General features: G+C 36.2%; 404 protein-coding genes, 5 tRNA genes, 1 rRNA gene, 1 other RNA gene, 8 pseudogenes and 2 riboswitches. Of the genes and pseudogenes, 310 read left to right on the plus strand and 109 right to left on the minus strand.

What is annotated here, in order from left to right:
• From AC1DS7_RS02215 to dnaA, 7 genes are all read right to left on the minus strand, one after another.
• Positions 1–154 (minus strand): 16S ribosomal RNA (locus tag AC1DS7_RS02215); the annotation flags it as partial.
• 243 nt (positions 155–397) lie between these two features.
• Positions 398–2,869, minus strand: coding sequence for a DNA gyrase subunit A (gene gyrA / locus AC1DS7_RS02220; RefSeq protein ID WP_002034984.1), 2,472 nt, complete (start codon positions 2,867–2,869; stop codon positions 398–400).
• Between the two features lie 88 nt (positions 2,870–2,957).
• The gene (gyrB, locus tag AC1DS7_RS02225) at positions 2,958–4,880 is read right to left on the minus strand and encodes a DNA topoisomerase (ATP-hydrolyzing) subunit B (RefSeq protein WP_002034986.1); all 1,923 of its coding nucleotides are present in this window, start codon (positions 4,878–4,880) and stop codon (positions 2,958–2,960) included.
• A 38-nt stretch (positions 4,881–4,918) separates the two neighbouring features.
• Entirely contained in the window at positions 4,919–6,046 is a 1,128-nt protein-coding gene (recF, locus tag AC1DS7_RS02230) for a DNA replication/repair protein RecF (RefSeq protein WP_002016486.1), read from the minus strand.
• A gap of 12 nt (positions 6,047–6,058) precedes the next feature.
• Positions 6,059–6,271, minus strand: a complete 213-nt coding sequence (gene yaaA / locus AC1DS7_RS02235) for a S4 domain-containing protein YaaA (RefSeq protein WP_002016484.1) — start codon at positions 6,269–6,271, stop codon at positions 6,059–6,061.
• Positions 6,272–6,399: 128 nt separating this feature from the next.
• Complete coding sequence (gene dnaN, locus AC1DS7_RS02240) at positions 6,400–7,545, minus strand: DNA polymerase III subunit beta (protein WP_476998755.1); 1,146 nt, start codon at positions 7,543–7,545, stop codon at positions 6,400–6,402.
• A 182-nt stretch (positions 7,546–7,727) separates the two neighbouring features.
• Entirely contained in the window at positions 7,728–9,068 is a 1,341-nt protein-coding gene (gene dnaA, locus AC1DS7_RS02245; RefSeq protein WP_002016481.1) for a chromosomal replication initiator protein DnaA, read from the minus strand.
• Between the two features lie 563 nt (positions 9,069–9,631).
• Between dnaA and rpmH the strand changes: the two genes are divergently transcribed.
• The 10 genes from rpmH to spo0J all read left to right on the plus strand — a co-directional run bounded on the left by rpmH (position 9,632) and on the right by spo0J (position 18,688).
• Positions 9,632–9,766 (plus strand): 50S ribosomal protein L34, encoded by a 135-nt coding sequence (gene rpmH / locus AC1DS7_RS02250; protein ID WP_002068706.1) that lies wholly within the window; start codon positions 9,632–9,634, stop codon positions 9,764–9,766.
• A 76-nt stretch (positions 9,767–9,842) separates the two neighbouring features.
• Entirely contained in the window at positions 9,843–10,190 is a 348-nt protein-coding gene (gene rnpA / locus AC1DS7_RS02255; protein WP_002089963.1) for a ribonuclease P protein component, read from the plus strand.
• A gap of 52 nt (positions 10,191–10,242) precedes the next feature.
• Positions 10,243–11,010, plus strand: coding sequence for a YidC family membrane integrase SpoIIIJ (spoIIIJ, locus tag AC1DS7_RS02260; RefSeq protein ID WP_002016477.1), 768 nt, complete (start codon positions 10,243–10,245; stop codon positions 11,008–11,010).
• Positions 11,007–11,624, plus strand: coding sequence for an RNA-binding cell elongation regulator Jag/EloR (gene jag, locus AC1DS7_RS02265; protein WP_002166368.1), 618 nt, complete (start codon positions 11,007–11,009; stop codon positions 11,622–11,624). Before spoIIIJ ends, jag begins: the two co-directional genes overlap by 4 nt.
• A 227-nt stretch (positions 11,625–11,851) precedes the next feature.
• The gene (mnmE, locus tag AC1DS7_RS02270; protein WP_002034990.1) at positions 11,852–13,228 is read left to right on the plus strand and encodes a tRNA uridine-5-carboxymethylaminomethyl(34) synthesis GTPase MnmE; all 1,377 of its coding nucleotides are present in this window, start codon (positions 11,852–11,854) and stop codon (positions 13,226–13,228) included.
• Positions 13,229–13,286: 58 nt separating this feature from the next.
• Positions 13,287–15,176 (plus strand): tRNA uridine-5-carboxymethylaminomethyl(34) synthesis enzyme MnmG, encoded by a 1,890-nt coding sequence (mnmG, locus tag AC1DS7_RS02275; protein WP_476998756.1) that lies wholly within the window; start codon positions 13,287–13,289, stop codon positions 15,174–15,176.
• A 22-nt stretch (positions 15,177–15,198) separates the two neighbouring features.
• Complete coding sequence (gene rsmG, locus AC1DS7_RS02280; protein WP_002016472.1) at positions 15,199–15,918, plus strand: 16S rRNA (guanine(527)-N(7))-methyltransferase RsmG; 720 nt, start codon at positions 15,199–15,201, stop codon at positions 15,916–15,918.
• 105 nt (positions 15,919–16,023) lie between these two features.
• Positions 16,024–16,896, plus strand: a complete 873-nt coding sequence (gene noc, locus AC1DS7_RS02285; protein ID WP_002016471.1) for a nucleoid occlusion protein — start codon at positions 16,024–16,026, stop codon at positions 16,894–16,896.
• A 186-nt stretch (positions 16,897–17,082) separates the two neighbouring features.
• Positions 17,083–17,844: a sporulation initiation inhibitor protein Soj gene (gene soj, locus AC1DS7_RS02290; protein WP_002016469.1), complete on the plus strand. Its 762-nt coding sequence runs from the start codon at positions 17,083–17,085 to the stop codon at positions 17,842–17,844.
• Positions 17,837–18,688, plus strand: coding sequence for a stage 0 sporulation protein Spo0J (spo0J, locus tag AC1DS7_RS02295; protein WP_170935246.1), 852 nt, complete (start codon positions 17,837–17,839; stop codon positions 18,686–18,688). The genes soj and spo0J overlap by 8 nt, the downstream gene beginning before the upstream one ends.
• A 20-nt stretch (positions 18,689–18,708) precedes the next feature.
• Here spo0J and yyaC read toward each other — a convergent pair whose 3' ends face one another.
• Positions 18,709–19,305, minus strand: a complete 597-nt coding sequence (yyaC, locus tag AC1DS7_RS02300) for a spore protease YyaC (protein ID WP_002089953.1) — start codon at positions 19,303–19,305, stop codon at positions 18,709–18,711.
• A 260-nt stretch (positions 19,306–19,565) separates the two neighbouring features.
• Here yyaC and AC1DS7_RS02305 point away from each other — a divergent pair, with 260 nt between their 5' ends.
• From AC1DS7_RS02305 to AC1DS7_RS02425, 25 genes are all read left to right on the plus strand, one after another.
• A complete protein-coding gene (locus AC1DS7_RS02305; RefSeq protein WP_002016466.1) occupies positions 19,566–20,423 on the plus strand; it encodes a mechanosensitive ion channel family protein in 858 nt (285 codons plus the stop codon).
• Positions 20,424–20,443: 20 nt separating this feature from the next.
• On the plus strand, positions 20,444–20,641 hold the full coding sequence (locus tag AC1DS7_RS02310) for a DUF951 domain-containing protein (RefSeq protein ID WP_000436054.1): 198 nt from the start codon (positions 20,444–20,446) through the stop codon (positions 20,639–20,641).
• A gap of 115 nt (positions 20,642–20,756) precedes the next feature.
• On the plus strand, positions 20,757–21,857 hold the full coding sequence (ychF, locus tag AC1DS7_RS02315; protein ID WP_002089951.1) for a redox-regulated ATPase YchF: 1,101 nt from the start codon (positions 20,757–20,759) through the stop codon (positions 21,855–21,857).
• Between the two features lie 191 nt (positions 21,858–22,048).
• Positions 22,049–22,339: a 30S ribosomal protein S6 gene (gene rpsF, locus AC1DS7_RS02320; protein ID WP_001233782.1), complete on the plus strand. Its 291-nt coding sequence runs from the start codon at positions 22,049–22,051 to the stop codon at positions 22,337–22,339.
• A 26-nt stretch (positions 22,340–22,365) separates the two neighbouring features.
• On the plus strand, positions 22,366–22,887 hold the full coding sequence (gene ssb / locus AC1DS7_RS02325; RefSeq protein WP_000981963.1) for a single-stranded DNA-binding protein: 522 nt from the start codon (positions 22,366–22,368) through the stop codon (positions 22,885–22,887).
• A gap of 44 nt (positions 22,888–22,931) precedes the next feature.
• Positions 22,932–23,165, plus strand: a complete 234-nt coding sequence (gene rpsR / locus AC1DS7_RS02330) for a 30S ribosomal protein S18 (protein ID WP_000918874.1) — start codon at positions 22,932–22,934, stop codon at positions 23,163–23,165.
• Positions 23,166–23,246: 81 nt separating this feature from the next.
• Complete coding sequence (locus AC1DS7_RS02335; RefSeq protein WP_016102347.1) at positions 23,247–24,182, plus strand: YybS family protein; 936 nt, start codon at positions 23,247–23,249, stop codon at positions 24,180–24,182.
• Between the two features lie 78 nt (positions 24,183–24,260).
• Positions 24,261–26,234 (plus strand): DHH family phosphoesterase, encoded by a 1,974-nt coding sequence (locus tag AC1DS7_RS02340; protein ID WP_002016460.1) that lies wholly within the window; start codon positions 24,261–24,263, stop codon positions 26,232–26,234.
• The gene (rplI, locus tag AC1DS7_RS02345; protein ID WP_002130186.1) at positions 26,231–26,677 is read left to right on the plus strand and encodes a 50S ribosomal protein L9; all 447 of its coding nucleotides are present in this window, start codon (positions 26,231–26,233) and stop codon (positions 26,675–26,677) included. The genes AC1DS7_RS02340 and rplI overlap by 4 nt, the downstream gene beginning before the upstream one ends.
• Before the next feature lie 27 nt (positions 26,678–26,704).
• Positions 26,705–28,066 carry a replicative DNA helicase gene (gene dnaB, locus AC1DS7_RS02350; protein WP_002016457.1) on the plus strand — a complete coding sequence of 454 codons (1,362 nt, stop codon included), beginning with the start codon at positions 26,705–26,707 and terminating at the stop codon, positions 28,064–28,066.
• Between the two features lie 215 nt (positions 28,067–28,281).
• A complete protein-coding gene (locus AC1DS7_RS02355) occupies positions 28,282–29,571 on the plus strand; it encodes an adenylosuccinate synthase (protein WP_002034994.1) in 1,290 nt (429 codons plus the stop codon).
• A gap of 154 nt (positions 29,572–29,725) precedes the next feature.
• Positions 29,726–29,801, plus strand: a tRNA-Lys gene (locus tag AC1DS7_RS02360).
• 13 nt (positions 29,802–29,814) lie between these two features.
• Positions 29,815–29,886, plus strand: a tRNA-Glu gene (locus AC1DS7_RS02365).
• 22 nt (positions 29,887–29,908) lie between these two features.
• A tRNA-Asp gene (locus AC1DS7_RS02370) sits at positions 29,909–29,984 on the plus strand.
• Positions 29,985–30,025: 41 nt separating this feature from the next.
• Positions 30,026–30,098, plus strand: a tRNA-Phe gene (locus tag AC1DS7_RS02375).
• Positions 30,099–30,380: 282 nt separating this feature from the next.
• Positions 30,381–31,088 (plus strand): cell wall metabolism DNA-binding response regulator WalR, encoded by a 708-nt coding sequence (gene walR, locus AC1DS7_RS02380; RefSeq protein WP_000971867.1) that lies wholly within the window; start codon positions 30,381–30,383, stop codon positions 31,086–31,088.
• 3 nt (positions 31,089–31,091) lie between these two features.
• Complete coding sequence (walK, locus tag AC1DS7_RS02385; protein ID WP_002143958.1) at positions 31,092–32,927, plus strand: cell wall metabolism sensor histidine kinase WalK; 1,836 nt, start codon at positions 31,092–31,094, stop codon at positions 32,925–32,927.
• A complete protein-coding gene (locus tag AC1DS7_RS02390) occupies positions 32,924–34,261 on the plus strand; it encodes a YycH family regulatory protein (protein ID WP_002143957.1) in 1,338 nt (445 codons plus the stop codon). The genes walK and AC1DS7_RS02390 overlap by 4 nt, the downstream gene beginning before the upstream one ends.
• Positions 34,242–35,078 carry a two-component system regulatory protein YycI gene (locus AC1DS7_RS02395; RefSeq protein WP_002143956.1) on the plus strand — a complete coding sequence of 279 codons (837 nt, stop codon included), beginning with the start codon at positions 34,242–34,244 and terminating at the stop codon, positions 35,076–35,078. The genes AC1DS7_RS02390 and AC1DS7_RS02395 overlap by 20 nt, the downstream gene beginning before the upstream one ends.
• Entirely contained in the window at positions 35,062–35,856 is a 795-nt protein-coding gene (locus AC1DS7_RS02400; RefSeq protein WP_002143955.1) for an MBL fold metallo-hydrolase, read from the plus strand. Before AC1DS7_RS02395 ends, AC1DS7_RS02400 begins: the two co-directional genes overlap by 17 nt.
• Before the next feature lie 63 nt (positions 35,857–35,919).
• Positions 35,920–37,107 carry a S1C family serine protease gene (locus AC1DS7_RS02405; protein ID WP_002035000.1) on the plus strand — a complete coding sequence of 396 codons (1,188 nt, stop codon included), beginning with the start codon at positions 35,920–35,922 and terminating at the stop codon, positions 37,105–37,107.
• A gap of 53 nt (positions 37,108–37,160) precedes the next feature.
• The gene (locus AC1DS7_RS02410; RefSeq protein ID WP_002035001.1) at positions 37,161–37,346 is read left to right on the plus strand and encodes a CxxH/CxxC protein; all 186 of its coding nucleotides are present in this window, start codon (positions 37,161–37,163) and stop codon (positions 37,344–37,346) included.
• A 59-nt stretch (positions 37,347–37,405) separates the two neighbouring features.
• Positions 37,406–37,885 (plus strand): 23S rRNA (pseudouridine(1915)-N(3))-methyltransferase RlmH, encoded by a 480-nt coding sequence (gene rlmH, locus AC1DS7_RS02415; RefSeq protein WP_002130178.1) that lies wholly within the window; start codon positions 37,406–37,408, stop codon positions 37,883–37,885.
• Between the two features lie 137 nt (positions 37,886–38,022).
• Positions 38,023–39,705, plus strand: coding sequence for an Alw26I/Eco31I/Esp3I family type II restriction adenine-specific DNA-methyltransferase (locus tag AC1DS7_RS02420; RefSeq protein WP_476998757.1), 1,683 nt, complete (start codon positions 38,023–38,025; stop codon positions 39,703–39,705).
• On the plus strand, positions 39,702–40,892 hold the full coding sequence (locus tag AC1DS7_RS02425; RefSeq protein WP_476998758.1) for a DNA cytosine methyltransferase: 1,191 nt from the start codon (positions 39,702–39,704) through the stop codon (positions 40,890–40,892). Before AC1DS7_RS02420 ends, AC1DS7_RS02425 begins: the two co-directional genes overlap by 4 nt.
• Here AC1DS7_RS02425 and AC1DS7_RS02430 read toward each other — a convergent pair.
• Positions 40,884–42,515: an Alw26I/Eco31I/Esp3I family type II restriction endonuclease gene (locus AC1DS7_RS02430; protein ID WP_476998759.1), complete on the minus strand. Its 1,632-nt coding sequence runs from the start codon at positions 42,513–42,515 to the stop codon at positions 40,884–40,886. The two genes, AC1DS7_RS02425 and AC1DS7_RS02430, sit on opposite strands and share 9 nt — an antisense overlap.
• A 448-nt stretch (positions 42,516–42,963) precedes the next feature.
• On the opposite strand from AC1DS7_RS02430, the gene AC1DS7_RS02435 reads away from it, so the two are divergent.
• The 8 genes from AC1DS7_RS02435 (at position 42,964) to AC1DS7_RS02470 (ending at position 50,561) form a co-directional block, all read left to right on the plus strand.
• On the plus strand, positions 42,964–43,299 hold the full coding sequence (locus AC1DS7_RS02435) for a hypothetical protein (RefSeq protein WP_476998760.1): 336 nt from the start codon (positions 42,964–42,966) through the stop codon (positions 43,297–43,299).
• 189 nt (positions 43,300–43,488) lie between these two features.
• Positions 43,489–43,863 carry a hypothetical protein gene (locus AC1DS7_RS02440; protein ID WP_476998761.1) on the plus strand — a complete coding sequence of 125 codons (375 nt, stop codon included), beginning with the start codon at positions 43,489–43,491 and terminating at the stop codon, positions 43,861–43,863.
• Positions 43,856–45,451, plus strand: a complete 1,596-nt coding sequence (locus AC1DS7_RS02445) for a DNA primase family protein (RefSeq protein ID WP_476998762.1) — start codon at positions 43,856–43,858, stop codon at positions 45,449–45,451. The genes AC1DS7_RS02440 and AC1DS7_RS02445 overlap by 8 nt, the downstream gene beginning before the upstream one ends.
• A gap of 239 nt (positions 45,452–45,690) precedes the next feature.
• Positions 45,691–47,331 (plus strand): recombinase family protein, encoded by a 1,641-nt coding sequence (locus tag AC1DS7_RS02450; protein ID WP_476998763.1) that lies wholly within the window; start codon positions 45,691–45,693, stop codon positions 47,329–47,331.
• Between the two features lie 247 nt (positions 47,332–47,578).
• Positions 47,579–47,941, plus strand: coding sequence for a nucleoside triphosphate pyrophosphohydrolase family protein (locus AC1DS7_RS02455; RefSeq protein ID WP_476998764.1), 363 nt, complete (start codon positions 47,579–47,581; stop codon positions 47,939–47,941).
• Between the two features lie 171 nt (positions 47,942–48,112).
• Positions 48,113–48,403 carry a hypothetical protein gene (locus tag AC1DS7_RS02460; protein WP_476998765.1) on the plus strand — a complete coding sequence of 97 codons (291 nt, stop codon included), beginning with the start codon at positions 48,113–48,115 and terminating at the stop codon, positions 48,401–48,403.
• Between the two features lie 344 nt (positions 48,404–48,747).
• Complete coding sequence (locus AC1DS7_RS02465; RefSeq protein WP_476998766.1) at positions 48,748–49,407, plus strand: hypothetical protein; 660 nt, start codon at positions 48,748–48,750, stop codon at positions 49,405–49,407.
• A 275-nt stretch (positions 49,408–49,682) separates the two neighbouring features.
• Positions 49,683–50,561, plus strand: a complete 879-nt coding sequence (locus AC1DS7_RS02470) for a radical SAM/SPASM domain-containing protein (protein ID WP_002016446.1) — start codon at positions 49,683–49,685, stop codon at positions 50,559–50,561.
• 36 nt (positions 50,562–50,597) lie between these two features.
• Here the strand turns inward: AC1DS7_RS02470 and pepF are convergent, their stop codons facing one another.
• Both pepF and guaC read right to left on the minus strand, forming a co-directional pair.
• Complete coding sequence (pepF, locus tag AC1DS7_RS02475; protein ID WP_002143954.1) at positions 50,598–52,415, minus strand: oligoendopeptidase F; 1,818 nt, start codon at positions 52,413–52,415, stop codon at positions 50,598–50,600.
• 138 nt (positions 52,416–52,553) lie between these two features.
• Complete coding sequence (gene guaC / locus AC1DS7_RS02480) at positions 52,554–53,537, minus strand: GMP reductase (RefSeq protein WP_033708487.1); 984 nt, start codon at positions 53,535–53,537, stop codon at positions 52,554–52,556.
• Positions 53,538–53,775: 238 nt separating this feature from the next.
• Between guaC and AC1DS7_RS02485 the strand changes: the two genes are divergently transcribed.
• Positions 53,776–54,807: an acyltransferase gene (locus AC1DS7_RS02485; RefSeq protein WP_002035005.1), complete on the plus strand. Its 1,032-nt coding sequence runs from the start codon at positions 53,776–53,778 to the stop codon at positions 54,805–54,807.
• Positions 54,808–55,036: 229 nt separating this feature from the next.
• Positions 55,037–56,482 carry a DEAD/DEAH box helicase gene (locus AC1DS7_RS02490; protein WP_002035006.1) on the plus strand — a complete coding sequence of 482 codons (1,446 nt, stop codon included), beginning with the start codon at positions 55,037–55,039 and terminating at the stop codon, positions 56,480–56,482.
• A 44-nt stretch (positions 56,483–56,526) separates the two neighbouring features.
• On the opposite strand, the gene AC1DS7_RS02495 is transcribed toward AC1DS7_RS02490, so the two are convergent.
• Positions 56,527–57,087 (minus strand): DUF1836 domain-containing protein, encoded by a 561-nt coding sequence (locus AC1DS7_RS02495; RefSeq protein WP_002035007.1) that lies wholly within the window; start codon positions 57,085–57,087, stop codon positions 56,527–56,529.
• A gap of 164 nt (positions 57,088–57,251) precedes the next feature.
• Here AC1DS7_RS02495 and trhA point away from each other — a divergent pair, with 164 nt between their 5' ends.
• Positions 57,252–57,899, plus strand: coding sequence for a PAQR family membrane homeostasis protein TrhA (trhA, locus tag AC1DS7_RS02500; RefSeq protein ID WP_002016441.1), 648 nt, complete (start codon positions 57,252–57,254; stop codon positions 57,897–57,899).
• Between the two features lie 183 nt (positions 57,900–58,082).
• Positions 58,083–59,099 (plus strand): UDP-glucose 4-epimerase GalE, encoded by a 1,017-nt coding sequence (gene galE / locus AC1DS7_RS02505; RefSeq protein WP_476998767.1) that lies wholly within the window; start codon positions 58,083–58,085, stop codon positions 59,097–59,099.
• Positions 59,100–59,148: 49 nt separating this feature from the next.
• Here the strand turns inward: galE (AC1DS7_RS02505) and pelG are convergent, their stop codons facing one another.
• Genes pelG through AC1DS7_RS02530 form a run of 5 tightly spaced genes read right to left on the minus strand, consistent with a single transcriptional unit; the run spans position 59,149 to position 65,978 of the window.
• On the minus strand, positions 59,149–60,606 hold the full coding sequence (gene pelG, locus AC1DS7_RS02510) for an exopolysaccharide Pel transporter PelG (RefSeq protein ID WP_002167287.1): 1,458 nt from the start codon (positions 60,604–60,606) through the stop codon (positions 59,149–59,151).
• The gene (gene pelF, locus AC1DS7_RS02515) at positions 60,594–62,015 is read right to left on the minus strand and encodes a GT4 family glycosyltransferase PelF (protein ID WP_137058885.1); all 1,422 of its coding nucleotides are present in this window, start codon (positions 62,013–62,015) and stop codon (positions 60,594–60,596) included. The genes pelG and pelF overlap by 13 nt, the downstream gene beginning before the upstream one ends.
• 3 nt (positions 62,016–62,018) lie before the next feature.
• Positions 62,019–63,851 (minus strand): DUF2194 domain-containing protein, encoded by a 1,833-nt coding sequence (locus AC1DS7_RS02520; RefSeq protein WP_061673854.1) that lies wholly within the window; start codon positions 63,849–63,851, stop codon positions 62,019–62,021.
• Positions 63,835–64,755, minus strand: a complete 921-nt coding sequence (locus tag AC1DS7_RS02525; RefSeq protein WP_476998768.1) for a tetratricopeptide repeat protein — start codon at positions 64,753–64,755, stop codon at positions 63,835–63,837. The genes AC1DS7_RS02520 and AC1DS7_RS02525 overlap by 17 nt, the downstream gene beginning before the upstream one ends.
• Positions 64,755–65,978, minus strand: a complete 1,224-nt coding sequence (locus tag AC1DS7_RS02530) for a GAF domain-containing protein (RefSeq protein ID WP_215598658.1) — start codon at positions 65,976–65,978, stop codon at positions 64,755–64,757. The genes AC1DS7_RS02525 and AC1DS7_RS02530 overlap by 1 nt, the downstream gene beginning before the upstream one ends.
• A 297-nt stretch (positions 65,979–66,275) precedes the next feature.
• Between AC1DS7_RS02530 and AC1DS7_RS02535 the strand changes: the two genes are divergently transcribed.
• Positions 66,276–67,094, plus strand: a complete 819-nt coding sequence (locus tag AC1DS7_RS02535; RefSeq protein ID WP_016121151.1) for a glycoside hydrolase family 191 protein — start codon at positions 66,276–66,278, stop codon at positions 67,092–67,094.
• Positions 67,095–67,211: 117 nt separating this feature from the next.
• Here the strand turns inward: AC1DS7_RS02535 and AC1DS7_RS02540 are convergent, their stop codons facing one another.
• Entirely contained in the window at positions 67,212–67,613 is a 402-nt protein-coding gene (locus tag AC1DS7_RS02540) for a hypothetical protein (RefSeq protein WP_061673852.1), read from the minus strand.
• 523 nt (positions 67,614–68,136) lie between these two features.
• Here AC1DS7_RS02540 and AC1DS7_RS02545 point away from each other — a divergent pair.
• A complete protein-coding gene (locus AC1DS7_RS02545; protein WP_061673851.1) occupies positions 68,137–68,727 on the plus strand; it encodes an AmiS/UreI family transporter in 591 nt (196 codons plus the stop codon).
• Positions 68,728–68,770: 43 nt separating this feature from the next.
• A complete protein-coding gene (locus AC1DS7_RS02550; RefSeq protein WP_215588654.1) occupies positions 68,771–69,715 on the plus strand; it encodes an NAD-dependent epimerase/dehydratase family protein in 945 nt (314 codons plus the stop codon).
• Between the two features lie 88 nt (positions 69,716–69,803).
• Here AC1DS7_RS02550 and sodA read toward each other — a convergent pair whose 3' ends face one another.
• Complete coding sequence (sodA, locus tag AC1DS7_RS02555; protein WP_061673849.1) at positions 69,804–70,430, minus strand: superoxide dismutase [Mn]; 627 nt, start codon at positions 70,428–70,430, stop codon at positions 69,804–69,806.
• Positions 70,431–70,648: 218 nt separating this feature from the next.
• On the opposite strand from sodA, the gene AC1DS7_RS02560 reads away from it, so the two are divergent.
• Entirely contained in the window at positions 70,649–71,719 is a 1,071-nt protein-coding gene (locus AC1DS7_RS02560; RefSeq protein WP_215588653.1) for a nitric oxide synthase oxygenase, read from the plus strand.
• A 363-nt stretch (positions 71,720–72,082) separates the two neighbouring features.
• Entirely contained in the window at positions 72,083–73,651 is a 1,569-nt protein-coding gene (locus AC1DS7_RS02565; RefSeq protein ID WP_002143945.1) for a BCCT family transporter, read from the plus strand.
• Positions 73,652–73,766: 115 nt separating this feature from the next.
• Here AC1DS7_RS02565 and AC1DS7_RS02570 read toward each other — a convergent pair whose 3' ends face one another.
• Complete coding sequence (locus AC1DS7_RS02570; protein ID WP_002089901.1) at positions 73,767–75,065, minus strand: MFS transporter; 1,299 nt, start codon at positions 75,063–75,065, stop codon at positions 73,767–73,769.
• A gap of 328 nt (positions 75,066–75,393) precedes the next feature.
• On the opposite strand from AC1DS7_RS02570, the gene lytS reads away from it, so the two are divergent.
• The 7 genes and pseudogenes from lytS (at position 75,394) to msrB (ending at position 81,609) form a co-directional block, all read left to right on the plus strand.
• Entirely contained in the window at positions 75,394–77,163 is a 1,770-nt protein-coding gene (gene lytS, locus AC1DS7_RS02575; protein WP_002089899.1) for a two-component system sensor histidine kinase LytS, read from the plus strand.
• Entirely contained in the window at positions 77,141–77,881 is a 741-nt protein-coding gene (locus AC1DS7_RS02580) for a LytR/AlgR family response regulator transcription factor (protein ID WP_002130151.1), read from the plus strand. The genes lytS and AC1DS7_RS02580 overlap by 23 nt, the downstream gene beginning before the upstream one ends.
• Positions 77,882–78,014: 133 nt before the next feature.
• A complete protein-coding gene (gene lrgA, locus AC1DS7_RS02585; protein ID WP_000104908.1) occupies positions 78,015–78,446 on the plus strand; it encodes an antiholin-like murein hydrolase modulator LrgA in 432 nt (143 codons plus the stop codon).
• Positions 78,447–78,480: 34 nt separating this feature from the next.
• Entirely contained in the window at positions 78,481–79,173 is a 693-nt protein-coding gene (lrgB, locus tag AC1DS7_RS02590) for an antiholin-like protein LrgB (RefSeq protein ID WP_000168872.1), read from the plus strand.
• 334 nt (positions 79,174–79,507) lie between these two features.
• Positions 79,508–80,542, plus strand: coding sequence for an AI-2E family transporter (locus AC1DS7_RS02595; protein ID WP_002016425.1), 1,035 nt, complete (start codon positions 79,508–79,510; stop codon positions 80,540–80,542).
• Positions 80,543–80,643: 101 nt separating this feature from the next.
• Positions 80,644–81,111, plus strand: a pseudogene (msrA, locus tag AC1DS7_RS02600) (peptide-methionine (S)-S-oxide reductase MsrA); the annotation flags it as partial.
• 45 nt (positions 81,112–81,156) lie between these two features.
• Positions 81,157–81,609, plus strand: a complete 453-nt coding sequence (gene msrB / locus AC1DS7_RS02605; RefSeq protein WP_369811989.1) for a peptide-methionine (R)-S-oxide reductase MsrB — start codon at positions 81,157–81,159, stop codon at positions 81,607–81,609.
• A 25-nt stretch (positions 81,610–81,634) separates the two neighbouring features.
• Here the strand turns inward: msrB and AC1DS7_RS02610 are convergent, their stop codons facing one another.
• Positions 81,635–84,751 carry an efflux RND transporter permease subunit gene (locus AC1DS7_RS02610; protein WP_016102339.1) on the minus strand — a complete coding sequence of 1,039 codons (3,117 nt, stop codon included), beginning with the start codon at positions 84,749–84,751 and terminating at the stop codon, positions 81,635–81,637.
• A 299-nt stretch (positions 84,752–85,050) separates the two neighbouring features.
• On the opposite strand from AC1DS7_RS02610, the gene AC1DS7_RS02615 reads away from it, so the two are divergent.
• Entirely contained in the window at positions 85,051–85,932 is an 882-nt protein-coding gene (locus tag AC1DS7_RS02615) for a TetR/AcrR family transcriptional regulator (RefSeq protein ID WP_016102338.1), read from the plus strand.
• A gap of 23 nt (positions 85,933–85,955) precedes the next feature.
• On the opposite strand, the gene AC1DS7_RS02620 is transcribed toward AC1DS7_RS02615, so the two are convergent.
• Positions 85,956–87,509, minus strand: coding sequence for an ABC-F family ATP-binding cassette domain-containing protein (locus AC1DS7_RS02620; RefSeq protein ID WP_215588651.1), 1,554 nt, complete (start codon positions 87,507–87,509; stop codon positions 85,956–85,958).
• Between the two features lie 169 nt (positions 87,510–87,678).
• On the opposite strand from AC1DS7_RS02620, the gene AC1DS7_RS02625 reads away from it, so the two are divergent.
• Together AC1DS7_RS02625 and AC1DS7_RS02630 are read left to right on the plus strand one after the other, a co-directional pair.
• A complete protein-coding gene (locus AC1DS7_RS02625) occupies positions 87,679–88,251 on the plus strand; it encodes a TetR/AcrR family transcriptional regulator (RefSeq protein ID WP_016102336.1) in 573 nt (190 codons plus the stop codon).
• A gap of 58 nt (positions 88,252–88,309) precedes the next feature.
• The gene (locus tag AC1DS7_RS02630; protein ID WP_088040510.1) at positions 88,310–89,248 is read left to right on the plus strand and encodes an SDR family NAD(P)-dependent oxidoreductase; all 939 of its coding nucleotides are present in this window, start codon (positions 88,310–88,312) and stop codon (positions 89,246–89,248) included.
• Between the two features lie 48 nt (positions 89,249–89,296).
• Here AC1DS7_RS02630 and AC1DS7_RS02635 read toward each other — a convergent pair whose 3' ends face one another.
• The 7 genes from AC1DS7_RS02635 to AC1DS7_RS02665 form a co-directional block, all read right to left on the minus strand.
• Positions 89,297–90,235 (minus strand): glycosyltransferase family 2 protein, encoded by a 939-nt coding sequence (locus AC1DS7_RS02635; RefSeq protein WP_476998769.1) that lies wholly within the window; start codon positions 90,233–90,235, stop codon positions 89,297–89,299.
• A 92-nt stretch (positions 90,236–90,327) separates the two neighbouring features.
• On the minus strand, positions 90,328–93,000 hold the full coding sequence (locus tag AC1DS7_RS02640) for a YfhO family protein (protein WP_016102333.1): 2,673 nt from the start codon (positions 92,998–93,000) through the stop codon (positions 90,328–90,330).
• A gap of 321 nt (positions 93,001–93,321) precedes the next feature.
• Positions 93,322–94,743, minus strand: a complete 1,422-nt coding sequence (locus AC1DS7_RS02645; protein WP_016102332.1) for an oligosaccharide flippase family protein — start codon at positions 94,741–94,743, stop codon at positions 93,322–93,324.
• Positions 94,744–94,836: 93 nt separating this feature from the next.
• Positions 94,837–95,817, minus strand: coding sequence for a glycosyltransferase family 2 protein (locus tag AC1DS7_RS02650; protein ID WP_016102331.1), 981 nt, complete (start codon positions 95,815–95,817; stop codon positions 94,837–94,839).
• A 231-nt stretch (positions 95,818–96,048) separates the two neighbouring features.
• Positions 96,049–96,393, minus strand: a complete 345-nt coding sequence (locus AC1DS7_RS02655) for a DUF2304 domain-containing protein (protein WP_002016417.1) — start codon at positions 96,391–96,393, stop codon at positions 96,049–96,051.
• A 6-nt stretch (positions 96,394–96,399) separates the two neighbouring features.
• Positions 96,400–97,128 (minus strand): glycosyltransferase family 2 protein, encoded by a 729-nt coding sequence (locus tag AC1DS7_RS02660; RefSeq protein ID WP_000021472.1) that lies wholly within the window; start codon positions 97,126–97,128, stop codon positions 96,400–96,402.
• Between the two features lie 218 nt (positions 97,129–97,346).
• Positions 97,347–97,859 (minus strand): acyl-CoA thioesterase, encoded by a 513-nt coding sequence (locus AC1DS7_RS02665; RefSeq protein ID WP_000412118.1) that lies wholly within the window; start codon positions 97,857–97,859, stop codon positions 97,347–97,349.
• Between the two features lie 366 nt (positions 97,860–98,225).
• Between AC1DS7_RS02665 and AC1DS7_RS02670 the strand changes: the two genes are divergently transcribed.
• The gene (locus tag AC1DS7_RS02670; RefSeq protein ID WP_002130138.1) at positions 98,226–99,539 is read left to right on the plus strand and encodes an ArnT family glycosyltransferase; all 1,314 of its coding nucleotides are present in this window, start codon (positions 98,226–98,228) and stop codon (positions 99,537–99,539) included.
• A 91-nt stretch (positions 99,540–99,630) separates the two neighbouring features.
• On the opposite strand, the gene AC1DS7_RS02675 is transcribed toward AC1DS7_RS02670, so the two are convergent.
• The 3 genes and pseudogenes from AC1DS7_RS02675 to AC1DS7_RS02685 all read right to left on the minus strand — a co-directional run bounded on the left by AC1DS7_RS02675 (position 99,631) and on the right by AC1DS7_RS02685 (position 101,686).
• Positions 99,631–100,332: a methyl-accepting chemotaxis protein gene (locus AC1DS7_RS02675; protein ID WP_002184479.1), complete on the minus strand. Its 702-nt coding sequence runs from the start codon at positions 100,330–100,332 to the stop codon at positions 99,631–99,633.
• Positions 100,333–100,431: 99 nt separating this feature from the next.
• Positions 100,432–100,929: pseudogene (locus AC1DS7_RS02680) on the minus strand (protoglobin family protein); the annotation flags it as partial.
• A 124-nt stretch (positions 100,930–101,053) separates the two neighbouring features.
• The gene (locus AC1DS7_RS02685) at positions 101,054–101,686 is read right to left on the minus strand and encodes a trimeric intracellular cation channel family protein (RefSeq protein WP_002034964.1); all 633 of its coding nucleotides are present in this window, start codon (positions 101,684–101,686) and stop codon (positions 101,054–101,056) included.
• 495 nt (positions 101,687–102,181) lie between these two features.
• Between AC1DS7_RS02685 and AC1DS7_RS02690 the strand changes: the two genes are divergently transcribed.
• From AC1DS7_RS02690 to AC1DS7_RS02725, 8 genes are all read left to right on the plus strand, one after another.
• On the plus strand, positions 102,182–103,633 hold the full coding sequence (locus AC1DS7_RS02690) for an O-antigen ligase family protein (RefSeq protein WP_016102330.1): 1,452 nt from the start codon (positions 102,182–102,184) through the stop codon (positions 103,631–103,633).
• A 95-nt stretch (positions 103,634–103,728) separates the two neighbouring features.
• Positions 103,729–104,838 (plus strand): glycosyltransferase family 4 protein, encoded by a 1,110-nt coding sequence (locus AC1DS7_RS02695; protein WP_002089874.1) that lies wholly within the window; start codon positions 103,729–103,731, stop codon positions 104,836–104,838.
• Between the two features lie 21 nt (positions 104,839–104,859).
• Complete coding sequence (locus AC1DS7_RS02700; protein WP_002016406.1) at positions 104,860–105,600, plus strand: WecB/TagA/CpsF family glycosyltransferase; 741 nt, start codon at positions 104,860–104,862, stop codon at positions 105,598–105,600.
• Between the two features lie 155 nt (positions 105,601–105,755).
• Complete coding sequence (locus tag AC1DS7_RS02705) at positions 105,756–106,955, plus strand: MFS transporter (protein ID WP_002016404.1); 1,200 nt, start codon at positions 105,756–105,758, stop codon at positions 106,953–106,955.
• A gap of 208 nt (positions 106,956–107,163) precedes the next feature.
• A complete protein-coding gene (locus tag AC1DS7_RS02710) occupies positions 107,164–107,880 on the plus strand; it encodes a LytR/AlgR family response regulator transcription factor (protein ID WP_016102329.1) in 717 nt (238 codons plus the stop codon).
• Positions 107,881–108,002: 122 nt separating this feature from the next.
• Complete coding sequence (cstA, locus tag AC1DS7_RS02715; protein ID WP_002089870.1) at positions 108,003–110,078, plus strand: carbon starvation protein CstA; 2,076 nt, start codon at positions 108,003–108,005, stop codon at positions 110,076–110,078.
• Positions 110,071–110,274: a YbdD/YjiX family protein gene (locus tag AC1DS7_RS02720; RefSeq protein WP_002130134.1), complete on the plus strand. Its 204-nt coding sequence runs from the start codon at positions 110,071–110,073 to the stop codon at positions 110,272–110,274. Before cstA ends, AC1DS7_RS02720 begins: the two co-directional genes overlap by 8 nt.
• Before the next feature lie 147 nt (positions 110,275–110,421).
• A complete protein-coding gene (locus tag AC1DS7_RS02725) occupies positions 110,422–111,477 on the plus strand; it encodes a diguanylate cyclase (RefSeq protein ID WP_012262068.1) in 1,056 nt (351 codons plus the stop codon).
• Positions 111,478–111,588: 111 nt separating this feature from the next.
• On the opposite strand, the gene pdxK is transcribed toward AC1DS7_RS02725, so the two are convergent.
• A complete protein-coding gene (gene pdxK / locus AC1DS7_RS02730) occupies positions 111,589–112,413 on the minus strand; it encodes a pyridoxine/pyridoxal/pyridoxamine kinase (protein ID WP_476998770.1) in 825 nt (274 codons plus the stop codon).
• 134 nt (positions 112,414–112,547) lie between these two features.
• Here pdxK and AC1DS7_RS02735 point away from each other — a divergent pair, with 134 nt between their 5' ends.
• The 3 genes from AC1DS7_RS02735 (at position 112,548) to AC1DS7_RS02745 (ending at position 115,605) form a co-directional block, all read left to right on the plus strand.
• Positions 112,548–114,119 (plus strand): GAF domain-containing sensor histidine kinase, encoded by a 1,572-nt coding sequence (locus tag AC1DS7_RS02735; RefSeq protein ID WP_002016395.1) that lies wholly within the window; start codon positions 112,548–112,550, stop codon positions 114,117–114,119.
• Positions 114,120–114,139: 20 nt separating this feature from the next.
• Positions 114,140–114,787, plus strand: coding sequence for a response regulator (locus AC1DS7_RS02740; protein WP_002016393.1), 648 nt, complete (start codon positions 114,140–114,142; stop codon positions 114,785–114,787).
• Between the two features lie 191 nt (positions 114,788–114,978).
• Entirely contained in the window at positions 114,979–115,605 is a 627-nt protein-coding gene (locus tag AC1DS7_RS02745) for an FMN-dependent NADH-azoreductase (RefSeq protein WP_002143924.1), read from the plus strand.
• Between the two features lie 64 nt (positions 115,606–115,669).
• Here AC1DS7_RS02745 and AC1DS7_RS02750 read toward each other — a convergent pair whose 3' ends face one another.
• Positions 115,670–116,341 carry a transcriptional regulator YeiL gene (locus tag AC1DS7_RS02750; protein ID WP_002034954.1) on the minus strand — a complete coding sequence of 224 codons (672 nt, stop codon included), beginning with the start codon at positions 116,339–116,341 and terminating at the stop codon, positions 115,670–115,672.
• Between the two features lie 107 nt (positions 116,342–116,448).
• Between AC1DS7_RS02750 and AC1DS7_RS02755 the strand changes: the two genes are divergently transcribed.
• The gene (locus AC1DS7_RS02755) at positions 116,449–117,144 is read left to right on the plus strand and encodes a YjjG family noncanonical pyrimidine nucleotidase (RefSeq protein ID WP_476998771.1); all 696 of its coding nucleotides are present in this window, start codon (positions 116,449–116,451) and stop codon (positions 117,142–117,144) included.
• A gap of 43 nt (positions 117,145–117,187) precedes the next feature.
• Here AC1DS7_RS02755 and AC1DS7_RS02760 read toward each other — a convergent pair whose 3' ends face one another.
• Positions 117,188–118,417 (minus strand): chloride channel protein, encoded by a 1,230-nt coding sequence (locus tag AC1DS7_RS02760; RefSeq protein ID WP_476998772.1) that lies wholly within the window; start codon positions 118,415–118,417, stop codon positions 117,188–117,190.
• A gap of 319 nt (positions 118,418–118,736) precedes the next feature.
• A riboswitch (SAM riboswitch) is annotated at positions 118,737–118,841 on the plus strand.
• Between the two features lie 91 nt (positions 118,842–118,932).
• Here AC1DS7_RS02760 and AC1DS7_RS02765 point away from each other — a divergent pair.
• The 3 genes from AC1DS7_RS02765 to AC1DS7_RS02775 all read left to right on the plus strand — a co-directional run bounded on the left by AC1DS7_RS02765 (position 118,933) and on the right by AC1DS7_RS02775 (position 122,557).
• Entirely contained in the window at positions 118,933–120,231 is a 1,299-nt protein-coding gene (locus AC1DS7_RS02765) for a bifunctional O-acetylhomoserine aminocarboxypropyltransferase/cysteine synthase (protein WP_476998773.1), read from the plus strand.
• Entirely contained in the window at positions 120,215–121,120 is a 906-nt protein-coding gene (gene metA, locus AC1DS7_RS02770; RefSeq protein WP_012262066.1) for a homoserine O-acetyltransferase MetA, read from the plus strand. Before AC1DS7_RS02765 ends, metA begins: the two co-directional genes overlap by 17 nt.
• Before the next feature lie 141 nt (positions 121,121–121,261).
• A complete protein-coding gene (locus AC1DS7_RS02775) occupies positions 121,262–122,557 on the plus strand; it encodes a homoserine dehydrogenase (RefSeq protein ID WP_002034941.1) in 1,296 nt (431 codons plus the stop codon).
• A 29-nt stretch (positions 122,558–122,586) separates the two neighbouring features.
• Here AC1DS7_RS02775 and AC1DS7_RS02780 read toward each other — a convergent pair whose 3' ends face one another.
• The gene (locus tag AC1DS7_RS02780; protein ID WP_002089845.1) at positions 122,587–123,213 is read right to left on the minus strand and encodes a YczE/YyaS/YitT family protein; all 627 of its coding nucleotides are present in this window, start codon (positions 123,211–123,213) and stop codon (positions 122,587–122,589) included.
• Between the two features lie 98 nt (positions 123,214–123,311).
• Here AC1DS7_RS02780 and AC1DS7_RS02785 point away from each other — a divergent pair, with 98 nt between their 5' ends.
• The 5 genes from AC1DS7_RS02785 to AC1DS7_RS02805 are packed head-to-tail and all read left to right on the plus strand — an operon-like array spanning position 123,312 to position 127,777.
• Positions 123,312–124,289: a LacI family DNA-binding transcriptional regulator gene (locus tag AC1DS7_RS02785; protein WP_002089844.1), complete on the plus strand. Its 978-nt coding sequence runs from the start codon at positions 123,312–123,314 to the stop codon at positions 124,287–124,289.
• A 10-nt stretch (positions 124,290–124,299) separates the two neighbouring features.
• Positions 124,300–125,181 (plus strand): SGNH/GDSL hydrolase family protein, encoded by an 882-nt coding sequence (locus AC1DS7_RS02790; protein ID WP_002034946.1) that lies wholly within the window; start codon positions 124,300–124,302, stop codon positions 125,179–125,181.
• Positions 125,178–126,095, plus strand: a complete 918-nt coding sequence (locus AC1DS7_RS02795) for an ABC transporter ATP-binding protein (RefSeq protein WP_002143919.1) — start codon at positions 125,178–125,180, stop codon at positions 126,093–126,095. Before AC1DS7_RS02790 ends, AC1DS7_RS02795 begins: the two co-directional genes overlap by 4 nt.
• On the plus strand, positions 126,088–127,080 hold the full coding sequence (locus tag AC1DS7_RS02800; RefSeq protein WP_002089839.1) for an ABC transporter permease: 993 nt from the start codon (positions 126,088–126,090) through the stop codon (positions 127,078–127,080). The genes AC1DS7_RS02795 and AC1DS7_RS02800 overlap by 8 nt, the downstream gene beginning before the upstream one ends.
• A gap of 19 nt (positions 127,081–127,099) precedes the next feature.
• Positions 127,100–127,777 (plus strand): uracil-DNA glycosylase, encoded by a 678-nt coding sequence (locus tag AC1DS7_RS02805; RefSeq protein ID WP_002143918.1) that lies wholly within the window; start codon positions 127,100–127,102, stop codon positions 127,775–127,777.
• 38 nt (positions 127,778–127,815) lie between these two features.
• Here AC1DS7_RS02805 and AC1DS7_RS02810 read toward each other — a convergent pair whose 3' ends face one another.
• The 3 genes from AC1DS7_RS02810 to AC1DS7_RS02820 all read right to left on the minus strand — a co-directional run bounded on the left by AC1DS7_RS02810 (position 127,816) and on the right by AC1DS7_RS02820 (position 130,780).
• Positions 127,816–128,109, minus strand: coding sequence for a DUF3817 domain-containing protein (locus AC1DS7_RS02810; RefSeq protein WP_000953390.1), 294 nt, complete (start codon positions 128,107–128,109; stop codon positions 127,816–127,818).
• Between the two features lie 209 nt (positions 128,110–128,318).
• Positions 128,319–129,140 (minus strand): Cof-type HAD-IIB family hydrolase, encoded by an 822-nt coding sequence (locus tag AC1DS7_RS02815; protein ID WP_002143917.1) that lies wholly within the window; start codon positions 129,138–129,140, stop codon positions 128,319–128,321.
• Positions 129,141–129,496: 356 nt separating this feature from the next.
• Positions 129,497–130,780: a purine/pyrimidine permease gene (locus tag AC1DS7_RS02820; protein WP_002143916.1), complete on the minus strand. Its 1,284-nt coding sequence runs from the start codon at positions 130,778–130,780 to the stop codon at positions 129,497–129,499.
• 95 nt (positions 130,781–130,875) lie between these two features.
• Here AC1DS7_RS02820 and AC1DS7_RS02825 point away from each other — a divergent pair, with 95 nt between their 5' ends.
• The 3 genes from AC1DS7_RS02825 to AC1DS7_RS02835 all read left to right on the plus strand — a co-directional run bounded on the left by AC1DS7_RS02825 (position 130,876) and on the right by AC1DS7_RS02835 (position 132,594).
• Positions 130,876–131,868: a potassium channel family protein gene (locus AC1DS7_RS02825; protein ID WP_002143915.1), complete on the plus strand. Its 993-nt coding sequence runs from the start codon at positions 130,876–130,878 to the stop codon at positions 131,866–131,868.
• A gap of 6 nt (positions 131,869–131,874) precedes the next feature.
• Entirely contained in the window at positions 131,875–132,162 is a 288-nt protein-coding gene (locus AC1DS7_RS02830) for a YwdI family protein (protein ID WP_001198367.1), read from the plus strand.
• 63 nt (positions 132,163–132,225) lie between these two features.
• Entirely contained in the window at positions 132,226–132,594 is a 369-nt protein-coding gene (locus AC1DS7_RS02835) for a DUF423 domain-containing protein (RefSeq protein ID WP_002016371.1), read from the plus strand.
• A gap of 32 nt (positions 132,595–132,626) precedes the next feature.
• Here the strand turns inward: AC1DS7_RS02835 and gerQ are convergent, their stop codons facing one another.
• The 4 genes from gerQ to hemQ form a co-directional block, all read right to left on the minus strand.
• Positions 132,627–133,064 (minus strand): spore coat protein GerQ, encoded by a 438-nt coding sequence (gene gerQ, locus AC1DS7_RS02840; RefSeq protein WP_002143914.1) that lies wholly within the window; start codon positions 133,062–133,064, stop codon positions 132,627–132,629.
• Between the two features lie 27 nt (positions 133,065–133,091).
• The gene (gene cwlJ / locus AC1DS7_RS02845; RefSeq protein WP_000538158.1) at positions 133,092–133,514 is read right to left on the minus strand and encodes a cell wall hydrolase CwlJ; all 423 of its coding nucleotides are present in this window, start codon (positions 133,512–133,514) and stop codon (positions 133,092–133,094) included.
• 175 nt (positions 133,515–133,689) lie between these two features.
• Entirely contained in the window at positions 133,690–134,967 is a 1,278-nt protein-coding gene (locus tag AC1DS7_RS02850; RefSeq protein WP_002143912.1) for a serine hydrolase, read from the minus strand.
• Between the two features lie 195 nt (positions 134,968–135,162).
• Positions 135,163–135,906: a hydrogen peroxide-dependent heme synthase gene (gene hemQ / locus AC1DS7_RS02855; RefSeq protein WP_001287592.1), complete on the minus strand. Its 744-nt coding sequence runs from the start codon at positions 135,904–135,906 to the stop codon at positions 135,163–135,165.
• Between the two features lie 277 nt (positions 135,907–136,183).
• On the opposite strand from hemQ, the gene pta reads away from it, so the two are divergent.
• The gene (pta, locus tag AC1DS7_RS02860) at positions 136,184–137,155 is read left to right on the plus strand and encodes a phosphate acetyltransferase (RefSeq protein WP_002016367.1); all 972 of its coding nucleotides are present in this window, start codon (positions 136,184–136,186) and stop codon (positions 137,153–137,155) included.
• Between the two features lie 69 nt (positions 137,156–137,224).
• Here pta and lipL read toward each other — a convergent pair whose 3' ends face one another.
• Positions 137,225–138,070, minus strand: a complete 846-nt coding sequence (gene lipL / locus AC1DS7_RS02865) for an octanoyl-[GcvH]:protein N-octanoyltransferase (protein ID WP_002143911.1) — start codon at positions 138,068–138,070, stop codon at positions 137,225–137,227.
• Positions 138,071–138,197: 127 nt separating this feature from the next.
• Entirely contained in the window at positions 138,198–138,893 is a 696-nt protein-coding gene (locus AC1DS7_RS02870; protein WP_002016365.1) for an RsfA family transcriptional regulator, read from the minus strand.
• A 289-nt stretch (positions 138,894–139,182) separates the two neighbouring features.
• Between AC1DS7_RS02870 and AC1DS7_RS02875 the strand changes: the two genes are divergently transcribed.
• The 6 genes from AC1DS7_RS02875 (at position 139,183) to AC1DS7_RS02900 (ending at position 145,131) form a co-directional block, all read left to right on the plus strand.
• A complete protein-coding gene (locus AC1DS7_RS02875; RefSeq protein ID WP_000526075.1) occupies positions 139,183–139,407 on the plus strand; it encodes a YuzB family protein in 225 nt (74 codons plus the stop codon).
• A 237-nt stretch (positions 139,408–139,644) separates the two neighbouring features.
• Complete coding sequence (locus tag AC1DS7_RS02880) at positions 139,645–140,700, plus strand: FecCD family ABC transporter permease (RefSeq protein WP_000388282.1); 1,056 nt, start codon at positions 139,645–139,647, stop codon at positions 140,698–140,700.
• Entirely contained in the window at positions 140,697–141,713 is a 1,017-nt protein-coding gene (locus AC1DS7_RS02885) for a FecCD family ABC transporter permease (protein WP_002143910.1), read from the plus strand. Before AC1DS7_RS02880 ends, AC1DS7_RS02885 begins: the two co-directional genes overlap by 4 nt.
• A gap of 15 nt (positions 141,714–141,728) precedes the next feature.
• Positions 141,729–142,541, plus strand: a complete 813-nt coding sequence (locus tag AC1DS7_RS02890; RefSeq protein ID WP_002034935.1) for an ABC transporter ATP-binding protein — start codon at positions 141,729–141,731, stop codon at positions 142,539–142,541.
• 201 nt (positions 142,542–142,742) lie between these two features.
• A complete protein-coding gene (locus AC1DS7_RS02895; protein ID WP_002138981.1) occupies positions 142,743–143,681 on the plus strand; it encodes an ABC transporter substrate-binding protein in 939 nt (312 codons plus the stop codon).
• Positions 143,682–143,826: 145 nt separating this feature from the next.
• Positions 143,827–145,131 (plus strand): HD domain-containing protein, encoded by a 1,305-nt coding sequence (locus tag AC1DS7_RS02900; RefSeq protein ID WP_002143908.1) that lies wholly within the window; start codon positions 143,827–143,829, stop codon positions 145,129–145,131.
• A gap of 39 nt (positions 145,132–145,170) precedes the next feature.
• On the opposite strand, the gene AC1DS7_RS02905 is transcribed toward AC1DS7_RS02900, so the two are convergent.
• A complete protein-coding gene (locus AC1DS7_RS02905) occupies positions 145,171–145,356 on the minus strand; it encodes a 2-hydroxymuconate tautomerase (protein ID WP_001147171.1) in 186 nt (61 codons plus the stop codon).
• A 112-nt stretch (positions 145,357–145,468) separates the two neighbouring features.
• Here AC1DS7_RS02905 and AC1DS7_RS02910 point away from each other — a divergent pair, with 112 nt between their 5' ends.
• Positions 145,469–146,143, plus strand: a complete 675-nt coding sequence (locus tag AC1DS7_RS02910; RefSeq protein ID WP_002016358.1) for a site-2 protease family protein — start codon at positions 145,469–145,471, stop codon at positions 146,141–146,143.
• A 25-nt stretch (positions 146,144–146,168) separates the two neighbouring features.
• The gene (locus AC1DS7_RS02915) at positions 146,169–146,678 is read left to right on the plus strand and encodes a YwhD family protein (protein WP_476998774.1); all 510 of its coding nucleotides are present in this window, start codon (positions 146,169–146,171) and stop codon (positions 146,676–146,678) included.
• Positions 146,679–146,710: 32 nt separating this feature from the next.
• Here the strand turns inward: AC1DS7_RS02915 and AC1DS7_RS02920 are convergent, their stop codons facing one another.
• The gene (locus AC1DS7_RS02920) at positions 146,711–148,762 is read right to left on the minus strand and encodes a transglycosylase domain-containing protein (protein WP_002143907.1); all 2,052 of its coding nucleotides are present in this window, start codon (positions 148,760–148,762) and stop codon (positions 146,711–146,713) included.
• Between the two features lie 100 nt (positions 148,763–148,862).
• A complete protein-coding gene (locus tag AC1DS7_RS02925) occupies positions 148,863–149,588 on the minus strand; it encodes a glycerophosphodiester phosphodiesterase (RefSeq protein ID WP_002034922.1) in 726 nt (241 codons plus the stop codon).
• A gap of 150 nt (positions 149,589–149,738) precedes the next feature.
• On the opposite strand from AC1DS7_RS02925, the gene AC1DS7_RS02930 reads away from it, so the two are divergent.
• From AC1DS7_RS02930 to speB, 4 genes are all read left to right on the plus strand, one after another.
• Positions 149,739–150,146: a MerR family transcriptional regulator gene (locus AC1DS7_RS02930; RefSeq protein ID WP_002016353.1), complete on the plus strand. Its 408-nt coding sequence runs from the start codon at positions 149,739–149,741 to the stop codon at positions 150,144–150,146.
• 5 nt (positions 150,147–150,151) lie between these two features.
• Positions 150,152–151,315 (plus strand): MFS transporter, encoded by a 1,164-nt coding sequence (locus AC1DS7_RS02935; RefSeq protein WP_002143906.1) that lies wholly within the window; start codon positions 150,152–150,154, stop codon positions 151,313–151,315.
• 186 nt (positions 151,316–151,501) lie between these two features.
• Positions 151,502–152,329, plus strand: a complete 828-nt coding sequence (gene speE / locus AC1DS7_RS02940) for a polyamine aminopropyltransferase (protein ID WP_000424693.1) — start codon at positions 151,502–151,504, stop codon at positions 152,327–152,329.
• Between the two features lie 218 nt (positions 152,330–152,547).
• Positions 152,548–153,420, plus strand: coding sequence for an agmatinase (gene speB / locus AC1DS7_RS02945; RefSeq protein ID WP_002016350.1), 873 nt, complete (start codon positions 152,548–152,550; stop codon positions 153,418–153,420).
• 540 nt (positions 153,421–153,960) lie between these two features.
• On the opposite strand, the gene AC1DS7_RS02950 is transcribed toward speB, so the two are convergent.
• Positions 153,961–154,998: a PTS sugar transporter subunit IIC gene (locus AC1DS7_RS02950; RefSeq protein ID WP_002068536.1), complete on the minus strand. Its 1,038-nt coding sequence runs from the start codon at positions 154,996–154,998 to the stop codon at positions 153,961–153,963.
• A gap of 234 nt (positions 154,999–155,232) precedes the next feature.
• On the opposite strand from AC1DS7_RS02950, the gene AC1DS7_RS02955 reads away from it, so the two are divergent.
• Positions 155,233–155,595: a YxeA family protein gene (locus AC1DS7_RS02955; protein WP_002130097.1), complete on the plus strand. Its 363-nt coding sequence runs from the start codon at positions 155,233–155,235 to the stop codon at positions 155,593–155,595.
• 25 nt (positions 155,596–155,620) lie between these two features.
• Here AC1DS7_RS02955 and AC1DS7_RS02960 read toward each other — a convergent pair whose 3' ends face one another.
• A complete protein-coding gene (locus AC1DS7_RS02960) occupies positions 155,621–156,661 on the minus strand; it encodes a S66 family peptidase (protein ID WP_476998775.1) in 1,041 nt (346 codons plus the stop codon).
• A gap of 148 nt (positions 156,662–156,809) precedes the next feature.
• Between AC1DS7_RS02960 and AC1DS7_RS02965 the strand changes: the two genes are divergently transcribed.
• The 4 genes and pseudogenes from AC1DS7_RS02965 to AC1DS7_RS02980 all read left to right on the plus strand — a co-directional run.
• Positions 156,810–157,247 carry a YwiB family protein gene (locus AC1DS7_RS02965; protein ID WP_002089794.1) on the plus strand — a complete coding sequence of 146 codons (438 nt, stop codon included), beginning with the start codon at positions 156,810–156,812 and terminating at the stop codon, positions 157,245–157,247.
• Positions 157,247–158,917: an arginine--tRNA ligase gene (gene argS / locus AC1DS7_RS02970; RefSeq protein ID WP_137059265.1), complete on the plus strand. Its 1,671-nt coding sequence runs from the start codon at positions 157,247–157,249 to the stop codon at positions 158,915–158,917. The genes AC1DS7_RS02965 and argS overlap by 1 nt, the downstream gene beginning before the upstream one ends.
• 349 nt (positions 158,918–159,266) lie before the next feature.
• A pseudogene (locus AC1DS7_RS02975) lies at positions 159,267–159,438 on the plus strand (RNA polymerase sigma factor); the annotation flags it as partial.
• Positions 159,432–159,590: pseudogene (locus tag AC1DS7_RS02980) on the plus strand (anti-sigma factor); the annotation flags it as partial. The pseudogenes AC1DS7_RS02975 and AC1DS7_RS02980, both read left to right, overlap by 7 nt.
• 26 nt (positions 159,591–159,616) lie before the next feature.
• Here the strand turns inward: AC1DS7_RS02980 and AC1DS7_RS02985 are convergent.
• The 4 genes from AC1DS7_RS02985 to map all read right to left on the minus strand — a co-directional run bounded on the left by AC1DS7_RS02985 (position 159,617) and on the right by map (position 173,282).
• Positions 159,617–159,991 carry a hypothetical protein gene (locus AC1DS7_RS02985; RefSeq protein WP_000794128.1) on the minus strand — a complete coding sequence of 125 codons (375 nt, stop codon included), beginning with the start codon at positions 159,989–159,991 and terminating at the stop codon, positions 159,617–159,619.
• A 145-nt stretch (positions 159,992–160,136) separates the two neighbouring features.
• Entirely contained in the window at positions 160,137–161,537 is a 1,401-nt protein-coding gene (locus tag AC1DS7_RS02990; RefSeq protein WP_002089791.1) for a M28 family metallopeptidase, read from the minus strand.
• 496 nt (positions 161,538–162,033) lie between these two features.
• Positions 162,034–171,702 (minus strand): SpaA isopeptide-forming pilin-related protein, encoded by a 9,669-nt coding sequence (locus AC1DS7_RS02995; protein WP_476998776.1) that lies wholly within the window; start codon positions 171,700–171,702, stop codon positions 162,034–162,036.
• Positions 171,703–172,487: 785 nt separating this feature from the next.
• A complete protein-coding gene (map, locus tag AC1DS7_RS03000) occupies positions 172,488–173,282 on the minus strand; it encodes a type I methionyl aminopeptidase (protein ID WP_080001788.1) in 795 nt (264 codons plus the stop codon).
• 157 nt (positions 173,283–173,439) lie between these two features.
• Here map and AC1DS7_RS03005 point away from each other — a divergent pair, with 157 nt between their 5' ends.
• From AC1DS7_RS03005 to AC1DS7_RS03020, 4 genes are read left to right on the plus strand one after another with little or no spacing between them, the layout of a single operon-like run.
• Positions 173,440–174,342: an ABC transporter ATP-binding protein gene (locus AC1DS7_RS03005; protein WP_061673819.1), complete on the plus strand. Its 903-nt coding sequence runs from the start codon at positions 173,440–173,442 to the stop codon at positions 174,340–174,342.
• A complete protein-coding gene (locus tag AC1DS7_RS03010; protein ID WP_215588645.1) occupies positions 174,339–175,073 on the plus strand; it encodes an ABC transporter permease in 735 nt (244 codons plus the stop codon). Before AC1DS7_RS03005 ends, AC1DS7_RS03010 begins: the two co-directional genes overlap by 4 nt.
• Positions 175,074–176,201 carry a sensor histidine kinase gene (locus AC1DS7_RS03015; RefSeq protein ID WP_215588644.1) on the plus strand — a complete coding sequence of 376 codons (1,128 nt, stop codon included), beginning with the start codon at positions 175,074–175,076 and terminating at the stop codon, positions 176,199–176,201.
• Positions 176,198–176,800 (plus strand): response regulator transcription factor, encoded by a 603-nt coding sequence (locus tag AC1DS7_RS03020; protein WP_016102312.1) that lies wholly within the window; start codon positions 176,198–176,200, stop codon positions 176,798–176,800. Before AC1DS7_RS03015 ends, AC1DS7_RS03020 begins: the two co-directional genes overlap by 4 nt.
• 38 nt (positions 176,801–176,838) lie before the next feature.
• Here the strand turns inward: AC1DS7_RS03020 and AC1DS7_RS03025 are convergent, their stop codons facing one another.
• Positions 176,839–178,599: a M4 family metallopeptidase gene (locus AC1DS7_RS03025; protein WP_016102311.1), complete on the minus strand. Its 1,761-nt coding sequence runs from the start codon at positions 178,597–178,599 to the stop codon at positions 176,839–176,841.
• A 170-nt stretch (positions 178,600–178,769) separates the two neighbouring features.
• Here AC1DS7_RS03025 and plcR point away from each other — a divergent pair, with 170 nt between their 5' ends.
• Both plcR and AC1DS7_RS03035 read left to right on the plus strand, forming a co-directional pair.
• Entirely contained in the window at positions 178,770–179,627 is an 858-nt protein-coding gene (gene plcR, locus AC1DS7_RS03030; RefSeq protein WP_002089781.1) for a transcriptional regulator PlcR, read from the plus strand.
• An 87-nt stretch (positions 179,628–179,714) separates the two neighbouring features.
• A complete protein-coding gene (locus AC1DS7_RS03035; protein WP_002034882.1) occupies positions 179,715–179,861 on the plus strand; it encodes a quorum-sensing peptide PapR in 147 nt (48 codons plus the stop codon).
• 17 nt (positions 179,862–179,878) lie between these two features.
• On the opposite strand, the gene AC1DS7_RS03040 is transcribed toward AC1DS7_RS03035, so the two are convergent.
• From AC1DS7_RS03040 to cls, 3 genes are all read right to left on the minus strand, one after another.
• On the minus strand, positions 179,879–182,557 hold the full coding sequence (locus tag AC1DS7_RS03040) for a DUF4084 domain-containing protein (protein WP_016102310.1): 2,679 nt from the start codon (positions 182,555–182,557) through the stop codon (positions 179,879–179,881).
• A gap of 128 nt (positions 182,558–182,685) precedes the next feature.
• Positions 182,686–183,639 carry a UV DNA damage repair endonuclease UvsE gene (gene uvsE, locus AC1DS7_RS03045; RefSeq protein ID WP_016102309.1) on the minus strand — a complete coding sequence of 318 codons (954 nt, stop codon included), beginning with the start codon at positions 183,637–183,639 and terminating at the stop codon, positions 182,686–182,688.
• Positions 183,640–183,672: 33 nt separating this feature from the next.
• Positions 183,673–184,866, minus strand: a complete 1,194-nt coding sequence (cls, locus tag AC1DS7_RS03050; protein ID WP_002089773.1) for a cardiolipin synthase — start codon at positions 184,864–184,866, stop codon at positions 183,673–183,675.
• Positions 184,867–185,244: 378 nt separating this feature from the next.
• Between cls and AC1DS7_RS03055 the strand changes: the two genes are divergently transcribed.
• From AC1DS7_RS03055 to pyrG, 8 genes are all read left to right on the plus strand, one after another.
• The gene (locus AC1DS7_RS03055) at positions 185,245–187,356 is read left to right on the plus strand and encodes a (Fe-S)-binding protein (RefSeq protein ID WP_002130078.1); all 2,112 of its coding nucleotides are present in this window, start codon (positions 185,245–185,247) and stop codon (positions 187,354–187,356) included.
• A gap of 9 nt (positions 187,357–187,365) precedes the next feature.
• On the plus strand, positions 187,366–188,649 hold the full coding sequence (locus AC1DS7_RS03060) for an acetyl-CoA C-acetyltransferase (protein WP_080118323.1): 1,284 nt from the start codon (positions 187,366–187,368) through the stop codon (positions 188,647–188,649).
• Positions 188,650–188,698: 49 nt separating this feature from the next.
• Positions 188,699–189,550: a 3-hydroxybutyryl-CoA dehydrogenase gene (locus tag AC1DS7_RS03065; RefSeq protein ID WP_002016322.1), complete on the plus strand. Its 852-nt coding sequence runs from the start codon at positions 188,699–188,701 to the stop codon at positions 189,548–189,550.
• Positions 189,551–189,622: 72 nt separating this feature from the next.
• On the plus strand, positions 189,623–190,753 hold the full coding sequence (locus tag AC1DS7_RS03070; protein WP_016102307.1) for an acyl-CoA dehydrogenase: 1,131 nt from the start codon (positions 189,623–189,625) through the stop codon (positions 190,751–190,753).
• 22 nt (positions 190,754–190,775) lie between these two features.
• On the plus strand, positions 190,776–191,915 hold the full coding sequence (gene acdA / locus AC1DS7_RS03075; protein WP_002016320.1) for an acyl-CoA dehydrogenase AcdA: 1,140 nt from the start codon (positions 190,776–190,778) through the stop codon (positions 191,913–191,915).
• A gap of 64 nt (positions 191,916–191,979) precedes the next feature.
• Positions 191,980–192,609 (plus strand): TetR/AcrR family transcriptional regulator, encoded by a 630-nt coding sequence (locus AC1DS7_RS03080; RefSeq protein ID WP_002034889.1) that lies wholly within the window; start codon positions 191,980–191,982, stop codon positions 192,607–192,609.
• Positions 192,610–192,774: 165 nt separating this feature from the next.
• Complete coding sequence (rpoE, locus tag AC1DS7_RS03085; protein WP_002143883.1) at positions 192,775–193,302, plus strand: DNA-directed RNA polymerase subunit delta; 528 nt, start codon at positions 192,775–192,777, stop codon at positions 193,300–193,302.
• Between the two features lie 257 nt (positions 193,303–193,559).
• Entirely contained in the window at positions 193,560–195,167 is a 1,608-nt protein-coding gene (pyrG, locus tag AC1DS7_RS03090) for a CTP synthase (protein ID WP_002016314.1), read from the plus strand.
• Positions 195,168–195,200: 33 nt separating this feature from the next.
• Here pyrG and AC1DS7_RS03095 read toward each other — a convergent pair whose 3' ends face one another.
• Complete coding sequence (locus AC1DS7_RS03095; RefSeq protein ID WP_002143880.1) at positions 195,201–195,725, minus strand: DUF2529 domain-containing protein; 525 nt, start codon at positions 195,723–195,725, stop codon at positions 195,201–195,203.
• Positions 195,726–195,927: 202 nt separating this feature from the next.
• Here AC1DS7_RS03095 and spo0F point away from each other — a divergent pair, with 202 nt between their 5' ends.
• The 15 genes from spo0F to AC1DS7_RS03170 all read left to right on the plus strand — a co-directional run bounded on the left by spo0F (position 195,928) and on the right by AC1DS7_RS03170 (position 209,731).
• Positions 195,928–196,296, plus strand: coding sequence for a sporulation initiation phosphotransferase Spo0F (gene spo0F, locus AC1DS7_RS03100; protein WP_000398592.1), 369 nt, complete (start codon positions 195,928–195,930; stop codon positions 196,294–196,296).
• 211 nt (positions 196,297–196,507) lie between these two features.
• The gene (locus AC1DS7_RS03105; protein ID WP_002016312.1) at positions 196,508–197,365 is read left to right on the plus strand and encodes a class II fructose-bisphosphate aldolase; all 858 of its coding nucleotides are present in this window, start codon (positions 196,508–196,510) and stop codon (positions 197,363–197,365) included.
• A 347-nt stretch (positions 197,366–197,712) separates the two neighbouring features.
• Positions 197,713–199,002, plus strand: a complete 1,290-nt coding sequence (gene murA, locus AC1DS7_RS03110; RefSeq protein WP_002034893.1) for a UDP-N-acetylglucosamine 1-carboxyvinyltransferase — start codon at positions 197,713–197,715, stop codon at positions 199,000–199,002.
• A gap of 183 nt (positions 199,003–199,185) precedes the next feature.
• Positions 199,186–200,151 carry a class II fructose-bisphosphatase gene (glpX, locus tag AC1DS7_RS03115; protein ID WP_002016310.1) on the plus strand — a complete coding sequence of 322 codons (966 nt, stop codon included), beginning with the start codon at positions 199,186–199,188 and terminating at the stop codon, positions 200,149–200,151.
• A gap of 473 nt (positions 200,152–200,624) precedes the next feature.
• A complete protein-coding gene (gene rho, locus AC1DS7_RS03120; protein ID WP_002016308.1) occupies positions 200,625–201,896 on the plus strand; it encodes a transcription termination factor Rho in 1,272 nt (423 codons plus the stop codon).
• A 691-nt stretch (positions 201,897–202,587) separates the two neighbouring features.
• Complete coding sequence (locus AC1DS7_RS03125) at positions 202,588–202,833, plus strand: type B 50S ribosomal protein L31 (RefSeq protein ID WP_000643447.1); 246 nt, start codon at positions 202,588–202,590, stop codon at positions 202,831–202,833.
• Between the two features lie 110 nt (positions 202,834–202,943).
• Positions 202,944–203,528 (plus strand): thymidine kinase, encoded by a 585-nt coding sequence (locus tag AC1DS7_RS03130; protein WP_002016305.1) that lies wholly within the window; start codon positions 202,944–202,946, stop codon positions 203,526–203,528.
• Positions 203,529–203,757: 229 nt separating this feature from the next.
• Complete coding sequence (gene prfA / locus AC1DS7_RS03135; RefSeq protein WP_002139009.1) at positions 203,758–204,825, plus strand: peptide chain release factor 1; 1,068 nt, start codon at positions 203,758–203,760, stop codon at positions 204,823–204,825.
• On the plus strand, positions 204,825–205,676 hold the full coding sequence (prmC, locus tag AC1DS7_RS03140; RefSeq protein ID WP_002143879.1) for a peptide chain release factor N(5)-glutamine methyltransferase: 852 nt from the start codon (positions 204,825–204,827) through the stop codon (positions 205,674–205,676). Before prfA ends, prmC begins: the two co-directional genes overlap by 1 nt.
• A gap of 400 nt (positions 205,677–206,076) precedes the next feature.
• Positions 206,077–206,937, plus strand: coding sequence for a stage II sporulation protein R (gene spoIIR, locus AC1DS7_RS03145; protein ID WP_002130069.1), 861 nt, complete (start codon positions 206,077–206,079; stop codon positions 206,935–206,937).
• 49 nt (positions 206,938–206,986) lie between these two features.
• On the plus strand, positions 206,987–207,445 hold the full coding sequence (locus AC1DS7_RS03150) for a GNAT family N-acetyltransferase (RefSeq protein ID WP_002034898.1): 459 nt from the start codon (positions 206,987–206,989) through the stop codon (positions 207,443–207,445).
• A gap of 108 nt (positions 207,446–207,553) precedes the next feature.
• Positions 207,554–208,594: an L-threonylcarbamoyladenylate synthase gene (locus tag AC1DS7_RS03155; RefSeq protein WP_002016299.1), complete on the plus strand. Its 1,041-nt coding sequence runs from the start codon at positions 207,554–207,556 to the stop codon at positions 208,592–208,594.
• Between the two features lie 77 nt (positions 208,595–208,671).
• Positions 208,672–209,220 (plus strand): manganese efflux pump MntP, encoded by a 549-nt coding sequence (locus AC1DS7_RS03160; protein WP_002016298.1) that lies wholly within the window; start codon positions 208,672–208,674, stop codon positions 209,218–209,220.
• 19 nt (positions 209,221–209,239) lie between these two features.
• Positions 209,240–209,371 (plus strand): hypothetical protein, encoded by a 132-nt coding sequence (locus tag AC1DS7_RS03165; RefSeq protein WP_002139014.1) that lies wholly within the window; start codon positions 209,240–209,242, stop codon positions 209,369–209,371.
• Positions 209,372–209,452: 81 nt separating this feature from the next.
• Positions 209,453–209,731 (plus strand): DUF3935 domain-containing protein, encoded by a 279-nt coding sequence (locus AC1DS7_RS03170; RefSeq protein WP_002034899.1) that lies wholly within the window; start codon positions 209,453–209,455, stop codon positions 209,729–209,731.
• Between the two features lie 439 nt (positions 209,732–210,170).
• Here AC1DS7_RS03170 and AC1DS7_RS03175 read toward each other — a convergent pair whose 3' ends face one another.
• A complete protein-coding gene (locus tag AC1DS7_RS03175) occupies positions 210,171–210,782 on the minus strand; it encodes a flavin reductase family protein (protein ID WP_002034901.1) in 612 nt (203 codons plus the stop codon).
• A gap of 167 nt (positions 210,783–210,949) precedes the next feature.
• Entirely contained in the window at positions 210,950–211,336 is a 387-nt protein-coding gene (locus AC1DS7_RS03180; protein WP_002068579.1) for a DoxX family protein, read from the minus strand.
• 387 nt (positions 211,337–211,723) lie between these two features.
• Between AC1DS7_RS03180 and AC1DS7_RS03185 the strand changes: the two genes are divergently transcribed.
• The 19 genes from AC1DS7_RS03185 to AC1DS7_RS03275 all read left to right on the plus strand — a co-directional run bounded on the left by AC1DS7_RS03185 (position 211,724) and on the right by AC1DS7_RS03275 (position 226,188).
• Positions 211,724–212,221 (plus strand): PTS sugar transporter subunit IIA, encoded by a 498-nt coding sequence (locus AC1DS7_RS03185; protein ID WP_002016294.1) that lies wholly within the window; start codon positions 211,724–211,726, stop codon positions 212,219–212,221.
• Between the two features lie 311 nt (positions 212,222–212,532).
• Positions 212,533–212,973, plus strand: coding sequence for a low molecular weight protein arginine phosphatase (locus tag AC1DS7_RS03190; RefSeq protein ID WP_002143871.1), 441 nt, complete (start codon positions 212,533–212,535; stop codon positions 212,971–212,973).
• 96 nt (positions 212,974–213,069) lie between these two features.
• Positions 213,070–213,513 (plus strand): ribose 5-phosphate isomerase B, encoded by a 444-nt coding sequence (gene rpiB, locus AC1DS7_RS03195; protein WP_000869917.1) that lies wholly within the window; start codon positions 213,070–213,072, stop codon positions 213,511–213,513.
• A gap of 66 nt (positions 213,514–213,579) precedes the next feature.
• Positions 213,580–214,152: a TIGR01440 family protein gene (locus AC1DS7_RS03200; RefSeq protein ID WP_002143870.1), complete on the plus strand. Its 573-nt coding sequence runs from the start codon at positions 213,580–213,582 to the stop codon at positions 214,150–214,152.
• Positions 214,153–214,404: 252 nt separating this feature from the next.
• Positions 214,405–215,646, plus strand: a complete 1,242-nt coding sequence (gene glyA, locus AC1DS7_RS03205; RefSeq protein ID WP_002143868.1) for a serine hydroxymethyltransferase — start codon at positions 214,405–214,407, stop codon at positions 215,644–215,646.
• A 272-nt stretch (positions 215,647–215,918) separates the two neighbouring features.
• Positions 215,919–216,548 (plus strand): uracil phosphoribosyltransferase, encoded by a 630-nt coding sequence (upp, locus tag AC1DS7_RS03210; protein ID WP_000517533.1) that lies wholly within the window; start codon positions 215,919–215,921, stop codon positions 216,546–216,548.
• Between the two features lie 375 nt (positions 216,549–216,923).
• Positions 216,924–217,037, plus strand: coding sequence for a DUF4024 domain-containing protein (locus AC1DS7_RS03215; RefSeq protein WP_000232963.1), 114 nt, complete (start codon positions 216,924–216,926; stop codon positions 217,035–217,037).
• Positions 217,038–217,063: 26 nt separating this feature from the next.
• A complete protein-coding gene (locus AC1DS7_RS03220) occupies positions 217,064–217,288 on the plus strand; it encodes an AtpZ/AtpI family protein (protein WP_002089742.1) in 225 nt (74 codons plus the stop codon).
• A complete protein-coding gene (locus tag AC1DS7_RS03225; RefSeq protein ID WP_002016288.1) occupies positions 217,288–217,680 on the plus strand; it encodes an ATP synthase subunit I in 393 nt (130 codons plus the stop codon). Before AC1DS7_RS03220 ends, AC1DS7_RS03225 begins: the two co-directional genes overlap by 1 nt.
• A 7-nt stretch (positions 217,681–217,687) precedes the next feature.
• On the plus strand, positions 217,688–218,407 hold the full coding sequence (atpB, locus tag AC1DS7_RS03230) for a F0F1 ATP synthase subunit A (protein ID WP_000399874.1): 720 nt from the start codon (positions 217,688–217,690) through the stop codon (positions 218,405–218,407).
• A 56-nt stretch (positions 218,408–218,463) separates the two neighbouring features.
• Complete coding sequence (atpE, locus tag AC1DS7_RS03235) at positions 218,464–218,682, plus strand: F0F1 ATP synthase subunit C (protein ID WP_000052064.1); 219 nt, start codon at positions 218,464–218,466, stop codon at positions 218,680–218,682.
• A 129-nt stretch (positions 218,683–218,811) separates the two neighbouring features.
• Positions 218,812–219,318, plus strand: coding sequence for a F0F1 ATP synthase subunit B (atpF, locus tag AC1DS7_RS03240; RefSeq protein ID WP_002016287.1), 507 nt, complete (start codon positions 218,812–218,814; stop codon positions 219,316–219,318).
• Positions 219,315–219,857, plus strand: a complete 543-nt coding sequence (gene atpH, locus AC1DS7_RS03245) for a F0F1 ATP synthase subunit delta (RefSeq protein ID WP_002130060.1) — start codon at positions 219,315–219,317, stop codon at positions 219,855–219,857. The genes atpF and atpH overlap by 4 nt, the downstream gene beginning before the upstream one ends.
• 11 nt (positions 219,858–219,868) lie before the next feature.
• The gene (gene atpA / locus AC1DS7_RS03250) at positions 219,869–221,377 is read left to right on the plus strand and encodes a F0F1 ATP synthase subunit alpha (protein ID WP_002016284.1); all 1,509 of its coding nucleotides are present in this window, start codon (positions 219,869–219,871) and stop codon (positions 221,375–221,377) included.
• 205 nt (positions 221,378–221,582) lie between these two features.
• On the plus strand, positions 221,583–222,443 hold the full coding sequence (atpG, locus tag AC1DS7_RS03255; RefSeq protein WP_012262046.1) for a F0F1 ATP synthase subunit gamma: 861 nt from the start codon (positions 221,583–221,585) through the stop codon (positions 222,441–222,443).
• 245 nt (positions 222,444–222,688) lie between these two features.
• Positions 222,689–224,098 (plus strand): F0F1 ATP synthase subunit beta, encoded by a 1,410-nt coding sequence (atpD, locus tag AC1DS7_RS03260; protein ID WP_002016281.1) that lies wholly within the window; start codon positions 222,689–222,691, stop codon positions 224,096–224,098.
• Between the two features lie 20 nt (positions 224,099–224,118).
• On the plus strand, positions 224,119–224,520 hold the full coding sequence (gene atpC / locus AC1DS7_RS03265) for a F0F1 ATP synthase subunit epsilon (protein WP_002016279.1): 402 nt from the start codon (positions 224,119–224,121) through the stop codon (positions 224,518–224,520).
• Positions 224,521–224,704: 184 nt separating this feature from the next.
• Positions 224,705–225,490: a DUF975 family protein gene (locus tag AC1DS7_RS03270; protein ID WP_002016277.1), complete on the plus strand. Its 786-nt coding sequence runs from the start codon at positions 224,705–224,707 to the stop codon at positions 225,488–225,490.
• A 44-nt stretch (positions 225,491–225,534) separates the two neighbouring features.
• Complete coding sequence (locus AC1DS7_RS03275) at positions 225,535–226,188, plus strand: DUF975 family protein (RefSeq protein WP_061688678.1); 654 nt, start codon at positions 225,535–225,537, stop codon at positions 226,186–226,188.
• Between the two features lie 17 nt (positions 226,189–226,205).
• On the opposite strand, the gene AC1DS7_RS03280 is transcribed toward AC1DS7_RS03275, so the two are convergent.
• Complete coding sequence (locus AC1DS7_RS03280; RefSeq protein ID WP_215560116.1) at positions 226,206–228,935, minus strand: EAL domain-containing protein; 2,730 nt, start codon at positions 228,933–228,935, stop codon at positions 226,206–226,208.
• A gap of 306 nt (positions 228,936–229,241) precedes the next feature.
• Here AC1DS7_RS03280 and nuoA point away from each other — a divergent pair, with 306 nt between their 5' ends.
• The 62 genes and pseudogenes from nuoA to AC1DS7_RS03590 all read left to right on the plus strand — a co-directional run bounded on the left by nuoA (position 229,242) and on the right by AC1DS7_RS03590 (position 291,460).
• The gene (gene nuoA, locus AC1DS7_RS03285) at positions 229,242–229,610 is read left to right on the plus strand and encodes an NADH-quinone oxidoreductase subunit NuoA (RefSeq protein WP_000179270.1); all 369 of its coding nucleotides are present in this window, start codon (positions 229,242–229,244) and stop codon (positions 229,608–229,610) included.
• A complete protein-coding gene (gene nuoB / locus AC1DS7_RS03290; RefSeq protein WP_088040472.1) occupies positions 229,601–230,119 on the plus strand; it encodes an NADH-quinone oxidoreductase subunit NuoB in 519 nt (172 codons plus the stop codon). Before nuoA ends, nuoB begins: the two co-directional genes overlap by 10 nt.
• Positions 230,116–231,591 carry an NADH-quinone oxidoreductase subunit C gene (locus AC1DS7_RS03295; protein ID WP_476998777.1) on the plus strand — a complete coding sequence of 492 codons (1,476 nt, stop codon included), beginning with the start codon at positions 230,116–230,118 and terminating at the stop codon, positions 231,589–231,591. Before nuoB ends, AC1DS7_RS03295 begins: the two co-directional genes overlap by 4 nt.
• 3 nt (positions 231,592–231,594) lie before the next feature.
• Positions 231,595–232,695 (plus strand): NADH-quinone oxidoreductase subunit NuoD, encoded by a 1,101-nt coding sequence (gene nuoD, locus AC1DS7_RS03300; protein ID WP_159147327.1) that lies wholly within the window; start codon positions 231,595–231,597, stop codon positions 232,693–232,695.
• The gene (gene nuoH, locus AC1DS7_RS03305) at positions 232,695–233,696 is read left to right on the plus strand and encodes an NADH-quinone oxidoreductase subunit NuoH (RefSeq protein WP_002068471.1); all 1,002 of its coding nucleotides are present in this window, start codon (positions 232,695–232,697) and stop codon (positions 233,694–233,696) included. Before nuoD ends, nuoH begins: the two co-directional genes overlap by 1 nt.
• Before the next feature lie 25 nt (positions 233,697–233,721).
• The gene (gene nuoI / locus AC1DS7_RS03310) at positions 233,722–234,141 is read left to right on the plus strand and encodes an NADH-quinone oxidoreductase subunit NuoI (RefSeq protein WP_002016193.1); all 420 of its coding nucleotides are present in this window, start codon (positions 233,722–233,724) and stop codon (positions 234,139–234,141) included.
• Complete coding sequence (locus AC1DS7_RS03315; RefSeq protein ID WP_001012819.1) at positions 234,138–234,662, plus strand: NADH-quinone oxidoreductase subunit J; 525 nt, start codon at positions 234,138–234,140, stop codon at positions 234,660–234,662. Before nuoI ends, AC1DS7_RS03315 begins: the two co-directional genes overlap by 4 nt.
• Complete coding sequence (gene nuoK, locus AC1DS7_RS03320; RefSeq protein WP_476998778.1) at positions 234,655–234,969, plus strand: NADH-quinone oxidoreductase subunit NuoK; 315 nt, start codon at positions 234,655–234,657, stop codon at positions 234,967–234,969. Before AC1DS7_RS03315 ends, nuoK begins: the two co-directional genes overlap by 8 nt.
• Positions 234,970–234,998: 29 nt before the next feature.
• Positions 234,999–236,861, plus strand: coding sequence for an NADH-quinone oxidoreductase subunit L (gene nuoL / locus AC1DS7_RS03325; protein WP_476998779.1), 1,863 nt, complete (start codon positions 234,999–235,001; stop codon positions 236,859–236,861).
• On the plus strand, positions 236,858–238,360 hold the full coding sequence (locus tag AC1DS7_RS03330) for an NADH-quinone oxidoreductase subunit M (RefSeq protein WP_431182910.1): 1,503 nt from the start codon (positions 236,858–236,860) through the stop codon (positions 238,358–238,360). Before nuoL ends, AC1DS7_RS03330 begins: the two co-directional genes overlap by 4 nt.
• A gap of 7 nt (positions 238,361–238,367) precedes the next feature.
• Positions 238,368–239,882, plus strand: coding sequence for an NADH-quinone oxidoreductase subunit NuoN (gene nuoN, locus AC1DS7_RS03335; protein WP_002143854.1), 1,515 nt, complete (start codon positions 238,368–238,370; stop codon positions 239,880–239,882).
• 208 nt (positions 239,883–240,090) lie between these two features.
• The gene (locus AC1DS7_RS03340) at positions 240,091–240,327 is read left to right on the plus strand and encodes a DUF1146 family protein (RefSeq protein ID WP_002016201.1); all 237 of its coding nucleotides are present in this window, start codon (positions 240,091–240,093) and stop codon (positions 240,325–240,327) included.
• Between the two features lie 51 nt (positions 240,328–240,378).
• Positions 240,379–241,083 (plus strand): YwmB family TATA-box binding protein, encoded by a 705-nt coding sequence (locus AC1DS7_RS03345; RefSeq protein WP_002139032.1) that lies wholly within the window; start codon positions 240,379–240,381, stop codon positions 241,081–241,083.
• Between the two features lie 39 nt (positions 241,084–241,122).
• Positions 241,123–242,427: a UDP-N-acetylglucosamine 1-carboxyvinyltransferase gene (gene murA / locus AC1DS7_RS03350; protein ID WP_002068497.1), complete on the plus strand. Its 1,305-nt coding sequence runs from the start codon at positions 241,123–241,125 to the stop codon at positions 242,425–242,427.
• Positions 242,428–242,835: 408 nt separating this feature from the next.
• On the plus strand, positions 242,836–243,855 hold the full coding sequence (spoIID, locus tag AC1DS7_RS03355; RefSeq protein ID WP_002130041.1) for a stage II sporulation protein D: 1,020 nt from the start codon (positions 242,836–242,838) through the stop codon (positions 243,853–243,855).
• Positions 243,856–243,957: 102 nt separating this feature from the next.
• Positions 243,958–244,965 carry a LytTR family transcriptional regulator DNA-binding domain-containing protein gene (locus AC1DS7_RS03360; protein WP_061673795.1) on the plus strand — a complete coding sequence of 336 codons (1,008 nt, stop codon included), beginning with the start codon at positions 243,958–243,960 and terminating at the stop codon, positions 244,963–244,965.
• Positions 244,966–245,144: 179 nt separating this feature from the next.
• Positions 245,145–245,987, plus strand: coding sequence for an ABC transporter ATP-binding protein (locus AC1DS7_RS03365; RefSeq protein ID WP_012262038.1), 843 nt, complete (start codon positions 245,145–245,147; stop codon positions 245,985–245,987).
• Positions 245,987–246,691 carry an ABC transporter permease gene (locus AC1DS7_RS03370; RefSeq protein ID WP_002167337.1) on the plus strand — a complete coding sequence of 235 codons (705 nt, stop codon included), beginning with the start codon at positions 245,987–245,989 and terminating at the stop codon, positions 246,689–246,691. Before AC1DS7_RS03365 ends, AC1DS7_RS03370 begins: the two co-directional genes overlap by 1 nt.
• 161 nt (positions 246,692–246,852) lie before the next feature.
• On the plus strand, positions 246,853–247,836 hold the full coding sequence (locus tag AC1DS7_RS03375) for a stage II sporulation protein SpoIIQ (protein WP_002167338.1): 984 nt from the start codon (positions 246,853–246,855) through the stop codon (positions 247,834–247,836).
• A gap of 294 nt (positions 247,837–248,130) precedes the next feature.
• Positions 248,131–248,265 (plus strand): hypothetical protein, encoded by a 135-nt coding sequence (locus AC1DS7_RS03380; RefSeq protein WP_002016211.1) that lies wholly within the window; start codon positions 248,131–248,133, stop codon positions 248,263–248,265.
• Between the two features lie 309 nt (positions 248,266–248,574).
• Complete coding sequence (gene spoIIID, locus AC1DS7_RS03385) at positions 248,575–248,847, plus strand: sporulation transcriptional regulator SpoIIID (protein WP_002089714.1); 273 nt, start codon at positions 248,575–248,577, stop codon at positions 248,845–248,847.
• 161 nt (positions 248,848–249,008) lie between these two features.
• A complete protein-coding gene (mreB, locus tag AC1DS7_RS03390; RefSeq protein WP_002130035.1) occupies positions 249,009–250,010 on the plus strand; it encodes a rod shape-determining protein in 1,002 nt (333 codons plus the stop codon).
• 647 nt (positions 250,011–250,657) lie between these two features.
• Complete coding sequence (fabZ, locus tag AC1DS7_RS03395; RefSeq protein ID WP_000931959.1) at positions 250,658–251,092, plus strand: 3-hydroxyacyl-ACP dehydratase FabZ; 435 nt, start codon at positions 250,658–250,660, stop codon at positions 251,090–251,092.
• Positions 251,093–251,457: 365 nt separating this feature from the next.
• Positions 251,458–252,135, plus strand: coding sequence for a CpsD/CapB family tyrosine-protein kinase (locus AC1DS7_RS03400; RefSeq protein WP_002143847.1), 678 nt, complete (start codon positions 251,458–251,460; stop codon positions 252,133–252,135).
• 275 nt (positions 252,136–252,410) lie between these two features.
• Entirely contained in the window at positions 252,411–253,154 is a 744-nt protein-coding gene (locus tag AC1DS7_RS03405) for a YveK family protein (RefSeq protein WP_002143846.1), read from the plus strand.
• On the plus strand, positions 253,144–253,848 hold the full coding sequence (locus tag AC1DS7_RS03410; RefSeq protein ID WP_002143845.1) for a CpsD/CapB family tyrosine-protein kinase: 705 nt from the start codon (positions 253,144–253,146) through the stop codon (positions 253,846–253,848). The genes AC1DS7_RS03405 and AC1DS7_RS03410 overlap by 11 nt, the downstream gene beginning before the upstream one ends.
• 109 nt (positions 253,849–253,957) lie before the next feature.
• A complete protein-coding gene (locus AC1DS7_RS03415) occupies positions 253,958–254,725 on the plus strand; it encodes a tyrosine-protein phosphatase (protein WP_002143844.1) in 768 nt (255 codons plus the stop codon).
• Between the two features lie 244 nt (positions 254,726–254,969).
• Entirely contained in the window at positions 254,970–255,851 is an 882-nt protein-coding gene (bpsC, locus tag AC1DS7_RS03420; RefSeq protein WP_002143843.1) for a UTP--glucose-1-phosphate uridylyltransferase BpsC, read from the plus strand.
• A 60-nt stretch (positions 255,852–255,911) separates the two neighbouring features.
• The gene (locus tag AC1DS7_RS03425) at positions 255,912–257,723 is read left to right on the plus strand and encodes a polysaccharide biosynthesis protein (RefSeq protein ID WP_002143842.1); all 1,812 of its coding nucleotides are present in this window, start codon (positions 255,912–255,914) and stop codon (positions 257,721–257,723) included.
• Positions 257,724–257,746: 23 nt separating this feature from the next.
• Entirely contained in the window at positions 257,747–258,862 is a 1,116-nt protein-coding gene (locus AC1DS7_RS03430) for a DegT/DnrJ/EryC1/StrS family aminotransferase (protein ID WP_002143840.1), read from the plus strand.
• A complete protein-coding gene (locus AC1DS7_RS03435; protein WP_002143839.1) occupies positions 258,862–259,506 on the plus strand; it encodes a sugar transferase in 645 nt (214 codons plus the stop codon). The genes AC1DS7_RS03430 and AC1DS7_RS03435 overlap by 1 nt, the downstream gene beginning before the upstream one ends.
• Entirely contained in the window at positions 259,503–260,120 is a 618-nt protein-coding gene (locus AC1DS7_RS03440) for an acetyltransferase (protein WP_002143838.1), read from the plus strand. Before AC1DS7_RS03435 ends, AC1DS7_RS03440 begins: the two co-directional genes overlap by 4 nt.
• Positions 260,121–260,123: 3 nt before the next feature.
• Complete coding sequence (locus AC1DS7_RS03445) at positions 260,124–261,335, plus strand: glycosyltransferase family 4 protein (protein ID WP_002143836.1); 1,212 nt, start codon at positions 260,124–260,126, stop codon at positions 261,333–261,335.
• Positions 261,336–261,355: 20 nt separating this feature from the next.
• Positions 261,356–262,396, plus strand: a complete 1,041-nt coding sequence (locus tag AC1DS7_RS03450; protein WP_002143835.1) for a polysaccharide biosynthesis protein — start codon at positions 261,356–261,358, stop codon at positions 262,394–262,396.
• 15 nt (positions 262,397–262,411) lie between these two features.
• Positions 262,412–263,521 (plus strand): capsular polysaccharide biosynthesis protein CapF, encoded by a 1,110-nt coding sequence (locus tag AC1DS7_RS03455; RefSeq protein ID WP_002143834.1) that lies wholly within the window; start codon positions 262,412–262,414, stop codon positions 263,519–263,521.
• A gap of 3 nt (positions 263,522–263,524) precedes the next feature.
• Entirely contained in the window at positions 263,525–264,649 is a 1,125-nt protein-coding gene (gene wecB / locus AC1DS7_RS03460; RefSeq protein ID WP_002143832.1) for a non-hydrolyzing UDP-N-acetylglucosamine 2-epimerase, read from the plus strand.
• A 402-nt stretch (positions 264,650–265,051) separates the two neighbouring features.
• Positions 265,052–266,131, plus strand: coding sequence for a glycosyltransferase (locus AC1DS7_RS03465; protein WP_002143831.1), 1,080 nt, complete (start codon positions 265,052–265,054; stop codon positions 266,129–266,131).
• Positions 266,132–266,207: 76 nt separating this feature from the next.
• A complete protein-coding gene (locus AC1DS7_RS03470; RefSeq protein ID WP_002143830.1) occupies positions 266,208–267,455 on the plus strand; it encodes a glycosyltransferase in 1,248 nt (415 codons plus the stop codon).
• A gap of 246 nt (positions 267,456–267,701) precedes the next feature.
• On the plus strand, positions 267,702–268,961 hold the full coding sequence (locus AC1DS7_RS03475; RefSeq protein WP_002143829.1) for a glycosyltransferase family 4 protein: 1,260 nt from the start codon (positions 267,702–267,704) through the stop codon (positions 268,959–268,961).
• Positions 268,962–268,976: 15 nt separating this feature from the next.
• Positions 268,977–270,320, plus strand: a complete 1,344-nt coding sequence (locus AC1DS7_RS03480) for a flippase (protein WP_002143828.1) — start codon at positions 268,977–268,979, stop codon at positions 270,318–270,320.
• 28 nt (positions 270,321–270,348) lie between these two features.
• Complete coding sequence (locus AC1DS7_RS03485; RefSeq protein WP_002143827.1) at positions 270,349–271,260, plus strand: glycosyltransferase; 912 nt, start codon at positions 270,349–270,351, stop codon at positions 271,258–271,260.
• 5 nt (positions 271,261–271,265) lie between these two features.
• A complete protein-coding gene (locus AC1DS7_RS03490) occupies positions 271,266–272,432 on the plus strand; it encodes a nucleotide sugar dehydrogenase (protein WP_002143826.1) in 1,167 nt (388 codons plus the stop codon).
• Positions 272,433–272,733: 301 nt separating this feature from the next.
• On the plus strand, positions 272,734–274,005 hold the full coding sequence (locus AC1DS7_RS03495) for a hypothetical protein (RefSeq protein ID WP_002143825.1): 1,272 nt from the start codon (positions 272,734–272,736) through the stop codon (positions 274,003–274,005).
• A gap of 614 nt (positions 274,006–274,619) precedes the next feature.
• Positions 274,620–275,528, plus strand: a complete 909-nt coding sequence (tagU, locus tag AC1DS7_RS03500) for a polyisoprenyl-teichoic acid--peptidoglycan teichoic acid transferase TagU (protein ID WP_002143824.1) — start codon at positions 274,620–274,622, stop codon at positions 275,526–275,528.
• A 99-nt stretch (positions 275,529–275,627) separates the two neighbouring features.
• Positions 275,628–276,458 carry an SGNH/GDSL hydrolase family protein gene (locus AC1DS7_RS03505; protein ID WP_002143823.1) on the plus strand — a complete coding sequence of 277 codons (831 nt, stop codon included), beginning with the start codon at positions 275,628–275,630 and terminating at the stop codon, positions 276,456–276,458.
• 92 nt (positions 276,459–276,550) lie between these two features.
• Positions 276,551–277,543 (plus strand): UDP-glucose 4-epimerase GalE, encoded by a 993-nt coding sequence (gene galE / locus AC1DS7_RS03510; RefSeq protein ID WP_476998780.1) that lies wholly within the window; start codon positions 276,551–276,553, stop codon positions 277,541–277,543.
• Positions 277,544–277,661: 118 nt separating this feature from the next.
• Entirely contained in the window at positions 277,662–278,333 is a 672-nt protein-coding gene (locus AC1DS7_RS03515) for a response regulator transcription factor (RefSeq protein WP_002143821.1), read from the plus strand.
• 11 nt (positions 278,334–278,344) lie between these two features.
• Positions 278,345–279,775 carry a HAMP domain-containing sensor histidine kinase gene (locus AC1DS7_RS03520; protein WP_476998781.1) on the plus strand — a complete coding sequence of 477 codons (1,431 nt, stop codon included), beginning with the start codon at positions 278,345–278,347 and terminating at the stop codon, positions 279,773–279,775.
• Positions 279,776–279,841: 66 nt separating this feature from the next.
• On the plus strand, positions 279,842–280,624 hold the full coding sequence (locus AC1DS7_RS03525; protein ID WP_002143819.1) for a DUF3919 family protein: 783 nt from the start codon (positions 279,842–279,844) through the stop codon (positions 280,622–280,624).
• The gene (locus AC1DS7_RS03530) at positions 280,621–281,655 is read left to right on the plus strand and encodes an ABC transporter substrate-binding protein (protein WP_002143816.1); all 1,035 of its coding nucleotides are present in this window, start codon (positions 280,621–280,623) and stop codon (positions 281,653–281,655) included. Before AC1DS7_RS03525 ends, AC1DS7_RS03530 begins: the two co-directional genes overlap by 4 nt.
• 19 nt (positions 281,656–281,674) lie before the next feature.
• A complete protein-coding gene (gene pgtP / locus AC1DS7_RS03535) occupies positions 281,675–283,009 on the plus strand; it encodes an MFS transporter (protein WP_002034819.1) in 1,335 nt (444 codons plus the stop codon).
• The gene (locus tag AC1DS7_RS03540; protein ID WP_476998782.1) at positions 282,981–283,142 is read left to right on the plus strand and encodes a hypothetical protein; all 162 of its coding nucleotides are present in this window, start codon (positions 282,981–282,983) and stop codon (positions 283,140–283,142) included. Before pgtP ends, AC1DS7_RS03540 begins: the two co-directional genes overlap by 29 nt.
• Before the next feature lie 199 nt (positions 283,143–283,341).
• On the plus strand, positions 283,342–284,022 hold the full coding sequence (locus AC1DS7_RS03545) for a hypothetical protein (RefSeq protein WP_372488486.1): 681 nt from the start codon (positions 283,342–283,344) through the stop codon (positions 284,020–284,022).
• 535 nt (positions 284,023–284,557) lie between these two features.
• The gene (locus tag AC1DS7_RS03550) at positions 284,558–284,908 is read left to right on the plus strand and encodes a hypothetical protein (RefSeq protein WP_157404371.1); all 351 of its coding nucleotides are present in this window, start codon (positions 284,558–284,560) and stop codon (positions 284,906–284,908) included.
• 51 nt (positions 284,909–284,959) lie between these two features.
• A complete protein-coding gene (locus tag AC1DS7_RS03555; protein WP_002143810.1) occupies positions 284,960–286,045 on the plus strand; it encodes an acyltransferase family protein in 1,086 nt (361 codons plus the stop codon).
• Between the two features lie 118 nt (positions 286,046–286,163).
• Positions 286,164–286,367: pseudogene (locus tag AC1DS7_RS03560) on the plus strand (phage holin family protein); the annotation flags it as partial.
• A 279-nt stretch (positions 286,368–286,646) separates the two neighbouring features.
• Positions 286,647–287,831 carry an efflux RND transporter periplasmic adaptor subunit gene (locus tag AC1DS7_RS03565; RefSeq protein ID WP_476998783.1) on the plus strand — a complete coding sequence of 395 codons (1,185 nt, stop codon included), beginning with the start codon at positions 286,647–286,649 and terminating at the stop codon, positions 287,829–287,831.
• Positions 287,828–288,508, plus strand: coding sequence for an ABC transporter ATP-binding protein (locus AC1DS7_RS03570; protein WP_002130002.1), 681 nt, complete (start codon positions 287,828–287,830; stop codon positions 288,506–288,508). The genes AC1DS7_RS03565 and AC1DS7_RS03570 overlap by 4 nt, the downstream gene beginning before the upstream one ends.
• Positions 288,505–289,707 (plus strand): ABC transporter permease, encoded by a 1,203-nt coding sequence (locus tag AC1DS7_RS03575; RefSeq protein ID WP_476998784.1) that lies wholly within the window; start codon positions 288,505–288,507, stop codon positions 289,705–289,707. Before AC1DS7_RS03570 ends, AC1DS7_RS03575 begins: the two co-directional genes overlap by 4 nt.
• Before the next feature lie 128 nt (positions 289,708–289,835).
• The gene (yknW, locus tag AC1DS7_RS03580; RefSeq protein WP_016093599.1) at positions 289,836–290,504 is read left to right on the plus strand and encodes a YknW family membrane protein; all 669 of its coding nucleotides are present in this window, start codon (positions 289,836–289,838) and stop codon (positions 290,502–290,504) included.
• Positions 290,505–290,586: 82 nt separating this feature from the next.
• Positions 290,587–290,757, plus strand: coding sequence for a hypothetical protein (locus tag AC1DS7_RS03585; protein WP_476998785.1), 171 nt, complete (start codon positions 290,587–290,589; stop codon positions 290,755–290,757).
• Between the two features lie 232 nt (positions 290,758–290,989).
• Positions 290,990–291,460, plus strand: coding sequence for a sigma-70 family RNA polymerase sigma factor (locus tag AC1DS7_RS03590; RefSeq protein WP_002034807.1), 471 nt, complete (start codon positions 290,990–290,992; stop codon positions 291,458–291,460).
• 54 nt (positions 291,461–291,514) lie between these two features.
• On the opposite strand, the gene AC1DS7_RS03595 is transcribed toward AC1DS7_RS03590, so the two are convergent.
• A complete protein-coding gene (locus AC1DS7_RS03595) occupies positions 291,515–292,021 on the minus strand; it encodes a competence protein ComK (RefSeq protein WP_476998786.1) in 507 nt (168 codons plus the stop codon).
• Between the two features lie 194 nt (positions 292,022–292,215).
• On the opposite strand from AC1DS7_RS03595, the gene AC1DS7_RS03600 reads away from it, so the two are divergent.
• Positions 292,216–292,614, plus strand: coding sequence for a DUF4359 domain-containing protein (locus tag AC1DS7_RS03600; RefSeq protein WP_476998787.1), 399 nt, complete (start codon positions 292,216–292,218; stop codon positions 292,612–292,614).
• A gap of 20 nt (positions 292,615–292,634) precedes the next feature.
• Here AC1DS7_RS03600 and AC1DS7_RS03605 read toward each other — a convergent pair whose 3' ends face one another.
• Both AC1DS7_RS03605 and AC1DS7_RS03610 read right to left on the minus strand, forming a co-directional pair.
• The gene (locus AC1DS7_RS03605) at positions 292,635–292,850 is read right to left on the minus strand and encodes a DUF2922 domain-containing protein (RefSeq protein ID WP_002034804.1); all 216 of its coding nucleotides are present in this window, start codon (positions 292,848–292,850) and stop codon (positions 292,635–292,637) included.
• Positions 292,851–292,871: 21 nt separating this feature from the next.
• Entirely contained in the window at positions 292,872–293,096 is a 225-nt protein-coding gene (locus AC1DS7_RS03610) for a DUF1659 domain-containing protein (RefSeq protein ID WP_002016256.1), read from the minus strand.
• 111 nt (positions 293,097–293,207) lie between these two features.
• Between AC1DS7_RS03610 and AC1DS7_RS03615 the strand changes: the two genes are divergently transcribed.
• Positions 293,208–293,693, plus strand: a complete 486-nt coding sequence (locus tag AC1DS7_RS03615; RefSeq protein ID WP_002143802.1) for a VanZ family protein — start codon at positions 293,208–293,210, stop codon at positions 293,691–293,693.
• 64 nt (positions 293,694–293,757) lie between these two features.
• Here the strand turns inward: AC1DS7_RS03615 and AC1DS7_RS03620 are convergent, their stop codons facing one another.
• Both AC1DS7_RS03620 and AC1DS7_RS03625 read right to left on the minus strand, forming a co-directional pair.
• Entirely contained in the window at positions 293,758–296,514 is a 2,757-nt protein-coding gene (locus AC1DS7_RS03620) for a DEAD/DEAH box helicase (protein ID WP_002129993.1), read from the minus strand.
• Positions 296,498–298,117 (minus strand): SWIM zinc finger family protein, encoded by a 1,620-nt coding sequence (locus tag AC1DS7_RS03625; protein WP_215588618.1) that lies wholly within the window; start codon positions 298,115–298,117, stop codon positions 296,498–296,500. Before AC1DS7_RS03625 ends, AC1DS7_RS03620 begins: the two co-directional genes overlap by 17 nt.
• 158 nt (positions 298,118–298,275) lie before the next feature.
• Between AC1DS7_RS03625 and AC1DS7_RS03630 the strand changes: the two genes are divergently transcribed.
• Genes AC1DS7_RS03630 through AC1DS7_RS03640 form a run of 3 tightly spaced genes read left to right on the plus strand, consistent with a single transcriptional unit; the run spans position 298,276 to position 301,716 of the window.
• Complete coding sequence (locus AC1DS7_RS03630) at positions 298,276–298,764, plus strand: zinc ribbon domain-containing protein (RefSeq protein ID WP_002034798.1); 489 nt, start codon at positions 298,276–298,278, stop codon at positions 298,762–298,764.
• Between the two features lie 5 nt (positions 298,765–298,769).
• Positions 298,770–300,323, plus strand: a complete 1,554-nt coding sequence (locus AC1DS7_RS03635; RefSeq protein WP_215588617.1) for a hypothetical protein — start codon at positions 298,770–298,772, stop codon at positions 300,321–300,323.
• Positions 300,324–300,336: 13 nt separating this feature from the next.
• Positions 300,337–301,716, plus strand: a complete 1,380-nt coding sequence (locus AC1DS7_RS03640; protein ID WP_078421823.1) for a zinc ribbon domain-containing protein — start codon at positions 300,337–300,339, stop codon at positions 301,714–301,716.
• 191 nt (positions 301,717–301,907) lie between these two features.
• Here the strand turns inward: AC1DS7_RS03640 and AC1DS7_RS03645 are convergent, their stop codons facing one another.
• Positions 301,908–302,210, minus strand: a complete 303-nt coding sequence (locus AC1DS7_RS03645) for a DUF3910 family protein (RefSeq protein WP_002034795.1) — start codon at positions 302,208–302,210, stop codon at positions 301,908–301,910.
• Positions 302,211–302,295: 85 nt separating this feature from the next.
• Positions 302,296–303,174 (minus strand): cell wall-binding protein EntA, encoded by an 879-nt coding sequence (locus tag AC1DS7_RS03650; protein ID WP_476998788.1) that lies wholly within the window; start codon positions 303,172–303,174, stop codon positions 302,296–302,298.
• Between the two features lie 677 nt (positions 303,175–303,851).
• Here AC1DS7_RS03650 and opuD point away from each other — a divergent pair.
• Both opuD and AC1DS7_RS03660 read left to right on the plus strand, forming a co-directional pair.
• Positions 303,852–305,366 (plus strand): glycine betaine transporter OpuD, encoded by a 1,515-nt coding sequence (opuD, locus tag AC1DS7_RS03655; protein ID WP_476998789.1) that lies wholly within the window; start codon positions 303,852–303,854, stop codon positions 305,364–305,366.
• A gap of 306 nt (positions 305,367–305,672) precedes the next feature.
• Positions 305,673–305,807: a hypothetical protein gene (locus tag AC1DS7_RS03660; protein ID WP_002143796.1), complete on the plus strand. Its 135-nt coding sequence runs from the start codon at positions 305,673–305,675 to the stop codon at positions 305,805–305,807.
• A gap of 153 nt (positions 305,808–305,960) precedes the next feature.
• On the opposite strand, the gene AC1DS7_RS03665 is transcribed toward AC1DS7_RS03660, so the two are convergent.
• The 6 genes from AC1DS7_RS03665 to AC1DS7_RS03690 all read right to left on the minus strand — a co-directional run bounded on the left by AC1DS7_RS03665 (position 305,961) and on the right by AC1DS7_RS03690 (position 315,200).
• Positions 305,961–307,262: a glycosyltransferase family 2 protein gene (locus tag AC1DS7_RS03665; protein WP_002129979.1), complete on the minus strand. Its 1,302-nt coding sequence runs from the start codon at positions 307,260–307,262 to the stop codon at positions 305,961–305,963.
• On the minus strand, positions 307,259–308,014 hold the full coding sequence (locus AC1DS7_RS03670; protein WP_002143791.1) for a diguanylate cyclase domain-containing protein: 756 nt from the start codon (positions 308,012–308,014) through the stop codon (positions 307,259–307,261). The genes AC1DS7_RS03665 and AC1DS7_RS03670 overlap by 4 nt, the downstream gene beginning before the upstream one ends.
• Before the next feature lie 262 nt (positions 308,015–308,276).
• Positions 308,277–309,488, minus strand: a complete 1,212-nt coding sequence (locus tag AC1DS7_RS03675) for a NupC/NupG family nucleoside CNT transporter (RefSeq protein WP_002016182.1) — start codon at positions 309,486–309,488, stop codon at positions 308,277–308,279.
• Positions 309,489–309,850: 362 nt separating this feature from the next.
• Positions 309,851–311,599 carry a C40 family peptidase gene (locus AC1DS7_RS03680; RefSeq protein WP_476998790.1) on the minus strand — a complete coding sequence of 583 codons (1,749 nt, stop codon included), beginning with the start codon at positions 311,597–311,599 and terminating at the stop codon, positions 309,851–309,853.
• Between the two features lie 211 nt (positions 311,600–311,810).
• A complete protein-coding gene (locus AC1DS7_RS03685; protein WP_002016184.1) occupies positions 311,811–312,695 on the minus strand; it encodes a D-amino-acid transaminase in 885 nt (294 codons plus the stop codon).
• 576 nt (positions 312,696–313,271) lie between these two features.
• Entirely contained in the window at positions 313,272–315,200 is a 1,929-nt protein-coding gene (locus AC1DS7_RS03690; RefSeq protein WP_002143787.1) for an LTA synthase family protein, read from the minus strand.
• A 550-nt stretch (positions 315,201–315,750) separates the two neighbouring features.
• Here AC1DS7_RS03690 and AC1DS7_RS03695 point away from each other — a divergent pair.
• Together AC1DS7_RS03695 and AC1DS7_RS03700 are read left to right on the plus strand one after the other, a co-directional pair.
• Positions 315,751–316,116: a YkvA family protein gene (locus AC1DS7_RS03695; protein ID WP_002016186.1), complete on the plus strand. Its 366-nt coding sequence runs from the start codon at positions 315,751–315,753 to the stop codon at positions 316,114–316,116.
• A gap of 50 nt (positions 316,117–316,166) precedes the next feature.
• Positions 316,167–316,658 (plus strand): metal-binding protein, encoded by a 492-nt coding sequence (locus AC1DS7_RS03700; RefSeq protein WP_002089644.1) that lies wholly within the window; start codon positions 316,167–316,169, stop codon positions 316,656–316,658.
• A gap of 146 nt (positions 316,659–316,804) precedes the next feature.
• Here AC1DS7_RS03700 and AC1DS7_RS03705 read toward each other — a convergent pair whose 3' ends face one another.
• Complete coding sequence (locus AC1DS7_RS03705) at positions 316,805–317,122, minus strand: magnetosome magnetite crystal formation protein family (protein WP_002191186.1); 318 nt, start codon at positions 317,120–317,122, stop codon at positions 316,805–316,807.
• Positions 317,123–317,409: 287 nt separating this feature from the next.
• Between AC1DS7_RS03705 and lldP the strand changes: the two genes are divergently transcribed.
• Entirely contained in the window at positions 317,410–319,071 is a 1,662-nt protein-coding gene (lldP, locus tag AC1DS7_RS03710) for an L-lactate permease (protein ID WP_061688709.1), read from the plus strand.
• Between the two features lie 71 nt (positions 319,072–319,142).
• A riboswitch (TPP riboswitch) is annotated at positions 319,143–319,258 on the plus strand.
• A 112-nt stretch (positions 319,259–319,370) separates the two neighbouring features.
• Positions 319,371–321,131 carry a phosphomethylpyrimidine synthase ThiC gene (gene thiC / locus AC1DS7_RS03715; protein WP_002068339.1) on the plus strand — a complete coding sequence of 587 codons (1,761 nt, stop codon included), beginning with the start codon at positions 319,371–319,373 and terminating at the stop codon, positions 321,129–321,131.
• 251 nt (positions 321,132–321,382) lie between these two features.
• Here thiC and AC1DS7_RS03720 read toward each other — a convergent pair whose 3' ends face one another.
• From AC1DS7_RS03720 to cydA, 3 genes are all read right to left on the minus strand, one after another.
• Positions 321,383–322,741, minus strand: coding sequence for an arsenic transporter (locus tag AC1DS7_RS03720; RefSeq protein WP_061688711.1), 1,359 nt, complete (start codon positions 322,739–322,741; stop codon positions 321,383–321,385).
• Between the two features lie 219 nt (positions 322,742–322,960).
• Positions 322,961–323,986, minus strand: coding sequence for a cytochrome d ubiquinol oxidase subunit II (locus tag AC1DS7_RS03725; RefSeq protein WP_002089640.1), 1,026 nt, complete (start codon positions 323,984–323,986; stop codon positions 322,961–322,963).
• Positions 323,979–325,334, minus strand: coding sequence for a cytochrome ubiquinol oxidase subunit I (gene cydA, locus AC1DS7_RS03730; protein WP_002034780.1), 1,356 nt, complete (start codon positions 325,332–325,334; stop codon positions 323,979–323,981). The genes AC1DS7_RS03725 and cydA overlap by 8 nt, the downstream gene beginning before the upstream one ends.
• A 252-nt stretch (positions 325,335–325,586) precedes the next feature.
• Here cydA and AC1DS7_RS03735 point away from each other — a divergent pair, with 252 nt between their 5' ends.
• Positions 325,587–325,736, plus strand: a complete 150-nt coding sequence (locus AC1DS7_RS03735; protein WP_002016173.1) for a hypothetical protein — start codon at positions 325,587–325,589, stop codon at positions 325,734–325,736.
• Positions 325,737–325,825: 89 nt separating this feature from the next.
• Positions 325,826–326,911 (plus strand): hypothetical protein, encoded by a 1,086-nt coding sequence (locus AC1DS7_RS03740; RefSeq protein WP_002143777.1) that lies wholly within the window; start codon positions 325,826–325,828, stop codon positions 326,909–326,911.
• Between the two features lie 67 nt (positions 326,912–326,978).
• On the opposite strand, the gene AC1DS7_RS03745 is transcribed toward AC1DS7_RS03740, so the two are convergent.
• Positions 326,979–327,863 (minus strand): LysR family transcriptional regulator, encoded by an 885-nt coding sequence (locus AC1DS7_RS03745; protein WP_002143775.1) that lies wholly within the window; start codon positions 327,861–327,863, stop codon positions 326,979–326,981.
• 135 nt (positions 327,864–327,998) lie between these two features.
• Between AC1DS7_RS03745 and AC1DS7_RS03750 the strand changes: the two genes are divergently transcribed.
• Complete coding sequence (locus tag AC1DS7_RS03750) at positions 327,999–329,999, plus strand: YhgE/Pip family protein (protein ID WP_476998791.1); 2,001 nt, start codon at positions 327,999–328,001, stop codon at positions 329,997–329,999.
• 53 nt (positions 330,000–330,052) lie between these two features.
• Here AC1DS7_RS03750 and AC1DS7_RS03755 read toward each other — a convergent pair whose 3' ends face one another.
• The 3 genes from AC1DS7_RS03755 to AC1DS7_RS03765 form a co-directional block, all read right to left on the minus strand.
• Positions 330,053–330,433 carry a VOC family protein gene (locus AC1DS7_RS03755; protein ID WP_000609851.1) on the minus strand — a complete coding sequence of 127 codons (381 nt, stop codon included), beginning with the start codon at positions 330,431–330,433 and terminating at the stop codon, positions 330,053–330,055.
• 42 nt (positions 330,434–330,475) lie between these two features.
• A complete protein-coding gene (locus AC1DS7_RS03760) occupies positions 330,476–331,633 on the minus strand; it encodes an acyltransferase (protein WP_061688714.1) in 1,158 nt (385 codons plus the stop codon).
• Between the two features lie 167 nt (positions 331,634–331,800).
• On the minus strand, positions 331,801–333,018 hold the full coding sequence (locus AC1DS7_RS03765; protein ID WP_088040436.1) for a dicarboxylate/amino acid:cation symporter: 1,218 nt from the start codon (positions 333,016–333,018) through the stop codon (positions 331,801–331,803).
• Between the two features lie 222 nt (positions 333,019–333,240).
• Here AC1DS7_RS03765 and AC1DS7_RS03770 point away from each other — a divergent pair, with 222 nt between their 5' ends.
• Genes AC1DS7_RS03770 through AC1DS7_RS03780 form a run of 3 tightly spaced genes read left to right on the plus strand, consistent with a single transcriptional unit; the run spans position 333,241 to position 335,186 of the window.
• Entirely contained in the window at positions 333,241–333,543 is a 303-nt protein-coding gene (locus AC1DS7_RS03770; RefSeq protein ID WP_002191180.1) for a PTS sugar transporter subunit IIB, read from the plus strand.
• Positions 333,544–333,557: 14 nt separating this feature from the next.
• The gene (celB, locus tag AC1DS7_RS03775; RefSeq protein WP_476998792.1) at positions 333,558–334,859 is read left to right on the plus strand and encodes a PTS cellobiose transporter subunit IIC; all 1,302 of its coding nucleotides are present in this window, start codon (positions 333,558–333,560) and stop codon (positions 334,857–334,859) included.
• Positions 334,860–334,868: 9 nt separating this feature from the next.
• Positions 334,869–335,186, plus strand: coding sequence for a PTS sugar transporter subunit IIA (locus AC1DS7_RS03780; RefSeq protein WP_002016162.1), 318 nt, complete (start codon positions 334,869–334,871; stop codon positions 335,184–335,186).
• 110 nt (positions 335,187–335,296) lie between these two features.
• Here AC1DS7_RS03780 and speD read toward each other — a convergent pair whose 3' ends face one another.
• Complete coding sequence (gene speD, locus AC1DS7_RS03785) at positions 335,297–335,668, minus strand: adenosylmethionine decarboxylase (RefSeq protein WP_002143768.1); 372 nt, start codon at positions 335,666–335,668, stop codon at positions 335,297–335,299.
• 27 nt (positions 335,669–335,695) lie between these two features.
• Positions 335,696–336,805, minus strand: a complete 1,110-nt coding sequence (locus AC1DS7_RS03790) for a polyamine aminopropyltransferase (protein WP_476998793.1) — start codon at positions 336,803–336,805, stop codon at positions 335,696–335,698.
• Between the two features lie 425 nt (positions 336,806–337,230).
• Between AC1DS7_RS03790 and AC1DS7_RS03795 the strand changes: the two genes are divergently transcribed.
• The 5 genes from AC1DS7_RS03795 to chbG all read left to right on the plus strand — a co-directional run bounded on the left by AC1DS7_RS03795 (position 337,231) and on the right by chbG (position 341,449).
• Complete coding sequence (locus tag AC1DS7_RS03795; protein ID WP_002089627.1) at positions 337,231–337,533, plus strand: PTS sugar transporter subunit IIB; 303 nt, start codon at positions 337,231–337,233, stop codon at positions 337,531–337,533.
• Between the two features lie 16 nt (positions 337,534–337,549).
• Positions 337,550–338,857 carry a PTS cellobiose transporter subunit IIC gene (gene celB / locus AC1DS7_RS03800; RefSeq protein WP_002143765.1) on the plus strand — a complete coding sequence of 436 codons (1,308 nt, stop codon included), beginning with the start codon at positions 337,550–337,552 and terminating at the stop codon, positions 338,855–338,857.
• A gap of 183 nt (positions 338,858–339,040) precedes the next feature.
• The gene (locus AC1DS7_RS03805; RefSeq protein WP_000989054.1) at positions 339,041–339,364 is read left to right on the plus strand and encodes a PTS lactose/cellobiose transporter subunit IIA; all 324 of its coding nucleotides are present in this window, start codon (positions 339,041–339,043) and stop codon (positions 339,362–339,364) included.
• Positions 339,365–339,367: 3 nt separating this feature from the next.
• Entirely contained in the window at positions 339,368–340,693 is a 1,326-nt protein-coding gene (gene celF, locus AC1DS7_RS03810; RefSeq protein ID WP_002143764.1) for a 6-phospho-beta-glucosidase, read from the plus strand.
• Between the two features lie 51 nt (positions 340,694–340,744).
• Positions 340,745–341,449, plus strand: a complete 705-nt coding sequence (gene chbG / locus AC1DS7_RS03815; protein ID WP_476998794.1) for a chitin disaccharide deacetylase — start codon at positions 340,745–340,747, stop codon at positions 341,447–341,449.
• Between the two features lie 41 nt (positions 341,450–341,490).
• Here the strand turns inward: chbG and AC1DS7_RS03820 are convergent, their stop codons facing one another.
• A complete protein-coding gene (locus tag AC1DS7_RS03820; protein ID WP_002143760.1) occupies positions 341,491–342,672 on the minus strand; it encodes a chromate transporter in 1,182 nt (393 codons plus the stop codon).
• 189 nt (positions 342,673–342,861) lie between these two features.
• On the opposite strand from AC1DS7_RS03820, the gene exsM reads away from it, so the two are divergent.
• Positions 342,862–343,275 (plus strand): exosporium regulatory protein ExsM, encoded by a 414-nt coding sequence (exsM, locus tag AC1DS7_RS03825; protein ID WP_002143759.1) that lies wholly within the window; start codon positions 342,862–342,864, stop codon positions 343,273–343,275.
• Between the two features lie 73 nt (positions 343,276–343,348).
• Here exsM and AC1DS7_RS03830 read toward each other — a convergent pair whose 3' ends face one another.
• From AC1DS7_RS03830 to AC1DS7_RS03840, 3 genes are all read right to left on the minus strand, one after another.
• Positions 343,349–346,027 (minus strand): sigma-54-dependent transcriptional regulator, encoded by a 2,679-nt coding sequence (locus tag AC1DS7_RS03830; protein WP_016102262.1) that lies wholly within the window; start codon positions 346,025–346,027, stop codon positions 343,349–343,351.
• 184 nt (positions 346,028–346,211) lie between these two features.
• On the minus strand, positions 346,212–346,949 hold the full coding sequence (locus AC1DS7_RS03835; RefSeq protein ID WP_012261992.1) for a polysaccharide deacetylase family protein: 738 nt from the start codon (positions 346,947–346,949) through the stop codon (positions 346,212–346,214).
• 208 nt (positions 346,950–347,157) lie between these two features.
• The gene (locus tag AC1DS7_RS03840) at positions 347,158–348,231 is read right to left on the minus strand and encodes a glycosyltransferase family 4 protein (protein ID WP_012261991.1); all 1,074 of its coding nucleotides are present in this window, start codon (positions 348,229–348,231) and stop codon (positions 347,158–347,160) included.
• 450 nt (positions 348,232–348,681) lie between these two features.
• On the opposite strand from AC1DS7_RS03840, the gene AC1DS7_RS03845 reads away from it, so the two are divergent.
• On the plus strand, positions 348,682–350,052 hold the full coding sequence (locus tag AC1DS7_RS03845; RefSeq protein ID WP_002143758.1) for a UDP-glucose dehydrogenase family protein: 1,371 nt from the start codon (positions 348,682–348,684) through the stop codon (positions 350,050–350,052).
• 75 nt (positions 350,053–350,127) lie between these two features.
• The gene (wecB, locus tag AC1DS7_RS03850; RefSeq protein WP_002034751.1) at positions 350,128–351,243 is read left to right on the plus strand and encodes a non-hydrolyzing UDP-N-acetylglucosamine 2-epimerase; all 1,116 of its coding nucleotides are present in this window, start codon (positions 350,128–350,130) and stop codon (positions 351,241–351,243) included.
• 53 nt (positions 351,244–351,296) lie between these two features.
• Here wecB (AC1DS7_RS03850) and AC1DS7_RS03855 read toward each other — a convergent pair whose 3' ends face one another.
• Together AC1DS7_RS03855 and AC1DS7_RS03860 are read right to left on the minus strand one after the other, a co-directional pair.
• Complete coding sequence (locus tag AC1DS7_RS03855; protein WP_002143757.1) at positions 351,297–352,424, minus strand: LCP family protein; 1,128 nt, start codon at positions 352,422–352,424, stop codon at positions 351,297–351,299.
• A 74-nt stretch (positions 352,425–352,498) separates the two neighbouring features.
• Positions 352,499–353,134, minus strand: a complete 636-nt coding sequence (locus tag AC1DS7_RS03860; protein ID WP_002143754.1) for a YigZ family protein — start codon at positions 353,132–353,134, stop codon at positions 352,499–352,501.
• A 238-nt stretch (positions 353,135–353,372) separates the two neighbouring features.
• Between AC1DS7_RS03860 and AC1DS7_RS03865 the strand changes: the two genes are divergently transcribed.
• The 7 genes from AC1DS7_RS03865 (at position 353,373) to hpf (ending at position 359,661) form a co-directional block, all read left to right on the plus strand.
• On the plus strand, positions 353,373–354,215 hold the full coding sequence (locus tag AC1DS7_RS03865; RefSeq protein ID WP_002016143.1) for a DegV family protein: 843 nt from the start codon (positions 353,373–353,375) through the stop codon (positions 354,213–354,215).
• Between the two features lie 173 nt (positions 354,216–354,388).
• Positions 354,389–354,703, plus strand: a complete 315-nt coding sequence (locus tag AC1DS7_RS03870; RefSeq protein WP_002089608.1) for a winged helix-turn-helix transcriptional regulator — start codon at positions 354,389–354,391, stop codon at positions 354,701–354,703.
• 264 nt (positions 354,704–354,967) lie between these two features.
• Entirely contained in the window at positions 354,968–356,290 is a 1,323-nt protein-coding gene (locus AC1DS7_RS03875; protein ID WP_016102261.1) for a C40 family peptidase, read from the plus strand.
• Between the two features lie 130 nt (positions 356,291–356,420).
• Positions 356,421–357,770 carry an ATP-dependent helicase ComFA gene (gene comFA, locus AC1DS7_RS03880; RefSeq protein ID WP_033715184.1) on the plus strand — a complete coding sequence of 450 codons (1,350 nt, stop codon included), beginning with the start codon at positions 356,421–356,423 and terminating at the stop codon, positions 357,768–357,770.
• Positions 357,770–358,474 carry a ComF family protein gene (locus AC1DS7_RS03885; RefSeq protein ID WP_002129929.1) on the plus strand — a complete coding sequence of 235 codons (705 nt, stop codon included), beginning with the start codon at positions 357,770–357,772 and terminating at the stop codon, positions 358,472–358,474. The genes comFA and AC1DS7_RS03885 overlap by 1 nt, the downstream gene beginning before the upstream one ends.
• Before the next feature lie 126 nt (positions 358,475–358,600).
• Positions 358,601–358,798, plus strand: a complete 198-nt coding sequence (gene cspC, locus AC1DS7_RS03890) for a cold shock protein CspC (RefSeq protein WP_001990088.1) — start codon at positions 358,601–358,603, stop codon at positions 358,796–358,798.
• Positions 358,799–359,118: 320 nt separating this feature from the next.
• A complete protein-coding gene (gene hpf, locus AC1DS7_RS03895; RefSeq protein ID WP_002034758.1) occupies positions 359,119–359,661 on the plus strand; it encodes a ribosome hibernation-promoting factor, HPF/YfiA family in 543 nt (180 codons plus the stop codon).
• Positions 359,662–359,764: 103 nt separating this feature from the next.
• Here the strand turns inward: hpf and AC1DS7_RS03900 are convergent, their stop codons facing one another.
• Entirely contained in the window at positions 359,765–360,133 is a 369-nt protein-coding gene (locus AC1DS7_RS03900; protein WP_227590941.1) for a VOC family protein, read from the minus strand.
• Here AC1DS7_RS03900 and AC1DS7_RS03905 point away from each other — a divergent pair.
• From AC1DS7_RS03905 to AC1DS7_RS03950, 10 genes and pseudogenes are all read left to right on the plus strand, one after another.
• Positions 360,093–360,197, plus strand: a pseudogene (locus AC1DS7_RS03905) (helix-turn-helix transcriptional regulator); the annotation flags it as partial. The gene AC1DS7_RS03900 and the pseudogene AC1DS7_RS03905 sit on opposite strands and share 41 nt — an antisense overlap.
• A 254-nt stretch (positions 360,198–360,451) precedes the next feature.
• Complete coding sequence (gene secA / locus AC1DS7_RS03910; protein ID WP_002034761.1) at positions 360,452–362,959, plus strand: preprotein translocase subunit SecA; 2,508 nt, start codon at positions 360,452–360,454, stop codon at positions 362,957–362,959.
• Positions 362,960–363,102: 143 nt separating this feature from the next.
• Positions 363,103–364,201 (plus strand): peptide chain release factor 2 gene (gene prfB / locus AC1DS7_RS03915; RefSeq protein ID WP_100248371.1). Its coding sequence is split into 2 segments (ribosomal slippage): positions 363,103–363,174 and positions 363,176–364,201, totalling 1,098 coding nucleotides; the frame shifts between segments, so codons are not numbered across the junction.
• A 456-nt stretch (positions 364,202–364,657) separates the two neighbouring features.
• Entirely contained in the window at positions 364,658–364,981 is a 324-nt protein-coding gene (gene cccB / locus AC1DS7_RS03920; RefSeq protein WP_002016129.1) for a cytochrome c551, read from the plus strand.
• Positions 364,982–365,304: 323 nt separating this feature from the next.
• Positions 365,305–365,991: a cell division ATP-binding protein FtsE gene (gene ftsE, locus AC1DS7_RS03925; RefSeq protein WP_002016128.1), complete on the plus strand. Its 687-nt coding sequence runs from the start codon at positions 365,305–365,307 to the stop codon at positions 365,989–365,991.
• Positions 365,981–366,874, plus strand: a complete 894-nt coding sequence (gene ftsX / locus AC1DS7_RS03930; RefSeq protein ID WP_002089596.1) for a permease-like cell division protein FtsX — start codon at positions 365,981–365,983, stop codon at positions 366,872–366,874. Before ftsE ends, ftsX begins: the two co-directional genes overlap by 11 nt.
• Positions 366,875–366,992: 118 nt before the next feature.
• Positions 366,993–368,429 carry a S41 family peptidase gene (locus tag AC1DS7_RS03935; RefSeq protein ID WP_012261984.1) on the plus strand — a complete coding sequence of 479 codons (1,437 nt, stop codon included), beginning with the start codon at positions 366,993–366,995 and terminating at the stop codon, positions 368,427–368,429.
• Positions 368,430–368,524: 95 nt separating this feature from the next.
• Positions 368,525–369,709, plus strand: a complete 1,185-nt coding sequence (locus AC1DS7_RS03940) for a PDZ domain-containing protein (protein ID WP_172798714.1) — start codon at positions 368,525–368,527, stop codon at positions 369,707–369,709.
• A gap of 128 nt (positions 369,710–369,837) precedes the next feature.
• Positions 369,838–371,553, plus strand: a complete 1,716-nt coding sequence (locus AC1DS7_RS03945) for an ABC transporter ATP-binding protein (protein WP_016102260.1) — start codon at positions 369,838–369,840, stop codon at positions 371,551–371,553.
• Between the two features lie 65 nt (positions 371,554–371,618).
• Positions 371,619–371,930: a YbjQ family protein gene (locus AC1DS7_RS03950; protein WP_002112849.1), complete on the plus strand. Its 312-nt coding sequence runs from the start codon at positions 371,619–371,621 to the stop codon at positions 371,928–371,930.
• A 133-nt stretch (positions 371,931–372,063) separates the two neighbouring features.
• Here AC1DS7_RS03950 and abc-f read toward each other — a convergent pair whose 3' ends face one another.
• From abc-f to AC1DS7_RS03970, 4 genes are all read right to left on the minus strand, one after another.
• Entirely contained in the window at positions 372,064–373,698 is a 1,635-nt protein-coding gene (gene abc-f, locus AC1DS7_RS03955; RefSeq protein WP_016102259.1) for a ribosomal protection-like ABC-F family protein, read from the minus strand.
• A 264-nt stretch (positions 373,699–373,962) separates the two neighbouring features.
• Positions 373,963–374,508, minus strand: a complete 546-nt coding sequence (locus tag AC1DS7_RS03960) for a flavodoxin family protein (RefSeq protein WP_016102258.1) — start codon at positions 374,506–374,508, stop codon at positions 373,963–373,965.
• A gap of 4 nt (positions 374,509–374,512) precedes the next feature.
• Positions 374,513–374,881 carry a MerR family transcriptional regulator gene (locus tag AC1DS7_RS03965; protein WP_002016114.1) on the minus strand — a complete coding sequence of 123 codons (369 nt, stop codon included), beginning with the start codon at positions 374,879–374,881 and terminating at the stop codon, positions 374,513–374,515.
• A gap of 51 nt (positions 374,882–374,932) precedes the next feature.
• A complete protein-coding gene (locus tag AC1DS7_RS03970) occupies positions 374,933–375,826 on the minus strand; it encodes a LysR family transcriptional regulator (protein ID WP_016102257.1) in 894 nt (297 codons plus the stop codon).
• 152 nt (positions 375,827–375,978) lie between these two features.
• On the opposite strand from AC1DS7_RS03970, the gene AC1DS7_RS03975 reads away from it, so the two are divergent.
• The 24 genes and pseudogenes from AC1DS7_RS03975 to AC1DS7_RS04090 all read left to right on the plus strand — a co-directional run bounded on the left by AC1DS7_RS03975 (position 375,979) and on the right by AC1DS7_RS04090 (position 396,824).
• Positions 375,979–377,001, plus strand: a complete 1,023-nt coding sequence (locus AC1DS7_RS03975; RefSeq protein ID WP_002068312.1) for a YeiH family protein — start codon at positions 375,979–375,981, stop codon at positions 376,999–377,001.
• Positions 377,002–377,124: 123 nt separating this feature from the next.
• Positions 377,125–377,322 carry a helix-turn-helix transcriptional regulator gene (locus AC1DS7_RS03980; RefSeq protein ID WP_002016109.1) on the plus strand — a complete coding sequence of 66 codons (198 nt, stop codon included), beginning with the start codon at positions 377,125–377,127 and terminating at the stop codon, positions 377,320–377,322.
• 11 nt (positions 377,323–377,333) lie between these two features.
• A pseudogene (locus AC1DS7_RS03985) lies at positions 377,334–377,721 on the plus strand (hypothetical protein).
• A 17-nt stretch (positions 377,722–377,738) separates the two neighbouring features.
• The gene (locus AC1DS7_RS03990; RefSeq protein WP_002143738.1) at positions 377,739–377,960 is read left to right on the plus strand and encodes a hypothetical protein; all 222 of its coding nucleotides are present in this window, start codon (positions 377,739–377,741) and stop codon (positions 377,958–377,960) included.
• The gene (locus tag AC1DS7_RS03995) at positions 377,957–378,349 is read left to right on the plus strand and encodes a hypothetical protein (protein ID WP_002143736.1); all 393 of its coding nucleotides are present in this window, start codon (positions 377,957–377,959) and stop codon (positions 378,347–378,349) included. Before AC1DS7_RS03990 ends, AC1DS7_RS03995 begins: the two co-directional genes overlap by 4 nt.
• A 16-nt stretch (positions 378,350–378,365) precedes the next feature.
• On the plus strand, positions 378,366–378,593 hold the full coding sequence (locus AC1DS7_RS04000) for a hypothetical protein (RefSeq protein WP_002143735.1): 228 nt from the start codon (positions 378,366–378,368) through the stop codon (positions 378,591–378,593).
• 100 nt (positions 378,594–378,693) lie between these two features.
• Positions 378,694–379,455, plus strand: coding sequence for a MerR family transcriptional regulator (locus AC1DS7_RS04005; RefSeq protein WP_033716422.1), 762 nt, complete (start codon positions 378,694–378,696; stop codon positions 379,453–379,455).
• Positions 379,452–380,072: a hypothetical protein gene (locus AC1DS7_RS04010; RefSeq protein ID WP_002143733.1), complete on the plus strand. Its 621-nt coding sequence runs from the start codon at positions 379,452–379,454 to the stop codon at positions 380,070–380,072. The genes AC1DS7_RS04005 and AC1DS7_RS04010 overlap by 4 nt, the downstream gene beginning before the upstream one ends.
• Positions 380,073–380,119: 47 nt before the next feature.
• Positions 380,120–380,551, plus strand: coding sequence for a DUF4362 domain-containing protein (locus tag AC1DS7_RS04015; RefSeq protein WP_080019792.1), 432 nt, complete (start codon positions 380,120–380,122; stop codon positions 380,549–380,551).
• 151 nt (positions 380,552–380,702) lie between these two features.
• Positions 380,703–382,679: an excinuclease ABC subunit B gene (gene uvrB / locus AC1DS7_RS04020; RefSeq protein ID WP_002143730.1), complete on the plus strand. Its 1,977-nt coding sequence runs from the start codon at positions 380,703–380,705 to the stop codon at positions 382,677–382,679.
• A gap of 5 nt (positions 382,680–382,684) precedes the next feature.
• Positions 382,685–385,555 (plus strand): excinuclease ABC subunit UvrA, encoded by a 2,871-nt coding sequence (uvrA, locus tag AC1DS7_RS04025; RefSeq protein WP_002016096.1) that lies wholly within the window; start codon positions 382,685–382,687, stop codon positions 385,553–385,555.
• Positions 385,556–385,741: 186 nt separating this feature from the next.
• Positions 385,742–386,122 carry a phage holin family protein gene (locus tag AC1DS7_RS04030; protein ID WP_002089574.1) on the plus strand — a complete coding sequence of 127 codons (381 nt, stop codon included), beginning with the start codon at positions 385,742–385,744 and terminating at the stop codon, positions 386,120–386,122.
• Between the two features lie 156 nt (positions 386,123–386,278).
• Complete coding sequence (hprK, locus tag AC1DS7_RS04035; protein WP_002016091.1) at positions 386,279–387,208, plus strand: HPr(Ser) kinase/phosphatase; 930 nt, start codon at positions 386,279–386,281, stop codon at positions 387,206–387,208.
• 24 nt (positions 387,209–387,232) lie between these two features.
• Positions 387,233–388,045 (plus strand): prolipoprotein diacylglyceryl transferase, encoded by an 813-nt coding sequence (lgt, locus tag AC1DS7_RS04040; protein ID WP_002034719.1) that lies wholly within the window; start codon positions 387,233–387,235, stop codon positions 388,043–388,045.
• 66 nt (positions 388,046–388,111) lie between these two features.
• Positions 388,112–388,759 (plus strand): pyrophosphatase PpaX, encoded by a 648-nt coding sequence (gene ppaX / locus AC1DS7_RS04045; RefSeq protein WP_002112826.1) that lies wholly within the window; start codon positions 388,112–388,114, stop codon positions 388,757–388,759.
• Positions 388,760–388,812: 53 nt separating this feature from the next.
• On the plus strand, positions 388,813–389,319 hold the full coding sequence (locus AC1DS7_RS04050) for an acyltransferase (protein ID WP_002139159.1): 507 nt from the start codon (positions 388,813–388,815) through the stop codon (positions 389,317–389,319).
• A 145-nt stretch (positions 389,320–389,464) separates the two neighbouring features.
• A complete protein-coding gene (locus AC1DS7_RS04055) occupies positions 389,465–390,976 on the plus strand; it encodes a tetratricopeptide repeat protein (protein ID WP_002143728.1) in 1,512 nt (503 codons plus the stop codon).
• 80 nt (positions 390,977–391,056) lie between these two features.
• Positions 391,057–392,013 carry a thioredoxin-disulfide reductase gene (trxB, locus tag AC1DS7_RS04060; RefSeq protein ID WP_002143727.1) on the plus strand — a complete coding sequence of 319 codons (957 nt, stop codon included), beginning with the start codon at positions 391,057–391,059 and terminating at the stop codon, positions 392,011–392,013.
• A gap of 160 nt (positions 392,014–392,173) precedes the next feature.
• Positions 392,174–392,980 carry a DUF368 domain-containing protein gene (locus tag AC1DS7_RS04065; protein ID WP_002034722.1) on the plus strand — a complete coding sequence of 269 codons (807 nt, stop codon included), beginning with the start codon at positions 392,174–392,176 and terminating at the stop codon, positions 392,978–392,980.
• Positions 392,981–393,195: 215 nt separating this feature from the next.
• Complete coding sequence (locus tag AC1DS7_RS04070) at positions 393,196–393,654, plus strand: NUDIX hydrolase (RefSeq protein WP_002124062.1); 459 nt, start codon at positions 393,196–393,198, stop codon at positions 393,652–393,654.
• A 20-nt stretch (positions 393,655–393,674) separates the two neighbouring features.
• The gene (gene rapZ, locus AC1DS7_RS04075) at positions 393,675–394,556 is read left to right on the plus strand and encodes an RNase adapter RapZ (RefSeq protein WP_002016084.1); all 882 of its coding nucleotides are present in this window, start codon (positions 393,675–393,677) and stop codon (positions 394,554–394,556) included.
• Positions 394,557–394,559: 3 nt separating this feature from the next.
• Positions 394,560–395,513 (plus strand): gluconeogenesis factor YvcK family protein, encoded by a 954-nt coding sequence (locus AC1DS7_RS04080; RefSeq protein WP_002016083.1) that lies wholly within the window; start codon positions 394,560–394,562, stop codon positions 395,511–395,513.
• A gap of 88 nt (positions 395,514–395,601) precedes the next feature.
• The gene (gene whiA / locus AC1DS7_RS04085; RefSeq protein ID WP_002016082.1) at positions 395,602–396,552 is read left to right on the plus strand and encodes a DNA-binding protein WhiA; all 951 of its coding nucleotides are present in this window, start codon (positions 395,602–395,604) and stop codon (positions 396,550–396,552) included.
• A gap of 23 nt (positions 396,553–396,575) precedes the next feature.
• Positions 396,576–396,824, plus strand: a complete 249-nt coding sequence (locus AC1DS7_RS04090) for an HPr family phosphocarrier protein (RefSeq protein WP_002016081.1) — start codon at positions 396,576–396,578, stop codon at positions 396,822–396,824.
• Between the two features lie 523 nt (positions 396,825–397,347).
• On the opposite strand, the gene clpP is transcribed toward AC1DS7_RS04090, so the two are convergent.
• The 8 genes from clpP to AC1DS7_RS04130 all read right to left on the minus strand — a co-directional run bounded on the left by clpP (position 397,348) and on the right by AC1DS7_RS04130 (position 401,946).
• The gene (clpP, locus tag AC1DS7_RS04095; protein ID WP_001049163.1) at positions 397,348–397,929 is read right to left on the minus strand and encodes an ATP-dependent Clp endopeptidase proteolytic subunit ClpP; all 582 of its coding nucleotides are present in this window, start codon (positions 397,927–397,929) and stop codon (positions 397,348–397,350) included.
• Between the two features lie 240 nt (positions 397,930–398,169).
• Positions 398,170–399,039, minus strand: coding sequence for a DUF421 domain-containing protein (locus AC1DS7_RS04100; RefSeq protein ID WP_002016080.1), 870 nt, complete (start codon positions 399,037–399,039; stop codon positions 398,170–398,172).
• A 20-nt stretch (positions 399,040–399,059) separates the two neighbouring features.
• A complete protein-coding gene (locus tag AC1DS7_RS04105; RefSeq protein WP_002034728.1) occupies positions 399,060–399,266 on the minus strand; it encodes a DUF1657 domain-containing protein in 207 nt (68 codons plus the stop codon).
• A gap of 9 nt (positions 399,267–399,275) precedes the next feature.
• Positions 399,276–399,626 (minus strand): stage V sporulation protein AE, encoded by a 351-nt coding sequence (gene spoVAE, locus AC1DS7_RS04110; RefSeq protein ID WP_000575919.1) that lies wholly within the window; start codon positions 399,624–399,626, stop codon positions 399,276–399,278.
• Positions 399,623–400,639 carry a stage V sporulation protein AD gene (spoVAD, locus tag AC1DS7_RS04115; protein ID WP_000938981.1) on the minus strand — a complete coding sequence of 339 codons (1,017 nt, stop codon included), beginning with the start codon at positions 400,637–400,639 and terminating at the stop codon, positions 399,623–399,625. The genes spoVAE and spoVAD overlap by 4 nt, the downstream gene beginning before the upstream one ends.
• Positions 400,640–401,116 (minus strand): stage V sporulation protein AC, encoded by a 477-nt coding sequence (spoVAC, locus tag AC1DS7_RS04120; protein ID WP_002034730.1) that lies wholly within the window; start codon positions 401,114–401,116, stop codon positions 400,640–400,642.
• A 28-nt stretch (positions 401,117–401,144) separates the two neighbouring features.
• Positions 401,145–401,633, minus strand: a complete 489-nt coding sequence (locus tag AC1DS7_RS04125) for a YhcN/YlaJ family sporulation lipoprotein (protein WP_002143725.1) — start codon at positions 401,631–401,633, stop codon at positions 401,145–401,147.
• 106 nt (positions 401,634–401,739) lie between these two features.
• Positions 401,740–401,946, minus strand: coding sequence for a DUF1657 domain-containing protein (locus AC1DS7_RS04130; protein WP_000216167.1), 207 nt, complete (start codon positions 401,944–401,946; stop codon positions 401,740–401,742).
• Between the two features lie 911 nt (positions 401,947–402,857).
• Between AC1DS7_RS04130 and AC1DS7_RS04135 the strand changes: the two genes are divergently transcribed.
• The 11 genes from AC1DS7_RS04135 (at position 402,858) to eno (ending at position 413,389) form a co-directional block, all read left to right on the plus strand.
• A complete protein-coding gene (locus AC1DS7_RS04135; RefSeq protein ID WP_002129884.1) occupies positions 402,858–403,058 on the plus strand; it encodes a hypothetical protein in 201 nt (66 codons plus the stop codon).
• Positions 403,059–403,414: 356 nt separating this feature from the next.
• Positions 403,415–403,490, plus strand: a tRNA-Arg gene (locus tag AC1DS7_RS04140).
• Between the two features lie 400 nt (positions 403,491–403,890).
• Complete coding sequence (locus AC1DS7_RS04145; protein ID WP_002143723.1) at positions 403,891–404,157, plus strand: hypothetical protein; 267 nt, start codon at positions 403,891–403,893, stop codon at positions 404,155–404,157.
• A gap of 510 nt (positions 404,158–404,667) precedes the next feature.
• Positions 404,668–405,975, plus strand: coding sequence for an RNA polymerase factor sigma-54 (rpoN, locus tag AC1DS7_RS04150; protein WP_002129881.1), 1,308 nt, complete (start codon positions 404,668–404,670; stop codon positions 405,973–405,975).
• Positions 405,976–405,984: 9 nt separating this feature from the next.
• A complete protein-coding gene (locus AC1DS7_RS04155; protein WP_002143722.1) occupies positions 405,985–406,230 on the plus strand; it encodes a glutaredoxin family protein in 246 nt (81 codons plus the stop codon).
• Positions 406,231–406,365: 135 nt separating this feature from the next.
• Positions 406,366–407,394, plus strand: coding sequence for a gapA transcriptional regulator CggR (gene cggR / locus AC1DS7_RS04160; RefSeq protein ID WP_002089545.1), 1,029 nt, complete (start codon positions 406,366–406,368; stop codon positions 407,392–407,394).
• A 26-nt stretch (positions 407,395–407,420) separates the two neighbouring features.
• On the plus strand, positions 407,421–408,425 hold the full coding sequence (gene gap, locus AC1DS7_RS04165) for a type I glyceraldehyde-3-phosphate dehydrogenase (protein WP_002016071.1): 1,005 nt from the start codon (positions 407,421–407,423) through the stop codon (positions 408,423–408,425).
• A 139-nt stretch (positions 408,426–408,564) separates the two neighbouring features.
• Positions 408,565–409,749 carry a phosphoglycerate kinase gene (locus AC1DS7_RS04170; protein ID WP_002016070.1) on the plus strand — a complete coding sequence of 395 codons (1,185 nt, stop codon included), beginning with the start codon at positions 408,565–408,567 and terminating at the stop codon, positions 409,747–409,749.
• A 32-nt stretch (positions 409,750–409,781) separates the two neighbouring features.
• A complete protein-coding gene (tpiA, locus tag AC1DS7_RS04175; protein WP_002159914.1) occupies positions 409,782–410,537 on the plus strand; it encodes a triose-phosphate isomerase in 756 nt (251 codons plus the stop codon).
• Positions 410,534–412,063 carry a 2,3-bisphosphoglycerate-independent phosphoglycerate mutase gene (gene gpmI / locus AC1DS7_RS04180; RefSeq protein WP_002129880.1) on the plus strand — a complete coding sequence of 510 codons (1,530 nt, stop codon included), beginning with the start codon at positions 410,534–410,536 and terminating at the stop codon, positions 412,061–412,063. Before tpiA ends, gpmI begins: the two co-directional genes overlap by 4 nt.
• A 30-nt stretch (positions 412,064–412,093) precedes the next feature.
• Complete coding sequence (gene eno / locus AC1DS7_RS04185; RefSeq protein ID WP_000103948.1) at positions 412,094–413,389, plus strand: phosphopyruvate hydratase; 1,296 nt, start codon at positions 412,094–412,096, stop codon at positions 413,387–413,389.
• A 50-nt stretch (positions 413,390–413,439) separates the two neighbouring features.
• Here the strand turns inward: eno and AC1DS7_RS04190 are convergent, their stop codons facing one another.
• On the minus strand, positions 413,440–414,390 hold the full coding sequence (locus AC1DS7_RS04190) for a nucleoside hydrolase (protein ID WP_012261972.1): 951 nt from the start codon (positions 414,388–414,390) through the stop codon (positions 413,440–413,442).
• Positions 414,391–414,676: 286 nt separating this feature from the next.
• Between AC1DS7_RS04190 and AC1DS7_RS04195 the strand changes: the two genes are divergently transcribed.
• The 13 genes from AC1DS7_RS04195 (at position 414,677) to alo (ending at position 428,246) form a co-directional block, all read left to right on the plus strand.
• The gene (locus AC1DS7_RS04195) at positions 414,677–415,054 is read left to right on the plus strand and encodes a CidA/LrgA family holin-like protein (protein ID WP_002016064.1); all 378 of its coding nucleotides are present in this window, start codon (positions 414,677–414,679) and stop codon (positions 415,052–415,054) included.
• A complete protein-coding gene (locus AC1DS7_RS04200) occupies positions 415,051–415,743 on the plus strand; it encodes an LrgB family protein (RefSeq protein WP_002129877.1) in 693 nt (230 codons plus the stop codon). The genes AC1DS7_RS04195 and AC1DS7_RS04200 overlap by 4 nt, the downstream gene beginning before the upstream one ends.
• 94 nt (positions 415,744–415,837) lie before the next feature.
• A complete protein-coding gene (gene secG / locus AC1DS7_RS04205; protein WP_002016062.1) occupies positions 415,838–416,071 on the plus strand; it encodes a preprotein translocase subunit SecG in 234 nt (77 codons plus the stop codon).
• A 161-nt stretch (positions 416,072–416,232) separates the two neighbouring features.
• Positions 416,233–416,973 (plus strand): alpha/beta hydrolase, encoded by a 741-nt coding sequence (locus tag AC1DS7_RS04210; protein WP_162836430.1) that lies wholly within the window; start codon positions 416,233–416,235, stop codon positions 416,971–416,973.
• A 222-nt stretch (positions 416,974–417,195) separates the two neighbouring features.
• The gene (gene rnr / locus AC1DS7_RS04215; protein WP_418904573.1) at positions 417,196–419,628 is read left to right on the plus strand and encodes a ribonuclease R; all 2,433 of its coding nucleotides are present in this window, start codon (positions 417,196–417,198) and stop codon (positions 419,626–419,628) included.
• Between the two features lie 214 nt (positions 419,629–419,842).
• Positions 419,843–420,310 carry an SsrA-binding protein gene (smpB, locus tag AC1DS7_RS04220; protein ID WP_002034685.1) on the plus strand — a complete coding sequence of 156 codons (468 nt, stop codon included), beginning with the start codon at positions 419,843–419,845 and terminating at the stop codon, positions 420,308–420,310.
• 125 nt (positions 420,311–420,435) lie between these two features.
• Positions 420,436–420,790, plus strand: a transfer-messenger RNA (tmRNA) gene (gene ssrA, locus AC1DS7_RS04225).
• A 382-nt stretch (positions 420,791–421,172) separates the two neighbouring features.
• A complete protein-coding gene (locus AC1DS7_RS04230; protein ID WP_002143716.1) occupies positions 421,173–421,850 on the plus strand; it encodes a response regulator transcription factor in 678 nt (225 codons plus the stop codon).
• 430 nt (positions 421,851–422,280) lie between these two features.
• Positions 422,281–423,294: a siderophore ABC transporter substrate-binding protein gene (locus AC1DS7_RS04235; protein WP_002143715.1), complete on the plus strand. Its 1,014-nt coding sequence runs from the start codon at positions 422,281–422,283 to the stop codon at positions 423,292–423,294.
• Between the two features lie 19 nt (positions 423,295–423,313).
• Complete coding sequence (locus tag AC1DS7_RS04240; protein ID WP_002143714.1) at positions 423,314–424,330, plus strand: ABC transporter permease; 1,017 nt, start codon at positions 423,314–423,316, stop codon at positions 424,328–424,330.
• Positions 424,327–425,391: an iron chelate uptake ABC transporter family permease subunit gene (locus AC1DS7_RS04245; RefSeq protein WP_002143713.1), complete on the plus strand. Its 1,065-nt coding sequence runs from the start codon at positions 424,327–424,329 to the stop codon at positions 425,389–425,391. The genes AC1DS7_RS04240 and AC1DS7_RS04245 overlap by 4 nt, the downstream gene beginning before the upstream one ends.
• On the plus strand, positions 425,388–426,140 hold the full coding sequence (locus AC1DS7_RS04250) for an iron ABC transporter ATP-binding protein (protein ID WP_000590055.1): 753 nt from the start codon (positions 425,388–425,390) through the stop codon (positions 426,138–426,140). The genes AC1DS7_RS04245 and AC1DS7_RS04250 overlap by 4 nt, the downstream gene beginning before the upstream one ends.
• A 567-nt stretch (positions 426,141–426,707) precedes the next feature.
• Positions 426,708–428,246, plus strand: coding sequence for an anthrolysin O/cereolysin O family cholesterol-dependent cytolysin Alo (alo, locus tag AC1DS7_RS04255; protein WP_016102249.1), 1,539 nt, complete (start codon positions 426,708–426,710; stop codon positions 428,244–428,246).
• 51 nt (positions 428,247–428,297) lie between these two features.
• Here the strand turns inward: alo and AC1DS7_RS04260 are convergent, their stop codons facing one another.
• The 3 genes from AC1DS7_RS04260 to AC1DS7_RS04270 all read right to left on the minus strand — a co-directional run bounded on the left by AC1DS7_RS04260 (position 428,298) and on the right by AC1DS7_RS04270 (position 430,768).
• A complete protein-coding gene (locus tag AC1DS7_RS04260) occupies positions 428,298–429,578 on the minus strand; it encodes a purine/pyrimidine permease (RefSeq protein ID WP_016102248.1) in 1,281 nt (426 codons plus the stop codon).
• A 127-nt stretch (positions 429,579–429,705) separates the two neighbouring features.
• Positions 429,706–430,155 carry a cyanase gene (gene cynS, locus AC1DS7_RS04265; protein WP_001081567.1) on the minus strand — a complete coding sequence of 150 codons (450 nt, stop codon included), beginning with the start codon at positions 430,153–430,155 and terminating at the stop codon, positions 429,706–429,708.
• A 31-nt stretch (positions 430,156–430,186) separates the two neighbouring features.
• Entirely contained in the window at positions 430,187–430,768 is a 582-nt protein-coding gene (locus AC1DS7_RS04270; protein WP_016102247.1) for a beta-class carbonic anhydrase, read from the minus strand.
• A 167-nt stretch (positions 430,769–430,935) separates the two neighbouring features.
• Here AC1DS7_RS04270 and AC1DS7_RS04275 point away from each other — a divergent pair, with 167 nt between their 5' ends.
• From AC1DS7_RS04275 to AC1DS7_RS04300, 6 genes and pseudogenes are all read left to right on the plus strand, one after another.
• Positions 430,936–431,367, plus strand: coding sequence for an Lrp/AsnC family transcriptional regulator (locus AC1DS7_RS04275; RefSeq protein WP_002016035.1), 432 nt, complete (start codon positions 430,936–430,938; stop codon positions 431,365–431,367).
• Positions 431,368–431,399: 32 nt separating this feature from the next.
• Positions 431,400–431,696: pseudogene (locus AC1DS7_RS04280) on the plus strand (winged helix-turn-helix transcriptional regulator).
• A 71-nt stretch (positions 431,697–431,767) separates the two neighbouring features.
• A complete protein-coding gene (gene psiE, locus AC1DS7_RS04285; protein WP_002089513.1) occupies positions 431,768–432,172 on the plus strand; it encodes a phosphate-starvation-inducible protein PsiE in 405 nt (134 codons plus the stop codon).
• 137 nt (positions 432,173–432,309) lie between these two features.
• Positions 432,310–432,825, plus strand: a complete 516-nt coding sequence (gene speG / locus AC1DS7_RS04290; RefSeq protein WP_002034701.1) for a spermidine N1-acetyltransferase — start codon at positions 432,310–432,312, stop codon at positions 432,823–432,825.
• Between the two features lie 184 nt (positions 432,826–433,009).
• Complete coding sequence (locus AC1DS7_RS04295; protein ID WP_002034702.1) at positions 433,010–433,219, plus strand: DUF3955 domain-containing protein; 210 nt, start codon at positions 433,010–433,012, stop codon at positions 433,217–433,219.
• Positions 433,220–433,282: 63 nt separating this feature from the next.
• Positions 433,283–433,507, plus strand: a complete 225-nt coding sequence (locus AC1DS7_RS04300) for a DUF3947 family protein (protein ID WP_012261967.1) — start codon at positions 433,283–433,285, stop codon at positions 433,505–433,507.
• Positions 433,508–433,665: 158 nt separating this feature from the next.
• Here the strand turns inward: AC1DS7_RS04300 and AC1DS7_RS04305 are convergent.
• The coding region (locus AC1DS7_RS04305) for an IS3 family transposase (protein WP_476998795.1) at positions 433,666–433,871 on the minus strand (206 nt) is incomplete at its 5' end.

A 433,871-nucleotide genomic window follows, 5' to 3' on the forward strand; every position in this document is an offset into this window, starting at 1 on the left:
GAGTTATCCCAGTCTTATGGGTAGGTTACCCACGTGTTACTCACCCGTCCGCCGCTAACTTCATAAGAGCAAGCTCTTAATCCATTCGCTCGACTTGCATGTATTAGGCACGCCGCCAGCGTTCATCCTGAGCCAGGATCAAACTCTCCAATAAAGTTAGTTTGTCTAGCATCTAAAAATAAAAATTGACGTTTCACGTTGTTTGTTTCGTTTAGTTTTCAAAGTTCAATGCCGCGTTTCAGCGACTTTCATAATATATCATAGTATATTATTTTCGTCAACAAGTTTTTTTCGATAACTTGTATCTCTCATTTGCTGACTTTTCCTATTATATACACTTTCCTATTGCTATGCAAGTATTATTATAAAAAAATAAGAGGGGGAGAAATCCCCACTCTTACTCTTCAGACGAATCCTCTTCATTAGATTCTTCTTCTTCATCTTTTTGCGCTTTTGCTACTGTCGCTACCTCTTGCTCATCTTCTAATCGAATTAGACGAACACCTTGTGTATTACGTCCCATTTGAGAAATTTGATCAACCGGCATACGAATAATAACGCCTGCTGCTGTAATTAACATAATGTCTTCTTCACCTGTTACAGACTTAACCGCTACTAACTTACCGTTTTTATCTGTAATATTACAAGTCTTCAGACCTTTACCACCACGACTTTGCAGACGGTATTCATCAATCGGTGTACGCTTTCCATAACCATTTTTCGTTACAATTAGAACATTTACATCCTCTTCGACAATTTCCATACCTACAACTTGATCTTCATCACCTAATGTAATTGCTTTTACACCAGCCGCATTACGTCCCATTGAACGCACATCTTGCTCATTGAAACGAATTAACATACCGTTACTTGTCCCAACGATAATATCCTTATCACCAGATGTTAAGCGTACAGAGATTAATTCATCCTCTTCACGAAGAGAAATTGCAATTAAACCATTTGTACGTATATTGGCAAATGATGAAAGTGGTGTTCTCTTAGAGATACCTTGTTTCGTTGTAAAGAATAAGAACTGGTCGTCACCAAATTCACGAATTGGAATAATAGCGTTGATCCACTCACCCTTATCTACCCCTAATAGATTAATAATCGGTATACCCTTTGCTGTACGACTATACTCTGGAATTTCATATCCTTTTGTACGGTATACTTTACCCTTGTTTGTGAAGAATAAAATATGATCATGAGTAGACGTTGTTAATAAATGTTCGACAAAGTCATCATCATTCGTACCCATTCCTTGTACACCACGTCCCCCACGGTTCTGTGTTTTGTACGTAGAAGCCGGTAACCTCTTAATATAACCATTATGAGTAAGTGTAATTGCGATATTTTGTTCTGGGATTAAATCTTCATCCTCTATAGCTTCCATACCGCCAATTGTAATTTCTGTTCTTCTCTTATCATTAAAACGCTCTTTTACTTCAGCTAATTCCTCGCGAATAATTTCAAGAACTTTTTCTTCGTCTGCTAAAATTGCTTTTAACTCTGCAATTATCTTCATTAAATCTTGATATTCTTGTTCGATTTTTTCGCGTTCTAATCCAGTTAAACGTTGCAAACGCATATCTAAAATCGCTTGCGCTTGTTTCTCACTTAAGCCGAAACGTTCCATCAAACCTTGTTTTGCAATATCAGCTGTTTTTGAACTACGGATTAAAGTAATAACTTCATCAAGATGATCTAAAGCAATTCGTAAGCCTTCTAAAATATGAGCACGCGCTTCTGCTTTCTCTAATTCATAAGCAGTACGTCTACGAATCACTACCTTTTGATGCTCTAAATAATAATATAGATTTTGTTTTAAATTTAAGACTTGTGGCTCTCCATTTACAAGAGACAACATATTAATACCGAAACTTGTTTGGAGTGCTGTATGTTTATATAGATTATTTAATAGTACATTGGCATTGGCATCACGACGTACTTCCATAACAATACGCATACCATTTCGATCTGATTCATCACGTAAATCTGTAATACCTTCAATTTTCTTATCACGAACTAATTCTGCGATCTTTTCAATTAATCGCGCCTTATTAACTTGATAAGGTAGTTCTGTTACGATAATAGTTTGTTTACCATTTGCTCTCTCTTCAATTTCAACTTTAGCACGAAGTATAATAGAACCGCGACCTGTTTCGTAAGCTCTTCGAATTCCACTTCGCCCTAAGATTAAACCTGAAGTTGGGAAGTCTGGTCCAGGAATATATTCCATTAATTCCGCGATAGTGATATCAGGGTTATGACTTAATGCCAACACACCATCAATTACTTCTCCAAGTTGATGCGGTGGAATGTTTGTTGCCATACCAACCGCAATACCCGTCGTACCATTGACTAATAAGTTAGGGAAACGCGCTGGTAATACAACTGGCTCTCTTTCAGAACCATCGTAGTTATCTTGATAATCAATTGTATTCTTTGTAATATCGCGTATTAATTCCATAGAAATCTTAGACATTCTTGCTTCTGTATAACGCATTGCTGCCGCTGAATCTCCATCAACAGAACCGAAATTACCATGTCCATCAACAAGCATGTAACGTTGACTAAAATCTTGTGCCATACGTACCATTGTTTCATAAACAGCTGAATCACCGTGCGGGTGATACTTACCAATTACTTCGCCGACAATACGCGCCGACTTCTTATATGCTTTATCAGCTGTAATTCCTAAATCATTCATCGCATATAAAACCCTACGATGAACTGGTTTTAATCCATCACGAACATCTGGTAATGCACGAGACACGATAACACTCATTGCGTAATCTAAAAATGAGGTACGCATTTCATGACTAATATTAATTTCTCGAATTCGTGCTTGTTGTTGATTGTCTGACATCAACGAGCACCTCCTCTTACATTTCCGTTACACATACATTGATTTATATGTAGAAGACAGGAATACTTAGATTCCTGTCATTACTCACTTAAATATCAAGGTTTTTCACGTATTTTGCATTTTCTTGGATAAAGTTACGACGCGGCTCTACTTTATCACCCATCAAAATTTCAAATGTTTCATCCGCTTCAATTGCATCTTGAAGGGAAACTTGAAGTAACGAACGTACTTCTGGGTCCATTGTCGTCTCCCACAGCTGAGTTGGATTCATTTCCCCTAGACCTTTATAACGCTGAATCCCAGGCTTAGGTTGAGCTGGTAATTCAGCTAGTATTTTTTCAAGTTCTTTATTGTTATAAGCATATTGAATTTTTTTACCTTGTTGGACTTTAAACAACGGTGGCTGTGCGATATATATATATCCACACTCAATGATTTGACGCATATAACGATAGAAGAACGTTAATAATAGGGTACGAATATGTGCACCATCAACATCGGCATCTGTCATAATAATAACTTTATGATAGCGAGCTTTTTCAATAGCAAAATCCCCACCAATATTTGTACCAATTGCTGTAATAATTGTACGAACTTCATCATTTGATAAAATCTTATCTAAACGTGCCTTTTCAACGTTAATAATTTTACCCTTCAGTGGTAAAATCGCTTGAAAATGACGATCGCGTCCTTGTTTTGCAGATCCGCCCGCAGAGTCACCCTCCACGATGTAAATTTCGCTAATTGCTGGATCTTTAGAAGAACAATCAGCTAGCTTCCCTGGTAAACTTGAAACTTCTAGAGCACTCTTTCGGCGCGTTAGTTCACGAGCCTTTTTAGCCGCTACACGTGCACGTGCTGCCATAGTCCCTTTATCTATAATTTTACGTGCAACATTGGGATTTTCTAGTAAGAACTTTTCAAACGCCTCTGAGAATACAGACTCTGTAATCGTTCTCGCTTCACTATTTCCAAGTTTCGTCTTTGTTTGTCCTTCAAATTGTGGATTTGGATGCTTAATTGACACGATTGCTGTTAAGCCTTCACGAACATCTTCACCAGTTAAATTACTATCCGCATCTTTTAAAATATTATTTTTACGACCATAATCGTTAATTACACGTGTTAGAGCAGTCTTAAAACCTACCTCATGTGTACCGCCTTCATACGTATGAATATTATTTGTAAATGAATAAATATGATTTGTATAGCCTTCGTTATATTGAAGAGCAACCTCAACCTGAATCCCATCTTTTGAACCGTCAACATATACAGGTTCTTCATGAATCGGTTGTTTTGAACGATTTAAATGTTCAACATATGATTTAATTCCACCTTCATAATGGAATTCTTTCTTTTGCTTATGTTCACGCTTATCTTCAATTGTTAATTTAATATTACGATTTAAAAACGCCAACTCACGCATACGAGTCGCTAATGTATCAAATTCGTATTCTGTCGTCTCTGTAAAAATTTCTGAATCTGGCTTAAAGCGTGTGATCGTTCCTGTACGATCAGTTTCACCTATTACTTTTAAATCTGCAGCCGGGACCCCACGTTCATATTTTTGATAGTGTATTTTTCCATCTCGATGTACAAATACCTCTAATTCTGTTGATAAAGCATTTACAACAGATGCACCTACACCATGCAAACCACCAGAAACTTTATAACCACCACCGCCAAATTTACCACCGGCATGGAGTACCGTCATAATAACTTCTACAGCGGGACGTCCCATTTTTTCTTGTATACCAACAGGGATACCACGACCATCATCTGTTACAACAATACTATTATCTTCTTCAATACTGACATTAATTTCATCACAATATCCTGCTAAAGCTTCATCAATACTGTTATCAACAATTTCCCACACGAGGTGATGAAGACCTTTTCCACTTGTAGAACCGATATACATACCAGGACGCTTTCGAACTGCCTCCAGTCCTTCTAACACCTGAATCTGACTTTCATCATATGCATTTTCCTGCATTTGCTTTTGTTCCATTGACACAAAGATCACCTACTTTTCCATTTAAACAGAAATTATTTTCTGTCTATTTCACAATCTACCGTGCCGTTCGTTACATGAATTGTTTTCGCTTCTTTCAATGTTTCGTGTTCAATTCCCTCGACACTCGTCGTTGTCACAAAGGTTTGTACTTTTCCTTGAATTGTATTTAGCAGATGCGATTGACGATAATCATCTAATTCTGATAACACATCATCTAGTAAAAGAATTGGATATTCCTTAACCTCTGAGTATATCAATTCAATTTCAGCCAATTTTAGGGATAGTGCGGTTGTTCGTTGTTGTCCTTGTGAACCAAAGACTTGAACATTTTTACTATTAACGAAGAATTGTAAATCATCACGATGAGGACCAAGTAAAGTTGTACCCCGAAAAATTTCACGTTGTTTCACAGATTGAAAACTTTCATAGTATACTTCTTTTATTTTCGACAAATCCATTGATTCTGATACATCTACACTTGGTTTATAAACGATTTCTAACTCCTCTAATCCCCTGCTAATTCCGCGATGAATTGGAGCAGCCCATTCTTGTAGTAAATGCAAAAACTCAAAACGTTTTCGCAAAATTTTTGCACCATGCTCAATAAGTTGAAGTGTAAATACATCCAACATCGTTTCCTCATTTTTACTATTCCCTTGCATCTTCTTAAGTAAATGATTTCGTTGCGTGAGTACCTTTTGATATTGACTTAATTCATACAAATAGACCGGAGCTATTTGTCCAAGTTCCATATCCAAAAAGCGTCTTCGTACTTGAGGGCTTCCTTTTACAAGATTTAAATCTTCTGGGGCAAACATAACAACATTCATTTCACCAATATACTGGCTCAATTTTTGTTGTTCTAACTGATTTAACTTTGCCTTTTTACCTTTTTTTGAAATGTTTAATTCTAAGGATACTGAACTATTTCGCCTTTGTAATCTACCTTTTATATTACCATAATCCTCATCCCAACGAATGAGTTCACGATCGTTCGAAGTTCTATGAGATTTCGCCATCGCCAATACATAAATAGCTTCCATCAGATTCGTTTTCCCTTGCGCATTTTCACCAATAATTACATTGACTTTATCCTCAAAGGAAAGCTCTAAATGCTCATAATTGCGATAGTTTTTTAATTGTATTTCTGTAATAAACAAAGGGATCCCCCTTTATGCCTGAACTTGGAAAGTTCCGCTTCCCGGAATTTCAACAATATCATTTGCATATAACTTTCGGCCTCTTCTATTTTCAAGTTCTTGATTCACGTATACTTCATATTCTTGTAAGAACCATTTCACAGCGCCACCTGTATCAATTACATCAGCTAACTTTAAAAATTGTCCTAGTGTAATGTATTCTGTTGAAATCTTAATAAGTTTCATAAAATCGCTCACTTTCTGAAAGTGTTCATTCTTTCATTGTACTAAATAAACTAGCATTAGGAAAGTAATACCCCACAAATCAAATAAGGGTCACTAGTACCTTTACACTAGCAACCCTTAATCCTTACTTAGTAAGTACGGACTGGTAAAATTAATTGGATAATGGAATCATCATTTACTGTGCGAATTAAAAACGGTCTCATCGCTCCAGTAAAACTAACTTTAATTTCTGTACTGTCTAAAGCCTTTAATGCGTCCATCATATATTTTGCACTAAAAGATATTTTTAATTCTTCTCCATCTACATTTTCACATTGAACCTCTTCTACTACTTTTCCGATTTCTGGTGCATTCGAAGAAATCTCTAACATCTGTTGTTCTAATGTCGATAATTTAACAACGTTGTTACGACCATCTCTTGCTAACAACGACGCACGATCAATCGCTTGTAAAAATTCTTTTGTATTTACAAATATATCAGTTTTACTTTCAGCTGGAATTAAACGCGTTGTATCTGGATAATTTCCTTCTAATAATCTTGAGAAGAATAATAAATGTTTTGTACGGAATAATACTTGATACTCCGTAATAACGATATCTACCATTTCTTCAGATTCATCTAGAATTTTACTTAATTCACTTAAGCTCTTACCAGGAATAACGACATTCGCTTGAAATTCATCGGCAATATTATACCCTTCGATTTTTGCTTTACGAAGTGCTAGTCTGTGACTATCTGTTGCAATACAAGTTAGCTCGCTGTTATATACCTTCCAGTTTACACCTGTCAAGATCGGTCTTGTTTCAGAACTTGAAACTGCAAATACTGTTTGACGAATCATGTGCTTTAGTAAATCTGTTGGAACCTTAAATACATGATGTTCTTCGATTTGTGGTAATAACGGATATTCAGCAGCATCTAAACCATTTAAGTTGAACTCTGATTTTCCAGATTTTATTTTTGTCATAAAATGATTTTCCACAGAAATTTCGACAGTTTCTTTAGGTAATTTTTTTACGATCTCACTAAAATATTTTGCTTGTAAAATAATACTTCCTGATTGTTCAATTTCCACAATTTCTTTTCCAGCATCTTCGACTGGGATAAATGATTCGATAGAGATGTCTGCATCACTACCTGTTAAAGTAACTCCTTCTTCAGTTGCTACAACTTTAATCCCTGTAAGAATTGGAATTGTTGTACGAGAAGAAACTGCCTTCATTACATCTTGTACACTTCTTACAAGATAGTCTTTTTGTATTGTAAAACGCATAACGAAAAACCTCCGGTAAGTATAAGATTTTATTTATTTAATAAAGATAAAAAAGTAGTAGTAATAGTAATAGGGCTTGTGGATATGTGGATAACCCTGTTTAAAGATGTAAAAACAGTCTATCTACATGTGGATAGACTGTGCGTAAAATAAGCTAAGTTATTCACACTATTCAGCTACTACTATTTTAAAATATCCTTAACTTCTTCAACGTGTTTTTGTAATTGAGTATCCGTTTTTAATAGCTTCGAAATTTTTTCGTGAGCATGGATTACTGTTGTATGATCGCGGCCACCAAATTCTTCACCTATTTTTGGCAAAGATGAGTCCGTAAGTTCACGTGATAAATACATCGCAATTTGGCGAGGAAATGCAACGGATTTGGTCCGTTTTTTTGCTTTGAAATCTTCTAATTTTACTTGATAGACGCCCCCAACAGCCTTTTGAATATCAGAAATAGAAATAATTCTAGGTATAGAGTTTGGAATAATATTTTTAAGCGCTTCAGCCGCTAAATCAGCATTCATATCTTTATTAATTAAAGATGAATAAGCTACAACTCGAATAAGTGCACCCTCTAGTTCACGAATATTTGAATCGATTTGATTTGCGATATAAAGCATAACTTCATTTGGTATATCAAGACCTTCTGCTTTTGCTTTTTTACGTAAAATTGCGATTCTAGTTTCTAAATCTGGTGGCGTAATGTCCGTAATTAACCCCCATTCAAAGCGAGAACGAAGGCGATCTTCTAAAGTTGGGATTTCTTTTGGTGGTCTATCGCTTGAAATCACAATTTGTTTACTTTCTTCATGTAACGCATTAAATGTATGGAAAAACTCTTCCTGTGTTTGTTCTTTTCCAGCAAGAAATTGAATATCATCTATCAATAAGACATCTACATTACGATATTTATTACGAAAATCGACAGCTTTATTATCACGAATTGAATTAATAAATTCATTTGTAAATTTTTCAGATGATAAATATACAACTTTTGCATTTGGGTTGTGTTCAATTACATAATGCCCAATTGCGTGCATTAAATGTGTTTTTCCAAGTCCAACGCCCCCGTAAATAAAGAGCGGATTATAGGCTTTAGCTGGTGCTTCAGCTACAGCTAAAGAAGCAGCATGTGCAAAACGATTACCAGAGCCAATAACAAATGTATCAAATGTATATTTTGGGTTTAACATACTCTGTGGTAAGTGATTAGACTCATCATGGGCGTGTTTTTGCTTAACAGAAGGGAGATCTATATCCTCTTCTGCCTGACTTTGGGGAATGATAAAACGAATAGCTAGTTTTGCCCCTGTTAAATCATAAAGTGTTTCGGAGATTAGTTCCGAATAATGAGATTCTAGCCAGTCACGAGCGAATTCATTTGGAGCTGTAATAGTTAATACATCTTTTTTTAAGTTATGAGCAGTTGTTGATTTTAACCATGTTTCATAACTTGGCTTGCTTACCTTTTTTTCTAATTCTTTTAAGGCACTATTCCATAAATCAGAGATATTTTCCAAAGGTGTCCCTCCTTTACAAAGATGGTAAAAGAATAAGGTTGCGCAACAATTGTACAACCTGTAAATATTTCTAATGCATATTTATACGAAACGTATTTTAAAATATAAAAACGTCGTTAGTATCCGAGATAGAGTTTTCGACAAAATAACACATGTGGACAACTATTTACTCACATGTGATTTAAACTATCCACATGTTATGCACAAATTGTGGATAAAATAAAGGTGTGGAAAACTTATTCAAAGTGAAAACACAACTATAATATCAAAAAAAAGCAGCTATAGCAATGAATTTAAGAAAGTTATCCACAAAATCAATACCTTGTGGAATAAACTTGTCCACAACACGATATACTGTGTAAAAGTAAAAAAAGAGTTTGTGGATATAAAAAAGAGAAAAAATATTTATCCACAAGGAAATATAGGGACTGTGAAAAAGTATGTGAATAGGTTGAAAATGAATATTTGATGAAAATTTCGAGAACCATTGACATTTTCCTATTTGATTTACTATAATTTATTAGACTGTCTTTAACAGATATTCCTCAGGGAGGTGTCATATAATGAAAAGAACTTACCAACCAAATAAACGTAAGCGCAGCAAAGTACATGGTTTCCGCAGCCGTATGAGCACAGCAAACGGACGTAGAGTGCTTGCAGCTCGTCGTCGTAAAGGAAGAAAAGTATTATCTGCGTAGACCACTGAACGTTCAGTGGTCTTTTTTTCTAATAATAATGAGTTTCCGCTGATGAAATACAGGAGTGTCAAATGATATGAAGAAAAAAAATCGTATAAAAAAGAATGATGAATTCCAGGCTGTTTTCCAAAAAGGACAATCAAATGCCAATCGCCAGTTTGTTGTATACAAATTAGATAAAGAAAAACAGCCGCATTTTCGCATTGGTCTTTCTGTTAGTAAGAAAATAGGAAATGCAGTAGTGCGTAATCGAATTAAGCGTATGATTCGCCAATCGATTATAGAATTAAAAGATGAGATAGATTCTGGAAAAGATTTTGTTATAATAGCAAGGAAGCCTTGTGCAGAGATGACATATGAAGAGTTAAAGAAAAGCTTAATTCATGTCTTTAAACGCTCTGGTATGAAAAGAATAAAAAAGTAGCGTAAGGAAATGAATTACACTATATACATACCGAAACAAGGAGGAGCAGGCTTTGAAAAAGAAAATAGGTTTATTAGCCATGGTTATTATGTTAATGGCAATCGCTACCGGTTGTAGTGAAACAAATCAGCCGATTACACCGAAAAGCACTGGGATTTGGAATGAATATTTCGTATACCCGCTTTCTCAGTTAATCACGTATTTTGCAGAATTATTTGGTAGTAATTACGGTTTAGCAATCGTTGTTACAACTCTTATCATTCGTTTTGCATTATTACCATTAATGATTAAACAAACGAAGAGTACGAAAGCAATGCAGGCGTTACAACCAGAAATGGTGAAATTAAAAGAGAAATATAGTTCTAAAGATCAAGCAACACAGCAAAAACTACAACAAGAAATGATGCAGTTATATCAAAAGAATGGTGTAAACCCATTAGCAGGATGTTTACCAATATTTGTTCAGATGCCTATTTTATTCGCGTTTTATCATGCGATTATGAGAACAACAGCAATTAGTGAACATACATTTTTATGGTTCGATTTAGGACAGGCGGATCCGTTCTATATCCTTCCAATTGTTGCAGCTATTACGACGTTTATTCAGCAAAAGCTTGCAATGGCAGGAACGGCTGGACAAAATCCGCAAATGGCAATGATGATTTGGCTTATGCCAATTATGATTTTAGTCTTTGCAATTAACTTCCCAGCAGCACTATCATTGTACTGGGTAGTTGGTAATATCTTTGGTATCGCTCAAATGTATATGATCAAAGGGCCTGACATTAAGGCTAGTAAGGCAGGAGGATCAAGCAAGTGAGTATGATTACTGCTAAAGGACAAACAGTCGAGCTGGCAGTACAAGATGCTTTAAGACAATTAAATGCTTCGAAAGATCGAGTAGATATAAATATTATCGATGAGGGTAAGAGGGGGTTCCTAGGTTTATTTGGGAATCGCCCCGCTGTTGTAGAAGTTGTATTGAAAAAAGATCCAATCCAAGAATGTGAAGAATATTTAAAAAATGTTATTCAAAATATGGGTGTGGAAGTTGAGATTAGAAAAATTGTAAAAGGACGCGAAGTTGAATTTACAATTTCTGGTGAAAATATTGGTGTTTTAATTGGTAAAAGAGGGAATACGTTGAATTCTTTACAGTATTTAACAAAGCTTGTTGCGAACCGTAATACAAAGCAATATATTGGTATTACACTGGATGCTGAAAACTATCGTAGTAAAAGAAAAAATACGTTAGAATCTCTTTCCTATCGATTAGCAAAACAAGTAGTGAGTACGAAAAAAAGAGTTGTTCTAGAACCAATGCCTTCTTTCGAACGAAAAATTATTCACCAAGCATTATCTAATCATCAAAATATCATTACAACTTCTGAAGGAAAAGAACCACATCGGTATGTTGTAATATCTTCCAAGTGACCGGTTACTCAATTGAGTGCCGGTTTTTTTGAGGAGAAAATAAATGTGGATAACTAAAAAACACTAAACTTATCCACTGTGAATAAGTTTAGTGTTTTTTACATAAGGACATAATAAAATGAGTTATTATTCTTTTGTAGATAGGTTCGTTATGGTATCCTAATAATTTAGTGACGGAAAAAATTCATGTTGAAATAGAGATAAATAAGCAAGTGAGGTGAAAGGACATGGAATTTGATACAATTGCCGCAATTTCCACAGCACTTGGGGAAGGTGCAATTGCCATTGTTCGAGTAAGTGGGGATGATGCGATTGAGAAAGTCGATCGTATTTTTAAAGGGAAGGATTTAACACAGGTTTCTTCTCATACAATTCATTATGGTCATATTGTCGATTTAGATACAAATCAAGTTATTGAAGAAGTTATGGTGTCCATTATGCGTGCACCAAGGACTTTTACGCGTGAAAATATAGTAGAAATTAACTGTCATGGTGGACTTGTTTCGGTAAATAAAGTATTACAGCTTATTTTAGCGCAAGGAGTACGACTGGCAGAGCCTGGTGAATTTACAAAACGTGCTTTTTTAAATGGACGTATTGATTTGTCACAAGCAGAAGCTGTTATGGACTTAATCCGTGCGAAAACAGATCGTGCTATGAATGTAGCGATTAACCAAATGGAAGGACGATTATCTAAATTAATCGGCCATCTGCGTCAAGAAATATTAGAAACATTAGCTCATATTGAAGTGAATATAGATTACCCAGAATATGATGATGTAGAAGAGATGACGCATAATATTCTAATTGAGAAAGCTACACATGTCCGTGCTGAAATTGCAAAGATATTAGAAACATCGAAGCAAGGAAAGATTTTACGTGAAGGCATTTCTACCGCGATTATCGGTAGACCTAACGTTGGGAAATCATCGCTATTAAATAGTCTTGTTCAGGAGAAAAAGGCAATTGTAACTGATATTGCAGGAACAACTCGTGATGTTATTGAAGAGTACGTTAATGTGCGTGGTGTACCACTTAAACTTATAGATACAGCCGGAATTCGTGAAACGGAAGATATTGTTGAACGAATTGGTGTAGAGCGTTCGAAGGAAATGATGAGCCAAGCAGACTTAGTGTTAATTGTAGTGAATTATAGCGAGGCTTTAACAAATGAAGATGAGGATCTATTCCGTGCCGTACAAGGAAAAGATTTCATTGTTATTGTAAATAAGACAGATTTACCGCAAGAAATTGATATGGAACGTGTTACAGATTTAGCGGTAGGCAATCGTGTTATTACAACATCTTTAATTGAGGAGCAAGGAATAGATGAGCTTGAAAAGGCAATAGCTGATTTATTCTTTGAAGGAACAATTGATTCTGCGGATATGACATACGTGTCTAATGCGAGACATATCGGATTATTAACACAAGCAGGAAGAACAATTAACGATGCAATTGAAGCGATAGAAAATGGTGTTCCGATTGATATGGTTCAAATTGATTTAACAAGAGCGTGGGAAATACTTGGTGAAATTACTGGTGATACTGTCCATGAAAGCTTAATTGACCAATTGTTCTCTCAATTTTGTTTAGGAAAATAAAGTAAAACTTTAATCAGAGATGATTTAGTAAGATAGAGGTTATTAGGAGGAATAAACAATGGGATACAATGCCGGTTTATATGATGTCATAGTAATCGGTGCAGGTCATGCAGGATGTGAAGCTGGTCTTGCGGCAGCACGAATGGGCTCAAAAACATTAATGTTAACAATTAACTTAGATATGGTAGCGTTCATGCCATGTAACCCTTCTGTTGGTGGACCAGCAAAAGGGATTGTTGTTCGTGAAATTGATGCATTAGGCGGAGAAATGGGACGCAATATTGATAAAACACATATTCAAATGCGTATGTTAAATACGGGTAAAGGACCAGCTGTACGCGCGCTTCGTGCACAAGCTGATAAATTCTCTTACCAGCATGAATTAAAGAAAACAATTGAAGAAACACCAAACTTAACGTTGTTTCAAGGTCTGGTAGAGCGTTTAATTATTGAAGATGGTTTATGTAAAGGGGTAATTACGCAAGCTGGTGCTGAATATACAGCGAAAACAGTTGTAATTACAACGGGAACATTTTTACGTGGTGAGATTATTATGGGAGATTTAAAATATTCAAGTGGTCCAAATAATCAGCAACCATCTATTACATTATCTGAACACTTAGAGGAACTTGGTTTTGATCTTGTTAGATTTAAAACAGGTACACCTCCGCGTGTAAACAGTAATACGATTGATTATAGTAAAACAGAAATTCAACCAGGTGATGATAAGCCACGTGCTTTCTCTTTTGAAACGACAAAATTTATTATGGATCAAATTCCATGTTGGTTAACGTATACAAGTACAGAAACACATCGTTTAATAGATGAAAACTTACATCGCTCAGCTATGTATTCTGGTATGATTAAAGGAACAGGGCCTAGATATTGCCCTTCAATTGAAGACAAGGTAGTAAGATTTAATGATAAACCACGTCATCAAATTTTCTTAGAGCCAGAAGGACGTAATACACAAGAAGTATATGTACAAGGCTTATCGACGAGCTTACCAGAAGATGTACAGCGTGCAATGCTTAGAACAATTCCTGGCCTGGAAAATGTTGAAATGATGCGTACGGGTTATGCAATTGAATATGATGCGATCGTACCAACTCAACTATGGCCAACACTTGAAACGAAAAAAATTAAAAATTTATATACAGCAGGACAAATTAACGGAACTTCTGGTTACGAAGAAGCAGCAGGACAAGGGCTTATGGCTGGGATTAATGCAGCGTGTCGTTCTTTAGGTAAAAAAGAAGTTATTTTAGGTCGTGCTGATGCTTATATTGGTGTCTTAATTGATGACCTTGTAACGAAAGGTACAAATGAACCATATCGTTTATTAACGTCTCGTGCAGAATATCGCCTATTATTACGCCATGATAATGCTGACCTTCGTTTAACTGAAGTTGGTCGTGAAATTGGCTTAATTAAAGAAGATCGCTATGAGCGATTTACAAATAAAAAGTTACAAATTGAACAGGAGAAGGAACGGTTAGAGAGTATTTTTATTAAACCGCGTCCTGAAGTTCAAGAATTAATTCGTAGTATTGGCGGAAGTGAATTGAAAGATGGAATACGTGCAAGTGACTTATTACGTCGTCCAGAGGTGACATATGAGCATATTCATCTTTTAGTACCAAGTGAAGTAGCATTAAGTGATGAAATTACGGAACAAGTTGAAATTCAGACCAAGTACGAAGGATATATCGAGAAATCTTTACAGCAAGTAGAACGTATGAAGAAAATGGAAAACAAAAAAATTCCTGTGGATATTGATTATGATGCGATTTCTAGCCTTGCCTCAGAAGCAAGACAGAAATTGAAAGATGTTCGTCCGCTTTCAATGGGGCAAGCTTCACGTATTTCTGGTGTAAATCCAGCTGATGTTTCAATTTTGCTTATTTACATTGAACAAGGAAAAATTGCACGAGTATCGAACCAATAACATAGTAAGGAGATATTGCTAGATGAACATAGAACAATTTCAATCTATGCTAGAAGAGAAGGGTATTTCCCTCTCTTCTAGACAGTTAGAGCAGTTCGGAATCTATTTTGAAACATTAGTAGAGTGGAATGAAAAAATGAACTTAACGGCTATTACGGAGAAAGAAGAAGTATACTTAAAACACTTTTTTGATTCTGTTACAGCGGCTTTTTATTATGATTTTTCGAAACCATTTTCTATTTGTGATGTTGGAGCAGGAGCTGGATTCCCAAGTATCCCTTTAAAAATCTGTTTCCCGCACTTAAAAGTAACAATTGTAGATTCATTACAAAAACGTATTAATTTCTTAAATCACTTAGCGCAAAAGTTAGAATTAAGTGATGTTGCATTTTGTCATGATCGTGCTGAAACATTTGGAAAAAAAGAAGGTGTACGTGAAGCATACGATATTGTAATGGCACGTGCAGTTGCACGTCTTTCTGTATTAAGTGAGCTATGTTTACCACTTGTAAAAGTAGGGGGAACATTCATTGCAATGAAAGGTGCAGCGGCGAACGAAGAAATCGAAAATGGCAAATATGCTTTAGAGGTACTTGGCGGAGAATTGAAAGAAATGTCTACGTTCCAATTACCGTTTGAAGAAAGCGAGCGTAATATTTTATTAATCGAGAAAAAGCGCAAGACACCAAAGAAATATCCACGCAAACCGGGAACGCCCAATAAATTACCTATTGAAAAATAAATCTTATTAGACGTAAGATTAAATTATATAAATGAAAACGTAAATGTTTCATAGGAAACATTTTATGTAGAACAGTCAATAGGCCTAAAAGGTGGTGGAATATGTATGAAAAATACGTTTTCTCGTTTATTTGGCTTTGGAGATAAAGAGAGCGAATTCGAATTACAAGACGAAAGCCATGAAGAAATAGCTAAAAAGGTATATGAAGAAATACAGGAAATTCCGATAGTAAACATTACCCCTAACCGTTATCAACCACGAACAGTTTTTGACGATGCACGTATTGAGGAGCTAGCATTAACGATTCGTACACATGGGCTTATCCAGCCGATTGTTGTGAGACAGTATGAGGATGATAAGTACGAGATTATTGCCGGGGAAAGGCGTTTCCGCGCAGCAACAAAGTTAGGGTGGGAAAAAGTTCCTGCAATAATAAAGAATTTAAATGATACTGAGACAGCTTCTGTAGCGTTAATTGAAAATTTGCAACGTGAGGAATTAACAGCAATTGAGGAAGCTGTGGCATATCAAAAGCTGATTGAGTTACATAATTTAACACAAGAAGCATTGGCACAACGACTTGGAAAAGGACAATCGACAGTCGCAAATAAATTGCGATTATTAAAATTGCCTGAAGAAATCAAAAGTGCATTATTAGAAAAAAGTATTACAGAACGGCATGCTCGCGCCCTTATTCCTTTGAAGAATGAGGAATTACAACTGAAGGTTTTACAAGAGATTGTGGAGAAGCAATTGAATGTAAAGCAAACAGAAGAACGAATTGCAAAGTTATTAGAAGAAGTAAAACCAAAGCGCAAAGCGAAGCAAAAAGCAGTAAGTCGAGATGCGAGAATTGCTATGAACACGATTAGACAATCATTACAAATGGTTGCTAATAGTGGTTTGAATGTTAATTCTGCGGAAGAAGAGTTTGATGAATACTATCAAATTACGATTAAAATTCCGAAGAAAAAATAATTACGTGCTAGAGACCTTATCCTATTGGAGAGGTCTCTTTTACTATATTTTCTTGTTAAAGCAAGAAGGAGTTTAGAAATAAATTTTGAAGTTTAATAAGGACATAAAAGAAAAACTTTTATTTCATGTTACAATAAACGTAATTGTTTCTAGAATAAGAAAGAAAGGTTGAAAGTAGGTGACATCATGGGAAAAATCATTGCTATTGCTAATCAAAAAGGCGGTGTTGGAAAAACAACAACATCCGTTAATTTAGGGGCTGGATTGGCACAAGTAGGAAAAAAAGTCCTTCTCGTAGATATTGATGCTCAAGGAAATGCAACGACTGGTGTAGGGATTGAAAAGTCTGAATTAGATCAATGTATTTATAATGTTCTTGTAGAAGATGCAGATGTTCAAGGTGCCATACGGAAAACCGCAACTGAAAACTTAGATGTTCTACCCGCTACAATTCAATTGGCTGGTGCTGAAATTGAATTGGTACCAACCATTTCCCGGGAAGTACGCTTGCAAAGAGCGTTACAGCCAATTCGTGATGAATATGAGTATATTATTATTGACTGTCCCCCATCCTTAGGGTTATTAACGATTAATGCATTAACAGCAGCAGATTCTGTTATTATTCCTGTACAGTGTGAATATTACGCGCTGGAAGGGTTAAGTCAGCTATTAAATACAGTTCGACTTGTGCAAAAGCATTTAAATAAAAATTTAGCAATTCAAGGTGTATTGTTAACGATGTTGGATGCTCGTACAAATTTAGGAATTCAAGTTATAGATGAAGTGAAAAAATACTTTAGAGATAAAGTATATCGTTCGATTATTCCTCGTAATGTTCGCTTAAGTGAGGCACCAAGTCATGGAAAACCAATTATGCAGTATGACGCTAAATCAAGAGGAGCAGAAGTATATTTAGATTTAGCAGAGGAAGTGATTGCAGGTGGCTAAGGGATTAGGAAGAGGAATCAACGTGTTTTTTCCAGATTTAGATGTGAAAGAAGAAGAAACAATTCAGGAGATTATAGTAACTGAATTAAGGCCGAATCCATATCAACCACGTAAATATTTCAATAAAGAAGCGATTCAGGAATTAGCGGCTTCTATTAAAGAGCACGGTATATTGCAACCTTTAATTGCTCGAAAGAGTATTAAAGGATATGAAATAGTTGCAGGTGAAAGAAGATATCGTGCTGCTAAAGAGGCCGGACTTGAGAAAGTGCCTGCTGTCGTAAGGCAATTAAATGAGCAGCAAATGATGGAATTTGCTTTGCTTGAAAACTTACAACGAGAAGATTTAAATCCTATGGAAGAGGCAATGGCATATCAGATGTTAATGAACGAGCTAAATGTAACACAAGAACAATTAGCAAAACGTCTTGGTAAAAGCAGGCCTTATATCGCAAATTATACTCGTTTGTTAAGCCTCCCTTCATTCGTTCAAGATATGATTGCAAACGGTCAACTTTCAATGGCTCATGGAAGAACTTTACTTACAATAAAAGATGAAGAACAGTTGAAATCTTTATTGAAGCGAATTGAAAAAGAAGGACTGAATGTTCGCCAATTGGAACAAATTGTCCAGGAAATTAATCAACGTGTTTCACGTGAAACACAACAAGTGAAAAAAGAAAGAAATATATTTTTTGTAGAGCGTGAAACGTTTTTAAGAGAAAAGTTTGGTACGGATGTAAAAATTAAAGAAACGAAAAAAGAAAAAGGTAAAATCGAAATCGAATTTTTTAATAAAGAAGATTTAAATCGAATTTTAGAATTATTATCAAAGGGAAATTAAAAAGCAAACCATCTTATTGTTTATAGATGGTTTGCTTTTTTTAATGCAGATAATTTTTGATCGGTTTCTTTTATACTTTGTGCAATTACATCGGCCATCTTCATAACTAAACTTAGTCTTGTATTTTGAAGTACGAAAAACTCCATGAAACCATTTAAATTTACGATGCCATGAATATGCAAATCACCAATTTCAGGTAATTTCTTATTCATCGCAGCTCCAGGTTTACTGGGACCCTTTCCGGTAGTTATAGAACCGATACTTTGAGATTTTCCTAAACATGCATCAACAGCAATAATAAATGAAGTAGGGTTTTCTTTCTGTATATTCTGAATTTTTTCCTCTAGATTTAGTGCATGTATTGGTTCGTCTAGTGTGCCGAATACTTGAAGGTTTTTGATTTCAATTTGTTCTAGTTTAGTACCAACTAATGGACCAAGTGCATCACCGGTGGAACGGTCTGTTCCGATACAAACGAGAATGAGTGGCATATTAGTCTTAATGGGAATATGGGAAAGTAAGAAATTACTGATTGTCTCAGAGGCTTCTAAGTCATGATGCATAACATTTTGAGTTTCTTTTTCAAAAAAAGGTAAGCGAAAACTTCTAATATTCATGAAGCACCCATCCTTTTAATAAATTTTCACAATATGTTATATGGTGTGTGAAATGGAAAATTATAAGTGCATACTTTCTACAAACTGTGAATGAAAATGGAAATAATAGTACTAGTATATATATATTCGTTTCATTTTATACCTGAATGGAAGTTAACAAATGGAATTAAAGTCATAAATTTTTTTCAGAAATCAGAGAGAGTTCTGATACAATAATAAGGATAACTAAAAAGAAATTTTAGCTAGAGAGGTAGAGGGACATGGATTTAGCGTTGAAATGGTTTGAGTCCATTGATTGGACGAATATAGGTGTGAAGTCACTAAAAATAATCGTTATTTTAATACTTGGTGCAATCGTTGTGCGAGTTGCAAGGGCAATTGTACGAAATGCGTTTCGTATGGGAAGCCGTTCGCCGATTCAAATTTCAGAACGTCGTACAGTTACGGTAGCGAAGTTGCTTGAAAATATTGTGGCATACGTTGTTATGTTCATTATGTTAATTGCGATTTTAGGTGTGTTTGATATTAATGCATCAGGTCTATTAGCCGGTGCTGGGGTAATTGGTTTAGCAGTCGGTTTTGGTGCACAAAGTTTAGTTAAAGATGTTATTACAGGATTATTTATTTTGTTAGAGGATCAATTTTCAGTAGGTGATTATGTAAGAATAGGGCAATTTGAAGGAACTGTTTTGGAAATTGGACTACGTACAACGAAGATGAAAAGCTGGACAGGTGAAATTCATATAATACCAAATGGTAGCATTGTACAAGTAACGAACTTTTCCGTTAGTAATAGTGTAGCATTTGTTGATGTATCTATTTCTTATGAAAGTGATATAGTACGAGCGGAGCAAGTTATTGAAGATTTATTAGTAGAATTACCAGGAAAATATGAGAAAATGGTAACAACACCTCAATTGCTAGGTGTTCAAACATTGGCAGCGTCTGAAGTTGTATTACGTGTTATTGCTGAAGTTGAGCCGATGCAGCATGCAGTTATTGCGAGGGCTCTTCGCAAAGAGATTAAAAATCGTCTTGATTTACATGGGATTGAAATTCCATACCCACGTATGGTTTTATATAGTCGCGAAGAATTAGTTAGTGAAAAAGCAATTTAATAGTGGGAGGGATTTAGAGAATGGAGCAAAAGCAATATAACTTGTACGATGTTGTGGAAATGAAGAAAGCCCATCCATGTGGTGAAAATCGCTGGAAGATTATTCGTATGGGAATGGATATCCGCGTTAAGTGCGAGGGGTGTGACCATTCGGTAATGATTCCTCGAAGAGAGTTTGATCGCAAGGTAAAAAAAATACTTGTGAAGCACGAAGAATAGTGAAAAAGCAACGGCTGCAGTAGACAGCCGTTGCTTTTTTTCATTTGGTGGAAACTTGTCATTTTTTTCGTTACTATCTATAATGATGAAAGATTGAGACATAGGAGTGAAAAATATGGGATTAACGGCTGGGATTGTTGGATTACCTAACGTAGGTAAGTCCACTTTATTTAATGCAATTACACAAGCAGGAGCAGAATCTGCGAACTATCCATTCTGTACAATCGATCCAAACGTAGGGATTGTAGAAGTACCAGATGAGCGTTTAAATAAATTAACGGAATTAGTAGAACCGAAAAAAACTGTTCCGACTGTATTTGAATTTACTGATATTGCAGGTATCGTAAAAGGTGCGAGTAAAGGTGAAGGGTTAGGAAATAAATTCTTATCTCACATTCGTCAAGTAGATGCAATTTGCCAAGTTGTTCGTTGTTTTGAAGATGAAAATATTACGCACGTTTCAGGAAAAGTAGATCCAATTGATGACATTGAAACAATTAACTTAGAACTAATCTTAGCGGATTTGGAATCTGTTGATAAGCGTATCGAACGAGTTGCGAAGTTAGCAAGACAAAAAGATAAAGAAGCTGTATATGAGCATGAAATTTTAGTTCGTTTAAAAGAAGCTTTTGAAGAGGGAAAACCAGCTCGTACTGTTGAATTTACAGAAGAGCAAATGAAGATTGTTAAAGGCCTTCATTTACTTACAACGAAAGAAATGCTATATGTAGCAAACGTAAGTGAAGATGATATTATGGATCCTTCTGACAATAAATATGTACAAATGGTAAAAGAATTTGCAGCAAATGAAAATTCTCAAGTAATCGTTGTATGTGCAAAAATCGAAGAAGAAATCGCTGAGCTAGACGAGGAAGAGAAAAAAGTATTCCTTGAAGAACTAGGCATTGAAGAATCTGGTTTAGATCAATTAATTCGTGCTGCATATGATTTATTAGGACTTGCTACTTACTTCACAGCTGGTGTGCAAGAAGTACGTGCATGGACGTTTAAACAAGGTATGAAGGCACCACAATGTGCTGGCGTAATTCATACAGACTTTGAGCGTGGATTTATTCGCGCAGAAACAGTTTCTTATGATGATTTAATGACAAACGGTTCTATGACAGCTGCAAAAGAAGCTGGAAAAGTACGTTTAGAAGGAAAAGAGTATATCGTAAAAGACGGAGATGTTATGCACTTCCGCTTCAACGTTTAATTTAATATTTCCTAGGAAAAATAAAGATATGAGCTTGGCAAATATATTATGTGTTTGCCAAGTTTTTTACGTATTGGTGAGTTGATTCATATAACTTACTATGATATAATCTAAACTCGTGAGTAATTACTATAAATTAATTGCTCCTTGCCCATTATGGGCCGTTTAGACCAAAAGGAGGTGAAAGTGTAATGAGAAAGTACGAAATTATGTACATCATTCGTCCTGGCGTTGAAGAAGAAGCTCAAAAAGCTTTAGTTGAACGTTTTGCAGGTGTTTTAACAAACAATGGTGCAGAAATCATTAACACGAAAGAGTGGGGTAAGCGTCGTTTAGCTTACGAAATCAACGACTTACGTGAAGGTTTCTACATGATCTTAAACGTGAACTCTAACTCAGAGGCGATTAACGAATTCGACCGTTTAGCTAAGATCAACGAAGATATCCTTCGTCATATCGTTGTTAAAGAAGAAGAAAAATAATTGATATATAAGGGAGAGTGGTTCGATTGATGAATCGTGTTATCCTCGTTGGTCGTTTAACTAAGGACCCTGACTTACGTTACACGCCCAATGGTGTTGCAGTAGCTACTTTTACGTTAGCTGTGAATCGCGCATTTGCGAATCAACAAGGTGAGCGTGAAGCTGACTTTATTAATTGTGTAATATGGCGTAAACAAGCAGAAAACGTGGCAAATTATTTGAAAAAAGGTAGCTTAGCAGGCGTAGACGGACGTCTTCAAACTCGTAATTACGATGGACAAGATGGTAAACGTGTATATGTAACAGAAGTTCTTGCGGAGAGCGTACAATTTTTAGAGCCGCGTAATGGCGGTGGGGAGCAACGTGGTTCATTCAATCAGCAACCATCAGGAGCTGGTTTCGGTAACCAAAGCTCTAACCCATTTGGTCAATCTAGTAATTCAGGTAACCAAGGTAATCAAGGTAACTCTGGATTTACGAAGAATGACGATCCATTTTCGAATGTTGGTCAACCGATTGACATTTCGGACGACGATTTACCATTTTAATGGTGTGAATCGGCTATTTTTAACAAAGAATGGAGGGAATAGACATGGCAGGACGCAAAGGTGGACGTGCGAAGCGTCGTAAGGTGTGTTTCTTCACATCTAACGGCATCACTCGCATTGACTATAAAGATGTTGATTTATTAAAACGTTTCGTTTCTGAGCGCGGTAAAATTTTACCTCGTCGTGTAACAGGAACAAGCGCGAAATACCAACGCAAACTTACAGTTGCAATTAAACGTGCTCGTCAAATGGCACTTTTACCATATGTTGGTGAATAATAGCGTATGAAATGCACAGTAGAGTCGGACTCTACTGTGCATTTTGCTATGCTTTTCTTTTTTTGAAAGAGAGGTTAGATGATGAAGAATACGAAATTTATTACTGAGGGTGCAGCACTGTTAGCGATATATGCAATGTTATTGCTTATATCTATGTATGTTCCAATTTTAGGTACAGTTGTAACGTTTGCGTTGCCATTGCCATTTATATTGCTAACGATAAGATATAGATTATCTAGCGCCTTTATAGTTTTTACTGCGGCGCTTTTTATTACTGTTATTGTCAGTCAGCCGATGAACCTAGTAAAGACAACTATGTTTGGATTGATAGGTATCGTTTTAGGATATATGTATAAAAAACGAAAAAAGCCGGTAGAAACTTTAATGGCGGGGACGCTTGCGTACTTAATTGGTATTATGCTCATTTATATTGCGAGTATAAAGTTTTTTAACATAGATTTAATGAAGCAAATGCAAAATATGTTTAATGAAAGTATGGCGCAAAGTGAAAAGATAGTTACTGCTGCAGGTATGCCTATTAGTAAAGAGCAAAAAGAATTATTTGCACAATTTAATGATGTGTTACAAACGTTATTCCCAAGTTTGCTTGTAATGGTTTCTGTATGTTTTTCTTGGATTACAGTTATGATATCAGGTAGTGTTTTGAGAAAACTAAAGCATGACGTTATACCGTGGCCTAAATTTAAAGACATACAATTGCCAAAGAGTATTATTTGGTATTACGTCATATTTATTTTGTTAGCAACTTTTATAAAGGTAGAACCAACATCATATTTACATATGGTATTTTCTAACCTATATGTAATCTTTGCACTATTGCTCGTACTGCAAGGTTTGACATTTATCGCCTTTTTGGCACATAGAAAAGGATTTACTAAAGGTGTTCCTATTATTAGTTTTATTGTCTGCATGTTTATTCCGATGATGTTTCCTCTTGTAACAATCTTAGGTATAATTGATTTAGGGATTTCATTGCGTTCTAAAATAGGGGAATAAAATAATATTCCTTACACTATTTTAATTTGTTTAACTAACTGGAAAGTGAGTTAGTTTTACTTTATAGGAGTTGTATACATGCCTGAATTTTATAAGAAACAGTGGTTTTTATATCCTGTTTACGTATTGGCATTTTTTGTATTCGTGCTAATTTCACTCCTCTGTTACTTTCATTTAATTATGGGGATATCAGCCTTTTTTATCTTTTGTATTGTACTTTTTTTCGTTATACGATTCGAACTTACTTTTCAAAGGAATTTTGAAAAACATACGACAGATATGATTACAAGGGTAAAGAAAGTGAGTAATGAAGCATTTAACCAAATGCCAATTGGTATTTTGTTATACAATAAGGATTATGGGATTGATTGGGCGAATCCTTATTTATCATCATGTTTGGGGCAGCATGCATTAGCTGGTTGGCACCTTTACGATGTATCAGAAACATTACTCCTTTTTATTAAGGGGGAAACTTCTGACGATATAGTTTCTTTAAATAATCGTAAGTTTCGTGTTTTTGTAAGGAAAGAAGAAAAACTAATTTATTTCTTTGATGTAACGGAACAAACAGAAATTGAAAAGATGTATGAAGATCAACGCACTGTTTTAGCTGTTATTTATTTAGATAACTATGATGAAGTTACACAAGGATTAGATGACCAATTACGTACGAATATAACAAGTCTTGTGACGTCACGTCTAAATGAATGGGCTGTTAAGTATGGTGCATATTTGAAACGTGCATCTTCAGAAAGATTCTTCGTTGTACTAAATGAAAGTATTTTAGCGCAAATGGAGAAAGGGAAATTTAGTATTTTGGATCAAGTGCGTGAAGAAACATCAAAAAGGAATATACCACTTACATTAAGTGTTGGTGTTGGCTCAGGTGATTTACCTTTATCAGAGCTTGGAGCGATGGCCCAATCTGGTTTAGACCTTGCATTAGGACGAGGAGGAGACCAAGTAGCTATTAAACAAGCAACGGGTAAAGTTAAGTTTTACGGTGGTAAGACGAATCCGGTTGAAAAGCGTACTCGTGTACGTGCTAGGGTTATTTCGCATGCATTAAAGGATTTAGTATTAGAAAGCAGTAATGTCATTATAATGGGGCATAGAGCTCCTGATATGGATGCGATTGGTGCAGCGATTGGTATTTTAAAGGTAGCTCAATTAAATGAGCGCAAAGGATATATTGTATTAGATGAAAATGATTCTGATAAAGGAATCAAACGTTTGATGGATAAAGTGAAACAAAATGAAGAGTTATGGTCACATTTTATTACACCAGGGCAAGCGATGGAATTTGCAAATGATGATTCATTACTTGTTGTTGTTGACACGCATAAACCTTCAATGGTGATGGAGGAAAAACTGTTACACAAGATTGAAAATGTAGTAGTTATTGACCATCATCGCCGCGGGGAAGATTTCATTGAAGATCCATTACTTGTTTATATGGAGCCATACGCTTCTTCAACGGCAGAGCTTGTTACAGAATTACTTGAGTATCAACCGAAAAATTTAAAGATGACAATGTTAGAAGCAACGGCATTGTTAGCTGGTATTATTGTTGATACAAAAAGTTTTACATTCCGTACAGGCGCTCGTACATTTGATGCCGCTTCTTATTTACGCTCGCATGGCGCAGACACTGTACTTGTACAAGAGCTTTTAAAAGAAGATATGGGTCAGTATTTACGAGTTGCAAAAGCCATTAAAAATGCGTACATTTATAAAAATGGAATTGCGATTGCTAAAGTTGATGGTGATGAATATTATGACCAAGTACTTATTGCACAATCAGCAGACACATTATTGACAATGACAGGTATCATTGCATCGTTTGTTATTGCAAAACGTGGAGAAAATTTCATTGGAATTAGTGGTAGATCTTTAGGTGAATTGAATGTACAGCTAATTATGGAGAATTTAGGAGGTGGCGGGCACTTAACAAATGCAGCCACACAAATGAAAAATGTTACAGTAGATGAAGCGGAGGAGAAGCTTCGATTTGTTATTGATGACTATTTACAGGGAGGCACACAATCATGAAAGTAATTTTTCTAAAAGACGTAAAAGGTAAAGGTAAAAAAGGAGAAATAAAAAACGTACCAGACGGTTATGCAAATAATTTCTTACTAAAACAGGGGTTAGCTGCCGAAGCGACAAACAGCAGTATGAAAACTTTAGATGCTCAAAAGCGCAAAGAGGAAAAAGATGCAGCAGCAGAAGTTGAGAATGCAAAAGAGCTGAAAGAAACATTAGAGAAATTAACTGTAGAAGTAAAGGCGAAATCTGGAGAAGGTGGCCGCTTATTTGGTTCTATCACGAGTAAACAAATTGTAGATGTAATGCAAAAGTCACACAAGATTAAACTTGATAAACGTAAATTTGAAATGGATGATGCAATCCGTGCATTAGGTTATACAAACGTCAATGTGAAATTGCATCCGCAAGTAACAGCAACAGTAAAAGTTCATGTTAGTGAACAATAAAAATAAATTAAGCAAGGAGGATTGCGCATGAGTGATGTAATGGCTGATCGTACCCCTCCGCATAATATAGAAGCTGAGCAGGCAGTCTTAGGTGCCATATTAATTGATCAGGATGCGTTAACGTCAGCATCGGAACTATTGGTACCTGACTCATTTTATCGAACGAAACATCAAAAGATTTTTGAAGTCATGCTTGGGTTGTCTGATAAGGGAGAACCAATCGACTTAGTAATAATGACATCAGCGATGGCTGATCAAGGATTACTAGAAGAAGTTGGTGGGGTTTCTTATCTAGCAGAGTTAGCAGAAGTTGTTCCAACAGCTGCTAACGTAGAATATTATGCACGCATCATCGCTGAAAAGGCACTTTTACGTCGTTTAATTCGAACGGCGACTCATATTGTATCGGATGGATACGAGCGAGAAGATGATGTGGATGGCCTTTTAAATGAGGCTGAGAAAAAAATATTAGAAGTATCTCACCAAACAAATGCAAAAGCATTCCAAAACATTAAAGATGTTCTTGTAGATGCTTATGATAAAATTGAACTTTTGCATAATCAAAAGGGTGAAGTTACCGGGATACCAACTGGATTTACTGAATTAGATAAGATGACCGCAGGTTTTCAGCGAAATGATTTAATTATCGTGGCGGCGCGTCCATCGGTAGGGAAAACTGCATTTTCACTAAATATCGCACAAAACGTAGCGACGAAAACTGATGAAAATGTAGCGATTTTTAGTTTAGAGATGGGCTCTGATCAGCTTGTTATGCGTATGCTTTGTGCAGAAGGAAATATTGATGCACAAAGACTTCGTACCGGTTCATTAACTTCTGATGATTGGGCGAAATTAACAATGGCGATGGGTAGCCTTTCTAATGCTGGTATATATATTGATGATACACCAGGGATTAAAGTAAATGAGATTCGAGCAAAATGTCGTAGATTAAAGCAAGAGCAAGGTCTTGGGATGGTTTTGATTGACTATTTACAGCTTATTCAAGGAAGTGGGAAATCAGGAGAAAACCGTCAGCAGGAAGTATCTGAGATTTCTCGTACATTAAAAGGGATTGCACGTGAATTGCAAGTACCTGTTATTGCCTTGTCGCAGTTATCTCGTGGTGTAGAATCTCGTCAAGATAAACGTCCGATGATGTCTGACATTCGTGAATCAGGAAGTATCGAGCAGGATGCTGACATTGTAGCCTTCCTATATCGTGAAGATTACTATGATCGTGAAACAGAAAATAAAAATACAATTGAAATTATCATTGCAAAGCAACGTAATGGTCCGGTAGGTTCAGTAGAGCTTGCGTTTGTTAAGGAATTTAATAAATTCGTCAACTTAGAACGCCGCTTTGAGGATGGACATGCACCGCACGCATAAAGGCAGTATAAAAAAGAAACACATTTCTTATAATAAGATGTGTTTCTTTTTTTTTATATGAAAGATAGGGCTTTCATAAGGTGAATATGTAATTCTTACGAACGAAAACGTTTTTCGATAAAAAAATGTTCGCTTTTTGGTTGACTTCTCTTTCTGTTTTGGTACAATTATATTGTTTGAATAGATCGTTTGAAAATTGCGGAGGTGCTTTAATAATGTCTTCAGTAGTAGTTGTAGGAACACAATGGGGCGACGAAGGAAAAGGTAAAATCACTGATTTTCTTTCTGAGCATGCGGAAGTAGTTGCAAGATATCAAGGTGGAAATAACGCGGGACATACAATTGTTTTCGGCGGAGTTAAATATAAATTACACTTAATTCCATCTGGTATTTTCTATAAAGAGAAAATTTGTGTAATCGGAAATGGCTTAGTAGTAGATCCGAAAGCATTACTTGAAGAGTTGAAATACTTACACGATCGTGGTGTAAGTACTGATAATTTACGTGTAAGTAACCGTGCGCACGTTATTTTACCTTATCACTTAAAACAAGATGAATTAGAAGAAGCGAGTAAAGGTGATAACAAGATTGGTACAACGAAAAAAGGTATCGGTCCTGCATATATGGATAAAGCTGCTCGTATTGGTATCCGTATGGCTGATCTTTTAGACCGTGAAGCATTTAAAGAGAAGCTTGAGCGTAATTTAGTGGAGAAAAATCGTTTGTTTGAAAAAATGTACGATACAGAAGGTTTCAGCGTAGAAGAAATCTTTGAAGAGTACTTCGAATACGGACAACAAATCGCACATTACGTATGCGATACATCTGTCGTATTAAATGATGCACTAGATAACAATAATCGTGTATTATTTGAAGGTGCACAAGGTGTTATGCTTGATATCGACCACGGTACGTACCCGTTCGTTACATCTTCTAACCCAATTGCTGGTGGTGTAACAGTTGGAACTGGAGTTGGTCCTGCGAAAGTTACTCGCGTTGTAGGTGTATGTAAAGCATATACAAGCCGTGTTGGTGATGGTCCATTCCCTACTGAACTTAATGATGAAATCGGTCACCAAATTCGTGAAGTTGGTCGTGAATACGGAACAACAACGGGTCGTCCACGCCGTGTAGGTTGGTTCGATAGCGTTGTTGTAAGACATGCACGTCGTGTTAGTGGTTTAACAGATTTATCATTAAACTCTATCGATGTATTAACAGGTATTCCAACTGTTAAAATTTGTGTTGCTTACAAATGCAATGGCGAAGTTATCGATGAAGTTCCAGCTAACTTAAACATTTTAGCGAAATGTGAGCCTGTATATGAAGAGCTTCCAGGTTGGACAGAAGATGTTACTGCTGTGAAATCACTGGATGAGCTTCCTGAAAATGCAAGAAAATACGTAGAGCGTGTTTCTGAATTAACAGGAATCCAATTATCTATGTTCTCGGTTGGACCAGATCGTAATCAAACAAATATCGTTCGTAACGTATACGAAGCTTAATTGATATAAAAAATTGATTTTTTTAAGAAAAAACTCATATTTTTATGAGTTTTTTCTTATTTTTTATAAAAAAATAAAAAAAGGTATTGCAAAAATGAAAGATAGCATGTTATGATATGTCTTGTCGTCACGAAAATATGACGTTGGTGAGTATGAGCCATTAGCTCAGTTGGTAGAGCATCTGACTTTTAATCAGAGGGTCGAAGGTTCGAATCCTTCATGGCTCACCATTTTATTTTTCGTGGCCCGTTGGTCAAGTGGTTAAGACACCGCCCTTTCACGGCGGTAACACGGGTTCGAATCCCGTACGGGTCATGTTTTTTTTATGTTCATTTTTGGTCCCGTGGTGTAGTGGTTAACATGCCTGCCTGTCACGCAGGAGATCGCCGGTTCGACCCCGGTCGGGACCGCCACTTTTGTTTATACCACCATTAGTGGTTTTATATATAGTTTTGGCTCGGTAGCTCAGTCGGTAGAGCAGAGGACTGAAAATCCTCGTGTCGGCGGTTCGATTCCGTCCCGAGCCACTCTCAGGATATTAAGTGGGCCCACTTAATATCCTTTTTATTTTGTCCAGTTTTACAAATGTGGGTAGTTATTTTACAATAGAATGAGGAGCCTCTAGCAGTTGAAGCTAGAGGTTTTTCTATAGATCGTATAGGATTCCGTGTAAAAGTGGATGATACATGAGTCTATGAGAATAGAGGAGAAATACTTAGACTAAGATTGTTGTCATATAGGAACATACTATAGAAACACCAATATGTTTGAGGATTATTGATCATATTTTTATAAGGAGGAAATAGACGATGATGGGAAAGAAAATTTTAGTAGTTGATGATGAAAAGCCAATTGCGGATATTTTGAAGTTCAACCTAGAAAAAGAAGGTTTTGAAATTGTAATGGCGCATGATGGTGATGAGGCGATTGAAAAAGCAAATGAAGAACAGCCAGATATGGTTTTATTAGATATTATGTTACCGGGAAAAGACGGTTTAGAGGTATGTCGTGAAATACGTAAAAGCTCAGAAATGCCAATTATTATGCTTACAGCAAAAGACTCTGAAATTGATAAAGTATTAGGGCTTGAGCTTGGGGCAGATGATTATGTAACGAAGCCATTTAGTACGAGGGAGTTACTTGCTCGTGTGAAAGCGAATTTACGTCGCCATCAGCAGGGTGGTGCTGCAGAGAAAGAAGAAAATACCGAAATGGTTATTGGACCAATCGTTATCAATTCGAACGCTTATAGTGTAACAAAGCGTGAAGAAAGCATTGAGCTTACACATCGTGAATTTGAATTACTACATTATTTAGCGAAGCATTTAGGTCAAGTTATGACTCGTGAACATTTATTACAAACAGTTTGGGGTTATGATTATTTTGGAGATGTACGTACAGTAGACGTAACAGTACGTCGTTTACGCGAAAAAATTGAAGATAATCCAAGTCATCCTACTTTAATTGTAACTAGACGTGGGGTAGGGTATTACTTGCGTGACCCAGAACAGGAATAGTATATGAAGAAAGTTGGTTTTTTTCAATCTATTCATTTAAAATTTGTGCTCATATATATGCTGTTAATATTAATAGCAATGCAAGTAATTGGTGTATATTTCGTCAGGGAATTAGAAAAAAGCCTTGTAAAAGGCTTTCAAGATTCCTTAACGCAGCAAACAAATCTACTTTCTTATAACCTGAAGCAAGAGTTTGTAAAAGAACGTCCTAAAACAGAATCAGTAGATAAAGCTATTAATGATTCGATTCAAAAATTCGCATCAGATCGTAAGAAAGATATTCAAGAAGTAAGTGTAATTGATTCTACTAAAAAATTAATGGCAATTTCAGACGGGTCTAAGCAAAATAAGGTAGGAAGAACGTCAGCAGATACAGCTGTACAACGGGTAATGGTACAAAAGAAACCAGAGTCAAAGATTGAGAAAGATGGAAATACAGGTCATCGAGTTCAAGTTATGATTACCCCTATTCTAAAAGATCCAGGCGGAGAGGTACTTGGTGTCATTCATATCGTTGCATCTATGGAAGATGTGTATAAACAAATGAAGGACATCAACCAAATTTTCGCAACGGGTACAGTAATTGCTTTATTAGTAACAGCTGTACTTGGAATTTTATTGGCTCAAACAATTACGAGACCAATTTCAGATATGCGAAGACAAGCAATTGAAATGGCGAAAGGAAATTATTCGCGAAAAGTAAAGGTGCATAGTCACGATGAGATTGGACAATTAGCATTATCTTTTAACAATTTATCTAAAAAATTACAACAAGCTCGTTCCTCCACAGAAAGTGAAAGACGAAAATTATCATCCGTTTTATCACATATGACAGATGGAGTAATTGCTACTGATCGAAAAGGGGATATCATTTTATTAAATGATCCTGCGGAAAAGATGTTAAATGTTTCGCGTGAAACGGCGCTAGATCAATCAGTGTTAGAAGTGCTAGGAATACAAGAAGAATTTACACTGGATCATTTATATGAAGAGCCTGATTCAGTTTTATTAGATTTTAGTACGAGAAATGAACCATATATTTTACGTGCTAGTTTCTCTGTTATTCAAAAAGAAACAGGGAAGGCAAATGGTTTAATTGCTGTATTATATGATGTAACAGAGCAGGAGCGGATAGAACAAGAGCGCCGTGAGTTTGTTGCGAACGTATCTCATGAGTTAAGAACGCCGTTAACAACGATGCGCAGTTACTTAGAAGCACTTACTGATGGAGCATGGCAAGATCCCAATATTGCACCGCAATTTTTAACAGTTACACAAGAAGAAACGGAAAGAATGATCAGGCTTGTAAATGCATTGTTACAATTATCTAAACTAGATAGTACAGAACATCGCTTAATGAAGGAATGGGTCGACTTTACTGATTTCTTTAATAACGTTATCGATCGTTTTGAAATGTCTAAAGAGCAAAATGTAAGCTTCAAACGATCTTTCTCTAAAAAATCTCGATTTATTGATATGGATACAGACAAAATTACACAAGTTTTATATAACATTATTTCCAATGCACTAAAATATTCGCCAGAAGGTGGTACAGTAACATATCGCCTACGTGACCGCGGGGAGTTATTAGAGATTAGTGTGAGTGATCAAGGAATGGGAATTCCGAAAGAAAATGTAGATAAAATATTTGAACGTTTTTATCGTGTAGATAAAGCGCGTTCGAGACAAATGGGTGGTACAGGTCTTGGGTTAGCCATTGCGAAAGAAATGATTGAGGCACATGGCGGCTCGGTTTGGGCGAAAAGTGAGGAAGGAAAAGGGACAACTATTTATTTCACATTGCCAATGGCGACAGATGAAGAGGACGATTGGGAATGAGTATGGAAAACTTTAAAACGATAGTTCTAATTAATTTGGTTGTCATTAGTCTATTTCTTACTTTTAACTTGTGGACATATGTTCCTGATTCTACTTCTATGCAAAATACAAAGTTCGTTCAAGGTAACGAAGAGATAAATACGATAAAGATTTCGGAGGTTGTTCGCCCATCCTCTGTCGTTATTCATAAAGAGAAAAATCATTATGTAAGCGAAAAAAAGGAAAATGTGGATTCAATCTATAAAATTCTTGAAAACGGAGAATTACATAATTTCGAGGAAATAACGGGGACAGTCCCTAAAGGTGATTTTCTGTCTTATGTACACGGAGAAGAAAAAATTGAATTTGTTTTTCCTACAAATATCCCGTTAGATACGATTAAAAATATGTTTAATATTAAAGATAAAAACATAGAAAGTAACAGAAGTTTTAATCGTATTATAATTGATCCTTCTAGAAGTAAGGACCAAGAAATTAAAGTTAGCTTTGTTTCCTATGATACTCCTCATAAAATATATCAAGCAACATTGAGTGGTGCTTATATAAAGGATATTATAAATGCTCAAAATCAACTTATAACAGTAGCAAGACCATATTTTGAGTATCAAATAAATGATACAAAAAAACTTTTTTTACCAGAGGGGATTACGGAATTAAGTAAGGCAGAGTATATTACAGCTAAACTAGAAGTGGATCCATTTAAAAATGCTTTATTTAGTGATCCACGTTATTTAAGTCCTATTTCTGAGAAAACAAAGGAAACATTTACAGATGGCATCCGTTCTATGGAAATTGATAAGTCGGATGCAATGTTGAAATATAAAAATTCCGCTGTACATGGTGATAAATCTACGGATAATGCGGTAATTTTACAAAAAAGTTTTGACTTTGTAAGTGGGCATAGTGGATCCTTGAAGTCCTATCGTTTTGATTATATTAATGGGAGGAAAACTTCATTCCGTTTATATGAGGATGGTTTGCCTGTATTTAATGCAAATGGAATAGCGGAATTAAAACAAGTATGGGGTTCAGGTGAAATTATGCAGTATGAAAGACCCTTTTTTGAGTTCAGTATTACTTTGCCTAGTAAACAACAAACAACTTCTCTCGCATCAGGTCGTACAGTGATGACATCATTAGAGAATAATCCAGAAATTGATAAAAAATCAATTCAGGATGTTGGTATTGGTTATAAAATGTCATTGGAACCGTCCATCAGTGATGTGAGAATCGCTGTCTTACAGCCGATATGGTATGTAAAATGTGAAGAAGATGGTAAGCAACAAATATATGAGTGGAGTGAGGGGGGACTAAATGGATTGGGATCGAATTAAAACCATATTTATTGTGACCTTTTTTGTTTTAGACCTCTTTCTTATCTTTCAGTTCATTCAAAAGCAAGATAGTAATCAATTAGAACTTGTGACGGAAACGAAAATCGATCAACAATTAAAAGCCGAAAAAATTACTATGGGAAATTTCCCTAAAGAACCGAAAAAAGAGTCATTTATAATGGCAAAAAATAAGGGTTTCAAAGAAGAAGATGTGCAATCTTTAAAAAATCAGACAGCGCATGTGCAAGAGGAATATCAAATAGAGGGTAAATTAAAAGAGCCTTTTTTAAATACAAAATCATTGTCAAAAGATAAGTATAATGAGTTTTTGAAAAATTATGTGCTGGATGGACAAAAATATGAGTTTGGAGCAATAAAGGACTCAAAAATTTACTTCTTTCAAAAGTATAAAGATAAACCAATCTTCTACAATAATCGTGCGATGATTGTTGTAGATTTAAATGAAAAAAATGAGCTTATTTCATATACACAAACAATGTTAACGGATTTGAAGGAAATGGGCGAAAGCGAAAAGACGAAAGAACAAGAAATTATTACTGCTCAAACAGCTTTAGAAAATATATATTTGAAAAATAAAATTGCAGAAAATACGCACGTGAAAGAGGCGCAGATTGGATATGCGACTCTTGCGGAGTCTTCTTCTAATATACAAGTGCTTGCTCCAACATGGAACTTAAAGACAGAACAAAAAAAGGATTTTTTTGTGAATGCAATTGAAGGACAAGTTATGGAATTAGGGGAAACTCAAGTGCCGGAAGAACATAATGGAGTGAGAAAGAATGAGCATGCATTTTAGTGTACTTGCAAGTGGAAGTACAGGGAATATGCTATATGTAGGAACAGATGAAAAAAAACTGCTTGTCGATGCAGGTTTAAGTGGTAAAGCGACAGAGGCTTTATTTAAACAAGCTGAACTGAATATAAATGACATATCAGGTATTCTTGTAACACATGAGCACAGTGATCACATTAAAGGATTAGGTGTATTGGCGCGTAAATATGATTTACCTGTTTATGCGAACGAGAAAACATGGAATGCAATGGAACATTTAATAGGTAATATCCCAACTGATCAAAAATTCATTTTCTCAGTAGGAGACGTGAAAACATTTGGGGATATTGAAGTTGAATCATTTGGTGTTTCTCATGATGCGGCGGAACCGATGTTTTACGCTTTTCATAACAATAATAGAAAGTTAGCTCTTATTACAGATACGGGCTACGTAAGTGACCGTATGAAAGGTGTTATTAAGGGAGCAAATGCTTTCGTGTTTGAAAGCAATCATGATGTGGAAATGCTTCGTATGGGACGCTATCCATGGAGCATTAAGCGACGTATTTTAAGCGACGTTGGCCACGTTTGTAATGAGGACGCTGCATTAGCGATGGCTGATGTTATTACAGATGAGACAAAACACATTTATTTAGCACATTTAAGCTTAGATAATAACATGAAAGAATTAGCGCGTATGTCTGTATCACAAGTATTAGAAGAAAAAGGTTTTGGGGTTGGAGAATCCTTTGAAATACATGATACGGATCAAAAAGTGCCTACGAAAATTCAATACGTATAATTCTTCATTTTAGTAAACAATAAAGGTGAATATAGTTGTTTTCAGGAAGATAGGTGAACAAATATGTCCTTTATTGATGAAGAAAAATATCGTATTAAACGTGCAGGCAAAAAGAAACATAAAGGTATTGTCATTTCTAGCATAGCGGGGACAATTGTAGGGGCTTCATTATTTGCGTTTGGAGCTCCTTTATTTTCAAATCATGCAGGTAAGCTTCCGCAAGCTGAAGCAAGTGAAAAAAATATGGCTGAAGCTCAAAGTGGAAATGTTCCTGTTAAACAGATTAGCTTTGTAGACGCTGTTGATCGTGCTTCAGAGGCTGTTGTTGGTGTTATTAATATTCAACGAGACAATTTTTCAGAGGCTGATTCGGAAGCTGGTACAGGCTCTGGTGTGATTTATAAGAGAACAGATGGACATGCGTATATTGTAACGAATAACCACGTTGTTGCTGGGGCGAATCGTATTGAAGTGAGCTTAAGTGACGGTAAGAAAATTCCAGGTAAAGTATTAGGAACCGATGTAGTCACGGACTTAGCTGTACTAGAAATAGATGCGAAGCATGTGAAGAAAGTGATTGAAATTGGCGACTCTAATACCGTTCGTAGAGGAGAACCAGTTATTGCGATTGGAAATCCACTGGGGTTACAATTTTCCGGAACTGTCACACAAGGTATTATTTCGGCTAATGAGCGTATTGTTCCTGTAGATTTAGATCAAGATGGACATTACGATTGGCAAGTAGAAGTATTGCAAACAGATGCGGCAATTAATCCAGGTAATAGTGGTGGAGCGCTTGTAAATGTAGCGGGACAATTAATAGGTATTAACTCAATGAAAATTGCAGCAAAAGAAGTAGAAGGAATTGGACTAGCTATTCCAGTTACGAGAGCTGTTCCTATTATGAATGAACTAGAAAAGTACGGTAAAGTAAGAAGACCTTACGTTGGGATTGAACTAAGATCATTAAATGAGATTCCGAGTTACTATTGGTCAAAAACATTACACTTACCAGGTAACGTAACAGAAGGGGTCTGCATTTTAGATGTGAAAAGTCCTTCGCCAGGTACGGATGCGGGTCTTAGAGAACATGATGTTATTGTGGCGGTAGATGGAAAAGCGGTGCACGATATTATTGGGTTCCGCACGGCCTTATATAATAAAAAAATTAATGATAAAATGACTCTTACGTTTTATCGTGGTACAAAACGAGCGACAACAACGGTGAAATTAGGCATTCAAAAGTATTAAAAACAGGAGGGCCTACCTCCTGTTTTCTATTGTAGAAAAGTGAGGTGAAGAATATGAATTTACCTTGTTGTTTAGAACATGTTGAATTAGCATTAGATATCATTGTGGATGAGTGTGAAGTCGCACCGGTTATTAACAATGTGGATAACTCTAAAGAAGAGAAAAAAACATGTGAATTTTGTCAAAATGAGGCGACATATGTTGTATCGAACACAGATTCTCACACAATATGTGGGTAACATTTGTGGATATGTGGATAAGTCCTGTGGATAACGTGTTTGTAAGGTGGGGAATAAATGTGAATATCTCGATTATTTCAATCGGAAAATTAAAAGAAAAATACTTAAAACAAGGTATAGCAGAATACTTAAAACGATTATCTTCTTACGCAAAAGTAGAAGTAATTGAATTGCCAGATGAAAAGGCACCAGAAAATTTAAGTGCAGCAGAAATGTTAATTGTAAAAGAAAAAGAAGGTATTCGTATACTGGATAAAATTTCTGATGATACGCATGTCATTGCGTTAGCTATAGAAGGAAAACAAAAATCATCAGAAGAATTTGCGGTAAGTATAGATCGCCTTGCTACATATGGAAAGAGCAAGATCACATTTGTAATTGGTGGATCACTGGGGCTTAGTTCTGAAGTAATGAAGCGTTCAAACGAATCTCTTTCTTTTTCGAAGATGACATTACCACATCAATTAATGCGATTAGTATTGCTTGAGCAGGTGTATAGAGCGTTTCGGATTAATCGTGGTGAACCGTATCATAAGTAAATGAGGTTTAAATTGTATTGTATTACCTTTGAAGGCAGCTTTATTTTATGGTTAAATATTAATTGGGACACAGGGTTATCTGTGTCCCTTAATAATTTAAAAAATAATCTGTTGAGAATTTATCTAGGAGGTTTCGTATGAAAGGTAGTATTGTTAATTTATATGATAAAACTAATGAGGCAAATGCTTTATTAGACTTTATAATAGATAAATCTCAAACTAATAAGAGTATATCCTGGCAAAAAAAATCTAAAGGACAATTTTATACACATAACTTAATTGGTGAAAAATTAATTTTAGATTTGATTAATCATTTAGAGGGCTTTGAAAATAAAAAAAACATCTCTATTATAGATCCTTTTTGTGGCGATGGAAGGTTAATTAAAAGTTTCCTTAAAGAAGTATGCAAATTAGATAAATTTAAAAAAACTCAATTCGAATTGCATTGTTGGGATATTGATGAAGAATCGGTAGAAGCTGCTGTTGAAAATTTGAAGAAGGCAGCGGTTAATTATAATTTAAGTGTAGTAATTGAAGGTAGAGTCTGCGACAGTTTCTCTCATGCAGAAGATAATAGAGAACAATTCGATATTTGTATAACTAATCCACCTTGGTTAATAGTAAAGCCTTCAAAAAAAGAAAAAGAATTGTTATCTCAAGAAGAACAAATCGAATATATCCAGGTATTAAAGGACCTGGATAACTTGTTAAATAGATATTATCCTTTATCAGTACCGAGTAAGAAATTTGCCGGTTGGGGAACAAATTTGGCTAGATGTGGTACAGAGTTATCATTAATGTTAATTAACAAAACAGGTATATGTGGAATCGTATCGCCGGCTTCTTTGATTGGGGATCAAGTTTCAACAAAATTAAGGAAGTGGATATTTGAAGAGTTCTCGGTGAAGAGTATTTCTTATTTTGTAGCCGAGGCAAAGCTGTTTGGTAACGTTGATCAAGATGTAATATCTATAACGATTACTAATGAAAAAAATAAAAAAATACCACCTATTTTAACTCATTATAATAAAAATTTAATACCCGCTACTTATAATTTGGCTAATAAACAATGGGAACAGATACGAAATGAAGGTTATATTATTCCCATTCAATTTGGTTTTCAAATTATTGAAATGAATGACTTGTTTAGTAAATTGAAGAAAATGAAGGATTTAGAATTATCTAATGATATTTGGATGGGAAGAGAAATTGATGAGACTAAGATAGATACTAAACTTAGTAATCGAGGAACCTATCCTTTTGTCAAAGGGAAAATGATAAATCGTTATAATTTTAATATTAATCCGGATAGATATTTAGATATGAGTAAATTCAATAAATTACCAAAATCTATTGATTTTGAACGTATTATTTGGCGGGATGTATCAAGAATGAGTCAAAAAAGAAGAATGATTGCGACAATAATGCCTCCGAATTATGCCGCAGGTAATTCTTTACATGTTTTATATAGTAAAGAAGGGAACTCCAAATTATTAAGGGCACTATTGGCGATAATGAATTCTTTAATTTTTGAAGCACAAGTCCGAGCTAGTTCAGCTACAAATCATGTTTCTTTAGGCGTTGTTCGGAATATCAAAATTCCTAGAATTAATGAAGAGCAGATAAATAAATTATCACAAATGGTGGAAAATATTGTCGAAAATGAAGTGGAGTTAGAAATATACGTTGCTTTATTATATGGACTTTCTTATGAACAGTTTTTAAGTATGTTAACAATGTTTGATAAATTAAGCCTAGCAGAGAAGCAGACTTTTGAACAGGAAGCAATTAAATATTTTGACAGGGGTGAAGTTAATTGATACCAAATCATTTATCACAAAGTCTTAGCGAATTAGATAGAACCATTATTGAGCATGTACCTCCGGGTGGAAATTGGAAAAATATACCCGAATGGGTTCCTTCTAAGAGATTAGAGCAAATTAGGGAGAGCTATGCAGCTGGAAAAGGTAGTCGTTCAACATACTATGGGAGACTGAATCCTAAAAAACCTTCATACACAATGAATACGTATTTTAATAGACCTGGTAATGGTTGTCATATACATTATGAACAAAACAGAACTTTATCACAAAGAGAGGCAGCTAGATTACAATCCTTCCCTGATAATTTTATTTTCCAAGGAAGTAAGACTGCTATAAATAATCAGATTGGTAATGCTGTTCCTCCGTTATTAGCATATCAGTTAGCAGAGTTATTTCCATTTAAAGGGGCATATATAGATTTGTTCAGTGGAGCAGGAGGATTATCTCTAGGATTCAAGTGGGCAGGATGGGAACCACTTATTGCTAATGATATTGATAAATGGGCATTAGAAACCTATAAAAGCAATATTCATTCGGAGGTGATTTTAGGTGATTTGAGAGAAGAATTTATATCAAATCATATTGTATCTATAGCTTTGAATTTTAAAGAAAAATATCCTAAGGTTCCTCTATTTATTTTAGGAGGACCGCCCTGTCAAGGATTCTCTACAGCTGGTAATAAAAGAGATATAGTTGATGAGAGAAATTGGTTGTTTGATGCGTATGTACAAATTTTAAATAAGGTACAACCTACAGGATTTATATTCGAAAATGTAACAGGCTTATTAAGTATGGAAAAAGGTGAGTTCTTTGAAATGGTTAAGGGCGAACTTGGTAAATGCGTCGATACGTTAAATGTTCATAAAATAGATAGTGTTAATTTTGGAATCCCTCAGAGAAGAAAACGTGTAATTATAATAGGGACCTCTTTACAACAAAAAGAAGATTATGGGTTAGCACAAATTACAAGCTTAGATAGCGAGGGAGATTTATTTTCTGAATACCAACCAGCTATATCAGTATATGATGCACTGTCTGATTTACCTGAATTAGAACCAAATGAAGATGGGAGTAATAAAAAATACTTAATGCCCCCTAAAACTTCATATCAAGAATTAATGCGAGATATGATAAATGCTAAGGAATACTTGAGTTCCTTAGCATTTGATAAAAATTTAGTCTAGAGAAGTGGCGACCATTCTAACATATCTATCATCTAGCCACATAGCAGATAATTGATTACCTACTAATTGCATAATTTCAACTAGTATACCTTTTGATCTTAGGTAATTAGTAGGTTTTTCTGTTATTGGAGGCAGAATTTCCAAGAACTGTTGTAAATCATAATCTGTTACTGTATTGTTTTGGAGTTTATTTAAAAGTGTTAATTGTATAGATTGTAAATCTGGATTGGTGGCATCAAATAATAAGCTGTTAATTTCCTCTATTTTTGCTGAAATTTCATCGTTGGTAATTAACAAGGCATTTCTATTTTCTTTTTTTGCATAAGTATCTAGTGCCTGTAAACCAACTCGGATTCTTCTTATTTTTTGCTCAATTATATAACTTTGTTGACGTTCACTAAATACTAAGTTGGCATTGACGATATGGTTATTTACCTTTATATTTTCAAAAGTAACATTTCTGTTTGCATATTCCAGTCCTAAAAATGTGCATAGGAATACAAGGTGTCCTCCTTGATAAAGGTTGAATAATAGGAGCATTGCAGAATGCCTGTTATCCCGTAACATTTTACTTAAGCGAAGTGCAGTCTCATTATCATTTACATCAAACTTTCTTAAATTCCATAAATGAGAAGCGTACCAAGATGACACTATTTCACCAGTATCTTCAGAGTTGATTAAATTTTGTACATCTGAAAAAGTCATCCGATTATTTTTAGCGCTGTTACATGCATTACATAGTAATTGAAAAGTAGGGCGGTGTCTAAAACCCAAAGATATTGGACCAATATGATCTGCTGCACAAGGCCCTGGATGATTATTTAAACATCTGATTTGGTTTAGTTTTGGAGCAGAGCGAATTAACCCCATTAATCGATCTGCTGCAATCCAATCGCCATCAACCCAATATTCAAAGGCTCTTCTATCTGTACTATATGAACTAAGATTTTCTGGCCGGCGTCCTAAATCTTTAACATTTCGGCAACAAATATTTAGTGTATGAAATCCGTCCAAACGGTCAGGAGCATTTGACATAGCACCTGGACTTAGCATATTTGGCTCATTAGGAATGTATTCTTTATCAAACCATACCAGTGCTGTATTTATATCTGTGAAAGAAGGTATATTTTTAACTGAGCTACACTTAAATAAACCCTCAAAATTCTCGAAAATCCTATTGCCGTATCTTATATGCAATCTCTCTATTAGTTTTAAAATATGCTCAAGAGGATTAAATTCAAAATCATCTTCTATATATGCTAATTTAATGAATCTACCAATTAAGTTCTTGGTAGGATAACAATATCTTAGTTCCATGAATTCTCCACAATTAATACAAGGTTTCATTTTAGTTGGATGAATAGCTTTAGCAGTTTTACTAATCCAAAAATTCTCTTTAGGATCAATACCAATTGAAATAGCCTTTTTTATCCACCATTCTTTTCTCTTAATATGAGAATCTTTAAAAGCTCCACTTTTTCTATTAGAAGGAGCTTCCCATTGAATTTCATCATTTTCAAAGTATAAATCAGGCATGCCTTCATAGGCTTTATTTTCAGCAATGTCTTTTTTATATTTAATAAAGTTAGGATGACCTAATCCATAATCAGCTTTTTTCCCCATAATATATACCCCCTTCATATATTTCGTACGTAATAAAAACCATTTTAAGAATATATTAGTAATTATAATGAGTTCTATTATTTAGTATATCAATTTTCGAATATATTGGAAGGATTTAAATGGAATCAGTAAAGAGAGTAAGCACTTTTTGTGTAAGGTTAGTAAAAATTAGGTGTTTTATATAGAGAGTGTTGGGGGATGAATCCTGCAACACAACTATGAAATCATGAATAATTTCTTGTAAGGATGGTTCCTATACTTATTTACTAAGGTTTATGGGCAACTATAACTATAGGGGTAAGAAAAGGGAATGAATTTTATTCAACCTACATGTTTTTAGGTGTAATAAAGAATTTTTAAAGTATATATTATAGTCATGAAAGAGAATTAGTAGTCCTAGCCTTAATTAGAGGTTAGGGCTTTTTCTATTTACAAGGAGGAGATAATAATGGATTTAAAATTAGAAGAATTTTGTAGCTTTATGAAGTACACATTTAGTGTAGATATTGATGAAGAACAGGTAGGAGAAGAAACTATGCTTTTATATAAGGAAGATCTGGATGGGAATCTTGTTTCAGAAATATTACTAGCAGTTACTCCTGATTTAGTATTAGTTCACACATATGTTTATGATACAGAAGAAAATGAGTGGATGGTTTGTATGGTATCCGATGCCAATGCAAATTATCCACTTTTTTTAATTTGTTTAAAAGATGGAGAAAAAATTTATGAGAAGCTATTAAAAAAACAGAAAGATAAAAGTTCACATTTTTGTCACAATTAGTTTTTCAGACGTTTGTAATTATGGACTAAGTACAAACGTCTTTTTGTTGGCTTTTTCCTATTTTTATATAGTATTTTTTTGATTGCCTTTATAGTTGTATATAGCGTTTAATAAAGTTTGTAAATAGCTCTTATTTGCAGATTCGAATCTAAACTAAACATGCTGCAGCATTAAATAAACCGAAAGTGAGTGAATTTAATGCAAAACAATAATTTTAATCAATTAACATCTCTAAAGGTAGAGTATGCTTTTCAAATTGACAGATATGAGGTCATTACTGCACGTACATCCCAGCGCTTTTTAAAATTGGTTTTTAAGGTTTGGAATGAAAATGAAGACTTTGAAATTGATCAATTATATATGCTTTATGATGACAATAGTGCCCATTCTTCATTTTATGATTTTATTAATCAATTTCGTCAGTTTGGAGAAGTCAAAGATGAAATTTTGGTACAAGATTTAATTGGTGAAAGAGGAACTTGTTATTTTAAAACCAATTTTTCAAATGGAAAGGTGTATCAAAAAATCGTATTAACATCTTGGGGGGGCAACATAAATGAATGAATTTATACAAGAATTTGAACTAAAAAAAATACATATACTTAATTGTCATGGCAGTCTCAAATCTTTAACGGAAAACATTAATGAATTGTTTTCCATTAGCCAACTTGCAGCTGCTGCAAGACAAGTAAAGAATATATCTCTAAAAAAGTTATTGGAACTTTTGTTATCTAAAAAAGTGGTTGATGAATTAGACTTCTCATTAATTCAACCCTTTAATTCAGATCATGTGAAAATTTTAACATCTGAACTGCATCATGCGGTTCAGGTATCAAAAGCAATCCAAACAGGTTTTATTTATGAAGAAAAAAAGAGAAAGTATCAATTTAATTCTAATTTATTTGCAGATTATTTTCTTACAAGAGTAAAAATGGTTTGTGATGAGAATGGTTTACTTTATGCTTATAGCAAACAGGGGGTATTTAAGTTATTGACAGATACGGAGATGGGGAGGCTTGTTCGAATATTAATGAATGAAGGATTAGAGCATAGTTGGCGAAGTAGTCATGAAAAAGAAGCCATTCAAGCTATTAAACGGGAATGTTTTTCAAAATCACAATTGGATTGCATGCGTGAATACGTTAATTTGCAAAATGGTATGTATTCATTAAAGGCTGGTTCGTTAGAAAAACATCATCCTGACTTCTTATCTACTATTCAAATACCAATTAAATATGATGGCGAGGCAGATTGTCCTACATTTAAGAAATTTATTAAGGATATTACTTGTAATGATGAAGAATTGAAAAATGTACTACAAGAGTTAATGGGTTATTTATTGAGCCCAGAAATTAGATGTGAAAAAGCATTTTATTTTTTTGGTAGGGGTGCAAATGGAAAAAGTGTTTTGGCACGTATCATAGCTATATTAGTTGGTGAACAGAATGTGAGTAGTATTCCACTTTCTCATTTTAGTTCGGATTTTGGTCTAGAGGGTATCATAGGTAAAACCGTTAACATTGCACCTGAGAATGAAATGCGAGGTTCACAATTAAATACGGAAGCATTTAAGGCTATTGTTAGTGGAGATGGAATGAATATTAATTTAAAATACAGACCTTCAATTACTAACTATAAGTCAAAATGTAGACTGGTGTTTTTGGGTAATGAACTACCGGATACAACTGATTTAACAAATGGCTATTTTCGTAGGATGTGTATTATTCCTTTTAAACGGACATTTAGTGAGTCAGAACAAAACCGAGATTTACTGATGGAATTAACTGAAGAATTACCTGGCATTTTTAATTGGGCTATTGAAGGGCTCAAAAGATTAAGAGAAAACAACTATGTATTTAGCCGATCATCAGTAATCGAAGAAGAGTTGAGGAAATACCGCTTGTCGCAGAATCCAGTTCTTAATTTTTTTGAATCTATCGTTGTATATGATGCATCTTCTAAATTAAAACGTAGTGAATTATACAATTATTTCAAACTTTGGTGTGAACAAAATGGGATTGATCGTATTCGCACACGCCAAAGGTTTTATAAGGACTTAATGAATGTGATAGATAGTAAGGAATTATCTATTGTGGAAAAACGAATTCAAGGTCATGAATACTTTGAAGGGATTAAATTACAATCATTTTAATTAATTTAGTGGTCAAATTGGCTCTAAGTTGGAAAGTTTTAAAATTTATGTTATTCACTTTTTTTGAAAAGTTTTTCACCTTTTCTTTTTTGACCACTAAATGTAATAAGAGAAATTATAGATATATATTATAAAAGTGAGGCTTTGATAATGGAAAAAGAAAATATAAATGAAGTACTTGCTATTTTAACTTCAATGCTGATTGACTATTTAAATCAAGAAGGAGGAACTGATGCATAATGATAGAGAGTATGACGACTAAAACTGTAGCAATTTATGCAAGGGTGTCTACTATAGAACAAGCCGAAGAAGGTTACAGCATTGACGAACAAATACGTGTCCTCAATAAATTCTGTGAGCGTGAAGGCTATTTGGTTTATGATGAATATGTGGATAGAGGAATTAGTGGGAAAAATATTTCAGGACGTCCCGCAATCCAACGATTATTGCTTGATGCAGAACAAAAGAAATTTGAAGTAGTGCTTGTTTGGAAAATGAATCGCTTAGCACATAAAAGTTTGGATTTAATGAACATTGTTGAAAAGCTAGATAGTAAAAACATCGCTTTTCGCTCCTATACAGAAAGGTATGAAACAGAAACGTCCACTGGAAAGTTACAATTTCAACTGATGGCTGCTATTGCTGAATATGAACGTAACAATATTGCAGAAAATGTAAAGATGGGGATGATAGCTAGGGCAAAGGAAGGACGTTGGAATGGTGGACAAGTGCTGGGATATGATGTTGTAGAGATATCAAGTGATAATAGGAAACGCAAAAATACGCATCTTGTTATCAATGAAAGAGAGGCAAATACTGTTCAGTTGATTTTTCAAATGTATAGTTCCGGACACGGTTATAAATCGATTGCTAACTATATCAATAAAAAAGGATACCGAACAAAAAAGGGCAAAACTTTTTCATTGAATGCAATTAAAATAATTGTTACGAATCCAGTTTATGCTGGCTATATTCGATACAACGTTCGTAAAGATTGGAATGAGAAAAGACGAAATAATATCAATCCTAATCCAATCATTCAAAAAGGGGAACATGAACCAATCATTTCAGAAGAGGTGTGGCAGATAGCTCAAAATGTTTATCAAAGTCGTTCATGTAAACCAAATCGTATACATGATGGTGAATTCCCACTAACAGGCATTATGAGATGTCCAGCTTGTGGTGCAGGAATGGTCATTAGCCGAACTACAAACACATTAAAAGATGGAACTAAACGAGTTCTTGAATACTATGTTTGTGGTGCGTGGAAAAATAAGGGTACACTAGTTTGCCGTTCAAATGGTGTACGAACGGAGTACGCAGATGCGTTTACATTAGATAAACTTCAACGATTGATGCATAGTGATAAACTTATTAAAGAGCTTGTAAAAAGTGTGAACAGTCGCAATGGAAAAATATTTGTTCCGCTACAAAAGGAATTTGACATGTACGCTAAACAGATGAATGAGGCGGAACAAAAGCTTTCGAAAACGTTTGATGCCTATACAGATGAGTTGATTTCCAAAGCAATGTATGTAGAAAAGGCGAAAAGATTAGAAGGGCAAATACAAAAATTAAAAGAACTGATGGAACCTTTAAGAAAGCAAATGCAAGGAAATACAGTGAAAGTTGTTTCTTATGAAATGATTAAAGAAGTATTGTTAAATTTCTCAAAGGCTTTTCAAAATGCTTTAACGAGGGAACAACGAAAAAGGTTGTTACATTTACTCATTCATAAAATCACAATCAATGAAGATAGAAAAATTGAAAGTATCCAATTAAAACTTAATAATGAAGTATTAAAAGAACTAAAAATAGGGGTAGATGACTCATCAATTGATGAGTCATCTACCTCTTTTTCAGTTTTGATCGCTATTTAAAGGAGGTGATTCCATGGATCCAATCAAACTTTTTACAGCCGGTCTAACACTAGCGGTAACAGTTTGCTTACAGATCAAAAAGAATTTTTAGGAAGGGTGGGAAAGGTTGATGCGTTGGTTTTTATGTGGGTTTGGAGCTGGGGTAGTTATTGTTTATTTGTTTATAAATAAGTAAGAAAAAAAGCGTCTATTTAATTTTAAAATGTTATTATTGTGATCAGGGAGAACATGAACTAGAGGTGGAAAGATGAAAGAACTTCAGGAATTTACAAAAGGATATCAGCGAGAACTTAACTTTCATATCAAAGATAATTCATATGAACGGTGTAAAACATCACTATTAACAAATCATATGTTACTAACAACAGAGGTAGCAGAGGTAGCAGAATTATTACGAGAGTTATTTGCAACAACAGAAAAGAAAATGCTTGAAGGTTATTCTGAGGTAGAAGCCTTTCAATTTGCAAAGGAACAAATTACGAAGGAGCTTGGAAAAGAAATTTCTGATTGCGTTGCTTACTTATGTAAATTAGCTAATTTCTTTGAAAGAGATATGGAGACAGATTTTTATTCTAAAATGGAGGAAGTAAAACAAAGGATGAATAAGTAGTGAAGTATGAAAGGATCCTTAACTGAAGTTAAGGATCTTTTTTATTATTATTTTAAATAGAGAATTTGTTTGGTAATTTAACGTTTAAGAGGGAGAAGGTTCATTATAAAACGATGACCTTTCTCCTTCTTTTTGTATTGTCATTTACCTATAAAAAGGAGCGAACAATATATGAGCATTATTGGGCTATTTAGGAATTATATTGAGGAACATCATCCACATCTTGCTGAGAAGGAATGGATAGTAGATGTTAGAATGTTATTAGTAACAGAGATTCAAAATGGAGAAGTTAAGGCTATAATTCCTAACGAAATCAAAGGGGAACTAAAGTGCTGGATATTCTACTATAATGGTGGTGCACCTAATGTTGTGTATCTATTACAAGATAAACGGGGTTTGCAGGATATTGGGATGGGTCTACTAAAAGCAGGAAAACTGGTTAAGCCTATTTGCTTTGTTTAAGGCACTTATAGATGGGTTTAGGATATAAATAGATACAATTAATAAATCGGAAAGGATGGAACTAAGGGACATCATATTCCCCTGTTATAAAAATGTGGTAATATTGGAGGGGATAACTTTAAGTTAGCTAGCTCGTGAGTTACAAGCTAACTTGTACCCTAACCAAAAATCAAACTTCAATGAAATTATCTATACATATAGATAGAAGTCTCATCTGCAAGTAACAGTAAGAGCGCATGATTAGGGTCATTGTTTAAGGAATTTGGGTATGATGAATTGTAAATTAAAACATTAAGAGAACTTTATTATATACGAAAAATTAACTGGAAAAAGGGGAGATTTATATGGCAACTAAGTATTATAATATTGCTAACTATCTGCAAGATACCAAATATGCATCCGAACATCTAATAGAACAGATAGTAAAAGCGGATAAAAATAGGAAAATAATAATCAAAACACTTGAGGATTGGGCTAAGGTTGAGGAAAAGGAATTGGAGTTTTTAGGAGTAGAGGCGGATTCACCTGAATACTTCGAAGCTCGAGATGCCCATACAGCAGAACTTAAGAAATTTGATAAAAAGTATAAGACAGACCATATAAATGCCTCCGATATTACTTTGATAAAGAGCAAATACAATGATAGTTTGAAAGCTGCTAATGGGACGGTGGAAGCATTATCAGGGGCTGTATTACAAATTGCAAAGCAAGGCATTTCAATAGTTCACGGTTCAAATAAATTTGATTGCGAAAAGGTGGGGTGTAAAGAGTTTGCATCGGCAACATTACTGGATGTTATATGGGAAGGTAGGAATCAAGCCATGCATTTTGAGGAACGTAAATTTGGTGAAGGAGTAGATCTTTGCTTTGGAAGTTTATCATCAGTAAATTCGATCTTTGCTGATTATAAGAAAAACAAAAATATGGCACATGAAATAATAAAGCTACTTAAATGGGAAAATTATAAAAATTTTCATAAAGATATGATGTCATTTAAAAGATAGAAAAAGAAATAATTGATTTTTAGAAAAAATGCTAGTTATTGAAGAGTTTGAATAACCTCATTTAGATGCGTCACGGTGAACCTTATCATAAATAAATTTTTCATTTGTATATAAAGAGTAAAAAAGACCATTGGACAAAAATAACCGATGGTCTTTTAAACATTAATAGATGGTATGTAGATTTCCTAAAATAAGTATGTTTCTATTTCTAAAAAAATATGCTGTAATATGAAGAGGGAAAAAGTATAAGTAGTCATAGAAGTGAGGAATTAAAGGTGAAGAAGTTTAAGAAGTTTTACTTGGAGATTACGAGTGTATGTAATCTTGCGTGCAGCTTTTGTCCGCCGACGGAAAGGCAGAAGCAATTCATTTCTGTAGAGGATTTTGCTAAAAGATTAGACCAAATTAAACCTCACACAGACTACATTTATTTGCACGTGAAGGGTGAGCCGTTGCTCCATCCGAAAATAGATCAACTATTAGATTTAAGCCATGAAAAAGGGTTTAAAGTTAATATTACAACGAACGGAACGTTAATTAATAAGAGAAGGCATAGACTGTTAAATAAGCCTGCGTTAAGACAAATGAATTTTTCACTGCACAGTTTTGATGGACACCCAGGTTCGCAAGATAAAGAGGGCTATGTAAGGAGTATACTTTCTTTCATTAGAGAGGCAACAAGTCAATCGGACTTAATCGTTTCACTAAGATTATGGAATTTAACTCAGGATAATAAAACAAATGCTGAAATCCAAAAAAATAGGGATTTATTATCTATAATTGAAAATGAGTTTGATCTATCTTATCAAATTGAAGAGAAGCTTACACCGGGAAAAGGTATAAAAATTGCGGAACGTGTCTTTATTAATCAAGACTATGAATTCCAGTGGCCGGCATTGCATGAAGAAGAGGATGATGGAAAAGGATTCTGTCATGGTCTTCGAAATCAGGCTGGAATCTTAGCGAACGGAACGGTTATTCCTTGTTGTCTAGATGGTGAGGGAATTATTAATCTTGGAAATATTAATAATGATTCATTCTCTAATATTATTGAAGGCGAAAGAGCGAACAATATTGTAGATGGATTTTCAAAAAGGGTTGCAGTAGAAGAACTATGTAGAAAGTGCGGATACCGCAAAAGATTTGGAAAGTAAATATAGAATAAGCCCTCATAAAGCGAGGGCTTATTTTTATTCTTGATAAGAACGTTCTAATTCATCAATTAAGGAACCTACGTAAGAAACAGCTTTACGGATTGCATCTGGTTTTGACATGTCTACTCCAGCGTGTTTCATTAATTCAAGTGGTTTCATTGTACCGCCTGCACGGAGTACATCAAGCCAGCGATCAACAGCAGGTTGTCCCTCTTCTTTAATCATTTGAGCTACAGCGGTAGAAGCAGTTAGTCCCGCAGAATATGTGTAAGAATATAAGCCCATATAATAGTGAGGTTGACGCATCCATGTTAAACCGGCGCCTTCATCAATTTCTACGGAATCTCCCCAGAATGTCGAAAGGACCTTCGTTTTTATTTCAGTTAAAGTTGTAGCTGTGAGTGCTTGCCCTTCTTCTGCTAGAGCGTATACTCTTCTTTGATATTCTCCCTCAAGTAGATGGGTAACGAAGTTGTGGTAATATGTGCCGAGTAGTTGCAGAATAACCCATCTGCGCATTCTCTTATCTTCAGTAGTCGCAAGTAAATGCTGGGCTAATAGTAATTCATTCATCGTTGATGGAGCTTCAACGAAGTACATAGATGGACGCACATTCATAATACGCTGATTTTTATTTGCTAAATAAAAGTGACCAGCATGTCCAAATTCATGAGCTAATGTGAAACACCCGCGCATCGTACCCTGCCATGTAATTAAAATATAAGGGTGAGAACCGTATGGGCTAGAGCAGAAGGCACCTGTTGATTTTCCTACGTTATCTGCAAGGTCTACCCATCTTTCTTTGAAGCCCTTTTCGATAATGGAACTATATTCATTTCCTAATACTTTTAAAGAATCTTGAATGAGTTTGCCAGCTTCTTCGTAAGTGATTGTTGGATTAAATTCAGGATCTAACGGTGCATGTAAGTCACAGAAAAGCATTTGATCAAGCCCTAATACATTCTTTTTTAAATCTGCAAAACGGCGCATATGAGGCGCTAATTCGTTATAAATAATATCTAGTTGGTTGTTATACATTTCAAGTGGAACCTTTTGAGGTTCTAAAAGCATATGGGTAACGGACTCGTACTTGCGCAAACGAGAAAGCGCCACTTGTTTTTTTACTTCAGTAGCATATGTTGTTGCAACTGTATTTTTATATCGTTTCAATGTGGAAACAAATGATGAATATGCTTTTTTACGTATATATGCGCTTGGAGAAAATTCATATTTGCTTTCGAATAATGCAAACGATACAGGCAAATCATTTCCCTGTTCATCTTGTATAGAAGGGAAATCCATATCGGCTAATTTAGTCATGCCGTAAATTTTGTAGGGTGAACTATGAACTTCGCCGAGTGCAGCAAGAGCTTCTTCTGTTTCAGGAGAGAGAGTGTGCTGCCTCTTTTTGAGTATCTCTAGTAATGATTTACGGAAAGGTTCAAGTTTTATTTCCTCAGTTAAATATTTTTCAATTGTTCCCTCCTCAAATGAGAGAATTTCGTTATGAATAAAGGATAGTGCGGTATGTACATTCGTTCCTAGAGCGGAAATTTTGGAAGAGTTCGCTTGAATAACTGAATCTGTACGATCAGCGGATTCTTTTAAATTTGCATATGCGCCGATTTTTGTTAGCTTCATTAAAAGCTCTTCTTCTAAAAGCAGGCAATTTAATAAGGTAGCGGGGCTAGTGTGTAATTGTCCTTTAAATGCATCAAGTTTTTTTATATCGGCTGTTAATACACGTAATGCAGTTTCCCACTCTTTATCAGATTCGTATAAATCAGAAAGGTCCCATGTCAATTCAGTAGAGACTTCCGCGCGAATAAGGCGTTTCTCAATTACATTTTTCATTTGTTATATCCCCCTTATTATAAGTATCTAAAAACATGATACTAGAAAATTCAGTGAAATGAAAATATTTTACATTTTTATATATGAAAAAGAAGGACAAGCATAAAAAATGCTTGTCCTTCTAGTTAAATTTATAAATTAATATACTTTGTCACCGTTGAAAATAGAGTTTTTCACGACTACATAATCTACAGTACGAATTGAGTCTAATTTTGTTCCACCAGCGTAAGAGATAGAAGATTGAAGATCTTGTTCCATTTCGATTAAAGTGTCTTCTAAAGAACCTTTATGCTCAACGAACATTTTCTTACCTTCAACGTTTTTCTTCTCACCTTTTTGGAATTCAGAAGCTGAACCGAAGTACTCTTTATAAAGTTTGCCATCTTTTTCGATTGTTTCCCCTGGAGACTCTTCATGACCTGCGAATAGAGAACCGACCATAACCATAGTTGCTCCAAATCGAATTGATTTAGCTACGTCGCCATGTGTACGAATACCACCGTCAGCGATAATTGGCTTACTTGCAGCTTTTGCACACCAGCGAAGTGCAGCTAGCTGCCAACCGCCAGTTCCAAAGCCTGTTTTAATTTTAGTAATACAAACTTTACCAGGTCCAATGCCAACTTTTGTTGCATCAGCACCAGCGTTTTCTAATTCTCTTACCGCTTCTGGAGTTCCAACGTTTCCAGCGATAACGAAGCTTTCTGGTAAATGTTTTTTAATATGTTGAATCATGTTGATCACAGCATTAGAGTGACCATGCGCGATATCGATTGTAATGTATTCAGGTGAAAGTTTCTCAGCAGCTAATTGTTGTACGAATTCGTACTCGTCTTCTTTAACACCAACGCTGATTGAAGCAATTAATCCACGTGATTGCATATCTCTAATGAATGAGATGCGTTTCTCTGGTTGGAAACGATGCATGATGTAGAAGTAATTATTTTCAGCTAAATAAGTTGCGATTCTTTCATCAATAATCGTTTGCATATTTGCAGGTACGACAGGTAATTTAAATTTATGTTTTCCTAAAGTGACAGTTGTATCACACTCAGATCGGCTATTTACAATACATTTTGCAGGAATTAATTGAATGTCTTCATAATCAAATACATTTTCCATCATTTGCACCCCTAAAATACGAATATTTTATTCAGTTTCTTTAAAAACGTTCGTCCAAATGATAATTTACAGTATTTTTAGTAATAAGTCAAAGGTTTTAATGTTTAATTTAAAAAATTAAAGTTAATTTAATAGTTATTGGGTTTATATGGTTGTAATGTATTTTAATATGTAATAGTTTAATGTAGAATTATATATGGAAAATAGTAGATAAATATATTGATTTAGGGGAGATTTTATGGGACGTTTAGTATATATGGATTGGCTACGTGTAGTAGCGACAATTGCGGTTGTTACAATTCACGTTGCTGCTGGTTATGTTTCTACATTAGATTCAAATAACGTATCGCGTTGGCTGGCTGGTAATTTTTACGACTCACTTTCGCGTGCTAGTGTACCAATTTTTGTAATGATTAGTGGAGCGCTATTATTAAAGGGAACAAAAGATACTTCTATTGGGGAATTTTTAAAGAAACGTGCAAGTAAAGTGATTATACCTTTGATAGGTTGGAGTGCTATATTTTATATCTATGGGGCTTGCGTAGGATATTTTCCGGCTTCTTTAAAGCAAGGGATAAAGTACTTTTTAACAAATAGTATTGGGTTACATCTATGGTTCTTATATATGATTGTAGGAATATATTTAATCGCACCTTTACTGAAAGTATTTGTGAAAAATGCTAAGAAGAGAGAGATAGAATATTTTTTAATTTTATGGCTATATGCATCTGTTATCGTCAAGCTAGTAAATTATTATTATCCTATCAACTTTAATATCGAACTATTTTACGTTACAAATTATGTAGGGTATTTCCTACTTGGTTATTACTTATCGAATTATGATATTGTGAAAAAATGGAGAAATATTTCTTATATTGGAGGACTTGCAGGATTTATTGGTACGTTCTTTATTACATATCATTATACAGTCAAAGCTAATGGACAGCTGGATCAATATTGGTATGAATATTTTGCTCCGGGTGTTGTACTTATGGCAATTGGGTTATTTGTCTTTTTCAAATATGCTTTCCAAAATTCAGAAAGACAATTACCATTTTTATTACGTGGCATAAACCAAGCAAGTCTTGGGATTTATATTCTTCACTTTTTCTTATTAAATAATTATCTATACATGGTCATTCCAAAGGTGAATGCACATGTACATGCAATATTGGCAATACCTATAAATGTAATTATTACACTTGTCCTTAGTATGTTAATAACTTTAGTATTGCAAAGAATACCGGTTGTAAAAAGGCTAGTTCCGTAAAGAAAAAATCTGAAAAGAAAATATTTTCCGTTATGTAGGTGGACAGGCTTATTATTAAGACTGTCCTTTATTATGTTGTTTTAAAAAACAATATAAAAAGAGTTATACTTAGGTTAAGTTGATATTTTAGCGAATTAAAAATATTAGTTTGATATATCCTCTTAGTATAATTAAATGTAGGGGAATAAAAAATATAATTATTAAATACAGAATAAAATGAGGTTATTACATGAGCAAAAGAAGTTTTACCGATTATGCATTAAGTAAAGAAATTGTAAGAGCACTTACTGGTTTAGGATATGAACATCCAACGGAAGTGCAAGGAGAGGTTATTCCAGTTGCCTTGCAAAAGAAAGACCTTGTCGTGAAATCACAGACTGGAAGTGGAAAAACCGCTTCATTTGGCATACCACTTTGTGAAATGGTGGAGTGGGAAGAGAATAAGCCACAAGCTTTAGTTTTAACACCGACGAGAGAGCTTGCGGTGCAAGTAAAAGAAGATATTACGAATATAGGTCGTTTCAAAAGAATTAAGGCCGCTGCAGTTTATGGTAAATCTCCATTTGCACGTCAAAAATTAGAGTTAAAGCAAAAAACACATATTGTAGTTGGGACTCCTGGCCGTGTGTTAGATCATATTGAAAAAGGTACCCTTTCTTTAGATTGTTTGAAGTATTTAGTTATTGATGAAGCGGATGAAATGCTGAATATGGGTTTTATCGATCAAGTAGAGGCAATTATTGACGAATTACCTAAAAAACGAATGACAATGCTATTTTCAGCAACACTTCCAAAAGATGTTGAAAAGTTATCTCGTACGTATATGGATTCGCCAACGCATATTGAAATTAAGGCTACCGGGATTACAACAGATAAAATTGAACATACACTTTTTGAGATGAGAGAAGAGGAGAAGCTTTCACTTCTTAAAGATGTAACAACGATTGAGAATCCAGATAGTTGTATTATTTTTTGCCGTACGCAAGAAAATGTAGATCACGTATTTCAGCAGTTAAAGCGGGTTAACTATCCTTGTGACAAAATACATGGTGGTATGGTACAAGAAGATCGTTTTGAAGTTATGGACGATTTTAGAAAAGGAAAGTTCCGTTATTTAGTAGCGACAGACGTAGCTGCTAGAGGAATTGATATTGATAATATTACACATGTTATTAACTATGATATTCCATTAGAAAAAGAAAGTTATGTACATCGTACGGGAAGAACGGGACGAGCTGGTAATAACGGGAAAGCTATTACATTCATGACGCCGTATGAAAATAGATTTTTAGAAGAGATTGAGGAGTACATTGGCTTTGAAATTCCAAAGGCACTTGCACCTTCAAAAGAAGAAGTTATGAAAGGGAAAGCAGTATTTGAGGAAAAGATACATGCTAAACCAATTATAAAGAAAGATAAAAATGCAGACCTAAACAAAGGAATTATGAAATTGTACTTTAATGGCGGGAAGAAAAAGAAAATTAGGGCGGTAGATTTCGTCGGTACAATTGCTAAAATTAAAGGTGTTACAGCAGAAGATATAGGAATTATTACAATACAAGACAATGTTTCTTACGTTGAAATATTAAATGGAAAAGGACCACTTGTTTTAAAAAATATGAAAAACACAACGATTAAAGGGAAACAATTAAAGGTTCATGAAGCAATTAAGTAAACAAAAAAACTATCCACCTCTAACAGGTGGATAGTTTTTTTTGTTTAAGTTTCTTTGAGGTCATCAACTAGTTTCTCTGCTAAACGTCTATACATATTACTCATAGTCACGAAGGATGTTAGTAATAAAAACTTTTCTAGCTTTGGATCTTCTAAGGAAGAAACCTCATTTACTTCCTTAACACGGTTATTCACGTCTTGCTTAAAGCTTTCCACATTGGTGTCAGTAAGAGAAAGGTAATCTTTATATAGAGTATTTAATTCGAATGTATCATCGTTTATTAACGGTGCATTTATATTTTCTAAGGAGCTTTTTATATCATTAATGGAAAGAGCTCCTTTTAATTGATAAATTAAGCTGATTAAAATCATATGTTCTTTTGAATACTTTTTATTTTTGATAGGGATGAATAATTTCCCTTTTGCGTAATTGTTAATCATTGTTTTTGTTAATACTTTTTCATCATCAGTTCTCGTTGTATCCGCATAAGTATTCTCAAATAGTTGGACAACTTGGTCTACATATAAGTCGACATTTGGGATATCCTCAAGTTTAATACTTTTTTCTAAATGTAATGATTCAAGTAATTTATTTATATTTTCCACGTAGAACCCCTCACTTTTATAACTTAGTGGAACTTAATGTTTAGTATATCTTTAAATATGGTATTACGAAACAAATGAATTGTAAATGTTGACCCGTACGGATAATACGTATATAATTACATGTAGTTATGAAAACTACATGTAATTATATGAGGGGTGTTTATATGAATGTTTATGTAAGAGAACCGGTTAATGCATTTACTCACTTAGGAGGAGCTGTATTATCATTTATTGCATTATTAGCTATGCTTGTGAAAGTTTCTGTTAAGATGCCATCTGTTGCTGCAATTACAGCTGTTATTTTATTCGGTATCGGGATGATGGTCCTTTATATGGCATCAGCTGTGTATCATAGTGTCGTAGCCAGTGAACGTGTTATTTATTTCTTTAGGAAGCTAGATCATTCTATGATTTTCATATTAATTGCAGGTACATATGCACCCTTTTGCTTAATTACATTAAATTCGGCAAATGGTTTACTATTATTTTGTTTAGTTTATGCAACGGCAATTTGTGGTATTGCTTTTAAAATGTTTTGGTTTAATTGTCCAAGATGGTTATCGACAGCAATTTATCTTCTGATGGGTTGGTTAATTGTTCTATTCTTTGCACCGCTAGCTGAGAATCTAAGTACAGGAGGTATTATTTTCTTAGTACTTGGAGGCATTTTTTATACAATTGGTGGGTTTATTTACGGTGCGAAGCCAAAATGGTTGGAGTTTAAATATATGGGACACCATGAAATTTTTCATGTTTTTGTATTGTTAGGTAGTCTTGCACATTTTCTAAGTGTATATTGTTACGTAATTTGATCAAAAAACGCCACGCGATGTCTGTTATGTGGCGTTTTTTTATTACCTGATTTGAATCGTGTATTGTACTAAAAATCATGGGATAAAATGTAAGTTTCTGTGTTCGCATAATAAACATATGATAAGAAATATGTGATATACTTTGAGAAGTTTATAATGAATGAAATATGGAGGACTATAATTATGGCAATACTTGTAACAGGTGGAGCAGGATATATTGGTAGTCATACATGCGTAGAATTACTAAAAAACGGTTACGAAATTATAGTAGTAGATAATCTTTCGAATAGCTCAGCAGAGTCTATAAATCGAGTGACAGAGATAACAGGAAAACAGTTTAAATTTTATAAAGAAGATATTTTAAATCGAGAAGCACTTGATGCGATTTTTGAAGAAAATACAATTGAAGCTGTTATTCACTTTGCAGGCTTTAAGGCTGTAGGGGAATCAGTAGAAATTCCGTTAACGTATTATCATAACAACATTACAAGCACATTAGTGCTATGTGAAGTGATGCAGAAGCATGATGTGAAGAAGATGATCTTCAGTTCGTCTGCAACAGTGTATGGTATTCCAGAAACATCACCAATTACGGAGGAGTTTCCATTAAGTGCAACGAATCCATATGGTCAAACGAAATTAATGATTGAACAAATTATGCGTGATGTAGCATTTGCGGATGCAGGATGGAGTATTGCATTACTTCGTTATTTCAACCCATTTGGTGCACATGAAAGTGGACGTATTGGAGAAGATCCAAACGGAATTCCAAATAACTTAATGCCATATGTAACGCAAGTAGCAGTAGGGAAGTTAGAGGAATTAAGTGTATTTGGAAATGACTATCCAACAAAAGATGGCACGGGTGTCCGTGATTATATTCATGTTGTAGACTTAGCAAATGGCCATGTAAAGGCGCTTGAAAAGGTACTTGGCACTACTGGGATAGATGCATACAATCTCGGTACAGGTACTGGTTATAGTGTGTTGGAAATGGTTGAAGCATTTGAAAAGGTTTCGGGAAAAGAAGTTCCTTATAAAATTACGGAGCGTCGACCTGGCGATGTGGCAGTATGTTTTGCAGATGCATCGAAAGCGAAGCGTGAATTAGGATGGGAAGCAAAACGCGGATTAGAAGAGATGTGTGCAGACTCTTGGAGATGGCAATCAAATAACAAAAATGGCTATCTAGAAGTTTAATAAACAGATAAAAAAATGACCTTTTGCGGGAGCAAAAGGTCATTTTTATTTATTTATTTCCATTAAGTTTATTAGCAAATTTAGTAAAGAAAGTTCGCCGTTTTATAGGAGTATTTGACTGACAAAACGTATAGTAATCAATATCTTTAATGTAAGTAAAGAGTCTAGAAATAGCATATAAGAATGTAATAGAAGATCCAAGTGCAAAACTAATACCGTAACCATTGAACCCAAATGGAAGTAGAAGAAGACTTAATAACAAATTTGCAGAAAAGAACAGGGCTGATGTTCGAAATGCCCCTTTACGATCTTCAAAATATAAGAGTAGTAACGTGATAACAAGGACCATCCCGTTTGCATAAGCACCAATTATAGTCAGCTGCAAAATAGAGTATTCAAGTGTTACGTTCCCAGATTGTGAACTAAACATCCATATTATAAAAATAATAAGTAAAGAAAAAATACCTTGATTACGAAGTATTCGTTCCATTTCTTGCTTTAGGACAAAGTTCATTGATTCTTTTAATTGTAAAATTGTATTTAATGTCGCCCCATTGTTAACTGAACCGAAGAACTTCTTATACCGTTCATAAAACCTTGTTTCAATGGATACTACGAAGAAAATATAGGTTGGGATAATGCTTAAATAAGCCCAGAAAACAGATGTATCATAAATTTGATGATAAATAAACGTGTTTTCAATATTTCCTCGCCCTTCTCCGAACCAAATAACAAAGTTACATACCCAAATGCCAATATTGTAAAGTAAGCTTGACCAAAATAGTTCTGGATATTTATCTAAATAAGAAAGAAAGGTAAATTGTTCAGTAGCATCACTATTTGGAAACATTCGTACAATAACTATACTTAACCACACTAATGTAATGAAAGTCCCGATTGTAAAAGAAATTAAAAGTAATAGGGCCAATCCGTGTTCTATTCCAAGTGTTGGATGCCAGTAAGCGATAAGTGCAATTCCAGATAAGGAGAAAATGGAACCAATTAAAAATGCAAGAGCGATGGACTGATAATCTTTAGCTGCTGTTAAATAAATGGATTGAATCCAAATGATGTTTAAAGCTAAAAATAAAAATAGCATCACGATTTTATAATACAAGGCTAATGGTGTAAAAATTGCAAACAAAAGCCATAAGATAATAGCTAAAAAAAGTGTGATTTTCGTCATTCCTAAAAAGGAAGAAAATACTTTATCAGCTTTTTGCTCGTATAAAAGGTCGGCCACATATCTAGTTACGATGAGCTGCAAGGCACCATATATGATTTGAGAAAAAATGAAGCAGTATGAAATTGAAATTGTAAAAAGGCGCTGTTCCTCAATTGAAATAGAATGGAACAAACTTAAAATGTATCGAATAGCTGTTACTGCTAAAATAACGACTAACCAAGGACCAGCTGTAACAAATAATGAAAATCCGTACGCTTTTATTCTGGAAGAATAGTAGTCTTCTTGGAATAATTTTTGTAAACGAAATCCTATCCCTGCCATGTTTTTTTACCTCTTTCTAAGTAAAGCTTACGATAACTATCAACGACACCTGATAATTGATAGTGCGCTTCAATACGATTGCGCCCGTTATCCCCAAATTGTTGAATGGATTCAGGGTGACGATAATACCACTCTAAATGAATGGCAACTTGTTCAGGAGATACAGGTGGTACAACAAATCCACATTGTCCGTAAGGATCTTCATCTTGTCCGTAAATTAATTCCTTACAAGAGCCGACATCTGTAACAACCCATGGTAATCCTGCTGCCATTCCTTCTAACATAGCTAATGGTTGTCCTTCAGATATACTTGTTAATACGAGAATATCTGTTTGTTTTAAGTAATCTTTAATATTTACTTTGCCGGTCATTATTACATGCTCTTCTAATCCTAATTGTTGAATTAAATCACGACATTCCTGAGCATATTCTGCTTCTTCTGTATCAGGACCTAGTAAGTAAAATATAAATGGAATATTTTTTTCTAATAATAATTTAGCTGCATAAATCATTGTTTTTACATCTTTAATTGGCACAACTCGTATAATAGCGGAAATGATGAGTTTATCCGAATTATATTTTGGTTTACGTAACCCTTTATAGTCAGATAAAGTAACGCCATTTGGAACGATTTTTAGTTTATGGGCCGGAGCACCTAATTCTTTTTGATATGCACTATTTCGGCCGAACAACGTAATTACATCAGCGGCTTGTTCATATGCTTGATGAGACAAGTGATGAAAGAAAGAAACCCATCTTTTTTTATATTCAATTGGTATCCAAGTAGATTGTAGTATTTCTTCTTCACGCTCCCGAGAATAAATACCGTGTTCAGTTAGAATAAATGGTATATCGGACTTGGCACTAATTGCAGCACCAAGCAATCCACCATACCCTGTCGATACAGAATGAATAAGATCTAATTCAGGAAAATCAATTTGTAAAATTTGAATGATTGGTGTGAACATAGATCTCCACATCCAAAAGTAATTTAAGAAGGATCCACTACTTTCTTCATATAAATAGCTTTCTTTAACAATTGCATAAAACTCACGGCTTTCGAAGAAGGAATGGAGTGTTCCTAGCTTTTGTTTATTTCCTAATATTTGTAATGCCGTTGTATCGTTAGCTTGAAATGTAAACCATTTTTGAAGTGTCTGTACTTCTTGTTTAGTTAAATTAGTTTTTATATGTTTTGCTTCATTTTCTGATTGTAAAGGAATCAGAATGATGTCTTTTACATTGCTTGGAATTTCATATTGATATTCATCTTCTGTTTTTACTTGAGGGACTATCGCGAAAATCGTAAATTCATGTTCTTTAAACTGCTGGATAATCATTTGAACCCAGCTTGCTACCCCTCCACTTACAAAGGGATAGCTGCCTTCAACGACCAAACCTATTCTCATCTGTTATGCTCCTTTAATTGGAATCGTAGCGCTGGCTTTCGTTAACGTAACGCTATAAATTTGGGAATCAAGCTTTTTAACTGTACCGTAAGAGAATGAGCCAGGTTGTATTTTCTTACCTTCTTCTACATGTATAATTGTTGAAGTATGGTTTGGTAACCCTTTATATGCAATGTGAACAGCATCATCTTCATAAGAAACATCTAGGTCACCAGTTTGATAAATTTTCATAGAAGCAGTTGCTTCACTTTGGGTCATACTTTTTATATAAGGATATCTTTCTCGTATTTCTTTAATTGTCTTTTTATAAGCTTTAAATAATTCTTCCCATGTTAAATTACCTGAGCGTTTTTCATCAAGGATATCATCTGGATGGACGAAATGTGAGATAACCCCTAAATTTGCGGTAACATCAGTTAAGATAAATTGCTCTTCATCTGTGATAGCATAGCCGCTCGTAATGCGCGGGAAGTGATAAATGTTTTTATTATGTTCATCTGGTCCAAATTCTTGAATTAAACTACCGTTACTTTTACTTCCCACATATAGAGAAGCAACTGTTTCCATAGTTGGAACCGCGTCGTTTAATGCACTTAATCCAGCTGTATTTATAATATTGGATGGTGGTACATAGGTTTTTAATTTTTCGTTTGGAAAGAAGTTATACACGAGTTTTTGCAGAGCATCTAAGGAGCTCTCCATATCCTCTTTTGAATTCCATGGAACATATTCAAGTGCTTTATCTACTGGATCTGGTGGTAATAATAAAGGTTGATGGTTATAGCCATGAATGCCTATTTCCCCGCCGTGACTTAGTAATTCTCTCCCAAATAATAAATAGGTATTTCTATTTTTACCTGTGAAATCTTCAAAGGGTGGCGTTACTTTATTTTGGTACGTCCCAATGGCAACACCCGTATATTTAATATCAAGATCTTCAGAGATAGCCTTCATATTTTTCCACCAATGTTTTTTATAAAATTCTTCAACAGAAATTTTTTCTTTCGTTAAGTTTTTTAGTTCTCCACTTGGAATCGGAGATGGGAAGTCATCGATATACATAATCTCCGCTCCAAGTTGTGCTGAAGCGAAAGTCGGGAAAATAGTACCCAGTGATTGAACGAACATACCTCTACCTAATTTATCGTTCAATGCTGTTGTATTCCAATATAAGACTTTTCCTTCACCGTAGTCATTGGTCCAAAGGATGGGAGTATCTTCCGCTGTAATCCAAGTGTTAGTTGTATTCTCATCTAGCGTAATATTCATTGAGCTATGAGTAAACAATGGAGAAGAACTTGAGAGATCTGGATAACCAGGGAATAAAACTTCTTCAAAGGTTAATCCTTTCGCATCTTTGAAACCTTCTTTTTGGGTAATACCAAATAATGTGTTCCAGGAAGGATCTGAATCAAGTCGGTTTGCGATAATAATTCTCCCGCCCATTTGTACAAAATTTTGAATATCAGCTTGTGGAAGTTGCTCCATTATTTCACCTGTAATAATAATCCCTGTATAGGGAGAGGGAGTAAGTCCCTTAATTTCATTAGCTGTAATATCTTTATAGTGTAGGTGTGCGTAATCCATTGCCTTCTTCGTATTAAATTCGACTTGTTGCCCTAATGTATTATCCGTTTTTAAAACGTATAATTGCATTTTTTGTCCATTTTGAGCTACATCTTTTGCTTTGAGTGTTTTAACAGTATCTGTTTCTTTAGTTTTAGGAACAGAAAACTTTTGATAAAAATTTTCTGTTCGATATATAAGGATGGATAAAATTAAGAGAAATAAAATGATACTAATAATCCCGATATATATATTAATCCCCTTTTTCAATGTGTGCGCCTCCAAACTGCCTTACAAATAATTGATATTTACGCGGTAGTATATGAACTCTTTTTGCATCTGTTAGATTATTGATTAAGTTATAGAGCTCGTCCCATAACTGTTGCTCATAATATATTTCAAGTAAACCAACGTAACCGTAATATGATTCAGGATAGAAATGAATAAGATTTAAAAATTGTTCTTCAGACTTTGCATATTGTTTTGTGTGTAGAAACAGATTTCCAAGATGGAAAGGGTAAAGAGGTTCGTTAGGGAATAGTTCTACACCTTGTGTAATAAAATTCATAAATTCAGCGATTATTTTTTCTTTTTGTTGATTAGAAAGAAGACCACTGTTTATATATCTTAAATAGTTAGAAACCAATTCTTTTGCAATTTCATTTTGTGTATTTTGTAGAAATTGCTTATTTAAGTATTCGATTTGTTTTTCGTACCGTTCATTTAGTAAATTAATAGTAGTTGCTGCGTAATGCACAGTTTCAGGATCTTTATGGTGAATGGCTTCTTTCAATAAGCCTCCTTCATTAGCAATAGAGGAGGAGCTTAACTGTACAATGAGTTGTTTATGTAATTCAGGCTTATCTAGTTCTAATCCAGAAGAAAATGAAATTAAGTCCATATCTTGTTTTGCTGATTCCAAAATATCTTCGTAATTATCAACGTGAAAGGCAACATAATCAGAGTATTGCTGTAACCACTCGGTTTTGGAACGTCTTATATTAAGTAATAACATGATTGCTGATACAATAAGTCCGATAAGCGGGAAAAGAAGAGATAGAATCAAGCAAAATTCAATAATTCCTTTTTTATCTTTAGTAATCAAACTTTTCGTAAATCGAAATAAAAGAAAAACCAAAATAACATAAATAAAATAAAGAAGGAGTAAAATCATTAGACTATCACTCCTTTAGAAGAAAGAGCGTTTTGTATACGAGTTTGAACTTGTATACAAAACTGTTCTTCAGTGCCAGGTAATAAAATCATGATTTTCTGCTCGGTCGTACTATAACCGAATATATCGATATCTCGCAAATGGTCTTTTAAAATAGAATTTATCATTCCTAAATAATCTTGTGGAGCATTGAACTCAAAATAGGAATATGGATAAGATAATGTTTCGTAACGTTTCTTTTCTATTTTTAGTAAATGTTCAAATTCATCTTCATAATAAATGCTTGTTTTAGGGAATGTGCGATCCTCTTGACTGGATAGCCAAAGGTTAGAAGCGTTTTGTAAACGATCACCCATCCAGCGTAAATACCATGTGAAAAGTTCGAATTGCTCAGAAGTTACTTTTGAAAATTCGATTTCGTCTAATATAATGACGTATTGTACATCATCTTGGAATAGGACGGGACCAACTAAAAGTGGAGCGTCTTGAAAATCCTCATCTGTACGGAAAAAAGGTCGATTATGCGCTAGCGCATTTTTGATGACTAAGGAAGCGTTTTTAACGAAAATAGATTGAGATAATGTATTTTTACCAGTTTCAGCTCTTAATTTAATACGAAGCGATTGTTTATTGTTATCAACGTGATAGATACCAATTTTTTTTGCTCCAAAATACATTTTTAATACATTCATTCCTTCATCGAGTACAATTTCAGGATGTGTATGATTTAAAGCTTTAAACATATGATACATTTTAGATAAGTGGTTATTTGACTCAAGTACACGAGAACGTAGTGTAATACGTGTTTCATCCAATTGTTTCACGACATATTTTAATTCTTTATTTTCAGCTTTCAACTCATTATTTATCATATGTACATCTTCATAACGTTCTTTTTGTGCAGTGCTCATCAGTCCACAGCATAAACTAATAACAAGTAAGAAAATCCAACTTATCCAGTAATCTGATGAATAAAAGTACAGTAATACATCATTTTCTTTATATATACCGCTTATAAAAATATAAATCATTGCTTCCAGAAAGGCGAAAAGGGCAATAGATATGCCATACCGGCTAGAAATAATTAATGTAATAAATAAGAGTAGGAAGTATTCATACGTTGGTGTAAGAAAATCAGTTAGTATTGATAGAAAAAATAGTGCAATAAAGAGAATCGTAGGTTCAATCATCTTTTGGAATATATTAGATTGTCTATAGTGCATAAAAAAACCCCTTCTTTCGTTTGCAAATTTAATTTTGAGGAATAGTACACTGAAATAAAATACATAATTTAAAAGAATTATTTTAAGATATATAATATATAAAGCCCAAATCATTTTATCAACAGAGATATAGTAAATTCAAGTGAAATAAATTCTAATTTCTGTTAATGTATTGAATTTATTGGGATTTTTATAAAAAATCGAGTTTGAAAAAATGTAGAATGTTATGGTATTACTATATTTGTATTAATATTTAAAACAATAGAAAATTACAGTTGTATAGGGGGTAATATTATTATGGAGTGGAAACGTTCCGTATGCTTTTTAGCTATATTTTCTTTTATTTTTTCCTCAAGTACATCCGCACAAGCAAATGTTGTGGAACCAGTTTTAAAAAATGTACGAAGTTATAAAATTTATTATGGTGAAGCAAATGAGCAAGTAATTGAGAGACTTTCAAAGTATGACATGGTTATTATAGAGCCATATGCATTTACGAAAGAACAGGTTCAGCAATTAAAAAAATCAGGAACGGTAGTTCTTGGCTATGTTAGTGTTTTAGAATTAGAATCGTGGCATAAATCGCAAGTAGTTGAATCAGACTATTATTATAGAGATGGTAAGAAAATGAAGATTGAGCAGTGGGATACATATATTATGAATTTAGCTGATGAACACTACCGTGGGATTGTTGTGAATAAGGTGAAACAGCAAGTTATTGGAAAAGGAATAGATGGGGTGTTTTTAGATACAGCTGGTGATATTGATGACTATTTTTATGATCAGCCGTCTACACAAGGGAAATTTCGAGAAGCATATGTAAATTTATTAAAAGAAATTAAAAGTGTTGATTCCAACCTGCTTCTTATACAGAATTGGGGATTTGACACAATCAAAAATACATCCTTGAATTTTATAAATGGTGTATTGTGGGAAGACTTCAATAAACAAGTTATTGCGAAAGATGAATGGAGTCAAAATTGGATGCGTTATTTTAAACAACAAAGCAATAAAATTGTAACGTTTACCGTGACCCCAGATAATGTATCTAAAAAATATAGTTCTACAAATGGATTTGTTCCTACGATAAATCCGAATGATATTTATGATAAATAGCAAGTGTCCAAAATGAGAAACTATCAAGATTGACTATCACGCTTTAGGTCAGTAATACGATTATCTTATAAAGATAAATGTATTACTGACCAGCCCCTTTCACATAATAGGGGAGATTTAATGAATTCGAACGAGTTGTTTATGGTATACTGTATTACCTTCTTGGCTTGTATATGGCGGGATACTTCGCCCAAAACAATTTGCAACAATATTGGAGTGGCCAGGATAAGAAATACGAATTTCATACAAATCAATAGAGTCATCTAAATCAGCATAAAAAACTGCTAAGTGGTTGCCTTGTAAAATATATGGGAATGCTACTTCCGTATTTTCACCAAGTAGTACAGGTAATTTTATAGGATTAGAATAGTTAGACCAATCCCAAACCTCTATAGTTACATGGTGTGTGTAATATGCATCTAAATTTACAATGTTTACTACTGCTGAAACAGTTGCGGGCTCTCTTGTTAATACACCTGTGGAGTGAAAAACAAAATGATTTGGATAATGAAGAGGCATAAATATCAAACCTTTCTAAATTAATATGAGTGTACGATATTCTATGCAAAAAATTAATAGAATGAGATAGGGAAAATGTATCATTCTACTAATTTTTTATAGAAATTCAAAACGTAGTATTGAAAAGTATTCCAACACTTGTATCATTGTTAGAGTACGTTTATAATCAAGGAATCCTATTTCATGTTTTGATAGGGTTATTTATTATTGAAAGCGTTTTAAATTTGTTGTTTTTTAAGGTAGGAAGTCTAACTTATTCAGATTAAAAATTATGTATGTAGTTTTAAATAGGAAGAAAAATAATAAAGTGAAACTTTAATCAGTGGGTGGGGGTTGTTCATCCCCACTGATTATTAGCTTTCACCAATCGGGCTTTACGGGCAGTTGATCTCCCACTTAACTTCTTTGCTCTAGCTGAATTTTGAGGTGGGGGTTTTACTGCTCGTTAATGCAGGATAAAGTATCACTTTATATTGTGGGGAGGTTAAAAGTGTGAAAGGGAAAGATTTTCACACGAATATATATGGGTTACGTAGGATTATTACTTTCAGGTGCAGCTTTATTTTTAAATAGTCTTGTCATATTAGGCAAAGTAGAGATGAAAAGTGCAGGTGTTTTTAATTTATTTGTAGGAGCGTTACAAATTATTATACCGTTTTATTTAATTATGATTTCTGATCAAAGTAATTGGACGGTATATTCATATGCAGCTACTTTTTTATTTGGTTTAACTTATTTATATGTAGGCGTTACTTTTATTAAAGGAATGGATAGTAGTGGACTAGGCTGGTTCTGTATTTGGGTAGCAATTATTGCTTTATTCTATATGGTTGTTTCATTTGTTCAATTCCACGATGTTGTTAATGCGTTAACATGGTTTATGTGGGCATTACTTTGGTATTTATTCTTTGTATTAAATGCACAAAAAAAGAATATCAATCAATATCTTGGCAGAATTGCTTTTGTACAATCGTGGGTAACATTGACGTTGCCTTCACTCTTTTATTTTATGGGAGTATGGGGCGAGGGATTCATATATGAACTATGGGTTTATGTATCAGTAATTTCTATTTTATATTGCTGCTATTGTATTTTTAAATATCGAGTACGTTAATGTATCGTGTGTAGAAAAAACATGGAATCGTTAAACTGATTCCATGTTTTTTTATTTTAGCGTTTATAATAATAGAGGGAGTATTTTACAATTTGTAAAAACGGGGATGATGAAGGTGAAAAAAGTATTGGTGCTAGGGGGAACAAGATTTTTTGGTAAACATTTAGTAGAAGTACTGTTGCAAGCTGGACATGATGTAACGATTGCGACGAGGGGAGTTACTGAAGATCCCTTTGGAAGTGCAGTAAAAAGACTGATTGTAGATAGAGCAGATGAGAGGCTACTAGAAGAGCGTTTTGAAGGTAAAAGTTATGATATCGTATACGATAATTTATGCTATAGCTCGAATGCAGCGAAGATAATATGTGAAGTGCTAAAAGGAAAAACGAAGAAATACATTATGACATCTTCAATGGCTGTCTATGAGCCTGCGCTAGGCCTGTTAGAAGAAAACTTCAATCCGTACGAGTATACAATTACGTATGGAGGTAGGAATGATTTCAATTATAGTGAAGGTAAGCGATTAGCTGAAGCAGTTTTATTTCAACATGCAACATTCCCAGTCGTTGCGGTAAGATTTCCCGTCGTTATTGGAGAAAACGATTATACGAAAAGATTACAATTTTACGTTGAACATGTTGTGAAACAAGAGTCTATCGTTGTGGATTATGTAGATGGAGAGTTGTCATTTATACATGAAAAAGAAGCAGGAGAATTTTTAGCTTGGTGCGGGATGAAGGACATAGAAGGGCCAATTAATGCTTGTAGTAACGGGGTGGTTTCTACCAGAGAAGTTATTCGTTTCATAGAAGAGAATACCGGGATAAAAGCGCTCATTCAAGAAGTAGGAGATAATATAGCTCCTTATAATGGAGTGATTAATTGTACGTTACATAATGGAAAGGCTCGTGAATTAGGATTCCCGTTCCGAGAGTTGAAATTAGAGACGGAAAAAGTTTTACTTTATTACATAAATACAATGAAATAATCATAAATCCCCCGGTGGCAATCCGGGGGATTCTGGAGGATTTCGACAATACTAATTTTACATTACCAAATTTACCTTATACGCACGACTAATGTGTTTGTGATTGAATTGCTTGTAAATACTTTTCATTTACCCGGTCCCAGTTCACCGTATGCCACCAGTTGGTAACAAATTCTGGACGCCGATTTTGATACTTTAAATAATAGGCGTGTTCCCATACATCGATGACGAGTAATGGAATTTTACCTTCTTGCAAAGGTGTATCTTGATTGGGTGTACTCATAACGGAAAGTTCCTCACCGTCCAGAACAAGCCATCCATAGCCACTTCCAAAACGACTAATAGCTGCTTTGGAAAGTTGATCTTTTAAGTTGTCAAAGGTATTGAAATAATAATCAATTACTTTTGCAACGTCTCCATTAGGCTCACCGCCACCTCGCGGGCTCATTAATTCCCAAAAAAGACTATGACAATAATGTCCACCACCGTTATTTCTGACAGCTGTAACAATTTCTTTTGGTAAAGTTTTCAAATTACATAGTAACTCTTCTAAAGATTTATTATGTAATTCCGTATAGTTTTCTAAAGCGGCATTCAAGTTATTTACGTATGTCGCATGGTGCTTTCCATGATGAATAGAAAGCGTGTTGCTATCGATATATGGCTCTAGTTCATCATAGTCATATGGAAGCTTTGGCAATTGAAATGAAGACATAACATTCCCTCCTTTCTTATTAAAAAAGTTGGTCTAGGTAAAAATAATTTACCTGAGTCAAAAATACACCTATTTTTTATACAAGTCAATAGTAATCTCTTTAATTTTCTGAAAAATATTACAATAAAAGTAACACTTCGACTTTCATTTGTGACTCTTATTCTTTTTGCTTATACTGTAAAGTAGTAACGTTTTGTTGAAATAGAAGGAGATCGTTTATGAGTAAAACGAAACAATTAATAGAGGAAGCGAGTCATTTTATTACGGTTTGCTATAAAGAGCTTAATAAAGAACAATTCATAGAAGAGAGAATAAAAGAAATTCAAATTGAAATAGAGAAGACGGGGACGTATGAGCATACATTTGAAGAACTTGTTCATGGATCACGAATGGCATGGCGCAATAGTAATCGATGTATCGGAAGACTATTTTGGAGTAAGATGCACATATTAGATGCACGTGAAGTAAATGATGAGGAAGGTGTATACAATGCATTAATTCATCATATTAAATATGCAACGAACGATGGGAAAGTTAAACCGACAATTACAATTTTTAAGCAATATCAAGGTGAAGAAAATAATATACGAATTTATAATCACCAATTGATTCGGTATGCAGGATATAAAACAGAAATGGGAGTGATTGGTGACTCTCATTCCACTGAGTTTACGGATTTTTGTCAGGAACTTGGCTGGCAAGGAGAAGGTACGAATTTCGATGTATTGCCACTTGTGTTTTCTATAAACGGGAAGGCACCTATATATAAAGAAATTCCGAGAGAAGAAGTAAAAGAAGTGCCAATTGAACACCCAGAATACCCGATTTCGTCACTTGGAGCAAAATGGTATGGGGTTCCAATGATTTCAGATATGCGCTTAGAAATTGGCGGTATTTCTTATACGGCAGCCCCGTTCAATGGATGGTATATGGGAACGGAGATTGGGGCTCGTAACTTAGCGGATCATGATCGCTATAATTTACTTCCGGCTGTTGCGGAGATGATGAAGCTCGATACATCGAGAAACGGTACGTTATGGAAAGACAAGGCGCTAATTGAATTAAACGTGGCTGTTTTACATTCTTTTAAAAAACAAGGAGTTAGTATTGTGGATCACCATACAGCTGCACAACAATTTCAACAATTTGAGAAGCAGGAAGCGGCATGTGGACGGGTTGTAACAGGTAATTGGGTGTGGCTCATTCCACCGTTGTCGCCAGCTACCACTCATATTTATCATAAACCGTATCCAAATGAAATTTTGAAGCCGAATTTCTTTCATAAATAATAGCTAGTATAGTTTTTTTTTCTGCAAAATATAATTTTTTTTAATTACTGTTACGTAGCAAATGGAAGCCTTTACTATCGGTTATTTTTGGAAAGGACTTTTTGAACCAAGGAGTTCCTTATGTTATAATCAAATTTCTGTTTCGAAGACCTTATAGAAATATAAGGTCTTTTGTTTTGCTTTTTTATGTAATAGGAATAGAAATTTTCTTTTAAATAAGGGATTTAGCATATTTTTAGGGACAACATAAGCGTGTAGGAAATTGATGAATTATTATTCTTATATAATCATTGTGTTTTGGGTGTAAACAAGAAAACATAATAAAGTTGTTTTTTTAGATTGCTGAGGAAGGAGGAAGTGTAAATGAGGATGAAGAGTCGAAAAACGGATTGGCCTGTATTTCTTATTAGTGGTGGCTCACTTTTATTATTTGTAATTGCAGTTATTTTAAATAAAAGTTACGTAGAGGGAGCCATTAATAGCAGTTTTGCAGCTTCAATTAAATATTTTGGTGCCTTTTGGCAGGTTTTATTAATTGGTACATTTGTTGTTGCAATGTGTATGGCGTTTTCAAAATATGGGAGAGTTAAACTTGGGGGGCTAGAAAAACCTGAGATTAGTACGACAAAATGGCTCGCTATTATTATGTCTACATTACTTGCTGGAGGTGGCGTTTTTTGGGCAGCCGCAGAGCCGATGTACCATTTGATGACGGTGCCACCAATACATGAAGGTATAACTGCTGGAACGCAAGAAGCAGTCATGCCTGCTTTAGCACAAAGTTATATGCACTGGGGTTTCCTGGCTTGGACGATTTTAGGTACAATTAGTGCGGTAGTTATGATGTACGGACATTATCATAAAGGTATGCCGTTAAAGCCTCGAACGCTTTTATATCCTATTTTTGGAGAGAAATTGCGAAAGAGTTGGCTTGGAACGATGATTGATGTATTTGCCATTATTGCAGTAGCTGCAGGGACGATTGGTCCAATCGGATTTTTAGGCTTGCAAGCAAGTTATGGGTTACAAGCATTGTTTAACATTCCTGATGTGTTTACTACTCAATTAGCCATTATTGTTTGTGTAGTAGCTGTTTCTACTATATCTGCGGTAACAGGAATTGATAAAGGGATTCAAATTATAAGTAATTTAAATGTTAGGTTAGCAGTTCTATTAATGGTATTTGTATTACTATTTGGACCAGGTGGATTTATTATCGATTCATTTGTTTCTTCGTTTGGATTTTATATAAATGAATTTATTCCAATGAGCACATATCGTGGTGATACAGCTTGGTTAGGATCGTGGACAATCTTTTTCTGGGGATGGTTTATTGGATATGGACCGATGATGGCAATTTTAGTGAGCCGAATTTCAAGAGGAAGAACAATCCGAGAAATCATCGTTGCAATTGGAATTATTGCACCTATTATTACAACGTTTTGGTTTACTATACTAGGGGGATCAGGTGTGTTTTATGAGTTAATGAATCCTGGTTCTATCTCGACCGCATTAAGTGAATCAGGTATGCCAGCGGCTATGATTGCAATTACGCAGCAGTTGCCATTATCTAATATTATTGGACCTGCATTTCTTTTATTAACAATTTTATTTGTAGTGACAACAGGAGATTCAATGGCTTATTCGATTTCAATGGCAGTGACTGGAGATGGAGATCCTAGAATTAGTTTGCGAGTTTTTTGGTCGCTTATTATGGGCGCAGTTGCGGCAATTCTTTTATATATGGGTGAGGGAAGTATTAACGCCTTACAATCCTTCATTGTAGTGACGGCTGTTCCGGTATCTATTCTGTTATTCCCAATGCTATGGCTAGCGCCTAAAGTCGCAGGGGAATTAGCGTTAAAACAAGGTATTGTAAAAGAAGAAGATAAAACTAGCTTCTTGTTCCAAAAAGCTAGTAAATCAAAATAAATAATTGTATATAAGAAGAGGAAACATTTCATTTGAGATGCTTCCTCTTTGCTATTTATCCAAATACTTTTCCTGAGGGGATAGTATTTGGATAAACATTTCGTACAGTTTCAATCTATTCTAATACTTTATCTTTCGTCTCTGGGACACATAATAGCATTGTAACTAAACCGATTGGATAGATAATGAAGATGAGAGATAATGCTCCCATTAAATTACCACCTGCAGCAAGTAAGCCGATAATAACAGGTCCAAATCCAGCTAATCCACGTCCTGTACCGAAAATAAAGTTCTCTGCTGTCGAGCGAGCTTCAGCAGGATAGTTTTCAGCTAAAACAGCTCCGAATCCCCCCATCATGCCATTGGCAAAGAATCCAAGCAGTGCACTTCCCCATAACAATGATGTTGAGTCTGTGAATAAGAAGAAGTAAATGAGACAGTATATAGTACCACCGACATAATAGATTGTAAAAGTTTTACGGCGGCCAATTTTATCGGCTAGAATACCAAAAGTTGCAATTCCAATTAGCATGCCGATTGTAGAGATGAACATCCAACCGCTCGCTTTTGCTAATGTGTAGTTATATTTATTCGCTAAAATAGTTGGCATCCATGTGAAAATTCCATAATATCCGAAGTTCTGGATGAATGACATAATAATAAGACCAATTGTTGTTATCGTTACTTTTTTATTGGCAAATAACTTTCGAAGTGGGAACTTTTTCATTTGCTTTAGTTGTTCTGCCTCAGTAGTTGTTAAATTACCTTTAGCTTCTTTTTGTAACAATTCTTTTTTGTATCGTTGTTTTTGTTCCCATATTTTCGGTTCACTTAAACTTTTGCGGACGTAAACAGCTAGTAGAGCGGGAATGAGTCCAAATAAGAAAACAGCTCTCCATCCAAAATGTGGGACGATAAATGCCGGAAGGAGTGAAGCGACTAGTACGCCAAATTGCCATCCAAGTGCAACAACGGATGTCGCCTTAGCGCGCATTTCTTTAGACCATGTTTCAGTTACGATGGCCATCCCAATCCCGAATTCACCACCAACTCCCATTCCAACTAAAAAGCGAAGAATTAATAATTGCCAATAATCTGTTGCGAAATAAATAAGTGCTGTTGCTAGTGAGAATAGTAAGATTGTGAAGGCCATCGTACGGATACGCCCAAATAAATCAGCAATAAATCCAAATAAATAAGACCCGATTAGCATTCCTATTGTGGTAGCTAATGTTAAGTTTCCACCTTCAACAGGGCTTAAATGAAATTCTTTTAAAATGTAGACGAGTACGAAAGATAAGAGCAACATGTCTAAACCTTCTGCTGCATATCCTAGCGCAGAACCAAACAATGTTTTATATCTTTTCTCTTTCGTCTCCTCTGTTGTTGATTGTACATCAGTAGTGACGTTCATCATTAATCCTCCTTATTTTCTTCTACAGTCGCTATGGAAGAATAACAAAAGGCCTTCTCACCTGATATGATGAGAAGGCCAAAAAAGCATACGTATCCCTAAAAAAGACCATACGTATAGTATATTCCGACTTCCTTCTCAACCTCACGGGGTTGGGTTAAAGGACTGTATTATATTACTTTATTTTTAGCACTCTTCTGTTAGATTGTCAAATAAAGAGGGGATAGTTATGTGTAAAATATTTCAAAAAACATTTCATTCTCCTTGACGCACGCTTCATTATTTTCCCATAATAAAACTAACTAATATAAAAAGGAATGAATCACAGATGCTAAATTTAGTACTTATGATGATTGAACGCGTCGGGCTTATTGTTATTTTAGGATTTTTACTCTCTCATATTAAAACGTTCCGGCGTCTTCTTCATAAGCAAGACGGATATGTAGATAAGTTTAAGCTTATTTGTATTTTTTCAGTGTTTACAATTGTAAGCAATTACACAGGGATTGAAATAGCAGGAAATACTATTATGAATGAAAATTGGTTACAAGGTGTTTCATCATCCAGCACAATTGCGAATACACGAATCATGGGTGTTGGAATTAGTGGATTGCTTGGCGGTCCTATCGTCGGAATTGGAGTAGGTTCTATTGCGGGTATTCATCGTTATATGCTTGGTGGGACGACGGCAGTAAGTTGTGCAATTTCATCAATTTTAGCTGGGATTATAACAGGTTATATTGGATACATTTTCAAAAAATATAACCGTACTATTACTCCTAAATTTTCTGCGATTTTAAGTGTTTTTATCGTTACTTTAGAAATGCTTATGATTCTATTAATTATAGAAGATGGACTTAGTGTTGTGAAAACAATTGCGCTACCGATGATTCTTGTAAATAGTTTTGGCAGTTTCATTTTACTTTCGATGATACTAGCTATTTTACGACAAGAAGAAAACGCAAAAGCTTTGCAAACGCATAAAGTATTACGAATTGCTGATAAGACGTTACCATATTTCCGCCAAGGGCTAACAGAAGAGTCTTGTAAACATGTGGCACAAATTATTCACCGCTTTACGGGAACAGATGCGGTATCCTTAACAGATACAGAGGAAATCTTAGCTCACGTTGGATTAGCATCAGATCATCATATTCCTTCACACAGTTTAATAACAGGTTTATCAAAAGAAGTATTAAAAACAGGGAAAATAATGAAGGCAAAATCACGTGAGATTATTAATTGTCAACATGAAGGGTGTCCATTACAAGCGGCAGTTGTTATTCCATTAACTTCACATGGAAATACGATAGGAACATTAAAACTTTATTTTAAAAACCCTAATCAATTAAGTCGTGTTGAAGAAGAGTTAGCGGAAGGGCTAGCGAAAATATTCTCCACACAGCTTGAGTTAGGTGAAGCTGAGTTACAAAGTAAGTTATTGCAAGATGCCGAAATAAAAGCGTTGCAAGCACAAATCAATCCGCATTTTTTATTTAATGCAATTAATACAGTATCAGCTTTATGCCGAACAGATGTAGAGAAAGCGAGAAAATTATTATTGCAGCTTAGCGTTTATTTTCGTTGTAATTTGCAAGGGGCACGACAATTACTTATTCCATTAGAACAAGAGTTGAATCATGTACATGCATATTTATCGTTAGAGCAAGCGAGGTTTCCGAATAAGTATGAAGTGAAGATGTACATTGAAGAGGCACTAAAGGTGACTTTAGTTCCACCATTTGTGCTTCAGCTATTAGTTGAAAATGCATTGCGCCATGCTTTTCCGAAAAAGCAGCCAGTGTGCCAAGTCGAGGTACATGTGTTTGAAAAAGAAGGGATGGTTCACTTTGAAGTAAAGGATAATGGACAAGGGATTGAGAGTGAACGTCTAGAGCAATTAGGAAAAATGGTAGTTCCATCAAAGAAAGGGACGGGAACAGCCTTATATAATATTAATGAACGACTTATCGGGTTATTTGGGAAAGAGACAATGCTTCAAATTGAAAGTGAATTAGAGCAAGGGACAAAGATCCTCTTTGTGATTCCGAAAAAAGTAGAGGAGGAAAAACGGAGTGTTAAAAGTATTAGTAGTTGATGATGAAATGTTAGCACGGGATGAATTGAAATATTTATTAGAGAAAACAAAAGAAGTAGAGATAATTGGTGAGGCGGATTGTGTAGAGGATGCATTAGAAGAATTAATGAAAAACAAACCAGATATTGTTTTTCTAGATATTCAATTATCTGATGATAATGGATTTGAAATCGCAAATATATTAAAGAAAATGAAAAACCCACCTTCAATTGTGTTTGCTACTGCATATGATCAATATGCGTTGCAAGCATTTGAAGTAGATGCGTTAGATTACATTTTAAAGCCATTTGATGAAGAACGTATCGTACAGACATTAAAGAAATATAAAAAACAAAAGCAAATAAAGTTAGAAACAAAGCAAGATGTAAAGAGTGTAGATGTAACGGCCGAGATGCATAAATTAGCATTACCAATTGAGGAATCAATTGTACTTGTTAACATTGAAGATATTATTTATGTAGGGCTTGTAGATGGGAAAGTAACTGTAAAAACAATGAAAGAAACATATGTAACACATGATACGCTTGTCATTTTGGAAAAGAAATTACCACAAACAATTTTTATGCGTGTTCATCGTAGTTTCGTTGCTAATATTAATCATATTTCTGAGATACAGCCGTGGTTTAATTCGACTTATAACTTAATTATGAAAGAGGGATCCAAAGTCCCGGTTAGCCGTACATATGCAAAAGAACTTAAAAAGCTGCTTCGTATTTAAGAAGCAGCTTTTTGTATTTCGTCTGCCTATTTTTGTAACTAATTTTGTATATTTGACGTTCTGTTATGTAAACGCTTACAGTTTTGTTTTTATCTTATACAATAAAGGTACCAAATCGAAAGAGGTGGCCAAAATGAGTACGAAAAAAGTATATAGTTTCTTATCACAAGCATTCATATTTTCAGCTATTATGTTAGTTTCTAATATTATTGCAACGCATTTACCAATTCCAATGCCTTCATCGGTGATCGGATTAGTTATTTTATTTAGCCTATTATGTTTAAAAGTTATTAAATTGGAACAAGTTGAATCACTCGGAACGGCTTTAACAGGTATTATCGGATTCCTTTTCGTTCCATCAGGTATTTCGGTTATTAATTCTCTCGGTGTAATGGGACAATATTTTGTACAAATTTTAACTGTAATTGTTGTCGCAACAATTATTTTACTCGCTGTAACAGGATTATTTGCACAATTTATTTTAGGAAAAGACGATAAAGAAATAGAAGATACGAAAGAATTGAAAGTAGTAAATAAAGGACGCAAGCACGGAAAAGTTGCGTAACCAATTTAGTATATATTGTTAGGAGGGAATGAACATGGCAAGCACAATGACTCCATATTTCGGAATCGTCGTTTCATTAATCGCATACGGAATCGGAACATTATTATTTAAGCATTCAAAAGGATTCTTCTTATTCACACCATTATTCGTAGCGATGGTATTAGGGATTGTCTTTCTAAAAGTAGGTAACTTTACTTTTGAAGAATATAATACTGGCGGAAAAATGATTAGCTTCTTCTTAGAACCAGCAACAATCGCGTTTGCAATTCCATTATATAAACAAGTTGATAAGTTAAAAAAATATTGGTGGCAAATTTTATCGGCTATTGTGGTTGGATCTATTTGTTCAGTGGTTGTTGTGTTCATTGTCGCAAAAGCAATTGGTCTAGATACAGCTGTAATGAACTCAATGTTACCGCAGGCAGCAACAACAGCAATTGCATTACCAATCTCTGAAAGTATCGGTGGTATTCCAGCAATTACATCATTTGCAGTTATCTTTAATGCTGTTATCGTATACGCATTAGGAGCTTTATTCTTAAAAACATTTAGAGTTAAACATCCGATTGCTAAAGGTTTAGCGCTTGGAACAGCAGGACATGCGTTAGGGGTTGCAGTAGGTATCGAAATGGGTGAAGTAGAAGCAGCTATGGCCAGTATCGCTGTGACAGTGGTTGGTGTCGTAACAGTGGTGGTTATTCCAATGTTCATGCCGTTTATTGGATGATAAAACTTACTAAAAAAAATATAAAAGCAAGTTATTTGTAGGACGGATTTCTACTGATAGCTTGCTTTTTATGTTACAGTAGTGGTAAGACCTATTGAAGGATAAAAGTTTCCTTAAATCTTCATTAATACTACGTATAATGCGTTCTGAAATAGGTCATTGTATTGTAAAATAAGAAGTAACATAATATATAGCACAATTAACGGGTGGTTAGAGTTGAATATAAATTGCTCGCAATGGCTTTAATATTAAAGGATAATTATAAGTAGAGGATAGAGAGAGATCTACTTGTTAACGTTTTACTTTATAGGACAGGAGAGAGTACTCGTCGATTATGCAAATAAAAAACCTGTTTCAAAGCAAAGGATTTCAGAGGTTAATCGTATTAGTATTACTTGCTCTCATATTGTATGGGATGCAAAGTATGTTAAATTTAATTTTAATTACGTTTATGTTGACGTATTTAATGGATCGATTCCAAAAGTTTATTTCTCGTAAATTAGATCATTTCATGCCAATTAATCGAAAAATTATTATAGCGCTTTTATATGTAATGTTAGTGGCGGGAATTGCCATTACGCTATTTAAATATTTACCGGTATTAACAATACAAATTTCACAATTGATTTATCAATTTAATGTATTTTTAAGAAATCCACCTGATAGTGAATTAATTAAGTATGCAGTTAATGCTGTTAATCATATGGAGCTTTCTAAATATGTGGGGCAAGGCGTAGACATTTTGTATAAATCTATTACGAATGTTGGGAAATTTGGCCTTCAAGTTTTACTTTCTGTAATTTTAAGCTTATTTTTCTTACTTGAAAAAGCACGTATCGTTGCTTTTACTTCGAAATTTAAAGAAAGCCGACTTGCAATTTTCTATAACGAAATAGAGTATTTCGGAAAGAAATTTGCACGTTCATTTGGAAAAGTAATCGAAGCACAATTTTTAATTGCAATTGTTAACTGTGTTTTATCTGTTATTGCATTATGGATATTAGGATTCCCGCAATTACTAGGTTTAGCGTTAATGATTTTCTTGCTTGGTTTAATTCCAGTGGCGGGTGTTATTATCTCGTTATTCCCACTCTGTATGATTGCTTACAATATTGGCGGTATTATGTATGTCGTTTATATTGTAGTTATTGTAACAGTAATTCATGCACTTGAGAGCTATGTATTAAATCCGAAGTTTATGTCACAAAAAACAAACTTACCAATCTTCTACACATTTATGATATTAATTTTCTCTGAGCATTTCTTAGGTGTGTGGGGACTTATTATCGGTATTCCAATCTTCATTTTCTTATTAGATGTCTTAGATGTGACAAGTGATGAAATGGAGAAGGACGTTGGAAAAAAATAAAGTGAAGTAAAGAAAAAGCATCGATGTTCGATGCTTTTTCTTTTATAACATGACGTTCCTTATGCCATACTGTAAGGAGAAGATAGAATAGGGGTGAAATAATGGCTGTAAATGAAAAGATAGAGTTAGCTACGTTTGCCGGAGGGTGTTTCTGGTGTATGGTTTCGCCATTTGAAGAGATGGAAGGGATTATACAGGTTGTTTCAGGCTATACAGGTGGCCATAAAGAGGATCCAACGTATAAAGAAGTGTGCTCGGAAACAACTGGGCATTATGAAGCAGTACAAATTACATTTGATGCAAATAAAATGCCGTATGAAGAGTTGTTAAATATATATTGGAGACAAATTGACCCGACTGATATAGGGGGACAATTCCACGACCGCGGGCAGTCTTATGAAACGGTGATTTTTTATCATAATGAAGAACAACATAAAAAGGCAGAGGCTTCAAAAGAAGAGCTCGAGAAAAGTGGGCATTTTTCGAAGCCAATTGCGACAAAAATATTGCCAGCTGCTACGTTTTATCCAGCTGAAGAATATCACCAAGGATATTATAAGAAGAATACATTTCGCTATGAGTTATATCGTAAAGGCTCAGGTCGAGATGCTTTTATTAAACAACATTGGCCAAAGAATAATGCTCATTTAAAAGAAAGATTAAACGAGATGCAGTTTTATGTAACACAGGAAAATGGGACAGAACCGCCTTTTCAAAATGAGTATTGGAATCATAAAGAAGAAGGGCTTTATGTAGATATTGTTTCGGGGGAACCATTATTTACTTCTTTCGATAAGTTTGATAGCGGCTGTGGATGGCCGAGTTTTACGAAACCAGTTATGTCAGCTAGTGTGAAAGAAAAAATGGATGTTAGCCATAATATGACGCGTACGGAAGTGAGAAGTAAAGAAGGAGATTCACATCTTGGGCATGTATTTCCAGACGGCCCAGGACAAAACGGCCTTCGTTATTGTATTAATTCGGCAGCGCTACGCTTTATTCAAAAAGAAGATTTAGAAAAAGAAGGATATAGTGATTTCCTAATCTTGTTTGGGAATAAAAAATAACCTCGCAGTCAGCGAGGTTATTTTTTTATTTTACTTTTTTCTTTTTAAATTTGCTTAATGCTTCATAAACGATTGGAACAATAAGAAGTGTTAATAACGTTGAACTTGTTAATCCACCAATTACTGTTACGCCAAGTCCTTTAGAAATTAAGCCGCTACCTTCAAATCCTAATGCAAGCGGGATAAGAGCCCCGATTGTTGCAATTGCAGTCATTAAGATAGGACGCAGGCGTGTTGTACCAGCTTCTAATAATGCTTCACGTGTTGATAGGCCGTCATTTTCTTTATGAATAACACGGTCAATGAGCACGATTGCGTTCGTTACAACGATACCAATTAGCATAAGAGCCCCAATCATCGCAGATACGCTTAACGTTTCGCCAGAGATTAATAAGGCAACGAGTGCACCAATGATTGTGAATGGTAGCGAGAATAAAATTGCGAATGGTGCAAGGGCACCGCCAAATGTAACAACAAGAACGAAGTATACAATGGCAATCGCAGCTAACATCGCTAAGCCAAGTTGTTTGAATGATTCTTGAATATCTTGTGTAACACCACCCATAGAAACATCTATACCAGAAGGAAGATCCATTTTATCTACTTCTTTTTGAACAGCGGCAGATGCTTTTGAAACGTCATCAGATGTTAGTTTTGCACTAACTTCCGCATAAACACGGCCATCACGATGTGTTACTGTGTTAGAAGTTTCACCTTCTTTTACAGTCATAACATCTTTAACAGCAACTTCATTACCAAGTGGTGTTGTAATTTTACGATTTGTTAAGTCATCGATCGTTTCATAGTTTTGTTTTTCAGTTTCTACATATACATTTATATCTTTATCATCTTTTTTAATTGTTGTAAGAACAGGGCGGTCATGTTGATTAGAAAGTCCCATTCCAATTTGAGCAGCAGTTAGCCCCATTTTACTTAACTTTTCTTGATCAGCGACTAAAGTATATTCTGCATATGTTTTTGCAACACTAGAGTCTATGTCTTTTAAATCTTTATTTTTCTTCATGATATTTTGAATGTCTTTCACGACAGGCTTAATTTCTTCAGAGCTATCTCCATAAACGTATAGCTTAATTTCGTTACTACCGCCACCTGCTCCGAAATCTTGGTTTTTCCATTCACCTTTTCCAGACATCTTTTGTAAATCTTTAACGACTTGTTCTTTCTCTTTTTCAAAGTTTTTCGTATCGTTATCATATTGAACGAAGAACATCGCTTGATTTGTTTGACCAGGGCTCATTGGGTTTTCGCCGCCTAATGAGAATTGAATCGTTTTGACGTCTTTTTTATCTTGGAAATGTTTTTCAGCTTTCGTTGCAATTTTTTCAACGTCGTCTAACGTTTGACCTGGCTCAGGTTTGTACGTTGCGATAATCATTTTTTCTTCTTCAGATGGTAAGAAGCTGACACCGATGATTGGTACAAGTGCAAGGCTGCCTACTAATAGGAGGACTGTGATACTTGATGTAATAATTTTATGGTTTAACGCCCATTCAAGTATACGTTTATAGCCGTTTGCTAATTTGCTTGGTTTTTCCTCATGATGTACTTCTTTTTCTCTCATGCTTTCCTTCTTAAATAAGGAATGTGCTAGCATCGGCACAATTGTAACTGCCACAAGTAAGGAAGCAAGTAGGGCAAAAACAATTGTTAAAGCAAATGGTAAGAACATTTCACCAATCATACCCTTTACAAGCCCAAGAGGTAAGAATACAGCGATTGTTACAATTGTAGAAGACATAATCGGGATAAACATTTCTTTCGTAGCTTCACGAATTAAATCTTTCCCACGTAATTTCTCTTCTGATAAAGACATACGTCGGTAAATATTTTCAATAACAACAATTGAGTCATCAACAACGCGTCCAATAGCAACTGTCATTGCTCCAAGTGTCATAATGTTAAGGGTAATATCCATTTGTTTTATTACTAAAACTGCAATTAATAAAGAAAGTGGTATAGAAACGACAGAGATTAGTGTTGTTCGAATGTTTCGCAGGAACAACATAATAATAACAATCGCAAAGATAGCACCGAAAATAGCTTTGCTAAGCATTGTTTCGACTGATTTTTCAATAGGCGCACCTTGATCGAATGTTGAAATAATCTCTAAGTCTTTATATTTTTTCTCAAGGTCTTTTACTTTATCTTTAACTGCATTTACAACATCAACTGTATTGGCATCAGCAGCCTTCACAATTTGAATACCGATTGCTTCTTTTCCATTCGTTCGAGAAATGGATTCTGCTTTTCCAACTTCTTTAATATCAGCAATCTCTTCTAATGTAACCGTTGGTATGCCATTCATAGCGGCCGGATTCATCTGTGGTGCTTGTGTTCCAGCACCAGCGTTTTGGCTACCTTGACCATTCGGTGATGAAGGGATAGCTGGAATTTTTAATTCTTTTAATGCTTTAATTGTTGTAATGTTACCATCGACAACAACTGATTTTTCCGTATCTTTAAATGTATATAAGCCAAGTGGTAACGATACGTCCGAACCTTTAATCATATTTTTTACAGTATCTTCACTTAAACCTAATTCTTTCATCTTATCCTTTTTGAAGACAAGCTGTACTTCGTCTACTTGTTGACCTGCGATTTGAACAGATGCGACACCATCAAGTCCTTTTAATCCAGGAACAATATTTTTTTCTACATTTTCTGTTAAGGAAGCTAAAGATTCATTTTTACTCGCTACGCTTAATGAAATAACAGGAAAGGCATTAAAGTTTACTCGTGAGACTTTCGGGTCTTTCACACCTTCTGGCAGTTTCACGTTTGCGAGCGATTCTTTAATTTCCGTTTCGGCTTTTTCCATATTTTTATCAAAATCATATTCTACCTGAATAGAAGATGCGTTTTGATAAGATGATGAACTAACAACGTTTACACCGCTTAAATTTTGGAGTTGCTCTTCCATTGGTTTTGAAATTTTATCAGCTACTTCTTCTGGTGTAGCACCAGGATAAACCGTGGTTACTGTTACAATCGGTGTTGTAATATCAGGAATTGTCTCCAGCTTCATATTGAGTCCAGAATAAATACCCGCAATAGTAACAATAATGGTTAGTAGCCAAACTGCGAACTTATTTTTTAACGTGAAATTGATGATTTTGTTCATGTTTGCGCTCCCTTTTTATTATATTGACCAATCGGTCAGTCTAATACATAATATAACTGACCGATTGGTCAGTCGTCAATGAAAAGAGATGGTATAATAAAATCAAACTGTAAGTAGTCGGTTTCCTATTCTTTTTCTGATCATTGGCTTTTACTAACCGGATTTTATAGATGGAAAGGCTTCTATATAAACCATTTACTCCATTAAATTTTAGATGGGGAGTTTTATTTTCAGTTAATGTGGAATAAAATCAAGTTTGAATTTACATAAGATGCGAGATTAAATTTAGGAGAGAGAATATGAAAGAAAAAGAGCGCTTAATTATAGAGATGGCTATGAGGTTATTTGCAACTAAGGGTGTAAATGCAACGTCAGTACAAGAAATCGTAACCGCATGTGGTATATCAAAAGGAGCTTTTTATTTATATTTCAAATCAAAAGATGAGTTATTATTGGCCACACTTCGATATTATTATGACAAGATTCAGAAGAAAATGCTGGATATTGAAAAAGAATCTTTATTACCACGTGAAAAATTTGACAAACAATTATATTGTCAGTTTACTGATGTGCAAAAACATAAAGAATTTATTATTATGCATGCAAGAGAAAATGCAATTCCGTTTAATAAAGAAGTAGAAGAGTTTATGATGAGGATGAAATTAGAGTCTCATACATTTTATCGGAATAGCTTACTGTCCATTTATGGTGACAAAGTCAGTCCATATTTGTTAGATTTGGTAATTATGGTAGAAGGAATATGCCACGGTTATTTACAATTAATTATTTTAAATGCACCGGAAATTGATTTATCCTATGTTTCGACCTTTATTTTACAGAGGATAGATAATTTAGTAGAGGGGCTTCTAGAATCTTCGGAGGAACCTGTCCTACATGAAGAGAGACTAGGAGAATTTCTTTGTAGTTCCGAGTTTATTAAGGAACAGGTGAAGGAACATTTTCTAAGTGAAATTATTGTATTTAAACGAACATTAGCTGATCAATTAGAAAATGATGAGTTACTTGTAACTTTAGATGTTTTAGAAGCAGAAATGAGATTGCAAAATCCAAGAATTCCAGTCATTAGAGGTATGCTTGCTAATTTAGCGGTATATCCTAGTTTAAATGAGTTTCGATTGAGGCTTACGGCATACTATAATATAAAAAATCCTTGCATATAGAACGCAAGGATTTTCTATTATAATTAAGAATTATTTTGTGACCACTCTTCAACATTCCAAGTTTTTGTTATCCAACCTTCATAAAATTCTGGTTCGTGACATACAAGAAGGATTGTCCCTTTATATGCTTTCAGAGCTTTTTGAAGTTCTTCCTTTGCTGTAACATCAAGATGGTTTGTTGGCTCATCGAATAGGATCCAGTTACTTTCTTCACCCATTAACTTACATAAACGAACTTTTGCTTGTTCGCCACCACTTAATTGATTTAGCGGGCGAGAGATATGCTCATTTTTTAATCCGCATTTCGCTAACATTGCACGAATTTGATGTTGGTCCATGCTAGGGAATGTGTTCCAAACATCATCAATTGGTGTTATATTATCCGCTTTTACTTCTTGCTCAAAGTATGCAGGCTCTAAGAAGTCACCAAGACTCGTTTTACCGCTTAAAGGTTTAATTTTTCCTAAAATTGTTTTTAGTAATGTTGATTTACCGACACCATTACATCCAACGATAGCAATTTTTTCACCGCGTTCAATTGTCATTGTTAGTTTTGGTAATAATGGATGTGTATATCCGATTTCTACATCTTCACCTTCAAAGACGAAACGGCTACTTGCACGACACTCTTTAAATGAGAACTCTGGCTTAATTGCTGTTTCAGGACGATCAATACGCTCCATACGATCAAGTTGTTTTTGACGACTTTTTGCACGACCTGTCGTTGAATAACGAGCTTTGTTCTTTGCAATAAAGTCTTCCTGCTTTTTAATAAACTCTTTCTGTTTTTCATAAGCATTTATATGTTGATTTTTATTAATTTCGGCTAACTCTAGGAATTTTTCGTATGTCGCTGTATAGCGCGTCATTTTTGTAAATTCTAGATGGAAAATAACATCAACGCATTTGTTCATAAATTCCGTATCATGAGAAATTAATAAGAATGCATGTGGATATTCTTTTAAATAATTAGTTAACCAATGAATATGTTCAACGTCTAAATAGTTAGTAGGCTCATCGAGTAATAACACTTCTGGTTGCTCAAGTAATAGCTTTGCAAGTAATACTTTTGTACGTTGTCCACCACTTAGTGCTGAAACATCACGATCTAAGCCGATTGCATCAATTCCAAGACCTCTTGCTGCCTCTTCGATTTTCATATCTAGTAAATAGAAACCACCTGCTTCGAGAGCATCTTGGATTTCCGCCATCTCCTCAAGAAGTGCCTCTAATTCTTCTGGTGTTGCCGTTCCCATTTTTTCTGCAACTTCATTTAAAGCTTTTTCTTTTTCAAATAAAGGTAAAAACGCGTCAGCTAATACATCACGAATTGTGCGACCAGGTGTTAAAATTGTATGCTGGTCTAAGTAACTGTAATTTGTACCAGGTGTCCATTCTACACGGCCTTCATCATGGATAAGTTGACCAGTAATAATATTCATAAATGTTGATTTACCAACACCGTTTGCACCGACTAATCCGACATGTTCTCCTGCTAGTAAACGCATGGATACATCTTTAAATAATGTGCGATCGCCAAATGTATGGCCTAGTTTTTCTACTGTTAATAAGCTCATAGTATCCTCCGTCCAACTTGAAATAGTACCTTGAATCATGATACTAAATTATTGAGTATAATGCTATCCTTTCAAAATGTATCTTTTTGTAAGAAACTCATTGTATTTTTTTGGAAAAAGGTTATAATATTAATTGAACAGTGGTCAATTAAATTGTGAGGTATGAAAAATGTCGCCAAGAAGGGCAGTTAAACAAGAATTAACGAGAGAAATGATTATGAATGTAGCAAGAGACTTATTTATAAAATTAGGTTATCAGCATACTTCAATGCGTAAAATTGCAATAGAACTAGGATATAGCCATGGTGCCATCTATTATCATTTTAAAAATAAAGCAGAGCTTTTCTATGCGATGGTAGAGCAAGATTTTCAATTGCTAAATCAAAAATTAGATGAGATTAATGATCAAAATTTACCACAAGAGGAACAATTGAAAGCTGTTTTATTTGGTTTTATTGAATTTGGTTTGCAAAATCAAAGTCATTATGAAATCATGTTTTTAATTAGAGATGATGAGTTAAAAGAATGTTTAGCAGATGGCCCAAATGTTAGTTACGAAAAATTTGCTACTGTTGTATCTTCTTTGTGTAATGAGAAGGTAAATGTAATGACAATATGGTCTGTTTTTCTATCATTACATGGGTTTGTGGCACACTATTGTGGGAATGATCAAACATTTGAAGAAGTAAAAGGATTAGCTAAAGTACACGTGGAGTTTATTTCAAAATCACTTCTTATGTAAGTGATTTTCTTTTTAATATTAATTGAACAGCGGTTAATTAATTTAGGGGGGATATATAATGAAAAAAGCTTTAGTGCTAGGAGCATCTGGATCAATGGGGTATGCAATTGTAAAAGAATTATGTAGCAGAGGAATTCATGTAGTGGCCTTTGCGAGGAATAAAGAGAAATTAGAGATATTATTTTCTGGAGAAGAAAATGTGAAAGTTGTAGCGGGAGATGTATTTATACAGGAGGATATAATGGAAGCTGCGAAAGGCGTTGATATTATATTCCATGCTGTAAACATTCCATATTCAGATTGGGAGAAGAAGCAACCAAAATTATTAAAAAATATATTAGAAGTAGCAAGGTATTACGACAGTAAGTTAGGGATAGTTGATAATATTTATGCGTATGGGAGGCAAGGGGAAGAACTTGTAGTGGAAGAAGTTAAAAAGGCACCACATACGAAGAAAGGGAAAATTCGGTTACAGCTAGAAATGATGGCAAAACAGGGAAATGTACAAATGTTTATTGCACATTTTCCTGATTTTTATGGCCCAAATGCAGAAAGTACGCTTGTTCATCATACTTTAAAAGGTGTACTTGCAAATAAGTTATCAAGCTTTGTTGGAGATAAAAAGATTGCTCGTGAATATATTTTCACACCAGACGGTGCAAAAGCAATGGTTGAATTAGCTTTACGTGATGAGGCCTATGGACAAAATTGGAACATACCGGGTTATGGTGTCATTACAGGTGAAGAGATGATTCAACATATACAAGAATTAACGGGATATACAAAACCAGTAATGACAGTAAAAAAAGGTATGATAAATTTAATCGGACTATTTGATAAGCAGATGAAAGAATTTGTGGAAATGCTATATTTGACAGAAAATCCTGTTGTATTAAGCGGAGAGAAATATGAGAGGTATATTGGGAATATACCAAAAACTTCTTATTATAATGGGCTAAAAGAAACGATTATATCTATGCAACATAAAGGTGCGTAAATATTAGTATAAAAAAAGTTACTTCTGTAGGTAGAAGTAACTTTTTTATTATGCTTTTTGTTTGACTTCACTAACTTTCTTTTCAGCTACAATAAAATGTGGTCTACGTTTTGTTTCATAATAAATGCGACCGATGTATTCACCCATAACACCTAGGAAAATGAGTTGAATACCACCAATAAATAATATAGCGGAAATTAAAGTGAAGTATCCTGGGACTTCAACACCACCAACAATAATTTGAATAAATGTAGTAATTACGTATAAAATCCCTAAAATAGTTGTTAATAATCCAAGATATATAGATAGTCTTAATGGTTTATTATTGAATGAGATAACACCATCTATTCCGTAATTTAACAATTTAGAAAAAGTCCACTTACTTTCTCCATCAGAACGTAATACATTTTCATATCCAATAATTAGTTCATTAAATCCAATCCAGGAGAATAAACCTTTTGAGAAGCGATTGTATTCGCTTAAAGATAGTAGAGAATCAACAGCTCTTCTACTTAAAAGTCTAAAATCTCCAATGCCGTCTACTAGTTCAATATCTACAAACTTATTCATCACTTTATAGTATATACGAGAAACGAAAGAGCGAACGGGTGAATCACCTGTTCTTGTTCTTTTTGCAATAACTTGGTCGTAACCTTCGTTATATCCTTCTAACATTTCTTTTATTAGTGTAGGAGGATGTTGCAAATCGGCGTCCATAATAACAACTGCATCACCTGTAGCGTATTTTAAACCAGCTAACATAGCGGCTTCTTTGCCGAAATTCCGACTAAATGATATATAATGAACAGCTGCATCTGAATTTGCCAAATCACGTAGAATATTTAATGTATCATCTTTACTACCATCATTTACAAAAACAAATTCATAATCGGTAGTTAATTTATGAATTTCTAGAGAAGTCTCTGAATAAAAGGCTCGAAGCATCTTTTCTTCATTGTAGCATGGTACGACTATTGAAAGAGTCATTTTTGACCCTCCTTGTTTATAATGGTTAAAACGTTATTTAATATTTTTTATGAAGCTATCCGCTTTGGATAGCTTCATGATTTATTGAGTGCTCATTGCTGCTTTTTAAAAGGCAATTTTCGGCGTCCTTTTTGATTTGTAAAAACTAGTAAGGCTACACAAATAATTAGTGAAATAATTGATATAATCATACCTAATTTAAAGTAAGGTGTAACATAAGTCATTTCGATTACATGTGCTCCTTTTGTAATTGGTACGCCAATAAAGGCAGAATTTGCTTTCGTGAATTCTGTTTCTTTTCCATCAACTTTTATAGTCCAACCTTTACTATATGGAACAGATAAATATAGTAATCCATCTTTTTTTGAGTTGATTTCACCTTTTAAATAGTTGTTTTTATAATAAATATTTTGAAGTCTATTTTCAGTTAGTTTTTTTGTTTCTTTTTGTACACCTTCGTAATTTACGATATTTGCTTGTAAGTCTTCAAGTTCGTATTCACCTGGCGCATCAATAGAAATAGTTAGTTGGTCTGGGCGATCGTCTTTACCTAAATTATAAACAAATCTTTCTAAAGGATATGAGTATGCACCAGTGTCTTCACCTTTCCCCATATCTTTCCCGTTAACTACTGCATGGAATGAACCTTTATTTTTTATCTTTAATTCTACAATTAAATCTCCAGGAGTATTAGGATAATTTATAGGTACAATCATATTTCCATTGCCGTGGACAATGAGTTTATTATTCTCTTTTTCCATATTTTCTAGTTGTACTTTTTCCATATTGATAGATACCGCTTTTGAATTAAGGTTCTTTTTATCAAAATGAGTTAATGAAAAGTCTTTTCCATTATTAACGACTACAGCATGTAATAATAATTGGTCACGCTGAGCGAAGTTTAATTTAGAAAATTCTTCTTCACTTATACTAGAATCATATACATACCCTAACGGTAAAGCATAGTCATTTTTGTAAATATTATATGGTCCTACTTGTTTTAATAGTTTATATCCATATGGGATATTTTTTTGATCTGTATCAGCGCTTAGTACGCGATATTTTACACCTAACATATTTTCAAGTAGTAGTCGACTATCAACTTGGAAGAACATCGAAGGAGTGTCGAACCCTTGGAATACGTTGTATTTATTTTTCATAAAGTCATGAACATAATAATTAATCAAGCTTTGGTACGTACTTGTACCATGATAACCTTGTAACATTGGTGTGTTATGGGCGCTACCTGGGTTAAGAATACGATAAAAGTCCTTATCATATTCTTGTATATAACGAATGGCAGCAATCTCATCTTTGTTATCATAGCCAGATACATGTAAAGCTTCTTTTGTAGCATTGCTTTGTCCGAAAGCGGTACTAAGTATATTATTAGCATACATGTAATTCATGGAAATTGTACTAACGAGTACGTTCACTACAACTAAAAATTGTATGAAAGGTTTAGAAAGATAACGCCATAAACATACTGTAATGAGAGAAAGAACGATAGTTCCGATTAAAATATTGTCAACTACCTGTAAAGGTTTATCACTTACATTTATATTTACTTTTCTATAAAATGCATAAATGAATAATCCTATTGATACTAATGAACTCATTATATAAGGTAATTTATGTTCTTTCTTATGAACAATCATCCAATCTAAGATGTATGCTATAGTTTGAGCAATTACAAATACAAATAAATAAAGCCATCTATATTGCATTGCTGAGAAACCATTAAATACAGAGTATGTATACGGAAGCATAAACAGAATGAACATGAAAAATGTAAAGAATACTTTATTTTTAACAAGTTTATCACGTATAAACATTCCAAATATGATTAGGAATAAAATTAAAGCTGGTAAAGCTAATTGATGATTTTCAGCATCATATACGAAGAAGATAGTTTCCATTAGATCTTTATAAAATGTATCTTCAAAGAATAAAGGTATATCAAATTTCTTCGTTAACCGATCCGCACTAAATACCGCATTGACTGATGGAATAAAGCAAACTGCAGCCAAGCCAAGTGATAGACCGTATAATAATCCAATTTTAATATAATAGGCTAGAAAAGAGACGATTGTTTTATTTTGCTGTGTGGCAAAGTATTGGAAAAATGCGTAAATGAAAATGAAAATACTTGTAATAAAAGCAAAATAAAAGTTCGATGCTAACATTAAAGTAGCAGCTACTAAGAAAAGTCCACGTTTCTTTTCTATAATATATTTATCAAGTCCCCATATTACTAATGGTAAAAATACGATGGCATCAGCCATGAAATCCCAAAGTAATGAATGGCGCATAAAAGTAATACATCCACCATACATAATAGCAGCAATAAAAGATGAGAATATTGTTTTATTATGATAACGTAAAGAACCATACATGAATAACATAGCTAAAAAGTTTTTTAAAATACTCATGTATAATTTCATATCATAGATTTGTTCAATATTTAATTTAGGAAGTAACAGCGTAATCCAGAAGAACGGAGCTGTACTGTAATAATAACTAAACTCTCCAAATAAATCTCCACCTAATCCATAATCAAAAGACCAAAAAAGATTACCATCTTTAAAGGCATGTTGCAGGAGAAATGTAAAGAAACCAAATTGGCTTAATGCATCACCTGTACCAGAAAAGATTTGATTAGATGTTAAAAAGAAATAATGAAAAGCAAAAGCACACAATAATAATATCGGAATAATCATTATAGTTTTCTTTGAGAAAATCTTATTGTTCGGCTTAATGCTCATAAAAATTTATAATCCTCCTTCGAAAGTTGTTACATATAAAAACACACCAATTATGAAGGTGTGTTTTTTAGTTTTAGCATAAAAAATATATATTTTTGTTGTATCATATATATTTTACAAGCATTGAGTTTCATAGTTTACTTGTAATTTAGTATAAAGCATTCTCAGAAAGTAAGTCAATTTGACATGGAATATATAGCATTTTTAACCACTGAAAATTCGAGAATAATGAAGTGCAGTCTTCAGAATTTATGTTCTGTAAATGGTGGTATATAAAAAGCCAAAAGCTTTTCCATTCTTAATAGGAAAAGCTTTTGGCTTTTAAGCGTTTTTACGAACTAATTTTTTATTTACAAATCCTAAAATCAACCCGCGTATTTGTGGATCAATTGCAAGGCCAATAATACCGTACAATATACCAGTAAGTGTTAGAGCTACCAGTGGTGGTAAGTTAATTAATACTGTGCGGTATAGGGCGTAACTGATTATAAATGCTAGTGTATTAAATACAATCCCTTTGAATAGTAATGTAAATCCTTTACGAACGAATAAAGTAAATCCGATTAATAAAGTAACCTCAGTAATGATAGCAGCTCCCGCAGCTCCCATCATTCCAAATTGGCTACCTAATACGATGTAACTTACGATAGCGACAGCTAATCCAATTCCCATCGTTGTCGCACGCTTCCACTGTTGACCAATAGTTGTTAAATTATCAGCAAGTGGATAGTTGATAGATTGTAAAATGACCATAAAGGCTAAGATTGCAAGAGCATCACCGGCTGGTGCATATTTTTCACCTAATAAAGTAACAATCCAAAAACTTGGGTCGGCGATAAATGGAATCGAAATTCCCATTCCTAAGAAAGACATAAGTTTTAATTCGAACTGAGATAGTTTTCTATGTTCATCAATATTCTTTTCATTTCCAAAAGCAAACAATTTTGGATAAAAAGCTGCTGCAATTACACCGGGTATTTGGTAAAGTACAGCAGGTATTTTATAGGCGGCCCCAAAGAATCCAACTTGCTCATTCGCTGAAACTTTTTCTAATATAATGGGACCTAACTGCGGCAAAAGCATAATGATAACGCCATTGATTGTGAAAATAAGTAATTGATCTAAAATGCCTTTATCCCAGCCCTTATGAATTGTTGTATAGCGGATTGTCATTATAAAGGCAATGACTCCTGTTACAAGGCTAGATATTCCGTACATGGCAGCGACCATCATAAGTGACCATTTAAATGACATCCCTAGCAGAAGAGCGGCTGCGGCTGTTACACCTTGTATTACAGAAATAATCGCTGTAAATTGCATACGTTCTGTTACTTGGAAATAAGCCATCCCAACACCTTGTAAAGTTGCTCCAAACATTGTTGGTAGTACAACCCAATATACCATCGCACGTAAGTAAGCATCAGTATAGAAGAACTGAGCGAAAATAGCGAAGAGCACAGAAATTACGATAGCTAATACTAAACGAATACGTAAATAACTACTTATTAATACGCTAATGTTAGCATCGCCTCTCGTTCCTTCACGCATAAACGTATGTGTCAAACCTGCATCTGTAAAATAACAAATGACAGCGGAAACTGCTAATGCAACTGTAAACATCCCATACTCATCTGGTGAAACATATCTTGCAAAGAGAATGGTCGCAATAGCAAGTACAAAACGAACAGTAATATTTCCTACAAATAGGTAGGAGGCGTTTTTAAGGATTTTATTTGTTTTCATGGAACAAGACCTTTCTATTTTTCAGGACGCACTTCGTCCTATTTGTAAATTTGCTTTGTTTACGGAAAGTATGTTTAAAAGCGTATTCTTTATTTAAGAAAACATAAACTTTATTCGTACAAACCAAAGCATCGCGTATAGCTTTTTGCTGCGTTTTCCATTTTTTGAATAAATTTTGCGACAATATTTATTTATATCGCTCTTGATTAGTTGAACTTGTGATTTATCTAATTTAGAGTTTCCCTTAATGTATATACAAGCGTTGTTAATGACTGTATATGGGAATAAATAAGTTTCAAGGATTTCAATAAGTTCTGTAGAATCATTCACGATTAAGTCTTTTGACTTATTATGAACCCAATCTTTCATTCGATTAAATATTTCTAATTCTTTTGTTGTTTTTAATTCATAATCTTTATACTTTGAAGAAAGATTTCCTTCTGATAAGATTCGATAATATGTTAAATATTCATCTACATAGCATACATTTGTTACACTCATTAATTTAAATAGAAATTCTAAGTCTTCTCCCCAGCTACATCCTGGTGTGAAACGAATATTATGATCCATCACTATAGATCTTTTGAAAATCCAAGTGCTCGTCTGAGCAACAACTTGATGCGTTAAGAAAGCTTTTGTCATATCACCTTTAATAAAGTTTGTCGTGTGCTCAACTTTTTCACCAGTCTCTTCGTAAAAGTTCATATAGCCACAATAACAAGCGTTCATGTTGTTTTTATGCATGCTTTCAACTTGTTTTTCGATTTTTGTTGGATTCCATAAATCATCACTATCAAGAAAAGCAACATATTCTCCGCTAGCATTTTCAATTCCTGTATTACGAGCAACAGAAACACCTTGATTTTCTTGAGGGACGTATTTTATTTGTCCTGGGTACTTTTGTACAAGATTTTTTACGATAGAAGGTGATTGATCTTTGCTTCCATCATCTACAATTACAATTTCAATGTTTTTATATGTTTGATCTAGTATTGATTGCATCGTTTCTTCAATATATTTTTCCGTATTATACAGAGGTATGACAACGGAAACGAGTTGTTTTTGTTCCATCATAGAGTTTTTATCTCCTCAAATTTTTTATGTTTTGTACCATATATACAAGCCTTTTGAAAGGAAGAAGACTACAAGAACATCTGTATAAGTTTAACGCATATAAACTTTGTAAATCAACTTTCTATTGTGGTATCTCTTATAATTAGAAAGAAATAATTTGAAATGATAAAAGCTCCTGAATTTTTCAAGCAAAATTCAGGAGCTTTTATATATTAGTATTTAGTTAGGAAGTTATTCTTTATCTGTTATCTTTAATTTTTGTTTTAATAATGCATAATCTTGCGTTAATGTTACAAGTTGATGGTGTAATTTGGAGATTTTTCTCGTCAGGTCAAAAATTAAGATAAAACAGAATAATAGTCCGAATAAGAATAAAATGGACGGAGGATATTCTACTTTTAATAGTTTTCCAATCCAATTTATAATTTTATCCGTAGAACTTAAAATAGCCATTGCAACACAAACAAAAATCCATAAAATAGCATATTTTGTTTCTAAAGTCCCACGACGAATGGAATTAATAATTAAGAAGAATAGTAATAAAATAAAGATAAATGAAAAGGTAATTATATGCATTTATTATCAACCTTTCACGATTTTTTGCATCAATATAGCAAGACTTACCTTCACCATGTAATATGCAGATTTAAGGGGAGTGATGGAAGATTGTCCGCCTTGTCGCTCTTGCATATTTACAGATATTTCATTAATGCGGAGTTTTTTCTTTTTTAAATGAATAAGGACTTCTGGCTCCGGATAATCTTTTGGATAATTGTGTGCAAAAATCTTAATTACTTCTCGATTGATAGCACGATACCCAGAAGTTGGATCCATAAATGTTTGTTTTGTTAGTACTTTCAATAGAGCGGTAAAATAAAAAATACCGATTCTTCGGGAAATACTACCTTTATATGCTGTTTTTTCTGTAAAACGTGAACCAAGCACCATATCGCATTGATCCTCGGCAATAGGCTGTATGATTTTGTATAAATCATCAGGATTATGTTGTCCATCAGCATCGAACTGAATCGCAATATCATATCCGTTCTCATAAGCGTATTTATATCCAGTTTGTACAGCTGAACCGATACCTAGATTATATGGTAAATTAACAAGATGAACAGGGAAATCTTTTACGATTTGAGCTGTTTTATCTTTTGATCCATCATTAATAACGCAAATGCTTAATGCTGTAAAATGCTGTTTTAGTTCTAATAATCTTGTTAATGTATCTGCAATTGCTTCTTCCTCGTTATACGCTGGAATAATAATTAACGTTTTTGGTATTGAAATTGGTACCTCAATAGACATTACCGCACCATCCCTTATATACTTAATCATATTATGGTTATTTTTAAACGAACATTATTTAATATACCATTAATAGTATAACAAAATAAAGGAAAAGCTGATGGGTGATTTTAGGGAACAGGCATAGAATAAAAATGCTAAGGCGTAACACTTTATTATAATAAAAAATACATGCAAGGAAGAAAAAACCTGTGCATGTATAAGATAAAATCCTAATGTTACATATTCCAAGGCTTACTTAAAGTTAACACTTCAGCCATTTCTTTACTTTTTAAACGTCCTTTTTTTCTATTTTCGGCACGCTCTGAACCAGTTGTATGTAGCCAATGTTCTTCCTCTGTTTCAGGAATTACTTGTGGTACAGATGAAGGTTTTCCGTCTTTTAATGCGACAAATGTAATGAAACACGTTGCGGCCATTCTACGCTCGCCTGCTAGTAGATCCTCTGCAATTACTTTTACGAAAACTTCCATTGAAGATTTTCCTGTATAACATACGAATGCTTCATAACAAACAGAATCTGCTTGGTGAATTGGAGTTAAAAAATCAACGGAATCGATAGATGCTGTTACGCAATGTTTGCGGCTGTGTCTCGCAGCTGCAATTGAAGCTATACTATCAATTTCTGCTAATAATTTCCCCCCGAAAAGTGTTTGGTGATTATTTAAATCGTTAGGAAAAACACGTGTTGTTTTAATTGCTTTTGATTCTCGCATGAATTTCTTTTCCATATATTCATCCCCTATTTTCTGTTTTCAATCAGAGTGACATGTGTAAGTGGAGTACCCATATTAGATATTTAATGAAGTAAAGTGTTCCAAAAGAGGATTATCCCACTATTTGCGGGCTAATAGTCAGTGGGGGATGAACAAAACCCCCGTGGATTAAAGTTTCACTTTATTGAAATTTCTGTATTTGTATTCATGTAACTGAAAGAAAATTTATCATATATAAAATGTAGTGTAAAAGAGGATTCGCTTACATTGCAAGTGAAAAAGTAATGACTATGTATTTGTCATAGAAATTCCCTATTAACCTTGTGCTTATTCATGATAGAATCGTTTTGTTATGAATGGAAGTAGAGGTGCAATGGACATATGAATCATATAAGAACAAATTTTTCGTCTTTCTTCAGTAAAATAATGATTGGTGCGATGCTCGCATTTTTTGTCTATAGTTGTTGGTCGGCTTTTGAAACAAGTAAGCAATTTTTTGGAGGAAGTACAACAAGTATAACAATTGTATTAGTGATTTTTGTTATTCTTATTTTGTTAGTAGCATCAATTTTGCAATATCGTTTTACAGATAAACAATTTCTTGTTTTTCTTATGAGCATATCTACAGTTGTAAGACTTATCACAGTTCTATTTGTAGATGTTCCAATGATAGGCGATATGAAAGCTATGTATGAGTCTGCAAAGCAGATTGCAATTGGCAATAATATAGAAAATATAGCACAGTTACCTTTTATTATTTATGAATCGATCATCATTCGTATATTTGGTGATACGGTATTCGCTTTACAATTATTTAATATTTTATTTTGTACAGGAACTGCATTTTTCATTTATCGCATTGCGTCAATGGTCTTTGGAGAAGAGTGTGGTCGTATTGCATCAATGTTTTACGCTTTATATATTCCAAATATATTTATGAGTTCTGTATTAACGGCGGAATCACTCGCAATATTTTTATTTTATTGTGCTTGTTACATATTTTTATATAAGGGATTAGACCATCCTTATATGTGGGTAATTTCAGCCATTTTATTTGCGCTTAGCAATATGATTTTCCCAATGGGGTTATTTTTACCTATTTTTATAGTTGTATATGTGCTGTTAATTGAATTATTTCAATCAGCAACGAAACAAAAATTACTATTAAAAATGATGGGAATACTTATTCTGTTTTATAGTACTCATTTTGGTGTGAGCTATGGTATTAAGATGATGGGAATGTCACAGTATACGATTTCTAATCAGACTTATGTTCAATCTGTTTTAATTGGAAAAAGTCAAAATGAAGAAAAAACATCCAAAAATAAAAGTGTAAAAGAGCACATTGATCAAGAGTTAAAAGAAATGGAAGTAGAAAGATTTAAACTGTTAAAACCAGTTATTAACCAGCTTTCAGACGAGGGAATAAATTCTATTATTTTTAAATGTGAAAAGCTTATATATATAGTGGTGACATTATTTATGGCCATAGCTTTATTACATTTTCTAATTAAGAAACAGCAAAATGAAGGATATATGTTGTTTGTATTATTAATTACCGGATACGTGTCGTTAAGGCTCTTCCGAGTAGATATGGCATATTATAATATTATTATGCCAGCTTTGTTTATTTTACAAAGCTTTGGTGTTTATATGAGTTATTTTTATTGCCAAAAAATATTTTTCAGAAAATAAAAGAATCCATTTTGGATTCTTTTTTTGTAGATGGATGATAAGGATGAATGCAGAGCGGAGATGACGAATCTCTACTTTGTATCGATTCGTCTTATCGGTTTAGTTCTAGTTGTAAATTATCCGCTGTTAAGGCCATTGTTGAGGAATCGTCTTGAATACTCTTCATTACTTGTGAGATAGTCTCTAATTCATTTTCAATTTTTTTATTTTGTTCTTTAGAGTTAGACATATCTTTTACGATTTCTTGGAAATATTGATCTGTCGCATGCATACTATCTGTCCCTTCAGATACGAGAGAGCTTATTTGTTCCACGGAAGAAGAGACGTGTATAATTTGTTCATTAGTTTTTTCAACGAGTTTTGTAACGTTGGAAATTGATTCTTTCGTTTGCTCTGATAACTTTCGGATTTCTCCCGCTACGACTGAAAAACCTTTACCAAATTCGCCAGCACGTGCAGATTCAATAGCAGCATTTAATGCTAGTAAATTTGTTTGCTCGGCGATTGATTTTACAATATCAATGATTTCGTTAATTTTGTTAGAAATATCAAGAAGTTCATGAGTATCAGTAATGATAGTTTCCATATTCGTTTGGATGCTTTCCATTCGTTTGTTTTGCAAATTTAATTGTTCTTTTCCTTTATTGGCCTTTTCTTCTGATGTCGTAGCTAATGATGTACCTGTTTTTGCAATTCCTACGATACTTTCTGATTTAGATGTTAACTGTTGAATAGAAGAGCTTGTTTTTTCAGATACTGCCGCTAGTTCTGTTGCAATATGTGTAATCGTCATAGTTGTCAGTTCTTTTTCTTTTTCATGTTCTTTTTGGATTCTTTCATATTCGGATTCATAAGCTGCAATAACAAGTTCTTGTTCTAATGTGAATAATTTATTTATTACGTTTATAGAATAAGAAAAATCGTCTATCGTTGAAATTTTCGTTTGCAAAATCTTTATGACGGAGCGGAATAATTCTTGATAAGCAGCGGTATACCATTTTCTATGTAAACCAATTTGTACGTGCCTTTTTGCAATTTTAACACGTTGTTTAATAAAATCTTCATTCATATTCCCGCTGAACAATTCTTTAATATGTGTCTTTAAAGTTTGTTTTAATTTGGGAATAGAGCTGTAGCGTTCAATAACAGCAATTAAATTAGGTTGTTTTGTGATGTTGGTGTAGAATTTTTCTGTTATCCAATCTATTTCCTCATAAATAAATGGCTGTAATACTTTAACAATTTGTAAATCTTCCTTTGAAATATGTAGCATATCCATTTGAGTTTTTAGTTCAGAATTAGCAGGCACGTTAAATATGATTTGTTGGCCTTTGCTTAATTCAATTATACTGGTGTTTGTTTTATTTTTTTTAAAAACCCCAAGCATCATTCTTCCCCCTGTTTATAAAACGTTTTCATTTTTTTATTCTAATGTAATTATATATTTTTATATACAATTACTCTATAGTATATGGAATTGCATATAAATTAAGAGAATTCTATGTAGAATTCTCTTAATGGCCTTTATTAATTTTTGCATGTGTTTTAAAGAAAACTGGGAAATGTACATTATATATTACGGTGACTACACGAATAACGAATGTTACTAATAAACAGACATAGAAAGCTAATATGTGTGCCCCCATTGCATGTGTAATTAAGAAACTAACTGCTCCTAGAATAGAAGCAATTGCATATATCTCTTTTCGGAATACATACGGGATATCTTGAGCGCAAATGTCACGTAAAATACCGCCCCCAATACCTGTAATAACTCCCATTGAAACGACTAAAAACGAGGCGTCAACGTGATGTGACATTGCTGCATTTGCACCAATAGCTGTAAATACCCCTAAACCAACAGCATCAGAAAGCATAATAACGACTTGAAGTTTATTAATGCGCTCGAAAAACATACATGTGAATAATGCTGATAGTACACTTACGAAAAAGTAAATGGGTTTTACAAATGCGACAGGAGGCAGGTTACCAATCATAATATCACGAATAATACCGCCGCCGAGCGCAGTAGCTACAGCTAAACAAAGGACACCAAATAAATCTAGATCTTTTTTTAAACCAACTAATGTACCAGAAATGGCAGCGGCGATAATGCCAAGAAACGTAAATATGTCGATTAATAACATGGCTTTAATTCCTTCCTCTTAAAGATGTTCCAGAGAAAAAATATACACTAAAGTTTTGGAAATAACAATTACTTTTCGCTACATGTAGAAAAATGGATGAAATAGCTAAAGAAAGCGTTTGAAAATGCTTGATAAGTAGCAATAAAGTAAAGCGAAAAAGTGTGGAAAGATTAATAGTATAGTTTTTTGATGTAGCTTAGTTGGAGGGATGGTACAATAAGATAAGTCCGCTTTGTACATTTGTATAAAATGATAAAAAAATATTTCTGTACGGTCGAAAATAAGTGCATATGTGTTAGATAGTTTTTATAGGGATAGGGAAGGATAGCTAAAGGACAATGTTTTCGGTTACTAATAATGCTGGATTTGACTAGTTTCGGCATGAAAAATAGTTCTCAATTTAAATATGAGTTATGTTATAATTGCTAGGTGTGTTTAAACAGTAGAAAACTATGATTAAAAGATAATGTGAAGATTTTGTATGGAGGTCTTGGAATGTTAGCAAATCAAGCTAGGGTTAGATTTGAGCATTTTTTGCTCTTTTTTATTATTTTACAGCCTGTTTTAGATTTATTAACGTCTCTTAGCATCGTTTTATTAAAGTCAAATGCCACTGTTGGAATTTTGGTAAGATTTCTTATTATGGCTGTTGGTGGTATTTACATTTTAATTCAGGCAAAAGAGAAGGAAAATAGGAAGTTTTTAATTTACTTAATACTATTAGCAGTAGTTTTAGGGATAGGGTTTATTAATAATAAACTAGTTAAGAATCCTATTGTACTTGGTGAAGAAGTTAAGTTTGTTGCGAAGGCATTATATATATATATCATGCTAGGATCATACATTTTAGCTTTAAAATCATTGAAAAAGAAAGTGAATATTAGTGACAAAGTCAGAAATAGTATTGTGTATTCAACATTAATCATTAACGCTATTATGGTTATTTCTATTTCGACATCTACAGACTTTGGTAGTTATCAATGGATGAAAGTTGGTTCCCGAGGGTGGTTCTATGCAGGTAATGAACTAGGGTCAATCTTAGCTATTATTTTCCCTATTGTGGTACTATATTCTATTCAAAAAACAAAGAGCGTGAAACACGTTTTATATTGGATTCCATCGCTTTTAATGATTTACTCGTTAATTCAAGTTGGTACGAAAGTAGGAATGGGCTCAATTGGTGCTACGTTAGCAGCAGCAATCGGGATTATCGTACTACAATTATTATTTGATAGAAGAAATCCAAACAAAAGGTCTCTTGTACTTAATGGATTAATTGCTATTTTCCTATTGGCTGGTGTTGTTGGAACGTTTAAAATGACGCCATTAGCACAAAATATGGGTATTCATAACAACTATTTATCAGAACAAAATGTAGCGCAGCAAGGTCAAAAAGAAAAAGAAATTAAAGAGAAAATTAAAAAAGAAGAAAAACAACATAAAGTTGAGAAACCAGAAGAAAAGGCGAAGGTAGAAGCTGAAGTTAAGAAAGAACTTGAGAAAGAGCAAAAGAAAGAAAATCAAGAAAATCTTATTTTCAGTGGACGTCAAGTATATGAAGAGCGACATAAGCAGTTCTTTAAAGAAGCGCCAATGTCACAAAAATTATTTGGAATGGGTTACGCAGGTAACTTTAAGTATAATGAACAAAAAGAGCCAGATCCGAAGCTAATCGAAATGGACTTCCATGATTGGTTTTATGATTTCGGAATTATTGGTTTTGCGTTAATGATGATTCCATTTATTTATTACGGCGTAAGAATCCTACTAGCATTTGTTACAAGATTTAAGGAAATATTTAATGTGAAATATGGAATGATTACAGCAAGCTTAGTATTAGCATTAGGTATTGCATATATTGCAGGACATATTTTGACAGCACCAGGAGTAGGGATTTACTTTGTAGTGGTGTTAGCTTGTCTAATTGTAGATTTAGAAATTGAATGATAAAAATAAAAGCTAACTTTTGTTAGCTTTTATTTTTTAGTACAGTAAAATAAAGATAGATGGAAATGTAGCGAGGATTTAAAGGAGGAAAAAATATGAGGATATTGCATATGAATGCAGGGGCAGAAGATGGTGGAGGAAAAACACATATTATTTCACTGCTCGATCAGTTTCCGGATGGTGAAGTAGAATTAGCAGTATTTGAAGATGGAATTGTTGCGAAAGAAGCAAGAGAGCTAGGAATAAAAGTTCATGTGTTTTCACAAAAATCTCGCTATGATTTATCCATTTTAAAGAACATAAGTGAATTCATTAATAAAGAAAAATTTGATGTAGTTCATACACACGGTCCTAGGGCGAATTTCTTTGTTTCTCTAATGAAGAAGAAATTCGCAGCAAAATGGGTTACGACAATTCATAGTGATCCATTTCAAGACTTTACTAAACAAGGCTTAAAAGGCTGGATTTTTACTAAATTAAATTTGAAAGCTTTAAAAAATATAGATTTATTTTTTGTTGTAACGAATAGGTTGAAAAAAAGCTTAGCCGCATTAGGTATTTCAAATGAAAAGATGCATGTTATCTATAACGGGATTGAATATGATCAGGAAAAAGCAGATGGCTATAATAAAAAGGAAATGTTTAATATTGATGAAGATGTGTTTACGGCAATCCAAGTAGCGCGTTTGCATCCTGTTAAAGGACATGAAGTTTTATTCGATGCGTTACAACAAACAAAATTGGAGAAAATTAAAGTGTTATTAGTTGGTGACGGGCCGTTAGAAAGAGAACTAAAGGCGTTAGCTACTGAAAAAGGGATTAATGATAAAGTTGAATTTTTAGGGCATCGTCAAGATGTGAAACAATTATTTGCTTCATCACATGTCAATTTGTTAACTTCCCATAGCGAAGGATTTCCATTAGTTTTATTAGAAGCGGCAAATCAACGTGTACCATCAATTGTGACTAGAGCTGGAGAAATCGAACCGTTAATTGCAGATGAAACTTATGGGTGGATTGTACCGACTGGTGATGGAAAAGCATTGGCATCGGCATTAGAAGAGGCGTATGATAAGTGGAAAACTGGAGAGTTATCAGTAATGGGCAAGCATATTTATGAGCATGCTACTATGAACTTCTCACTTCAAAAATTATATGAAGATACGAAAGAAACATATAAGCAATTAATAGCAAAAAACCTTTAATGATAGAGAGGATAGTTAATTATGGCAGTACAAACGGTTGATATTCTAGGTGTTCCTTTCTCTACAATGACAATGGATGAAACGGTCCAATATTTAAAGGAACAACTAGAATTGGAGCAAACTCATACTTTTCAGGTAGTAACAGCAAATCCTGAAATTGTTATGTGTGCAAAAAAGGATGAAGAGTTCCATAAAACATTACTAAATACCGATTTAATTACACCTGATGGTATTGGGGTTGTAAAAGCAAGTGGTATGCTTGGTACACCTGTAAAAGAACGTGTAGCAGGTTTTGATTTAATGTGTAATTTATTTGCGAAGTTATCAGAAGAGAATAAACCAGTATCTGTTTTCTTATTAGGTGCAAAACCACATGTTGTACAAGCCGCGGCTGATCATTTAACGAAGACATATTCGGCTGCATCTATCGTGGGGATACAAGATGGATATTTTAAACAAGAAGAAGAAGAGAATATTGTTTCACGTATTCAAGAGGCAAAACCAGATCTATTACTTGTTGCACTTGGCTTTCCAAGACAAGAAAACTTTATCCAAAACAATAAGCATCGTTTAGAAACGAAAATGGCTGTTGGAGTAGGCGGTAGTTTAGATGTGTGGGCTGGAGAGGTAAAGCGTGCGCCAAAATGGATTCAATCTATTCATTTAGAGTGGTTTTACAGATTATGTAGTAATCCAACACGTTGGCGTCGTCAGTTAGTATTAGCTGAATTTTTAAAAGAAGTAATGCGTTCAAAAAAGTAGCGGAACATCGCTACTTTTTTTTATTTGTTTATTTTTGATAAACATTTTACTTTTTGGGAATGATGAAGGGGAATTTTTTATAAGAAAGTATTTTACTTATGAAATACACACGTGTAAAATGATGTGTAAAGACACCTGTGTAAGGAGGACTTCTTGTGAGCAAGGTAAAAGAAATTTCGAAGCGAAAGCTACTTGGTATAGCAGGGCTTGGCTGGCTATTTGATGCAATGGATGTTGGAATGCTTTCATTTGTAATCGTAGCACTCCAAAAAGATTGGGGATTAAGTACTCAAGAAATGGGTTGGATAGGTAGCGTTAATTCAATTGGTATGGCAGTAGGAGCGCTCCTTTTTGGGATACTATCAGATAAAATAGGACGGAAATCAGTCTTTATTATTACATTATTACTATTTTCTATCGGTAGTGGTTTAACTGCTTTAACGACGACATTCGCGATGTTCCTCGTTTTACGCTTTTTAATTGGTATGGGACTTGGCGGGGAACTTCCAGTTGCATCTACTCTTGTATCAGAAAGTGTTGAAGCGCACGAACGTGGAAAAATAGTTGTACTATTAGAAAGCTTTTGGGCTGGTGGTTGGTTAATCGCAGCTCTTATCTCATATTTTGTTATTCCTAAATACGGTTGGGAAGTTGCTATGGTATTAAGTGCAGTTCCAGCGTTATATGCTTTATATTTAAGATGGAATTTACCCGATTCTCCAAGGTTCCAAAAGGTTGCAAAAAGGCCATCCGTTATTGAAAATATAAAATCGGTTTGGTCTGGAGAATATCGTAAAGCAACAATTATGTTATGGATTCTATGGTTTTGTGTGGTCTTTTCCTATTATGGAATGTTCCTTTGGTTACCTAGTGTAATGGTACTAAAAGGCTTTAGTTTAATAAAAAGTTTTCAGTACGTACTCATTATGACTTTAGCTCAACTTCCAGGATATTTCACAGCTGCATGGTTTATTGAACGTCTTGGTCGTAAATTTGTATTGGTTACGTATTTAATTGGTACAGCATGTAGTGCTTATGTGTTCGGAATTGCGGATTCATTAACAGCATTAATAGTGGCGGGTATGTTACTATCCTTCTTTAATTTAGGTGCTTGGGGTGCATTATACGCTTATACACCGGAACAGTATCCAACAACTATTCGCGGTACAGGTGCAGGAATGGCAGCTGCATTTGGGCGTATTGGTGGTATTCTTGGACCACTATTAGTAGGGTATTTAGTTGCTTCACAAGCTTCACTATCGCTAATATTTACGATTTTCTGTGGATCAATTTTAATTGGGGCACTTGCTGTAGTTATACTTGGTCAAGAAACGAAACAGAGGGAATTAGTATAAAGAGAAACCTTAATCAGTGGTGTTTTGTCCATCAACCACTGATTATTAGCCCGCACCAATAGGGATAAAAGAAAAGGGGAACCAAAGTGGTTTCCTTTTTTCTGTTTTTTTAGATAAATAATGGTATAGTAAGAAAAAGGGAATGTTTCTTACTAAAGCGAATGTATACAACAAGACATATGGACAAAGGAATTAGGTGGCTGGATAAATGAAAATCTTACTTATCATGGAAGAAACAGAAGAGCGAAGAAAATTAGTTGAGAACTTTACTGAAAACATTCGAAATGTAGAATGTTTTGAAGCGAAAACTGGAACAGAATCTTTGCTAATAATGAAAAAACATACACCTGATTTTGTTTTTTTAAATTCGCAATTAATGGATGGTACTGGTTTTGAATATTCGAGTTTGTTACGAGAAGTGAATTGTTATACGAAATTTATTTTTATTGGTGAGGATATAGAAGAGGCAATTACAGCTTTTCGTTTCCAAGCGTTTTATTATTTATTACGACCATTTCGTGAAGAAGATTTACAATTCATTTTATATAAAATGGGAAAAGAACAAGGTGAGAAAGCAAAGAGTCATCTGCGTAAACTGCCGATAGAAGGCCATGAGGGGATTAGATATATTCTCCCGGAGGATATTGTATATATTAGTAAAAATAAGGAAAATAAAACCATTTCAATTTATACAACGAATAATCAGTATATTTCAACATACACACTCCAGGAATTAGAAAATAAACTAAATGCATATGATTTTTTACGTGTACATAAAAGCTATTTAATTAATATGTCATATGTACAAGAACTTAAACCTTATTATAATGGCACGTATAATTTGCATTTAGACAGGTACGATGAGCAACCGATTCCAGTAAGCCGTAATTATGTAAAACGGCTTCGAAATAAAATTGAGCTATGACAAGTAATGAGAGAATTTTAACATAATAGCCTAGAAATCCTTCATGATAAGGAGGATTCAAATTAAATATTCAGAAAATTTAGTACAATCTCCTCTAAGAAGTAGTAATGGGGGGATTGTACGTGAAAACATTGAAATCAATTTTACTTTGGGGAGTTATTGCAGCAGTAGGAGCATCTGCTTTTGGTGTAATAGCTTTATCACAAGGTGAGACAATTAATGCTGTATGGCTATTAGTTGCGGCTGTATCAGTGTATGCGATTGCTTATCGCTTTTATAGTAGATTTATAGCAAGGAAAGTTTTTGGCCTAGATAATAATAGGCAAACGCCTGCTCATACGTTAAATGATGGGAAGGATTATGTTCCAACAAATAAATGGGTTTTATTCGGACATCACTTCGCTGCGATTGCAGGGGCAGGTCCTTTAGTAGGACCAATTTTGGCGGCGCAGATGGGATATTTACCTGGGACTATTTGGATTATTGTTGGGGTAGTTATTGCCGGAGCTGTACAAGATTTTGTAATTTTATTTGCTTCAATGAGACGTAATGGTAAATCATTAGGAGAAATGATTAAAGATGAAATTGGTCCTGTTACAGGATTAATTGCGATGATTGGTATTTTAGGTATTATGATAATTTTATTAGCAGTATTAGCTTTAGTAGTTGTGAAGGCACTTGTTGGAAGCCCATGGGGAATGTTTACAATCGCAGCAACAATTCCAATTGCTATTTTAATGGGAGTTTACATGCGTTACATTAGACCAGGGCGAGTAGGGGAAGGATCAGTAATCGGTATTGTTCTACTAGTCCTATCGCTTATTGGTGGACAGTATGTAGCAGAAAATCCAACACTTGCAAGTATGTTTACTTTTAGTGGTGAAACAATTGCTATTATGCTTATCGTATATGGATTCATTGCATCGGCATTACCAGTTTGGATGCTCCTTGCACCACGTGATTATTTAAGTACATTTTTAAAAATAGGAACGATACTTGGATTAGCAATTGGTATTTTAATTGTAGCTCCAGATTTGAAGATGCCGGCAGTATCTAAGTTTATTGATGGAACAGGCCCTGTCTTCTCCGGGAATTTATTTCCGTTCTTATTTATTACAATAGCTTGCGGTGCTGTCTCTGGATTCCACGCTCTCGTTTCATCAGGTACGACGCCGAAAATGATTGAGCAAGAAGGTCATGCACAGCCAATTGGTTATGGGGCAATGTTAATGGAATCATTTGTAGCAGCGATGGCTATGATTGCAGCTTGTGTATTAACACCAGGAACTTATTTTGCAATTAATAGTCCAGCAGCACTGATCGGAACAGATGTATCACAAGCGGCTCAAGTTATTTCTTCGTGGGGATTTGCTATTACACCGAATGAATTAAAAGAACTTGCTGTTAACGTCGGAGAACAGACCATTTTATCACGTACAGGTGGCGCACCAACATTAGCAATTGGTATGGCACATATATTTTCACAAGTAATAGGTGGAACGGCGATGATGGCATTTTGGTACCATTTTGCCATTCTTTTTGAAGCACTATTTATTTTAACAACGATTGATGCTGGAACACGTGTAGGACGATTTATGATTCAAGATATTTTAGGGCATGTGTACAAGCCGTTTGCGAAAACAGATTCCACAATAGCGAATGTGGTTGCTACAACGTTATGCGTATTAGGCTGGGGGTACTTCTTATATCAAGGGGTGGTTGACCCTCTCGGTGGAATTAATACGCTATGGCCACTTTTCGGTATTGCAAATCAAATGTTAGCGGGGATTGCATTATTACTTGGAACGACAATTTTATTCAAAATGGGGAAAAAGGCATACGTTTGGGTAACGCTTATTCCGACTATAGGATTACTTATTGTAACGATGACAGCTGGTTATCAAAAGTTATTTCATGAAAATCCTAAAATAGGATTTCTATCACATGCGAAAGTATTTCAGGGAGCATTAGATGATGGTAAGGTATTAGCTCCAGCTAAAAATGTTGCACAAATGAAACAAATTATTTTTAATGACTATATTGATGCGGCACTTTGTGGAATTTTTATGATAGTTGTAATTGCCGTATTAATTTCTGCACTTCGAATTTGGATTCAAGTATTAAGAAATAAGCCAATGCCGTTAAAAGAGGCACCATATATTCCAAAAGATGAAAGTGAGTCGAGGAACTATGCTTAAAAATTTACGGAACGTATGGGGAAAGAGAAAGCAATTTATTAGTTTACTTGTCGGAGTTCCAAGTTATGAAACGTATGTAAATCACATGAAAATAAATCATCCAGAAGAGAAAATTCTATGTCAAAAGCAATTTTTTGCTGAGGCACAAGAAGCTAGATTTAATGCAAAAGGAGGAAAGATATCGCGATGTTGTTAATGGAGGAGACGAAATTTCGTCTCCTTTTTTATTTTGCTGTTCCACGTGGAACAATAAAATAAAAAAGTTTGGGAATTATAGGGATTTCGTAATACAATAACATATAGAAAGGGATAGATGGAAAAGAAAAAGTAGGGAGATTATTTTATGTTTAGAGATCTATTTGTAAATATGACAATCATTCTGTCCTTTATCTTTGTAGGTGCTCAGCTTTTAAGAGATAAGCCATTAAAAGAAGGATTCTCTTTTTGGCAGAAATGTTTGGTCGGTATTTTAACTGGAATATTAAGTATATTATTGATGCATTTTGGTGTGCATATTGAAGATATTATGTTGGATTTACGTTATTTAGCTGTTGTTTTGGCGATTATAATCGGTGGCCCGATAGCTAGTAGTATAACAGTTATGATCACTTTAATAACACGGGTATTTTTTACTGAATATTCTTTAGCCTCTGAATTGGCCTGCTATACTATCGTGGCAATAGGGATTGGCATTACTCTCATTTGGCGGATGAAGATTTCTATATTTACAAAATGGATATGGTTTAATGTGTACAGTTTGTCTATTTTAATACTACCACTTTATATTTTATTTAAGGATATATATGTAGTGGTATTATATTTAATTTGTTGTATTGTAGCGGCATACATCACATTTGTAAGTGCAAGTTACGTATTGCAATCCAATGAATTATTTCAAACGATGAAGCATTATGCAACGATAGATGCATTAACGAATCTAGGAAATGTAAGACAGTTTGATTTCGAGATGAATCGTCATATTGATAGTAAGCATATGAAAAATGATTCACTTTGTTTATTACTTATCGATATTGATCACTTTAAGTATGTAAATGATACGTACGGTCATCCTGCTGGAGATGAAGTGTTAAAACAACTAGGGCGTATTTTGTTAGAGAATGCACCATTCCCAAATTTAGTCTTTCGAAAGGGTGGCGAAGAGTTTGCTCTGTTGTTACCAAAAAAGAGAGTAGCATTTGGAACTCGTATAGGGGAACAAATTCGACTAGCAGTTGAAAAGCATTCATTTCAACTGCTAAATGGGGAAAAAATTAAAATTACAGTTTCTGTTGGGCTTTCAGAATATAAAAAATCACCTGAGCAATTTATTCAATCAGCGGATGATGCGTTATATTATTCAAAAAGAAATGGTAGAAACAAGGTTAGTTCAGCATCATAGGAATTCGGGGAGTACTTTAAAAGATTTCTGTAAAGTAATTAAAACCCACAGAACAATAAATGTTCTGTGGGTTTTAATCTATTTTTAAATTTATTAATAAAAAGCGTTATGTTAGACAAGTTCTTTCGGTGCAACGAATTTGCGGTATGCACCGTGATGTGTTGGTCCTACATATTCGTTAATCTTAAATGAATGACGAATTGCAGCTGTGATGAATTCTTTCGCAGTTTTTACTGCTTCTTTCACCGTTTTTCCTTTTGCAAGTTCTGCTGTAATTGCAGCAGAATATGTACAACCTGCACCGTGTGTATTTGTCGTATCAATCTTTTCTGATTCTAGAAGATCGAATGTTTCGCCGTCATATAACACATCAATAGCAGTTTCTGTGCCTAGTTTGCTACCACCTTTAATCAGTACGTATTTAGCACCTAAAGCATGGATTTTTTTTGCAGCTTCTTTCATGTCCTCAAGAGAATTAATTTTCACACCACTTAATTGATATGCTTCAAATAAGTTTGGCGTTACGACTAATGCCTTTGGAACAAGAACGTCACGTAAGCAGTCATTTGTTTCAGGATGTAACGCTTCATCCGCTCCTTTACATACCATAACAGGATCAACTACTACATTTTCGAAATTGTGCTTTTCAATTGTTTCCGCAACCATTTCGATAATTTCTACTGATCCAAGCATACCCGTTTTTAAAGCATCTACGCCAACGCCTTCAATTGTCGTTTCTAATTGTGGTTTTAATGTAGAAGCTGGGATTGGGAATACGTTATGTGCCCAACCGTTATGTGGATCCATCGTTACGATTGTCGTAAGAGATGCCATTCCGTATACACCAAGTTCTTGGAATGTTTTTAAATCTGCTTGTATACCAGCACCGCCACTTGTGTCAGAACCAGCGATAGTAAGTGCCTTATTCAATGTCATTATGAAAGCCCCCTCAAGTGATATAATGAAAACTATGTTTTCACCATTATATCAATGTTACGAATAAGTACAAAGTGAAAAGTAGATGATTTATGTTAAGTACTATTTAAAATCTTGTATGTAGGAGACGAATTATGTTTCAAGAGAATCGTACAAATGAATTAGTTATATTAAAAGAGATTGCAGAAACGTTGAATACCTCAAATGATACATATCACGTACTTCAAGCTGTGCTGGAAAAGCTGTTGAATGTAACTGGTTTAACGACAGGATGGATTTTCCTTGCGGATGAAAATGGTAGATATACAAAATTAATTGATTACCAATTACCAGAGGGATTGAAATTCGAAAATAAAAGACCGATGTGTGAGGGGAATTGCTGGTGCTTACACCGCTTTGTGGAAGGAAAACTAGAGCGAGCAGTTAATATTATTGAATGTAAGAGAATTAATAATGCGATTGAATACAACTGGGGAGATACAGAAGGGATTGTACATCATGCGACAGTACCGCTAAAAGCGGGAGAAGATGAATTTGGCGTGTTAAATGTAGCTAGCCCAGGTAAAACGCATTTTTCGGAAGAAGAATTAGTACTATTACAATCAGTTGCCTTTCAAATTGGAACGGCATTAAAGCGTACAAAACTGTATGAAAATGAAAAGAGAAGGGCTCATTATTATGTAAAGTTAGAACGCTTTATTCAAGCTTTAAGGACAATTCATAAATTTAATGCATTACCAGAAGAGATTGTAATGCAAATAGGGAGCTTATTTCTATGGGAGCAAGTTGTATTCTTTATTAGAGAAGAAAATGAACTAGCTGTGAGAGCTTCTTATAAGAAAGGTGAACTACAAGATGATTTGAGGGCAGCAGCACAGGAAGCGTTGGAAAAAGAAGAGTCTGTCTTGTCAAAGCGTCAGGTTGGGAATATAGAGCATCCCAATAGGGCAGTTATCGCTATTCCGATACATATTCAAGATCATATATTTGGAGTATTAAGTGTAAGTTCTAATAATGGAGAATTTGATATAAATACGATAGATGTAGTACAAGCGTTAGCAAATCATATTTCATTAATGATAGAGAACTTAAGATTAAATGAAAAACGCCGCGAACTTGTACGAATGGAAGAGCGTAATCGTTTAGCTAGAGATTTACATGATTCTGTTTCACAAAAGTTGTTTTCATTAACGTTTATGACGAAAGGCGCTGAAGCTGTCTTAAAGGGTCAAAATGAAAAGGTAGATCAGTCTTTGTATGAGATGCGTGAATTAGCACAAGGTGCCTTAAAAGAAATGAGGACATTAATTTGGCAGCTCCGTCCGGCTGGATTAGAGAAAGGGTTATTACCAGCTTTAAAGCAATATGGTGAAAGTTTAGGATTGAAAATTCGGGAACAAGTTACAGGTGTACGTGATTTGCCGCGTGTAGTAGAAGAAGCGCTATGGCGAATTGGACAAGAAGCTTTAAATAACGTAAGTAAGCATGCGAATGTAAGAGAAGCGACGATTTATTTCAAAGTGACGGAGAAAAATGTATCATTAGAAATAGTCGATCAAGGAAATGGGTTTGTAGAAAAGGATATAAAAGAGAAGAAATCACTCGGTATGACTACGATGCGTGAAAGAGTAGAATTAGTTGGTGGAACAATTAAAATTGTAAGTAGTAAGAAACGAACGAGTATAAAAGTAAATGTACCATTATGATGTGAAAATGAGGGAAGTTTGTGAAAATAAAAGTATTGTTAGTTGATGATCATACAGTTGTTTTAAAAGGATTAGCATTTTTTCTAAGCACACAGGAAGATTTTGAATTAGTTGGTGAAGCAAATAATGGGAAAGAGGCGCTAGTGAAAGTAGGCGAAACGAGTCCAGATGTCGTATTAATGGATTTATATATGCCTGAGATGGATGGAATTGAGGCAACAGCTTGTATTAAAAAAGAATATCCAAACGTGAAAGTAATTGTATTGACTAGTTTTTCTGATCAAGCTCATGTATTGCCGGCACTAAAAGCTGGGGCGAGCGGTTATATTTTAAAAGATATCGAACCAGATCAGCTTGTTGAAGCTATTCGAAGCGCGTATAAAGGTAATATTCAATTACATCCAGATATAGCAAATGCCCTTCTTTCTCAAACATTACCACAGGAAGAGAAAGAAGAAGAACCTTCCGTTCAAGTGGATGTATTAACAGCGAGAGAAAATGAAGTATTGCAGTTATTGGCGAAAGGGATGAGTAATAAAGAAATTGCTTCTGTTTTAGTTATTACAGAAAAAACGGTAAAAGCTCATATGAGTAGTATTTTGAGTAAGTTACATTTATCCGATCGCACACAAGCAGCATTATATGCAGTGAAAAATGGAATTGTATAAGACAAAAGTCGTAAGACCTAGTTCGCCTTTAGAAGGTGGACTTTTTTTATGGAAAAATACGTCTATGTGAGGACGTAATTGTCTTGATATAAAGATAAAATGTATTTGTAAGCAACAACAATTACAAGGGAGTACCCTTTTTCGTAAGTAATATATAACAACATAAGAGTGAGTAGTAGGAGGAAGAAATAATGGCAACAGTTTTATTCGTAAAAGCAAACAACCGCCCAGCGGAACAAGCAGTTAGTGTGAAATTATACGAGGCATTTTTAGCAAACTATAAAGAAGCACATCCAAATGATACAGTAGTAGAACTTGATTTATATAAAGAAGAATTACCATATGTAGGCGTAGATATGATTAATGGTACATTCAAAGCAAGTAGAGGATTTGATTTAACAGAAGAAGAAGAAAAAGTGGTAGCAGTTGCTGATAAGTATTTAAATCAATTTCTAGAAGCTGATAAAGTAGTTTTCGGTTTCCCATTATGGAACTTAACGATTCCAGCTGTATTACACACGTATATTGATTATTTAAACCGTGCTGGTAAAACGTTTAAATATACACCAGAAGGTCCAGTTGGACTTATTGGAGATAAGAAGATTGCGTTATTAAATGCACGCGGCGGCGTATATTCTGAAGGACCAGCAGCTGAAGTAGAAATGGCTGTTAAATACGTAGCAAGCATGATGGGCTTCTTCGGCGCAACAAACATGGAAACAGTAGTTATTGAAGGACATAACCAATTCCCAGATAAAGCAGAAGAAATCATTACAGCAGGTCTTGAAGAAGCGGCTAAAGTAGCAAGTAAATTTTAATTAAAAACATAATCGTCACTCGAAAAAAAGCAGCAATAACATTTACGTGTTAATGCTGCTTTTTTTATATTTTAAGTTCGTCAGCCAGTTTCTCTAATTGAATTCGATTTTGTATGTAATAGGTTCTTCCTTCTTTTTTTAAGTAGTTTTGCTGGCAAAACTGGTTTAATACATATAAAAGATGGCGATAGCTGACGTTTAAGTATTCTGAGGCCTCAGTATGTTTTTCTGTATAGCAATTATTTTGTTCCGTTAATAGAATAAACGCAGCTAATCGATTTTCAAACGGATAACTATAGTTTTTGGCGTAATTTTCCGTTCGGGTAATTGTTTTTTCTCCAATAAATTTGCATAGTTTCTGTAGAAAGGTAGCATCTTGCAATAAAAGATGCTGACAATCTTTAAGGGGAAGCGCTAAGCAAATACAATCTTCAATTACCTCAACCGCTTTCGTAACGGATTCTACGCCAATTAATCCTAATTCCCCAATGAACGAAGGTGCTTGAATAAAGTTAATTAATGAAACCTTTCCGTTTTTGTGACTCATATATATTTTGGCTTTCCCAGAAATTAAGTAATAGAGATAAGGGAGGTCGATTCCCTCATTACAGATCATCTCTTTCTTTTGAAAAGAATGCAGTTCTACATATGGTAAGACATTAAAGGAAAAAAGAGTATGAAATTGGTGAATTTGCATGTGTTGATAAATTTCTTTCTCATTTTTGCTGATTTTCATATTTTCACCCCTGTTTGTAGTATGAGATATCTCCTATTATTTTTACAAGGAAGAATGATACGATTTATGTAAATTTGTTTTTGTAGAAAAGAGAGTGTGAGGGGTTTATGAAAAAATATAAAACATTGCTATTTGATGTAGATGATACGTTACTAGATTTTCAAAAGGCTGAGAAAATCGCTTTACGGATGCTTTTTGAAGAGAAGGGGCTTCTTTTAACCGATGAAATAGAGGGTCGTTATAAAAAAATAAATAAAAGCCTTTGGGATTCTTTTGAAAAAGGTGAAATAGCGCGAAATGAAATTATAAATACACGATTTTCCATTTTGTTTAAAGAGTACGGGGAAGAAGTAGATGGAATATTATTCGAAAATAATTATCGCAGCTACTTAGAAGAAGGAAACCAACTCATGCAAGGTGCGTTTGAATTTATAAATCAAATTCAAAGTAAGTACGATTTATATATAGTGACAAACGGTATTTCTAAAACGCAAGATAAACGTTTGCGTAATGCAGGATTACATTCATTGTTTAAAGATATTTTTGTTTCTGAAGATACGGGATTCCAAAAGCCGATGAAAGAGTATTTTGATTATGTTTTTGAACGTATTCCTAACTTCGCTTTTGAAGAAGGGCTTATTATTGGTGATTCGTTAAGCGCCGATATTAAAGGTGGATATGTAGCAGGAATTGATACTTGTTGGTTTAATCCAGAAAAGAAATCAAATGATAGCGAGATTATGCCAACATATGAAGTGCATAATTTTGAAGAATTATACGCACTATTAAAGCAGCTTGTGTAACAAAAATAGGCAGTGGAACTTTTGTCCCGACTGCCTATTTTTATTAATTTGTAGTTTCGTTATGTTTAGGAAGCGGAAATGCATTGCCAATTGCCGCAGCCCCGAGCATCGGTAATAATAAATTGAGCGGGAAAAACATGAGTAATAGTAATGTTATAGCTATTGGTTTTCTTAATGCATAGCTTGAAATAGCTGTCGTGACGATGGCTACAGAAGCTATTGGATCTATAGGTAGAATAGAAGCTATAGCGTATCCGATACTTGATCCAGCAAATATAATTGGGAAAATATGTCCGCCGCGCCAACCAGTATTTAAACAAACGGCAGTAATACATAATTTTAAAACTCCTGAAAGAAGTAGTACCCAGAAGGATAAATGGCTCCATTCAACGACTAAATCTTTTAATTGATGTTCCCCTGAAAATAACGTGTACGGGAGAAAAGTTCCTGTAACTCCTAATAAAATACCGCCTATAATTCCAAGTGATACTTTGTATTCCCTGAAGGGGTGGATTAATTTCTCTAATGCGAATTCTAATTTGAAATAAAAGAAACCAACTATAGCACCAATGCTAGCAAGTGGTAGAAAGGCGACCCATTCATTAAGAGCAAGAGACCCTTCCCCGAAATCAACAATAAAGGATCCACGATTATCGAGTTTACTAAGTAATAAGTAAACGGAAAAACCGGCAAAAGTGGTAGCTAAATATACAATTGCTTTTTTTCCTTTAGAAAATTCGTTAATTTGTTCACCCTCATTTTCATTCGGAGCTAAGTAACCGAATAATGGTGCATTAAAAATTACACTTAAAGTAGCACCAATTCCAACCTCTGTTAGTTCATTCATTCCCTTTAAAGCAAAATTAAAGCGATCTCCTACCCATGTACAAAGTCCACCGATAATTCCAACAAGTGCAGCTTCTGGTCCTAAACTAGCTCCAAATATTAAAACGATAATCGCAGTTAAAGTAGCTTTATGTACAAAACGGTATTCAATTCTACCTGTTTTTTTATATTCAACCATCACTTCCGGCATAAGACGTGGATATGTACCGAAGTATTTTTGTGTGAAACCAACGAGGATACCACCGATGATTGTTACACAAATGGTGTAATAAGGGGGAGAAGAGAAAATAGTAGGTAAGTATCCCCAAATAAAGTGAATTCCGATATTTATTGTAACTAAAAATAACCAGACCGTGGCTCCTACTATAGAGCCTAAAAGAAGGCCATATAGGACGAGTATATAGTGCATGTCCTTTTTATTTGTCATGTTGTACCTCCGTTATGTAAGTTTTCATGTAGAAAGGATTAAATGTGCTAGTGTGAAATGAATTGAATATATATAGTATCTTTTTGAGGGTTTGGCTTATTCAATATATTGAAATCTCATGAAAATTTGAAACGAACGCGGTTAAACCACTTATTTAATTCTATATATTGATCGGAGTTTTTAAAAGGTCTTTTTCAAATGAATATGGAATATATTTCTTTTATTGTTTATATTAAATTCCTCACATTTAATTTGGAACATTCAGAAAAACTGTTTGACATTAGGAAATTATTGCTATAAAATCAACGGTAATTGCATAGTCTTATCAAGAAAAGGTGGAGGGACAGGCCCGATGAAACCTTGGCAACAGCCGTATAACGGAATTGTGCCAAATCCTGCAGGTAATAATCCTGAGAGATAAGAAAGAACCTTAGAGCGTGTTTTCAAACTGCTCCTTTCTTGTTTTCAGGGAAGGGGCAGTTTTTTATTTTGCATAAAAGAAAGGAGAATGAGAGATGGGAGAATCATGGGGGAAAGGAACGATTTGTGTGCAAGGTGGCTATACGCCAAAAAATGGTGAACCGCGTGTTTTGCCACTTTATCAAAGTACAACGTATAAATACGATACGTCAGATGATTTAGCGGCACTATTTAATTTAGAGGCAGAAGGATATATATATACGCGTATTGGAAATCCTACTCTAGCTGCATTTGAGCAGAAGTTATCAGATTTAGAAGGCGGTGTAGGGGCTGTTGCAACAGCTTCTGGGCAGGCAGCCATTATGCTTGCGGTTTTAAATATTTGCAGTAGTGGAGACCATTTGCTTTGTTCTTCAACTGTTTACGGAGGAACGTTTAATTTATTTGGAGTGAGTTTGCGAAAGCTGGGCATAGATGTTACGTTCTTTAATCCTAATTTAACGGCAGATGAAATTGCGGCACTTGCTAATGATAAGACAAAACTCGTTTATGCAGAGTCGTTAGGAAATCCAGCAATGAACGTTTTGAATTTCAAAGAACTTTCAGCAGCAGCAAAAGAATTAGAAGTACCTTTTATCGTTGATAATACATTAGCGACGCCTTATTTATGCCAGGCGTTTGAACATGGGGCAAATATCATTGTCCATTCTACAACGAAATATATTGATGGCCATGCAAGTTCTCTAGGCGGGATTGTAATAGATGGAGGGAACTTCGATTGGATAAATGGAAAATACCCTGAGCTTGTCGAACCTGACCCGAGTTATCATGGCGTAAGCTATGTTCAAAATTTTGGAGCAGCAGCGTATATTGTGAAAGCACGCGTTCAGTTATTAAGAGACTACGGAAACTGTATGAGCCCATTCAATGCATATATTAGCAACATTGGCCTGGAAACATTGCATTTAAGAATGGAGCGTCATAGTGAAAATGCTCTCGAAGTTGCTAAGTGGCTTGCTAATCATGATCGCATTGAATGGGTGAATTATCCAGGATTAGATAGTAATGAAAATTACTCGTTAGCACAAAAGTATTTGAAAAAAGGTGCTAGTGGAGTTTTAACATTTGGTATTAAGGGCGGATTAGAAGCAGCAAAAGAATTTATCGCAAATGTAAAGCTTGCAACTCTTGTAACGCATGTAGCAGATGCAAGAACTTGTGTAATACATCCTGCTAGTACGACGCACAGACAATTAAGCGCAGAAAATCAGCGTTTAGCTGGCGTTACATCTGATTTAATCCGTTTATCGGTCGGTATAGAAGATGTTTCTGATATTATTGCAGATTTAGAAGCGGCGCTAGTCGGAGGCAAACAATATGCCGATCATAATTGATAAAGATTTACCAGCTCGCAAAGTATTGCAGAAGGAAAATATTTTTGTAATGACGAAGGAGCGAGCAGTAACACAAGATATACGTGCTTTGAAAATTGCTATATTAAATTTAATGCCCACAAAGCAAGAAACAGAGGCGCAATTACTTCGTTTAATTGGAAATACGCCGTTGCAATTAGATGTGCATTTACTTCATATGGAATCGCATCTGTCTCGCAATGTAGCGCAGGACCATTTAACGAGCTTCTATAAAACATTTCGTGATATTGAGGATGAAAAATTTGATGGACTCATTATTACAGGAGCACCAGTTGAAACTCTTTCTTTTGAAGAGGTAGATTATTGGGAAGAGCTTGGACGTATTATGGAGTATTCAAAAACGAATGTAACATCTACGCTTCATATTTGCTGGGGGGCACAAGCAGGTTTGTATTATCACTATGGTGTGCCGAAGTATCCTCTTGCGGAAAAAATGTTTGGTGTATTTGAACATGAGGTTCGCGAGCAACATGTGAAATTGTTACAAGGGTTTGATGAAGTGTTTTTTGCTCCGCATTCTCGTCATACAGAAGTAAGAGAGAGTGATATTGAAAAGGTGAAAGAATTAACGTTATTAGCCAATTCTGAAGAAGCAGGTGTTCATCTTGCTATTGGGCAAGAGGGAAGGCAAGTTTTCGCACTCGGACATAGTGAATACAGTTGTGATACGTTAAAGCAAGAATACGAACGGGACTGCCAAAGAGGGTTAAATATTGATGTGCCAAAAAATTATTTTAAACATAATAATCCAAATGAGAAGCCGATTGTTAGGTGGAGGAGTCATGGGAATTTATTATTCTCTAATTGGCTGAATTATTATGTGTATCAAGAAACCCCTTATATATTGTAAATAATGATTGTATAACACGTGGTAGCGTTTTATTTGTAAAGATTAACCTTTATTTTTCTTAATATTCAAATTACATTGTTTTTCAGATTTTTTGTCTATATAATGGCATCTAAACACAATTTTTGAGGGGTGGACAGTATTATGAAAGACATTCAAGTGGGGTTATTAGGTCTTGGGACAGTTGGTAGTGGTGTAGTTCGTATTATTACAGATCATCAAGAACGACTTATACACCAAGTAGGTTGTCCAGTGAAAGTAACGAAAGTATTGGTGCAAAACATTGAGAAAGAGAGAGAAGTAGACGTGCCTTCTACTCTATTAACACAAGATGTGAATGAAATTTTAGATAATCCTAATATTGATGTTGTCATTGAAGTAATGGGCGGCATTGATGATGCAAAAGCATATATTTTACAAGCTTTAAAAAGCGGGAAGCACGTTGTGACTGCAAATAAAGATTTAATGGCGTTACACGGAGCGGAACTCTTAGCGGTAGCAAAAGATAATCAGGCTGATTTATTTTACGAAGCAAGTGTAGCTGGAGGGATTCCAATTTTACGAAGCATCGTAGAAGGACTTTCCTCAGATCTTATTACGAAAGTAATGGGAATTGTAAATGGAACGACAAATTTTATTTTGACGAAAATGTCAGACGAAGGGAGAGCATATAACGACGTGTTAAAAGAAGCTCAGCAGCTTGGATTTGCAGAAGCAGATCCAACATCAGACGTAGAAGGTTTGGATGCAGCAAGAAAAATGACGATTTTGGCTACTCTCGGTTTCTCTACAAATGTAGAGCTTGGAGATGTGAAGGTAAAAGGGATTACTTCTATTACAGCAGAAGATATTGAATATAGTAAGAGCTTAGGCTATACAATTAAATTAATTGGTCTTGCAAAGCGAGATGGCGAGAAATTAGAGGTTACAGTTGAGCCAACGCTACTTCCAAATGCACACCCTCTTGCGGCAGTGCAAAATGAATATAATGCTGTGTATGTGTATGGTGAAGCGGTAGGAGAAACGATGTTTTATGGTCCGGGAGCAGGAAGCTTACCGACAGCGACAGCTGTTGTTTCTGATCTAGTTGCTGTAATGCAAAATATTAGGTTAGGTGTAACAGGAAATAGTGCTGTAGTTCCGCAATATCAAAAGGTACTAAAAGAGCCAGATGAAATTATTGTGAAAAAGTTTTTAAGACTTCATGTGAAAGACGAAATTGGTGTGTTTGCAAAAATTACATCATTGTTCTCTGAGCGCGGTGTTAGTTTTGAAAAGATTATTCAAATGCCACTTGAAGAGAAAGGGAAAGCAGAAATAGTAATTGTAACGCATCGTGCTTCTCTTGCGGATTATGAGTACATTCTACATACATTGCAATCGTATGAAGAAATAGATTGTGTGAAAGCAAATTATCGAATTGAAGGAGATGCTAAGTAGTATCTCTTCTAATAAAACGAAAAAACCTATTAAGCGGCTTGCTTAATAGGTTTTTTTCTATTTAAAATCTGCGTACCAACTTGAATAAAAGCTTGAATAATCCAACCTGTTGTAAAGGATAAGATAATTGTTCCAAAATAGATTGGCCCATCTAATAAGAAGCTTAATGTTAAAAATAAAAAAGCTAATGAAATTTCTGTTCTTCTAAATGTCCATTTCTTTTTCTCAGCAACAGTTAAAACGAAAGCCTCTTGAGGTGCTGCACAAAGGTTAGTAGAGACGTAAAGACCAATTCCGGCTCCGACGAATAGGTTTCCGCAAATAAGTGTTATATATTTTGGAAGAGAGCGGATAATGTCCATAATGGTCGTAATAGAACCAACCCAATCAACAAAAAGAGAAATAAGAATCATCGTTACAATTGTGCCGATTGTAATTTGTTTTTTGTCCCAAAAGAGTACGATCAGGGTAAAAACAAAGTTAATCATGAAAATCCAAAAACCAATACTTATCCCAAAATTTTGATATAGTGCAATAAAGAAGGAATCATAAGGGCTAAGTCCAAAGGAAGTAATTGTCGTCATCATATTAATACCGATGGCGAGAATGAGTAAACCGCCAATGAAAAATATATATTCTAGTTTGAATCGAAGCATAGTTGTATATCCTTTCAAAATGTATTTGCTAAGAAAGGATATACTGTGGAAAGCTTACCAGGTCAAGCGAGAATTTTTGAGGGGAAGGGGAGAATGAGATGACTAATATAAGAAAGATTGCTGAACTTGCTGGGGTATCTGTTTCAACTGTTTCACGTGTACTCAATAATCATCCGTATGTGAATGAACAGAAACGAAAAGAGATTTTAGCGATTATTGAAGAATTAAATTATACGCAAAATGTGAATGCGATTCATTTAGTGAAAGGAAAAACGAATGTAATTGGCGTTTTATTGCCGCACGTAAATGATCAATATTACAGTGCCATTATTGGGGGGATATCAAAGGAAACCGCAAAGAACAATTATAATATGATGCTTTGCCAGACAAATTATAGCGAAGAAAAAGAGCTTGAAATTTTACATATGTTAAAAATGAAAAAGCTTGATGGAGTAATTATATGTTCACGGACAAATAGTAAGGAAAAACTTGAAGAGTATACGAAGTTTGGTCCAATTGTGATGTGTGAAGAAATAGATTCGAATTTCATTTCGAGTGTACATATTGATTACTACAAAGTATTTTTGCGCGGGATGAAAAGCTTAATAGATGCTGGTCATACACGTATCGGATATTGCATTGGAAGAAGTAATAGTATTAATAGCCAGAGGCGAAAAAAGGCGTATGAGGATTCACTTCAACAGATTGTTGTAACACCTTTAGATGCCTGGAAGTTTAAGGGCTGTTTTACGGTGGAAGATGGGCGCAATGTAGTCAGGGAATGGGCTCGTATGTCTGTAAAACCGACGGCTTTTCTTGTATCTTGCAATCATATTGCTGCAGGAATGGTAACGGAGGCGAAAAAACAAGGAATTCGTATCCCAGAGGATATTACGATTATCGGATGTGATGATCAAGAGGTGGCAAATATATTAGGTATTACGACGATTTCGCATTCTAGTAAAAATGTTGGTGTAAAGGCATTTGAATTATTATATGAAAAGATTAATGATGAGGAAATAGATGTGAAACATGTAGAGTTATTACCAGATTTGGTAGATAGGGAAACGACATAATAGAGAAGGTGTGAAAATCGCTTTTCGAAAATTCGTTTGGTATAATTATGGACAATCTATAGGGGCTAAAAGGGGTTTTGATATGAGATCAAAATTAGTAAAAGTAATTCTACTCATTACAATTGCGTCTTTCTGTTTATTTGCATACGGTTTTGTTTCGGGTGTAAATGATGTATTAAATCCGAAAGCTTCAAAATTAATTACGAAGACTGACGTAGTGGCAAAAGAGAAAAAGAAAACGGGAACGTTACAAGTAGTTAGTTTAGGTGATTCGTTAACGCGCGGCGTTGGTGATAAAGAAGGAATTGGCTATATTGGACGAATGAAAGAGAATTTACAAAAAGATTATAAACAAAAAGTTGCACTAAGCAATTTGGCAGTTAGTGGTGCGAAAATGCCTGATTTATTAAAACAAATCGAAAGCAGCGGAGCTCAATATTCAATTAAGCAAGCAGATGTAATTGTTTTAACAATTGGAGGAAATGATTTATTCCCAGGATGGGAATCGCTCGGAAAGATAGATTTAGAGACGTATCGTCCTGATACGGAAACGTTTCAAAATGAAGCGAAGAAAATTATAGAAGAAATTCGTAAATTAAACACAGATAGTCCTATTTTTTGGCTAGGTTTATACAATCCTTTTGAGGATGTAGAAGATTTAAGAGGTTCATCAAATATTGTTGTGGATTGGAATGCTTCTTTAGAGAAGTTAGCATTAAATGATAAAAATGTATATATTACACCGACATTTGATTTATTCCAAAATCGTGGAAAAGATTTATTATACTCCGATCATTTTCATCCGAATGAAGTAGGCTACACATATATGGCAGAGCGATTAGTCCAAAACGTCGTAAGCAAATTAAAACTAGAGCAAGGAGGGATAAAATGACGACAATACTTTCTGTACGAGACTTGAAGAAGGTAATTGGAAAGAAGACGCTTGTAGAGGACATTTCATTTGATGTAAAACAAGGAGAAGTGTTTGGCTTTTTAGGGCCGAACGGAGCCGGGAAAACGACAACAATTCGAATGTTAGTCGGACTGATTAAAGCGACAGAAGGTACTATTTCTATCGGTGGTTATTCTATTAAGGGAAATTTCAGAGAAGCGATGCGTCAAATTGGAAGTATAGTTGAAAACCCAGAGCTTTATACATATTTAACGGGATGGGAAAACTTAAAGCAATTTGCGCGCATGCTTGGTGATATATCAGATGAACGTATTATTGAAATTGCAAAAATGGTTCATTTAGATGAGCGTATTCACGATAAGGTAAAAACATATTCCCTTGGTATGAAGCAGCGCCTTGGAATTGCACAGGCGCTACTTGGAAACCCGAAATTGCTCATATTAGATGAACCGACGAATGGTTTAGATCCAGCTGGGATTAGAGAACTTAGGGAATTTATACATAAGCTTGTAAAAGAAGAAAATATGAGTGTATTTATTTCGAGTCACTTGCTAAGTGAAGTGCAACTGATATGCGACCGTGTTGCTATTATTCATAAAGGAAAAATGATAACAGTTGCACCAATTGAAGAGTTGATCAAAACAGCGAGTGATCGTGTGGAATGGGTCGTTACACCGATTTCCAAAGCGAAAGACATGTTAGACGCTGCTGAAGAGATAGAGGAAGTTAGTGTAGAAGATGAGCGTTTATTATGTCGTATGGATGTTGCGTCTATTAATGTTTGGAATAAGCATTTTGTAGAAAACGGGATAGATGTACATAGCGTCAAAGAGCTTGTATTTACGCTAGAAGATTTATTTATTGAACTCACAAGGGGTGAGCAACATGCGTGAATTTGCGAATCTAGTTTTAAATGAATCAGAAAAGATTTATCGTAAGAAACGAATTGTTGTTGTCATGCTTATTTTAGCAATCTTGATTCCACTTTTTGTGTATGCTCAGTATCGTGAAATAGAAACGACGCAAAAAAGGCTTGGTACGACCGATTGGAAAGTATCATTACAGCAACAAATTGTTGATTCACAAAACCGCTTGAACAATTCTAGATTGCCAGAAGAATGGCGGGATTGGTTAAAAGTAAGAGTGGAACAACAACAATATTATTTAGATCATAATATTAATCCGACTGCGCCAGGAGCACCGACATTTGTGAGGGCGTTTATTGAACAAGGAATAACGTTATTTATTCCATTGCTCGTTATGATTGTCGCCATTGATATTGTTTCAGGAGAACGAAGCGATGGTACGATGAAAATGCTTCTGACGAGGCCAATTAGGCGCTGGAAAATACTCCTTAGTAAATATGTGACGATGTTATTTTTCATTTCGCTCATATTGCTTCTTGTCGGTTTGTTTGCTTACGCATTATCAGGGCTTGTATTTGGATACTCTGGATGGAATTTACCTGTGTTAACAGGATTCGTCATTGATAAGGAAACGTTAAATACAAACTTTGTACACCTTATTCCGCAGTGGCAATACATTTTAATGGCGTACGGACTAGCTTGGTTTGTTGCTATCGTTGTTGGAACTATATCATTTATGGTTTCTGTTTTAATTCGAAATACACCAGCTGGTATGGGCGTTATGTTAGCTGCGTTAATCGCAGGCGGCATTTTAAGTTCATTCGCAACGTCTTGGGAAGGTGCGAAATACATTTTTAGTGTCAACTTATCGCTAACGGATTATTTATCAGGAAAACTGCCTGCATTACAAGGATTATCAATGGGATTTTCTTTAATAAATTTAACGGTTTGGGCAGTAGTATCTCTTATCATTTCGTTTGTAGTATTTACAAGGCAGGATATGGTGAATTAATTGGATAGGAAGTGAAGGCATGGAAAACATTTTGCAGAATGATTGGGGACCATTACTGGGGCCAGAATTTGAGAAAGAATACTATCAAAATTTAGCTAACTTTTTAAAAGAAGAGTATGAGGAGCATGTGATTTATCCAAAGGTAGAAGATATTTTTAACGCTCTTCAGTATACAAGTTATGAAAATACAAAGGTCGTTATTTTAGGACAAGACCCATATCATGGACCGAATCAAGCGCATGGTTTAAGCTTTTCGGTACAACCTGATATTAAAACGCCGCCATCATTGCTAAATATGTATAAAGAACTTCGAGATGAATATGGTTATGAAATTCCGAATAACGGTTATTTAGTAAAGTGGGCGGAGCAAGGAGTTTTATTATTAAATACTGTATTAACGGTTCGTCAAGGTGAAGCAAATTCTCATAAAGGAAAAGGATGGGAGCATTTCACAGATCGCGTAATTGAGCTATTAAATGAACGTGAAAAGCCAGTTATTTTCATATTATGGGGACGCCATGCTCAGGCGAAGAAAAAGTTAATTACGAATACGAATCATTATATTATCGAGTCCGTACATCCAAGTCCATTATCAGCAAGACGAGGTTTCTTTGGAAGTAAGCCGTACTCTAAAGTAAATACGATTTTAGCTAATATGGGCGAAAGAGAAATTGATTGGGAAATTCCAAATTTATAAATAGAAAAGGTAGTTAACAGTTGTTAACTACCTTTTTATTATTGTTGTTCGTTCTTTAGTTTTGCATCTAGTACAAAAGTACCGAATGGGATAACTGATGAAACGAATGCCCCAAGTGCCCATAAAATTGATTTACGGTGTACGATTGTTACTTGAATTACTGCAAAGATGAATAGAATAAATAAAACGCCATGAGCCATGCCTGTAATTTTAACAGCTGTTGCAAACCCTGCAAAATATTTTAATGGCATTGCTACAAATAATAGTAATAGGAAAGAAATCCCCTCAATTAAGCCGATTGCTCTTAATCTTCCGATTGGTGTAGATAACATGAAGTAGCCTCCTTTAATGTATGCTTGTATATAGTAAATTTGTATTCTTTTTCAAAATGAAATAGTCTATTTTGTTTCATTATATACAAAAAGAAAGTTTACACTACGAGAATAGTGCAAAGTTCAAAATATAGTCACAAAAGCGTTGTAATTTAAATAAAAACCTATTTGAAGTGTTTGACTTCAAATAGGTTTTATGAATGAAAATATTAAACAAGTACTTCCGTTTTTAAAACGAATTTCTCTACAACTTTTGCAACGCCATCGTTCATATTTGTATCTGTTACATAGTTTGCAATTTCTTTAATATCATCTGGTGCATTGCCCATCGCAACGCCAAGACCAGCAAATTCAATCATCGCTTGATCGTTATAGCTATCGCCCATTGCGATAACTTCTTCGCGCTTAATACCAAGTTTTTGGATTAATTGGTTTAAGCTCGTTCCTTTCGTAACACCATGTTCAGTAAATTCTAAGAAGAATGGTTTAGAGCGCATAACGCTTAATTGACCTTCTAGTTGTTTTTGTAGTTTCTTTTCTACTTCAACAAGGCGTTCAGCTTCTTTATTCATTAATACTTTTACTACAGGTTCTTTAACAGCAGTTTTAAAATCATCTACTTCAATAATCGGCATGCCAGTAATTTCGCCCTCAATTTTAGTATAAGGATTATTTTCTTCTGTTACGATATCATCGCCAATATAAGTATGAATCCATACATCTTCAGTTTTACTAATTTCAAATAGGTTGTGAACGATTTCAGGAGATAGCGTGCTACTGAAGATTTCTTCATTTGTTTTACAGTTAATAATTTTTGCGCCGTTAAAAGATAGAATGAAGCTACCGTATTCCTCTAAACGAAGTTCTTTTGCAACATTGCGCATACCAAACGTTGGGCGCCCAGAAGCAAGTACAACTTTAACTCCTTGCTCTTGTGCTGTCATTAAAGCCTCTTTCGTACGAGGGGAAATTGTATGGTCGTCGCGTAATAAAGTATCATCTAAATCTAAAACAATCATTTTATAAGTCATATAGAAAATCCCTTTCTTTGTTGGAATAGAAATAAATTTTTATGAAGATATTGGGGAATATATAGTAAGACATCGAACCTCTTTACATGAAATTAGGAGAAGTTCTGCATTGTTAGTATAAATTATCATGAGCGTGTTGCCCATGATAATTTATCCCGCATTAACGGGCAGTAAGACTCCCACCTCAAAATTTAGCTGGAGCAAAGAAGTTAGGTGGGAGATTAACTGCCCGTAAACGCCCGATTGGTTCAACTAATAATCAGTGGGGATGAACAAAAACCCCACTGATTAAAGTTTCACTTTATCATTATCGTAACAACTCTAAAGATAGAGTGCAATAATGGAAGTTTTCCAATTTACGATAGTTGTTTTTCGTGCGAACGAGAAAATAGTATTTCCAGCAAGATAGCCATTACAGATCCAAGAACAAGACCGTTACTTAAAAAAGATGCTAAAAATGGCGGCAGCGTAGAAAATGCTCCGGCTGGAACGAACATAACTCCGATTCCCGTAAAGATTGAAAGACCTGCTACTTTAAATAATTTTTCTTTATTTTGTACAGTGTCATATTCGCGAAAGGCGAGACCAATCATGCTTGCAAATACAGGGTAAATCGCAGCATACCCAACTGCGACGGGGATTGCTGCAAAGAATGAAGTAATCTTTGGGAATATACTAACAAGAATGATAAAGCTTGACCCTAACATAAATGGGAGGCGTTTATAAATATTTGTCGTTGCAATAAATCCTGCGGATCCAGAAATGGCAACAGGACCAATGGCTGAAAATAGACCGCCTAGCAATTGATTTATTCCTGTTATAATGCCAGCTTGTTTGAAGCGATCTGGAGCAGCACCTTCTTCATACTTAGAAACAACCTTTTGTACAACGCGAATACTTGCTAACATATTTGTTAGAAGTAATAGTGTGACGAAAACTACCGTAATTGCCATGTTCCATTCAATGCGAGGCATTCCAAAAACAAATAGAGATGGAAGACGAATTATATCTGTCACAGGTGTTACTGGATTAGATAATCCGAAGCACGCAAATAATATCCAGCCGCAGACGATACTGAAAAGAACGGAATATCGTCCAATAATAGGTAGCTTCATAATGAAAAAAGATAGTAAAATAACAATGAGTGAAAGAATAAATACCTTTGGCTGTACTTCCGTATGTTGTCCATCAAGGCCAAACATACCTTTTAAGAAGGAGCCACTAAGTTGTGCGACAAGAAGGAATAAATACGTTCCAATTACTGTAGGTGTAAAGTAGCGAACTAGTTTATCGATAAGTCCAAAAACACTAAGAATAATACAAATAATTCCGCTTAGTAGGAAAGCGTACTGAAGGACCTTAAGTGTTTCATTACTTGATCCAAATAATACGACGCCTAAACTTGCATACAGGGAGAAAATTCCCCACCAAAGGCCTGCGGGACCTTCTTGAATAGGAAGTTTATGCCCAAATATAGCTTGCAGTAGGCCGGCAAAACCGAGAACAAATAATGTTCTTTGTACAAACGCGATAGCTTCAGTGCCGTCAAGGCCGTAACTAGTTGCGACACTAATTGGTACAATAAGACTTCCAGCTAAAATAAATAGTGCCCATTGTAAGGCAGAAAGAAATAGCTTCATTATATCAACCTCTTTCATAGATTCCGTTTCTAGTATATAGGTATTTCATTTCCTTTGGCAAAGATTGTAGATAGAGAAAAGAGTTGAAATATAATATGAATGCACGTAAGCAATTATGGATAGCAGTTATATGTATGACCTTTGTTGTAATTCTAGGGACGATAGGATTTATGACAATTGAAGAGATTAGCTTGTTTCAAGCATTTTGGATGACGATGATTACTGTATTAACGGTTGGATATGGTGATGTAGTGCCTATAACACAGGCGGGGAAATTTTTTGCGCTCCTTATTATACCTGTTGGCGTCGGTATCGTTACGTATGCAATGGGGGTAGTTGCAGCTATGATCATTGAGGGTAACTTATTTCATGCAGTGCGGAGGAAGAAGATGGATAAACAAATAGCACAGTTACAAAAGCATATTATAGTATGTGGTTGTGGAAGAGTAGGGCTTCAAGTTGTACATGAATTAAAGGAAAAGAAAATCCCATTTGTAGTTGTGGATAAAGATGAAAGTATATTCGAACAGGAAAAGCTTTTATATGTACATGGGGATGCAACTGAAGATCAAGTGTTACATAATGCCGGAATTTCGAAGGCAGCCGGTCTAGTTGCTATCGTAGCAAACGATGCTGAAAATGTATTTATTACATTAACGGCAAGAGGGCTTAATGATACAATTAAAATTGTAGCAAGAGCTGAAAAGCCAGAAACAGAAGAGAAATTACGGCGCGCTGGTGCAAATAAGGTTATTAATCCATCTAGTATGGCAGGGATTCATATCGCAAAAGGTATTGCGAATCCGTTAACAGTTCATTATATTGATACAGTATTGTATGGAATAGAGCAATCATTTGTAATTGAAGAAATTCAAGTTGGTAAAGATTCTATCTTAGCTAGTAAATCGTTATTAGAGAGTAATGTGAGAAATCAATTTGATGTAACAATTTTAGCGATTTTAAGGGATGGGTATATTATCCATAATCCAACGGGGCAGGAAAAACTGCAAGAACATGATATGATAATAGTATTTGGTTCAGTGGAGAAACTGGGGCAATTTGAGAAAGAACTACAAAGTAAGAGGTGACAAGGAATGCAAGTATCTAGCGATAAGGTTTTAAATAAAATGGCGAGTGAAATTGCAAAGGCAAAAAGTAGTGAAGGACAAAAATCAAAAGAGCATTTATTAGTTGTGCGTGCATTATGTGATTTATTATTAGATGAACAAGTTGAGCCTTCTACGTATAGAGAACCACAAGTTCAATCACAAATAATCGGATCTCAGCCTATAACAACAGTTCAACCGGTTATGCCAGTTTCTGGAGAACCTGTGTATATAAAAGAAGAAGGTGCAAATGGTAATTCTTTATTTGATTTTTAGGGATTAAATCGTTTGGATTATATGTGAAAATTGCTTATGATAAAAATAAAAAGGGGAATTAAGATGAAAATTTTCTTTTTACTAGGTTGTATTGCAGCGGGGCTATCTGTTGCATTAGGGGCTTTTGGAGCACATGGTTTAGAAAATAAAATTTCTGCAAAAATGTTAGAAGTGTGGAAGACGGGCGTTACATATCAAATGTTTCATGCAGGTGGCTTATTCGTAGTTGCTCTATTAATGGACAAAATGCAATCATCACTTTTAAGCACTGCGGGTTGGCTTATGGTAGCTGGGATTATTATGTTCTCAGGCAGTCTTTATGCATTAAGTACAACAGGTATTAAATTCTTTGGCCCAATTACACCCCTTGGTGGTGTAGCGTTTATTGTGGCGTGGATTCTAGTCGGAACTGCAGTTGTAAAAGGGTTATAAAAAAACAAAAGCTGGCATTCGCCAGCTTTTTTTTATGGTCTTGGAGCATAAGTTGCTTGTTGACCAGGTAAATACGTAATTTCTCCTGGGAATTCTACATAATCTAAATAAATCATTAGTAGTAAAAAGCGTTTTCCAGATTTCGGCTCACTAATTACGATATGATCACGGCCAGCTGCCTCGATGATCCCTGTATAAGATTGTGTACCAAGCGAACTACCGCGTTCATAAGTCATTACAACTGTAGCTGGCTTACCCTTATTTAAACGAAGGATATTTTCAATATACGATTGCTCTAGTGGTAACATACCTTGAGAAACTGCAAGTTGAGCCTGAGCAGCTTGTTGTTGCATCGCTTGCTGTTGTTGTTGCTGTTGCTGCTGCTGTGGGGTCATTTGTTGCGGTTGCACATAAGTTCCAGATGGTTGATAAAAACCTGTTCCGTAGTACGGGTTTTGTTGCTGTGTCATTCAAAAATCCCTCCTCATTTTCATTCCTTAATATACGCCTGGACAATCTCCACCAGATGGTTGGAAGAAGCAGTGTTTTTTAAAGCGACCAGAATTTTGTTGGTCATACCAAGTTGGTGGGCAAGGACCTTCAGGTCTAAAGAACCATAAGGCGAAGTTGGCGGGCCAAAAACGTTGTCCCTGAATTGTCCGGCGGGCTAAGGCAATATCTTGTTCTCTCGCTCGTTGATAAAAATACCCTTTTTGAGTTGCTTCAAAACCACCAGGATTTTGATAAACCATTTGACGTAAATTACGTATTTTTTTGAAATCTAAACAATTTCCGCGGACACGATTTACCCCAACGTTTCCGACCATTAACATCCCTTGTTGGCCTTCTCCTTCGGCTTCAGCACGCATCAGTCTAGCTAATAACTTAACATCTTCTTCGTTATACGCGATAACACCCATTATGTGTCACCTCTCTTTTTGGAATGCCTTGTAGAAAGAGGTTCATTTCTAGATGAAGTGTGGAACAATTACTAGTTCATACGTATGAGAAAAAGGACGCAGATATGACAACCAAACGAAGTTTTACATCTAGAGGGGAAAATAAAAAAAGCTAGCGTGAGCTAGCTTTTCATCATTAAAATACTTTAGACCATAAGTTTGAGAAGAAATCGCCAATTGAACGCATTGTTAATACGAACCAATTTGCTTTTTCTACTTCTTCAGTCGCTTTTGCAGTAACTTTTATACTTTTATTTCCGTCTAAGAAACCATATTTATCAGTTGGTTCTAAGACGATTGAACCTACCTTTGCATCTTTCTTAATAGGAGCAACTAAATGCCCATCTTCAGCAAGTGATTTATCTGCTTCAGTAGAAATTTTGTAAGGTGATTTGCTACCTTTTGTAGTAACTACTGTCACTTCTTTTTCTGGTGCAACTGTTACATAGTCTTCTTTTCCTTTTACTACAGAAATTTTGTTGTTTTTATCTATTTTTAATTTCTGTTTTTCGAAGTTATTAAATCCATATTCAATTAATGCGCGAGATTCTGTGAAACGTTCGTCCATTGATTTCGTTTTAATAATAACAGATATAAGACGTAAATCACCGCGTTTTGCTGTAATGGTAAAACCATACCCAGCTGTATCGGAACTTCCTGTTTTTAAACCATCTGCTCCTTCATAAGAGAAAGCAGCACCTGGTAACATCCAGTTCCAATTTTCCATACGAATTGGTTTTGGATGATTATCTGGGAAGTTTCTAAATCTTTGTTTTGTATCCTCTAGCATTTCTGGATACTTTGTAATAATTGTTTTTGAAAGAATACCCATATCGCGAGCTGACATGGAATTTTCTCCATTCGGATCAGTTCCTTCAGGATGTTTTCCTTTTAAATCAGCGTTATTTAACCCAGTAGCGTTTACAAATTTATATTTCTTTAACCCTAGTTTTTTCGCATGTTCATTTGCGAGATTTAAGAAGTTCTTTTCACTTCCTGCAAGTAATTCTGCTAAAGCAATACTAGATCCATTTGCAGAGAAGATAACGATAGAATGGTATAATTCTCTTACAGTATATTGACGTCCTTTTTCGAACGGCACGTTAGAGAATTCATTATTACGTGAAACTTCATAAGCGTAATCAGAAATAGTTACTTTCGTATCCCAAGTGATTTTTCCTTCTTTAATTGCTTCTAATACGGCATAAATAACAATTAATTTTGACATACTAGCGATAGCTAGTAATTCATCTGGATTTTGTTCATGCAGTATTTTTCCTGTATCCGCATCAAATAGCAGTGCAGCAGCTGCCTCTATATGTATTTTTTCTTCTGCATGGGATGTTGTTACTCCTAAGGAAGAAATTGACAATAGAGACACTAGTAAAATAGACAAGATTTTCTTCATATACATTATCACCTTCGCATCGTTATTAGCATATAGCTCGTACCATTTTAGCATAAATTTGGATATAGAAAGGTTACAATTTTGTAAGGAAATTGAAAAGAATTTGTCGATTTTTGTTCAAATTTGCAGAGAAAAGAAGTTTTTTGTGGGTAAATATAGAGGATAATAAAAAAAGGAACGAAATTCGTTCCTTTTTCATTATTATATGTGTAAAAATTTCTCTACTTTTTCGTCTGGTAAAATGTTCCCAACGAAGAATGTACCGAATTCACCGTAACGGGCACTTACTTCATCGAAGCGCATTTCATATATAAGCTTCTTAAATTGAAGAACATCGTCAGCGAATAATGTTACGCCCCACTCGAAATCGTCGAATCCGACTGATCCTGAAATTACTTGGCGTACTTTCCCTGCGTATTGGCGACCGATTTTACTGTGACTGTACATCATTTTTTTACGTTCTTCCATAGGAAGCATGTACCAGTTGTCATCACCTTGGCGACGCTTGTCCATTGGATAGAAGCAAATATGATTTGCTTTTGGTAACTCAGGATATAAGCGAGCTAAGATTTGTGGGTTTTGGTATGGGTCTTCATCAGCTGGAAGATAGTTGCTTAGTTCAACAACAGATACGTAAGAATATGCAGGAACTAAATATTCAGCTAATGTTGTTTTATTTAATTCTGTTTCGATTTCATTTAACTCTTCCATTGTTGGACGTAAGATCATAAGCATAATATCTGCTTTTTGACCAACAACTGTATACATTGCATGACTGCCTTTTTTTGCAGTAGCTACTTCGTTCCATTTTTCAACGACATTTAAAAATTCAGACACTGCTTGTCCGCGTTCGTCACTAGATAATGTTTTCCATGCTGCCCAATCAATAGAACGTAAATCATGTAAACAATACCAGCCATCTAACGTTGTTGTTGCTTCACTCATTCTATTCACCTCAGTTAATGATATTTTACACGTTAACTATAGCATATATAGGATTAAAAACATCTACATAAAGTTTCGGCGCATAAAACTGTCACATTTATATTTACTGGAAAACGGGAGAAAATAAGGCTTAAGTAGGCATTATTTCTCGGCTGAATTTTATGAAAATATAATCATTTTCATTTTATCTATTTTTTGGGAGCTATAAGTTTAAAATATAGCTGAAAAGAAGTATTCTTAAAGGTAGAGTTTTTAACATTTGTAGGAGGGTTTATTCGTGAGCAATTTATTTACAGCAGTAAAAGAAAAAGTTCAAGGAAAAGGCATTTCTATCGTACTTCCTGAAGGAACTGATGAAAGAATTTTAGGCGCTGCAGAGCGTTTAGCAAAAGAAGAGTTAGTAAAACCAATTTTAGTTGGTAATAAAGAAGAAATTAGCGCAAAAGCTGCTAGCATGAACTTAACATTAGCAGGCGTTGATATTTACGATCCAGCTACATACGAAGAGATGGATGCAATGGTAGCATCTTTCGTTGAACGCCGTAAAGGTAAAGCAACAGAAGAAGATGCTCGTAAAATTCTTAAAGACGAAAACTACTTCGGTACAATGCTTGTATACATGGGCAAAGCACAAGGTTTAGTAAGTGGTGCAGCTCACTCTACAGCTGATACGGTTCGTCCAGCACTTCAAATTATTAAAACAAAACCAGGCGTTACAAAAACTTCAGGCGTATTCATCATGGTACGTGAAGAAGAGAAGTATGTATTCGCTGATTGCGCAATTAACATTGCACCAAACAGCCAAGATTTAGCTGAAATTGGTATCGAAAGTGCGAAAACTGCTGAACTATTCGGTATTGACCCACGCGTTGCTATGTTAAGCTTCTCTACAAAAGGTTCTGCGAAATCTCCAGAAACAGAAAAAGTTGTAGAAGCAACTCGCATTGCAAAAGAAATGGCTCCTGAATTAACTTTAGATGGAGAATTCCAATTCGATGCTGCATTCGTACCATCTGTAGCTGAGAAGAAAGCTCCAGGTTCTACAATTAAAGGTGATGCTAACGTATTCGTATTCCCAAGCTTAGAAGCTGGTAATATCGGCTACAAAATCGCTCAACGCTTAGGTAACTTCGAAGCAGTAGGACCAATCTTACAAGGTTTAAATATGCCTGTAAATGATCTGTCTCGTGGATGTAACGAAGAAGAAGTGTACAAGTTAGCTTTAATTACAGCAGCTCAAGCACTTTAATTCTATAACGAATTAATATGAAAAAAGACCATCCTATTTCTTTTGAAATGAGGGTGGTCTTTTTGGTTTCTATTTTTCTAAACCAAGTGCCTTATTATTACGGTCAATAATACGTTGTAAATTCGTCTCATATAAAGGAACTTCATCTACTGTTAGCTGAGATGATGTTAACTTTGGAGTGAATTGTTGCAACGTTTTTAAAAGGCGCATCATTAAATCTTGCACTGTAATTGTTTCGCCAAGTAATTCAGATAGTGAAGCCATCGTACTCGGTACAATTTCAGGATACGTAAATCTTGTTTCTTCGCCTTGAATTGCTACGTTGTAAAAATCACGAACGAGTGCGGCACGCTCAGATCCGCTTCCTGTCGCACATAAGTAAATTTGTACAGCAACGCCTCCGCGAATACGACGCTGAGAAATACCAGCAAATTTTTGATCGCGAATGCTCAAATCGTAGCTACCAGGACAATAAGAACCAACAATTTCTTTTGCTTCGATAGTAACATCGTAATCTTTTAACATTTCCTTAATTAAATGCCACATCGTATCGTATCCAAGGTCGATATCGATACCCTTTTCTGTTTCTTGGAATAAAAGTGATACGTTTAAAACACCTTCATCAAGTACGACAGCAAGTCCACCAGAATTACGAACGATAACATTGAAGTCGTTTTCTTTTAAAAAGGAAATACCTTCTTCTAAATGTGGTAGGCGTGAATCTTGAATGCCAAGAACAATTGTATTGTGATGAACCCAAGAGCGCATTGTTGCAGCGGATAGACCATTTCCAATACTTGTGCATAACGTGTCATCCATTGCGAATGACTGAAGTGCATGGAAAGTTGGTCCTAAACTAGACTGATCTACAATACGCCACTCTGGCTGAGATAAAATCGAACGGGAATTGCTCATATAACTAACCCCTTATTTTTAAAATGACAATCTCTATTATAGCAAAAAATGTAGAAAGGGGTTTTCTCATATATAAAGGAAAGTTTAGAGGTGAAAGAATAAAAAGGATGCATTGCATGCATCCTTTTTATTCTGCAATTTTTTCTAAGTTACCGTTTCGATCCATGCGGAAAGATGTTTGTGAGCGTTCCTCATCATCCATTACTGCTAATTTACGAGCACGGTTCATAATATTCATAAGTGTTTCGTAATCCTCTTGTACAGTATGAGATTGTTGTTCTAATTTTTCTAGTTTCTTTTCTAGTTCTTCATTTCGAAGGATTTGCGTTTTAATTTCTTGTTTCAATCTCGTATTCTCGTTTTCAAGAGCTGTTACTTTTATATTTGAAGATCCAACTGTTTGTAAAAAGTAAATAACATCTTGCATTGTTATTGAGCTTTTTGGAGCAGGGACAGTCGGCTTTTGATATGGAGTAGCTTCTGTATATTGAACAGCTGTTTCATACGGTACGTGTTCTTCATAATCAGTTATCGCCGCCGCTGAAGCTGGTGGTGTGTAAAGCAAACGTTTTTTTGTCTGTTCACCGCCCGCAGCACGCATTTTATCTTTACGATGTTTTTTTGCTAGTTGAAGAGCTTGTTCATAGCTATAGCGAACAACAGCATTCCAGCGGAAACCACAAGCAGCAGATGTGCGATTTAACTGATCTCCTACTTCTTCAAAAGCATTTAATTGAGTACTTCCTTCTCGAACATGGCGAAGCACCGTTTCAGCAAGTAATAAATCGTCCTCGTCTGTCCAAGCATCTTGTCTTACTTTCATAGATTCAACTCCCTTTCTTTTTATGAACTTCCTATTTTTATAATGGGCAAAAAAATGAGCTTTTATACAAAGCTTTTAAAAATATGGTAGATTTCAATGAAGAGAAGAAATGTGGCTATGAATGATGAAAGCTTTTGAAGGAGAAAATATAAAAAATAGGTAGCTTTATATAGGAATAGAGCTACGCCCGGAGACTTGCAACAAGCTTCAAAGAGCGGTAAAATACCATTTAGTGTTTATTTTTAAATGTACTTGTGAAAAGTTTAAAATAGAGGAAGTGTTATATATAATGGGAAACGAATTTCGTGTGTGTGATGATTGTCAGGCAACGAACGTTAAAACGTTGATTCCGAAGTTGAAAAAAGTAGATTCATGTGCAACGATTGAGGTTGCATGTCAGTCTTACTGTGGCCCTGGTCGTAAAAAATCATTCGCGTTTGTAAATAATCGTCCAGTTGCGGCTCCAACAGAAGACGAATTAATTGTAAAAATTGAAGCAAAATTAAATAAGTAAGAAAAAGAAGAGTGAACAGATTACTCTTCTTTTTTTATGTCCATAAGATAGCGTTTTGTATGAATTCGTATTTCGAAATAATGGTTGACAGTCTTTTGACGTGGTAGGTAGAATAGAAAGTGTCTGATTCTGATAATCATTATCACGAAAAAGGTCAATTCACCTAATTTTTTTATTATTATTTGAGAATAAATTTCATTTTATTAAATATATGTTGTTGGTTAGGATGGTTGAGGGATGGAAGCGAGCGCAAGGAGTATAGAACAGCAAGATGTGAATGTTAAAGAGATTAAGAGCAGACCGCTCGTTGCTTCTATTATTTTAATAGCAGGCACAATTTTGTTAGCTTTAAGTATGGCAGTTTCTATTTCGTTTGGTGCAGCAGATATTAGTTTAAAGACCGTTTGGCAAGCTGTATTTCAGTTTGATGGTTCCATAACGCACCATAACGTAATTCAAGAACTTCGCATGCCTAGAGCAATAGGGGGCGTAGTTGCAGGTGCTTTTTTAGCGGTATCAGGTGCAATTATGCAAGGTATGACACGAAATCCACTTGCATCTCCATCGTTAATGGGGATTACAGATGGTGCTGTATTCGGAATTGCAATTATGTATGCATTCTTCCCTAATTCACCTTATTTAATGTTTGTTATCGCATCTTTTATTGGAGCTGCGTTTGGAGCGAGCATTGTATATGGTATTGGGTCTTCTTCACCAGGTGGATTAACGCCTGTAAAATTAGCTTTAGCAGGTGCAGCAATTAGTGCTTTATTAGGGGCAATTTCATCTGGAATTGCATTGTATTTCAACCTTGCCCAAGAGGTAAGTATGTGGAATGCAGGCGGTGTTGCCGGAGTGAAATGGCAAAGTATTAATATGTTAGTACCGATTGGTCTTGTTTGTCTCATTATAGCAATTATGATGTCGAGATATATCACAATTTTAAGCTTTGGTGAAGAAATTGCGATTGGACTTGGTCAGAATACGACATTAATTAAATTTATCGGAACAGTACTTGTTCTTGTATTAACAGGTTCTGCGGTTTCTATGGCAGGATCAGTTGGATTTGTTGGACTTGTAATTCCGCATATGACTCGTTTCCTTGTAGGCTCAGATTATAGATGGGTTATTCCATGTTCTGCGGTCTTAGGTGGATTGCTAATTGAATGTGCAGATATGTTATCTCGCGTTATTAATCCACCATTTGAAACGCCAATTGGAGCAATTACAGCGCTAATTGGGGTGCCATTCTTCCTCTACTTAGCACGTAATGAAGGGAGAGGAAAGATGTGAGGACGAGCGTCTTAACAAAAAAGAACGTTTCTATTTTAACGATTTTAGTAGGATTAATTGTTGGTGTATTTTTAATAAGTTTAAATACAGGAACATTTAAAATTCCTCCAATAGATGTATTAAAGTCATTGGTTGGATTGGGTGCAGAAGATCAATCTGTTATTTTATTTGAATTTCGTATGCCGCGTATGGTTATTGCTATATTAGTTGGTTCTGCATTAGCTATGTCAGGTGCAATTTTGCAAGGGCTATCACGAAACCCACTTGCTGATCCAGGTATTATAGGTATTAACGCCGGAGCGGGATTAACAGTTGTTGTATTCGTCTACTTTTTCTTTGGAAAAGTTGGAACTGGTACATTTTTATCTGTATTTATCCTTCCATTCTTCGCGCTAGTTGGTGCGATATTAGCAGCGATTATTATTTATTTACTAGCATGGAAAGACGGTGTTTCATCAACTCGATTAATTCTTGTTGGTATCGCTGTTGCAGCCGGATTTGGTGCGGTTAGTTTAATTTTCTCTATGAAGATGACATCTAACGACTTCCGTTTTGCAACGATTTGGTTGGCAGGAAGTTTATGGGGAACAGATTGGAAGTTCGTACTAAGTGTACTCCCATGGATGATTATTTTCTTACCACTTGCCATTAGTAAAGCGCACATATTAAATGTAATGAATTTAGGCGACTCTACAGCAGTTGGCCTTGGTGTAAACGTAGAAAAGGAAAGACGTAAATTATTATTTATTGCAGTTTGTTTAGCTGGTGCATCTGTTGCGGTGGCGGGAGGCATTGGTTTTATCGGTTTAATGGCTCCGCATTTAGCGAGACGCCTCGTTGGTGGTAAACATCAAATTATGTTACCAACGGCTGCATTAATAGGAACGTTCTTGCTTTTATTTGCAGATGTAATTTCAAGAAGTGTGTTACCAACTTCAGAAATACCGGTCGGTCTTGTTATTTCTGTAATTGGCGCACCATATTTCATATATTTACTTATGAGGACAAAATAAAGGGAGGCTTTTTGTATGGCAACTTTAGCAGTTGATGCGGTATCTGTTGGGTATAATGAAGGGTTAATTATAGATGGATTAACAGTTGAAATTCCGGAAGGACAAATTACAACGATTATTGGACCAAATGGTTGTGGGAAATCCACATTATTAAAAACGGCTTCTCGTATTTTGAAAGCAAAACGAGGTACTGTTTATCTTGATGGAAAAGCAATTGAGAAACAGCCAACGAAAGAAATCGCAAAGAAAATGGCGATTTTACCACAAACTGCAGAAGTGCCAACAGGCCTTACTGTGTTTGAACTTGTTTCATATGGACGTTTTCCTCATCAAAAAGGATTTGGAACATTGAAAGAAGAGGATTATCGCTACATTCATTGGGCACTTGAAGTGACGGGGATGACAGAATTCGCAAATCGTCCAGCAGAAGCTTTATCAGGTGGTCAACGTCAACGTGTATGGATTGCGATGGCTCTTGCACAAGGAACAGATTTACTTGTGTTAGATGAACCAACAACATACTTAGATATGGCTCATCAACTTGAGATATTAAACTTACTGAAGAAGTTAAACAAAGAAGAAGGCAGAACGATTGTTATGGTTATTCACGATTTAAATCATGCTTCTCGTTTCTCTGATCATATGATTGCATTAAAAGCAGGTAAGTTAATGAAACAAGGAACGCCAGATGAAGTTATGACGAGTGAAACACTTCGTAACGTATTTGAGATTGAAGCGCAAATCGTTCCATGTCCAGTAAACTGTAAACCAATTTGTTTAACATACGATTTAGCGATGATTAATAATCAATTGCGTAAAAAAGCATAATTAATAGAATTTCCCCCTCTTAAAGAGGTGAGAGGGGGAGTTCTAATGGACGTTGAGCTTCTTACCCACGGATGGGAAGTTGAACGCCCGTTAGAACGGGTTATAAACAACAATTAATAAAAATATATTAATTAAATGTTGTTTTGTTTCTTATAGTTACATGCAAATTATAAGAGAAATACAGCTAGAAGGAGTCGGAATATGAAGAATTTTAAAATGGCACTATTAGCAATGGTACTAGTTGTTACTTCTGTACTATTTGCAGCTTGTTCTAACAAAGAAGAAGAAAAGAAAGCAGATGCGAAAACTGAAGAGCGCACTGTACAACACGCAAAAGGGGAAATTAAAATTCCTGCAAATCCAAAGAAAATTGCTGACCTTAGTGGTTCAACAGAAGAATTATTAATTTTCGGTATGAAACCGATTATTACTGCAAATACAACACAAGAAAAAATTGATTCACATATTGAGAAGAAATTGAAAGATGTAAAACCGGTTGGTTCTGCGTGGGGCGATAAAATTAACATCGAAGCAGTGGCTGCTGCAAAACCAGATTTAATTATTGTAAACAATCGTCAAGAAAAGATTTATGATCAATTATCTAAAATTGCACCAACAGTTATGTTAAAAACTCCATTAGACCAATGGCGTCCAAAATTCGAAGAAGTAGGTCAAATCTTCGGTAAAGAGAAAGAAACAAAAGAATGGTTCAAAAAGTATGATGAAAAAGCAAGCAAATTACATGATAAAATCGTTGCTAAAACTGGCGATGCAACATTCATGAAAATGGCTGCATATCCAAATGCATTCCGTGTATACGGTGACTACGGTTACGGTAGCGTAATCTTTGGTGATTTAAAATTACCAGCAGTTAAAGGTACACCAACTGATAAACCGTTAGTACAAATACAAAAAGAAGCTTTAATTGATTACAACCCAGATTACTTATTCGTATTTACAACTGGTGACGGTTCTCAGCGTCTAAAAGAATTCCAAGAAGAATCAATTTGGAAAAATATGAACGCTGTTAAAAACAACCATGTATTTACAATCAGTAATGAAGATGTAAACAAAGGATACTTCCCACTAGGTAAAGAAATGATCCTAGACGAAGTTACTGAGTTCATTTTAGGAAAATAATATATAAAGAAAAATCACCTTTGCTTTGGTAAAGGTGATTTTTCTTTATATAACAGGAATTAATATAGTCTTTCATTTCTTTCTGTTTCCTATATCGTTTATAATATATAGTAAGAATGCAGTAAAGAAAGGGGGATGTCGGAAAGTGGTATATTTAAACGACAAACTCAGCGAAACAAAAGTGTTTAAAGACCCAGTACATAAATATGTACACGTGCGTGATCGCGTTATTTGGGATTTAATCGGAACGAAAGAATTTCAACGCTTGCGCCGTATTAAGCAGCTTGGTACGACATTTTTTACATTTCACGGTGCAGAGCATAGTCGCTTTACTCATTCGTTAGGTGTATATGAAATTATTCGTCGTATGATTGATGATGTGTTTGATGGCAGACCGAACTGGAATGCTGAAGATAGATTGTTATGTTTATGTGCCTCATTACTTCATGATGTCGGTCACGGCCCATTTTCTCACTCGTTTGAAAAAGTATTTTCGTTAGATCATGAGAAATTTACGCAAAAGATTATCGTTGGTGATACGGAAATTAATCGTGTGTTAAGCCGTGTGGATAAGGATTTCCCGCAAAAGGTAGCAGATGTAATTGCGAAAACATCTACTAATAAATTAGCGATTAGTATGATTTCGAGCCAAATTGATGCCGATCGTATGGATTATTTATTAAGAGATGCATATTTTACTGGTGTAAAGTATGGAAACTTTGATATGGAACGTATACTGCGTGTCATGCGCCCGTACGGTAATCAAGTTGTCATTAAAAATAGTGGTATGCATGCTGTAGAGCATTATATTATGAGCCGTTATCAAATGTATTGGCAAGTATATTTTCATCCGGTAACACGTAGTGCAGAAGTAATTTTAACGAAGATTTTACACCGAGCTAAATCACTGCATGAGAAGTATTATGCGTTTAAAAATCATCCTGTTCATTTCTATTCTTTATTTGAAGAAGAAGTGACAGTAGAGGATTATTTAAAGTTAGACGAGAACGTAATGTATTATTACTTCCAAGTATGGCAAGACGAAGAAGATCCGATTTTAAGTGACTTATGCCGCCGTTTTATGAATCGAAATCTATTTAAATATGTAGAGTTTACAGATAAGCACGGTTTAGATAATTGGATGGAGCTAAGTAGCTTATTTAAAAAGATTGGACTCGATCCAGAGTATTACTTAGTTGTGGATTCAACATCGGATTTACCGTATGACTTTTACCGCGCAGGAGAAGAAGAAGAGCGTCTGCCAATCTTACTTCTTATGCCGAACGGGGAACTTAGAGAGCTTTCGCGTGAATCGGATATTGTTGAGGCGATTACAGGTAAGAAGCGAACGGATCAAAAGCTATTCTATCCGCATGATTTAATCTATGAAGATGGAAGAAAAGGAAAATATAAAGAGAGAATTATCGAGTTGTTAGAAGGAAAGAAATAAGAAGCAGCAAAGAGCTGCTTCTTATGAAAAAACTTGAAATTATTTGTCGCTTAAGCGTTTTCCGCCAACTGCATAATGGTTTTTAGACATTTCTTCGATGAAAACAACGATGTTTTCTTCAGGAGCACCAGTTGTTTCGCTTACTGCTGCTGTTACTTTCTCAGCAAGAGCTTTCTTTTGTTCTTCTGTGCGTCCTTCTAGCATTTTCACTGTTACGTATGGCATGTATAATCGCTCCTTTTATGTAAGTTACACTCTTATTATAGCGGATTATGAGGAAGAACAATCGGAAAAACAAATAATTTCTTTTTTTGACATATGGAAGAGGAGATGAGTTATGGATCAGTTATTTAGATACCCATTGCAACAAATTCCATTGGTAGCAATGGCAATTATTATTGCGCTATCTGTGCATGAATTTGCACATGCGTATGTTGCATATAAATTTGGAGACGATACAGCGAAAAAGCAAGGACGTTTAACATTATCACCGATGGCTCATTTAGATCCTATCGGTATGATTGCTGTACTAATTCTTGGATTCGGTTGGGCAAGACCAGTACCTGTTAATCCGTATAACTTTAAAAGACCGCGTCTTGCGGGAATATTAGTTTCTATTGCGGGACCGATAAGTAATCTTATCTTAAGTGCAATTGGTTTAATTATTTGGTATAGCTTAATAACGTTTGGTGTGTTAGATGCGATGCCACTTGCAGTAGCAGATACGCTGGATCAATTTTTCCAAATTTTTATTATGCTTAATATTGTTTTACTTGTATTTAATTTATTACCAATCCCGCCACTTGATGGTTATCGCGTTGTGGAAGATTTAGCACCAGCAAATATTCGTGCGAAAATGACACAGTATGAAAAGTATGGATCAATTGCGTTATTAATTCTTGTTATTACACCGCTTAGCAATTACACAATTCAACCTATTTTCAATGTTGTTATTCCATATGTATTAGTATTTTTACAAAATATCATTGCGCCTATTTTCAGGCTTTTTTAATCATTAAGCGAGGAGGAGTTTACATATGACAGAGAAAAAGAAAAAAATCGGTTTTAATATCGTGAAAAATGATTCAACAGATGGACATGGTGGTTTTGGCGTTGGGGCATTAAGTTTAGAAAATATTTCTCCTGTATTTGTTGATGTATTAGAGAAAACTGCGTTCGTTGATATCGGTGCGATGCATGCGCGTAGTACAGTAGAAAAAGGAATTAAGTTTTTAACAAATAAAGATGAAGTTCCAAACGGAAAACCGTTTTGGCTTGTTTGGGTAACAATTGAAAGAACACCAAACGGTGCTTATTACGCAGGTGCAACAGCCTGTGAAATGACAGTTGATCGTGAAATTCGCCGCGGATATAAATCACTTCCAGAGCATGTAAATAAAATGGATAAATCACTAAAGCGTCACATCATGATTGATTATATGGATGAATCATCTAAAAAAGTACTTGGTACATTCTTAAAAGAGCATAATGAAGCAATTTGGAACGAATCTAGTGAAGAATTGCGCCACGCATTATTAGGCGAATAAAAATAGCTGACGGATTTCCGTCAGCTATTTTTTTACCACGGGAGATATTTTTTCCACCAACCCGCCTTTTTCTTCTCTTCACTAACCTTTTCGAACTCTTCCTTATCATCAACGTGATCCATACAATACTCTGTTGGCTCTGTACCTTTTGCGAAATACATTTTCACAGAAATGGGACAATTTTTTGTAGCAATCTTACCGTTTTCAGGATTAACATCGACTGCAACAACATCTGCTGGTTGTTTGAACTCTTGTTTAGGCTGTCCATCTAATCCTTTTTCCATTGTATCGGTCCATATTTTTTTTGCGTATCCTTGTTCTGCTACGTTTGAAATGGATTTAGGTTGATCGTATCCAATCCAAACCCCTGTTACGAGCTGCGGGGTAAATCCAATCATCCAACTATCAGTTTCTGTAGAACCAGACTTTCCAGCATATGTTCTTGATAGTTTTGATAACATCGATTGACCGGTCACAGCGGCATAACTGCTTAGTTTTTTATTAAACATACCTGCCATCATTTCTTCCATCACAAAGGCTTTGCTTTTATCTAGAACTTGTTTACTTTCTAAATGAGCGTCGTATAGCATATTTCCTTCATGATCAACGATGCGCCTTATAAAGATTGGTTTTACTTCTTTCCCGCCGTTTGCAAACATGCTATAAGCATTGACCATTTCAATTGGTTTTACAGGAGATGTGCCGAGAGCAAGAGACGGAACATCTTTTAATGCGCTAGTAATACCGAATTGCTTCGCTGTTTTTGTAAGAATGTCTTCGCCTAAAAATAGATTTGTCTTCACAGCATATACGTTATCAGAAACAGCGAGTGCTTGTGCCATTGTCACAAAGTCGTCTGCATAATAGTTTTTATAATTTTTCGGTTTATATTTGGAAACACCGTCACCTAAAGTGAATACAGTGTATTCGCTTTTTAAGCGCGTAGCAGGGGTGAATCCTCGTTCTAAGGCTGCGTAATATAGGAATGGCTTAAATGTAGAGCCGGGCTGACGAGCGGCTTGTGTAGCTCTGTTAAATTGACTCGTATTATAATCAGTTCCACCAACAAGGGCAGCCACTTCACCCGTTTTTGGATTCATAGAGACGAGGGCAGTTTGGATGTTTGTTGTTTCAGGTATATGATTTTTTACAGCTTGCTCTGCTACAGATTGTAATTTAGGGTCTAGCGTTGTATAAATACGTAAGCCACCTCGCTGTAAGGCTTGCTCATCTAATCCGATATCCCGAAGAAGAGAAGCTTGTACAGCATCTTGGAAATAAGGTGCGACCTCTGCCACTTTTTTCGTATCTAATGAGGCGAAAGTTAGCGGTTCCTTTTTTGCCGAGGCAGCTTGCTGTTTTGTAATATAACCTTGTTCTACCATTTCATCTAGTATGAGAGATTGACGCCCTTTAGCACGCTCCTCTTTTAAAAAGGGAGAGTAAAAGCTAGGTCCTTTCGGAATGCCTGCGAGCATACTAGCTTCTGCTAATGTTAATTCTTTTGCAGTTTTATCGAAATACAGGCGAGAAGCAGCTTCGATTCCGTAAGCACCATGCCCGTAATAAATTGTATTTAAATATCCTTCTAAAATATGATTTTTATTATAGTTCACTTCAAGGCGAACGGTATACATTGCCTCTAATAGTTTACGCTTCCACGTTTTATCATGATCTAAGTATAGGTTACGAGCATACTGTTGTGTAATAGTACTAGCACCTTGTACTTTTGCCATTGCTTTTAAATCGGCAACAATGGCACCAACAATGCGCTTTATATCAAATCCATGATGTTTGTAGAATCGTTGATCTTCAATAGATAGTGTTGCCTCTTTTACATAAGGAGAAATTTCATCAAGAGATACATTATAGCGCTTTTGTGTTTCATTACTTTGTCCTATAACAGTGTCATCATTAGCGTAAAAGACACTCGTTTGCGGCACTGCAACAGGGGGAGGCCCCATAATTTTTGCAGCTATAATGATAATAAAAAAGGAAAAAACGAAAAAAAGAACACAAGAAAACATTACGGTGAAGAAAAGACGTTTATATTTTTTAAGTTTTGGATTCATAGTTTGATCCATCTTTTTCAGCCCCTCATTAATACAAGCATTATTGTATTAGTATTGAGGGTTTTCGTTTATTTTAAACAATGAAATTTTGAAAACAAAAAAGCCCCTTCAATTAAGAAAGGAGCTCAAAGGCACGTGCTGGCCAATCGGTAATGATGACATCTACACCATAGTCAATCATAGTTTGTAAATCTTTATATTCATTAATAGTGTAAGGACGAAAAACGTATCCTTGCCCCTGTGCTAATTGGACAAACTCTTTCGTTAATAATTGAAAGTTTGGATGTAATCCAGTCGCCTCGCGCCTTTTTGCTTCAGCAATAGGATCTGCAAGTGGTGTATCGTACAAAATCGCTCTTGGAATTTCTGGAGCAATTTCTGCTAATAATGAAACGGAATCGTGGTTAAATGATGAAAATACAATTTGATTGGATAGATGATATTCACGAACAAGAGCAACAACTTTTTCTTCAATATTTGGATAATGAAGAACATCTGTTTTTAATTCAATGTTAAGTTGTAAATTTGTTGTAGAGAGCCAAATAAATACTTCTCGTAATGTTGGGATTTTCGCCTCATGAAAAGAAGGATCTTTATGGCTACCAGCATCTAAAGCTTGTAATTCCTCTACAGTTTTCTCAGAAACAAGTCCCACGCCATTTGTTGTGCGGTCCACCGTTTCATCATGAATAACAACTAGTTCACCATCTTTTGATAGATGAACATCAAGTTCAATTCCGTGAGCACTAATGCGTTCAGCCTCTTGGAAGGCAATCATCGTATTTTCTGGGTGTGTTCCTTTTACCCCGCGATGAGCGAAAATAAGTGGTTTATTCATGTGGAAATCTCCTTATCATCTCTTTTCTTTTATTATGAAACTGCTTTGAGAAAAATACAATTCATATGACAAACATTTACAAAAGTATAACAGTTGCACAAAAGTTAACGTTAACGTAAAATGTAATAATCGATGAAGGGAGGAATACACATGTATAAAATCGATGAAGTAACAAAGCAAGTTGGTTTAACAAAGCGTACACTTCGTTATTATGAGGAAATTGGTTTAATTCATCCCCCAGAACGCAGTGAAGGGAATATTCGCCTGTATACAGACGAGGACATTGCGAGAATTAAAAGGATTGTGGAAGCGAAAGAAGTACTAGGAATTACGCTTCAAGAAATGCAACATTTCTTATCGTTAAAAGAAAGAATGGAACAAAGAAGAAATAGTGAGAATCCGCGTGACCGTGAAGTGATTCAAGAAATTAAAGAGATGCTTGAAAAACAAGTGCAAACGTTAGACGAAAAAATGGAGCAAATGCAGCGTGTTAAGGCAGAGCTAGAGGATAGTTTAAGCCGTGCAGTTACATTTTTAGAGAATACAAAAGGAGAGTAATCAAAATGGAGAGCAAACAAAAATTAGGGAGATTGATTACAGTGGTGGCTACCTTCCTTGCCTTTTCAGGTATAGGAGTAGTCGACCCAATTTTACCAAGTATTGCTGAACAAATTGGTGCTTCGCATTGGCAAGTCGAGATGTTATTTACAGCTTATATTTTAACGATGGCAATTATGATGTTACCAGCTGGAATATTTGCATCAAGATTTGGTGATAAACGAATGATGACGATCGGTCTTGCGATTGTAACTGTATTTGCATTTATATGTGGTATATCGCAAACGATTGCTCAATTATCTCTTTTCCGCGCGGGGTGGGGATTAGGAAATGCGATGTTCTTCGCAACGGCGATGACATTATTAATTGCATTAAGTAAAGAAGTTCATGAAGCAGTAGGATTATATGAAGCAGCTATCGGTTTAGGGATGGCAGGTGGCCCATTGTTAGGCGGTATATTAGGTGGACATTCTTGGCGTTACCCATTTTTTGCGACGAGTATTTTAATTTCTTTAGCATTTATTTTAGTTTTCTTTTTTGTAAAAGAGCCGGAGCGAAAAGTGAAGCGTAAAGCGGCAGGCGTAGGAGAATTACTTAACCTGGTGAAGTATAAACCGTTTATGCAAGGTGCCATTTCCGGGATGTTATATTACTACGGATTTTTCGTCGTGTTAGCATATTCGCCACTTATTATGCATTTATCTGCTATTCAATTAGGATTTGTATTTTGCGGATGGGGATTAGCATTAGCTTACGGATCAGCAATTTTAGCGCATAAGCTAGAAGGTAAATATGAACCAAAAGCATTGTTAAAAGGTAGTTTACTCGTATTTGCGATTTTCTTAATTGCACTATTCTTCGTTAAAATTATGTGGTTACAAATCGTGTTAATCGTTCTATCAGGATTAGCATCAGGCTTAAATAACGCGTTATTTACAAGTTATGTAATGGATATTTCACCTTATGAAAGATCTGTTACATCAGGTGTTTATAACTTCGTTCGTTGGTTAGGGGGCGCGATTGCTCCAATTTTATCAGGAGTCATCGGTCATACAGTTTCACCACAAAGTCCGTTTTTAGTCGGTGGAATTGTTGTGTTAGTTGGTTGCGTAATGATCTTAATTCCGATTCGTAAACCGGTAGAAATAGAGACAAAAACCCTTTCTTAAGAAAGGGTTTTCTTTCCTATTACAGAGCAATCCCTTTTCACATATATGTTAGAACCCTCTGACTAAAATATATTTTCGGTATTTTTGTACTTTTAACTATACTTTTTGGATGTTTTGTTTTATTTTTGTTAGGGGACATTAATGATGTCCCTATTATAAATTTGCATTGAAAGGCGTGATTGTACGATGGAACTATGGTTCACTGAAAAACAAACAAAGCATTTTGGAATTACGGCGCGTATTAACCGCACATTACATACGGAGCAAACAGAATTTCAAAAACTTGATATGGTTGAAACGGAAGAGTTCGGAAACATGCTTATTTTAGATGGCATGGTTATGACAACAGAAAAGGACGAGTTCGTTTATCATGAAATGGTAGCACACGTACCTTTATTTACACATCCAAACCCTGAAAACGTATTAGTAGTAGGTGGTGGCGATGGTGGTGTTATTCGTGAAGTATTAAAACACCCAAGCGTAAAGAAAGCAACTCTTGTTGAAATTGATGGAAAAGTAATTGAGTACTCTAAACAATACTTACCATCAATTGCAGGCGCATTAGATGATGAGCGTGTAGAAGTAAAAGTAGGAGATGGTTTCCTACACATCGCAGAAAGCGAAAATGAATATGACGTAATTATGGTAGATTCTACTGAGCCAGTAGGCCCAGCAGTAAACCTATTTACAAAAGGCTTCTACGCTGGAATTTCTAAAGCGTTAAAAGAAGATGGTATTTTCGTTGCTCAAACGGACAACCCTTGGTTTACACCAGAACTAATTACAACTGTGTTTAAAGACGTAAAAGAGATTTTCCCAATTACTCGTCTATACACAGCAAACATTCCGACGTATCCAAGTGGACTTTGGACGTTCACAATCGGATCTAAAAAACATGATCCATTAGAAGTAAGTGAAGAGCGTTTCCATGAAATCGAAACGAAATATTACACAAAAGAATTACACAATGCAGCATTCGCATTACCGAAATTTGTTGGCGATTTAATTAAGTAAGAGCGTTAAATTGAAATAAATAAAGTGTAAGTAACTCATTTAAGGTGTTTGTCTAGAAGGCTTGAACATGCTAGTTACTTACACTGCTACAAATGAAGTAGTCTTCTTGTGATAACAAGAAGGCCCAGGTAAATCGAGAAAGAGGAGCAATGCGCTCCAAATTTGAGAAATAGTGAAAGGTTGGGATACCTTAAGTTCCACATAAGGAGGAAAAGAATATGCGTTTTGATGAAGCTTATTCAGGTAAAGTATTTATTAAAAGTCATCCAAGTTTTGAAGAGTCAGAGGCAGTTATTTACGGGATGCCTATGGATTGGACAGTAAGTTTCCGTCCAGGATCTCGCTTTGGCCCTGCACGTATTCGTGAAGTATCAATCGGTCTTGAAGAATATAGTCCGTATTTAGATCGTGAACTAGAAGAGGTAAAATATTTTGATGCGGGTGATATCCCATTACCATTTGGGAATCCACAGCGCAGCATAGACATGATTGAAGAATATGTAACAAAACTATTAGATGCCGGTAAGTTTCCACTAGGTCTCGGCGGAGAGCACTTAGTGTCTTGGCCAATTTTTAAGGCAATGGCAAAAAAATATCCGGATTTAGCAATCATCCATATGGATGCTCATACTGATTTACGTGAGTCATATGAAGGAGAGCCTTTATCCCACTCTACACCAATTCGTAAAGTGTGCGATTTAATTGGTCCGGAAAACGTATATTCTTTCGGTATTCGTTCTGGAATGAAGGAAGAATTCGAATGGGCAAAAGAAGTAGGTATGAACTTATATAAATTTGACGTATTAGAACCGTTAAAGGAAGTATTACCGAAACTTGCAGGACGCCCAGTCTATGTCACAATTGACATCGACGTATTAGACCCAGCTCACGCTCCTGGAACAGGAACATTAGAAGCTGGAGGTATCACATCTAAAGAACTATTAGAGTCCATCGTAGCAATTGCAAATTCAAATATAAAAGTAGTCGGAGCAGACTTAGTAGAAGTAGCTCCAGTCTACGATCATAGTGATCAAACACCAATCGCAGCAAGCAAATTCGTGCGGGAAATGCTGCTCGGTTGGGTTAAATAAAAGCGTAGGCAGCTCGCTCAGAATCGCAGGTCATTGGAACGCTCGACCGAGAAGCGCTTTTGGCTTCGAACGAGAGTGTGAAATGGCCGGAGATTCTAGCTGCTGTAGCTGGATAAAATAAAAGCGTAGGCGGCTCGCTCAGAATGTGAGGGGGATGGAGCTTCAGACGTAGAGGCGTTTTTTGCCTCGAAGGAAGAAGCGAAGCCACCGATCATTTTAGCCGCTGTAGCTGGATAAAATAAAAGCGCAAGCGGCTCGCTCAGAATGTGAGGGGGATGGAGCTTCAGATGTAGAGGCGTTTTTTGTCTCGAAGGAAGAAGCGAAGCCACCGATCATTCTAGCCGCTGTAGCTGGATAAAGTAAAAGTGAAGCCGACTCAAAAAGTGTTTTGAGCCGGCTTCTTTTATTAATAGGTAGGTTATTATTGTCTTATTTAGTAGTTAAGTCGATATATCCGGAGTTGTGTTCAATATAATTTCACTTACCGTCACGCGACATAAAAAAGAGCTATTCTCAAACGATGAGAATAGCTCCCTTTCTTTACGCAACTTTCTCTTCCGAAGTAATTCCGCGAATTTCATCAGCAGAACGGATTGGATATTTGCGGAACACAATGGAACCGACGTATCCAACAATAGTGGTAACGATTCCACATAATACGGCAGCAATCGTTACTTTTATTACATCATTAAATCCGAACAGTACGAGAAGTCCTGGAATTGGTGATGCTGTCCCTGGTGCATTATTAACGAGCTGGAATAGCGACGTAATAATACCGGCAAGCGCACCGCCAACAAAGTTTGTCATATAGATAGGAATTGGATTTGCTGAGACAACATCGGCCTGTGTTAACGGCTCGATTGCCACGGCGATTGTATCTTTCTTTGAACAGATTTTTAGTCGTTTAAAGAAAATGAAGTTCATTGGGGCAGAAGCTGCTACGGCAAGACTACCAATTGCCATTGGTAAACCAGTTAATCCAAGCATTGCAGTTAGTGCCATAGAACTTAATGGAGATGTAGAAATAACTGTTATTAATCCACCAAGCATAATACCCATAATGATAGGACTTTCTGTAGTTGCAACTGAAATCATAGAACCGATTTTACCGAGTGTTGCGTTAACGAGTGGATCCATAAGCATGGCCATTCCACGTGAAATTGGTGCGGCAATACATAGGATTGCTAAAAATTCTACACCAGCTGGTAATTTCTTTTCGAGAAATTTCACGACGAAAGCACAAACGTATCCAGCGAAAAATCCTGGTAAAATACCGAATCCACTAGTAGCTATACCGATTAAAACAGCGTATACGGGTGAAACACCGATTGCTAATGCGACTAAAATTGCCGCTGCGACACCGCTCATACTACCAGAAGCTTCTCCTACTGATTGTAAAAAGTCATTATGAAACATTTCTCCACCAATATAACGGTGAAATGCTTCAATAAGAAAACTTGCGATTGCTGCATTAGCTAAAGCGCCCATTGCTTTCATTCCGTAAGGCGCACGGTAACTGAAAAGTGTAAATAGACAAAGTACAACAAGTAATAGTGCTAAACCTTGCAAGATAGCCATTTGAAAACTGTCTCCTTTGATTTTTGTAATAAAAATTTGTATCATTCAATAATAATATAAAAGTTTGTTAAACGGAAAAATTTTTTATTGGGAAATTGCTGTCAGGTGAAAAACTCTTACAATAATGTAAGGAAAGTGTAAGGCATTTCGATAGAGTATAGTATGCCTTTTTTCGTATAATACAGGTATAGACATACGGCTAGTGAGAAAGCAGTGCAAACAGGAGGCGCATTTATGAAATTGGTAATTAAAGTTTTAGCTGTGTTCGCCATTATTTTAGGTGGAACAGCATATTATTTAAACACGAAAACAGAAGGTGTGCATGCTTTTGTAGACAACTTCTTTTCAAATAAAGAAATACAAGATTATTATGCTGTTATAGATAAAAGTGAGAAAAAAGACGATGAATATTTGTATACATTTAAAGGGTATACAGAAGATGGAAAGTTACAAGTTATTAAAAGAATGGTGAACCGTGAATTGCATACGGGTGCTTTTATAAAAATTTATGCAAAAGGTATGCAGGGAAAAGGATGGGCTGAAATCTCGAAAGAATCAATCCCGCAAAAAGCGTTGCAAAAAATAGAAAAACCATAAAAGGAGCGAATCGTTCGCTCCTTTTTTAGTGCGTTAAAATGGTGATAGCTGAACTTTCTTTATTAGAAATGATTTTTGCCCTTCCGCCAATTGGGAAAGTAAAAATAGGAGTTGTATGTCCGAAACTTGCATTCGCAATAATAGGGATATGAGCAAGTTCAGGCTTTGAAGCAATCATTTCTTGAATGTCCTCTATCATACATTCTGCTCCTTTTTGCATTCGTCCTATAAGAATGCCTTTTACATGTTCAAAGTCAGGTTGATGCATAAGAGAATGTAAATATCGATCAAAAGTTTTTAGGGTAGATTTTCCTGTTAAACTATCCTCTTCAATAAATAAAATTTTGCCCTGTAAGCTTGGCATATATGGTGTACCTTGCAGTAAATTAAATGTGCTCATATTGCCACCAATAATATCTCCCATCGCTTCCCCTTCTTGAATTGAAACATATCCTTCATTTTTAATAAATTCTCGATTTTCTTGATCCATATACCAAGAGTCATCGCTCCAAGTTTCAGCTGGTAGTATTTCAATAGGTTCATGAGAAGTTAAGCACTTTAAAAAGTAATCGGTCGTATAATCGAGCCCTTTCTCCATTCCAAATGAAGAGAAGTGAGGACCTGAATATGTAACTAAGCCTGTTTTAGCATAAATCGCGTTAGTTAAAGCGGTAATATCAGAATAACCGCAGAAAATTTTCGGATTTTCTCGAATTAAATCATAATCGAGATGTTTCAATAAACCGTTAGAGTTGTATCCGCCAAGTGTCGTCAAAATGGCTTTTACATTAGGATCTCTAAATGCTTCGTGGAGGTCTTGAACTCTTGAAGAAATAGAAGAGGAAGCGAATCGATCTATCTCATCAGCATATTTTGAGAATGTAACTTGAAAGCCTATGTCGGTTAATCTTTTTATAGCAAGGTCTCTGTTTTCATTTGAGACAATACTTAAACTACAAGATGGTGAAATAACCCTTATTTCATCACCTTTTTTTAATTTTGTTAGTAGCACCAAATTCACCCCTTGAAATGAAAGAATATTTAGATTTAAAAAATATTTTAACATATGAAATAAAGTGAAGGTGAATTATTTTTTGAAAAGGAGTTTTCCTGATTTTTCAGCAGACAGACAGAGTCTTTTTTTGATATGATAGGAAAAGTGATTTATTATAAGTAGTATTTAATATCTATAACATTTGAAGGGTGTGCAAGACGTGAAGAAACAACTTGCAGGCTTGCCGGTACACGTTCATTTCGTAACAGAAATCCGTGAAGGGGCGAGGAAGGAAACCGTTGCTTTTGAAGCAAATGGTCAATACTATGTAAAAGGTCAAGGTACATATATAACATTCCAAGAGCCGAACGAACAAGGCGAAGTGAAAACAATTATTAAAATTCAAGATGAACAAGTTCTCATTATGCGTTCAGGTGCTATTTCTATGCGTCAGACGCATGTGAAAGGTGAATGGACAACTGGTACGTATACGAGTGAACTTGGTACGTTTGCATTGCAAACGAAAACTGATAACGTTCTTTTTAAATGGTCGGATGAAAAGAAAAAAGGACAACTCTTCTTAACGTACGCATTGCTTCTAAGTGAACAAGAAGCTGGCAGATATACAATTACACTTAATTTGAAGGAGGCAAAATAATGAATTCTTTAGAACAAGTAAAAGGATTGATTAAAGAAGAAATTCAAGCTGCTGTATTAAAGGCAGAACTAGCGACAGAAGAACAAATTCCAAACGTTGTATTAGAATCTCCAAAAGATAAAACAAATGGTGACTTCTCTACAAATATGGCAATGCAACTTGCACGCGTTGCGAAAAAAGCACCTCGTATGATTGCAGAAGACTTAGTTGCAAACTTCGATAAAGCAAAAGCTTCTATTGAAAAAATTGAAATCGCTGGTCCAGGTTTCATTAACTTCTACATGGATAATAGCTACTTAACAGACTTAATCCCAACAATCGTCAACGCTGGTGAAGCATACGGTGAAACGAATACTGGTAAAGGTGAAAAAGTACAAATTGAGTTCGTATCTGCGAATCCAACAGGCGATCTTCACTTAGGACATGCACGTGGTGCGGCAGTAGGTGACACTTTATGTAACGTATTAGCAAAAGCAGGATATGATGTATCTCGTGAGTACTACATTAATGATGCTGGTAACCAAATTCATAACTTAGCTCTTTCTGTTGAAGCTCGTTACATGCAAGCTTTAGGTTTAGAGAAAGAAATGCCAGAAGACGGTTACCATGGTGCGGACATCATTGGAATCGGTAAACGTTTAGCTGAAGAGTTTGGCGATCGTTATGCAAAAGCTGATGCAGAAGAAAGCTATGAATTCTATCGTTCATACGGTTTAAAATATGAGTTAGCAAAACTTCAAAAAGATTTAGCAAGCTTCCGTGTTAACTTCGATGTGTGGTTCTCAGAAACATCATTATACAAAAACGGAAAAATTGATCAGGCTCTTGCTGTATTAAAAGAGCGTGACGAAATCTTTGAAGAAGGCGGAGCAACTTGGTTCCGTTCAATGACTTACGGTGACGACAAAAACCGTGTATTAATTAAAAATGACGGTTCTTACACATACTTAACGCCAGATATCGCTTATCACCGTGATAAATTAGAGCGTGGTTTCGATAAGCTAATCAACATTTGGGGTGCTGACCACCACGGTTACATTCCTCGTATGAAAGCTGCTATTCAAGCACTAGGTTACGATAAAGAAACACTTGAAGTAGAAATCATCCAAATGGTACAACTGTACCAAAATGGTGAAAAAATGAAAATGAGTAAGCGTACAGGTAAAGCAGTTACACTTCGTGAGCTTATGGAAGAAGTAGGCGTGGACGCAATGCGATACTTCTTCGCAATGCGTAGCGGTGATTCTCATTTAGACTTCGATATGGACTTAGCTGTATCAAAATCTAATGAAAACCCAGTATACTATGCACAATATGCACATGCTCGTGTATGCAGTATCCTTCGTCAAGGTGAAGAGTTAGGATTAGCTACAGGCGGAGACGTAAATTACAAACTTGTTACTTCTGAGAAAGAAGTAGAGTTACTGAAAAAACTTGGTGAATTCCCGGCTGTAGTTGCGGATGCAGCGCAAAAACGTTTGCCACACCGCATTACAAGCTATGCATTTGAATTAGCAGCAGCATTACACAGCTTCTACAATGCAGAAAAAGTATTAAACCAAGATAACTTAGAATTAAGTAAAGCTCGTTACGAATTAATGAAAGCAGTACGCACTACACTTCAAAACTCATTAGCAATCGTAGGAGTATCTGCCCCAGAAAAAATGTAATAAAGAAAAGCGGAGCCGACTGTTTAGTCCCGAAGGCTAAGGTTCTTTCCCACAGAAGATGCATTTTATCTTCTCGTGGGGAAGGTTCTTAGACAGAAGGGGCTAGGAGGCAGAGCTAGACATTAAGAAGAGCGGAAGCGGCTCGTTTAGAATAGGAGGTGGATGGAGCTCCTGACATAGAGGCGTACTTTGCCTCGGAGGAAGGCGCGAAGCCACCGAGTATTCTAGCCGCTGGAGCTGGACATAAAGAAGAGCGGAAGCGGCTGTTTAGTCCCAAAGGCTAAGGTTCTTAGACGGAAGGGATTAGGAGGCAGAGCTCGCTTTAAATAAAAGGCAATCACACGATGTTGTGATTGCCTTTTTGTATGGAGATAATAAAAAAATTATCAAACAAAAGGAGAATTTGCGTCGTCTTATATAAATGACAGGGGGTTTAAGATGGAAGAAAAGGTAGAAGAATTAATTGATATATATATAAGCAAATATATTCCCTATGCTATAAATTAGCGAAAACGAAAGACAAGGGGAAGGGATAAAAGAGTTGAAGGAGATCTGTGAATCGAAAAAAGGTGTTTTTACAGTTACATTAAAAGCAAATGAAAAGTATGTGTTTAATATAAGTGGTGTAATGGTGAAAGATGGATTTGTAAAAGTAAATTGGAAAGAGAAATAAAAGAGGCCCTGTAAAGGACCTCTTTTCTATTGAATAGTATAAGTAACAGAAAAGCTAACAGGACTATAGTAAACGTAAGGTGCATGAAATTGAACGTACATATTTCCATCTGTTTTTGCAGTGAAAATTCGGCCGTAACCATCAGAATAACGCCCAATAAGGTTATGATTTGAGTCATAAACACTGTAACTAGGAGTTTTGCTGTTAGGTTGAATTGTTAGCTCTTGTCCCTTTTGAAGGAAAATAGGTTCTTGTTCAGAACTAGCTCCAGTTTGCAAAGAATAAAATTTTGTAAAGCTTTGTTCTTGAGCGGCAGCAGCGACTTTTGTTTCAGGAATAAACGCGGTAGCGCCAGTAATTCCTGTTAAAGTTAATGCGCCGGCTAAAATCATATTTTTCATAGTAGAAAAGCCTCCTTATTAGTTGTAATCATTTTTGTTACAGTTAATATTGTATACGATAATGAATAGGAAAAAATATGCTTTTATGCATATATATTTTTTCTCAATAAAAGACCACTAATTAAATCAGTGGTCTTTTAAATGATTAAGCAGCTTTTTGTTCAGTTTGAGCAACAGGTTTTTGAAGGGTGTTATAAACACCAGTTCCGATAACTTCTAATGCCATTTTCATACGTTCTGGTGAAATGTTCTCAAATACATTATCTTGAGGCGTGTGATATACCTTTTCGATATGATAGATTAATGGATTCCAACTATCGACACCCATCCAAATAAATAGTGCAGAAGGAATACCCACTTCAGCAAATGGTACGTGATCACTAGAGCCGAATTTTCCTTGAAGAACGAGATCATTATTTAATTGTTTACCTGCTTGTAAGGCAGCATCTGTTACAAGGTTCGTTGATCCATCAGGAGTCATTGCATATAAATTCTTTGCTTTATCATAATTTGTTGCAACCATATCTGCGTTAAAGACACCTAAAATTCGATCACGTTCTTTTTGGGACAGACTATTAACATAATAATCAGAGCCAAGTAAGCCAGTTTCTTCAGAACCAAAAGCAATAAAACGAATTTCTTTATCAGTTTCTACATTTTGAAAAGCACGAGCTAATTCTAATACTAATCCTGTACCAGAAGCATTGTCATTTGCCCCAGGTGCTCCAACGACACTATCATAGTGTGAACTTACAACAACAGCTTTTTCATTACCTGTACTATTTTTTGGTTTCTTTTTAGCGATGACATTTAAGGATGTTAAATTAGATTCATGTCTCGCTTTTAGGGAAAGAATTGTTGTCTCTTTTTTAGCGATTTCTTCTTTAAATGCATTTCCTTGAGCATAAGCAAGACCGAAGACAGGGATAGCCTGTTTTTTAGTTAAGCGAGGATTGAAAGTTTGTCCATAGTTTCCGCGTCCGCCAATTAAGCTGTATAAAAGAACACCTTTTGCCCCTTTACTAACAGCATTTTCAACCTGTTTATTATAATCTGCTACTGTTGCACCTCTTTCGAATAAAACAATTTTTCCGTTTACCTCATTTGGAATATCGTCTAATTTTGTACCACCTTGAACAAAGATAAGCGGAGCTGTAACAGCTTCTGTAGAAATTAGTGCATTTGGAGCAGCACCAGCTTGCCAATTACGCTTTGTCCCTAATGGTGATTCGATAAATCCAACGTATTGATCCGGCACTTGAAAGGGCTGATACTCTACTTCATATCCCATTGATTTAAGCTTCATACCAACATAGCGAGAAGCCCATTCTTCTGATTTTGTACCACCCGGACGGGGACCGATTGTTTCGGATAAGAAACGGATATGCTCGATGGCGCGGTTTGCATCAACTTGTTTTGTAATAGGTGGAGTCTGTGTAATTTCTGACGTGGAATCAGCTTTTGCTTGCCCGATTGGAGCTAAGCTAACGGCGAGTGATACAGCAAGCAAGGAGCTTACTATTTTTTGTTTCAGTGATTTTCTCATTTTTTCCTCTCCCATTCTTCTATTCTCTCTGACTGACAAAAGAAGACGGATAACGACTATATTTTACCTTTATATATCTGAATTTTCAATAAATATATATTGAGAAATAAAAAAACGCTATATGCACATTTGCATATTTTCAGCGGATATATGTATGCTATCATTTTAAATGAAGGTTCGCTTTCTGTTCTGAAGGCTCCTACATTGCATGAATCTAGTGTACCCAAACTTTAGATTATGTAGGGAAAAGGGACCCGTTATAGGGTTTCTTTTCTTTTTTTTTGTTTCAATCATGTGATGGTAACTATGTTTCCGCATTTCATAATTGTCATCAGTGATATATGTAAGGCATCCATATGAAAATACGAGGCTGTTCAAGAGTTTTCCGTACTTTTGGACAGCCTCACCCCGTTAAAAAGACGATACTTTGTGTATCGTCTTTTTTGCACAAAAAAAACAGCCAATCAACTAATAAATTGATTGGCTGTAAAACATATTATTTATAATGTTTTTTACGTTTTGTGGCTAAAATACTTAACAATCCAGCTAGTAGAAGAACGATACCTGCTGCTTGTGTATGATCTTCTTTATGACCTGTATTTGGAAGTTTTTTATCTATATTTCGATCATCTTGCTGTTTGTTTGTCTGTGTTTCAGGATTTCCTTTTTCTAGTTCCTCGGAATTTTCTTTTCCGTGAGTCTCAGGATTTCCTTTTTCTAGTTCTTCGGAAGTTTCTTTTCCTGGTTTCTCCTCTTTATTTGGAGGAGTAATTGGTTTATCATCTCCACCTGGTGAAGATTCGATTTTCTTATTTGAAACTGTAATTTGTAGTGGTGTAGCTTGAGCTTTTTCAATTGTAAAGCTTATCGGTGAAGCATCTAATTGATAGCCTTCAGGAGCCTTTGTTTCCACTAATTGATAATTACCAGGTTTCAAATCATTTACGATTAATTTACCGTGTTGGTCTGTTTTTAGGCCTTCTCGGATTATTTTTCCATCGTAGTCTAAGATATTGAAAATGGCACCTTCAAGTGTTCCACGGTGATCAATATCAACTTTAGTTAACTCAATTGAACCTGTTGTTAAGCTATTTAAAGCTTTAACAGAGGTAACCCCAGATTGTCCCTTCGTAATTGTGAAAGGAATTGGCTTAGCACTTAAATCATAGCCAGTAGGAGCTTTCGTTTCAACGAACTGATAGTCTCCTGGACGTAAATCAGAAACGCTAATTTTCCCATCTTTATCAGTAGTTAAATCAGTACGAACATCATTGCCGCTTTGATCAACGATTTTAAAGATAGCACCTTCAAGAGTAGAGTTGTCAACGTCATCGACTTTAGTTAATTCAACAGCGCCCTTCGTTAAGCTATTCGTAGCAGTAACAGAAGCTTTAGCCGTTTGACTCTTTTCAACAGTAAACTTGATAGGGTTTTGATTTAAGTCGTAATGAGTAGGAGCCTTTGTTTCAACGAATTGATAGTCTCCTGGACGTAAATCAGAAACGCTAATTTTCCCATCTTTATCAGTAGTTAAATTAGAACGCACGTTGTTGCCGTTCATATCAACGATTTTAAATACTGCGTCTTTAAGAGCAGTACCATCAACATCATCCACTTTAGAAAGTTCAACAGCGCCTTTCGTTAAGCTATTCGTAGCTGTAACGGAAGCGACTTTTTCTTGTCCTTTTTTAACTGTGAACTTAATAGGTGTTTCGTTTAAGTCATAGTGATTAGGAGCTTTTGTTTCGATAAACTCATAGTCTCCTGGTGGTAATTCATCCACAACTAAACGGCCATTTTTATCAGTAGTTAAATCAGTACGGACGTCATGTCCATCCTTATTAACAATTTTAAATACCGCACCCTCAAGTGTTGTGTTTTCTTCAACATCATCCACTTTAATTAACTCCACACTACCTTTCGTTAAGCTATTTGTAGCTGTAACGAAGACATGTTTTGTTTGACTTCTTTCAATTGTGAACTTAATCGGATCTTCATTTAAGTCATAATGAGTAGGAGCTTTCGTTTCAATAAATTGATAGTCTCCAGGTTGGAAGTCTTTAGCGATGATTTTTCCATCTTTATCGGTAACTAAATTTGTACGAATATCGTTACCGTTCATATCAGTAATTTTAAATACTGCACCTTCAAGTAGTTCTTTCGCATCTAAAGAGTCAACTTTCGTTAATTCCACGCCACCCTTAGTTAAGCTATTTTTAGCGGTAACAGAAATATGAGTTGGCTGGCTTTTCTCGATAGTGAAAGGAATCGGCTTTTTATTTAAATCATAATCTTTTGGAGCTTTCGTTTCTACGAATTGATAATCTCCTGGACGTAAATTAAAAGCAGAAACTTTCCCGTCTTTATCAGTAGTTAAATCCGTGCGAATAACTTTACCTTTCGCATCAATGATGTTAAATACCGCATTAGAAAGTTTTGTGTCTGGATTTATATCATCAACTTTAATTAACTCTACTGCACCTTCAATTAAGCTGTTAGTAGCAGTGACTTGTAGCTGTTCTTTTTGGCTTTTCTTAACTGCAAATTTAATTGGTGTATCATTTAATTTATAGTGTTCAGGAGCTTTCGTTTCAATAAACTGGTAGTCTCCCGGACGTAAATCAGGAACAGCAACTTTACCATATGCATCTGTCGTAAGATCAGTGCGAACATCATTACCGTTCATATCAACAATTTTAAATACAGCACCTTTAAGGACAGTACCATCAATATCATCTACTTTAGAAAGCTCTACCGCACCTTTTGTTAAACTATTTTTAGCAGTAACAGAAATCGGTTCAGCTTGTCCTTTTTCAATTGTGAAAGGAATCGGTTCTTTATTTAAATCGTAGTGTTTCGGAGCATTCGTCTCGATGAATTGATAATCACCAGGACGTAAGTCAGAAACGCTAATTTTACCTTGTGAATTTGTAGTAAGCTTCTCGCGAATTACAGTACCCTTCATATCAACAATGTTAAATACTGCGCCTTCAAGAGTAGTACCATCGACGTCGTCCACTTTAGTAAGGTCCACGCCGCCTTTTGTTAAACTATTTTTCATAGTAACAGTAGCGATATCTTTCTGGCTTTTCTCAACTGTAACTACAATTGGCTTTTTGTCTAAATCATAATGTTTCGGAGCCGTTGTTTCGACAAATTGATACGTACCAGGACGTAAGTTTTCAACAATGATTTTTCCTTCACTGTTCGTTTTTAAATCCGTTTTAAGTACTTTCCCGTTTTGATCTAGTAAATTAAACACAGCATCGGCAAGTTTTGTTTGATCGTTTAAATCATCAACTTTAATTAATTCGATACTACCTTGTTTTAAACTATTTTTAGCAGTTAAAGAAATAGTTTTTTTCTGTCCTTTTTCAATAGTGAAACCAATAGGCGTTTCATCTAAAACGTAATGCTTTGGAGCTTTCGTTTCGATGAATTGGTAATCACCAGGACGTAGGTCGTTAATTTCGATCTTCCCTTTACCATTTGTAACAAGGTCTTTATGAATTACAGTACCCTTCATATCAACAATGTTAAATACTGCACCTTCAAGGGTAGTGTCATCGATGTTATCCACTTTAGAAAGTTCCAATGCACCTTTTGTTAGAGCGTTTTTAGCTGTAACATGAAGAATTTCAGTTTGGCTTTTCTTAATTGTAAATTCGATCGGTTTTTTATTTAAATCGTAATGTTCAGGAGCTATTGTTTCCACGAATTGATACGTACCAGGACGTAGATTTTCAACAACAATTTTTCCTTCATCATTTGTTTTTAAGCCTTCTTCAACTAGTTCTCCGTCTGCATCTAATAAATTAAATACAGCGTTAGCAAGTTTTGTATCGATATCAATATCGTCAATTTTAGTTAATTCAACGCTACCTTTTGTTAAAGTGTTCTTACCTGTAACAGTAATCTTTTTCGTTTGACTTCTTTCAATTGTAAATGGAATCGGTGTTCCGTCTAACACATAATGTTCAGGAGCCTTTGTTTCAATAAATTGATAGTCTCCAGGGCGTAAGTCAGAAACAGAAATTTCGCCGTTGTCGTCTGTAACAAGGTTTGTATGAACTTCCTTACCGTCCATGTCAACGATTTTAAAGATTGCGCCTTTCAGCATCGTACGATCGATGTCATCGATTTTTGTTAAAGTGACAGCACCTTTCGTTAAGCTGTTTTTAGCAGTAACGGTAATATTTTCTTTTTGACTTTTTCCGATAGTGAACGGAATAGGGTCTTTGCTTAAGTCATAATCTTTTGGAGCTTTTACTTCAATAAATTGATAATCTCCCGGACGTAAATCAGAAGCGGTAACTATACCGTTCTCATCAGTCGTTAAGCCTTTGCGAATTACCTTTTTAGTGTCATGAGCGTCAACGATTATAAATTCCGCACCTTCAAGTGTAGTGCTATCAACGTCATCTACTTTTGTTAAAGTGACGCCACCTGTAAGTAAACTATTTTTTACAGTGACAGGGATAGGAAGATCTTTCTTGCTACCTTTTTTAATCGTGAACTTAATAGGTGTTTGATCTAATTTATAATGTGCAGGGGGTTCTGTTTCAATAAATTGATAATCCCCTGGTGCTAAATCAGGAATAACTAATATTCCGTGTTCATCTGTTGTTAAATCTTTCATAATTTCCTTGCCAGTTGCGTCTTGTAATGTGAATACCGCACCAGCAAGAGTTATATTGCTTTCCACATCATCTTCTTTAATTAGTTTAACTTTACCTTTCGTCAAGCTATTTTTAAATGTAAGTGGAAGGAGTTCTTTTTGACTCTTTTCAATTGTAAATTCAATAGGCTCTATATTTACATCGTAGTAAATAGGAGCTTTTGTTTCGACAATTTTGTATTTGCCAGGACGTAAATCTTTTACTACTAATTTTCCCTCTTTATCAGTAGTAAGGTTTGTATGAACGTCTTCATCTTTGTCGTTAACGATTTTAAATACGGCATCTTCAAGTTTTTCTTTATCGTTTAAAGAATCTACTTTCGTTAATTCAATACCGCCTTTAGTTAAGCTGTTTGTAGCTGTAATAGATTTTGTAGCAGTTTGACTTTTCTCGATAGTGAAATCAATCGGTTTCTTGTTTAAATCATAGTTTTCAGGAGCTTTTGTTTCGATGAACTGATATTTACTAGGACGTAGTCCAGAAACAGCTATTTTCCCTTCTTTGTTAGTAATAAGGTTCGTATGAACATCTTTTCCATTTTCGTCAACGATCTTGAAGACTGCTCCTTCAAGAGCATTCCCATCCACATCATCCACTTTTAATAGTTCAACATTACCCGGTACTAAACGATTTTCTGCTGTAACAGTGATGATTTCTTTTTGACCCTTCTCAATTGTGAAGTTGATAGGTTCTGTGCTTAGTTCATAATGCCCAGGAGCCTGTGTTTCAACAAATTGATATTTGCCAGGACGTAAATCAGAAACCTTAATTTTCCCTTCAGCATCTGTAGTTAAGTCAGTACGAACATCTTTTCCTTGTTCGTCAATAACCTTGAAGACTGCACCTTCTAGAGGTGCTTTCTTATCAACATTATCAACTTTTACTAATTCAGCGTCACCTTTCGTTAAACTGTTCTTTGCAGTAACAGAAACGAAGGAGGTTTGACTTTTTTCAATAGTGAAATCAATCGGTTCTTTATTTAATTCATAGTACTTAGGAGCTTCTGTTTCGATAAATTTATATTTACCAGGCTCTAAGTTTTTAACGATTAACTTTCCATCTGATCCTGTTTTTAAGTTTTGTTGAAGTGTATCGCCTTTTTCATTGACGATTTTAAATACCGCACCTTCAAGAGTTACATTTTCTTCAACGTCGTCAACTTTCGTTAAAGTGACGCCACCTTTAATTAGGTTATTTTCTGCTTTGACAGAGACCGCCTTTGTTTGTCCTTTTTCAATTTCAAACTTAATAGGTGTCGGGTCTGTAACGTAATGAAGAGGAGCTTGTGTCTCAACAAATTGATATTTGCCAGGACGTAAGTCTTTTACTTCAATATATCCATCTTTATTTGTTGTTAATTGTTCATAGCCAGGGATTACTTTACCTTTTTCGTCTTGTAAGCTAAAAATGGCACCTTCAAGAAGTTTCTTATTCTCATCAAATTTCGTTAAGATGACTGAACCCTTCTTCAGACTATTTTTAGCAGTTACATTAATTACTGTTGTTTGATCTTCTGAGACAGTAAACCAGATTGGTTGGCTATTCAGATCATAATGAACTGGAGCTTCGATTTCTTTTAATTGATAAGTTCCAGGTTTCAATGGATCTACAGTAATTTTTCCATTTTCATTAGTTGTTAATTTTTCGTAGCCAGGAATTACTTTGTTATTTCTATCTAGTAAGGCGAAAACTGCACCTTTAAGTGTTTCGTTATTGTTCAGGTCATCAACCTTTGTAAGCACAGCTTTACCAACGAATTTCTTATTGCTAAGTTTGTATGTTGTCGTTTCTTGTGAACCAAGTTCAACAAGTCTGCCTTGCTTTAAATCCCAGCTAATTACATAGCCTGCTGGGGCCTTCGTTTCTTTTAATAAATATTTATCGCGTTTTAAGTTATTAAACTTAGCGATACCATCTTTGTCTGTTGTTATTTTACGGATAACAGTTTTACCCGTGTGATCGTATAAAGTGAATTCTGCACCGGCTAACGATATTTTTTTATCTTCATCATCAACCTTTATAATTTCAAGGTTTCCGCGGCCTTTGGTAGCAGAGCCCCCACCAGAACCGGAAGACATTCGAACTTCAATCGTTTCAGTAGTTTCAGTATTTTTTACTGTTAAACTATTACCTGCGATTTTTGCTTTATTACTCACTTTTTCTTTATCGTCCGCATTAATAAATGAGCGGTATTCTAAAATATAAGCTCGATCAATTTTTTTCAAGAAGGCAATTTCGAAATGTTGCTTTCCGGTCTTATTATCTGTTGTGATCGTTAACTTATAGTCTGTTCCTTTTTTTAATTCATTTGCTGTATCTTTTGTTAAATTCCCATATGGATCAACAGTAGTCGGGTATAAGTGGAATGAATCTTCCACAAGCACTTGATTATCTGTTGGATCGTCTGTTACAACCGCGTCTGCGATGGTTGATTGGCTTTCATTAATTGCGATACTCCAATTAATATAGTTGTCGTCTTGTACAGCTTTTTTTGTGACGAAGCTGCCACCTTTATTTACTTGAGCATCACCTTTAAGAGTGTTAACAATTTTAGAGCCATCTTTTAAATCGGCCTCGTTGTTGTATGTAGCTTGGATAAGCTCACCATCAAGGCTTGTTTTAAAGATAATATAATAAGGTGAATTAATTGATTGTTTGAAATGAACCTTTAGGGTGTTGTTATTTTTATCTGTAGGTTCTTCAAGTTCATATTGCTCAGTTGGTACAGCATTACCAGGTCTTGCATTATCCGGGCTTCCATTTAAAATCATGTCACGTACTTCAATGGATCCTGTTACTAACTTTTGTTTATCCTTTATTACGTCTATGACATAAGGATCTTTAATCTCAACATTATTATAATTGAAGCCTATTATCCAAGTAATTTCCTTTGTTTGGGCGTTATAAGAACCGTATTTATACCCATTCGCCTTTGTGAAAGTATCAGGATCAAAATTCGCTGCATCTTTATTTGATTGTGGCTTAGAATTGGTATCTATCCAAGATAAGTTACCTGTATTTTTAAATGAAGTTTGGCCACTTTCTAATTTTGTATAATCAAAGTCTGTAGTATATTTTACGACTAATGTCTTTGTCATATTAGACTGATATGTACCTATAAGAGTAATATTGAAACCTTTATCCGTCACATCTAAAACATAGTCAGTCCCAGCTTGAAGAGTATAATCTCCGTCTTTAATTTCTAGTTTCTTATCTTTTAATTGCAATCCACCATGATCAAAGGTATCCGTAATGGTCGCGTTGTTTAATGGATAGTTGTTATTATTTACTATAATTGTCCAAGTTGTTGTTTTGTCTTTGTAGTTTGTTTCAGCTTTATTATTAGATTTAATAATGTTTTGCTGCTTGAAGCTAGCCTCATTTTCTTTACTTGAGCCATTATCTGCGGTAACTGTATTTTTGACTTTTCCATCTTTTATGACTTTATCAGTTGGCTTTGTTTTATAAGTGATTACATAAGCACTGTTAATATCTTCATTAAATTGTAAATCGAACCCATTGTTCTTTTTGTTTACAGTGTAATTATTAGCAGTATCACCAGTCACAAGTTTTCCTTTATCATCATAAGCAGCATTTTTTACGACAATGGAATTTTCATCAAGTTCATGTGTATTGTCAAAAATATCTTTTAAAAGCGCATCTGTTTTTTTGATATCTCTTTGATCGCCATTGTAAGTAATTGTCCATTCGATTGTTTGTGTCTTTGGATCATATTTACTTGTTTTATCTAAATGTGTACCACGAGATACAGTTACAGTGGCATTTGCTTTTTGTTGGGACTGATTATCGCTTGTTATCGTGACATCATTTCTGAAATTCGTTGCATTTTCATCGGTGATTTTTGTTGCATACTCAATTTGATACGCTTGATTGATTTTATCCTTAAAAGCAATCTCTAATTTTGAACCATCAGATGAAACGATTTTGTACTCACTTGGGTCAGCTTCCGCACCACGTTTTACGTTCCCGTTAATATCCACATCTAAATGATAAACTTTAATAGAGTCTCTATTTAGGCTTGTACCTTGTGGAATATTATCTTTGAAAACAGCGTTTGTAAGGGTATCCTTCGTTTTATTCATTTCTACTGTCCAATTAATTTCATTTGTATTAATTGGTCTATCAGGCAATCCTTTTTTGTTCGTAGCTGTTTCTATATTTGGTTTGAAATCAATTGTAATAGAAACATCTTTATCCTTAATTGGGAAAGGAATTTCCTGTGTTGTTGTCCCTTTAATTTCGTCTTTATTGAACTCTGTTTTTAATTTAAGATTACCAACAACATCTGGATGGGTTTCAACATATTCGTTAAATGTCATGGTGACTTTCCCATCTTTTGTAACGATAAATTCCCCAATCACATTATTTTTATCATCATATAAGGGGCTCTTAATTGTATTGTAAATCTTAAAATGTTTCGGAAGATCAAAAATATAGTAATCTCCACTTTTTACATTCATTGATTTTAACAGCTCCCATTCAAACTCAATGTTGGCAGGGGAATCTGTGCTCGGACGATTATCATCGTTATTAAATGGTTTCCCATCCTTGTCCGTCAATTTTACACTTGTTAAAATTTTCTCCGTTATTTGTTTTGGAGATGGATCCGGATTCTCAGTAGGGTTGTTAACTGACTCTTGTTCCGGATTCTCAGCAGGCTTGTTAGCTGTATTTTGTTCCGGATTCTCAGCAGTTTTGTTAGTTGGGTCTTGTTCTGGATTCTTAGCAGGTTTGTTAGCTGCGTTTTGTTCTGGATTTCCAGCAGGTTTGCTAGCTGTGTTTTGTTCTGGATTCTCAGCAGGTTTGTTAGCTGCATTTTGTTCCGGATTCTCAGTAGCAGGCTTAGCTGGATCTTGTTCTTGCTTCCCGGTAGCAGGTTTAGCTACATCTTTTTCAGCTTCTTTAACCGGTTGTTCTTTATCTTTAGTATCTTCCAATTGAACAGGAACGGATATAGAATGAATCATCGTACCTAAAGGAAAAGCAATTTGAACTGATTTTGTATCGGATTTTAAAGTTGGATTAAATACAGTTTCAAGTTTAATTTTACCTTTAGCATCTTTTGAAGTTTCTACTTGATCATTAAATATTAGTTTCAGTTTGTTATCTTTAGCTGTCACAAAATATTGACCAATATGTTTTTGATCAACCACCAAATCTCCTTGCGTATCTTTAGATACTTTTAATGCAAGTGGTATTTGAAGCACTGCTGTATCGTTTGCATGTAAAACTTGAGAATCTTTTATCGACCAAGCATATTCTAACTGAATGGTTGATCCTATCTTTATTAAGTTTTTAGGATTTAATGCTTCGTCAATAATATGACCAGTTGCATCTTTCATTTCAACAGTGTCAAATAAAGAAGTTTCCTTTAACGTTTCAGCTTTTGCTTGATTGTATGGGAAACTAATAAACTGTGAAAATAGTACAAATACAATTAAACATATATTAAAAAGTTTTTTCATTTTTCCTCCCTTGAACATTCATTTGTCCATTGGGGACTTATTCCATATGAACAAATGGAATATAAAAAAGTTATTTGTTATAAGCTATTTGTTTTTACTATCCCTCCGTTTCTATACACGTTCTCTGATAAAAACAAATTATGTTCAAAGTAATATTATGTATAACGTAAAACAAAATGCATATTCAAACAGTTATATGGAATGAAATATGCATAATTCGACAAAAAATGTCGAAAAAACACTGATAAAAGGAACAATATCAGCCCTTTATATGTGAGATGATTTTCATGTAAAGTTGGTAAAAAAGAATGGTTATAAAGGTAAGCTTTACGATACATGCTAACCAAAGTAATGTATCCCATTGTGAAGGCCAGTTTTTCGCCTTAAAGTTATGTGGAAATAAAAATCTAGATAGGGTTGATTTTGGTCAGGATGAAGACAATATGTACTTTGAACATAGTTATCTGTTTTGTCAAAAGAGAGTTGTACGCTTAGTGGACCGAAGTTTAGGTATTATTGTTCCTTACATATTAAGCGAATATAAGTTGTTTAGAATATTCGACTAAATCATTTCTCCGGTCATTTTTGAAGTTATTTTACACAATAAAAAGAAGGTATTTCAAACTATAGTGATATCATCTTTTGTTAAAGATAATTATKAATAACCTCCGCTAAAGATTATATACTTAAATGATAAAGAGTTCAATAATATTTCATATATTTTCCAAAAGTAAAAAAAACGACCGCTTTAGTAGAAGAAATCTACAAATCGATCGTTTTTTATTTTAGATTTCTGTTAGAATAATCGGTTCACCGCGTGTTACAACAACTGTATGTTCACATTGTGCAACAAGGCTTTTATCTGGTGTAACGAATGTCCAACCATCATCACCGCGCTCAATAATATGATCAGCTTTCATAGAAATAAATGGTTCTACAGCGATAACAAGGCCGTCTTTTAGAAGCGCATTATCCATTGGATCATAGTAGCTTAAAATGTGGTTTGGAGCTTCGTGTAAGCTAAGACCAATACCGTGACCAGTTAAGTTTTGAATAACGTTATATCCACTTTTATGTGCAAAGTTAGAAACAGCACGACCAATTTGATTTTGTTTTGAGCCAGCTTTTACTTTTTTCATTGCTTCCCAAAATGAGTCTACTGCTGCTTGGCAAAGTTTTTCTTTTTCTTCATCGTCGCCAAGAACAAATGAGATACCTGTATCTGCATAATATCCGTCAAGTGCGGCCGATACGTCTACGTTTACTAAATCGCCTTCTTTTAATACGCGATCGCTTGGAATGCCGTGAGCAACTTCTTCGTTTACACTAATGCAAGTTACACCTGGGAATTTATATTCTTTTTCAGGCGCTGAAATAGCACCGTGCTCATCTAATACTTTTTTACCAATTAAATCAAGCTCTTTCGTTGTCATACCTGGCTTCGCTTGCTTTTTCATTTCTTCGCGTGCAAGTGCAACGATGCGGCCGATTTTTCGTAAACCTTCTAAATCTTGTTCATTACGAATAATCATGAAAACCACTGTCCTTCCTCGAATATATGTCTTATCCGATTGTATCATGTTTATTTTGCTCCTGCTACTCGCGTGCGGTATGCGGGTTGATTCCTCTCATAAAGAATACATGACAATTGTCATATTGATGTCATGACGCATCATACTGTTTCCTAACTTTTCCAGAGCATACAATGTAAATATAAGAAACGGCGGGGGTGGAGAGATGGAAAAGATTATTGAAGTAAATGGTGTTTCTAAAACATTTAAACATAAAAAAGCAGTAAATAACGTTTCATTTCATGTAAATAAAGGGCAAATAGTAGCATTACTCGGTCCAAATGGTGCGGGGAAAACAACGACAATTTCAATGATGCTCGGATTAAAAGATCCGACAGAGGGGAATGTCTCTATATTTGGAAAGAGTCCGAAGCATAGAGATGTTCGTAATAGCCTTGGTGCGATGCTACAAGAAGTAAGTGTGATTGATAGTATCACGGTAGAAGAGGCAATTGAGTTATTCCGTAGTTATTATACGAATCCAGTAGCGAAAGAAACATTACTTCAGCTATCAAATTTAGAATCAGAGCGAAAGCAAAGATGTGAGAAATTATCGGGTGGCCAAAAGAGAAGGTTAAATTTTGCACTGGCACTTGCAGGAAATCCAGAGTTGTTATTTTTAGATGAACCAACTGTAGGGATGGATATTACGTCTCGAAAAACGTTTTGGGAAACGATTAGAAAATTAGCAAGTGAAGGGAAAACGATTATTTTAACAACACATTATTTAGAAGAAGCGGATGCGCTAGCGGATCGAATTTTATTATTTGCGAACGGAAAGATTATCGCAGATGGCACACCAGATGAGATGAAAGCGACGATTTCTAGAAAAACAATCTCGTTTTATTCGAAAGAGAAAATTCCTAAGAGTTTACTAAAGGAATTACCGCATGTAACAGAAGTACAGTCAAATGAAGGGCGCTTCACTTTAACGACGGAAGATACAGATGCCACTTTACAAGCAATTTATCAGAGGAATCTACCTGTAACAGACGTTTCAGTTGAACGTGGAAGCCTCGATGAAGCATTTGAACAGTTTGTTGCAAATCAGAAGGAGGGAATCGCATGAGATCATTATGGATGCAATGTAAAATAGAGGTTTTACGTACGTTCCGCAATAAATTATTCATCTTTTTCTCATTATTAATGCCAGTTATGTTTTATTACATCTTTACAAATGTTGTTCAAGTCCCGCAAAACGGAGATGCATGGAAAGCACATTATTTAATTTCAATGGCGACTTTCAGTATTGTAGGGACTGCCCTTTTTAGTTTCGGTGTGAGACTTTCTCAGGAAAAAGGGCAAGGATGGACACATTTGTTAAAAATTACACCGCTTCCAGAGGGGGCATATTTAGCAGCTAAAATTATTGCTCAAACAGTAGTGAATGCTTTTTCAATCTTAGTTATTTTTATGGCAGGAATATTAATTAATAATGTTGAGTTAACGATAGGTCAATGGATTGGTGCCGGATTATGGTTATTATTAGGCGTGACACCATTTTTAGCACTCGGAACAGTAATAGGTTCGATCAAAAAGGCGGATGCAGCTGCTGGCCTGGCTAATATTTTAAATATGAGCTTAGCTGTAGTTGGCGGATTATGGATGCCAATTGAAGTATTCCCAAAAGTATTAAGAACCATTGGAGAATGGACACCAACATATCATTTTGGTAGCGGGGCATGGGATATTGTAGCTGGAAAATCAATTGGATGGGAAAATATCGCGGTACTAGGAGGTTATTTCCTTATATTTGTTGTAGTATCAATATATATAAGAAAAAGACAGGAAGCGGTATAAATGATAGAGAAGAAGTTTGAGATTTTTCCGAAACAGATGGGTTTCTTCCCATATATGTGGTTAGTGTATCTGTTATTTCCGATTTACCATCTAACGCAGGTATCAGGGTGGAAACTTGGGATAGGAAGCGGTATGTTGGTGCTTTTTATTATCACATACCGTCAACTTTATTTTGTTAATAAGACGTTCATTTTATGGGCATGTATTCAAATGGTACTCATCTTTTTATTTGCCTTATTTTATAATGCTTTTATGATATTTTTTGGTTTTTTCACGGCAAGTGCGATGGGCTTTGCGCCAAGTAAGAAAGTATTTCGAGTGTTGTTAGGACTGTTGATTACAATGCTTGGGGCCTTTATATTCGTATATTTTAAGCATTTAACAACTACAAATTTAGTGAATATAGTTCCAATGTTTATTTTAATGCTTCTTACGCCATTTGGAATGCGTAATTTTAATCAAAAAAAGATGTTGAAAAATCAACTAAACGAAGCAAACGAACAAATTAAAGACTTAGTAAAACGTGAGGAACGGCAGCGAATTGCAAGAGATCTTCATGACACATTAGGACACACACTATCTCTTATTACTTTAAAAAGTCAGCTTGTGGAGAAACTGATTGTGAAGAATCCAGAACGCGCAAGTATAGAGGCGAAGGAGATTACACAAACATCTCGTACCGCTTTAAAACAACTGCGCGAGTTAATTTCGGATATGCGTATGATTACAGTGGAAGAAGAGCTTGAGCAAATAAAGGCGATTTTGCAAGCGGCTAATATTGAATTAGAAGTAAAGCAGGAGGCTAATTCTAGCTCATTATCACCAATTGAACAAAATATTTTAGGAATGTGTTTGCGTGAGGCAGTTACGAATATTGTAAAGCATAGTAAGGCGACGGGGTGCATTGTATCTGTATTAGAATCGCAAGGTGAACTGATTTTGAAAGTAGAGGATAATGGCGTAGGTTTGGAAAATCAAAATCATGATGGAAACGGTATTCGTGGTATGAAGGAGCGGATCGCCCTTATTGATGGGTTTGTTGAACTGGGTACGATAAATCCAGGGACACTATTAATAGTAAAAGTACCAGTTGTTATTAGAACAGGAAAAGATGAGGTGAGGGCATGATTCGAATTATTATTGCAGAAGATCAGCGAATGCTTCGTGGTGCGTTAGGAGCCCTGCTTGATCTAGAGGATGATATTGAAGTAGTTGGTCAGGCTGCGAATGGGGAAGAGGCGTTAAAATTAATCGAATCGCTAAGGCCTGATATAAGTATTATGGATATTGAAATGCCGATTCAAAGTGGTTTAGATGTTGCTGAAGCGCTGAAGAAGGAAAAGTCACCTTGTAAAGTAATGATTTTAACAACATTTGCGCGTCCTGGGTATTTTGAAAGGGCAATGAAAGCTGGTGTGCACGGATATTTGTTAAAAGATAGCCCAAGTGAGGATTTAGCTTCGGCGATTCGTAACGTAATGAAAGGGAAACGAGAGATTTCTCAAGAGTTAATGTTTGGCTTGTGGCAAGAACAGAATCCGTTATCGGATCGTGAAAAAGAAGTGCTATTACTTGCGAAAGAGGGAAAGACAGCAAATGAAATTGCGAAGGCACTTTATCTTTCACCTGGTACAGTGCGTAATTATATTTCTGAAGTATTAACGAAGCTCGATGCGAAAAATAGGATTGAGGCAATTACAATTGCGGAAGAAAAGGGATGGATATAAAAAGAAGTTTACCTATAGTCGGTAAACTTCTTTTTTGCTTATTTTCCTTGTTGTACTTCTACTACTTTATTAATTTTTGCTAGTGCTTTATATCCATGTGCTTGGAAAGCCTTTTCGAATTCTGTTGCTGTCGTATTACCATATAAGTCTTTTGCAGCTTGTACAATGTGAGATTGAAGTGATTCAAAATCTTCTGCTGAAGTTGCGTAGTTTTGCAATGCATGCATAACAACTTTACTTACTTTTTCATTTCCTTGTCTTTGAACAGATATACTGTTATACGTTTTACCTTCAGCTAATTGATATAATACATGGCTAATGATTCCGGAATTCACGTGAGATTCTTGATCATTTCCATCATTATAGAAATCTTGTAAGTTTGTATATAGTTTGTTGCCGCCGTCACCAATTTCCCCTGGGATGTCACGAATTGTTAGACCACCTAACGTATCACCCATAATCCAATTTCCTTTATCTTTCTTTACGTAATATTCTATTTGTGTACCCCAAAAATCTGCTAGACCTTCATTTAGCGCAGATGTTTCAGCACTTGGATATCGCACAATTTTATTTTTCGTCGTACCACTAAATACAGCATGTCCAAATTCATGCGCTGTCACGTCAAGAGCAGAGGTTAATTTTCCATTTAGCCCGTCACCAAAGACCATTTGATTCCAACCTGGATGCCAAAATGCATTTACATAGTTTTCTTTTACACCATCACTAACTTCAGTAGAATCAAATCCGTGGACGCTAGCAACAACTTTTGAGTCTTTATTATCGTAACTTTTCAGATTATGTTCTTTCTTAAAATAGTCGTAAATATCACTCATATTTTTCATAACACCAGCTGCTTCTTTATCTAAGAAGTTAGAGTTATCGCTTGAAATAAGTGTCCCTGGATAACCAGCTTGGCTATCGCCACCAAGGGAATCAGCATAGTTTGCGTTGTAAATATAAATACCATTTCCGCGGGATAAATCAGCTAAATAAAATTTTCCATCAGAGCCTTTCGCAATATTAAATAATACATTTTCTTGCAGCGCATTTTTCCCAGTTCCTTGTTCTTTCGCTGGTGATAGTTTAGGTGCTGTTACTTGATTAATATTTTTATTTTCTTTATTTTTAATAAACTTTTCTTGGAAAAGTACTTCACCAGTTTGTAAGTCCATGATTGCATTTCCGTTTATAACTTGTTCATTGTTTTCATAAGTAAATGTAAGGACCGTTGCGTATGTATAGTAGCCATCTTTTTTCTTATAAACTACCGTTTCGCTAGAAAATTCTGTTTCTGTCGCATCACTTGGAATTTGAAGTATATTGCGTAATTTAGATTTTACTTCATTTTTCGACAAAAAATTTGTTATAGTAAGATTAAGTTGTTGGTCTAAATTTTGGGCAACTTTACCACTAACAGTTGTAATTACTCCATTTTTATCTACTTTTACAATGAGATCTTGACCATATACTTTATAGTTTTTGTATGTTTGTGCAAGGCGTAATTCGGTTTGATTTTCTTTTGTTTCTTTATTTGTAGGTTGAAAATCGACATTCTTTTCAGTAGTAACTTGCTCTTGTTGAGCTTTAGCCCCATTTACCTCACCTTTTAAATACTTTTTAGCAATATTCTCTTTTGTATCGTTTTGAGGTTGTGTTAATTTTCCAATTGTTAAACCAGGCTGAGCAATTTCAACTTTTACTTCATTTTTATCTAATTCTTGAGCGTGAATAGCTTCTGTTGATAAAGGACAAAGAAGACCGAATGTAACGAAAGCACTAGCAAGTTTTCTATAATTCATCTATAACACTCCTAATCTTGTATTGTGTATGTGAGATGAATTGTATGAGGAATTAGCCGAATTTTATATATATTATGCATTATTTCATATCAAAAATTGTCGAATGCACATTATTGTAGTGGTATGACAACTTAAAAAATTAGATTGTTATAATGGGACGGTGAGCAAGTATGCACGCAGAAAAACTAGGAAGCGAAATAAAGAAAATTAGGGGAATGAGAGGATTAACACAGAAACAACTCTCCGATAATGTATGTCATCAATCGGAGGTGAGCAGAATTGAGTCGGGCGCGGTATACCCAAGTATGGATATATTGCAAGGTATTGCAGCAAAATTACAAGTTCCCATTATTCATTTTTATGAGGTACTCATTTATTCCAATATTGAGAAGAAAAAGCAGTTTAAAGATCAAATTATTGTACTTTGTAAGCAAAAGAAATATAAAGAAATTTATAATAAAGTATGGAATGAGCTGAAAAAGGAAGAATATCACCCTGAGTTTCAGCAGTTTCTTCAATGGCAATATCATGTATCTGCGTATGTGTTGAAGAAGATTGATTATGAATATTGTATTCTAGAGTTAAAAAAGCTACTAAATCAACAATTAACTGGGATAGATATGTATCAAAATCTTTATATAGAAAATGCAATTGCAAATATTTATGCTGAAAATAGCTATTTTAAGAAGAGCATTGAGTTATTTGAAGATATATTAAAACAATTAGAGGCATTGCATGATAATGAAGAATTTGACGTGAAGGTAAGGTATAATCATGCAAAAGCATTATACTTAGATGATCAATATGAAGAGTCACTTTATCAAGTAAATAAAGCGATTGAAATATCATGCCGAATTAATAGTATGGCATTAATTGGACAGCTATATTATCAAAGAGGTGAATGCCTAGGGAAGTTGGAGTATGATGGGGCAGAGATTGAAGATGCATATAAAAAAGCAAGTTTCTTTTTTGATATATTAGAAATGCATGCATATAAAGAAGCGCTCGCAAATAAAATTAGTAGATAAAAAGCCTAAAAAATGGATATGCATAATTGCATACGATATGGATAAATTTTCATGATATATTAAAAGAAAAAACGTGGGTGATGGAATATGAAGAAACTACTTATTGGTAGTCTATTAACGTTAGCAATGGCATGGGGTATTTCACTAGGGGATACAGCTTTAGAGAAAAGCCAAGTAATTTCTCATAACGATCAAGAGGTACAATTAGCTGCGGATCTACCTTTTGAATATTAAAAAAACAACCGTCTTACTTAGACGGTTGTTTTTTTGTGGAGTAACATCCAAACATCTTTACTAGAAACAGGTTTGCTAAAGAGGAATCCTTGAATATGGTCACAGTTTTGTTCATGTAAAAACTTCCATTGTTCTTCTGTTTCTACACCTTCCGCAATAACCTCTAAATTTAATTCTTTTGATAGCGTAATAATGGAAGCGATAATGGCTTCTTCTAAAGGGCTATTTGTAATTCCACAAATAAATTCTCGAGCAATTTTTAATGTATTGATTGGATATTTCGTTAAATAAGCTAAAGAACTATAACCAGTTCCAAAATCATCAATTGAAATTTGAATACCAAGATTTTGAAGTTCTTCTAGTTTAGCAATTACAGAATGATTTTGATTAATCGCGATACTTTCTGTAATCTCAATATCTAGCGCTTCCGGCTTTAGTTCGGTTTCTTCCAAGACTTTTGAAATAGTTGATATTAAATCTGCGTGATTGAATTGAACAACAGATAAATTTACACCAACCTTTAAGTGAGAAAATCCTTGGTTATGCCACTTTTTTGCTTCTAAGCAGGCGGTACGTAAAATCCAATTACCAAGTTCAATAATAAATCCTGTTTCCTCTGCTAGAGGAATGAATTGGGCGGGGGATACAATTCCGAGTTTTGGATGTTTCCAGCGAATTAATGCCTCAAAACCGATAATTTGTTTTGTTTTTGTATTTACTTGTGGTTGATATTCAAGGAAAAATTCATTTTGTTGTAGAGCTTTTGAAAGTTCACCTTCTAGGAAGTGTATTTCATTTTGCGCAATACTCATTTCTTTTGAGAAGAAAATAAATCTATTTTTTCCATTAGCCTTTGCTCGATACATAGCCATATCTGCATTTTTCATTAATTCGGTTACATCGGTTCCGTAGTCAGGGTACATCGCAATTCCGATACTCGGTGTAACAGAAAGTTCTTCATCTTTAATAAAGTAAGGCTTATTTAAAATAGTTAAAATTTGTTCAGCCATAAAAGAAGCACTTTTTTCAGAGTACATATCTGGTAATAGAATCGTAAATTCATCTCCGCCTTGGCGGGCAACGATATCTTTTGAACGCAAACATCCACGTAATCTTTTTGCTACTTCAATTAATAATAAATCTCCGACATCATGGCCGAGTCGATCGTTAATTTTTTTAAATCGATCTAAGTCGAGGAACATGACCGCAACGTCATTAGTGGTGTTTTGAGCTGTATTTAAAATCGTTTTTAAATCTTTTTCGAATTTCCGTCGATTCGGTAGTCCTGTAAGTGCATCATGGAAAGCCATATGCTCTACTTGCTTTTGTTTTTCATATAAAGTTGTAATATCACGTGCGATACCAAACATCCCAACAACTTCTTTATTTATAAAAATAGGGATGAATGTAATGTGAAGGTGATAATAATAGCCTTCTTTTTCTTTTGTACGAATTTCTAGAGTTTGTGGTCTACCTTCTTTTGTAATTTGTAAAGATTTCTTCAATAATTCATGATCTTGTGGATCAATGAAGTGTTGAAGAGAATAGCTTGTTACTTCACAATAATAGGCTGTAAATAAACTTTCACAAGCCTTATTAGATTGTTTAAAAATCCCGTTCATATTTAAAGAAAAAACAGCATCAGGATGATCTTCGAATAAAGATTTATAACGTTGTTCACTTTTTGATAGGGCAGATACGCCTTCTTCAACTTCATCTTCTAGTTGTGTAGTCAACTGTTCATACGTATCGATTAATACTTGATTATCTTTCCACATGTAAAGTTGTCGTAGGAATAATAATACTAGTGATAATACTAGACCGATTAGCATGAACTTATCATCCCAAGGTTGAATAACAACAAAGGAAAAAGTAATGATTATACTAAAATAAGGTAATATAAAGCGTACATAATCGAATCGATAATATTTCGTTTTCGTTTCATGTTGCATTGGTTTATCCAAAATGTACAGTATGGAAGACAAACCAATTAATAAAATTGAAGCAGTATGTATTAAGTAAGAGACTTCAGAAGAAGTTTCCATCCCTGCGTTTAATTGAAACAGATGTATATATCCGTACACAAGTATGATAGTAAAGCCGATAATTAATGAAATTCTGCTAGAAGAATATTGTTCTCTTCTATATAGGCTAATAACGGCGTAAATTACTAATGATTGTGCAATAAAGTATCCAATTAAAACCCAGGTATCTGTTGTTAACATACGAAAGCTTGAAAGATCCAAAATAAAAGTTAAGGTAAAATAAATATTCATAATAACAATAAAGATGCTATCGAATGAAAATTGAGCAAGGCCTCTAATTGAGTAATGTTTTATGAACTTTATAGCAAAGCCAGAGAAGAGTAAAATATATTGTACGATGAAAAAGGGCAACGCCTTATATGAGAATATGACTTGATCATATATAGAAAGTGAATGAAGAAATAAAGTTATCTCCATTGTCAATCCACATAGGCAAGTGCATAGTACTAAAACCCAAAATAGTTTGTCACCGCGCTTCATTTTCTTAATTGCTTTATATAGGCAATAGCAAGAAAAGAGTGTAGCAAAACAAAATAAGAAGAGAATGCCAATTTCTTTTATATTCAAGCTCTTAGGAATAAGGAATATCCAAAGAAAAAATATAATTATATACATCATGACAAAGTGTACATATTTTTTTTGATTAATCATATTATGACTCCGTTTCAATAAAGTTGAATCGCAGGTGGAAAATGCTAATTCCAATCATAGCATATAAAATAGGGTGTTTTTTACTAGAAAAATTACTTTTTTTGAAAAAAATAGCGCAACATTACAATTTACCATTGCAATGTTGCGCTATTTATTCTTTTTATTCCTCTTATAGAGGCTAGTTCACATATTAATTGTAGCATTGCTAAATCTTTCTGTTTACTTTCAATCATAATATCAAAATTATGATTAATTTTTTTTGTAATGTGTAAAAAGGGTTTAATAAATTCTAAATCAATATAATCTGCGTGGGCCCTAAATTCTTTTTCAGATCTAGGAGAAGAAATATGAACTTTAGGAAGGACATTTGTATGTGACCAAGTTTTAAATATCATAGGAAGCAATTCTTCTAGCGGTTCATTACAAAGGTTCGCTATGTGATGATGATAATCGAACACGAAAGGGATTTTTTCTTTTTGACAAATAGCCAAAGTTTCAGAAGTTGTATACGTTTTATCGTCATTTTCAAGGGTCATTTGTCTTTTTATATGGTAAGGGAGTTTTTGTATGTTTTCATGAAAATGTTCGATTGCCTTTTCCTTATTTCCATACGCGCCACCTACATGTATATTAATGTAGGAAGAATCTGCAATTCCCATAGCATTTAACACGTTATAATGATAGGTCATATCTGTAATTGCATTAGTTGTAATATGTGGTTTGTCGCTTGTAAATAGTGTGAATTGGTTTGGGTGAAAACTTACGCGTAAATTGTGTTCTTGAATTAATGCTCCTATTTTACGCCATAGTGGAGCAAATATTTGAATGTAATCAAATTCAACTTCAGGATGTGTTGCAAGCGGGACGATAGAAGATGATAAACGATATAATGGAATTTCGTGTGCAATATTGTAATGAAGGATGCGTATTGTGTGTTCTAGATTTTGCAGTGTAACATTATATAATTTATCTTCACGCTCTTGTTTTTTTAGCTTTTTCCAGCTTGTAAATGTCATTGTTTTGGCAGGCGAACAGTCCCATAATGCCGTAGCATGTGAGACATATCCAAATCGAATTATCATATGTGATGCACCTCATTGGCCCTTGAAATTTCTCTATAAAAAGAACGCGAGTATCGTTCCTATCCATTCCTTTCCTCTATCGATAATGGAGAGAGGATTGACATCTTCGAAGGAAAGTAATAAGGAGCGTTCCAAATCTTCCTCGAATTTACGTTTTACTTCTTGTATGAAATGTTTATCGTATAAAAGGCAATTGATTTCATGGTTAATATATATACTTCTCATATCGAAATTAGCAGTTCCGATATCACAAGTATGATCGTCTACTATAATAATTTTTGCGTGGAAAAATCCTTGCTGAAAAGCGTAAATATTACAACCAGCTTGTATTAACTTTCGGCAATATGGGAATTTTGCTTCTCGAACGAGGGCGTGATCAGCTTTTTGTGGAACGAGAATAGTTATTTGAACCCCACGTTTTCGCGCTTTTAATAATGCATTCATAATTTTTTTTCCAGGAATAAAATATGGTGTACCGATAAAGAGTTCTTTTTTCGCGCTTTCGATTAAATGTAAAAATGTATTTTGTAAATAGGCACCATCAGTAGGGATGAAACGATGTAGAATGGTCCCTGGTTGTTGCATAGGAAAATAAAGAGATGAATCTAATAAATTTTGGTCTGTATCGTCGAGCCAATCATGTAAAAATTGTTTTTGTAAATCTTGTATCCCTTCTCCTGTAAGACGTAAATGATAATCTCGCCATAACCCTAACCTTTGATTATGCCCTAAATATTCCTCGCCAATGTTAAATCCACCAATATAACCAATTTTCCCGTCAATAACTGTAATTTTTCTATGGTTTCTTTGATTTGCAGAAAAGAAAGGAAAAGGAAATTTCACTTTATGACAAAATGAAAAAGAGACACCATGTTTTTGTAGGGAGTAAATCGCTTCTTTTGATAAATAATGACTTCCAAATCGGTCGAGTAAAAGTCTTACTTCAATTCCTTCTTGTGCTTTATCGATAAGTAACTTTAAAAACGTACGACTTATATCATCGTTTTTTACAATAAAAAATAAAACGTGCACATGGTGTTTAGCTTGTTTTATATCAGTAAAGAGAGCATCGTATAGATCATTTCCGTATGTATAAAGGCGAAAATCACTTTGACGTAAAGGGAAAGAACGAGAACGTACACGCTTTAAATGAACAATTCTCCCATATGAAAGGTCGATTGTAATCCAGAGAGCGCTGCCTAATAACAAGAGAGATAAGAAAAACATAAGTAAATTCCCTCCTTCACGGTCTTTTCACCATCAATTTTTTACAAATCAAAATTTCACTGTATCCCGCTATTTGCGGGCAGTAAGACTCCCACCTAAAGCAAAGAAGTTGGTTGGGATTCGGCCGCCCGTAAAAGTCCGATTGGTGAGGGCTAATAATCAGTAGGGAATAAACAGCTCTCTACTGATTAAAGTTTCACTTTATAGTTTCACCGAAATAAACAGCTTTATTAAAAAATGTGTTGTTGTATAACAAAAAACTGTTGACTGAATGCTCACTCATTATATAATGGGAATAGGGGATATAATTCAGAAAATTATATATTTTCGAAGATTCTAAAAAAGAAAGAGAGCTTACAAAGAGAGGGGTAGCATAAAATGAATAGCTTACTAATCATTAATTGGCTGGCTGCCATTGCTGTTATTGCTTATGCGGGGTATTTGTTTGTATATCTTATACGAACAAGGATGGCCTACATACAATTAGGAAAAAAGATTGAATTTGACCGTCGTTTTAAAGAGCGTTGGGATCTTCTTAAGGTCAATGTTTTCGGTCAGAAAAAGCTGCTGAAAGATAAAAAGAGCGGCATCATTCACGTTATGTTCTTTTACGGATTTATTCTTGTCCAATTTGGAGCAATTGACTTCGTTTGGAAAGGACTTGCACCAGGATCGCATCTTCCACTTGGACCACTATACCCTGCATTTACATTCTTCCAGGAAATTGTCACACTCGTTATTTTAATTGCAGTCTTTTGGGCTTTTCATAGACGCTATATTGAAAAGCTTGTTCGTTTGAAACGTAATTTTAAATCAGGCCTTGTTCTTATCTTTATTGGTGGCTTAATGATTTCTGTGCTACTTGGTAATGGGATGGGAATTATATGGCACGGCGAGGAGCTTTCATGGAGTGAACCGATCGCTTCTGCAATCGCTTACGTTTTCTCGGGATTAAATGAAACCGTAGCCATTTCAGTGTTCTATTTCTCTTGGTGGGTGCATTTACTAATTTTGTTAACGTTTTTAGTTTATGTTCCACAATCAAAACATGCGCATTTAATTGCTGGACCAGTTAACGTGTTTTTTGGTCGTCTTTCAAATCCGGGAAAACTTGAAAAAATTGATTTTGAAGATGAAACACAAGAAACATTCGGTGTTGGTAAAATTGAAGACTTTAGACAAAATCAACTTATCGACTTATATTCCTGCGTCGAATGTGGTCGTTGTACAAATATGTGTCCGGCAACAGGAACAGGGAAAATGTTATCACCGATGGATTTAATTTTAAAACTTCGTGATCATTTAACTGATAAAGGAGCAGCGGTAACATCAAAAGCACCGTGGGTTCCAGTTGTTGCTTTTAATAATACACAAGGAAATCAGTTAGCGATGATGGCAGCTGGAAAAGGACAACAAGAATCAGCGGCTACAGCGCTAGCGTACGACCCAAGTTTAATCGGAGACGTTATTACAGAAGAAGAGATTTGGGCGTGTACAACGTGCCGTAACTGTGAGGACCAGTGCCCAGTTATGAATGAGCATGTTGACAAAATTATTGATTTACGCCGCTATCTCGTTTTAACAGAAGGAAAAATGGACGCGGAAGCGCAGCGTGCAATGACAAACATTGAGCGTCAAGGTAATCCGTGGGGACTGAACCGTAAAGAGCGTGAAACATGGCGCCAAGGTGACGATGAAGTAACAGTTCCAACTGTAAAGGAGAAATCAAAAGCTGGCGAAGAGTTTGAATACTTATTCTGGGTCGGATCAATGGGTTCGTATGACAATCGCAGTCAGAAGATTGCGATATCATTTGCGAAGCTAATGAATGAAGCAGGCATTTCATTCGCAATTCTTGGTAATAAGGAAAAGAACTCTGGTGATACACCGCGCCGCCTTGGAAATGAATTTGTATTCCAGGAAATGGCGACTAAAAATATTGAAGAATTTGAAAAAGCAGGAGTGAAGAAAATCGTTACGATTGACCCTCATGCTTATAACACTTTTAAAAATGAGTACCCGGACTTTGGCTTACAAGCAGAAGTCTATCATCATACAGAATTACTAGCCCAGTGGGTGAAGGAAGGTCGTTTAAAACCTGTCCATTCTATTGAAGAGACAGTTACGTACCATGATTCCTGTTACTTAGGAAGATACAACGAAGTATACGAAGCGCCGCGCGATATTCTAAAAGCAATTCCAGGTGTAAACCTTGTAGAAATGGCGCGTAACCGTGAAACGGGAATGTGCTGTGGTGCGGGTGGCGGCCTAATGTGGATGGAAGAAACGACAGGTTCTCGTATTAACGTTGCTCGTACAGAACAAGCGCTAGCTGTACAGCCGTCAATTATCGGTACAGGATGCCCGTATTGCTTAACGATGATTAGTGACGGCACGAAAGCGAAAGAAGTTGAAGAAACAGTTCAAACTTTGGACGTAACAGAGATTTTAGAACGCTCAGTTATCGGACAGAAGAAAGAAGCAATGTAGTTTGTAGGAATACATTCAAATTTAGAAAGAGGTGCAATAATTGCACCTCTTCTAGGCGCAAGGATACCGAGCGAGCGCTCGGTGCTAAAAAAAGAAATGGGGGAAAGAAACATGAGTAAAACAGTTATTTTAAGTGCTGCAAGAACACCGGTTGGAAAATTTGGAGGAACTTTAAAAGACGTGAAAGCAACAGAGCTTGGAGGAATCGTAATTAAGGCAGCGCTTGAAAGGGCGAATGTTTCCGCTAGTGATGTTGAAGAAGTTATATTTGGAACGGTTATCCAAGGAGGGCAAGGACAAATTCCATCACGCCAAGCAGCAAGAGCGGCCGGCATTCCTTGGGAAGTGCAGACAGAAACAGTAAATAAAGTTTGTGCATCAGGGCTTCGCGCAGTTACGTTAGCAGATCAAATTATTCGCACTGGTGACCAATCACTGATTGTAGCTGGTGGAATGGAATCGATGAGTAACAGCCCTTACATTTTACGAGGGGCAAGATGGGGATACAGAATGGGTAACAACGAAGTTATCGATTTAAACGTTGCAGACGGTTTAACGTGCGCATTTTCAGGTATACACATGGGTGTTTATGGCGGAGAAGTTGCGAAGGAAGATGGAATCTCTCGCGAAGCACAAGATGAATGGGCATATCGTAGCCATCAACGTGCGGTTTCGGCACATAAAGAAGGGCGTTTTGAAGAGGAGATTGTACCAGTAACAATTCAGCAAAGAAAAGGCGATCCTATCGTCGTGGCTAAGGATGAGGCGCCACGCGCGGATACAACGATTGAAAAATTAGCGAAATTAAAGCCTGTATTTGATAAGACGTCAGCGGTGACAGCAGGTAATGCTCCGGGACTAAATGATGGCGGTGCTGCACTTGTATTAATGAGCGAGGACAGAGCGAAGCAAGAAGGAAGAAAACCATTAGCGACAATTTTGGCGCATACGGCGATTGCGGTAGAATCGAAGGATTTCCCAAGAACGCCAGGTTATGCAATTAATGAATTGCTGAAAAAGACAGGTAAGACAATTGAAGACATAGATCTATTTGAAATCAATGAGGCATTTGCGGCTGTAGCAATTGCAAGTACAGAAATCGCAGGGATCGATCCGGAAAAATTGAATGTAAATGGCGGTGCTGTAGCAATGGGGCATCCAATTGGAGCGAGCGGAGCACGTATTATCGTTACACTTATCCATGCACTGAAGCAGCGCGGCGGCGGAATTGGAATTGCTTCTATTTGTAGCGGTGGCGGTCAAGGTGATGCAGTGATGATTGAAGTTCACTAATTAAGATTAGAAGATATATAGTTTATTAACAATTAAGGGGGAAGAACAAATGAGTGTACAAAAGATTGTTGTAATCGGTGCAGGGCAAATGGGTTCAGGTATCGCACAAGTGTGTGCAATGGCAGGCTATGATGTGAAAGTGCAAGATTTAAAGCAAGAGCAATTAGATAGAGGGCTAGCTGTTATTTCGAAAAATTTAGCCCGCCAAGTAGAAAAAGGCCGTATGAAGGAAGAAGAGAAAGATGCGACTTTAAATCGTCTTACATGGACGCTCGATTTAAATAGTGTCAAAGAAGCTGATCTTATTATTGAAGCAGCTGTTGAAAAAATGGATATTAAAAAGAAAATTTTTGCGAATTTAGATGAAATCGCTCCAGAACACGCAATTTTAGCGACGAATACGTCATCGTTACCAATTACGGAAATTGCAGCGGTAACGAAACGTCCTGAGAAAGTAATCGGCATGCACTTTATGAATCCAGTTCCAGTTATGAAACTCGTTGAAATTATTCGTGGTTTAGCTACAGATGATGCAGTGTACGAAACGATTGAGGATATTACGAAAAAAATCGGGAAAGTGCCAGTTGAAGTAAATGATTTCCCAGGGTTTGTATCGAACCGTATTTTATTACCGATGATTAACGAAGCGATTTATACGTTATACGAAGGAGTAGCGACGAAAGAAGCGATTGATGAAGTAATGAAACTCGGTATGAATCATCCGATGGGACCTCTTACGTTAGCTGACTTTATCGGTTTAGATACGTGTTTATACATTATGGAAGTGTTGCATGAAGGATTAGGAGATAGTAAATATCGCCCATGTCCATTATTACGTAAGTATGTGAATGCAGGATGGTTAGGACGTAAAACGGGTCGTGGTTTCTACGTTTACGAATAAAGGCCTCCCTTTATTGAAGTAGTGGTCTTACCAGATTGTTAAAAAGATATATAGCAAACGGAGGCGAAGTACATGAATTTTCACTTTACTGAAGAGCAACAAATGATGAGGAAAATGGTTCGAGATTTTGCACAGAAGGAAATAGCTCCCTTTGTTCCTAGTATGGAACAAGGGGTGTTCCCGAAAGAGATTTTGCAAAAGATGGGTGAGCTTGGACTAATGGGTATTCCAGCACCTGCAAAATATGGCGGGGCAGAAATGGATTTTATTTCTTACATTCTAGCAATTGAGGAAATTTCAAAGGTAAGTGCAACGGTTGGTGTAATTTTAGCTGTACATACGTCAGTTGGAATGAATCCGATTTTATACTTCGGAACAGAAGAACAGAAGCAGAAATATGTTTCTAAATTGGCGACTGGTGAATATTTAGGCGCATTTGCTCTAACAGAACCGAATGCAGGATCAGATGCAGGTAGTTTGAAATCAAGAGCTGTAAAGAAAGACGATCACTACATCATTAATGGATCGAAAGTCTTTATTACAAATGGTGGTGAAGCAAGTACATATATCGTCTTCGCGTCTACAAATCCAGATGCGGGGAAAAGCGGGATTTCAGCATTTATAGTAGAGAAAGATACACCAGGCTTAATCATCGGAAAAGATGAGCATAAGATGGGGCTTCTTGGTTCTCGTACAGTACAACTTACGTTTGAAGATATGAAAGTACCGGCCGAGAATTTACTTGGTGAAGAAGGACAAGGATTTAAGGTGGCAATGGCGAATTTAGATGTTGGACGAATTGGGATCGGAGCGCAGGCATTAGGAATCGCGGAAGCGGCGCTTGCATGTTCGATTGATTATGCGAAAGAGCGCGAGCAATTCGGCAAGCCAATTGCGGCGCAGCAAGGAATCGGATTCAAACTTGCAGATATGGCGACTAGCGTAGAAGCAGCGCGATTACTTGTATACAGAGCGGCATCGCTAAGAGCACAAGGGTTACCATGCGGTAAAGAAGCTTCTATTGCGAAATTATTTGCTTCTAAGACGGCCGTTGAAGTTGCGATTGAAGCGGTGCAAGTATTTGGCGGTTACGGTTATACGAAAGATTATCCAGTAGAAAGATTTTTCCGTGATGCGAAGATCACGCAAATATATGAAGGAACGAGCGAAATACAAAAGCTTGTAATTAGTCGAGCTTTATAAAAAGGCAGAGGGGGAGACGGGAATGCATTTTAAATTATCAGAAGAACATGAAATGATAAGAAAAATGGTTCGGGATTTTGCAAGGAATGAAGTAGCACCGACAGCAGCAGAGCGTGATGAGGAAGAGCGATTTGATCGCGCTTTATTCGATCAAATGGCAGAGCTTGGTTTAACCGGTATTCCGTGGCCTGAAGAATACGGCGGAATTGGAAGCGATTACTTGGCGTATGTAATTGCCGTTGAAGAATTATCCCGCGTTTGTGCTTCTACAGGTGTAACGTTGTCTGCACATACTTCACTTGCTGGATGGCCAATTTTTAAATTTGGAACGGAAGAGCAAAAACAAAAGTTTTTGCGCCCAATGGCTGAAGGGAAGAAAATTGGTGCATATGGCTTAACAGAACCAAGCTCTGGATCAGATGCTGGTGGAATGAGGACGACTGCAAAACGAGATGGAGACCATTACATTTTAAATGGTTCGAAAATCTTTATTACAAATGGCGGTATTGCTGATATTTATGTTGTTTTTGCATTAACAGATCCTGATTCGAAGCAGCGCGGCACGAGTGCATTTATTGTGGAGAGTGATACGCTAGGATTTTCGGTTGGGAAGAAGGAAAGTAAGCTGGGGATTCGTTCTTCGCCAACAACTGAAATTATATTTGAAGACTGCCGTATTCCTGTAGAGAATTTACTAGGGGAAGAGGGCCAAGGATTTAAAGTTGCGATGCAGACATTAGATGGCGGCCGTAATGGTATTGCGGCACAAGCAGTCGGTATTGCACAATCCGCTTTAGATGCTTCTGTAGAATATGCAAGAGAACGTCATCAGTTTGGGAAGCCAATTGCGGCGCAACAAGGAATTGGCTTTAAACTTGCGGATATGGCAACGGATGTAGAGGCAGCGCGTCTTTTAACATATCAAGCGGCTTGGCTTGAATCTGAAGGGCTTCCGTATGGGAAAGAGTCAGCGATGTCAAAAGTATTTGCAGGTGATACAGCGATGAAGGTGACGACTGAAGCGGTACAAGTATTTGGTGGTTATGGTTATACGAAAGATTATCCAGTAGAGCGTTATATGCGCGATGCAAAGATTACACAAATATATGAGGGAACACAAGAGATTCAAAGGCTTGTAATTTCTCGTATGTTAACGAAGTAGGAACAAAAGCGTAGGTATTTTCCTACGCTTTTTACTTCCAAAAATAATAGAGAGAGGTGAAGGGATGGTTAAACATAATGTACATGCGTCAGTGAAAGATGAAAAATTAGTTGCGTTAAGACGTGAACAAATGATTAAAGGTGCGGTGCAGCTGTTTAAGCAAAAAGGATTCCCGCGTACAACAACGAGAGAAATTGCGAAAGCGGCTGGATTTAGTATCGGAACACTTTATGAGTATATTCGCACAAAAGATGATGTATTATATTTAGTTTGTGATAGTATTTATGAACATGTAAAAGAGCGGTTAGAGGAAGTAGTGTGTACAGAGAAGGGAAGTATAGAAAGCTTAAAGATAGCGATAATGAATTATTTTAAAGTGATGGATGAATTGCAAGAAGAAGTATTAATTATGTATCAAGAGGTACGTTTTTTACCGAAGGAATCACTCCCATATGTATTAGAAAAAGAGTTTCAAATGGTCGGGATGTTTGAGGATATTTTAGAGCAGTGTACGGAAAATGGGACATTTACACTAAATAAAAAGGAAATACAGCTTCTTGCACATAATATTTTCATACAAGGACAAATGTGGGGATTTAGACGTTGGGCCCTGCAAAAACTGTATACTCTCGAAGAATATACAGAAATGCAAATTAGGTATGTACTGCAAGGAGCACATATGTCTCCGAAATAAAGAATGGACAAATTATAATTTTATTGCCCGTAAATAGCGCGATAAAAGTTTCCCGTTTTTTTTGTAGCATATTTGTGCGACTTTTGTTTATAATGAATAGTATGGATTTTTTTAAGCAGACCGTTATATATAAGCTTATATTTGAAGAAAGGAAGTGCCGCATAAGTGGGTTTTAAGCAATATTCACCAGAAGAGCTAAAAGAATGTTCAATGATTGAAGTTGTACATAGTGTTTTAGGGAATAAAAGACAAGCAACGACATTCAACGAGTTGGTTCAAGAAATCGCTCAAGTGCTGGGACTATCTCAAGGGCAAGTTAATACGAAACTCGCACAATTTTATACAGATTTAAACATCGATGGACGTTTCATTAATTTAGGAGAAAATCGTTGGGGGCTACGTAGCTGGTACCCATATGAGCAAATTGATGAAGAAATTCTGCCTCAGCCAAAACCGAAGAAGAAACGCAAAGTTGAAGAAGACGGTTTTGACGACTACATTGAAGAAGATGATGTAGAAGAAGTAGAAGAAGAAGTAGAAGAAGATGTAGTAGATTTGGACAAAGTTCTTGAAGACGAAGACGCAGATGATGAAGATGATGATCTTGATGATTTAGAAGAAGATAATGAAGACTTCGCAGAAGAAGAACTTGAGTATGATGAAACTGAAGAAGAAGAAGAGGAAGAGCGGTAGTTCTTGACTTTTCATTATCGTCCATGTAGAATCATTTTTGGGCTCTTTAAAAAAAGACGATAATACTTTTAAAGTGTAAATATAAAAGAAAATTGCTCCCTACTTATTACTTTATGTGATGAGGGGAGCAATTTTCTTTTTTGTTTTTTGTTTAGAAAATAAAAAGAGTCTAACAATAAGATGGATACAGTGTTATCTACATACGTTGCGCTTTGCAACGGTGATTATATAACAGCAAAATAGGAGGGAGCTTTTTCATGACTAAGTATATTTTTGTAACAGGCGGTGTAGTATCGTCTTTAGGTAAAGGTATTACAGCAGCATCTCTTGGAAGACTTTTAAAGAATCGTGGTTTAAACGTAACTATTCAAAAGTTTGATCCATACATTAACGTAGACCCAGGGACTATGAGCCCCTACCAACACGGTGAGGTATTCGTAACAGATGATGGTGCAGAAACGGACTTAGACCTAGGTCACTATGAGCGTTTTATTGACATCAACTTAAATAAATACAGCAACGTAACAACAGGTAAAATTTACTCTTCAGTTCTTCAAAAAGAGCGTCGTGGTGAATATTTAGGAGGAACAGTTCAAGTTATTCCTCACATTACTAACGAAATTAAAGAACGTGTATATCGTTCTGGTCGCGAAACAAATGCCGACGTTGTTATTACAGAAATCGGTGGAACTGTTGGTGATATCGAGTCTCTACCATTCTTAGAAGCAATTCGTCAAATTAAGAGCGACATCGGTCGTGACAATGTAATGTACATTCACTGTACGTTAATCCCGTACTTAAAAGCAGCGGGTGAAATGAAAACAAAACCAACGCAACATAGCGTTAAAGAGCTTCGCAGCTTAGGTATTCAACCAAATATTATCGTTGTTCGTACAGAACTACCTGTTTCTCAGGACATGAAAGACAAGCTTGCATTATTCTGTGACATCGATACAAAAGCAGTTATCGAAGCACGCGATGCAGATACTTTATATGCGGTTCCATTATCTCTTCAAGAACAAAACATGGACCAAATCGTTTGTGATCACTTGAAGTTAGACAATCCAGCTGCAGATATGACAGATTGGACTGCGCTAGTTAATAAAGTACGTAACCTTTCTAAGAAAACAAAAATCGCTCTTGTTGGTAAATACGTAGAGCTTCAAGATGCATACATTTCTGTTGTAGAAGCGCTTCGTCATGCAGGTTATTCATTCGACACAGATGTAGAAGTGAAATGGGTAAATGCTGAGCACGTAACAGCAGAGAACGTAAAAGAATTAGTTGGCGATACAGATGGTATCCTTGTACCAGGTGGCTTCGGCGATCGTGGTGTAGAAGGTAAAATCGTTGCAATTCAATATGCTCGTGAAAACAAAGTTCCATTCTTAGGAATTTGCCTAGGTATGCAACTTGCATCAATCGAATTTGCACGTAACGTATTAGGATTAGAAGGAGCTAACTCTTCTGAAATTAATCCTGACACACCTTATGCAATTATCGATTTATTACCAGAACAAAAAGATGTAGAAGATTTAGGTGGTACACTTCGCCTTGGTCTATACCCATGTAAGCTTGCTGAAGAAACAAATGCTTACAATGCTTACAATGAGCCGGTTGTATATGAGCGTCATCGTCATCGTTATGAGTTCAACAATCAATTCCGTCCAGATATGGAAAAAGCAGGATTTGTATTCTCTGGTACAAGCCCAGACGGTCGTCTAGTGGAAATTATTGAATTACAAGATCACCCTTGGTTCGTGGCAGCACAGTTCCATCCAGAACTTGTATCTCGTCCAAACCGTCCACAACCATTGTTCCATGACTTCGTAAGTGCTTCTATTACGAATAAAGAGAGCAAGTAATAAAAAAAAAGCGCCTGAAATAGGGCGCTTTTTTTAATATTCGTTTAACATTTCATCAATTGTAAATTTCAATCCGTGATAAGCAAATAAAGCTATAATTAAACTTGGGAACCCATAGCGGTTACCTTCATCATCTGGAATAAGACCTTTTAACAGCTTTGTATCAATATGTACATCTGTATATTGTTCCAGTGATTCAACACCTTCTTGAATAGCCGAGATTCCAACGATAGATTGGCCTTCTTCATGAAGTTTTTTCGCGGTTTTTATAATTTCTTCATCTGTCGAAAAACGACTAATAAGAAGTACGCGGTCCGCAGAAGTCACTGCCGCCGGTTCACCGTTTTCTATTAAACGTTTTGCTTGTTTCATTGGTTCGGCGCCAAATAATGCTTCTGAAACAATACCCTCCATTTCGTTTGTACCATGCAAGTAAATGAAGCCGTCGCCAACTAACGCCTGGGCAAGTAGACGAGCGCTATCTTCTATATTCATTTCCTCTTTTTGAGAAATTCTGGAGAAATATCCACTTAATTGAGTCGAGAAAATTTTTAACATGTTGTTGCTCCTTTCTTTCGTGCTAGCCGGTTCCCATTATAGCTCATTTTTTTTAGAAAGGGGAAATCGTAGGGTAGCATAACGAAATAGTAAACGGTAAAATAAGAAAGAATAGGAAGGGATTTGGCAAAGAGTAGCGAAAATAAACCGATAAGATATAAGAAGCTTTAAATCTTGTACTTACACAGAAAGGTTGGGAGTTATGGAAGGGAAAATTTTAATCGTTGATGATCAATATGGCATTCGTGTTTTATTGCATGAAGTGTTCCAAAAAGAAGGTTATCAGACGTTCCAAGCAGCGAATGGATTTCAAGCTTTAGATATCGTGAAAAAAGATAATCCAGATTTAGTAGTGTTAGATATGAAAATCCCAGGTATGGATGGTATAGAGATTTTAAAACATGTAAAAGAAATTGATGAGAGTATTAAAGTGATTTTAATGACTGCTTATGGAGAATTGGATATGATTCAAGAAGCGAAAGATTTAGGAGCTTTAATGCACTTTGCTAAACCGTTTGATATTGATGAGATTCGTCAAGCAGTGAGAGATCAGCTTGCTGTAGAGGCGTAAAAAGTGAATTTTTTATAAAAAATATGGAAAAAAGCGTTTACATGGACTGTTGAGCAGGTGAATACAGTTGAGTTTTTGAGTACAAGTTGTTATCCTATTGAGTGTAGAAAGAAGTCCGGTATGTAAATATACATATTTTACCTTATTCTGGTCATACTACCAGCGATAAGAATTTATCGGATACAAAAAACGTTTTTTAGGAGGATTCACCATGCCTTTAGTTTCTATGAAAGAAATGCTAAACACAGCACTAGAAGGAAAATACGCAGTTGGTCAATTCAACATGAACAACTTAGAGTGGACTCAAGCTATCTTAGCTGCTGCGGAAGAAGAAAAATCTCCTGTAATCTTAGGTGTATCTGAGGGTGCAGCTCGTCATATGACTGGTTTCAAAACAGTTGTAGCTATGGTTAAAGCTTTAATCGAAGAAATGAACATTTCTGTTCCTGTAGCGATTCACCTTGACCATGGTTCAAGCTTCGAAAAATGTAAAGAAGCAATTGATGCAGGTTTCACATCTGTAATGATCGACGCTTCTCACCACCCATTCGATGAAAACGTTGAAACTACTAAAAAAGTGGTAGAATACGCACACGCTCGTAACGTATCTGTTGAAGCTGAGCTTGGAACAGTTGGCGGACAAGAAGACGACATCATCGCTGAAGGCGTAATTTACGCTGATCCAGCAGAGTGTAAGCACCTTGTTGAAGCAACAGGTATCGATTGCCTAGCTCCAGCTTTAGGTTCTGTACACGGTCCTTACAAAGGTGAGCCTAACTTAGGATTCGCTGAAATGGAACAAGTTCGTGACTTCACTGGCGTACCTTTAGTATTACACGGTGGTACTGGTATCCCAACTGCTGATATCGTAAAAGCTATTTCTTTAGGTACTTCAAAAATTAACGTAAACACTGAGAACCAAATTGAGTTTACAAAAGCTGTTCGTGAAGCATTAAACAAAGACCAAGAAGTTTACGATCCTCGTAAATATATTGGACCTGGCCGCGACGCTATCAAAGCAACTGTTGCTGGTAAAATGCGTGAGTTCGGTTCTAACGGTAAAGCGTAAGAATAAAATTCCGTTTTGGAAACCGTCTAGTCTTTTAGACGGTTTCCTTTCGTTGTATAATGAAAGCGCGAACAAGTCTAAAGATTTTATAAAGTGAATTTTTGGTTTGCGAATATAGAAAATAATGTGCATAGTCCTATTAATAAATGTGGTAAGTATCTGAATTGAGTAATTTGATTCGATGAATAGTTAATCTTCATCTATTTGTATAGCAGGGGAGCTACGGGTGATGGTTTTCTACTTATTGAGTTTCAGGATGGAAAGAGTGATTGAGATTCTTAAGGGGGAATCTTCTACTTCTTATAAAGAAGTAGAAGATAAATACATTCACAAGAAGGGAGCTCAATATGGAAAAGTTGCTAATTGAAGGCGGAAGAGCTTTAAATGGAACGATTCGTGTGAGTGGTGCAAAGAACAGTGCTGTTGCACTAATTCCAGCGACAATTTTAGCAGATACTCCAGTAACTATTGGCGGTGTTCCTAATATTTCGGACGTGAAAATGTTAGGAGACTTACTAGAGGAAATTGGAGGGAAAGTAACTTATGGGCAGGAAGAAGAGATGGTAGTCGATCCTTCTAACATGGTTGCGATGCCTTTACCAAATGGAAAAGTGAAAAAATTGCGCGCCTCTTATTATTTAATGGGTGCAATGCTTGGCCGTTTTAAAAAAGCTGTTATTGGGCTTCCAGGTGGATGTCATTTAGGGCCACGACCGATTGATCAGCATATTAAAGGGTTTGAAGCGTTAGGGGCATATGTTACAAATGAACAAGGTGCCATTTATTTAAGAGCAGACGAACTACGTGGGGCACGTATTTATTTAGATGTTGTTAGTGTAGGAGCTACGATTAATATTATGCTAGCGGCTGTACGAGCGAAAGGTAGAACTGTTATTGAAAATGCAGCGAAAGAACCAGAGATTATTGATGTAGCTACATTGTTAACGAGTATGGGAGCACGTATTAAAGGTGCTGGTACAGACGTAATCCGAATTGATGGTGTGGATTCACTGCACGGTTGTCACCACACTATTATTCCAGACCGTATTGAAGCTGGTACGTATATGATTTTAGGGGCTGCGTCAGGAGGAGAAGTAACAGTTGATAATGTTATTCCTCAGCATTTAGAATCCGTTACTGCGAAGCTAAGAGAAGCTGGTGTTCAAATTGAAACGAACGATGACCAAATTACAGTGAACGGCAATAGAAGGTTAAAAGTAGTTGATGTAAAAACGCTTGTATATCCAGGGTTTCCAACGGATTTACAACAGCCGTTTACAACGCTTTTAACAAAAGCGCATGGAACAGGAGTTGTAACTGATACAATTTACAGCGCACGTTTCAAGCATATTGATGAATTGCGCCGTATGAACGCGCAAATTAAAGTAGAAGGCCGTTCAGCAATTGTGACTGGACCAGTTTTATTGCAAGGTGCGAAGGTGAAAGCGAGTGACCTACGAGCTGGTGCGTCCCTTGTTATTGCGGGTTTAATGGCAGATGGCATTACAGAAGTAACGGGACTTGATCATATTGATCGAGGTTACGAAAATATAGTAGACAAGCTTAAAGGGCTTGGTGCAAACATTTGGCGAGAACAAATGACAAAGCAAGAAATTGAAGAAATGAAGAATGCATAAAGTGAAACTTTAATCAGTATGGGGTATCCCACGCCGATTATTAACCCTCACCAATCGGGATAAGGTGGTGATACTTCCGTTAATGGGGAGCGAAGAATCACTACTAACGGAAGTACACTTTATAGAAAAACAAGGTTCACAAAATACGGCAGAAATATAAAGACTTAAAGGAGAGGGATTATTGTGGAAAGAAGTTTATCTATGGAGTTAGTACGTGTAACAGAGGCTGCAGCATTATCATCAGCGCGTTGGATGGGGCGCGGAAAAAAAGATGAGGCAGATGGTGCAGCAACATCAGCTATGCGTGATGTATTTGATACAATTCCGATGAAAGGTACAGTTGTAATTGGCGAAGGTGAAATGGATGAAGCGCCAATGCTATATATCGGAGAAAAATTGGGTACAGGATATGGACCACGCGTAGACGTTGCAGTTGATCCTTTAGAAGGGACAAATATCGTAGCGGCTGGCGGCTGGAATGCACTTGCTGTTATTGCAATTGCAGATCACGGCAATTTGTTACATGCTCCTGACATGTACATGGATAAAATAGCGGTTGGTCCAGAAGCAGTTGGTGCAGTTGATATTGACGCACCTATTATCGACAACTTACGTGCAGTGGCGAAAGCGAAAAATAAAGATATCGAAGATGTTGTAGCGACAGTTTTAAACCGTCCACGTCATCAAGCAATTATCGAAGAAATTCGTAAAGCTGGTGCTCGTATTAAATTAATTAACGATGGAGATGTAGCTGGAGCAATCAATACAGCATTTGACCGTACTGGTGTAGATATTCTATTCGGTTCTGGTGGAGCACCTGAAGGTGTATTAGCTGCGGTCGCATTAAAATGCTTAGGTGGAGAAATTCACGGGAAGCTCTTACCTCAAAACGAAGCTGAACTAGCTCGTTGTAAAAGAATGGGTATTGAAGATATCAATCGTATCCTTCGTATGGAAGACTTAGTAAAAGGTGACGATGCAATCTTTGCAGCAACAGGTGTAACAGACGGAGAACTATTACGAGGCGTTCAATTTAAAGGTAGCGTTGGAACAACACAATCCCTTGTTATGCGTGCAAAATCAGGCACAGTACGCTTCGTAGACGGCCGCCATAGCTTAAATAAAAAACCGAATTTGGTTATTAAATAAAAAGCGTAAGCAGCTCGTTCAGAATGGGAGGGGGATGGAGCTTCAGACGTAGAGGCGCTTTTTGCCTCGCAGGAAGAAGTGAAGCCACCGAATATTCTAGCTGCTGAAGCTGGATTAAATAAAAAGCGTAAGCGGCTCGTTTAGAAGCGCTCTTTGCTTCGAGTGAGAGAGCGAAATGACCGGAGATTCTAGCCGCCGGAACTGGATTAAATACAAGCAGAAATACCTTATCTATTCTGCCTTAAAATCAGGTGAGTAGAAAAAAGAAAGAAATATGAAAAGGCGAAGACAAATTTTCTTGTCTTCGCTTCTTGTATTTGTGTTTCAACGTATTGATTAAAACTAGATAAAAGGGTTACAATAGTGAATATTATCCTACTTGAACTTATTGCCTTTCATTATTATTTATTTGCCTTCCGTATTTTTCCCTTTACCCATGTGAAAAGAGAATAAAGTTAAAGTGTGGTGTCTGAATGAATTTGTCAATTGCAGCATTAGAAAACATGAAATTAAAAGAGTTATACGAGCTTGCGAAGGAATTTAAGATTTCGTATTACAGCAAGTTAACGAAAAAAGAGCTAATCTTCTCTATCTTAAAAGCTCGAGCAGAAAAAGAAGGTTTCTTTTTCATGGAAGGCGTATTAGAAATTATTCAATCAGAAGGATTTGGATTCTTACGTCCTATCAATTATTCTCCAAGCTCAGAAGATATTTATATCTCGGCTTCGCAAATTCGTCGTTTCGATTTACGTAATGGAGATAAGGTTTCTGGTAAAGTACGACCTCCGAAAGAAAATGAGCGCTATTTTGGATTGCTACAAGTTGAAGCTGTAAATGGAGATGATCCAGACTCAGCAAAAGAGCGTGTACATTTCCCTGCATTAACACCGTTATACCCAGATCGCCAAATGAAATTGGAGACGGAAACGAAAAAGTTACCGACACGCATCATGGATTTAATCGCACCAGTTGGATTTGGACAACGTGGTTTAATTGTTGCGCCTCCAAAGGCTGGTAAAACAAGTCTGTTAAAAGAAATTGCACACAGTGTCACAACAAATCATCCGGAAGCAGAATTAATTGTACTTTTAATTGATGAGCGTCCAGAGGAAGTAACAGATATTGAACGTTCTGTTAAAGGTGATGTTGTAAGTTCTACTTTTGATGAAGTGCCAGAGAATCATATTAAAGTAGCGGAGCTTGTATTAGAGCGTGCAATGCGTCTTGTAGAACATAAAAGGGACGTTGTCATTTTAATGGATAGTATTACCCGTTTAGCGCGTGCTTACAACCTTGTTATTCCGCCAAGTGGTAGAACCTTATCGGGTGGTATTGATCCTGCTGCTTTTCATAGACCGAAGCGTTTCTTTGGGGCTGCGCGTAATATCGAAGAGGGCGGTAGCCTAACGATTTTAGCAACAGCGCTTGTTGATACAGGGTCTCGTATGGATGATGTAATTTACGAGGAGTTTAAAGGAACTGGAAATATGGAACTTCACTTAGATCGCTCATTAGCTGAGCGCCGTATCTTCCCAGCGATTGATATTCGTCGCTCTGGTACGCGTAAAGAAGACCTATTAATTCCGAAAGAACATTTAGACAAGCTGTGGGGTATTCGTAAAACAATGCGTGATACACCAGACTTTGTTGAAGGCTTCTTACGTAAACTTCGTCAAACAAAGACAAATGAAGAATTTTTACAAAACATTGTTGCAGACTCAAAAAGGTATGTAACCACTAAGTAAAGGGAAAAGATGGGGACTCGCTTATTTCGTAGTAAGCGAGTTTTTTATGTTTTTAAGGGAATATTAGAGAGTAATATATGGAAAAAAATTTGTTTTTTAAGATGGAAATCATATTTGGATTGAGAGCTTGAAGTGCCCTACGATTCTGGGCGAGCCGCTTGCGCTTTAAGGTGTATCTAGTTCCATCTCCAGCGGCTAGAATGGTCGGTGGCTTCGCGTCTTCCTACGAGGCAAAAAGCGCCTCTACGTCAGAAGCTCCATCCCCCTCTCATTCTGAACGAGCAGCTTGTGCTTTTAGGTATATCCAGCTCCAGCGGCTAGAATCTCCGGCCATTTCGCTCTCTCGGTCGAAGCAAAAAGCGCTTCTTGGTCGAGAGCTTGAAGTGACCTGGATTCTGAACGAGCCGCTTGTGCTTTTAGGTATATCCAGCTCCAGCGGCTAGAATCTCCGGCCATTTCGCTCTCTCGGTCGAAGCAAAAAGCGCTTCTTGGTCGAGAGCTTGAAGTGACCTGGATTCTGAACGAGCCGCTTGTGCTTTTAATTTTTAAAAAGACAAAAACAGGTAGTTGCAAAATGGAGTTAGCCTTGTTATAATTTCATCATATGTGTTTCATCAATATAGTTGTGTAAGCAGCTGAAGATGAAAAACTCTGTTTCGAAAATGATTCAGGGCGGAAGGAGATGAAAAGAATGAAAGCAGGAATCCATCCAAATTACAATAAAGTTGTATTTATGGACACGAACACTGGCTTCAAATTCTTAAGCGGGTCTACAAAAGGCTCTAGCGAAACTGTTGAGTGGGAAGATGGTAACACTTATCCATTACTAAAAATTGAGATCAGTTCTGATTCTCACCCATTCTACACTGGACGTCAGAAGTTTGCTACTGCAGACGGACGTGTTGACCGCTTCAATAAGAAATACGGCATCAAGTAATAAAGAACATAAAACAGGCAAGTGTATGTATTCGCTTGTCTGTTTTTTTTGCGAAAATATTAAACCTTTACCCTACTTTGGATTAGGAAAGTAGATGAAAGGAGAGCTCAATGTACTTAATGAATCAAAATGGTTGGATTGAAGTGATTTGCGGGAGTATGTTTTCTGGGAAATCAGAAGAGCTCATCCGCCGTATACGCCGTACACAATTTGCGAAACAACATGCGATTGTATTTAAACCATGTATTGATAATCGTTATAGTGAAGAAGATGTTGTATCACATAATGGATTAAAGGTTAAAGCAGTTCCTGTTTCAGCTTCAAAAGATATATTTAACCATGTAACAGAAGAAATGGATGTTATTGCAATCGATGAGGTACAATTTTTTGATGGGGACATTGTGGAAGTGGTGCAAGTATTGGCAAATCGTGGCTATCGTGTCATTGTAGCTGGATTAGACCAAGATTTCCGTGGTCTACCATTTGGACAAGTTCCTCAGCTGATGGCGATTGCTGAACATGTAACTAAATTGCAGGCAGTTTGTTCTGAATGTGGATCTCCTGCAAGTCGTACGCAACGTTTAATCGATGGAGAACCAGCGGCATTTGATGATCCAATTATTTTAGTTGGGGCTTCAGAATCGTATGAACCACGTTGTCGTCATTGTCATGCAGTACCTACAAAACAAAGATAAGTGAAACTCGCTATGTAGAGCGGGTTTTTTTCGAAAATAGATGAAGATTGGTGGCAAGAATCTCCGGCCATTTCACTCTCTCGCTCGAAGCAAAAGCGCTTCAAGGCCGAGAGTTCCAATGTCCTGCGATTCTGAACAAGCCACTTGCGCTTTTAAATATAATTTGCGTTTTTTTGATTAAGTACCATATACTATTTGTATTAGATACTAGGATGTAGAGGTGAATGGTGTGTTAGATCGTTTGCAAGCTGTAGAAAATCGTTATGAGAAGTTGAATGAATTGTTAAGTGACCCAGAGGTTATTAGCGATACAAATAAGCTTCGTGAGTATTCAAAAGAGCAATCTGATATTCAGGACACGGTAGAGGTGTACCGTGAGTATAAAGATGTTCGTGAGCAATTACGAGATGCAAAAGCAATGTTAGAAGATAAGTTAGACGCTGATATGCGTGATATGGTAAAAGAAGAGGTTTCTGAATTAGAAGGACAAGAGAAAACATTATCAGAACGTCTGAAAATTTTACTTGTTCCAAAAGACCCTAATGATGATAAAAACGTTATCGTTGAGGTTCGTGGCGCTGCTGGTGGTGACGAGGCAGCTTTATTTGCTGGTGATTTATATCGTATGTATAGCCGTTATGCTGAGGTGCAAGGTTGGAAAACTGAAATTATCGAAGCGAGCTATACAGAGTTAGGTGGATATAAAGAGATTATCTTTATGATTAATGGTAAAGGTGCTTTCGCGAAGCTGAAATTCGAGAATGGTGCTCACCGTGTACAACGTGTTCCTGAAACGGAATCTGGTGGACGTATTCATACATCTACAGCAACTGTAGCTGTACTACCAGAGGCAGAAGAAGTAGAAATTAATATTCATGAAAAAGATGTTCGTGTTGATACGTTTGCTTCTAGTGGTCCTGGTGGACAAAGCGTTAATACAACGATGTCAGCGGTACGTTTAACACATTTACCGACTGGTGTAGTTGTATCTTGTCAGGATGAGAAATCACAAATTAAGAATAAAGAAAAAGCGATGAAAGTATTACGCGCACGTGTTTATGATAAATTTAGACAAGAAGCGCAAGCTGAGTATGATCAAAACCGTAAACAAGCTGTTGGTACGGGAGATCGTTCAGAGCGTATTCGTACGTATAACTTCCCGCAAAACCGTGTTACAGACCATCGAATCGGTTTAACGATTCAAAAGCTAGATCAAATCCTACAAGGTAAGTTAGATGATTTCATCAATGCCTTAGTGATGGAAGATCAGGCGCAAAAGATGGAGGCAGCTGAGTAATGCGTGTCTATGAAGCCCTGAAATGGGCTTCTTCTTTTTTACAGGAAAATGGACGAGATGAAAATGCGGGAGAAATTGTCCTTTGTCATGTATTAAAGACAAACAGAACCGGAATGCTCATGAATATGCGTGAAGAAATAACTGCGGAACAAGAGAAAAGTTTTGCAGAATTTATCCACAACCATGTAGAAGGTATTCCGATCCAATATATGCTCGGTTATGAAATGTTTTATGGCCGATCATTCTTTGTAAATGAAGAGGTATTGATACCAAGACCGGAAACAGAGGAACTTATAGTTGGAGTGCTAGAGAGAATTGAGCGCCATTTCGGTAATGAGGAGCTTCACATAGCGGATATTGGAACAGGTAGTGGAGCGATTTCTATTACGCTCGCTTTAGAAAATAAAAATCTTCATGTGTATACAGTAGATATCGCACAGGAGTCGATTGAAGTTGCAAAAGAAAATGCAAAAACTTTAGGGGCGGATGTAACTTTCTATCACGGCGATTTACTGTCTCCGTTTTATGAAACAGGTCAGAAGTTAGATGTTGTTGTTTCCAATCCTCCGTACATACCAGAGGAAGATTGGCGTGGTCTTTCTACTGTTGTGAAGGAGCATGAGCCGAAGCGTGCGCTTGTTGGTGGTGAAGATGGACTAGATTTCTATCGTCGTTTTATGGAAGAATTGCCGAATGTATTACAGAAAAAGGCGATTGTGGCGTTTGAAATTGGTGTAGGGCAAGGTGAAGATGTGAAAGCATTATTACAGCAAACTTTCCCGCGCGCTCAAGTTGAAGTTGTATTTGATATTAATGGAAAAGATCGCATGGTATTTGCAGAGATGGAGTAAGGCATAAGCCTTACTCTATTTTTTGTATGAAAAATTCGTAACTACTCAGCCATACATTTTATTTAGAATTTTGGTAAGGGGTATTATTCCAGAGAAAATACGCCTCTTATTACCTATAGAAAGTTATTTTCATTTTTCAGCATATAGATTGCTGCCACGAAGATAAAAATGGACATACACTTTGCTAGCTTTCTTTGTTTTAAAACTTTGCGCGTGGCAGGAAAAGGCCCTGACCGCTCCTGTACATAGCCAGTCCCTCTCGTCTATTTAAAAAAATGTTTTTCTGTCGGTTTTTCATAGAGTGGCTGATTAGTTACAAAAATTCATATAGATTTCGAATTTAATAGTTTAGAAAGATGAAAGTCTGTCCACACTGTTTCTAGAGGGGACGGTGGAGGAAATGAAAAAACAAGTTATTGCTTACTTTCTTTTATTATTAATTGGTGCACAGTTACTTGTGCAGTTTGGATATATGAAAGCTGATGCAAAAGGGCCTACTGTTATTCCGAAAGAGGCCGTTCGATTACGTATTTTAGCTAATAGTGATTCCGATAAAGATCAGGCGTTAAAGCGTAAAGTACGCGATGAAGTAAAAGCGCAAATTGATGGATGGGTAGCGGATTTAACGTCATTTGAAGAAGCTCGAAAAGTAATTCAAAATCATATTCCTGAAATTGAAAAGACAGTGGCAAATACACTGAAAAGAGAAGGAAGTAAAGAGGCGTTTCAAGTGAAATTCGGTAAGAATGTGAAGTTTCCTACAAAGGTATATGGGAATTTTATTTATCCGGCAGGAGAATATGAAGCGGTACTTATTACAATTGGAAAAGGTGAAGGTGCAAACTGGTGGTGTGTATTATTTCCACCGATGTGTTTCTTAGATTTTTCAAGTGGTACAGCTGTAAGGAAAGAAGAACATGTTGTGAAAGCTGAATCTCCTGAAGAGGAGCAGGTGAGACAACTAGATGAGGAAGTAGTGGATGTACCGGAGAAGAAAGAGGATAAGGTGAAAGAAAAGAAAGTAGTAAAGCCGGAAAAAGCTGAAAAAGTAACAGCACAGGAAAAGAAAGTAGTAAAACACGAAACACAAGTAGAAGAACAGCCTGTAAAAAAAGTAGAAACAAAAACTGTGGAAAAAGTGGAGAAACCTGTGGAGCAAAAACAAGAAAAGCAAAATGAATATGTAACAGTAGAAGAGGAAGAGAAACCAGAGGTTAAATTATTTATCGTCGAAGCTTTTACATCTTTATTCTCTAAATAGTGCTATTAATAAATCCTTCCTCATATATATCAATGAGGAGGGATTTACTATGAAGAACGTGTATTTTGCTACGAAAGCAGATGTAGAAAGATTACATTCTTTTTTCGGACAAGCTAATAAAAAAGATGATAAAATAAATGAGTTGTACGCACAATTTATGATCTTGGAAGAGGCGGGAGAAATACGAGCGGTAATTGGATATGAACAAAGTGGAGAAAATGCACTTATCCGTTCTTGTTTATTCACACCTAATGTGGATAAACAGACTTTCTTATATTTTTTCGAGATGTTTTTGCAGTATATGAAAGAAAAAGATATTCGACAATTGTACTTACTCACAAATCATCCACAATCTGTGACCATCTTTCAGTTTTTTAACTTTGTCATTGTAGAGAAAGAGGAAGTGCCAGAGGAAATTCGACAGTTAGAACACTTTTGTAAAAATATAAAAGAGCTAAATGCAATAATACTAAATTGTCAGCTATTCACAAAGTTATCCACGGATTAACAAGGTTTATCCACATTTTGTGGATAAACCTTGTTTGTCTTTTGGATAAATCTCATAGTAAACTAAAAATAGACAAGTATTTCATGGTAGAAAAGGACGTGGGAAAAAATGCATACAAATATGTGGGTTGTGGATAATGTTGTGGAAAGAAAAAAATATTATCCACAATTAAAAGAAGCAGCGAGATTATTAAGAGAAAATGAAGCGGTGGCCTTCCCAACGGAAACGGTATATGGGTTAGGAGCAAACGCAATGGATGATGAAGCGATAGCGAAAATTTTTGAAGCGAAAGGGAGGCCGAGCGATAATCCACTGATTGTCCACATAGGAACAAAATCTCAGTTAGATGGTATCGTAAGAGAAATTCCGCCGGTTGCAGAAAAGTTAATGGAGCATTTTTGGCCAGGACCATTAACAATCATTTTACCGAGAAAAAAAGGGATTTCAGAGAGGGTTACGGCAGGACTTAATACAGTCGGAGTGAGGATGCCAGATCATCCAGTAGCGCTCGCCCTTATTGAAGAGGCAAACGTGCCTGTTGCAGCACCGAGTGCGAATCGTTCAGGACGCCCAAGTCCAACGTTAGCTTCTCATGTGTATGAAGATTTAAATGGGAAAATTGCTGGTATTGTTGATGGCGGGGCAACAGGAGTAGGCGTTGAATCAACTGTAATTGATTGTACGAGCGAGGTTCCGACGATTTTACGTCCAGGTGGGATTACGAAGGAGCAATTAGAGGCCGTGATAGGAAATGTTTCTTTAGATCCAGCTTTAAAGGATGAGAAAGAAAAACCAAAATCACCTGGAATGAAATATACACATTATGCACCGAAAGCGCCACTTAGTATTGTTGAAGGGTCCCGTGAGTTTATTCAACGTATTGTGGATGAGAAAAAGAAAGAAGGATTTAAAGTAGGTGTATTAACGACAGAAGAGTATCAGCATGTGTATAGTGCAGATGTTGTATTGTCTTGTGGTGTGCGAAGCGATTTAGCCAGCGTTGCGACTAAGTTATATGATGTGCTTAGAACGTTTGATGCAAGTGAAGTAGATGTTATTTTTAGTGAATCATTCCCGAATGAAGGCATAGGAAATGCAATTATGAATCGTTTAACAAAAGCTGCGGGACATCAGATTATTATTGAATGATAATGTACCTTTAGCAAACAGAATATTTCTCCTCGGATAAGCATATTGTGAAGTAGCACGTCCGAGGGGGGATATGAATGACACTTGAACAATTAATACCTTTAATAATTATGGCATTTGCCCTGGGGATGGATGCATTTTCAGTGAGCCTCGGTATGGGGATGGTAACATTAAAGTTAAGACAAATCCTTTATATAGGTATGACGATTGGGATATTTCATATTATTATGCCATTTATCGGAATGGTACTAGGACGTTTTCTATCAGAGAGGTATGGGGATGTCGCAAATTTTGCAGGAGCTATTTTATTAATTGGGCTAGGGTTCTATATCGTATATTCGTCTATTTTAGAAGGGGAAGAGACTAGAACTGCTCCAATTGGAATTAGTTTATTTGTATTTGCATTTGGTGTCAGTATAGATAGTTTTTCAGTAGGTCTTAGTCTTGGAATTTACGGAGCAGAGACAATTATTACGATATTATTGTTCGGACTAATAAGTATGTTACTGGCTTGGATGGGTTTATTGCTTGGTAGCCATGCCAAAAATATACTTGGCACATACGGTGAAATAGTAGGTGGTATTATTCTTGTTGGGTTTGGATTGTATCTCCTTTTTCCTATATAATTTTATGTAGGAGGGAATTATGAACAAGCTATTGGAATGGTATGTTAAGCTTTTAACCTTCTTTCCTCGATGGCTAAGAAGACTTATAATATTGGGGGTTATTTTGCAAATTTCGATGTTAGGTTGGATTAAGTTAATTCGTGAATGGTGAGATAGTTCCTTTCTGTGCATAGTTTCGTTTGTACTATATTAATCACACTAAAAAATTACAAATATAGAAAGGATGAGATGAATGACGAGATTGAAGCAAGTTTTTGGTATTATTATTAGTTTTTTTGTTTTTTGGTTCAGTATGCTCGGTGTACAAATGTTTGCTGAGTTTTTAGATATTGAGTCATTGAAGTTTGTTGCAGGAAAATCGGAGGCGGCGCGTACTTTTTATTCTCCGTACCCGTTTTTAATTGTTTTCCTTATTACGTTACTTTCCTTATATTTCTTTGTAATAAAGCTTGGTAGATCTAAAAAAGAGAAATTCCCGGCATTAGAGGAGAAGAACGAAGAATTACGATAAAAAATCCCCCGCTTTCAGCGGGGGGGTTATGTTTGAGTGATGAAGCAGGAGCTTTTCGGTGGTAGCCAGTTCCAGTGGCCAGCTTCACCTCCTAGGCCCTTGAGTCTAAGAACCTTCCCCACGAGAAGATAAAAAGCATCTTCTGTGAGGAAGAACCTTAGCCACCGGGCCTGGGCAGTCGGTTCCGCTTTTAAATGTATCTAGCTCCAGCGGCTAGAATTGTCGGTGGTTTCGCGCCTTCCTGCGAGGCAAAAAGCGCCTCTACGTCAGGAGCTCCATCCCCTTCTCATTCTGAGCGAGCCGCTTCCGCCTTTAGGGTGTGATATCCAGTTCCGGCGACTAGCTCTTCGCATCTAAGAACCTTCCGCCCGAAAGGCAAAAAGCGCCTTTAGGACGAAAGAACCTTAGCTGGTCAGAGCTGAACGAGTCGCCTCCACTTTTAGATAGGCCTCACTAATTCAAATTGTTCTCCTAGTTTTGCGTAGTTGTGTCCTGCTAGGCGGCTTATTGGTTTTAGTTCTTCGGCGTGAATTCGGCCGTTTTCGTATAAGTGTTCAGCGACGTGAAAGCGAACGACGCGGCCGATTAGTAGGTCACAAGCTGGCGAGTCTTCGGTTCCGCCGAGTGGGATAGCGCGTTCTAATATGCACTCCATTCGAATGTTTGCTTCTTTAACCCCTGGTACTGAAATGACATCACTGTCAATCGGTGTTAGTTTTGCTAATTCGATTTCACTTTCATTAGGAGGTAGGTTCGCTGCTGTTTCGTTGATCGCTTCTACGTAAGATTCATCAGAAATATGTACGACAAATTCCCCTTTTTCTATTGCGTTTCTGGAAGTGTCTTTCGGTTTTCCTTCTTTGCGTTGTACTGAAACTGAGATAAGTGGTGGATTGGCAGCGACGATATTGAAATAACTATATGGCGCACCGTTCAATACGCCATCTTTAGTTACAGAAGTAACGAATGCAACAGGACGTGGAATGATACTTCCTGTTAGTAATTTGTAATTATCTTTTTCAGTTTGTTCGTTTGGATTAATGGATAACATGTTGTAATCCCCTTTCTAAATATGAATACTTATTGTTCCTTTACAAGATATCAATGGGAATCTCCTGCTGAAAATAATATTTTTTTGATGATGTAAAAAAAAGAGATTACCTCGATTGTACTGAAGTAATCTCTTTTTTGGTAAATATCTTGAAATAGAGATAAATATTAAAGTAAAACGTAAGCGCCAGGTCCAATTAAAGCTACACCGATAGCGACAGCGATTAACATTAAATTATATTCGAATCCGTTTTGTGTTACCCAGTAACCATTTTTTCCGTGAACTGTGAAAATTGCTACTAACATTGTTCCTACGATAAATAATGAACCAACTACAGTGAAAATACCTGCTGCGAATAAGAAACCACCTAATAGTTCAGTTGCGCCAGCCATAAATGCCATAAATACACCAGGACGTAAGCCGATTGACTCCATCCAGCCGCCAGTTCCCTTTAAGCCGTAACCGCCGAACCAACCAAATAATTTTTGAGCACCATGACCCATGAATGTAATTCCTATAATAAGACGAATAATAAGAAGACCGATATCCATCATTTTAAAAAACCTCCTAAAAGTTATTAACTTACCTTATGTAAGTAATAATAAAATAGTTACTTACTTTAGTCAAGTGGATTTCAACAAAAATTTGAAAGGAATTTTACAAATTAACAACAAAAAATAAAATGTAGTAAAGACCTCTAGACAAGTAAGTGAAAAAAAGAGAAAATATAAGTAGAAGTTAACTTCTCATTGTTATTCAGACAATCAGAATTGACTGGAATTTTGTGAAGCGCTACAATAAGAGTCTAGTAGTAATGACATGATTTATTTCGAAAGAGTTTTTACAGTATAACATTCGAAGTATGAAGTCTTACGTGTATTTCGATCTTGAATAGAGATTGCCCTATAAACTTTTAGGTAAATTATAAGGAGGACTATCCTATGTTTAAAAAATTATTCGGTTTTGGTTCAAAAACAAATGAAGAAACAATCGTAGCTCCATTAACTGGAGCAGTGAAAAATATTGAAGAAGTACCAGATCCAGTATTCGCTGGTCGTATGATGGGTGACGGTGTTGCGATCGATCCTACTGAAGGTGTAGTTGTATCTCCAGTTGATGGTGAAATCGTACAATTATTCCACACGAAACATGCTATTGGAATTAAAGCGAAAAACGGTACAGAAATTTTAATCCACGTTGGATTAGAAACTGTAAAAATGGAAGGTGAAGGTTTCGAAGCTCACGTTTCTGAAGGACAAGCTGTAAAAGCTGGAGATAAATTAATCTCATTCGACTTAGAATTAATTCGTGAAAAAGCGAAAAGCACAATTACTCCAATCGTTATTACAAACACAGATGCAGCTGAGTCTATTAAGACAACTGTAGGTGTAACAGCTACAAAAGGTTCAACAGAAGTAATGAAAGTTACAATGAAATAATTATTTGATAGAAGGAATCCGTTTCATATGAAATGGATTCCTTATTTTGTTTCGTAGTGTGTTCATTATGTATGGTAAAATACTTTGGGCACTTGGAAATAGGGTTTCATATATGTGGATAAGGCGCATTTTTCTTAGAAAAAATATAAGAGAAATGCGCCTTTCGTATGCTCACATTTCTTTTGTTCTATTCTAATGTACGCTATGATAAAGTGAAACTTTAATCAGTGGAGGGTGTTCATCCCCCGCTGATTATTAGCCTTCACCAATCGGGATAAATGTAGGAAACAGAAAAAAAGGGGTGGGTTTAGATGAAACGGGTGTTATTTGTTTGCACTGGAAATACATGCCGTAGTCCGATGGCTGAGGCTTTGCTTCGTCATTATGGAGAAGGTAAATTTGAAGTGCAATCTGCTGGTGTTTTCGCCTATCCTGGAAGCGATGTGTCGATACATGCAAAGGAAGCTTTAGCTGAAAAAGGAATTGTAATCGATCATGCCGCGCAGCAGGTAAACGATACTTTGGTTGATTGGGCGGATATTGTAGTAACAATGACGGAAAACCATAAGCAAATTGTACTTGGGTATTATCCGAGCGTGGAAAAGAAATTGGATACATTATATGGATTAACTAAGGGTATAAGTAAGGATATTTCAGATCCATTTGGCGGATCGCTTTCTATTTATAAAGAAACGTTAGAAGAGATGGAAAAACTTGTACAAACTTTACTGAAAAAGCATTCAGAAGGTTGATGTTTCGTGTATAATACGATATTGGAGATCACTTTGTTCCATTAAGGTAGCGAGTGTGAAATGAAGATAATTGATTGAAACTTCGGAGGGGTAAAAATGAAAGTAGTAGTAGCATCTGATCACGGCGGTATGAATATCCGTAAAGAACTTGTAAGTTTATTAGAAGAGTTAAATATTGAATATATTGATTTAGGTTGTGAATGTGAAGCTGGTTCTGTTGATTACCCTGATTTTGCGTTTCCAGCAGCAGAAATGGTCGCGAATGGTGAAGTGGATCGTGGTATTTTAGTTTGCGGGACAGGCATTGGTATGTCAATCGCAGCAAACAAAGTAAATGGTATTCGTTGTGCATTAGTTCATGATACTTTCAGTGCGAAAGCGACGAGAGAGCATAATGACACTAACATGTTAGCGATGGGCGAGCGTGTAATTGGAGCTGGTCTAGCGCGTGATATCGCGAAAATTTGGCTAACAACTGACTATGAAGGTGGCCGTCACGAAAACCGAGTAGGAAAAATTAAAACGTACGAAACAAAGTAATAGATTCTAACTATAAGTAGTATGAAATATAATTTGGTGAACCAACCTGTGAAAGGAAGAGGCGTAATGACAGAAATCGTAAAGGTAAGAGAACAGCTACAAATGTCGCTTTCTGATTTCCAAGAACAAGCCACGCTGCAAAGTGGTCAAATTTTTGTAGTGGGGTGTAGCACGAGCGAAGTGCTAGGTGAAAGAATTGGAACATCAGGAACGATGGAAGTGGCAGAGGCGATTTTTTCTGAGTTAAAACAATTTCAAGAGAGAACAGGTATTGAATTGGCGTTTCAATGTTGTGAGCATTTAAATCGTGCTTTAGTAGTTGAGAGAGATGTAGCGATGAAATATCAATTTGAAATTGTAACAGTTACGCCTGTTAGATCAGCAGGTGGTGCATTAGCGACGTATGCGTATCACAATTTTAAAGATCCGGTAGTAATTGAGTTTATTAAAGCAGATGCAGGAATGGATATCGGCGATACATTTATCGGTATGCATTTAAAGCATGTAGCTGTACCGGTTCGTACAAGTGTGAAGGAAATAGGAAGTGCGCATGTAACGATGGCGAAAACACGTGGGAAACTAATAGGTGGAGCACGTGCCGTTTATTCGGCAAATGAAGAAGCTATTCCTTGCCGTTAAACATGAAAAATTATAAAGTCTTATAACAGCTGTATATCGAAAGGTAAAAGGTATGTGGTCTGACTTTATAATAGAAGAAAGAAAAGACCAATTTTGGTCTTTTTTTTCTTTTATGATATAGAAAGTCATGTTAGAATGTAGTTGAAAACATGAAGGTTCGAAAGAATTACAACCTGAATTTTCGTTTTTTCTGAATAAATGAGAAAAAACTATTGGGAATTGATGTAATTCGTTCAGAAAAGGGGGATTTTGGTGAATCATTTAAAACGTCAAGATGAAAAGGTATTTGCTGCAATTGAGGCAGAACTAGGAAGACAGCGTTCAAAGATCGAGTTAATTGCTTCGGAAAACTTCGTAAGTGAAGCAGTAATGGAGGCGCAAGGTTCTGTTCTAACGAATAAGTATGCTGAAGGATATCCTGGAAAACGTTACTATGGTGGTTGTGAACACGTAGACGTAGTAGAAGATATCGCACGTGATCGCGCGAAAGAAATTTTTGGCGCAGAGCATGTAAATGTTCAACCACATTCTGGTGCACAAGCGAACATGGCAGTATACTTTACGATTTTAGAGCAAGGCGATACAGTACTTGGTATGAATTTATCTCATGGTGGTCACTTAACACACGGAAGCCCTGTTAACTTCAGTGGAGTACAATATAATTTCGTAGAATATGGCGTGGATGCTGAATCTCACCGTATTAATTACGATGATGTATTAGCAAAAGCGAAAGAACATAAACCAAAATTAATCGTTGCAGGTGCAAGTGCATATCCTCGTGTTATCGATTTCAAACGATTCCGTGAGATTGCAGATGAAGTGGGTGCATACTTTATGGTTGATATGGCACATATCGCTGGTTTAGTAGCTGCTGGTTTACATCCAAACCCAGTACCACATGCACATTTCGTTACAACGACAACACATAAAACATTACGTGGCCCACGTGGCGGTATGATTTTATGTGAAGAGCAATTTGCAAAACAAATTGATAAATCAATCTTCCCTGGTATTCAAGGTGGCCCACTTATGCACGTAATTGCTGCAAAAGCTGTTGCATTTGGTGAGACACTACAAGATGAGTTTAAAACATATGCACAACATATCATTAATAATGCGAACCGCTTAGCTGAAGGCCTTCAAAAGGAAGGACTTACACTTGTTTCTGGTGGAACAGACAATCATTTAATCTTAATTGATGTTCGTAACTTGGAAATTACAGGTAAAGTAGCAGAGCACGTATTAGATGAAGTTGGTATTACAGTGAACAAAAATACAATTCCGTTTGAAACAGCAAGCCCATTTGTAACAAGCGGCGTACGTATCGGTACAGCAGCTGTAACATCTCGTGGTTTCGGTTTAGAAGAAATGGATGAAATTGCGGCACTTATTGCTTATACATTAAAAAATCATGAGAATGAAGTTGCATTAGAAGAAGCAAGTAAGCGTGTAGAAGCGTTAACGAGCAAATTCTCAATGTATACAGATCTATAATAGATTGAAAAAGACTGCTGAAACGTAATTGTTTTGGCAGTCTTTTTTGTGGACATATATTATTTTTAAAGTATGTATACAAATGATGAATAAATTTTGGCGATATAATGAAGGATACAGCTCCCATAATTGGTAAAGATACTAGATAGATTCATCGCAAAATCATGATTTTGCCAAATTTGCCCTTGAATATTAGTAGCGTTTTCTTTACAATCGTAAATAGTGTAAAGAAGCGTGTAAACGCATGAATATCATCTAAAGGAGAGATTCACATGGGAAAACTGTATGTATTTGATCACCCGTTAATTCAACATAAGATTACATATATTCGCGATAAGAATACAGGTACGAAAGATTTTCGTGAATTAGTGGACGAAGTAGCAAGCTTAATGGCTTTCGAGATTACTCGTGACCTTCCACTTGAAGACATTGAAATTGAAACGCCTGTAAGCAAAGCGACAACAAAAGTGATCGCTGGTAAAAAACTTGGTTTAATTCCGATTTTACGTGCAGGTTTAGGAATGGTTGATGGAATTCTGAAATTAATTCCAGCAGCAAAAGTAGGACACGTTGGTTTATACCGTGACCCTAAAACATTGCAACCGGTAGAATACTATGTGAAACTTCCAACGGATGTAGAAGAGCGTGACTTTATCGTACTAGATCCGATGCTAGCAACAGGTGGTTCTGCGGCTGAAGCAATTAATTCTCTGAAAAAGCGCGGTGCAAAGCAAATTAAATTAATGTGTATCGTAGCTGCTCCAGAAGGAGTAAAAGTAGTGCAGGAAGAGCATCCTGATGTTGATATTTATGTAGCGGCATTAGATGAGAAGTTAAATGACCATGGTTATGTAGTTCCAGGTCTTGGTGATGCTGGTGACCGTTTATTCGGAACGAAGTAAGACAACAGACGAGAGGGGGATTCCCCGCTCGTTTTTTTTTCGCCCTCAGCGCACGGGGGAGGGGGAGATAAATATACAGGGTATATACAACATAAGTTATATACACATCACATATAATATAGAAGTCTTACGTCTCGGGGACACTATATTATGGAAGGAAAGCGCTATATCTTAAAAATATAATAGTGACAAACTTGTGAACATTTTCTTCTATTATAAAGAGAAAACTGTTAGAAATTGCATATCTCTAACCAGTATTTAGAAGGGGAACGTTTTCATTTTTGGGAGGAAATGCCTAATACTCAAATTTTTTGATTTTTTACGATTTCTCGTTGACACTGTTAATACCCTATTGTATGCTAACAACGGGGATAGATGGTAGGGCTTTCAGTGACAAAAATGCATCTATTCCGTGACGAAAATGTAAACTTTTTATTTTGTATAGAATTTATGCAGAAAAATGAGTTATTATTAACACATCGTGAATGAGGGTTACATATTGGAGGGATGAATCCTTGCAAAAAAACGATCGCAGCCATATAAAAGCGTATGCTTTAATGTCAGGAATACTTGCTCAGTTAGTTGGTTCTATTCTTATCGGAATCTTTGGTGGGCAATGGATTGATAATAAGGTTGGAACGTTTCCGTTGTTTCTTATTATAGGGTTATTACTCGGGTTAGGAACAGGGGTATACGCAATGATTCGACTCATTCAACATTACTATTCGGGAGAGCAATGATGATAGACGTACATGGACTTGTCCAACGACAAAAGAAATATATGTACTACTTGCTTGCGCTTCTAGTGCTAGGATGGGGAATTACCTCTTACAAGGATGTATTTCTTGGACTGATTATCGGAACGATTTTCAGTTTTCTTAGTTTGCGCATCATTGCACGTAGAACAGACAAGCTATTAGATCGCGTAACAAATGGAGAAAACGTGAAGTTTAAGGCGACAGCGGTAAGTACATATTCAAGATTCGCCACGATTGGGTTATTAATTTTATTTGCAGCCAAATATCAAGAGTTAATTGCGATGTGGGGCTTAGGTGTAGGATTGCTGACAGGATACCTTGTCATGATCATAGATTTTCTTTATTTAGAGTATACGAGCAGGGAAGAGAGGTGAATTACTAGTGGAACACGGTAAATTAGTTGAATTTCTAGGTTTAACGTTCGATTTGTCATCAGTTATGATGGTTACTGTAGCAGCAGTTATTGTTTTCTTAATCGCTGTTATCGGAACTCGCAGCTTAGCGCTTCGCCCAACCGGGATGCAAAATTTCATGGAATGGGTGTTTGACTTCGTGAAAGGGATTATCAATAGTACGATGGATTGGAAAACAGGTGGACGTTTCTTAACGCTTGGCGTTACGCTCATCATGTTTATCATCGTATCGAACTTCCTTGGTTTACCATTCATGTATTCAACAGTTGAGGCTGGCGAACATATTGCATGGTGGAGATCACCAACGTCTGATCCAGCAGTTGCATTAACATTAGCCGTGATGGTAGTTACCCTCACCCATTATTATGGAATTAAGATGAAGGGTACGAAAGAATATGTTAAAGGTTATTTCCAACCTATGAAATTCTTATTCCCATTAAAGGTTATTGAGGAGTTTGCTAACACATTAACGTTAGGTCTTCGTTTATTTGGTAACATTTACGCAGGTGAAATCTTATTAGGATTACTTGCTAAGTTAGGTGGGGCATCATTCTTAGGAGCATTAGGTGCACTTGTACCGATGTTAGCATGGATGGGATTCAGCGTATTCGTTGGTTCAATCCAGTCATTTATTTTCGTAATGTTAACGATGGTTTATATGGCTCATAAAGTAAGCCATGACCATTAATATAATTTAAGTAAGAAAAAATTTATTTTTTTATAATACAAAGGAGGACAAATTAAATGAGTTTAGGTGTAATCGCAGCTGCAATTGCAATTGGTTTATCAGCATTAGGTGCAGGTATTGGTAACGGTCTTATCGTATCACGTACAATCGAAGGTGTTGCTCGTCAACCAGAATTAAAAGGCGCACTTCAAACAATTATGTTCATCGGGGTTGCATTAGTTGAGGCACTTCCAATTATCGGTGTAGTTATTGCTTTCATCGTAATGAACAAATAAGGGAGACTCCCCTTACATAGATGGCGAAGAGTGTTTTTCCGAACTTTCTTCGCCATTGCTTTATGAACGAAACGTATGTCTTTTTTTTTCATATGATCAATTTAGATATTTTGAAGGGAGTGAATCCTTGTGCCAACTTTATTATTAGGGGCTTCCATTCCATTTGGAACGATTGCTTATACATTGTTCATTTTCTTACTTCTATTAGTAATGCTACGCAAATTCGCGTGGGGTCCTTTAATGGGAATTATGAAAGAACGTGAAGAGCATGTTACTAATGAAATCGACGCTGCAGAAAGAAGTAATGCTGAAGCGAAGAAATTAGTAGAAGAACAACGTGAAATGTTAAAACAATCGCGTGTTGAAGCACAAGAGTTAATCGAAAGAGCGAAGAAACAAGCTGTAGATCAAAAGGATGTTATTGTTGCTGCTGCGAAAGAAGAAGCAGAATCAATTAAAACATCTGCTGTACAAGAAATTCAACGCGAAAAAGAGCAAGCGATTGCTGCTTTACAAGAACAAGTTGCTTCTTTATCTGTTCATATTGCTTCTAAAGTAATTGAAAAAGAATTAAAAGAAGAAGATCAAGTGAAGTTAATTCGCGATTATATTAAAGAAGTAGGAGAAGCGCGATGAGCAATGGGATTGTAGCAAAACGTTATGCTGTCGCTCTTTTCAAAATTGCAAAAGAAAAACACGTATTAGAAATGTTTGAAGAGGAATTACGCCTTGTACAAAACGTTTTTACAAAGAACGGAGAACTACATAGCTTTTTAACGCAACCGAACATTTCAAAAGAGCAGAAGAAAACGTTTCTTGCAAACGTATTCGCATCTGTTTCTGAATCTATTTTAAATACGTTATATATTTTAATTGATAACAAGCGTATTGATATCCTACCTGAAATTGCAAATGAATATGTTGTTCTTGCTAATGAAGAACGTAACGTAGCGGATGCAACTGTATATTCTATTCGTCTTCTATCGGAAGAAGAAAAACTTAACATTGCAGAAGCATTTGCAAAAAAAACAGGAAAAGATGCAATTCGCGTGAAAAATGTTGTGGATGAAGATTTACTAGGCGGCATTAAAGTACGTATTGGAAATCGCATTTACGACGGAAGCTTACAAGGAAAATTAGCACGTATTCAGCGTGAATTAATGAAGAATAGATAGGGGTGAAGCACATGAGCATCAGAGCTGAAGAAATTAGCGCACTGATAAAGCAACAAATCGAGAACTATCAGTCTGAAATCGAAGTTAGTGATGTTGGTACAGTTATCCAAGTCGGTGACGGTATTGCGCGTGCTCATGGTCTTGATAACGTTATGGCTGGTGAACTTGTAGAGTTCTCTAATGGCGTTATGGGACTAGCACAAAACTTAGAGGAAAACAACGTAGGTATCATTATTTTAGGACCTTACACAGAAATCCGTGAAGGTGACGAAGTTCGTCGTACTGGTCGCATCATGCAAGTACCAGTAGGAAAAGAACTAATCGGTCGTGTTGTAAACCCATTAGGTCAACCAGTTGATGGTTTAGGCCCAATCAATACAACAAACACTCGTCCAATCGAAAGTCCAGCACCAGGTGTAATGGATCGTAAATCTGTTCATGAGCCACTTCAAACAGGTATTAAAGCAATCGATGCTCTTGTACCAATTGGCCGTGGTCAACGTGAGTTAATCATCGGTGACCGCCAAACAGGTAAAACAGCAGTTGCACTTGATACGATCATTAACCAAAAAGATGAAGATATGATTTGTATCTATGTAGCTATCGGACAAAAAGAATCAACAGTACGTAACGTAGTAGAAACACTACGTAAGCACGGTGCATTAGATTACACAATCGTTGTAACTGCATCAGCTTCTCAACCAGCTCCATTATTATACCTAGCTCCTTACGCTGGTGTAACAATGGGTGAAGAGTTCATGTACAATGGTAAACACGTATTAGTAGTATATGATGACTTATCAAAACAAGCAGCGGCTTACCGTGAGCTTTCATTACTATTACGTCGTCCTCCAGGTCGTGAAGCATATCCAGGGGATGTATTCTACTTACATTCTCGCTTATTAGAGCGTGCAGCAAAATTAAGTGATGCAAGAGGCGGCGGTTCTTTAACTGCACTACCTTTCATCGAAACACAAGCAGGGGACGTATCAGCTTACATCCCAACAAACGTAATTTCTATTACGGATGGACAAATCTTCTTACAATCTGACCTATTCTTCTCTGGCGTACGTCCAGCAATCGATGCGGGTACTTCTGTATCTCGTGTAGGTGGATCAGCTCAGATTAAAGCGATGAGTAAAGTATCAGGTACACTTCGTCTTGACCTTGCATCTTATCGTGAGTTAGAAGCGTTCGCTCAGTTCGGTTCTGACCTTGATAAAGCAACACAAGCGAAATTAAACCGTGGTGCTCGTACAGTTGAGGTATTAAAACAAGGATTACACAAACCGTTACGTGTAGAGAAACAAGTTATCATTCTTTACGCTTTAACACGTGGATTCCTAGATGATATCCCAGTAGTAGATATCACTCGTTTCGAAGAAGAATTCCATGCTTGGTTAGATTCAAATGCAACTGACTTATTAAGCGAAATTCGCACAACTAAGAAACTTGCGGATGACGACAAATTTGCAGCAGCAATTAACGGATTTAAAAAAGTATTCGTAGCTTCTGAATAATAATTAAAAGTGAAGTCGACTGTGGCTTAGCTAGATCATATAAAAGGCATCTCAGCTTTTGAGATTGCTGACGGTTATGTAAAGGAAAAGAGTAGGTGCACCTATTCTTTTCCTTCAATCATGAGCAAGAATATCTTGCAACGTAGATTAGGAAGAGGATTCTTACTAATCGTGCCAACTTCCGGAAAAAAGGTGGTGAAAACCTGTGGCATCTTTACGCGATATAAAAGCGAAGATTAACTCGACAAAGAAAACGAGTCAAATTACGAAAGCGATGGAGATGGTATCTGCATCTAAGTTAAACCGTGCAGAACAAAATGCTAAATCTTTCGTTCCGTATATGGAAAAGATTCAAGAAGTAGTAGCGAGCATTGCGCAAGGAAGTAAAGGGATTAATCATCCAATGCTAAATTCGCGTCCTGTAAAGCGTACAGGGTACATCGTTATTACATCTGATCGCGGACTAGCAGGTGGTTATAACAGTAACGTATTACGTACAGTAAGTAACGTAATTCGTGAACGTCATAATATGGATTCAAACCAATATTCAATTATTGTGCTTGGACGACTAGGACGTGATTATTTAAAACGTCGCGGCTTTAACATCATTGATGAAGTAGTTGGATTATCTGACCACCCATCATTTACTGATATTAAAGATATTGCTTCTCGAGCAATTGCGATGTTCGCAGATGGTGCTTATGATGAGCTGTATATTTACTACAATCATTATGTAAGTAAAATTTCACAAGAAGTAACGGAAAATAAAATTTTACCGCTTACGGATGTGGCGTCTGATAAACCGACGACAGCTTATGAATTCGAACCTTCTGAAGAAGAAATTTTAAAAGTATTATTGCCACAATACGCAGAAAGCTTAGTGTACGGTGCATTACTAGACGGTAAAGCAAGTGAGCACGCGGCGCGTATGACAGCAATGAAGAGTGCTACAGACAACGCAATGGAAGTTATCGATTCACTTACACTTTCATTCAACCGTGCGCGTCAAGCAGCGATTACGCAAGAAATTACGGAAATCGTTGGTGGAGTAGCAGCGTTAGAATAGTATTAAAAAGCGTAGGCGGTTCGTTCAGAATGAGAGGGGGATGGAGCTTTTGACGTAGAGGCGATTTGTGCCTCGCAGGAAAAAGCGAAGCCACCGAACATTCTAACCGCTGGAGCTAGATTCAATAAAAAGCGGAAGCGGTTCGTCCAGAACAGGAGAGTCGCATAAGCTATAAACTAATAAAAATTAAAAGCCGACTTCTCTTAGAAAGCTGGCTAATTAAAAGAAAGCTAGGAGGGAACCCGATGAATAAAGGGCGCGTTACGCAAATCATGGGTCCGGTTGTAGACGTTAAGTTTGATGGCGGAAAGCTACCAGAAATCTACAACGCCCTTACGGTAAAACAAAGCAACGAAAACGGAGCAAGCATTAACTTAACATTTGAAGTTGCACTTCATTTAGGTGATGACACAGTTCGTACAGTTGCAATGTCTTCCACAGATGGACTTGTTCGTGGCACAGAAGTAGAAGATACTGGTAAAGCAATCTCTGTACCAGTTGGTGATGTAACACTTGGTCGTGTATTTAACGTATTAGGTGATGCAATTGACTTAGATGGTGATGTTCCTGCGGATGTACGTCGTGATCCAATTCACCGTCAAGCGCCTGCATTCGAAGAGTTATCTACTAAAGTAGAAATTCTTGAAACTGGTATTAAAGTAGTAGACTTACTTGCTCCTTACATTAAGGGTGGTAAGATCGGTCTATTCGGTGGTGCCGGTGTAGGTAAAACAGTATTAATTCAGGAATTAATTAACAACATCGCACAAGAGCACGGTGGTATCTCTGTATTCGCTGGTGTAGGTGAGCGTACTCGTGAAGGTAACGACTTATACCACGAAATGAGCGATTCTGGCGTAATTAAGAAAACTGCGATGGTATTCGGACAAATGAACGAGCCACCTGGAGCACGTCAACGTGTTGCATTAACAGGTTTAACAATGGCTGAACATTTCCGTGATGAGCAAGGACAAGACGTACTATTGTTCATCGATAACATCTTCCGTTTCACGCAAGCGGGTTCTGAAGTATCTGCCCTTCTTGGTCGTATGCCATCTGCGGTAGGTTACCAGCCAACACTTGCAACAGAAATGGGTCAATTACAAGAGCGTATTACATCTACAAATAAAGGATCTATCACGTCTATCCAAGCGGTATACGTACCAGCCGATGACTATACGGATCCAGCACCAGCTACAACGTTCGCTCACTTAGATGCAACAACAAACTTAGAGCGTCGTTTAACACAAATGGGTATTTACCCAGCCGTAGATCCATTAGCATCTACATCTCGTGCGCTTTCTCCAGAAATCGTAGGAGAAGAGCATTATGGAGTAGCTCGTCAAGTACAGCAAACTTTACAGCGTTATAAAGAGCTTCAAGATATCATCGCTATCTTAGGTATGGATGAGTTATCTGAAGAAGATAAGTTAGTTGTACATCGTGCTCGTCGTATTCAATTCTTCTTATCACAAAACTTCCACGTAGCTGAACAGTTTACAGGTCAAAAAGGTTCTTACGTACCTGTAAAAAATACAGTTAGTGGTTTCAAAGAAATTCTAGAAGGAAAATATGATGACCTTCCAGAAGATGCGTTCCGTCTTGTTGGTAGCATTGAAGAAGTTATTGAAAACGCGAAGAAAATGATGGCGTAAGGCCTTAGGAGGGACGAATTATGAAGACATTTCCAGTCAGTATTGTAACTCCTGATGGACCGGTTTACGAAAAAGAAGTAGAAATGGTAAGCGTAAAAGCAGAGAGTGGGGAAATGGGGATCTTACCAGGTCACATTCCAACTGTTGCACCTTTAAAAATTAGTGCGGTCCGTCTGAAAAATGGTGGGCACACTGATTATGTAGCAGTAAGCGGTGGCTTTATCGAAGTTCGTCCAGATAAAGTAACTGTGTTATCATCATCTGCTGAAGAAGCAAACCATATCGATATCCATCGTGCAAATGAATCGAAACGTCGCGCTGAGCAACGTATGCAAGATAAACAAGCGCATGTTGACTTTAGACGTGCAGAAATGGCTTTGCAGCGTGCTGTGAACCGTTTAAACGTTTCTGATATGAAGTAAAAAAATCCGTAAGGGCTCTTGCCTTTACGGATTTTTTGTTATGCATAGATGTGTTTTATTTAAATGTCGAAGCTGAAACTCAATTTAATATATAGAATAAACTTACAAAATTGGTATAATTATATTATTGTTTGTATAAGTAGAAAATATATAACAATTTATATTTCATAAAGGAGATGAACAAATGATCGGTGAAATGAAACGAGAAGCATTGTACTCTTTAAAGGGAAAATGGGGACTAGGTGTTGGATCAACGATTTTACATATTATTTTAAGTTATGTTGTTTCAATGGCTGCAATGCTTATACTTTTAATTCCAGGAATTATTATATTTTTCTTAGTTGTTGGTTTAGCGGGTTCAATTGAAGAGGAAGCAATATCAGTCGGGGCAGGTATTACATTTGGAATTTTTTATTGCATAATGATCATTTTGAGTAATGCATCTTATGGTATTACATCATACGGTTATACGAATGTGTTGCTACAAATTAGTAAACGAGAAGATGCTAGAGTAGATTATTTATTTGAAGGATTTCGTGGCTTTAAAAGAATGATGAAAACAATGTGGGCTATGCTTGCGATTTTGTTATATACAGGTACGTGGATTCCGATGTTGTTACTAGGTGTATTCGCGTTTTTTGGTGAGGAAGGGAATGTATCGTTAACAATCGCTTTCTTTGTACTATTAGCTATTTCGATTGTTGTAATGATTGTGATGTATTTTTCTTATGCGATGACGTATTATGTTATGGTTGAAAATCCAGATTATAGCGTTTCACAGGCGATGAAAGAAAGTAAGAACTTTATGAAGGGGCATAAACTAGATTTATTTCTTTTATGGCTTAGCTTCATAGGATGGGCTATTTTAGCAATTCTTACTCTTGGAATAGGATTTCTTTGGCTTAGTCCATATGTAGGTACAACGACAGCGCATTTTTATCGCTATATTGCAAAAGGTGAATTGCAGTAGGGACGTGCTATACTAATAGAATTATTACGTATAGGAGGTTAAGTATGATTAGTGATTTAAAAGGAGAAGCGCTAGATTCACTGGAAGGAAAATGGGGCTTAGCTGTTGGGGCAACATTACTTATTTCGATTCTTACTTCAGCTTTTAGTTTTAGTATTCAGTTCCTTCTCTCTCAGGTTTGGGAGTGGAAAGAAGTGAACAGCTCACTTTCAATAGAGGTTATTACAATATTGCTGGTGGGGCCTTTAACGCTAGGGGGTTATTGTTTAGCACTGCATATAATTCGTGAAAAAGAAGCGCGTATTGGGCATATATTTAGATGGTTTACAGAAGGAAGTAAGTTTATAAAGTCATTTTTATTATATATAGTAGTGAACATTTATATTTTCTTATGGTGTTTACTATTTATTATTCCAGGCATTATTAAATCATTTTCTTATGCGATGACGTATTTTATTATAAATGATCATCCTGAGTATTCAATAAATCAAGCTATTACAGAAAGTCGTCGTATGATGGCTGGACATAAGATGGAGTATTTCATTTTATGTTTAAGTTTTATTGGCTGGTTTATATTAAGTTGTATTACATTAGGGATTGGATTTTTATGGTTGATTCCATATTTTTATACAACGACAGCAGCTTTTTACGAAGAGATTGCAGAAGAATATTACGAAAAAAGAATTCCGACACTTTAAAAAACACCCAGTGTGAACTATTGGTTCATACTGGGTGTTTTTTGTAGAAATTTTATAAACTGTTTACTTGTTAGAGGTTTACTGAAATAGTAACCTTGCATGTATTTACAGTTGTTTTTTTGCAGAAATTTAAGCTGTTTTTCTGTTTCAATTCCTTCAGCAACGACAGAGAGATTTAAAGTATTTGCAAGGGAAAGGATAGTGGAAACGATGGCTCTTTCTTCAGGCCGATGATCGGCTAGTTGTGTAAATTCTTTTGGTACTTTTAATGTATCGATAGGGAAAATTGATAAATAAGCAAGAGAAGAGTAGCCGGTACCGAAGTCATCAATGGACGTTTGAATACCATATTCTTTTAATTGCTTTAGTCTCGATAATGTTTCTTTTTCATCAATCATCGCAATTCGTTCTGTTAGTTCAAGTGTTACATCTTTCGGGTCAATTTTAACGTCCTTTAGTATTTGTGAAATATTTTCGATTAATTGATTTTGTTGAAATTCTTTGGCTGATAAATTGACACTCATTTTTAAGTTTGTGTATCCAAAACTTTGCCATATTTTTAGTTGACGACAAGACTCTCGTAGCACCCAATGCCCAAGTGGGATGACCTGCGGAGTCTCTTCCACAATTGGAATGAACTCACATGGTGAAATGTCACCTAATAGTGGATGTTTCCAACGGATTAAGGCTTCGGCACCGATGATTTTATTCGTTGTAATGTCAACTTGTGGTTGATAGACGAGAAAGAATTCTTTATTTACTAAAGCAAGTGGTAAATCTTTTTCAATTCGAGCTTTTCGCTCCATTTTTTTATATAACTCTTTCGTATAAAGTGAGCTACCATTCTTTCCTTTATTTTTGGTTTCGTACATGGCCATATCAGCATGTTGTAAAATAGATAACGGATCTTCGCCTGCTTCTGGGTATATTGCAATCCCGATACTTGGCGAGATTTGTAAATGTTGATTTTCAATTTCGAATGGCTCATTCATAGATAGTACAATCATGTCAGCTATTTTTTGTACATCTCTATCTTCTTTATAATCTTCTATAAGAATTGTGAACTCATCCCCAGCTAACCGAGCAAGTTTCATATTTGACGTCGATATTCGTTCTAGTCTTTTTGCTACAGCAATTAAAAGAAGATCTCCTACCCGGTGACCGAGAGTATCGTTAATAACTTTAAAACGGTCTAAATCGAGAAACATAACAGCAAAAGGTCTTTTCGATAGTTTTGCTCGTACAATTGCTTGTTCTAACTGCAGATGAAATGAACGGCGATTTGCAAGTTCCGTTAAAGTATCATGATATGCTAGGAAATTAATTTGCTCTTGTTGCTGCTTGCTTTCTGTAATATCTTTAATCATTAAATAGGCCCCAGAAATATGTTCCTTTAAAAAGATGGGAACAGCTGTAACATGTAAGTAGTAAATATCTCTATTTTTATGATATGCCCGTATTTCTAAAGAAATAGATTTCCCTTTTTTCACGTGATGAAAGGCAGTAATGATTTCTTCTAAATCTTCTTCATACATAAGTGAATAGTATGGTTGGTTTAATAATTCATTCGTTTGATAACCGAGTAAAGTAGTTCCAGCGTTGTTCACATTGAGAAAATTACCGTACAAATCTAATGTGAAAATTGGATCTGGATGATGCTCGTATAAAGATTTAAACATTTGTTGGTTATGATATAACTCATTTTTTTGTTCTACTAAATCTTCTGTACGTAGTTCGATTTGTTTCTCGAGTTCTAAGCTGAATTGCATTTGTGCTAGCAATAATATTTTATTTTGTCTTCGAACTAACATATGGCGTATGAGAACGAAGGCGAAAGTTACCATAAGTCCAATTACTACGATAGGTGCAAAAACATTTTCGACCAATATAAAAACAATAAGCATCACGACAGAAATATACGGTAATGATAATCGGATTGATTCACCAAATTGAGGCGTTAGTAATATTTGTTCTTGTTTTTCGGGCTCTTTTGTGTGAAGTATACAAGCGATTGCTACCAATAATAAGGTTACTTGATAGAATGGAGCAACTGTGAACATAGAGTGCTCAGGCTGGAAGTATTTTATATAAGCATAAATAGAATCCGTAGTAGCATACAAAATTAAAGCACTGCCAAGAAGAGCACCAACTTGCTTTGGTAGTAAGGATAATGGTCTGAATAAAAGGTTGATTCCTATTAAAAGAAAGAGTAAATCAGCCATTGGATACGTGAGTTGAACAAACATGTCGATATATGATGTTGTAAAAATATGAATGGTTCTTTCAATAAGTAAATAGTAGCTTAAAGTAAATTGAGCAGTAACAATAATACAAATATCACATATCGTAAAAAGCTGTTCCAATAAATCTCGGCCATAAATAATTTCATATAGAAAGGCAAATGCAAAGCTAATTAAAAATAATAAGTAAAAAAAGTCTGATGGATCAACGAATGTATAGTAGTCATGCAGAATTAAGCGTTGATAAGCAACTACTATATCGCCGATGAAATAAGAGAAGGATCCGATAGTTAATGTTATCCAAAACAAACGAGATAACCCTTGTTTTATATTTGAAAAATAAAATATATAACTGCAAATTGTAATATCAATTAATATGGTACTTATTCCAGTTAATATTTGAAATGGGAGTGCGTACTCATATAAAAAGGACATTGATACGTAATGAATAGCTATATACAACAATGAAATGCTTATAAGAATACTTACATGTGTTTGTTTTTTCATTTATATCACCCACTGTATATACATAAGAACCACCTTTTTGTAGTTTATGTTTTTTATGATTGCTTGAAAACATATAGAATTTCTATATTTATTTTACACATTTATAATGAGTTGTAAAAATAGATTTGCTCAGCAAGTATTAATTGTTGTTTCTGTTCCCAATATATCGACATAGGAATTTGAAGTTTGCTATAATGAATTAAATAGTTGCATTATTTAGAAAAATTTAAAAATAATAAATGATGCAAGTAAGACATATTGTTTACTATGTGAACTTGTTCTTAATTCAGGGGGGAGGGTTTCACAATGGCAAGTGTATATGAAAATAGTTATATGATCGTTTTGATTTTCTTGCTATTAGGTATATTGCTGCCGGTAGTGGCTCTTACATTAGGGAAAATGCTGCGTCCAAACAAACCGAGTGCAGCGAAAGCGACGACGTATGAGAGTGGAATTGAGCCTTTTCATGATGCAAATATTCGGTTTCATGCTCGTTATTACATTTTCGCTTTATTGTTCGTCATCTTTGATGTAGAAACTTTATTTTTATACCCATGGGCTGTTGCATATGACAAGCTTGGTTTATTTGCACTGATTGAAATGCTCATTTTTGTTGTGATGTTGCTAGTTGGATTAGCGTATGCTTGGAAAAAGAAGGTGTTACAATGGTTATAAATTTTGAGGAATTAAACCCACAGGAGCGAGCGGAATTAGAAAGGAATATCTTTTTTTCTACATTGGAACAGTTGAAGGGATGGGCGCGGAGCAACTCTTTATGGCCGATGACATTTGGACTGGCATGCTGTGCGATTGAAATGATGGGAGTAGGCTCATCACATTACGATTTAGATCGATTTGGGTCATTTTTTCGGACTTCACCAAGACAATCGGACGTCATGATTGTGTCAGGAACGGTAACGAAGAAAATGGCACCTATTGTTCGGCGCCTATATGATCAAATGCCTGAACCGAAGTGGGTAATTGCGATGGGATCTTGTGCAACGGCCGGTGGTCCGTATGTGAATTCGTATGCTGTTGTGAAAGGTGTAGATCAAATTGTACCAGTTGATGTGTATATTCCTGGATGCCCTCCAAATCCTGCTGCTTTAATTTATGGAATTAATAAATTAAAAGAAAAAATTCGTTACGAGGCGAGGACCGGGAAGCAGGTGACGAATAAATGAGTGATCCAAATAAAGACTTAGAAAGCATGAAAAGAGAAGCAGCCCGTCATGCGAAAGAGGAAGCGCGAAAACGTCTTGCTGCGAAACATGGGGCGGAAATGTCTAAACTTGAAGGAGAACATCGAGAAAAAGAGAAAGCGCTACCAAAAGATAAGGGGATTAATGTAGAAGAAGCGAAGGCAAAGGCCGCAGCAGCTGCAAAAGCAAAAGCAGCGGCATTAGCGAAGCAAAAGCGAGAAGGATCAGAAGAAGTAACGGATGAAGAAAAAGCCAAAGCAAAGGCGAAAGCTGCAGCAGCCGCAAAAGCAAAAGCAGCGGCATTAGCGAAGCAAAAGCGAGAAGGATCAGAAGAAGTAACGGATGAAGAAAAAGYCAAAGCRAAGGCGAAAGCTGCAGCAGCCGCAGCCGCAGCCGCAAAAGAAAAAGTAGCGGTATTAGCAAAGCAAAAGCGAGAAGGGTCAGAAGAAGTAACGGACGAAGAAAAAGCCAAAGCAAAGGCGAAAGCCGCAGCAGCCGCAAAAGCAAAAGCAGCGGTATTAGCGAAGCAAAAGCGAGAAGGATCAGAAGAAGTAACGGACGAAGAAAAAGCCAAAGCAAAGGCGAAAGCTGCAGCAGCCGCAAAAGCAAAAGCAGCGGTATTAGCGAAGCAGAAGCGAGAAGGATCAGAAGAAGTAACGGACGAAGAAAAAGCCAAAGCAAAGGCGAAAGCTGCAGCAGCCGCAAAAGCAAAAGCAGCGGTATTAGCAAAGCAGAAGCGAGAAGGATCAGAAGAAGTAACGGACGAAGAAAAAGCTAAAGCGAAGGCAAAGGCTGTAGCAGCTGCAAAAGCAAAAGCAGCAGCGTTAGCGAAGCAGAAAGCCTCACAAGGTGAGGGGGATTCTGGAGATGAGAAAGCGAAGGCAATTGCAGCCGCGAAAGCGAAAGCCGCTGCTGCGGCAAGGGCAAAGGGATCTGTAAATAAGATAGAAGACGAACTGCAGCAGGAAGAACCATCAGTTAACCAACCATATTTAAATCGCTATGTGGAGGTTGTTAAGGAGAGGTTAGGAGAATATGCATTAGTAGATTCCTATATTAATAAGCTTTCAAAAGATGTTCCAACGCTTGTGGCGGAGCCTTCGAAATATTATGAAGTGATGGAGTTAATGCGATTGCATGAGGGACTTGCTTTTGATTATATGTCAGAGCTACATGCGACGGATTTTGTGACACATATGGAAGTATACGTTCATTTATTTTCATATGGAAAGAAACAGTCAGTAGCAGTGAAGGTAAAGCTGGATAGGGAAGCGCCGCAAGTAAAATCGGTGACGCCGCTTTGGAAAGGGGCAGATTGGCCGGAGCGCGAAGCGTATGATTTGCTCGGTATTGTATTTGAAGGTCATCCTAATTTATCTCGCATTTTAATGCCGGATGATTGGGTGGGGTATCCGCTTAGGAAGGATTATGAACCGTATGATGTGGAGGTGTAGCTTGTGATCCGTACGGAAGAGATGCTCTTAAATGTAGGGCCGCAGCATCCGAGTACACATGGTGTGTTTCGGCTTGTAATTAAGATTGACGGGGAAATTATTAAAGAGGCTACACCGGTTATCGGATATTTGCATCGCGGAACAGAAAAGATAGCTGAGAGCTTGCAATATACACAAATTATCCCGTATACAGATCGAATGGACTATTTATCAGCAATGACGAATAATTACGTCCTTTGCCACGCTGTAGAGACGATGATGGATCTTGAGATTCCAGAGCGTGCTGAATATTTACGGGTGCTTGCGATGGAGCTTGGGAGGGTTGCGAGCCATCTCGTCTGGTGGGGAACGAACCTGCTTGATATAGGAGCGGTTAGTCCATTTTTATATGCCTTTCGCGAACGAGAGATGATTATAAATTTATTAAGTGAATTGTGCGGTGCAAGGCTTACTTTCAACTATATGAGAGTCGGCGGCGTGAAGTGGGATGCGCCAGACGGCTGGATTGAAAAGGTGAAAGAGTTTGTTCCGTATATGAGAGAGCAATTGGCAGGTTACCACGACCTCGTTAGCGGAAATGAAATTTTCTTAAATCGTGTGAAAGGCGTTGGCGTATATAGCGCGGAAGAGGCGATCTCGTATTCTTTAAGTGGCGCAAATTTACGGTGCACGGGAGTCCACTGGGATCTTCGCAAAGATGAGCCGTATTCTATTTATGATCGTTTTGACTTTGATATTCCTGTTGGGAGCACGGGAGATGCTTGGGATCGCTACGTTTGCCGGATGGAGGAAATTGAGGAGTCATTGAAAATTATTGAGCAAGCAGCCGAGCAGTTCCCGAAAGACGGCGCTGTTATAGCGAAAGTGCCGAAAATTATTAAAGCACCTAAGGGAGAAGCGTTCGTCCGTATAGAGTCACCGCGGGGAGAGATTGGCTGTTATATTGCTAGTGATGGAAAGAAAGAGCCGTACCGCTTGAAATTTCGCAGACCGTCTTTTTATAATTTGCAAATCTTACCGAAGTTATTGAAAGGTGAAAACATCGCCAATTTAATTACGATTTTAGGTGGGGTTGATATTGTACTTGGGGAGGTTGACGGCTAATGATTGAGACGCTCTTACAATCACCTTCAAGCTGGACGAATTTCTTCATTTTTTTCGGGTTAGCGGTGCTTCTATTATTTGCAGTCCTTGGCTTCGTTACATACGGTATTTTGGCAGAACGGAAAGTGATGGGATTTATGCAAGGACGGATTGGACCAAACCAAGTTGGGGGCCGGTTCGGTTTACTCCAAACGGTAGCTGATGTTTTGAAACTATTATTAAAAGAAGATAGTATTCCGAAAGCTGCAGATAAACCGTTGTTTATATTAGCTCCTGTTATTGCATTCGCACCAGCATTTATGGTGCTTGCGGTTATCCCGTTTACTGATAAATTTCAGTTTGCGGATATTGGCGTAGGATTGCTGTATTACATTGCTGTTTCTGGGATTACGACGATCGGCGTCGTAACTGGGGGATGGGCATCAAATAATAAATATTCCCTTTTAGGAGGGATGCGTGCGGCAGCGCAAATGATTTCTTATGAGATTCCACTTGTGATGAGTGTAATTGGCGTCGTTTTGTTAGCTGGTAGTCTTAACTTGAATGAAATTGTAGCGGCGCAGGAAAAGGTATGGTACATTTTCGCACAGCCAATCGGTTTCGTCATTTTCTTAATCGCGGCAGTTGCAGAGTTAAATAGGACACCGTTTGATTTACCCGAAGCGGAGTCAGAACTTGTTTCAGGATACCATACGGAATACTCAGGTTTTCGCTGGGCGTTTTTCATGCTTTCAGAGTATGTGTATTTCTTCGGGATGTCATCTTTAATTACAGTACTCTTTTTAGGAGGCTGGAATCCAGTTATGTTCCTTGGGTTTATTCCAGGAGCCGTATGGTTTGCTTTGAAATTCAGCAGTGTGGTCTTTCTATTGATTTGGTTCCGCGTTACGTTCCCGCGCATAAGAGGTGACCAGTTAATGGAGTTTGGTTGGAAAGTATTATTACCAATCGCACTTGCAAATATTTTCTTAACGGCATTGATTAAGGAGCTATTCTTCTAATCTATAAAGGGGGTGCCAGTAAGAGATGAAAGGACTATTTAAAGGGTTAAAATATACGCTTAGTAATTTGAGTAAGAAAAAGGTGACGTATGATTATCCAAATCAACCGTTGCCATTACCAGACCGATTTCGAGGTATTCAAAAGTTTTATCCAGAGAAATGTATTGTTTGTAATCAGTGTTCCAATATTTGTCCGACAGATTGCATTCAATTAACAGGAAAAAAACATCCTGATCCTACGAAAAAAGGGAAAATTATCGACACGTATGATATTAATTTTGAAATTTGTATTCTTTGCGATTTATGTACAGAAGTTTGCCCGACAGAGGCGATCGTAATGACAAATAACTTTGAACTTGCAGAGTATTCACGTGATGATTTATTTAAAAATTTGCAGTGGCTTGACGAGAACGACGAGAACATCAGGAAGGAGAATAAAGCATGAACGGCGAGTTTGTAGCTTTCTTTATATTATCCTTGTCTGCGATTATCGGCGGCGTTCTTATGCTGAATTTAACGAAAGTAATGCATATGATGCTGGCCCTTGTGCTTACGTTCCTTAGCATTGCGGGTTTGTATTTTCTCTTATCAGCCGAATTTATCGGAGTGGCACAAATTTTACTTTACTCTGGTGCAATCACTATTATTATGATTTTTGGCATTATGTTAACGAAACATAACGCGGAAAATGAATCGCGCCTTACTCTTCGAAAATGGATTATCTTCTTTGCGGTTGTAGCATTTGGAGCAGTTATGTATTTCGCTGTTAATAGTATCGATTTTTCAAATCAAAGCACACAAGGAAGTTTACCTCTCCATGAAAATAACACACTTCAAATCGGTACACTTCTCTATTCAAAATATATTATTCCATTCGAATTAACCTCAGTTATTTTACTTGTAGCACTTGTAGGAGCGATTATCCTTGCGAAGAAGGATGAGGGAGAGGAGGATTCCCATGAGTAGCGTTCCGGCTTCTGCGTATTTAACACTTGCGATTATTTTGTTTTGCATCGGCTTATTTGGAGCTTTAACAAAGCGAAATACAGTAATTGTATTAGTTTGTATCGAATTGATGTTAAACGCCGCCAATTTAAACTTAGTAGCGTTTAGTAAATTAGGCTTGCTTCCGAATTTAACAGGACAAATTTTTTCGCTGTTTACGATGTCTGTAGCGGCAGCGGAGGCAGCGGTAGGTCTTGCAATTTTGATTGCTTTGTACCGTAATCGCCCGACAGTTCATGTAGATGAGATGGATACGCTCAAAGGATAGCATTGTGACCGAAAAGGGGGAAGGAAACAATGATCGATTATGCATGGCTCATACCGCTTTTCCCGCTTGTTTCATTTTTGTTACTTATTGTGTTCGGGAAGAAAATTAGAGAGGGAAGTAGTGTACTAGGTATTTTCTTTACCTTTCTCTCCTTTATATCCGCGGTAGTGGTACTAATAGAACGATTTTCATCCGAGGCAGTGAAGCATAAGTGGGTATGGCTTAGGGTAGGAGATATAGATATATCATTTGGTTTTGAAGTTACCGCATTAGGGGCTTTAATGTTGTTTATCGTTACGCTTGTGAGTTTTCTTGTACATGTGTACTCAAAAGGTTATATGAAAGGTGACACCAGATTACCAACCTTTTATGCACATTTAGGGCTCTTTACCTTTGCGATGCTTGGGCTAGTTATATCGACGAATTTATTACAGCTTTATATATTTTGGGAGTTAGTCGGCCTTGGTTCGTTTTTACTTATCGGTTTTTATTTCTTTAAAGAAGAAGCGAAGGCTGCTGCGAAAAAGGCTTTTATTATGACACGCATTGGGGATGTTGGGCTATTTATTGGGATGATATTAATTTTTTGGCACGCAGGTAGTTTTGAATATGACGCGATTTTTAAAGCGATTCATACGGGCGACCTCTCTCCTTCTATGATTACAATAACGGCGATATTAATTTTTATCGGTGCGATGGGGAAATCGGGTCAGTTCCCGCTTCATACATGGTTGCCAGATGCAATGGAAGGACCGACGCCTGTTTCGGCGCTTATTCACGCGGCAACGATGGTTGCAGCCGGCGTATATTTAGTAGCGACGATGTTCCCGCTATTTTCAGCAAGTGCGGTAGCGATGCAAACTGTGGCAATCGTTGGGGCTTTCACCGCAATCTTTGCGGCCTCTATCGGTCTAGTGCAAACTGATATTAAGAGGGTTCTTGCTTACTCTACAGTTAGTCAGCTCGGGTATATGATGCTTGCGCTAGGCTCGGCTGGTTATGTAGCTGGTATCTTTCACTTAACGACACACGCCTTTTTTAAAGCATTATTGTTCCTGGCAGCAGGAAGTGTAATTCATGCAGTCCATACGCAAAACATTAATAAAATGGGCGGTTTACAGAAAAAGATGAAAGTAACCGGTGCACTATTTTTAATAGGCACACTTGCAATTAGTGGTGTTCCTCTTCTTTCCGGATTTTTTAGTAAAGATGAAATTTTAGCGGCGGCTTGGATGAATGGCAATTACTTTCTATTCGTTTTAGCAGTAATTGCGGCATTTCTAACAGCATTTTATATGTTCCGTCTATATTTTCTTGTCTTTACGGGGGAAACAAAGACGAAGGAAGAGGTGCATGAATCACCTCGCACCATGACGTATCCGATGATTGTTCTTGGTGTTCTTGCGGTAGTGGCCGGTTATATAAATACACCGTGGTTCGGAACGTTTCTTGGGGATTGGCTTACGAAAGATGTGGGCTTCAAAGTGAAAGACGTGCATGGACCAGCTTGGATTATGGTTGTTGCGACGCTCGTTTCATTTGCGGGAATTGCCCTCGCATATTTCATATATGGCAAGAAATCTATCTCTAGAGATTGGGCCGGCGGAGAAGGGACGTCTTTTTATAACCTTTTGAAAGAAAAATATTATGTGGATGAACTATACAATGCGACAGTACTTCCTATTACGAAAGGAATCGCTCATGTGCTTCGCTTATTTGAAGTATACGTTGTAGAAGGAATCGCAGTTTTAATTGCTGGACTCGTTAAAGGTATGAGTGGACTAGGATCACGGCTTCAAAACGGGAATGTACAAGTGTATGGAACTGTAACAGCAGTTTCGCTCGCAGTGCTCCTAATTATTTTGTTATATACGGGAGGGGATTTACGGTGAATGGATTGCTATTAACGTTCTTCATTTTTTCCCCGCTTTTAGGAATTCTCTTGCTTTTATTAACGCCGAAACGAGAATCGCGTACAGTGCAGGCGCTTGGTTTATTCGGAACGGCGCTTCCATTTGGAATTGCTATCGTCCTTGCTTGTACATACGCTTCAGGAAAGAGCTTATCGATATTTGATGAAAAAGTGAAATGGATTAAATTTGGGGATTTCACAGCAGTGGACAAAAGGTGGTTTTCAATTTATTACGAGCTCGGCATTGATGGTTTATCGCTTGTAATGATGGTGCTCACAGCCCTTCTAGCGATGCTTGCAGCTATTGCGGCATTTTCTATTAAAAGAAATTTGAAAGCATTCTACATGCTGTTACTCATGTTAGAAATAGGTATGCTCGGTGTCTTCGCTGCTCAAAATTTAATGTTGTTCTTCATGTTCTTTGAGATTACGTTGCCACCAATGTTTTTATTAATTGGCAAGTGGGGGAAATTGTCGAGTGAAAAGGCTGCATATAGTTATTTAATATATAACGGTATTGGATCAGCTATTTTACTTATCGTTTTCTCGGTTTTATTTGCGAAAACAGGTACAACAAATATTGCGGAGCTTAAAGAAATATTAACGAGTGTAGGTGCTGGGGGAGGAATGGCTGTCTCAAGTAGCGTACAGTTCGGCTTGTTTCTTGCCATAATGATTGCTTTTGCGATTAAACTCCCTGTTTTCCCTTTGCATCGCTGGATGGTCAATGTACACATAGAAGCGCATCCTGCTGTAGTTATGCTTCACGCGGGGGTTTTGCTGAAGATTGGCGCGTACGGTATTGTTCGCTTCGGGAAAGGATTATTCCCAGAATATTTTCGTGATTTTGCAACGCTAATTGCGATTTTAGGGGTAATTAATTTATTGTATGGGGCCTTTCTAGCACTCATCCAAACGGACTTTAGAAAGGTACTTGCTTACTCTAGTATTTCGCATATGGGCATTGTATTAATGGGGCTTGCGGCGTTAAATGCACCAGGTACACAAGGGGCATTGTTCCAAGTTGTGTCTCACGGTTTAATTGCGGCCTTGCTCTTCTTCTTGCTTGGCATTATTGAAGAGCGTTTCGGGACTTCGGATATTACAGCACTTGGTGGACTCGCAAAAAGTGTTCCAGTGCTTAGTGGTTTCTTCTTAGCGGGCGGTATGGCATCGCTTGGAATGCCAGGGATGTCTGGATTTATTAGCGAATTCCTTGCCTTTCTCGGTTTATTCCAAGGGAAACCGGTTATCGCCGCCGCAGGTGTACTTGGAATTATTTTAACCGCTGTATACGTATTAAGAGCGACACTTCAAGTGACATTTGGTAAGAAAGAATGGGAAGCGAAATCTGATATACACGGATGGGAGTACATTCCTGTTATAGTGCTTATCGTTTGTATTATTGCAATTGGGGTAATGCCAGAACTACTAGGGGATCCACTTCAAACTACATTGAAAACATTGGGGGTGAAGTAGGATGGATATGAACACGTTACTTAGCTTATCATGGCATCTCATGGTACCAGAATTCATTATTCTCGGGGCAGCCATCCTTCTTTCCATATGTGATTTGTTTTTTAAGCTGAACCATAGGTATGTTGCGATTGGTGCAATTGCCGCTGCCTTGTTAGCGATAGTGTCATTAATGACGCTATATAGCGAACCGGCAGGAGATATTTTAAATGGATCGTTTGTACTAGATGGATTTTCAAAAGGATTTAAAACGTTGTTATTAGGCGGAGCAGCTCTCGTTTTATGTATGGCAATAAGCGATGACAAGAAGGAGCCTATTCAAGATAAAGGAGAATATTATTATTTGTTTTTAATGGCGCTTCTTGGAGCGATGTTCATGGCTTCTAGCGTTGATTTCATCACATTGTTCGTTGGTTTAGAGTTGCTTTCGCTTTCTTCCTATATTTTAGTAGGAATCCGAAAAAGAAACCGCGCATCGAATGAGGCTGCAATGAAATATGTCATTAACGGAGGAATTGGAACAGCAATTACACTCTTTGGAATGAGCTATTTATACGGTATTACAGGGTCGACCAACATAGTGGAAATGCAAAAGGCATTTACGCAAGGATTGGCCGGGGGCATTCAGTTATTGTTAGCCCTCGCATTTCTACTTTTGCTCGTTGGACTCTCATTCAAAATTGCAACAGTGCCATTTCATATGTGGGCACCAGATGTGTATGAGGGAGCGGCTACACCTGTCACTGCTTTTCTCGGAACGATTTCTAAAATTGCTGGTTTTCTACTCATTACGCGTTTGTTTCTTATGGTGTTTGCAGGTGTGGCAATCCAAGGAGACGCACAATCTTTGTACGGGCGTATGAGTATATACATTGCGGTACTAGCTAGTATTACGATGATTGTTGGGAACGTAGTAGCATTAAAGCAATACAACGTAAAACGTCTATTTGCCTATTCAGGTATCGCGCATGCTGGGTATTTGCTAGTCCCTCTTGTAGCGCTATCGCAGTTTACGATGGATAGTATGTGGTTTTATATGCTTGCATATATGCTTATGAATATAGGAGCATTTGCAATCATCCACGGATTAATCTTACAAAATGATAAGGAAAACATGACGATTTTTACAGGGTTATATAAGCGATCCCCCTTTACAGCTATAGTGATGACGGTCTTTATTTTATCGTTAGCTGGAATACCGGGGACAGCAGGTTTCATCGGAAAAATTAACATTTTTTTAGGGGCACTTCATGTTGAACCTGCTCATTACGTATTAGCTTCTATTATGATGGGGACGACGGTTATTTCATTCATATATTATTTCCGAATATTACAGCAAATGTTTTTCCGCAAGGGAGAGACAGAAGAAAAGCTCCGATTACCGTTAAATATAAAGATTGTCATGAGTCTTTGCGCAATTTCAATTGTAATACTAGGGATTATGCCGATGATTGGTTACAATTTCTTTTATGAACATTTTCCATTAATGAAGGATTTCTTCTTCTTGGGGAACGTGGTACAATAGTGGAAATAAAAGGTGTAGAGTCCGTACTCTACGCTTTTTATTTTGGAGTAACAGCAAATGAAAACGTCTATAGGTATATGTTTTCCGAGAGAAAATTACGATGTAAGATGCTTATTTGCGTTTGAAAAAGTGTGGCTCCTACTTATTTATGGTATCGTTTTTTACATTTTGCGTAAGTAGTAGCCAAGCAAAAAAAGGGGTCGATTTTTTGGCACATCTTTTAGGGCAACAAGCACTGATTGCCATTGTTTCGCATTTATTGTTTATTACCATTACGTGGTGGGCCTTACAAGGTATTCACATTGAGCGCTTAATGAAGTCTGGAAAAGTGATGCAGACGAGAGTATTACTTATCCTAATTACAATTGCAATTGGGACATCTGTAAGTAACTTTTTCCTTGATTATTTAGGCTATTCAAAGAGTTTAACGTATTTAGTAAAGTAAGTGTATAGAACCTCATATCTCCGTTAACAATGGGGATAGGAGGGGATGAAATTGAAGTTTAAAGCCATTCTTATCGTTATCGTAAGTGTTGTTTTATTTTTGGTTGGATATAAAGAGATGAAACCTATAAGCGACGAACAGAAAATGGAGAGCATGATTGCAGCTTTAGAGAAGAACGATGCAAAAGTAGAGCGGTGGTCATGGTTAGCGCGAGAAACGAAAACAATTTCTAATATACATACGTTTCAAAAATTGTTAAACGATGTGAAGGAAGAGGCAAACATCGAAAGTTGGGAATTAGAACAATCTCCAGATGGATATAAGGCTACATCCTATAAAAAATCTTCTTCACATGAAGAACGAATAGTAGTAACTTGGAGTAAGGAAAATACTAAAGAAAACACTTTTATTATTTTTGAAGTGAGCGGGGCGAAATGGGACCCGAAGTACGTTCAGAACATGGATAAAATTTTTAGTGAAAAACCTATAATTTACACTTGTGTTCAAGGTGTACTGAATGATAAGATTGAAGGTGTTTTGCAAAATAAAACCAATCAGGTTTTGAAAGATCTTTCAGCAAGAGCGATCGAACAGATAGAAGAAAGAGCATTTGTATCAGTCTCCGCATATAATAAAAAGTGGAATGACGCTCTTTCAACAAATAGAGAGAAAATAAATGTGCAAATAGCAATACGTTCTACAAACAACAAAGATACAATTGTGGTTGGCACACCGATCATAACTTCTGAGTATTGAGTGAATAGATACTGAAAAAAGGACACGGAGGGGAATAATTTGGAAAAGATCATCGTCCGTGGCGGAAAGCGGTTAAGCGGCACAGTGCGTGTTGAGGGCGCAAAAAATGCTGTATTACCTATAATCGCTGCAGCCCTATTAGCGAGTGACGGAAAGAATGTACTATCTGAAGTACCAGTATTATCTGATGTATACACAATTAACGAGGTATTACGTCATTTAAATGCTGAAGTCGTATTTGAAAATAACCAAGTAACAATCGATTCTTCTAAAGAATTAAACATTGAAGCACCATTTGAGTATGTACGTAAGATGCGTGCATCTGTTCAAGTAATGGGACCATTATTAGCACGTAACGGTCGTGCTCGTATTGCACTTCCTGGTGGATGTGCAATTGGTTCACGTCCAATTGACCAACATTTAAAAGGCTTCGAAGCAATGGGAGCGAAAGTAAAAGTTGGTAACGGATTCGTTGAGGCACACGTAGAGGGCGAACTAAAAGGAGCTAAAATTTATTTAGACTTCCCAAGCGTAGGCGCGACAGAAAACATTATGTCTGCAGCTACATTAGCAAAAGGGACAACAGTCCTTGAAAACGCAGCGAAAGAGCCAGAAATCGTTGACTTAGCTAACTTCTTAAATGCAATGGGAGCGAAAGTACGCGGAGCTGGAACTGGAACGATTCGTATTGAAGGCGTTGAAAAATTATATGGTGCAAACCACCCTATTATTCCTGACCGTATTGAAGCAGGAACATTCATGGTTGCAGCGGCAATTACAGGTGGAGACATCTTAATTGAAAATGCTGTGCCTGAACATTTACGCTCAATTACAGCGAAAATGGAAGAAATGGGTGTTAAAATTATTGAGGAAAATGAAGGTGTACGTGTTATCGGCCCAGATAAGTTAAAAGCGGTTGATATTAAAACTATGCCTCATCCAGGTTTCCCAACAGACATGCAATCACAAATGATGGCATTATTACTACATGCTGATGGAACAAGTATGATTACAGAAACGGTATTCGAAAACCGCTTTATGCACGTTGAAGAATTCCGTCGTATGAATGCTGATATTAAAATCGAAGGTCGTTCTGTAATTATGAACGGTCCAAGTAGCTTGCAAGGAGCTGAAGTTGGCGCAACTGATTTACGTGCTGCAGCAGCATTAATCTTAGCTGGTTTAGTATCAGAAGGTTATACTCGTGTAACAGAGTTAAAACATCTTGACCGCGGTTATGTAGACTTCCATAAGAAATTAGCTGCATTAGGTGCAACTATTGAACGTGTAAACGAAAAAGTAGAAGAAGTGAAAGAACAAGAAGTTTCTGATCTTCACGCTTAATTGAGGTAGTCTCTATGTCTTTTGACATAGGGGCTATTTTTTTTTTTGGTTATTACTGTTATAGTCAATAAATTCCATACTTATGCACGTCTCAGTGAAAATATTTAGAAAATTTTTGTTTTATTCCACTATTTGCGGTCAGTAAAACCCCACTGATTATAGTTTCACTTTATATCGATACCCCCAAGTATGTTCTAAAAAATCCCGTATTTCCATAAGAATGAAAGGAATCCAACTTTATCCCGCATTAACGGTCAGTAAAACTTCCACCTCAAAATTCGGCTGAAGCAAAGAAGTTAAGTGGAAGCCCTGCTGCCCGTAAATGCCCGATTGGTTCAACTAATAATCAGTGGGGGATGAACAAAACCCCCCACTGATTAAAGTTTCACTTTATATTGGGGGAATAGGATGAAATTTTCAAAGCCACTTTTCATTACAGTAGCGCTCTTAATAGCGCTCGTTATCATTGTACCTGCTGCTCTTGTTATTCCGTTTGCGAAAGCAAAAGTAGGGGAAGAAGCAGCTTCTAAAACTCCTCCAGCGATAGAAAGTATACCAGCTCCAGGGAAAGTGGATACAGCCGTTCAAGTTGCTGTATATCGTGATCAGCAGAAGAAGGTAGAAACATTACCTATGGAGGAGTATGTGGCCGGTGTAGTAGCTTCTGAGATGAATGCCAGCTTTGAAATAGAGGCGCTAAAGGCGCAGGCATTAGCAGCAAGAACATTTGTAGTGCAGCGTATGCTAAGCGGTGGTAAGAAAAACAATGCGGATGTGATAGATACAGTGAAAGATCAAGTGTACAAAAGCAAAGAGGAATTGAAGAAACAATGGGGTAATAACTACGAAAATAATTTAAAGAAAATTGAGGAAGCCGTTTCGCAAACCGCAGGACAAGTTTTAACGTATGATGGAAAACCAATTTCAGCATCCTTCTTCTCAACGAGTAACGGACGAACAGAAAATGCAGCTGATTATTGGGGAAATGATTATCCGTACTTGAAAAGTGTAGATAGTCCGTGGGATCAAGCTTCTCCAAAATTTACGAGTGAGCAAAAATTCACAGTAGCTGATTTTCAAAAACGTCTCGGTGTGAAAGTACTAGCAAACGGAAAGGTTGGTAATATTAAAGACCTTACGGAAGGAAAGCGAGTAAAGGATGTAGAGTTCCAAGGGAAAACATTAACAGGAAAACAAGTTCGTGAAAAGTTAGATTTACGCTCCTCAGACTTTACGTGGAAACAAGAAGGGGATAACATCACCGTTACAACGAAAGGATTCGGTCACGGCGTCGGTATGAGCCAGTACGGTGCGAATGGTATGGCAGCGGAAGGCAAGAAATATACAGAGATAGTCGCTCATTACTATAAAGGCATTGAAATAAAGACGATGAATGATTATGAAGGAAAATTGATGGTGAAGAAGTAGGTGTCAGGGGTTTCCTGATACCTACTTCTTTTTTGTTTAAAATATCATAATTTTCCATTAAATGTTTGGTATAATTAGAGAAAAATATTTGGGGGAGACAGAATGGCGTTATTGGAGTTGAAACAGTTAGGGAAGACGAACCAGTTACCGGCAATTGAGCTAGAGGTTGAGAAGGGACAATGTGTTGTTTTGCAGTGTAATAACCATACAGCTAAAGTGTTGCACCGCATCATTATCGGTGAAGAAGAAGCTTCAACTGGCAATGTACTATTTGAAGGCACAGCGATTGGAAAGAAGAATTATTCCCGCATCGGCTTTTGTTTTTTGAAAGATGAAGCATACGATCGTTTGAAGGTGAGGGAGTACTTTAAGTTTATATTAGGGCTTTATGAATCTAACATGAGTATGGAAGAAGCAGTACAATATGTCGGTCTCCTAGATAAGTTGAACGTTAAAATAGAAAAATTGTCATTTTCAGAGAAACGCCGTCTTCATCTTGGGCGAGTTATGATTCATAATCCGGATTTAGTTATTTTAGAAGAGCCAGAGCAAAATGTCGATACAGAGAGTACGATCATTATTCGAAAAGCGATTATGAAAATGAAAGAGCAAGGAAAGGCGATTTTTATTACGTCATCTTTTTTATCAGATGCGCTCTCGCTAACAGAAGATGTATACATATTAAATAACAATGGTGTGAAAAAGGTAGAAATTGAGCAAGAAGAAGTGAAAGAAGTTGACGAAGAAAAGGTCATTCAAATGATTCCGCAAATGAAACTTGAAAGAATTCCAGCGAAAGTGAACGATAAAATCATTTTACTGGATCCGATGGAGATCCATTTCATTGAAACACAAAATGGAGTGACACATATTCATGTGCGCGAAGGTGACTTCGTATGCGCATTAACATTAAGTGAACTAGAAACGAGATTAACAGGATTCGGATTCTTTAGATGTCATCGCTCGTACCTCGTTAATTTACAAAGAGTACGAGAAGTCATTACGTGGACACGTAATAGCTTTAGTTTAATTTTGGATGACGAAAGAAAAAGTTCAATCCCGCTTTCAAAAGGACGAATGGATGAGTTAAAAGGTGTAATTGGGCTATAAAAATGCTCCAATAAGCTCAAAATACGATTCATTCACCGGTAAAAATACTCCTTTTACCGGTATTTTACTGCGCCTACCCTTTGTTTTTCATATGATTGAGTCAAGAAAAGCGAAACAAACAAACGAAAAGCGCTAAAGCGACTTTCATCTATAAAAAGAAAAACAAAGGGGATGACGAAATGACATTGGCAATTGAAATGAAAGATGTAATGAAAAGTTTCGATGGAAAAACGGCCCTTCGAAATGTAAATATTGAGGTGAAGCAAGGAGAAATCTTTGGATTCCTCGGACCGAGTGGATCTGGGAAAACAACAACAGTAAAGATTTTAACTTCTCAATTGCTTCATAGCGTTGGAACTGTAAGAGTGTTAGGTAAAGACATTACAGGTCCAAGTAGTATCGATTACAAGCGAATTGGTATTTTAACAGACAACAGCGGCCTATACGAAAGACTTAGCATCTATGATAACTTACTACTATTTTGTGACTTATACGATTGTAAAAAAGAACGAATCGATGAAGTGCTAGCACAAGTGAACTTATTGGATGATAAAAAAACACAAGTGAAAAAATTATCAAAGGGAATGAAGCAGCGCGTCACATTGGCAAGGGCAATTCTTCATAAACCAGATATCCTCTTCTTAGATGAACCAACATCTGCACTTGATCCAGTAAACGTACAAAACATTCATAAAATCTTAAAAGACTTAAATAAAGAAGGAACAACGATTTTCTTAACAACGCACAACATGGACGAAGCAGAGACGCTTTGTAATCGTATTGCCTTTCTGTGCGGCGGAGAAATTGTAGCGCTTGATACACCAGAAAACTTGCGATTAAAATACGCGAAAGATCAAATACAAGTTGTGTTAAAAGATAAACAAAAAGAAACAGTGAAAAAAGACGAATTAGGTGCAAAACGTATTTCAGAATGGATGAACAAAGGAGAATTACTATCCATTCATTCACACGAGCCAACTTTAGGTGATATCTTTATTGAAGTTACTGGGAGGGGATTATAATGACATTTTCAATGAGACGTGTATCAGCTATTTTTAGAAAAGAAGTACAAGATTTTAAGACGAATTCACAAGTGTTGTTAATGGCATTTTTACCAATTATATTTTCATTTTTATTTAGCAGATTTGGAGCGGGAAAGGAAATGTTAGGCACTACTACTATAACGGCCTTCCTATTTGTCGCAGGCTTTGTTCAATCTATGGTAATTGCAGAAGAAAAAGAAAAACATACACTACGTGTGTTAATGTTATCCCCAGCATCTTCTGTTGAAGTTCTTCTTGGAAAGAGTTTATTAACAGCGGGTCTGACGATGGTCATTTGTATTGCAAATTTATTCATTTTAGATCAGTTAAATATCAATCTTCCATTGGTAGGATTGATATTCCTATGTGGAACTATTTTATTTATCGTGCTTGGAACAATGATCGGATTACTTGCATCTTCTGTACCACAAACATCATTAATTGGAATGCCTATTTTAATGACGATGTATTTAGCTGTACAATTTGAGTCACTAGTTGAAAATAAAACAATTAAGACGATGATTGAATATCTCCCAACATCTCATATTGTAAAAGCAATTAACAGCTTAGTAGGTGGGGCAGGATTTAGTAGTATTGGTGGGCATGTATTAAATATTGCAGTTTGGCTTATCATTTCGCTTATTGCATGTTTGATTGTATATAAAAAGAAACAAATGGACTAAAAACTGAGCCGAAACGCTCAGTTTTTTCCTTTTTCTATCATTTCCTCGGAAATTTTGTGATTCCTATACATATTTTTACATATTTTGTCGAAAAGTAATTAGTTATAGGTTGTATAGGATGAGTGAATATTGTTCAAAATGATTGCTGAGGTGATGATGGAATGCGAGGAAGAAATAGTAAAAAGTCGCAAAAAGTAGTACATTTATTTCAAAAAAGATGGGTGTTTCCGGCACTATACATTGCTTGTGCAGCGGTAATCTTAATGGTTGCGCTATGGTTCCAGGGAGCTAATCCAAAGAAAGCTCCGAACCAAGATCAAGCAACACCGTATACACAAACGGAAGATCCGGCAGTCCCAGTAACAAAATCTTCAGAAGTAGTGAAAATGCCAACTGCAGCAAATGCAGAAGTAGTAGTACAGAAGAAATTCTATGAAGATGCAGCATCAGAGGCGGAACAAGAAAAAGCACTTGTCTTTTATAACAACACATATTCCCCGAATAAAGGAATTGACATTGCTGCGAAAAACGGAAAAGAATTTGATGTTACAGCTGCTTTAAGTGGTACAGTAACGAAAGCTGAAAAAGATTCACTTCTTGGTTATGTTGTAACAGTAGATAGTGGAAATGGTGTAGCAGCATCTTATCAAAGCTTAGGCAGTGTGAAAGTAGAAAAAGGTGCAAGAGTCGCGCAAGGTGAAGTGTTAGGAAAATCAGGTCTAAATGCAATGAATAAAGATGCAGGTTCTTACGTTCACTTTGAAGTACGTAAAGACAATGTGGCTGTGAACCCTGAGCGTTATTTAAATAAATCAGTAGCAGAAATTAAAGCTGATGCAGGTGCTGCAAAGGCGACAAATGCTTCTGGTAAAAAAGCTGATGACAAATCTCAAAAAGAAGAAAAGTCAACAAGCACGAAACCAGAAGATAAGTCTCAAAAAGAAGAGAAATCAACAAGCGGCTCGACTAGTGATAAAGAGACGAACGGCAAACAAGATGAGAAATCTCAAAAAGAAGAGAAATCAACAAGCGGTTCGACTAGTGATAAAGAGACGAACGGCAAACAAGATGACAAATCTCAAAAAGAAGAAAAATCAACGAATGGTTCTACAGAATCATCTAACGGTTCTTCTTCACAAGAATAATAAAGTAAAAAAATCAGTTCTCATTAGGAGAGCTGATTTTTTTATCCCGCATTAACGGGCAGTAAGACTCCCACCTCAAAATTCAGCTGGAGCAAAGAAGTTAGGTGGGAGATCAACTGCCCGTAAACGCCCGATTGGTTCAACTAATAATCAGTGGGGGATGAACAAAACCCCCCACTGATTAAAGTTTCACTTTATTTTCATATAAAAATAATCAATTTCGAGAAAAAAGTTGCAATAACAAGGAAAAATGACGAGATTCTCGAATATATATTACAAAAGGGAGGGGATACTGTGTCATTTTTATCTGTTCTGTCGATTGCTATCATTTTATTGTTTGTTTTATTCGCTTTATATTATTATATTGCCGGTAAGAAAGAAGTCCCCCACCATCAGTTGTTAGAAGAAGAATATGAAAGAGAAGAGTGACACCTTTTATAAAGAGGTGTCACTTTTTTTCGCCATAATTGTCATCGTTAACGTATTTCTCACAAAAAAACGTAATTTTTCTTAACTTAGTCCGCAAAAATAGTGAACATGTAGCATATATCAGTAGTGCGGGCAATACAATGGTATAAACCAATGCAAAGAGAGTGTTTGAGGTGAGAAATCGTGAATCATTTCATTATAAATCCAAGAATGTTTAACGCTTACAAACAGCACTCACATTTACTTCATAGTCGTATGCAGCGAGTCTCATTTCACACTTCTCACATCCAATTTAGGGAGGCGAGTGGTGTGCACGATTACATCAAAGAGAGAACTATCAAGATTGGCAAGTATATCGTGGAGACAAGAAAGACAGTGCGTGTAATCGCAAAGGAGTTTGGGGTATCAAAGAGTACAGTCCATAAAGATTTAACAGAACGTTTGCCAGAAATTAATCCAGAGCTCGCAAATGAAGTGAAAGAAATTCTTGATTATCATAAGTCTATTCGTCATCTAAGAGGTGGAGAAGCAACAAAGCAAAAGTACCGAAAAGAAGATACAGAAAACCCTGTGCGCCAATAAATCTAAAATAGCAAACATTCCTTGTGAATTCGGTAATATTTTTCAGAAGAATTCTTTTTGCGAATATTACGTTTCTGTTAAATTTATGATAAAATCAGAAATTAGGTGTAAAAGAATTCGGGTGTAACCTGATTTTGAATATCGAGGAGGAAATGACGGGAATGTTTGCGCGAGATATCGGAATTGACCTAGGTACGGCTAACGTATTAATTCATGTTAAAGGTAAGGGTATTGTATTAAATGAGCCATCTGTTGTGGCAATTGATCGTAATAGTGGAAAAGTATTAGCAGTAGGTGAAGAAGCAAGAAGTATGGTGGGACGTACACCTGGTAATATTGTAGCAATTCGTCCGCTTAAAGATGGTGTAATCGCAGATTTCGAAATTACAGAAGCAATGTTAAAGTATTTCATTAACAAATTAGACGTGAAGAGCTTCTTTTCAAAACCTCGCATTTTAATTTGCTGTCCAACAAATATCACATCTGTAGAACAAAAAGCAATTCGTGAGGCTGCTGAACGTTCAGGTGGTAAAACAGTATTTTTAGAAGAAGAACCAAAAGTAGCCGCAGTTGGTGCGGGTATGGAAATCTTCCAGCCAAGCGGAAACATGGTTGTTGATATTGGTGGAGGTACAACAGATATTGCCGTACTTTCTATGGGTGATATTGTTACCTCTTCCTCTATCAAAATGGCTGGCGATAAGTTTGATATGGAAATCTTAAACTACGTTAAACGTAAGTATAAGCTATTAATTGGAGAACGTACTTCAGAAAATATTAAAATTAAAGTTGGTACAGTATTCCCAGGTGCACGTAGTGAAGAGCTTGAAATTCGCGGACGTGACATGGTAACAGGTTTACCACGTACAATTACAGTATGCTCTGAAGAGATTACAGAAGCACTAAAAGAAGACGCAGCTATCATTGTACAAGCTGCAAAAGGCGTACTAGAGCGCACACCACCAGAACTATCTGCGGACATTATCGACCGCGGTGTTATTCTAACAGGCGGTGGAGCTTTATTACACGGTATCGACATGCTTCTAGCAGAAGAATTAAAGGTACCAGTATTAATCGCTGAAAACCCAATGCAATGTGTTGCTATTGGTACAGGTATTATGTTAGAGAATATCGATAAATTACCACGTCGTGCATTGAAATAAAGTGAAACTTTAATCAGTGGGAGGTTCATCCCCCGCTGATTATTAGCCTTCACCAATCGGGATAAAGTGAGAAGGACTAAGGTATCAAACCTTGGTCCTTTTTATTTTTTTATATCTTTATATTTTTATATTTTTTTTAATTTATTGAGAAAATGGAAGGAAAATAAAGAAAAATAGAGAAAACAGGTAAAATATTCATATATATGGTTAAATTTAATATTTTCATATTTGAAAACGTTTGTAATATAATGAGTCGAATACGACATTAAGGCAAAAAATGTTCAAATACATATTGCCTTTCCCTAATTTGGGCATACACTCTTTTCTACCTCCGTGTCAGTTGCTGAGAAGTGCAACTATTTTAATGGAATAGAGTGTATGCATTTTTTTATAATTGGAAGTAAAGTAGTACTTTACCCCGCATTAACGGGCAGTAAGACTCCCGCCTCAAAATTCGGCGAATGCAAGGGAGTTAGGTGGGAGATCAACTGCCCGTAAAAGCCCGATTGGTACGGGCTAATAATCAGTGGGGGATGGACCTCCCACTGATTAAAGTTTCACTTTATAATGACAAATAATAAACAAAATGGGATAATAACAATATGTCCAAGTGGTAAGACCAATATTACAAAAGGGGCGATTGTTACATGCTAAATATAGAACAAATTAAAGAAATCATTCCACACCGCTATCCGTTTTTACTTGTTGATAAAATATTAGAAGTGGATGAGGGAAAAAGAGCGGTTGGAATTAAAAATGTATCTGCAAACGAGGAGTTCTTTAATGGACACTTCCCAGATTATGCAGTTATGCCTGGTGTACTTATTGTAGAAGCATTAGCGCAAGTTGGTGCAGTTGCTGTATTAAAGAAAGAAGAAAACCGCGGGAGACTTGCTTTCTTCGCAGGCATCGACAACTGTCGCTTCAAAAAACAAGTACGCCCAGGTGATCAACTTCGTTTAGAAGTAGAAATGACGCGCGTACGTGGTCCAATTGGAAAAGGAAAAGCAATCGCAACAGTAGATGGTGAAGTTGCGTGTGAAGCTGAAATTACATTTGCAATTGGTGATAAGAAAGAATAGATAGTGATTAAAAAAATCCTTCTGTAATATGCAGAAGGATTTTTTTAATCACTATATTTTTTATTTGAAATATTAAAATGCAAAGTAATCAGAATCTTAATTGTAAATGAATGGAAGTTTGTATATAATAGCGATGTAAATATCTTGAAATTAAGATAAATGATAGTGCGACAAAAATAGAGATGTCGTTGTCACATTATAGAGGTTATGAGATAGGACAAAGGTTATTATGATTCGTTATGATGAACTGTAGAGGAAAGTAATGGGGAAATTTAACGGTAGAAGTAAATGAAAAATAGGCGTAGCATATCGAGCATAAAAGAGAAAAAGGGAAAAGGTCGCATTTTGAAAAAGGAGACTAGAACATGTTCGGAAGAAAGAAAAGAAAACCATTACGACAATTAATTACACATAAAGAGCCTAAATCACGTATTACAGAACAATACCGTAACATTCGTACGAACATTGAATTTACATCTGTAGATAACCATATTCGTTCTATTATTGTCACTTCAGCAGATCCAGGAGACGGGAAAACAACAACTATTTCTAATCTAGCAGTTGTTTTCGGTCAACAAGGGAAAAAAGTATTGTTAATTGGGGCGGACTTACGTAAGCCGACATTACAAAACTTATTTGCGGTTCACAATCCAAATGGTTTAACAAATTTATTATCAGGACAGGCTTCTTTTATGCAATGTATTCAAAAAACAGATATAGATAATGTATATGTCATGCCAGCAGGCCCAATTCCGCCAAACCCTGCAGAACTACTAGGATACCGTAAAATGGACGAAATGCTTTTAGAGGCATATAAGATGTTCGACGTCATTCTAATCGATACGCCTCCTGTGCTGGCGGTTACAGACGCGCAAATACTTGCAAACAAATGCGATGGAGTTGTATTAGTAGCTCGTAGTGAAAAAACAGAAAAAGATAAACTGATAAAGGCGAAACAAATATTAGATAAAGCATCTGGAAAACTACTTGGCGTCGTTTTAAATGATAAAAAAGAAGAACAAAAACAATATGGATATTATTAGAAAATAATGTGTAAAATAGTAATTTTTAAAGCTGGTAAGTGTTGTTACCAGTTTTTTTGAATTATTTTAAAATTATATATTGAATTATATAAAAAAAATGATATAATAKGAATTTTGTAAAATTGATGGAATGTGTTGTCATATTTAAGATTATTTTGTAAGATTATATATGTTTTCAAATAACAAAAGAACATAGATATGACTAAAATAAAAAAATGTAAGATTATATGTTATAATTTTTCTTATGTGCAAATTTTAGAAAGTTGGAGGGACTTATGGAAGAAACAATTAGTTTAAAAGAGTTATTTTATATTTTAAAAAAACGTTTAGCAATGATCCTCGTAATCGCCTTTGGTGCAGCTATTGTAAGTGCTATCATTAGCTTCTTCTTCATGACACCAATCTACCAATCTTCAACGCAAATTCTTGTTAACCAGAAAAAGCAAGAGGGTGCAATGATTCAAGCTGGTGAGATTCAAACAAATATTCAATTAACGAATACATATAAGGTCATTATTAAAAGTCCAGTAGTCTTAGACCAAGTGAATGAAAAATTACATTTAAATATGACTGCACAAGCTTTAACAGGAAAGATTAATGTTGCAAACGAAAAAGACTCACAGGTCATTTCTGTTACAGCGGAGGATAAAGATCCGAAGTTAGCTCGTGATATTGCAAATGCAACTGCAGATGTATTTAAAGGTGAAGTTGCAAAAATTATGAATGTCGATAACGTAACGGTATTATCAAAAGCAGAAGTTGGGGAAAATCAATCTCCGATTAAGCCAGTTCCTATGCTTAATGTAGCAATTGCTTTCGTTGTTGGATTAATGGCTTCAGTTGGTCTTGCATTCTTACTAGAATACTTAGATAACACAGTGAAAAAAGAAGAAGATGTAGAAAGCTTACTTGGCTTACCGGTGTTAGGTATTGTAGCACGTATGGATGAAGAAACAGCAAGCGTGAAATCACATGCTCCATCATCAAGAAAAGTGAGGGGACAAACAATTGGCTCTTAATAGTTTATTTAAAAAGAAAAAAAATCATCGTCAACGTCGTCAATTAATTGCTCATCAACAACCGAAATCACCAATTTCAGAACAATATCGTAATATTCGAACGAATGTTGAGTTTGCGTCTGTTGATACAAACTTGCATTCACTAATGGTAACATCTGCGAACCCAAGTGAGGGGAAAACGACAACGACAGCGAATATGGCAGTTGTTTTCGCTCAACAAGGAAAGAAAGTATTGTTAATTGATGCGGATATGCGTAAACCGGCGATGCATCAAATGTTCCAAGTTGATAATATTTTCGGATTAACGAATGTATTAACATATAGTGAAGGGTTAGAGAAGTGTGTACAAACGACATTAGTTGATAATTTACACTTTTTAGCGTGTGGTCCAATCCCACCAAATCCGGCGGAATTGTTAGGTTCAAAATCGATGAAAGAACTTCTTGGGCAAGCATATAGTATGTACGATTTAGTCATCTTTGATTTACCGCCAATTTTAGCTGTAACAGACGCGCAAATTATGGCGAATGTATGTGATGCATCTATTCTTGTCGTGCGTAGTGAATCGACAGAGAAAGAATCAGCAGTAAAAGCAAAAGGGTTATTAGAATCTGCAAAAGGTAAATTGTTAGGTGTTGTTCTAAACGATCGTGAACGTGAACAAGGCTTATATTATTACTACGGTGCGAACTAATTAAAAAGTGAGATATGGCAAAAACATATCTCCTTTTTTCCTTTGAATATGAGATAACTCATATTCAAAGGAAAAAAGATTTTTATATGAGAGAGGGAGGATGAAACAAATGATTGATTTACATTGTCACATTTTACCTGGCATCGATGATGGTGCACAAACAGTAACAGATAGTCTGGCCATGGCACAAAAGGCTGTCCAAGAAGGAATACATACAATCGTCGCAACACCACACCATCAAAACGGGAAATATACAAATGAACGTACTTCAATTATTCATCAAGTAAAACAACTAAATGATGAACTACAACAAAATGAAATTCCACTGAAAATTTTACCAGGGCAAGAGGTCAGGTTATATGGTGATTTATTAGAAGACTATGAAGCTAGTAAAATCGTTACCTTAAACGAAACGAATAAATACATATTAATTGAATTTCCATCTAATCATGTACCTCGCTATGTAGAGCAACTATTATATGAATTACGTGTTAAAGGAATGATCCCAATTATCGTTCATCCAGAACGCAATGCCGAGTTAATCGAGCGGCCAGATAAGTTATATAACCTTGTAAGTAAAGGTGCATTAACACAAGTAACGGCGGGAAGTTTACTAGGAAAGTTCGGCAAAAAGATAAAAAAATTCTCACTACAACTCGTTGAACATAATTTAACACATATGATCGCATCAGATGCACATAACACAACATCAAGAGGGTTTCATTTAGCAGAAAGCTACGAATTAATCGGAAAAGAATTCGGAATGAACGTTATGAGTGATTTAAAAGAAAATCCATATTTATTAATTAGTGGAAAAGCAATTTATAAAGAAGATCCAGAACTAATTCGTCGTAAAAAATTGTTCGGGATTTTCTAAATAAGGAACTGGTGATGTCTCCTAACCGTTATCAACGGGGGCACTCGGTCGTGCTGTGGGTAGAAATTTTATTTCGAACCTACCTTAGACGCTTGTCGTCGGGAGCATGACGTGAGGATGGGTTAGATGCCCATAATTTATTTATATTAGAAACTCTACCTATGGAGTTATAAATATGACTCTATAGGTAGTTTTTTTGTTATTGCTACATATAGATAAAATAATATTTTTGGGGGTACTAGATTTGAAAAAAGTAAAAAAAGCGATTATACCTGCTGCTGGACTAGGGACAAGGTTTTTACCAGCGACGAAGGCAATGCCGAAAGAAATGTTACCAATCGTTGATAAACCGACAATTCAATACATAGTAGAAGAAGCGATAGAATCAGGAATTGAAGATATTATTATTGTGACTGGAAAAGGAAAGCGTGCAATTGAGGATCATTTCGATCATTCTTTTGAGTTAGAGCAAAACTTACTCGAAAAAGGGAAACATGAAGTGCTTGAAAAAGTACAAGCTTCTTCAAAAATTAATATTCATTACATAAGACAAAAAGAACCAAAAGGTTTGGGTCATGCAGTATGGTGCGCACGTAAATTTATTGGAAACGAGCCATTTGCGGTGTTACTTGGTGATGATATTGTTCAAGCAGAAACACCATGTTTACGCCAACTAATGGACCAATATGAAGGCACACAGTCATCTGTTATTGGTGTACAAACAGTACCAGAAAATGAAACACATCGTTACGGTATCATTGATCCAGTTGAACAAAATGATCGTCGTTATCAAGTGCGTCAATTTGTAGAGAAGCCAGAAGAAGGCACAGCACCATCAAATCTAGCGATTATGGGACGTTACGTATTAACACCAGAAATTTTTATGTTCCTTGAGAACCAGCAGACAGGTGCTGGTGGCGAGATTCAACTAACCGATGCGATCCAAAGATTAAATGAGATTCAACGTGTGTTTGCTTATGATTTTGAAGGAACTCGTTATGATGTTGGAGAGAAGTTTGGGTTTATTAAGACGACAATTGAGATGGCACTTCAAAATGAAGAATTGAAAGCAGATTTAATGAAATACATGAAGAAACTTATAAAAAAAGATGAGGTACATTCATAAGAGAATGTCCTTTTTTATTATCAATAAGAGACAAGTTATATAAAGAAGGGAATAGGTATATTGAGTTATCGAAAACGGCTCTCATTATTAATTTTATTAGATTCATTTATCGTATTAACTGCCGTGTACTTAAGCTATTGGTTCATACATCCGAATGTATTAAGGGAAATTCCTACGACGGTAATTATTAGTTCTATTACATTATTGTGTAGTCACCATATTTTTGCTGCTATTTATAAGCTTTATAACAAGGCATGGGAATATGCAAGTATTGGTGAATTGAGGCAAATATTTAAAGCGATTACTCTCTCTATTATTGTAACAGCAATTGTTCAACAAATAATAAATCATGATATTTATGTTCGAATTTTAGCAATCGCATGGATGTTACATTTATTATTAATCGGTGGCTCTCGCTTTGTATGGCGTATGTTCCGTGATACGTATATCACAAAATCTACCAATAAAAAACGAACATTGATTGTTGGAGCTGGTTCAGCAGGAACTATGGTAGTAAGGCAACTACAGCATAACAAGGAAGCAGATTTGTATCCAATTGTGTTTGTTGATGATGATAGAAATAAGCAAAAATTAGAGATTTATAATGTGCCGGTTGTTGGCACAACAAATCATATTAAAGAAGTTGTAGAAGATAATGATATTGAACATATTATTATTGCCATTCCTTCTTTAAGTAGAAATCAAATAAACGAGATTTTTGAGAAGTGTACAAAAACGAAGGCGAAAACGCAAATTGTACCGATGCTTGAAGATCTTTTAGATGGTAAAGTTTCTGTTAATGAATTCCGTGATGTGCAAGTAGAGGATTTATTAGGAAGAGAACCAATTCAATTAGATGATGCAGGAATTGGGGAAAAGATTGCAGGTAAAACGATTTTAGTAACAGGTGCTGGTGGATCAATTGGATCAGAAATTTGTCGTCAAGTGATGAAGTATAAACCTGCAAAAATTGTTCTATTAGGTCATGGTGAAAACAGCATTTATAATATTGAAATGGAAATGAGAGTTACTTATAAAGATGCTGTGGAAATTACAACGGAGATTGCTGACGTACAAGATCGGAATAAGATTTTTGAAATAATAGAGAAACATCGTCCGTATATTGTATACCATGCGGCTGCGCATAAGCATGTACCTTTAATGGAACGTAATCCTGAAGAGGCTGTGAAAAATAATATTTTTGGTACAAAAAATGTAGCTGAAGCGGCGGATACGTTTAAAGTAAATACGTTTGTTATGGTTTCTACAGATAAAGCTGTAAATCCAACGAATGTAATGGGGGCTACAAAACGATTTGCAGAAATGATTGTCCAACACATGGCATCTGTTAGTACGAATACACGTTTTGTTGCGGTTAGATTCGGTAATGTTCTTGGAAGTAGGGGAAGTGTAATTCCATTATTTAAGAAACAAATCCAAAAGGGTGGACCTGTAACTGTTACTCACCCTGATATGATTCGTTATTTTATGACAATACCAGAAGCTTCAAGATTAGTAATTCAAGCGGGAACGTTAGCTAAAGGTGGGGAACTATTTGTCCTCGATATGGGGGATCCTGTGAAAATTGTAGATTTAGCGAGAAACCTTATTACCCTTTCAGGTTATTCTATTGAAGAGATTGGAATCGAATTTACTGGATTAAGACCGGGCGAAAAAATGTATGAAGAGTTATTAAATGAAGGTGAAATTCATCCGGAGCAAGTATTCCCTAAAATCCATATAGGGAAAGCTGTTTTAATAGATCAAGAGATTTTAAGGCAATTTATGAATGATTTTGAGGGAATGGATAAAGAGGAAATAAGAGAACGATTATTAGGTATTGCAAATAATAAAGTGAATCTAAAAAAATAATTTAAGGGAAGGAAGTTTTTGTAATGGGAGATAGAATATTACTATCATCACCACATATGAGTGATGAAGGTTATGAAATGCAGTATGTTAAGGAAGCATTTGATACAAATTGGATTGCACCACTTGGAGAAAATGTAAATGGATTTGAAAGGGAGTTAGCGACGAAAGTTAGCTCTAAAGCAGCGGCAGCATTATCTTCTGGGACGGCTGCAATTCATCTAGCTCTAAAAGCAGCTGAAGTAGGGGAGGGGGATGTTGTTTTTTGCCAAACACTTACATTCTCAGCTACAGCAAATCCTATTATTTATCAAAATGCTACTCCTGTTTTTATAGATAGTGATTATGAAACTTGGAATATGTGCCCTAAAGCATTGGAAGAAGCCTTTAAAAAGTATCCAAATGTCAAAGCAGTAATAGTAGTTCATCTTTATGGTCTTTCTGCGGATATAGATAAGATTGTTGAACTTTGTAAGAAATATGATGTTACTTTAATTGAAGATGCTGCGGAGTCTTTAGGGACTTACTATAAAGGTAAACATACTGGCAGTTTTGGAGATTATGGTATTTTTTCTTTTAATGGTAATAAAATTATCACTACTTCGGGTGGGGGTATGCTTGTTTCTGATGATGAAGAACGAATTTCAAAAGTAAGATTTTGGGCCACTCAAAGTAGAGATCAAGCAAGGCATTATCAACATAGTGAACTAGGATTTAACTATCGTATGAGCAATGTAGTTGCTGGAATTGGTAGAGGGCAACTTAAGGTATTAGACGAGAGAGTACAGAAGAAGAGATACATATTTGATTTTTATAAGAGGGAATTAGGAAATCTTGAAGGTATTGAATTTATGCCTAGTAATGAATGGAATGAACCAAACTATTGGTTAAGTTCTATGACTTTGAACGGAAAGGTTCGACCAATTGATGTGATGGAAGCTCTTGAAAAAGAAAATATTGAATCTAGACCAGTGTGGAAGCCAATGCATTTACAGCCATTCTTTGAAAAATATGATTTTGTTGGTACAGATGTATCAGAGAAGCTATTTGAGAATGGTGTTTGCTTACCAAGTGATACAAAAATAACTGATGAAGATTTAGATAGAGTCGTGAAAATTATTAAAGGATTGTGGTTAGCATAATGAGGAGTTCTCAAGGTGGCATCTATAGCAGGTTTATAAAAAGACCAATGGATTTTATACTGTCTTTAATCGCTATTATAGTGCTTAGTCCAGTATTTCTTATAGTTGCTTTTCTTGTAAAAACAAAATTGGGTAGCCCAGTTTTATTTAAACAAGAAAGACCGGGAGTGCATGGAAATGTTTTTAAGATGTATAAATTTAGAACAATGACAGATGAAAAAAGTGAAAATGGTGAGCTGTTACCTGATAGTGTAAGACTTACTAAGTTTGGTCAATTTTTACGTTCGACTTCACTTGATGAGTTACCAGGTCTGTTTAATATTTTTAAAGGCGATATGTCAATTATAGGCCCTAGACCGTTATTAGTTCAGTATTTACCGTTATATAATGAACATCAAAAACGACGTCATGAAGTTAGACCAGGATTATCAGGGTTAGCACAAGTTAACGGTCGGAATGCTATCAGTTGGGAAGAAAAGTTTAATTATGATGTAGAGTATGCTGAGAATGTAAACTTCATTACAGATTGGAAAATCATTCTTTTAACGATTAAGAAAGTCTTTATCAGAGAAGGGATTAATTCAGAAACTGCTGCTACAATGGAGCCATTTAGAGGAAACGGAAAAGGAAGTATAGAGTTATGAAAAAAAAACTTCTTATAATCGGGGCTAGCGGTCATGGAAAAGTCATAGCTGATATCGCACTGAAAATGAATAAATGGCAGAGTATTGCTTTTTTAGATGATAACGAAAATGTAAAATCTTCAATGGGAATAGAAATAATTGATAAATCAACAAGTATCTCAAAGTATATAGATGATTACGATTTTTTTGTTGGAATTGGTAATAATGCCATACGAGAGAAGATACAGAGACAACTTGAAGCTGAAGAGGCGAGTATCCCGGTATTAATTCATCCGAGTGCAATTATTGGAGAACAGGTTTATTTGGAAGCAGGAACTGTAGTTATGGCAGGAGCTGTAATTAACTGTTGTACTAATATCGGAAAAGGGTGCATTATTAATACTGCTTCTACAGTAGATCATGACAATGTAATTGAGGACTATGTTCATATATCACCGGGGGCACATTTAGCTGGGACAGTGAAAGTTGGAAGAGGTACTTGGTTGGGAACTGGTAGTGTAGTAAGTAATAATATAAATATTACACATAGCTGTAAAATTGGTGCAGGTGCCGTGGTAATTAGAGATATAACTGAATCTAGAACTTATGTAGGGGTTCCGGTGAGGAGAGTTTAATGTATGAATGTCTTATTTTTAACACTTCTAGATTTTTCAACAATTCAAGAAAAGGGCATATACACTGATTTGATGCGAGAATTTACAAATAACGGAAACGATGTCTATGTTATTTCACCAACTGAAAAGAGAAAACAGCAAAAAACAAAGTTGATTGATACGGGAAATTGTAAAATATTAAAACTACAAATTGGTAATATTCAAAAAACTAACATGATTGAAAAGGGCATTTCAACTTTAACCTTGGAATCTAAATTTCTAAAAGGTATTAAAAACTACTTTTCAGATGTTAAATTTGATTTAGTGTTATATTCAACACCGCCAATAACGCTTCAAAAGGCGGTTGAATACGTACAAAAAAGAGATAATGCAAAAACATATTTATTGCTAAAAGATATTTTCCCTCAAAATGCAGTAGATTTAGGTATGATAAAGAAAAAAGGGATTGGGAGTTTACTTTATAAATATTTTAGGACCAAGGAAAAAAAATTGTATAGCATCTCAAATTATATTGGATGCATGTCACAAGCTAACGTGAATTTCTTATTACAAAATAATCCTGAAATATCTCCAGATATTGTTGAAGTATGTCCAAATAGCATAGAACCTTTAAGGGTAAAAAAAGATGTAAGAAAGAGTAATGAAGTTAAGGCTAAATATAAGATACCAATTGATAAAACGGTCCTTATTTATGGAGGAAATCTTGGGAAGCCACAAGGAATTGACTTTTTAATAGAGTGTCTCAAAGTTAATAAAAATAATAATCAAGTTCACTTTGTTATAGTTGGAGCGGGGACAGAGTTCCCTAAACTAAAAACATGCATTAATAACGAGAATTTAACTAATACACAATTATTTTCTCAACTACCAAAGGATGAGTATGATATTCTAGCAAATTCGTGTGACGTTGGATTAATATTTCTTGATAAAAGATTTACAATACCTAACTTTCCTTCAAGAATCCTGTCATATATGCAAGCTTCGATGCCTATTTTAGCAGCAACTGATATAAATACGGATATTGGAGAGATTATTGAAGATGGTGGATTTGGTCTGTGGTGTGAAAGTAGTGATAGTGAGAGTTTTAGTGAAAAGCTAAATCAAATGTGTAACAGAGAATTGAGAAAATCTATGGGGATTAATGCTAGGAGATATTTAGAGGCTAATTATACAGCAAGAAACTCATATGAAATAATAATGAATCATTTCAAATAATATGAAAAGAGGCAATCAATATGTTTAAGGATAAAACTTTATTAATAACAGGTGGTACAGGTTCTTTTGGTAATGCAGTAATGAAAAGATTTTTAGATACTGATATAAAAGAGATTCGTATTTTCTCACGCGATGAAAAAAAACAGGATGATATGAGAAAACTTTATAGCAATGACAAATTGAAATTTTACTTAGGTGATGTAAGAGATTTAGCAAGTGTTAAAAATGCCATGCATGGTGTAGATTATGTTTTTCATGCAGCTGCATTAAAACAGGTTCCTTCATGTGAATTTTTCCCGTTAGAAGCAGTAAAGACTAACATTATAGGTACGGATAATGTACTGACGGCTTCTATAGAATATGATGTGAAGAAAGTTATCTGTTTATCTACAGATAAAGCGGCTTATCCAATCAATGCTATGGGTATTTCGAAAGCGATGATGGAAAAAGTGTTTGTGGCAAAATCGAAAACAGTATCTCCAGAGAACACACTTATTTGTGGTACGAGATATGGTAATGTTATGGCTTCACGTGGATCAGTTATTCCACTATTCATAGAGCAAATTAAAGCGGGCCAACCCTTAACTGTGACTGATCCTAATATGACAAGATTCCTGATGAGCTTAGAAGAGGCAGTAGAATTAGTAGTATTTGCATTTCAAAATGCTGTAGCTGGGGATATTATGGTTCAAAAATCTCCTGCAAGTACCATTGGTGATCTTGCTCAGGCTGTAAAGGAATTATTTAATGTTGATAATGAAATTAAAGTAATTGGTACACGCCACGGAGAGAAGCGTTATGAGACATTATTAACGAAGGAAGAATACGTGGTAGCGGAAGATTTAGGAGGTTTCTTTAGGGTTCCTGCGGATCGAAGAGATCTTAACTATGATAAGTATTTTGCAGAAGGAAATCAAAAACTTACTACTGTTGGGGAATATAATTCAGATAATACACAAATCCTTGATATTGAGCAAATTAAAGAAAAATTAGTAGAATTAGATTATGTAAAACAAGAACTTGAGGAATGGAATAAGACGAATATTTATTCAATGAATTAGAGGGCGGGATAACTAATGAAAATTCTTGTTACAGGTGCAAAGGGCTTCCTTGGAAAAAACCTTGTTGCCGAACTTAAAAATCAGGGGTATAAAGATATATTCGAATTTTCTAGAGAAGATAATATTACATTACTTGAAAGGTATACGAAAGAATGTGATTTTGTTTTCCATTTAGCTGGTGTGAATAGACCTAAGGATGAAAACGAATTTATGGAAGGAAATGCTGAGTTTACATCTCAATTGCTAAACTTATTAAAAGAGCATGGTAATAAGGCCCCTGTACTTATTACTTCTTCCATTCAGGCAGAAAATAATAATCCTTATGGAAAAAGTAAAAAAGCTGGTGAAGAGGCGTTATTCAATTACTCTAAAGAAACAGGTGCTAGAGCTTATGTATATAGACTTCCCAACTTATTTGGAAAGTGGAGTAAACCTAATTACAATACGGTGGTAGCAACATTTTGTCATAATGTTGCTAGAGGGTTAGACATTCAAGTAAATGATCCGGATGTAGAACTGAATCTTTGTTATATAGATGATGTGTTGGAAGAGTTTTCTAAAGCTTTGAATCATAACCCAACTATACAGGATGATTATTGTTTTGTGCCTGTAACTCATAACATTAAACTTGGTGAGTTAGCTAATGTTATCAAAAGCTTTAAAGAAGGTAGAGAAAATTTAAGTATTTCAAATATGGGGGATGCCCTAACTAAAAAACTTTATAGTACATATTTAAGTTTTTTACCAGAGGATCAATTTGCGTACGATTTAAAAATGCACAGTGATCATAGAGGGTCATTTACAGAGTTTATGAGAACACCGGAGCGAGGACAAGTTTCTATAAATATATCAAAACCAGGAATTACTAAAGGGAATCATTGGCATCACACTAAAAATGAGAAGTTTTTAGTAGTGAGTGGTGAAGGTTTAATTCGATTTAGAAAGATAGATTCAGAGGATATTATTGAATATCGAGTGAGTGGAGAAAAATTACAAGTTGTTGATATACCGGTTGGATATACACATTCAATTGTAAATGTAGGAGAAAACGATCTCGTTACAGTAATGTGGGTAAACGAATGTTTTGATCCAGAAAGACCAGATACTTATTTTTTGGAGGTATAGTTGATGAAAAAATTAAAAGTTATGACAGTTGTAGGTACTAGACCGGAGATTATAAGGCTATCAGCTGTGATAAATAAACTAGAAGAATCAAAATCAATAGAGCATATTCTCGTTCATACAGGCCAAAATTATGATTATGAATTAAATGAAGTATTTTTTAATGACTTTAAATTAAAGAAACCAGATCATTTTTTAAATGCAGCAACTGGGACTGCGGTAGAAACCATTGGGAATATATTGGTGAAGATTGACCCTATTATGGAGGAAGTTAAACCAGATGCACTTTTAGTTCTAGGCGATACAAATAGTTGCTTATGTGCTATTGCGGCTAAAAGGAGACATATTCCAATTTTTCATATGGAAGCAGGGAATAGATGTTTTGATCAAAGGGTACCTGAAGAAACTAATAGAAAAATCGTAGATCATACGGCTGATATTAATTTAACTTACAGTGATATTGCAAGGGAATATTTATTACGAGAAGGAATGTCGGCAGATAGGGTTATTAAAACAGGAAGTCCAATGTTTGAAGTTCTAAATTCAAGGAAAGATGATATTGAGAACTCAGATGTATTAGAAAGATTAGAGCTGGAAGAGGATAAATATTTTGTAGTGTCTACGCATAGGGAAGAAAATATTAATTCAGAAACTAACTTCTTTGATTTAGTAGATAGTCTAAATGCAATTGCAGAAAAATATAACATGCCTGTAATTGTAAGTACACATCCGAGGACTAAAAATATGATTGATACAAAAGGAGTTAAATTTAATCCGTTAGTAAGAACCTTGAAACCATTAGGATTCAATGATTATGTGAAACTTCAAATCAAATCAAAAACAGTCCTTAGTGATAGTGGCACTATTAGTGAGGAATCCTCAATTCTTGGTTTTAAGGCGTTAAATATTAGACAAGCCCATGAAAGACCAGAAGCAATGGAGGAAGCATCTGTTATGATGGTTGGTTTAGGAAAAGATCGTATTCTTCAAGGATTAGAAGTACTAGAAACCCAAGAGAAAAACACATTAAGACTTGTAGGTGATTACAGCATGCCAAATGTATCAGATAAAGTACTTAGAATAATTCTTTCATATACAGACTATGTTAATAGAGTTGTCTGGGGGAAATAAAATATTAATTTTTTATGACGGTACCTAGTTATTATTAACCAATTAGTATAGTGGGATCATTTATAGTGTTTATGATTCGTTTGGGGGAGATGTTTTGAAATGGATTGCTCCCCCAAATGTTTATATATTTAAAGCTTATAAGGGATAATTTACTTGTATTCTTAATTTGTTATTAGCAAATTGAAGCTTATACACTAGTCAGTCTGATTATCAAGGGCATGTCTGGATATCTCCATATGTTTGAATCAATATTCTCTTAGTTATAGAATTGTTTCAAGAAGTAGTGGTAAGCTTTATTTAGTAAATAATTATTGAAATTAAATATATAAATGAAACTTATAGGGCATATTAAGACTTTCGTTTAAATTATTAATGTACTGGTTTGGAGAAAGGAATATAGATATGAATATTATGGTTTTTGATGTTCCAGCAGAAAGAGGTGGAGCATTATCTATCTTAAATGATTTTTATAATGAAGTGGTTGAAAGTAATAACACAAATATTAACTGGTTTTTTGTATTAAGCACACCTAAATTAGAAGAAACAGATAATATAAAAGTGCTAAATTTTCCATGGGTTAAAAAAAGTTGGGGACACCGTTTTTATTTTGACCATTTTATAGCACCAAAGTTAGTAAAAAAATATAAAATTGATAAAGTACTTTCATTTCAAAATGTTATAATACCACACATTAAATGTAACCAAACTCTTTATGTGCATCAACCTTTACCATTTGTGGAGCATAAATTTTCAATTAAAGAAAATAAACTATTTTGGGTATATCAAAATATAATAGGCCGTAAAATAATTGACTCGATAAAAAAAGCAAATCATATTATTGTACAAACACAATGGATGAAACAGGCTTGTATGAAGGAAGGTCAAGTTCAGAACAATAAAATTGAGGTTATACCACCAACTATTAATACGAAGATAGAGAAATATTTTGAACCTAATCAAAAATCATTATCAACTTTTTTCTATCCTGCTAGTGAAAGTGTGTATAAAAATCATAAAGTTATTGTAGAAGCTTGTGAGAAGTTGAAAAGTTTAACAACTTTGAATTATAAAGTGATTTTTACATTAAACGGAGATGAAAATCAGCATATTATAGAGTTGTATAGACAGGTGAAAACTCAACAATTACCTATTCATTTTGTAGGACAAAAAACAAGAGAAGAAGTATTTGAAGCATATGCTAAGTCAATTTTGTTGTTCCCTTCCTATATTGAAACCTTTGGTATGCCTTTACTTGAAGTAAGGATGTGTCAAGGAGTTATACTTGCGGCAGATACCCCCTTTGCAAAGGAGATACTTGAAGGATATGAAAACGTAGGTTTTTTTGATGCGTTTAATTCAAAAGAATTGAGTGTATTAATGTGTCAATATCTTCAAAAACAGAGGGAATACAATAATTCACGTGAGGTTCAATATGAAAATAACAAAACAAAACTATTAATTGATATTTTACTTAACAGCTAGATAAATAGAAAAGTTGTTAAGTAATTGTAAAAATGACATTGAAATTTATAAAAAACTAATCTTATAGGTGTAGAAAATGAAAATTTTATATTTTGGTAGTCTTTGTGACGAAGAATGGCTTGAATCAATATCTAGTACAAAAAGAGAACCTTCCCGTATTGCACAATATTCTTTTGAGAAGGCATTAGTAAGTGGTTTCTCTGAGATTCAAGATGTTGATATGGATATAAAATATCTTTATCAAGAACAATATTATCCAAGAGGGAAATTCTTATATTTTAAGAAGAGAAAAAGGCAATTAAATAATAAATATATAGTAAAGTATTTATCTAATTTTAATTTGCCAATCATTAAAGAAGTATATTCTTTATTTCAAGGTATATTCTTAACGTTGAAATGGGGAATAAAAAACTTTAATGATAAAGATAAAATTATTCTAACACCATTTAATTATACACCGCTGTCTCTAGGTATTTATGTAGTTTCCAAGTTATTCAGAATAAAGCGAGTAAATGTTTTTACAGATCTTTCAAGCGATGTAATGAATTCTAAGAGACAAAAGGAAATGCATTGGATTAAGAAAATGTTACTATCATATTATGTGAAATTAGTGAGTTTTATTGAACATAGCTACGATGGTTATGTTCTCTTTGCTGAGCCAATGAAAGAAAAAGTAAATACTTCAAATAAGCCGTATATAATCATGGAAGGTATTTTTAATAATGATTTAGATTTTTCTGAAGTGCCTAAGAGTAAGGCTATTATGTATGCAGGCACATTGGCTTTTGAATATGGAGTTAAAAATATTTTAGATGCGTTTGAACAAATAGAGGACAGTGAACTTGAACTTTGGCTTTTTGGTGATGGGGATATGAAGGAATATATAGAAAATCTATCGTTAAAAGATCATAGGGTTAAATATTTTGGTTTTCAACCACGAGCGAAAGTTTTTGAATATGAAAAAAAAGCTGCGTTACTAATTAATGCAAGAAACCCAGATGATGAATATACTATGTATTCTTTTCCTTCGAAAACATTTGAATATATGGTTTCGGGAACACCATTTTTAACTACAAAATTAAAATGTATACCAGAAGAATATGGTAAATACATTTATTCCATAAATAATAGTGACATCAATTCAATTAGACAAGCAATTGAGGAGGTATTATCGACCCCAAATGAAAAAATAAACCAGCTAACTGAGGGAGCTAGAAGATTTATTTTAGAAAATAAAAATAGTACGGTTCAAGCGAAAAAGACTTTAGATTTTCTTAATATCATAATTGAAAATAGGACAATATCTAAGAAAAGCTTGGATTAATATTATTTGGAATAAGGTGCATTCAAGTTAGTAAGATATTTAGAATCCTAAATTTCCTTATATCACTGGTTTTAGAAAAAATATTCTGAATTATTCGGAGTGTTGGCTATAATACTAAAGGGATATATCCTGTTTTTAGTAGTAATCATTATTAATAAATTATAAGTAATATTTTAATTTTTAGATTCAAACTGTTTAATTTAATCTGTAGTTACTTAGAGTGAAGGGGTAAGGAGAGTTTTATATATGAAAATACTGTGGCTTACAAACATCCCTCTTCCAGAAGCTAGTTTACTTCTGAATGAGGAAGTGCTTCCTTTTGGTGGATGGCTCATTAATGCATCTACAACACTTTCGTCGACTGATGGTGTGTTACTTTCTGTTGCATCTCCAAATAACAGAATTAATGATGTGAAGTTATTACGCGGAGATAAAATTGAATATTATATATTCCCCTCCGTTAATAGTAGTGATGTAAACGAAATCAGGAATAACCAATATCTAGAGAAAATTATAGAAGAATGTACGCCTGACATCGTTCATATTTTTGGTACTGAATTTACTCATACGCTTTCGATGATAAATGTTTGTCAAAAGAAAGATATTAAGACGGTGATATCTATCCAAGGTTTAGTATCTATTTATGCCAAACACTATACATTATCTCTACCTGTAAAGGTGCAAACTAGGTATACTTTTAGGGATTTATTAAAACGAGATAATATTAAAAAACAGCAAAGAGGATTTATTAAACGTGGGAAATTTGAAGTTAAGGCATTGAGGAAGGTAAGGCATGTTATGGGTAGAACTACTTGGGATAAAGCATGTTCTACTCAGATAAATCCCGATGTGATTTATCATCATTGTGATGAAACATTAAGAGAAGAGTTTTATAACCATCGGTGGAACATAGAAAAAATAGAAAGGAATTCTATTTTTTTAAGTCAAGGATCTTATCCTATAAAGGGTCTGCATTTTATGATTGAAGCAATGCATTTGATATTAAAGAGATTTCCTAATACAAAGTTATATATTGGCGGTATGGATATAACAAAATCCGAAACTTTGAAAGAAAAGATGAAAATTTCATCTTATGGGAAATATATTAAAGAGTTAATTAGAAAATATAATCTGCAAGATAAAATTATTTTTACTGGATTATTAAATGAAAAACAAATGTGCGAAAGATATCTACGGTCAAATGTATTTGTTTGCCCATCATCTATTGAAAATAGTCCGAATTCTTTGGGTGAAGCAATGATATTAGGAGTTCCCTGTGTTGCTTCAGATGTCGGTGGTGTTTCAGATATGTTAAAGCATAAAGAGGAAGGGTTTGTATATCAAACCGATGCTCCTTATATGCTAGCGCATTATGTATGTGAAATATTTGAAAATGAAGAATTAGCTTTGGGTTTTTCTGACAATTCAAGAGCGCATGCTTTAAAAACACATGATCCTGTAAAAAACGTAAAACGTCTAATAGATATATATAAAGAGATTTTATAAAAGAAGGTATAGGCATTGAAAGTTAAAAATATTATTGCACTATCGTATAAACGTATAAAGGGAAACGAAGTTGCTGCAAAGATTATTGGTAATGCAAGTTGGCTAGTTGGCGACAAAGTGTTTAATATGGTTATTGGTGTATTTGTAATGGCATTGGTAGCTAGGTATCTAGGACCTGAAAATTATGGATTATACAATTATGCTTTGGCCTTTGTTACGTTGTTTACCGCATTATCCACATTAGGTTTAGAAACATTATCCGTAAAATCGATTGTGCACCAAGAAGAAGAAGAGGGGACTATACTTTATACGTCTTTAATTTTAAGAGTACTAGGTGGTATCGTTGTAGTGTTTTTGGCTAGTATAAGTGTTCGGGTGTTAGCACCAGATGAGCCTCTTATACATTTACTTGTAATGATTATGTCATTTACCATGATAATTAAATCATTAGAGGTCATTGAGTATTGGATACAAGCGTATCAAAAGTCGAAAATATCTTCATTGATTCGTATGGGAGCGTATGCGTTTTCTGCATTACTTAAAATTGCTTTTGTGTTTTTTAATGGAAATTTATTGCACCTAGCTCTCATTTATACATCTGATGCATTGATTGTAGGCATAGCACTAGTAATTGCATATTTTAAAAATCGAACATCTCATACGAAATGGAAGTTTGAATTTCAATATGCAAAAAAAGTATTATCAAAAAGTTGGTATTTGATTCTTTCAGGATTGATGGTCACTCTTTATATGCAAATCGACAAGGTTATGTTGGGTTCTATGTTGACGAACAAGAAGGAATTAGGTATGTATTCGGCTGCAACACAAATTGCAAGCATGTGGTATTTTGTACCTTTAGCTGTTATTACATCATTTCAACCTATTATTATGAAGAAAAAGTTGGAGTCGCATAATAATTATATTAATTCTATGCAAACCTTGTATTCAATTGTGGCATGGATTGGAATATTATTTGGAATATGCATGATTTTATTTTCAGATCTTATTGTGGCTATTTTATATGGGCAAGAATATAAACATGCAGCAAATATAATTACAATCAGCGTATGGGCAGGTACTTTTGCAACACTAGGATCAGCACGTTCAATTTGGCTATTAGTTGAGAATCTACAAAAGTACACATTACTTTATACTTCTGCAGGGTTGATAATAAATGTAGGACTGAATTATCTATTAATACCGAATTATGGTGGTTTTGGGGCGGCTTTTGCAACCCTTATAGCCCAAGCTTTTGCAAATATCTTTGTGTTAGCATTTTTTAAAAAGACACGAATATCTAGTATCATGATTATAAAAGCGTTTTCCCCTAAATATTTATTTAATGTAAGAAAACTATAAATTTTATTTAAATAATGGAGGCCACTGAATGTTAGCTCCGGTGATAATTTTTGTTTACAATAGACCTGAACACACAATACAAACAATTGAAGCTTTATCAAAGAATGAATTAGCAAGAGAATCTAATGTCTTTATTTTTTCTGATGCAGCTAAAAATGAAGAATCAGTAGAAAAGGTGAAAGTAGTACGAGATTATATAGATAGTGTTGAAGAAAAAAAATATTTCAAGTCGTTTACGATTACGAAATCCGAGGCAAATAAGGGATTAGCCAAATCGGTAATTCATGGAGTTAGTGAAATTATTGGTAAGTATGGAAAAGTAATTGTTTTAGAAGATGATTTAATAACAGCACCTGATTTTTTAACTTATATGAATGATGCGTTGGATTACTATTGTAATTTAGATAAGGTATGGTCAATTAGTGGATATAATATACCAATTGCATTTCCAAAAGATTATAAGAGTGAGATTTATTACTCTTATAGAGGATGTAGTTGGGGATGGGCGACATGGAAGAATAGATGGGATCAAGTGGATTGGGATGTAAAAGACTACGCAGAATTTAAATCGAGCAGACATTTGAAAAATCGATTTAATCGCGGTGGGAGAGATATGGCGAATATGTTGGATTCCCAAATGGAAGGAATTATAGATTCATGGGCCATCCGTTGGTGCTATACTCAATCAAAAAGGAATCTACTCACTGTATATCCAGTCAAGTCCCGAGTGAAAAATATTGGGTTAGATGGTTCTGGAACACATAGTGGAATTACATCTCATTATAATGTAGAAATCGATAAAAATTTTACAAAATGTAGCTTTGATGATCCAGATTTAAACCGGGAAATACTAAAGAATTTTCAAAATCATTATGGTTCCAGTTTACAATATTGTTTAATTAAACCAAAACGTTTTATAAAAAAGTTATTGAGGATGTGATTAGGATGAAAATCACAATAGCAGGAACAGGTTATGTAGGCTTATCTAATGCAATCTTATTAGCCCAATATAATGAGGTAATAGCACTTGATATTATTCAAGAAAAAGTAGATATGATTAATAATAGAAAATCTCCAATTATAGATAATGAGATTGAAGAATTTTTAGCAAACAAAGATTTAAATTTAGTTGCCACCACGGATAATTATAAAGCATTTAAGGATGCAGAGTATGTCATCATTGCAACGCCAACAAATTATGATCCAGATAAGAACTATTTTAATACAAGAACTGTCGAAGCTGTGATTGCTAATGTTTTATCTATAAATCCAGAAGCGATAATGATAATTAAATCAACAGTTCCAGTAGGGTATACAGAGAAGGTAAGAGAGAAGTTTGAAACGGAGAATATTATTTTTTCACCAGAGTTTTTAAGAGAGGGAAAAGCTTTATACGATAATTTATATCCTTCGCGTATAATTGTAGGTGAACAATCAGAGAGGGCAATGGAATTTGCTGATTTATTAGTTCAAGGGGCTACTAAAGATGACATTCATGTATTATTTACAAACTCAACTGAAGCAGAAGCCATTAAATTATTTGCTAACACGTATTTAGCGATGAGGGTGGCTTTCTTTAATGAACTAGATTCATATGCAGAAGTAAGAGGATTAGATACACAACAAATAATCGATGGGGTTGGACTAGATTCACGAATAGGTAGTCATTATAATAATCCATCTTTTGGTTATGGTGGATATTGCTTACCTAAAGATACAAAACAACTATTAGCAAATTATGCCGATGTTCCTAATAATATAATGACAGCAATTGTTGATGCAAATAGAACAAGAAAAGATCACATTGCAGAAATGATTATACAGAAGAATCCTAAGATTGTAGGTATATATAGACTTACTATGAAAATGGATTCAGATAATTTTAGACAATCAGCTGTTCAAGGAATTATGAAGCGTATTAAAGCGAAAGGGATTGAAGTAGTTGTTTATGAACCAACTCTTCATGAAGAGAAATTTTATAATTCTAGAGTAATAAATGACTTCGATGTTTTTAAGAGGGTAAGTGATGTAATTGTGGCTAATAGACTATCTGATGACTTACGTGAAGTAGTAGATAAAGTGTATACAAGAGATTTATTTAGTAGAGATTAAAGGATAAGAAGTTATATAAATGAATCATAATTTTGAAATGTGAATTAAGTAATAAAAAACATGTTCACATAAGGTTTACAAATCAAATGTTTAGCTTCTATAGAATAAGAAAGTGAAAAGGCAACTCATTTATATAGATTTTTAGTCCTTTTATAATAAATCTTCAATAAAAGCAATGTTATATTCATAAAGGTTTTGGGGTGTATCACAGGATAAAGATACTATAAAGGTTAAAAAAATACTCTAGAATTAAATGAATTGTTATGAAATAGTAAAGGTTTTACTTTAGGAGTTGTTATTTTTGGGAATTAACGAGGTTTATAAAGGGAAAAAAGTACAAATTTTATATTTTTTCGCTCTTGTTCTATATTGTCTGAACTTTAGGGGAGAAGGAATTTTTATACCTTTTTTGCTACTACCATTTTTATTAATCCATCTAATATTTTATCGATTTAATATTAGATATTTTATTATTTTAGGTATAATCATTGCTTTCTCTATCATATTTACCCTCACAATGAGTAGTTATGGGTATATATCTTCTAGCTTTAATTTTTATTCTTACTTATTATATCCTGTTTGCTTATTTATGTTAGGTGAACTTGTGGCAAGAAAAGATGGGTTAGATAAAAAAATAGCTTATAATATTATTTTTGGTATTATCTTCTCTTTTGTGTTGTTTTCATTTTTAAGCCTAATGAAGACAATTAATAGGTACGGTGATATGGATGTAGCAGTGAAAGCATTAAATGGTCGTTATGTTTTAAACATTTGGAATGACAGTCTTATTAGTGCTACGGGATTTAATACATATTTGTCATTTGGTTTAATAATGCTACCAATTTGTTTCATGAGCTTTAAGGAATTAAGGTATGGGAAAATCATGAAAGTTTTGTGTATCTTCTCTTTTATGGTTAGTTTGTATGGGATTATAACTTTAGCAAATAGAACAGGTTTTGTATTGATTTTAGTCTCACTAATATCTGTAAGTTTATTAGTTGGAAAAGTGACATATCTAAAAATTATAAAATGGTTTTTGGGAATATTATTTGTAGGTTTGATGAATTTTTTATACGAAAATAATATGTCTATTAAATACTTTTTATTACAATATCCCTTATTTTCTCGATTCAATGAAATGAATATGGGAAACGATCCTCGTTTTGAAACCTGGAAGGAAGCATTACGAGGATTATTTATAAATCCAACAGGAGGGAGAAAAACATCATTAAGTTTGAATTATGCACATAATATGTGGTTAGATGTGGGATATGATGTTGGCATGTTGTCCTTTTGTTTATTATGTCTAGTAACGTTTTTGGCATTGTTAACTTTGCGAAATTTTGTTAAATCCAATCAACCAGCATTATTAAAAGCTCTAATTGTAGGATTATATACAGCTATGTTTTTAACGTTTATGGTTGAGCCTATATTTCAAGGATGGTTCACATATTTTACTATTTTTTGTTTTATTTTCGGATTAACTCATGGATTGAATTTTAATTCTAGAGTTAGTAGAGGAAATAATATACATAAAAATAGTGATTCAAATTATAAAGTGACAGCCTCTTAGCATTCTAAAATATAGCTCTTTATGATTAGCTTAATGAGTTGTGTTATATAGATTTTTTCTAATCTCTATAGAGAGAAGCAGGTCATAGATATTCTCTAAGTTTTATAGGGGTGTTATAAAGTGACATTTATTTTTCAAGCGTATATAGGAAATGATTAAAGTAGGGGAGCACTTTAAAGGGACTACCTTTACTTTTATATTTTATCATAGGTCAAAAAGTGATATTTTTAATATAGAGCAACCTTTTTTATATTATTTTACCTAGGTCGATATACTCATTTGGTATATCTCAAATCACTAAAATATACCAAGAAAATAATTAAAGAATATCATGAGAAATTAGAATAAATAGTGCATAAGTTATATAAATAAAAATTAAAATGACTCCAAATAAACTAAATGACAGTAGGCTAATGGGAAAATTAAAATAATTTTACATATGTTTCTATAATGATTGAATGTGGCAATTCAAATTTGAATTTTTGAGGTCAGTATAAAATATATAATACGATAATGGGATTGTGAAATTATATTCTTAGTATGATACAGTTGATTGAGATTTTGGTTACTAGGAAATATATTCATAATAATTGAAGAAAGAAGGTTATAATGAAATGAAAAAGAAAATCCTATTTTGGATATTAGGAATCATAGGAGTATTAATTATAGGTGGAGGAGTCTACGCTTATAATATATATTCTTCTGTTTCAAAAACATTAGATGAGGTTCATAAGCCATTAAAACGTGATGAAAATAATAAACAAGAAGAAAAAATTAATAAATCTGAGCCTGTTTCTATCGTATTATTAGGAGCGGATGAACGCGGTGAAGACAAAGGCCGTTCAGATTCTTTAATGGTCATCACGTTAAATCCTAAAAATAATTCAATGAAGACTGTAAGCATTCCTCGTGATACATATACAGAAATCGTTGGAAAAGGGAAAAGTGATAAAATCAACCATGCTTATGCATTTGGTGGCGTAGATATGTCTGTAGCAACAGTAGAAAAATTCTTAAATATTCCTATCAATTACTATGTTGAAGTCAACATGGAAGGTTTTAAAGATATTGTTGATGCGGTCGGTGGCGTGGATGTTAATAATGATTTAGAATTCACGCAAGATAATCATCATTTTGCCAAAGGTAATATACATTTAACAGGTGACCAAGCACTAGCATTCACACGCATGCGTAAAGAAGATCCACGTGGCGACTTCGGACGTCAAATGCGTCAACGTCAAGTGATGCAGGCTGTTATTAAGAAAGGCGCAAGCTTCTCTTCTTTATCAAGCTATGGAGATGTACTTACAGCGATTCAAAAGAATGTGAAAACAAACTTAACGCAAGATCAAATGTTTGATATGCAAAAGAATTATAAAAATTGCTTGCAAAACAGTGAAGAAATTCAAATCCCAGGTGACGGTCACAAAGCCGCTGATGGTATTTGGTACTACTATGTTCCAGATGCAGCAAAACAAGATTTAACGAACAAGTTAAAAGCACATCTTGAATTGACTAAGTAATATGTATCGAACCCAACTCCTTTGGAAGGAGTTGGGTTTATTTTTGCGTAGATTTATATTAGTATTATATATTGTGAGATTAATAGATGAGGTGAATCGATGAATAAGAAAGCAGTAGTTGTCCTATTTATTTTTGTATTGTTTATTGCTTCGGTTGTGAGCGGTAAACTATATTGGAATAAGAAGGTTGCGAATGCAACAGGGCAAACGAGTGAAGTAACGAAGACAAAGGCTGAAGTGAAAGATAGCGGAGCGAAGAAAGAAGAGAAAAAAGAAGAGAAAAAACAAGATGCAAAGTCATCTTTTAATGAAGCATACGCAAAGAACTTGCCAGATGCAGTGAAAGAGAAGTTAAAGAAGGCTGCTCAGGATAAAAAGGCAGTAAACCTTGTTATTGTTGGTGATGAAGCTTCTTCATCTGAAAAAGATGCTTGGGTAGCCAAGTTCACTGCTAATTTAGAGGCTTCTTACGGTAAAGGTTTATGGAATGTGACGGTAAAGGAATATAAGGGTGAAAGTACAGAGGAATTAATTGCAAATAAACGCGATAAAGAGATTGCGAAAGACAATCCGGATGTAATTTTATTTGAACCACCATTTATTACCGACAACGGAAAAACTGGTAATGGAAATTCGGTTGCGAGTACACAGAAGTTTGTTCAGGCACTTTCTACTAGTGCAAAAGGCGCTACAATTATGATTCAACCATCAAACCCAGTGTATGGTGCGAAGAATTATCCGAAAGCGATTGAAGCATTAAAACAATTTGCGACGCAAAATGGTTATGCATATGTGGATCATTGGGGAGCATGGCCTGATGCAACAACGAAAGCAATTTTACCGTACTTACAAACAGAGTTCGGTTTCCCAAGTGCTAAGGGACATGAAGTTTGGGCGCAATATGTAACGGATTATTTTGTAGCTAAGTAATGAAGGGTATATAAAAGGTATACGAGCAATCGTATACCTTTTATATTAGTAAAGTAATTAAGAAATCCTAGTAAATATGTGGGAGGAAAACAATGAACTCAATCTTAATCTGCGGCGGAGCGGGCTATATCGGTTCTCACGCTGTTAAAAAACTAGTTGATGAAGGTTTATCGGTAGTAGTAGTAGATAACTTACAAACTGGTCATGAAGATGCAATTACGGAAGGTGCGAAGTTTTATAATGGTGACCTTCGTGATAAGGAATTTTTAAGAGATGTTTTTAAACAAGAAAATATTGAAGCGGTTATGCATTTCGCAGCTGATTCTTTAGTTGGCGTTAGTATGGAGAAGCCTCTTCAATATTATAATAACAATGTGTATGGCGCACTTTGCTTGCTAGAAGTAATGGATGAGTTTAAAGTAGATAAGTTTATTTTCTCTTCTACTGCGGCGACTTATGGTGAAGTAGATGTAGACCTTATTACTGAGGGAACGACGACAAATCCGACGAATACGTACGGAGAGACGAAGTTAGCAATTGAGAAGATGCTTCATTGGTATAGTCAAGCCTCTAATTTAAGATATAAGATTTTCAGATACTTTAATGTGGCTGGTGCAACTCCAAGTGGTATTATTGGAGAAGATCACCGTCCAGAGACACATTTAATTCCGCTTGTTTTACAAGTGGCGTTAGGTCAACGTGAGAAGATTATGATGTTTGGTGATGATTATAATACACCAGATGGTACTTGTATCCGTGATTATATTCATGTTGAAGATTTAGTGGCAGCTCATTTCTTAGGGCTTAAGGACCTGCAAAATGGTGGAGAGAGTGATTTCTACAACTTAGGAAATGGTAATGGCTTTAGTGTAAAAGAAATCGTTGATGCAGTTCGTGAAGTTACGAATCATGAGATTCCAGCTGAGATGGCACCACGCCGTGCGGGAGATCCAGCACGCTTAGTAGCTTCTTCTCAAAAGGCGAAAGAGAAGTTAGGATGGAATCCTGAGTATGTAAATGTGAAGACAATTATCGAGCACGCGTGGGATTGGTATCAGAAGAAACCTAATGGGTATGAGAAATAAGTTTAATAAATGAGAGAGGGTATCGTCGACAAAATATGTTCGACAATACCCTCTCTTTTTTTGTCTTATTTTTGCTATACTAAACTGTACTATAATACAGGATGGAAGGAGGAGAATGATGAAAATACTTGTAGTAGATGATGAATCGAGTATTCGTAATTTGATTCGGATGCAGTTAGAGATGGAAGGGTATGAAGTATTGACGGCGGCTGATGGGAGAGAAGCTTTAGAGAGATGGAACGACCGACCGGATGTACTTATTTTAGATGTGATGCTTCCTGATACGGATGGGTATGAGTTGTTACGTTTATTCAGAGAGAAGGAGCGTGATATTCCGGTGCTTATGCTGACAGCGAAGAGTCAGATGAATGATAAGTTACTTGGTCTTCAGCTTGGAGCTGATGATTATGTGACGAAGCCTTTTAATTATGCCGAGCTTATTCTTCGGGTGAAGAATATGGCGCGGCGCGTGAAGAAGAAGGAGGTTCCTTTAAATCATGAGGTGATTGGGGCTGGTGATTTACTTATTTGTCCAAAGGAACGAAAGCTTCATGTGAGTGGGCAGGAGATTCAGTTAACGTACCGAGAGTTTAATTTATGTCAGTTGTTTGTTTCGAATCCGCAGCGTGTGTTCATGAGGGATGAGCTATTAGAGAAGGTATGGGGGTTTGAGTATATCGGAAATACAAGAGCGGTTGATATTATGGTGCAAAGGCTTCGGAAGAAACTCGGCGCGAGCGGGGAGTATATTAAGACAATTTATGGTGTTGGGTATAAGCTTGATTGCTAAAAGGTGATGATATGTCTTTAAAACGAAATATGGTGTTTGGAATAGTTGGGTTGTTGATTCCAATTCTTGTTCTTTTGTATGCGGTGGTTTATATTGCACTGGAGAAGAATGTGTATCATAATGCGGCAGATTCCTTAGAAAAGTTAAGTGTGGAAGCGCAAATTTATACGATGAATTATTTAGAGAAGGAAGCAGAAGTGGAGACGTTAGGTCCTAATTCGCTTTTAATTGCTTCGTATTTAGCGAAGCGAATGGATGTCCGGGTGCAGATGATTGGGAAGAATGGAGATGTTGTTGTAGATACACAAAAAGGAGCGTTACTTCATCGGAATATTGACATCGAGAGTTCTTTGAAGGGAAAGAAATCGTATGTTTTCGAGGAGGGAGACCCAGCTCCAATTCTTTTGTTTTCAAGTCCGGTTTATTATGGAAACGATGTCATTGGAAGTATTCGTTTTATAAATGAGTTAACGGATGAGAAGGAAGTTTTAACAAATGTGAGTTGGACGTTTTTAATGACTTCTCTTTGTTTAGTAGCTGCTGGTATTTTCTTTGCGATTCGTTTGGCGAAGTCTCTTCATAAACCAATTGATCAGTTAAGGCAAATGGCATATCGGCTTGCGAATGGAGATTATGAAAGTAAGATTGAGCTGAATGAGTATGTGGAAATTGCGCAGCTTTCAGCGTCCTTTAATGCGATGGCTGATGGGATTGAGCTGCATATTAAGCAGCTGAAGGAAGAGAAAGAGAAACAGAAAGATTTCTTGGACCGCATTACGCATGAGCTGAAAACACCGCTTACGGCAATTATCGGTTATGTGGATTTAATTCCGAAGTTGCAGTCGAAGGAGGATGTGCAGGAGAGCCTCCGTTATGTGTCTGTAGAAAGTGAGCGTCTATTATCACTTGTAGAGGAATTACTTAAGTCTTCAAAGTACGGGAAGAGTACGTTTGAAGTGTCACCTACAGTCGTGAATATTAAAGAATTGGCAGAAGAAGCGGTTTCGATTGTGAAACTTAGGTTGCAGCAGTTTGAAATTGAAGTTATGAATGAGTTAACAGAAGTACACGTTGTTGCGGATTTTGATAAGACGAAGCAAATTTTCTTGAATGTGCTTGATAATGCGATTAAATATAGTGATGCTACGCAAGTTCGTATGAATGTAATTATAAATGAGCAGGAAGCGAAAGTTTTTGTTCATGATGATGGTATTGGTATGGATGAAGGTGTGCTTGCAGAATGGAATGAGTCTCCGGAAGGTAAGGTGCTTCCTTCAAGTTACGGGAATGGCTATGGCTTATACATTTGTCAGGAGATTATGAAGAAGCAAGGCGGAAGTATGCGAATTGAGAGTAGTGAAGAAATGGGAACTACAATATGTATTACATTTTTACTTCCGAGACGGATGGAAGACATAAAAAACTTGAAAGCGGTTAAATGATACATTTATGAAACAATTATGCGGTATTTTCGAAACAACGTTTTTTTATCTTGGAGGTAGGCAGAAATGAAAAGGCTATCATTTCAAATTCTTATGTTTGTCTTTTGTATGATCGTTTCTCTTATTTTGTTTTATGTTATTGAGAAGCAAATATATAATCGAATCACAATTGTGGATGACAAACAAGCCGTTTTACAAAGAGTGAATGAATCCCTTCCTACTGAAGTGAAAGTAAGGCATGAGAAGTGGGGAGAAATTGTTGTAACGGATGAAGTTCGTTTGCATACGATTGTTTCATTCTTTGACCGAATTCGAATAGAACCGAGAGAAGCGAGGAATCAAGAACAAGTATTTACTGGAGAAGTAACGTACTTGAATGGACATAAACGTACTTTTGCAGTAGGTGACTTGTTCCAGTACGAGGCTAATGTATACGGAAAGAATGGCACGGATCCGATGATCTCAGCATTTCAAACGTATTTGTTAAGTCTGTATTATACACCAGAGCGCATTAGTAATTTCTTTGCGGAGGCAAAGGAAGTTGTAGTGAGGCAAGGGGATGTAATACGTACTATAGATCTTACGCCAATATTTGATTCTATTCGATACGCAAAGCAAATTACAGATTACGGAGAAATTCAGAAATTATTACAATCGCAGAAGGATCCTATTGCTTATGTTACTGCTTATAAAACAGGTAAGCGTATAAAGAATGAGCGTGAAGATATTCTAACTATTTCTGTGTATCCATCTTACTTTGTTGTGCAATATCTCGGTGATAATAACGGGAATGTCATGTATATGAAGGGCTCCCTAGCAGAATTCCTTGTAAAGGAGAGTGTGTCATGAGAAAGATAGCCTTTTTCTTCTTTTTGCTAGTAATCGGAGGAGCGATGTCTAGTTGCTCTCGAGATACAACCTCTATTAAATATAATAAAAGTGGTCTCCCTATTTTGGATGATCGTCATCTCGTTGCGTATGTAGCGGCCCGCGAGGAAGTTGGTGAAGCTTTGCTTTCTTCATTTTGTAAACAACGCGGGTGTACATATGAATTTATTCGTCTATCGACAGAAGAACTTCTTCGGAGAGTAGAAGAGGAAGCTGGAAATCCGAAGGCGGATATTATTATTGGCGGCACAGTAGATGCGCATCAAATGATGAAGCAAAAGAACCTTTCTATTCCTGTTACGACCCAGCATGCGAATCGTATTTCAAAGACTGTTAAAGATAAAGATGGTTATTGGTACGGTTATGAAGTGGAGAAACTGGCAATCGCGATTAATAAAGAGCGGTGGAATGAAGAAATAGCGCCGCTCGGTCTTCCATATCCATCAAGGTGGCAAGATTTATTAGATCCGGTATATACGGGTAAGATTGCAATGCCTGATCCAAATGTTTCCGGCACAGCATATACTTTGTTTCAATCACTTATTGATACTTTAGGTGAAGAAGAAGCGAAAGAGTATGTTAAGAATCTTGCAAGGCAAGTTGGTGAAGTAACGGTGAATGGTTATATGCCCGCAGAACTGGTTGCGAGCGGTGAATATATGATAGGCATCAATTTTGCGGGCGATCAGAGAATGCTTCAGAAGCAAGGCTTTCCTATTGTAAGTAATGAACCTGAGCAAACAGGATTATCTGTTAATGCGATTTCGAAACTGAAGCGTGCACCGAGTGGTTTTATAGCGGACTTATTTATTGATTATTGTTTATCAGAAGAAGCGGGGCACATTTTAGAAAAAGTTTCGTTTGGCGTACCAACGATGTTTGCGAAGAATCAGAAAGAGATAGAAGGTCAGCCGGTTAGAAGGACGAACAAAAATATATCAAATAGTGGAATAATCGAGATATGGAATAGACAGCGTCTCTCTCAGCAGTGAGAAAAGGAGACGAAAGAATATGTTTAAATGGCTTAAGCCAGCACCTGCAATTGAGAGATTGCCGGCGGATATGATTGACAGGGTATACAAATTATTACGTATTCGTGTGCTAATGGGAATTTCAGTTGGGTATGCTGCTTATTATTTAGTTCGTAGTAACTTTAATTTATCTACTACGTATTTAGTAGACGAGTACGGATTTAGCACTACACAAATTGGGTTATTAGGTGCAGTAATGGCTGTTGTTTATGGACTTAGTAAATTCTTTATGGGGAATTTATCGGATAAGGCTTTTGCTCAACGATTTATTGCAGTAGGTTTATTTTTATCTGGGCTTGTTAATATTTGTTTCGGTTTTGCATCTTCCTTTGGGATGATTTTAACATTACTTGTTCTAAACGGTATTGTACAAGGTATGGGAGCACCACCGTGTAGTATTGTTATGACGAAATGGTTTTCAAAGAAAGAACGTGGTACGAAAACAGGTCTTTGGAATATTTCACATAACGTGGGTGGATTACTTGTTCCGCCATTCATTGGAATTGGTGTAGGTATTTTTGGTGAAAGTCATTGGCAAGGTGGCGTATTTATTTTCCCAGCGATTATCGTTATGGTAATTGCAGTTCTAGTATGGATTAATGCGAAGGATACACCAGAATCTGAAGGTCTTCCGCCAATTGATGAGTATCGTAATGACTATGAAGATCTTGAAAAAGCAGATAATGCTAACAAGATGTCACCAAAAGAAATTTTAATGAAATATGTAGTGACAAATAAGTTCGTTTGGTATTTATGTATTGCCAATGCATTTGTTTACTTAATTCGCTTCGGTGTTATTAACTGGGTACCAATTTACTTAACAACAGTTAAAGGTTTTACAAAAACAGAAGCGCATGCAGCGTATTCAATATTTGAGGCAGCAGCGATTCCAAGTTCTTTAATTGTCGGCTTTTTAAGTGATAAATTATTCAAAGGGAAACGTATGCCATTATGTGTTATTAGTATGGCTGGGGTTGTTGTTGGTACGGTTGTATATTGGCAAGCAACTAGCATACTTGTTGTGAGTATTGCAGTTTCTGTTATCGGTTGTTTAATTTACGTACCACAGTTTTTAATTGGTTTAAGTGCAATGGAATTAGTACCGAAATTTGCAGTAGGTACAACAGTTGGTATGTGTGGTCTGTTTGGTTATGTTGGAGGAAGCTTCGTAGCAAACGCAGCAATTGGTATTATTGTTGATCGTTCTGGCTGGGATGGTTGTTTCATGTTACTGTTAGCAGGCGGTGTTTTATCAACAATTTTCTTACTGATTGTTCAAATGGGACATGAGAGAAAAGGTCCCAAAGTGGCGTAATATTTTATTTGAAAAAAGCTATCCAATTGTTATATTGGATAGCTTTTCAGGTTGTTTGGAAATACCAAGTGATACAACGTTTGAATTAGCAGATGGAGTAGTGCTGAAAAAGAAAGATGAAACCAATAGATAATTGATGGTGAATAGAGGACATAGAACAAATACTCGCGATAAGAATGTTAGATTAATCGGTGGAGTATTCGATTTAAATAAAACAGGTAATCCACAAGCAAATGGTAATTATGATCTTAATTCTCGGTTATGGCCAGGTATTAGTATAGTGTTTAGAGGTGTTGACAATCTTACTATAGATAAAATTAAAGACATCGGAAATGAGTGGAAATATTGTTTTTTTAATTACTGATGTAAATAATTTTAAAGGTAACAATATTAATATGAATAACGGAAGTGATGCTCTACACTTCCAACCACTACTTGAAAATATAAAATTGGAAAATATACCTGTTAACACAGATGATGATTTATTATTTACCATGGGTGATTACACAAATTATGCATTAGGAACTACAGGTAATATTGAGAATGTTTACATTAGAAATGTACATGTAAATAATGCTGACCAAGTCCTTAAATTAGTGGGTAGTGGGATTGGTGGTAAGTTTAAATTTAAAAATATTTCTTTAGAAAACGTCACAATAATAACAAAATTCTGTGTATTGCAGATATTAAAAGGATATTTAGCGGACGGAAATAATTACTTAAAAGATATAAAGTTAAAGAATATTAATTTTAGTAATATAAACGTCGAATTCACACAGGTTAATGGTCAATATTTTGATCTTTGCGCTGTAGAAGGGGATATAATAATATCCAAAGTAAATGTGAATTCTCAAAATATGCTTCGAGTACTAAATGTTTTGAAGGGGAGCTCACTTCAAAAATTAACTTTAAGTAATATTACAATCAAAAGTAATACAGCCATTACTAATAACATTTTGAGTTTTTTCGTTTTGATGGGAAGGCTGACGATATATTTGGAGATAATATATTAATCAATTTTGACGGAACAAGTATATGTGAATTTTAAGCTACGGATAACTCAGTTAAAAACATATATTTAACTAATATTTGATATAGAGTAAATAACTCTAATAACACCATTTTCGCATTCGGTGGTGCATCCAGTGTGAAATCGTATATAAACATTTCTAATTCTAAGCTAAAAGGTGGGATACTAATTTATTCCACAACTTTTCTGGAGATGAACTTATCAACTACTAACATCGACATGCTTACTAATAAGCTAGTAAGTATGACAACTACAGCAGACATGAAAATTAATGTAGAAAATATATTTTCAGTTAACCTAGTAATAGCCAATTGGAAGGCAGACGGAAGGAAGTTACGTATAAACTCTAAGACATTAGATTATAACGGGAGATTGTAAGATACCAATCCATAAGAGGGAACGTATTTAAAATGTGCTTCTGATCTGCAAGCAGAAGGGAAGGTTTGTACTACTATACCAATTCCGAATGGTATAAGCCTTCTAGTGTAATCGGGAGAGATTACAGTACGTCATACACTGTGCCAGTAGATGGTTTCGAAGGATACACTCAAAATATTGGCTTTTGTAAACGTTTAGTGAGTAATGTATTCAGCATATCTTTAAATGCAGGTGAAATTAAAACAGCAACAGTTCAATTTAGAGAAAATATTTTGAATGAGGATCTTATAAATGCTACTGTCTGTACTGATAAAAAAGTAGCGGCTGTAAATGCTTACCCTAATACTTCGGACCGAACAAAAGTATTTCTTGTTTTAGAAAATAAGGAATCCAGTTTGACAACAATAGGTACAACCAAGGTAATAGTATTGCAATTTAGATTTACACATTCGCAAAATAATATTACCTTTTATGATTATGTAGAAAATTAATTGTAATGAATGTATAATTTTCTTTGTCTGAGAAAATGGAGGGAATATTTATTGAAAGAAAGCATCAGGAGACAAAGGGGAATTTTACCTACAATTCATTACTTTAGAGGAATAGCTGCATTATTAGTAATACTTCACCATATAACGGGAATTATGCATTTGCAATTCAACTACGAGTATTTAAATGGTTATTTTAATCCAGGGTGGTCTGGAGTTGATTTCTTTTTCGTTTTAAGTGGATTTATTATAGCCTACATCCACTATGGAGAACTTGGTCAAAATAACCGATTAAGGCCATTTATAACTAAAAGATTAGTTCGAGTGTACCCTATTTATTGGGTTGTGACATTGCTGTATTTTCCAATATTTATCAAATACGGAAACGGTGATGTTTCAATAATAAAATCATTTCTATTACTTCCACAAGATAAACACCCTATCTTAGAAGTAGGATGGACTCTATGTTTTGAAATGTTTTTCTATTTGTTATTTAGTCTTACATTTGTATTAAGACCTAGAATTTCAGCGATGTTAGCAAGTGTCTGGTTTGTGAGTGTTTTGTTTAATTTACCAAACATTTCAAACGAAGAAAGTGTTTCGTATTTTAATTTTATTTTTAGTCACTACAATTTTGAATTTTTATTAGGGTGTCTAGTCGCTTATAGTGTTAAAAAATTTAATATAAAGTTTTCTGAACCAATATTAATGTTAGGAGTAATTTCTTTCTTAGGTTCTTGGATATTTATCAACTTAGGGATATTCGATAAATTCTCTGTTCTTAGAATTCTCTGTTTTGGTTTTTCTTCCGCGTTAATTATTTTAGGCGCAGCTTCAATAGATTTAAAAAGAGATTATAGTTTCACAATGAAACCGCTTGCTATTTTAGGGGACGCTTCTTACTCATTGTATCTGACTCATATACCGATTTATACAGTGATTAATAAAGTATTCTTAGTTTGTAATTTGTATAACATATTAGGTTTATGGATAACAACTACTTTATTAGTTATTTCGACTACAATCTTAGGTTGTGTATTTCATAAATTAGTAGAAAAACCACTTCTACTAGCGTTAAAAAATAAGTCAAGTTTGAATTTATTAAAGAGTTTTAAAATAACAACAAAAAAAGCATCTTAATAACAAAAGCTTACTACTGATAATGTCTATAGTAAGCTTCTGTTATAAAATAAGGCTTTTACAACAAACCAAAGCGTGCTTATAGTATGGTTTTTTATTTTTAGAAAAGGAGTAAAAAATGGATCGTATTGATGTATTAATGAAAATATTTATAGCTACCTTTGGAGCCTTTTGCGGGTACTTTTTGGAAGGATGGGATACAACATTAAAAGTCCTAGTAATCATGGCAGCTATCGGCTATATCACAGGGGTATTCGCAACAGGATATAAAGGAGAATTGAAAAGAAAAGTAGGATTCAAAGGCGTAGCTAAAAAATTACTTTAATACTTCAACTTAGTAGGAAATCCTTTAGTAAAGAGGGGTTTGGAATCGGTGTCAAGTATTTAAAAACCTAATTTAAAATGGACCTTTTCCTTTCCTTAAAACTATCTTAAAAGATAGAATGTCATATTTCTAATCATTGGTATTTTTGTTACAATATAAATGATTGTGTAAAACTTTGTAAAATGAGTGTAACAATGTAAGTGGGGATACAATTTCCCGAAAGTTTTATACAATTAAATATCTATTAAACTATTAAGATATAAAAGGAGAGAGAATATGTTACCAAATACGGTTCGTACTCCAAACAAGAAGAAGAAATGGATTATCATCGGAGTTATTGCACTAATTGTTATTGTAGCAGCAGTTAATATTTTTGTTATGCAAGGTAAGAAGAAAGGTACGGCTAATACAGATGCTGTAAGTTTTGAGAAAGTGACAGAGCGTAAGCTTAATAATACGAAGTTAATTTCTGGTCAGGTGAAGCCAGGGAATATTGAAAGTTTTTATGCGGATCCGACTAAAGGAAAAGTGAAAGATATTGCGGTGAAAGAAGGACAAGAGGTAGAAAAGGGAACGAAATTATTCTCTTATGATAATGAAGAAATTAATCTTCAAATGAAGCAAGCTGATCTTGATCAGAAGATGGCTGATATGCGTTACGATCAAGGGAAAAAGAAGATTGATTCATTGAAGAAAGAAATTAAGAAGGTAAAAGATAGTGGGGCTGGGAAAGAAGTAACAGACCCAATGGAAGAGCAAGTGAGTGAGTTAGAAATGGCTCAGAAAACAACTGATCTTGAGAAAGAAAAAGGGAAGTTACAAAAAGAAGAGTTAACTAAAAAACAGAAAGAACTTACGATTTATAGTAATTTCACTGGTGTTGTACAAAAGTTAGACAAAGATGCGGCACAAAGTTCATCTCAAGCGTTAGGTGGTCAAGGGAAAGCATTTTTACAAGTTGCTTCTAAAGACCCGTTCCAAGTTCAAGGGACTTTAACAGAGCTTCAAAAGTCACAAATTCAAAAAGATCAAACGTTCACTGTAACTGCAAAAGCAAATAATAAGAAGAAGTGGACAGGTAAGATTACGGAAGTAAGTGAATTCCCAACGAGTGCAGAGATGGCTCAAGCTGCTGGTGAGGGAACTCAAAATATGTCTCAATATACATATAAAGCAAGTCTTGATAGCCAAGATGGTTTATCTCCAGGTTATCACGTTTCTCTGCAAGTAAATTTAGAGAATAAGACGATGATTGCTGTTCCAAGTAAGAGCATTGTAGAAAAAGGCGAAGATGCATTTGTTTATATTGAAGAGAAAGGAAAGCTTCGTAAACAAAATGTGAAAAAAGGTTCTACTGATGGAGACTGGACAGAGATTGTTGAAGGCGCAACAGTGGGGCAAAAGGTGGTTAAAAATCCTTCCGACGACGTGTATGACGGAATGGAAGTGAAAGAGAAATGATTACGTTAAATAATATTGCTAAAACATATTATCAAGGGAAACTTGCGGTGCCGATTTTACATGGTATTAGTTTAACAATTCAAAGCGGTGAGTTCGTTTCTATTATGGGACCGTCTGGTTCTGGTAAATCAACGCTTATGAATATTATCGGTTGTTTAGATCGTCCAACAGAAGGTGAATATATGTTGAATGATGTGAATATCTTAACAGCAGACGAGTCAAAACTAGCTTTAATTCGTAATGAATATATCGGCTTTGTGTTCCAGCACTTTAATTTGCTGCCGCGTCTTTCCGCAGTGGAAAACGTTGAACTTCCGCTTATCTATGGTGGCGTGAAGAAAGCAGAGCGTCGTCAGAGAGCTCTGGAAGCACTTGGTAAAGTTGGTTTGTCAGATAGAGTCCATCATTTACCTAGTGAGTTATCAGGTGGACAGAAGCAACGTGTAGCGATTGCGAGATCGATTGCAAATAATCCAACGTTTATTATGGCCGATGAGCCGACAGGTGCACTTGATACGAAGTCTGGTGCACAAGTTATGGATATTTTCACGAAGCTAAATGCAGAAGGTACGACGATTGTTATGGTTACGCATGAAGAAGAGGTAGCAGCGTATTCTTCCCGCCGCATTGTACTGCGAGATGGGAAAGTTACAGAAGATAGAAGGTGTGCAGTATGAGTTTACTAGATAGTATGAAAATTGCCTTATCGTCTATTTTAGCTCATAAACTACGCTCAGCTTTGACGATGCTAGGGATTATTATCGGTGTAGGCTCTATTATTACCGTCGTTGCGATTGGGCAAGGCGGGGAAGCGATGCTGAAGTCGAAATTCGCAGGTTCTGGTGGTAATAACCTTATGCCAATTCAATTTAAACCAGATATTAATGATGAGTTTGCTATAGGTGGATTTCAAATACCGAAGTTAACTGAAGAGGATATTTTGGAAGTAAAACAAGTGAAAGATGTTTCACACGTTATTACGACAAATCAGACGACAGAGGTGCTTGATGTAAATGATAAAAAAGCAAACCTGAATGTTATTGGTCTTGATAATGAATATTTTGCAGTTAATAAAGTAAAGGTCGTAAAGGGACGTACTTTAAATGAATCAGATATTTCTCATGCAAATAACGTTGTGATGATTAGTACAAAAACAGAAGAGACGTTATTTAAGGACGTAAACCCAGTTGGACAAATTATTGAGATGAAGGGGCAGCCAATGCAAATTATTGGTGTGTATACATCTGATAATGAGTTTATGGGCTTTGAAATGGAAGAAGCGTTAATTCCCCTTACTTTATGGCCTGTTTTATACGGAACAGATGAGATTCAAAGTATAGCAATTCAATCTAAAAATGTAGACAATTTAGAATCAGCAGGGAAACAAGCTGTTGATGTATTAAATAGTCGTAAGCCAAGTGAAATTCCAGGTAAATATGAACTGGTGAATTTAAAAGAATTCCAAGAAAATGTTTCTAAAGTAACTGGTATTATGACGATGATCATCGGCGGTATCGCTGGTATTTCATTAGTCGTTGGTGGTATTGGTGTAATGAACATCATGCTCGTATCTGTAACGGAGCGTACGCGTGAAATCGGAGTGCGTAAAGCGCTTGGAGCAACACGTAGTAAAATTTTATTACAGTTTTTAATTGAAGCAGTTATGCTAACGCTTCTAGGTGGTTTAATCGGAATTGGTCTTGGGTATGGCGGGGCATATATCGTTTCCACATTTGCGAAGTGGCCACCGCTCGTTTCATGGGAAGTTGTCGTTGGGGGAGTATTGTTCTCTATGACACTAGGTATTATCTTCGGATTAATTCCAGCAAACAAAGCTGCGAAATTAGATCCAATTGAAGCACTTCGTTATGAGTAATTTACTAGTATATTAGAGAGAAAACTCTCTAATACACATTACCGTTCTAGTGGGCGGTTCGTATCCTCTTGCATGAGGATGTGAACCGCCCGTTAGAACGGGTTATATAAATAGAAGGAGGCGTTATGATGGAAGCGAATTTGAATACGCAAAAAGTTGGTGGAGAGAAGCCGTCATTATTTGGAATGATTACATCTCCTGGTGTACAGTTTGAGAGAATGAAGACTAGTAATGCGGTTTGGGGTGCGTTTTGGATACTTGTTTTATTAGGAGCAGTTGTTGGTGGACTTGCTGCTTATGTAGGCTCTTTAACCCCTGAGGCGATTAAGATGAATAAGGATTTGGGTATTAGCGTTACACCTATAATGTCGTTTGGTATGGGTGCAGTATTTGGTGCTATTGGTATGGCGATAGGTTTCTTTATTAGTGCAGCGGTGTATAAAGTATTAATGATGTTTATGAGCAATGATACTTCTTATAAGAAATTATTAGCAATTAGCGTATATTCAAGCATTATTTCATTACTTGGCGTATTGTTGAATACAGTTTTAGCGTTTGTTTTAGGTGGATCAGGACAAGAAATGTATACTGGATTAGGTCCTATCTTTGCTTCGAGTAGCGGAGTTGTAAAAGGTATAGCAAGCAAATTTGAAGTATTTACAATTTGGGGATTTGTTATAACGTGGTTAGGTCTTCAAATTACGGCAAGTTTAAGTAAAAAGCAGGCAACAATTATCACTATTGTCTTCTTTGTCTTAACTCTTGGGCTGGGTGCCTTACAAGGTATGTTCCAATAATAGCGGCACTTCAAGCTGCTAGAAAGAAATGCTGCGATTATAAAAAATCGCAGCATTTCTTTTATAAAGAGGAGATATACATATGCTTAAGAAATTTTTAGCGAATGTTTTGTTTATGTTAGTCGTAACGTTGTTAGCTGTAGAATATATGCCGAATAAAAATCCTTATGTATTTGTTGGGGTTACAAGCTGTATTTTAGCTACTGGTTTATATTCGATCGATAGATTTTTCAAAAACATAGCTAAAGAGTAATATAGTTTGCCAATATATAAACAAAAGGTTCCTTCTAATGTATAGGAGGAACCTTTTTTATTTTTACCCCTATTTCAAATACCCCTATTAGAATTTCAAATACTGCCTAGTGTAATTTCAAATTACGGCAGCAGTATTTGAAATTACCCACAATGAAATTTCCTTTCTCATTTTATATTGTAGAGGTACCGCGGAATACTGAAGAGGTATACCTTTTAGAAACGGGCACTGTGTGAAGCCAGCGACTTTTGCAGATACGGTTGTTTTGTATGAAGGTATGATTGTAAATCAAATAAAGAGGTTAAATATTTACCAAGATTATGAAGAGTATTATCAATGTGGTTTAATTGGTCTTTGGCATGCTTATGAAAGGTATGAGGAGGAGAAAGGGAGTTTTCCTGCTTATGCTGTCGTAACAGTACGTGGTTATATATTGGGAAGATTGGAGAAAGAATGTGTAGTGCAAGAGAGGTATGTATGCACCGATGAGTATGAGGAACGATTTGAGTGTGAAGATGTGGGAACGAGAGCGAAGGACTTTATGAGTGTGTTAGATGAGAAGGAGAAGCACATCATTTCAGAGCGATTTTTTACAGGGAAAAATATGGGGGAGATAGCTTCTGAAATGGGGATGACGTACTATCAAGTGAGATGGGTATATCGACAAGCGCTTGAGAAAATGAGGGATAGTGTAAGGGGATAAGAATAATAAGTAGAATGGAAGGCAAGAGAAATATTGCCTTCCATTCTATTTATTTTAAGGCAGTAAATGTGGCAAGAGGGTTTTTGAGTGTAGTGAATCTTTTATGTTCATTCGGGATAATACATGTCCAGCTTTCAAAAATTGTTGCTGTAACTTATGAGAACCTATTTGTATTGTTATGGTAGTTCCGTTAAAAAAATGAATGTTAGCTTTGTTAGTTTTTTTGGAAAACTCTATCTCATCTATATGGTTATAGAACAACCAAATGCAGCTTGGAGAAGAATGAGATTCTGTTGGGAAAACGCAAATATATTCTTTGTGATTAATTGGAATTGGAACATTTTGTTTGAGCTTAAAGTTTATTTGGACTGCATGACGTCTACCTTGATAAGTAGAATGAACATGTGTTAGACAAGATTTCTTTATGAGTTGGATAGCTGTTTGGCAAGAGTGCAGAGGGTTTCCGCTACTGTCGATAATTTTTGTCCGGTAATAAGGGTGTTTGCAAGGTTCGAGCATCATTGTAGAACTAGAAATAAAAATATCATTCTCATTATCCATGATTCTAAAATCCTCCCTTATAAAAATTATTATTCCGAATATAATTATATACGAATTATGTAAAATTATTATTAATCTTTTGTTTCGTATTGTAAATTTTTACGGTTCGTTTACAATCAATAGATGATAGTCTTTCTAATTTGCATCGCTTGTACATATATATGAAAATAGAAAAGAGTAGGCGGTGATATAGCATGAAGAAAAAGTATATTATTATGGCTCTAGCTGTTGTTCTCTTAGTTTATTTAGCAAACAGTAATCCGGGTAAGGGAGAATATACGGATTGGGCAGCAAAACAATTTATGAAGCGTAATGATGTGAGTAAGAAGCTAGAAGAGGTTGAGCAAGAAAACAAAGAGGGTATACTTGGCGATCTAGCATCAGCGGGAAAGAAATTAGCAAATAAGTATGTTGAACCACAAGTTGGATTATTAATTGAGCATTATACAAAGCGAAATGATTATATTTTCTTCTCAACATATACGACAGAGTTTGATTTAGGCGGAGAGAATTATAAGTATGTTTGTGTTGGTTTTTCAAACATCTTTATTCCAATTGAAATGCCGAAGAAAAAAGACGAATCTGCAAAATAATGCAGATTCGTCTTTTTGATTTACGGAGTAATCTGAACTTCAGATACGTTTTTTTCTATGAGGCGAGCCCCTTTTTTACGAGTATTTTCACTAATTGATGAAAATACAGATGAAGAAAGAATGGTATCCATTACTTGATTTACGACTAGTTCATTTACTGGTGTGATGGGATTTTCGATAGAAAAGGCAACTGTTTTTCCATCTTCTTTCACGAAAATTAACTCTAGTACTTGCATGCTTTATTCCCTCCTTTTTAATTATAGATTAGAAAGATCTGACGTGCTTACAAGTTGTACAGCGTGAAGTGATGATTGTTGTAGTGAAGCAAGAGCACGTGCTACTTCATGTACTTTTCCTAAATCTGCATTTGTTTTCACACGTTTGAATTGTTTGTTCTTAAAAACTGTTTTACCGTTTTTGTCTAATCCTCCGTTTAATACAAGGCGTAAAGTTAAATCCATTACGATTGTTTCAACTGCCATGTTTATCACCCCCTTTCACTTTATAAATAGGGTGTAAATGTCATGTTTTGGCGTGAAATTTTTTCTTTTTTTTGGTACTCTTAAAAGACTAAGAGAGGGGTTTTCGGGAGAATGAATCGTAAATGGTTATTTTGGATTCCTGTATTACTATGGATGGGGATTATTTTCTATTCTTCAGCACAGCCATATAAAAAACAGGATATGCGCTCGGATATTGAGCAATATGTAAATGCTGAGTTTGTGAAAGAGCATTTTTCATGGGTATCTATCGATTATGGGGGAGGTACACCTGTTAGTATCGCAAATAAAGGTGTAGGTGGATTTGTTGAGTTTTTCCTTCGTAAAGGTGCTCATTTTATGGTGTTCTTTATGCTCGGTTCATTGACGTATTATGCTTTTCATCGATCGGGTCATTCGAGAAAAAGGTGCTTTGCATACGCCCTCCTTTTCGTTGCGGGGTATGCAACATTTGATGAAATTCATCAATGGTTTACGGGGGACCGTACACCGATGTGGCAAGATTCATTGCTTGATACGTGCGGCGGGTTAACAGGAATTATAATAAGCAATTGGTTTTGGAATAGAAAAAGGAGCTAATCTCAGTTAGAGATTTGCTCCTTTTTCATTTATCCCGCATTAACTGCCCGTAAAAGCCTTCACTTTATACGCCAAGTAATTCTTTTAGTTCGTCGGTTGATAGTTCGGTCATCCAACTATCGCTTGTAATGACGGCGTTGTTTAATGATTGTTTTCGTTCTAACATTTCATCAATCTTCTCTTCAAGTGTTCCCGTTGTAATAAGCTTATGAACGTGAACGAAGCGTTTTTGACCGATGCGATAAGCACGGTCTGTTGCTTGGTTTTCTACAGCTGGATTCCACCAACGGTCATAGTGAATAACATGGTTGGCGGCAGTTAAGTTTAATCCTGTTCCGCCGGCCTTTAACGATAAGATGAAGATGTCATACGTTCCGTTTTGGAACTGCTCAATCATCTTGTCACGCTCTTTCTTCGGTACGCTCCCGTTTAAGAAGAGGACGCGCTGACCGAATGTTTCTTCTAACATACTTTTTAGCATGTTCCCCATGCCAATGTACTGAGTGAAGATTAAGCAACTTTCATTTTGGTCTTTTATATTTTCGATGAGCTCCATTACCGTTTTTGTTTTCATAGAGCGCTCGACGATATTTTGTGGTTCTTCTTCTTTCAAATAAAGGGCTGGGTGATTACAAATTTGTTTTAGCTTGTTCAGCATAAGTAATATAAATCCGCGTCTTTCAATTCCGCTTAATCCTTCTACATTTTGTAATGTATCTTGAACAAGTTGTTCATATAAGGAAGCTTGTTCGCCAGTTAGTGGACAATAAGCTTTCTGTTCTTGTTTATCTGGCAAGTTTAATGCGACCGTTTGATCTTTCTTCGTACGACGCAGTAAAAACGGCGAGATAAACCGCTGAACTTGCTGGATTTTTCCTTCATCGCGGTCCTTTTCAATCGGTGTGACGAAGCGGCGCTGGAATTGTCCTAAGCTTCCGAGATACCCATGATTGATAAAGTCGAAAATAGACCAAAGCTCAGCAAGTCGGTTTTCCATCGGTGTACCGGTTAAAGCAATTTTGTGATTTGCTTGTAGGTTTCTTACTGCTTTCGACTGTTTCGTATGTGGGTTTTTTATATTTTGTGCTTCGTCTAAAATAACAGCGTCCCAGCATAACGTACTAAGTTCTTCTTCATCAAGCTGAGCTAATGCATAAGAAGTTAATATAACATCTGCTGATTGAAGAAAATCTTTAAATGACTCATCCTTAGATCGGTTACTTCCATAGTGTAACTGAACACGTAAGCTTGGTGCGAAACGCTCAAATTCTTTTTGCCAATTTCCAAGGACTGATGTTGGTGCCACAATTAATGCAGGACCTGTTTGGAGATTGTTTTCTTTAGCGTATAGTAAGTAAGTTATCGTTTGAATACTTTTTCCGAGTCCCATATCATCGGCTAATAACGCTCCAAATCCAAGCTTTCGTAAGTATAGTAACCACTCAACACCGTGTTGTTGATACGGACGGAGTGTTGCTTGTAGCGAAGATGGTACATCTACTTTTGGAATATCTCCAATGTGTAGAAGTTTTTGGAAAAGCTCTTCGTAATATCCATCTAGCTCGATTTCAATATCGGTAAACGGACTATCGTCTTCTACAATTTCTGTTTCTGCCGTATTAGATAAATGTTGCTGCAACACATCTTTCATTTCAAGTCCATATTTATCGGCACGGTGCATTAGTTTTTTTACTTCTTCAATAAAGGCAGGATCAAGTCTCATCCATTGACCATTTAAATTGAAAAGACGTTTGTTTTGTTCAACGAGTTCGAAAAATTCGCTTTCTGATAAATCAATTCCGTCCGTTGAAATGCGCCAGTCGAAATTAACGAGCGTATTCATGCCGAAGAAAGACTGTGTTTGTGCTGTACTTTGCTTCAGCTGTACACGCAACCTCGGTTTTGTTGCTTTTAAATTTTGCCACCATGATGGTAGTAAAATTGTAATACCTGCTGCCAGTAATTCATTACTTGCTTCGGTTAAGAAGTTCCAAGCTTCCGTTTCAAAGAGTTCTTCTCGGAACTTGTCGTCCTCTTTTAGCCACGGTACGAGCTTACTGAATCCTTCTTGTGTTTCAAGGATCCGTTCTTCGTAATCGTGCCATCGTTTTGGTAAGGAATCGATACTTTCATATACATATATGCGATGTGCACCACGTTTTGGTGTAACGATTGTTTCAAGCTTCCACATTTCAAGTTCTTCTTGCGGTTCTTGTAGTCTTAAGCCGACTGTAAATGGAAGGTCATCTTCAATGTAACCAATTTTTCGAAGCCAATCCTCTTCATGTAGTGCTGCTTCCAATTGCCTTTTCGTAAAGTCGTAATGTTCGTATAGTCTCTTTGCATCTTCCCATCCGTCATTTGAGCGAGCATCTTGCAAAATACTTTCGTTCACAGCGGCAGAGAAAAGAGATGCTAACATGTCATCTTCAATTGAAGTATTCTGAACTTTCCAAGATGGCTGCTGAGACCAATGCTTCATGTCAGGTGCGAAGCTGCCGCTGACGAAAGCGTCCCATAATTCACTTGCGTCCTTTGTAAGTGCCGTAATAGGACCGTTCATTTGCATATTTGCAAATGAATTCATCGGTTTATTTGCGATGTATTCAAATGCCTGTGCATTCGTTAACATAACGCCTTGTTTTCCCTCATACGTTGCTTCTTTTAAAAACGTTCCGTAGAAAGAAGTAGAGTGCCATGCAAATGCATTTTTTTTCCAAGTTGCTACGGATAAGAGCGTACCGCTATCATCTTCTCCCCAAAGGAACCAACCTTGACTAACGTGCTGGAGCCTAATTGTTACTTCAGTTTGTATGATCATCGATTAATTTTCCTCTCCGTAATTCCTCTTGTAGCGCACGCAGACGTGAATGTAAGTTAGCGATATGAATAATGAAAGCATCCCATTCATCAGTTCGCTTCAGTCGTTTATAAAGCATACGTAATTTCTTTAAGTAACGAACGGCACGTTTATATGATTTGCGATTTCGCTCTTCAATTGCTTCCATTGCGGCATGGTGATAAAGAGGAAGTGCTGCTTCGGGCGCTTCTTTTTCAATATCTTTCAATGGTTCTTTCAAAAGTTCGATTACTTCGAATCCATATAAGAGCTGAAGTTCCGTCCATGCATGATATTGTTTCTTCGCAAGTACATATTGTTCATAATTTGTGAAACTATACGGTAATAGTTCTTGTAAAATCATTTCTAATCCCGCTTGTTCATTCGTATGCGTTGCATATGTCTCATACATCATCACAAATAATCGAACGATATCTTGTATGAAGACGGTATTTTCTTGTTCCGTTATCGTTTCTTTTACTTGTTTATAAGTAAAGGAAAGCCAATCTTTCCCGCGGTCCCACTCCATCGCACTTAATAACTCTTCTAACCAATAGAAGTAAAGGCTCACAACAGAAGAAGGCTGTTTTTCCAGTAATTCCATTGCCGATACATCTTCACCGTTTAAAAAGAGCAGGTGAGAAGATGCTAATGCTTTGGAAAGTGGATTGATTTTAGTATCGATTCGTTTTTTTTCTTCTTGTAGCTGCTCCTCTGTTCTTAACAGTTCACCCCATACGTGACGATAAATGAAGAATCGCTCTTGTGTATAGGCATCGGTAGAGAAGAATGATTCATGTATGAGCCGCGCTGTTTCTTCTAAAATCGGTTTGGATTCTTCTGGAATCGTCTCTGTTTTTAGGTCCCTAACGGTAGATTCAACTTTATCAACGAATAGGCGAACGACGTTAACTGGTTGGTGATAAGAATATAGTTTGTTTGCTTCAAATTCTTGAATTTCTTCTAATAATTTTTGAAAGCAATAAAGTGCCGCGTGCAACTTAAATAATTCATGAATAGCAACGATGCGCGGAGCTTTCCGTTCTAATTTTGTATAGAAGTCTGTAAAAAGACTCATAAGAAAATACATTTGTTTATAAGTGAGCCGCGCTTGTTCTTTTTTAAATGATTCATATTCATTTTCAAAGTATGTTTGCCAACTTTTATAATCCATTTCTTCAAAAGCTGATGATTGCAATACTTGTCGTGCAGTTCGAATAGGAGGAAGAGAAGGTTTTGTATTATTTTTGAATAAAGTTAATACATCTCCTACTTGCCCAAAACTAGAAGCTGCAGATAGTAACACAGCAAGCATATGCTGACATTGCGTTGGCGCGAAGCAATCGCAATAGCTTTCAGTGACATTACGAATCGGAATGTGAACACTATATACACTGCCTTCAGCATTTACAGTTCCGGATAGCGTATAGCCATCAAAGTCAACGTTATAGACAACACCACTACGATATAGTTGCCGAGCTGTAGCGACATGCTCTTGATCAGCAACTTGCTGTGGATCAAGCCCTTGAACGAACTCATTCGCAATCATCATAATTTCATCTTTCTTAATTGAGTCTTGCAGCATAATATTCCTCCGTACACAGATTTCTTTCCTTTACCATTATAAACAAAAAATGCTCAAAACAGAAAAAATGAAATTCTAATTACACAATTAGAAAATCATGGTAATATATATAATGTTAATTTTGTATATTACTATGTAATTAAAAGGAGAGAATTTGTTTGTCAGATTTACAATCGAAGTTTGGTAATGGCATGAATAAGTTGCAAGAGGGAATTGAGCAAGGCAAGATGAAGTTGCAAGTAGCACAGGAAATGGCGCAATTAAAGAAGATTACACAAGAGAAGTTACAAGAAAAAACTGAAATTTTACTTGAACTTGGTCAAACGGTATATATGCAACTTCGTGATGATGAAGTTCGAATAGATTTGTTGAAAGCTATTGTAGCACCAGTGCAAGAGCTTGATGTTGCTATTTATAACACGCGCAGACAAATTTCTAATTTACAGAGACAAGAACAAAAAGGACAGTGTAGTTGCGGTGGTCCATTATCATTAAATGATAAATTTTGCGGGCAGTGCGGTAAAGAAAATGAGTTACTCCTTCAATCAAAAAATATTGAAAAAGAAGCATGTTCTTCATGTGGTGAACAAATTGCAACGGAAGCTACATTCTGTCCAGCATGTGGTATGAAGCAAAGTAAGGAGTGAGGAACATGTATTGTAAAATTTGCGGTTTAGAACAGCCTGAGGCAGTAAACTATTGTACACATGACGGCTCAAGTACGGATAGTATAGATAGCCATGTTATGTTAGTCCCGCAATCTTCGAAGTATTGCCGAACATGTGGACAGGAAAGTAAAGAATATGCTACATATTGTGAGAAATGCGGTGATTCTTTATTAGGAGTCGCCCGAAAAGAATCGAACATGAAATTACCAAATGCAGGAGCGCAATTACATGTAAATGCATCAGGAAGTATGCTGAAAAAAGGATTATTCGGTGGTGCTTTTGCAATTGTATGTATGTTCATTGCAGGCTTCATTGGCAGTTTAATAATAGATTCTGCTATAAATGATGTAGTGGAGACAGCGGTTAGAAATACGGATGGTATGTTGAATATGACTACCATTAATCAATCATTTATTGGTATAGCACCATTAATTTTAATGTGTCATTTAATAGGTATTGAAATTAGCGGGAGCGGGGCATACACGATGTCATTCCTTCTTCATATGCCATTATTCATCTTGGTAACTATTCCGGCACTTATATTAGGTGGAAGTGGATTTTTTGTTGAAAGAAACAAACCTTCAATTAGTTGGCGAGAGAAGTTCATGACATCATGTGTAATTGGCATGATATACGGTATTTTCTTATGTATTGTAAGCTTTATGGCAAGTTCTTCTACATCTATTTCTTATTTCTATCAAACGATGACTATTGATGTTGTATATTCTCATGTTGTTAGTTTATTGTTTGGTATTATATTTGGCCTATTATTCAGCTTTATTGGTATGAGTATTGAAGCAGGACCGCATCGTATGCTTTCTTCTACTAGTCAGTTTGTCCCGTATGTAACGTCTATTTATTATAGTATAGTGACTGTTTTGAAAGGACTACTTATTACATTTGGTATTATACTTATTACGATTTTATTTAGTAGTTCAAAATCAATGGGTCCAATTGATTTTCCAGAGAAGGCGTATAAAGTATTACTTTCTTTAGAAGCAACACCTTTCATGTGGAATATGGCCCACCTTTCTCCAACTGAAATTGAGTGGGGAAATATGGAGAGAGAAATGCATAGATATTCAGTCGAAAAAGGGCCACTGCATGTATCGTATATGTCAGGCATATCAATACAGGGTACGTCTTTAAAAGACCTGGAAATCGCTAATGGTGCTAGTGCTGATCGTATAAAAGATATTGATGATTTTAATTCGTATTTACATTGGTGGGGATTATTAATTCTTCTACCATGTATTCTACTAGTTAGGGCTGGAATGAAATTGGCTCAATATCGTATGCGAAATATGTACGTAACTATAGCAGTGTTTAGTGCTGTTTATACAGTGATGATGCTTTGTATAAATGGATTAGCAAAAATTCATATTACAGCTTCAGGAAGTAAGGAAATTATGAAGGAGTTCGCTGGAATTTCTGGACCGATATTATCTATTCAAAGTAACACGCTATATTTAATAGTAGGTAGTTTTCTTATTTCTTACGTATTAACATTCGCGGGTATGAAATTAGTGAAAAAATAAGGGGGAGAAATACTTGAAGTTTTGTGGAACATGCAATAAACAAGTTGCGGATCATTTGAACTTTTGTCCTGATTGCGGAAGTAAAGTAGAAGAAATTGCTGATCAAACAGCTTCTTCTCACTCAGAAATGCGTAGAGAAACAAAGTCAGTGAAAAGTAAGAAGAACATGTTTTTACTTATAGGTTTTGTCATTGTTTTTGCTATTTTGTTTGGCGCATATAAATTCGGTGCGAGCAAGTTTTCGAAGGAAAAGCAAGTAAATGCAATGATTGAAGCATTCCAAAATAAAGATGTGAATGCAATCGATGAGATTTTGAAAGTAGACGATCCAACCTTAAAGGTTAAGACAGAAGATATTAAGGCGTATATCCGTTATTTAAAAGAGAATCCTTCTTATAATAAAGAACTGTTATCATATTTGCAAAGAGAGACAGTAGATCAAAAGTTAGCAAGTGATAAAGCATCTTTTAAAGATGGGAAAATTATAGAAGACGGGAAAGAATGGTTCTTGTATCCGAAGTATAAGTTCAGCATGAAGTCGTATTACATGAATGTTAGCACAACTGCAAAGAATGCTGAAATATATGTGAATGATAAAAAAGAAACAGAGCTTTCTAGTGATAAAACTTCGAAAGAATTAGGTCCATACTTCCCGGGTGCTTATGTTGTAAAGGCAAAGGCGAAGACGGAACTTGCTGAATTAGAGACAGAAAAAGAAGTGGATTTAGCAGATGAAAAGAATGGGACAGTAGAAGTGAATTTATCACTTGAAGGAAATTATGTAACCATTTCATCTGATGAAAATGATGCAACTGTATTTGTTAATGGCAAGAAACGTGGAAAGTTAAATTACGGAAGTTATAAACTTGGTCCTGTACCAACGGATGAAACGGTAGAAGTACATTTAGAGAAAAACGCTGAATTTGGTGTGATGAAATCTGAAAGTATTAAAGTTGGAGATCAAAGTACATATTACTTAAAGTTCCCAAAAGAAGCTTCTAGTTCAGCGGTTGGAGATTTTGTACAAAATCATATTTATAATAACGTGCGTGCAATTGCATTAAACGATTTTAGTTTAATTGAAAATGATTATGATAAGAGCGGGAAATCGTATAAGGAAGACCGTGATTACTTACAATATCTACACAAAAAAGGAATTACAGAAGATTTATTGACAATGAATATTCGCAATGTAGAACGTCAAAGTGCAACGAAATATAAAGTAACGACATATGAAGAATATCATATTCGTTACGGTGACGGCTCTGTAAAATTCAAGAGCTTTAATAATGACCATATCGTTACTGTTAATGGAAATGGAAAGATATTGTACCATTCTCTTGGAGCGAATAATACGCTGAAATCAGAGGAAGTATCTGGTCCGACTCATTAATATAAGAAAGAGGCTGTTCAATTTTGAACAGCCTCTTTCTTTAGGTAGCTTGCCGTTATTGTCAATCTTTGACGGTAAATCGATATTCCATGTTGAACCGTTGATATAATTTTCTCTACTCGTGTTCAAGGGAAAGTAAAAAGGATATCACCTAGTTGGGAAATTCTAATAGGTGATATCCTTTTTTGCAATTAGAAGCGGGCTTCCTTTAATATCGCTTGTACATATGGATCATTTAATATTTGCTTTATGAGCGGTAGCATTTCTTGCTCGAATGGAATATCAATAGGGAATGGTTTTTGAGAGCCTGGTTTTATTCCGTATTGTACGAGTTTGTAATGTGTATTTTCTTCAGACTTGAGCACAATTAATTTATAGCGATTGTCATCGTTTGTTAGTGAGAAGTCAATTGCGATTGCATCATATGTTACATCATCTTTATATATGTACGGCTTTGGTGTACCGACCCAGTCTACCTTAGCTTGTAAATTCATGGACGTCACCTCCTTATATGTATTATATAAAAAATAAAAGCCAGCTCTCAATAAAGAGAACCGGCTGTAATTTAGCAGTCATTGGTTATTTTAAAATTTTCACTTTAACAGTTTTGCGTCCCCATTTTTGAGCAGCGCTATCTGATCCAAGTAGGATGTCGATACGGTTACCTTTAATTGCACCGCCAGTATCTCCAGCGATAGCTTCTCCGTAACCTTCTACCCATACTTTAGATCCTAATGGGATTACTTTCGGGTCAACAGCGATCATTTTCATGTTTGGGTTCGCTGTTAAGTCATGACCCATTGCAGTTAATACACGGCCGCCGTATGTGCCACCGTTTTCACTTGGGTGAGCTGTATATGCAGTAGCTACAACTGTTAACTCACGACCACCAGAAGGTGTGCTAGTCTCAGCAGCTTTCACAGCAGGCTTAGCAGCTGGTTTTGCTTGTGCTGCAGGTGCTTGAGCTTTAGCTGGTGCTACAGTTTTAGCAGGAGCAGGTTGTTCTTGTTTCTCGATAACAGGTGCTGTACCTGTTAAGAAAGGAACGTGAACATAAGCTGTTTTCCCATTATATTCAAATTGTAACCACTCACTTTGTACTTGGTTCGTTGTTTCGATCATATCGTCTTTCTTAAGCGTTCCAAGAATTTCTGAGTTTGTGTTCGCTTCAGCACGTACATTTAATACGTTAGCTGTTACATAGTAAGAGTTCTTTGTAAAATCTGCACTTACGAATGCGTCTTTACCATCTAATTTGATTTGTGACCATCCGTTTTCTGTATTTAGAACATCTAATTTATGACCATTCTGTAATTTACCGACAACTTTTGATTCAGTAGTAGGGTTTTCTCGTACGTTTAGTACGTCTGTTGTTACAACAGTTTCTGCATTAGCAGATGCGGTGAAAATCCCAAGACCAAAAACTGCTGCTGTTGCTATTCCAATTAATTTTTTCATGATAGCCTCCATTGCGTTTGTTTTCGTGTCCTCATTATAGCAACAGATTTTTTCGGATTTTTGGAAAACACACAATTACAAACCATTCGTAATAAGTCGTTAACACTTTGTAATATAGCTAGAATGAGAGGAAAGCGTTTTTCATTCCATATAATTAGTAGGTTTCTAGTTATATTCAAAATATTTAATACAACATATTTTTTTCGGTGCAAATAAAAATATTACAGGGGTGTTACATAATGATTACTATACAGTTACATTCCTTGAGTATTTTACCGTTTTATGGGTAATATAGTTATATAAACATAAACATCTCGTTTGTGAAGTTATAAACACGCGCTATATACTAGCAAAAAACCGCATAATTGTTACAAGAAGAAAGGGTTGTAAAGAATAAATCTGCCCTTTTTTAAAACTGTAACACATCCTTTTTTGGGAAAATCTCTTCCCATCCGCATTTTTCTCACACAATTTGACAGTAGTATTCCAATCTTGTAGCTCTTGCAGAGTGGAAAGGTTGTACGGAAGGTAAGGCTGTCCATAAGAACTCTAATTGGTGAAGGCAAACTTGAGAGAGCCGAAAGAAAATCACCACAAAAAACTATGGTTTTCTATCCGATTTAACATATCGGAATTTATGATTTTTACAAGAAATGAAACATACGAAGGGGGATTTGATGAGGAAACTGACGAAAACATTTATTGTCTCATTAACATTATGTATTGCATTTACACTTTGGGGGATTATTCCCGAATCTATTATTGGAAAAGGTAGCTTAGGAAATGTAACGACTGTAGTTCAAGCTGCGTTAGTTAGTAAGTTTGGATGGTTCTATATTATTTCCGTTTCTATTTTCTTAGGAATTGCTATTTTCTTAATTGTTTCTAAGTACGGTTCGATTCGTTTAGGGAAAGATGATGATGAACCTGATTATAGTTATATGACATGGTTTGCTATGTTATTTAGTGCCGGTATGGGAATCGGTTTGGTTTTCTGGGGCGTCGCAGAACCGATGAACCATTTATACACACCTCCGTTTGGAGAGAGTGCGACTGAAGAGAGTGCACGCCTTGCACTTCGTTTCTCATTTTTCCATTGGGGATTACATCCGTGGGGATTATATGCACTTGTAGCATTATGTATTGCGTATTTTACATTTAGAAAAGGAAGAGCAAGTACAATTAGTGCGGCGGTCGGTCCGCTATTTAAAGGCGGTGAACATGGCCGTATTGCCCATATGTTTGATGTTCTAGCTGTATTTGCGACAGTATTTGGTGTGGCGACATCATTAGGACTTGGGGCAAAGCAAATTGCGGGTGGTGTTAGTTATTTAACATCTATTCCAAACTCATTACCGACACAGCTAGTAATCATCGGAATTGTAACTGTTCTTTATATGCTATCTGCGCAAACGGGACTCGATAAAGGAATTAAATATTTAAGTAATGCGAATATTATTTTAGCGTTTGCACTTATGATAATTGTATTATTTGCAGGTCCAACAAACTTTATTATGAATTATTTCACTTCAACAATCGGTTCATACATTCAAGAATTGCCAAGTATGAGTTTCCGTTTAAGTCCATTAAATGAAGGCGGAAATCAATGGATTCAGTCATGGACAATTTTCTACTGGGCATGGTGGATTGCATGGTCACCATTCGTAGGTACGTTTATTGCTCGTGTGTCACGCGGGCGTACAATTCGTGAATTTGTTGTTGGTGTGTTACTCGTACCAACAGTAATTGGTGCGCTTTGGTTCTCTGTTTTCGGAGGAACAGGTATTCACATGGAGCTATTTGATGGTGCAAATATATATGGACAAATTAAAGAAATGGGCACAGAAGTAGGATTGTTTGCTATGTTAGACCAAATGGGTAGTATAGGACCGGCTTTATGTGTGTTAGCTATTTTACTTATTTCAACATTCTTTATTACATCGGCAGACTCTGCTACGTTTGTTCTAGCGATGTTAACGACACATGGTAGCTTAAACCCACCAAATCGTATTAAAATGGTTTGGGGTATTGTTCTAGCGGCGTTAGCTTCGATCTTATTGTATGTCGGAGGATTAGAGGCGCTGCAAACTGCTTCGATTATTGCGGCCTTCCCGTTCGTATTTGTTATTTTCTTTATGATTGCAGCACTATTTAAAGAGTTGCAAAAAGAAGGACGTATGAAACAACATTAATAATAGAAGAAAAAAATTCTGTATATATAAATAGTATTAGGACTGCCGACATTCGGCAGTCCTTTTTCACTGTTTTATACTATTGTAGGAAAAGCATTACTTTGTTGCGGAATACTATAGATATCGGTAATTTAAAAAGAAAAATCGATATAGTTCGACATTATCCGATATTTTACACATTATATTCATATTTTTGACAAAAATATGTCGGAAATGTGTTGTCACTTTTATGTATATGTGCTATATTATTTCCTGTAAGCGATTTCAAATAGTTTTAAAGCGCATTCAAGGGGGACAACTAGAATAATGAAACGTTACGAAAGAAAGTGGAAGCATATTTGTTTGAAACGTGTGGCACATCGAAATGCCCAAGAAAGCACGGAACCAAAGACTGAAACTCGTAAAGAGAATCAAGAGAAGCAATTGGTTCTACAAAAATAGCAATCACTTTTTCGTATATAAATGAAGGTCGATCGTTCGTTGGGGGATGGACGTGAAATAACTTTCAGCTAAGGGGTATTGTCTGATATATAGTATTACGGTAAAAAATAAGCACAGAGCATACGGCGCTCTGTGCTTATTTTTTAATGAAATCTATTTTTCTTTTTTAAATCTTACTGTTTTATCCCAACCAATTACTTGTTTCTTGCTCTTTGCACGTAAGTAAAGAATGAGACTGCGAATAAACAAATACGTAAAGAGCTGTGCGTACGTAAAGTACATAATGACGCTTATGAAAATATTGGTCGGTGTAAAGGTTCGTTCGACGCTCTGAGCACTAAATAATTGAGAAACATATGTAATATATGCGACATACCACATAAATAGTAATGGAATGCTATATTGAATTTGGAATATGCCGAGCAGTCCAATTATAAACCAAACGTTTGAAATGATTAGGAATAGCCAAAATACGACATACACTAAAACTTGTTGTAAGGAATGGACGAGAAGTTTCCCTTTAAAAAAGCTTAATGAAGAAAACATTTTTTCTAAAATGTATAAGTTTCCTTGAAGCCAACGTGTCCGCTGTTTTATAAGAATTTTTAAATGTTCAGGTTCTTGTTCCCATGTAATCGATTCCGGGACGATTGGTAAGAGATAGCCCTTTTGGGTAATTCTTAATGTTAATTCAGCATCCTCTGCAATTGCATAAGGATCATAGCCGCCAAGTTCTTCTAATGCGGAACGACGAAGAAGCATGTTTGTTCCGGTTAGTGAACCTGTTTGGAATAAAAGCCAGCGTCCAGATTGCATAAGGAGCTGGAAAATCTGAAATTCTAATGAAATCATTCGTGTAAGCCAGTTTCTTTTCTCATTTACTGTACGAACGTGTCCAACTGCTCCAACGGCATCCTTTGTTGTTTCAGCATGTTCTACGAGCATTCGCAGTGCATGTGGTTCAGGTTGATTATCTGCATCGTAAACACAGAAATATTCACCATCCGAAATGCTAAGGCCGTAGTTTAATACACGCGATTTTCCTTTCGGTTCGCCAGGTGGTACACGAATGTGATGAATATGAGCATAAGCTTTGTCGAAATCATCGCCAATTTCAGGTGTTTCATCTTGAGAGTTATCGTTTAATAAATAAACGTTTAGTTTGCCTGGGTATTCAATCTTTGCCATTGCTTCTAATGTATCTTTAATAACAACCCCTTCATTATGGGCAGGTATTAAAATATCTACACTTGGATAATGTTCTAGCGTACGATCTTTTCGTTTACTATTTCGATGAATTAAGCCTGCGAGTGTTAAGAGAGAGTAGTAAACGAGTAGGCCTGAGAATAGAAAGGCCGTAAAAATAAGTACATATTTGATTGAAAATGTGATGCTAATCCAAAATACGAGTACGCAGAACAGAAGGAATAAAAGGAGTATAACGAGTGTCATCATAATAATGTCTGTCCTTTTGTCGTGATTTGTTCTCGTTTTATTTTAATGTCTTGAATTGCTTCAGCAGCAAGCCATTGCTCCATTTTTGGATGTAGACGGTTCATTACAATGTCAGCACCGGCTTCATTTGTATTTTGTAATAAAATAACTAATGTGTTGCTGTCATATTCAGCAGCAAGGTCAAAGTCAGCTCTGACTGTATCAACTAACAATGAAGCTACACGATCCATGACACTTTCCTTCGTATATTTACTAAAGGAAGTGAAATCAAAGAAAATGATAATGCCTGTTTCATTACGACGATTCATCGCAGTTGTTAATAAAGCTTGTCGTCTTTCGAATTCTTGTCTTGTTAATAATTTTGATTCTCCAATGTATTGCTCAAGCACTCTCACTCGTTCAGTTAACTCTTTATTTTTAAGTATAACCTTTTTTAATAGATGGGTTGAAATATAAACAATGAAGAAGTTAGCTGCCATCAGGAAGTGGATAATAATATATTCCCATTGATCTGATGTACTCCATAAGTGAAGCCACGCTTGATAAAATAAATAGAATACTGAAATGATTGTTCCCAGTATGAAGAAAATAAATGCTGTTTTATCAGGTAAAAATAGGAATAGTACATTTATGATGACATATATAATTGTAAAAATGAGCGCGTGCTCATATTTCGTCACATGTACAGTAGTAAAATAAAATAAAATTTGTAAAATCCACATAGAGAGGACTTTATAGGACTTATCTTTCACGAAACGTTCCTCCTTAAAGCTAATTCGTGCTGGATATTTGTAGTATGCACAATTATTAAGAAATGGACCATGTAGCTGGAAGTCTTTTTTTAGCGAGCGACATCAGGTAGTATCCCTCTTGTACAAGAAAAAATAAACAGACATACTAATTATTGTAACATAGCGTCTATACATCTATACATAAAGTATTTAATATATATGAAAATTATATTTATGTTATATAAAAAAGCCTCCTCTTTAAAAGAGGAGACTTTACATGAGTTTATAGGAACATCATACCTGCGACTGCTGCGTTTAAGAAGTTCGCTAGTGTACCAGCGATAACTGCTTTAATCCCTAATTGTGCAATTTGTTTACGGCGAGTAGGAGCTAACGTTCCTGTTACACCTAATTGAATTGCGATAGAAGAGAAGTTTGCAAAACCACAGATTGCAAATGTTAAAATCATATTTGTTTTTGCAGAGAACTCTGCCATGTGTGGTCCTAAGTTTGCATATGCAACGAATTCGTTGATTGCAAGTTTTTGACCGATAAAGCTTGCTGCTTGGATAGCTTCACCTGGAGAAACCCCGATTAAGATTGCAAATGGTGATAATAAGTAACCGAAGATTAAATCAAGGCTAAGTTTAATATCGAACCAAGAACCAACCCATCCTAATAAGCCATTTAATAAAGCGATTAATGCAATGAAGGCCATTAGCATTGCAGCTACGTTAATAACAAGTTGTATACCTTCAGATGCACCGCGTGCAGCTGCATCGATAACGTTTGCGTCTTCACGCTCTGTTGAAAGTTGAACATTATTATCTACTTTTTCTGTTTCTGGCATAATTAGTTTTGCAATTAATAAACTTGATGGAGCTGCCATAATTGCAGCTGCTAATAAATGTTCTAACGGAATACCCATTGCTGCATAGCCGACAAGAACTGATCCGGCAACAGCGGTCATACCACTTACCATAATAGTGAAGAATTCACTGTTAGTTAAACGTGCTAAGTATGGTTTAATTAAAATTGGTGCTTCTGTTTGTCCTAAAAATACAGTTGTTACTGCATTTAAGCTTTCTGCCTTAGAAGTTCCAAGAAGTTTACTTAATGCACCACCAACGATACTAACAAATTTCTGCATAATACCTAAGTAATATAAGATTGCAACTAATGAACTAATAAATACAATTGGAAGTAGTGCTTGAATAACGAAAACAAATCCCCAAGGGCCTTTTGCGTTGACTAAATCCCCAGCAACGAACCTAATTCCCTCGTAAGAAAAATTAATTAATCCTTGAACGCCGTCAGCAGCAACTTTTAAGCCTGCTTTTCCAGCATCCCATCGCAATACGATAAATGAAAATGTCATTTGTAATGCTAGCGCGATTAAAATTGTGCGCCAATTAATAGCTTTGCGGTTAGAAGATAGTAAGAAAGCAATTGCTAATACTCCAATCACGCCGCCAATTCCCCATAAAACATTCATGCAGTGTATGCTCCTTCCTCATAGTAAAAAAGTGTATAAACCAGTTGTCTATACTTTTGCGAATATAACATCTTAAGTAACTTATCATAATGGACATCGGAGGTCAAACGTCTAACGAAAAGTTTAAATAAAAAGAAAATTCTTTGAAAAAACACATATAAAATGAATAGACATGAAATAGGTTATGTTTTTTGTGGGAATATATTCATTATGATAACATTTTGGGAAATTTTAATAGAATATAGTGTATGAAATAGGAAAATGAACGCATAATTTTTTCGTAGAGAGAATGAAAGGGAAGTACTATATCGAGTCCTTTAAAAAAAGCCTTCTAGTAAACTAGAAGGCTCTGAAACTATAACTTAAGGTGCTTTCGTATACCCTAAGAAATGGCTTTTCCAATAAGAGTTGTTTAATGAAGCGATTGCTACACCTTTATCTCCGGATTGGATGAATGATCCCCCGCCAAGGTAGATACCCATGTGAGAAGGACCTGCTTTATAAGTATCTTTGAAATAAATTAAGTCTCCAGGTTGTGGACTTGAAGTTTTTGATAAGCTGCTCCAATATCCAGCAACACTTTGGCGGCTAATGTTATGACCAAATTTCTTAAATACGTGGTAGATGTAACCACTGCAGTCAACACCATTAGCAGAAGTACCGCCCCAAACGTATGGTACGCCTTGCATAGATTTCGCGTATGCAAGTAGAGAAGAACTATCACCGCTATTATTAGTGTTATTGTTATTGTTGTTATTATTTTGATTGTTATTTTGGTTGTCGTTAGGCTTATTATCTACTGCGCCACCAACTGGTGTTTTAGATAGGAAACGTGTTCCGATGTAACCAGTTTGACCGTTGTAGTTAATTTTGCTCCATCCAGAATTTTCAGAGATTACTTGAACCTTCTGTCCTTGTGGAAGTGCGCCTATGATTCTATAATTTGTACCTTCGCCGCTACGTACATTTAGTGCAGAAGCATTAATGTAGTAGTCACCAATTGCACCTTGATCAGGTTGTTTTGGCTGTTCAGGCTGTTTCGGTTGTTCAGGAGTAGCTGTGCCACCTTTAACGAATTTTACAAATTCGCTACTAACATAGCCTGTTTTTCCTTGGTAGTTTACTTTAAACCAGCCGTTTTCAGATCCGACTACGTTTAATGTTGTACCATTTAACACGCCGCCAATTACACTATGGTAAGCAGCAGGGCCTGTACGAACACGTAGAGATGTTGCGTTAACAACGTAAGTACCACCAGTTTGAATAGTTCCATTATTATTTTGCTCTTGGTTGTTACCTTGATTGACGTTTTCGTTAGAACCGCCTTTTGTTACGTAGTCCTTGCTTAAGTAAGCTGTTTGTCCTGCGTAATTGATTTTGAACCAATCTTGAACTTCGCCTACAACTTGTACTACTTGTCCTTGTTTAACAGAACCTACAGTTGGATGAGAAGTGCTAGGACCTGTACGAACGCGAAGGGAAGATACATTTACTGTATAGTTTCCACTTGCTGGTTGAACAGTTGCTTCATTGTTACTATTGTTGTTATTGCTTGTAGAGCCAGTATTTGAAGAAGCGCCTGATACAAATTGGCTACTAACATAACCAGTTTGTCCGTTATGGTTGATTTTCACCCAACCATTTTCTTCTCCAATTACGTTTAAAGTTTGTCCTTCATATACACGTCCTGAAACAGAACTAGAAGTGTTAGGAGCTGTACGTACACGTAATACATCAGCAGTAACTTTATTGTTTCCACCTGTGCTTACATTGTTATTCGTTGCTCCGTTTTTTGATACAAACTCGCCACTAACAAAACCAGTTTGTCCATTAACGTTAATTTTGAACCAACCATTTTCTTCTCCAATTACGTTTAATGATTGACCATTATAAACGCGAGAGATGACGTCGTGAGAAGTACTTGATCCTGCACGGACGTGTAGTACGCTAGCATTCACCGTATATGATGAATTGTTTGATGCGGAAGCTTGGACAGTTTGTGTAGCAGCTTTTTGTGTATTTTGTTCAGGGGCAGCTTGAACACTATCAAGTGTAGGGGCTGCTCCTCCTGCTACAGACACTGCCGCAAGACCGGCAAGGTATTTTTTCATAATTTGTCGATTCCTTTCTGTCTGTAATGTAGTGAAGAAATATTTACCAACTGTTAAAAATTCTAAAGAGCATGTCGATTACTGTCAAGACTTATGTGGTAATCTGAATATGACAAAAAGGTTACAAAAAAAAAATCAAGGTATAAATCTGCACCTTGATTTCCATTTAAATACATATATTTGATGTGGAAAATGAGAAGATTATTCGTATTTAGGAAGATGTGCTGTTGGATTTTAAAAGGCTTTGAGAAAATGACCTTTGCAGTAATTTGGTGATAGGGCCAACTTGACCATCTTGAATCGCAGTTCCATCGAGATGGGTCATCGGTAAAATTTCAATAGTCGTTCCCGTAAAGAAGCATTCATCTGCTTGATAAACATCGCGAACGCTGAAAAGCTCTTCCTTTACAGGAAGTTGAAGAGTGTTAGCTAAAGAAAGGACGTACTGACGAATAATGCCGTTTAAAATAAGGTGATTGGCTGGATGCGTATACAGTGTTCCGTTTTTTATAAGAAAGAAGTTAGAGTGGCTACCTTCAGTTACAATACCATTTCGTACGAGAAGTGCTTCTTTACAACCTTTGCGTTCAGCTTTCGTATAAGCTAATACATTTGGTAATAAATTTAACGATTTAATATCACAGCGGAGCCAGCGTGTATCAGGTTCTGATATAGCACGTACACCGTATTCAATCCATAAAGATGGTCTTTCTTTTTTTGAAATATAAGCATAGATTGTCGGAGATATGTCATATGAAAATGCATGAGCTCGAGCTTGTACACCACGAGATACTTGTAAGTAAATTGTTCCGTCTTCGTGGAAATTATTGTTTTCAATTAATTTGTAGAGTAAGATGATGAGTTCGGCTTTTGAGAAAGGAAGTGATAATTCTATTTCTTCAAGGGATCGATATAATCTTGTTAAATGTGGGTCTAATAAGTGAAAGTTTCCGTTATAAAGGCGAATAACTTCATAGACGCCATCACCAAATTGTAAACCTCTTTCTTCAAGTTCTATGTACGCGCGATGTTTTGTTGTATCAATAACTGCATCATTCCATAGTACAAATCTTTCGTATGCCAATTTTCGTCCCATCCTTTCGTTAGTACATGAATAAAAATCACTATAGTAATTTTTATGTAAGCAATTCTCTACATATGACGTATATGTATTTGTAAATCACAGAGAAGTAGTGGTGATTTATACTGCATTAACTGCCCGTAAACGCCCGATTGGTGAGGGCTAATAATCAGTGGGGGATGAACAAAACACCCACTGATTAAAGTTTCACTTTATAGCATTTTGTATATACAAATTCGGAAATGAGAAATAAGAATCCTGCTTTTTGAAAAAAAAAAAGCAACATTCGTATGGAATGCTGCACAAGGAGGGTAGCTATCATTCATAGGGACATCGTCTTTAAAGGTTTCATTTATGCAAACAAAACACTTGGAAAGACAATTATAAGAAAGTTGAAAACAAATGATGCACACATTTCTCTAAGGGATCCTATTGAAGATGAGAGATAAGAAATATGTGGAACCTTGTTTACATATTTTATTATAAAGATGTTTCGTTAATGTAGTGTAAATATTAGGTGAAGGTTATGTAATTTTAAAGTTAATGAATAGGAGAGGAAGGATAGCAGAAAATAAAAAAAAGAGGCTGAGATTACTCAGCGCTCTTCTTTTCTTCTTTAATAGCTGTCTTTACTTCACCAGTTTTGATCTTGTTACTTTCAGAGAAGCGAAGTAAGTCACCTTCAATGATTTTGTCAGACATGTTCAATTCATTTTGGGCACGATCAATTAGTGGTTGAGATTCTTCTTTCGGTAATTGCACAACTTCGCCAGTAGTACGGTCGTAGAATGTACTGTTCGTGTACATGTACTTATCTGTAACGAAGCTACCGTCACGAAGAACAACGAATCCTTTATTGTCTGGTGAGAATACATCATGACCGAATTGAATTTGATTCGTAGAATCTACACCAAGTAGGTTTAGAATTGTTGGCTTAATGTCAATTTCACCAGTTGGTTTTGAAATTGTTTTACCTTCTTTTTGACCTGGAACGTGAATAAACATCGGTGTTTTTTGTAAGTTCATATGGTCAAATGTAGTGATTTCTTCTTTTCCTAAGAACTGTGCCATTGCACGGTTATGGTTTTCAGAAATACCATAGTGATCACCGTAGAATACGATAACTGAGTTGTCGTAAATACCTTCTGCTTTTAGACGCTCAATAAAGTGTTTCATTGCTTCGTCTAAATAGCGAGCAGTTACCATGTAACGGTCAAATACGCCATCACCAGAATTGTATTCATCGATTAATTTCGTACTGTCATCATAAGTGAATGGGTAATGGTTTGTTAAAGTAAGGAAGCGAGTATAGAACGGTTGCTTCACTTCTTTTAACATATCGATAGATTGATCGAAGTATTCGATATCTTTTAATCCCCAATTTAATTTTGTTTCTGGCGTAATTTTGTAGTCAAGCTCGTTGTAGTAACGATCATAACCAAGTGCCGGATACATAATGTTACGGTTCCAGAACGTTGCGTTATTCGCGTGGAATACTGATGTGTGATATCCTTGCTGACGCAAAATTTCTGGAGTTGCTGTATATTCGTTATTACCGTGTGTGAAGAATACAGCACCACGGTCTAGTGGATACATTGAAGTATCTACTAAGAATTCAGCATCAGACGTTTTACCTTGCCCAGTTTGATGGAAAAAGTTATCGAAGTAATAACTTTCTTTCGCAAATTGGTTTAGGAATGGTGTAACTTCTTGTCCGTTAACTTGCGCACCAATTAAGAATGTTTGTAATGATTCAAGAGAGACAACAATTACGTTTTTCCCTTTTGCAGTACCAAACATATTTGGATCTGGTTTACTTTGTGTTGTTTTCACATAGTTTTCTGCTTCTTGCAATTTACTACTATCAGCAAACGCTTTTTGTGAACTTGATTTTGCTTGTAAGCCAAGATCGTATGCTTGGTGTACATATAATCCTAGGTTTTTAACAAGCATAACGCGGTCGAATGAACGTGTTAATAGTTCTGGACGCTCAGCTTCTGCAAATCCTAGGTTTACGCAGAAAATAGCAACCGTTGACACGAAGTATAGAGAACGCATCGGACGTGCTACACGTTCTGTCGGTGCAAAATCTTTCTTCTTCTTCAATAGAACGAAGAATACGATAATATCCGCAAATGCAAGGATGATTTTGTAGTTAAATAATTCTTTCACACTAGAACCTAAACTTCCGAAATTAGACGTTTGTCCTAGTACTGGTAAAGTAACGAAGTCATTGTAGAATCCGTAGAACATTACGTTACCAACAAGAATGAACGTTAAGATAAAGTTAATTCCTAGTGCTATATAGTTACGTTTTTTCCCTTTTGCAAATAATGCAAGACCCACAAACAGTAATGATGCTGCTAATGGACTAATGAATAAAATGAATTCTTGCATGAAAGATTCAAGTTTTAAATCGAAGCTAGTGCGTGTAATGATGTAGGTTTTTAGCCATACGGCCAAAGCTACGAATAAAGTGAAACGCACATTTTGAAATTGTGATTTCATGGTTTCTTTCATTCATTTCCACCCTTTCTCTATCAGGCTTGGTCGATTTTGGAGCGAAAAATGTTAAAATAAAAAATACATAGTTTTCTTGGTCATAATTAGAGTTTCTATATTCACCCATATACGACTTTAACTATGCATACCCTTTTTGGTTTCTTGTGCTGCTCATAAGCATAACGTCATTTCTGTATTATACAACAAAATTCATTTCTGAGAAACACTATAACATTTTACATTTTTTGTATGTGATTTGTCACTACCAGAGAAAACTTTAACATTCGTTTATAGGCTCGTCAACTAGAAAATATAACAAAAATAGAAAAGAATGTTAAGCGGAATTGAAAGTTTTTTGGTTGAGAAATATGGAATAGAAATCTTTAAGTGGTTGTCTAGAAAACTATTATATGAAGGAAAATACGAAAAAATTAACGAACACTTGTTCTTTTTGGTTTTGTTTGTTACAATGAAATTTCATTGATAGATTATGTGTAATTTTGATGAACTTTTACTGATAACATAACATATTGTAGCTTATTTCTTTTGAAAATAGGGAGGCTTTTGAATGAAACAAAAATTTTCAGTTGAAGCGTTTTGGAAGAAAATAAAACATGTTGCGAAGCAGGCAGGGCAGTCGGTAATCTATGCGAGTTTATTGTTGTTTTACGTGTTGCAAAGACCGGATGTTCCAAAACGAGTGAAAATTATTGTAATTGGAGCACTTGCTTATTTCATTGCACCGATTGATGCCATTCCAGATTTCATTGCTGGAGTCGGTTATACGGATGATTTAGGTGCGTTAATGGCCGCACTATTACAAGCATCGATATACGTAAATGAAGATGTGAAAGATAAGGCACGAGTGAAGTTGGCAGAATGGTTTGGTTCGGATATAGACACATCATTTATCGATCAAAAATTAGATCAATAGGTGAGAACTGTCATAGGATGACAGGGCGAACGTAAGCGAGGAAGTGCATTATGCCATCAGGAAGAACGCATACGAAAATAAACTTAATATCCCTTCCGGTTGTTTTGTTTATGCTCTTTTCGTATGGATTAACAAGTTTTGATTTTTTATTAACTTTTGCAATTGGCTTTTTAGTAGGTACTTCATTTCTAACACCGGATTTAGATACGTACAGTAATGCGTATAACAAATGGGGATTCCTCCGCATTTTTTGGTATCCATATAGGAGCGTAATGCCCCATCGTTCCTTCTTCACACATACGATTATAATTGGTGATATTATTCGTATTGCATACATGTTAATCGTGTTTTCTCCGTTTTTATTCCTATTAAATATAATCGCATTCGGTGGAAATTTAATAGAAATTGCGAAGGAACACGAGGTTGAAATTGTAACGTTTGTAATGGGGATTGTTGTGGCGAGTACGCTTCACATTATAGCGGATAAAGCGAATACGCGCCGAAAGAAAATGATGAGAAAAAAGAAGAAACGCAGAAGATAAAGAAACCGTCCCAAAAGGTATTTTGGGACGGTTTTTTTCTTATTAATAGGTAGGTTACTCTTGTTGAACCGCCGATAAAATTTCATTTACGATCATGCGACATCAATTTTTGGACAGTTTCTTTTTAATCAAACGTTTGTTTAAAACTAAGCTTTCAGTACTTTAATACCTTTCACGATATTCCAAATGAAGTAGTATAAGCTAATGATTCCGCAAATGCATAAGACGATGATTGCTCCAATTCCAAGTGTTACGTCTGGTTGATCAGATCCGATGCCCATAATTCCTAAAATAACTAATCCAATAAATGAAGCGATGCTTGGAACGATATGTGTCCATAGAGCACGTTTCGCATGTGGTTTCGTTTCAGAATCGCCCACAATCCACACGATAATAGGGAATAAGATAGGTGCAAATAATACACTAAAGTATGATAAAGCTGCTAATATTTTGTTTCCGTTCATATATATCACCTCATAAGTAATGTCCGTTGTTATACTTTTAGTATGCGATAAATTTGGCAACCTTCCTATCGATTAACATTACAAAAACGTGACGCTTTTGTAAGATTTCCTTTTTAAATGATGAAATTTTCGAAAAAATCTTTTTAAATGAAAATCGTTGTGATAAAATTATTGAAAACGTTTTCTTAAACGTTTTGTATTTTTTAGACTTAAAGGTATGATGACCTGGTAGTCTATTGATAAGGTTATATCTTATTTAAAAGGGGATTCTTTAGGGGGAGAGAACAATGAACACATGGACACAAGTTTACGATCCGTTCGGTAACATTTGGATTTCGGCAGCAGTCGCACTTATTCCAATCATCTTTTTTTTCTTAGCTTTAGCGGTTTTCCGCATGAAGGGGTATGTGGCAGGATTTATTACAGTTGTATTAACGATTTTGGTGGCGTTATTTGCGTATAAAATGCCATTCACAATGGCAATGGCAGCGACCGGATACGGTTTCTTATACGGATTATGGCCAATTGCGTGGATTATCATTATGTCAGTATTTTTATATAAAATTTCTGTGAAAACAGGTCAATTTGATGTCATTCGTGCATCTGTATTATCCATTACGAATGACCATCGTTTACTCGTTATTTTAATTGGATTTTCATTTGGAGCATTTTTGGAAGGGGCAGCAGGATTTGGTGCACCAGTAGCGATTACGGCAGCGCTTCTGGCAGGCCTTGGGCTAAATCCTTTATATGCAGCAGGTCTTTGTTTAATCGCAAATACTGCACCAGTAGCTTTCGGAGCGATGGGGATTCCGATTACAGTTGCTGGACAAGTGACAGGCATTGATCCACATAAAATTGGACAAATGGCTGGGCATCAATTACCGTTCTTATCTTTATTTGTTCCGTTCTTTATCGTATTTTTAATGGATGGCTTTAAAGGAGTAAAACAAACGTGGCCTGCTTTATTTGTAGCGGGTAGTTCATTTGCAATTACACAGTTTATTACAGCGACGTTTTTAGGACCAGAACTTCCGGATATTACGTCAGCGCTTGTAAGTTTAGTAAGTTTATCGCTATTTTTAAAAGTTTGGCAGCCGAAAGAAATTTATCAAACTAAGCAAGCGAATAGTGAAGTAGCCGCGGCGACGACAACGACATCTATGCCGAAACTAACGGTAGGAAAAGTAGTAAAAGCGTGGTCTCCGTTCATTATTTTGACTGTGATGGTAGTCATCTGGAGCCAGAGTTTCTTTAAAGCGTTATTCGCTCCGGGCGGCGCTTTAGAAAGTCTCGTATTTAAATTTGAAGTTCCAAGCTTGCACAATTTAGTAATGAAAGCAGAGCCAATTGTAAATAAACCAACACCTTATGAAGCAATCTTGAAATTAGATATTTTATCAGCGACTGGAACAGCAATTTTAATTGCTTGTATCATTTCTATCTTTATTTTGAAAATGAGTGCAAAAGATGCAGTAGCAACATTTAAAGAAACGTTAAACGAACTAAAAATGCCAATTTTATCTATTGGATTCGTATTAGGATTCGCATTTATCGCAAATTATTCTGGTCTATCTTCTACATTAGCGTTAGCACTTGCAGGAACTGGCGGATTATTCCCGTTCTTCTCACCATTCTTAGGATGGATTGGCGTATTCTTAACAGGATCAGATACGTCAGCGAACGCACTGTTCTCGAATTTACAAGCAATTACAGCGCAGCAAGTCGGTGTATCTGAAGTGCTTCTTGTTGCAGCAAATACAACGGGCGGTGTAACAGGTAAAATGATTTCTCCGCAATCAATTGCGATTGCTTGTGCGGCAGTTGGACTTGCTGGGAAAGAGTCAGATTTGTTCCGCTTTACATTGAAGCATAGTTTATTCTTTGTTACTATTGTTGGGATTATGACGTATGTGCAGGCTTATTATTTGACTTGGATGATTCCGTAAACAACAAAAGAAATAAACTTTGCATTTTTCAGATTATAGTGTATGATGGGAAAGTATTGAAAATTAAATCAGTGATAAACTAGGGGTGCCTAACGTATGCGTAGGCTGAGAGAGAAGCGTGTGAACTTCTTAACCCTTTGGACCTGATCTGGCTCGTACCAGCGTAGGGAAGTTAACGGCTTTACATAATTATGTCTTTATGAGCCAGGTCCTTATTCTTTTATGGACCTGGCTCTTTTTATTTTGGCATGCGCTGGCCATATCTCGTCCTTGTCACGAACAGGGGGGCAACAAAGGTTATGAAACAGTCTGTTTCAGCTGAGCAAATTGAATTGAAATCGAGTTTACCAGGAAGTAAGAAAGTGTATGTGGATGGAACACGTGAAGGTATGAAAGTACCAATGCGCGAGATTGAACAAAGCGATACGAACGGTGTTCAAAATCCGCCAATCCGTGTGTATGATACGAGTGGACCTTATACAGATCCAGAGTATAAAGTGGAGCTGGAAAAAGGGTTGCAGGCGCCGCGCCACTCTTGGACCTTGGGGCGTGGTGATGTGGAAGCTTATGAAGGACGCGAAATTAAACCTGAGGATGACGGTGTGAAAGTGGCTTCAAAACATACACCTGTTTTCCCGCAAATGGATCGTAAGCCGCTTAGAGCGAAGCAAGGTGCAAATGTTTCGCAAATGCATTATGCGCGTAATGGCATTATTACGTCTGAGATGGAATATGTTGCGATTCGTGAAGGGGTAGAGCCTGAATTTGTTCGTAAGGAGATTGCAGAAGGTCGTGCGATTTTGCCGGCGAACATTAACCATCCTGAAGCGGAACCGATGATAATTGGACGTAATTTTCACGTGAAGGTAAATGCAAATATCGGAAACTCTGCTGTATCGTCTTCTATTGCAGAAGAAGTAGAGAAGATGACGTGGGCGACTCGCTGGGGTGCAGATACGATTATGGATTTATCTACAGGTAAAAACATTCATACAACACGTGAGTGGATTATTCGTAATGCTCCGGTACCAGTTGGAACTGTGCCAATTTATCAAGCGCTTGAAAAAGTAAACGGAATTGCAGAGGATTTAACGTGGGAAGTGTATCGTGATACGTTAATTGAGCAGGCGGAGCAAGGCGTTGATTACTTCACGATTCACGCTGGTGTATTACTTCGTTACATTCCAATTACTGCAAAGCGTATGACAGGTATTGTTTCGCGCGGTGGTTCGATTATGGCGCAGTGGTGTTTATTCCATCATAAAGAAAACTTCCTATATACTCACTTTGAAGAGATTTGTGAAATTATGAAGCAGTACGATGTTTCGTTTTCTCTTGGAGATGGATTACGTCCAGGTTCTATTGCAGATGCAAATGACGAAGCGCAGTTTTCTGAGCTTGAGACACTTGGTGAATTAACAAAAATCGCTTGGAAACATGATGTGCAAGTTATGATTGAAGGACCTGGGCATGTACCGATGCATTTAATTAAAGAAAATATGGAGAAAGAACTTGATATTTGTCAGGGTGCGCCGTTCTATACACTTGGGCCGTTAACGACAGATATTGCACCAGGTTATGATCATATTACTTCAGCGATTGGTGCTGCGATGATTGGCTGGTTTGGAACGGCGATGCTTTGTTATGTAACCCCGAAAGAACATTTAGGTTTACCGAACAAAGATGATGTTCGCGAAGGGGTTATTACGTACAAAATCGCTGCGCATGCAGCCGATCTTGCGAAAGGGCATAAAACGGCTCATCAGCGTGATGATGCACTTTCAAAAGCACGATTTGAATTCCGTTGGCGCGACCAATTTAATTTATCTTTAGATCCTGAACGCGCGATGGAGTACCATGATGAAACGTTGCCAGCAGAAGGGGCGAAAACAGCGCATTTCTGTTCAATGTGTGGCCCAAAGTTTTGTAGTATGAGAATTTCACATGATATTCGTGAATATGCGAAAGAAAATGACTTAGAAACGACAGAAGCAATTGAAAAAGGAATGAAAGAGAAAGCGGTAGAATTCAAAGAAACTGGTAGTCACTTATATCAATAACACGTTACACCTCTTTACTTGATTGATCACACTGTACCTAACTTAAATATAGAAGAAGCCCCCTTTGCTAAGACGGTAGCAAAGGGGGCTTCTGTCGTCTATCCCGCTATTTGTGGGCAGTAAAACTCCCACCTCAAAATTCGGCTGGAGCAAAGAAGTTAGGTGGGAGATAAACTGTCCGTAAACGCCCGATTGGTGCGGGCTAATAATCAGTGGGGGATGAACACCCACCCACCTTATAAAGTTTCACTTTATAAGGTGAAGAATAATTGTACCCAGTAGTATAAGAGGAATAATGTGACGACTGTTGTGAGTGGGATTACGATGAGAGATACGCTTAAATAATCTTTCCATTTCACTTTAATTTTGTTTTGTCTTAAGATATACATCCAAATGAGGGAAGCTAGTGTACCGATTGGTAATAATAGTGAACCGATGTCACTACCGATGATATTTGCGAGATAGATAGTTTTTAATGTGACTGGATCTAGTCCCATTTCTGTTAATGTGATTGTACCAATCATAAGTGCAGGGTGGTTATTGAAGACGTTAGAGAGGAGGGAAACGAGTCCGCCCATTGCAAAGCTGGCATAGAGTAGATGCTGACTTACAATTGGTTCGAGCCAACTTACAAGTGCCGCTGTTAACCCTGCGTTATGAAGCCCGTAAATAATTACATACATAGAGAAAGCGAAAATTAAAATGTGCCACGGTGTCTTTTTCAAAATATCGACTGGGTTTGTTCGTAAGTAGTACCATCTCCAGATGAGAAGAACGAGTGAACCGAGTACGGCAACGATTTCGATTGGAATCGATAAGAAGGATGCAACGAATAGAAGACAGCGCATAAGGAAAACGAAGCCTAATACTTTTAACATGAATTTCGTACGTTTTTGTTTCGTATTAACAGAATTCTGTCCTTTTAACGGATGGAAGTTTTTCGTGAAGAAAATTTCTTCAATATCATATGAAGAAACAGGTAATCTTTCTGGAAGTTTTTTCTTTAAAACTGTATACATGAGCCATGACATAAACAGTAGTCCTAGTGTTGCAGGTACAAACATCATAGCTGTATGCATATAAAGAGTCATATTAACAATATTTAATGCGATTAAGTTTACGATATTACTTACACCGATTGGTGCACTAGATGCAGTGGCAATTAAAGCACCGCTTAATAAATAAGGGATTTGTTGATGAGGTTTTAATTGAAGGTTTTTCAGAAGTAAAATCAAAATCGGTGTTGTAATTAAAATACTACCGTCATTATTAAATAAAAGAGTCATAAGAAAACATAGTAATTGAATGTACCAGTATAGGCGTCGTCCGGAACCTTTCGCTAAATTTGCGAGCTTCGCTGCAGACCAGTGGAAGAAGCCGAAGCTTTCTAATATAACCGCCATAACGATGGTCGCTAATATCGTTATAGAGGCACCGCCGATTTTACTTATAATGTCCATGACGTCTGGTTTTGATACAAGTCCAGTAATGAGGATAATGCTAGCGCCGACTGCTGCCGGCCACGCCTCATTTAAACCGCGAGGTCGCCAAAAGATAACAATCATCGTTAAGAAGAATACAATAATAGTAATCCATATTTCAATGCTCATATTTAACCTACCTTTCTATTTTCCCTTGAACAAATGTAGCTTGTCTCAAGTTTATATAGCATTATATTCAAAAGAAAATAAGAAGAACTAGGCATCTACCTTAATCTAGTGAATATGTGTATTTTGAGCAACAAGGCAAGTATAAGGGGTAGTGTAATAACTATTAGGAGAGGAGTCTAATAAATTAGGGGCATTCTATGTGTGAATGCCCCTAATTTACTATTTTTCCTTTAAAAATGTTCGATCTTTTAAGAATAAATTCCAGAAGAAAATAAATCCTGGTAGTAAAATTGCAATCCCGATTGCGTAAAGAATAAGAAGTGCATAGAATGTTTCGACCGTCGTAAAGCTTGTAAATACAGTTACGTCCGGGTAAATGATATAAGGTAAATGGGCGACGCCGTAAGCGTAGCTTGCAAATGCATATTGAGCGACGACAGCTAAAACTGCAATGCGAGGAAAGCCTAGTGTGCCATATTTCTTATTTGTCCACCAAAGAGAAGAGTATCCGATAACAAATAAAATGATAGAGACTGTAAACCATGGGAATTGCTTTATTAGTCCTTGCATAAGCCAGTGTGTTTCAGGGTCCATTACAACGAGAGCGATAATAGCAGTCACGAGCGTTGCAGGACCAAGTATGATGGCATTTCTTCTATAAATTCGGTACGTATCTTCAGAACCTTGTTCCCTAGCAAAATCAGCAAGAAAGAGAGATGATAGAAATAGTTCCGAAGTTAGTCCGAAGAGCATATAACAATAAATAACGGGACTAGAAAGAAGTTTTCCGTAAAGGAGCACTTCTTTTCCTTCAGACATCGTAATATAGGCACCTTCTGTAACTGGTAGAACGGTAATTAATAGAGCTGGGATTAAGAGCCCGGTAATACCTGAAATAATCCGAAGAAGGTGTTGGTATTTTGGCAGAGAGTAAGCAAATACCATAAATGTACTACGAATCGCAACGAGTACTAAAATTAACATAACTGGTACAAACATAACGGTTGCAAGGGTAAAGGCCGCTTTTGGGAAGAAACCGAGAAAAGCAACGACGACAAAGACAAGAAACGTATTCGTTACTTCCCAAGTTGGTGATAAGTACCGATTAGCAAGCTTGGCAGCAAGCGTCGGGTGTTTAGCGTATACCATGCCCCAAAAACCAGCTCCAAAATCAATAGACCCTAGTATGCTATATACGAAAATAAGAGCCCATAAGATGATGATTGCAATGCTTTCCTCATGCACGAGAATCGCCTCCTTCGTGATGTAAATCATTCTTTAACGGATGTTTCTTAAAGAATGTCCGTAGTACAAAGACGGTTAAAATACCAAGTCCGATATATAAAATGATGAATAAAACAAATAAAGGACCGACGAAATCAGCGCGCGTAGAAGCATCTACCGTGCGTTGCATGCCATAAATTGTCCATGGCTGACGACCACTACAACTAAAAATCCATCCGAATTCAATACCGAGCAACATAACGGGTCCACAGGCGGCAGCTCCCCAAAGAAGCCACTTCGGTAACTCTACTCCTTTTTTTCGGTAAACAAAGTACCAATATAAGAGGGCAATAGCTGCAACTGCAAAGGTAAAGGCAGCGGTGCCGACCATTAAATTGAACAGTGTATGTGTGTAAAATGGTGGCCATGTTTCTTGCGGGAATTCCTTTAGACCTTTTACAACGGTGTTAGGGTCTAGTCCCACTAATAAGCTAAGCATGTTCGGAATTTCAAGGGCATAGTTTAGTTCAAGTGTGTTAGGGTCCACAACCCCGCCAATCGATAAAGGCGCGTGTGATGTCGTTTCAAACAAAGCTTCAGCAGATGCTAGTTTTTCAGGTGAATGTTTATGTAAGGCAATAGCAGATTCATGTCCTGAAAGCCACATCGTAGCACCTGTGATAAATGTAACGACAAGCCCGAGCAATAATCCTTTTTTATGGTAAGCAATTTCACGAGCACTTAAATTTTTCTTTAATAATTTAAATCCAGCGATAGAAGCAATAACAGCTGCTCCAGTTGTATAGGCCGTAATAACGACGTGGAATGCACTTGTGCCAAAGCTCGGATTAAAGAAAGCTTTCCACGGATCAACGTTAAAAACTGAGCCATCTGGATTCATTGAAAAGCCCGCAGGTGTATTCATCCATGTGTTTGCCGATGTAATAAGCACGGCAGATGCAGTGGCGCCAATCATAACGAAAAATAGCGAGATTAATCTCATAACTGGAGGCAGTTTATCAGCCGCATATACGTAAATAGACATGAATAAAGCCTCTAAAAAGAAGGCGAAAATCTCAATTTGAAACGGAACGGAAATAACTTGCCCAACAATTTTGGCGAAACCAGGCCAAAGAAGTGAAATTTGTACACCAACAATTGTTCCAGTTGGAATTGCTACACCGAGAAGGATAGCAAAAGCCTTTGTCCATCTTTTTGCCATAATGGCATAGTCGGAATCTTTCTTCCAGTGATAGAGTATTTCACTTATAAAAATCATTAAAGAAAGCCCGACTCCAAGCGTTGCAAAGATAATGTGGAATGCTAATGAAGAACCAAAAAATGCCCTTGCTAATGTTACGGTATCCATATGTATACTCCCCTTCTTTTTGCCATTATTTTCTGATTGAATTGGAAAATTTATTCAAAAAACTACCAAAAATATATATGTATTTAAAAAATGAGTACGGTAATGTAGTGTTTAAATATTCTAAAAAGAAAGAAATTGATATTTGGTAATATTTTATTTGTTTTTTAGGGCTGAATCTTTTATAATCTTTTATGCGAACGTAAGTTCTATTTCCGGGATGAAGAAGTTTATGTGAAATGGAGAGGGTGTTTTATGTATCCTGAAGTCATTAAAAAGATGGCATTTTCAAGAGAGCATAGAGATTTATTATTAAAGTTGTATAATAAAGAAATTACGCGTCGTGAATATGATCGACTTGTGGAATCGCTATATAGACCTTCTAAAGAGGCTTGCGAAGGATAAGGTGAGAGAGACAATCTAAAGGATTGTCTTTTTTATATTTGCGTATGTTCTGGTAAAATTAAGGTTAGCCTTAAAAGGAGGTGAAAAGCTTGCGAAAACGTTTATATATAGGGATTGGGGTTATTCTCTTAATCGCTTTAGGTGGAGTTGTATTTTGGTCAGCTTTACAAGGAAATCGTACCGAGCATTTTATTTTACGACATATGGTGAATGAAAATGGAACACTTGCAACGTATCGCTTAGAGGATACAAAGGCAGGTAAGGGTGAAGCGAAGGGCCGTGAAGCTTTATCAGAATCTGCAGGGTTATGGCTACAATATACACTTGATAAAGATGATCAAGCTTTATTTGATGAACAAGTGAAGGTTATTCAAAATAACTTTGTACACAAGGATCGCATCGTTATATGGAAAATCTCTGAAAAGGGAGAAATGCAGTCAGCTACTAATGCACTTATCGATGATCTTCGTATTATAGAACAATTATATCGTGCTTATGAAATGTACAAGGAAGATCGCTATAAAAACCTTGCAGATCAATTGAGTGATTCTGTACTTCGTTATAATAAAAAAGGTAATTATTACGTTGATTATTATGATGCAGATACAGGAAAACAAAATAACTTTGCAACAACATCTTACATAAATCCGCATGCATTCTCTTATATGAAAAAGTATGGAAAAATTTCTGCACAGCAGTATCAGGAAGTTGTTCAGTTTTTAGCGGATTATCCAAGGCAGGGCTGGGCATTCCCGAAAGAGTATAAAGATGATGGGACATTTACGTACGATAAAGAAGTGAATCTTATTGATCAATCATACGTCGCTTATCATCGTAGTTTAGGCGGTCTTTCATCAGATGCTTATTTGGAATTTATAAAGAAGAAATTTCGCGAAGACGGAAAGTTATATGGTCGTTATAACTTAGAAACGGGAAAACAAGCTGTGAACTATGAATCACCAGCATCTTACGGATTAACAATTTTGTACGTACTACAAACAGGTGATACAAAGTTTGCGAAGGAATTGTATGAGCGGATGACTACATTCCGAAATGATAATGTATTTAGTAGATATTATGGTGGATATGTAACAGGTGAGAATAATAATACACATATTTTCGATAACGTATTGCCGCTTTTAGCGGAAATGGAATTGGATAAGAGTAAAAAATAGAAGGTGCCACCCTATGGGGATGGTACCTTTTATTTGTGTCGTTATTTGTTTGTAAAGCGATATAATTTTACGCCCTAATATTGGAGAAGTAATCAATCACGAATTCACGAAATTGCTGGGCGGTGTTTGATAAATAGCGCTTCTTCGACCAACTTAAGCCGATAGTTCGTTCGCAATTAGGTTCAATAATACGTAACTTATTTGATGCTAAAGTAGAATTTTTTAATAAAGTTAAACTTGGGACAAAGGCGATGCCAAGACCTTGCTTAATGAGATCGCTAATCACGGTTGGTTCATCTACTTCAAAAGCGATATGTGGAGTGAAACCAGCTTTTTTACAAAATTGATCTGTTAAGTGCCGAAATCCGTAACCAGTGTTCATACTAATAAACGATTCGTCTTTTACTTCATGCAAATAGATACTTTCGCGGTTTGATAACCGATGTCCTGAAGGAACAGCTAAGAAAATTTCTTCTGTGATAAGTGGTTCCCAAACCATTTCCTCGCCTTCAATTGGTATAGAGGAGATACAAAAATCAATTTCCATATTATCTAGTTGCCGTTTCATAGAAGGAGTAGATGCGAGAAATTGTTGGAATCGAACGTTAGGGTGTTCTAGTAAAAAAGAACCGAGTAACTCGGGTAATATTCTTGGAATAGAAACTGCAAGTGTAATAGAGCCTTGTTGTAATTCAGCTAAATCTTTAATTTCGCGTTCCCCTTCACTCAATTCATGAAAAATGCGTTCTACTCGTTTTAAAAATACTTTGCCGAAAGAGTTTAATGTAATCTGTCGACCTTGGCGATCAAATAAGGGGACGCCTAAGTCCTTTTCTAGTCTAGCGATTGTTTTACTGAGTGAAGGCTGCGCGATATGCAATTCTTCAGCTGCTTTTGTCATATGTTCTAGTCGTGCGACTGTCTGAAAGTATTTTAATTGAAGAAGTTCCACTTCGAATCTCCTTTCTATAGACCAAAAGGAATGAATTGATAATTAAAGATGTATTATACAGTATGGAAAGTGACGTGTATAGTAAATCTGTTAAACCATTCGAAGGGTGTTAAATTAGGAGAAGGAGTATGTTTCATGAAGGGAATTCAACTTATATTTAAAGATTGGAAGGCGATGTGGAACCATAAACATGGACGTATCGCTTTAATTTTTTTATTAATCGTTCCTTTAATTTATTCAGGATTCTTCTTAGCTGGATATTGGGATCCGTACGGAAAATTAGATAAATTACCTGTTGCAGTTGTTAATTTAGATAAGGGTGCTGTGATGGATGAAAAAACAATCCAGGCTGGAGACGATTTTGTTAAAAATTTAAAAGAGAATAAGGAATTGGCGTTTCATTTCGTATCAGAAAAAGATGCTGATGAAGGGCTAAAAGAAGATAAGTATTATATGGTGGTTACGATTCCGGAGGAGTTCTCTAAAAAGGTAAGTACACTAATGGATGAGAAACCAGAGCCGGCGAGGCTGCAGTACAAAGTAAATCCAGGGAAAAACTTTGTAGCAGCTCAAATTGGAACGACAGCTGTTGAAAATATGAAAACAAAAATTTCAAATAGTATTACGAAATCTTATACAGAAGGTGTCTTTTCAAAGTTTCAAGATTTGGCACAAGGGTTGAGTGATGCAAGAAATGGCGCTGAGAAGTTGCACGAAGGAACGACGGATGCAAAAAATGGGGCGAATCAGCTTGCAGATGGTATTCATCGTTTAAATGATGGAACAGTGAAGTTAAAAGAAGGAAGTGATAAGCTTGCCTCTAGTCAATCGGCCTTAACTGGGGGAGCAAATGAGCTTAGTCAGGGAGCGACATCACTTCATAATGGTATGGAGCTGCTAGCACAGGGTGAGAAGTCTTTACAATCAGGAGTTAGTGAATTAAGTGCTGGTACAAATGAATGGGTGAACGGAAGTGAGAAACTTGCTGAAGGGCAAGTGAAAGCGGACAATGCAGCAAATAGTGTAAAACAACAATTAGAAGAGTACGTGAAAAGTCATCCGGGAGTGCAGCAAGATCCTGCTTTTCAAAAGATCATTGCTACTTCTAACGGATTAGCTAAAGCAACAAACACTTTAAATAATAGCCAACAACAATTGACACAAGGTGCGCGGAAGCTTACTGATGGTCAGCATAAGATTGAGGAAGGCATGAATACATTCGGAGTTAAGTTAAACGAAGCTACCGCTGGAACGAAAAAGATAGCAGATGGTACTTCGAATTTAGCTGATGGATTTACGAAGTGGGGAAATGGATTTACATCATTACAAGAAGGTGTAAATCACCTTGCGAGTGGCGGAACAGAGCTGAATCATGGTGCTGATAAGTTAACGAACGGACTTGTTAAACTTGACGATGGTGCGAAAGAACTTTCTACGAAATTGGGAGAGGGCGCAGAGAAGATAGCGGATGTTCGCAATGATGATGCACGCAATACGATGTTCTCAGAGCCGGTTCAATTAGTGAAGTCGACAGTTTCTGATGTGCCTAACTACGGTTCAGGTATTGCACCATACTTTTTATCACTGGCATTTTATGTTGGCGGAATTATGGCATCGAATATTTTACCTCTTGGCCGTAGACAAAATATGAAGGTAAGCGGAACAGTACATTTTATTAATAAACTAGGATTAGTATATTTAATTGGACTCATTCAAGCACTACTTGTAGATGTGGTAGTGTTAGGAGTTATGAAATTAGAAGTTGCAAGTGTATCACTCTTTGTTTTATCAAGTATTGTTATTTCCTTTACGTTCATGACATTTATTCTTATGTTAGTAACGGTATTCGGCATTGTTGGGAAGTTCGCAGCGGTAACGCTTCTCGTTCTTCAATTAGCGACGAGCGGAGGTACTTTCCCAGGAGAGTTAAATATAGCTGTGCTTAGCAAAATTGGACAGTTTCTCCCAATGTCTCATTCTCTTAGAGGATTACAAGATGTTATCTCTTTAGGAGATTGGTCGCAATTGCGAATGCAAATTTTAATTTTATTATGCTATCTCGTTGTCGCTGGTGGAATCACATGGGTTACGAGTCATATACAGCATAAGGAAACGAATGCAGAGCAAGTTTCTTAATAAAAGAAGCTATCCGAAAAGGTTTTATTATGACCTTTTCGGATAGCTTTTTCTTATTTCTTTTCCATAACTGCAAAGTAGTTATTTTCATTATCAGCAAAGTTGAACGCTCTACCAGTAGGTAAATCTACAACTTGTCCAACTGTAACATTTTTCTCAGAAAGATCTTTATACAGTTGATCTAAGTTATTAGAGAAGAACATAAGTGAAGGGGTATTTAAGTTTAATTCAGGTTGCATCTTCGCAATTAACGCCTTATCGTGAAGGACGATGCTTGTTCCAGCTTCTTTTGCCGGCGCAATTTCAATCCAGCGAAATCCTTGACCGTTATTTTCTTCCGCAACGATTTGGAATCCTACTGTTTCTGTCCAAAATTGTACTGATTCATCTTGGTTATTTACATATAACATAATTTGTCCAATTTGATTAATCATAGGTGTGTCCTACTTTCTTTTCTTATATGAAATACTATTATATCAAATATATGGTTTAAATACTTTTTCATGATTTTTCCGAATGGCAATCTTCGCCCATTTCATATTTGTCGTAGGGGAAGGCCCTGTAATCCACGTATGAAATGGTAGTATGCTGCCAATGACCATTGCTGAAATAGAGATTGTGGTCGTTAATATAAATAGTAATAGGCTATATAATATTGTGTTTTCTTGCAGTGCGAATAAGGAAAGAAATTTTGTACATAGTTGCAAGAAGAAAAAATGAGCTAAATAAGCGCCATACGTGTAATTCCCAATAAAACGTAAAGCTTTATATAAGAAACCACGTCGCTGTACAATTGTAATAGATAACACGTACAGTATCATAATTTCACAAACAATATATAAAAACATGGAAGGTTTTAAATAAGTAGAAACCGTTAAATGAATAGAATTGGCGCCGTAAAAACTAAATAACTCATAATTGATGAATAAAAATAAGATGAAAAATAAGATTGTTATAAGCGGAATATGTTTCATGACAAATATACGCCAAGTTTTTAATGATACAGCAGCTATTCCTCCCATGACGAAATAGAATGAGTAGAAGAAGAAGGAACGATCTGTATAATGTAAAATGGTTGAACTAGTCAGCTTCTCTCCATTAAAAATGTAGTGAGAAGAGTACCACATTAAGAAGAAATATAGACAAGCGAAAATGGTCATATATTTATATATGTCTTTTTTATTTTCTGTTCGTTTTTGAAACCAATAAAATAGTGTGCATAGTAACGGGAACAATAAGTGAATTTGGAACATCATAATAACGTACCAAAGATGAGGTGCAGCTGTTCCGAGTAATAAACTTTTTATTCCGCCTTGTAGTGTAATGACATCGTTTGTTGTTAATAGGTAAAGAATAGACCAGAAGAAATAAGGAATGAGTAAATGTGCGGCTTTTTCATAAATATATTCTCTGTAAACGAGTTGCTTCGTATATAGCCGAATTAAATGGAAGCCGACGATAAATATAAATGCAGGTGCTGAAAATTTTGCAAGATTAAATAGCATGCCCATAATGAGGGATTGCTCGAGTAAGACATTTCCTTGATTCATTGTATATAATAAGGAACTTTGCAAAACGACAGCAAGAAATGCAATGCTTTGCAAAACTTTGAATTCTGGTGCACTTTGAGTCATTACGTCCATCTCCTTTTCCATACATGATTATAGTACGGAGAATGGATAATGGATGTGGAATATTTGTGAAGATTATAACAAATTTGTGGCGGGATGGGATTATATCGACATTTCGACAAATAACAACAAAAAAGAGGATGCTCCACCGAGCATCCTCTTTCTATATATTAAGCAAATTTATTTTTGATCCAGTTTTTACCTTCTACAAGGCGAGCTGTCATTACGGCACAAGCGTTATCTCCTGTTACGTTTAACACTGTTGCAGGAGGATCGATGATTGTACTAATTGCTGCGATAATTGGCAATGCTTCTGGTGGGAATCCGTATAGAGAAACGATTAACATTTCACCAATCATACCCCCGCCCGGAATAGCACCCATTACTGTTCCTACTAATAGAGAAACAACAAGTGCGATTGCTAATGTTTTCGGTCCTTCGAATTCCATGTTGAAAATACCGAATAAGAAAGCAATTTTTAATACGCCGCCTAAAACAGATCCGTCTTTATGAAGTGTAGACCCAAGAAGGACAACTGTTTCACGAACGTCAGAAGAAATACCCATTTTCTTCGTTGCTTCTAAGTTCGATGGAATACTTGCGGCACTACTACAAGTTGCAAGTGATGTAACTGTAGGAGAGACCATGTTCTTCCAAAATACTTGTACACCTTGTTTGCGACCTGCAAGGTACGCATAGAATGTAAAGAATACAAAGAAGTAAATAAGAGAAGCTGGATAGTATACCATTGCTGCTCGGAAGTAAGTTCCAAGAAGTTGTGGTCCGAATTCACCAACTAATGCCGCGAAGTAAGCAGCAAGTCCGATTGGAGCGTAGTACATAATGAAAGATACAACTTTCATTGAAATTTCTGCACCAGCTTGTAAGAATGTAGCGAATGGTTTTCCTTTTTCACCAACTGCTGAAGTTGCAACCCCCATTAAGATAGAGAAGAAAATAAGAGCTAACATATTTTCACGAGATAGTAACTTCGAGAAATCAGATACTGTTATAATACCGACAATTTGATCTGCAACACTAACAGCTTTTTCAGCTTTATCGGGCTGCGTTAGTTCTAATACAACACCTTGTGCTGGCGGGAATACTTTCACGACAATAATCATAAAAATAGCAGCTAAAATACTTGTAAATAAGAAAGTTCCAGCCATACTAGACATAATTTTACCGAAACGTTTTAATCCATCCATATTAGCAATAGATGACGCGATGCTAAAGAACACTAAAGGTACAACAATCGTAAACATTAAGTTTAAGAAAATGTCACCAAGCGGCTTTAAAGCAACGGCATCGGCACCCATGAAATAACCAATGAAACCACCAATTAGGATAGAAGATAATAAAATAAGCGGAAAGCGATATGCCTTCATAAATATATCCTCCTATCAATTAAAAAAATCATACTGAATTATTATAGCGAGTTAGAGCCCTCTTTACTAGGAAAATACCGATAGATGGAATAGCGTGAAAATCGAGAAATTTTTGTTTTTAAGCTCGGCATACAGTTAGAAATCTAGACATATATATTTGTAACCTAGTGGTGGCAAGGATGCACCGTAACTTAGGTTTGGAAAAAGGGGGAGGGGAGCGAGATGAATATTTTACTTTGCTGTGCAGCGGGAATGTCTTCCAGTTTGATTGTTACAAAAATGGAGAAAGCAGCAGAGGCAAGAGGGATACAGGTAAAGATTTGGGCAGTATCAGGTTCAGAAGTGCGAAATCATATTGATACTGCAGATGTACTTTTACTTGGACCGCAAGTACGTTATTTATTACCGAAAATGAAAGAATTATGTAAGGAGAAGGGAATACCTGTTGATGTCATTCAATCCGTCCATTACGGGCTTTGTAATGGAGAAGCTATCTTGCAAGCAGCTTTGTTAATGAAACCATGAGGAGTGTGGGATAGATGATAGGGTTCTTAGAGAGGTATGTGATGCCAGTAGCAGGGAAGGTTGCAGAACAGAGACATTTGCAAGCGATTCGTGATGGAATTGTTTTAACGATGCCTTTCTTGATTATTGGATCTTTTTTTCTAATCATTAGTGCTCTTCCGATACCTGGGTATAATGATTTTATGGCAGGAATCTTCGGAAAGAATTGGAATGTAGCATTAGGGTACCCAGTGGGGGCTACTTTTAATATAATGTCTTTAATAGCTGTTTTTGGAATCGCTTACAGATTAGGAGAACAATATAAAGTAGATGCTTTAGCGGCAGGTGCATTGTCACTTGTAGCATTTTTGCTTGCAACACCATTCCAAGTTATGTATATGATACCAAATACGAAAGAAAGTATACTTGTAGATGGAGTTATACCAGCTGCGTTAATGGGAAGCCAAGGGTTGTTTGTAGCGATGATTATTGCAATTATATCTACTGAAATTTATCGATTTGTTGTACAGAAAAAGATGATTATAAAGATGCCAGAGACAGTTCCGCCAGCAGTAACGCGTTCATTTGCTGCGCTTATTCCAGGCTTTATTGTTGTGACGGTTATTTGGATCATTAGATTAATTTTTGAACATACGACTTTCGGTAGCATCCATAATGTTATAGGACAGCTTTTACAGGAGCCTCTTAGTGTACTTGGGGCTAGCATTTGGGGTGCGATAATCGCAGTTATCATTGTCCATGTACTTTGGGCGTGCGGAATTCATGGAGCTGCAATTGTTGGTGGTGTAATGAGTCCGATTTGGTTGTCATTAATGGATCAAAATCGAATTGCATTTCAGGCAGGGCAAGATGTACCGAATACGATTACTGCACAGTTCTTTGATTTATGGATTTATATGGGCGGTTCTGGTGCAACACTTGCTTTAGTTGTAGGAATGTTATTATTTGCGCGAAGTCAGCAATTGAAAAGTTTAGGGCGATTATCGATTGCACCAGGTATTTTTAATATTAATGAAATGGTGACTTTCGGTATGCCGATAGTAATGAACCCGCTTTTACTTATTCCATTTATACTGGTTCCAGTCGTGTTAACGGTTGTTTCTTATTTTGCAATGGAATGGGGATGGGTCGCACGTCCGAGTGGAGCTGCTGTACCTTGGACTACACCTATTCTTTTTAGTGGATATTTAGGATCAGGCGGGAAAATTTCAGGGGTTATTTTACAGCTCATTAACTTTGCACTTGCATTTCTTATTTATTTTCCATTCTTAAAAATATGGGATAAACAAAAAGTAGCGGAAGAAAAGGGGGAGTAAAGAACTAAAATGGATACGATAGAGACGAAAGCTTTTCACTTAATTTTGCATGGTGGTAATGCGAGAAGCTGCTCAATGGAAGCAATTGATTGCGCAAAGCGCGGTGAATTTCAGGAAGCAGAAGCGAAACTACAAGAAGCTTTAAATGAATTGCAAGAGGCGCATCGCTTACAAACAGAGCTCATACAGAAAGAGGCTGCCGGGGAAAAAACCGAAGTTACCCTTTTGATGGTGCATGCACAAGATCATTTAATGAACGCAATTACGGTGAAGGAATTGGCGAGTGAGTTTGTAGAATTATATAGGAAGATGTCGGTGGATGAATGAACCTTGCTTAGGCAAGGTTTTTTTATGTATGTGTCCGTACCATCAGTGGAGTGTTTGTTCCACTGATGGTATTTACAATCCTCCTTTTTACGGATGAGTAAGAGTGATAATTAATCGGCAGTAACAATCTCTCCTATACCACGAATTAATTTTTTTATATGCATCTCATTTGGTCTTAATATACTTACGATATAATCAATCGCTATTTGCGGTTCAACGGTCGTACCGCACGTATAACAGTCGATGGCTGCAAAGTTTTTTTCTGGATAAGTGTGAATTGAAAGGTGGCTTTCGGATAGTAAAACTAAAACAGTAACGCCATGCGGATCGAATTCTTTTGTACTTACGTTTAAAATATGGGCACCAGAGCAATCTGCAGCGTTAACTAAATGATATTCTAAAAAGTGAACATCATCTAATAGGGAAAAGTCCACTCCCCATAAATCTACTATTATATGCTTACCAAAAGTAGAATATTCCATAGGGTAGCACTCCTTACTATAATATTGTCAAAACTCCATTTCCTTTTTGTAACATTGATGTAGGATAAGATTCGATTCTGAGTTTAAAAGAGCGAGATTACGTTGTTCTAAATATTCTTCTTTAAATTGAAACAAAGGAGAAAGAAGAGAAGGTAATGTTCGAGGAGTTGGTATTACATATAATTGCTCAATTTGATCGAGTACATAGGCAGAATTAGCAGCAATATGAAATCCCCAGTCAGTTCCGAAAGAAGGAACGATTGTATGATAACTTTTCACAGTTAATCCAGCATGTTCAATAGTGTTACCGATGCTCCAATATACTAGAGGTGCATCAGCAGGTGAATTAGATTGGCAGACGAACGCACCATCTTCTGTTAAAAACGTAGCTATACGAGCAAAAAGTTCGCTTGTATATAAAGTACTTAATAACTCTGTCGCTGGATCAGGAAAATCAATAATGATTACATCGTATAAAGATGAAGGTGAATTTAGAAATTCTTTTGCATCGCATACGTGCACGTTCACGCGATTATCAAAAAAAGCGTTTTTGTTTAAAGATACTATTTCTGGAACATTACGTGCCATATTAATCATTGCCTCGTCTAAATCAACAAGGTCTACGTGTAGCACAGTTTCATATTTCAAAACTTCTCGTAAGGCAAGACCATCGCCACCACCTAATATGAGAACACGTTTTGGATCAATTACTCTTGCCATAATCGGATGTACAAGTGCTTCATGATAAATTTGCTCATCAACGGAGCTGAATTGTAGTTGCTTGTCCAAGTATAAGCGAACATCGTTTACTTGGACTAAATTAATATTTTGATAATTACTCTTTTCTTCAAATAAATTCGTATGTTCACCAGCTTGTATTTCCTTTAGAGAAATTTCATCCCACACATCTAAGCTGTGTGAATCTGTGGGTACTATAATTACATTTTCCGATTGTACTTGCTTATCGTCTTCATCCTCGTCGTGTTTGTCAGGTCTGTCTTGTTTATCTTCAGTGTCCTGTCGATCTAGTGTATCCGTGTTGGAATTTAATTCAAAATCCTCTTCTTGTTTATACCATTTATTTTGAACCTGTATTCTATAAATCTTCATTCTATTCTTTCTTCTATGCTTTGGCATTGGAATCCCCTTTCAAAATACTTTATTTTATTCTATTCTATGTAATTTAATAGAGTTTGACTGGACAATAACTAGACGAGTGTCTTGAATAGGTATTTGTTTTGATTTGAGTTGAAATATTATATTTTTTGGCGCTATATTTTCACACTTTTAAAAAAATTAGTGTTTTTTTGTTTTAAACACAACTAGACAACTAAACACTAATCTATTTTCATACAGTTATGTGTTAAAAGTGAGGTGTTTTATAACACACTGTGTGTTTTTTTGGGGACACACTGATTGAAAGCGGTAACACACAAAGAAATCACTCGAAAAAACGCTGATTTTAGGCATTTTGAAAAGTTGGCACGGTAATTGCATTAATAAATAGCGTAAAGAAAAATAAAAAACATAAATTTTTTATACCACACAAGGGGGATTTATAAATGAATATTTTATTATGTTGTTCAGCAGGGATGTCTACAAGTTTACTAGTTACAAAAATGGAAGCGGCTGCAAAAGCTCGTGGTCTAGAAGGTAAGATTTGGGCTGTATCTGGGGATGCAGTAAAAAACAATATCGATCAAGCAGACGTACTATTATTAGGACCACAAGTTCGTTACATGCTTTCTACAATGAAAACGCTTGCCGATGAGAAAAATGTTGGAGTCGATGTTATTAACTCAATGCACTACGGCATGATGAATGGAGAAGCAGTTTTAGATCACGCATTAACACTAAAAAAATAATTAGGGGGGAAGCGAAATGCAAAAGTTTATTGCATTTATGGAGAAGTATTTAGTTCCAGTCGCAGGAAGAATCGGATCGCAGCGTCATTTAGTTGCAATCCGTGATGGTTTTATCGCAGTTATGCCTCTTATTTTAGTTGGATCGTTTGCAATACTTATAAATAACTTGCCAATTGATGCATTCCAAAAATTTATGAAGGGTGCATTCGGGGACGTTTGGAAAGATATCGGCGGTGGTATGTGGGCAGGTTCCTTCGCTATACTCGCCCTCATAGTCGCGGTAGGGATAAGTTATAATTTAGCGAAATCTTACGGTGTAGACGCGTTGTCAGCAGCAATCATTACATTCGGTGCATTAATTATTATTTCTCCGACAACGCCAAAAGAAGGCGGTATTGATTTAGCTTGGACAGGATCACAAGGTTTATTCGTTTCCATAATTGTCGCCCTTCTTGTAACGGAAGTATTTCGATTCTTTGTTCAAAGAGATATTACAATTAAAATGCCAGATGGTGTTCCACCAGCAGTAATGAAGTCATTTGCAGCGTTAGTACCAGCATTCGTTATTTTAATTGTAACAGCAAGTATTCAATTAGCGGTGAAATTAGCAGGTACAAGTATTCATAAAATGGTATTTGAAACAATTCAAGTACCATTACAAGGTTTAGCAGGTACATTACCAAGTGCAATTATTGTTGCTTTACTTATTCATGTATTATGGTTCTTCGGATTACATGGTCCTAATATCGTTGGTGGTATTATTGACCCAATTTATTTACCAGCATTAGAAAAGAATATTAAGTTATTTAACGATGGTATGTCTGCATATGACGTACCGCATATTTTCACAAAACCATTCTTTGATGTATATGTATACATCGGTGGATCAGGTGCGACATTAGCATTCCTAGTAGCAGTAATGCTTGTTGCGAAAAGTGCACAGCTTCGTGGTGTAGGCCGTGTATCTATCGGTCCTGGTTTCTTCAATATTAACGAGCCAGTTATTTTCGGTACACCAATTGTATTAAACCCAGCGTTAATCATTCCATTCGTACTTACACCAGTTGTATTAGTTATTACTTCTTATACAGCAATTTCCTTAGGATGGGTACCAAAAACAGTTGCTTTAGTTCCGTGGACAATGCCACCAATCTTTAGTGGTTATCTTGTAGCGGGCGGAAGCATTGCTGGTGCTGCATTGCAGCTAGTAAACTTTGCAATCGCGGTAGTAATTTACTATCCATTCGTATTAATGTGTGACCGTACGTACGTACAAGCTTCAAAAGATGCTGCAAAAGGAAACGACAATTCAGTATCACTTTAAAAAGTATTGTTCTGACGAGTTTTTATAGCTCGTCAGAACAACTAACTTTTATATCATGTTCAAAAAGATGAGACCCATCTACAAGAACACCAAACTATCATTAATAAAATAATAATTTAATAGAAATGTTCAAACTGAAGGGGTATTTAAATCGGTTGAACCATAATAGAGAGGGCGGTAATTATGATGACTACAGCAGAACAAATTCCATTCCAATTGATTTTAAATAGTGGTAATGCACGAAGCTTTGCAATGGAGGCACTGCAATTCGCCAAACAGGGGAAAATGGCAGAAGCTGATGAAGCGATGGTAAAGGCGAAAGAAGCGATTAATGAAGCGCATCATTTCCAAACAGAGCTCATACAATCAGAAGCAAGAGGGGAAAAAACAGAGATTAGTGTTCTTTTAATTCATGCGCAAGATCATTTAATGAATTCTATTACGGTAAAAGAATTAGCGGCAGAATTTATTGACCTTTATAAAAAGCTAGAAGCGAAAGGGGAATAAAGCATGACTGGAATTAAAATTGCTACAATCGGCGGTGGCTCTAGTTATACACCAGAGTTAATTGAAGGGTTTATTAAACGTTATGACGAGCTTCCTGTTCGTGAAATTTGGTTAGTAGATATTGAGGCAGGAAAAGAGAAGTTAGAAATCGTTGGTGACTTAGCGAAACGTATGGTGAAAAAATCAGGTTTACCAATTGATATTCATTTAACACTTGATCGCCGTGAGGCATTAAAAGGTGCTGACTTCGTAACAACGCAGCTTCGCGTTGGTTTGTTAGAAGCACGTGCAAAAGATGAAGCAATTCCATTAAAATATGATGTGATTGGTCAGGAAACGAATGGTCCTGGTGGTTTGTTCAAAGCGCTGAGAACGATTCCTGTTATTTTAGATATTTGTAAGGACATGGAGGAACTTTGTCCGAATGCATGGTTAATTAACTTTGCGAATCCGGCTGGTATGGTAACAGAAGCTGTCCTTCGCTACACGAACATTCAACGAGTAGTTGGTCTATGTAACGTTCCAATCGGAATTCGTATGGGTCTTGCAAGATTACTTGAAGTAGATGCAAGCCGGGTACACGTTGATTTCGCTGGTTTAAATCATATGGTATACGGATTAGATGTATACTTGGATGGCGTAAGCGTAATGGATCGTGTGTTAGAGCTTGTAACAGATCCAGAAAAGCAAATTACGATGGAAAACATTGCTGCGCTTAACTGGGAGCCAGACTTTATTCGCGGTCTTCGTGCAATTCCGTGTCCATATCATCGTTACTACTATAAAACACGTGAAATGTTGGAAGAAGAGAAAGCAGCTTCGATTGAAAAAGGTACACGTGCAGAAGTAGTAAAACAATTAGAAGATGATTTATTCGAGCTATATAAAGACCCGAATTTAGATATTAAGCCACCACAATTAGAAAAGCGCGGAGGAGCTTATTATAGTGACGCAGCATGTAGCTTAATTACGTCTATTTACAATAATAAAGGTGATATCCAGCCTGTTAATACACGAAACAACGGAACAATTGCAAGCTTGCCACATGATTCGGCTGTTGAAGTGAACTGTATTATTACGAAAGAAGGTCCAAAACCAATTGCGGTCGGAGATCTTCCAGTACCAGTTCGTGGTTTAGTACAGCAAATTAAATCATTTGAGCGCACAACAATTGAAGCTGCTGTTACAGGGGATTATCATAAAGCGCTGCTTGCTATGACAATTAACCCACTTGTACCATCAGATAAAATTGCAAAACAAATTTTAGATGAAATGTTGGAAGCACATAAAGAACATCTTCCACAATTCTTTAAGAAGATAGAGAAATAAAAAGCGGCGCTGTTTAGCCCGCTTTTTTTAATTCTAGTAGGAGGTATTGCGATGATTAAACTAATTGTAAATGCAGATGATTTCGGTCTTACGGAAGGTACAAATTACGGAATTATTGATGGACATAAAAACGGGATTGTAAATTCAACGACGATGATGATGAATATGCCAGGGACAGAGCATGCCGTACGCTTAGCGAAAGAGTATAAAACGTTAGGGATAGGAGTTCATCTCGTATTAACGGCAGGAGAACCGCTTCTTAAAGACGTTCCATCACTTGTAAGTAGCGGTGGATTGTTTCATAAACAAAGTGTTGTATGGGAAGGAAATATAAATCCAGAAGAGGTAGAAAAAGAATGGACTGCTCAAATTGAGAAGTTTTTATCTTACGGATTAACACCAACTCATTTAGATAGTCATCATCACGTGCATGGATTACCGCTTTTACACGACGTTCTTGAGAGATTAGCAAGTAAATATAATGTTCCAATTCGTCGTTGTGAAGAAGAGCGAGCGGTGCGCCTATTTTCAGATGTGTTTTACAGTGACTTTTACGCTGACGGTGTGACGGAAGATTACTTTGTGAAGTTAAAGGAAAGAGTGCAGGACGAACAAACGGTAGAAATTATGGTGCATCCAGCTTATATTGACCCAGAGCTTGTGAAGCGTTCTTCTTACGTAATGGATCGCGTGAAAGAGTTGCGTATTTTAACGGAGAGCGAGTTGCCTGAGGGAATGGAGCTTGTGAAGTTTTAATAGAAAAAACGACGGCTAAATGGGGCCGTCGTTTTTTGTGCTTACAAAATGGATAGAACATATCCACCGAAGGCCCCGATTATAACGATAACCCAAGGTGGTGTTTTCCAAAAAGCGAGTAAGCAAAATAGAAGAGAAGCAAAAACGAAATCTACAGAATTCATAATTGTACTCGTCCAAATTGGATCATAAAAAGCTGCAAGTAAAATGCCGACAACGGCTGCGTTTACTCCAAGTAGTGCACCTTGTATGTAAGATACTCTCCTTACACTGTCCCAAAATGGTAAAACGCCAACAACGAGCAGGAAGGCAGGAAGAAAGATAGCGATCGTTGCAACAACTGCTCCGGTGGTTCCATTTAGCACTGCTCCTATATAAGAAGCGAATGTAAATAGTGGCCCTGGCACTGCTTGTGTTAATCCGTATCCAGCAAGAAATTGTTCTTTTGTCATCATCCCGTTTTGTACAAACTCACTTTCAAGAAGAGGAAGTACGACATGTCCTCCGCCAAATACAAGTGCACCAGAGCGATAGAAGCTGTCAAATAAAGAGATGAAATAAGAGTATGGTCGTAACATCGGTAACAGTATTAATAGTCCGAAGAATAAGACGAGACAAGATATGGCTACCATTTTTGAAATAGGTACATTTATTTTATGAGCTTGGCTAACTGGCTGGCCACGATATAAAAACCAACCGATGAAACCAGATACTATAATGAGAATTACTTGTGTCCAGCTACTTGGCAATAATAGGGCGATTGCGGCAGTTGCAATTGCGATTGTTGCACGGTTTCGGTCTGGTGTTAACTTTTGAGCCATTCCCCATATTGCATGAGCGACAATTGCGACCGCTACAAGTTTCAGTCCGTGAATCCAGCCAGTACTTCCAAGCTCGAATTGGTTAAGAAATGAAGCGAAGAAAATTAAAACGAGCACAGATGGGAGAGTGAATCCGATCCATGAAATAATGGCTCCTAATAATCCGCCGCGTAATAAGCCAACTCCCATACCGACTTGGCTGCTAGCAGGGCCAGGAAGGAATTGACATAGCGCTACTAAGTCCCCGTAACTTCGTTCATCCATCCATTTTCTTTTTTGCACGTATTCATGATGAAAATAACCAAGATGGGCGACGGGACCACCAAATGAAGTAAGTCCTAATTTAAATGATACGAGAAAAATCTCTATTAATGATTGGAAAGAGTAGTTATTATTTTTCAAAATTTCCTCCTAGACTGTTTTTCTAAGTGCATTATACAAGAGGGAGTAAAGCAAAAGAAACGATTTTAATGTAAAGATTGTGTGAATCTTTTCTTCGTAATTAAAATTTGAAAAAGTCATAAATGATTATGTCTAAACCATAAAGTAGTAGAAGTAGTGCTGGGAAATTTATATGAGGAGAATGCCCGTATGACAACACATTTCTTTGCTAGGTTAACAGGGAAGAGGGAAGTACCTCCTGTAAATACAGAAGCTTACGGTGTAACAGAGCTCATTTTTAGTGAAGATTTAAAGAAGTTGCAATATCGGGTCATATTAAAAAATATAAAAAAAATCACGTCATGCCAAATTCATTTAGGAAAAGCGAATCAAATTGGTCCAGTTATTTTAAGTTTGTTTGGTCCGTTAGAGCAAGGAATTAGTGTGAATGAAGGAGTCGTTACTGGTGTAGCTAGAGTAGAGGATTTTGAAGGGCCTTTACAGGGGAGCGCATTTGACAGCTTGTTTCAAGAGATAATGCAAGCAAATGTATATGTAAATGTTAATACGAAATCTAATAAAAAGGGAGAAATAAGGGGGAGAATAAGGGAAGTAAAGAAGTAAGCGAAAAGGCTGTCCAAAAAACATTTTGGAACAGCCTTTTCTAATTATATAGAGTGCTACAATATCGCCTAGTTTAATTTTTTACAGGCTGATTTTTAATGAAGAAGTCCATTATATAAAATACTTCGTCATCTGGGATTTGTATTTCAAATGTATTTTCAATAGGTTGCAATGCTTTTTTCACTTTCATATACATCCAGTACTCATCTTGTCTTCGTTTCTCTTTATCAGGATGAGGGAGGAGACTTTCACCTTTTTGAAGACGGTCAACCATGCAGCTCATATGCAAAATCACACCCATTAAACTGTCGGGAGTTAGCTGTAAAGAAATCAATTCTTGAATTGTATTTAATGCATAACGAATTGTTTTAATAAGTAATGCTCCATCGTTACGCTGCATTTGTTGTTCAAGAATATCAGCCATTTTTGCATATGTTTCTTCATACGTAATCAATTCTTGAATTGGTTGAATAGCTGTGTAGTTCACAATGTCTTGGAAATGATATGTTAAGCAAGGTATTTGCATATCGAAATTCGTGACGATACAAATGATATTACGCTCTTTTTTTATGTTCTCGATCATTTTCGTTAAATCTTTTTCATGAACGATGCTAATCGGAATAATTTCAATTAAGTCTTTATCAAAGCGTAAATAGTTTTCTAACATTTTTTGAATTGCTAAAGCACTTCCTTCGCCGGTTAAACAAGCTGTTAAAATCACGGATTTCATTGGCGATAGTGGCTTTTTCTTTTCTTCCTGTACGTTTAAATAGAACGGCGTTAAGTTCTTCACTGTTTCGTATAGTGCATCTAATGAATAGCCAAGCTGAGCTTTTCGAGCTGCTTCTAGTGCATGTGGTGTACTCGTCATGGAAAGAACACGTACAGGGATTTTGAATTCAGTTTCTAATATATCACCAATATAAGCGAGAGATCCCATATCAACAAGTAAGAGAAGCCCGTTTACATTTTGAAGTGTTTTCATATACACTTTAACACGCTCTAAGAAGTCTTTTGGTGATTCATGCAAGGGCATATCGATACCAGTTACTTCATCAATACCGAGAAGTTCGTTTGCAACGTTTGCCATTTCTGTTGCGATGCCATTACCGTGTGCTAATATTAATACTTTTACTTCTGTTTGTGAGGCAGGAATTGGATCAACAACGAAGAACATTGTTAAAAAGCCAGCTTCATCAATAGGTATTGTTATTTGTAATTCTTCTTCTAATAGCTGAATACATTGCATAGCTACGGAAAAAGCTTCTTTATATTTCGTACGAATTTGATTTAATTGTGGGTGGTGAATTTGTTTCCCGCCCTGTAAACGTTGTAGAGTTGTCTGTACATGTAAACTTAAAGCGAGAAATACTTTTTCATCGAAAGTTTTAGATAAATATTTTTCAGCTAGTTCCGCAATTTTTTCACATACGGAAACGATATTACGATCCACAATTTTAAAAACATTTTCATGACTTGTTTTTTTAGATATTTGGTTAAAGTATTGGACGAAAAAGCTTTGAATATCATTTTCTATTAGTAATTCTAATTCTTCCTCTTCAATGCCGCGTGCTTGAAGTTCTTCATATTTATAATCAATATAATCGTAAATAGAAGAGCGACTTCCTTCGGGTTTTATTGTATGTTTACTCCAACCTTCATCACCTGTAAATACAAATGTTTCATTTGGTATTTGATATAGATGACGGCTCTTTCTTTCAATAAATAATCCTTCTTTCATATACCAAGGTAAATCTGTACTTGAAACACAGACAGAATCACGTTTTTTTGTTACAAAATCAGAATAAGCCTTCGCACAGGCAATTTGTACGTCCGTTTTCAATTGACCGATGTTATTTGGACAATTGTAAAAGACGAAAGCACGCATTGTATTTGGACTAACATGAATCTCTTTCCTTAGACGAATTGCTTCATTTGTGAAAAATAGTTGCAGTAAAGCAAACCGTTCTTTATGTGTTCGCTCACGAAGTGGTGGAAGCGTAACGGTCATCGGAATACGTCTTGTAAATGTTTTTAATAAGAATGAATTTGGTTCTTCGGTTGTTGCAGTAATAATCAACACTCGTGCCTTACGTTCATTTTCCGTTTCTCCAAGGCGGCGGTATACTCCGCGATCAATAAATGTGAAGAGCATCTCTTGTCCTTCTGGAGGAAGGCGATGTACTTCATCTAAGAAGAGGATTCCTTCATGTGCTTTTTCAATTAACCCTTTTTGATCACTGGCACCTGTGTAAGCTCCTTTTTTTATCCCAAATAACTGTCCAAGTAGTAGTTGTGGATTGTTTGCATAATCAGCACAGTTAAAGACGATAAAAGGTGCATCTTTTGGAAGTTGTTCCACTTCAATTGCGTATTCGTGCATTAAAGAAGCGAACATCGATTTTCCGACACCTGTTTCTCCAAGTAGTAAAGTATGCATACCGTTTGGAGGATAGAGAATAGAAGCTTTTGCTTTTTCAATTGCAATTTTTAGGCTTGTATTTTCAATAGCAAATGTATCTAATGAAGTGCCCTTTGTTGAATGCGTTTCCAATGAAGTGTTCGTTTCTATATAAAAACGGACAGGGCGTGTACTCGTTTTTAATAAACGATTATCTTTCACAAGCTTGTTTAAATCGCTACTAACATTTGCACGGTCTAACTGTAGAAGTGTAGCGATTTCTGATGCTGTTATACCTTCTGTATAATTCCCTTTTTGTATTGCGTTAAAAATGAGATCTATTCGTTTCATTTCTATTCACCTCGAAACTTCATCACTATTTAAAATATTACACAAAAATGAGAAGTGTGGGAAGAGAAAAATAAAGTGAAACTTTAATCAGTGGGGTTTTTGTTCATTCCCACTGATTATTAGCCTTCACCAATCGGACGTTAACGCGGGGTAAAACAGCTTTAGTACATAGGCACTAAAGCTGTTACAATCTTGTGTCTTTCCAAAAATTCACTTCAAGATGGGAAGATGGATTGTAGGGAAGTAGTTTATATCCTTGTGAGTGTAAATAATCAATTACTTTTGGGAGTATTTGCACTGTGACACTAGAATCATGCATTAAAATAACCTCTACTTGTTCATCGCTTTGATTTCGTACTCTTTCTAGTATTGCGGAAGGATTATCATAGCTTTTCCAGTCATATGTATCAATTGTCCAATCCCACATTTTATACTGGGCAGATACGAGTGCGTCACGGTAATTCTTTTTTAAGTAAGGCATGCTACCGTATGGGACCCGAACGAGATGTGTATTTAAATGTGTAACTTGCTGGACAATGTTTTGGGTTTGCTCCATTTCTGCAATTAAAACAGATGGATCGCCAGTATAAAGACGTTTTACATCATGCGACATACTATGGAGACCGATATAATGTCCATCTTTAATCAATCGCTCCATCGTTTTTTTATAATGTGGCACCTTTCCGCCAATAACGAAGAAAGTTGCTTTTCCGTTCTTCTCTTTTAAAATATTTAAAATTTGTGGTGTGTATTTATTTGGTCCGTCATCAAATGTTAAGTACGCAATTTTTGTTGTAGGAGAGGTAGTTTGAGTACTTTGGTAATCTTTTACTTGAATGTCTGTAGTTGCTTTTGTATTCGATGATGCGTACATAGTAATAGTTAAAAATAAAATTATACATTGAAGTAATCGCTTGATCATAACATTCACCCTCAGTTTGACAATCAAGATGTAAAAATGAAAATTTGATACTTTTTTCGTTATACGTATATCTTTCTCCAATAGAGGCACTCTCAAACAATCTATATTTTGGAAATGGGGAATAAGGATTAAAAAATAAAAAATAGCATCCTCTTATGAAAAGAGGATGCTATTTGAATATTTCATAATAGTAAAGGCTATACTACAATTAGTCTTCGCGTTTTTTCACTTTTTTATAGAAGGAAATAATTGGTTTGTAACGTTCGTGTACAAGACCGATTACTTCAGCAATGATTTCTGTAAAGAAGATTAAAATGAAAAGAAGAATAATGGATAACCATAATGTTGCACTACTGAAAATAATTGCATTTACACTAAAGAAAATACCCAATGCGTAAATAATTAGTACCGTTTTACGATGAGAGAATCCCATTGCAAGCAAACGGTGATGTAAATGCGATTTATCAGGTGCTGAAATAGGCTTTTTATTTACGATACGGCGGATAATTGCAAATGTCGTATCAAATATAGGTACACCTAAAATAATGATTGGAACGATAAAACTGAATAACGTTACGCTTTTGTATAATCCAAGTAACGATATAACAGAAATACAGTATCCTAAAAATAGTGCTCCTGTATCTCCCATGAAAATTTTTGCTGGATGGAAGTTGTAGAATAAAAATCCAATTGTACTTGCTAATGTAATCAGTGCTAGAGGTAATATAATAGCTGCTCCAGTACCCCATGGGCTAGTGAAGGCCATATATGCTAGCGTTGCAAGTACGATAGATGAAATCCCTGCGGATAATCCATCTAATCCATCAATTAAGTTGATGGCATTTGTAATACCTACAATCCAAAATACAGTAATTGGATAAGCAAGCCATCCGAGTTCAGTATCTCCGAAAATTGGAATATATAATACTTGCACTAATAATCCACTTTTGACAATCATGATGGCAACTAATAGTTGTCCACCGAATTTTACCCTCGCAGATAGTTCGTACATATCATCTAAAATCCCGATGATAACAATGATGATAGCACCTAAAGTTATCGATAACATTCTTTGTTCGTACAATCCACCGACAACAAATCCTACGGCTACACCGATGAAAATTGCTAACCCGCCAAGACGAGGCATAATTTTTTGGTGTACTTTACGCGCATTTGGCTTGTCTGTTGCTCCTATTTTGAAAGCTAATTTAATAACTAAAGGAGTAACGACGAGTACAGTGATGAAAGATGCCAAAATGGCATAAATCACTTGTGAGTCCATTAATACCCCACCCTTTATAGTTTAACGTAATTTTTTCAATCTTATTTATCTGAAAATTATGATGTTTATTTACAGGCTCATAACATATGGTATCACAAAAAGATTAGAATTCAATCTTTTTTTCTTTTGGCTGTAAAGGGCAGTGAATAGAATATATGACAATTGGATATGGAATGTTGTGTCCTTAGAGAAGGTTGATCTCATATTGTTTCTTGTAATATGACATTGTACTCCCCTCTCATATAGCGATGACTTTTGTTTCAGTATTATAAGTGTTGCACGTAAAATGAGTAAGTTCCGTGTTAAATTGTGGGAATTTACATTTTGTATATATTGCATCATTTAACTTTACAAAATCTTAAAAAATAATAAAAAAACGATTCATATAATAAAGAAGTGAAAGAGTTTTCTCATTCTTAGTGTGAGAGGGGGAAGCGCAGGGGGAGTTCTATGTATTTGTATATTTTCTTATGTATATTCCTGTGCGAAAAGAAAATGAAAATTACGATAATAGGTACCGGATATGTTGGATTGATTACAGGAGTAGGATTGGCGAGATTGGGACATTCAGTCACATGTTTCGATATAAATAGTGGGAAAATTGAACGGATTAAACAAGGCGAGTTACCTATTTATGAATGTGGATTAAATGAATTAATAGATGAAGCATATGAGAATAATCATTTAACTTTTACAGCAAGTAAATCAGCGGCATTTAATGATGTAGAGTTTATATTTATTGCAGTTGGAACGCCATCTTTATTAGATGGAACAGCGGATTTAACGTATATTCGTAGTGCTTGTGATGATATTGGAACATATGTGAATAACGATATTATTGTTGTTACGAAAAGTACGGTTCCTGTAGGGACAAATGATGTAATGAGAGAATGGATTGAGGATAAACTACAAGGTAGACATGAATTATATATTGTATCGAATCCAGAGTTTTTAAGAGAAGGTTCTGGTATTTATGATTTTTTTCATGGTGATCGTATCGTAATTGGAGCATGTAGTGAAGAAGCTGCAAGGAAAGTAGAGAATTTGTACAGTAAATTAAGCTTACAAACGTATATTACAGATATTCGAAGTGCTGAGATGATTAAATATGCATCTAATGCTTTTTTAGCTACGAAGATTAGTTTTATTAATGAAATTTCTAATATATGTGAGCAAGTGGGTGCAGATATAGTAGATGTAGCTACAGGGATGGGGATGGATAAGAGAATTGGTGCATCTTTTTTAAATGCAGGCATCGGATATGGAGGATCTTGTTTTCCAAAAGATACGAAAGCGCTTGTGCAAATTGCAGGGAATGTTTCTCATGATTTTCGCTTGTTGAAAGCAGTCATTGAAGTGAATAATAAACAACAGTTGTTGTTAGTTGAAAAAGCGAAGAAAATTATAGATATGAAGAAAAAGCAAATTGCGGTTCTCGGTGCAGCATTCAAACCGAATACTGACGATATTAGGGAAGCGCCATCTCTTATTATAATAGAAGAATTAATTAATGTAGGTGCGGATGTGGTTTTATATGACCCACAAGCTATTCAAAATGTAAGAAGTTTATTTGGAAATACGATACGATACGCTGAGTGTATAGATGAATCGATTAGAGAGGCGCATGCAGTTTTTATCGTAACAGAATGGGAATCAATTCGAAATTATCCGCTAGAAAAGTATGCACAGCTTATGAGGGAACCTATTCTATTTGATGGGAGAAATTGTTATACTAATGAGGATGCCGAGAAGCATGGATTAGATTATTACTCAGTTGGGCGAAAAGACGTCTGTAATAGTAATGTTTCTCAGGCTCGTTAAAAAATGTATTTTCACATGCATATTTTTATATGCGATAATAGAAGTTTTAACTAGTGAAAGAAAAGAGGCAATGAAATGACTGAACGTTTAAAAGTAATGACAATTTTCGGGACACGACCAGAAGCAATTAAAATGGCCCCTCTTGTATTAGAGTTGCAAAAGCACCCAGAAAAGATTGAATCAATTGTGACTGTAACAGCACAACACCGTCAAATGTTAGATCAAGTATTAAATATCTTTGGAATTACGCCAGATTTCGATTTGAATATCATGAAAGATCGTCAAACGTTAATCGATATTACAACACGTGGTTTAGAAGGTTTAGATAAAGTAATGAAAGAAGCGAAGCCTGATATCGTACTTGTGCATGGTGATACAACGACGACATTTATTGCAAGCTTAGCTGCTTTCTATAATCAAATTCCAGTAGGACATGTTGAAGCAGGACTTCGTACATGGGATAAGTATTCTCCATATCCAGAAGAAATGAATCGCCAACTAACAGGTGTAATGGCGGATCTTCATTTCTCACCTACAACAAAATCAGCAACGAACTTACAAAAAGAAAATAAAGATGAGTCACGCATTTTCGTAACAGGAAATACAGCGATCGATGCACTGAAGACAACTGTAAAAGAAACTTATAGCCATTCGGTGTTAGAGAAACTTGGAAATGATCGTCTTGTACTTATGACAGCACACCGTCGTGAAAATTTAGGAGAACCAATGCGCAATATGTTCCGTGCAATTAAGCGTCTTGTTGATAAGCACGAAGATGTACAAGTTGTATACCCTGTTCATATGAATCCTGTTGTTCGCGAAATAGCGAATGATATTTTAGGCGAGCATAGCCGTATTCATTTAATTGAGCCGTTAGATGTAATTGATTTCCATAACGTTGCAGCTCGTTCATACTTAATGTTAACTGATTCTGGTGGTGTACAAGAGGAAGCACCATCACTAGGTGTGCCAGTCCTTGTCCTTCGTGATACGACGGAACGCCCAGAAGGTATCGAAGCAGGTACGCTGAAATTAGCAGGAACAGATGAAGAGACAATCTTTGGTCTTGCTGATGAGTTGTTATCTGATAAAGAAGCTCATGATAAGATGACGAAAGCATCTAACCCTTACGGCGATGGTCGTGCGTCTGAGCGTATTGTAGAAGCGATTTTACAACACTTTAAGAAGTAACAACAATTGCGTGAAATAAAAAGAGCCAAATCGTATACGATTTGGCTCTTTTTTTATTCATGATTCCTCATAATCCACTCTGCATGAGCATTTGTAGAAGGGGGAGGAGGCGGTGGTGTTTTGTTCTCACTCGGCTCCTTCTTTGCTTTTGCGCTGGAGTTAGAATTTGAATCGGAATTTGTATTCTCATTTTTCGTAGTCTCTGTAGGGGCTTTTTCTTTTTCCCCTATTTCTTTTTCAATGTCCTTACGTACAGTCTCTACACTGATTGGATCCGGAAGGAAGTAATAAATACCACCTATTTTTTTGTCTTCTCCTTCAATCTTTAACGTTTGTATTGTAGAAGGATCAAATCCAGAGAGTTTATTGTAAAGAGCAAGTCCGTCTGAAATAGGAATGTCGGTTTTTATATATTTTCCAACGACAGTCGTTAAATCTTTAATTTTAAATACAGTAGAGGCGGAATTTAGTTTTTGAGCAACAGCGGCTAGTAATTGTCTTTGTCTAGCGGCCCGACCATAATCGCCGTTTGGATCCTGTTTTCGCATACGGACGTAAGCAAGTGCTTCTTCGCCGTTTAAATCTTGTTTCCCTTGTTTAAATTGGATTTTTTTGTAGTAATCCACGTCAGAACGTTCCCAGAAATCGAAAGGGACATCAACGGTAACACCGCCAACAGCATCAACGATACCTTTAAAGCCTTGGAAATCAATTTTAATATAATGGTCTACAGGAACTTTTAGAAAACCTTCGACAGTTTTGATTGCCATTTTTTCTCCACCGTAAGCATGCGCAGCGTTAATTTTGTCTTCTTTGTTCTTTCCAACGATTGGAACGCGAGTATCACGAGGAATACTCATAAGCGAAACCTTTTGAGTTTTCGGATTGACTGTCGCAAACATTAATGAATCTGTACGACCATTTTGGCCGTCTGTTGCATAATCCTCAATCCCCATAATGAGGATTGTAAAAGGTTCCTTTGTAATTTCTACATCTTCGGCTCTTAAATCCGATTTTTCACGGTTAAATCCACTGTACATCCCCATGAGAGAAGAGTAGGAATTTAACATATAAAGTCCTACGCTACCAAATAAAAATGCGAAAATAAGAAAGAAGAAAAGTTTTCTTCTACGTTTCTTTTTTATTCTGCTATTTTGGAGATGATTATAACGTTCTTCCATATATAATCTCCTTAGTTCATTTGTAGGGAATTAATTCACTACATTAATCTTTAAAGGCGAGACGTTAGCTATTCTTAGACAACGCCTTGTTCTAAGTACAACATATCTCCTTCTTTAATTGTACACTTCCCGTTTGTTAATTCAATCATCCAATCTGTGAATGGTTGTCTTTTGTCCTCTTCTACATACGCATCAAATGTGACATTTTCTAGATAATGTATATCTTTAATAGCATATTCTGAATTGCGTAATTCATTTTCAACTTTGCCAAGTAAAGTGTAATCAATTTCTGTTTGCATAACGCGCATTAGTTTTCGTTCAACAACGCCTACATGGTTAAGACCTTCACTTGTACATTTTCCATATGCGCGAATTAATCCACCAGCACCAAGTTTAATGCCGCCAAAATAGCGCGTAACGACGACGACAGTATCTTTTAGACCTCGTTTTTTTAATACCTCTAACATAGGCACACCAGCTGTGCCGCTCGGTTCACCGTCATCGTTCGCTTTTTGAATTTGATCTTGTTCGCCGATTAAATATGCGGAACAATTATGTGTTGCATTCCAATGCTGTTTTTTTATTTTTTGTATAAATGTTTGAGCTTCCTCTTCCGTTGTGGCGCGATTCACATAGCAAATGAATCTTGATTTTTGAATCACAATTTCGTGCTCTCCATAGCCTTTTATTGTTAAATATTGTAATAACAATGGTATACGCCCCTATCTTTCAAAATAACTAGTACTTTACATTTTAAAAGCGAGCGTTTTTATATTCAAACATTTTTTACAAATATGTTGAAATTTTTGGTGAGTATTTTATCTTTTTGTTGTAATTTGTCGAGCGAGTGATTGTAGTTTCTAGCCGGCATTTTTATGTATGGATGCACCTTTTCTAGTTTTCGTGTAAAATTAGGGGATAAAAATTTTTTATAAGGCAGGTACGAAAATGAAAACAGCTATTGTTACCGATAGTACAGCATATATACCGAAGCATATTCGTGACGAACTCAATATATATATGATTCCATTAAACGTTGTGTTTGGAACGGAATCTTATCAAGAAGAGGCTGAAGTTTCAGCAAATGATTTTTATATAAAGGTACGTGAACAAGAGGAACTTCCGAAAACTTCGCAACCAGCAATTGGAAAGTTTTTAGAGTTATATGAAGAGTTATCTAAAGAATATGATGCAGTTATTAGCATTCACCTTTCCAGTGGAATTAGTGGTACATATCAAACAGCAACGGCAGCTGGACAGATGGTAGATGGTATTGATGTATATACGTATGACTCTGAAATTAGTTGTGAAGTACAAGGGTTTTACGTGCGTGAAGGGGCAAAGTTAGTAAGTGAAGGGAAAGCCCCAGAAGAGATTATCGCTCGCTTTGATGAAATGAAGCAAACGATGGATGCTTATTTTGTAGTGGATGATTTACATCATTTACAACGTGGTGGAAGATTAAATAGTGCACAAGCTTTTATTGGTAGTTTGTTACAAGTAAAACCAGTATTATACTTTAGAGATAAAGTAATTATTCCATTCGAAAAAATTCGTACGCGTAAAAAAGCGTTAAAGCGTATCGTTGAAATCTTTGATGAGCAGGCAAATAAAGGTGTGCCTATGGAAGCTGTTATTATTCATGCGAATCGTGAAGAGGAAGCTAATGAATGGAAACAAGAATTAGAAGAGATATACCCTCATGTTACAATTCGTACGAGTTATTTCGGAGCTGTAATTGGGACGCATTTAGGTGAAGGTGCGCTTGGTTTAGGTTGGTATACGAAGTGATAAAGATATAAAAGCTCTCTTACTTGAAGAGGGTTTTTTTACGGGTATTTTACGGGGATTTGACAAGTTAATATTTGGAAATGGTAAAATGTATGTAAAATTAAATAATGAGGAAAGTTTTATTACTTACTTTTTACAAGAAACTATATTATAATAGAAGAGAGGTGAAACATATGGAGCATAATTCTTGTTTATGTCCAAAGTTTGAGTCAGCTTTTACAATGCTTAGTAAGAAATGGACTGGCTTAATTATTAAATCTTTGCTCGAAGAGCCGAAACGTTTCAGAGAAATCGCAGATATTATACCGAATATGAGCGATCGTATGTTGTCAGAACGTTTAAAGGAATTAGAAGGCGAAGGTATTGTAGTTCGTAATGTTTATCCAGAAGTACCAGTTAGAATCGAGTACGGTGTAACTGATAAAGGGAAAGCGTTGGAAAGTGTTATGGATGAGGTCCAAAATTGGGCTGAGAAATGGATGAAGTAACATTTCTATTTCATTCATATTGGATTATTTTCAAAACGTAAGGGGTTCCCTTACGTTTTTTTTCAATCCTATAAAAAACGGTGTAAGGCTCTTAAAATTCTACATATATATACAAATTTAGATATACTTTGCTATAGAGATAAATGTAATATTACATTTATTTTACAAAACCGTAACATTAGCAAAAAAACTCCCGAATTATGGTATAAATTTTAATAGGTTATATACGGAAAATGAAAAAAAGAAAGCGGTGTAAAAAATAAAATGAAAAAGCTAAAAATGGCATCTTGCGCATTAGTTGCAGGGTTAATGTTTTCTGGGCTAACACCAAATGTATTTGCAGAAGATAAAATTTCTGACGTGAAATCACAAATTAACACACAAAATGATACTTTACATAAACAACAACAAGAACGTGATGAATTACAAAAACAAATGAATGACTTAAACAAAACAATCCAAGGTTTGGATAAGTCTGTTCAAGAGAACGCTTCAAAACTTGATGAAACAACAAAAAAAGTTTCTGATACTGAGCAATTAATCGAAAATAAAAATAAAGATATTGCAGAACTACAAACAAAGATTGCAAAACGTGAAGAGTTATTAAGAAAACGTTTAGTTGCACTACAAGAACAGCCAAATACGAACATTGTAACAGAAGTTCTTGTAAACTCTAAAAACGTTGCAGATTTAGTTGATCGTTTAGCTTCTGTGTCTAAAATTATGGAATCTGACGAAGATATCATGAAAACACAACAAGAAGATCAAACGAACGTGAAAAAAGATGTTGAGACAGTAAAAGAAAAACAAAAAGAATTAAAAGAAGCACAAGCTCAAATTGAAACTGCTAAGAAAGAACTTGACGTTGAAAAAGAGAAAAAAGCAACAGCAGTAAACGATTTAAGCGGTAAAATGGATACAGTTGTAACTACAATGACAAGTACGGAAGGTCAATTGAAAGAGCTTGAACAACAGGCATTAAAATTACAACAAATCGCTGAAAAAGAAGCGCAAGAAAAAGCTGCACAAGAAGCTGCTGCTCAAAAACAAGCAGAACAAGCTGCTAAAGAAGCACAAGCTCAACAAGCTGCACCAGCGCAAGCGCCTGCAGAACAAGCTGTACCAGCAAACAATGCTGGACAAGCTCAAAAAGAAGAACCTAAAAAAGAAGAGCCTAAAAAAGAGACACCTAAACAAGAAAACAAAAAACCAGAGCCAGCACCAGGTCCAACTCCAACTCCGGCTCCTGGCGTAATTGGTAAAGCGCAACAATACTTAGGTAAGCCATATGTTTGGGGAAGTGCATCTCCATCAAACGGTGGTTTTGACTGTAGTGGATTTATTTCTTACATTTATGGTGTAGGTCGTCAAGACGTTGCAGGTTACTGGAACTCAGTTTCGAAAGTAAGTAGCCCACAACCTGGAGATTTAGTATTCTTCCAAGGTACTTATAAAGCAGGTCCATCTCACATCGGTATTTACGTTGGTAACGACCAGATGATTCATGCAGGTGATAAAGGGATTGCTTACGCTAGCTTAAGCAGTAGCTACAACCAAAAACATTTCTTAGGTTACGGTAGATTATAGGATTTATAATTGAATAAAAAACGTGTATAAAGTCGATAGCTTACTATTTTATAAGTAGGTTATCGGCTTTTTTGAGTTTTTACGAGATAAAGAGAAGGATTTATAGTAGTGCTGGAGGTGGCTATTGATGATGTTAGCTGGTAGACAGTTACTGTTAGAAGAACTCTCTTCAGATTTGCAGAATAAATTGGATCATCTGAAAAGGAATCGAGATGTCGTTTGTGTACAAGGGGTAATTAAGAAGTCTTCAAAATATATGTGTCAGCGCTGCGGAAATATAGAGCAGCGACTATTTGCATCATTGCTATGTAAAAGGTGCAATGAAGTATGTACGTATTGCCGGAAATGTATAACGATGGGCAGGGTAAGTGAATGTACTGTACTTGTTCGCGGGATTGCTGAAATAAGCGGAGAAAGTTATTTGAATCCGTTACAGTGGGAAGGCATTTTGTCTGACGGTCAGGAGTTAGCTGCGCAAAGTGTCGTTGACGCTGTTAAGCAGAAAGAATCATTTTTTATTTGGGCGGTGTGCGGGGCTGGAAAAACAGAAATGTTGTTTCGCGGAATTGCAGAGGCACTACAAAAGGGAGAAAGAGTTTGTATTGCAACGCCGAGAACGGACGTTGTACTTGAATTAGCACCAAGATTACAAGAAGTGTTTCCAAATATAAATGTAGCTGCTTTATACGGAGGGAGTTTAGACCGAGAAAAAGATGCGGCGTTAATCGTTGCAACTACACATCAATTGTTACGTTATTATAGGGCGTTCCATGTCATGATTGTAGATGAGATAGATGCTTTTCCGTATCATGCAGATAAGATGTTGCAGTATGCAGTAAACGAAGCGATGAAAGAGAAGGCAGCACGTATTTATTTAACTGCAACTCCAGATGAAAAGTGGAAGCGTAAGTTGCGAAGTGGTAAGCAAAAAGGGGTTATTATTTCAGGGCGATACCATCGTCATCCATTGCCAGTTCCGATATTTCGGTGGTGCGGAAATTGGAAAAAGGGTCTTATACGTAAAAAAATTCCTCGTGCTTTATTACAATGGTTAAATCTGTACTTATCGAAACGATGCCCCATTTTTTTATTTGTTCCTCATGTGCGATATGTAGAAGAAATTAGCCAGTTATTAAAATCATTAAACAATCAAATTGACGGTGTGCATGCAGAAGATCCGGCGAGAAAAGAGAAGGTAGCAGCTTTCAGAAAAGGAGAAATCCCTTTATTAGTTACAACGACGATTTTGGAACGAGGAGTAACTGTTAAAAATTTGCAAGTTGCAGTTTTAGGAGCTGAGGAAGAAATATTTTCAGAAAGTGCTCTCGTTCAAATTGCAGGGCGTGCTGGCAGAAGCTCTGATGAACCGCATGGAGATGTTATCTATTTTCATTATGGAAAGACAGAGGCGATGGTTCGTGCGAAAAAACATATTCAAAGTATGAATAAGAATGCTAAAGAACAAGGACTGATAGATTGATGCATTGTCTACTTTGTGATGAGTATATTTCATATGCGATTAGTTGGTACACTTTTTTTGTTAAGCTTCATAAAAAGTATATATGTGATAGATGTGAACAAAAACTTTCCTATATTATAGGAGATATTTGCAAGGAGTGTGGTCGGCCTTTAGAACTTGTACCAGCTGAATATAAAAATGGGGATATTTGTATGGACTGCATAAGGTGGACGAACGAGCAGGGGTTTCCGTCTCTCATAAATCGTTCGTTGCATGTGTATGATGAAGGGATGAAAGAAATATTAGCACAGTTTAAATTTCGAGGAGATGCTGAATTAGTGCATATTTTTCATCAGCCTTTTCGAAGTCTTTTTCAAAAATATTTTGCGAATGTTTCAGTTGCCATTCCGGTTCCTCTTAGTGAAGAGCGAGAATACGAGCGTGGTTTTAATCAAGCGGAGTTACTAGCTTCTTGTTTGCCTATCAAAATGTTTTGTACATCATTAAGAAGAATAGAAACAGAAAAACAAAGTAAGAAGAAGCGTAAAGAAAGGATATCGGGAGTTAATCCTTTTTATTTTCAGGGAGAAGAGATGTTTCATGAGCAACACGTTTTAATCGTGGATGATGTGTATACGACAGGAATTACTGTTAGGCAAATTGGAAGCCTTTTGTATGATCGAGGAGCGAGAGAGGTTTCTTGTTTGACGCTTTGTAGAGGTTAATATGTGAATGTCGAAAGGAGTAATAAAAAGACGACAGGTCTTCTTTGACTTACAGTCTTGTCATTCGCTATAGTCAGAATATGGGGCGAATGCCCTGATTTTAAGAGTGAAGGGAATGGAATGAACATGCAAGGACGAGTAAAATGGTTCAATGCAGAAAAGGGATTTGGGTTTATTGAGCGTGAAGATGGTGACGATGTGTTTGTTCATTTTTCTGCTATTCAACAAGATGGGTATAAGTCGTTAGAAGAAGGTCAACAAGTGGAGTTTGATATTGTTGATGGAGCACGTGGGCCACAAGCGGCTAATGTTGTGAAACTGTAAAAATTAAGTTTTTGGAAAAGATAGAGCTGTATTTTTAGCAGCATTATATAGATGGCGAAAGCTCTTGCTCGTAACAAGGGCTTTTTTGTTTTAGAGGAGTTGTCAAAAAGTTGTCTCTTTTCTGTAACTAATTGTCCACAGTTACATTCGTTATTCACGATGTTAATAGGATAAAATAAAGATAGAAACGATGCATCTTTTCATTTCAACAAAAAACGATAAAAAAATCGCAATTCCACTAATTTTTTAAAAAAATTAGAAGGAGTTTTTAAGCCAATGTCGAAATTATAGTACATAGGCTTGAAAGGAGGAATTCATCTATGAAATTCAACATTCGTGGTGAAAATATTGAAGTAACTCCAGCATTAAAGGAATATGTAGAGAAAAAGCTAAGTAAATTAGAGCGTTATTTTGATACATTCCCAGAGATTAAGGTTAATTTAAAAGTATACTCTGACAAGCAACGTATCGAGGTAACAATTCCATTTACAGATTTATTACTTCGTGCAGAAGAAACAAATAGCGATATGTACGCTGCGATTGATTTAGTAGTTGATAAAATTGAGCGACAAATTCGTAAACATAAAACAAAAGTAAACCGTAAATTACGTGAGAAAGGTTCTGTGAAAACTAACTTTATCCTTCCGGAAGCAGTAGCTGTTCTGGATGCGGTAGAAGAGGATGAATTAGAACTTGTACGTACAAAACGATTCGATTTAAAACCGATGGACGTTGAAGAAGCGATCTTGCAAATGGATATGCTAGGACATAGTTTCTTCGTCTTCACAAATGCTGATACAAATGAAACTAATGTTGTATATGGCCGTAAAGACGGGAAATATGGTTTAATCGAAACTAAATAATCATTCAAAAGCGCAGCCGAAATGGCTGCGCTTTTTTTATATGTTTTTGCCTTCCTATCTTGTAATATTGATATGAATTTAAATGGCTTATTCGTAATAAAATTTAGAAGTCATGTTTTGTAACGGTCAATTGTATTACTATTCCAAAAGGATCTCGCACAATGGCGTAACCAGGGCTGAAGGAGTTTTTTTCAAAAGGTGTTAAAATATAAACCTCATCATGTTGAATTAGATTGTGATAAAGTGCTTCAATGGTTTGGAAATCTTTAGATTGAATGCATAATGATGAGCTATTACTTAATTGCCAAGGGCGTGTGGAATCCACTGCCTGTTCTGCAATCATAATTTTATTAGTGCCAATTTGTAAAACGGAATGGGTAATATAATGTTCTTGGCTTTCTTTATACGTGAAATTCGGATCTATTTCTTTCATTTCATATCTAGCTAGTTTTGGTAAAACTATAAAAATAATTGAGCCATCTTCTTTAAAAGAGAACTTGAAAGAATACTACTTAGATTTAATACAAAATTTGTAACGAAGAGATAGTAGTTTGTTGGAAGAAATAAAATAAAATAAAAAATTTTTCTGAATCTACGGCTCGACATTTGGACGATTGTTGTCATAGTTATAAGACAAGTGTTACAATTATCATTAGGTTTATACATTTTAGCTTTTTAAATTAGGAGAAAAATTGGCATAACATAAATTTGATTTTTATAACGACTGATTGTAAAGAGAAAAAGAAAGCAATCGGAAGTTTTATTTTAATAAAAGAGGAGCGTATTTCCTATGATCGGTATTTTAAAAAAGGTATTTGATGTCAACCAACGCCAAATTAAACGTATGCAGAAGACAGTGGAGCAAATTGATGCATTAGAATCATCTATTAAGCCGCTAACTGATGAACAATTAAAAGGAAAGACGATTGAATTTAAAGAACGTCTAACAAAAGGTGAGACAGTAGATGATCTACTTCCTGAAGCTTTTGCGGTTGTTCGTGAAGCAGCGAATCGTGTTCTTGGAATGCGTCCATATGGCGTACAGCTAATGGGTGGTATCGCCTTACATGAAGGAAATATCTCTGAGATGAAAACAGGTGAAGGTAAAACGTTAACATCTACTTTACCTGTATATTTAAACGCATTAACAGGAAAAGGTGTTCACGTTGTTACAGTCAATGAATATTTAGCGCAACGTGATGCGAGCGAAATGGGACAACTTCATGAGTTCCTTGGCCTAACTGTAGGGATTAACTTAAATAGTATGTCACGTGAAGAGAAACAAGCTGCTTATGCTGCTGATATTACGTATAGCACAAATAACGAGCTTGGATTCGATTACTTACGTGACAACATGGTGTTATATAGAGAGCAGTGCGTTCAGCGTCCACTTAATTTTGCTATCATCGATGAAGTCGATTCTATTTTAGTCGATGAAGCACGTACGCCGCTTATTATTTCGGGACAAGCTCAAAAATCAGCAGAGCTATACATGTTTGCAAATGCATTCGTTCGTACATTAGAAAATGAAAAAGAATATTCATTTGATGTGAAAACGAAAAATGTAATGTTAACAGAAGATGGTATTACGAAAGCTGAGAAAGCTTTCCATATCGATAACTTATTCGATTTAAAACATGTAGCACTTCTTCACCATATTAATCAGGCGCTTCGTGCACACGTTGTTATGCACCTTGATACAGATTATGTTGTACAAGAAGGCGAAATCGTAATCGTAGACCAATTCACTGGTCGTCTTATGAAAGGTCGTCGTTATAGCGAAGGTTTACATCAAGCTATTGAAGCAAAAGAAGGCGTAGAAATTCAAAATGAAAGTATGACGCTTGCAACAATTACGTTCCAAAACTACTTCCGTATGTACGAAAAATTATCTGGTATGACTGGTACAGCGAAAACGGAAGAAGAAGAATTCCGTAGTATTTACAATATGAATGTTATCGTAATTCCAACGAATAAAGATATTATTCGTGATGATCGTGCTGATTTAATCTTCAAATCAATGGAAGGTAAATTCAATGCAGTTGTTGAGGATATTGTAAATCGTCATAAGCAAGGGCAACCTATTCTTGTTGGTACAGTTGCAATTGAAACGTCAGAGCTTATTTCAAAAATGTTAACACGTAAAGGTGTACGTCATAATATCTTAAATGCAAAAAACCATGCGCGTGAAGCAGATATCATTGCAGAAGCTGGTATGAAAGGCGCTGTAACAATTGCGACGAATATGGCTGGTCGTGGTACGGATATTAAGTTAGGCGACGATATTAGAAACGTTGGCCTAGCAGTTATCGGTACAGAGCGTCACGAAAGTCGTCGTATTGATAATCAGTTACGTGGTCGTTCTGGTCGTCAAGGGGACCCTGGTGTAACACAGTTCTACTTATCAATGGAAGATGAACTAATGCGCCGCTTCGGTTCTGACAATATGAAAGCGATGATGGATCGCCTTGGTATGGATGATTCACAGCCAATCGAAAGTAAAATGGTTTCTCGTGCTGTAGAATCTGCACAAAAACGTGTGGAAGGAAATAACTATGATGCACGTAAGCAGCTATTGCAATACGACGATGTACTTCGTCAACAACGTGAAGTAATTTATAAACAGCGTCAAGAAGTAATGGATTCAGAGAACTTACGCAGTATTATTGAAGGTATGATGAAATCTACGATAGAACGTGCTGTTGCACTTCATACGCAAGAAGAAATCGAAGAAGATTGGAGCATTAAAGGTCTTGTCGATTACTTAAATACGAACCTTCTTGAAGAAGGAGATGTAAAAGAAGAAGAGTTACGTCGCCTTGCTCCAGAAGAAATGAGCGAATCAATTATCGCGAAATTGTTAGAGCGTTATAACGAAAGAGAGAAGCTTCTACCTGAAGAGCAGACGCGTGAATTCGAAAAGGTTGTTGTATTCCGTGTTGTAGATACGAAATGGACAGATCATATCGATGCAATGGATCATCTTCGTGAAGGTATTCATTTACGTGCTTACGGACAAATCGATCCACTTCGTGAATACCAAATGGAAGGATTCGCAATGTTCGAGTCGATGATCGCTTCTATTGAAGAGGAAATCTCTCGTTACATTATGAAAGCTGAAATTGAGCAAAACTTAGAGCGTCAAGAAGTTGTTCAAGGTGAAGCTGTTCATCCATCAAGCGATGGCGAAGACGCGAAGAAAAAACCGGTTGTAAAAGGTGACCAAATGGGACGCAACGATTTATGTAAATGTGGTAGTGGCAAGAAATATAAAAACTGTTGTGGCATTGGGCAGTAATAAGAAACTGTAATTTAGACTGCTTTGCAAATTTTTACATCAAAAATGTATAATGAAAAGGATTAAACTCTCTCCGTAATAAGCGGAGAGAGTTTCCCTTGTTTTCATATGAAAGTAACAGCAATTACATAGAGGTGAAGGAAATGGAATTAGTAGAAATTAGGCAAGAATTAGAAAAAATGGCTAAGAGATTAGCGGCTTTTAGGGGGTCTCTTTGACCTTCCTACTAAGGAAAAACAAATTGCAGAATTAGAAGAAACGATGATGGGCGCAGGATTTTGGGATGACCAACAAGGCGCACAAGCTGTAATTAATGAAGCGAATGCGCTGAAAGATATGGTTGGAAGGTTCCGTCAGTTAGATGAGACGTTCGAAAACTTAGAAATGACGCATGACTTACTTAAAGAAGAGTATGATGAAGATTTACATGAGGAACTAGAATCTGAAGTGAAAACTTTAATTCAAGAAATGAATGAGTACGAGCTGCAGTTACTATTAAGCGATCCTTATGATAAAAATAACGCTATTTTAGAATTACACCCAGGTGCGGGTGGAACAGAGTCACAAGACTGGGGTTCTATGTTATTACGTATGTACACGCGCTGGGCTGAAAAACGTAGGTTTAAAGTAGAAACGGTTGATTACTTACCGGGCGATGAAGCTGGTATTAAGAGTGTTACATTATTGATTAAAGGTCATAACGCTTACGGTTACTTGAAAGCGGAGAAAGGTGTACATCGTCTTGTACGTATTTCACCGTTCGATTCTTCGGGTCGTCGTCATACATCGTTCGTATCTTGTGAAGTTGTACCTGAATTCAATGATGAAGTTGAAATTGAAGTGCGTACAGAAGATTTGAAAATAGATACGTATCGTGCAAGTGGTGCAGGTGGACAGCACGTTAATACGACAGATTCAGCAGTTCGTATAACTCATCTACCGACAAATACGGTTGTAACATGTCAGTCAGAGCGTTCTCAAATTAAAAACCGTGAGCATGCGATGAAAATGCTAAAAGCGAAATTATATCAAAAGAAATTAGAAGAACAACAAGCACAATTAGATGAGATTCGCGGGGAGCAAAAAGAAATTGGATGGGGAAGCCAAATCCGTTCTTACGTATTCCACCCGTATTCTCTTGTGAAAGACCATCGTACAAATACAGAAGTTGGTAACGTACAAGCAGTTATGGATGGGGAAATTAATCCGTTTATTGATGCGTATTTACGTTCTCGTATTTAATAAGAGAAAAAGCCAACAGAATTGTTGGCACATGCTGAGGTCCAAGAGGATATAAAGAGGCTTATCTTATTTATATTGATGAAATAAAGAGGAAGAGAAGTTGGAAACGACAACTTCTCTTTTTGATGAGATTATATGTAGAATACAATGCCGTATATTGTTTTGTAAAAGGTAGAGAATAGTAAAACAAAGTGGTAATAGAGTAGGACTTTATATAGAATTTCTCAGTTTTGATTGGAGAAAAAGGCTCTTTATAGAACTTTCTAAGGTGTTCACAGAATTGAAACAATTTATGAAAGCTTATTTTATTAGGCTTCTCACTATATTTGTGAAAAATATGAAATACACCTTAGTTTTTCTATATAAAGATAATGCTTATAATGAATATTGAATGTGTTATGAAAACTATTGCCTAGTTATGAATGAAAAGAATATCAACAATGGGGAGCGATAGAAGTGAAAAAGAAATTGTTGGCTATTACGCTGGGGACGTCAGTCGTTTTTGCTTTAGGAGCATGTGGAAATAAAGAAGAGAGTAAACCATCAAAACAATCTGCAAGCACAGATAGCGCAGAGCAAATTTACCAAAAAAGTTGTATAGGTTGTCACGCTAAAGATTTATCAGGAGCAACTGGACCAGATTTACGAAAAGTAGGACAGAAATATGACGCAGCAGAGATTGAAAAGATTATTGAAAAAGGCCGCGGTTCAATGTCACCAGGAATTATTCAAGGTGAAGATGCGAAAAAAGTAGCTGAATGGTTAGCGGAGCATAAATAAGAAACGTAATTAATAAACGAGCTGATTGTATAACTTGACCGAAAAGTGCTTCGAGTTAAGTAATTACATGAGCTCGTTTACCTTTTATTAGGATGTAACATAACTGTAACAAAATTGTATCCGAATTGGAAACCGATTGATGTTACAATGGGGTTTGTAGAATTTTGATGAAATATATTACATAGAGTAGCGTTGCTAATAAAAAGCATGTATGGAAGCTACCTTCAACAAGAATGGTCGAATGAAAATAAAGGTTTTTCTTTTATTTTCAAATGTACAGAAAAGTATTTCTAAAAAAATCATTAAGTATTGGGTGATAAATAATGATAAAAATGACGAATGTTTATAAGGAGTACCCAAATGGTATGAAAGCCATTGCTGGTCTCACAGTTAACATTAAACAAGGTGAATTCGTATACGTAGTTGGACCGAGTGGAGCCGGAAAATCTACATTTATTAAAATGATGTATCGTGAAGAGAAGCCATCTACAGGATCAATTAATGTAAATGGACTTGTAATTGAAACATTAGCAGAAAGAGATGTTCCATATTTCCGTCGTCAATTAGGCGTGATTTTCCAAGATTTTAAATTGCTACCTAAATTAACGGTATATGAGAATGTTGCGTTTGCTTTAGAAGTAATTGAAGAAGAGAAGGAAGCGATTCGTGAGCGCGTTACAGAAGTGTTAGGTCTTGTTGGTCTTGAAGAGCGTGCCGATGCACTTCCAAATGAGCTTTCGGGCGGAGAGCAACAACGTGTGGCGATTGCAAGAGCGATTGTAAATAAGCCAAAGGTTGTAATTGCCGATGAGCCAACAGGTAACTTAGATATTGAAACAGCTCTTGATATTATGAAGATTTTTAAACGTATTAATGAGCGTGGTACAACGATTGTTATGGCGACACATAACGCAGATATCGTAAATACAATTCGTCATCGTGTAATTGCAATTGAAGGCGGAAGAATTGTTCGAGACGAGATTGAGGGAGGATACGGATATGAAGGCTAAAACCCTTAGTCGACATTTGCGAGAAGGTGTGAAAAATCTATCCCGTAACGGATGGATGACATTTGCTTCTGTAAGTGCAGTAACAGTTACATTATTACTTGTAGGTGTCTTTTTGACAGCGATTATGAATATGAACCATTTTGCGACGAAAGTAGAGCAAGATGTAGAAATTCGTGTGCATGTTGATCCAGCAGCAAAAGAAGCTGATCAAAAGAAATTAGAAGAAGATATGAGTAAAATTGCGAAAGTAGATTCTATTAAATATTCTTCTAAAGAAGAAGAGTTGAAACGTTTAATTAAAAGCTTAGGCGATAGTGGAAAAACGTTCGAGTTATTTGAGCAAGATAACCCACTGAAAAACGTATTTGTTGTAAAGGCGAAAGAACCAACAGATACGGCAACAATTGCGAAAAAGATTGAGAAAATGCAGTTTGTAAGTAATGTTCAATACGGTAAAGGTCAAGTTGAAAAATTATTTGATACTGTAAAAACTGGTCGTAACATCGGGATTGCATTAATTGCGGGTCTTCTATTCACAGCGATGTTCTTAATCTCTAACACAATTAAAATTACAATTTATGCTCGTAGTACTGAGATTGAAATTATGAAACTTGTTGGTGCAACAAACTGGTTTATTCGTTGGCCGTTCTTGTTAGAGGGATTATTCCTAGGAGTATTAGGATCAATTATTCCAATTGGCCTAATTTTAGTTATGTATAATTCGTTGCAAGGTGTGTTTAATGAAAAACTTGGCGGAACAATTTTCGAGCTTCTACCATACAACCCATTCGTATTCCAATTAGCTGGTTTATTAATGTTAATCGGTGCATTAATCGGTATGTGGGGAAGTGTAATGTCAATTCGTCGCTTCTTAAAAGTATAAAAAGTTGCAAACATAATTCGTACAAGCTTATCATATAGTAGAAATAGGTAAAGGCATCACACATCGTGTGATGCCTTTTGCTACACCACCTGTGTGTTCTGGAAAGGGGAATTCCGCATTGAAACGTAGAGTTGCAATTATTGGAATGGTTGTTGCATTTTTAATTGGTGCTGGCGGGATGTTTGGTGGTATGTACTGGTTTGGGATAAACCCAGCGTATGTAACGCAAACAGTATCGAATGGTAATGCTGGCACAGCGCAAGGGAATTTGGTAAAGATTAATGAGGCGTATGCACTAATTGATTCACGTTATGTGGAAGACGTGAAAGACGACAAATTAGTCGAAGGTGCGATACAGGGAATGTTGTCTACGCTGAAGGACCCTTATTCCACGTATATGGATAAAGAAACGGCAAAACAGTTTAGTCAGTCATTAGATCCTGAACTTGAAGGGATTGGAGCTGAAGTGAACAAGACGGACGGTAAGCTTATTATCGTATCGCCAATTAAAGGTTCACCAGCAGAAAAGATAGGAATTAAACCGAATGACCAAATTTTATCTGTAGATGGAAATAGTGTGAAAGATTTATCACGTGAAGAAGCAGTATTAAAAATTCGTGGTAAAAAAGGAACGACTGTTGCAATTGAAATTAAGCGCGCAGGAGTGGCTGATCCGATAGAATTTAAAATTAAGCGTGAAAAGATTCCGATTTTCACTGTATTTAGTTCCGTAAAGCAAGATAGCGGAAAAGATATCGGTTATATGCAAATTACTTCTTTCGCTGAAAATACTGCGAAAGAATTTAAGGATCAGTTAAAAGAGCTAGAGAAGAAAAACATAAAAGGCTTAGTTATTGACGTGCGTGGTAATCCTGGCGGTTATTTAAATAGTGTAGAAGATATACTAGGAGACATCATGACAGATAAAAAGCCAATGCTACAAGTAGAACAGCGAAATGGTGAGAAGAAGAAATTCTCTACGGAACTGAAAGAGAGAAAGTCATATCCAATTTCAGTATTAATTGATAATGGAAGTGCTTCTGCTTCAGAGATTTTAGCTGGTGCGCTAAAAGAAGGAGAAGGATACGATTTAATTGGTGAAAAAACGTTTGGTAAAGGTACTGTTCAACAGGCTGTTCCATTTAAAGATGGCAGCAACATTAAATTAACAATGTTTAAATGGTTAACACCAGATGGCAATTGGATTCATAAAAAAGGAATCGCGCCAACTGTAGAAGTGAAGCAACCAGATTATTATCATGCGACACCAATTCAAATTGAAAAGACACTTTCATACAATTCAAATGATGTACAAGTAAAACACGCGCAAGAAATGCTTAAGAGCTTAGGATATGTACCAGGACGTGAAGATGGATACTTTAGCAAAGAGACAGAATCAGCACTAAAAGCATTCCAAAATGCGAATGAGATGGAAGCGACAGGGCAACTTGATAAAAAGACAGCTGAAGCGATTCAAACTAAAATCATTGAAAAAATCCGTTCTGGAGAAAATGATTTACAATTACAGACGGCATTGAAATTAATAGCGAAATAAGAAAGAATACAGGCACTTTGATGCCTGTATTTTTTTATGTGTTAAATATGATAAGATAAAAAGAAAGAATGATATAAATGGTGGTGAATGAATTCGTGGAGGCATGGCTTTTTGAAATACTACGAGCGGTTGGACGTTTTTTCTTACACCCTGCTGTCTATGTATTTTTAATTAGTAGTATCTTCGTTGGATACTTACGTATATTACGAGAACGAAAAGATTTTTCTTTTAAAGTATATGATATTTGGTTTGAACTACGAACAACTCTATTTGCAGGTATTGGGTACGGATTAATCGTATCTATTATTACGATTGGGCTTGGGCTTGTTGTTTCAAAAGCGAGTTTATGGGCAATTTTACTTTGGACGTTATTATTCGGATTAACTGCTATGTATCGATATTTATCTGTAGCTTATACTTTCGGAATCGCGATTGCACTCGTGTTGTTATCGTCTAAGATGCCAGTTTCCTTCTTACAGCTTGGAGAAGGTGAAGAGGGTACGATTGTATCCCTTGCTATTTTACTAGGCGTTATGCTCGTTGTAGAGGGTTTATTAATCTCTAAAAATGCAGTTCGTTATTCTACGCCAAAAATTAACAAGGGTAAGCGTGGGCTACGAATTGGACTACATGAATCCAATCGTTTATGGCTTGTACCAGTATTTATTCTTATACCAGGAGACGCGGTGACAGGATTTATTTCTTGGTGGCCTGTCGTTTCAATAGGTTCGACTACATACTCTTTATTCCTCGTTCCATTTTTAATTGGATTTATGAGAAAGGTTAGAAGTTATGAGCCGACGGAAGCTTTATTATTTACAGGAAGACGCGTCTATGGTTTAGCGGGGCTCGTACTCGTTTTAGGTATCGCAAGTTACTGGTGGCACGTACTTGCAATTATCGCGATGGGAGTCGCAATGCTTGGACGCTTTACAATCTCGATGCAAGAGAAAATTGCAGACGAGAAAAGACCAGCATACTTTGCCGCACGTAATGATGGACTTGTTGTGTTAGATACAATTCCTAATACAATTGGGGCAGAGATGAATTTAAAGCCTGGAGAAGTTATTACGAAAGTAAATGGAATCATTCCAAGAAGTACCGAAGAGTTTTATGACGCGCTTCAAACGAAGACGACAGGAGCGTTTTGTAAATTAGAAGTAGTAGATACAAATGGTGAGCTTCGTCTTGCTCAAACGGCATTATACGCCGGGGGACATCATGAATTAGGTGTTGTATTTGTTCAGCAAGAGCACGAGTGGGATTCGGAAGCTATATAAAATAAAATGGAAACCTTCATCAAATATAGATGAAGGTTTTTTTAGTTTCATAGACGGATAACTTGAATAATTATTTGATAATGGTTATCATTTAGAGAGTCTTTTAATTTGGAAAAGGGAGGAAAGATATGCTACGTAAATTTTTTTCTTACTATAAACCGTACAAAGGTTTATTCGTACTCGATTTTTCCTGTGCAGTTATTGCAGGTTTACTCGAACTTGGTTTCCCGCTTATCGTAAATCAATTTATTGATAAGTTATTACCAGGACAAAATTGGACGCTTATTTTATGGGCTTGTTTCGGCTTGTTCGTAGTTTATGTGTTAAATGCAGGTTTGCAATATGTCGTTACATATTGGGGACATATGCTTGGGGTTAACATTGAAACAGATATGAGGCAGAAATTATTTGATCACATTCAAAAGCTATCATTCAGATTTTTTGATAATAATAAAACAGGTCATTTAATTTCACGTCTTACAAACGATTTAATGGAAATTGGGGAAATTGCTCACCATGGACCAGAAGATTTATTCATTGCCATTATGACTTTAGTTGGAGCATTTTCATTTATGATGATGATTAACTGGAAGTTAGCACTTCTAACATTCTTCGTAATCCCGTTCTTATTATGGTTGGCACTTTACTTCAATAAAAAAATGACAGGTACGTTTAGACGTTTATTCTCAGACGTTGCTGATTTCAATGCATGTATCGAGAACAATGTAGGTGGTATCCGCGTTGTACAAGCATTCGGAAATGAAAAGTTTGAGAAAGAGCAATTTGCTGTAAATAATGCTCGTTTCCGTACAACAAAATTAATGGCGTATAAAATTATGGCGTTAAATTCATCGATTAGTTATATGCTGATGCGTCTTGTAACACTCTTTGTATTAATATGTGGTACATGGTTTGTTCTGCAAGGTGAATTAACGTACGGTGGATTTATTGGATTCGTTTTATTAACGAATATTTTCTTCCGCCCAATTGAAAAAATTAATGCGGTTATTGAAAGTTATCCGAAAGGAATCGCTGGTTTTAAAAGATATGTAGAACTTCTGGAAACAGAGCCGGATATTGTAGATTCTAAAGATGCAATAGAAGTTAAACATGTACACGGCGATATTCAATACAATAACATCACGTTCGGATATGAAAATAAAGAGCCGATTTTAAACGATATTAGTTTGAAAATACATGCAGGTGAAACAGTTGCTTTCGTTGGACCATCAGGGGCAGGGAAAACAACACTATGTAGTTTATTACCTCGTTTTTATGAACAATCATCTGGATCAATTCAAATTGATGGCATTGACACCAAAGAGATGACGTTATCGTCACTTCGTAAGCAAATCGGAATTGTACAGCAAGATGTTTTCTTATTCTCAGGAACAATTCGTGAAAATATCGCTTACGGAAACTTAAAAGCTTCAGAAACTGAAATTTGGCAGGCGGTAAAACGTGCTCAGCTAGAGGACTTAATTTACTCGCAACCAGACGGTTTAGATACAGTTATTGGTGAGCGTGGTGTGAAACTTTCAGGAGGACAAAAGCAGCGCTTAGCAATTGCCCGTATGTTCTTGAAGAACCCGCCAATTTTAATTTTAGATGAAGCAACTTCTGCGCTAGATACAGAGACAGAACTTGCTATCCAAAAATCACTTGCAGAACTATCTGTTGGCCGTACAACATTAGTTATCGCTCACAGGCTTGCAACTATTAAAAATGCAGATCGCATCGTCGTTGTAAATAAAGACGGTATTGCAGAACAAGGTTCACATGAGGAACTAATCAAACGAGGCGAGGGTTACAGCCGATTGTATGAGGCGCAGTTTAGTTCGTAAATATAATTTCTGCTGAATTAGTGCACCATAAGTAAGTGGAAATCTTATTTGGGAGGCTACAAAGCATGATTGTAACAACAACTTCTACAATTCAAGGGAAAGAAATTATTGATTATATCGATATCGTTAATGGCGAAGCAATCATGGGTGCGAATATCGTGCGTGACCTTTTCGCTTCTGTCCGTGACGTTGTCGGTGGTCGCGCAGGCGCCTACGAAAGTAAATTAAAAGAAGCGCGCGACATTGCAATGGAAGAGATGAAAACTCTCGCAAGACAAAAAAATGCGAACGCCATTGTTGGTATCGATGTGGACTACGAAGTAGTTCGCGAAGGAATGCTAATGGTTGCGGTGAGCGGGACTGCTGTCCGTATATAAAGTGAAAAGCCGTGCTGGTGCACGGCTTTTTGTTGTTATTGTGTCTAACATGATAGGTAGGGTGATATTCTATGTCGAAGCCTCGATATTTCTTGGGAAATGTGGAAGGTCCCGTCGATATATGGGGAAGACATTAGAGTGCTTCTTTACACTGCCGAATTCGAACTAATAATTTTTCGTATTCTTGTTCGAGAAATGTGATGTCATCATGCTGATTTGGGATAGAAATCCGGCTGATGATTTCTGTTAATTTTGTTTGTAATCGTAATAATTCTTGTTCAGTAACGTTTACAGAAGCTTGGGTGGTTCTTTTTGTGTATTGCTCGTAATTGCCGTGGAATATTCTTGGTTCGCCCTCATCTACTTGTAGAATATGGTTTGCAACAGAACGAATAAAGGCACGGTCATGGCTAATGAAAAGTATTGTACCAGGATACTCCTGTAACATGCTTTCTAATTCTTCTTGCGTTGCCAAGTCTAAATAGTTTGTCGGTTCGTCGAGCAGAAGCATATTATAGTTTCCTAAAAATACTTTTGCGAGTGCAACCTTCATGCGTTCTCCACCACTTAAGATGTGCACAGGTTTATGAACATCTTCACGGCGGAATAGGAGCCTTGCAAGTATTGTTCGAACGAACGATTCTGTATAGTTTGTTTCTTCTAGAACGTTTTCTAAAATTGTTTTATCTGTTTTTAAAATAGATAATGTTTGTTCAAAGTATCCAATTTTACAACTTTTCGAAAGCTGAATGCCACGCTCGTTCGCGAGAAGCATTTTGAACAAAGTTGTTTTTCCGCTTCCGTTTTCCCCTAAAATAGCAAGCTTTGCCCCAGGGACAATTGTTCCATTCATATTTTTAAATAGTGTGCGATCCCCTATTTTCTTCGTTGTTTTATTAAACTGAACAACTGCTTTACTATGAATTGGTGTGTGGTATTGTACGTCAAACTGAGCTTGAGAAAAGTCCTTCGGTTTTTCTTTCTGTTCCAACTTTTCAAGGCGTGTTTCTAGTGCTTTCGCTACTTTGCTAACATTTTCTTGCCCATGAGCCCCGCTGCACTTATAAAGTTTAGATTCAGATGAACTGAACCGTGTTGGGATTTTTGTCATGCTAGAAGCACGTTGCTTTCTTTGTGAAATTGACTGTTCTAACCGATTTTTTTCTTGTAAATATTGATCATATTCTGCCTGCTTTTGTATTCGCTCACGTTCTTTTTGCTTTCGATAGTTTGAATAATTACCTTTATATTCTTGAATAGTACCGTCTTCAACTTCGATGATTTTTGTACATATGGCATCTAAAAGATCACGATCATGCGATATTAAAACAAGTGCACCTTTATAAGATAAAAGTGCCTTTTCTAATTGCTCTGTACCGAACATATCTAAGTGACTTGTTGGCTCATCAGCAAATAGAATGCCTGCATTTTGTTCGAGGGCATGGGCGATCTTTAGGCGCATTCGTTCACCGCCGCTCATTGAATTTGCGACGTTTGAAATATTCCATTTGCCCTTAGCGAGGGAAGAAGCGGTTTCCGGTATCCCCTCGCTAAGCTGTGGAATGATGGCGATAGAACTATGATGAGTTACTGTGCCTTTGTCAGCTTCTATTTCTTTACTTAATATTTGTAATAACGTAGATTTTCCAGCTCCGTTGACTCCGACAATTCCTATACGATCGTTTGCTTGGATTTCTAGTGATGGTAACGTAAATATGGTGCGATCACCAAAGCTCTTTTCGATATTACGTGCGATTAAAATAGTCATAAAAAAACCTCCCTAGTTTCACTAGAGAGGATAAATGTCGCCCTTCAATGTAAAAATCGTACATAAATAAACGATTTTTTACATGATCGTATCGAAAGAAAGTATCGACAAATGGACAGACTAATCCTCTGCTAGTTTTCATCATTTTTGTTCACTATTTGTGATGGATGAAATAAATAAGAGAATTAGAACTTCATTGGTCAAAGTACCTTCCTTTCATAATATTATTTTTATTGTATGCGCATACAAATGGATTTGTCAAACTTATTTCTGGTTGCTATTTTTGAATTTATTATTATACAATTGTGCTTTTGCCAGCGCCTCAGCATCGTTCTTGATTTCATCCAGTCCATTCGCATCCCCAATAATATACCCTTCAAATGATGAACCAACAAAATCAAAGATATATTGAAACTGGGCGATAAGCGGCAATGCTTTCAGTTTTGGACTGTCTCCGCCAACGATGACAACGTACATTTTTTTGCCTTTCATTTTTTCTTTGAAATGAAGAGATCTATCACGCAAGCTTTGTGACCAGCGATCAACGAAGTTCTTCATGTGGCCGCTCATTCCGTACCAGTATAGCGGTGTAGCGAAGATAATCGTGTCGTGCTCTAGCATGCGTTTGGTTAACTGCTCGTAGTCATCATTTACAGGTTGAAATCCTTCTACATCATGGCGCTGATCTATGATTGGGTGGACGATATGATCACGCAAGTAAATTTGTTCTGTTTCAATCCCATCAATCACCATATGTGTTAAAGCTTCCGTATTTCCGTTTTGTCTTGAACTGCCATGTATAACAAACATGTAATCATCCCTTTTCTTTTGCTTGTTTTAGGAGTGAAACGTGTTTTTGTAAATTCGTTTGAATGTTGGAAAGTAATGTGATTTGCTTCGTTACCTCATCAAGTTTGTCTTCGTAAAGTGCAAGGATACTACTACACGGATTTTCGTAAAGATGTGGCTCGATTTCAAGGCAACGTAGCATTCGTTCTGTTTCTTCTAAATTTAAGCCGATTTGCAAGTACATTTGAATCAGCTCTACTTTTTCGATTGCACTTTCATCAAAATCACGGTAGCCATTTGCTAGGCGTTTCGAAGGGAGTAATCCCTTTTCTTCATAATGTCTTAGTGCCCTTTCGCTAACCCCAGTTTCTTTTGATAACTCTCCAATTCGCAATGCGTTTCACTCCTTTTACATGTATTGTAAACCTTCACACTAATGTGAAGGTCAACTTTGTTTTTTCGCAAAAGAATTCACATGATTTAAAAACACTTGAATGGCTTTAGACGGGATAAAATATTTGCCGCGCACGATGGAGAATGGACGGATTAGCTCTTCGTTCGGAAGAGGGATGTGGAATATTTCTTGTGCCAACAGTTCTTTTCGAACAGTCCAATCTGAAAGGATAGCGATGCCAAGACCGGCTGCAACGGCTTCCTTCACGCTTTGAATACTGCTAAATGTAAAGAAGCGTTTCATTTTTAAATGATGTTGGTGTATAAATCGATCGCTATAGGCACGTGTGCCAGAGCCGCTCTCCCTTAATACCCAGACTTGGTCTTGCAATGCATTTTCGTTAATCCCCTTGATATGGAGCAATGGATGGTTTGGCGGGACGACGAGTTTCATTTCATCTTGCATAAAAGTTTCAACATCTACGTCAGCGTATACGACTTGGCCTTCCACTAAGCCGATATCAATTTGATTAGAGCGGAGGCTTTGCAAAACTTCTTCCGTATTGGAGATAAATGTATGAACTTCGACGTGTGCATTTTCATTGGCAAAGCGCGCAAGTATTTTTGGAAGTAAGTATTCGCCAATTGTAAAGCTAGCGCCGATGCGAAGTGTTCCTGTTACGACGTTATGCAGCGCATTAATTTCCTGTTTTGCATCTTCATAAAGTGAGAGCATCTGCTTTGCGTGTATGTATAATATGTTTCCAGCTTCCGTAACTTGGACGTGCTTTGGGGAGCGTTGAATAAGTGTAGTTCCAAATTCATTTTCCAAGTTGCGAATGTGCATACTAACGCCAGGTTGTGAAAGGTTTAATAGTTCCGCAGCACGCGAAAAATGTTTTTGTTCAACGACAGTAACAAAGATCTTCAAAATGTCGACGTTCATTTGTTAGGCCCCTTTATTTTTGCTTTTATTTTATCATAAGTATTTCTGATGATAGGGATTCAATATTGATATTAAACTTATTATTAAAACTCTCTTATAATGTAACTAGAAAGAACATGCATGTTCCAATACGATTATTGGGGTGGTACAAAGTGGAACAAACACTTGTTATACAAAAGAAGAAGGGCTTTGGATTTTCGCAAGGTATTGGGATTACGTTATTAATCGCAATCGCCGCGAAATATTTAGCAGAGCTTCCATTTTTAAATATTATGGGACAATTAGTAATCGCTATTCTAATCGGGATGGTTTGGCGCGCTGCAATCGGGATTCCTCAAGAAGCGATAGTGGGAACGAACTTTGCGAGTAAGAAGTTGCTTCGCTTTGGGATCATTTTACTTGGAATGCGGTTAAATCTTGTAGATATTGCGAAGGCGGGGCCGAAAGTATTGGTCATCGCAGCGGTTGTTATTACATTTACAATTTTCGTTGTATATGGACTAACGAAAGTATTTAAAGTAGAACAGAAACTTGGAATTTTAACAGCATGCGGGACGGCAATTTGCGGAGCTGCAGCGGTCGTGGCAATTGCACCGCAAGTGAAAGCGAAAGATGAAGAAACAGCAGTCGGGGCAGCGATTATTGCAATTTTAGGTACAATATTTACACTTATTTATACGCTATTATACCCAGTGCTTGGCTTCTCACCCTACGGTTACGGGGTGTTCTCAGGTGCGACGCTGCACGAAATCGCTCACGTTATCGCTGCTGCAGCGCCAGGAGGTAGCACGGCTGTAGACATCGCGGTTATTGTGAAGTTAACGCGCGTAGCGATGCTTGTGCCAGTAGCGATTTTAATTGGATTATGGTTTGGTAAGAGCGAGGAAAGCAAGGAAAAAAGATCGTGGCGCGACCTTCCGATTCCTTGGTTCATCTTCGGATTTTTAGCAATGAGTGCGGTGCATTCGATTGGGATTATCCCAGAAGTTGTTGCCGGATATATTGTAGTAATTGCGTACATGCTTATTGCGATGGCAATGGCAGGACTCGGTTTAAATGTAGAGTTTAAAACGTTCCGCAAATTAGGAAGTAGGGCATTCGTGGCAGGATTGATTGGCTCGGTTTGCTTATCTGTTCTTGGGTACGTTCTGGTATATGCATTAGGATTTATGTAGCAAAAAAAGAGGCATCTTATAGATGTCTCTTTTTTTACCTTTTTTTGTAAAGGTATCTTTACTTGCAATTGGAAAATATTTATAATTAAAGTAAAGATATCTTTACTTTCGAAGGTGGAGCCTATGGGTGTGAAAAATAAAATTAAAGAATTGCGAAAACAACATCATATAACGCAAATTGAAATGGCAAAGGCGATGCAAGTGACGCGGCAGACAATTGTGGCGATTGAAAACCATCATTATAACCCGAGTCTAGAGTTATCCTTAAAAATCGCCAAATATTTTGGGATGAAGGTGGAGGAAATATTTACGCTAGAGTAAGGGGAGAAAAAATGAACGATACTAAAAAATTATTTACCGGTGTGACTTTTGGATTGTTTTTGGGAGACATTGTAGTTCATATTATGAATCCGGCTATACCAATTTTATCACTCGTAGTGAGTAACATTTTAGCAATTGCATTTTTGATAGTGTGTGTATTACAAAAAGCGTAAGTACAAAAAAGAAGAACTTCCAGATATAGATGAGCGAGTAAATGAAAACATAAAAAGGTATGTAAATGTTTCATTTGTATGCGCGTTTTTATTGCTTATTGTTTATATTGTTGCGAGTAAAGCAATAGGCAGAGCTGTTATACCAGTGCAAGAAATATTTATGATATGTAGTTCCTTATTTGCGGGTAGTCTCATCATAGGAGTAATGGCGGGAAAACGAGCATAACGATAGGAGGAATGAAAATGCAAGATGAGTTTGAGAGATTTCAGTCGGATAAAGCGTTTAAATATTTAGGGTTGTTTTTAACAATGAGTTTAGCGGTATGGAGTTTGTATAATTTAATTGTTTATGGAAATGCGGGCATGCCATTTGTTTTATTTGTATTAGGACAGTTTGTTTATTTCTTTGTGAATTATTGGCCGAAGTGGAAGTATAGAAATAAGAAAGAGGCTGGTAATACATGAATAAGCAAGAAGTTATGAGGTTTATAGGAAGCTTATCTTTAGCGGGGCTTATTTTAAATACAAGTTTAGTCATTTTAAATATTTCGTGGGGAGCGATATTGATTTCAAATGTAGCGCTAGTCATTTTATATGGTATTTCGGAATATAGAGAACAAAAGCGTTTGAAAGAAGAGGGAGTACCGTCGATTGATGAGCGAGTTGTGAATAAGATAAAGTCGTATTTTACGATTTGTATTACAAGCTTCATTTTCTTGTTCATTATGTATCTTTGTGTAAATAAGTATTTAGATAGGCAAGCAGTACATGAAAATGAGTTATTATATATTGCTATTTTTGGTTTATTAATAAGTATGGCATCGACGAGTGTGTTAGCAACAAGGAATAGATAGAAAAAGGGGAACTGGGATGGGAGTACCGGTATTATGTGTCGCTACGGCTATTTTTGCTTTGTTTTGGGGGATGCAAAACTTCTCTCGTAATCCAGTGCCAAGTATTTGTATTATGCTTGGTACTGTAGGTTTATCATATTATTTATTAGTTTCAGCTCATTATCATAAAACAGCAACGAGTGTTGTTGTTGGCGCACTTATTTTATTTTGTGGGCGCTCTATACAAAAGGGATTATTTCCGTAAAAGCTGTTGATACAAAGAGTATAAACAGCTTTTTGTATTTTTTTTACAAAAGTCTTGAAAGTTACGTAACGTCATCTTTTATAATGAAGGGGAAGAGGTGATGGTAGTGATTTCAATACAACAATTGACGAAAGAGACAGGGGTAACAGTACGTACATTACGTTATTATGATCAAATAGATTTATTAAAGCCGAGCGGGAAAACGGAGGGTGGACATCGGTTATATAGTGAAACTGATGTCATTCGACTACAACAAATTTTGTTTTTAAAGGAAATGGGATTTTCATTAAAAGAGGCTGCGAATATGTTAGTAAAAGGTGAGCTTAACTTAAAGGATTCTCTTGAAAAACAACTTCGGTTTGTACAGGAAGAACAAAGGAAATTCAATCGAATGGAGCGTGTTTTACAAGCTGTTGTTTATTCGGTAGATGTGGAAGGAGAACTTGATTGGAAAGTTATGTTTGAACTTATTCAGCTTTCGAAACAGTCGTCTCGTATACGTGAAATATTTCAAAATGAAGTATTTTCAAAGGAAGAACAAAAATTGCTTCATAACTTGCCGAATATGAGTGAAGAGGATCCGAATATTTTAGAATGGGTAGATTTATTAAAGCAATTACGTACTTTTATGAAAGACGGCAAAGAAGCCGTGAGTGATGAGGTACAAGGGGCAACGAAGAGATTAATGCAGAAGTGTTTAGAAATGGCCAATGGTGACGAAGCGTTTTTAGATAAGTTATGGGAAGTTAGAAAATCGAAGGAAGATTCACAGAAAATGAGCATGTATCCAATTGAAGAAGAACTTTTATTATATATGGATGAGGCTTTTCGTATATATGATGAGAAGGAGAGGGATAAATGAGTATACTCGCAGAATATCGTTGGTATTTTTTAATTGGGGCAGAAATTGTATTTTGGTTATCAGCTATCGGTTTCTTTTTACTTCGTTACGGATTCCGTTTGAAAAAGGCGAGTTTTATAATGGGGATTGTACTCCTCGTAAATGAAGTGTTTATTTTAACTTTAGGGGTAGTGGACTATTATCAAACAGGGAAGTTCTCTAATTTTCAAATCATTACGGTAATCATTTTATTATATGCAGTTTTTTATGGGAAAAAGGATTTGAAGAAATTAGACATATATGCACAAAAATTAGTTGCGAAGTGGCAGAATGAACCGGCGCCTATTATCGAAGAACCATTTGAAGTAACAGGGATGGCGCATGCGAAGCAGGAAATAAAAAATTGGATTTTACATCTTATTTTGTTTATTGCGGTTCATATATTCTTTTTCTTCATGTATGGGCTTATTCCAGTAGAACAGTGGGGGAATTGGTTAGAGTCAGGAATCGTTTTAAATAAAACAGCAAGCCGTGTAAGCCAAGTATGGGCTATTATTCTTTTAGCGGATACTGTCATTTCATTTTCATATGTGATTTTTCCGAAGAAGGAGAAAGGGAAAGAAAAGCTACTTTCATAGAGGAAAGTAGCTTTTTTCTAGTATACCAATAGTTTGTATAGGAGAGGATAACGATAGGAAAAAAAACAGGTTTTATATGCTTATTTCTCTTTAGTTTAGTAGCATGTTCACAACCTAACAGTGCAATTGATAAGAAGAATGATGTCGTTGCAAAGGGGGCAGAAATTTCTAATCTAGATAAATTCGAGAAGTTCATTTGGAGCGTGGAACAAGGGAAAGTTGATAAAATAAGAATTGTACAGTATACACATGAAGGTGATCCGATTTTTCAAACGTTAGAGCATAGTGAGAAAGATATACTTTATGTGTTAGATAATAGACAAGATCAATTTGCTGGTGACCATAAAGGGTTACATAAAGATAGTTGTAAAAGGATTGTTAAAGAGCAACGTGAATCAGAAACGGCATATAGGTTAATAGATTGTACGAATGAAAATGGGCGCAATGGATATGACTTATTATATGTACTTAAAAAATAGAGTTAGTAGAGGAAGGAAGTATTTATTCCTTCCTTTTTCTATATATAACTTGTCGAAAACTTTACCGAATATCTGTTCGTTTTTTTAGGTTTTTTATGGGCATTCGTGGTAAAATAATAATACAGATTTTTATGAGGAGGTCGGTTTTTAGTTGGAACATCCATTTGAAATTATCTCAGAGTATTCCCCGCAAGGTGATCAGCCGGGAGCGATAGAGAAGCTTGTAGAGGGAATTAATAGTGGAAAGAAAAAGCAAGTGTTGCTTGGAGCGACAGGAACGGGTAAGACATTTACGATTTCAAATGTCATTAAAGAAGTGCAGAAGCCAACACTTGTAATGGCTCATAATAAAACGTTAGCAGGACAGTTATATAGTGAGCTGAAAGATTTCTTTCCTAACAATTCTGTGGAGTATTTTGTTAGTTATTACGATTATTATCAGCCGGAAGCGTACGTACCACATACGGATACGTTTATTGAAAAAGATGCGCAAATTAACGATGAAATTGATAAATTACGCCACTCGGCAACGTCTTCCTTATTTGAACGAGATGATGTTATTATCGTTGCGAGTGTTTCGTGCATATACGGTTTAGGTTCTCCGGAAGAATACCGCGAGTTAGTTGTTTCGCTTCGAGTTGGTATGGAAAAGGACCGCAATCAATTGCTTCGTGAACTTGTTGATGTACAGTATGGACGTAATGATATTGATTTTAAGCGTGGTACATTCCGTGTGCGCGGAGATGTAGTTGAAATCTTCCCCGCATCACTTGATGAGCATTGTATTCGAATTGAATTTTTTGGGGATGAAATAGATCGTATTCGAGAAGTAAATGCATTAACGGGTGAAGTATTAGCAGAACGTGATCATGTAGCAATCTTCCCGGCATCTCACTTCGTTACACGTGAAGAAAAGCTGAAGGTCGCTATTGAAAATATCGAAAAAGAATTAGAAGAGCGTTTAAAAGAATTAAATGATAACGGTAAGTTGTTAGAGGCGCAGCGCATAGAACAGCGAACGCGTTATGATTTAGAAATGATGCGCGAGATGGGCTTTTGTTCAGGGATTGAAAACTACTCCCGTCATTTAACACTTCGTCCAGCAGGTTCAACGCCGTATACGCTTTTAGATTATTTTCCAGAGGATTTCTTAATCGTTATGGATGAGTCGCACGTATCGGTTCCGCAAGTAAGAGCGATGTATAACGGGGACCAAGCACGTAAGCAAGTGCTTGTTGATCATGGATTCCGTCTGCCATCAGCTTTAGATAATAGACCGCTCACGTTTGATGAGTTTGAAGAGAAAACGAATCAAGTTATTTACGTTTCGGCAACGCCAGGACCGTACGAGTTAGAGCAGTCACCGAAAGCAATAGAACAAATTATTCGTCCAACAGGGCTTTTAGATCCACCAATTGATATACGACCAATTGAAGGACAAATAGATGATTTATTAGGAGAAATCCATGACCGGATTGCGAAAAATGAACGTGTATTAATTACGACTTTAACGAAGAAAATGTCAGAGGATTTAACGGACTATTTAAAAGATGTAGGAATTAAAGTGAATTATCTTCACTCTGAAATAAAAACATTAGAGCGTATTGAAATTATCCGTGATCTTCGCCTTGGTAAGTTTGATGTACTTGTCGGTATTAACTTATTACGAGAAGGATTAGATATTCCAGAAGTATCACTTGTAGCTATTTTAGATGCTGATAAGGAAGGGTTCCTACGTTCAGAGCGTTCATTAATTCAAACAATTGGTCGTGCGGCGCGTAATGCAAACGGCCGCGTTATTATGTACGCAGATCGCATAACGAGATCGATGGGAATTGCAATTGAAGAAACACAGCGTCGTCGTAGTATACAAGAAGCTTACAATGAAAAGCATGGTATTACGCCGAAAACGATTCAAAAAGGAGTACGTGACGTTATTCGTGCGACAACAGCAGCTGAGGATACGGAAATATATGAAGTAACACCAGCTAAGAAGATGACGAAAAAAGAACGTGAAAATACAATTGCGAAGATGGAAGCAGAGATGAAAGAAGCAGCAAAGGCATTAGATTTCGAGCGTGCAGCTGAATTAAGAGATTTACTATTAGAATTAAAAGCGGAAGGGTGAAAAGAGTGAGTAAAGATTTTATTGTTGTAAAAGGTGCTAGAGCGCATAATTTAAAAAATATTGACGTAACCATTCCGAGAAATCAGCTTGTTGTTGTGACGGGATTGTCTGGTTCGGGGAAATCATCGTTAGCATTCGATACGATTTATGCAGAAGGGCAGCGTAGATACGTGGAATCTTTATCTGCGTATGCGCGCCAGTTTTTAGGGCAAATGGATAAGCCGGATGTTGATATGATTGAAGGTTTATCTCCAGCGATTTCAATTGATCAAAAAACGACGAGTCGTAATCCTCGTTCAACGGTTGGAACGGTAACGGAGATTTATGATTATTTACGTTTATTATTTGCACGAATTGGTACGCCGATTTGTCCGAATCATGGAATTGAAATTACATCACAAACAGTGGAACAGATGGTAGACCGTGTTCTTGAATATCCTGAACGTACGAAGTTGCAAGTGCTAGCGCCTATCGTGTCAGGGCGTAAAGGTGCGCATGCGAAAGTATTAGAAGATATTAAGAAGCAAGGTTATGTTCGTGTGCGCGTTGATGGAGAGATGCTGGATGTATCGGAAGAGATTACTTTAGAAAAAAATAAGAAGCATTCAATTGAAGTTGTTATTGACCGTATTGTTGTGAAAGAAGGAATTGCAAGCCGACTTGCAGATTCACTAGAAAGTGCTTTAAAGCTTGGCGGGGGCCGAGTTTTAATCGATGTAATGGGAGAGGAAGAACTTCTATTTAGTGAACATCATGCTTGTCCACATTGTGGTTTTTCAATCGGAGAATTAGAGCCGCGTATGTTCTCGTTTAATAGTCCGTTCGGCGCGTGTCCTTCTTGTGATGGACTTGGATCGAAGTTAGAGGTAGATTTAGAACTTGTTATTCCGAACTGGGATGTATCATTAAATGAACATGCGATTGCTCCTTGGGAACCGACAAGTTCACAATATTACCCGCAATTATTAAAATCTGTGTGTAATCATTACGGCATCGATATGGATATGCCGGTGAAAGATATACCGAAGGATTTATTTGATAAAGTGCTGTACGGAAGCGGGGAAGAGAAGCTTTATTTCCGCTATGTGAATGAATTTGGTCAAGTAAAGGAAAATGAGATTTTATTTGAAGGTGTTATTCCGAATATTGAGCGTCGTTATCGTGAGACGAGTTCTGATTATATTCGTGAGCAAATGGAGAAATATATGGCAGAGCAAGCTTGTCCGAAGTGTAAAGGTGGACGCTTAAAGCCTGAGAGTTTAGCTGTTTTCGTTGGTGATAAAACGATTGCCGATGTAACGAAATATTCTGTTCAAGAAGTACAGGAGTTCTTCTCAACTGTTGAGTTAACGGAGAAACAACAAAAAATTGCTCATTTAATTTTAAGAGAAATTCAGGAACGTGTTGGGTTCTTAGTGAACGTCGGTTTAGATTATTTAACGTTAAGTCGTGCCGCAGGAACTTTATCAGGTGGTGAGGCGCAGCGTATTCGTTTAGCGACACAAATTGGTTCTCGCCTTACTGGCGTACTTTACATTCTTGATGAGCCTTCTATTGGTTTGCATCAGCGTGATAATGATCGTCTTATTCGTACATTGCAGGAAATGCGTGATTTAGGAAATACGTTAATTGTTGTTGAGCATGATGAAGATACGATGATGGCTGCTGATTATTTACTTGATATCGGACCTGGTGCAGGTATTCATGGTGGTCAAGTTGTATCAGCAGGTACACCAGCTGAAGTTATGCAAGACGAGAATTCATTAACTGGGAAATATTTAAGCGGTAAAGAGTTTATTCCGGTACCACTTGAAAGACGTAAAGGTGACGGACGTAAAGTGGAGATTGTCGGTGCGAAAGAAAATAACTTAAAGAATGCGAAAATGTCATTCCCTCTAGGAACATTTGTAGCAGTAACAGGCGTATCTGGCTCTGGAAAAAGTACGATAATTAATGAAGTACTATACAAATCATTAGCTCAAAAGCTATATAAGGCGAAAGCGAAGCCAGGGGCTCATAAAGAAATTAAAGGTCTTGAGCAGTTAGATAAAGTGATTGATATTGATCAATCACCAATCGGGCGTACACCACGTTCAAATCCGGCGACATACACTGGCGTATTTGATGATATTCGTGATGTATTTGCGCACACGAATGAAGCGAAAGTACGTGGGTATCAAAAAGGACGTTTCAGCTTTAACGTAAAAGGCGGCCGTTGTGAAGCGTGCCGTGGTGATGGAATTATTAAAATCGAAATGCATTTCTTACCAGACGTGTATGTTCCGTGTGAAGTTTGTCACGGTAAACGTTACAACCGTGAAACGTTAGAAGTGAAATATAAAGATAAGAATATTTCTGAAGTGTTAGGGATGACAATTGAAGATGGGGTAGAGTTCTTTGCTAATATCCCGAAAATCAAGCGTAAACTTCAAACGCTTGTAGATGTAGGGCTTGGTTATATGAAATTAGGACAACCAGCTACGACGTTATCAGGTGGTGAGGCGCAGCGTGTGAAATTAGCTTCTGAATTACATCGTCGTTCTACAGGGCGTACGTTATACATTTTAGATGAGCCAACGACTGGCTTACATGCACATGATATTGCACGCCTTCTAGAAGTGTTGCAACGTCTTGTTGAGAGTGGTGAGACGGTACTTGTAATTGAGCATAATTTAGATGTTATTAAAACAGCTGATTATATTATTGACCTTGGACCAGAAGGCGGAGACAAAGGCGGACAAATCGTTGCTTCCGGAACGCCAGAGCAAGTAGTGAAAGAAGAGCGCTCTTATACAGGTAAGTATTTAAAAGAGATTTTAGATCGTGATAAAGCAAGAATGAAAGAGAAAATAAAAGAAGTAGAGTTATCACAATAAGTTGTTAATAAAAACCGAGTGGGAATTGCACTCGGTTTTTATTTCACTAAGGAAAACTGGTAAGGTTGTTAGTAGGTATACAAGCATGAAGGGTAGAATAAGTTGATATAAGTGTATGTATGTTACTTGCGTTTACTATCTATTAGCGTATGATGAAATATATATGTTAAAAGGATGTGTAAGGAAATGAGATGGATTGTATCACTTCTTGTAAATAGCGTTGTGTTAATCGCTGTATCTGGACTTTTAAAAGGGGTTGCACCAGACGCATTTTACATAGCCAATATACAAACTGCAATTATTGCGAGTATTATATTGGCGATTTTAAACGTATTTGTAAAGCCGCTTTTAATTTTAATTACGCTACCGATTACTCTTGTAACTTTCGGTTTCTTCTTAATTGTTATTAATGCGATTACGTTAAAGATGACGGATTCGTTATTAGGGGACGCCTTTAATATATCTGGATTTGGTGTAGCGATTGTTGCGGCAATTTGTATTTCTATTTTTAATATGATAATTGAAAAAGTAATTGTTGAACCATTACATGAAAAAAAGAGAAAATGACAAAAAGAAAAACATTTCATGATTCATATGAAATGTTTTTTTCTATTTATTAGAAACCGAGTTTCTTGTTTCCAGAAAAAAATGGTACAATATCCGATAGAATGGAATTTTACATCAAATGAGACTGAACCCGCAGCGGAGTGGAGGTTTATACATATGCCGAAAGTAAGGACAAAAGATTTAATTGAACAATTTCAATTGGAGTTAGTAAGTGGTGAAGAAGGGATTCATCGTCCGATTGATACGAGTGATTTATCGCGACCTGGAATTGAAATGGCAGGATTTTTTACATATTATCCAGCTGATCGCGTGCAGCTTCTTGGAAAAACGGAGCTTACGTTCTTTGATACGTTAACGACAGAGCAAAAGCAAGAGAGAATGAAAGCGCTTTGTACTGAGGAGACGCCTTGTATTATTGTAACTCGTAATCAAGATGTACCGGATGAGTTATTACAAGCATCACGTGAATCAGGCGTGCCTTTATTACGTTCTGCTCAAACGACGACGAGATTATCAAGTCGTTTAACAAACTATTTAGAAGGTAAGTTAGCGCCAACAACAGCTGTTCATGGTGTGTTAGTAGATATTTATGGTGTTGGTGTTTTAATTACAGGTCAAAGTGGTGTCGGGAAAAGTGAGACAGCGCTTGAACTTGTAAAGCGTGGTCACCGCCTTGTTGCGGATGATAGCGTAGAAATTCGTCAAGAAGATGAAGATACATTAGTAGGGAGCTCACCTGATTTAATTGAGCACTTATTAGAAATTCGTGGTCTAGGTATCATTAACGTAATGACGTTATTCGGTGCAGGGGCAGTACGAAATTATAAACGTATTACACTTGTTATTAATCTTGAAATTTGGGATCAAAAGAAAAATTATGATCGCTTAGGTCTTGATGAAGAGAAGATGAAGATTATTGATACAGAACTTACGAAGATTACACTTCCAGTTCGTCCTGGTCGAAACTTGGCTGTTATTATTGAAGTAGCAGCGATGAACTTCAGATTAAAACGTATGGGAGTCAATGCAGCACAACAGTTCTCTGAACGATTAATGAGTGCGATTGAGTTAGGAAATCAAGAGTAGACTCTGGAGAGGGAGGTCATATATATGCTGTTAGGTTCTGTACCACAGCTTGACCGTATAGCAGTCCAACTTGGGCCGTTCCCTGTTTATTGGTATGGGGTTATTATCGGTACAGGTGTGCTATTAGGTCTTTGGCTAGCAACTCGCGAGGGAGAAAGGCTTGGTATTCACAAAGATACATTTATCGACCTTGTATTAATCGCAGTACCAATTGCCATTCTTTTTGCGAGAATGTATTATGTCATTTTTGAATGGGAATATTATTCGCAAAATCCGAGTCAAATTATTAATATTCGTCAAGGTGGTTTGGCGATTCATGGTGGTTTAATCGGGGCTGTTATTACAGGAATCCTTTTTGCGAAACGACGCGGGCTTTCATTCTGGAAGTTAGCGGATATTGCTGCGCCGAGTATTTTACTAGGACAAGCAATTGGCCGATGGGGAAACTTTATGAACCAAGAGGCGCATGGTGATGAAGTAACGAGACAGTTTTTGGAAGGTCTTCATTTACCAGATTTCATTATTAATCAAATGTACATTGATGGTGTGTATTATCACCCAACGTTTTTATATGAATCATTATGGAACTTTGCAGGTGTTATTTTACTACTCGCTTTACGAAAAGTGAATTTACGCCGTGGTGAATTATTCTTCACATATTTAATTTGGTATTCAGTGGGACGCTTCTTCGTAGAAGGTTTGCGTACAGATAGTTTAATGTTAGGACCACTTCGTATTGCACAAGTAATGTCTATTGGAATTGTTGTTATTTCTATCATTTTCATTATTGTGAGACGAAAAATGGGGCAAGCTGATAAAAGATATTTAGAAAATTAGAGAAAAGTAGCATCTTATATAAGATGCTGCTTCTTTCATATTCAGGTAATGAAAGGATTAAGGACGATGAAAATAAATACAGTGTTATTTGATTTAGATGGAACGTTAATTAATACAAATGAACTTATTATCTCTTCTTTTTTACATACGTTAAATCACTATTATTCTAATCAGTATAAGCGTGAAGATGTATTGCCATTTATCGGTCCATCTTTGCATGATACTTTTAGTAAGATTGATGCAAGTAAGGTTGAAGAGATGATTACATGTTATCGTCAATTTAATCATGAGCATCATGATGAATTAGTGGAAGAGTATGAAACTGTATATGAAACGGTTCAAGAATTGAAGAAGCAAGGTTATAAGATCGGCATCGTTACAACGAAAGCGAGACAGACGGTTGAAATGGGATTAAAGCTTTCGAAACTTGATCAGTTTTTTGATGTTGTCGTGACGATTGATGATGTGGAACATGTGAAACCACATCCAGAACCACTTCAAAAAGCACTCGAATTATTAGATGCAAAGCCAGAAGAAACATTGATGGTTGGTGATAATCATCATGATATCGTCGGTGGACAAAATGCAGGTACGAAAACAGTAGCGGTTTCATGGACATTGAAAGGTAGAGCGTATTTAGAAGCGTATAAACCAGATTATGTGCTAGATAAAATGAGTGATTTACTACCGATTTTGTCCCGTATTAACGGGTAGTAAGATTCCTGCCGGTTAAAGTGTCACTTTATATAAGTAGAGGAGAGAGTTCAGTGCGACGGACAACGCGCTATCCTGTTTCAGGAGAAAATTCATTGTGGAATGTGTATAAAACAGTTTCTTTTTGGAAGGTAATGAAAAATTTTATTATCATCCAAATCGCACGTTACACGCCATTTTTATCCGTAAAGAATTGGTTATATCGCACGTTTTTACGGATGGAAGTAGGAAAGAAAACGTCGTTTGCACTTATGGTAATGCCAGATATTATGTTTCCAGAAAAGATTACTGTGGGAGACAATTCAATTATCGGCTATAATACAACGCTTTTAGCGCATGAATATTTAATTCGTGAGTATCGGCTCGGAGAAATCGTCATAGGGAATGAAGTTATGATTGGAGCGAATACGACAATTTTACCAGGTGTGACAATTGGAGATGGAGCTATCGTTTCTGCAGGCACACTTGTCCATAAAGATGTACCAGGCGGCGCTTTCGTAGGCGGGAATCCGATGCGTATTATTTATACGAAAGAGGAAATGGCCACTAGAGAAGGTTGATGTTAAAAATGTAACATTTCCCTTCTCTTTTTATGAATAAAAAGGAAATAATTGATTATAATATACTGTTTTGTTTTTTACGGAATCGTTTATACTTATAGATAGAAGAATGTGTGAACGAAGAAAACAAAAAACTGGAGGATATATGGGGAAAAATCAAAGAATATATAAGGAGAACGGACAAGTTATCTCTTTTAATCAGTTAGCGGACTTCTTTTATAAAAAAGGGATGAGGGCTTATAAAGGGCAAAAATTGCAAGATGCAATTAAATATTTTCGAAGAGCAGCACAAAGCGAGAAGGAGCCGTTTATTTTATGCCAACTAGCAATAGCATTATCTGAATCTGGTGAATATCAAGAGTCGAATCAGATATTTCTAAAGCTTGTTAGATCCAATCCTGAACTTGAGCAATGCTATTATTTTATTTCAAATAATTATGCATATATGGGCTTGTTTCAACAGGCGAAGAAGTATGCAGAGCGATATTTAGAAGTTGCGGAAGAGAAGGAATTTGTAGAAGATACATTAGAATTGCTTGAGATTATGGAAGAAGATGCAATGGGTGCGGAAGAGATTGAGGATGAAGATGAGCTAATTGTTATGCAAGAAGAAGCGAACCGCTACATTCGTAACGGACAATTAGAAGAGGCGATTGCTACACTAGAAGTTGTTACGAAAGAATATCCAGAATTTTGGTCAGGACATAATAATTTAGCGATTGCACATTTTCAATCAGGTAATGTAGATCAAGCGCTTAAGTTAACAGAAATGATTTTAGAGAAAAATCCTGGTAATATGCATGCGCTTTGTAATACGCTTATTTTTCTATATTCAATTGGAGAGCATAAGCAAGTAGAGTCATTAGCGGGGCAGTTAGTTTCGGTATATCCAATTTCATTTGAGCATCGTTTGAAACTTGGAACAACGCTTGCAACAATTGGTCATTTTGAACCTGCATATAAATGGTTCAAAGTATTAAAGCGTCAAGGGTACGAAGGAGACGTCAGTTTTTATTACTGGTTTGCATACTCTGCGTATATGGTGAAGGAACAGCAAGTAGCTGAAAAAATGTGGCAACATGTTGTAGAATTGCATCCTGATAAAAAAGGAAAAGAACCGTGGAATGCACTGAATTTAGCAGATGAAGGACAAAATCTTTTATTTGAAGAGTTACGAAAATCATTTCAGCAAAGTACGACGCTAGAAGAGAAAATGCTAGCTTTATATTTAATGAATGAATTGTCAACACCAGAGAAGGTTGGATTCTTCTTTGATGTAACGCAAGCGAAAAATGGTGTTCCAATCGTATCGCAACTTGCAAAATATTTCTTTTTACTTAATAGTCATAAAAGCATCCCAGCTGATTTACAGCAATTTGAAAAGTGCGTACGAATCGCGGATGCATTATACAATTATACGAAAAAAGACGATGAATTAATCGAAGAGTGTTTGAATTTTTGGTTTTGCACGTTCATACGTTTATATACATCTGGAGCGACTTTTACAAATGTGTACGGTTGGTCAGCGGCAATTGAATACATTGTGCGCGGCGAACAAAGAAATAAGATGACACAGGCAGAGCTTGGTGATGTATATAATGTATCTGTAGCGACTGTACGAAAGTATGTGCAGGCTGTTAAGCGCACGCACACGTAGGGTAGGCAAATCATTGGGAAAAAAATGATGCTAACAGTATAATGAGGGTAACTTAATGTGTATGAATGGGAGTGAATAGTGTGTCAGAAGAAAAAATTTATGATGTCATTATTATTGGTGCAGGACCAGCTGGTATGACAGCTGCGGTATATACATCTCGTGCGAATTTAAGCACATTGATGCTTGAGCGTGGTATTCCAGGTGGACAAATGGCAAATACAGAAGATGTAGAGAACTATCCAGGTTATGAGTCTATTTTAGGACCAGACTTATCAAATAAAATGTTTGAGCATGCGAAGAAATTTGGTGCTGAATATGCATACGGTGATGTGAAAGCAATCATCGATGGTAAAGAGTACAAAACAATTATTGCTGGTAAAAAAGAATATAAAGCACGTGCAATTATCGTTTCAAGCGGTGCAGAGTATAAAAAAATTGGTGTGCCAGGTGAAACAGAACTTGGCGGCCGCGGTGTATCATATTGTGCAGTATGTGATGGTGCATTCTTTAAAGGGAAAGAACTTGTTGTTATTGGCGGCGGAGATTCTGCTGTTGAAGAGGGTGTGTTCTTAACACGCTTCGCATCAAAAGTAACGATCGTTCACCGTCGTGACACTCTTCGTGCACAGAAAATTTTACAAGATCGTGCTTTCCAAAATGAGAAAGTAGATTTCATTTGGAATCACACTATAAAAGAAATTAACGATGCAAATGGTAAAGTAGGAAGCGTAACACTTGTAGATGTAAACAGCGGAGAAGAACAAGAAGTTAAAACTGACGGCGTTTTCATATACATCGGTATGTTACCATTATCAAAACCGTTTGTTGAGCTAGGTATTACAAATGAAAATGGTTATGTTGAAACGAACGAGCGTATGGAAACGAAAGTTCCTGGTATTTTCGCAGCTGGTGATGTTCGTGAAAAAATGCTTCGTCAAATTGTAACGGCAACAGGCGATGGTAGTATTGCAGCGCAGAGTGCACAGCATTATATAGAAGAGTTAGTAGAGGAACTAAAGACTGTAACAGAAAAATAAGGTTATTTTTCCTTTTGAGAAGAAAGCTACCGATAGGTGGCTTTCTTTTTTTGTCCAAATGTCAAACTATTGTCAAAAACAATTAAGAATATAATGATTCTTATTGTTATACTAGAATTTACGGGAAAAATCATTATAAGAAATGAGGAATTTATTCAGTATGGAATGGCGTAATATATATCGTGGATTTTGTATGGGCGTTAGTGATTTAATTCCTGGTGTGAGCGGCGGAACAATCGCTGTTGTGTTGGGGATTTATGAACAATTGCTTGCAGCAATTAGCGGATTCTTTAGTCGTGAATGGAAAAAACATTTAGCGTTTTTAATCCCACTTGCAGCTGGTGTAGCGGCAGCTTTTCTAACGTTAAGTCACGTTATTAAATATTTATTAGCAAATCATTATGAACCGACTCAATTTTTCTTTCTCGGTTTAATTATTAGTATATTACCGATGTTAATGAGAGAAGCTGATGCAAAGGCAACGTTTAAAGGTAGTCATATTGTCTTATTAATAATTGCAGCAATTCTTGTTGCAATAACAGCATTCTTTAAACCAGATAAGGCAGCTGATCCGATTACGACGTTAACAATTTTAAATGCAATTGGTTTATTTTTCGCAGGATGGATGGCTAGTATGGCTATGCTTCTTCCTGGAATTAGTGGATCGTTTATTTTATTAATTATTGGTGTGTATCCAACAGCAATTAACGCTTTAACTACACTCAATTTACCGTTAATCGTGGTTATCGGTGCCGGCGTGATGGCCGGATTTGTTGTAAGTAGTAAAGGAATTAGTTATTTGTTAGATCGTTATAAAAGTATGACATTTGCGGCAATTATTGGGCTCGTTATCGGGTCGATTGTCATTGTATTCCCTGGCATTCCGACTGGTGGAATTTCAATTGTAAGTTCAATTATTACTTTTATTTTAGGATTTGCGGTTGTTACTTATTTCGGTAAGAAATAAGTGTTTTAATCCCCTTAACGATAAAAATCGTTAAGGGGATTTTTATGTGCTATTCATGGGAAGTAAGGTATTTTGATTGCTTGTTATAGAAAGAATTTTTACAATTGCTTAGCGAAAGGGGACTGGCACCTTCGTTGTAGCAAACTGTTTTTGATAGTATAATGAAATGAGTATGCAGTGAGAAATTTTGCTGCAAGTAGCTGAGGTGAAGAAACATGCAAAGAGTGACAAACTGTGTGTTAATTAGAGATAATGAAGTACTCTTACTCCAAAAACCTCGCCGGAATTGGTGGGTTGCACCGGGCGGGAAAATGGAGCGTGGTGAGACAGTAAGAGATACCGTTGTTCGCGAGTATCGTGAAGAAACAGGTATTTATTTAAAGAATCCAGCATTAAAAGGGGTCTTCACTTTTGTCATCCAAGAAGGTGATAAAGTTGTTTCTGAATGGATGATGTTCTCCTTTTTAGCAACAGATTTTGCAGGAGAAAACAAATTAGAGAGCGAAGAAGGCATCATTGGTTGGCATACATTTGATAAAATTGATGATTTAGCAATGGCACCAGGAGATTATCACATTATTGATTATTTAATTAAAGGGAATGGTATAATCTACGGTACATTTGTATATACCCCAGATTTTGAGTTGCTTTCATATCGATTAGATCCGAGTTAAACCTGCAAGGAGAGGATACGATGACAGAGAATAATGATATAAAAATGGTAATTATTACAGGGATGTCTGGAGCTGGAAAGACGGTAGCGTTACAAAGTTTCGAAGATTTAGGATATTTTTGTGTAGATAATTTACCACCGATGTTATTGCCGAAGTTTATTGAACTTATGGCAGATTCAAAAGGTAAAATGAATAAAGTGGCACTCGGTATTGATTTACGTGGCCGAGAGTTTTTTGAATATTTATGGGGAGCGCTTGATGATTTATCAGAACGTACATGGATTATTCCTCATATTTTATTTTTAGATGCGAAAGATAGCACACTTGTAACTCGTTATAAAGAAACGAGACGTTCGCATCCACTTGCGCCAACTGGCTTGCCGTTAAAGGGAATTGAAGCTGAGCGTGGTCTCTTAACTGATATGAAGGCACGAGCGAATATTGTGCTTGATACATCTGATTTGAAACCGAAAGAATTACGAGAAAAAATTGTTCACTTATTCTCAACAGAAACTGAGCAAGCATTTCGTGTAAATGTTATGTCATTTGGATTTAAGTACGGAATTCCAATTGATGCTGATTTAGTATTTGATGTTCGTTTTTTACCAAATCCATATTATATTCCACATATGAAGCCATTAACAGGACTGGATGAAGAAGTTTCGTCGTATGTGTTGAAATTTAATGAAACACATAAGTTTTTAGAGAAATTGACGGATCTTATCACTTTCATGCTGCCTCATTATAAAAGAGAAGGTAAGAGTCAACTTGTAATTGCGATTGGATGTACAGGTGGGCAACATCGTTCTGTTACGCTTACAGAGTACCTTGGGAAACATTTGAAACCAGAGTATAGCGTTCATGTATCTCATCGTGATGTGGAGAAGAGAAAGGGCCATTAAGGGATGAAAAAAGAGAGAAAACCTAAAATTGTTATCATGGGAGGTGGAACTGGACTTTCTGTTTTATTAAGGGGATTAAAACAATATCCTGTTGATATTACAGCAGTTGTAACAGTAGCCGACGATGGAGGCAGTTCAGGTAGACTACGTGATGAGCTAGAAATTCCACCTCCAGGTGATATTCGTAACGTACTTGTTGCGTTATCGGATGTAGAACCATTAGTGGAGGCTTTATTTCAGCACCGTTTTACAACTGGAGACGGACTGAAAGGGCATGCGTTAGGAAATTTACTATTGGCAGGTATGACTTCGATTACAGGAGACTTTTACCACGCGATTACGGAAACGAGTAAAGTATTAAATGTCAGAGGACGTGTATTACCAGCAGCGAATCAAAGTGCGGTACTTCATGCAGAATTAGAAGATGGAGAAATTGTAACAGGTGAATCAAAGATTCCTCATTTCGGGAAGAAGATTAATCGTGTCTTTTTAACTCCAGAAGATGTAGAACCGTTATGTGAAACGTTGACGGAAATTAAACGAGCTGATTTGCTTGTTTTCGGTCCAGGAAGTCTGTACACAAGTATATTACCGAATTTAGTTGTTAACAAAATTGGAGACGCTGTTCTTGCTGCAAAAGCGAAGAAGGTATATGTATGTAATGTTATGACGCAAGCGGGCGAAACGAAGGGTTATACTGCATTTGATCATGTGCAGGCGTTACATGATCATTTAGGTAAACCATTTATCGACACTGCGATTGTAAATAATCGTGATATTCCTCGTGAATTACGTAAGTTATATGAGGAAGAGATGTCGGAACCAGTTGCACTGGATACAAATCGTTTTGCTGAACATAATATCGAAATCATTCAAGATCGATTAGCGAAATATGATGATCGTGTTGTAAGACATGATACATTAAAGTTAGCTTCTATTTTATATTCATTGTTATAAATGTGCGTTGCCTCATTTGAGGTAACGCTCCTCATTCATATAGGACAAGATTTTTGTTCCAAAGTAATAGTATAAGGAGGTGTTGACTGTGTCATTTGCATCAGAAACAAAGAAAGAGTTGACCAACCTTGAAATGAAGGAATGCTGCGAGAAATCAGAATTATCGGCGTTGCTTCGAATGAACGGATCGCTTTCTTTTTCAAACCGTCGCCTATCTATCGATATTCAAACGGAAAATGCAGCAATTGCAAGAAGGATTTATACGCTTTTGAAAAAAGGATATGATGTGACGGTAGAATTACTTGTTCGTAAAAAAATGCGATTGAAGAAAAATAATGTATATATCGTGCGGCTTGTTGAGAAGTCTCGCGAAATATTAGCAGATCTTCACATTGTTCGAGATGACTTTTCGTTTATTCGAAATATATCGCAGGAATTAATCGAGAAGAAATGTTGTAAACGATCGTATTTACGCGGTGCATTTTTAGCAGGTGGTTCAGTAAATAACCCAGAAACATCATCTTATCATTTAGAGATCTTTTCGTTATATAAGGAACATAATGATTCTATATGTGAACTGATGAACGGATTTGATTTAAATAGTAAGACGTTGGAAAGAAGAAAAGGGTACATTACGTATTTGAAAGAAGCTGAAAAAATTACAGAGTTTTTAAATATTATAGGTGCTCATAATGCACTTTTAAGATTTGAAGATATTCGAATTGTTCGCGATATGCGTAATTCAGTAAATCGTTTAGTTAACTGCGAAACAGCTAATTTAAATAAAACAATTGGTGCAGCGCTAAGGCAAATTGAGAACATCCGCTATATTGATGAGACGGTGGGGCTTGATATTTTGCCAGATAAATTAAGAGAAATTGCACAGTTACGAAGAGATTATCAAGATGTAACATTGAAAGAGTTAGGTGAGATGGTATCCGGGGGGAAAATTAGTAAATCGGGTATTAATCATCGTTTGCGTAAAATCGATGAAATTGCAGAGAAATTACGCGCGGGGGAAACAGTAGCAAAAAAATAAAAGGTTAAAGGGGAAATGGAGCTGTGGTTCAAAAACTGGTTAAAGTGGCATTAAAAAACGGCTTACAAGCACGTCCGGCTGCGTTGTTTGTACAAGAGGCAAATCGCTTTCATGCGGATATCTTCATCGAGAAAGATGGAAAGACAGTGAATGCAAAGAGCATAATGGGGATTATGAGCTTAGCAATCGGAACTGGTAGCATGATTACAATCACAACAGAAGGTTCAGATGCAGAAGAGGCTTTGGAAGCATTAACTGCATATGTACAATAAAGGGTTATCGCGAATGTGCGATAGCTTTTTTTATTTTTCTGTTTGTGGGGTGCGTGGTTGGTGTGATAACGAATGATCGGTGGGTATATAGCTGGTTCGCGCTTGTCGGGAATGGTCGGTAAGTCGATAAGTTGTGTCGAAACGCCGATATAATTTGAGTTGTGGTCGATAAAATTGAAAAATCACCGATATATTGGATTAGATACTAGGTGGGGTATGTGATACCCTTGTACATAATAAAAAAAGCGCCCTGTAATAGGGCGCTTCCGCTTATAGATGTATCCAGCTCCAGCGGCTAGAATGGTCGGTGGCTTCGCTTCTTCCGTCGAGGTAAAAAGCACCTCTTTGTCAGAAGCTCCATCCCCCTCTCATTCTGAACGAGCCGCTTCCGCTTTTAAGTATATCCAGCTCCAGTGGCTAGAATCTCCGGTCGTTTCGCTTTTACATTCGAGGCAAAAAGCGCCTCGGATGTAAAAGCTCCAACGCCCTGCGATTCTGAACGAGCCACTTCCGCTTTTAAGTATTAACGATTTGTAAAGATCTTATCGATTAAGCCGTATTCTAGAGCTCTTTCTGCTGTCATGAAGTTGTCGCGGTCTGTGTCGCGTTGTAGAACTTCAAGTGGTTGACCTGTGCGGTCAGCAAGAATTTGGTTTAATTTTTCACGTAAGAATAGGATACGTTTTGCAGCGATTTCGATTTCAGTCGCTTGACCTTGTGCTCCGCCAAGTGGTTGGTGAATCATAACTTCACTGTTTGGAAGTGCGTAACGTTTTCCTTTTTCACCTGCTGCAAGTAAGAATGCACCCATAGATGCAGCCATACCGATACAGATTGTTGATACTTGTGGTTTAATAAACTGCATTGTATCGTAAATTGCCATACCAGCTGTGATAGAACCACCAGGGCTGTTGATGTAAATGTGAATATCTTTTTCTGGATCTTGAGATTCCAAGAATAAAAGCTGGGAAACGATTGAGTTTGCTACGTTGTCATCAATTGCGCTACCAAGCATAATGATGCGATCTTTTAATAGTCGAGAGTAAATATCGTAAGCGCGTTCTCCACGATTTGTTTGTTCAATTACTGTAGGAATTAAATTCATCTGTTATTTCCTCCTTTAAAAGCTTTCTTAGTCTTATAATACAATTATGGTCAATGAAGGTCAAACGAAACCACTTTAAATCAAAAAATATGTAGTTGTATCATGATTTATTCGCTATGTTTTTAAAATTCCCTGCTTATGTATCTTCAACATCATAACCGAATTACATAAATTTAAACGTGATTAATGGTGTGGGAAAGGCAAAAGAACGCCTTTTGTATAGAAGCGTTCTTTCATTTTTTATTCTTTTAACAGATAGGTTACTTTATTTAAGATTTTCTCGATTTGTTTTGCGTTTTTACTATACATATCACTCGCTGATTTTGATTTCGTTTCTAAAGAGAATAATTCAAGATCTGCATTGCATTTCTTTAAGGATGCCAATAGTAAAGGCTTGTTTTGAGGAGAAGGCATTTGGAGTTTATCATTATAGATGTCGATAGTAAGTTGTCCGTATGAATCAACTTGACCAAGAAAGACATTTTCAATGACAACACCGAGTTTTTCTAGCTCAGAATGTAACCAAGCGCGATTATGCCCGCTAGCAGAAAGAGGTTCATCTAATACATTTCCATCCATAATAACAGTTTGCGGTTCTTTTTCGTTTGGCACTTTTAAGCTGATATCTTTTGCTGTAAGTGGTTGGCGATCTTTCTTTAATAATACATTTAATTCACCGCTCGGTTCTAGTACAGCAAATTCAACATCAGCTACGCTGAACGCATTTTTTCCTCTGAGAAGCTCAAGTAATTCATCACTTGTATACTTTTCTTTCTTTAAATTATCTTCAAGTATTTTGCCATCTTTTATTAATACGGTAGATTTTCCTTCAAAAAAATCTCGAGCTGTTTTGTTCTTTAAAGAGAGGATTCCAGTGAAAAAAGGTACCACAGCGAAAATGAGTATCGCAAAGACGCCGTGGAAAAATTTTGAATCAAGCCCTGTAGATACTTGGGCAGCGATGTCACCGATTGTCATTCCGGCTATGTATTCAAAAAAGGAGAGCTGAGAGATTTGTCTTTTTCCTAACCATTTCGTAATAGCGAATAAAATAATTAATATGAATACAGAGCGAAGAATGACAAGTGTCCATTCCGGCAGGTGAGACATAGTCATTTCCTCCAGTCTACTTAAAACCCTTTATATTGAGGTTCTTCACGTTCTAATACTGAAACTCTATTCTGTAAATCGGTGATGATGCTGTCCATTTCTAACATACATTCATGAAATACACGTTTTGATTCCGCGTCCTGTGAATTTAGTGAAAGGGAGCTTAAACTTGCTTGAGCGCCCCTTACACTGGCAAGGCAGGTTTTAACGCTAGCGATAACTGTCATACGAACACCTTATCCTTTCGGTTTGAATAGCAATGCTCCAATGAAGCCGAAAATAATGGCAGCTGATACACCAGCACTCGTTACTTTAAACATGCCGGTAATAACGCCGACGATGCCATGTTTGGCTGCTTCCTCCATCGCGCCATGAACGAGGGCATTACCGAAACTTGTAATAGGTACAGTTGCCCCAGCGCCTGCAAAGTCGATTAATGGTTCATACAGATTGAATCCATCTAATATAGCTCCAGCAACAACGAGTGTTGCCATCGTATGAGCGGGGGTTAGTTTGCCGACATCAAACATAAGCTGTCCGATTACGCATATGAGTCCACCAATGACGAAAGCCCAGAAAAAAATCATTGCGTTGCACCTCCAAATTCAATCGAAACAGCGTGAGCGATGCACGGAATCGTTTCTTCTTGTTGGAATGTAAGTGGAGATAGTAAAGCGCCTGTCGCAACGACAAGTATTTTCTTGAATTCTCCTCTTTTCATTCGGTTTAATAAATGTCCGTATACGACTGTTGCTGAACAGCCGGGACCACTTCCACCAGCTATGACAGGTTGACCTTCTCTATAAATGATGATTCCGCAATCTTGAAATTGCTCGCTCTTTACCTTTGTTCCATGTTTATGTAGTAGGTCGTAAGCGATTTCGCGACCGACATGTCCAAGGTCACCTGTTACGATTAAGTCGTAATAAGAGGCGTCAATTTGTCGTTCGCGTAAATGAGCTTCAATCGTATCGACAGCAGCTGGCGCCATCGCACCACCCATATTAAAAGGATCTGTTAGTCCCATATCAATAACTCGTCCAATGGTGGCCGATGTTACTTGTGGACCATATCCAGTGTCGCTTAAAATAGCCGCGCCTGCACCGGTCACTGTCCACTGAGCCGTAGGAGGTTTTTGACCACCATATTCAGTTGGATAGCGGAATTGTTTTTCTACCGCAGCGTTATGACTTGATGCCCCAGTTAATAAATACTTTGCACCTTTTGCATTTACGATACTTGCGCCGAGTGCTAAGCCTTCCATAGAGGTAGAACAGGCGCCGAATAAACCGAGATAAGGTGTTCCGAGTGTGCGGCATGCAAAGCTCGTTGGAGTTATTTGGTTAATTAAATCCCCTGCGAGTACGAATTGAATATCGTCTTTACGGAGCTTTGCCTTTTCGGTAGCGCGGCTACAAGCTTCTTCAAATAAAATTTTATGCGCCTTTTCGTAAGAATCTTGTCCGAGCCATAAATCTTCATGCAGGGTATCGAAGTCTTCAGGAATTTTTCCATTTGCCTCAAATGGGCCACCGACTACACCTGTTGAGATGATAACTGGTTTGTTTTCGAATACCCATGTTCGGTGTCCTTGTAACATTTACAGCCCTCCCCATTGAAAGAGAATCGTTTTAATAAGAGCGATGACAAAAGCTGAAAATACGCCAAATAAGATGACCGATCCTGCTAGTTTAAACATGTTACCACCAACGCCGAGAACGAACCCTTCTGTACGGTGTTCAATACACGCGGCAATAACAGAGTTACCAAATCCAGTAACGGGAACTGCGGTACCAGCACCAGCAAATTGTCCGAGGCGATCGTAGACGCCAAATCCCGTCAGTAGCATGGAGATAAAAATAAGAGTTGCAACGGTAGGGTTCCCGGCAGATCTTTCAGTGAAATCAAAGTACGTAATATAAAAGGTGGAAATCAGTTGGCCTATTAGACAAATTAATCCCCCGACGAAAAAAGCTTTTATACAATTTTTTAAAACGGGGCGCTTCGGTTCGCGCTGTTGTTCGAATTTTTTATATTCTTGTTGTACAGGTGTTAAATTTTTATCTTTACTAGACATTTGAATCCTTCCTTCTCTTTTAGAAAGCTTAAATATTAGATCCCATTTCTGATTGAATGAGTTTTAACTGTTCTTTAATGCCATCCTTACTCACTTTCTTTTTCTTAATTTTGTTTTCAAGTTCTTCTATGAGCATAAAGATCTTTTTGTCTGTACTTACACGAATATCGAAAGTAGGGTTTTCATCACTTAGCTTCTTTTTTAATTTACTTCTTAAAGGCTTTAAACCAAATCTTTCGTGATGTTCAGGTTTAACGGCTATGTAAAGATCTAAATTTGTATTAACTGCGGTGGCTTCTGTAATTCCCTCTATAGTGAGAGCTTTTTTCTTAGCTTCTTGCGATATAGATTGATTAAAGGATTCTGTACTCATTTTTGTTAATTTAGGGCCCTTTTTCTCATCTGTTCGCTTAGCTTCTTCTTTCTTTACTTTTTTATCTAACGGGCTATTATCACATCCGGTAAGTGAACCGAATAGGAGCATAAATAACGCGGTTATGATTCCGAGTTTTCGCATTATAATCATTCCATTTCTATTGCATTATGTAATTTGAGAAAAAAGGATGATTGCATATCACCCTTTTTCTCAAATTGTGTACCATTAGATACAATGGCACCTTTGGTTATTGCTGTGTGTATTGTGGTTCTTCTTGCTGGACTTCTTCAACACGTGGGTTTAAAGAATCAATAATTGTTTGTGTTTGCTGCGCAGCTGTTTGGAAAAGTTGCTTTGCTTGTTGGTTATCCGTATCAAGAGCGAATCCCTCTAAGCTAGCTTGTGCACTTTTTAATCCAGAAACAGTTTGCTTTAGTTTTGTAATTACAGTCATTGAATGAAGCCCCCTTTGGAATATCAATTCAAAGATTATAATTTGTGGGTTTGGGTGAATTTATGATTGGAAAATTTAGGTTTTTGAAGTTGAAGCTTTGATTCAAGCGTCAATGAATTCTTTGTTATAGTGGCGCTTTATAAGATGGAAGAGGATGATATGTAATTCATGATGTAGGTATGTTACCTGTTGAAGATTAAAAAGTAACTGAAAATTACATGAGGCTAAATTTCTAATTATTCACAAAAAACACATCGATAAAATATATATATTTCTATTCTTGTAGTTATTTTCAATTTAAAATAAAATTTTCTTGTATAGTAAAAAAAAGATGTATCCAGTTTTAAAAAAATAATATCTTCATTATCTTATTCATTCAATCGAAGTCATTCACGAAAGAAGAACGTTATTAAATCAACGTTTCTTTTAATGCATAAAACATTTACGAATTGTTTTGTTCATCGAAAGTCTTGCGAATTCTTTTAAATCAACGTTTAGAAGAGAAAGTCGAAAGTAACAAAAGTCATTTATGTTGTATTCGTCATTCATCAAAATGAATACGCTATTCACCACAAGCCAACCCAAACGAAAATTTTCCGAACCCTCCAAGCCACCCCGCTGAGCCGTCGCAGGAGTCCCTTAGAGATAGTATTTGTGATTTTTAAATCAGGGGGTTGATCTCTCGCGAAGTCCTGACGTAGCCCAGCGAATTGTCTTTTACCCAATCCTCGCCGAGTTTCTACTATCAAAGAAAATAACGTTTCTAATGCGATTGGGCAGCCGTTATCGGAACTTACCCCCGACAGTGTGTTAAAATTAATCGAAGCGGAAAACGAGGATCTCCAATTGACTGGACGTGTGATCGGTTGGACAGTTTAAGAGGGTTGTATAAAAAGGGAGATGGCGCAAAGATGGTGAGATCAAAAGAGAATGATTTAACGGAGAAATTGGCAGAAGGTCACCGAGAATATGGTGACGGCAACTTTACAGTACAGAACATAGGTGATGAAACTAACCCGAATTGGACTGTCGTAAAAAATGTGAGGAAGGGATCGGCAGGCATTCGTGAAGGGGAAGATATATTTAGCCTGCGATCAAAATATATAAAATAGTGCGGAGATGGGCGGGCATCACTTCGCCTGTCTTTTTTTTATAGACTATATGCGAAAAGTGCGATGCCGAGAGATGTAATTCTAGACGATTAGATTTAATATGATGAAGTTATGAGCCTATATGCGTTCTATTTCGATTTAAGTAGATTAAGGGGGAATGAAAGAAGGAAAACTGCGCGCTAAAGCTAGTGTAGAAGAGGTTTTTATGCTTGCGTATTAGGTTAGCGTCAGGATATAATATCCATATGTAAAGAAGCGAACGTCTACGTGTTGGTGTTCGTATCCTACGTTTAACTTTCGGTAAGAACAAATCGGAAGAAGACGGAAGCAAACCGTTGATATTATCATAATCTCATGCGCCCATAGCTCAGTCGGATAGAGCGGTGGTTTCCGGTACCACGTCTGCCGGGGGTTCGAATCCCTCTGGGCGCGTTATGTATTGTTGTTGTGATGTGTTCTATTTAAAAGTATTGAGTAAATAGCACATAATAGCGTGAAGAACGTGTTGAAAATTAATAGCAAATCTAAAAAAACCCCTTGTATGTGATTAGAAATAATCGTGTATAGGGGGTTTTTCGTTATGAAAAGAATTAAAGAGTGAAATGCAATTCAAATCAGAACAGATTTTAGCACTAAAAGAAATTGTAACGAGATATATTGCACAAGCGTATTGTTAAGTTGCTGAACGAAGATATGACACGTAAGATAGTAGTGATTCACAAAGCAATAGGGGCAGGCTAGCCGTCTTTGCCAGTAAGCTGAAGTTTAATAAAAGTGATCATCTTTCGTTGGCATTATCGGACTTTCTTGACCGTTATGAAGGAGAAGAAGAATGAAAAAAGGTTCTCGCAAGCTATTTGAAATAAAATCGTTTCTTACATGTATTGAAGAAGAGGAGTGCGGAGAAAAGGTCTATTATGTAACGATGGAACATCACAACAGTAGTGTGACTCGTCACAAGATAACGAAAGATGATGCATTCGAAATGTTAGTTGCGTATGCAAAAGGAATACCTGAAATCATGGAGGTCTTCATGGAAGATGAAAATTTCAATGAAGTTTATAAGATAACGGCATCGCTAGGTATTTATTGCAGTTAAGTAAAAAGTACATGTCATAAATGTTGTTCACTTGTACGAATAGACCCTGGAAAAAGAACTCAGAGGTAATCCAAGTCACAATTCGAAAATTACACAAAGCAGATAAACAAGAAAGTATCTTTATAGCAAATCGCAACGCTGTGAATTTGGTGCGTGTGGTACTCGTAGAGGATACGAACGGAATTAATCTATCAAATGAAAATGCGACAATGGTGAAGAAACGTGTAATATTCGATATGTACTCGCCATTGTAAAAAAGGTCTGAACTTACAAGTATAAGTTCAGACCTTTTTTTATTATCACTTGTTATATCTGATAATAAGATTTACTATTAGTATGTGGTAATAATTTTTATGCGTTATTATTTTCTTTCAATATTATTCAAATTTCGGTTGTAAGATCTAAATCTCATTAATACATATAAATTAATAATATTTTGGAATGGGTGTCTGCGTGAGGATTCTCCTTTTACCAAACTTATTGTACAATAGAAACAAGGGGGAGATTAGTTTGAAGGCAAGTCTTTTACAAGAACAAAGCTTACGTTTGGCAATGACACAAGAGTTAAGGCAAGCGATTACAATGCTCCAGTATAATGTACAAGAATTATCGGAGTTTTTGTATGAGCAATCGTTAGAGAATCCCCTTATTGAGTTAGGTGGTTTTGAGAGGGAGAAGAAAAAGAGCTCTAACACAAGTAAAAGTACCCGCAAACAAGTCGAGAATCAAATGGAAATCTACAGTGTGGATTCTACAACGATTCAGCAACATTTATTAAATCAACTACAGTATTATAAAATAGATGAAGAAGAGCGAAAAGCAGCTTCTTTCATTATTATGAACATGGATGGAAATGGCTATTTACAAGAAACAAATGAAGAGTTATCAGAGCTTCTTTCTGCGCCAATTGATGTAGTGGACTGTTCCGTGGAGCTTGTTCAATCGTTAGAGCCAGCAGGGGTAGGTGCGCGTAATATTCAGGAATGTCTATCAATCCAATTGAAGCGCTTACAAAGAAGGAATGGGTTAGCGGAAGAAATTATAGATGATCATTTTAATTATTTCGTTAAGAAAGATTGGCGAAAGCTCGTACAAGTGTTGAAGTGTACCAACGAGGAATTACAGGATGCGGTGAACTGTATTACATCATTGCAGCCGAAACCAGGTCTTGCATTTTCTTCTGATAAACCACTTTATATTGTGCCTGATATGGCGGTAAAAAAAGATGGCGATCATCTCGTTTTACAGATGAATGAGAGAAATATGCCAAGAATTGAAATTCACTCTGAGTATAGTGCGTTACTAAATAATAGTGAAAGTGAAGTGGCTTCTTACGTATCGGAGAAGTATCAGCATGTGCAATGGATTATGCGCAGTTTGAAACAGAGAAAACAAACACTCTTACAAGTGATGAATATTATTATGGAAAAACAGCATGATTTCTTCTGGGGAGGTCCAGAGTATTTAAAACCACTTGCATTAAAAGAGGTGGCGGAAGAGTTAGGTGTGCATGAGTCTACAATTAGTCGTGCAACGCGTAATAAATATGTGCAAACGCCGTACGGTTTATTTGAGATGAAATCATTCTTTAGTAATTCTATTTCTACGACGGAAGATGAGGCGGTTTCTACAAAGCGTGTGAAACAATTCATTCAAACGCTTGTTGGAGCAGAAAATAAGAAAAAGCCACTTTCGGATCAAAAGATTTCAAAATTATTAGAAGAAGAGCATGAAATCGTTATTTCTCGAAGAACGGTTGCGAAGTATAGAGAACAAATGCATATTCCTGCTTCGTCTCTAAGAAAAACAATTGGATAGGTGAAGAAGATGAAGGTTGTACTATATACAAAAAAAGATTGTGGTCTTTGCGTGAAGGCGAAACAAGTTTTAAAAGAAGTACAATATGAATATTCTTTTCAAATTGAGGAAATAGATATATATGAAGATAATGACCTTTTAGAGAAATACCATCTAATGATTCCTGTTGTAGAAATAGGCGGAAGACAAGTGGAATATGGTAACATTCACAAAGGTGTCATAATAAACTATATAAAGAATGCAGTTAAGAGTTGAATAAGTTTCTGTCTCCTGTTACAATAATACACGTAGCAGGGATTATTTTTTTAACCTAAGTGGGACACAAAATGTCACTACGGGACATAAAGTGACCACGAAGGGGAATGAACCGATGCAGTGAGGAGAAAAGATATGCGCTCATGGATTCAGAACACAAAAAAATTATTACCTGATCTGCTACCTGTTATGCAAACGAGAATGCAAGTGCTTCAGTACATTAGGCTTATGCAGCCGATTGGAAGAAGAAACTTATCTGCAAGTCTCGGTATGACAGAACGAGTATTGCGAAGTGAAGTTCAAGTTTTGAAAGAACAAAACTTAGTTCACGTCGCTTCTTCTGGAATGACTTTGACAGAAGAAGGAACAGCTTTAGTTCTTGCTTTGGAAGACTTTATGAAAGAAATTTCCGGGTTAAAGGTTTTAGAAAAACAACTTAAGGAAACATTAGACTTGGATGAAGTTTTCGTTGTCCCTGGTGATAGTGATGAATCACCTTGGGTCAAACTGGAGATGGGCCGTGCTTGTGTGACTTGTATAAAAGACCGTCTGACAGTGAATAATATCGTTGCTGTGGCTGGAGGAACTACGCTAGCTGCTGCTGCGGACATGATGCAACTTGATTGCAAAGATTTACATATGCTATTTGTCCCAGCACGTGGTGGAATTGGAGAAGGTGTCGAGTTAGAAGCCAATACCATTTGCGCCAAAATGGCACAAAATACGATGAGTAATTATCGCTTATTGTATGTTCCGGATCACGTTAGTAGCGAAGCATATGCGTCTATTGTAACAGAGCCCTCCGTGAAAGAAGTTCTTGAGTTGATTCGATCTTCCAATATCGTCATTCATGGAATTGGTGATGCGTTAACAATGGCACGTCGCAGAAATACTTCAGAAGCAGATTGGTTAAAGATTCAGGCAAGCGAAGCAGTTGGCGAAGCTTTCGGTTACTACTTTAATGAACAAGGAAATGTTGTTCATAAAGTAAGAACAGTTGGTATGCAACTTGAAGATTTACAACATGTATCTCACGTTGTCGCAGTCGCTGGAGGTTCTTCAAAAGCAAAAGCAATACAGGCTGTAATAAAGCAAGGGCACACTTCAATTCTAATTACAGATGAAGGTGCAGCAAAACAATTAACAAAGGGTATTACCCTTTAATATAATCCCCCAAGGAGGAAATTTAAATGACTAAAATTGGTATTAATGGATTTGGACGTATCGGACGTAACGTATTCCGCGCAGCTCTTAACAACTCTGAGGTAGAAGTAGTAGCAATCAACGACTTAACAGATGCTAAAACATTAGCTCACCTTTTAAAATATGATACAGTTCACGGAACTTTAAATGCAGAAGTATCTGCTAACGAAAACAGCATCGTTGTTAACGGTAAAGAAATTAAAGTTATCGCTGAGCGTGACCCAGCTCAATTACCATGGAGCGACTACGGAGTAGAAGTAGTAGTAGAATCTACTGGCCGTTTCACTAAAAAATCAGACGCTGAGAAACACTTAGGTGGATCAGTTAAGAAAGTTATCATCTCAGCTCCAGCTTCTGACGAAGATATCACTGTAGTTATGGGTGTTAACCACGAACAATACGATGCAGCTAACCACAACGTAGTATCTAATGCTTCTTGTACTACAAACTGTCTAGCTCCATTCGCTAAAGTATTAAACGAAAAATTCGGCGTAAAACGCGGAATGATGACAACAATTCACTCTTACACTAACGACCAACAAATCTTAGACTTACCACACAAAGATTTACGTCGTGCTCGTGCAGCAGCTGAAAACATGATCCCAACATCTACTGGTGCTGCTAAAGCTGTAGCATTAGTATTACCAGAACTTAAAGGTAAATTAAACGGCGGCGCTGTACGTGTTCCAACTGCTAACGTTTCTCTTGTTGACTTAGTTGTTGAACTTGACAAAGAAGTAACAGTTGAAGATGTAAACGCAGCATTCAAAGCAGCTTCTGAAGGCGAATTAAAAGGTATCCTTGGATACAGCGAAGAGCCATTAGTATCTATCGACTATAACGGATGTACAGCTTCTTCTACAATCGATGCATTATCTACAATGGTAATGGAAGGTAACATGGTTAAAGTACTTTCTTGGTACGATAACGAAACTGGTTACTCTAACCGCGTAGTAGACCTAGCTGCATACATGACTTCTAAAGGTCTTTAATTCTTAAGTATATAAGCAATCAATGACAAAACGAGGGAGAGGGTTTGTTCCCTCTCTCTCTTCTTTCGTTTTAGAAGCAAATGTGTTAAGCTTTTGAATGGGTTTTGTCAATCCTAACTAGTAGTCGGAGGGAAATCCAATGAACAAAAAATCAATTCGTGACGTAGATTTAAAAGGTAAGCGTGTATTTTGCCGCGTTGATTTCAACGTACCTATGAAAGAAGGCAAAATTACAGATGAAACTCGTATCCGTGCAGCTCTTCCTACAATTCAATATTTAATAGAGCAAGGTGCGAAAGTAATTTTAGCAAGTCATTTAGGCCGTCCAAAAGGTCAAGCAGTAGAAGAATTACGTCTTACTCCAGTAGCAGCACGTTTAGGCGAGCTTCTTGGTAAAGATGTTAAAAAAGCGGACGAAGCATTCGGACCAGTTGCACAAGAAATGGTTGCAGCAATGAACGAAGGCGACGTATTAGTTCTTGAAAACGTACGTTTCTATGCGGGCGAAGAAAAGAACGATGCAGAACTTGCGAAAGAATTTGCAGCTCTTGCTGATATCTTCGTAAACGATGCATTCGGTGCAGCTCACCGTGCTCATGCTTCTACAGCAGGAATCGCAGACTACCTACCAGCAGTATCTGGTTTATTAATGGAAAAAGAGTTAGATGTATTAGGTAAAGCACTTTCTAACCCAGAACGTCCATTCACAGCTATCATCGGTGGTGCGAAAGTAAAAGATAAAATCGGTGTAATTCGTCATCTATTAGACAAAGTAGATAACTTAATCATCGGTGGCGGACTTGCTTACACATTCGTTAAAGCATTAGGTCATGAAATTGGTCTATCTCTATGTGAAAACGACAAAATTGAACTAGCTAAAGAATTTATGCAACTTGCAAAAGAAAAAGGCGTAAACTTCTATATGCCAGTTGATGTTGTAATCACAGAGGAATTCTCTGAAACTGCAACAACTCAAATCGTTGGTATCGACTCTATCCCTTCTACATGGGAAGGCGTGGACATCGGTCCTAAAACACGTGAAATTTATGCAGATGTAATTAAAAACTCTAAGCTTGTTGTATGGAATGGACCAATGGGTGTATTCGAAATGACTCCATTCGCAGAAGGTACAAAAGCAGTAGGGCAAGCATTAGCAGATGCAGAAGATACATACTCTGTTATCGGCGGTGGTGACTCTGCAGCAGCTGTTGAAAAATTCGGTATGGCTGATAAAATGAGCCACATTTCTACTGGCGGCGGTGCGTCATTAGAATTCATGGAAGGTAAAGAGCTTCCAGGTGTAGTTTGTCTTAACGACAAATAAGTAGCAGCCAAAGAAAAAGGACGGTGCAAAGCATGCGTAAACCAATTATCGCAGGTAACTGGAAAATGAATAAAACTCTAGCTGAAGCAGTTAGCTTCGTAGAGGAAGTTAAAGGTCAAATCCCAGCAGCTTCAGCTGTTGATGCAGTAGTTTGCTCTCCAGCTCTATTCTTAGAGCGCTTAGTAGCTAAGGCTGAAGGAACTGACTTACAAGTAGGTGCACAAAACATGCACTTCGAAAAAAATGGTGCATTCACTGGCGAAATTAGCCCAGTAGCACTTAGCGACTTAAAAGTAGGCTACGTAGTACTTGGCCACTCTGAGCGTCGTGAAATGTTTGCTGAAACAGACGAATCAGTAAACAAAAAGACTCTTGCAGCATTTGAACATGGTTTAACACCAATCGTTTGTTGTGGTGAGACTTTAGAAGAGCGCGAAAGCGGAAAAACATTTGATCTAGTAGCAGGTCAAGTAACAAAAGCACTTGCAGGTTTAACAGAAGAGCAAGTTAAAGTAACTGTTATCGCTTATGAGCCAATCTGGGCTATCGGTACAGGTAAATCTTCTTCTTCTGCAGATGCAAATGAAGTATGTGCGCACATCCGTAAAGTTGTTGCAGAAGCTGTTTCTCCAGAAGCTGCAGAAGCTGTTCGTATTCAATACGGCGGTAGCGTAAAACCAGAAAACATTAAAGAGTATATGGCACAATCTGACATCGACGGCGCTTTAGTTGGCGGTGCTAGCTTAGAGCCTGCTTCGTTCTTAGGTCTTCTGGGGGCGGTAAAATGAGAAAGCCAACAGCTTTAATCATTCTTGATGGTTTCGGACTACGTGAAGAAACTTACGGGAATGCTGTAGCACAAGCTAAGAAACCTAATTTTGATGGTTACTGGAACAAATTCCCTCACACAACGCTTACAGCTTCTGGTGAGGAAGTAGGTCTTCCAGCAGGTCAAATGGGTAACTCAGAGGTTGGTCACTTAAATATCGGTGCTGGCCGCATCGTATATCAAAGCTTAACACGCGTAAACGTTGCAATTCGTGAAGGTGAGTTCGATCAGAACGAAACTTTCCAAAATGCAATTAAAAGCGTGAAAGAAAAAGGTACTGCTCTTCATTTATTCGGTTTACTTTCTGATGGTGGTGTGCACAGTCACATGAACCATATGTTTGCTCTTCTTCGCTTAGCAGCAAAAGAAGGCGTGGAGAAAGTATATATCCATGCATTCTTAGATGGCCGCGATGTTGGACCACAAACAGCAAAAGGTTATATCGATGCAACAAATGAAGTAATTAAAGAAACAGGAGTAGGACAATTCGCGACTATCTCTGGTCGTTATTACTCCATGGACCGTGACAAGCGCTGGGATCGCGTAGAAAAATGTTACCGTGCTATGGTGAATGGTGAAGGCCCTACTTATAAATCAGCAGAAGAGTGTGTAGAAGACTCTTATGCAAATGGTATTCATGATGAATTCGTATTGCCATCTGTAATTGTTAACGAAGATGACACGCCAGTTGCAACAATCAATAATGATGATGCAGTTATCTTCTATAACTTCCGTCCAGACCGTGCAATTCAAATTGCTCGTGTATTTACAAACGAAGACTTCCGTGAGTTCGATCGTGGTGAAAAAGTACCTCACATTCCTGAGTTCGTTTGTATGACACATTTCAGTGAAACTGTAGATGGTTACGTGGCATTCAAGCCAATGAACCTTGATAACACATTAGGTGAAGTTGTTGCGCAAGCGGGATTAAAGCAACTTCGCATCGCGGAAACTGAAAAGTATCCGCACGTTACATTCTTCTTTAGCGGTGGTCGTGAGGCTGAATTCCCAGGAGAAGAGCGTATTTTAATTAACTCACCGAAGGTTGCAACATATGACTTGAAACCTGAAATGAGCATTTATGAAGTAACGGACGCTTTAGTAAATGACATCGAAAATGATAAACATGATGTTATCATTCTTAACTTTGCAAACTGTGATATGGTTGGCCATTCTGGGATGATGGAACCAACAATTAAAGCAGTAGAAGCAACTGACGAATGTTTAGGAAAAGTTGTAGAAGCGATTCTTGCAAAAGATGGTGTAGCACTTATTACTGCTGACCATGGTAATGCCGATCAGGAGTTAACTGCTGAAGGTGGACCAATGACAGCTCATACAACTAACCCGGTTCCTTTCATCGTTACAAAAAATGATGTAGAGCTTCGTGAAGGTGGTATTTTAGGAGATATCGCCCCAACAATGCTTACACTTTTAAATGTGGAACAACCGAAAGAAATGACAGGTAAAACAATTATTAAATAATTTGCTTATATAAAAAGGAGAGAATTTATTATGTCAACAATTATTGATGTTTATGCTCGCGAAGTCCTTGACTCTCGTGGTAACCCAACTGTAGAAGTAGAAGTTTACACAGAAAGCGGCGCATTCGGACGCGCTATCGTACCAAGTGGTGCATCTACTGGTGAGCACGAAGCAGTAGAATTACGTGACGGTGACAAATCTCGTTACCTTGGTAAAGGTGTTCTTAACGCAGTAAACAACGTTAACGAAGCAATTGCTCCAGAAATCGTTGGTTTCGACGTAACTGACCAAGCTGGTATCGACCGTGCTATGATCGAATTAGATGGCACTCCAAACAAAGGTAAACTAGGCGCTAACGCTATCCTTGGTGTATCTATGGCAGTAGCTCACGCAGCAGCTGACTTCGTAGGTCTTCCATTATACCGTTACCTTGGTGGATTCAATGCAAAACAATTACCAACTCCAATGATGAACATCATCAACGGTGGTTCTCACGCTGATAACAACGTTGACTTCCAAGAGTTCATGATCTTACCAGTTGGTGCTCCAACATTCAAAGAATCAATCCGTATGGGTGCTGAAGTATTCCATGCACTTAAAGCTGTATTACATGACAAAGGTCTTAACACTGCAGTAGGTGACGAAGGTGGATTCGCTCCAAACCTTGGTTCTAACCGTGAAGCATTAGAAGTCATCATCGAAGCTATCGAAAAAGCTGGTTACAAAGCTGGCGAGAACGTATTCTTAGGAATGGACGTTGCTTCTTCTGAGTTCTACAACAAAGAAACTGGTAAATATGACCTTGCAGGCGAAGGCCGTACTGGCTTAACTTCTGCAGAAATGGTTGATTTCTACGAAGAGCTTTGCAAAGACTTCCCAATCATCTCTATTGAAGATGGTTTAGACGAAAACGACTGGGATGGTCACAAATTATTAACTGAGCGTATCGGTGATAAAGTACAATTAGTTGGTGACGACTTATTCGTAACTAACACGCAAAAACTTGCTGAAGGTATCGAAAAAGGTATCTCTAACTCAATCTTAATTAAAGTTAACCAAATCGGTACTTTAACTGAGACTTTCGAAGCTATCGAAATGGCTAAACGTGCTGGTTACACAGCAGTTGTATCTCACCGTTCTGGTGAAACTGAAGATGCTACAATCGCTGACATCGCAGTTGCAACTAACGCTGGCCAAATCAAAACTGGTTCTATGAGCCGTACTGACCGTATTGCTAAGTACAACCAATTACTACGCATCGAAGACGAACTAGGCGAAATCGCTGTTTACGATGGTATCAAATCTTTCTACAACATCAAACGATAATTGTAGAAAATAACGACAGACCGTGAGAAATCACGGTCTGTTTTTTTTTGCTAAAATTGTTCGTCTGTCATAAGTGACATGAAGTATTTAAAGAAGAGATTATAATCAAAATCGATAGCAATTTGCTGCGAGGGCCGATTGGTGAATGGGCTTGATCCTACTAAAGAGCGGAAATCACCGATGCTTGCTCCTTGAGCGTAAGATTCGGTCATGACGGTAATTGGTGATTTGTAGTAGGTAAACATAGAATTATCAAGTAAAGCTAATATCGGTATCGTGTCATGAAAAGGGCAGCCTTTTAATTGTGGTAAAATTTTTTCGTAATATCCATAGTAGTAATGATCGAATAGAGGTTTGACGAGAGAAGCCTTTCCTTTCGCCTCAATATATTCAGCCATATCAGGTGTAACGATGGAATACTGAGTTACATTTAACGGGTATATGTACATGTTGGATGCAGATTGTAATACAATGTTAGCCGCGATTGGATCGCCATAAAAATTCGCTTCTGATACGGGAGTTACATTACCTGGGTGCAGAAAGGAACCACCCATTACATAATAAGATTTAATTTGCTGCATTAAGTTTTTACATAAAATAAATAAAGCAGCTAGGGAAGTGAGTCGCCCTAAACTTACAATGATTAGTTCGTCTTTATACTGCTCGATAAGAGGGATAACTTCAAAAAAATTCTCCATTTCCCCGTTTTGTAACTTTTCATTTGGGATGATTGGGCCTAACCCTTCTTTACCGTGAATATTAGTAAAAAAAGCGGGTGGACCTCCATTGAGAGGACGGTCTGAACCACCAAATATTTTCATATCTCTATTTCTTGATTTTTGTTTAAGAAAATGAGCATTTTGTACGGCCATTTCTTTTGGAACATTGCCGTAATCAGCGACAATCCCAATAATTTCAATTTCATCGATAAAGAATGCGAGGAGGAGGGCTATCGCATCGTCGATTCCAGGATCACAAAAAATGAGAATTTTTTTAGACATGCGTTCACCACCTATCTTTATATATATATGTGTGCTAGAGAGAAGGCAGAATAAAAATGGAGTGAAGGATTTTGTTTTATTAAAATAATAACCATCAAAATTCAGAAAATATAAACTTTATATATTAGGTCAAGGTTTTTGACATAAATCACATTAGGAAACGCAGTCATATCAAGGGTGTAAGCGTATAATATAGTGGGTTTTCGTTGTCGATTTGATAAATTGCAGGTTTTTACAATTTATACTATGATAAGGATATTAACAGAAGATCGTATAAACATGAGGGATGATGAACATGAAACTTACAAAGATTCTTGTCCAAATTGCTGCTCTTTATGTATTTTATATGGTTGGAAATTGGGTGCAAGAAATGTTGAATCTTCCGATTCCAGGAAGTTTGATTGGGATGTTCCTCCTACTTGTTTTGCTTAGCCTAAAAGTACTTCCAGTGAAATGGTTTGATTTAGGAGCAGAAACACTCGTTGCTATTATGCCGTTTTTATTAATTCCGCCAACGCTTGGCTTAATGAATTACGGTGCTTTTTTTATGAGTAAAGGAATTTCCCTTTTCATTACAGTTGTAGCGAGTACGTTTTTAATTATTATTGTCGCAGGACATACAGGACAATATCTTGCGAATAGAAAGGAAAAAGAGACACAATGAGCCAAATATTAATCGGAATCGGTTGGGTTCTTTTTACGGTGCTATTATATCAATTATCTAAAAAAATCTACAAATTATTTCCAACACCATTTACCATTCCAATGCTTGTTGCAACAGGATTAATGGCTTTCTTATTTATAATGCTTGATATACCATATCAAAATTATATGGAAAGTGGTGGTGGCTGGATTGCGAAGCTATTAGGACCAGGTGTTGTAGCATTTGCAATCCCGCTTTATAAACAACGTCATGTTCTGCAAAAATATGTTGTACCAATTGCTGGTGGTGTATTAGTAGGTACAACAGTTGCTATTGCAAGTGATTTTGCTATCGCCACACTTATGGGAACAGATAAAAGCTTAATTTTATCTTCTTTACCAAAATCAGTGACAATGCCAGTTGCGATGAGTGTATCTGAACAAGTTGGTGGTGTCCCCTCCTTAACAGCAGCATTCGTCGTTATCGCAGGGATTACTGGAACGATTTCAGGACCAATTTTATTAAAATGGAGCCGTGTTACAAACTCAGTTGGTAAAGGGATTGGCTTTGGATGTGCGTCTCATATTATGGGTGTTATGAGAGCGATGAAAAATAATGAGCATGAAGGTGTTATTGGATCGGTAACAATGACATTAACAGCAATTTTGACATGTTTGCTTGGACCGTTATTCGCAATGATGTTCATGTAATAGAAGAAAAGCGAGAGCGATTCTATAGCTCTCGCTTTTCTATAGGATTTATGCTACATTTAAAATAACTGAATCTTTGTAGGAGGTACGCCAAGTGCATACGTTATTATCAGTTTTACTTATTATTGTATCGATTTTAATGATTGTTATGGTACTTATGCAGTCTAGTAATAGCTCAGGCCTTTCAGGCGCTATTTCAGGTGGTGCAGAGCAATTGTTTGGTAAGCAAAAAGCACGTGGAATTGAAGCGGTATTAAACCGTGTTACAGTTGTCTTAGCTGTACTATTCTTCGTACTAACAATTGGTGTTACGTACTTAAATTTATAAAATTAAAAGAAGAAGCGTTAGCGGATTATGCTAATGGTTCTTCTTTTTTTGATTTGTTATTCAAAAAAAGTTTCTAATTAGATTATAGAATTATAAATATGGTACACTAAGAATAGAAAGAATACGACTAGATTACAGAAGAGAAAGAGGAGAAGTACATGATGAAATTAGCATCTCCAAAACCATTTACATTTGAAGGTGGAGACCGCGCTGTTTTATTATTACATGGATTCACAGGGAACTCAGCTGACGTACGCATGCTAGGGCGTTTCTTAGAGAAGAAAGGCTATACTTGTCATGCGCCAATTTATAAAGGACACGGTGTACCACCAGAAGAGCTTGTTCATACAGGTCCTGAAGACTGGTGGAAAGATGTAATGAATGCCTACCAGCATTTAAAAGATCAAGGTTACGAGAAAATAGCTGCGGTTGGATTATCATTAGGCGGAGTATTCTCATTAAAACTTGCTTATACATTACCGATTTTAGGTGTTGTACCAATGTGTGCACCGATGTACATTAAAAGTGAAGAAATTATGTACCAAGGTATATTGGCATATGCCCGCGAATATAAAAAGCGTGAGCAAAAATCACCAGAACGAATTGAGCAGGAAATGTTTGAATTTAAACAGACACCAATGAATACATTAAAAGCATTACAGGAGTTGATTCGTGACGTACGCAATAATGTTGATATGATTTATGCTCCAACATTCGTTGTACAAGCACGTCATGATGAGATGATTAATACAGATAGTGCTAACATTATTTATAACGGTGTAGAATCTACGTTAAAAGACATTAAATGGTATGAAGACTCTACGCATGTCATTACACTTGATAAAGAACGTGATGTGCTACATGAGGATGTATATAACTTCTTGGAGCAACTAGATTGGTAAGGTCTAGTTGCCTCTTTTTTTCATAAGGGAATTTTTATCCCGCTATTTGTGGGCTAATAATCAGTGGGGACGGACAAAAAACCACTGGTTAAAGTTACACTTTATGAAAGCTGTAAAAAATCATTGGGAGATGATTAAAGTTTCACTTTATACATCCCCCATCTTTCGGATACACTAAATAATATAAGGGTTTAAAGGAGGTATTTCTGCTTGGAAGAAATCATGCAAGAACATATTGATAAGTTGTTATTATTTATGAGGGAAGAAGCGTATAAACCGTTAACGATACAAGAATTAGAATCGGCATTTGGAATCGAAGGCTCTGAGGGCTTTAAAGATTTCGTAAAGGCACTTGTAATGATGGAGGAGAAGGGGCTTGTTATCCGCACACGTAGTAACCGCTACGGTCTTCCAGAAAAAATGAATTTAGTACGCGGTAAATTAATTGGGCACGCACGTGGTTTTGCGTTCGTCGTTCCAGAAGAGAAGAAAACAGGAGATGATGATCTTTTCATCCCGCCGACAGAATTAAATGGTGCACTTCATGGTGATACAGTATTAGCACGTGTTAGCGCACAATCAAGTGGATCACGCCAAGAAGGCGCGATTGTTCGTATTTTAGAGCGTGGAACGAAGGAACTAGTTGGTACATATACAGAGTCAAAGAACTTTGGATTTGTTATACCTGATAATAAACGCTGGACAAGTGACATTTTTATCTTGAAAAGTGCATCTATGGGCGCTGTAGAAGGCCATAAAGTAGTTGTGAAAATTACGGGCTACCCAGAGAACCGTTTAAGCGCAGAAGGTGAAGTTATTCAAATTCTAGGTCATAAAAATGACCCAGGAGTAGATATTTTATCTGTCATTCATAAACATCATTTACCTTTAGCATTCCCTGAAGAAGTGATGGAGCATGCAAACAGTGTACCAGAAACGATTTCAGAAGAAGATATAAAAGATCGTCGTGATTTACGTGATCAAATGATTGTTACAATTGATGGTGCGGATGCGAAAGACTTAGATGACGCTGTTACAGTAACGAAGCTTGAGAACGGTAACTATAAGCTTGGTGTTCATATTGCGGATGTAAGTCATTACGTTCAAGAAGGTTCTCCAATTGATGTTGAAGCAGCAGAGAGAGCAACGAGTGTATATCTTGTAGACCGTGTAATTCCGATGATTCCGCATCGTTTATCAAACGGTATTTGTTCATTAAATCCGAAAGTAGACCGTCTGACACTATCTTGTGAAATGGAAATCAACAATCTAGGTGATGTTGTAAAACACGAGATTTTCCAAAGTGTAATTAAAACGACAGAGCGTATGACGTATGCTGACGTAAGAAGCATTTTAGAAGATGAAGACGAAGCGCTAATTGAACGTTACGAGCCGCTAGTGCCAATGTTTAAAGAAATGGGGCAGTTAGCACAAATTTTACGTGAAAAACGTATGCGCCGTGGTGCGATTGACTTTGACTTTAAAGAAGCGAAAGTACTAGTAGATGAAGAAGGAAAACCGACTGATGTTGTAATGCGTGATCGTTCTGTATCAGAGAAGTTAATTGAAGAGTTTATGCTTGTTGCGAACGAAACAGTAGCGGAGCATTTCCACTGGATGAACGTACCGTTTATGTACCGTGTCCATGAAGATCCGAAAGAAGATAAGCTTGAGCGTTTCTTCGAGTTTGTAACAAACTTCGGATATGCAGTAAAGGGACGTGCGAATGAAATACACCCTCGTGCATTGCAGCAAATTCTTGAAATGGTTCAAGGTCAGCCGGAAGAAATAGTCATTTCAACAGTTATGCTTCGTTCTATGAAGCAAGCACGTTACGACTCGAACAGCTTAGGACATTTTGGTTTATCAACTGAGTTCTACACGCATTTCACATCGCCAATTCGTCGTTACCCAGATACGATTGTTCATAGATTGATTCGTGAATACATCATTAATGGTAAAGTAGACAACGAAACGCAAGCGAAATGGCGTGAAAACTTACCTGAGATTGCAGAGCACTCTTCTAATATGGAACGCCGCGCTGTTGAAGCAGAGCGTGAAACAGACGAAATGAAAAAAGCAGAGTATATGGTCGATAAGATCGGTGAAGAGTATGACGGTATGATTAGCTCTGTAACAAACTTCGGTTTATTCGTAGAGCTTCCAAATACAATTGAAGGTCTTGTACACGTTAGCTATTTAACAGATGATTACTACCGTTATGACGAAAAACATTTTGCGATGATCGGAGAACGTACAGGTAACGTATTCCGCATCGGTGACGAAATTACAATTCGTGTTATTAACGTAAATAAAGACGAGCGCGCAATCGACTTTGAAATCGTTGGCATGAAAGGCACACCTCGTCGTAAGTTCAAAGATCGTCCAGTTGTGATTGAACAGCCAAGAACAGGCAGAAAGAAACGCGGTGGACGTAGCGAACGTAGTAATGAGCGCGGTGGTGAACGCGGCACAGGAAGAAAGTTTGATCGTGGTGGACAAGGAAAAGGAAAAGCATCTGCATCTGCATCTGCATCCACATCCGCTAGTCAGCCAGGGAAAAAAGATGGTAATAGTAATGGTAATGGTAAGAAGAAAAAAGGATTCTTTGAAAATGTACCAGGATTCAAGAAGAAAAAGAAAAAGCGCAAGTAAGAAAAGAGTGGCTTCGCCTTACATTCTGAGCGAGCCACTTTCGCTTTTTGTGGAATCCAGCTACAGTGGCTAGAATGTTTGGTGGCTTCGCTTCTTCCCAGGAGGCAAAGAGCGCCTCAAGGTCAGAAGCTCCATCCACCTCACATTCTGAGCGAGCCACTTTCGCTTTTTGTTTACATTTGTTACAATGGTAAAAATAGAGGAGGGACGTTATATGCCAAAGGGTACAGGTAAGGTTATTGCGCAAAATAAAAAAGCATTTCATGATTATTTCATCGAAGAAACATACGAAGTAGGGCTTGTCCTTCAAGGAACGGAAATTAAGTCGATTCGCGCTGGACGCGTGAACTTGAAAGATGCGTTTGCACGTATACATAACGGTGAAGTATGGGTTCATAATATGCATATTAATACATATGAACAAGGGAATCGTTTCAATCACGATCCGCTACGTACAAGGAAGTTACTTCTTCATAAAAAAGAAATTGATAAGCTAGCAGGTTACGCAAAAGAAACAGGATATGCATTAGTTCCAGTTAGAATCTATTTGAAAAATGGATTTGCGAAAATGGCACTTGGTTTAGCAAAAGGTAAGAAGCAATATGATAAGCGTCACGATTTAAAAGAGAAAGAAGCTAAACGTGAAATTGCACGCGTGTTCCGTGATCGTCAAAAGATGTAATACAGATATTTACATTTGTAAAACGGCGCGCGTATGATATAATAACTTATGTAAGATTGTTGCACATTGAAAAACAGCTCTTAGTAGCTATCACGATATTTCTTCGTATGCTCCATTTTTATCATGGGGACGTTACGGATTCGACAGGGATAGTTCGAGCTTAGGTTGCGAGTCGAGGGGATCGGCCTCGTTAAAACGTCAAAGCCTATAATTGGCAAACAAAACAATCTTTCTTTAGCTGCTTAATTGCACTAAAGGTTCCTCCCTCCATCGTCCATGTGGTAGGGTAAGGGACTCAAACTAAGTGGACTACGCCGGAGTTCGCCGTCTGAGGGCGAAGGAAGAGAACAATCAGACTAGCAACTTGGAAGCCTGTCGATAGGCCGAAGAGTTCGCGAAATGCTAATATATCGACTACACTCGTAGAAGCTTAAGTGCCGATATTTTTGGACGTGGGTTCGACTCCCACCGTCTCCACCAATACATAACTGTTTGGTGGTTTTTTATTTTGTATGATATGAACCATAACTTTGCCAGAGTGGCGGGGGGATGGTTCTTTTTGTTTTGTGGTTTTATAAAATGCTTAAGTTGAGGACGGTACCCTTGAAACAGAAACTGAATGAATAGTTATTGATAATAAGCAACTAGATAATATAGTTGCTCTTAATGATTAAATAATATGTATTTAAATCTTCATATATTTTGTGTTTTCATCCATATCTATTGTAAGATTATATAGAGTTCTCCTAATAAACCGTTATAACGGCTTTTTTTAGGGATTTAATATTTATAAGTCTTAAATTATTTTTTGGGGATAACTTTTTATCCAACTAAGTTATATTGAAGTAGAGGTGAACCATCGGTGAAGCAGGTGTTAGTAATTAAGAATGAACGGTCTTTTGCAAAGAAAATCGTAAGCGGTCTAACGCAAGAGGGCTATTTCATTTTAAAACTTCACAATGAAAACCAAGGTTTAAATATAGTATATGAACAAGATTGGGATATTATCATATTGGATTGGGATTCGTTAAGTATATCGGGGCCAGAAATTTGTAGACAAATACGACTTGTTAAAACGACACCGATAATTATTGTGACCGACAATATTTCTAGCAAGGATTGCATAGCAGGGCTACAAGCAGGAGCAGATGATTATATTAGAAAACCATTTGTGAAAGAAGAATTAGTAGCAAGGGTTCAAGCTATTTTAAGGAGAAGTGACTGTATCCAGCAAAATGAGACAAACTTTTTTCAGTTTAAAGATCTCTTTGTTGATGCATCTAGCCATATTGTAAAAAAAGGTGGTAAAAATCTCACGCTTACTAAGCGCGAGTACGATTTACTTGTATTTTTAATCAAGAATAAAAATACAATATTGAGCCGTGAAATGCTTTTGAACCAGGTTTGGGGATATAACGTAGTAGTCAATCCCAATGTAGTGGATTTATATATTGGGTATGTAAGAAAAAAGTTAAAGTGCGAGAAGAGAGATAGATATATTCAAACGATACATGGCAGGGGCTATTCAATGATTGAATGATAAAATAAGATAATAGGTAAAGTACAGTTTTTTCTATTAAACCTGATAATCAAATAGTTTCTGTGAAATATTAAAAGACGGAAACTATAAAAAGAAGATTGCTACCAGGCAATGGATTATGAAAAATTAGCTATTCATGGGCATTTTTTTTGCAGTAGAAATCATGGTTTATAAGGTGCCCAATCTATTGATTAGTACGTGTGGGGGATGACTTTGGTGCGCATTAGATGAGACTGTATCTAATGTATGTTTAATTTTATTAACTCACACCATTCACAAGATTTTCACATAATTAATGACTATACTTATTAACAGGATGTTCAAATGAAAATGATTATCAATAGCAATTTAGATACATAAAAGTTACTATCTAATTTAATCTATGGACGTTATCATTTTCGAACTAAATTACATTATAAGGAGTATACGTATGAAAAAAACTATGCTTTTAAAATTAGTAAGTATTTTAGCAATTTTCACTTTAATGTTAGTGGCTTGCTCAGATTCAAGTAAGGAAACTTCGAAAGCTAATAAAGGTGATAGTAGTGATAAGCCAAAAACAGTTGAAATCACTGATGCACATGGAACTGTTAAAGTCCCTGTAAATCCAAAGAATGTAGTTGCTTTAGATAATAGAACTTTTGAAACTTTAGCTGATTGGGGAATTAAATTAGCGGCTGCTCCAAAGGATGTAATGCCTGCAGATTCAGCATATGTAAAAGATGATTCAGTTAAAAATATTGGGAATCACCGCGAACCAAATCTTGAAATTATTGCAGCGGCAAACCCTGAACTTGTAATCGTTGGTCAAAGATTTGCTGGTCATTACGAAGAAATCAAAAAATTAGTGCCAAATGCAGCTGTTATTGATCTTAATGTTGATGTTTCTGAAAAAGCTACTAAGCCTGGCGAAAACTTAGTAAAAGGACTTAAAGATTCTACAATTACTTTAGGGAAAATCTTTGATAAAGATAAAGAAGCTAAACAAGTAGTAGCTGATTTTGATAAATCTATTGAAAAAGTAAAATCTGCTTATAATGGAAAAGATAAAGTTATGAGTGTTATTGTTACTGGTGGAAATATTGGTTTTGCTGCGCCGCACTCTGGTCGCGTTTGGGGACCGATGTATGAAATTTTCGGTTGGACTCCAGCACTAGAAGTTGCTAATTCTACTGCAGGTCATAAAGGTGATGACGTTTCTGTTGAAGCTATTGCACAAACAAATCCTGATTGGCTTTTCGTATTAGATCGTGATGCTGCAACATCTGATGCTGCTACTTCAGCTCCTGCTCAAGATGTTATTTCTAAATCACCAGCTCTTCAAAACACAACTGCTGTTTCTAAAAAACAAGTTGTTTATGCACCAGCAGATACTTACACAAATGAATCAATTCAGACTTATATAGAGTTATTTGGAAATATCGCAAAAACTTTAGCTAAGTAGTGTAAAGGAGTACGAAACAGTGTCAAAAAATATGATTTCTAGGGTTGAGAATATTTCTCAACCCCAGTTTTATAATCACAATAAAATATGGACAAAACCTTTTATAATAGCGATTATAGTTGTTACAATTTTAGGGATTATATCACTGTTTACTGGAGTTTATGATATACGTGGACAAGAGGACGGAATGGAGATGTTTTTCATAACTCGTGTTCCGAGAACAGTTGCATTAATGCTTACTGGAGCTGCAATGGCGATGGCAGGGCTTGTAATGCAATTAATTACACAGAATCGTTTTGTTGAACCTACTACAACGGGGACTATTGAATGGTCAGGCTTAGGCCTGCTTTTTGTATATTTATTATTTCCTGCCCCGACGTTAGTTCAAAGAATGACTGGTGCAATCATTTTTTCTTTTATAGGAACTATGATTTTCTTTCTATTTTTAAGAAGAGTTAAACTTCGTTCGTCTTTAATTGTTCCGATTATTGGATTGATGCTTGGAGCAGTTATTTCTGCAGTGTCTACTTTTTTGGGACTCCTTTTTCAAATGACGCAAAGTATTGAAACTTGGTTCGTAGGTTCATTTGCTACCGTTCAGGTGGGAAGATATGAATATTTATGGCTGATTGTTATCGTTACTGTGCTTATTTTTATGTATGCTAATAGATTGACTCTAGCTGGACTAGGAGAAGATGTCGCAACAAGCCTTGGAGTTAATTACAATAGAATTGTTCTTTTTGGGACTGGCCTTATCTCTGTTGCAGTTGGAATTGTTGCAGCTGTTATTGGAAACTTACCTTTCTTGGGATTAATTGTTCCAAACATTGTTTCAATGTTTAGGGGAGATGATCTTAGGAGTAATTTACCTTGGGTATGTGTGATCGGAATGGGGACAATAACTGCCTGTGACATCATTTCTCGAACAATTATAAAGCCTTTTGAAGTACCTGTTTCTTTAATACTTGCAACAGTGGGAGCAGTCGTATTTATTACTATTTTATTGAGAAAAAGAAAACCAAGGAGGCTACGATGATCACATTAGACTATAGAAATAAAGAAAATGTCGAAATCGATTCTAGCCTTCATAATGAAAGTAGATCAGCTAGCGCTTTTCGTTCTAAGAAGGAAGCAAGACGTTATTGGATTGTACTGATAACATTGATCGCTTTAGGTCTCCTTTCTTCATATGGACTTTTAGTTTATAACAATCCAGTTCCGATAGATTCACCTTCTTTTATCCCAGTTGTTAAGAGAAGGATAATAGCCATTGTTGCGATGATTATTGCTGCAGTTTGCCATAGCTTGTCGACAGTTGCTTTCCAATCTATTACGAACAATAAGATTATTACTCCTTCGCTTTTAGGTTTCGAATCACTTTATTCAGCAATTCATACGAGTACAATATTCTTCTTTGGTGCTAGTGCATTAATAAACTTTAATGGAATTGGATCGTTTGTATTCCAAGTTGTTGTTATGGTCTTCATGAGTTTGATACTTTATGGATGGTTACTTTCCGGTAAATACGGGAATTTACAACTTATGCTTTTAGTTGGAATTATTATTGGTACCGGACTAAATTCTGTGTCAACTTTTATGAGAAAGCTACTTGCGCCTTCAGAGTTTGATATTTTACAAGCGAAATTATTTGGTTCTGTTAATCATGCAGATCCTGCATATTTTCCTATTGTAATTCCTATGATCATAATTGTAGCAGTATTAATTTTTGCTCATTCTAAGAATTTGAATGTTTTGTCACTAGGAAAGGATGTTGCTACTTCTTTTGGAGTTAAATATCAACCTAGTGTAATTTATACGCTTGTATTAGTTGCTATTTTGATGTCCATTTCAACAGCTCTAATTGGACCACTTACTTTCTACGGATTTTTAGTGGCAACTTTGAGTTATCAAGCGGCGTCAACTTATGATCATAGATATATTTTCCCAATGGCTTTTGCTATAGGATTTTTGATAATGACGAGTGCATACTTTTTAATGTATCATGTATTCCATGCTCAAGGTGTAGTTTCAGTTATTATTGAATTATTTGGTGGAATAGTATTCTTAACTATAGTTTTAAGGAAGAGGGCTTTATGATAAAAATTGATAATGTTAAAAAGTTCTATACTGATAAGGTAAAAATAGGACCTTTGGATATTGAAATACCAAAAGCGGGCTTTACTTCTTTAATTGGACCAAATGGCGCTGGAAAGTCTACGACACTTTTGATGATTGGAAGACTTTTAGATATGGATGAAGGTCAAATTCAGGTAGCGAATATGGATGTTTCTGAATCCAAATCAAAAGACTTAGCGAAAATTTTGACTATATTGCGACAAGAAAATCATTTTGTAACGAGGCTTACGATTAGACAACTAGTTGGATTTGGGCGCTTTCCTTATTCAAAGGGAAGATTAACTAAAGAAGATGAAGTTATCATTTCTAAATATATTGATTTCCTAGATTTAACTAGTTTAGAGAATAGATATTTAGATGAGCTTTCTGGTGGTCAAAGACAAAGGGCATATGTAGCGATGGTATTGTGCCAAGAGACTGAGTATGTACTTTTGGATGAGCCTCTGAACAACCTTGATGTTGCTCGTTCTGTTCAAATGATGGAGCATTTAAGACGCGCGGCTAATGAATTTGGAAGAACAATTTTGACTGTTATGCATGACATAAATTTTGCAGCTAAATACTCTGATAAAATTTGTGCTATGAAAGATGGACAAATTGCTGCTTTTGGAACAGTAGAAGAGGTTATGGACCCAACAATTTTGACAGATATTTTTGAAACAAAAATAGAAATTATCAATGGTCCTTATGGGCCAATCGCTGTTTATTAGTTACAAAGTGTAAAAATGAGTATGTCAAAAAAATACTGTAGCTTGCGTAAATCATGCCAGCTACTCTAGTTGAAGTTGCTGTCTGTATTTTATAGGCAGCAGCTTTTTTTATGCGGTTGCCCATGATAACTCTTAATATTTCTGGCTGCTCGTAACAGTCCTGCATGTATTTCATTACTTCCGGTCCTGCGATGCTTCCAACAATAAACTTGTAAATTACTCATGAAATGCAAAGGAACGCTTTGTGTTTTCAAGTATTTACCAAACGAAAAATTTATCTCTGTATAACTTTTTATAAGAATTCAGCTTGTTTTTTTTGTATGTAATATTGCATATAAGAGTGTATTGATAAAAGTGTAAGGGGTCACTATAATGAGGGCATAAAGATAAATCACATTTTCGTAGCAATAAAAAAGGAGGAAATAATATGGAAATCGCAATGGCAGTTTTGAAATTTGTAGGTGGCGTAATCCCGTTAATTCAAGAACTTTTGAAAGCATTTATGTAGGTTTATTAGTTAGCTATCATTTATCAATCATTATCATATCTTACTAAAAAAAGAACGGGGTGATTTTTCTGAATATTAAGAAAAACACTAAAAGAAGAAAGTTCCTTGCGTGTTTATTAGTTAGTCTATGCACTATTAATTATTCATCTATTTCCTTCGCAGAAACACAAGTAGGTAATGCAACTGATGTAACCAAAAATGCTAGTGGCATTGATACTGGTATAGCAAGCCTTAAATATAATAATCAAGAGGTTTTAGCTGTAAATGGTGATAAGGTAGAGAGTTTTGTTCCGAAAGAAAGTATCAATTCAAATGGTAAATTTGTAGTAGTGGAACGCGAGAAAAAATCACTTACAACTTCACCAGTCGATATTTCGATTATTGATTCTGTGGTGAATCGTACGTATCCAGGAGCGGTACAACTTGCAAATAAAGCTTTTGCAGACAATCAACCGAGTTTATTAGTGGCTAAGAGAAAGCCTTTAAATATTAGTATAGACTTACCTGGCATGAGAAAAGAAAATACAATTACTGTCCAAAATCCGACATATGGTAATGTGGCTGGAGCAGTAGATGATTTAGTATCTACTTGGAATGAAAAGTATTCTAAAACACATACGTTACCTGCAAGAATGCAGTATACAGAATCTATGGTTTATAGTAAATCACAAATCGCAAGTGCCCTTAACGTTAACGCTAAATATCTCGATAACAGTCTAAACATCGATTTTAATGCGGTTGCAAATGGAGAGAAGAAAGTGATGGTAGCGGCATATAAGCAAATATTTTATACCGTAAGTGCTGAACTACCTAACAATCCATCCGATCTTTTTGATAATAGTGTTACTTTTGGTGAGTTAACTCGTAAAGGTGTAAGTAATTCGGCTCCACCTGTTATGGTCTCAAATGTAGCTTATGGTAGAACTGTTTATGTAAAATTAGAAACAACATCTAAGAGCAAAGATGTACAAGCTGCTTTTAAAGCCTTACTTAAGAATAACAGCGTCGAAACGAGTGGACAGTACAAAGATATTTTTGAAGAAAGTACTTTTACTGCTGTAGTATTAGGCGGAGATGCGAAAGAGCATAACAAGGTTGTTACTAAAGATTTCAATGAAATCCGAAATATCATTAAAGATAATGCTGAATTAAGTCTTAAAAATCCAGCATATCCAATTTCATATACAAGTACTTTTTTAAAAGATAATGCAACTGCTGCTGTTCATAACAATACAGATTATATCGAGACGACAACTACAGAATATTCAAGTGCTAAAATGATACTGGATCATTACGGTGCTTACGTTGCGCAATTTGATGTATCTTGGGATGAATTCACATTTGATCAAAATGGTAAAGAAGTACTAACACATAAAACATGGGATGGTAGCGGCAAAGACAAAACGGCTCATTACTCTACAGTTATCCCTCTTCCACCAAATTCAAAAAATATAAAAATCGTAGCAAGAGAATGTACTGGTCTTGCATGGGAATGGTGGAGAACAATTATTAATGAACAAAATGTTCCATTAACAAATGAAATAAAAGTTTCAATTGGAGGAACAACATTATACCCAACTGCTAGTATTAGTCATTAGGTATAAAAAGGCGCCCTGTAAGCAGGGCGCTTTTTTACTTAGTCACAAATTTTACTCTTTCCAAAACTGTTCCAATAGAATGACAAGCATGGTACCCACAAGTAATCCATTACTTAAAACATATTGTAAGGAAGAAGGAATTCCGCTAAATGCACTTTCTGGAAGAAACATTATACCCAAACTGATTAATAATGAAATTCCTAATATAGTTAATCGGCGTTGATTTAATTCTTCACGTAAAATGGATTGGAATGAAATGCCTATTACTTGGACAAATGTTGCTAAAAGTGCGGCATTAGCAATAGGACCTGGTAGCAAGGATATAAAGTTTACAATTGAAGGAATAAAAGAAATTCCTGCTAATATAAGACTTGCTATAAGGAACGACTTCCCTTTTCTTTGTCCTGTTAGTTGAATAAATCCTGCTGATGCAGGTAATGGTACAATTCCAATTGTAGAAAACACCGACGAGATAATATGCGATATACCTCCGGCCCACACGCCGCGGTTCAGTATTTGCTTTTCATTTTCTTTAGATAACGGAGCCACTTGTTTTACAGCCGAAATAGCAGCGATTGTATTTGCAACTAAAAGAAATGTAAATAAAGTTGCAGTTAGAGCCATTCCAATATCTAATCTAGGTGTGCCCCAAGAAAATAGCTCTGGTAACTTAACTAACCGTGTGTGTGAAGGTATATGAGATGATTTTCCTAATACAGCATACAAAAGCCAACCACATGAAATTCCAAGTAACACAGCGTAACTTTTCATCCATCCGTTCCCTTTAATTGATAAGAAAGTAATAAGGGCAAAAACAAAGAGCGCAATAGCAGCCGTTGTATAATCAGGATGAGTTACAGCTCCTTGTAATCCCATCATTCCTTTTAGTAACACACCACTAAGCTGAAGAGATAATATTAAAAGAAAAGTTCCTGTAACCAAGGGTGTAAATAAACGTAGAATTCGATGAACAAGCCCTGTTATACCAAGGACGAAGAGTAATATACCTGCAATAATTAATCCACCTTCTAAAAGTTGTAATACATCCTTTGCACTTTGTCCCTGATGCATAGCGACTTGTCCCAATATGACAAATATACTTACCCATGAGCCGGCTGGCCCATCCGCTATGGGATAGCGATGCCCAAACCATGCTTGTATAAATGAACTTACTCCTACAACTAAAAAAGTTCGTTGCATTAATGTTGAGATATCTTCTATTGATAAATGGAATATGCCACCAATAATGATAGGCAATGCAATTGCATTTGCTAATAAAAACACAAACCACTGTAGAATACTAAAGCTCGTATCGACGTATTTTTTATTCATATTATTCTCCCTCGTATAAAAAGAATCTCATAGTAAAAATCCATCCTTTCTACACAGCTAGATTAAAAAGGATGGATTTTGTAAATTTATAAAATTACTTTAATTATATAAATAGATTTTTAATTAATTACCATGTACGGAACGGTAAGAATTTCCCGTTAAGTGTAATCACGATACGAGGGTCGCCACCTTTTGGATCTTCTTGTGTGTCCACACCTAGATTGAAGTTAATTGCACTCATTACACCTTCGCCAGCTTTTTCTAGGATTAATTCTCTAAGAGTTGGTGCGTATTGTAACATCATTTCATATAATCGATATAAGATTGGGTCAGTAGGAGGCATTTGCATTACTTGACCTCTAAGTGGAACTACTGTTAATGCTTGAACTACTTCTTCATCTAATTCTAATAGTTTACCGATTTTTTCTGCTTCTGGACGTGTCATTGTAGCTTGTCCTAATAACGCTGTTACAACCCAAGTCTCAGAGTTTTCACTTACTTTTGAAATTTCTTCCCATGTTAAACCTTTTGCAATTTTTGCTTCCATAATTTTTTGCGTAGCTTCTTGTCTATTCATATCTAATAACTTCCCTTCATTTAAGTAATAATTAATTTTTCATACCATTTAATGCTTTATATCCATCAACTATTAAATCTAATTTACCTGTGTGAGGATCAATAACTAAACCATGTACAGGAACATCTTTTGGAATAAGTGGATGATTTCTTACTAAATCAACATTAGCTTGAGTTGAACCGTTGACATCATCGAATCCAAATAACCATTTTTCAAGGTCAACACCAGCATATTCAATCGCTGATAAAATTTCTGGTGAAGCTACTCCACGATCTAATATTTTTTGAAGTGTTCCTTTTGGATTAGTTTGGCTCGCACCACATCTTTGGTGTCCGATAAGGAAGATTTCATCTGCATTTAGATCATATACTGATGCGACAACACTTTGCATAACACTATCGAAAGCAGAAGCAATTTTACCACCTGCATTTCTGATAACTTTTGCATCACCATCGTGTATATCTAAAGCTTTTGGAAGTAGCTCAATTAAACGAGCGTCCATGCAAGAAACAACAACCATACGTTTTTTAGGCATTTTTGTCGCTTCATGAGGAGCGTATTCTTTATTTTCTACAAATTGTTCATTGAACGATAAAATCTCTTGTAATAACATATTTGTAACCTCCTTTAAATCTAGATGTATTCTTTTGTTGCGTCCTCTGTGTTATAAGTAAATATAACTGATAAACAATGTGATGTAAGAGGATAAACTAAGTATAGTGAATTGTATCGACAAGCAGAATAAGTTGGCGAAACACTTTCTGGCTTTCTACTTTCACGATGAAAGGATTGGTTTATATCATTGATCAAACAGATTTTGAGATACTGAAATTATTAGGAGAAAACTCAAGAATACAATGGAAAGAACTTGGTCAAAAAATACATATGACAGGGCAGGCTGTAGGAAATCGAATTCGAAGATTAGAGGATTTAGGGATTATTGAACAATATACAATCGCAATAAACCGAATCAAATTAGGACAAGTAGTGACTGCATTTGTTACTTTATTCGTAACAACAGCTAATCATCAAGAGTTTATGAATTTCTTTCAAAAAGAAGAAGGGATTTCTGAAGTAGACCGTATAAGCGGTGAGGGATGTTATTTATTAAAAACACATTTTGCTTCTAATGAAGAATTGGATAACTTTCTGGGGCGACTATTAAAGTATGGGAATTATCGTGTTAACTTATCAATAGGAAAGTTAAAATAAGATTTCTTTTTTTGAGGTTATAGTAACATTATTTGCTAATCCCTATTTGTATAGAGATAATAAAGTCGTTTGATTTTTATCCCGCATTAACGGGCGAGTTAAAACGATTGGTAACTGGTATTACGCAAAAAATGCTTACTGAGCAATTGAAAGAGCTTGAAAAAGATGGGCTTGTGTCTAGAAAAGTATACAATCAAGTACCACCGAAAGTTGAGTGAAACAGGGACAATCATTAAAAGAAGTTTTAAAAGTACTTTGCGATTGGGGAGGCAACTATATTAAGCAAAGATATCCTAATGGTGATAGTGAAAGAGGACGATCATATATGATTTAACACTCCTATAATTGTAAGTTTGCTATAATGAACAAGTACTTATACGAAGGGGAGTTTAAAGAGAAAATGAAATCATTTAACATCGATCATTTTATTGCTAGTGTCTTGCAATGGATATTAAATATAGCTCTAATCATATTATCCATTGTCTTATCTATCTTTTTAATTAATGAAACGATTACTTTTATTCAATACATATTTTCGACGAAGAAGTATACATCTTATAAATTAGTTGAAAGTATTATCGTCTATTTCTTATACTTCGAGTTTATCGCATTAATTATTAAGTATTTCAAATCGAATTATCATTTTCCGTTACGTTATTTTATTTATATCGGAATTACGGCTTTAATTAGATTAATTATTGTATCTCATGAGGAACCGATGGAGACGTTATTATATGCGGGATCCATTCTTGTTTTAGTTATTGCTTTATACATATCGAATATGAGAGATTTGAGAAAAGAGTAGTGCAGACATAAGTTTGCACTATTTTTTGTACCTTGACCTTCAAGTTACTTAAAGGTTTACAATGTAATTAGGGCGTTTGAAATCGAAAAAAATTGAGAAATTAAGTGAAGAGGTTATTTTACTTGGAGGTTATAGAAATGAGTCAGGAATTAAAGTTACGTCCTTTAGAACGGGAAGATTTAAAGTTCGTGCACGAACTTAATAATAACGCACATATTATGTCTTATTGGTTTGAAGAGCCGTATGAGGCTTTTGTAGAACTACAGGATTTATATGATAAACATATCCACGATCAAAGTGAACGCCGTTTTATCCTGGAGAAAGATAATGAGATGGTTGGATTAGTTGAGTTAGTGGAAATTGATTATATTCATCGAAGAACTGAATTCCAGATTATTATTGATCCGAATTATCAAGGACATGGTTATGCAGCGGAAGCGACGCGTTTAGCGATGGATTACGCTTTTTCTGTATTAAATATGCATAAACTCTATTTAGTTGTTGATAAAGAGAATGAAAAGGCTGTACATGTTTATAAAAAGGTTGGATTTATGGTAGAAGGAGAACTTCTCGACGAGTTTTTCGTTGATGGAAACTACCATAATGCGATAAGAATGTGCATGTTCCAGAAGGAATATTTTAGAACGAAATAATGGAATGAAAAGGCTATAGACGATCATTGTCTATAGCCTTTTTTAATATGTTTAACAACAACTATTTATTGCAAAACAATAAATAGTTGTTGACTTAAAATGTTAGTGGGCTTATTATGATGGTATTGAGAATAGTAAAAAGGAATGCAGATAAATTAATTGTGAAATCAAAGGAGAATATATTATGAAAAAATATTTATTAGCTTCTAGTCCAATATTTTTAGGAGTGTTATGCATCATTATGTTTAATGTAATTGGTTCGGAAGTAAAACCAGACGGAACTTTAGTGGAGCCATTTTACTTAATTCCGTTAGCATATTTATTTACCTTCACTGGAATTGTTGCAATTTTATGTGTGGCTCTTTTCTCGGTGCTTCGAAACAAGACAGCGTAATAAAACACTTGCCATGAAATAGAAACATACGATAGGGAAGAAAAATAAAAAGTGAGCTGAATAATGGTGAATCATTATTGTTATCCTGAAAGACAAGTAGGATTGGCTATTACTTTGGCAGGAGCACAGGGGACAATTTATGCTGTGAATCAAGTGATTCAAATGCAGCAGCAAGCATATTTTGCACAAATGATGCAAGGACAGTATATGTCGTACTCACAGCCTCCGATGCAAATTGTACATTACGATGTGCATCCAGCGGGTTTATCCCGCATTAACGGGCAGTAAAACTCCCACCTCAAAATTCGGCAGGAGCAAAGAAGTTAGGTGGGAGATCAACTGCCCGTAAACGCCCGATTGGTGAAGGCTAATAATCAGTGGGTAAGAACAAAACCCCCACTGATTGCAGTGACCCCTGTCAAGTAGACAGTATTTAAAAAGCGCAACTAAGCAACCTGAGTTCTATATTTATATGGACTCAGGTTATTTAATTTCTTTTGAAATCTTTGATGATTATAAAAGTGCATATATTTACGCACGGCAAGTTTGACCTCATTCGCTTTACGGAAGGAGTATAAATGAAAACACTCTGCCTTAAAGTGACTGAAGAAGTTTTCCATACAAGCATTATCCCAACAGTTGCCTCTTCGAG

The sequence above is a fragment of the Bacillus sp. P4_E1 genome, from assembly GCF_056401715.1.

Excerpts from the sequence above, each read along its gene's own strand:
- gyrA (WP_002034984.1), bottom strand. The coding sequence starts at position 2,869 with ATGTCAGACAATCAACAACAAGCACGAATTCGAGAAATTAATATTAGT.
- gyrB (WP_002034986.1), bottom strand. The coding sequence starts at position 4,880 with ATGGAACAAAAGCAAATGCAGGAAAATGCATATGATGAAAGTCAGATT.
- yaaA (WP_002016484.1), bottom strand. The coding sequence starts at position 6,271 with ATGAAACTTATTAAGATTTCAACAGAATACATTACACTAGGACAATTT.
- dnaN (WP_476998755.1), bottom strand. The coding sequence starts at position 7,545 with ATGCGTTTTACAATACAAAAAGACTATCTTGTAAGAAGTGTACAAGAT.
- rpmH (WP_002068706.1), top strand. The coding sequence starts at position 9,632 with ATGAAAAGAACTTACCAACCAAATAAACGTAAGCGCAGCAAAGTACAT.
- rnpA (WP_002089963.1), top strand. The coding sequence starts at position 9,843 with ATGAAGAAAAAAAATCGTATAAAAAAGAATGATGAATTCCAGGCTGTT.
- mnmE (WP_002034990.1), top strand. The coding sequence starts at position 11,852 with ATGGAATTTGATACAATTGCCGCAATTTCCACAGCACTTGGGGAAGGT.
- mnmG (WP_476998756.1), top strand. The coding sequence starts at position 13,287 with ATGGGATACAATGCCGGTTTATATGATGTCATAGTAATCGGTGCAGGT.
- rsmG (WP_002016472.1), top strand. The coding sequence starts at position 15,199 with ATGAACATAGAACAATTTCAATCTATGCTAGAAGAGAAGGGTATTTCC.
- noc (WP_002016471.1), top strand. The coding sequence starts at position 16,024 with ATGAAAAATACGTTTTCTCGTTTATTTGGCTTTGGAGATAAAGAGAGC.
- soj (WP_002016469.1), top strand. The coding sequence starts at position 17,083 with ATGGGAAAAATCATTGCTATTGCTAATCAAAAAGGCGGTGTTGGAAAA.
- yyaC (WP_002089953.1), bottom strand. The coding sequence starts at position 19,305 with ATGAATATTAGAAGTTTTCGCTTACCTTTTTTTGAAAAAGAAACTCAA.
- AC1DS7_RS02305 (WP_002016466.1), top strand. The coding sequence starts at position 19,566 with ATGGATTTAGCGTTGAAATGGTTTGAGTCCATTGATTGGACGAATATA.
- AC1DS7_RS02310 (WP_000436054.1), top strand. The coding sequence starts at position 20,444 with ATGGAGCAAAAGCAATATAACTTGTACGATGTTGTGGAAATGAAGAAA.
- ychF (WP_002089951.1), top strand. The coding sequence starts at position 20,757 with ATGGGATTAACGGCTGGGATTGTTGGATTACCTAACGTAGGTAAGTCC.
- rpsF (WP_001233782.1), top strand. The coding sequence starts at position 22,049 with ATGAGAAAGTACGAAATTATGTACATCATTCGTCCTGGCGTTGAAGAA.
- rpsR (WP_000918874.1), top strand. The coding sequence starts at position 22,932 with ATGGCAGGACGCAAAGGTGGACGTGCGAAGCGTCGTAAGGTGTGTTTC.
- AC1DS7_RS02335 (WP_016102347.1), top strand. The coding sequence starts at position 23,247 with ATGAAGAATACGAAATTTATTACTGAGGGTGCAGCACTGTTAGCGATA.
- AC1DS7_RS02340 (WP_002016460.1), top strand. The coding sequence starts at position 24,261 with ATGCCTGAATTTTATAAGAAACAGTGGTTTTTATATCCTGTTTACGTA.
- rplI (WP_002130186.1), top strand. The coding sequence starts at position 26,231 with ATGAAAGTAATTTTTCTAAAAGACGTAAAAGGTAAAGGTAAAAAAGGA.
- dnaB (WP_002016457.1), top strand. The coding sequence starts at position 26,705 with ATGAGTGATGTAATGGCTGATCGTACCCCTCCGCATAATATAGAAGCT.
- AC1DS7_RS02355 (WP_002034994.1), top strand. The coding sequence starts at position 28,282 with ATGTCTTCAGTAGTAGTTGTAGGAACACAATGGGGCGACGAAGGAAAA.
- walR (WP_000971867.1), top strand. The coding sequence starts at position 30,381 with ATGATGGGAAAGAAAATTTTAGTAGTTGATGATGAAAAGCCAATTGCG.
- walK (WP_002143958.1), top strand. The coding sequence starts at position 31,092 with ATGAAGAAAGTTGGTTTTTTTCAATCTATTCATTTAAAATTTGTGCTC.
- AC1DS7_RS02390 (WP_002143957.1), top strand. The coding sequence starts at position 32,924 with ATGAGTATGGAAAACTTTAAAACGATAGTTCTAATTAATTTGGTTGTC.
- AC1DS7_RS02395 (WP_002143956.1), top strand. The coding sequence starts at position 34,242 with ATGGATTGGGATCGAATTAAAACCATATTTATTGTGACCTTTTTTGTT.
- AC1DS7_RS02400 (WP_002143955.1), top strand. The coding sequence starts at position 35,062 with ATGAGCATGCATTTTAGTGTACTTGCAAGTGGAAGTACAGGGAATATG.
- AC1DS7_RS02405 (WP_002035000.1), top strand. The coding sequence starts at position 35,920 with ATGTCCTTTATTGATGAAGAAAAATATCGTATTAAACGTGCAGGCAAA.
- AC1DS7_RS02410 (WP_002035001.1), top strand. The coding sequence starts at position 37,161 with ATGAATTTACCTTGTTGTTTAGAACATGTTGAATTAGCATTAGATATC.
- AC1DS7_RS02420 (WP_476998757.1), top strand. The coding sequence starts at position 38,023 with ATGAAAGGTAGTATTGTTAATTTATATGATAAAACTAATGAGGCAAAT.
- AC1DS7_RS02430 (WP_476998759.1), bottom strand. The coding sequence starts at position 42,515 with ATGGGGAAAAAAGCTGATTATGGATTAGGTCATCCTAACTTTATTAAA.
- AC1DS7_RS02435 (WP_476998760.1), top strand. The coding sequence starts at position 42,964 with ATGGATTTAAAATTAGAAGAATTTTGTAGCTTTATGAAGTACACATTT.
- AC1DS7_RS02445 (WP_476998762.1), top strand. The coding sequence starts at position 43,856 with ATGAATGAATTTATACAAGAATTTGAACTAAAAAAAATACATATACTT.
- AC1DS7_RS02450 (WP_476998763.1), top strand. The coding sequence starts at position 45,691 with ATGATAGAGAGTATGACGACTAAAACTGTAGCAATTTATGCAAGGGTG.
- AC1DS7_RS02455 (WP_476998764.1), top strand. The coding sequence starts at position 47,579 with ATGAAAGAACTTCAGGAATTTACAAAAGGATATCAGCGAGAACTTAAC.
- AC1DS7_RS02460 (WP_476998765.1), top strand. The coding sequence starts at position 48,113 with ATGAGCATTATTGGGCTATTTAGGAATTATATTGAGGAACATCATCCA.
- AC1DS7_RS02465 (WP_476998766.1), top strand. The coding sequence starts at position 48,748 with ATGGCAACTAAGTATTATAATATTGCTAACTATCTGCAAGATACCAAA.
- pepF (WP_002143954.1), bottom strand. The coding sequence starts at position 52,415 with ATGAAAAATGTAATTGAGAAACGCCTTATTCGCGCGGAAGTCTCTACT.
- guaC (WP_033708487.1), bottom strand. The coding sequence starts at position 53,537 with ATGGAAAATGTATTTGATTATGAAGACATTCAATTAATTCCTGCAAAA.
- AC1DS7_RS02485 (WP_002035005.1), top strand. The coding sequence starts at position 53,776 with ATGGGACGTTTAGTATATATGGATTGGCTACGTGTAGTAGCGACAATT.
- AC1DS7_RS02490 (WP_002035006.1), top strand. The coding sequence starts at position 55,037 with ATGAGCAAAAGAAGTTTTACCGATTATGCATTAAGTAAAGAAATTGTA.
- trhA (WP_002016441.1), top strand. The coding sequence starts at position 57,252 with ATGAATGTTTATGTAAGAGAACCGGTTAATGCATTTACTCACTTAGGA.
- galE (WP_476998767.1), top strand. The coding sequence starts at position 58,083 with ATGGCAATACTTGTAACAGGTGGAGCAGGATATATTGGTAGTCATACA.
- pelG (WP_002167287.1), bottom strand. The coding sequence starts at position 60,606 with ATGGCAGGGATAGGATTTCGTTTACAAAAATTATTCCAAGAAGACTAC.
- pelF (WP_137058885.1), bottom strand. The coding sequence starts at position 62,015 with ATGAGAATAGGTTTGGTCGTTGAAGGCAGCTATCCCTTTGTAAGTGGA.
- AC1DS7_RS02525 (WP_476998768.1), bottom strand. The coding sequence starts at position 64,755 with ATGATTTTACTCCTTCTTTATTTTATTTATGTTATTTTGGTTTTTCTT.
- AC1DS7_RS02530 (WP_215598658.1), bottom strand. The coding sequence starts at position 65,978 with ATGCACTATAGACAATCTAATATATTCCAAAAGATGATTGAACCTACG.
- AC1DS7_RS02535 (WP_016121151.1), top strand. The coding sequence starts at position 66,276 with ATGGAGTGGAAACGTTCCGTATGCTTTTTAGCTATATTTTCTTTTATT.
- AC1DS7_RS02540 (WP_061673852.1), bottom strand. The coding sequence starts at position 67,613 with ATGCCTCTTCATTATCCAAATCATTTTGTTTTTCACTCCACAGGTGTA.
- AC1DS7_RS02545 (WP_061673851.1), top strand. The coding sequence starts at position 68,137 with ATGGGTTACGTAGGATTATTACTTTCAGGTGCAGCTTTATTTTTAAAT.
- AC1DS7_RS02550 (WP_215588654.1), top strand. The coding sequence starts at position 68,771 with ATGTTTTTTTATTTTAGCGTTTATAATAATAGAGGGAGTATTTTACAA.
- sodA (WP_061673849.1), bottom strand. The coding sequence starts at position 70,430 with ATGTCTTCATTTCAATTGCCAAAGCTTCCATATGACTATGATGAACTA.
- AC1DS7_RS02560 (WP_215588653.1), top strand. The coding sequence starts at position 70,649 with ATGAGTAAAACGAAACAATTAATAGAGGAAGCGAGTCATTTTATTACG.
- AC1DS7_RS02565 (WP_002143945.1), top strand. The coding sequence starts at position 72,083 with ATGAGGATGAAGAGTCGAAAAACGGATTGGCCTGTATTTCTTATTAGT.
- AC1DS7_RS02570 (WP_002089901.1), bottom strand. The coding sequence starts at position 75,065 with ATGAACGTCACTACTGATGTACAATCAACAACAGAGGAGACGAAAGAG.
- lytS (WP_002089899.1), top strand. The coding sequence starts at position 75,394 with ATGCTAAATTTAGTACTTATGATGATTGAACGCGTCGGGCTTATTGTT.
- lrgA (WP_000104908.1), top strand. The coding sequence starts at position 78,015 with ATGAGTACGAAAAAAGTATATAGTTTCTTATCACAAGCATTCATATTT.
- lrgB (WP_000168872.1), top strand. The coding sequence starts at position 78,481 with ATGGCAAGCACAATGACTCCATATTTCGGAATCGTCGTTTCATTAATC.
- AC1DS7_RS02595 (WP_002016425.1), top strand. The coding sequence starts at position 79,508 with ATGCAAATAAAAAACCTGTTTCAAAGCAAAGGATTTCAGAGGTTAATC.
- AC1DS7_RS02610 (WP_016102339.1), bottom strand. The coding sequence starts at position 84,751 with ATGAACAAAATCATCAATTTCACGTTAAAAAATAAGTTCGCAGTTTGG.
- AC1DS7_RS02615 (WP_016102338.1), top strand. The coding sequence starts at position 85,051 with ATGAAAGAAAAAGAGCGCTTAATTATAGAGATGGCTATGAGGTTATTT.
- AC1DS7_RS02620 (WP_215588651.1), bottom strand. The coding sequence starts at position 87,509 with ATGAGCTTATTAACAGTAGAAAAACTAGGCCATACATTTGGCGATCGC.
- AC1DS7_RS02625 (WP_016102336.1), top strand. The coding sequence starts at position 87,679 with ATGTCGCCAAGAAGGGCAGTTAAACAAGAATTAACGAGAGAAATGATT.
- AC1DS7_RS02630 (WP_088040510.1), top strand. The coding sequence starts at position 88,310 with ATGAAAAAAGCTTTAGTGCTAGGAGCATCTGGATCAATGGGGTATGCA.
- AC1DS7_RS02635 (WP_476998769.1), bottom strand. The coding sequence starts at position 90,235 with ATGACTCTTTCAATAGTCGTACCATGCTACAATGAAGAAAAGATGCTT.
- AC1DS7_RS02640 (WP_016102333.1), bottom strand. The coding sequence starts at position 93,000 with ATGAGCATTAAGCCGAACAATAAGATTTTCTCAAAGAAAACTATAATG.
- AC1DS7_RS02645 (WP_016102332.1), bottom strand. The coding sequence starts at position 94,743 with ATGAAAACAAATAAAATCCTTAAAAACGCCTCCTACCTATTTGTAGGA.
- AC1DS7_RS02650 (WP_016102331.1), bottom strand. The coding sequence starts at position 95,817 with ATGATGGAACAAAAACAACTCGTTTCCGTTGTCATACCTCTGTATAAT.
- AC1DS7_RS02655 (WP_002016417.1), bottom strand. The coding sequence starts at position 96,393 with ATGCATATAATTACCTTTTCATTTATCTTTATTTTATTACTATTCTTC.
- AC1DS7_RS02660 (WP_000021472.1), bottom strand. The coding sequence starts at position 97,128 with ATGTCTATTGAGGTACCAATTTCAATACCAAAAACGTTAATTATTATT.
- AC1DS7_RS02665 (WP_000412118.1), bottom strand. The coding sequence starts at position 97,859 with ATGGAAAAGAAATTCATGCGAGAATCAAAAGCAATTAAAACAACACGT.
- AC1DS7_RS02670 (WP_002130138.1), top strand. The coding sequence starts at position 98,226 with ATGAATCATATAAGAACAAATTTTTCGTCTTTCTTCAGTAAAATAATG.
- AC1DS7_RS02675 (WP_002184479.1), bottom strand. The coding sequence starts at position 100,332 with ATGACGATTACACATATTGCAACAGAACTAGCGGCAGTATCTGAAAAA.
- AC1DS7_RS02685 (WP_002034964.1), bottom strand. The coding sequence starts at position 101,686 with ATGTTATTAATCGACATATTTACGTTTCTTGGCATTATCGCCGCTGCC.
- AC1DS7_RS02690 (WP_016102330.1), top strand. The coding sequence starts at position 102,182 with ATGTTAGCAAATCAAGCTAGGGTTAGATTTGAGCATTTTTTGCTCTTT.
- AC1DS7_RS02695 (WP_002089874.1), top strand. The coding sequence starts at position 103,729 with ATGAGGATATTGCATATGAATGCAGGGGCAGAAGATGGTGGAGGAAAA.
- AC1DS7_RS02700 (WP_002016406.1), top strand. The coding sequence starts at position 104,860 with ATGGCAGTACAAACGGTTGATATTCTAGGTGTTCCTTTCTCTACAATG.
- AC1DS7_RS02710 (WP_016102329.1), top strand. The coding sequence starts at position 107,164 with ATGAAAATCTTACTTATCATGGAAGAAACAGAAGAGCGAAGAAAATTA.
- AC1DS7_RS02720 (WP_002130134.1), top strand. The coding sequence starts at position 110,071 with ATGCTTAAAAATTTACGGAACGTATGGGGAAAGAGAAAGCAATTTATT.
- AC1DS7_RS02725 (WP_012262068.1), top strand. The coding sequence starts at position 110,422 with ATGTTTAGAGATCTATTTGTAAATATGACAATCATTCTGTCCTTTATC.
- pdxK (WP_476998770.1), bottom strand. The coding sequence starts at position 112,413 with ATGACATTGAATAAGGCACTTACTATCGCTGGTTCTGACACAAGTGGC.
- AC1DS7_RS02735 (WP_002016395.1), top strand. The coding sequence starts at position 112,548 with ATGTTTCAAGAGAATCGTACAAATGAATTAGTTATATTAAAAGAGATT.
- AC1DS7_RS02745 (WP_002143924.1), top strand. The coding sequence starts at position 114,979 with ATGGCAACAGTTTTATTCGTAAAAGCAAACAACCGCCCAGCGGAACAA.
- AC1DS7_RS02750 (WP_002034954.1), bottom strand. The coding sequence starts at position 116,341 with ATGAAAATCAGCAAAAATGAGAAAGAAATTTATCAACACATGCAAATT.
- AC1DS7_RS02755 (WP_476998771.1), top strand. The coding sequence starts at position 116,449 with ATGAAAAAATATAAAACATTGCTATTTGATGTAGATGATACGTTACTA.
- AC1DS7_RS02760 (WP_476998772.1), bottom strand. The coding sequence starts at position 118,417 with ATGACAAATAAAAAGGACATGCACTATATACTCGTCCTATATGGCCTT.
- AC1DS7_RS02765 (WP_476998773.1), top strand. The coding sequence starts at position 118,933 with ATGGGAGAATCATGGGGGAAAGGAACGATTTGTGTGCAAGGTGGCTAT.
- metA (WP_012262066.1), top strand. The coding sequence starts at position 120,215 with ATGCCGATCATAATTGATAAAGATTTACCAGCTCGCAAAGTATTGCAG.
- AC1DS7_RS02775 (WP_002034941.1), top strand. The coding sequence starts at position 121,262 with ATGAAAGACATTCAAGTGGGGTTATTAGGTCTTGGGACAGTTGGTAGT.
- AC1DS7_RS02780 (WP_002089845.1), bottom strand. The coding sequence starts at position 123,213 with ATGCTTCGATTCAAACTAGAATATATATTTTTCATTGGCGGTTTACTC.
- AC1DS7_RS02785 (WP_002089844.1), top strand. The coding sequence starts at position 123,312 with ATGACTAATATAAGAAAGATTGCTGAACTTGCTGGGGTATCTGTTTCA.
- AC1DS7_RS02795 (WP_002143919.1), top strand. The coding sequence starts at position 125,178 with ATGACGACAATACTTTCTGTACGAGACTTGAAGAAGGTAATTGGAAAG.
- AC1DS7_RS02800 (WP_002089839.1), top strand. The coding sequence starts at position 126,088 with ATGCGTGAATTTGCGAATCTAGTTTTAAATGAATCAGAAAAGATTTAT.
- AC1DS7_RS02805 (WP_002143918.1), top strand. The coding sequence starts at position 127,100 with ATGGAAAACATTTTGCAGAATGATTGGGGACCATTACTGGGGCCAGAA.
- AC1DS7_RS02810 (WP_000953390.1), bottom strand. The coding sequence starts at position 128,109 with ATGTTATCTACACCAATCGGAAGATTAAGAGCAATCGGCTTAATTGAG.
- AC1DS7_RS02815 (WP_002143917.1), bottom strand. The coding sequence starts at position 129,140 with ATGACTTATAAAATGATTGTTTTAGATTTAGATGATACTTTATTACGC.
- AC1DS7_RS02820 (WP_002143916.1), bottom strand. The coding sequence starts at position 130,780 with ATGAAGCTATTTCTTTCTGCCTTACAATGGGCACTATTTATTTTAGCT.
- AC1DS7_RS02825 (WP_002143915.1), top strand. The coding sequence starts at position 130,876 with ATGAATGCACGTAAGCAATTATGGATAGCAGTTATATGTATGACCTTT.
- AC1DS7_RS02830 (WP_001198367.1), top strand. The coding sequence starts at position 131,875 with ATGCAAGTATCTAGCGATAAGGTTTTAAATAAAATGGCGAGTGAAATT.
- AC1DS7_RS02835 (WP_002016371.1), top strand. The coding sequence starts at position 132,226 with ATGAAAATTTTCTTTTTACTAGGTTGTATTGCAGCGGGGCTATCTGTT.
- gerQ (WP_002143914.1), bottom strand. The coding sequence starts at position 133,064 with ATGACACAGCAACAAAACCCGTACTACGGAACAGGTTTTTATCAACCA.
- cwlJ (WP_000538158.1), bottom strand. The coding sequence starts at position 133,514 with ATGGGTGTTATCGCGTATAACGAAGAAGATGTTAAGTTATTAGCTAGA.
- AC1DS7_RS02850 (WP_002143912.1), bottom strand. The coding sequence starts at position 134,967 with ATGTATATGAAGAAAATCTTGTCTATTTTACTAGTGTCTCTATTGTCA.
- hemQ (WP_001287592.1), bottom strand. The coding sequence starts at position 135,906 with ATGAGTGAAGCAACAACAACGTTAGATGGCTGGTATTGTTTACATGAT.
- lipL (WP_002143911.1), bottom strand. The coding sequence starts at position 138,070 with ATGAGCAATTCCCGTTCGATTTTATCTCAGCCAGAGTGGCGTATTGTA.
- AC1DS7_RS02870 (WP_002016365.1), bottom strand. The coding sequence starts at position 138,893 with ATGAAAGTAAGACAAGATGCTTGGACAGACGAGGACGATTTATTACTT.
- AC1DS7_RS02875 (WP_000526075.1), top strand. The coding sequence starts at position 139,183 with ATGGGAAACGAATTTCGTGTGTGTGATGATTGTCAGGCAACGAACGTT.
- AC1DS7_RS02880 (WP_000388282.1), top strand. The coding sequence starts at position 139,645 with ATGGAAGCGAGCGCAAGGAGTATAGAACAGCAAGATGTGAATGTTAAA.
- AC1DS7_RS02890 (WP_002034935.1), top strand. The coding sequence starts at position 141,729 with ATGGCAACTTTAGCAGTTGATGCGGTATCTGTTGGGTATAATGAAGGG.
- AC1DS7_RS02895 (WP_002138981.1), top strand. The coding sequence starts at position 142,743 with ATGAAGAATTTTAAAATGGCACTATTAGCAATGGTACTAGTTGTTACT.
- AC1DS7_RS02905 (WP_001147171.1), bottom strand. The coding sequence starts at position 145,356 with ATGCCATACGTAACAGTGAAAATGCTAGAAGGACGCACAGAAGAACAA.
- AC1DS7_RS02910 (WP_002016358.1), top strand. The coding sequence starts at position 145,469 with ATGGATCAGTTATTTAGATACCCATTGCAACAAATTCCATTGGTAGCA.
- AC1DS7_RS02915 (WP_476998774.1), top strand. The coding sequence starts at position 146,169 with ATGACAGAGAAAAAGAAAAAAATCGGTTTTAATATCGTGAAAAATGAT.
- AC1DS7_RS02920 (WP_002143907.1), bottom strand. The coding sequence starts at position 148,762 with ATGGATCAAACTATGAATCCAAAACTTAAAAAATATAAACGTCTTTTC.
- AC1DS7_RS02925 (WP_002034922.1), bottom strand. The coding sequence starts at position 149,588 with ATGAATAAACCACTTATTTTCGCTCATCGCGGGGTAAAAGGAACACAC.
- AC1DS7_RS02930 (WP_002016353.1), top strand. The coding sequence starts at position 149,739 with ATGTATAAAATCGATGAAGTAACAAAGCAAGTTGGTTTAACAAAGCGT.
- AC1DS7_RS02935 (WP_002143906.1), top strand. The coding sequence starts at position 150,152 with ATGGAGAGCAAACAAAAATTAGGGAGATTGATTACAGTGGTGGCTACC.
- speE (WP_000424693.1), top strand. The coding sequence starts at position 151,502 with ATGGAACTATGGTTCACTGAAAAACAAACAAAGCATTTTGGAATTACG.
- speB (WP_002016350.1), top strand. The coding sequence starts at position 152,548 with ATGCGTTTTGATGAAGCTTATTCAGGTAAAGTATTTATTAAAAGTCAT.
- AC1DS7_RS02950 (WP_002068536.1), bottom strand. The coding sequence starts at position 154,998 with ATGGCTATCTTGCAAGGTTTAGCACTATTACTTGTTGTACTTTGTCTA.
- AC1DS7_RS02955 (WP_002130097.1), top strand. The coding sequence starts at position 155,233 with ATGAAATTGGTAATTAAAGTTTTAGCTGTGTTCGCCATTATTTTAGGT.
- AC1DS7_RS02960 (WP_476998775.1), bottom strand. The coding sequence starts at position 156,661 with ATGTTAAAATATTTTTTAAATCTAAATATTCTTTCATTTCAAGGGGTG.
- argS (WP_137059265.1), top strand. The coding sequence starts at position 157,247 with ATGAATTCTTTAGAACAAGTAAAAGGATTGATTAAAGAAGAAATTCAA.
- AC1DS7_RS02985 (WP_000794128.1), bottom strand. The coding sequence starts at position 159,991 with ATGAAAAATATGATTTTAGCCGGCGCATTAACTTTAACAGGAATTACT.
- AC1DS7_RS02990 (WP_002089791.1), bottom strand. The coding sequence starts at position 161,537 with ATGAGAAAATCACTGAAACAAAAAATAGTAAGCTCCTTGCTTGCTGTA.
- AC1DS7_RS02995 (WP_476998776.1), bottom strand. The coding sequence starts at position 171,702 with ATGAAAAAACTTTTTAATATATGTTTAATTGTATTTGTACTATTTTCA.
- map (WP_080001788.1), bottom strand. The coding sequence starts at position 173,282 with ATGATACAATCGGATAAGACATATATTCGAGGAAGGACAGTGGTTTTC.
- AC1DS7_RS03005 (WP_061673819.1), top strand. The coding sequence starts at position 173,440 with ATGGAAAAGATTATTGAAGTAAATGGTGTTTCTAAAACATTTAAACAT.
- AC1DS7_RS03010 (WP_215588645.1), top strand. The coding sequence starts at position 174,339 with ATGAGATCATTATGGATGCAATGTAAAATAGAGGTTTTACGTACGTTC.
- AC1DS7_RS03015 (WP_215588644.1), top strand. The coding sequence starts at position 175,074 with ATGATAGAGAAGAAGTTTGAGATTTTTCCGAAACAGATGGGTTTCTTC.
- AC1DS7_RS03020 (WP_016102312.1), top strand. The coding sequence starts at position 176,198 with ATGATTCGAATTATTATTGCAGAAGATCAGCGAATGCTTCGTGGTGCG.
- AC1DS7_RS03025 (WP_016102311.1), bottom strand. The coding sequence starts at position 178,599 with ATGAATTATAGAAAACTTGCTAGTGCTTTCGTTACATTCGGTCTTCTT.
- plcR (WP_002089781.1), top strand. The coding sequence starts at position 178,770 with ATGCACGCAGAAAAACTAGGAAGCGAAATAAAGAAAATTAGGGGAATG.
- AC1DS7_RS03035 (WP_002034882.1), top strand. The coding sequence starts at position 179,715 with ATGAAGAAACTACTTATTGGTAGTCTATTAACGTTAGCAATGGCATGG.
- AC1DS7_RS03040 (WP_016102310.1), bottom strand. The coding sequence starts at position 182,557 with ATGATTAATCAAAAAAAATATGTACACTTTGTCATGATGTATATAATT.
- uvsE (WP_016102309.1), bottom strand. The coding sequence starts at position 183,639 with ATGATAATTCGATTTGGATATGTCTCACATGCTACGGCATTATGGGAC.
- cls (WP_002089773.1), bottom strand. The coding sequence starts at position 184,866 with ATGTTTTTCTTATCTCTCTTGTTATTAGGCAGCGCTCTCTGGATTACA.
- AC1DS7_RS03055 (WP_002130078.1), top strand. The coding sequence starts at position 185,245 with ATGAATAGCTTACTAATCATTAATTGGCTGGCTGCCATTGCTGTTATT.
- AC1DS7_RS03065 (WP_002016322.1), top strand. The coding sequence starts at position 188,699 with ATGAGTGTACAAAAGATTGTTGTAATCGGTGCAGGGCAAATGGGTTCA.
- AC1DS7_RS03070 (WP_016102307.1), top strand. The coding sequence starts at position 189,623 with ATGAATTTTCACTTTACTGAAGAGCAACAAATGATGAGGAAAATGGTT.
- acdA (WP_002016320.1), top strand. The coding sequence starts at position 190,776 with ATGCATTTTAAATTATCAGAAGAACATGAAATGATAAGAAAAATGGTT.
- AC1DS7_RS03080 (WP_002034889.1), top strand. The coding sequence starts at position 191,980 with ATGGTTAAACATAATGTACATGCGTCAGTGAAAGATGAAAAATTAGTT.
- pyrG (WP_002016314.1), top strand. The coding sequence starts at position 193,560 with ATGACTAAGTATATTTTTGTAACAGGCGGTGTAGTATCGTCTTTAGGT.
- AC1DS7_RS03095 (WP_002143880.1), bottom strand. The coding sequence starts at position 195,725 with ATGTTAAAAATTTTCTCGACTCAATTAAGTGGATATTTCTCCAGAATT.
- spo0F (WP_000398592.1), top strand. The coding sequence starts at position 195,928 with ATGGAAGGGAAAATTTTAATCGTTGATGATCAATATGGCATTCGTGTT.
- AC1DS7_RS03105 (WP_002016312.1), top strand. The coding sequence starts at position 196,508 with ATGCCTTTAGTTTCTATGAAAGAAATGCTAAACACAGCACTAGAAGGA.
- murA (WP_002034893.1), top strand. The coding sequence starts at position 197,713 with ATGGAAAAGTTGCTAATTGAAGGCGGAAGAGCTTTAAATGGAACGATT.
- rho (WP_002016308.1), top strand. The coding sequence starts at position 200,625 with ATGAATTTGTCAATTGCAGCATTAGAAAACATGAAATTAAAAGAGTTA.
- AC1DS7_RS03125 (WP_000643447.1), top strand. The coding sequence starts at position 202,588 with ATGAAAGCAGGAATCCATCCAAATTACAATAAAGTTGTATTTATGGAC.
- AC1DS7_RS03130 (WP_002016305.1), top strand. The coding sequence starts at position 202,944 with ATGTACTTAATGAATCAAAATGGTTGGATTGAAGTGATTTGCGGGAGT.
- prmC (WP_002143879.1), top strand. The coding sequence starts at position 204,825 with ATGCGTGTCTATGAAGCCCTGAAATGGGCTTCTTCTTTTTTACAGGAA.
- spoIIR (WP_002130069.1), top strand. The coding sequence starts at position 206,077 with ATGAAAAAACAAGTTATTGCTTACTTTCTTTTATTATTAATTGGTGCA.
- AC1DS7_RS03150 (WP_002034898.1), top strand. The coding sequence starts at position 206,987 with ATGAAGAACGTGTATTTTGCTACGAAAGCAGATGTAGAAAGATTACAT.
- AC1DS7_RS03155 (WP_002016299.1), top strand. The coding sequence starts at position 207,554 with ATGCATACAAATATGTGGGTTGTGGATAATGTTGTGGAAAGAAAAAAA.
- AC1DS7_RS03160 (WP_002016298.1), top strand. The coding sequence starts at position 208,672 with ATGACACTTGAACAATTAATACCTTTAATAATTATGGCATTTGCCCTG.
- AC1DS7_RS03165 (WP_002139014.1), top strand. The coding sequence starts at position 209,240 with ATGAACAAGCTATTGGAATGGTATGTTAAGCTTTTAACCTTCTTTCCT.
- AC1DS7_RS03170 (WP_002034899.1), top strand. The coding sequence starts at position 209,453 with ATGACGAGATTGAAGCAAGTTTTTGGTATTATTATTAGTTTTTTTGTT.
- AC1DS7_RS03175 (WP_002034901.1), bottom strand. The coding sequence starts at position 210,782 with ATGTTATCCATTAATCCAAACGAACAAACTGAAAAAGATAATTACAAA.
- AC1DS7_RS03180 (WP_002068579.1), bottom strand. The coding sequence starts at position 211,336 with ATGATGGATATCGGTCTTCTTATTATTCGTCTTATTATAGGAATTACA.
- AC1DS7_RS03185 (WP_002016294.1), top strand. The coding sequence starts at position 211,724 with ATGTTTAAAAAATTATTCGGTTTTGGTTCAAAAACAAATGAAGAAACA.
- AC1DS7_RS03190 (WP_002143871.1), top strand. The coding sequence starts at position 212,533 with ATGAAACGGGTGTTATTTGTTTGCACTGGAAATACATGCCGTAGTCCG.
- rpiB (WP_000869917.1), top strand. The coding sequence starts at position 213,070 with ATGAAAGTAGTAGTAGCATCTGATCACGGCGGTATGAATATCCGTAAA.
- AC1DS7_RS03200 (WP_002143870.1), top strand. The coding sequence starts at position 213,580 with ATGACAGAAATCGTAAAGGTAAGAGAACAGCTACAAATGTCGCTTTCT.
- upp (WP_000517533.1), top strand. The coding sequence starts at position 215,919 with ATGGGAAAACTGTATGTATTTGATCACCCGTTAATTCAACATAAGATT.
- AC1DS7_RS03215 (WP_000232963.1), top strand. The coding sequence starts at position 216,924 with ATGGTAGGGCTTTCAGTGACAAAAATGCATCTATTCCGTGACGAAAAT.
- AC1DS7_RS03225 (WP_002016288.1), top strand. The coding sequence starts at position 217,288 with ATGATAGACGTACATGGACTTGTCCAACGACAAAAGAAATATATGTAC.
- atpE (WP_000052064.1), top strand. The coding sequence starts at position 218,464 with ATGAGTTTAGGTGTAATCGCAGCTGCAATTGCAATTGGTTTATCAGCA.
- atpH (WP_002130060.1), top strand. The coding sequence starts at position 219,315 with ATGAGCAATGGGATTGTAGCAAAACGTTATGCTGTCGCTCTTTTCAAA.
- atpA (WP_002016284.1), top strand. The coding sequence starts at position 219,869 with ATGAGCATCAGAGCTGAAGAAATTAGCGCACTGATAAAGCAACAAATC.
- atpD (WP_002016281.1), top strand. The coding sequence starts at position 222,689 with ATGAATAAAGGGCGCGTTACGCAAATCATGGGTCCGGTTGTAGACGTT.
- atpC (WP_002016279.1), top strand. The coding sequence starts at position 224,119 with ATGAAGACATTTCCAGTCAGTATTGTAACTCCTGATGGACCGGTTTAC.
- AC1DS7_RS03270 (WP_002016277.1), top strand. The coding sequence starts at position 224,705 with ATGATCGGTGAAATGAAACGAGAAGCATTGTACTCTTTAAAGGGAAAA.
- AC1DS7_RS03275 (WP_061688678.1), top strand. The coding sequence starts at position 225,535 with ATGATTAGTGATTTAAAAGGAGAAGCGCTAGATTCACTGGAAGGAAAA.
- AC1DS7_RS03280 (WP_215560116.1), bottom strand. The coding sequence starts at position 228,935 with ATGAAAAAACAAACACATGTAAGTATTCTTATAAGCATTTCATTGTTG.
- nuoA (WP_000179270.1), top strand. The coding sequence starts at position 229,242 with ATGGCAAGTGTATATGAAAATAGTTATATGATCGTTTTGATTTTCTTG.
- nuoB (WP_088040472.1), top strand. The coding sequence starts at position 229,601 with ATGGTTATAAATTTTGAGGAATTAAACCCACAGGAGCGAGCGGAATTA.
- nuoH (WP_002068471.1), top strand. The coding sequence starts at position 232,695 with ATGATTGAGACGCTCTTACAATCACCTTCAAGCTGGACGAATTTCTTC.
- nuoI (WP_002016193.1), top strand. The coding sequence starts at position 233,722 with ATGAAAGGACTATTTAAAGGGTTAAAATATACGCTTAGTAATTTGAGT.
- AC1DS7_RS03315 (WP_001012819.1), top strand. The coding sequence starts at position 234,138 with ATGAACGGCGAGTTTGTAGCTTTCTTTATATTATCCTTGTCTGCGATT.
- nuoK (WP_476998778.1), top strand. The coding sequence starts at position 234,655 with ATGAGTAGCGTTCCGGCTTCTGCGTATTTAACACTTGCGATTATTTTG.
- nuoL (WP_476998779.1), top strand. The coding sequence starts at position 234,999 with ATGATCGATTATGCATGGCTCATACCGCTTTTCCCGCTTGTTTCATTT.
- nuoN (WP_002143854.1), top strand. The coding sequence starts at position 238,368 with ATGAACACGTTACTTAGCTTATCATGGCATCTCATGGTACCAGAATTC.
- spoIID (WP_002130041.1), top strand. The coding sequence starts at position 242,836 with ATGAAATTTTCAAAGCCACTTTTCATTACAGTAGCGCTCTTAATAGCG.
- AC1DS7_RS03360 (WP_061673795.1), top strand. The coding sequence starts at position 243,958 with ATGGCGTTATTGGAGTTGAAACAGTTAGGGAAGACGAACCAGTTACCG.
- AC1DS7_RS03365 (WP_012262038.1), top strand. The coding sequence starts at position 245,145 with ATGACATTGGCAATTGAAATGAAAGATGTAATGAAAAGTTTCGATGGA.
- AC1DS7_RS03370 (WP_002167337.1), top strand. The coding sequence starts at position 245,987 with ATGACATTTTCAATGAGACGTGTATCAGCTATTTTTAGAAAAGAAGTA.
- AC1DS7_RS03375 (WP_002167338.1), top strand. The coding sequence starts at position 246,853 with ATGCGAGGAAGAAATAGTAAAAAGTCGCAAAAAGTAGTACATTTATTT.
- mreB (WP_002130035.1), top strand. The coding sequence starts at position 249,009 with ATGTTTGCGCGAGATATCGGAATTGACCTAGGTACGGCTAACGTATTA.
- fabZ (WP_000931959.1), top strand. The coding sequence starts at position 250,658 with ATGCTAAATATAGAACAAATTAAAGAAATCATTCCACACCGCTATCCG.
- AC1DS7_RS03400 (WP_002143847.1), top strand. The coding sequence starts at position 251,458 with ATGTTCGGAAGAAAGAAAAGAAAACCATTACGACAATTAATTACACAT.
- AC1DS7_RS03405 (WP_002143846.1), top strand. The coding sequence starts at position 252,411 with ATGGAAGAAACAATTAGTTTAAAAGAGTTATTTTATATTTTAAAAAAA.
- AC1DS7_RS03415 (WP_002143844.1), top strand. The coding sequence starts at position 253,958 with ATGATTGATTTACATTGTCACATTTTACCTGGCATCGATGATGGTGCA.
- AC1DS7_RS03430 (WP_002143840.1), top strand. The coding sequence starts at position 257,747 with ATGGGAGATAGAATATTACTATCATCACCACATATGAGTGATGAAGGT.
- AC1DS7_RS03435 (WP_002143839.1), top strand. The coding sequence starts at position 258,862 with ATGAGGAGTTCTCAAGGTGGCATCTATAGCAGGTTTATAAAAAGACCA.
- AC1DS7_RS03440 (WP_002143838.1), top strand. The coding sequence starts at position 259,503 with ATGAAAAAAAAACTTCTTATAATCGGGGCTAGCGGTCATGGAAAAGTC.
- AC1DS7_RS03445 (WP_002143836.1), top strand. The coding sequence starts at position 260,124 with ATGAATGTCTTATTTTTAACACTTCTAGATTTTTCAACAATTCAAGAA.
- AC1DS7_RS03450 (WP_002143835.1), top strand. The coding sequence starts at position 261,356 with ATGTTTAAGGATAAAACTTTATTAATAACAGGTGGTACAGGTTCTTTT.
- AC1DS7_RS03455 (WP_002143834.1), top strand. The coding sequence starts at position 262,412 with ATGAAAATTCTTGTTACAGGTGCAAAGGGCTTCCTTGGAAAAAACCTT.
- wecB (WP_002143832.1), top strand. The coding sequence starts at position 263,525 with ATGAAAAAATTAAAAGTTATGACAGTTGTAGGTACTAGACCGGAGATT.
- AC1DS7_RS03465 (WP_002143831.1), top strand. The coding sequence starts at position 265,052 with ATGAATATTATGGTTTTTGATGTTCCAGCAGAAAGAGGTGGAGCATTA.
- AC1DS7_RS03470 (WP_002143830.1), top strand. The coding sequence starts at position 266,208 with ATGAAAATTTTATATTTTGGTAGTCTTTGTGACGAAGAATGGCTTGAA.
- AC1DS7_RS03475 (WP_002143829.1), top strand. The coding sequence starts at position 267,702 with ATGAAAATACTGTGGCTTACAAACATCCCTCTTCCAGAAGCTAGTTTA.
- AC1DS7_RS03485 (WP_002143827.1), top strand. The coding sequence starts at position 270,349 with ATGTTAGCTCCGGTGATAATTTTTGTTTACAATAGACCTGAACACACA.
- AC1DS7_RS03490 (WP_002143826.1), top strand. The coding sequence starts at position 271,266 with ATGAAAATCACAATAGCAGGAACAGGTTATGTAGGCTTATCTAATGCA.
- tagU (WP_002143824.1), top strand. The coding sequence starts at position 274,620 with ATGAAAAAGAAAATCCTATTTTGGATATTAGGAATCATAGGAGTATTA.
- AC1DS7_RS03505 (WP_002143823.1), top strand. The coding sequence starts at position 275,628 with ATGAATAAGAAAGCAGTAGTTGTCCTATTTATTTTTGTATTGTTTATT.
- galE (WP_476998780.1), top strand. The coding sequence starts at position 276,551 with ATGAACTCAATCTTAATCTGCGGCGGAGCGGGCTATATCGGTTCTCAC.
- AC1DS7_RS03515 (WP_002143821.1), top strand. The coding sequence starts at position 277,662 with ATGAAAATACTTGTAGTAGATGATGAATCGAGTATTCGTAATTTGATT.
- AC1DS7_RS03520 (WP_476998781.1), top strand. The coding sequence starts at position 278,345 with ATGTCTTTAAAACGAAATATGGTGTTTGGAATAGTTGGGTTGTTGATT.
- AC1DS7_RS03525 (WP_002143819.1), top strand. The coding sequence starts at position 279,842 with ATGAAAAGGCTATCATTTCAAATTCTTATGTTTGTCTTTTGTATGATC.
- AC1DS7_RS03530 (WP_002143816.1), top strand. The coding sequence starts at position 280,621 with ATGAGAAAGATAGCCTTTTTCTTCTTTTTGCTAGTAATCGGAGGAGCG.
- pgtP (WP_002034819.1), top strand. The coding sequence starts at position 281,675 with ATGTTTAAATGGCTTAAGCCAGCACCTGCAATTGAGAGATTGCCGGCG.
- AC1DS7_RS03540 (WP_476998782.1), top strand. The coding sequence starts at position 282,981 with ATGAGAGAAAAGGTCCCAAAGTGGCGTAATATTTTATTTGAAAAAAGC.
- AC1DS7_RS03545 (WP_372488486.1), top strand. The coding sequence starts at position 283,342 with ATGAGTGGAAATATTGTTTTTTTAATTACTGATGTAAATAATTTTAAA.
- AC1DS7_RS03565 (WP_476998783.1), top strand. The coding sequence starts at position 286,647 with ATGTTACCAAATACGGTTCGTACTCCAAACAAGAAGAAGAAATGGATT.
- AC1DS7_RS03570 (WP_002130002.1), top strand. The coding sequence starts at position 287,828 with ATGATTACGTTAAATAATATTGCTAAAACATATTATCAAGGGAAACTT.
- AC1DS7_RS03575 (WP_476998784.1), top strand. The coding sequence starts at position 288,505 with ATGAGTTTACTAGATAGTATGAAAATTGCCTTATCGTCTATTTTAGCT.
- yknW (WP_016093599.1), top strand. The coding sequence starts at position 289,836 with ATGGAAGCGAATTTGAATACGCAAAAAGTTGGTGGAGAGAAGCCGTCA.
- AC1DS7_RS03585 (WP_476998785.1), top strand. The coding sequence starts at position 290,587 with ATGCTTAAGAAATTTTTAGCGAATGTTTTGTTTATGTTAGTCGTAACG.
- AC1DS7_RS03595 (WP_476998786.1), bottom strand. The coding sequence starts at position 292,021 with ATGGATAATGAGAATGATATTTTTATTTCTAGTTCTACAATGATGCTC.
- AC1DS7_RS03600 (WP_476998787.1), top strand. The coding sequence starts at position 292,216 with ATGAAGAAAAAGTATATTATTATGGCTCTAGCTGTTGTTCTCTTAGTT.
- AC1DS7_RS03605 (WP_002034804.1), bottom strand. The coding sequence starts at position 292,850 with ATGCAAGTACTAGAGTTAATTTTCGTGAAAGAAGATGGAAAAACAGTT.
- AC1DS7_RS03610 (WP_002016256.1), bottom strand. The coding sequence starts at position 293,096 with ATGGCAGTTGAAACAATCGTAATGGATTTAACTTTACGCCTTGTATTA.
- AC1DS7_RS03615 (WP_002143802.1), top strand. The coding sequence starts at position 293,208 with ATGAATCGTAAATGGTTATTTTGGATTCCTGTATTACTATGGATGGGG.
- AC1DS7_RS03620 (WP_002129993.1), bottom strand. The coding sequence starts at position 296,514 with ATGATCATACAAACTGAAGTAACAATTAGGCTCCAGCACGTTAGTCAA.
- AC1DS7_RS03625 (WP_215588618.1), bottom strand. The coding sequence starts at position 298,117 with ATGCTGCAAGACTCAATTAAGAAAGATGAAATTATGATGATTGCGAAT.
- AC1DS7_RS03635 (WP_215588617.1), top strand. The coding sequence starts at position 298,770 with ATGTATTGTAAAATTTGCGGTTTAGAACAGCCTGAGGCAGTAAACTAT.
- AC1DS7_RS03645 (WP_002034795.1), bottom strand. The coding sequence starts at position 302,210 with ATGAATTTACAAGCTAAGGTAGACTGGGTCGGTACACCAAAGCCGTAC.
- AC1DS7_RS03650 (WP_476998788.1), bottom strand. The coding sequence starts at position 303,174 with ATGAAAAAATTAATTGGAATAGCAACAGCAGCAGTTTTTGGTCTTGGG.
- opuD (WP_476998789.1), top strand. The coding sequence starts at position 303,852 with ATGAGGAAACTGACGAAAACATTTATTGTCTCATTAACATTATGTATT.
- AC1DS7_RS03660 (WP_002143796.1), top strand. The coding sequence starts at position 305,673 with ATGAAACGTTACGAAAGAAAGTGGAAGCATATTTGTTTGAAACGTGTG.
- AC1DS7_RS03665 (WP_002129979.1), bottom strand. The coding sequence starts at position 307,262 with ATGATGACACTCGTTATACTCCTTTTATTCCTTCTGTTCTGCGTACTC.
- AC1DS7_RS03675 (WP_002016182.1), bottom strand. The coding sequence starts at position 309,488 with ATGAATGTTTTATGGGGAATTGGCGGCGTGATTGGAGTATTAGCAATT.
- AC1DS7_RS03680 (WP_476998790.1), bottom strand. The coding sequence starts at position 311,599 with ATGAAAAAATACCTTGCCGGTCTTGCGGCAGTGTCTGTAGCAGGAGGA.
- AC1DS7_RS03685 (WP_002016184.1), bottom strand. The coding sequence starts at position 312,695 with ATGGGACGAAAATTGGCATACGAAAGATTTGTACTATGGAATGATGCA.
- AC1DS7_RS03690 (WP_002143787.1), bottom strand. The coding sequence starts at position 315,200 with ATGAAAGAAACCATGAAATCACAATTTCAAAATGTGCGTTTCACTTTA.
- AC1DS7_RS03695 (WP_002016186.1), top strand. The coding sequence starts at position 315,751 with ATGAAACAAAAATTTTCAGTTGAAGCGTTTTGGAAGAAAATAAAACAT.
- AC1DS7_RS03700 (WP_002089644.1), top strand. The coding sequence starts at position 316,167 with ATGCCATCAGGAAGAACGCATACGAAAATAAACTTAATATCCCTTCCG.
- AC1DS7_RS03705 (WP_002191186.1), bottom strand. The coding sequence starts at position 317,122 with ATGAACGGAAACAAAATATTAGCAGCTTTATCATACTTTAGTGTATTA.
- lldP (WP_061688709.1), top strand. The coding sequence starts at position 317,410 with ATGAACACATGGACACAAGTTTACGATCCGTTCGGTAACATTTGGATT.
- thiC (WP_002068339.1), top strand. The coding sequence starts at position 319,371 with ATGAAACAGTCTGTTTCAGCTGAGCAAATTGAATTGAAATCGAGTTTA.
- AC1DS7_RS03720 (WP_061688711.1), bottom strand. The coding sequence starts at position 322,741 with ATGAGCATTGAAATATGGATTACTATTATTGTATTCTTCTTAACGATG.
- cydA (WP_002034780.1), bottom strand. The coding sequence starts at position 325,334 with ATGGATACCGTAACATTAGCAAGGGCATTTTTTGGTTCTTCATTAGCA.
- AC1DS7_RS03735 (WP_002016173.1), top strand. The coding sequence starts at position 325,587 with ATGTATCCTGAAGTCATTAAAAAGATGGCATTTTCAAGAGAGCATAGA.
- AC1DS7_RS03750 (WP_476998791.1), top strand. The coding sequence starts at position 327,999 with ATGAAGGGAATTCAACTTATATTTAAAGATTGGAAGGCGATGTGGAAC.
- AC1DS7_RS03755 (WP_000609851.1), bottom strand. The coding sequence starts at position 330,433 with ATGATTAATCAAATTGGACAAATTATGTTATATGTAAATAACCAAGAT.
- AC1DS7_RS03760 (WP_061688714.1), bottom strand. The coding sequence starts at position 331,633 with ATGACTCAAAGTGCACCAGAATTCAAAGTTTTGCAAAGCATTGCATTT.
- AC1DS7_RS03765 (WP_088040436.1), bottom strand. The coding sequence starts at position 333,018 with ATGAAGGCATATCGCTTTCCGCTTATTTTATTATCTTCTATCCTAATT.
- AC1DS7_RS03770 (WP_002191180.1), top strand. The coding sequence starts at position 333,241 with ATGAATATTTTACTTTGCTGTGCAGCGGGAATGTCTTCCAGTTTGATT.
- celB (WP_476998792.1), top strand. The coding sequence starts at position 333,558 with ATGATAGGGTTCTTAGAGAGGTATGTGATGCCAGTAGCAGGGAAGGTT.
- AC1DS7_RS03780 (WP_002016162.1), top strand. The coding sequence starts at position 334,869 with ATGGATACGATAGAGACGAAAGCTTTTCACTTAATTTTGCATGGTGGT.
- speD (WP_002143768.1), bottom strand. The coding sequence starts at position 335,668 with ATGGAATATTCTACTTTTGGTAAGCATATAATAGTAGATTTATGGGGA.
- AC1DS7_RS03790 (WP_476998793.1), bottom strand. The coding sequence starts at position 336,805 with ATGCCAAAGCATAGAAGAAAGAATAGAATGAAGATTTATAGAATACAG.
- AC1DS7_RS03795 (WP_002089627.1), top strand. The coding sequence starts at position 337,231 with ATGAATATTTTATTATGTTGTTCAGCAGGGATGTCTACAAGTTTACTA.
- celB (WP_002143765.1), top strand. The coding sequence starts at position 337,550 with ATGCAAAAGTTTATTGCATTTATGGAGAAGTATTTAGTTCCAGTCGCA.
- AC1DS7_RS03805 (WP_000989054.1), top strand. The coding sequence starts at position 339,041 with ATGATGACTACAGCAGAACAAATTCCATTCCAATTGATTTTAAATAGT.
- celF (WP_002143764.1), top strand. The coding sequence starts at position 339,368 with ATGACTGGAATTAAAATTGCTACAATCGGCGGTGGCTCTAGTTATACA.
- chbG (WP_476998794.1), top strand. The coding sequence starts at position 340,745 with ATGATTAAACTAATTGTAAATGCAGATGATTTCGGTCTTACGGAAGGT.
- exsM (WP_002143759.1), top strand. The coding sequence starts at position 342,862 with ATGACAACACATTTCTTTGCTAGGTTAACAGGGAAGAGGGAAGTACCT.
- AC1DS7_RS03830 (WP_016102262.1), bottom strand. The coding sequence starts at position 346,027 with ATGAAACGAATAGATCTCATTTTTAACGCAATACAAAAAGGGAATTAT.
- AC1DS7_RS03835 (WP_012261992.1), bottom strand. The coding sequence starts at position 346,949 with ATGATCAAGCGATTACTTCAATGTATAATTTTATTTTTAACTATTACT.
- AC1DS7_RS03840 (WP_012261991.1), bottom strand. The coding sequence starts at position 348,231 with ATGGACTCACAAGTGATTTATGCCATTTTGGCATCTTTCATCACTGTA.
- AC1DS7_RS03845 (WP_002143758.1), top strand. The coding sequence starts at position 348,682 with ATGTATTTGTATATTTTCTTATGTATATTCCTGTGCGAAAAGAAAATG.
- wecB (WP_002034751.1), top strand. The coding sequence starts at position 350,128 with ATGACTGAACGTTTAAAAGTAATGACAATTTTCGGGACACGACCAGAA.
- AC1DS7_RS03855 (WP_002143757.1), bottom strand. The coding sequence starts at position 352,424 with ATGGAAGAACGTTATAATCATCTCCAAAATAGCAGAATAAAAAAGAAA.
- AC1DS7_RS03865 (WP_002016143.1), top strand. The coding sequence starts at position 353,373 with ATGAAAACAGCTATTGTTACCGATAGTACAGCATATATACCGAAGCAT.
- AC1DS7_RS03870 (WP_002089608.1), top strand. The coding sequence starts at position 354,389 with ATGGAGCATAATTCTTGTTTATGTCCAAAGTTTGAGTCAGCTTTTACA.
- AC1DS7_RS03875 (WP_016102261.1), top strand. The coding sequence starts at position 354,968 with ATGAAAAAGCTAAAAATGGCATCTTGCGCATTAGTTGCAGGGTTAATG.
- comFA (WP_033715184.1), top strand. The coding sequence starts at position 356,421 with ATGTTAGCTGGTAGACAGTTACTGTTAGAAGAACTCTCTTCAGATTTG.
- AC1DS7_RS03885 (WP_002129929.1), top strand. The coding sequence starts at position 357,770 with ATGCATTGTCTACTTTGTGATGAGTATATTTCATATGCGATTAGTTGG.
- cspC (WP_001990088.1), top strand. The coding sequence starts at position 358,601 with ATGCAAGGACGAGTAAAATGGTTCAATGCAGAAAAGGGATTTGGGTTT.
- hpf (WP_002034758.1), top strand. The coding sequence starts at position 359,119 with ATGAAATTCAACATTCGTGGTGAAAATATTGAAGTAACTCCAGCATTA.
- secA (WP_002034761.1), top strand. The coding sequence starts at position 360,452 with ATGATCGGTATTTTAAAAAAGGTATTTGATGTCAACCAACGCCAAATT.
- ftsE (WP_002016128.1), top strand. The coding sequence starts at position 365,305 with ATGATAAAAATGACGAATGTTTATAAGGAGTACCCAAATGGTATGAAA.
- ftsX (WP_002089596.1), top strand. The coding sequence starts at position 365,981 with ATGAAGGCTAAAACCCTTAGTCGACATTTGCGAGAAGGTGTGAAAAAT.
- AC1DS7_RS03945 (WP_016102260.1), top strand. The coding sequence starts at position 369,838 with ATGCTACGTAAATTTTTTTCTTACTATAAACCGTACAAAGGTTTATTC.
- AC1DS7_RS03950 (WP_002112849.1), top strand. The coding sequence starts at position 371,619 with ATGATTGTAACAACAACTTCTACAATTCAAGGGAAAGAAATTATTGAT.
- abc-f (WP_016102259.1), bottom strand. The coding sequence starts at position 373,698 with ATGACTATTTTAATCGCACGTAATATCGAAAAGAGCTTTGGTGATCGC.
- AC1DS7_RS03960 (WP_016102258.1), bottom strand. The coding sequence starts at position 374,508 with ATGTTTGTTATACATGGCAGTTCAAGACAAAACGGAAATACGGAAGCT.
- AC1DS7_RS03970 (WP_016102257.1), bottom strand. The coding sequence starts at position 375,826 with ATGAACGTCGACATTTTGAAGATCTTTGTTACTGTCGTTGAACAAAAA.
- AC1DS7_RS03980 (WP_002016109.1), top strand. The coding sequence starts at position 377,125 with ATGGGTGTGAAAAATAAAATTAAAGAATTGCGAAAACAACATCATATA.
- AC1DS7_RS03990 (WP_002143738.1), top strand. The coding sequence starts at position 377,739 with ATGCAAGATGAGTTTGAGAGATTTCAGTCGGATAAAGCGTTTAAATAT.
- AC1DS7_RS03995 (WP_002143736.1), top strand. The coding sequence starts at position 377,957 with ATGAATAAGCAAGAAGTTATGAGGTTTATAGGAAGCTTATCTTTAGCG.
- AC1DS7_RS04000 (WP_002143735.1), top strand. The coding sequence starts at position 378,366 with ATGGGAGTACCGGTATTATGTGTCGCTACGGCTATTTTTGCTTTGTTT.
- AC1DS7_RS04005 (WP_033716422.1), top strand. The coding sequence starts at position 378,694 with ATGGTAGTGATTTCAATACAACAATTGACGAAAGAGACAGGGGTAACA.
- AC1DS7_RS04010 (WP_002143733.1), top strand. The coding sequence starts at position 379,452 with ATGAGTATACTCGCAGAATATCGTTGGTATTTTTTAATTGGGGCAGAA.
- AC1DS7_RS04030 (WP_002089574.1), top strand. The coding sequence starts at position 385,742 with ATGAGATGGATTGTATCACTTCTTGTAAATAGCGTTGTGTTAATCGCT.
- hprK (WP_002016091.1), top strand. The coding sequence starts at position 386,279 with ATGCCGAAAGTAAGGACAAAAGATTTAATTGAACAATTTCAATTGGAG.
- lgt (WP_002034719.1), top strand. The coding sequence starts at position 387,233 with ATGCTGTTAGGTTCTGTACCACAGCTTGACCGTATAGCAGTCCAACTT.
- ppaX (WP_002112826.1), top strand. The coding sequence starts at position 388,112 with ATGAAAATAAATACAGTGTTATTTGATTTAGATGGAACGTTAATTAAT.
- AC1DS7_RS04055 (WP_002143728.1), top strand. The coding sequence starts at position 389,465 with ATGGGGAAAAATCAAAGAATATATAAGGAGAACGGACAAGTTATCTCT.
- AC1DS7_RS04065 (WP_002034722.1), top strand. The coding sequence starts at position 392,174 with ATGGAATGGCGTAATATATATCGTGGATTTTGTATGGGCGTTAGTGAT.
- AC1DS7_RS04070 (WP_002124062.1), top strand. The coding sequence starts at position 393,196 with ATGCAAAGAGTGACAAACTGTGTGTTAATTAGAGATAATGAAGTACTC.
- rapZ (WP_002016084.1), top strand. The coding sequence starts at position 393,675 with ATGACAGAGAATAATGATATAAAAATGGTAATTATTACAGGGATGTCT.
- AC1DS7_RS04080 (WP_002016083.1), top strand. The coding sequence starts at position 394,560 with ATGAAAAAAGAGAGAAAACCTAAAATTGTTATCATGGGAGGTGGAACT.
- clpP (WP_001049163.1), bottom strand. The coding sequence starts at position 397,929 with ATGAATTTAATTCCTACAGTAATTGAACAAACAAATCGTGGAGAACGC.
- AC1DS7_RS04100 (WP_002016080.1), bottom strand. The coding sequence starts at position 399,039 with ATGTCTCACCTGCCGGAATGGACACTTGTCATTCTTCGCTCTGTATTC.
- AC1DS7_RS04105 (WP_002034728.1), bottom strand. The coding sequence starts at position 399,266 with ATGACAGTTATCGCTAGCGTTAAAACCTGCCTTGCCAGTGTAAGGGGC.
- spoVAE (WP_000575919.1), bottom strand. The coding sequence starts at position 399,626 with ATGATTTTTTTCTGGGCTTTCGTCATTGGTGGACTCATATGCGTAATC.
- spoVAD (WP_000938981.1), bottom strand. The coding sequence starts at position 400,639 with ATGTTACAAGGACACCGAACATGGGTATTCGAAAACAAACCAGTTATC.
- spoVAC (WP_002034730.1), bottom strand. The coding sequence starts at position 401,116 with ATGTCTAGTAAAGATAAAAATTTAACACCTGTACAACAAGAATATAAA.
- AC1DS7_RS04125 (WP_002143725.1), bottom strand. The coding sequence starts at position 401,633 with ATGCGAAAACTCGGAATCATAACCGCGTTATTTATGCTCCTATTCGGT.
- AC1DS7_RS04130 (WP_000216167.1), bottom strand. The coding sequence starts at position 401,946 with ATGACTGTAATTACAAAACTAAAGCAAACTGTTTCTGGATTAAAAAGT.
- AC1DS7_RS04135 (WP_002129884.1), top strand. The coding sequence starts at position 402,858 with ATGGTGAGATCAAAAGAGAATGATTTAACGGAGAAATTGGCAGAAGGT.
- AC1DS7_RS04145 (WP_002143723.1), top strand. The coding sequence starts at position 403,891 with ATGAAAAAAGGTTCTCGCAAGCTATTTGAAATAAAATCGTTTCTTACA.
- AC1DS7_RS04155 (WP_002143722.1), top strand. The coding sequence starts at position 405,985 with ATGAAGGTTGTACTATATACAAAAAAAGATTGTGGTCTTTGCGTGAAG.
- cggR (WP_002089545.1), top strand. The coding sequence starts at position 406,366 with ATGCGCTCATGGATTCAGAACACAAAAAAATTATTACCTGATCTGCTA.
- gap (WP_002016071.1), top strand. The coding sequence starts at position 407,421 with ATGACTAAAATTGGTATTAATGGATTTGGACGTATCGGACGTAACGTA.
- AC1DS7_RS04170 (WP_002016070.1), top strand. The coding sequence starts at position 408,565 with ATGAACAAAAAATCAATTCGTGACGTAGATTTAAAAGGTAAGCGTGTA.
- tpiA (WP_002159914.1), top strand. The coding sequence starts at position 409,782 with ATGCGTAAACCAATTATCGCAGGTAACTGGAAAATGAATAAAACTCTA.
- gpmI (WP_002129880.1), top strand. The coding sequence starts at position 410,534 with ATGAGAAAGCCAACAGCTTTAATCATTCTTGATGGTTTCGGACTACGT.
- eno (WP_000103948.1), top strand. The coding sequence starts at position 412,094 with ATGTCAACAATTATTGATGTTTATGCTCGCGAAGTCCTTGACTCTCGT.
- AC1DS7_RS04190 (WP_012261972.1), bottom strand. The coding sequence starts at position 414,390 with ATGTCTAAAAAAATTCTCATTTTTTGTGATCCTGGAATCGACGATGCG.
- AC1DS7_RS04195 (WP_002016064.1), top strand. The coding sequence starts at position 414,677 with ATGATGAACATGAAACTTACAAAGATTCTTGTCCAAATTGCTGCTCTT.
- AC1DS7_RS04200 (WP_002129877.1), top strand. The coding sequence starts at position 415,051 with ATGAGCCAAATATTAATCGGAATCGGTTGGGTTCTTTTTACGGTGCTA.
- AC1DS7_RS04210 (WP_162836430.1), top strand. The coding sequence starts at position 416,233 with ATGAAATTAGCATCTCCAAAACCATTTACATTTGAAGGTGGAGACCGC.
- rnr (WP_418904573.1), top strand. The coding sequence starts at position 417,196 with ATGCAAGAACATATTGATAAGTTGTTATTATTTATGAGGGAAGAAGCG.
- smpB (WP_002034685.1), top strand. The coding sequence starts at position 419,843 with ATGCCAAAGGGTACAGGTAAGGTTATTGCGCAAAATAAAAAAGCATTT.
- AC1DS7_RS04235 (WP_002143715.1), top strand. The coding sequence starts at position 422,281 with ATGAAAAAAACTATGCTTTTAAAATTAGTAAGTATTTTAGCAATTTTC.
- AC1DS7_RS04245 (WP_002143713.1), top strand. The coding sequence starts at position 424,327 with ATGATCACATTAGACTATAGAAATAAAGAAAATGTCGAAATCGATTCT.
- AC1DS7_RS04250 (WP_000590055.1), top strand. The coding sequence starts at position 425,388 with ATGATAAAAATTGATAATGTTAAAAAGTTCTATACTGATAAGGTAAAA.
- AC1DS7_RS04260 (WP_016102248.1), bottom strand. The coding sequence starts at position 429,578 with ATGAATAAAAAATACGTCGATACGAGCTTTAGTATTCTACAGTGGTTT.
- cynS (WP_001081567.1), bottom strand. The coding sequence starts at position 430,155 with ATGAATAGACAAGAAGCTACGCAAAAAATTATGGAAGCAAAAATTGCA.
- AC1DS7_RS04270 (WP_016102247.1), bottom strand. The coding sequence starts at position 430,768 with ATGTTATTACAAGAGATTTTATCGTTCAATGAACAATTTGTAGAAAAT.
- AC1DS7_RS04275 (WP_002016035.1), top strand. The coding sequence starts at position 430,936 with ATGAAAGGATTGGTTTATATCATTGATCAAACAGATTTTGAGATACTG.
- psiE (WP_002089513.1), top strand. The coding sequence starts at position 431,768 with ATGAAATCATTTAACATCGATCATTTTATTGCTAGTGTCTTGCAATGG.
- speG (WP_002034701.1), top strand. The coding sequence starts at position 432,310 with ATGAGTCAGGAATTAAAGTTACGTCCTTTAGAACGGGAAGATTTAAAG.
- AC1DS7_RS04295 (WP_002034702.1), top strand. The coding sequence starts at position 433,010 with ATGAAAAAATATTTATTAGCTTCTAGTCCAATATTTTTAGGAGTGTTA.
- AC1DS7_RS04300 (WP_012261967.1), top strand. The coding sequence starts at position 433,283 with ATGGTGAATCATTATTGTTATCCTGAAAGACAAGTAGGATTGGCTATT.